This is a genomic window from Leifsonia sp. Ger2509, from assembly GCF_055231915.1.
The window spans coordinates 1,244,881-1,702,504 of sequence record NZ_JBUYVB010000003.1 but is presented as its reverse complement, the minus strand read 5'-3'; the positions used below and the strand labels follow the sequence as shown (position 1 = coordinate 1,702,504).

General features: G+C 66.8%; 424 protein-coding genes, 6 tRNA genes, 1 other RNA gene and 1 pseudogene (2 of these 432 running past the window's edge). 269 read left to right on the top strand and 163 right to left on the bottom strand.

Translation table 11 applies throughout. The features are described from left to right. Positions 1–513: the 3' portion of an adenosine deaminase gene (locus tag ACV7NN_RS08400; RefSeq protein ID WP_463349116.1), read on the top strand. 510 nt of this gene lie to the left of the window's left edge; the window shows 513 of its 1,023 coding nt (coding positions 511–1,023); its start codon lies off the left edge, out of view; the stop codon is at positions 511–513. A 15-nt stretch (positions 514–528) separates the two neighbouring features. Here ACV7NN_RS08400 and ACV7NN_RS08395 read toward each other — a convergent pair whose 3' ends face one another. The 3 genes from ACV7NN_RS08395 to ACV7NN_RS08385 form a co-directional block, all read right to left on the bottom strand. Continuing rightward, positions 529–1,017 carry a nucleoside deaminase gene (locus ACV7NN_RS08395; protein WP_463349115.1) on the bottom strand — a complete coding sequence of 163 codons (489 nt, stop codon included), beginning with the start codon at positions 1,015–1,017 and terminating at the stop codon, positions 529–531. Next, a complete protein-coding gene (locus ACV7NN_RS08390) occupies positions 1,014–2,468 on the bottom strand; it encodes a purine-cytosine permease family protein (RefSeq protein ID WP_463349114.1) in 1,455 nt (484 codons plus the stop codon). Before ACV7NN_RS08390 ends, ACV7NN_RS08395 begins: the two co-directional genes overlap by 4 nt. Before the next feature lie 119 nt (positions 2,469–2,587). After that, the gene (locus tag ACV7NN_RS08385) at positions 2,588–2,872 is read right to left on the bottom strand and encodes a Fe-S cluster assembly protein HesB (protein WP_463349113.1); all 285 of its coding nucleotides are present in this window, start codon (positions 2,870–2,872) and stop codon (positions 2,588–2,590) included. Positions 2,873–3,135: 263 nt separating this feature from the next. Here ACV7NN_RS08385 and ACV7NN_RS08380 point away from each other — a divergent pair, with 263 nt between their 5' ends. Next, positions 3,136–3,960, top strand: a complete 825-nt coding sequence (locus ACV7NN_RS08380) for an aldo/keto reductase (RefSeq protein ID WP_463349112.1) — start codon at positions 3,136–3,138, stop codon at positions 3,958–3,960. A gap of 4 nt (positions 3,961–3,964) precedes the next feature. Here ACV7NN_RS08380 and ACV7NN_RS08375 read toward each other — a convergent pair whose 3' ends face one another. The 3 genes from ACV7NN_RS08375 to ACV7NN_RS08365 all read right to left on the bottom strand — a co-directional run bounded on the left by ACV7NN_RS08375 (position 3,965) and on the right by ACV7NN_RS08365 (position 8,060). Continuing rightward, positions 3,965–6,100, bottom strand: coding sequence for a S9 family peptidase (locus ACV7NN_RS08375; protein WP_463349111.1), 2,136 nt, complete (start codon positions 6,098–6,100; stop codon positions 3,965–3,967). Positions 6,101–6,140: 40 nt separating this feature from the next. Beyond that, entirely contained in the window at positions 6,141–6,785 is a 645-nt protein-coding gene (locus ACV7NN_RS08370; protein WP_463349110.1) for a DUF2461 domain-containing protein, read from the bottom strand. A gap of 111 nt (positions 6,786–6,896) precedes the next feature. Further along, positions 6,897–8,060, bottom strand: a complete 1,164-nt coding sequence (locus ACV7NN_RS08365) for an ROK family protein (RefSeq protein ID WP_463349109.1) — start codon at positions 8,058–8,060, stop codon at positions 6,897–6,899. A 196-nt stretch (positions 8,061–8,256) separates the two neighbouring features. Here ACV7NN_RS08365 and ACV7NN_RS08360 point away from each other — a divergent pair, with 196 nt between their 5' ends. Genes ACV7NN_RS08360 through ACV7NN_RS08340 form a run of 5 tightly spaced genes read left to right on the top strand, consistent with a single transcriptional unit; the run spans position 8,257 to position 14,725 of the window. After that, entirely contained in the window at positions 8,257–9,540 is a 1,284-nt protein-coding gene (locus tag ACV7NN_RS08360; RefSeq protein ID WP_463349108.1) for an extracellular solute-binding protein, read from the top strand. 7 nt (positions 9,541–9,547) lie between these two features. Continuing rightward, entirely contained in the window at positions 9,548–10,525 is a 978-nt protein-coding gene (locus ACV7NN_RS08355; RefSeq protein WP_463349107.1) for a carbohydrate ABC transporter permease, read from the top strand. Next, positions 10,522–11,361 carry a carbohydrate ABC transporter permease gene (locus ACV7NN_RS08350; RefSeq protein WP_463349106.1) on the top strand — a complete coding sequence of 280 codons (840 nt, stop codon included), beginning with the start codon at positions 10,522–10,524 and terminating at the stop codon, positions 11,359–11,361. The genes ACV7NN_RS08355 and ACV7NN_RS08350 overlap by 4 nt, the downstream gene beginning before the upstream one ends. Continuing rightward, positions 11,358–12,962, top strand: coding sequence for a glycoside hydrolase family 66 protein (locus tag ACV7NN_RS08345; RefSeq protein WP_463349105.1), 1,605 nt, complete (start codon positions 11,358–11,360; stop codon positions 12,960–12,962). Before ACV7NN_RS08350 ends, ACV7NN_RS08345 begins: the two co-directional genes overlap by 4 nt. Next, complete coding sequence (locus ACV7NN_RS08340; protein ID WP_463349104.1) at positions 12,959–14,725, top strand: alpha-glucosidase; 1,767 nt, start codon at positions 12,959–12,961, stop codon at positions 14,723–14,725. Before ACV7NN_RS08345 ends, ACV7NN_RS08340 begins: the two co-directional genes overlap by 4 nt. Before the next feature lie 51 nt (positions 14,726–14,776). Here the strand turns inward: ACV7NN_RS08340 and ACV7NN_RS08335 are convergent, their stop codons facing one another. The 3 genes from ACV7NN_RS08335 to ACV7NN_RS08325 form a co-directional block, all read right to left on the bottom strand. After that, the gene (locus tag ACV7NN_RS08335; protein WP_463349103.1) at positions 14,777–15,361 is read right to left on the bottom strand and encodes a TetR/AcrR family transcriptional regulator; all 585 of its coding nucleotides are present in this window, start codon (positions 15,359–15,361) and stop codon (positions 14,777–14,779) included. A gap of 56 nt (positions 15,362–15,417) precedes the next feature. Further along, positions 15,418–17,721: a transglycosylase domain-containing protein gene (locus ACV7NN_RS08330; RefSeq protein WP_463349101.1), complete on the bottom strand. Its 2,304-nt coding sequence runs from the start codon at positions 17,719–17,721 to the stop codon at positions 15,418–15,420. A gap of 103 nt (positions 17,722–17,824) precedes the next feature. Next, on the bottom strand, positions 17,825–18,259 hold the full coding sequence (locus tag ACV7NN_RS08325) for a MarR family winged helix-turn-helix transcriptional regulator (RefSeq protein WP_463349100.1): 435 nt from the start codon (positions 18,257–18,259) through the stop codon (positions 17,825–17,827). 340 nt (positions 18,260–18,599) lie between these two features. Between ACV7NN_RS08325 and ACV7NN_RS08320 the strand changes: the two genes are divergently transcribed. The 4 genes from ACV7NN_RS08320 (at position 18,600) to ACV7NN_RS08305 (ending at position 21,873) form a co-directional block, all read left to right on the top strand. Continuing rightward, positions 18,600–18,986: a PadR family transcriptional regulator gene (locus ACV7NN_RS08320; protein ID WP_463351265.1), complete on the top strand. Its 387-nt coding sequence runs from the start codon at positions 18,600–18,602 to the stop codon at positions 18,984–18,986. Further along, entirely contained in the window at positions 18,979–19,911 is a 933-nt protein-coding gene (locus ACV7NN_RS08315) for a permease prefix domain 1-containing protein (RefSeq protein WP_463349099.1), read from the top strand. Before ACV7NN_RS08320 ends, ACV7NN_RS08315 begins: the two co-directional genes overlap by 8 nt. A gap of 178 nt (positions 19,912–20,089) precedes the next feature. After that, positions 20,090–21,097 (top strand): ATP-binding cassette domain-containing protein, encoded by a 1,008-nt coding sequence (locus ACV7NN_RS08310; protein WP_463349098.1) that lies wholly within the window; start codon positions 20,090–20,092, stop codon positions 21,095–21,097. Beyond that, entirely contained in the window at positions 21,094–21,873 is a 780-nt protein-coding gene (locus tag ACV7NN_RS08305) for an ABC transporter permease (protein ID WP_463349097.1), read from the top strand. Before ACV7NN_RS08310 ends, ACV7NN_RS08305 begins: the two co-directional genes overlap by 4 nt. 356 nt (positions 21,874–22,229) lie before the next feature. Here the strand turns inward: ACV7NN_RS08305 and ACV7NN_RS08300 are convergent, their stop codons facing one another. Together ACV7NN_RS08300 and upp are read right to left on the bottom strand one after the other, a co-directional pair. Further along, positions 22,230–22,967, bottom strand: coding sequence for a winged helix-turn-helix domain-containing protein (locus ACV7NN_RS08300; RefSeq protein ID WP_463349096.1), 738 nt, complete (start codon positions 22,965–22,967; stop codon positions 22,230–22,232). 380 nt (positions 22,968–23,347) lie between these two features. Further along, positions 23,348–23,980 (bottom strand): uracil phosphoribosyltransferase, encoded by a 633-nt coding sequence (upp, locus tag ACV7NN_RS08295; RefSeq protein WP_463349095.1) that lies wholly within the window; start codon positions 23,978–23,980, stop codon positions 23,348–23,350. 90 nt (positions 23,981–24,070) lie between these two features. On the opposite strand from upp, the gene tadA reads away from it, so the two are divergent. Beyond that, positions 24,071–24,502, top strand: coding sequence for a tRNA adenosine(34) deaminase TadA (tadA, locus tag ACV7NN_RS08290; protein WP_463351264.1), 432 nt, complete (start codon positions 24,071–24,073; stop codon positions 24,500–24,502). Between the two features lie 83 nt (positions 24,503–24,585). Here the strand turns inward: tadA and ACV7NN_RS08285 are convergent, their stop codons facing one another. Then, positions 24,586–25,299 carry a glutamine amidotransferase gene (locus ACV7NN_RS08285; RefSeq protein ID WP_463349094.1) on the bottom strand — a complete coding sequence of 238 codons (714 nt, stop codon included), beginning with the start codon at positions 25,297–25,299 and terminating at the stop codon, positions 24,586–24,588. Further along, positions 25,296–26,258 (bottom strand): cation diffusion facilitator family transporter, encoded by a 963-nt coding sequence (locus ACV7NN_RS08280; RefSeq protein ID WP_463349093.1) that lies wholly within the window; start codon positions 26,256–26,258, stop codon positions 25,296–25,298. The genes ACV7NN_RS08285 and ACV7NN_RS08280 overlap by 4 nt, the downstream gene beginning before the upstream one ends. Before the next feature lie 23 nt (positions 26,259–26,281). On the opposite strand from ACV7NN_RS08280, the gene proC reads away from it, so the two are divergent. Further along, positions 26,282–27,130: a pyrroline-5-carboxylate reductase gene (gene proC, locus ACV7NN_RS08275; protein ID WP_463349092.1), complete on the top strand. Its 849-nt coding sequence runs from the start codon at positions 26,282–26,284 to the stop codon at positions 27,128–27,130. Between the two features lie 66 nt (positions 27,131–27,196). Here the strand turns inward: proC and ACV7NN_RS08270 are convergent, their stop codons facing one another. From ACV7NN_RS08270 to ACV7NN_RS08260, 3 genes are all read right to left on the bottom strand, one after another. Further along, positions 27,197–28,111, bottom strand: a complete 915-nt coding sequence (locus tag ACV7NN_RS08270) for a hypothetical protein (RefSeq protein ID WP_463349091.1) — start codon at positions 28,109–28,111, stop codon at positions 27,197–27,199. A 132-nt stretch (positions 28,112–28,243) separates the two neighbouring features. Further along, a complete protein-coding gene (locus ACV7NN_RS08265) occupies positions 28,244–28,915 on the bottom strand; it encodes a potassium channel family protein (RefSeq protein WP_463349090.1) in 672 nt (223 codons plus the stop codon). Next, positions 28,908–30,356 carry a TrkH family potassium uptake protein gene (locus ACV7NN_RS08260; protein WP_463349089.1) on the bottom strand — a complete coding sequence of 483 codons (1,449 nt, stop codon included), beginning with the start codon at positions 30,354–30,356 and terminating at the stop codon, positions 28,908–28,910. Before ACV7NN_RS08260 ends, ACV7NN_RS08265 begins: the two co-directional genes overlap by 8 nt. A 73-nt stretch (positions 30,357–30,429) precedes the next feature. On the opposite strand from ACV7NN_RS08260, the gene ACV7NN_RS08255 reads away from it, so the two are divergent. From ACV7NN_RS08255 to ACV7NN_RS08235, 5 genes are all read left to right on the top strand, one after another. After that, a complete protein-coding gene (locus ACV7NN_RS08255) occupies positions 30,430–30,858 on the top strand; it encodes an ArsR/SmtB family transcription factor (protein ID WP_463349088.1) in 429 nt (142 codons plus the stop codon). 109 nt (positions 30,859–30,967) lie between these two features. Further along, entirely contained in the window at positions 30,968–31,162 is a 195-nt protein-coding gene (locus ACV7NN_RS08250; RefSeq protein ID WP_463349087.1) for a helix-turn-helix domain-containing protein, read from the top strand. Between the two features lie 70 nt (positions 31,163–31,232). Next, positions 31,233–31,331, top strand: a complete 99-nt coding sequence (locus tag ACV7NN_RS08245; protein WP_003792170.1) for a 30S ribosomal protein bS22 — start codon at positions 31,233–31,235, stop codon at positions 31,329–31,331. An 87-nt stretch (positions 31,332–31,418) separates the two neighbouring features. Then, entirely contained in the window at positions 31,419–31,694 is a 276-nt protein-coding gene (locus ACV7NN_RS08240; RefSeq protein WP_463349086.1) for a glutaredoxin family protein, read from the top strand. Continuing rightward, positions 31,691–31,990 carry a Dabb family protein gene (locus ACV7NN_RS08235; RefSeq protein WP_463349085.1) on the top strand — a complete coding sequence of 100 codons (300 nt, stop codon included), beginning with the start codon at positions 31,691–31,693 and terminating at the stop codon, positions 31,988–31,990. Before ACV7NN_RS08240 ends, ACV7NN_RS08235 begins: the two co-directional genes overlap by 4 nt. Positions 31,991–32,057: 67 nt before the next feature. Here ACV7NN_RS08235 and ACV7NN_RS08230 read toward each other — a convergent pair whose 3' ends face one another. From ACV7NN_RS08230 to ACV7NN_RS08220, 3 genes are all read right to left on the bottom strand, one after another. Next, positions 32,058–32,759, bottom strand: a complete 702-nt coding sequence (locus ACV7NN_RS08230) for a GntR family transcriptional regulator (protein WP_463349084.1) — start codon at positions 32,757–32,759, stop codon at positions 32,058–32,060. Positions 32,760–32,761: 2 nt separating this feature from the next. Then, on the bottom strand, positions 32,762–33,466 hold the full coding sequence (locus ACV7NN_RS08225) for a GntR family transcriptional regulator (RefSeq protein WP_463349083.1): 705 nt from the start codon (positions 33,464–33,466) through the stop codon (positions 32,762–32,764). A gap of 80 nt (positions 33,467–33,546) precedes the next feature. Continuing rightward, entirely contained in the window at positions 33,547–33,948 is a 402-nt protein-coding gene (locus ACV7NN_RS08220; RefSeq protein WP_463349082.1) for an SHOCT domain-containing protein, read from the bottom strand. A 263-nt stretch (positions 33,949–34,211) separates the two neighbouring features. Here ACV7NN_RS08220 and ACV7NN_RS08215 point away from each other — a divergent pair, with 263 nt between their 5' ends. Then, positions 34,212–34,703: a DUF805 domain-containing protein gene (locus ACV7NN_RS08215; RefSeq protein WP_463349081.1), complete on the top strand. Its 492-nt coding sequence runs from the start codon at positions 34,212–34,214 to the stop codon at positions 34,701–34,703. 30 nt (positions 34,704–34,733) lie between these two features. After that, positions 34,734–36,650 (top strand): hypothetical protein, encoded by a 1,917-nt coding sequence (locus tag ACV7NN_RS08210; protein WP_463349080.1) that lies wholly within the window; start codon positions 34,734–34,736, stop codon positions 36,648–36,650. 43 nt (positions 36,651–36,693) lie between these two features. Here the strand turns inward: ACV7NN_RS08210 and ACV7NN_RS08205 are convergent, their stop codons facing one another. Continuing rightward, positions 36,694–37,317, bottom strand: coding sequence for a gamma carbonic anhydrase family protein (locus ACV7NN_RS08205; RefSeq protein ID WP_463349079.1), 624 nt, complete (start codon positions 37,315–37,317; stop codon positions 36,694–36,696). A 57-nt stretch (positions 37,318–37,374) separates the two neighbouring features. After that, entirely contained in the window at positions 37,375–38,580 is a 1,206-nt protein-coding gene (locus ACV7NN_RS08200) for an acetyl-CoA C-acetyltransferase (RefSeq protein ID WP_463349078.1), read from the bottom strand. Positions 38,581–38,740: 160 nt separating this feature from the next. Between ACV7NN_RS08200 and ACV7NN_RS08195 the strand changes: the two genes are divergently transcribed. Next, positions 38,741–39,412 (top strand): JAB domain-containing protein, encoded by a 672-nt coding sequence (locus ACV7NN_RS08195; RefSeq protein WP_463349077.1) that lies wholly within the window; start codon positions 38,741–38,743, stop codon positions 39,410–39,412. A gap of 34 nt (positions 39,413–39,446) precedes the next feature. On the opposite strand, the gene aspS is transcribed toward ACV7NN_RS08195, so the two are convergent. Then, a complete protein-coding gene (gene aspS / locus ACV7NN_RS08190; protein ID WP_463349076.1) occupies positions 39,447–40,781 on the bottom strand; it encodes an aspartate--tRNA(Asn) ligase in 1,335 nt (444 codons plus the stop codon). Between the two features lie 61 nt (positions 40,782–40,842). On the opposite strand from aspS, the gene ACV7NN_RS08185 reads away from it, so the two are divergent. From ACV7NN_RS08185 to ccsB, 5 genes are read left to right on the top strand one after another with little or no spacing between them, the layout of a single operon-like run. Further along, positions 40,843–41,493 (top strand): histidine phosphatase family protein, encoded by a 651-nt coding sequence (locus ACV7NN_RS08185; protein WP_463349075.1) that lies wholly within the window; start codon positions 40,843–40,845, stop codon positions 41,491–41,493. Continuing rightward, positions 41,493–42,107, top strand: a complete 615-nt coding sequence (locus ACV7NN_RS08180; RefSeq protein WP_463349074.1) for a TlpA family protein disulfide reductase — start codon at positions 41,493–41,495, stop codon at positions 42,105–42,107. Before ACV7NN_RS08185 ends, ACV7NN_RS08180 begins: the two co-directional genes overlap by 1 nt. A 2-nt stretch (positions 42,108–42,109) precedes the next feature. Continuing rightward, a complete protein-coding gene (locus ACV7NN_RS08175; protein ID WP_463349073.1) occupies positions 42,110–42,850 on the top strand; it encodes a cytochrome c biogenesis CcdA family protein in 741 nt (246 codons plus the stop codon). Further along, a complete protein-coding gene (gene resB, locus ACV7NN_RS08170) occupies positions 42,834–44,459 on the top strand; it encodes a cytochrome c biogenesis protein ResB (RefSeq protein WP_463349072.1) in 1,626 nt (541 codons plus the stop codon). Before ACV7NN_RS08175 ends, resB begins: the two co-directional genes overlap by 17 nt. 9 nt (positions 44,460–44,468) lie before the next feature. After that, positions 44,469–45,476, top strand: a complete 1,008-nt coding sequence (gene ccsB / locus ACV7NN_RS08165) for a c-type cytochrome biogenesis protein CcsB (RefSeq protein WP_463349071.1) — start codon at positions 44,469–44,471, stop codon at positions 45,474–45,476. A 154-nt stretch (positions 45,477–45,630) separates the two neighbouring features. Here ccsB and ACV7NN_RS08160 read toward each other — a convergent pair whose 3' ends face one another. The 3 genes from ACV7NN_RS08160 to ACV7NN_RS08150 form a co-directional block, all read right to left on the bottom strand. After that, positions 45,631–45,819, bottom strand: coding sequence for a DUF1918 domain-containing protein (locus tag ACV7NN_RS08160; protein WP_463349070.1), 189 nt, complete (start codon positions 45,817–45,819; stop codon positions 45,631–45,633). A 73-nt stretch (positions 45,820–45,892) separates the two neighbouring features. Further along, positions 45,893–47,116, bottom strand: a complete 1,224-nt coding sequence (locus ACV7NN_RS08155) for an MFS transporter (RefSeq protein WP_463349069.1) — start codon at positions 47,114–47,116, stop codon at positions 45,893–45,895. Positions 47,117–47,285: 169 nt separating this feature from the next. Next, the gene (locus tag ACV7NN_RS08150) at positions 47,286–48,278 is read right to left on the bottom strand and encodes an o-succinylbenzoate synthase (protein WP_463349068.1); all 993 of its coding nucleotides are present in this window, start codon (positions 48,276–48,278) and stop codon (positions 47,286–47,288) included. Positions 48,279–48,338: 60 nt separating this feature from the next. Between ACV7NN_RS08150 and ACV7NN_RS08145 the strand changes: the two genes are divergently transcribed. From ACV7NN_RS08145 to ACV7NN_RS08135, 3 genes are read left to right on the top strand one after another with little or no spacing between them, the layout of a single operon-like run. Continuing rightward, positions 48,339–49,250, top strand: a complete 912-nt coding sequence (locus ACV7NN_RS08145; RefSeq protein WP_463349067.1) for a 1,4-dihydroxy-2-naphthoyl-CoA synthase — start codon at positions 48,339–48,341, stop codon at positions 49,248–49,250. 10 nt (positions 49,251–49,260) lie between these two features. Beyond that, positions 49,261–50,463 carry an AMP-binding protein gene (locus tag ACV7NN_RS08140; RefSeq protein WP_463349066.1) on the top strand — a complete coding sequence of 401 codons (1,203 nt, stop codon included), beginning with the start codon at positions 49,261–49,263 and terminating at the stop codon, positions 50,461–50,463. 26 nt (positions 50,464–50,489) lie between these two features. After that, positions 50,490–51,479 carry a 1,4-dihydroxy-2-naphthoate polyprenyltransferase gene (locus ACV7NN_RS08135; protein WP_463349065.1) on the top strand — a complete coding sequence of 330 codons (990 nt, stop codon included), beginning with the start codon at positions 50,490–50,492 and terminating at the stop codon, positions 51,477–51,479. Here ACV7NN_RS08135 and ACV7NN_RS08130 read toward each other — a convergent pair. Further along, positions 51,467–51,754: a DUF4229 domain-containing protein gene (locus ACV7NN_RS08130; protein ID WP_463349064.1), complete on the bottom strand. Its 288-nt coding sequence runs from the start codon at positions 51,752–51,754 to the stop codon at positions 51,467–51,469. The genes ACV7NN_RS08135 and ACV7NN_RS08130 overlap by 13 nt on opposite strands. A 42-nt stretch (positions 51,755–51,796) precedes the next feature. Here ACV7NN_RS08130 and ACV7NN_RS08125 point away from each other — a divergent pair, with 42 nt between their 5' ends. The 3 genes from ACV7NN_RS08125 (at position 51,797) to ACV7NN_RS08115 (ending at position 54,919) form a co-directional block, all read left to right on the top strand. Next, positions 51,797–52,153, top strand: coding sequence for a PLD nuclease N-terminal domain-containing protein (locus ACV7NN_RS08125; protein ID WP_463349063.1), 357 nt, complete (start codon positions 51,797–51,799; stop codon positions 52,151–52,153). Next, a complete protein-coding gene (gene menD / locus ACV7NN_RS08120) occupies positions 52,113–53,987 on the top strand; it encodes a 2-succinyl-5-enolpyruvyl-6-hydroxy-3-cyclohexene-1-carboxylic-acid synthase (protein ID WP_463349062.1) in 1,875 nt (624 codons plus the stop codon). Before ACV7NN_RS08125 ends, menD begins: the two co-directional genes overlap by 41 nt. A gap of 80 nt (positions 53,988–54,067) precedes the next feature. Further along, positions 54,068–54,919, top strand: a complete 852-nt coding sequence (locus ACV7NN_RS08115; protein WP_463349061.1) for a PPK2 family polyphosphate kinase — start codon at positions 54,068–54,070, stop codon at positions 54,917–54,919. Positions 54,920–54,984: 65 nt separating this feature from the next. Here the strand turns inward: ACV7NN_RS08115 and ACV7NN_RS08110 are convergent, their stop codons facing one another. Further along, positions 54,985–56,247 carry an isochorismate synthase gene (locus ACV7NN_RS08110; RefSeq protein WP_463349060.1) on the bottom strand — a complete coding sequence of 421 codons (1,263 nt, stop codon included), beginning with the start codon at positions 56,245–56,247 and terminating at the stop codon, positions 54,985–54,987. Positions 56,248–56,326: 79 nt separating this feature from the next. Here ACV7NN_RS08110 and ACV7NN_RS08105 point away from each other — a divergent pair, with 79 nt between their 5' ends. The 4 genes from ACV7NN_RS08105 to ACV7NN_RS08090 all read left to right on the top strand — a co-directional run bounded on the left by ACV7NN_RS08105 (position 56,327) and on the right by ACV7NN_RS08090 (position 60,610). Further along, positions 56,327–57,040, top strand: coding sequence for a class I SAM-dependent methyltransferase (locus ACV7NN_RS08105; protein WP_463349059.1), 714 nt, complete (start codon positions 56,327–56,329; stop codon positions 57,038–57,040). Next, entirely contained in the window at positions 57,040–58,116 is a 1,077-nt protein-coding gene (locus ACV7NN_RS08100) for a polyprenyl synthetase family protein (RefSeq protein ID WP_463349058.1), read from the top strand. The genes ACV7NN_RS08105 and ACV7NN_RS08100 overlap by 1 nt, the downstream gene beginning before the upstream one ends. A 30-nt stretch (positions 58,117–58,146) precedes the next feature. Next, entirely contained in the window at positions 58,147–59,505 is a 1,359-nt protein-coding gene (locus ACV7NN_RS08095; RefSeq protein ID WP_463349057.1) for an FAD-dependent oxidoreductase, read from the top strand. 112 nt (positions 59,506–59,617) lie between these two features. Further along, complete coding sequence (locus tag ACV7NN_RS08090; protein WP_463349056.1) at positions 59,618–60,610, top strand: alpha/beta hydrolase; 993 nt, start codon at positions 59,618–59,620, stop codon at positions 60,608–60,610. A 114-nt stretch (positions 60,611–60,724) separates the two neighbouring features. Here the strand turns inward: ACV7NN_RS08090 and ACV7NN_RS08085 are convergent, their stop codons facing one another. Together ACV7NN_RS08085 and ACV7NN_RS08080 are read right to left on the bottom strand one after the other, a co-directional pair. Next, positions 60,725–61,213 (bottom strand): YajQ family cyclic di-GMP-binding protein, encoded by a 489-nt coding sequence (locus ACV7NN_RS08085; RefSeq protein WP_163291526.1) that lies wholly within the window; start codon positions 61,211–61,213, stop codon positions 60,725–60,727. A 22-nt stretch (positions 61,214–61,235) separates the two neighbouring features. Continuing rightward, entirely contained in the window at positions 61,236–62,258 is a 1,023-nt protein-coding gene (locus tag ACV7NN_RS08080) for a LacI family DNA-binding transcriptional regulator (protein ID WP_463351263.1), read from the bottom strand. A gap of 385 nt (positions 62,259–62,643) precedes the next feature. On the opposite strand from ACV7NN_RS08080, the gene ACV7NN_RS08075 reads away from it, so the two are divergent. Then, positions 62,644–62,725 (top strand) — tRNA-Tyr (locus ACV7NN_RS08075). 223 nt (positions 62,726–62,948) lie between these two features. Continuing rightward, a complete protein-coding gene (locus ACV7NN_RS08070; protein ID WP_463349054.1) occupies positions 62,949–63,758 on the top strand; it encodes an inositol monophosphatase family protein in 810 nt (269 codons plus the stop codon). Between the two features lie 429 nt (positions 63,759–64,187). Here the strand turns inward: ACV7NN_RS08070 and ACV7NN_RS08065 are convergent, their stop codons facing one another. Beyond that, positions 64,188–65,903: a glycoside hydrolase family 13 protein gene (locus tag ACV7NN_RS08065; RefSeq protein WP_463351262.1), complete on the bottom strand. Its 1,716-nt coding sequence runs from the start codon at positions 65,901–65,903 to the stop codon at positions 64,188–64,190. A 351-nt stretch (positions 65,904–66,254) separates the two neighbouring features. Between ACV7NN_RS08065 and ACV7NN_RS08060 the strand changes: the two genes are divergently transcribed. The 7 genes from ACV7NN_RS08060 to ACV7NN_RS08030 all read left to right on the top strand — a co-directional run bounded on the left by ACV7NN_RS08060 (position 66,255) and on the right by ACV7NN_RS08030 (position 73,338). Beyond that, positions 66,255–67,508, top strand: a complete 1,254-nt coding sequence (locus ACV7NN_RS08060; RefSeq protein WP_463349053.1) for a sugar ABC transporter substrate-binding protein — start codon at positions 66,255–66,257, stop codon at positions 67,506–67,508. A gap of 72 nt (positions 67,509–67,580) precedes the next feature. Further along, positions 67,581–69,278, top strand: a complete 1,698-nt coding sequence (locus ACV7NN_RS08055) for an ABC transporter permease subunit (RefSeq protein ID WP_463349052.1) — start codon at positions 67,581–67,583, stop codon at positions 69,276–69,278. Continuing rightward, complete coding sequence (locus ACV7NN_RS08050) at positions 69,275–70,144, top strand: sugar ABC transporter permease (RefSeq protein WP_463349051.1); 870 nt, start codon at positions 69,275–69,277, stop codon at positions 70,142–70,144. Before ACV7NN_RS08055 ends, ACV7NN_RS08050 begins: the two co-directional genes overlap by 4 nt. A gap of 4 nt (positions 70,145–70,148) precedes the next feature. Next, positions 70,149–71,996 carry a glycoside hydrolase family 13 protein gene (locus tag ACV7NN_RS08045; protein WP_463349050.1) on the top strand — a complete coding sequence of 616 codons (1,848 nt, stop codon included), beginning with the start codon at positions 70,149–70,151 and terminating at the stop codon, positions 71,994–71,996. Positions 71,997–72,062: 66 nt separating this feature from the next. Beyond that, complete coding sequence (locus ACV7NN_RS08040) at positions 72,063–73,019, top strand: aldo/keto reductase (RefSeq protein ID WP_463349049.1); 957 nt, start codon at positions 72,063–72,065, stop codon at positions 73,017–73,019. Positions 73,020–73,165: 146 nt separating this feature from the next. Beyond that, positions 73,166–73,237: transfer RNA gene (locus ACV7NN_RS08035), tRNA-Thr, on the top strand. A gap of 27 nt (positions 73,238–73,264) precedes the next feature. Continuing rightward, positions 73,265–73,338: transfer RNA gene (locus tag ACV7NN_RS08030), tRNA-Met, on the top strand. A 59-nt stretch (positions 73,339–73,397) separates the two neighbouring features. On the opposite strand, the gene ACV7NN_RS08025 is transcribed toward ACV7NN_RS08030, so the two are convergent. Both ACV7NN_RS08025 and ACV7NN_RS08020 read right to left on the bottom strand, forming a co-directional pair. Further along, positions 73,398–74,330 carry an ATP-binding cassette domain-containing protein gene (locus ACV7NN_RS08025; RefSeq protein WP_463349048.1) on the bottom strand — a complete coding sequence of 311 codons (933 nt, stop codon included), beginning with the start codon at positions 74,328–74,330 and terminating at the stop codon, positions 73,398–73,400. An 836-nt stretch (positions 74,331–75,166) separates the two neighbouring features. Then, positions 75,167–75,616, bottom strand: coding sequence for a hypothetical protein (locus tag ACV7NN_RS08020; RefSeq protein WP_463349047.1), 450 nt, complete (start codon positions 75,614–75,616; stop codon positions 75,167–75,169). On the opposite strand from ACV7NN_RS08020, the gene ACV7NN_RS08015 reads away from it, so the two are divergent. After that, a complete protein-coding gene (locus ACV7NN_RS08015; protein WP_463349046.1) occupies positions 75,615–76,094 on the top strand; it encodes a hypothetical protein in 480 nt (159 codons plus the stop codon). The two genes, ACV7NN_RS08020 and ACV7NN_RS08015, sit on opposite strands and share 2 nt — an antisense overlap. 96 nt (positions 76,095–76,190) lie before the next feature. Here the strand turns inward: ACV7NN_RS08015 and ACV7NN_RS08010 are convergent, their stop codons facing one another. Genes ACV7NN_RS08010 through ACV7NN_RS08000 form a run of 3 tightly spaced genes read right to left on the bottom strand, consistent with a single transcriptional unit; the run spans position 76,191 to position 79,506 of the window. After that, the gene (locus tag ACV7NN_RS08010) at positions 76,191–77,258 is read right to left on the bottom strand and encodes an NAD-dependent epimerase/dehydratase family protein (RefSeq protein WP_463349044.1); all 1,068 of its coding nucleotides are present in this window, start codon (positions 77,256–77,258) and stop codon (positions 76,191–76,193) included. Then, complete coding sequence (locus ACV7NN_RS08005) at positions 77,255–78,094, bottom strand: S-methyl-5'-thioinosine phosphorylase (RefSeq protein ID WP_463349043.1); 840 nt, start codon at positions 78,092–78,094, stop codon at positions 77,255–77,257. The genes ACV7NN_RS08010 and ACV7NN_RS08005 overlap by 4 nt, the downstream gene beginning before the upstream one ends. Beyond that, on the bottom strand, positions 78,091–79,506 hold the full coding sequence (locus ACV7NN_RS08000; RefSeq protein WP_463349042.1) for a glycosyltransferase 87 family protein: 1,416 nt from the start codon (positions 79,504–79,506) through the stop codon (positions 78,091–78,093). Before ACV7NN_RS08000 ends, ACV7NN_RS08005 begins: the two co-directional genes overlap by 4 nt. Positions 79,507–79,617: 111 nt before the next feature. Here ACV7NN_RS08000 and ACV7NN_RS07995 point away from each other — a divergent pair, with 111 nt between their 5' ends. From ACV7NN_RS07995 to ACV7NN_RS07985, 3 genes are read left to right on the top strand one after another with little or no spacing between them, the layout of a single operon-like run. Next, entirely contained in the window at positions 79,618–80,196 is a 579-nt protein-coding gene (locus ACV7NN_RS07995; protein ID WP_463349041.1) for a hypothetical protein, read from the top strand. Beyond that, on the top strand, positions 80,186–80,812 hold the full coding sequence (locus ACV7NN_RS07990) for a molybdopterin-dependent oxidoreductase (RefSeq protein WP_463349040.1): 627 nt from the start codon (positions 80,186–80,188) through the stop codon (positions 80,810–80,812). Before ACV7NN_RS07995 ends, ACV7NN_RS07990 begins: the two co-directional genes overlap by 11 nt. Continuing rightward, on the top strand, positions 80,809–81,252 hold the full coding sequence (locus tag ACV7NN_RS07985) for a hypothetical protein (protein WP_463349039.1): 444 nt from the start codon (positions 80,809–80,811) through the stop codon (positions 81,250–81,252). The genes ACV7NN_RS07990 and ACV7NN_RS07985 overlap by 4 nt, the downstream gene beginning before the upstream one ends. On the opposite strand, the gene ACV7NN_RS07980 is transcribed toward ACV7NN_RS07985, so the two are convergent. From ACV7NN_RS07980 to ACV7NN_RS07970, 3 genes are read right to left on the bottom strand one after another with little or no spacing between them, the layout of a single operon-like run. After that, the gene (locus ACV7NN_RS07980) at positions 81,203–81,880 is read right to left on the bottom strand and encodes a methyltransferase domain-containing protein (RefSeq protein ID WP_463349038.1); all 678 of its coding nucleotides are present in this window, start codon (positions 81,878–81,880) and stop codon (positions 81,203–81,205) included. The genes ACV7NN_RS07985 and ACV7NN_RS07980 overlap by 50 nt on opposite strands. Then, complete coding sequence (locus tag ACV7NN_RS07975) at positions 81,877–82,500, bottom strand: TIGR04282 family arsenosugar biosynthesis glycosyltransferase (RefSeq protein ID WP_463349037.1); 624 nt, start codon at positions 82,498–82,500, stop codon at positions 81,877–81,879. Before ACV7NN_RS07975 ends, ACV7NN_RS07980 begins: the two co-directional genes overlap by 4 nt. Further along, complete coding sequence (locus tag ACV7NN_RS07970) at positions 82,497–83,162, bottom strand: glycosyltransferase family 2 protein (RefSeq protein ID WP_463349036.1); 666 nt, start codon at positions 83,160–83,162, stop codon at positions 82,497–82,499. The genes ACV7NN_RS07975 and ACV7NN_RS07970 overlap by 4 nt, the downstream gene beginning before the upstream one ends. Before the next feature lie 122 nt (positions 83,163–83,284). Here ACV7NN_RS07970 and ACV7NN_RS07965 point away from each other — a divergent pair, with 122 nt between their 5' ends. Both ACV7NN_RS07965 and ACV7NN_RS07960 read left to right on the top strand, forming a co-directional pair. Beyond that, a complete protein-coding gene (locus tag ACV7NN_RS07965) occupies positions 83,285–84,001 on the top strand; it encodes a response regulator transcription factor (RefSeq protein WP_463349035.1) in 717 nt (238 codons plus the stop codon). A gap of 28 nt (positions 84,002–84,029) precedes the next feature. Further along, positions 84,030–85,184: a sensor histidine kinase gene (locus tag ACV7NN_RS07960; RefSeq protein WP_463349034.1), complete on the top strand. Its 1,155-nt coding sequence runs from the start codon at positions 84,030–84,032 to the stop codon at positions 85,182–85,184. Positions 85,185–85,278: 94 nt separating this feature from the next. Here ACV7NN_RS07960 and ACV7NN_RS07955 read toward each other — a convergent pair whose 3' ends face one another. From ACV7NN_RS07955 to ACV7NN_RS07945, 3 genes are all read right to left on the bottom strand, one after another. After that, a complete protein-coding gene (locus ACV7NN_RS07955) occupies positions 85,279–85,566 on the bottom strand; it encodes a hypothetical protein (RefSeq protein WP_463349033.1) in 288 nt (95 codons plus the stop codon). 267 nt (positions 85,567–85,833) lie between these two features. Beyond that, positions 85,834–86,553, bottom strand: coding sequence for a DUF4397 domain-containing protein (locus tag ACV7NN_RS07950; protein WP_463349032.1), 720 nt, complete (start codon positions 86,551–86,553; stop codon positions 85,834–85,836). A 95-nt stretch (positions 86,554–86,648) separates the two neighbouring features. Then, a complete protein-coding gene (locus tag ACV7NN_RS07945) occupies positions 86,649–87,056 on the bottom strand; it encodes a fasciclin domain-containing protein (protein WP_463349031.1) in 408 nt (135 codons plus the stop codon). A 147-nt stretch (positions 87,057–87,203) separates the two neighbouring features. Between ACV7NN_RS07945 and ACV7NN_RS07940 the strand changes: the two genes are divergently transcribed. The 5 genes from ACV7NN_RS07940 (at position 87,204) to ACV7NN_RS07920 (ending at position 92,607) form a co-directional block, all read left to right on the top strand. After that, positions 87,204–87,761 carry an RNA polymerase sigma factor gene (locus ACV7NN_RS07940; RefSeq protein ID WP_463349030.1) on the top strand — a complete coding sequence of 186 codons (558 nt, stop codon included), beginning with the start codon at positions 87,204–87,206 and terminating at the stop codon, positions 87,759–87,761. Positions 87,762–87,783: 22 nt separating this feature from the next. Then, the gene (locus ACV7NN_RS07935; RefSeq protein ID WP_463349029.1) at positions 87,784–88,491 is read left to right on the top strand and encodes an anti-sigma factor; all 708 of its coding nucleotides are present in this window, start codon (positions 87,784–87,786) and stop codon (positions 88,489–88,491) included. 37 nt (positions 88,492–88,528) lie between these two features. After that, on the top strand, positions 88,529–89,521 hold the full coding sequence (locus ACV7NN_RS07930; protein ID WP_463349028.1) for an NADP-dependent oxidoreductase: 993 nt from the start codon (positions 88,529–88,531) through the stop codon (positions 89,519–89,521). Between the two features lie 369 nt (positions 89,522–89,890). Further along, positions 89,891–91,258 (top strand): FAD-binding oxidoreductase, encoded by a 1,368-nt coding sequence (locus ACV7NN_RS07925; RefSeq protein ID WP_463349027.1) that lies wholly within the window; start codon positions 89,891–89,893, stop codon positions 91,256–91,258. Further along, entirely contained in the window at positions 91,255–92,607 is a 1,353-nt protein-coding gene (locus ACV7NN_RS07920; RefSeq protein WP_463349026.1) for a class I SAM-dependent methyltransferase, read from the top strand. The genes ACV7NN_RS07925 and ACV7NN_RS07920 overlap by 4 nt, the downstream gene beginning before the upstream one ends. 17 nt (positions 92,608–92,624) lie before the next feature. Here the strand turns inward: ACV7NN_RS07920 and ACV7NN_RS07915 are convergent, their stop codons facing one another. The 3 genes from ACV7NN_RS07915 to ACV7NN_RS07905 form a co-directional block, all read right to left on the bottom strand. After that, a complete protein-coding gene (locus ACV7NN_RS07915; protein WP_463349025.1) occupies positions 92,625–93,404 on the bottom strand; it encodes a lysophospholipid acyltransferase family protein in 780 nt (259 codons plus the stop codon). Between the two features lie 308 nt (positions 93,405–93,712). Next, positions 93,713–98,503 (bottom strand): NAD-glutamate dehydrogenase, encoded by a 4,791-nt coding sequence (locus ACV7NN_RS07910; protein ID WP_463349024.1) that lies wholly within the window; start codon positions 98,501–98,503, stop codon positions 93,713–93,715. Positions 98,504–99,484: 981 nt separating this feature from the next. Further along, positions 99,485–100,171 (bottom strand): GntR family transcriptional regulator, encoded by a 687-nt coding sequence (locus tag ACV7NN_RS07905; protein ID WP_463349023.1) that lies wholly within the window; start codon positions 100,169–100,171, stop codon positions 99,485–99,487. A 1,128-nt stretch (positions 100,172–101,299) separates the two neighbouring features. Here ACV7NN_RS07905 and ACV7NN_RS07900 point away from each other — a divergent pair. After that, positions 101,300–101,665, top strand: a complete 366-nt coding sequence (locus tag ACV7NN_RS07900) for a hypothetical protein (protein ID WP_463349022.1) — start codon at positions 101,300–101,302, stop codon at positions 101,663–101,665. Between the two features lie 68 nt (positions 101,666–101,733). Here ACV7NN_RS07900 and ACV7NN_RS07895 read toward each other — a convergent pair whose 3' ends face one another. Beyond that, positions 101,734–102,312: a uracil-DNA glycosylase family protein gene (locus ACV7NN_RS07895; protein WP_463349021.1), complete on the bottom strand. Its 579-nt coding sequence runs from the start codon at positions 102,310–102,312 to the stop codon at positions 101,734–101,736. 243 nt (positions 102,313–102,555) lie between these two features. On the opposite strand from ACV7NN_RS07895, the gene ACV7NN_RS07890 reads away from it, so the two are divergent. Together ACV7NN_RS07890 and ACV7NN_RS07885 are read left to right on the top strand one after the other, a co-directional pair. Continuing rightward, a complete protein-coding gene (locus ACV7NN_RS07890) occupies positions 102,556–103,029 on the top strand; it encodes a hypothetical protein (RefSeq protein ID WP_463349020.1) in 474 nt (157 codons plus the stop codon). Beyond that, entirely contained in the window at positions 103,026–103,664 is a 639-nt protein-coding gene (locus ACV7NN_RS07885) for a TetR/AcrR family transcriptional regulator (RefSeq protein WP_463349019.1), read from the top strand. Before ACV7NN_RS07890 ends, ACV7NN_RS07885 begins: the two co-directional genes overlap by 4 nt. A gap of 436 nt (positions 103,665–104,100) precedes the next feature. Here ACV7NN_RS07885 and ACV7NN_RS07880 read toward each other — a convergent pair whose 3' ends face one another. Beyond that, positions 104,101–104,553, bottom strand: a complete 453-nt coding sequence (locus tag ACV7NN_RS07880; protein ID WP_463349018.1) for a GNAT family N-acetyltransferase — start codon at positions 104,551–104,553, stop codon at positions 104,101–104,103. Between the two features lie 423 nt (positions 104,554–104,976). Between ACV7NN_RS07880 and ACV7NN_RS07875 the strand changes: the two genes are divergently transcribed. The 3 genes from ACV7NN_RS07875 to ctaD all read left to right on the top strand — a co-directional run bounded on the left by ACV7NN_RS07875 (position 104,977) and on the right by ctaD (position 109,379). Then, positions 104,977–105,882 carry a ferritin-like domain-containing protein gene (locus tag ACV7NN_RS07875; protein WP_463349017.1) on the top strand — a complete coding sequence of 302 codons (906 nt, stop codon included), beginning with the start codon at positions 104,977–104,979 and terminating at the stop codon, positions 105,880–105,882. 768 nt (positions 105,883–106,650) lie between these two features. Next, positions 106,651–107,565 carry a ferritin-like domain-containing protein gene (locus ACV7NN_RS07870; protein ID WP_463349016.1) on the top strand — a complete coding sequence of 305 codons (915 nt, stop codon included), beginning with the start codon at positions 106,651–106,653 and terminating at the stop codon, positions 107,563–107,565. Between the two features lie 71 nt (positions 107,566–107,636). Beyond that, positions 107,637–109,379 (top strand): aa3-type cytochrome oxidase subunit I, encoded by a 1,743-nt coding sequence (gene ctaD, locus ACV7NN_RS07865; RefSeq protein WP_463351261.1) that lies wholly within the window; start codon positions 107,637–107,639, stop codon positions 109,377–109,379. A 133-nt stretch (positions 109,380–109,512) separates the two neighbouring features. Here the strand turns inward: ctaD and ACV7NN_RS07860 are convergent, their stop codons facing one another. Both ACV7NN_RS07860 and ACV7NN_RS07855 read right to left on the bottom strand, forming a co-directional pair. Continuing rightward, a complete protein-coding gene (locus ACV7NN_RS07860; RefSeq protein WP_463349015.1) occupies positions 109,513–109,908 on the bottom strand; it encodes a thioredoxin family protein in 396 nt (131 codons plus the stop codon). A gap of 138 nt (positions 109,909–110,046) precedes the next feature. Next, complete coding sequence (locus ACV7NN_RS07855; protein WP_463349014.1) at positions 110,047–110,817, bottom strand: SDR family NAD(P)-dependent oxidoreductase; 771 nt, start codon at positions 110,815–110,817, stop codon at positions 110,047–110,049. 208 nt (positions 110,818–111,025) lie between these two features. On the opposite strand from ACV7NN_RS07855, the gene ACV7NN_RS07850 reads away from it, so the two are divergent. The 3 genes from ACV7NN_RS07850 (at position 111,026) to ACV7NN_RS07840 (ending at position 113,395) form a co-directional block, all read left to right on the top strand. Continuing rightward, positions 111,026–111,187: a hypothetical protein gene (locus ACV7NN_RS07850; RefSeq protein WP_463349013.1), complete on the top strand. Its 162-nt coding sequence runs from the start codon at positions 111,026–111,028 to the stop codon at positions 111,185–111,187. Positions 111,188–111,417: 230 nt separating this feature from the next. Then, complete coding sequence (locus tag ACV7NN_RS07845) at positions 111,418–112,362, top strand: NADP-dependent oxidoreductase (RefSeq protein ID WP_463349012.1); 945 nt, start codon at positions 111,418–111,420, stop codon at positions 112,360–112,362. Between the two features lie 529 nt (positions 112,363–112,891). Continuing rightward, positions 112,892–113,395 (top strand): hypothetical protein, encoded by a 504-nt coding sequence (locus ACV7NN_RS07840; protein ID WP_463349011.1) that lies wholly within the window; start codon positions 112,892–112,894, stop codon positions 113,393–113,395. Positions 113,396–113,713: 318 nt separating this feature from the next. On the opposite strand, the gene ACV7NN_RS07835 is transcribed toward ACV7NN_RS07840, so the two are convergent. Together ACV7NN_RS07835 and ACV7NN_RS07830 are read right to left on the bottom strand one after the other, a co-directional pair. Beyond that, positions 113,714–115,600, bottom strand: coding sequence for a Na+/H+ antiporter NhaA (locus ACV7NN_RS07835; protein WP_463349010.1), 1,887 nt, complete (start codon positions 115,598–115,600; stop codon positions 113,714–113,716). Positions 115,601–115,611: 11 nt separating this feature from the next. Further along, the gene (locus ACV7NN_RS07830) at positions 115,612–116,229 is read right to left on the bottom strand and encodes a TetR/AcrR family transcriptional regulator (protein WP_463349009.1); all 618 of its coding nucleotides are present in this window, start codon (positions 116,227–116,229) and stop codon (positions 115,612–115,614) included. 333 nt (positions 116,230–116,562) lie between these two features. On the opposite strand from ACV7NN_RS07830, the gene msrA reads away from it, so the two are divergent. The 10 genes from msrA (at position 116,563) to ACV7NN_RS07780 (ending at position 123,829) form a co-directional block, all read left to right on the top strand. Continuing rightward, positions 116,563–117,075, top strand: a complete 513-nt coding sequence (gene msrA / locus ACV7NN_RS07825; RefSeq protein ID WP_463351260.1) for a peptide-methionine (S)-S-oxide reductase MsrA — start codon at positions 116,563–116,565, stop codon at positions 117,073–117,075. A gap of 51 nt (positions 117,076–117,126) precedes the next feature. Next, positions 117,127–117,720: a molybdopterin-dependent oxidoreductase gene (locus ACV7NN_RS07820; protein ID WP_463349008.1), complete on the top strand. Its 594-nt coding sequence runs from the start codon at positions 117,127–117,129 to the stop codon at positions 117,718–117,720. Continuing rightward, positions 117,717–118,439, top strand: a complete 723-nt coding sequence (locus ACV7NN_RS07815; protein ID WP_463349007.1) for a ferredoxin reductase — start codon at positions 117,717–117,719, stop codon at positions 118,437–118,439. The genes ACV7NN_RS07820 and ACV7NN_RS07815 overlap by 4 nt, the downstream gene beginning before the upstream one ends. Then, positions 118,436–118,693 (top strand): DUF6510 family protein, encoded by a 258-nt coding sequence (locus ACV7NN_RS07810; RefSeq protein WP_463349006.1) that lies wholly within the window; start codon positions 118,436–118,438, stop codon positions 118,691–118,693. Before ACV7NN_RS07815 ends, ACV7NN_RS07810 begins: the two co-directional genes overlap by 4 nt. 28 nt (positions 118,694–118,721) lie before the next feature. Beyond that, positions 118,722–120,617: a transketolase gene (locus ACV7NN_RS07805; protein WP_463349005.1), complete on the top strand. Its 1,896-nt coding sequence runs from the start codon at positions 118,722–118,724 to the stop codon at positions 120,615–120,617. 33 nt (positions 120,618–120,650) lie between these two features. Further along, the gene (locus ACV7NN_RS07800) at positions 120,651–121,007 is read left to right on the top strand and encodes a hypothetical protein (protein ID WP_463349004.1); all 357 of its coding nucleotides are present in this window, start codon (positions 120,651–120,653) and stop codon (positions 121,005–121,007) included. 23 nt (positions 121,008–121,030) lie between these two features. Further along, positions 121,031–121,510: a carboxymuconolactone decarboxylase family protein gene (locus ACV7NN_RS07795; protein ID WP_463349003.1), complete on the top strand. Its 480-nt coding sequence runs from the start codon at positions 121,031–121,033 to the stop codon at positions 121,508–121,510. After that, positions 121,507–122,169 carry an RraA family protein gene (locus ACV7NN_RS07790; RefSeq protein WP_463349002.1) on the top strand — a complete coding sequence of 221 codons (663 nt, stop codon included), beginning with the start codon at positions 121,507–121,509 and terminating at the stop codon, positions 122,167–122,169. The genes ACV7NN_RS07795 and ACV7NN_RS07790 overlap by 4 nt, the downstream gene beginning before the upstream one ends. Further along, entirely contained in the window at positions 122,166–123,245 is a 1,080-nt protein-coding gene (locus tag ACV7NN_RS07785; RefSeq protein WP_463349001.1) for a sodium:calcium antiporter, read from the top strand. The genes ACV7NN_RS07790 and ACV7NN_RS07785 overlap by 4 nt, the downstream gene beginning before the upstream one ends. Before the next feature lie 179 nt (positions 123,246–123,424). After that, a complete protein-coding gene (locus ACV7NN_RS07780; RefSeq protein WP_463349000.1) occupies positions 123,425–123,829 on the top strand; it encodes a RidA family protein in 405 nt (134 codons plus the stop codon). 60 nt (positions 123,830–123,889) lie between these two features. On the opposite strand, the gene ACV7NN_RS07775 is transcribed toward ACV7NN_RS07780, so the two are convergent. Continuing rightward, entirely contained in the window at positions 123,890–124,519 is a 630-nt protein-coding gene (locus ACV7NN_RS07775) for a TetR/AcrR family transcriptional regulator (RefSeq protein WP_463348999.1), read from the bottom strand. Between the two features lie 85 nt (positions 124,520–124,604). On the opposite strand from ACV7NN_RS07775, the gene ACV7NN_RS07770 reads away from it, so the two are divergent. After that, complete coding sequence (locus ACV7NN_RS07770; protein ID WP_463348998.1) at positions 124,605–125,354, top strand: SDR family NAD(P)-dependent oxidoreductase; 750 nt, start codon at positions 124,605–124,607, stop codon at positions 125,352–125,354. 404 nt (positions 125,355–125,758) lie between these two features. Further along, on the top strand, positions 125,759–126,991 hold the full coding sequence (locus ACV7NN_RS07765) for an MFS transporter (protein ID WP_463348997.1): 1,233 nt from the start codon (positions 125,759–125,761) through the stop codon (positions 126,989–126,991). Between the two features lie 283 nt (positions 126,992–127,274). Here the strand turns inward: ACV7NN_RS07765 and ACV7NN_RS07760 are convergent, their stop codons facing one another. Further along, positions 127,275–128,243 carry a cupin domain-containing protein gene (locus ACV7NN_RS07760; RefSeq protein ID WP_463348996.1) on the bottom strand — a complete coding sequence of 323 codons (969 nt, stop codon included), beginning with the start codon at positions 128,241–128,243 and terminating at the stop codon, positions 127,275–127,277. On the opposite strand from ACV7NN_RS07760, the gene ACV7NN_RS07755 reads away from it, so the two are divergent. The 7 genes from ACV7NN_RS07755 (at position 128,226) to pdxR (ending at position 135,203) form a co-directional block, all read left to right on the top strand. Further along, entirely contained in the window at positions 128,226–129,701 is a 1,476-nt protein-coding gene (locus ACV7NN_RS07755) for an FAD-dependent oxidoreductase (protein WP_463348995.1), read from the top strand. The two genes, ACV7NN_RS07760 and ACV7NN_RS07755, sit on opposite strands and share 18 nt — an antisense overlap. A 198-nt stretch (positions 129,702–129,899) precedes the next feature. After that, the gene (locus ACV7NN_RS07750; RefSeq protein ID WP_463348994.1) at positions 129,900–130,121 is read left to right on the top strand and encodes a hypothetical protein; all 222 of its coding nucleotides are present in this window, start codon (positions 129,900–129,902) and stop codon (positions 130,119–130,121) included. 166 nt (positions 130,122–130,287) lie between these two features. After that, complete coding sequence (locus ACV7NN_RS07745; RefSeq protein WP_463348993.1) at positions 130,288–131,175, top strand: fructose bisphosphate aldolase; 888 nt, start codon at positions 130,288–130,290, stop codon at positions 131,173–131,175. 579 nt (positions 131,176–131,754) lie between these two features. Next, positions 131,755–132,657: a ferritin-like domain-containing protein gene (locus ACV7NN_RS07740; protein ID WP_463348992.1), complete on the top strand. Its 903-nt coding sequence runs from the start codon at positions 131,755–131,757 to the stop codon at positions 132,655–132,657. Further along, a complete protein-coding gene (locus ACV7NN_RS07735) occupies positions 132,654–132,821 on the top strand; it encodes a twin-arginine translocase TatA/TatE family subunit (protein WP_463351258.1) in 168 nt (55 codons plus the stop codon). The genes ACV7NN_RS07740 and ACV7NN_RS07735 overlap by 4 nt, the downstream gene beginning before the upstream one ends. A 205-nt stretch (positions 132,822–133,026) precedes the next feature. After that, positions 133,027–133,485 (top strand): GNAT family N-acetyltransferase, encoded by a 459-nt coding sequence (locus ACV7NN_RS07730; protein WP_463348991.1) that lies wholly within the window; start codon positions 133,027–133,029, stop codon positions 133,483–133,485. A gap of 86 nt (positions 133,486–133,571) precedes the next feature. After that, the gene (pdxR, locus tag ACV7NN_RS07725; protein WP_463348990.1) at positions 133,572–135,203 is read left to right on the top strand and encodes a MocR-like pyridoxine biosynthesis transcription factor PdxR; all 1,632 of its coding nucleotides are present in this window, start codon (positions 133,572–133,574) and stop codon (positions 135,201–135,203) included. 685 nt (positions 135,204–135,888) lie between these two features. Here pdxR and ACV7NN_RS07720 read toward each other — a convergent pair. Continuing rightward, on the bottom strand, positions 135,889–136,221 hold the full coding sequence (locus ACV7NN_RS07720; RefSeq protein ID WP_463348989.1) for a hypothetical protein: 333 nt from the start codon (positions 136,219–136,221) through the stop codon (positions 135,889–135,891). A 126-nt stretch (positions 136,222–136,347) separates the two neighbouring features. On the opposite strand from ACV7NN_RS07720, the gene ACV7NN_RS07715 reads away from it, so the two are divergent. From ACV7NN_RS07715 to ACV7NN_RS07705, 3 genes are all read left to right on the top strand, one after another. Next, on the top strand, positions 136,348–136,614 hold the full coding sequence (locus tag ACV7NN_RS07715) for a hypothetical protein (RefSeq protein WP_463348988.1): 267 nt from the start codon (positions 136,348–136,350) through the stop codon (positions 136,612–136,614). 29 nt (positions 136,615–136,643) lie between these two features. Next, complete coding sequence (locus ACV7NN_RS07710) at positions 136,644–137,000, top strand: GNAT family N-acetyltransferase (protein ID WP_463348987.1); 357 nt, start codon at positions 136,644–136,646, stop codon at positions 136,998–137,000. A gap of 161 nt (positions 137,001–137,161) precedes the next feature. Next, positions 137,162–137,500, top strand: a complete 339-nt coding sequence (locus ACV7NN_RS07705; RefSeq protein ID WP_463348986.1) for a GNAT family N-acetyltransferase — start codon at positions 137,162–137,164, stop codon at positions 137,498–137,500. Between the two features lie 89 nt (positions 137,501–137,589). Here ACV7NN_RS07705 and ACV7NN_RS07700 read toward each other — a convergent pair whose 3' ends face one another. Next, positions 137,590–138,213 (bottom strand): TetR/AcrR family transcriptional regulator, encoded by a 624-nt coding sequence (locus ACV7NN_RS07700; protein WP_463348985.1) that lies wholly within the window; start codon positions 138,211–138,213, stop codon positions 137,590–137,592. A gap of 625 nt (positions 138,214–138,838) precedes the next feature. Here ACV7NN_RS07700 and ACV7NN_RS07695 point away from each other — a divergent pair. From ACV7NN_RS07695 to ACV7NN_RS07685, 3 genes are all read left to right on the top strand, one after another. Beyond that, positions 138,839–139,495, top strand: a complete 657-nt coding sequence (locus ACV7NN_RS07695; protein ID WP_463348984.1) for a TetR/AcrR family transcriptional regulator — start codon at positions 138,839–138,841, stop codon at positions 139,493–139,495. Positions 139,496–139,876: 381 nt separating this feature from the next. Then, on the top strand, positions 139,877–140,254 hold the full coding sequence (locus tag ACV7NN_RS07690; RefSeq protein WP_463348983.1) for a nuclear transport factor 2 family protein: 378 nt from the start codon (positions 139,877–139,879) through the stop codon (positions 140,252–140,254). Next, entirely contained in the window at positions 140,154–141,509 is a 1,356-nt protein-coding gene (locus ACV7NN_RS07685; protein ID WP_463348982.1) for an MFS transporter, read from the top strand. The genes ACV7NN_RS07690 and ACV7NN_RS07685 overlap by 101 nt, the downstream gene beginning before the upstream one ends. A gap of 54 nt (positions 141,510–141,563) precedes the next feature. On the opposite strand, the gene tal is transcribed toward ACV7NN_RS07685, so the two are convergent. After that, positions 141,564–142,715, bottom strand: coding sequence for a transaldolase (tal, locus tag ACV7NN_RS07680; RefSeq protein WP_463351257.1), 1,152 nt, complete (start codon positions 142,713–142,715; stop codon positions 141,564–141,566). Positions 142,716–143,042: 327 nt separating this feature from the next. On the opposite strand from tal, the gene ACV7NN_RS07675 reads away from it, so the two are divergent. Beyond that, positions 143,043–143,963 (top strand): NADP-dependent oxidoreductase, encoded by a 921-nt coding sequence (locus tag ACV7NN_RS07675; RefSeq protein WP_463348981.1) that lies wholly within the window; start codon positions 143,043–143,045, stop codon positions 143,961–143,963. 49 nt (positions 143,964–144,012) lie between these two features. On the opposite strand, the gene ACV7NN_RS07670 is transcribed toward ACV7NN_RS07675, so the two are convergent. Beyond that, positions 144,013–144,660: a TetR/AcrR family transcriptional regulator gene (locus ACV7NN_RS07670; protein WP_463348980.1), complete on the bottom strand. Its 648-nt coding sequence runs from the start codon at positions 144,658–144,660 to the stop codon at positions 144,013–144,015. 105 nt (positions 144,661–144,765) lie between these two features. Between ACV7NN_RS07670 and ACV7NN_RS07665 the strand changes: the two genes are divergently transcribed. The 5 genes from ACV7NN_RS07665 to ACV7NN_RS07645 all read left to right on the top strand — a co-directional run bounded on the left by ACV7NN_RS07665 (position 144,766) and on the right by ACV7NN_RS07645 (position 148,655). After that, positions 144,766–145,308 carry a carboxymuconolactone decarboxylase family protein gene (locus ACV7NN_RS07665; protein ID WP_463348979.1) on the top strand — a complete coding sequence of 181 codons (543 nt, stop codon included), beginning with the start codon at positions 144,766–144,768 and terminating at the stop codon, positions 145,306–145,308. Position 145,309: 1 nt separating this feature from the next. After that, positions 145,310–146,134, top strand: coding sequence for an isocitrate lyase/PEP mutase family protein (locus ACV7NN_RS07660; protein WP_463348978.1), 825 nt, complete (start codon positions 145,310–145,312; stop codon positions 146,132–146,134). A 74-nt stretch (positions 146,135–146,208) separates the two neighbouring features. Then, entirely contained in the window at positions 146,209–146,856 is a 648-nt protein-coding gene (locus ACV7NN_RS07655) for a nitroreductase family protein (protein WP_463348977.1), read from the top strand. Between the two features lie 105 nt (positions 146,857–146,961). After that, positions 146,962–147,357: an MmcQ/YjbR family DNA-binding protein gene (locus tag ACV7NN_RS07650; protein ID WP_463348976.1), complete on the top strand. Its 396-nt coding sequence runs from the start codon at positions 146,962–146,964 to the stop codon at positions 147,355–147,357. A gap of 353 nt (positions 147,358–147,710) precedes the next feature. After that, positions 147,711–148,655, top strand: coding sequence for an NADP-dependent oxidoreductase (locus ACV7NN_RS07645; protein WP_463348975.1), 945 nt, complete (start codon positions 147,711–147,713; stop codon positions 148,653–148,655). A 633-nt stretch (positions 148,656–149,288) separates the two neighbouring features. Here the strand turns inward: ACV7NN_RS07645 and ACV7NN_RS07640 are convergent. Next, the gene (locus ACV7NN_RS07640) at positions 149,289–150,173 is read right to left on the bottom strand and encodes an NAD(P)H-binding protein (protein WP_463348974.1); all 885 of its coding nucleotides are present in this window, start codon (positions 150,171–150,173) and stop codon (positions 149,289–149,291) included. 417 nt (positions 150,174–150,590) lie between these two features. Between ACV7NN_RS07640 and ACV7NN_RS07635 the strand changes: the two genes are divergently transcribed. Next, positions 150,591–151,283 (top strand): hypothetical protein, encoded by a 693-nt coding sequence (locus ACV7NN_RS07635; RefSeq protein ID WP_463348973.1) that lies wholly within the window; start codon positions 150,591–150,593, stop codon positions 151,281–151,283. Positions 151,284–151,423: 140 nt separating this feature from the next. Here the strand turns inward: ACV7NN_RS07635 and ACV7NN_RS07630 are convergent, their stop codons facing one another. Beyond that, positions 151,424–151,639 carry an SbtR family transcriptional regulator gene (locus tag ACV7NN_RS07630; RefSeq protein ID WP_463348972.1) on the bottom strand — a complete coding sequence of 72 codons (216 nt, stop codon included), beginning with the start codon at positions 151,637–151,639 and terminating at the stop codon, positions 151,424–151,426. 199 nt (positions 151,640–151,838) lie between these two features. Here ACV7NN_RS07630 and ACV7NN_RS07625 point away from each other — a divergent pair, with 199 nt between their 5' ends. Next, on the top strand, positions 151,839–152,123 hold the full coding sequence (locus ACV7NN_RS07625; RefSeq protein ID WP_463348971.1) for a putative quinol monooxygenase: 285 nt from the start codon (positions 151,839–151,841) through the stop codon (positions 152,121–152,123). A 122-nt stretch (positions 152,124–152,245) separates the two neighbouring features. Here the strand turns inward: ACV7NN_RS07625 and ACV7NN_RS07620 are convergent, their stop codons facing one another. Beyond that, positions 152,246–153,331, bottom strand: coding sequence for a LacI family DNA-binding transcriptional regulator (locus ACV7NN_RS07620; RefSeq protein WP_463348970.1), 1,086 nt, complete (start codon positions 153,329–153,331; stop codon positions 152,246–152,248). Between the two features lie 123 nt (positions 153,332–153,454). Between ACV7NN_RS07620 and ACV7NN_RS07615 the strand changes: the two genes are divergently transcribed. The 10 genes from ACV7NN_RS07615 (at position 153,455) to ACV7NN_RS07570 (ending at position 166,671) form a co-directional block, all read left to right on the top strand. After that, positions 153,455–154,858 (top strand): ABC transporter substrate-binding protein, encoded by a 1,404-nt coding sequence (locus ACV7NN_RS07615; protein WP_463348969.1) that lies wholly within the window; start codon positions 153,455–153,457, stop codon positions 154,856–154,858. Between the two features lie 43 nt (positions 154,859–154,901). Beyond that, complete coding sequence (locus ACV7NN_RS07610) at positions 154,902–155,831, top strand: carbohydrate ABC transporter permease (protein WP_463348968.1); 930 nt, start codon at positions 154,902–154,904, stop codon at positions 155,829–155,831. 10 nt (positions 155,832–155,841) lie between these two features. Continuing rightward, positions 155,842–156,723: a carbohydrate ABC transporter permease gene (locus ACV7NN_RS07605; protein WP_463348967.1), complete on the top strand. Its 882-nt coding sequence runs from the start codon at positions 155,842–155,844 to the stop codon at positions 156,721–156,723. Further along, positions 156,720–158,780, top strand: coding sequence for a glycoside hydrolase family 2 protein (locus ACV7NN_RS07600; protein ID WP_463348966.1), 2,061 nt, complete (start codon positions 156,720–156,722; stop codon positions 158,778–158,780). Before ACV7NN_RS07605 ends, ACV7NN_RS07600 begins: the two co-directional genes overlap by 4 nt. Positions 158,781–159,065: 285 nt before the next feature. Beyond that, on the top strand, positions 159,066–160,457 hold the full coding sequence (locus ACV7NN_RS07595; protein WP_463348965.1) for a cytochrome ubiquinol oxidase subunit I: 1,392 nt from the start codon (positions 159,066–159,068) through the stop codon (positions 160,455–160,457). A gap of 31 nt (positions 160,458–160,488) precedes the next feature. Next, positions 160,489–161,487 (top strand): cytochrome d ubiquinol oxidase subunit II, encoded by a 999-nt coding sequence (gene cydB / locus ACV7NN_RS07590; protein ID WP_463348964.1) that lies wholly within the window; start codon positions 160,489–160,491, stop codon positions 161,485–161,487. A gap of 22 nt (positions 161,488–161,509) precedes the next feature. After that, entirely contained in the window at positions 161,510–162,976 is a 1,467-nt protein-coding gene (locus ACV7NN_RS07585; protein WP_463348963.1) for a glucose-6-phosphate dehydrogenase, read from the top strand. Then, positions 162,973–164,835: a glycoside hydrolase family 15 protein gene (locus ACV7NN_RS07580; protein ID WP_463348962.1), complete on the top strand. Its 1,863-nt coding sequence runs from the start codon at positions 162,973–162,975 to the stop codon at positions 164,833–164,835. The genes ACV7NN_RS07585 and ACV7NN_RS07580 overlap by 4 nt, the downstream gene beginning before the upstream one ends. Before the next feature lie 34 nt (positions 164,836–164,869). Continuing rightward, positions 164,870–166,417: a GMC family oxidoreductase gene (locus ACV7NN_RS07575; protein WP_463348961.1), complete on the top strand. Its 1,548-nt coding sequence runs from the start codon at positions 164,870–164,872 to the stop codon at positions 166,415–166,417. Then, positions 166,414–166,671, top strand: a complete 258-nt coding sequence (locus ACV7NN_RS07570; RefSeq protein WP_463351256.1) for a GNAT family N-acetyltransferase — start codon at positions 166,414–166,416, stop codon at positions 166,669–166,671. The genes ACV7NN_RS07575 and ACV7NN_RS07570 overlap by 4 nt, the downstream gene beginning before the upstream one ends. An 89-nt stretch (positions 166,672–166,760) precedes the next feature. Here the strand turns inward: ACV7NN_RS07570 and ACV7NN_RS07565 are convergent, their stop codons facing one another. From ACV7NN_RS07565 to ACV7NN_RS07545, 5 genes are all read right to left on the bottom strand, one after another. Continuing rightward, positions 166,761–167,714, bottom strand: a complete 954-nt coding sequence (locus tag ACV7NN_RS07565) for a DUF389 domain-containing protein (RefSeq protein ID WP_463348960.1) — start codon at positions 167,712–167,714, stop codon at positions 166,761–166,763. 94 nt (positions 167,715–167,808) lie between these two features. Continuing rightward, entirely contained in the window at positions 167,809–168,705 is an 897-nt protein-coding gene (locus tag ACV7NN_RS07560; protein WP_463348959.1) for a carbohydrate ABC transporter permease, read from the bottom strand. Continuing rightward, complete coding sequence (locus ACV7NN_RS07555) at positions 168,702–169,571, bottom strand: carbohydrate ABC transporter permease (RefSeq protein ID WP_463348958.1); 870 nt, start codon at positions 169,569–169,571, stop codon at positions 168,702–168,704. Before ACV7NN_RS07555 ends, ACV7NN_RS07560 begins: the two co-directional genes overlap by 4 nt. Positions 169,572–169,651: 80 nt before the next feature. Further along, positions 169,652–170,953 (bottom strand): ABC transporter substrate-binding protein, encoded by a 1,302-nt coding sequence (locus ACV7NN_RS07550; RefSeq protein WP_463348957.1) that lies wholly within the window; start codon positions 170,951–170,953, stop codon positions 169,652–169,654. Between the two features lie 145 nt (positions 170,954–171,098). Next, on the bottom strand, positions 171,099–172,130 hold the full coding sequence (locus ACV7NN_RS07545; RefSeq protein WP_463348956.1) for a LacI family DNA-binding transcriptional regulator: 1,032 nt from the start codon (positions 172,128–172,130) through the stop codon (positions 171,099–171,101). A gap of 148 nt (positions 172,131–172,278) precedes the next feature. On the opposite strand from ACV7NN_RS07545, the gene ACV7NN_RS07540 reads away from it, so the two are divergent. The 4 genes from ACV7NN_RS07540 to ACV7NN_RS07525 all read left to right on the top strand — a co-directional run bounded on the left by ACV7NN_RS07540 (position 172,279) and on the right by ACV7NN_RS07525 (position 176,432). Then, positions 172,279–173,637 carry a glycoside hydrolase family 172 protein gene (locus tag ACV7NN_RS07540; protein ID WP_463348955.1) on the top strand — a complete coding sequence of 453 codons (1,359 nt, stop codon included), beginning with the start codon at positions 172,279–172,281 and terminating at the stop codon, positions 173,635–173,637. Further along, positions 173,634–174,875 (top strand): glycoside hydrolase family 32 protein, encoded by a 1,242-nt coding sequence (locus ACV7NN_RS07535; RefSeq protein ID WP_463348954.1) that lies wholly within the window; start codon positions 173,634–173,636, stop codon positions 174,873–174,875. Before ACV7NN_RS07540 ends, ACV7NN_RS07535 begins: the two co-directional genes overlap by 4 nt. Further along, positions 174,872–175,816 (top strand): PfkB family carbohydrate kinase, encoded by a 945-nt coding sequence (locus ACV7NN_RS07530; RefSeq protein ID WP_463348953.1) that lies wholly within the window; start codon positions 174,872–174,874, stop codon positions 175,814–175,816. The genes ACV7NN_RS07535 and ACV7NN_RS07530 overlap by 4 nt, the downstream gene beginning before the upstream one ends. A 274-nt stretch (positions 175,817–176,090) precedes the next feature. Then, positions 176,091–176,432: a hypothetical protein gene (locus tag ACV7NN_RS07525; protein WP_463348952.1), complete on the top strand. Its 342-nt coding sequence runs from the start codon at positions 176,091–176,093 to the stop codon at positions 176,430–176,432. Positions 176,433–176,486: 54 nt separating this feature from the next. Here ACV7NN_RS07525 and ACV7NN_RS07520 read toward each other — a convergent pair whose 3' ends face one another. Further along, the gene (locus ACV7NN_RS07520; RefSeq protein ID WP_463348951.1) at positions 176,487–176,651 is read right to left on the bottom strand and encodes a hypothetical protein; all 165 of its coding nucleotides are present in this window, start codon (positions 176,649–176,651) and stop codon (positions 176,487–176,489) included. 182 nt (positions 176,652–176,833) lie between these two features. Between ACV7NN_RS07520 and ACV7NN_RS07515 the strand changes: the two genes are divergently transcribed. Together ACV7NN_RS07515 and ACV7NN_RS07510 are read left to right on the top strand one after the other, a co-directional pair. Further along, positions 176,834–177,415 (top strand): helix-turn-helix transcriptional regulator, encoded by a 582-nt coding sequence (locus ACV7NN_RS07515; protein WP_463351255.1) that lies wholly within the window; start codon positions 176,834–176,836, stop codon positions 177,413–177,415. Between the two features lie 340 nt (positions 177,416–177,755). After that, positions 177,756–179,588: a choice-of-anchor A family protein gene (locus ACV7NN_RS07510; protein WP_463348950.1), complete on the top strand. Its 1,833-nt coding sequence runs from the start codon at positions 177,756–177,758 to the stop codon at positions 179,586–179,588. Here ACV7NN_RS07510 and ACV7NN_RS07505 read toward each other — a convergent pair. Further along, positions 179,557–179,775 carry a hypothetical protein gene (locus tag ACV7NN_RS07505; protein WP_463348949.1) on the bottom strand — a complete coding sequence of 73 codons (219 nt, stop codon included), beginning with the start codon at positions 179,773–179,775 and terminating at the stop codon, positions 179,557–179,559. The genes ACV7NN_RS07510 and ACV7NN_RS07505 overlap by 32 nt on opposite strands. Before the next feature lie 186 nt (positions 179,776–179,961). Between ACV7NN_RS07505 and ACV7NN_RS07500 the strand changes: the two genes are divergently transcribed. After that, entirely contained in the window at positions 179,962–180,384 is a 423-nt protein-coding gene (locus tag ACV7NN_RS07500; RefSeq protein WP_463348948.1) for a DUF302 domain-containing protein, read from the top strand. 38 nt (positions 180,385–180,422) lie between these two features. Here ACV7NN_RS07500 and ACV7NN_RS07495 read toward each other — a convergent pair whose 3' ends face one another. From ACV7NN_RS07495 to ACV7NN_RS07485, 3 genes are read right to left on the bottom strand one after another with little or no spacing between them, the layout of a single operon-like run. After that, entirely contained in the window at positions 180,423–180,755 is a 333-nt protein-coding gene (locus ACV7NN_RS07495) for a hypothetical protein (protein WP_463348947.1), read from the bottom strand. Further along, a complete protein-coding gene (locus tag ACV7NN_RS07490) occupies positions 180,752–181,201 on the bottom strand; it encodes a GNAT family N-acetyltransferase (protein ID WP_463348946.1) in 450 nt (149 codons plus the stop codon). The genes ACV7NN_RS07495 and ACV7NN_RS07490 overlap by 4 nt, the downstream gene beginning before the upstream one ends. A gap of 34 nt (positions 181,202–181,235) precedes the next feature. Beyond that, complete coding sequence (locus ACV7NN_RS07485) at positions 181,236–182,153, bottom strand: NADP-dependent oxidoreductase (protein ID WP_463348945.1); 918 nt, start codon at positions 182,151–182,153, stop codon at positions 181,236–181,238. A 214-nt stretch (positions 182,154–182,367) separates the two neighbouring features. Between ACV7NN_RS07485 and ACV7NN_RS07480 the strand changes: the two genes are divergently transcribed. Then, complete coding sequence (locus tag ACV7NN_RS07480) at positions 182,368–182,745, top strand: nuclear transport factor 2 family protein (protein ID WP_463348944.1); 378 nt, start codon at positions 182,368–182,370, stop codon at positions 182,743–182,745. Continuing rightward, positions 182,721–183,968: an MFS transporter gene (locus ACV7NN_RS07475; protein WP_463348943.1), complete on the top strand. Its 1,248-nt coding sequence runs from the start codon at positions 182,721–182,723 to the stop codon at positions 183,966–183,968. The genes ACV7NN_RS07480 and ACV7NN_RS07475 overlap by 25 nt, the downstream gene beginning before the upstream one ends. Here the strand turns inward: ACV7NN_RS07475 and ACV7NN_RS07470 are convergent. Then, positions 183,937–184,473 carry a TetR/AcrR family transcriptional regulator gene (locus ACV7NN_RS07470; protein WP_463348942.1) on the bottom strand — a complete coding sequence of 179 codons (537 nt, stop codon included), beginning with the start codon at positions 184,471–184,473 and terminating at the stop codon, positions 183,937–183,939. The genes ACV7NN_RS07475 and ACV7NN_RS07470 overlap by 32 nt on opposite strands. A gap of 347 nt (positions 184,474–184,820) precedes the next feature. Between ACV7NN_RS07470 and ACV7NN_RS07465 the strand changes: the two genes are divergently transcribed. Then, entirely contained in the window at positions 184,821–185,354 is a 534-nt protein-coding gene (locus ACV7NN_RS07465) for an amidase domain-containing protein (RefSeq protein WP_463348941.1), read from the top strand. A gap of 78 nt (positions 185,355–185,432) precedes the next feature. On the opposite strand, the gene ACV7NN_RS07460 is transcribed toward ACV7NN_RS07465, so the two are convergent. After that, complete coding sequence (locus ACV7NN_RS07460; protein WP_463348940.1) at positions 185,433–187,082, bottom strand: GH35 family beta-galactosidase; 1,650 nt, start codon at positions 187,080–187,082, stop codon at positions 185,433–185,435. A 232-nt stretch (positions 187,083–187,314) separates the two neighbouring features. On the opposite strand from ACV7NN_RS07460, the gene ACV7NN_RS07455 reads away from it, so the two are divergent. The 3 genes from ACV7NN_RS07455 (at position 187,315) to ACV7NN_RS07445 (ending at position 189,618) form a co-directional block, all read left to right on the top strand. Further along, a complete protein-coding gene (locus ACV7NN_RS07455) occupies positions 187,315–188,175 on the top strand; it encodes an LLM class F420-dependent oxidoreductase (protein ID WP_463348939.1) in 861 nt (286 codons plus the stop codon). 165 nt (positions 188,176–188,340) lie between these two features. Further along, positions 188,341–188,574 (top strand): hypothetical protein, encoded by a 234-nt coding sequence (locus ACV7NN_RS07450; protein ID WP_463348938.1) that lies wholly within the window; start codon positions 188,341–188,343, stop codon positions 188,572–188,574. Between the two features lie 405 nt (positions 188,575–188,979). Further along, entirely contained in the window at positions 188,980–189,618 is a 639-nt protein-coding gene (locus ACV7NN_RS07445; protein WP_463348937.1) for a dienelactone hydrolase family protein, read from the top strand. Here ACV7NN_RS07445 and ACV7NN_RS07440 read toward each other — a convergent pair. Continuing rightward, entirely contained in the window at positions 189,599–190,054 is a 456-nt protein-coding gene (locus ACV7NN_RS07440; RefSeq protein ID WP_463348936.1) for a GNAT family N-acetyltransferase, read from the bottom strand. The genes ACV7NN_RS07445 and ACV7NN_RS07440 overlap by 20 nt on opposite strands. A 73-nt stretch (positions 190,055–190,127) precedes the next feature. After that, the gene (locus ACV7NN_RS07435) at positions 190,128–191,387 is read right to left on the bottom strand and encodes a DUF445 domain-containing protein (RefSeq protein ID WP_463348935.1); all 1,260 of its coding nucleotides are present in this window, start codon (positions 191,385–191,387) and stop codon (positions 190,128–190,130) included. A 226-nt stretch (positions 191,388–191,613) separates the two neighbouring features. Between ACV7NN_RS07435 and ACV7NN_RS07430 the strand changes: the two genes are divergently transcribed. Next, complete coding sequence (locus tag ACV7NN_RS07430) at positions 191,614–192,054, top strand: MerR family transcriptional regulator (protein ID WP_463348934.1); 441 nt, start codon at positions 191,614–191,616, stop codon at positions 192,052–192,054. Further along, positions 192,051–193,031, top strand: a complete 981-nt coding sequence (locus ACV7NN_RS07425; RefSeq protein ID WP_463348933.1) for an NAD-dependent epimerase/dehydratase family protein — start codon at positions 192,051–192,053, stop codon at positions 193,029–193,031. Before ACV7NN_RS07430 ends, ACV7NN_RS07425 begins: the two co-directional genes overlap by 4 nt. Positions 193,032–193,098: 67 nt before the next feature. Here the strand turns inward: ACV7NN_RS07425 and ACV7NN_RS07420 are convergent, their stop codons facing one another. Then, positions 193,099–194,037: a DMT family transporter gene (locus ACV7NN_RS07420; protein ID WP_463348932.1), complete on the bottom strand. Its 939-nt coding sequence runs from the start codon at positions 194,035–194,037 to the stop codon at positions 193,099–193,101. 217 nt (positions 194,038–194,254) lie between these two features. Here ACV7NN_RS07420 and ACV7NN_RS07415 point away from each other — a divergent pair, with 217 nt between their 5' ends. Genes ACV7NN_RS07415 through ACV7NN_RS07405 form a run of 3 tightly spaced genes read left to right on the top strand, consistent with a single transcriptional unit; the run spans position 194,255 to position 195,342 of the window. Next, a complete protein-coding gene (locus ACV7NN_RS07415) occupies positions 194,255–194,428 on the top strand; it encodes a CsbD family protein (RefSeq protein ID WP_463348931.1) in 174 nt (57 codons plus the stop codon). 48 nt (positions 194,429–194,476) lie between these two features. Beyond that, positions 194,477–194,935: an SRPBCC family protein gene (locus ACV7NN_RS07410; RefSeq protein WP_463348930.1), complete on the top strand. Its 459-nt coding sequence runs from the start codon at positions 194,477–194,479 to the stop codon at positions 194,933–194,935. Between the two features lie 23 nt (positions 194,936–194,958). Continuing rightward, positions 194,959–195,342: an acyl-CoA-like ligand-binding transcription factor gene (locus ACV7NN_RS07405; protein ID WP_463348929.1), complete on the top strand. Its 384-nt coding sequence runs from the start codon at positions 194,959–194,961 to the stop codon at positions 195,340–195,342. Positions 195,343–195,394: 52 nt separating this feature from the next. On the opposite strand, the gene ACV7NN_RS07400 is transcribed toward ACV7NN_RS07405, so the two are convergent. The 3 genes from ACV7NN_RS07400 to ACV7NN_RS07390 are packed head-to-tail and all read right to left on the bottom strand — an operon-like array spanning position 195,395 to position 198,138. Further along, on the bottom strand, positions 195,395–196,525 hold the full coding sequence (locus tag ACV7NN_RS07400) for an alpha/beta hydrolase (protein WP_463348928.1): 1,131 nt from the start codon (positions 196,523–196,525) through the stop codon (positions 195,395–195,397). Between the two features lie 19 nt (positions 196,526–196,544). Continuing rightward, positions 196,545–197,108, bottom strand: a complete 564-nt coding sequence (locus ACV7NN_RS07395; RefSeq protein WP_463348927.1) for a dihydrofolate reductase family protein — start codon at positions 197,106–197,108, stop codon at positions 196,545–196,547. A gap of 13 nt (positions 197,109–197,121) precedes the next feature. Beyond that, positions 197,122–198,138, bottom strand: coding sequence for an RNA polymerase subunit sigma-70 (locus ACV7NN_RS07390; RefSeq protein WP_463348926.1), 1,017 nt, complete (start codon positions 198,136–198,138; stop codon positions 197,122–197,124). A gap of 258 nt (positions 198,139–198,396) precedes the next feature. Here ACV7NN_RS07390 and ACV7NN_RS07385 point away from each other — a divergent pair, with 258 nt between their 5' ends. Next, positions 198,397–198,951, top strand: coding sequence for a GNAT family N-acetyltransferase (locus ACV7NN_RS07385; protein WP_463348925.1), 555 nt, complete (start codon positions 198,397–198,399; stop codon positions 198,949–198,951). Here ACV7NN_RS07385 and ACV7NN_RS07380 read toward each other — a convergent pair. Beyond that, the gene (locus ACV7NN_RS07380; protein ID WP_463348924.1) at positions 198,910–199,545 is read right to left on the bottom strand and encodes a TetR/AcrR family transcriptional regulator; all 636 of its coding nucleotides are present in this window, start codon (positions 199,543–199,545) and stop codon (positions 198,910–198,912) included. The genes ACV7NN_RS07385 and ACV7NN_RS07380 overlap by 42 nt on opposite strands. A 239-nt stretch (positions 199,546–199,784) precedes the next feature. Here ACV7NN_RS07380 and ACV7NN_RS07375 point away from each other — a divergent pair, with 239 nt between their 5' ends. From ACV7NN_RS07375 to ACV7NN_RS07355, 5 genes are read left to right on the top strand one after another with little or no spacing between them, the layout of a single operon-like run. Continuing rightward, the gene (locus ACV7NN_RS07375; protein ID WP_463348923.1) at positions 199,785–200,648 is read left to right on the top strand and encodes a sugar phosphate isomerase/epimerase family protein; all 864 of its coding nucleotides are present in this window, start codon (positions 199,785–199,787) and stop codon (positions 200,646–200,648) included. Next, entirely contained in the window at positions 200,645–201,655 is a 1,011-nt protein-coding gene (locus ACV7NN_RS07370; RefSeq protein ID WP_463348922.1) for a sugar phosphate isomerase/epimerase family protein, read from the top strand. The genes ACV7NN_RS07375 and ACV7NN_RS07370 overlap by 4 nt, the downstream gene beginning before the upstream one ends. 2 nt (positions 201,656–201,657) lie before the next feature. Beyond that, the gene (locus ACV7NN_RS07365; RefSeq protein ID WP_463348921.1) at positions 201,658–202,950 is read left to right on the top strand and encodes an ABC transporter substrate-binding protein; all 1,293 of its coding nucleotides are present in this window, start codon (positions 201,658–201,660) and stop codon (positions 202,948–202,950) included. Positions 202,951–202,994: 44 nt separating this feature from the next. Next, positions 202,995–203,864, top strand: coding sequence for a ThuA domain-containing protein (locus tag ACV7NN_RS07360; protein ID WP_463348920.1), 870 nt, complete (start codon positions 202,995–202,997; stop codon positions 203,862–203,864). Positions 203,865–203,915: 51 nt separating this feature from the next. Further along, a complete protein-coding gene (locus ACV7NN_RS07355) occupies positions 203,916–204,524 on the top strand; it encodes a GNAT family N-acetyltransferase (protein WP_463348919.1) in 609 nt (202 codons plus the stop codon). A gap of 59 nt (positions 204,525–204,583) precedes the next feature. Here the strand turns inward: ACV7NN_RS07355 and ACV7NN_RS07350 are convergent, their stop codons facing one another. Further along, positions 204,584–204,835, bottom strand: coding sequence for a DUF4242 domain-containing protein (locus ACV7NN_RS07350; protein ID WP_463348918.1), 252 nt, complete (start codon positions 204,833–204,835; stop codon positions 204,584–204,586). 96 nt (positions 204,836–204,931) lie between these two features. Beyond that, positions 204,932–206,659 (bottom strand): BTAD domain-containing putative transcriptional regulator, encoded by a 1,728-nt coding sequence (locus tag ACV7NN_RS07345; RefSeq protein WP_463348917.1) that lies wholly within the window; start codon positions 206,657–206,659, stop codon positions 204,932–204,934. A 128-nt stretch (positions 206,660–206,787) separates the two neighbouring features. On the opposite strand from ACV7NN_RS07345, the gene ACV7NN_RS07340 reads away from it, so the two are divergent. The 4 genes from ACV7NN_RS07340 (at position 206,788) to ACV7NN_RS07325 (ending at position 209,085) form a co-directional block, all read left to right on the top strand. Further along, positions 206,788–207,441 (top strand): DUF1345 domain-containing protein, encoded by a 654-nt coding sequence (locus ACV7NN_RS07340; RefSeq protein ID WP_463348916.1) that lies wholly within the window; start codon positions 206,788–206,790, stop codon positions 207,439–207,441. A gap of 13 nt (positions 207,442–207,454) precedes the next feature. Continuing rightward, positions 207,455–208,213: a phosphatase PAP2 family protein gene (locus ACV7NN_RS07335; RefSeq protein ID WP_463348915.1), complete on the top strand. Its 759-nt coding sequence runs from the start codon at positions 207,455–207,457 to the stop codon at positions 208,211–208,213. Positions 208,214–208,273: 60 nt separating this feature from the next. Continuing rightward, positions 208,274–208,669, top strand: a complete 396-nt coding sequence (locus ACV7NN_RS07330; RefSeq protein WP_463348914.1) for a DUF7882 family protein — start codon at positions 208,274–208,276, stop codon at positions 208,667–208,669. A gap of 92 nt (positions 208,670–208,761) precedes the next feature. Continuing rightward, positions 208,762–209,085 carry a DUF7882 family protein gene (locus ACV7NN_RS07325; RefSeq protein WP_463348913.1) on the top strand — a complete coding sequence of 108 codons (324 nt, stop codon included), beginning with the start codon at positions 208,762–208,764 and terminating at the stop codon, positions 209,083–209,085. 15 nt (positions 209,086–209,100) lie between these two features. Here ACV7NN_RS07325 and ACV7NN_RS07320 read toward each other — a convergent pair whose 3' ends face one another. The 3 genes from ACV7NN_RS07320 to ACV7NN_RS07310 all read right to left on the bottom strand — a co-directional run bounded on the left by ACV7NN_RS07320 (position 209,101) and on the right by ACV7NN_RS07310 (position 211,144). Further along, positions 209,101–209,466 carry a hypothetical protein gene (locus ACV7NN_RS07320; protein ID WP_463348912.1) on the bottom strand — a complete coding sequence of 122 codons (366 nt, stop codon included), beginning with the start codon at positions 209,464–209,466 and terminating at the stop codon, positions 209,101–209,103. A 117-nt stretch (positions 209,467–209,583) separates the two neighbouring features. After that, the gene (locus ACV7NN_RS07315; protein ID WP_463348911.1) at positions 209,584–210,444 is read right to left on the bottom strand and encodes an NAD(P)H-hydrate dehydratase; all 861 of its coding nucleotides are present in this window, start codon (positions 210,442–210,444) and stop codon (positions 209,584–209,586) included. After that, entirely contained in the window at positions 210,428–211,144 is a 717-nt protein-coding gene (locus ACV7NN_RS07310; RefSeq protein ID WP_463348910.1) for a histidine phosphatase family protein, read from the bottom strand. Before ACV7NN_RS07310 ends, ACV7NN_RS07315 begins: the two co-directional genes overlap by 17 nt. A gap of 154 nt (positions 211,145–211,298) precedes the next feature. On the opposite strand from ACV7NN_RS07310, the gene ACV7NN_RS07305 reads away from it, so the two are divergent. After that, positions 211,299–211,700: an SRPBCC family protein gene (locus tag ACV7NN_RS07305; RefSeq protein ID WP_463348909.1), complete on the top strand. Its 402-nt coding sequence runs from the start codon at positions 211,299–211,301 to the stop codon at positions 211,698–211,700. Positions 211,701–211,717: 17 nt separating this feature from the next. Here the strand turns inward: ACV7NN_RS07305 and ACV7NN_RS07300 are convergent. Next, positions 211,718–212,455: pseudogene (locus ACV7NN_RS07300) on the bottom strand (carbohydrate ABC transporter permease); the annotation flags it as partial. A gap of 196 nt (positions 212,456–212,651) precedes the next feature. Between ACV7NN_RS07300 and ACV7NN_RS07295 the strand changes: the two are divergent. Then, a complete protein-coding gene (locus ACV7NN_RS07295) occupies positions 212,652–212,801 on the top strand; it encodes a hypothetical protein (protein ID WP_463348908.1) in 150 nt (49 codons plus the stop codon). Positions 212,802–212,809: 8 nt separating this feature from the next. Here the strand turns inward: ACV7NN_RS07295 and ACV7NN_RS07290 are convergent, their stop codons facing one another. The 4 genes from ACV7NN_RS07290 to ACV7NN_RS07275 are packed head-to-tail and all read right to left on the bottom strand — an operon-like array spanning position 212,810 to position 215,603. Then, entirely contained in the window at positions 212,810–213,889 is a 1,080-nt protein-coding gene (locus tag ACV7NN_RS07290) for a YihY/virulence factor BrkB family protein (protein ID WP_463348907.1), read from the bottom strand. A 9-nt stretch (positions 213,890–213,898) separates the two neighbouring features. After that, positions 213,899–214,468 carry a DUF3618 domain-containing protein gene (locus ACV7NN_RS07285; protein WP_463348906.1) on the bottom strand — a complete coding sequence of 190 codons (570 nt, stop codon included), beginning with the start codon at positions 214,466–214,468 and terminating at the stop codon, positions 213,899–213,901. Further along, entirely contained in the window at positions 214,465–214,881 is a 417-nt protein-coding gene (locus ACV7NN_RS07280) for a phage holin family protein (protein ID WP_463348905.1), read from the bottom strand. The genes ACV7NN_RS07285 and ACV7NN_RS07280 overlap by 4 nt, the downstream gene beginning before the upstream one ends. Next, positions 214,878–215,603, bottom strand: coding sequence for a hypothetical protein (locus ACV7NN_RS07275; protein WP_463348904.1), 726 nt, complete (start codon positions 215,601–215,603; stop codon positions 214,878–214,880). Before ACV7NN_RS07275 ends, ACV7NN_RS07280 begins: the two co-directional genes overlap by 4 nt. A gap of 250 nt (positions 215,604–215,853) precedes the next feature. Between ACV7NN_RS07275 and ACV7NN_RS07270 the strand changes: the two genes are divergently transcribed. Further along, positions 215,854–216,213: a DUF7882 family protein gene (locus ACV7NN_RS07270; RefSeq protein ID WP_463348903.1), complete on the top strand. Its 360-nt coding sequence runs from the start codon at positions 215,854–215,856 to the stop codon at positions 216,211–216,213. A 1-nt stretch (position 216,214) separates the two neighbouring features. On the opposite strand, the gene ACV7NN_RS07265 is transcribed toward ACV7NN_RS07270, so the two are convergent. Continuing rightward, on the bottom strand, positions 216,215–216,544 hold the full coding sequence (locus ACV7NN_RS07265) for a MerR family transcriptional regulator (protein ID WP_463348902.1): 330 nt from the start codon (positions 216,542–216,544) through the stop codon (positions 216,215–216,217). Between the two features lie 444 nt (positions 216,545–216,988). On the opposite strand from ACV7NN_RS07265, the gene ACV7NN_RS07260 reads away from it, so the two are divergent. After that, positions 216,989–217,417 (top strand): Hsp20/alpha crystallin family protein, encoded by a 429-nt coding sequence (locus ACV7NN_RS07260; RefSeq protein WP_463348901.1) that lies wholly within the window; start codon positions 216,989–216,991, stop codon positions 217,415–217,417. A gap of 177 nt (positions 217,418–217,594) precedes the next feature. On the opposite strand, the gene ACV7NN_RS07255 is transcribed toward ACV7NN_RS07260, so the two are convergent. The 3 genes from ACV7NN_RS07255 to ACV7NN_RS07245 all read right to left on the bottom strand — a co-directional run bounded on the left by ACV7NN_RS07255 (position 217,595) and on the right by ACV7NN_RS07245 (position 220,171). Next, complete coding sequence (locus ACV7NN_RS07255) at positions 217,595–218,188, bottom strand: TetR/AcrR family transcriptional regulator (protein ID WP_463348900.1); 594 nt, start codon at positions 218,186–218,188, stop codon at positions 217,595–217,597. Positions 218,189–218,275: 87 nt separating this feature from the next. Beyond that, the gene (locus tag ACV7NN_RS07250) at positions 218,276–219,136 is read right to left on the bottom strand and encodes an alpha/beta fold hydrolase (protein WP_463348899.1); all 861 of its coding nucleotides are present in this window, start codon (positions 219,134–219,136) and stop codon (positions 218,276–218,278) included. A gap of 39 nt (positions 219,137–219,175) precedes the next feature. Further along, the gene (locus ACV7NN_RS07245) at positions 219,176–220,171 is read right to left on the bottom strand and encodes an NADP-dependent oxidoreductase (RefSeq protein WP_463348898.1); all 996 of its coding nucleotides are present in this window, start codon (positions 220,169–220,171) and stop codon (positions 219,176–219,178) included. Positions 220,172–220,545: 374 nt separating this feature from the next. Between ACV7NN_RS07245 and ACV7NN_RS07240 the strand changes: the two genes are divergently transcribed. From ACV7NN_RS07240 to ACV7NN_RS07205, 8 genes are all read left to right on the top strand, one after another. Then, complete coding sequence (locus ACV7NN_RS07240) at positions 220,546–221,721, top strand: extracellular solute-binding protein (RefSeq protein WP_463348897.1); 1,176 nt, start codon at positions 220,546–220,548, stop codon at positions 221,719–221,721. Between the two features lie 122 nt (positions 221,722–221,843). After that, a complete protein-coding gene (locus ACV7NN_RS07235; protein ID WP_463351254.1) occupies positions 221,844–222,695 on the top strand; it encodes a carbohydrate ABC transporter permease in 852 nt (283 codons plus the stop codon). After that, positions 222,695–223,534 (top strand): carbohydrate ABC transporter permease, encoded by an 840-nt coding sequence (locus ACV7NN_RS07230; protein ID WP_463348896.1) that lies wholly within the window; start codon positions 222,695–222,697, stop codon positions 223,532–223,534. Before ACV7NN_RS07235 ends, ACV7NN_RS07230 begins: the two co-directional genes overlap by 1 nt. Positions 223,535–223,607: 73 nt before the next feature. Then, entirely contained in the window at positions 223,608–224,648 is a 1,041-nt protein-coding gene (locus ACV7NN_RS07225) for a LacI family DNA-binding transcriptional regulator (RefSeq protein WP_463351253.1), read from the top strand. Positions 224,649–224,658: 10 nt separating this feature from the next. Beyond that, positions 224,659–225,639: a glycosyl hydrolase family 32 gene (locus tag ACV7NN_RS07220; RefSeq protein WP_463348895.1), complete on the top strand. Its 981-nt coding sequence runs from the start codon at positions 224,659–224,661 to the stop codon at positions 225,637–225,639. Beyond that, positions 225,636–226,574, top strand: a complete 939-nt coding sequence (locus tag ACV7NN_RS07215; protein WP_463348894.1) for a carbohydrate kinase family protein — start codon at positions 225,636–225,638, stop codon at positions 226,572–226,574. Before ACV7NN_RS07220 ends, ACV7NN_RS07215 begins: the two co-directional genes overlap by 4 nt. Continuing rightward, positions 226,571–227,911, top strand: coding sequence for a NosD domain-containing protein (locus ACV7NN_RS07210; RefSeq protein WP_463348893.1), 1,341 nt, complete (start codon positions 226,571–226,573; stop codon positions 227,909–227,911). The genes ACV7NN_RS07215 and ACV7NN_RS07210 overlap by 4 nt, the downstream gene beginning before the upstream one ends. Before the next feature lie 109 nt (positions 227,912–228,020). After that, complete coding sequence (locus tag ACV7NN_RS07205; RefSeq protein WP_463348892.1) at positions 228,021–228,602, top strand: DUF6789 family protein; 582 nt, start codon at positions 228,021–228,023, stop codon at positions 228,600–228,602. A gap of 3 nt (positions 228,603–228,605) precedes the next feature. Here the strand turns inward: ACV7NN_RS07205 and ACV7NN_RS07200 are convergent, their stop codons facing one another. After that, the gene (locus ACV7NN_RS07200) at positions 228,606–229,532 is read right to left on the bottom strand and encodes a cupin domain-containing protein (protein ID WP_463348891.1); all 927 of its coding nucleotides are present in this window, start codon (positions 229,530–229,532) and stop codon (positions 228,606–228,608) included. A gap of 71 nt (positions 229,533–229,603) precedes the next feature. Between ACV7NN_RS07200 and ACV7NN_RS07195 the strand changes: the two genes are divergently transcribed. Then, positions 229,604–230,989: a dihydrolipoyl dehydrogenase family protein gene (locus ACV7NN_RS07195; protein ID WP_463348890.1), complete on the top strand. Its 1,386-nt coding sequence runs from the start codon at positions 229,604–229,606 to the stop codon at positions 230,987–230,989. 88 nt (positions 230,990–231,077) lie between these two features. Here the strand turns inward: ACV7NN_RS07195 and ACV7NN_RS07190 are convergent, their stop codons facing one another. Continuing rightward, positions 231,078–233,960, bottom strand: a complete 2,883-nt coding sequence (locus ACV7NN_RS07190; RefSeq protein ID WP_463348889.1) for an alkaline phosphatase family protein — start codon at positions 233,958–233,960, stop codon at positions 231,078–231,080. A gap of 280 nt (positions 233,961–234,240) precedes the next feature. Between ACV7NN_RS07190 and ACV7NN_RS07185 the strand changes: the two genes are divergently transcribed. From ACV7NN_RS07185 to ACV7NN_RS07165, 5 genes are all read left to right on the top strand, one after another. After that, positions 234,241–236,145, top strand: a complete 1,905-nt coding sequence (locus tag ACV7NN_RS07185) for an FAD-binding monooxygenase (RefSeq protein ID WP_463348888.1) — start codon at positions 234,241–234,243, stop codon at positions 236,143–236,145. 205 nt (positions 236,146–236,350) lie between these two features. Then, positions 236,351–237,325, top strand: a complete 975-nt coding sequence (locus ACV7NN_RS07180; protein ID WP_463348887.1) for an MIP/aquaporin family protein — start codon at positions 236,351–236,353, stop codon at positions 237,323–237,325. A 139-nt stretch (positions 237,326–237,464) separates the two neighbouring features. Continuing rightward, positions 237,465–238,859: an MFS transporter gene (locus tag ACV7NN_RS07175; RefSeq protein ID WP_463348886.1), complete on the top strand. Its 1,395-nt coding sequence runs from the start codon at positions 237,465–237,467 to the stop codon at positions 238,857–238,859. Between the two features lie 13 nt (positions 238,860–238,872). After that, positions 238,873–240,975 carry a molybdopterin oxidoreductase family protein gene (locus ACV7NN_RS07170; protein WP_463348885.1) on the top strand — a complete coding sequence of 701 codons (2,103 nt, stop codon included), beginning with the start codon at positions 238,873–238,875 and terminating at the stop codon, positions 240,973–240,975. Further along, positions 240,972–242,543 carry an FAD-dependent oxidoreductase gene (locus ACV7NN_RS07165; RefSeq protein ID WP_463348884.1) on the top strand — a complete coding sequence of 524 codons (1,572 nt, stop codon included), beginning with the start codon at positions 240,972–240,974 and terminating at the stop codon, positions 242,541–242,543. Before ACV7NN_RS07170 ends, ACV7NN_RS07165 begins: the two co-directional genes overlap by 4 nt. Before the next feature lie 64 nt (positions 242,544–242,607). Here the strand turns inward: ACV7NN_RS07165 and ACV7NN_RS07160 are convergent, their stop codons facing one another. The 3 genes from ACV7NN_RS07160 to nirB are packed head-to-tail and all read right to left on the bottom strand — an operon-like array spanning position 242,608 to position 247,122. Then, complete coding sequence (locus ACV7NN_RS07160; protein ID WP_463348883.1) at positions 242,608–243,738, bottom strand: uroporphyrinogen-III synthase; 1,131 nt, start codon at positions 243,736–243,738, stop codon at positions 242,608–242,610. Between the two features lies 1 nt (position 243,739). Next, positions 243,740–244,537 (bottom strand): uroporphyrinogen-III C-methyltransferase, encoded by a 798-nt coding sequence (gene cobA, locus ACV7NN_RS07155; protein WP_463348882.1) that lies wholly within the window; start codon positions 244,535–244,537, stop codon positions 243,740–243,742. Further along, positions 244,534–247,122, bottom strand: a complete 2,589-nt coding sequence (nirB, locus tag ACV7NN_RS07150; protein ID WP_463348881.1) for a nitrite reductase large subunit NirB — start codon at positions 247,120–247,122, stop codon at positions 244,534–244,536. The genes cobA and nirB overlap by 4 nt, the downstream gene beginning before the upstream one ends. A 221-nt stretch (positions 247,123–247,343) precedes the next feature. On the opposite strand from nirB, the gene nirD reads away from it, so the two are divergent. From nirD to ACV7NN_RS07135, 3 genes are all read left to right on the top strand, one after another. Beyond that, complete coding sequence (nirD, locus tag ACV7NN_RS07145) at positions 247,344–247,715, top strand: nitrite reductase small subunit NirD (RefSeq protein WP_463348880.1); 372 nt, start codon at positions 247,344–247,346, stop codon at positions 247,713–247,715. A gap of 117 nt (positions 247,716–247,832) precedes the next feature. Continuing rightward, on the top strand, positions 247,833–248,435 hold the full coding sequence (locus tag ACV7NN_RS07140) for a carboxymuconolactone decarboxylase family protein (protein WP_463348879.1): 603 nt from the start codon (positions 247,833–247,835) through the stop codon (positions 248,433–248,435). A 10-nt stretch (positions 248,436–248,445) separates the two neighbouring features. Further along, entirely contained in the window at positions 248,446–249,339 is an 894-nt protein-coding gene (locus tag ACV7NN_RS07135) for an RNA polymerase sigma-70 factor (protein ID WP_463348878.1), read from the top strand. Here the strand turns inward: ACV7NN_RS07135 and panD are convergent. The 5 genes from panD to ACV7NN_RS07110 form a co-directional block, all read right to left on the bottom strand. Next, positions 249,266–249,775 carry an aspartate 1-decarboxylase gene (gene panD / locus ACV7NN_RS07130; protein WP_463351252.1) on the bottom strand — a complete coding sequence of 170 codons (510 nt, stop codon included), beginning with the start codon at positions 249,773–249,775 and terminating at the stop codon, positions 249,266–249,268. The two genes, ACV7NN_RS07135 and panD, sit on opposite strands and share 74 nt — an antisense overlap. Positions 249,776–249,913: 138 nt before the next feature. Continuing rightward, positions 249,914–250,678: an ABC transporter permease gene (locus ACV7NN_RS07125; protein WP_463348877.1), complete on the bottom strand. Its 765-nt coding sequence runs from the start codon at positions 250,676–250,678 to the stop codon at positions 249,914–249,916. Beyond that, a complete protein-coding gene (locus ACV7NN_RS07120) occupies positions 250,675–251,511 on the bottom strand; it encodes an ABC transporter ATP-binding protein (RefSeq protein ID WP_463348876.1) in 837 nt (278 codons plus the stop codon). Before ACV7NN_RS07120 ends, ACV7NN_RS07125 begins: the two co-directional genes overlap by 4 nt. After that, positions 251,508–251,876 (bottom strand): DUF1048 domain-containing protein, encoded by a 369-nt coding sequence (locus tag ACV7NN_RS07115; protein ID WP_463348875.1) that lies wholly within the window; start codon positions 251,874–251,876, stop codon positions 251,508–251,510. Before ACV7NN_RS07115 ends, ACV7NN_RS07120 begins: the two co-directional genes overlap by 4 nt. A 2-nt stretch (positions 251,877–251,878) precedes the next feature. After that, a complete protein-coding gene (locus tag ACV7NN_RS07110; RefSeq protein ID WP_463348874.1) occupies positions 251,879–252,229 on the bottom strand; it encodes a PadR family transcriptional regulator in 351 nt (116 codons plus the stop codon). A 114-nt stretch (positions 252,230–252,343) separates the two neighbouring features. Between ACV7NN_RS07110 and ACV7NN_RS07105 the strand changes: the two genes are divergently transcribed. Both ACV7NN_RS07105 and ACV7NN_RS07100 read left to right on the top strand, forming a co-directional pair. Further along, positions 252,344–253,921 carry a phospholipase D-like domain-containing protein gene (locus tag ACV7NN_RS07105; protein ID WP_463348873.1) on the top strand — a complete coding sequence of 526 codons (1,578 nt, stop codon included), beginning with the start codon at positions 252,344–252,346 and terminating at the stop codon, positions 253,919–253,921. A gap of 55 nt (positions 253,922–253,976) precedes the next feature. Then, entirely contained in the window at positions 253,977–254,492 is a 516-nt protein-coding gene (locus ACV7NN_RS07100; RefSeq protein ID WP_463348872.1) for a tetratricopeptide repeat protein, read from the top strand. Between the two features lie 32 nt (positions 254,493–254,524). Here ACV7NN_RS07100 and ACV7NN_RS07095 read toward each other — a convergent pair whose 3' ends face one another. Both ACV7NN_RS07095 and ACV7NN_RS07090 read right to left on the bottom strand, forming a co-directional pair. Continuing rightward, positions 254,525–254,884: a YciI family protein gene (locus ACV7NN_RS07095; protein ID WP_463348871.1), complete on the bottom strand. Its 360-nt coding sequence runs from the start codon at positions 254,882–254,884 to the stop codon at positions 254,525–254,527. A 190-nt stretch (positions 254,885–255,074) separates the two neighbouring features. Further along, positions 255,075–255,998, bottom strand: coding sequence for an aldose 1-epimerase family protein (locus ACV7NN_RS07090; RefSeq protein ID WP_463348870.1), 924 nt, complete (start codon positions 255,996–255,998; stop codon positions 255,075–255,077). Positions 255,999–256,044: 46 nt separating this feature from the next. Here ACV7NN_RS07090 and ACV7NN_RS07085 point away from each other — a divergent pair, with 46 nt between their 5' ends. The 4 genes from ACV7NN_RS07085 to ACV7NN_RS07070 all read left to right on the top strand — a co-directional run bounded on the left by ACV7NN_RS07085 (position 256,045) and on the right by ACV7NN_RS07070 (position 260,781). Continuing rightward, the gene (locus tag ACV7NN_RS07085; RefSeq protein ID WP_463348869.1) at positions 256,045–256,689 is read left to right on the top strand and encodes a pyridoxal 5'-phosphate synthase; all 645 of its coding nucleotides are present in this window, start codon (positions 256,045–256,047) and stop codon (positions 256,687–256,689) included. A gap of 656 nt (positions 256,690–257,345) precedes the next feature. Next, complete coding sequence (locus ACV7NN_RS07080; RefSeq protein WP_463348868.1) at positions 257,346–259,016, top strand: circularly permuted type 2 ATP-grasp protein; 1,671 nt, start codon at positions 257,346–257,348, stop codon at positions 259,014–259,016. After that, a complete protein-coding gene (locus ACV7NN_RS07075; protein ID WP_463348867.1) occupies positions 259,010–259,939 on the top strand; it encodes an alpha-E domain-containing protein in 930 nt (309 codons plus the stop codon). The genes ACV7NN_RS07080 and ACV7NN_RS07075 overlap by 7 nt, the downstream gene beginning before the upstream one ends. Next, on the top strand, positions 259,936–260,781 hold the full coding sequence (locus tag ACV7NN_RS07070) for a transglutaminase family protein (RefSeq protein ID WP_463348866.1): 846 nt from the start codon (positions 259,936–259,938) through the stop codon (positions 260,779–260,781). Before ACV7NN_RS07075 ends, ACV7NN_RS07070 begins: the two co-directional genes overlap by 4 nt. Positions 260,782–260,883: 102 nt before the next feature. On the opposite strand, the gene ACV7NN_RS07065 is transcribed toward ACV7NN_RS07070, so the two are convergent. Then, positions 260,884–262,470 (bottom strand): PucR family transcriptional regulator, encoded by a 1,587-nt coding sequence (locus ACV7NN_RS07065; protein WP_463348865.1) that lies wholly within the window; start codon positions 262,468–262,470, stop codon positions 260,884–260,886. Positions 262,471–262,585: 115 nt separating this feature from the next. Between ACV7NN_RS07065 and gabT the strand changes: the two genes are divergently transcribed. From gabT to ACV7NN_RS07050, 3 genes are read left to right on the top strand one after another with little or no spacing between them, the layout of a single operon-like run. Next, positions 262,586–263,962: a 4-aminobutyrate--2-oxoglutarate transaminase gene (gabT, locus tag ACV7NN_RS07060; protein WP_463348864.1), complete on the top strand. Its 1,377-nt coding sequence runs from the start codon at positions 262,586–262,588 to the stop codon at positions 263,960–263,962. Further along, complete coding sequence (locus tag ACV7NN_RS07055) at positions 263,959–265,452, top strand: NAD-dependent succinate-semialdehyde dehydrogenase (RefSeq protein WP_463348863.1); 1,494 nt, start codon at positions 263,959–263,961, stop codon at positions 265,450–265,452. The genes gabT and ACV7NN_RS07055 overlap by 4 nt, the downstream gene beginning before the upstream one ends. Positions 265,453–265,478: 26 nt before the next feature. Next, entirely contained in the window at positions 265,479–266,837 is a 1,359-nt protein-coding gene (locus ACV7NN_RS07050) for a flavin monoamine oxidase family protein (protein ID WP_463348862.1), read from the top strand. A gap of 77 nt (positions 266,838–266,914) precedes the next feature. Here ACV7NN_RS07050 and ACV7NN_RS07045 read toward each other — a convergent pair whose 3' ends face one another. The 5 genes from ACV7NN_RS07045 to ACV7NN_RS07025 form a co-directional block, all read right to left on the bottom strand. After that, a complete protein-coding gene (locus ACV7NN_RS07045) occupies positions 266,915–268,915 on the bottom strand; it encodes an invasin domain 3-containing protein (protein ID WP_463348861.1) in 2,001 nt (666 codons plus the stop codon). Positions 268,916–269,123: 208 nt separating this feature from the next. Beyond that, positions 269,124–270,881, bottom strand: a complete 1,758-nt coding sequence (locus ACV7NN_RS07040; protein WP_463348860.1) for an invasin domain 3-containing protein — start codon at positions 270,879–270,881, stop codon at positions 269,124–269,126. A 140-nt stretch (positions 270,882–271,021) separates the two neighbouring features. Next, a complete protein-coding gene (locus ACV7NN_RS07035) occupies positions 271,022–271,921 on the bottom strand; it encodes a Vgb family protein (RefSeq protein WP_463348859.1) in 900 nt (299 codons plus the stop codon). Then, complete coding sequence (locus ACV7NN_RS07030; protein ID WP_463348858.1) at positions 271,918–272,613, bottom strand: PhzF family phenazine biosynthesis protein; 696 nt, start codon at positions 272,611–272,613, stop codon at positions 271,918–271,920. Before ACV7NN_RS07030 ends, ACV7NN_RS07035 begins: the two co-directional genes overlap by 4 nt. Positions 272,614–272,789: 176 nt before the next feature. After that, positions 272,790–273,791 carry a DUF389 domain-containing protein gene (locus ACV7NN_RS07025; protein WP_463348857.1) on the bottom strand — a complete coding sequence of 334 codons (1,002 nt, stop codon included), beginning with the start codon at positions 273,789–273,791 and terminating at the stop codon, positions 272,790–272,792. Positions 273,792–274,221: 430 nt separating this feature from the next. Between ACV7NN_RS07025 and ACV7NN_RS07020 the strand changes: the two genes are divergently transcribed. The 15 genes from ACV7NN_RS07020 to ACV7NN_RS06950 all read left to right on the top strand — a co-directional run bounded on the left by ACV7NN_RS07020 (position 274,222) and on the right by ACV7NN_RS06950 (position 293,801). Next, positions 274,222–275,607 carry a serine hydrolase domain-containing protein gene (locus ACV7NN_RS07020; protein ID WP_463348856.1) on the top strand — a complete coding sequence of 462 codons (1,386 nt, stop codon included), beginning with the start codon at positions 274,222–274,224 and terminating at the stop codon, positions 275,605–275,607. 53 nt (positions 275,608–275,660) lie between these two features. Then, positions 275,661–277,256 carry an ABC transporter substrate-binding protein gene (locus ACV7NN_RS07015; protein WP_463348855.1) on the top strand — a complete coding sequence of 532 codons (1,596 nt, stop codon included), beginning with the start codon at positions 275,661–275,663 and terminating at the stop codon, positions 277,254–277,256. A 76-nt stretch (positions 277,257–277,332) separates the two neighbouring features. Then, complete coding sequence (locus ACV7NN_RS07010; protein ID WP_463348854.1) at positions 277,333–278,328, top strand: ABC transporter permease; 996 nt, start codon at positions 277,333–277,335, stop codon at positions 278,326–278,328. Continuing rightward, a complete protein-coding gene (locus tag ACV7NN_RS07005; RefSeq protein ID WP_463348853.1) occupies positions 278,328–280,262 on the top strand; it encodes a dipeptide/oligopeptide/nickel ABC transporter permease/ATP-binding protein in 1,935 nt (644 codons plus the stop codon). The genes ACV7NN_RS07010 and ACV7NN_RS07005 overlap by 1 nt, the downstream gene beginning before the upstream one ends. Further along, positions 280,259–281,017: an ABC transporter ATP-binding protein gene (locus ACV7NN_RS07000; protein WP_463348852.1), complete on the top strand. Its 759-nt coding sequence runs from the start codon at positions 280,259–280,261 to the stop codon at positions 281,015–281,017. Before ACV7NN_RS07005 ends, ACV7NN_RS07000 begins: the two co-directional genes overlap by 4 nt. Before the next feature lie 15 nt (positions 281,018–281,032). Continuing rightward, complete coding sequence (locus tag ACV7NN_RS06995) at positions 281,033–284,398, top strand: serine hydrolase (RefSeq protein WP_463348851.1); 3,366 nt, start codon at positions 281,033–281,035, stop codon at positions 284,396–284,398. Then, a complete protein-coding gene (locus ACV7NN_RS06990) occupies positions 284,395–285,555 on the top strand; it encodes a M20 family metallopeptidase (RefSeq protein WP_463348850.1) in 1,161 nt (386 codons plus the stop codon). The genes ACV7NN_RS06995 and ACV7NN_RS06990 overlap by 4 nt, the downstream gene beginning before the upstream one ends. Next, positions 285,552–286,367 carry a GNAT family N-acetyltransferase gene (locus tag ACV7NN_RS06985; RefSeq protein ID WP_463348849.1) on the top strand — a complete coding sequence of 272 codons (816 nt, stop codon included), beginning with the start codon at positions 285,552–285,554 and terminating at the stop codon, positions 286,365–286,367. Before ACV7NN_RS06990 ends, ACV7NN_RS06985 begins: the two co-directional genes overlap by 4 nt. Next, on the top strand, positions 286,364–287,470 hold the full coding sequence (gene menC / locus ACV7NN_RS06980) for an o-succinylbenzoate synthase (RefSeq protein WP_463348848.1): 1,107 nt from the start codon (positions 286,364–286,366) through the stop codon (positions 287,468–287,470). The genes ACV7NN_RS06985 and menC overlap by 4 nt, the downstream gene beginning before the upstream one ends. A gap of 19 nt (positions 287,471–287,489) precedes the next feature. Continuing rightward, positions 287,490–289,130, top strand: a complete 1,641-nt coding sequence (locus ACV7NN_RS06975; RefSeq protein WP_463348847.1) for a PucR family transcriptional regulator — start codon at positions 287,490–287,492, stop codon at positions 289,128–289,130. Positions 289,131–289,867: 737 nt separating this feature from the next. Next, positions 289,868–290,314 (top strand): FAS1-like dehydratase domain-containing protein, encoded by a 447-nt coding sequence (locus tag ACV7NN_RS06970; protein ID WP_463348846.1) that lies wholly within the window; start codon positions 289,868–289,870, stop codon positions 290,312–290,314. Further along, positions 290,314–290,733 carry a MaoC family dehydratase gene (locus ACV7NN_RS06965; protein ID WP_463348845.1) on the top strand — a complete coding sequence of 140 codons (420 nt, stop codon included), beginning with the start codon at positions 290,314–290,316 and terminating at the stop codon, positions 290,731–290,733. The genes ACV7NN_RS06970 and ACV7NN_RS06965 overlap by 1 nt, the downstream gene beginning before the upstream one ends. A gap of 1 nt (position 290,734) precedes the next feature. After that, positions 290,735–291,883: a UDP-N-acetylmuramate dehydrogenase gene (locus tag ACV7NN_RS06960; RefSeq protein ID WP_463348844.1), complete on the top strand. Its 1,149-nt coding sequence runs from the start codon at positions 290,735–290,737 to the stop codon at positions 291,881–291,883. Positions 291,884–292,029: 146 nt separating this feature from the next. Then, positions 292,030–292,995 carry an ATP-binding cassette domain-containing protein gene (locus tag ACV7NN_RS06955; RefSeq protein ID WP_463348843.1) on the top strand — a complete coding sequence of 322 codons (966 nt, stop codon included), beginning with the start codon at positions 292,030–292,032 and terminating at the stop codon, positions 292,993–292,995. 41 nt (positions 292,996–293,036) lie between these two features. After that, the gene (locus tag ACV7NN_RS06950; RefSeq protein ID WP_463348842.1) at positions 293,037–293,801 is read left to right on the top strand and encodes an ABC transporter permease; all 765 of its coding nucleotides are present in this window, start codon (positions 293,037–293,039) and stop codon (positions 293,799–293,801) included. Positions 293,802–293,854: 53 nt separating this feature from the next. Here the strand turns inward: ACV7NN_RS06950 and ACV7NN_RS06945 are convergent, their stop codons facing one another. The 5 genes from ACV7NN_RS06945 to ACV7NN_RS06925 all read right to left on the bottom strand — a co-directional run bounded on the left by ACV7NN_RS06945 (position 293,855) and on the right by ACV7NN_RS06925 (position 298,023). Then, complete coding sequence (locus ACV7NN_RS06945; RefSeq protein ID WP_463348841.1) at positions 293,855–293,995, bottom strand: hypothetical protein; 141 nt, start codon at positions 293,993–293,995, stop codon at positions 293,855–293,857. A 46-nt stretch (positions 293,996–294,041) separates the two neighbouring features. Continuing rightward, on the bottom strand, positions 294,042–294,854 hold the full coding sequence (locus tag ACV7NN_RS06940; protein ID WP_463348840.1) for an ABC transporter permease: 813 nt from the start codon (positions 294,852–294,854) through the stop codon (positions 294,042–294,044). Next, on the bottom strand, positions 294,851–295,738 hold the full coding sequence (locus ACV7NN_RS06935; protein ID WP_463348839.1) for an ABC transporter ATP-binding protein: 888 nt from the start codon (positions 295,736–295,738) through the stop codon (positions 294,851–294,853). The genes ACV7NN_RS06940 and ACV7NN_RS06935 overlap by 4 nt, the downstream gene beginning before the upstream one ends. 81 nt (positions 295,739–295,819) lie before the next feature. Next, positions 295,820–296,416 (bottom strand): hypothetical protein, encoded by a 597-nt coding sequence (locus ACV7NN_RS06930; protein WP_463348838.1) that lies wholly within the window; start codon positions 296,414–296,416, stop codon positions 295,820–295,822. Next, the gene (locus ACV7NN_RS06925; RefSeq protein ID WP_463348837.1) at positions 296,413–298,023 is read right to left on the bottom strand and encodes a PspC domain-containing protein; all 1,611 of its coding nucleotides are present in this window, start codon (positions 298,021–298,023) and stop codon (positions 296,413–296,415) included. Before ACV7NN_RS06925 ends, ACV7NN_RS06930 begins: the two co-directional genes overlap by 4 nt. Before the next feature lie 113 nt (positions 298,024–298,136). Between ACV7NN_RS06925 and ACV7NN_RS06920 the strand changes: the two genes are divergently transcribed. Together ACV7NN_RS06920 and ACV7NN_RS06915 are read left to right on the top strand one after the other, a co-directional pair. After that, complete coding sequence (locus ACV7NN_RS06920) at positions 298,137–299,351, top strand: ATP-binding protein (protein WP_463348836.1); 1,215 nt, start codon at positions 298,137–298,139, stop codon at positions 299,349–299,351. After that, complete coding sequence (locus tag ACV7NN_RS06915; RefSeq protein WP_463348835.1) at positions 299,348–300,085, top strand: LuxR C-terminal-related transcriptional regulator; 738 nt, start codon at positions 299,348–299,350, stop codon at positions 300,083–300,085. The genes ACV7NN_RS06920 and ACV7NN_RS06915 overlap by 4 nt, the downstream gene beginning before the upstream one ends. Before the next feature lie 65 nt (positions 300,086–300,150). Here the strand turns inward: ACV7NN_RS06915 and ACV7NN_RS06910 are convergent, their stop codons facing one another. Together ACV7NN_RS06910 and ACV7NN_RS06905 are read right to left on the bottom strand one after the other, a co-directional pair. Continuing rightward, on the bottom strand, positions 300,151–301,092 hold the full coding sequence (locus tag ACV7NN_RS06910) for an endonuclease domain-containing protein (protein WP_463348834.1): 942 nt from the start codon (positions 301,090–301,092) through the stop codon (positions 300,151–300,153). 104 nt (positions 301,093–301,196) lie between these two features. Beyond that, positions 301,197–302,396 (bottom strand): pyridoxal phosphate-dependent aminotransferase, encoded by a 1,200-nt coding sequence (locus ACV7NN_RS06905; RefSeq protein WP_463348833.1) that lies wholly within the window; start codon positions 302,394–302,396, stop codon positions 301,197–301,199. 217 nt (positions 302,397–302,613) lie between these two features. Here ACV7NN_RS06905 and ACV7NN_RS06900 point away from each other — a divergent pair. The 8 genes from ACV7NN_RS06900 to ACV7NN_RS06865 all read left to right on the top strand — a co-directional run bounded on the left by ACV7NN_RS06900 (position 302,614) and on the right by ACV7NN_RS06865 (position 309,241). After that, positions 302,614–302,686 (top strand) — tRNA-Trp (locus ACV7NN_RS06900). Between the two features lie 42 nt (positions 302,687–302,728). Beyond that, a complete protein-coding gene (secE, locus tag ACV7NN_RS06895) occupies positions 302,729–303,001 on the top strand; it encodes a preprotein translocase subunit SecE (protein WP_463348832.1) in 273 nt (90 codons plus the stop codon). 100 nt (positions 303,002–303,101) lie between these two features. Next, positions 303,102–304,025: a transcription termination/antitermination protein NusG gene (nusG, locus tag ACV7NN_RS06890; protein ID WP_463348831.1), complete on the top strand. Its 924-nt coding sequence runs from the start codon at positions 303,102–303,104 to the stop codon at positions 304,023–304,025. Between the two features lie 97 nt (positions 304,026–304,122). Beyond that, a complete protein-coding gene (gene rplK / locus ACV7NN_RS06885) occupies positions 304,123–304,554 on the top strand; it encodes a 50S ribosomal protein L11 (RefSeq protein WP_345763597.1) in 432 nt (143 codons plus the stop codon). A 113-nt stretch (positions 304,555–304,667) separates the two neighbouring features. Further along, positions 304,668–305,357 (top strand): 50S ribosomal protein L1, encoded by a 690-nt coding sequence (gene rplA / locus ACV7NN_RS06880; protein ID WP_463348830.1) that lies wholly within the window; start codon positions 304,668–304,670, stop codon positions 305,355–305,357. Between the two features lie 195 nt (positions 305,358–305,552). Then, a complete protein-coding gene (locus ACV7NN_RS06875) occupies positions 305,553–307,568 on the top strand; it encodes a S53 family peptidase (protein WP_463348829.1) in 2,016 nt (671 codons plus the stop codon). Positions 307,569–307,679: 111 nt separating this feature from the next. Continuing rightward, entirely contained in the window at positions 307,680–308,306 is a 627-nt protein-coding gene (locus tag ACV7NN_RS06870) for a MerR family transcriptional regulator (RefSeq protein WP_463348828.1), read from the top strand. Then, positions 308,303–309,241: a hypothetical protein gene (locus ACV7NN_RS06865; protein WP_463348827.1), complete on the top strand. Its 939-nt coding sequence runs from the start codon at positions 308,303–308,305 to the stop codon at positions 309,239–309,241. Before ACV7NN_RS06870 ends, ACV7NN_RS06865 begins: the two co-directional genes overlap by 4 nt. 97 nt (positions 309,242–309,338) lie before the next feature. On the opposite strand, the gene ACV7NN_RS06860 is transcribed toward ACV7NN_RS06865, so the two are convergent. The 4 genes from ACV7NN_RS06860 to ACV7NN_RS06845 form a co-directional block, all read right to left on the bottom strand. Further along, positions 309,339–310,835, bottom strand: coding sequence for an APC family permease (locus ACV7NN_RS06860; protein ID WP_463348826.1), 1,497 nt, complete (start codon positions 310,833–310,835; stop codon positions 309,339–309,341). 277 nt (positions 310,836–311,112) lie between these two features. Further along, positions 311,113–312,477 (bottom strand): NAD-dependent succinate-semialdehyde dehydrogenase, encoded by a 1,365-nt coding sequence (locus ACV7NN_RS06855; RefSeq protein ID WP_463348825.1) that lies wholly within the window; start codon positions 312,475–312,477, stop codon positions 311,113–311,115. A gap of 89 nt (positions 312,478–312,566) precedes the next feature. Continuing rightward, entirely contained in the window at positions 312,567–313,316 is a 750-nt protein-coding gene (locus ACV7NN_RS06850; protein ID WP_463348824.1) for a cache domain-containing protein, read from the bottom strand. Then, complete coding sequence (locus ACV7NN_RS06845; RefSeq protein ID WP_463348823.1) at positions 313,309–314,082, bottom strand: FadR/GntR family transcriptional regulator; 774 nt, start codon at positions 314,080–314,082, stop codon at positions 313,309–313,311. Before ACV7NN_RS06845 ends, ACV7NN_RS06850 begins: the two co-directional genes overlap by 8 nt. A gap of 111 nt (positions 314,083–314,193) precedes the next feature. On the opposite strand from ACV7NN_RS06845, the gene ACV7NN_RS06840 reads away from it, so the two are divergent. The 3 genes from ACV7NN_RS06840 to ACV7NN_RS06830 are packed head-to-tail and all read left to right on the top strand — an operon-like array spanning position 314,194 to position 318,068. Continuing rightward, on the top strand, positions 314,194–315,396 hold the full coding sequence (locus tag ACV7NN_RS06840) for a CaiB/BaiF CoA transferase family protein (protein ID WP_463348822.1): 1,203 nt from the start codon (positions 314,194–314,196) through the stop codon (positions 315,394–315,396). Between the two features lie 18 nt (positions 315,397–315,414). Continuing rightward, positions 315,415–316,578 carry an acyl-CoA dehydrogenase family protein gene (locus ACV7NN_RS06835; RefSeq protein WP_463348821.1) on the top strand — a complete coding sequence of 388 codons (1,164 nt, stop codon included), beginning with the start codon at positions 315,415–315,417 and terminating at the stop codon, positions 316,576–316,578. Continuing rightward, positions 316,575–318,068, top strand: coding sequence for an aldehyde dehydrogenase (NADP(+)) (locus ACV7NN_RS06830; protein WP_463348820.1), 1,494 nt, complete (start codon positions 316,575–316,577; stop codon positions 318,066–318,068). The genes ACV7NN_RS06835 and ACV7NN_RS06830 overlap by 4 nt, the downstream gene beginning before the upstream one ends. A 118-nt stretch (positions 318,069–318,186) precedes the next feature. Here ACV7NN_RS06830 and ACV7NN_RS06825 read toward each other — a convergent pair whose 3' ends face one another. Then, the gene (locus ACV7NN_RS06825) at positions 318,187–319,620 is read right to left on the bottom strand and encodes an aminotransferase class III-fold pyridoxal phosphate-dependent enzyme (RefSeq protein WP_463348819.1); all 1,434 of its coding nucleotides are present in this window, start codon (positions 319,618–319,620) and stop codon (positions 318,187–318,189) included. Between the two features lie 11 nt (positions 319,621–319,631). After that, complete coding sequence (locus tag ACV7NN_RS06820; RefSeq protein WP_463348818.1) at positions 319,632–321,116, bottom strand: CoA-acylating methylmalonate-semialdehyde dehydrogenase; 1,485 nt, start codon at positions 321,114–321,116, stop codon at positions 319,632–319,634. 124 nt (positions 321,117–321,240) lie between these two features. On the opposite strand from ACV7NN_RS06820, the gene ACV7NN_RS06815 reads away from it, so the two are divergent. Continuing rightward, positions 321,241–322,884, top strand: coding sequence for a PucR family transcriptional regulator (locus ACV7NN_RS06815; RefSeq protein WP_463348817.1), 1,644 nt, complete (start codon positions 321,241–321,243; stop codon positions 322,882–322,884). A gap of 105 nt (positions 322,885–322,989) precedes the next feature. Here the strand turns inward: ACV7NN_RS06815 and ACV7NN_RS06810 are convergent, their stop codons facing one another. The 3 genes from ACV7NN_RS06810 to ACV7NN_RS06800 form a co-directional block, all read right to left on the bottom strand. Next, a complete protein-coding gene (locus ACV7NN_RS06810) occupies positions 322,990–323,334 on the bottom strand; it encodes a cupin domain-containing protein (RefSeq protein ID WP_463348816.1) in 345 nt (114 codons plus the stop codon). 39 nt (positions 323,335–323,373) lie between these two features. Next, a complete protein-coding gene (locus ACV7NN_RS06805) occupies positions 323,374–324,801 on the bottom strand; it encodes an NAD(P)/FAD-dependent oxidoreductase (protein WP_463348815.1) in 1,428 nt (475 codons plus the stop codon). Between the two features lie 134 nt (positions 324,802–324,935). Next, positions 324,936–326,438: a helix-turn-helix domain-containing protein gene (locus ACV7NN_RS06800; RefSeq protein WP_463348814.1), complete on the bottom strand. Its 1,503-nt coding sequence runs from the start codon at positions 326,436–326,438 to the stop codon at positions 324,936–324,938. Positions 326,439–326,577: 139 nt separating this feature from the next. On the opposite strand from ACV7NN_RS06800, the gene aceA reads away from it, so the two are divergent. From aceA to ACV7NN_RS06785, 3 genes are all read left to right on the top strand, one after another. After that, the gene (gene aceA, locus ACV7NN_RS06795; RefSeq protein ID WP_463348813.1) at positions 326,578–327,903 is read left to right on the top strand and encodes an isocitrate lyase; all 1,326 of its coding nucleotides are present in this window, start codon (positions 326,578–326,580) and stop codon (positions 327,901–327,903) included. Positions 327,904–327,926: 23 nt separating this feature from the next. Then, positions 327,927–329,558 carry a malate synthase A gene (aceB, locus tag ACV7NN_RS06790; protein ID WP_463348812.1) on the top strand — a complete coding sequence of 544 codons (1,632 nt, stop codon included), beginning with the start codon at positions 327,927–327,929 and terminating at the stop codon, positions 329,556–329,558. Between the two features lie 152 nt (positions 329,559–329,710). Beyond that, the gene (locus ACV7NN_RS06785; RefSeq protein ID WP_463348811.1) at positions 329,711–330,244 is read left to right on the top strand and encodes a GNAT family N-acetyltransferase; all 534 of its coding nucleotides are present in this window, start codon (positions 329,711–329,713) and stop codon (positions 330,242–330,244) included. A 56-nt stretch (positions 330,245–330,300) separates the two neighbouring features. Here the strand turns inward: ACV7NN_RS06785 and ACV7NN_RS06780 are convergent, their stop codons facing one another. Further along, a complete protein-coding gene (locus ACV7NN_RS06780; RefSeq protein ID WP_463348810.1) occupies positions 330,301–331,269 on the bottom strand; it encodes an NADP-dependent oxidoreductase in 969 nt (322 codons plus the stop codon). A 259-nt stretch (positions 331,270–331,528) separates the two neighbouring features. Here ACV7NN_RS06780 and ACV7NN_RS06775 point away from each other — a divergent pair, with 259 nt between their 5' ends. Continuing rightward, a complete protein-coding gene (locus ACV7NN_RS06775) occupies positions 331,529–332,293 on the top strand; it encodes a DUF998 domain-containing protein (RefSeq protein WP_463348809.1) in 765 nt (254 codons plus the stop codon). On the opposite strand, the gene ACV7NN_RS06770 is transcribed toward ACV7NN_RS06775, so the two are convergent. From ACV7NN_RS06770 to ACV7NN_RS06750, 5 genes are all read right to left on the bottom strand, one after another. After that, positions 332,277–332,909: a YqaJ viral recombinase family protein gene (locus ACV7NN_RS06770; protein ID WP_463348808.1), complete on the bottom strand. Its 633-nt coding sequence runs from the start codon at positions 332,907–332,909 to the stop codon at positions 332,277–332,279. The genes ACV7NN_RS06775 and ACV7NN_RS06770 overlap by 17 nt on opposite strands. A 4-nt stretch (positions 332,910–332,913) precedes the next feature. Then, on the bottom strand, positions 332,914–333,963 hold the full coding sequence (locus ACV7NN_RS06765; RefSeq protein WP_463348807.1) for a Gfo/Idh/MocA family protein: 1,050 nt from the start codon (positions 333,961–333,963) through the stop codon (positions 332,914–332,916). 202 nt (positions 333,964–334,165) lie between these two features. After that, entirely contained in the window at positions 334,166–334,900 is a 735-nt protein-coding gene (locus tag ACV7NN_RS06760) for a ThuA domain-containing protein (RefSeq protein ID WP_463348806.1), read from the bottom strand. Positions 334,901–334,917: 17 nt separating this feature from the next. After that, on the bottom strand, positions 334,918–336,024 hold the full coding sequence (locus ACV7NN_RS06755; protein ID WP_463348805.1) for a Gfo/Idh/MocA family protein: 1,107 nt from the start codon (positions 336,022–336,024) through the stop codon (positions 334,918–334,920). A 55-nt stretch (positions 336,025–336,079) separates the two neighbouring features. Next, a complete protein-coding gene (locus tag ACV7NN_RS06750) occupies positions 336,080–337,273 on the bottom strand; it encodes an ROK family protein (RefSeq protein WP_463348804.1) in 1,194 nt (397 codons plus the stop codon). A 141-nt stretch (positions 337,274–337,414) separates the two neighbouring features. On the opposite strand from ACV7NN_RS06750, the gene ACV7NN_RS06745 reads away from it, so the two are divergent. The 5 genes from ACV7NN_RS06745 to ACV7NN_RS06725 are packed head-to-tail and all read left to right on the top strand — an operon-like array spanning position 337,415 to position 342,060. Continuing rightward, positions 337,415–338,158 (top strand): sugar phosphate isomerase/epimerase family protein, encoded by a 744-nt coding sequence (locus ACV7NN_RS06745; RefSeq protein ID WP_463348803.1) that lies wholly within the window; start codon positions 337,415–337,417, stop codon positions 338,156–338,158. Continuing rightward, positions 338,155–339,267: a Gfo/Idh/MocA family protein gene (locus ACV7NN_RS06740; protein WP_463348802.1), complete on the top strand. Its 1,113-nt coding sequence runs from the start codon at positions 338,155–338,157 to the stop codon at positions 339,265–339,267. Before ACV7NN_RS06745 ends, ACV7NN_RS06740 begins: the two co-directional genes overlap by 4 nt. Before the next feature lie 5 nt (positions 339,268–339,272). Then, complete coding sequence (locus ACV7NN_RS06735; RefSeq protein ID WP_463348801.1) at positions 339,273–340,367, top strand: Gfo/Idh/MocA family protein; 1,095 nt, start codon at positions 339,273–339,275, stop codon at positions 340,365–340,367. Then, positions 340,364–341,398: a sugar phosphate isomerase/epimerase family protein gene (locus tag ACV7NN_RS06730; protein WP_463348800.1), complete on the top strand. Its 1,035-nt coding sequence runs from the start codon at positions 340,364–340,366 to the stop codon at positions 341,396–341,398. Before ACV7NN_RS06735 ends, ACV7NN_RS06730 begins: the two co-directional genes overlap by 4 nt. A gap of 41 nt (positions 341,399–341,439) precedes the next feature. After that, on the top strand, positions 341,440–342,060 hold the full coding sequence (locus ACV7NN_RS06725; protein ID WP_463348799.1) for a pentapeptide repeat-containing protein: 621 nt from the start codon (positions 341,440–341,442) through the stop codon (positions 342,058–342,060). 112 nt (positions 342,061–342,172) lie between these two features. Here the strand turns inward: ACV7NN_RS06725 and ACV7NN_RS06720 are convergent, their stop codons facing one another. Both ACV7NN_RS06720 and ACV7NN_RS06715 read right to left on the bottom strand, forming a co-directional pair. Continuing rightward, the gene (locus ACV7NN_RS06720) at positions 342,173–342,844 is read right to left on the bottom strand and encodes an ABC transporter ATP-binding protein (RefSeq protein WP_463348798.1); all 672 of its coding nucleotides are present in this window, start codon (positions 342,842–342,844) and stop codon (positions 342,173–342,175) included. Between the two features lie 35 nt (positions 342,845–342,879). Beyond that, positions 342,880–344,451, bottom strand: a complete 1,572-nt coding sequence (locus tag ACV7NN_RS06715; RefSeq protein WP_463348797.1) for an ABC transporter permease — start codon at positions 344,449–344,451, stop codon at positions 342,880–342,882. A 207-nt stretch (positions 344,452–344,658) separates the two neighbouring features. Between ACV7NN_RS06715 and ACV7NN_RS06710 the strand changes: the two genes are divergently transcribed. Beyond that, entirely contained in the window at positions 344,659–345,420 is a 762-nt protein-coding gene (locus tag ACV7NN_RS06710) for a response regulator transcription factor (protein WP_463348796.1), read from the top strand. After that, positions 345,417–347,111, top strand: a complete 1,695-nt coding sequence (locus ACV7NN_RS06705) for a sensor histidine kinase (protein ID WP_463348795.1) — start codon at positions 345,417–345,419, stop codon at positions 347,109–347,111. The genes ACV7NN_RS06710 and ACV7NN_RS06705 overlap by 4 nt, the downstream gene beginning before the upstream one ends. Positions 347,112–347,122: 11 nt before the next feature. On the opposite strand, the gene ACV7NN_RS06700 is transcribed toward ACV7NN_RS06705, so the two are convergent. The 8 genes from ACV7NN_RS06700 to ACV7NN_RS06665 form a co-directional block, all read right to left on the bottom strand. Then, complete coding sequence (locus ACV7NN_RS06700) at positions 347,123–348,310, bottom strand: GDSL-type esterase/lipase family protein (RefSeq protein ID WP_463348794.1); 1,188 nt, start codon at positions 348,308–348,310, stop codon at positions 347,123–347,125. Then, positions 348,307–350,445, bottom strand: a complete 2,139-nt coding sequence (locus ACV7NN_RS06695) for a hypothetical protein (protein ID WP_463348793.1) — start codon at positions 350,443–350,445, stop codon at positions 348,307–348,309. Before ACV7NN_RS06695 ends, ACV7NN_RS06700 begins: the two co-directional genes overlap by 4 nt. A 22-nt stretch (positions 350,446–350,467) precedes the next feature. Continuing rightward, a complete protein-coding gene (locus ACV7NN_RS06690) occupies positions 350,468–351,283 on the bottom strand; it encodes a carbohydrate ABC transporter permease (RefSeq protein ID WP_463348792.1) in 816 nt (271 codons plus the stop codon). 9 nt (positions 351,284–351,292) lie between these two features. Beyond that, positions 351,293–352,168 carry a carbohydrate ABC transporter permease gene (locus ACV7NN_RS06685; RefSeq protein ID WP_463348791.1) on the bottom strand — a complete coding sequence of 292 codons (876 nt, stop codon included), beginning with the start codon at positions 352,166–352,168 and terminating at the stop codon, positions 351,293–351,295. 3 nt (positions 352,169–352,171) lie between these two features. Then, entirely contained in the window at positions 352,172–353,431 is a 1,260-nt protein-coding gene (locus ACV7NN_RS06680) for an ABC transporter substrate-binding protein (RefSeq protein WP_463348790.1), read from the bottom strand. Between the two features lie 186 nt (positions 353,432–353,617). After that, positions 353,618–355,414 (bottom strand): class I mannose-6-phosphate isomerase, encoded by a 1,797-nt coding sequence (locus ACV7NN_RS06675; protein ID WP_463348789.1) that lies wholly within the window; start codon positions 355,412–355,414, stop codon positions 353,618–353,620. Continuing rightward, on the bottom strand, positions 355,411–356,370 hold the full coding sequence (locus tag ACV7NN_RS06670; protein ID WP_463348788.1) for an ROK family protein: 960 nt from the start codon (positions 356,368–356,370) through the stop codon (positions 355,411–355,413). The genes ACV7NN_RS06675 and ACV7NN_RS06670 overlap by 4 nt, the downstream gene beginning before the upstream one ends. Positions 356,371–356,468: 98 nt before the next feature. Continuing rightward, positions 356,469–357,512, bottom strand: coding sequence for a LacI family DNA-binding transcriptional regulator (locus tag ACV7NN_RS06665; RefSeq protein WP_463348787.1), 1,044 nt, complete (start codon positions 357,510–357,512; stop codon positions 356,469–356,471). Positions 357,513–357,662: 150 nt separating this feature from the next. Between ACV7NN_RS06665 and ACV7NN_RS06660 the strand changes: the two genes are divergently transcribed. The 5 genes from ACV7NN_RS06660 to ACV7NN_RS06640 all read left to right on the top strand — a co-directional run bounded on the left by ACV7NN_RS06660 (position 357,663) and on the right by ACV7NN_RS06640 (position 362,524). After that, positions 357,663–358,862: a DUF4185 domain-containing protein gene (locus ACV7NN_RS06660; protein WP_463348786.1), complete on the top strand. Its 1,200-nt coding sequence runs from the start codon at positions 357,663–357,665 to the stop codon at positions 358,860–358,862. A gap of 307 nt (positions 358,863–359,169) precedes the next feature. Beyond that, a complete protein-coding gene (rplJ, locus tag ACV7NN_RS06655; protein ID WP_463348785.1) occupies positions 359,170–359,685 on the top strand; it encodes a 50S ribosomal protein L10 in 516 nt (171 codons plus the stop codon). A 61-nt stretch (positions 359,686–359,746) separates the two neighbouring features. Next, a complete protein-coding gene (gene rplL / locus ACV7NN_RS06650) occupies positions 359,747–360,133 on the top strand; it encodes a 50S ribosomal protein L7/L12 (RefSeq protein WP_163291389.1) in 387 nt (128 codons plus the stop codon). Between the two features lie 635 nt (positions 360,134–360,768). Beyond that, positions 360,769–361,284, top strand: coding sequence for a MarR family winged helix-turn-helix transcriptional regulator (locus tag ACV7NN_RS06645; RefSeq protein ID WP_463348784.1), 516 nt, complete (start codon positions 360,769–360,771; stop codon positions 361,282–361,284). Positions 361,285–361,288: 4 nt separating this feature from the next. After that, positions 361,289–362,524: an MFS transporter gene (locus tag ACV7NN_RS06640; RefSeq protein WP_463348783.1), complete on the top strand. Its 1,236-nt coding sequence runs from the start codon at positions 361,289–361,291 to the stop codon at positions 362,522–362,524. Positions 362,525–362,628: 104 nt separating this feature from the next. Here the strand turns inward: ACV7NN_RS06640 and ACV7NN_RS06635 are convergent, their stop codons facing one another. From ACV7NN_RS06635 to ACV7NN_RS06615, 5 genes are all read right to left on the bottom strand, one after another. Further along, positions 362,629–363,636 carry a LacI family DNA-binding transcriptional regulator gene (locus ACV7NN_RS06635; RefSeq protein WP_463348782.1) on the bottom strand — a complete coding sequence of 336 codons (1,008 nt, stop codon included), beginning with the start codon at positions 363,634–363,636 and terminating at the stop codon, positions 362,629–362,631. Between the two features lie 21 nt (positions 363,637–363,657). Then, entirely contained in the window at positions 363,658–363,888 is a 231-nt protein-coding gene (locus ACV7NN_RS06630) for a hypothetical protein (protein WP_463348781.1), read from the bottom strand. A 3-nt stretch (positions 363,889–363,891) separates the two neighbouring features. Beyond that, on the bottom strand, positions 363,892–364,812 hold the full coding sequence (locus ACV7NN_RS06625) for a carbohydrate ABC transporter permease (protein WP_463348780.1): 921 nt from the start codon (positions 364,810–364,812) through the stop codon (positions 363,892–363,894). After that, complete coding sequence (locus ACV7NN_RS06620) at positions 364,809–365,846, bottom strand: carbohydrate ABC transporter permease (protein ID WP_463348779.1); 1,038 nt, start codon at positions 365,844–365,846, stop codon at positions 364,809–364,811. Before ACV7NN_RS06620 ends, ACV7NN_RS06625 begins: the two co-directional genes overlap by 4 nt. A gap of 92 nt (positions 365,847–365,938) precedes the next feature. Beyond that, complete coding sequence (locus tag ACV7NN_RS06615) at positions 365,939–367,222, bottom strand: ABC transporter substrate-binding protein (RefSeq protein ID WP_463348778.1); 1,284 nt, start codon at positions 367,220–367,222, stop codon at positions 365,939–365,941. A 121-nt stretch (positions 367,223–367,343) separates the two neighbouring features. Here ACV7NN_RS06615 and ACV7NN_RS06610 point away from each other — a divergent pair, with 121 nt between their 5' ends. The 3 genes from ACV7NN_RS06610 to ACV7NN_RS06600 all read left to right on the top strand — a co-directional run bounded on the left by ACV7NN_RS06610 (position 367,344) and on the right by ACV7NN_RS06600 (position 372,305). Continuing rightward, positions 367,344–369,014, top strand: a complete 1,671-nt coding sequence (locus tag ACV7NN_RS06610) for a glycoside hydrolase family 13 protein (RefSeq protein ID WP_463348777.1) — start codon at positions 367,344–367,346, stop codon at positions 369,012–369,014. Between the two features lie 46 nt (positions 369,015–369,060). After that, positions 369,061–370,935, top strand: coding sequence for an ABC transporter ATP-binding protein (locus tag ACV7NN_RS06605; protein ID WP_463351251.1), 1,875 nt, complete (start codon positions 369,061–369,063; stop codon positions 370,933–370,935). A gap of 104 nt (positions 370,936–371,039) precedes the next feature. Continuing rightward, positions 371,040–372,305 (top strand): Nramp family divalent metal transporter, encoded by a 1,266-nt coding sequence (locus tag ACV7NN_RS06600; RefSeq protein WP_463348776.1) that lies wholly within the window; start codon positions 371,040–371,042, stop codon positions 372,303–372,305. Between the two features lie 368 nt (positions 372,306–372,673). On the opposite strand, the gene ACV7NN_RS06595 is transcribed toward ACV7NN_RS06600, so the two are convergent. Beyond that, complete coding sequence (locus ACV7NN_RS06595; RefSeq protein ID WP_463348775.1) at positions 372,674–373,351, bottom strand: metal-dependent transcriptional regulator; 678 nt, start codon at positions 373,349–373,351, stop codon at positions 372,674–372,676. A gap of 104 nt (positions 373,352–373,455) precedes the next feature. Between ACV7NN_RS06595 and ACV7NN_RS06590 the strand changes: the two genes are divergently transcribed. The 7 genes from ACV7NN_RS06590 (at position 373,456) to araA (ending at position 383,218) form a co-directional block, all read left to right on the top strand. Then, positions 373,456–374,820, top strand: a complete 1,365-nt coding sequence (locus ACV7NN_RS06590; protein ID WP_463348774.1) for a cystathionine beta-synthase — start codon at positions 373,456–373,458, stop codon at positions 374,818–374,820. Between the two features lie 57 nt (positions 374,821–374,877). After that, on the top strand, positions 374,878–376,032 hold the full coding sequence (locus ACV7NN_RS06585; protein ID WP_463348773.1) for a cystathionine gamma-synthase: 1,155 nt from the start codon (positions 374,878–374,880) through the stop codon (positions 376,030–376,032). A 103-nt stretch (positions 376,033–376,135) separates the two neighbouring features. After that, entirely contained in the window at positions 376,136–377,590 is a 1,455-nt protein-coding gene (locus tag ACV7NN_RS06580; protein ID WP_463348772.1) for an APC family permease, read from the top strand. A gap of 297 nt (positions 377,591–377,887) precedes the next feature. Further along, positions 377,888–378,883 (top strand): LacI family DNA-binding transcriptional regulator, encoded by a 996-nt coding sequence (locus ACV7NN_RS06575; protein WP_463351250.1) that lies wholly within the window; start codon positions 377,888–377,890, stop codon positions 378,881–378,883. Positions 378,884–379,161: 278 nt separating this feature from the next. Next, positions 379,162–380,919, top strand: a complete 1,758-nt coding sequence (araB, locus tag ACV7NN_RS06570; protein WP_463348771.1) for a ribulokinase — start codon at positions 379,162–379,164, stop codon at positions 380,917–380,919. 74 nt (positions 380,920–380,993) lie between these two features. After that, positions 380,994–381,656, top strand: a complete 663-nt coding sequence (locus tag ACV7NN_RS06565; protein WP_463351249.1) for an L-ribulose-5-phosphate 4-epimerase — start codon at positions 380,994–380,996, stop codon at positions 381,654–381,656. A 44-nt stretch (positions 381,657–381,700) separates the two neighbouring features. Next, positions 381,701–383,218: an L-arabinose isomerase gene (gene araA / locus ACV7NN_RS06560; protein ID WP_463348770.1), complete on the top strand. Its 1,518-nt coding sequence runs from the start codon at positions 381,701–381,703 to the stop codon at positions 383,216–383,218. Between the two features lie 3 nt (positions 383,219–383,221). On the opposite strand, the gene soxR is transcribed toward araA, so the two are convergent. Further along, positions 383,222–383,722: a redox-sensitive transcriptional activator SoxR gene (gene soxR, locus ACV7NN_RS06555; RefSeq protein ID WP_463348769.1), complete on the bottom strand. Its 501-nt coding sequence runs from the start codon at positions 383,720–383,722 to the stop codon at positions 383,222–383,224. Between soxR and ACV7NN_RS06550 the strand changes: the two genes are divergently transcribed. After that, positions 383,721–385,142 (top strand): MFS transporter, encoded by a 1,422-nt coding sequence (locus tag ACV7NN_RS06550; RefSeq protein ID WP_463348768.1) that lies wholly within the window; start codon positions 383,721–383,723, stop codon positions 385,140–385,142. The two genes, soxR and ACV7NN_RS06550, sit on opposite strands and share 2 nt — an antisense overlap. 24 nt (positions 385,143–385,166) lie before the next feature. Here ACV7NN_RS06550 and ACV7NN_RS06545 read toward each other — a convergent pair whose 3' ends face one another. From ACV7NN_RS06545 to ACV7NN_RS06535, 3 genes are all read right to left on the bottom strand, one after another. Then, complete coding sequence (locus ACV7NN_RS06545; protein WP_463348767.1) at positions 385,167–386,609, bottom strand: xylulokinase; 1,443 nt, start codon at positions 386,607–386,609, stop codon at positions 385,167–385,169. Positions 386,610–386,706: 97 nt separating this feature from the next. Beyond that, a complete protein-coding gene (gene xylA, locus ACV7NN_RS06540; protein ID WP_463348766.1) occupies positions 386,707–387,903 on the bottom strand; it encodes a xylose isomerase in 1,197 nt (398 codons plus the stop codon). Between the two features lie 85 nt (positions 387,904–387,988). Further along, positions 387,989–388,987 carry a LacI family DNA-binding transcriptional regulator gene (locus ACV7NN_RS06535; RefSeq protein WP_463348765.1) on the bottom strand — a complete coding sequence of 333 codons (999 nt, stop codon included), beginning with the start codon at positions 388,985–388,987 and terminating at the stop codon, positions 387,989–387,991. Between the two features lie 231 nt (positions 388,988–389,218). Here ACV7NN_RS06535 and ACV7NN_RS06530 point away from each other — a divergent pair, with 231 nt between their 5' ends. From ACV7NN_RS06530 to ACV7NN_RS06500, 7 genes are all read left to right on the top strand, one after another. After that, entirely contained in the window at positions 389,219–390,505 is a 1,287-nt protein-coding gene (locus tag ACV7NN_RS06530; RefSeq protein WP_463348764.1) for an ABC transporter substrate-binding protein, read from the top strand. 12 nt (positions 390,506–390,517) lie between these two features. Further along, positions 390,518–391,543, top strand: coding sequence for a carbohydrate ABC transporter permease (locus ACV7NN_RS06525; RefSeq protein ID WP_463348763.1), 1,026 nt, complete (start codon positions 390,518–390,520; stop codon positions 391,541–391,543). Then, a complete protein-coding gene (locus ACV7NN_RS06520; protein ID WP_463348762.1) occupies positions 391,540–392,406 on the top strand; it encodes a carbohydrate ABC transporter permease in 867 nt (288 codons plus the stop codon). The genes ACV7NN_RS06525 and ACV7NN_RS06520 overlap by 4 nt, the downstream gene beginning before the upstream one ends. A 39-nt stretch (positions 392,407–392,445) precedes the next feature. Beyond that, positions 392,446–394,776 (top strand): beta-xylosidase/alpha-l-arabinosidase, encoded by a 2,331-nt coding sequence (locus ACV7NN_RS06515; RefSeq protein ID WP_463348761.1) that lies wholly within the window; start codon positions 392,446–392,448, stop codon positions 394,774–394,776. Between the two features lie 73 nt (positions 394,777–394,849). After that, positions 394,850–396,025: a Gfo/Idh/MocA family protein gene (locus tag ACV7NN_RS06510; protein ID WP_463348760.1), complete on the top strand. Its 1,176-nt coding sequence runs from the start codon at positions 394,850–394,852 to the stop codon at positions 396,023–396,025. After that, a complete protein-coding gene (locus tag ACV7NN_RS06505; protein WP_463348759.1) occupies positions 396,022–396,717 on the top strand; it encodes a ThuA domain-containing protein in 696 nt (231 codons plus the stop codon). The genes ACV7NN_RS06510 and ACV7NN_RS06505 overlap by 4 nt, the downstream gene beginning before the upstream one ends. Continuing rightward, entirely contained in the window at positions 396,702–397,790 is a 1,089-nt protein-coding gene (locus ACV7NN_RS06500) for a Gfo/Idh/MocA family protein (RefSeq protein ID WP_463348758.1), read from the top strand. Before ACV7NN_RS06505 ends, ACV7NN_RS06500 begins: the two co-directional genes overlap by 16 nt. Positions 397,791–397,900: 110 nt before the next feature. Here ACV7NN_RS06500 and ACV7NN_RS06495 read toward each other — a convergent pair whose 3' ends face one another. After that, positions 397,901–398,866 (bottom strand): acetylxylan esterase, encoded by a 966-nt coding sequence (locus ACV7NN_RS06495; RefSeq protein ID WP_463351248.1) that lies wholly within the window; start codon positions 398,864–398,866, stop codon positions 397,901–397,903. Positions 398,867–399,013: 147 nt separating this feature from the next. Here ACV7NN_RS06495 and ACV7NN_RS06490 point away from each other — a divergent pair, with 147 nt between their 5' ends. From ACV7NN_RS06490 to ACV7NN_RS06425, 14 genes are all read left to right on the top strand, one after another. Next, positions 399,014–400,237: an ROK family transcriptional regulator gene (locus tag ACV7NN_RS06490; RefSeq protein WP_463348757.1), complete on the top strand. Its 1,224-nt coding sequence runs from the start codon at positions 399,014–399,016 to the stop codon at positions 400,235–400,237. 212 nt (positions 400,238–400,449) lie between these two features. Then, the gene (locus ACV7NN_RS06485) at positions 400,450–401,754 is read left to right on the top strand and encodes an ABC transporter substrate-binding protein (protein ID WP_463348756.1); all 1,305 of its coding nucleotides are present in this window, start codon (positions 400,450–400,452) and stop codon (positions 401,752–401,754) included. A 97-nt stretch (positions 401,755–401,851) separates the two neighbouring features. After that, positions 401,852–402,817: a carbohydrate ABC transporter permease gene (locus tag ACV7NN_RS06480; protein ID WP_463348755.1), complete on the top strand. Its 966-nt coding sequence runs from the start codon at positions 401,852–401,854 to the stop codon at positions 402,815–402,817. Further along, positions 402,817–403,740, top strand: coding sequence for a carbohydrate ABC transporter permease (locus tag ACV7NN_RS06475; RefSeq protein WP_463348754.1), 924 nt, complete (start codon positions 402,817–402,819; stop codon positions 403,738–403,740). The genes ACV7NN_RS06480 and ACV7NN_RS06475 overlap by 1 nt, the downstream gene beginning before the upstream one ends. A gap of 47 nt (positions 403,741–403,787) precedes the next feature. Then, on the top strand, positions 403,788–406,133 hold the full coding sequence (yicI, locus tag ACV7NN_RS06470; protein WP_463348753.1) for an alpha-xylosidase: 2,346 nt from the start codon (positions 403,788–403,790) through the stop codon (positions 406,131–406,133). 96 nt (positions 406,134–406,229) lie between these two features. Then, on the top strand, positions 406,230–407,486 hold the full coding sequence (locus ACV7NN_RS06465; protein WP_463348752.1) for an ROK family protein: 1,257 nt from the start codon (positions 406,230–406,232) through the stop codon (positions 407,484–407,486). 469 nt (positions 407,487–407,955) lie between these two features. Beyond that, positions 407,956–409,185, top strand: coding sequence for a multidrug effflux MFS transporter (locus tag ACV7NN_RS06460; protein ID WP_463348751.1), 1,230 nt, complete (start codon positions 407,956–407,958; stop codon positions 409,183–409,185). 44 nt (positions 409,186–409,229) lie between these two features. Next, complete coding sequence (locus ACV7NN_RS06455) at positions 409,230–409,931, top strand: phosphatase PAP2 family protein (protein ID WP_463348750.1); 702 nt, start codon at positions 409,230–409,232, stop codon at positions 409,929–409,931. A 65-nt stretch (positions 409,932–409,996) separates the two neighbouring features. Continuing rightward, positions 409,997–411,010 (top strand): LacI family DNA-binding transcriptional regulator, encoded by a 1,014-nt coding sequence (locus tag ACV7NN_RS06450; RefSeq protein WP_463348749.1) that lies wholly within the window; start codon positions 409,997–409,999, stop codon positions 411,008–411,010. 461 nt (positions 411,011–411,471) lie between these two features. Further along, on the top strand, positions 411,472–412,827 hold the full coding sequence (locus ACV7NN_RS06445) for an ABC transporter substrate-binding protein (protein ID WP_463348748.1): 1,356 nt from the start codon (positions 411,472–411,474) through the stop codon (positions 412,825–412,827). 83 nt (positions 412,828–412,910) lie between these two features. Further along, the gene (locus tag ACV7NN_RS06440; protein WP_463348747.1) at positions 412,911–413,885 is read left to right on the top strand and encodes a carbohydrate ABC transporter permease; all 975 of its coding nucleotides are present in this window, start codon (positions 412,911–412,913) and stop codon (positions 413,883–413,885) included. Further along, the gene (locus ACV7NN_RS06435; protein WP_463348746.1) at positions 413,882–414,799 is read left to right on the top strand and encodes a carbohydrate ABC transporter permease; all 918 of its coding nucleotides are present in this window, start codon (positions 413,882–413,884) and stop codon (positions 414,797–414,799) included. Before ACV7NN_RS06440 ends, ACV7NN_RS06435 begins: the two co-directional genes overlap by 4 nt. A 65-nt stretch (positions 414,800–414,864) precedes the next feature. Beyond that, a complete protein-coding gene (gene arfA / locus ACV7NN_RS06430; RefSeq protein WP_463348745.1) occupies positions 414,865–416,376 on the top strand; it encodes an arabinosylfuranosidase ArfA in 1,512 nt (503 codons plus the stop codon). Between the two features lie 111 nt (positions 416,377–416,487). Beyond that, positions 416,488–417,765 carry a saccharopine dehydrogenase family protein gene (locus ACV7NN_RS06425; RefSeq protein WP_463348744.1) on the top strand — a complete coding sequence of 426 codons (1,278 nt, stop codon included), beginning with the start codon at positions 416,488–416,490 and terminating at the stop codon, positions 417,763–417,765. Positions 417,766–417,816: 51 nt separating this feature from the next. Here ACV7NN_RS06425 and ACV7NN_RS06420 read toward each other — a convergent pair whose 3' ends face one another. The 6 genes from ACV7NN_RS06420 to ACV7NN_RS06395 form a co-directional block, all read right to left on the bottom strand. Beyond that, positions 417,817–418,641: an aminoglycoside phosphotransferase family protein gene (locus tag ACV7NN_RS06420; protein WP_463348743.1), complete on the bottom strand. Its 825-nt coding sequence runs from the start codon at positions 418,639–418,641 to the stop codon at positions 417,817–417,819. After that, entirely contained in the window at positions 418,638–419,477 is an 840-nt protein-coding gene (locus ACV7NN_RS06415) for an AraC family transcriptional regulator (RefSeq protein WP_463348742.1), read from the bottom strand. The genes ACV7NN_RS06420 and ACV7NN_RS06415 overlap by 4 nt, the downstream gene beginning before the upstream one ends. Positions 419,478–419,516: 39 nt before the next feature. Continuing rightward, on the bottom strand, positions 419,517–420,074 hold the full coding sequence (locus ACV7NN_RS06410) for a hypothetical protein (protein ID WP_463348741.1): 558 nt from the start codon (positions 420,072–420,074) through the stop codon (positions 419,517–419,519). 116 nt (positions 420,075–420,190) lie between these two features. Further along, on the bottom strand, positions 420,191–420,949 hold the full coding sequence (locus ACV7NN_RS06405) for a class I SAM-dependent methyltransferase (protein ID WP_463348740.1): 759 nt from the start codon (positions 420,947–420,949) through the stop codon (positions 420,191–420,193). Positions 420,950–421,038: 89 nt separating this feature from the next. Further along, positions 421,039–421,123 (bottom strand) — tRNA-Ser (locus ACV7NN_RS06400). A gap of 44 nt (positions 421,124–421,167) precedes the next feature. Continuing rightward, on the bottom strand, positions 421,168–421,731 hold the full coding sequence (locus tag ACV7NN_RS06395; RefSeq protein ID WP_463348739.1) for a hypothetical protein: 564 nt from the start codon (positions 421,729–421,731) through the stop codon (positions 421,168–421,170). Positions 421,732–421,797: 66 nt separating this feature from the next. On the opposite strand from ACV7NN_RS06395, the gene ffs reads away from it, so the two are divergent. From ffs to ACV7NN_RS06275, 24 genes are all read left to right on the top strand, one after another. Beyond that, an RNA gene (ffs, locus tag ACV7NN_RS06390) (signal recognition particle sRNA small type) lies at positions 421,798–421,894 on the top strand. 75 nt (positions 421,895–421,969) lie between these two features. After that, on the top strand, positions 421,970–423,307 hold the full coding sequence (locus ACV7NN_RS06385; protein ID WP_463348738.1) for a DUF1254 domain-containing protein: 1,338 nt from the start codon (positions 421,970–421,972) through the stop codon (positions 423,305–423,307). 3 nt (positions 423,308–423,310) lie between these two features. After that, entirely contained in the window at positions 423,311–425,419 is a 2,109-nt protein-coding gene (pta, locus tag ACV7NN_RS06380; protein ID WP_463348737.1) for a phosphate acetyltransferase, read from the top strand. Then, positions 425,416–426,603, top strand: a complete 1,188-nt coding sequence (locus tag ACV7NN_RS06375) for an acetate/propionate family kinase (protein ID WP_463348736.1) — start codon at positions 425,416–425,418, stop codon at positions 426,601–426,603. Before pta ends, ACV7NN_RS06375 begins: the two co-directional genes overlap by 4 nt. An 83-nt stretch (positions 426,604–426,686) precedes the next feature. Further along, on the top strand, positions 426,687–427,976 hold the full coding sequence (locus ACV7NN_RS06370; protein WP_463348735.1) for an acyl-CoA thioesterase/BAAT N-terminal domain-containing protein: 1,290 nt from the start codon (positions 426,687–426,689) through the stop codon (positions 427,974–427,976). Between the two features lie 93 nt (positions 427,977–428,069). Beyond that, positions 428,070–429,362, top strand: a complete 1,293-nt coding sequence (locus ACV7NN_RS06365) for an acyl-CoA thioesterase/BAAT N-terminal domain-containing protein (protein WP_463348734.1) — start codon at positions 428,070–428,072, stop codon at positions 429,360–429,362. Then, positions 429,359–430,672, top strand: coding sequence for an acyl-CoA thioesterase/bile acid-CoA:amino acid N-acyltransferase family protein (locus ACV7NN_RS06360; protein WP_463348733.1), 1,314 nt, complete (start codon positions 429,359–429,361; stop codon positions 430,670–430,672). The genes ACV7NN_RS06365 and ACV7NN_RS06360 overlap by 4 nt, the downstream gene beginning before the upstream one ends. Further along, complete coding sequence (locus tag ACV7NN_RS06355) at positions 430,669–431,904, top strand: acyl-CoA thioesterase/BAAT N-terminal domain-containing protein (protein WP_463348732.1); 1,236 nt, start codon at positions 430,669–430,671, stop codon at positions 431,902–431,904. The genes ACV7NN_RS06360 and ACV7NN_RS06355 overlap by 4 nt, the downstream gene beginning before the upstream one ends. A gap of 109 nt (positions 431,905–432,013) precedes the next feature. Next, positions 432,014–434,440: a DNA polymerase III subunit gamma and tau gene (locus tag ACV7NN_RS06350; protein WP_463348731.1), complete on the top strand. Its 2,427-nt coding sequence runs from the start codon at positions 432,014–432,016 to the stop codon at positions 434,438–434,440. 3 nt (positions 434,441–434,443) lie between these two features. Further along, positions 434,444–435,043 carry a recombination mediator RecR gene (recR, locus tag ACV7NN_RS06345; protein WP_463348730.1) on the top strand — a complete coding sequence of 200 codons (600 nt, stop codon included), beginning with the start codon at positions 434,444–434,446 and terminating at the stop codon, positions 435,041–435,043. Positions 435,044–435,531: 488 nt separating this feature from the next. Beyond that, on the top strand, positions 435,532–436,821 hold the full coding sequence (locus ACV7NN_RS06340; protein ID WP_463348729.1) for an aspartate kinase: 1,290 nt from the start codon (positions 435,532–435,534) through the stop codon (positions 436,819–436,821). A gap of 63 nt (positions 436,822–436,884) precedes the next feature. Further along, positions 436,885–437,958, top strand: coding sequence for an aspartate-semialdehyde dehydrogenase (locus ACV7NN_RS06335; protein ID WP_463348728.1), 1,074 nt, complete (start codon positions 436,885–436,887; stop codon positions 437,956–437,958). Between the two features lie 13 nt (positions 437,959–437,971). Beyond that, positions 437,972–438,418 carry a DUF1801 domain-containing protein gene (locus ACV7NN_RS06330; RefSeq protein WP_463348727.1) on the top strand — a complete coding sequence of 149 codons (447 nt, stop codon included), beginning with the start codon at positions 437,972–437,974 and terminating at the stop codon, positions 438,416–438,418. A gap of 79 nt (positions 438,419–438,497) precedes the next feature. Further along, the gene (locus ACV7NN_RS06325) at positions 438,498–439,973 is read left to right on the top strand and encodes a malate:quinone oxidoreductase (RefSeq protein WP_463348726.1); all 1,476 of its coding nucleotides are present in this window, start codon (positions 438,498–438,500) and stop codon (positions 439,971–439,973) included. Positions 439,974–440,120: 147 nt separating this feature from the next. Beyond that, positions 440,121–441,821, top strand: coding sequence for an ABC-F family ATP-binding cassette domain-containing protein (locus ACV7NN_RS06320; RefSeq protein WP_463348725.1), 1,701 nt, complete (start codon positions 440,121–440,123; stop codon positions 441,819–441,821). Between the two features lie 31 nt (positions 441,822–441,852). Beyond that, complete coding sequence (locus ACV7NN_RS06315; RefSeq protein ID WP_463348724.1) at positions 441,853–442,965, top strand: Rv2578c family radical SAM protein; 1,113 nt, start codon at positions 441,853–441,855, stop codon at positions 442,963–442,965. A gap of 132 nt (positions 442,966–443,097) precedes the next feature. Further along, on the top strand, positions 443,098–444,312 hold the full coding sequence (locus ACV7NN_RS06310) for a sensor histidine kinase (RefSeq protein WP_463348723.1): 1,215 nt from the start codon (positions 443,098–443,100) through the stop codon (positions 444,310–444,312). After that, complete coding sequence (locus ACV7NN_RS06305; protein ID WP_463348722.1) at positions 444,309–445,454, top strand: hypothetical protein; 1,146 nt, start codon at positions 444,309–444,311, stop codon at positions 445,452–445,454. The genes ACV7NN_RS06310 and ACV7NN_RS06305 overlap by 4 nt, the downstream gene beginning before the upstream one ends. A 6-nt stretch (positions 445,455–445,460) precedes the next feature. Further along, complete coding sequence (locus ACV7NN_RS06300) at positions 445,461–446,129, top strand: response regulator transcription factor (protein WP_463348721.1); 669 nt, start codon at positions 445,461–445,463, stop codon at positions 446,127–446,129. A 30-nt stretch (positions 446,130–446,159) separates the two neighbouring features. After that, positions 446,160–446,837: a thymidine kinase gene (locus ACV7NN_RS06295; protein ID WP_463348720.1), complete on the top strand. Its 678-nt coding sequence runs from the start codon at positions 446,160–446,162 to the stop codon at positions 446,835–446,837. Positions 446,838–446,850: 13 nt separating this feature from the next. Continuing rightward, positions 446,851–448,164: a UDP-glucose dehydrogenase family protein gene (locus tag ACV7NN_RS06290; protein ID WP_463348719.1), complete on the top strand. Its 1,314-nt coding sequence runs from the start codon at positions 446,851–446,853 to the stop codon at positions 448,162–448,164. Positions 448,165–448,258: 94 nt separating this feature from the next. Beyond that, positions 448,259–450,049: a DUF4012 domain-containing protein gene (locus tag ACV7NN_RS06285; RefSeq protein ID WP_463348718.1), complete on the top strand. Its 1,791-nt coding sequence runs from the start codon at positions 448,259–448,261 to the stop codon at positions 450,047–450,049. Positions 450,050–450,101: 52 nt separating this feature from the next. Beyond that, positions 450,102–450,674: a hypothetical protein gene (locus ACV7NN_RS06280; RefSeq protein ID WP_463348717.1), complete on the top strand. Its 573-nt coding sequence runs from the start codon at positions 450,102–450,104 to the stop codon at positions 450,672–450,674. Positions 450,675–450,763: 89 nt separating this feature from the next. Beyond that, positions 450,764–451,798: an LLM class flavin-dependent oxidoreductase gene (locus ACV7NN_RS06275; protein ID WP_463348716.1), complete on the top strand. Its 1,035-nt coding sequence runs from the start codon at positions 450,764–450,766 to the stop codon at positions 451,796–451,798. A gap of 41 nt (positions 451,799–451,839) precedes the next feature. Here ACV7NN_RS06275 and ACV7NN_RS06270 read toward each other — a convergent pair. The 3 genes from ACV7NN_RS06270 to ACV7NN_RS06260 form a co-directional block, all read right to left on the bottom strand. Continuing rightward, positions 451,840–451,913, bottom strand: a tRNA-Pro gene (locus ACV7NN_RS06270). Positions 451,914–451,979: 66 nt separating this feature from the next. Next, positions 451,980–452,957, bottom strand: a complete 978-nt coding sequence (locus ACV7NN_RS06265) for a metallophosphoesterase (RefSeq protein WP_463348715.1) — start codon at positions 452,955–452,957, stop codon at positions 451,980–451,982. Beyond that, positions 452,957–455,509 carry a transglycosylase domain-containing protein gene (locus ACV7NN_RS06260; protein WP_463348714.1) on the bottom strand — a complete coding sequence of 851 codons (2,553 nt, stop codon included), beginning with the start codon at positions 455,507–455,509 and terminating at the stop codon, positions 452,957–452,959. The genes ACV7NN_RS06265 and ACV7NN_RS06260 overlap by 1 nt, the downstream gene beginning before the upstream one ends. Positions 455,510–455,577: 68 nt before the next feature. On the opposite strand from ACV7NN_RS06260, the gene ACV7NN_RS06255 reads away from it, so the two are divergent. Both ACV7NN_RS06255 and ACV7NN_RS06250 read left to right on the top strand, forming a co-directional pair. Next, a complete protein-coding gene (locus ACV7NN_RS06255) occupies positions 455,578–455,751 on the top strand; it encodes a DUF4177 domain-containing protein (protein WP_463348713.1) in 174 nt (57 codons plus the stop codon). Beyond that, positions 455,748–456,221 (top strand): RidA family protein, encoded by a 474-nt coding sequence (locus tag ACV7NN_RS06250; protein WP_463348712.1) that lies wholly within the window; start codon positions 455,748–455,750, stop codon positions 456,219–456,221. Before ACV7NN_RS06255 ends, ACV7NN_RS06250 begins: the two co-directional genes overlap by 4 nt. A gap of 87 nt (positions 456,222–456,308) precedes the next feature. On the opposite strand, the gene acs is transcribed toward ACV7NN_RS06250, so the two are convergent. Then, positions 456,309–457,624: the 3' portion of an acetate--CoA ligase gene (acs, locus tag ACV7NN_RS06245; RefSeq protein WP_463348711.1), read on the bottom strand. The gene runs 634 nt beyond the window's last position; the window shows 1,316 of its 1,950 coding nt (coding positions 635–1,950); its start codon lies beyond the right edge, outside the window; the stop codon is at positions 456,309–456,311.

Genomic DNA, 457,624 nt, shown 5'->3' with positions numbered 1-457,624 from the left:
GCGGGCTATCCGCCGTCGCTCTTCACCGACGTCTTCGCCCGTGCGCGCGCTGCCGGGCTCCACGCGGTGGCGCACGCCGGCGAGGAGGGTCCCGCCTCATACATCAGCGAGGCGCTCGACCTGTTGCAGGCGGAGCGGATCGACCATGGCATCCGCGCTGTCGACGAGCCGGCGCTCGTGGGCCGGCTCGCCCATGAGGAGATCGCGCTCACCGTGTGCCCGCTGTCGAACGTTCGGCTCCGCGCGGTGCCCGACCTGGCAGCGCATCCGCTTCGCGCCCTCCTGGAGGCCGGCGTGCGCGTCACGGTCAACTCCGACGATCCTGCGTACTTCGGAGGCTACGTCGGCGACAACTTCGTGGCGGTGAGGGATGCGCTCGATCTCAGCACCCTGGACATGGTGCGGCTTGCGCAGAACTCGGTCGAGTCGGCGTTCGCCCCGCTCGACCGCAAGGTCGCTCTGCTGCACGAGATCGACGGATGGGCGCAGCGGGCCGGCGTTCCGCTCACCTGACCTGCCACGCGGGGCTCAGTCCTCGCCGATGTCCTCGTTCCAGAGCGCGGGGTGAGCCTCGATGAAGGCGCCCATCATCGCGATCAGCGCAGGGTCGTTGACGACGGTCACCTCCACGCCGTTCTCGGCCAGCCAGTCCTGGCCGCCGAGAAAGCTGCGGTCGTCGCCGACGATGACTCGGCCGATGCCGAACTGGCGCACCAGTCCGGAGCAGTACCAGCACGGCGAAAGCGTCGTCACCATGACGGTGTCGCGGTAGCTGCGCTGCCGCCCGGCGTTGCGGAAAGCGTTGGTCTCGGCGTGCATGGAGGCGTCGCCGTCCTGCACCCGGCGGTTGTGCCCGCGGCCGAGGAGCCTGCCGTCGGAGGTGAAGAGCGCCGCCCCGATGGGGATGCCGCCCTCGTCCGCGCCGAGTCGCGCCTCTTCCGCGGCGATCGACAGCTTCTCCGCATCCGTCGGATACAGCATCTCGGATGGGATGAAGCGCCCGCCTGCGTCGGTCATGCCACGTCGTCCGCCGCGTCGATTCCGACCACGACGGCCGGGGCGCCGGTGAAGGGTGCGCCCAGCCGGACCTTGAAGGCCCGGAAGAGCACCCAATAGAGCGCACCGGCCAGCAGGAATCCGACGAGCGGCGTGAGGTCGCCGATCTGCGGGGCCGCCTGGACGACCAGGCCCTTGAAGAAGACCTGGTTGGAGAACAGCAGGATCGAGATGAAACCGGCCACGACCAGCGCGATGGCACCGGCAGGGTTCCGGTATCGTGCCTGGTCGGGCACGAGGCTGGCGATCTCGGTGCCTCGCCGCAGCAGGCGGTCGGTGAGCACGATGCCCAGCCACGGAGCGATCCAGTAGGCGATCACGAGCAGGAAGTTCTCATACTTGCTGCCCGCATCCGCCAGCGCGCTCCACGCGATGAAGAAGCCGAGCACCCCGAAGCCGAGGGCGACGATCGCGCGCCGCAACCTGAAGGGGATCTTGATCCCCGCCGCGAGGAACGACATCGCGCCGGAGTAGATGTTCAGCGCGTTGGCCGCGATGGCGCCGATCGCGATCGCGAGAAGCGTCAGGTCGCGGATGACGACCGGCATGGTCGCCGTGAACGAGGTCGTCGGGTCGTCGGGGTTGAACCCCGCGATCGTGGCGGCCGCGGCGCCGGCGGCCATCAGGACGATGCAGCTGACGAAGTTGCCGAGACCGGCGGCCCAGCCGATCGCTTTCGCGCTGGCGTTCGCCGGGAGGTACCGGCTGTAGTCCGACGCGTACGGGTTCCAGCCGGCCGCGTAGCCGAACGCGGCGGCGGCGGTGAGCGTGAACCCGGCAAAGCTGAAGCCACCGCCCTTGACGGGAGCGCCGAGGTTCGCGTGCATGAAGATCGTGATCGTCGCAACCAGGAAGATCGCGCCGAGCACGTAGCTCGCGTAGCGCTCGAACAGCTGCACGAGGTCGTGGCCGATGAACGCGACGGCGACCTCGATCACCACGACGATGAGGAGGGCGAGAACCGTCGACATGCCGGTGAGAGTGGCGAGCGCGAAAGCGCCGCTCACCGAGTTGACGGCGAACCACCCGAGGCCGGCCATCACGGTGTTCAGGGCGCTGGGCAGGATGTTCCCTCGGCTGCCGAAGGCGGTGCGCCCGATGACCATCTGGGCGAGCCCTTCGCGCGGCCCCCACGTGGACAGGATGCCCTGCGTGACTGCGCCGAGGGCCGTGCCGAACGCGAGTGCGAGCATGGCCTGCCAGAAACCGAGGCCGAAGAATGCGATCGCGATGACCCCGACGAAGATGGTGGCGAACTCGAGGTTCGGGGCCGTCCAGGTCGCCAGAAGCTGCCACGGCGACCCGTGGCGCCGATCGAGGGGGATCGCCTCGATACCACCGGATTCGATGGTTGCGGCGCTGCTGCGGGGTGCGGTGGCGGGTGCGACGTCCGTCGCTGGGGCGTTGGTCATGTCGGCACTATATGTTCTCCGGGGCCCCGGCTCATAGCCGCATCCCTGATTTCACAAGACGTTTACAAAAGCGGGCGGATGCGGGGGGTGCGCACGCTCTGCGCACCCCCCGCCGTCCGTCACTCGGCGAGGCCGATGGCGAAGCTGACAGCGCCGCGATCGTCGAGCGTCGCGTCGAGGATCTTGTCGTCCAGCGCAACAGCGGCGCCGGGCTCCAGGAAGACGCGCGCGCCTTCGCTCTCGACGACCAGGTCCATCGGTTCGGGAGCGTCGGCGACACCGACCGAGAAGGCCGTGTGCTCCTCGTTGGTGCTGCTGATGCGCAGCCCGGTGTCCTCGCTGCCCGGAACCTGGTCGGTCAGGGTCTTGACGATGGTGCTCGCGTTCTCAGTCAGGGTGAGCATGCTCTTCCTTCCGGTTGGCGTTCAGAAGTCAGCCACGATTCCCCACCTCCGGCCGCGCCTCAACCCTGTTCGCCCGATTGCCAGCGAGTTCACACTTGCGCGCTGGAGCTGGAAGCGCCGCACTGCGGCGCCGCGACGCCAGCGCCGAGCGAGCTGCGCTCGCGAGGGTCGGCGCTGGAGCTGGAAGCGCCGCACTGCGGCGCCGCGACGCCAGCGCCGAGCGAGCTGCGCTCGCGAGGGAATGGAGCTGGAAGAATGAGTCCATGGCCGATGTTCCTGAGGTGGTGCTCAACGACGGGAACACCATCCCCCAGCTGGGTTTCGGCGTGTACAAGATCGGCGACGAGCAGACGGCGGATGCGGTCGAATTCGCCCTCGAGACCGGCTACCGGCACATCGACACCGCCGCCTTCTATGAGAACGAACGCGGTGTCGGCGACGGCGTCCGGCGCAGCGGGCTCGCCCGCGCGGACGTCTACGTCACGACGAAGGTGTGGTGGACCGAGAACGGCTACGACAGCACCCTGCGCTCGTTCGACGCCAGCCTCGAACGGCTCGGCTTCGACTACGTCGACCTCTTCCTGATCCACTGGCCTGCGCCGGCCCAGGACCGCTACGTCGACACGTGGCGTGCGCTCGAGCGGGTGCACGCCGACGGGCGCGCGCGGTCCATCGGGGTCGCCAACTTCCACATCCATCACCTCGACCGGCTCGCGCGCGAGACGGCGACGACGCCCGCGCTCAACCAGGTGGAACTGCACCCGTGGCTGCAGCAGCGGGATGTGCGTGCCTACGACGCCGCGCGCGGCATCGCGACCGAGGCGTGGTCTCCGCTCGCCCGGGGGCGCATCCTCGACAACGAGCCCCTCGCCCGCATCGCGCGCAAGCACGGCGTGACGTCGGCGCAGGTCGTCATCCGCTGGCACCTACAGCTGGGCGACGTGGTGATCCCGAAGTCGCAGACCCCTGCGCGCATCCGCGAGAACTTCGACGTGTTCGGCTTCGCCCTCGACGGTGACGACCTCGCGGTCATCGCCACACTCGACTCCGGCTACCGCACCGGCAAGGACCCCGACGACCTGGGCTGAGGTGCTATTCGGCGGTCGGATGCGCGCCCAGCGCATCCACCACCCACGCGTATGAGAACGCCCGCTCCCGCCACGCGTTGTACCGCCCGGAAACCCCGCCGTGGCCGGCCGCCATCTCCGTCTTGAGCAGCGCATCCGCCCCCACCTCGCGCAGCTTTGCGACCCATTTGGCCGGCTCGACGAAGTAGACGCGGGTGTCGTTGAGGCTGGTGACGACGAGGATGCGCGGATAGTGCGTCTCGTGCACGTTCTCGAGCGGCGAGTACGACTTCATGTAGCGGTACACCTCCGGGTCGTGCAGCGGATCGCCCCACTCGTCCCATTCGGTGACGGTCAGCGGGAGCGACGGGTCGAGGATCGTCGTCAGCGGGTCGACGAACGGCACCTCGGCGAGAATGCCGGCGAAGTACTTGGGCGCGAGGTTCGCGACGGCACCCATCAGGAGTCCGCCCGCGCTTCCGCCCTGGGCGACGAGGCGGTCGGGAGCGGTGATGCCGGTGTCGATCAGGTGGCGAGCCGCTTCCACGAAATCGGTGAACGTGTTGCGCTTGTGCATCAGCTTGCCATGCTCGTACCAGGTGCGGCCCAGCTCGCCGCCGCCGCGGACGTGCGCGATGGCGAAGATGATGCCGCGGTCGAGCAGGCTGAGCCGCGCGATGCCGAAGGTGGGGTCCATGCTCGCCTCATACGACCCGTAGCCGTACAGCAGCAGCGGCGCCGGCTCGTCGGTGCTGACGAGGTCGCGCCGGTAGACGAGGGAGATCGGGATGCGCGTGCCGTCGGCCGCCGTCGCCCATTCGCGGCGCTGCACGAAGAGGTCGGGATCGAACTCGCCGAGCACCGGCTGCTGTTTGCGCATCCGCAGCTCGCCGGTGGCTACGACGTAGTCGTAGACGGTCCAGGGCGTGACGAAGCTGCCGTAGCCGAGCCGCAGGGTCGGCTGGCTCCACTCCGGGTTGCCTCCGGCGCCGACGGTGAACAGTTCCTCGTCGAAGGTCAGTTCGTGAAGGCGGTCGTCGCGGGGGCCGCCTTCACTCGGAACGGAGGCCACGGCCACCCGAGTCATCCCGTCGCGCCGGTACTCGACGGCGACGAAGTCGCGGAACGCATCCACCCCTTCGATGCGCACCTGCGCGCTGTGGGGGATGAGGACGCGGCGCTGGCCCTGCGGGTCGTGCGCGGGAACGCTGACGAGCTCGAAGTTGACGGCGCCCTCGTTGTGCACGATGAGGAGCCGGTCGACGCCGGCGACGACCGCGTGCTCGACGTCGTATTCGACGCCCTCGGTGCGGGGCCACACCACGCGGAATTCGCCGGTCGGGTCGTCGGCCGCGAGAAGCCACGATTCGCTGGTGATGTTCGAACCGGCCTCGATGACGAGGAACGCGCGACTGCGGGTGAGTCCGACGCCCACCGAGTACTTCTCGTCGGGCTCATGGAAGACCTGCACGTCCGGTTCCTGGTCGGGCCCGACGCCGACCGTGTGGCGCCAGACCGTGTCCGAGCGCCAGGCGTCGTCGACCGTCGTGTAGAAGACGTAGTGCCCGCTCGGGTCGAACAGGGCGCCTCCCGCAGTGCCCTCGATGAGGTCGGGGAAGATCTCGCCGCCCCCGGTGAGCGAACGGATGCGCAGCGTGTAGCGCTCGTCGCCCTCGGTGTCGACTCCGAACAGCAGGCGTGTGCCGTCGGCGCTGATGTCGAAGCTGCCCAGGGAGTAGAACTCGTGACCTTCGGCTTCGACGTTGTCGTCGAGCAGCACCTGCTCCCCGGGGAGGCCGGTCGCCGCGGTCGCCTCATCGATCACCGGCGGCTCCCAGTCGTCCGGGCCGGCCACGGGCACCCGACAGTGGATGCCGTACTGGCTGCCCTCGACAGTGCGCGTGTAGTACCACCAGGCGCCCTCGCGGGTGGGAACGCTCAGGTCGGTCTCGAGAGTGCGCCCCTTGATCTCCTCGAAGATCTGCTCCCGCAGCGACGAGAGATGCTCGGTGCGCGCGTTGGTGTAGGCGTTCTCCTCGTGCAGGTGGGCGAGAACGGCCGGGTCTTCTTTGTCGCGCAGCCACTCGTAGTCGTCGACGTACACATCTCCGTGATGGACGCGCACGGTCGGCTTCTTGGCGGCGACGGGAGGAGTCAGCATGGGTCTCAGGCTAGCGGGCGCTCGTGCCGTCGGGGTCGGCTCAGCGGCTCCGTTGCTGGGTCGTCGGCCCGACGTTCTCGTCGAGCCAGTCGGTGAGTGGGCGGCTGTCGCGGAAGAACCCGACGATGCGGTCGGCGGCGCCGGGCGTGTTCAGCCAGGGCTCCGGCTCCCACTCGCGCCAGGCCGAGATGTCCTTGTTGCGCAGCAACGCGACCCTTGGGTGGTCCTTCGCATAGCCGCGCGGAGCCGACGCAAGGGACTCGTGCACGATGATCCGGATGTCGAGGGACTCGACGTCGGCGATGGCCTTCTCGAGCTCTTCGCCGCGCTCCTGGTCGTCGACGGCCGCGCGATACCGGGCCAGCTGGTCGGGTGCCATGGTGTGCGATCCCGCCCCGACGCCGAGCCCGGAGCCGGACAGGTGCACGTAACCCCGGCCGCCGAGGAGTGCCCCGATGGCCGTCTTGTACGGCGACTTGTCAGCGCTGAAGCGCACGTCCCGGTACGGCCGGAAGATCTTGCCCTCGCCGAATTCGGGCGCGAGTTCTTCGACGAGCGCCTGCATCGGGGCGAGCACGTCGCGGTCGTAGACGTCCCGGTGCGCCGTCCAGTACGCCTTCGAGTTGTCCGCCTCGAGACCCCGGAAGAAGTCGAGCGCCGCGTCGGGCCAGCCTTCGAATCCCATGTGTGCGACATTACTCCGGGAGCGGTGGCGTCCGCGGGGTGGGTCGGCCGCCAGGGTGCGCAGCTCGTTCGTCGAACGGGTGGCCGGCACGGATGCGGCCAGGGGGACGCCTCAATCCGCGAGAGCGCCGGGGTGGGTGCCGAGAACGTACGTTTGGATTGCGATCACGGCCCCTCCCCGACACCATTCCGTGTTGTCGCCCGGTGTCGTGACGAGATCGAGCGTTCGAGCCCGCGGGTCCCGATCGATTGCGATCCCTTCGTCGATCGCGGAGCGGGCGACTTCGACCAGGCGCACACCCTCGCCTCCGAGGACGATGCGCTGGGCGAGTGTGAGGTTGGCCACGGCGGCCAGCAGCCGACCGAGGCCACGGCCGGCGTCTTCGACGACCCTGCGGGCGGCGGGTTCCCCGGCTGCGGCGAGATCGAGCGCTTCGTCGTAGGACACGTCCCGCCCGAGTGCGGCGCCGACTTCATGGATGATGGCCGCCTGCGTGAGTACGCTCCGTGCGCATCCCCGGTGACCTGCGGGACAGAGCGGCCCGAACGGGTCGAGAGGCCAATGCCCGACCAGGCCGATCCCGGAGTCGTCGTCCGCGACGATTTCATCGTGGATGACCAGCCCGTATCCGATTCCGGCCCCCAGGGTGATCACTGCGAACCTGTCGAGACCACGTCCGAAGCCGAACCAATGTTCAGCCTCCGTGAACGCAACGACGTCGTTCTCGATGATTGTGGGAATTCCGGTCCTGGCCTCGACCATCTGGACGAGCGGGATGTCCTCCCACTCGAGGAACGCGGCGCTTGCGACGACGGAATTGTCGGCGATACGCCCACCGAGGCCGATTCCGATGGCGGTCACGTTCGGCACGGTTCGGGCGAGTTGCATCGCGACGTCGGCGATCGTGTCCGCCACGCTGTCGGGTTCCCGCGATGCGAGTCGGGTGGAGACGGAGGACAGCACATTCGCCCTGAGATCGGTCGCGACCGCCAGGAGTTCGTCGGCGGTCAGCTTCATCCCGATGAAGTGGTGGGACGCGGCGACGACGTCGAGTGGTCGCGATGGCCGCCCCGCGCGGCCGTCAGCCAGCTCGTCCTTTTCGACGAGGAGACCGCTTTCGATCAGTGGAGTGCTCAGCCGGGTGAGGGAACCCGGCGACAGGTCGAGTTTGCGTGCAATATCGCTTCGTGAGATCGGACCGTTGATCAGAACCTCGAGCGCGACAGAGCGCGATGCACCCGAATCGGGTGTCCACGGTGGGTTTGCGATTCGCACGGCTGGGCTCTTCCTCGTCGACGGTCATGATTACTTTGGCATACGAGGTTTTTTTCGTCAATCAAACAAAGGCACGCTAAAAGCCGGGAAAGATTCGGTGTTGACATCGAATTCTTTCTGACGTAAAACTAATTCCAAGACACCGCGCTCCGCCCGCCGAGCGCACTGCTTTCACACTCACGACAGGAGAATCGCAATGAAGCGTTCCACCGCCCTGGCGGCCGCAGCCGCGATGGCAGCATCCATCGCGCTGCTCGCCGCCGGATGCTCGTCGACATCATCGCCGAGCGACGGGTCCGCGCAGCACCCGGTCACCGTGACCTTCTGGGGCTCATACGGCAACGGGGGAAACTCGACCCAGCAGGACGCGCTCGACAAGTCCCTGATTCCCGCCTTCGAGAAGGCGAATCCCGGGATCAAGGTCAAGTACGTCGACATCCCGTATGACAGCCTGCTCCAGAAGCTCACGACGAGCGCGGCGGGCGGGGCCCTTCCCGACCTCGTCCGCTCGGACATCGGCTGGGTTCCGCAGCTCGCCCAGCTCGGTGTGCTGGTTCCGCTCTCCCAATCGATGAACGACTTCGGCACACTGTCGAAGGCCACCTATCCGGGAACACTCTCGACGAACAAGTTCAATGGCAAGTACTACGGACTCCCGCTCGATACCAACACTCGTGTCCTCATCACCTCGCAGAAAGCGCTCGACGCGGCAGGTATGAGCCAGCCGCCCGCGACCTTCGACGCGCTTACCCAGATGGCTGCGAAGCTCAAAGGGACGGGCATGTCGGTCTTCGCAGACAGCGGCCTCGGTGGATGGAACGTCTTCCCATGGATCTGGTCGGGCGGCGGCGAGGTCACGAACGCGAGCCTGACCAAGGCGAGCGGCTACCTCGACGGGCCGAAGTCGGTGGCGGCGGTGCAGATGTTGGTCGACCTCTACAAGGAGGGACAGATCCCCAACCTGATCACAGGTAATCAGGGCGCGACATCGACATCGGATGGACTTCCGGCCGGCAAATACGCGAACATCCTCGACGGTCCGTGGATGAAGGGCATCTGGGCAGGCCAATACCCTGCGTTCAAGCCCATCTATGCGCCGGTTCCCGCAGGGGACGGCGGGTCGATCAGTGTTGTCGGCGGCGAGAGCATCGTGCTAACGGCGTCGTCGAAGTACCAGGCTGCGGCGGAGAAGTTCATTCGCTTCACCCAATCCGAACAGTTCCAGATCGAGATGGCGAAGACTGGTCAGATGACAGTCATCCCCGCTTTCGCCGACAAACAAGCTGCGATCGACCCCTACTTCACGACGTTCTCCGACCAGCTGAAGACAGCCAAATCGCGTCTGGCGATCCCCCAGGGGGCGAAGGTCGACGGCATCCTGTCCGCTGCGCTCACGCCGGCCTTCGCCGGGTCGACGAGTGTGCAGGACGCGCTGACCAACGCTGCGAAGCAGATCGACCCCCTGCTGCAGGGGAAGTAACAGTCCAGTGAGCTCCACTACCAAGGAACACACCGCGCGCGCGACGGGGCTCGCCCCCGTCGCGCCGCGGCGTGAAGCGCGAAGACCTCTCACCTGGGCGCGCGTGCGCAGTCTTTCGACCCCCTACCTCTTCATCGCTCCCGGCGTCATCCTGTTCGGCGTCCTCATCCTCTTCCCGATCGTCCAGGCCGTGCAGATGAGTTTCTACGACTGGAAGATCGTCGCGGGCGCGGTGAGCCAGTTCATCGGATTCGACAACTACGTGCGCGCCTTCCAGGACGACCACTTCTGGTTGAGCCTGGCCAACAGCGGCATCTACATGCTCTTCACCGTGCCACCCCAGATCATCCTCGGCCTTTTCATAGCGTCGCTGCTCAAGCGCAGGAGCCCCACCCAGCCGGTCTTCCGAGTGCTGTTCTACCTTCCGGTGGTCACCAGCTGGGTTGTCGTCTCTCTCCTGTTCAAGTACCTCTTCGCCGACGGAGGCCTCGTCAACTTCACTCTGCACGACTTCCTCCATCTCACGAGCGGAGACGTGTCGTGGCTCTCGGGGCGCTGGACCGCCCTCGTCGCTATCTGCGCGCTCGGCGTCTGGAAAGGAATCGGCTGGTCGATGATGATCTTCCTCGCGGCCCTCCAGGGCGTACCGCAGTCGCTCGAGGAAGCGGCCACCGTGGACGGGGCATCTCGCTGGCAGCGATTCCGCGCGGTGACCATCCCTGCGATCTGGCCCGCGATGCTCTTCGTCACGGTGATGCTCGTCATCGGCGGGTTCAACGTGTTCACGTCGGTCCTCGTGATGACAGGCGGCGGTCCCGGGGGCCAGACGGATGTGGTGCTCACCTACATGTACAACCAGGCCTTCAGCTATCTCGACTTCGGCTACGGCTCCGCCCTCGCCGTGATCCTTGCTGTGATCGTCTTCGTCCTTGCGATCGTCCAGTTGAGGGTCTTCCGCGACCGCAGCGGGGAGGAGCTCGCATGAATGCGACAGTCCAGCGCAGGCTCGGCAGTACCGTGCGGATAGCGATACTGGTGGTGGGCGCGTTCGTCATGGTGACGCCGTTCCTCTACATGCTGTCGACCAGCTTCAAGAGCCAGGCCTACGTGCTCACGACGCCGCCGCAGTTCATTCCCAACCCTGCGACGACAGCCAACTACACGCAGGCGCTCACGACAGAGAACTTCGCCCTGTATTTTCTCAACTCGGTCATCGTCGCCCTCATTTCGACGGCGCTCTCGATACTGATCAGCTCGATGATGGCGTACGGCTTTGCGCGCTTCCGCTTCCCCGGGCGCGAATGGATCTTCCGTGCCCTCCTGATCGGCCTCGTCGTGCCGGCCATGATGCTGATCATCCCGCAGTTCGTCCTCGCCAAATTCTTCGGACTCATCGATTCGCTCGGAGGACTGATCGTGTTCTATGTAGCCGGGACACTGGCTCTCAACACGTTTCTCCTTCGTGGGTTCTTCGCGTCCATCCCGGGCGAGCTCGACCAGGCGATGCAGGTCGACGGTGCCGGTGCGTGGACGCGCTACTGGCGTCTGGCCATCCCGCTCGCCAAGCCCGCGCTCGCCACTGCCACCATCTTCACCTTCTTGTCGTGCTGGGACGAGTTCGCGTGGGCGCTCACCATCATCAACAGTCCGGAGAAACGAACGTTGCCCATCGCCATCCGACTCTTCCAAGGCCAGAACGCTACGCAATGGGGACTCGTGTTCGCGGCATCGATGATCGCAATCGTTCCCGTGATCATCGTCTTCCTCATCTTCCAGAGGTACTTCGTGCAAGGGCTGACCTCGGGCGCGGTGAAGGGATGACGGTGCAGCTTCTGCCTGTTCGGTCCCGGTTCGCGACGAGCGACGTCGTCGAGATCGAGGTCCGGGGCGACGCCTCGCCGGGCGAGATCACGCTCTGGCGTCTGGGCGACCTGGTGGGTCGCTGGGGATCGGTCGGCGCCGGTATCGCGTCGCTCGGAAAGCTCGATCCCGGCGGATACGGGGTGGAGTGGTCCGACGGTACGAAAAGATCGCGCACTGCCGTCGAGGTGACGGATGACCCGCGGGCACGAGTCCGTTACGGCTTCGCTGTCGATTATCGTCCGGGCCGTGACCCGCAGGGACTTGCCGACACCGTACGCCGTCTTCACCTCACGGATGTGCAGTTCTACGACTGGGCCTACCGGCACGCCGATCTCCTCGGCGGGGGCGAGGAGTACGACGACGCGCTCGGCCAGGCGGTCTCGCTCAGGACCGTGCACTCGCTTGCCGTCGCCGTGCGTAACGCCGGAGCGCGAGCACTCGGTTACGCGGCCGTCTACGCTGTCGGTCCGGCCGAATGGGATGGCTGGAACCAGCACGCTCTGCTCGACGGCTCGGGGGACCCGTATGCGCTCGGAGACTTCCTCTTCATCGTGGACCCTGCCGCCCAACCGTGGCTCGAGCATTTCACCGGGGAGCTCGCCGCATCCGCTGAACGCGTCGGGTTCGACGGTTTCCATCTCGACCAGTACGGCTACCCGAAGCATGCGCGCCGCGCAGACGGCCGGGTGGTGGATGTCGCCGAATCGTTCGACGTTCTCATCCGCGCGGTCCGCGATCGCCTCCCCGATGCCCAGCTCGTCTTCAACAACGTCAACGACTTTCCCACGTGGAAGACGGGGGCCAGCCCGCAGGATGCGGTCTACATCGAAGTCTGGGACCCGCAGGATTCACTCGGCTCGCTGGCGCGCGTCGTGTCTCGCGCACGCGCGGCCGGCGGTCGGAAACCAGTCGTGATCGCTGCCTACCAGCACGTCTACGACAAGGCCGACGCCGCTTCTTCCGACCGGGCTACCTCGCTCACCATGGCCACCCTCTTCTCGCATGGGGCGACTCACCTCCTGGCCGGGGAGGCCGACCGCATCCTCGTCGACCCGTACTATGTGCGCAACCACGTCGTCGAGGAATCGACGGCCGCGTTGCTTCAGCGTTGGTACGACTTCCTGGTCGAGCACGATGCCCTCCTCCTCGATCCCGGAATCGTAGACGTCACGTCCGCATACGCCGGCGCGTACAACGATGATCTCGATGTCTCGTTCGCCGATGTCGTCGTGGATGAGGACGCCGTCCCCGGCCACGTCTGGCGTCGCGTCACACGGACGCCGCACGGACTCGTCGTTCATCTCATCAACCTGACCGGCCAATCGGACGCCTTATGGGACAACGAGAAGAAGCCGTTCGGGGGCACAGGGGAATCGACACTACGGATCCGCGTCGTCGCAGGCGTCCTTCCGCGCGTCCGCGTCGCCGATCCCGACAGGTCTCCCCGGCTGATCGACGTATCCGTCCACTCGGACGGGACCCACGCGACCGCAACGCTTCCGGCTCCCGGCGCCTGGCAGCTCGTCCTCATCGACCTCGACCCGGACGGAGTAGCATGACCGACACGATTATGGCGACCGCACCCGAGCATCCGACGCCGACCGGCGACCAGTGGTGGCGCTCCGCGGTCGTCTACCAGATCTACCCGCGCAGCTTCGCGGATGCGAACGGCGACGGCATCGGCGACCTGCGCGGGATCATCGGGCACCTCGACCATCTCGAAGCGCTCGGCGTCGACGTGATCTGGCTGTCGCCGATCTACGCGTCGCCGCACGACGACAACGGGTACGACATCAGCGACTACCAGGCCATCGACCCGCTCTTCGGAACGCTCGACGACTTCGACGCCCTGCTGGCGGAGGTGCACCGTCGCGGCATGAAACTGGTGATGGACCTCGTCGTCAATCACACCTCCGACGAGCATCCGTGGTTCGTCGAGTCGTCGTCCGGGCCCGACAGCCCGAAGCGTGACTGGTACTGGTGGCGCGCGCCCCGCGAGGGGATGACCGGAGGGCACCCCGGGGCCGAGCCGAACAACTGGGGCTCCTTCTTCTCGGGCTCGGCCTGGCAGTTCGACGAGCTGTCCGGGGAGTACTACCTGCATCTGTTCTCCCGCAAGCAGCCCGACCTGAACTGGGAGAACCCGGCGGTGCGCGACGCCGTCTACGCCATGATGACGTGGTGGCTCGACCGTGGGGTCGACGGGTTCCGGATGGACGTCATCAACCTGATCTCGAAGGTCCCCGACCTGCCGGACGGCGTGGTGCCGCCGGGCGCGCTGTACGGCGACGGCTACCCGTTCTACGGGCAAGGGCCGCGCATCCACGAATTCCTGCACGAGATGCACGAGCGCGTCTTCGCCGGTCGCGACGGACAGTACCTGACCGTCGGCGAGATGCCGGGCGTCACCGTCGCGGACGCTCAGCTCTTCACCGACCCCGCGCGTGCCGAAGTGGACATGGTGTTCCAGTTCGAGCATGTCGGTCTCGACCACGGACCCGGCGGAAAATGGGATGCCCGCGAGTCCAGCGTGCTCGAGCTCAAGCAGTCCTTCGCGCGCTGGCAGGCCGGTCTCGCCGACTCCGGCTGGAACAGCCTCTACTGGAACAACCACGACCAGCCACGCGTCGTGAGCCGGTTCGGCGACGACGGCGGCCTCCGCCGGGAATCCGCGACCGCGCTCGGCACGGTGCTGCACCTGCAGCGCGGGACGCCGTACATCTACCAGGGCGAAGAGCTGGGGATGACGAACGTTCCGTTCGAGGGCATCCACGACTTCCGCGACATCGAGTCCCTGAACCACTACAGCGAGGCGGTCGGGGCGCTCGGCGCGCGGGCGGACGATGTGCTGGCCGCTCTCCGCATCACCAGTCGGGACAACGCGCGTACACCCGTGCAGTGGACGGATGCGGCGCACGCCGGCTTCACGACCGGCTCACCGTGGATCGCGGTCAACCCGAACTACAGGGAGATCAACGCCGCCGCCCAGCTCGATGACGCCGATTCGGTGTTCGCCTACTACCGGGAGCTCATCGCACTGCGGCATCGGGACCGGGTCGTCTCGCACGGGACGCTCGAGATGGTGCTGTTCGACCATCCGACGGTCTTCGCGTACACGCGCACGCTCGGCGACCGCCAACTGCTCGTGCTGGCGAACCTGAGCAGCTCGCCCGCTGTCTACGACGTAGCCGACGTTCCTGGCTGGGAGGGTGCCGAGCTGGTGCTCGGCAACGTTCCGGATGCGGTCCCCGCGGCCGACGGACACCTCGCCCCGTGGCAGGCGCAGGTCTTCGCTCGCGTACTGGAGCCTGCCGACCGCTGAGCGGGTCGACACCGGGTCGTCACGGCTGACCGAGCGCCGACCGCTGACGTCTCAGTCGCCGAGTGCCTCGCGCATGAAGGCGTCGATGAACACGTCGAACGCCGCAATCGTGCGGTCGCGGTCGCCGGTCATCAGGTAGCCGAAGTGAAGGCCGAGGGACGTGTCCGCGATCCAGTTGGCGAGTGTGGTCGCCCGGTCGGATTCGACGCCGTGATCGACGAGCCAGTTGTCGATGAGTGCGAGCCAACTCGAGAATGCGTCGGTCATGTGCGTTCCGATGTCGGGGTCGACGGCCTCGAGGGCCCCCGCCTCGAACTGGAGCCGGAGGCCCGTGCGGTTGGCGTCGCGGAGCGAGAAGCGGAACGCTTCCTTGTACCAGGCGGTGAGCTGCTGCCGGTCGAAGGAGAGGATGTCCACGCCCTGCAGCACCTCCTGCTGCAGGCGGACGCTCTCCTCGAGGATGGCGTCGATCATCTCCCGACGGGACCCGAAGTGGTACACGAACGAGTACGTGCTGACGCCGAGCGCGGTCGCTAAGGACCGGAAGGTCATCCGCGACAGCGGTTCGGTCGCTACATGATCGAGGATCTGAGCGAGGAGCTCTGGTTTTCTGGTCGGATCAGGATTTCGGCCCACGTGTCAACAATAGGCGAGGCCACGACGGAGTCGCGTATCGCCACCACGCCGGGGGGTCAGTGACCGCCGCCACCGCCTCCGCCTCCACCGCCCTTGCCGCCGCCGGGACCGCCGGGGCCGGGGCCGGGCGCAGGGCCGCCGCCGTGGCCGGTTCCTCCACCCGCGCCCGGTCCTGTCGGCGCCGTGGGTGTCGGTGCTCTGGGCGGTGCCGGCCTGAACAGGTATTTGCCGTCGACCGCCGGGAAGGCGGCTCCGCCGTAGGTGGCGTTGAGTGCTGCCGCGATCGGCTTCACGATCGCGAACTTCACGTCTCCGCCACCGACACCCTGGAACGACTGGCTGCGGAGCGCGACAGCGCCCTCGACGTTGCCGACCCAGGTCGCCTGCGCGATCTTGGTCGTCGAGGTGACGAGCCAGTTCTCGAGGGAGTTGTCGGTCGTGCCGGTCTTGCCGAAGATCGGAATGCCGTCTCCCGGGTTCGCCGAAGCAGCCGTGCCGCCCCCGCGCAGAACGCCCTGCAGCGCATAGATCGCCGCCGCCGCGACAGCCGGATCGATGGGATTCGTCGTGTTGCATTTCGTCTTCGGAACGGCGTGGGGGGTGCCGTCGGCGGCGATGATCTTGTCGATCGCGACCGGGCTGCACGCGACTCCGTGGTTCGCAATGCCCGCATAGGCGGTCGCCATAGTGAGCGGCGCGATGTAGTTCGTGCCCAGCACCGAGGACGGGTTCGCCATGTAGGGGTTCGCCTGCTCGTCCGCGCCATGCACGCCGAGTGCCTGTGCGCCTTCCTTGATGCCGCAGAGGTCGAGTTTCGTCGCCATCATCGCGAAGGCGGAGTTCACGGACTGGGCGGTCGCGTTCATGACGTTGATCCGCGAGACGGACTCGCCCTCGTCGTTCGCGACGTTCCATGGGGATCCGCCGATGTCGTTGCACGGGTCGCTCTCGTGGAACGAGGTCTGCGCGAAAGTGTGGTGCGTCGCGTCGATGACCTCGTAGAGCGAGTGGCCTTCCTTCAGCCATTCGAGGAGGTCGTAGGCCTTGTAGGACGAACCGGTCTGGAAGCCTTCCGAGCCGCCGTAGGCGTAGTCGGTGTTGTAGTTGACCGCGGTCGTTCCCGGCGGCGGAGCCGCGGTGTTGTTGTACGCCCTGTTCTGGACCATCGTGATGACGCGACCGGTGCCGACCTCGGTCGACACGTTCGACGCGCCCAGGTCGAGATTGGGGCTGGTCGGCGGGATGTAGCTGCTCAATGCGTGCTGCGACACCGCCTGCAGGTCCAGGTTGAGGGTGGTGAAGATCTTGAGGCCGCCGCGGTTCAGGAACAGCGTGCGCGCATCCGATGTCGCCCCGAAGATCGGATCCTGCTGGATGATCCGCTGCACGTAGTCGCAGAAGAACGCCGCGCTGTACTGTTGGGCGGTCATGCAGCCGTTCTGCACGGGAGTGATCTTCGGCTGGATCTTGGTCGCGACCGCTGCGTCGTGCTCGGCCTTCGTGATCTTGCCGTTCGCGAGCATGCGGTTGAGCACGTAGTTGCGCCGCTCGAGCGTGAGCGCGTAGCCGTTCTTCGCCCCGTTGTCGGTGCTTGTCGGCTGGTCGATGCGCAGGTTGTCCGGATTGTTCAGGATCGCGACCAGCGTTGCGGCCTGCTGGAGGTTGAGAGTTTTCGCAGAGACTCCGAAGTAGTAGGAGGCCGCCGACTGGACTCCGTAGACCCTGCCGCCGAAGAGCGCGATGTTGAGATAGCTCTGCAGGATCTGGTTCTTGCTGTACTCCTTCTCGAGCCCGATCGCGTAGCGCATCTCCTTCAGCTTGCGCACCGGGTCGACCTGCGTAGCGTCGTAATAGCACGCCTGATAGTCCGCCAGCTGCTTCTTCTGCACGGCCGCGGTCGCGGTCACATCGACCTGCTTGTTCTCGCACCGCTGGACGAGGATGTTCTTGACGTACTGCTGGGTGATCGACGAACCGCCCTGCACATCCTTGTGGAGAGCAGTCAGGAGCGCCCCGCGGATGGTGCCGGTCACGTCGATGCCGCCGTGATCGTAGAAGCGCGGGTCCTCGGTTGCGATGGCCGCATCCTTCATGGTCTGGGCGATGTCGTCCCAGCCCACTTCGACACGGTTCTGCGAGTAGAACGTGGCGATAGGGACCGATTTGCCACCCTTGGTCGCGTACATCGTCGACGCCTGCGCGAGCGGCTCGACCTTGATGTATTCGGGCAGGCCGTCGAACACCCCGATGGTGTCGTCGGCTGCAGTGCCGGTGAGTGCGACGGCGGGCGTGACGGCAGCAGCGGCGAGAATTCCTGCAACAACGCTCAGTGCGAGGAACCCCGCCGCTGCTCCAGCCACGCCCCAACGTGTACGTTCCGGAGACTTCATGGCGTCATGATACGCGTCGAACCTCTGGACGAAAGCCGGAGATCGCCGGTCGGTGGAGACTTCGCGTCCGCCGTCAGCCGGGGCTGCGCAGTTTGTCGCAGAGCTCCGTGAGGCGGTCCAGTTCGTCCTGGTCGAGGCGACCGCCGACGCGTGCGTCGATGGTCTTCATGTGCTCTACGGCGACCCGGCGGAACAGGTCGTAGCCGTCGTCGGTGAGGCGGATGATCGTTCCGCGTCCATCGTTCGGCTCCGGGCATTTGGCGACGAGCCCACGCGCGACGAGGCGGTCGACGAGTCGGCTGACGCTCGGCTGGGTCAGCAGAACGTGCTTGTTCAGGTCACGCAGGCGCAGTTCCCGATCGGGCTGGCGGGTGAGGTTGAACATCACGTCGTACTCGTTGAACGAGATGTCCTTGGTCGGGAACTCCGCGGCGAGGGTGCGCATGACGTCGACCTGCGCCCTGAACAGCGATTCCCACGCGGTCACCGCATTCGCCCGTCGGCTCATGGCCGCCTCCCCTCATCGAACCCCGGCACCATTCTCGATGCAGATGCATCGATTGTGCCAGCGATTCAGAGGAGTCGATTCGGGCCGGGACAGATTGAGGGCCGGCCGCAGAGGCTAGCGGCCGGCCCTCTCCCTTGCACCAAGAGTGTCCTGCAATCACATTCCGCGTTGGTTGCCACAGCAAACAACTAACGCTCTTCGACTATATAACGAAGAGGTAACGACCGCTAGTTACCAATCCGTTATTTTTCTGCGAGTTTGCTTTGCCGCAGTTATCGGAGGGCCGCATGCCCACAGGTCTGTTGATTCAAGTACTGTGTGTGATACAGTACTTGTCGTGATGAACATCCCGAATGCCTCGACCGGAGCGGCGGGCGAGAACAACGCCTTCGCGGCCGATCTGTTGCGCGGCCACACCGACACGATCGTGCTCGGGCTGCTGCGGCGCGACGACCAGTACGGCTTCGAGATCTACAAGGCCATCCGCGATTCGACCGGTGGCCGGTACGAGATCAAGGAAGCGACGCTGTACGCCACGTATCGCCGGCTCGAGAAGGACGGCCTCGTCGAGTCCTACTGGGGCGACGAGACGCAGGGCGGCCGCCGCAAGTACTACCGCATCACCGACGCCGGCCGTGCGGTCTACCACGGCAACGTCGAAGCCTGGGTCGCGACCAAGGCGATCATCGACACACTCCTCGCCGTAAAGGATGCGAAGAATGACTGACAACACCACACCCCGACGCGGTGGCGACATCCACCGGCTCCTCGACGAAGCCTTCGCCGGCATCCCGCTGACGCCGGAGGTGCAGGACCTCAAGGAAGAGGTGCGCGCGAACCTCATGGCTCGGGTCGCCGACCTCGAGGCCGGTGGAGCGAATCCGGTGGATGCGGCGCAGCAGGCCATCGACGAGCTCGGTGACGTGACCGAACTCGTCGGCGAGTCGATCGAGTCCGACGCGCGCGACGCATCCACGCCCGCCCCGGCCTGGGGTCCGCAGAATCCTGCCTACCGGCTGCAGAAGGTGCGACCGAAGCCGGCGTTCGTCGTGCGGGTCGTTCTGGCATCCATCGTCGCGATCGTGGGACTCCTGCTCGCGGGCCTTGCGGCCACCGGGGTGCTCGCACTCCCGGTGGGAGTCACGATCCTGCTGCTCGGCATCGGCGCCACCGGGGTCGGGTGGATCGTCGGCGACTCGCTCGTCCAAGAGACGACGGCCAACCACCCCGTGCCGTCCGGTCGTGGTGCGGGCTATGCGCTCGCATCGTTCCTGACGGTCTACGGTCTCGGCTTCGCCGGGCTCGTCGCGCTGGGCGTCCTTCCTCTGTGGGGCATCGTCTTCGCGGCTGTCGGCCTGGTGGCCGGTGTCGTCGTCTTCGCCTTCCTGGGCGCCACCCAGACCAACCGCCACAAGGCCTGGCTACGCCAGGCGCAGCGGGAGTACACGGTTCCGAACCGCTTCGAGGAGGAGCCGGAGTCCGCAGCCCGCTTCGGTATCTACACCGCCGTCATCTGGCTCGTCGCCTTCGCCCTCTTCATCGTGCTGAGCTTCACCATCGGCTGGCTCTGGTCGTGGCTCGCGCTGCTCGGCGGATTCGTGGTCATGATGCTGGTGCTCGCCCGCATGCTGTTCGGATCGCGACGGAGCTGACATGGCTTAGACAATCCGCTGTCCCAATGAAAATGGTGGCCCGGATGCGCCAACATCCGAGCCACCCAAACCCCAGTCGTTCCGCGAACGGAACCTGCGTCAACAGTCACCGAGGGTCCACTGCAATGGTACTGCGCAGCCCGGCCGGCACGACTTCCACCATAGGAAGGACGCCACCATGGCGAACAACACAACGTCGGCTCTCGAAGCCGACGGACTCGTCAAGACCTATTCGACCGGGCGGGGCAAACCGCCGGTCCGAGCGCTCGACGGCCTCAGCTTCGCCGCTGACGCCGGCACCGTCTTCGGACTGCTCGGGCCTAACGGCGCCGGCAAGTCGACGACCATCAAGATCCTCTCGACACTGGCCCAACCCGACGCGGGGAGAGCGACGGTCGCCGGGATCGACGTGACGCGTCACCCGGCCGACGTGCGCAGGGCGATCGGGTTCGTCGCACAGAAACCGGTGTCCGATCCGGTGGACACGGGGCGGGAGAACCTCGTCCTCGCCGGCCGCATCCAGGGCTTGAGTGCACGGGATGCGCGGGCGCGGGCCACCGAACTCCTCGACCGCTTCGCCCTCGGCGAGGCGGCCGACCGCCAGGTGAAGACGTACTCGGGCGGAATGGCCCGCAAACTCGATGTCGCCATCGGCCTGATGAACCGCCCCCAGGTGCTGTTCCTCGACGAGCCGACCACCGGACTCGACCCGGAGGCCCGCGCCGAACTGTGGGCCGAGATCGAACGGATGACCAAGCTCGAGCACATGACGGTGCTGCTGACCACCCACTACCTGGAAGAAGCGGACCGTCTGGCCAGCAGGCTGGCGATCGTCGACCACGGTACGGTCGTCGCGGGCGGCACGCCGGAGGAGCTCAAGAACGGGCTGCGCGGCGACGCCGTCGTCATCGAGCTCGCTCCGGACAGCGACCCCGCCAGCGCTCTTGCGGCGCTCGCACGCGTCGACGCGCTCCGGGAGATCGGGGCGGATGGGCGGACCATCCGCGCACGGGCCGACCTCGGTGCCGCGACCCTCCCGCAGGCGCTCGCCGCTCTTGAGACGGCCGCGCTCGTCGTCGCATCCGCAACCGTCGCCCGCCCGAGCCTGGACGACGTCTACCTGCGGCACACCGGCCGCACCCTCAGCAAGGCACAGGAGAACTACGCACTGGAGAGCGCATCATGACCATCGCACTGACCCACACGTTCATCCTCACCGGGCGGCAGCTGCGCGCAGCGGCGCGCTTCCCGGCCTTCCTCGTGATGAACATCGTCCAGCCCGTCATCTGGCTGCTGCTCTTCGGCCAGCTGTTCAAGTCGGTCGTCGAGATACCCGGCTTCGGATCCGGCCAGAGCTATCTCGAGTTCCTGACGCCCGGAATCGTCATGATGATGGCGCTGTTCGGCAGCGCGTGGTCGGGCACCGTCTACATCCAGGACATGCAGCGGGGCGTGATGGACCGGTTCCTCACCTCGCCAACGAGCCGGCCGGCGATGATCGTTTCATCGCTCATCTACCAGTCCATCCTCGCCGTCGTGCAGAGCCTCATCGTGGTCGGGATCGCGTACCTCGCCGGCGCGCGGTTCTCGGGTGGGCCGACAGGCATCCTGATCCTGATGCTCGCGGTGGTCCTGCTGACCGCGATCTTCTGCTCGTTGTCGAATGCGGCGGCGCTGCTGGCGCGCGAACAGACCGTGCTGATCGGGATCTCGCAACTGATCACCCTGCCGCTGATGTTCCTCAGCTCGGCGATCATGAACACGGCGCTGTCGCCCGAGTGGGTCCAGACGGTCGCGAAATACAACCCGTTCGAGTGGGCGGTCGTGGTGGGGCGCGAGGCGCTCAGCGCGAGCCCGGACTGGGCGTCGATCTGGGTGCACGTCGGGCTGCTGTCCGCGTTGACCGTGGTGATGGCCGCGCTCGCGACGAGTGCCTTCCGCGTTTACCAGCGGTCCGCGTAGAGGCCAACCCGGCGGTCGCCGCCGCCGGTCGCTCGCCGCCGTGATTGGTCACAACCGTGCTCGGTCGCAACCGTGATTGGTCGCAACCGTGCTTGGTCGCAACCGTGATTGGTCGCAACCGTGATTGGTCGCAACCGTGATTGGTCGCAACCGTGATTGGTCGCAACCGTGATTGGTCGCCAAAACTTTGGCGACCAATCGCCTCGAGGCCCGAACTTTTGGCGACCAATCTCGGGCCCGAACGCCCATCCCTGGTCGGTCGCCAAAACTTTGGCGACCGACCGCCGCGCGGCCCGAACTTCTGGCGACCGATCTCGCGGCCGCCGGGGAACGGAGCGGGCACAGCGCGCGGCCCCCTAGAAGAGGTCGGGGCTCGGGGCGCTCGCGTGGCGGATAGACACGTCCGCGTGACGGTCGAACCGGTAGCCGACGCCGCGCACCGTGCGCACGATGTCCTCGAAGCGGCCGAGCTTCGCGCGCAGTCGACGCACATGCACGTCGATCGTGCGCTCGTTCGGAACCTCGTCGTCGGTGGCGCTCCACAGCGACGCGATGAGCTCCGCGCGCTCGATCGTGCGGCCCTCGCGCAGCACCAGGTATTGGAGCAACTCGAACTCCTTGTAGGTGAGGGCGGCCGGCTGGTTGTCGAGCACCAGGCGCTTGCGCGAGATGTCCACGACGACGCCGCCGGAAGCACGGTCCTCATCCACTTCTTCGGCGACGTGACGGTGCTTGGCGATCGCGGCGGGGTCCTGCAGGGCGAGGCGCACCACATCCACGTCGCGTCCTCCTGCGCCCTCAGGGGCGAGTGCGACGGCGGCGTACGTCTCGGCAGACGGCGCGATCTCCGCGGTCAGGCGCTTGAGAGCTTCGACGAGCTGGCCGAGGTCGGTGCCGGCGGCGGCGGCTTTCGCCTCGTCGATGCCGACGTAGAGGACGAAGCCGCGGGCCTCGGTCCCGTTCGGGACGGCGCGGATCTTCGTGGCGGCCGGGGGAGGCGTGGGGGCTGCAGCGGGTGCAGTCGCGGCGGGAGCCGCGGCGAGGCGGCGGGCGGGGGAGTAGGCGGGAGTGGTTTCGACGGTTGCGAGAGACATGGGAGGAGTCCTTTGGTGATGATGCGGTGAATCCGTCGCGTCTGGATCATCCAGTGCCATCTGCAGATATGGCTGTCAGATACGGCTGTGCCAGGGATTCGAGTGTTGTGTTGGGCCACAGATCGGCCGATGTTCGGATGCGGGTGTGGGGCATCCGGGGAGTCCGCGGCCGGGACGACTCAGTGGGTCGGCGGCGTCGGGACTCGGCGAAGGGTCGCTAGATTAGCGGCACATTCGGCAACACATGACAGCGTCACGGCCGGGCATCATCATGCCGGCATCCCCAGGGGCCTCGAAGGAGGTCAGGGTACGCGAGTTGTCAGTCATGTTCGCAAGTAAAACGGAGAATGACTCGCGATGTCAAATCATGACGGAATGTTTCACACCGTTCCGTACAACCGGTCGCCCGCGTCTCCGAGCCCGGGCACGATGTAGCCGTTCTCGTTGAGGCGCTCGTCGAGGGCGCCGAGGACGATGGTCACGTCGCGTCCCTCGGTCGCCTTCTCGAGCGCCGCGAGGCCCTCCGGAGCGGCCAGGATGCAGATGGCGGTCACGTCCACCGCGCCGCGCTTGAAGAGGAACTCGATCGCCGTTCCGAGCGAGCCGCCCGTGGCGAGCATCGGGTCGAGCACGAAGCATTGGCGGTCCGAGAGGTCCTCCGGCAGGCGCTCGGCATATGTCGTCGGCTCCAGTGTCTCCTCGTTGCGCACCATCCCCAGGAAGCCGACTTCGGCGCTCGGCATGAGCCTGACCATGCCTTCGAGCATCCCGAGCCCCGCGCGCAGGATGGGCACGACCAGCGGTTTGGGCTTGCTGAGTGTCACGCCCGTCGTCGCCGTCACCGGCGTTTCGATGTCGATCGGCTCGACCCGCACGGCGCGCGTCGCCTCGTAGGCGAGGAGCGTGACGAGCTCTTCGGTGAGGGCACGGAACACGGGCGAGGGGGTGTTCTTGTTGCGGAGCACCGTCAGCTTGTGCGTGATCAAGGGGTGGTCGGCAACGTGGACTCGCATAGGCTCAATCTATCTGACCGCTGCGAAGAGCGCCCGGCGAATGGAGATGACGCGTTGGCCCTGGCCGCCCCCGCCGAATTCGGCGCCCTGATGCGCGACGCCATCGCCGAAGCGCGCCGCGCGCTGGACACGGGCGACGTCCCCGTCGCAGCGCTCGTGGTGGATGCGGATGGCCAGGTCATCGGAACAGGGCGCAACGAGCGCGAACTGCGTCACGATCCCACCGCGCACGCCGAGGTGCTGGCCCTGCGCGAGGCGGCCGCCGCGCGCGACGACTGGCACCTGGAGGGATGCACGCTCGTCGTGACCCTCGAGCCGTGCGTGATGTGCGCGGGCGCGATCCTTGCGGCGCGGGTTCCGCGGGTCGTGTTCGGCGCGTGGGACGAGAAGGCCGGCGCCGCAGGATCCGTCTACGACGTGCTCCGCGACCGGCGGCTCAATCATCGCGTCGAGGTGTTCGCCGGTGTCGAGGCCGAAGCGTGCGGCGCACTGCTGTACGACTTCTTCGTCGCCAAGCGCTGAGCGCGGCCGCTCGCCGCACTACCTGTGTCTCATCGCACGAGGTTTAACGCGTGCGGCGAGACACAACGGGCGCGAAACGCGGGTCAGGAGTGCCGGGCGGCGTCCAGCTGGTCGAGCCACTCGCCGAACGCGCGCCGCGACGCCTCCTGCATGGCTGCCGAATACTGTTCGCGTTCCGCACGGAGGGCATCCGCGTCGAGTCGTTGATCCGACAGCTCGTTGTAGCCGTCGACGACCCACTGCTCGTGCATCTCGTCGGTCACCTCGGGATGGAACTGCACGGCCAGCGCGTAGTCGCCGATCGAGAACGCTTCGTTGGAGTATGCGCTCGACGAAGCGAGCAGCGTCGCCCCGGCCGGGAGTTCGAACGTGTCGCCGTGCCATTCCACGACAGGAACTCCCGCGAAATGCCGCACCGGCGAATCCGCTCCGGCCGGCGTGGTCTCGACCGGGCGGAACCCGATCTCCTTCGTTTCCCCCTTGTAGACGCGCTCGCCGAGTGCGCCTGCGATCAGCTGCGCGCCGAGACACACCCCGAGGGTCGGTCGCCGGCCAGCGAGGCGGTCGCGCAGGAGCGCGCGCTCGTCGAGGAGGAAGGGATGCGCATCCGTCTCATACGCACCCATCTCGCCGCCGAGCACGACGACGAGATCCGCCTCGCCGGGGTCGATGGCCGTCAGGTCTTCGGTCGTCGCGTCCACGACGCGCACATCGTACCCGTGTTCGCGCAGCACCGGACCGATGTTGCCCAGATGGATCGTGGGGTCGTGCTGGAGCACGAGGGCCACGCGCGTCACTCGAGGCCCTTGATGACGATGGCGTCCGTGGTCGGATGGGTCCCCTCCGGGTCGACCCACACATCCGGCTCGATATAGATGGAGCGGGCGATGGGCACGGCCGCCCGGATACGCGCCTCGACCACATCGATCGCTTTCGCGACATCGGCGAGCCGGTCGTCGCCGGCCACCGCGACCTTGGTCGCGACGAGGAGTTCATCCGGTCCGAGGTACAGCGTCTTCATGTGGATGATCCGCTCCACTTCGTCGCCGGCGAGCACCGCCTTTTCGATCGCAGCGACGTCCTCGTCGCTCGCCCCTTCCCCCACGAGGAGGCTCTTCGTCTCGATGCCGAGCACGATCGCGACCACGATGAGCAGCAGGCCGATGAGCAGCGTGCCGATGGCGTCGAACACCCCGTTGTGCGTGATCGCGGTCAGTCCCACGCCGAACAGCGCGAACACGAGGCCGATGAGGGCGGCGACGTCTTCGAGGAGCACGACCGGCAGTTCAGGTGCTTTGGCGCGACGGATGAACTGGACCCACGACTGCTTGCCCTTCAGCGGCGTGGACTCGCGGATCGCCGTGCGCAGCGAGAAGCTCTCCAGCCCGATCGCGATCACCAGGACGAGAAGCGGCACCCAGACGTTGTCGAGCGCGTGCGGGTGCCGCAACTTCTCGATGCCCTCGTAGACGGAGAACACACCACCGACGGAGAACAGGATGATCGACACGACGAACGCGTAGACGTAGCGTTCGCGTCCGTAGCCGAACGGATGCTCCTTGTCCGCGTGCTTCTTCGCCTGTCGGCCGCCGAGCATCAGGAGCAGCTGGTTTCCGGAGTCCGCGAGCGAATGCACGCCCTCGGCGAGCATCGACGAGGAACCCGAGACGAACCAGGCGATGAACTTGGTCAGCGCGATTCCGAGGTTGGCCAGGAGGGCCGCGACGATCGCTCTGTTTCCACCGGATGCGCTCATGCTGACAATCCTAGGATGGTCGTGTGACCGAGACGCAGACCATCATCCTTCCCACCATCGCGATCCTGGGGGCGGGCTCCATGGGCGGGGCGATCCTCGCCGGACTCCTGAAACCCGGCGTGAAGGTCGAGGGCGGCATCCGCGTCACCAACCGCACCAGCGAGAAGGCCAACGACTTCGCGGAAACCCCTGGAGTCACCGCCTTCGCGACTGCGGAGAACGCAGACGCCAACCGGCTCGCCGTGGACGGAGCCGAGATCGTGCTCGTCGCTGTCAAGCCGCACATGGTGCCCGACCTGCTCCGCGAGATCGCCGGCTCGGTGACGCCAGGAGCCGTGATCGTCAGCGTCGCCGCGGGGGTGACCACCTCGACCTTCGAAGCGCACCTTCCGGGATCGGTGGCGGTGGTGCGGTCGATGCCCAACACGCCTGCGATCGTCGGGCGCGCCGTCACCGGCATCAGTGGCGGTCACCGTTCTTCGCCGGACGACATGGCCGTCGTGCGCACCCTCTTCGAGACGGTCGGCGAGGTCGTGGAGGTTCCGGAGAGCAGGCTGGATGCGCTGAGCACGATCTCCGGCTCCGGCCCCGCCTACGTCTTCTACCTCGTCGAGCAGCTCACAGCGACCGCGGTCGACAAGGGCTTCACGCGGGAGCAGGCGAGGCAGCTGGTCCATGGGACGTTCCTGGGCGCATCCGAACTGCTCGTCGCATCCGGCGAGGACCCTGCCGAGCTGCGGCGCCGGGTCACCAGCCCGAACGGGACGACCGAACGCGCCATCGGCGTGCTCGAGTCCGCGGACCTCAAGGCGCTCTTCGACCGCGCCACCAACGCCGCCCTGGCTCGGGCCCGCGAGCTCGCCCAGCCCTGAATTGAGTCGAGTCCGGGAAAAGTCCACTGATTCTTTGGACTCTCGCGGCCTTTTCCCGGACTCGACTCAACGAGCGAGTCGGGAGCGGATTCGGCGGACGAGGGCCTCCGGGGTGGTCCCGAGGTCGCGGGCAGTGACGTAGATCACCGACCAGCCGGCGTCCTCCAAGCGCTCTCGTCGGAGGATGTCATCGTTGTAGACAGCGGGATCGGTTCGATGGTGTTCACCCTGATACTCGATCGCCAGCCTGGACTGGGGGAGCGCAAGGTCGACCATCGCGACAAAATCGCCCTCCGGGCCGATCACCCGGTGGTTCAGGAGGGGGTCGGGCAGGCCCGCCCTCTGCATCAGCAGTCGGACGAGCGTTTCACGAGGCGAGAGCGATCCGTAACGGATCAACTCCAGCGCACGACGTGCCTTCGTGATGCCGCGTCTGTGCGCGCAGCGTGCTGCCGCCACCCGGAGATGGTCGATCGAGCTCGGCGGTCTGCGACCGGAATACGGCTCGTCGCCCGTGACGAGGAAGTCTCCCGCCGCGACGAGATCGTCCTCGCCGAGCGTCGACGCCAGCTGCACCCACGCATCCGCCGCACCGATCACGGGGAGCTCGCCGATACGGAGGACCTCCTGGCCCGCGTGCTGAAGTTCGTGAGCGGCCACACCGCGGAGCTGGGGTTCGCGGTCGGGCGTGAAGGCGCTGACATGCACCGGGCCCTTCTCGAGCCGCCGCGGAATCGGTATGCCATGGATCACCGCCGCTGAGGCGTGGCTGAAGACCACACCGTCCTTCAGTCGGGGCAGGAGGGCCCGGCAGCGCGAGAGGTGGTCGGAAAGGTCGACGCCGACCGAACGCACTCCGTGGAATGGTCGCTGAAGGTCGTCGCGCAGCAGGCGATGCCGGCTCATTCCGATCGCGCGCGCCTGTCGCACCGTGAACCCGTTCCGACGAAGCGAGTTTGCTGCATTCCCCCCAGAACTCATCCCTCAATCGTCCACGACCCGCGTCTTTCGTGCGCTGATCTCTCCACAACCCACGTGCGATGCGTTGAGTCCGGGAAAAGTCCGCACGATTCGAGAGAATCGGCGGACTTTTCCCGGACTCAACCGCTTCAGCTAGGACTCGAGGGCGGCGAAACGCTCGATGTCGGCGGAGGCGCCGGAGACGATGATGAGATCGTGGTCCGTGACGACAGTGTCCGGCGTCGCGTACGTGAAGGGCTTGCCGGGACTCTTCACTCCGACCACCGTGATGTTGTGCCTGCGGCGCACACCCGACTCCGACAGCGGCAGTCCGCGGATCGGCCTCGGCGGGAACATCTTGACGAGCGCGAAGTCGTCGTCGAATTCGATGAAGTCGAGCATCCGCCCCGAGACGAGGTGGGCCACCCGTTCGCCGGCCTCCGCCTCCGGGTAGATCACGTGGTTCGCGCCGATGCGCTCGAGGATCGTCCCGTGCGAGTGCGAGATCGCTTTCGCCCAGATCTGCGGGATCTTCAGGTCGACGAGGTTCGCGGTGATGAGAACGCTCGCTTCGATCGACGAGCCCACGGCGACGACGGCGATCGAGAAGTCCTGCGCTCCGATCTGGCGCAGCGCGTCGATCGACTTCGCGTCGGCCTGCACGGCATGGGTGACCCGTTCGGCCCATTTCTGGACGAGTCCCGCATCGGCGTCGATGGCGAGCACTTCGCGGTCGAGCCGGTCGAGTTCGCCCGCGGTCGCGGCCCCGAAGCGCCCCAGCCCGATCACGAGAACGGGCGCGTCGTGCTTGATCCGGTCAACCAACGAGGGGCCTCTCTTCCGGGCGCTGGAACAGTTGCCGCCGCTGGCTCTGCGCGAGCGCGGCAGCGAGTGTCACTGTACCAACGCGCCCGAGGAACATGGTCGCGGCCAGGACGTAGACCCCGGCGTCCGGCAGTCTCTCGGTAAGACCGGTGGACAGGCCGCAGGTCGCGAACGCCGAGATGACGTCGAAGAGCACATGGTCGAGCGGCGCTTTCGTGAATTGCAGGATGACGATGCTCGACACGGCGACGGTGGTCGCGCCCCACAGCACGATGGCGACCGCGAGCCGCAGGACGTCGCCCGGGATGCGCCGACGGAACGCATCCATCGACTCGACTCCGCGCGCCTCCGCCAGGGCGGCCAGGAAGAGCACGGCCAGCGTGGTGACTTTGATGCCGCCGGCCGTGGAGGCCGACCCGCCGCCGATGAACATGAGCATGTCCGTGACGAGCAGGCTCGACCCGTTCAGCTTGCTGATGTCGATCGTCGAGAACCCGCCGGATCGGCTCATCGTCGACAGGAAGAACGACTGGAAGACCGTGTCTCCCGGTCCGAGCCGGCCGAACGTCTTCGGGTTGTCGTGTTCGAGGACGATGTACAGCACCGCACCGGCGACGAGCAGGATGGCCATCATCAGCAGTGTCAGCCGCACGTGGATGGACCAGCGCCGGCGACGTCCCCGGTTCTCCCGGCGCAGGTTCTGCGCGATCGCGTAGATCACCGGGAATCCGATCGCGCCCAGGAAGACGCCGATCATGAGGACGCCGAGGAACCAGAAGTCGGTCGCGAACGGTGCCAGTCCTTCGGCGTTGGGGACGAATCCCGTGTTGGTGAACGCCATGGCCGAGTAGTAGAGGCTGTCGAGGATGGACTCACCCAGCGGGAATCCCGCGATCAGGATGCGGGGAAAGAGCAGGGCCGCGACCAGACCTTCGATGACGATCATGCTCATCGCGATCGTCACCAGGAGGTTGCCGATCTCGCCGAGCCGCACGGCCTGCCCTTCGGCCACAGGACCGCTGTGCAGGCGGAGCGGGTTGGAGTCGCTCGCCGCCATGAGCTTCGCCCGGAGTCCGAGCCTGCGCGAGATCACCAGCCCGAGGATGGACGCCATGGTCAGCACACCCACCGCACCGATCTGCACGCCGACGTAGACGAGCACGTGGCCGAAGCCCGACCAGTGGGTCGCCATGTCGACGGTCGACAGGCCCGTGACGCAGATCACGGAGACGGCGGTGAACAACGCATCGGCGAGGGGAGTGCTGCTGCGCTCGACGGTCGCGATGGGCAACGAGAAGAGGAGAGTGAACAGCAGGATGAGCGACACGAAGACGACGATCGCGAATCGTGAAGGGCTGCGGCCCGCGAAGCCGTTGACCGCCTCCCTGAGCCGTCCGCCCCAGCTCGTGGGGGTGAGGCGCGAAACCCGGGCAGCGCTCATCCGTTGCTCCTCCCCGACGACAGGCAACAGCTTGTCATGGTACTCCGGTGGCCGAAGTGACTACCCTTGACCCATGGCCGACATCTTTGACGTGATCGCAGACGCGACCCGACGCGAGATCCTCCGTGTCCTGCTCGACCGATACGTCGATGATGTGCATCATTCCGGGGAGATCAGCGTCTCCGAGATCGTCGCCAAGCTGGAGCTGAGCCAGCCGACGGTGTCGAAGCACCTGAAGGTGCTGCGGGATGCGGGGCTCGTGAAGGTGCGCGAGGAGGGCCAGCACCGCTACTACCAGCTGGACTCGGGTCCGCTCGAGGACGTCGAGGACTGGATCATCCCGTTCCTCTCCTCCGATTTCGAGGAGCTGGAAGCCAGCGAGGCGCTCGCCCAGGAGACGCGCGAGTTCGCCGGTTCGGTCGGCAAGGTCCTGGCGGACACCAGCCACCGGGTGACCACCGCGGTGGAGAAGGTGACGCCGCGCAAGTGGCGTCGCGAATAGCCTTCCGACCTCCCTATTTACAGCGCGGGCACGCTGCCATAGAGTTTCGATTCACTACTCGCGTCACACGAGTAACATTGCGATTACCCGAACGCAAAGGACCATCGAGATGGCTGCCGATCTTTCCGACGTGCGTTTCCTGACGGTTGCCGAGGTGGCCAACATGATGCGCGTGTCACGCATGACCGTGTACCGGCTCGTGCATTCCGGGGAGCTTCCCGCGATCCGCTTCGGGCGTTCCTTCCGGGTCCCCGAGTCGGCCGTCACGCATGCCCTGGAGAACCACGTCGCCGAGACCGCCTAGGTTCCGCTAGACTTGGCCTTTGTGTCGCCGCGAAACCCGCGGCAAACCCCCTATTCTTTGTGAGGTCTTTGTGGGTTCCGTAATCAAGAAGCGCCGCAAGCGTATGGCGAAGAAGAAGCACCGCAAGCTGCTTCGCAAGACGCGCCACCAGCGTCGCAACAAGAAGTAGAGCTTCCGCGGGGGTCGTCCCTCGCTGCTGTACTGGTCGAGAGCGTCGGATCCTTCGGGGGTTCGGCGCTTTTTGCTGCCCGAAACTATGCTTGACCCCGTGCCCCACGTCGACCTCACCCTGATCGGCAAACCCGGCTGCCATCTGTGCGATGACGCCCGCGATGTCATCACGGGTGTCGTCGCCGGACTGCCGGAAGGGTCGCCCGAGATCACGATCGCCGAGCGCTCGATCCTCGACGATCCGGAACTGCTCGAGCGTTATGCCGACGAGATCCCGGTGGTCCTCATCGACGGGCGGATGCACACCTATTGGCGCGTCGATCCGGCACGTCTTCGCACAGCACTCCTGGAGGCATCATGATCCGCCACGTCGTCTCGTGGAAACTCGCCGCGACGGATCAGGCGGAGCGCGCTGAGCACGCCGCCGCGATCGCCCGCGGCCTCGAGGCGCTGCCCGCGTCGATCCCCGAGATCCTGCGGCTCGAGGTGGGCACGAACGTGCTCAACCCCGGCGCGAATTTCGACCTGGTGCTGATCGCCGACTACGAGGATGAGGCCGCGTTGCTGCGCTACCAGGAGCATCCGGATCATCTCACGGTGGCTTCGTTCATCCGGTCGGTGGTCGCGGAGCGCTCGTCGGTCGACTTCGAGGTCTGACCCGGATCGCCGGGCCGCCGACCTGGCCACCGACGCGTCGTCGGACGAGCGGTGCGGGCCCGCCTGATCAGACGAGCGGCCGGGCGTCGATCTCGGCGTCCGTGCGACGGTAGTCCCGGATGAACGTCTCGCGCGCCGGCGCGTACAGGTCGCGGATGAGCTCGGCCGTGCGTTCTCCGTCGCGGGCTTTCGCGGCGGCCGCGATCTCCGCGACCGCTGACGCCACATCCTCGATCTCGAACGGCATCTGCCAGACGGTCACATAGCGCAGCAGCTGCGGGCTGAGACCCTCGGCGGCCGTCAGGAGCACGGTGTTGTCGGTGGATTTCTCGAACTCGACGAAGAAGTCGCGCAAGGCGGCGCCGAGCCCGGGCAGGTCTCCGGATGCTGCGAGCCGCTTGGCGTTCTTGCTGTACTCCCCGAGTCGGCGGATCGCTGCCGCCTCCATCGTCGCGACGGAGGTGCGTGCCGCGTATTCGACGAGGATCCCGGTCGCGTAGATCGCCTCGTCGATCGCGCGGAGGTCGATGGGCGCGACCCGCGTGTAGCGGTTCGGGGCGAGCTCGACGAGGCCGATGTCGGCGAGTTTCATGAGGGCTTCGCGCACCGGTGTGCGGGAGACGCCCAGCCACGCCGTCAGCTTCTCGTCCAGGAGCACCTCGCCGGGCTCGAGCGTGCCGTCGAGAATCGCGGTGTAGAGCCGTTCGTAGACGACGTCGCGCAGGAGCCGGCGTTCGACCGGCCGTGAGTCCGTGGTGGGTAGTGGCACGGTCAGACCGCCTTCGATGCGGTCGCGGCGCTGACGTCTTCGGCCAGGTCGTCGACGAGGGCGGTGAGGGCCACATCCCAGTACTGACGGACGCTCGCGGCAGCGCCGTCGGCGTCGCGACGCCTGGTGGCGTCGACGATCTCCCGGATGATGGGGGCGCCCAACTGGAATCCGCGCAGCGACGGCGTGGCCTTCAGCGCGCGACTGAGTTCGGGCACGTGGCGGGTCGTGAGCCTGGCGATGGTCTTGTTGTCGAGTCGGCGCACGTAGATGTTGAGGAGTGAGTCGGTGAGGTGGGACTGGCGGCGATCCTCGGAGACGCCCTCCCGTTCATCCGCTTCTGCACGCTGGGCGAACTCGTCGAGCTCCGCGAGGTCGCCCTCGGTGACGAGCGGAACCGTGTCGCGGACGACGCTGACGTAGAGCGCGCCGAGCATGGCGACGAGACCCCGCAGGCGGGGGATGTCGATCGGCGCGACCCGCGTGCGCTTCTGGGGAAGCACCTCGACCAGCCCCATCGCCGCGAGCTGGTTGAGTGCTTCACGGACGGGTGTGCGTGAGACACCGACCCATTCTTCGATCTCGGAGTCGTGCAATTGCTCGCCTGGGGCGAGGTCTCCGCTGACGATGGCGTCGAGCAGCCGGAGGAAGACTTCGTCGCGGATCAGCCTGCGCGGTGTGACGCTCTCGGTCGTTGGGACAGGCATACATGCATATTACATCCGGGTCGCCCAGACGGCCCCTGACCCGCGGAATCCGAGGTCAAGGGCCGAAAACCGGGCGCTGGTCAGGATCCGGCGTAGAGGTTGCTGCCGAGGGCCTTCGCCTTGAGCGCGTCGAATTCTCCCTGCGAGATGACGCCGCTGTCGAGCAGCTGTTTGGCCTTCGCGATGTCCTCGGCCGGTGAGGTGGTGGCGACCGTGCGGATGCGGTCGTCCACCTGCGTGCGTGCCCGGTTGGCTGCCTCGGCCTGGCGTTCGGCCATCCCACGTCCGCGCGCGATCAGGTAGACGAGGGCGGTGAGGAACGGCATGAAGATGAGGAAGATGATCCAGACGGCTTTCCACCATCCGTTCAGCTTCTGGTCGCGGAACAGGTCACCGATGATCGCGAACAGCGCCATGAGGTAGGCGAGGAACGCGAAGGCCCAGAAGAAGAGCCAGATGACGTTCCAGAAGTTGTTGAACATGTGATCGTCCTTCCGACGGTCGGCGCACCACCCTGGCGGCGCTCGTATGGACAAGCTAGCGTGCAATGGGCTGCCGACAACAGGGTCAGGTCGGGGGCCGACGGGCCCGCTCCCCATGTGCTGCCTCTACGGAGGCCGCCCTTGCGTTGTGGGGACGTGGCACGTAGGCGGGCCGCATCAGCACCGAATCCAGGTGGGATCGCCCCTGAGAGCGATCGTGAATGCCACATAGGGCGGAGATGGTCGCCCTAGCGTGAACCACCATGAACAACCCGATCACCACCGCGCCCACCTATTCGTCCGAACGAACAAGCGATACCCCATTGTGGGCACCCCTTTACGGAGCCTCCCTCGGCCAAGCGATCCGGCGCTTCTTCGCGAAGTATGCGGACTTCACCGGCCGCGCCAGCCGCAGCGAATTCTGGTGGTGGTTCGGCGTCAATGTCGTCGTGGTCGTGGCACTTTACATCGCGATCATGGTCTTCATCGTTGCCGGTGCCACGAGCGCCCACGGCATCGTCCGGCCCGGCCCCCTGAGCTCGCTCTCCTGGTTGCCCTCAGTGCTCCTCGGCGCTTGGGTCCTCGGCACGGTCGTGCCATTCCTGGCGCTGATCTGGCGACGCCTGCACGACGCGAACTTTGCCGGACCGCTCGCCCTTCTCGGCCTGATCCCGTTCGGTGGCGCTTTCATCCTGCTCATCTTGCTCGAACAGCGATCCAAGCCGGAGGGCGCGCGCTTCGACAGACCGCGCTAGCAGCTTGGGGCGCCGCGGTAGGCTGACGCCATGAAGGCCGAGCTTCCGCCCCGGGTGTGGGCGGGGCGCGGAGGCTTCGGCTGGATCCTCCTCGTGATCGGGGTCGTCGGCGGTGCCGTGCTGGCGCTGGCGGCCGGAGTCGTGCTGGTCGTGGTCGCGATCGTCGTCTGGCTGGTCTGGCTGGTCTCCTGGCTGGTCGGCTATGCGTGGGCATGGATCTGGTACGCGGGCCAGCGGATGCGGCGGGTCGAGTATCCGTTCGTCATCCCGTCCCCGACCTCTCGGCGCCGCCGGTCGGACGTGTTCAGTTCCTCCTATCTGAGCGGCGCGCCGCGATTCGTGGGCGCGACGGCCCGGCTCGCGGGCTTCCTCCTCGGGCCGGTGGCGCTGGCGTCGAGCCTGATCGGCATCGTGTCGCCACGGTGGCGGGCGCGACCATACCTTGCTGTGTTCACGCTTCGGGGGATCCTCGCCAAGGCAGTCGGGCTCGGTCGCCGCCGCGGGTGGCTGATCGACGGACACGACCCGTCGGTGCAGACCTTCGACGATTTCCTCGTGGTCGCCTTTCCGCAGATCGCCGACTTCGTGCGATGGTGGCGCGATCCGGATGCGCCGGTCGACTACGTGCCGTCATCGGGCCTTCACGACTCGACGGCCGACCAGCTCGGTCTCACGCTCGGCACCTACCCGGACCCACTCGGGTTTCCGGGACTTGCGGCAGGTGCGATGCGGAGGCGTCAGATCACCGGGTACCGCGATCTGCTGGTCAGCCAGCGGGAGATCGACGACCTCTGCGACCCGGATCTCGACGATCGCAACGAGGTCGGGGTCGTGAGGATCACGTCCAGGATCGCAGCGGACGGCATCCGCCGCTGGCTCGTCCAGTTCCCGAGCACCAAATCGTGGCATCCACGGGCGGGCATCGCGCCGAACGACATCACCGCCGACCTGGTGATCGGTGCGGAACACGAGCCGACGATGACGCGCGCCGCGCTCGCCGCAATGACGGTCGCCGGCATCGCCCCGGGTGAACCGGTGATGCTCGCCGGTTTCAGCCTCGGCGGCATGGTGGCGGCGCAGGTCGCCGTGCGGGCCGCGCGGCACGGGTTCACGGTCACGCACCTGGTCACGGCCGGCGCGCCGCTCGGCCGGGTGCCGGTTCCGGAGAGCATCCGGGTGCTGGCGCTCGAGCACGTGCTCGACATCGTGCCGCGCATCGAGGGGCGCGAGAACCCGATGGATCGCGCAGCTGTGGTCCCGCAGTGGCTCACCGTGAAGGCGGGGCCGGCGCTCCCTGGCGGATTCCGGCTCGGTGTGCTTCACCAGTCGACGGCGTACGCCGACACGGCGGGTGCTGTGGAGGATGATCCGCCGGACGAACAGGTCGCCGCGGCGCTCGCCGTACTCGGTGAGTTCTTCGGCCCCGGTCAGCGGCTGGTCGATTACGCCGTGCAGCGCGAAGGCGCCTATTCGGTGCAGTCCTCTGTTCCGTTCTACCTGCACAGCACGGTCGAGGAGGGGATCACGCGCAACACGCTCCGCATGACTCTTCGCCGCCTGCCCGGCGTGATCGCCGTCGACATCTACGAGTCGCGCGCGGGACTTGCGACGACGATCCTCTGGAACGCCGACGTGCTTGTCCGCAGCCTGCGGCCCTGGTTCACCGAGGTCGAGCGTTTCGCGGTCTATCGCGGGCTGCTCTCACTGCTGAAGCGGCGGCGCGCGGTCGGGTTCCACTTTCGGCTCCAGGCGAAGGAGACGCCGGGAGTGACGTGGGAGGCGACCGTGCAGCGCATGCCCGACGGGCGCTGGCGTGAAGTCATCGACATCGCCTTCGACAGCGTCGAGGCGGAGCGCGAGTTCCTGCCCGTGCTGTTGCCGGACGGGTGGGCATCGACTGTCACCTACTATCCGGCGAACGCGTTCCAGCCGGTTCGCACGCGCTGACGGTTCCGCGCCCGGGATGCGGGGAGATGCCCTTCGTGTGTTCTCAGATCGAGGCTGTCTCGTCGTCGACGAGGGCGTCGCCCCCGTGGCTGTGGAGTGAGCGCGCATAACGCTCGGTGAGCTCGACCATGAAGGGCCGGTCGATGTTCATGGGGTCGATGCCGAACACGTATCCGGCGAAGTCGAGCGACCGTTGTCGTTCCCAGATCGCCTGGTGCTGGTCGGGCGGGAGGATCTCCGCTGGGTCGCCGACGGCCACCCAGCCGATGGGAACGGTGGAGTCCTCGGGAAGTGACGTGCGCAGGTGCACGATGGCGTCGATGCGCACTTCGGACCCGCGACCGAGCCGTGCCCCGTTGAAGATCCGGGCGCCGGTCGCGACGAAGACCTCTGATTCGATGCTCGCGCCGACCACATAGGTGTGCGGACCGATCAGGGTGTGGTCGCCGATGGTCACTGGGTTCTGCCTCGTCGAGCGGATGATCGCGTTCTCCATCACGATGACGTGCTCGCCGAGCCGGATCGGGCCGCCCTCGTCGGTCAGGACCGCGCCGAAGAGGATGCGGCAGTGCGCACCGATCTCGACGTCACCGCTCAGGACGGCCGTCGGCGCGACATACGCCGTCGGGTGGACGCGGGGCCGCGCTGCGCGGTGTTCGATCTCCATCTGGTCACATGACCCGCCCGCGCGGCCGCGCCACGCCACCGGGTGCTTCCCTTCCTGTCAGCGGGTGAGAATGAGTGCGTCACCCTGGCCGCCGCCACCGCAGAGTGCAACGGCAGCGTGACCGGATCCGCGACGGTTCAGCTCGTGCGCTGCGTGGACGACGAGACGGGCGCCCGAAGCGCCGATCGGGTGTCCGACAGCGATCGCGCCGCCGTGGATGTTGACCCGCTCGTGGTCGAGCCCCAGGTCGGCCATCGACTGCAGCGCTACCGCCGCGAAGGCCTCATTGATCTCGATGAAGTCGAGATCGGATGCGGCGAGGTCTGTTTTCGAGAGCGCCGCAGCGATTGCGTGCGAGGGTTGCGAATGCAGCGAATTGTCGGGGCCCGCAACGGACGCATTCGCGCCGAGGACGGCGAGCCAGGGGAGTCCACGACGCTCCGCGTTCCCCCTGCTCGTCAGGATGACGGCCGCTGCCCCGTCGCTCAGTGGCGATGAGTTGCCCGCGGTGAGGGTGCCGTCGTCCGCGAAGCTCGGGCGCAGTCTGCCCAGCGTTTCTGCGGTCGAGTCCGGTCGCACGCCCTCGTCGGCATCGATGACGATCGGATCGCCCTTCCGCTGGGGGATGGACACGGGAGCCAGCTCGGCGTCGAAGATCCCGGCGGCGGCAGCAGCCCCGGCGCGTCGGTGCGATGCTGCCGCGAATTCGTCCTGCGCCTCGCGGGTCAGCCCGAGCTTGGAGGTGAAGCGCTCTGTGGATGCCCCCATCGAGTCGCCGTCGAACGCATCGGTGAGCCCGTCATGAGCCGCTGAATCCAGCGCGCTGATGGAGCCGTATGACCAGCCGAGGCGGGAGCCGGGCAGGACGTGCGGTGCGTTCGTCATCGATTCCTGGCCGCCTGCGACGACCACTTCGGCCTCGCCGGACCGGATGAGCCTGGCCGCGTCGACGATCGCGGCCAGTCCCGAGAGGCACACTTTGTTGATGGTGACGGTGGGAACCTGCCAGCCGATCCCGGATGCGATCGAGGTCTGGCGCGCCGGGTTCTGGCCGGCCCCGGCCTGCAGCACCTGCCCGAAGATGAGCGCGTCGACGTCGGCGGCGCCGAGCGCGCCAGCGCTTCCCGCGCTGAGGCGTTCGAGCGCGGCGCGGACCGCAACGGCTCCCAGGTCGACAGCCCGCAGCGATGCGAGATTGCCCTTGATCTTGCCCTGCGGTGTGCGTGCAGCAGACAGTATGACGACGTCGGTGTTGGCGGTCATGACGACTCCTTAGTGGCCTGAAAACGGCGGCTCGTGGCCGCTCACTTCCACGATCTCACACCGAGGGACGCCTCGCACGCGAACCCCATCCACAGGTCAGCTTGTCCACAGATTCCGGCCGCTCGCTCTGTGGCGGACGCCGGCCTCATAGCGTGGGGGAATGTTCGACAAGGAGGAAGATGAGCCGCTTGCAGCCGTCCCACCGCATGACCGACCCCGCGAAAGACTCCGCCGGCTGGGCCCGGGGGTGCTCACCGACGAGGAGATCCTGGCGCTGGTGCTCGGCACCGGACAGCCGGGCCGCAGCGTGCTCGCAACAGCGCGATCGATCCTCCGCCAGACGGGTGGGTTCAGTGGGCTCGCCGCGATGGACGTCACCCGGCTCGAACGTCTGCCGGGCATCGGCCCAGCCATGGCGGGCCGCCTCACTGCGACGCTCGAGATCTGGCGGAGGGCGGGCACGACCTCGGCCTGGTCCCCGCTCGTCGACGACGAGGCGACCGCACGCATCGTCGTGCCCGAGCTGGCTCATCGCTCGACCGAGCGTTTCGTGGTGGTGGTCGCAGACCGGGCTGTCCGGCCGTTGGAGGTCGTCTTCGTGCGCGACGGCGGGGACACGCCGGTCCAGGTCGAACCGAGCGAGGTGCTCCAGGCTGTTCTCACCAGGGGCGGCAGGTCCTTCGCCGTCGCTCACAACCATCCGAACGGTGCGCTCGAACCGAGCGTCGCCGACGTGTCCGTCACCCGGCGTCTCGGTGCCGGAGCCGCAACGATCGGGCTCCGCTTCCTCGGCCACATCCTCGTCGCAGGTTCCGAATGGATGCGCCTCTGACGACTGGTGGACGAGTGCTGACGCGTGGAGCCGGCTACGGAAGGAGGCGCGTCGGACCGCGGAAGAGGTACGTGGTCTCGCGCAGGTTCGACAGGTGCAGCATCAGCATGAGCACCCGGGCCAGGCCCATGCCGAAGCCGCCGTGCGGTGGTACTCCGTAGCGGAAGAAGTCGAGGTAGAACTCGAGCTCTTCCGGGTCCAGGCCCTTCTCGCGCGCCTGGGCCTCGAGAATCTCGATACGGTGCTCACGCTGAGCACCCGTCGAGATCTCCACGCCGTTGAAGATGAGGTCGTAGCTGTTCGTGAGCGTCGCGTCGTCCGCGTGGCGCATGTGGTAGAACGGCCGGATGCTGGAGGCGTAGTCGGTCAGGAAGACGAACTCGTGGTCGAAGACCTCCTTGACATACGCGGAGATCTGACGCTCGCCTTCGGGGTCCATGTCGTCGTCGTGGCGGGGCACCTCGTAGCCACGCTCTGCGACGATGCGCTTGGCCTCCGCGAGCGGTATGCGCGGGAACGGCGTCGAAGGAACGACGATCTCGACGCCGAAGAGCTCCGCGACCTGTTCGCCGTGCTTCTCCTTCACTGCTGTGAAACCGGCGACGATGAGATCTTCGTGCAGTTTCATCACGTCTTCGTGGCTGTCGATCCAGCTCACCTCGCTGTCGACGCTCGTGAACTCCGTCGCGTGGCGGCTCGTGAAGCTGGGGTCGGCGCGGAAGGCGGGGCCGACTTCGAAGATCTTGCCGAAGCCGGCGGACTGGGCCATCTGCTTGAAGAACTGCGGACTCTGGGCGAGGTACGCCTTAGTCTCGAAGTACCCGACCTCGAAGAGTTCTGCGCGCGACTCGCTGGCGCTCGCCATCAGCTTGGGGGTGTGGATCTCGATGAAGTCGTTGTCGATCCAGTACTCGCGCATCGCGTGCTCGAACGTGGTCTGGATGCGGAAGATCAGGTTGTGCTTCGGCTCCCGCAGGTCGAGGAAGCGCCAGTCCATGCGCTTGTCGATGCCACTGTCGGCGGCGATCGGCGTCTCCGGGATCGATGCGGTCTCGACGACCAGGCTCGACAGCTTGATCTCGATGCCGCCGAGCTTGACCCGCTCGTCGTGCTTGAGCTCGCCCGTGGCGACCACGAACGTGCCCTGCGAGAGGCCCGAAATCGTCGTTGCGGGCTCGTCGGCGATGACAGCGCCGTCGGCATCGGTCGTGCGGGGGTTGACCAGCTGCACGGCGCCGGACTCGTCGCGAAGGACGACGAACTGCACCTTCTTCTGGTCGCGGACCGTATCGACCCAGCCCGCAACGGTGACGGGGCCGTCGGGCAGGGCGGACAGGTTCTTGATCAAAACGCGTGCGGTCACAGCCATCAAGCCTACCGCCCGCCCGTTCCCGGCGAATTCAAGGGAAAGGCCTCCGTAGACTGGGGGCGTGGTAGCAAGCCAGGTCCATCTCGTCCGACACGGAGAGGTGTTCAATCCCGATGGCATCCTGTACGGCAGGATGTCAGGCTTCGGCCTCTCCAAACTCGGTCACCGCATGGCCCAGGCGGCTGCCGACGACCTGGTCGAACGCGACCGGGCGATATCGGCGATCCTCGCCTCCCCGCTTCAGCGCACACGCGAATCGGCGACGCCGATCTCGCTCGCCCTCGGACTCCCGGTCGACATCGAAGACCGCATCATCGAACCCACGAACCACTTCGAGGGGACTGTGATGAGGCGCGCTCTGCGCAAACCGCGCAACTGGCCCTACATCGTCAACCCGCTCCGGCCCAGCTGGGGCGAGCCGTACGAGAGCATCGTCCGGCGCATGCGCGCGGCACTCGACGATGCTTTCCTGTCCGTGGAGTCCGGCGACGTGGTACTGGTCAGCCACCAACTGCCGATCTGGGTCACGCATCTCGCACTCGCGGGCGAGCGGTACCCGCACGATCCCCGCAAGCGCCGCTGCTCACTCTCGAGCATCACGACCATCGAGCAGCGACTCGGCGACGACGGCGAAACAGCACTCGTCGAAGTCGGGTACGTCGAGCCGGCGCGCGTGCTTCAGGCGTCCGCGACGGATGTCGGGGCCGTGTGATGACGAACCCGACGAACCGCAGGCTCCGAATCCTCGCACCCGCGGCGGCCCTGGCCGCCGTCGCCCTCCTCCTTACGGGTTGCACCACCGACTCGCTGGCAGCCCAGTACCGCGCAGGCACGGGCCAGAACTACATCGCGGGCGACGGGTCGATCACTGAGATCGCACTCGACCACCGTGGACCGGCAGTCAGCTTCGCCGGTACGACCGAGCGCGGCGCCGCGGTGTCGTCGAAGGATTATGCGGGCAAAGTCCTCGTCGTCAACTTCTGGTACGCGGGCTGCCCGCCGTGCCGGGTCGAGGCACCCGACCTCGAGGCGCTCCATAAGAAGTACCAGGCGCAGAACGTCGGCTTCCTCGGGGTCAACCTCTACGACTCCGCGAGCACCGCCCTCGGATTCGCGAAAGACCACAGTGTGACCTACCCATCCGTGCTCGATCGTGACACCGGCTCGGTGTTGCTCGCGTTCAGCGGCACGGTTCCGCCCAAGGCGACGCCGACGACCCTCGTGATCGACAAGAAGGGCCGCGTCGCCGCCCGCATCCTCGGTGCGATTCCCGACCGCAGCATCCTCGACTCGCTCATCAGCTCCACGCTCGCCGAGACCGACTGAACGTGAGCGGAATCGGACAGATCGTCTTCAGCGGGCAGCTTCTGCTTGCGCTGCCGATCGCGCTGCTCGCGGGGCTCGTGTCTTTCGCCTCCCCATGCATCCTGCCGCTCGTGCCCGGGTACCTCGCCTATGTCGGCGGTTTCAGCGAGCCGGGAGTCAGACGCGACCGGTCGCGTCTGCTCACAGGCGTCGCCCTCTTCGTGCTCGGCTTCGCGGTCGTCTTCATCGCCTACGGCGCCGCTTTCGGCGCGCTCGGGGCATGGCTGATCCGCTGGCAGGACATCGTCGTGCGCGTGCTCGGCGTGGTGGTCATCATCATGGGTCTGGTCTTCGTCGGGCAGTTCTCGTTCCTGCAGAAGACCATCAAGCCCAACTGGCGCCCCGCGACAGGCCTCATCGGCGCGCCCGTCCTCGGCATCGTCTTCGGAATCGGCTGGACGCCCTGCTTCGGTCCGACACTCATCGCGATCAACGCCCTCAGCGTCGGCAGTGGGTCGCCGTGGCGCGGAGCCCTCCTCGGCCTCTTCTATTGCATCGGGCTCGGAGTCCCGTTCCTCCTCGTCGCCCTCGGCTACGAGTGGGTCGCATCGTCCGTGGCGTTCCTCAAACGGCACATCCGTGCCATCAACATCATCGGCGGTGCACTGCTCATCGTGATCGGAGTACTCATGGTCACCGGGCTGTGGAGCCTGCTCATGTCCCAATTCTTGGCGGTGATCACGGGTTTTGAGCCGGCCATCTGACCACATCGACTCCGCTGCCCCGCCGCAGGAGACCGACATCAACCAGCCCAGGCTGGGATTCGTCGGGTGGCTGCGGTGGTTCTGGCGGCAGCTCACCAGCATGCGCACAGCGCTGTTCCTGCTCCTGCTGCTGGCGATCGCCGCGGTTCCGGGGTCGCTGGTGCCCCAACGCAGCTCCGACCCGAACGGTGTGACCCAGTACTTCCAGGCGCACCCCGACATCGCCCCGTTCCTCGACAAGCTCCAGGCCTTCGACGTGTACACCTCGGTGTGGTTCTCGGCCATCTACCTGCTCCTGTTCGCCTCGCTCGTCGGCTGCGTCATCCCGCGCACGAAGCACCACTTCGATGCATTGCGGGCGAAACCGCCGCGCACACCCGTCCGGCTGCCCCGGATGGCCGGATTCCAGAGCCGCACCATCACGAGCGAGGAGGCCGCCAACGCCGGCGAGCCGATCGCCGCTGCGCGAGACCTCCTGCGCAAGGGCGGCTATCGCGTCGCGCTGTTCGAGGACGCGCGGTCCACGTCTGTCTCCGCGGAGCGCGGCTACCTGCGAGAGACGGGCAACCTCGTCTTCCACTCAGCGCTCGTGGGCATCCTGCTCGCGGTCGGCCTGGGTGGCGGTTTCGGCTACAACGGCCAGAAGGTGGTCGTCGAGGGGCAGAGCTTCGTCAACAGCCTTCCGTCGTACAACTCCTTCAACCCGGGTCGATTCTTCAACGACTCGTCTCTGCAGCCGTTCTCGATCCGCGTCGACAGTCTTGACGTCGCGTACGAGACGCAGAATGCGAACGCGATGGGCCAGCCGCTCGACTACACGGCCCACGTCACGACGACCGGGCCGGGATCGGCGTCTGCGACTACGACCATCAAGGTGAACGACCCGCTCGAGATCGGCGGGACGCAGGTGTACCTGCTCGGTAACGGCTATGCGCCGACGATCACTGTGCGGGACCCCGACGGCGCGATCGTCTTCCAGGATTCGGTTCCCTTCCTGCCACAGGATCCGAACCTCACCTCCCTCGGCGTCATCAAGGTGCCGGACGGGCTGGCGAAACAGCTCGGGATGATCGGCTTCTTCTATCCGACCAAGGGAGACAGCCAGACCGCTGCAGGTGCGTTCGCGTCGACGTTCCCCGGTCTGAAGAACCCCCTGCTCACGCTCAACGTCTACCAGGGCGACCTCGGGGTCAACTCGGGTGTTCCGCAGTCCGTCTACAACCTCGATACGGACAAGCTGACCCAGCTGACCGGCCCCGGCACGAAACTCAAGGCACTCGAGCTCGCCCCGGGCCAGACCGCGCAGCTGCCGAACGGGCTCGGGAGCGTCAGCCTGGACAACGTCAAGCGGTTCGCTTCGCTCGACGTCCACCACGACCCGACCCAGGGCTGGGTACTGCTCTTCGCGATCCTGGTACTCGCCGGACTGCTGACGTCGCTCTTCGTGCCGCGCCGACGGATCTGGGTCAAAGCGATCCGCGGCGACGACGGATCCCTCACCATCGAATACGCCGGTCTCGCCCGCGGTGACGATCCCAACCTGGCGGCTGCGGTCAGTGCGCTGGCCGACCGCCATATCGCGTCACTCACCACAACAGAAAACACTTAGGCTTACACCGTGACTGACACCCTGGCTCAGCTCTCCACACTCTGCATCTACTCCGCGATGGGCATCTACGCCTTCGCGTTCGTCGCGTTCGCGCTCGACCTGGCGCGCCGCGGCGCACGGGCGACGATTCCCGCGGAAGTCCCGAGCGCCGTGGAGCGCCGCGCGGAAGCGACCGCCACCGCTCAGGGCGGCGGAACGACCACGACCCTCACCCGCATCAGCACCCGCGTCGAAGACGAGGTCCATCGCGGGGGCGAGACATCGAAGAGCCTCCGCGTCGCGTTCGCGCTGACGATCCTCGGATTCGCTTTCCACCTCGCCGCGGACATCCTTCGCGGTGTGGCGGCCGGCCGCGTTCCGTGGGCGAACATGTGGGAATTCTCGATGACCGGCACCCTGGTCATCGTCGGAGTCTTCCTCCTCGTGAACCTGCGCTTCGACGTCAAATACCTCGGCACGTTCGTGCTCGGCCTCGTCTGCATCCTCCTGATGATCGCGACCGTGCGGTACTACGTTCCCGTGGTTCCGCTGCCGCCGGCGCTGCAGTCGTACTGGCTGGTCATCCACATCATGGTTGCCATCCTCGGCACGGCTTTCTTCGCGCTGGGGTTCGCGCTCTCCGGGCTACAGCTGCTCCAGGTCCGGCGTGAGCGCCAGGTCGCAGAGTCGAAACCGCAGCAGTTCCGCTTCCTCGCCACGATGCCCGGGTCGCAGACACTCGAGAACCTCGCATACCGAGTCAACATCGTCGGCTTCATCTTCTGGACGTTCACGCTGATCGCCGGGGCCATCTGGGCCGAGAAGGCGTGGGGCCGCTACTGGGGCTGGGACACCAAAGAGGTCTGGACCTTCATCATCTGGGTGATCTACGCCGGGTATATCCACGCCCGCGCGACCCGCGGATGGCGCGGCTCACGGTCGGCATGGCTTGCGATCATCGGCTTCTCCGCTGTGATGTTCAACTTCGGAGTCGTCAACGTCTTCTTCCACGGCCTGCACGCCTACTCCGGCCTCTAGGGCGAGGCGCGAGCGCACAGGTTCTGCGCGAGTTCCGCGCCAGCGCACAGGTTCCGCGCCAGCGCACAGGTTCTGCGCGAGCGCACAGGTTCCACCGTGTGCGACGGTTCAGAAGGTGGGCGCGGGCCGCAGCCGCGACCCCACCGTGTGGCAGCTACGCGTCCGCGTGCTGGATGACGGTGTCGGTGCCGGGGTAGACCAGCGTCTCGTGCCCGTCATCGAAGCGGACCAGGTACGGCGGCGCACCGTCCGCCCCGTGGACCTCGAGCACCTCGCCAGAACGATCCGGACTCTCGACCGTCTTGCCGTGGATGACGAGCCTGTCTCCAACCGATGCCTGCATGGTCCCATCATCTCCTTCGACGACACCCCTCAGGCTACCCTCAGCGCCGACGCTTTGACAGAGCAGCCGCGCCTCAACGCGCCGCATCCACCTGTTGCACCGCTTCTGCCAGCTCCACCGCAGCGGGCCGCCCGAAGAAGATCGCAGCCACGGCAGCGGAGAGCGCCAACGCGATGAGCACCGGGCCGACGATCGAGAGCGCCGGGGCCAGGCCCAGGGCCGTCGCGAGCACTCCGAGCCCGATCGCGACCGTGCCCTGCCCGAGGTAGGCGACGAGGTAGATGACCGAGAGGGTACCCGCGCGGTGGTCGGGTTGCGCGTAGCGGTTGACGAGTCCGAGGCTGCCGAGGAAGAGCATCCCATATGCCGCCCCGAAGATCACGGAAGTCACGACGAACAGGAGCAGCGACGAGAGATTCGCGCTGACGACGAGGAGCGCAGTCGCGAAGGCAGAGAGCAGCGCCCCCGACGCCACCGACGTGCGCGGTGCGAGTCGGCGCGCCGCGATCGACACCCAGCCGCCGACGAAGGCGCTGATCGCGAGCACGAGGCCGGCGATGAACGCGTTCTCCGTGTGCAGCACATCCTTGATCAGCTGCGCACCGAGCGAGATGAGCACGGCACCCACCGCGAAGCTGGTCGCGGCTCCCAGGGATGCGGCGACCACGACTCCACGCAGTCCGCGCGGAACACGAATGGGGCGCGGGCGCCAACGCGACCCGGGAGCCGCACTCCGGTCGTGCCGCGGCAGGAAGTTCACGGCAGCCGTCAAGGCCACGGTCACGAGCAGGAGCACCCAGAAGGTCAGCTCCCTCGGCCAGGGCGCGTACTGCACGAGCCCGCCGCCGAGCACCGTGGCGATGGTCAGGCCGACGGCGGTGGCGAGCGTGTTGATCGAGCTCGCCCACGATACGCTCCGCCCGTATTCGACGAGCGCGGCGCCGGCCGGACTCAGGGCGAGCCCGACCCCGATGCCTTGGAAGATGCGCCCCACGAACAGCCAGGCGACGTCGGGCGCGATCGCGAAGATGAGCACGCCGACCGCGATCGAACCGAGGCCGGCGAGCATCGTCGTCCGCCGCCCGATGTAGTCGGAGATGCCGCCGAATACGACGAGGACCACAACGAGCACGATCGGATAGACCGCGAAGATCGCCGTGATCACGGCGGGTGTGAGGCCCCACGCCTGCTCGTACACCGGGTAGATCAGGGCTGGGGCGCCGCTCGACCAGAGAGCGACGACCACCACCGCGGCGGCCGTCCAGAATCTCGCGCGTACAGGAAGTGTTGCTGCCATGCTGGGGCCTTTCAGCGAAGCGGTGCGGGTTTCGGATGCGCGGGCTGCGGTGTCTACGCCTGTACCGTGGGCCAACGCGGAGCCGACGAGCGCCATTCCCTCATCGCTGATCCCATCCCGGCTGATCCCATCATCGCTGATCCCACCCGAGCTGATCCCATCCAGCGGGTCAGAGCGCTTCGGCCCGTTCGACCAGGTGGAAGCAGCGGGTGACCCGGTCGAGCCACCACTGCCGGCGTTCGGCGTCGACCGCGAGCGCGTCGAGCCGTCGCTCGCTGACGACCGGCCGTGCCACCGAGATCGAACCGTCGACGGGGAGCAAGGGCTCGTCCGTCACATCGGCGAGGAACATCGCGGCCGTGCCGAGCCCGCAGTCGTAATCGAGCGCGGGGATGGCCGCGGCGAGGTGCGCTCCCATCGCAATCCCGACGGACGTGTCGATCGCACTCGAGACGACGACCGGCAGCTCCACCTCGGCAACGATCCGCAGGGCCGCGTGGATGCCGCCGAGCGGTTGCGCCTTGAGTATCAGCACATCCGCCGCCCGCGCATTCGCCACCGCCAGCGGGTCGCTCGCCTTGCGAACGCTTTCGTCGGCGGCGATCGGCACGCCCATGTATTTGGTGCGACGACGGATCTCGGCCAGTTCCTCGATGGTCGCGCAGGGCTGTTCGACGTACTCCAGGTCGAATTCGGCGAGCGCATGGATGGCGTGCTCGGCTTCGTCGACGTTCCAGAGCGTGTTGGCGTCGACGCGGATCCTGCCCTCCGGTCCCAGCGCCGTGCGCACCGCCCGCACGCGCGCGACGTCCTCCGCGAGCGACTGCCCCGGTTCGGCGACCTTGACCTTCGCCGTCCGGCAGCCCGGGTAGCGGCCGAGCACCTCGGCGACCTCGGAAGCCGGGATGGCCGGGACGGTCGCGTTCACGCGGATCGTGGTTCGTTGGAGCGGCGGCGTCGCTCTCCAGCCGAAGTCGATCGCAGCGTGCAGCCAGGCTGCGGCTTCGCGGTCGTCGTATTCGACGAACGGCGAGAACTCAGTCCAGCCTTCCGGACCCTCGATCAGTACGGCTTCGCGCACGGTGATTCCGCGGAATCGCGTTCGCATCGGCAGAGCGACGACGCGAGCGTTCGCCAACAGGTCGGCCAGCTCAGGCTGCATCCTCCCAGTCTGGCACGCGGACTTCATGGCGGCGGCAGCGCCAGACCCTAGGCTTGGGGCATGGCACCGGTCGTTTCCGAGATCTTCGACGCGAGCGCATGGAAGCCCGTCCCCGGCTTCGACGGGCTCACGGACATCACCTATCACCACGACCTCGCCGGGCGGGTGGCGCGCGTCGCGTTCAACCGGCCCGAGGTGCGGAACGCGTTCCGCCCGCACACGGTCGACGAGCTCTACGCAGCTCTCGAGGATGCGCGGGCGAACCCTCGCATCGGCGTCGTCCTCCTGACCGGCAACGGGCCAAGCCCGAAGGACGGCGGATGGGCGTTCTGCTCGGGCGGCGACCAGCGCATCCGCGGGCGCGACGGCTACAAGTACGCCGATGGCGAGACGGCGACGGGCATCGATGCCGCACGCAGCGGCAGACTCCACATCCTCGAGGTGCAGCGTCTCATCCGGTTCATGCCGAAGGTCGTCATCGCCGTCGTTCCCGGCTGGGCGGCGGGCGGCGGACATTCGCTGCATGTCGTCTGCGATCTCACCATCGCCAGTGCCGAGCACGCCCGGTTCAAGCAGACGGATGCGGACGTAGGGTCGTTCGACGCCGGCTACGGCAGCGCATACTTCGCCCGCCAGATCGGGCAGAAGTTCGCGCGCGAGGTCTTCTTCCTCGCCGAGGAGTACTCCGCCCAGCGCGCCTATGAGATGGGAGCCGTGAACGCCGTCGTCCCGCACGCCGAGCTGGAGTCGACAGCTCTCGAGTGGGCGAACCGGATCCTGACGAAGTCGCCGACCGCGATCCGGATGCTGAAATTCGCCTTCAACGCCGTCGACGATGGTCTGGTCGGCCAGCAGGTCTTCGCGGGCGAGGCGACCCGCCTGGCCTACGGAACGGACGAAGCCGTGGAGGGCCGCGACTCCTTCCTCGAGAAACGGGATCCAGACTGGTCGCCGTTCCCCTGGCAGTACTGATGGCGCCGAGGTGACCCGGCCGCTTCGCATCGTCGACTCCGCGCAGCCCGCGGTCGTCCTGGAAGCGGTGCGCGATGTGCTCTCCGGCAACGGCCCGGCCGTCCTGCCGCGCGACGCGGTCGGCACGGGCAGCGACGCCGGCAGGAGCGCCGACCGCGGCGGCGACCGCGCGCGCACGCCAGGCGCAGCCCGTGTCCCCGCCATCGTGCCCCAGAACGTCGCCGTCGTCGTCGAGACGTCGGGTTCCACCGGGGCGCCCAAGCGTGTCGCGCTCTCAGCGGATGCCCTGCTCGCGAGCGCCGCAGCATCCGCGGGAGCTCTCGGCGGCCAGGGACAATGGCTGCTCGCCCTCCCCGCCCACTATGTGGCCGGCGTGCAGGTGCTCGTCCGGTCGGTGGCCGCCGGAACCGACCCGGTCATCCTCGCGCCCGGCCACTTCGACCCGGTCGCGTTCGCCGCGCTGGCACGGTCGATGACCGCGGATGCGCGGTTCGTCTCGCTCGTGCCGGTCCAGCTCGCGCGCCTGCTCGACGCCGCGGACGCCGATCCCCAGGTGCTCGATGTGCTTCGCGCTTTCGACGGCATCCTCGTCGGCGGCCAGTCCCTGCCACCGACGCTGCGCGAGCGGGCGGATGCGCGGGGCCTCGCCCTCACGGCCACGTACGGTTCGAGCGAGACGGCCGGCGGATGCGTCTACAACGGCGTCCCGATCGGGAGCACCCTGGTTCGCACTGTCGACGGCCTTCTCGAGATCGCCGGTCCGACGCTCGCGGAGGGCTACCTCGACGACCCCGTCAGAACCGACGCCGCCTTCCACCTCGATGCGGGGCATCGCTGGTATCGCACGGGCGACCTCGGCCGGGTCGAAGCGGGCACCGTCGTGGTGACCGGCCGAGCAGACAGCGTGATCATCTCGGGGGGCGAGAAGGTGCTCCTGGCCGCCGTCGAGCGGGTCGTCCGCGCACAGCCGGGCTTCGAACACGCGGTCGTGGTCGCCCGGAACAGCGCCGAGTGGGGGCAGGTCCCCGTCGTCGTATCCGACACGACGCCACCCATGGACCTCGCCGCACTCCGCAGCGCGGTGGTGGAGGAGCTTGGACGAGCCGCCGCGCCGGCAGAGATCGTCCGGGTCGGACACGTGCCGATGCTCGCGAGCGGAAAACCCGATCGCGTTGCGATAACACGGCTGGTCGACGTGCATCCGACCCCATAGTGCGCCTGGATAGAATGCGCTCTGTGATGAGTCAGAACCGCGCGAAATCCCAGAAATCCAAGCCCGCCAACCGTGGCGGGAACCCCGCCGCGTCGGGGCGGAGGGGGCGTCCGGGAGCGCCGCGGACCAAGGTCAAGCCGGCCACCGCATCCGACTGGATCGCCGGTGCGCGACTGCGCACGCTCCCGCTCGGGATCTCCGCCGTCATCATCGGAACCGGAGCGGCGACCGTCGCGGAGGGCGCCGGTGTCTATCACCCGGTTCGCGCGGTCCTCTGCCTGCTCGTCGCGGTGTTCCTGCAGATCGGGGTCAACTACGCCAACGACTACTCCGACGGGATCCGCGGCACCGACCAATACCGCGTCGGGCCGGGCCGCCTGACGGGCTCGGGAAAGGCGGCGCCACGCACCGTGCTGCTGGTGGCCCTGACGTTCTTCGCGCTCGGAGCGCTCGCCGGTCTCACCCTCGTCGTGCTGACGCAGCACTGGTGGATGCTCGTCGTCGGCGCTGCGGCGATCGCTGCGGCCTGGTTCTACACCGGCGGCAAGCGGCCCTACGGCTACTACGGTCTCGGTGAACTGTTCGTGTTCGTGTTCTTCGGCCTGGTCGCCACCGCGGGCACCACCTACATGCTTGCCGGCGTGGTGAACCAGGAGTCCTGGTACGGAGCCGTCGCGGCAGGCCTGATCGCCTGCGCGGTGCTGATGGTCAACAACATCCGCGATATCGTCCCCGACAAGCAGGCGCACAAGCGCACGCTCGCCGTTCTGATCGGCAACGTCGCATCCCGGATCGTGTTCTGCATCTTCCTGCTGGTGCCGTTCGGGATCCTCGCCGTGATGGCGATCTTCTACCCGTTCGCGTGGCTGGGGTTTTTCGCGCTCCTTCTCGCCCTCCCGGCCTGTTTGATCGTCCTCGCCGGAAAGACGCCGCGCGAACTCATCCTCGCGCTGCAGCTGACGAGCTTCACCGGACTGGCCGTGGCGCTCGCGCTCGGCGCGGCCTACGCCTTCTGATCGGGACCGGGACCTGCGCTGTCGACTGCGGAGTCCTCCGCCTGGTCGTCGGCTGAAATGACGGGCTTCTCGCGGTGCCGCACGTCGTACAGGTCGCGCGAGACGGCTTCTCGCGGTCGGCGCAGGAAGATGTAGGAGAGGCAGAGCCCGATCAATGCGGCGGCCACGACGGAGATCCACGCCTCCACGCCGAGCAGGAGGAGGATCGCGAGGGGGACGATGAACACGAGGAGCCGAAGCACCGTGTATGTCACCCAGGAGGGAATGCCTTTCACGCTCCCAGCTTAGAGACACTCTCTGAGAGTTACGATTGACGCATGGTTCGCCTCTGGATCGTCCTCGGCGTCGTTGCCGCGGTCTTTTACATCTACTCTGTGGTGGACTGCGCGCTGTTCGACCGTGCGCGAGTGCGTGGCCTTCCCAAGCCGATCTGGCTTCTCGTCATCATCCTGTTCCCGATCATCGGGGGCATCCTCTGGTTCATGATCGGCCGAGGTCGCCGCAAGTCCCCGGTCGGCCGGCGCACCGTCGCCCCCGACGACGATCCGGAGTTCCTGAAGCGCCTCGCTGCCGATCGAGACCAGGAGGAGCGCATCCGGCGCCTCGAGCAGGAGCTCTCCGAGCTCGACAAGGATGGCCCTGAGAACGACCAAACCGGCCGACGGGATGCATGATGCCCCGACCGGCAACCCTGCCACCGACTACTCGCTCGCCCTTCTGACCGAATTCGTGCGCCTCGGCGTGCGCGACATCGTGCTGAGCCCCGGCTCGCGGTCGCAGGCGCTCGCCCTCGTCGCCGCGGAACTCGAGCACCGCGCATCCGTGCGGTTGCACGTGCGGATCGACGAGCGCGTCTCCGGGTTCCTCGCGCTGGGTCTCGCGGTAGAGAGCGGACGCCCGGCCGTGGTGATCACCACCAGCGGCACGGCAACGGCCAACCTGCATCCTGCCGTGCTCGAGGCGCACCATTCGATGGTCCCGATGATCGTGATCACTGCCGACCGGCCCACCGAGCTGCGGGGCATCCGGTCGAACCAGACGACGGTCCAGCCCGGGATGTTCGGTGCGGCGGCGCGGATGAGCGTCGACATCGATGCGCCGGTGGGCGATGCGGCCGAGAGCGGGAGCGCGCGTGACCTCGCGCGTGAGGCGGTGGATGCGGCGATCGGCGGGGTCAGCGGCGATCCCGGACCCGTGCAGCTGAACATCGCGTTCCGCGAGCCGCTCTCCGTGGCGGTGCCGGAGGGCGCGGTGGCGGATGCTGTGGCGGATGCCGTCCTGGATGCTGTGCTGACCGGGTCGGTCGCGGATGTCGTGGCGGCTGCGACCGGGGACGCTGTGGCGGATGCCGTGGCGGATGCAACGCTGGGCGATCCGACGGAACCGGCGACGTTCGGTCGCCCGCGTTTCGAGCTCGTCGCGGGCCCACGCACCGTGGTGGTCGCCGGCGCCGGTGCCGGCGCGGATGCCGAAGAGCTCGCCCGCGCCGGAGGATGGCCGCTGCTGGCCGAGGTCACCAGCGGTGCGCGGTTCGGCCCGAACCTCGTCGTCGCCTACCGGGAGCTGCTCGTCGTCGACGACTTCGGCGGCCGGGTCGAGCGGGCGATCGTCTTCGGTCACCCGACGCTGAGCCGGGAGGTCCCCGCGCTGCTCGTTCGGAGCGGCGTCGAAACGATCGTGGTCGCACCACGTGGAACCGAGGTGTACAACCCGGGCCACCGCGCGACGCTCGTCGGCTCTGTCGTCGCGGCCGCCGGCACCGACCCGAGCTCTCCCGAAGCCCGGGAATGGGTGGGCCGGTGGGTGTTCGCGAGTCGCTCGCTCCAGGCGGAGGCCGAGCGCGCATCCGATCCCGGAGTCGCCGTACCCGACCTCGACAGAGCGCTGTCCAGTAATCCGGTCGAGCGCGGAGCGTTCGCCCGGGCCGAACTGGCCGCCGTGCGCGCCCCGATCACGCGGGGGATGCTCGCCGAAGCGCTCTGGAGGTTCACCTGGCCGCACGACCGGCTGGTGCTCGGAGCATCCCGCCTGATCCGCGACGCCGACAAGATCGTGCCGGGAAAGCGCATCCGCGTGCACGCGAACCGCGGGCTGGCCGGGATCGACGGCACCATCGCCACCGCGATCGGAATCGCGCTGGCCAGCCGGGCATCCGCTGACGCTGCGGGGGAGGCGTCCGGGATCACGCGGGTGCTCCTCGGCGATCTCGCGCTGCTCCACGATGCGGGGTCGCTGCTCCTCGGCGACGGCGAGCCACGTCCGCAGGTGCAGCTGATCGTGGGCAACGATGGCGGTGGCACGATCTTTGACGGGCTCGAGGTCGCGTCGACCGCCCCGGCGGCCGCGCTCGACCGGGTGCTGTACACACCGCAACGGGTGGACATCGCCGCGCTCGCGAACGCGTACGGCTGGCACCACCAGCGCGTCCGGACGCGCGGCGAGCTCGACCAGGCGCTGTCCGCGCCTCCGGTCGGACCGAGCATCCTCGAGATCCCGCTTCCTCGCTGAGCTCGGAATGGGTCGGTCTTCCGCCGGACACGGCGGGCGACGTGCGAGCATGGAGTACTTCGACGACGAGGAGCCCGGACATGCGTGAAACCTTCTGGACCGCCGACCCGCGAGACCTGCTGAGGGCGGGCGACGGTTTCGTGCTCGCCGAGAGTCCGACCGGCGCGCGTCCGGGCTTCGACCGCGGGAAGAAGCACGGCTCCTATGCCCTGAGCGAGGGCGCCGCCGTGCTGCGTGACCTCCAGGAGAGGCTGTTCGCCGCCGGCACGGTCGGCGAGCGACGGCAGATCCTCCTGGTGCTGCAGGCGATGGACACCGCGGGCAAAGGCGGGATCGTCTCGCACGTCGTCCGCGCCGTCGACCCGAACGGCGTGCACTACGTGGCGTTCAAGAAGCCGAACGAGGTCGAACTGGCGCACGACTTCCTCTGGAGGGTGGCCAAGCAGGTGCCCGCCGCCGGCGAGTTCGGGGTCTTCGATCGCTCGCATTACGAGGACGTGCTCATCGCACGGGTCCGCGAGCTGGCGCCGCCCGCGGAGATCGAGCGCCGCTACGACGCGATCAACACCTTCGAGCGCGGACTGGTCGAGACGGGCACGGTCGTCGTCAAGGTCATGCTGCACATCAGCAAGGACGAGCAGAGGAAGCGGCTGGCACGGCGGCTGGACCGCGAGGACAAGCACTGGAAATACAACCCGGCCGACGTGGACGAGCGGCAGCACTGGGACGAGTACCAGGATGCGTTCCAGCGGATGCTCGACCGGACATCGACGGACCACGCGCCCTGGTACGTGGTTCCCGCCGACCACAAATGGTACGCGCGCCTTGCCGTACAGCACCTGCTGATCGATGCTCTCGACAGCATGCACCTGGACTGGCCCCAGGTGGACTACGACATCGAGACCGAGAAGGTCCGGCTCGCGCAGTCGTAGCTGTCGAGACCGGGAAAAGTCCGCCGATTCGGCGGAATCGCCCGGACTTTTCCCGGGCTCAACGGCTAGCCGAACGCCTCGACGATGGGGCGGAACTTCATCGTCGTCTCGTCCAGTTCGCGCTCGGGGTCGGATTCGGCGACAATTCCACATCCGGCATATGCCGTGAGGTCGCCGGTCTCGGTGAGTTGGGCGCACCGGAGTGCGATCGCCCATTCGCCGTCGCCATCCGCACCGACCCATCCGACCGGGCCCGCGTAGCGCCCGCGGTCGAAGGGTTCGAGCCGGCGGATGAGCTCGAGGGCGTCATCGGTCGGTGTCCCCGCGACGGCGGCCGTCGGGTGCAGGGCGTCGATCAGGTCGAGCGATGTGGAACCGTCGCTGAGCGTGCCGGCGACATCGGTGGCGAGATGCCAGAGGTTCGGCAGCTTGAGGGTGAACGGCGCTTCGCTCGCCTGGAGCGCGCTGCTGTGCGGTTCGAGGGCCGCGAGCACGCTCTTCACGGCGAACTGGTGCTCGTCGAGGTCTTTGGGGCTGGCCGCCAGCTCGACCGAGGCCCGGCGATCGGATGCGCCATCCGGCCCGCGCGAGATCGTGCCGGCGAGCACGCGGGCGCTCACCGTTCCATGGTCGACGCGCACCAGCGTCTCCGGGCTCGAACCGACCAGGCCGTCGACGGCGAAGGTCCAGCAGTCCGGGTAGCCGAGCGCGAGCTCGACGAGGGCACGGCGGACGTCGGACTCGAGGGGGAGGTGGCCCACGAGGTCGCGAGCGAGGACGACCTTGCCGAGGTCGTGGGCGCGGATGTGGGTGACGGCATCCGCCACCGCGTCACGGTAGGCAGCGGGTTTCAGCGAACCCGGTAGAAGGGAGAGACGGTACTCCGTGCCGAACGTCGTCGGCTGCGGTGCGGCGAGAGTGCCGGTGGAACCGGTTGGCCGGATCCGGGTGATCCAGGAGCGACCGCCACGCCGGCCGATGACCACCTCGGGCACGATCAGGACGCTGGTGAGTGCGCTGTCATCCGCGAAAGCGAACGTGCCGAACGCGACGAGGCCGGTTCCCGGCTTCGCGATCGGATCGACAACCGTGGCTGCGGCGACCACCTCGCGCCAGGCGGTCGCCGCCGTGCGCATCCGGTCGGGTCCGGTGAATTCGAGACGGAGGGCGGTGCCGATCCCGGCGAGGCCCTCGCCCTTCCTCATCCACACGAGCGGTCGGCGCGCGTCGAGGAACGGCAGCAACTGGCGGACATCGTCGAGCGGGGTGGTCTCGACCGTGAGTTCGACGACGCGGGGTTCGTGCGCCGTAGTCGAAAGGGGAGTCACTGCTCAAGCCTACGCCCGCGGAACTGAGCGTCCGGTGGGCGCGGGATGGGGAGAAGAAGTGGAAAGGTAAGCTAGCACGGTGAGTAAGGCCGACCTGAGCAAGAAGCCCGAGCAGGTCGCTGCGATGTTCGACGAAGTGTCGACGCACTACGACAGGACGAACACCATCCTGTCCGTCGGCAATGCAGCGCTGTGGCGGTACGCGACGACGCGCGCGGTCGACCCGAAGCCCGGTGAGCTCGTCCTCGACGTCGCAGCCGGCACGGGCACGTCGAGCGCATCGCTGACGCGCACCGGCGCCCGTGTCATCGCCGCCGATTTCTCCGCGGGCATGATCGAGGTCGGCCGCGAGCGCCAGGCCGGCAATCCCTTCATCGAATTCGTCCAGGCGGATGCGACGGCGCTTCCGTTCGGAGACGAGTTCGACGCGGTCACCATCTCGTTCGGCCTCCGCAACATCGTCGACCCGAAGGCGGCGCTCGCCGAGTTCCGCCGCGTGACGAAACCGGGCGGCCGCGTCGTGATCTGCGAGTTCTCCCGGCCCCCGGCCGCTGTCGTGCGCAAAGGCTACTTCGCATATCTGCGCTACGGTATGCCTGTGCTGGTCCGCCTGGCGAGCTCGAATCCCGTGGCATACGAATACCTGATGGACTCGATTGCGGAATGGCCCAGCCAGCCCGTGCTCAGCGAGTGGATGCGCGATGTCGGCCTCGAGCGCGTCGCCTATCGCAACCTGACGGCGGGGATCGTCGCATTGCACCGCGGTTTCGTGCCGCTCACCGAGGGGGAGTAGTGGCTTCAAGCGTTCCGGTCGCCAGGCGGGGGACCTCGCTTTCGGGCCAGGTCGGTCTGAGCGAGCGCATCTTCGCGTCGAGCGCGGACAAGAACTTCGCGGCGGCCGTCGACGCTGGGCTCGTCCGCGTCGAAGAGGGCCTGCACGCCGAGATGCGGTTCGCCGACAATCTCGCGGATGTGACAGCCCGCTACCTGCTCGAGGCCGGCGGCAAGCGGGTGCGGCCCATGCTCACCCTGCTGACGGCGCAACTCGGAGCGGGAAACACGCCCGAGGTGCTGACTGCCGCCGAAGCGATCGAGATCACCCACCTCGCGTCCCTCTATCACGACGACGTGATGGACGAAGCGCAGATGCGGCGCGGCGTGCCGAGCGCTCAGCACGTCTGGGGCAACTCGGTGGCCGTACTCACCGGCGACCTGCTGTTCGCGCGTGCCAGCAAGATGGTCGCATCCCTCGGCGAGCGGGCGATCAACCTGCAGGCGGACACCTTCGAACGGCTGTGCCTCGGCCAGCTGCACGAGACCATCGGTCCGCGCGACGGCGAAGACCCGATCGAGCACTACCTCCAGGTGCTCGCTGACAAGACCGGCTCGCTCATCGCCGCCGCCGCCCAAATGGGCGTCGCCTTTTCGGGTGCGCCCTCCGAGTACGAACAGCCCGTCGTGGTCTTCGGCGAGAAGGTCGGTGTGGCCTTCCAGCTCATCGACGACGTGATCGACCTCTCCGGTGCGGCCGCGGAGACGGGCAAGACGCCGGGCACGGATCTGCGCGCGGGGGTCGCGACCCTCCCCCTCCTCCGGCTCCGCGAGCTCGCGCTCACCGACCCGGAAGCCCTCGTCCTCCTCGAGCGGCTCGAGCGCGATGTCATCGGCACTGCCGATGATGGCACCGCCAGTGCAGCATCCATCTCCGCCATCGCGGCGCTCCGCGAGCACGCGGTCACCCGCCAGACCCTCGACGAAGCCCACCGCTGGGCGCGCGAGGCCGTCGAAGCGATCAACCCTCTTCCAGACGGTCCGGTCAAGAAGGCGCTCACGCGCTTCGCCGAAACCATCGTCGAACGATCCAGCTAGACCAACCCAGCCAGAAAGGGGCGATCACGCATGACCAAATTGAGACTGGCCATCGTCGGTGCCGGACCGGCCGGCATCTACGCTGCGGACATCCTCCTGAAGGCCGAGCGCGGTTTCGATGTCTCCATCGATCTCTTCGAGCAGCTCCCGGCGCCCTACGGACTGGTCCGCTACGGCGTCGCGCCCGACCATCCCCGGATCAAGGGCATCATCACCGCCCTTCGCGAGGTGGTGGACCGCGGTGACATCCGGCTCTTCGGTAACGTCCACTTCGGCACCGACATCACCCTCGACGACTTGAAGAAGCACTACAACGCCGTGATCTTCGCCACCGGCGCCATCCGGGACTCCGACCTGGACATCCCGGGGATCGAGCTCGAAGGCTCATACGGCGCGGCCGAGTTCGTGAGCTGGTTCGACGGGCATCCCGACGTGCCGCGTACGTGGCCGCTCGAGGCCGAGTCCGTCGCTGTGATCGGCAACGGCAATGTGGCCCTTGATGTCTCGCGGATGCTCGCCAAGCACGCGGACGACCTGCTGCCGACTGAGATCCCGGCGAACGTCTACGACATCCTGAAGGAATCGCCCATCACGGATGTGCACGTCTTCGGTCGTCGCGGGCCGGCACAGGTGAAGTTCACGCCGCTCGAACTGCGCGAGCTGGGCGAACTTCGCGATGTCGACATGATCGTCTACGACGAGGACTTCGAGTACGACGATGCGTCGAAGGCGGCGATCGCGAGCAACAAACAGGTCATGGTCATCGACCGGGTGCTGCAGCAGTGGCGCCAGCGCGAGGTCGGCACGGCGTCGCGGAGGCTGCACCTGCACTTCTACGCGAAGCCCCTCGAGATCGTCGACGACGGCACCGGGCATGTGTCCGCCATCCGCTACGAGCGCACGGCACCGGATGGGGAGGGCGGCGTGCGCGGGACCGGCGAGATCCGCGAGATCCCGATCCGCGCCCTCTACCGGGCGGTCGGATACTTCGGGTCGCCGCTCGACGGCATCCCCTACGACGAGAAGCACGGCGTGATCCCGAACCGCGAGGGGCAGGTGCTGCACAAGACAGACAACACGCGGATGTACGGCGTCTACGCGACGGGGTGGATCAAGCGCGGTCCGGTCGGGCTGATCGGGCACACCAAGTCGGATGCGATGGAGACGATCAAGCACGTCATCAACGACCAGGGCAACTGGTGGACGCCGGTCGACCCCTCGGAGGGGTCGATCGTAGCGCTGCTGCGCGAGCGCGGTGTCGAGTACACGAACCTGGACGGGTGGCACAACCTCGATTCGCACGAGCTGGCGCTCGGCGAGGCGGAGGGTCGGGTGCGGATCAAGGTGGTCCCGCGCGACGAGATGGTGCAGATCTCCAACCGTTCGTAGCCGGGTTCGACGCACGAGAGGGTCACGTGCGGACGAGATCGCCCCGCGCACCGGGCACCCTCGGCCGCAACGGGCACTCTCTGAGCTGAAAGCTCCCCGCTAGGGTGTGAACGTGGCGCAGGGGACTGTGTGGAAACCGGATGTGCTCGGCGAGCACTTCGAGCAGCTGACGATTCCGCTCGAACCGGATGGTGAGGGCGAGGTCGTCGCGACGCTCGTCCGCTACCGGCCCGCGCCCCGCCCCCACTTCGCGAAACAACCCGCGGACGGCGCGGACGTGCTCTATGTGCACGGCTGGTCCGACTATTTCTTCCAGACGCAGCTCGCGGAGTTCTGGCACCGGTCGGGTGCGCGGTTCTTCGCCCTCGACCTTCGCAAATACGGCCGAAGTCTGCGGCCGCACCAGACGCCGGGCGACGTGGACGACCTCGCCGCGTATGACGAGGAGATCGGAGCGGCCCTCGCGATCATCCACGACGGCGAGGTCGACGCGCGTCGACCGCTGATCCTGATGGGGCACTCGACCGGCGGCCTGACCCTCAGCCTCTGGGCCGACCGCAACCCCGGTCGGGCGGCGGCGATCGTGTTGAACAGCCCGTGGCTCGAGTTCCAGGCGCGGGGTGCGGGGCGCGCCGCCCTCGCACCGTTGATCGGCATGCAGGCCCGCTTCGAGCCGCACGCGCCCCTCCCGAACGTGGACCTCGGCTTCTATACCCGCTCGGTGTCATCGACGCTGGACGGCGAGTGGACGTACGACCTGAACTGGCGGCCTCTGCGAGGCTTCGCCGTGCATCCGGGGTGGCTGAACGCGGTGCTCGTGGGGCACGCGCGGGTCGCCGCCGGGCTCTCCATCGATGCGCCGGTGCTCACGCTCTTGTCGGCGCGCTCGACGATCCTCCCACGCTGGACGCCCGACATGATGCGGAGCGACATCGTGCTCGTTGTGGAGGACATCGCCGCGCGCGCGGTTCGCCTGGGTGCGACGGTCACAGTGGCCCGGATCGAGGGCGCGCTGCACGACGTGACGCTCTCGGCGCCGGATGCTCGCGCCGACGCCTACGCGCAGGTCACGCGCTGGCTGCGCGGCTACCTGCATGCCCGGTAGGCGCGCCCACGCGTCGGGCGGCGTTGTCTGGCCGGCGAGAGTGCCCGTTGCGGACGAGATAGCCCCGCGCACCGGGCACTCTCGGCTGCAGCGGGCACTCTCGGTGCGAAAGCCCTAACGGAAGTTGACGAACTGCAGCGCGACGTCGAGGTCCGCGTTCTTCAGCAGTGCCATCGTCGCCTGAAGGTCGTCCCGGCTCTTCGACGACACCCGCAGTTCGTCGCCCTGGATCTGCGACTTGACGCTCTTGGGCGCTTCGTCGCGGATGAGCTTCGAGATCTTCTTCGCCGCATCCTGCTCGATGCCGTTCTTGATGCCCGCCTCGATGCGGAACTCCTTGCCAGACGCGAACGGCTCGCCGGTGTCGAGACTCCGCAGCGAGATCCCGCGCTTGATGAGCTTGGACTCGAAGACCTCCAGGACAGCCTTCACCCGCTCCTCGGTGTTGGCTTTCATCAGGACCTTCTCGCCGCTCCACTCGATGGAGGCGCCGACGTTCTTGAAGTCGTATCGCTGCTCGACCTCTTTGCGTGCCTGGTTGAGGGCGTTGTCCGCCTCCATCTTGTCGACCTTGCTGACCACGTCAAAAGATGAATCTGCCATTCACCCAGTTTATGGGCGCGGGTCAGGAAGCGGGATCCGGTCGCGCGGAGCTCGACCGGACGACCAGCTCGAACGGTAGCGCGGTGTTCACCGGCTCCGGGTGGGTCTCGTCCGGTTGCAGCACGCCCATGAGGAGTTCGACGGCCTTCTCGCCCTGGCCCGTCGGGAACTGCGCGACCGTCGTCAGCCCGAAGAACTCTGCCAGCTCGTGGTCGTCGATGCCGACCACGGAGACATCGTGCGGCACGCTCAGGCCCAGGTCGCGGGCGGCAAGGATGCTGCCGATCGCCATCTCGTCGGATGCCGCGAAGATCGCGGTCGGCCGGTCCCTGGGCGCGCCGAGAAGCTGCTTCGCCGCCTGGTAGCCGCCACCGATGGTGAAGTCCGCCGGCTGGTACAGCTCCGGACGCAGTGGCACGCCGGCGCCCGTGAGCGCCTGCTCGTAGCCGATCCGCCGGTTCGTCGGGATGTGGAAGTCGAGGTCGAACTCCTTGTGGCCTCCGACATGGGCGATCCGGGTGTGCCCGAGGGCGAGCAGGTGCTCGGTCGCCAGGCGGGCGACGGCGACGTCGTCGATCGTGAGGGTGCGGACGCCCGCGAGAGGGCCGCCGACGCCGACGATCGGCTTGCCGAGAGCGAGAAGCCGGCTGACCTCGTCTTCCGTGAGTTCGAGGGAGATGGCGATCACCGCATCCACCCGTTTGCGCAGCAGGAAGTGCTCGAACACGCTGCGGCGCTCATCCCCTCCACCGCTGAGGTTGTACAGGGTGAGGTCGTAGCCGTGCCGCAGGAGTGCGCGTTCGGCGCCTTCGATGACCGACGAGAAGAACCATCGGTTGAGGTACGGAACGACGGCTCCGACATTCTTCGTGCGCCCGGATGCGAGGCTCGACGCGTTCGACGACACGACGTAGCCGAGATCCAGCGCCGCCTCCGACACCTTGAGGCGCGTGCCGGGCGAGACGTGGCCGTTGCCGCTGAGAGCGCGGGAGACGGTCGCCGTCGAGACGCCTGCGCGGCGAGCGACCTCATCGATTCCGACCACGGACACCTCGCAATCGTTCGCTCCGCCTCGCTAAATCCTAGCGAGCGCCGGGAGGGGATGAATGTCCGTGCGGCGTTCACCCCTTTCCGTGCAGGCGCCGGGCGGGTAAGCTGCCCATTCAACGCATCGGAGGCGGGATGAACGCGGCAGGGGCCCGACGATGACCGGGTGGATGTATGCGGCCGGACTGATCATCCTGCTCGGCGCGCTCGTAGTGGCGATCATGCAGCTGGTGAGGATACGGCGGGCTCCTCCGGGCCCCGGCGAACATGAGGCGCCGACGCCGTCGGAGAGCCCGGACGAGCCGATTTCACCAGACGAGCCTCGGTGAGTATCCTTATGTAGCGCCTTCGGTCAGATGAATACATGTGGTCGGGTGCGCCCTGGCGAGTTACCCAAGCGGCCAAAGGGATCTGACTGTAAATCAGCCGTCTTAGACTTCGGGGGTTCGAATCCCTCACTCGCCACGCTGTGATGAGTCGCGACCCAGGTCCTCGCTGAGTCGGAGATGTGTCACGAAAGAGCCCGGCCGGCGGCCGGGCTCTTTCGTCGTGCCGGCGCCACGCCACATGACGTGAGCTGAGAGGCTGTGCCGCCGAACAGGCTGACCCGCCACATCCGACCCGCCGCATCCCGACCTGATTCGGGGCCGCCGCTTCGACGAGGGTGCGTCTGTGACAGGCTGGGCCCATGACCGCTCCTGATGAACTCCTCTCCACGGCGGTTTCCATCGCCGAGCGCGCGAGCGAGCTCGTGCTTCGCCGGCGCCGCGAGGGCGTCGAGATCGCCGCGTCCAAATCGTCCGCCGAAGACATCGTGACGCTCGCGGATCGCGAGTCGGAGAAGCTCATCCGGGATGCGCTGGCCGAGGCGCGCCCGAACGACGGGTTCTTCGGTGAGGAGTCGGGCGCCGAGAAGGGAACGAGCGGACTGACGTGGGTCGTCGATCCCATCGACGGCACGGTCAACTACGCGTACGACATCCCCGCCTACGCCGTCAGTATCGCCGTGGTCGAAGGCGATCCGGACCCGGCGACCTGGCGCGCCCTGGCGGGTGTGGTCGCCAATCCGGCGATCGGCGAGGTGTTCACCGGCACCGCGGGCGCCGGATCCTTCCTGAACGGCGCGCGCCTTCGCGTGCGAACCGGTGTCGAGCTGCCGCTCGCCCTCATCGGAACCGGCTTCTCGTACTCGGCCGAGCTTCGGGTGAAGCAGGCCGGGGTGGTGCAGGGGCTCATCGACCAGGTACGTGACATCCGCCGCATCGGCTCGGCAGCGCTCGATCTCTGCTCGCTCGCCGCTGGACGGCTCGACGGATACTACGAGCGGATGCTCAACCCGTGGGACCACGCGGCCGGAGCGTTGATCGCGCGCGAAGCCGGCGCCAAGGTGGGCGGACTCGGCGGCGGGTTGGAGAGCAAGGACCTGCTGATCGCGGCGGAGCCCGGGCTCTATGAGCAGTTGGTCGCGGCGCTCGACGCGCTGGGCGTGGCGGACTGACGCGAACGTACGTCGCGCGCTGCGTCCCGCCGAGGCGGATGTTCAGAATTCAGGAACGTGTGAGCCCGATCAGGCCGAAACGGACGATTTCGGCCGTTCAGCGCCGCGTTGGGCGTGAGGGTTCCTGAATTGCGAGATGTGGTGACGCGGCGTCGACTTGCCGATCGTTCAGAAATTCAGGAACATGCGCGTCCGATGAGGCTGAATCGGCCGATTTCGTCCGTTCTCCGCCGTTGTGGGCGCGAAGGTTCCTGAATTCCGAGACAGGGCCGCCCCGCGCAGGCTCTGCTGGCGTTCAGAAATTCAGGAACGTGTGGGCCCGATCGGGCTGAATCGGCCGGTTTTGGCCGTTCAGTGCCGCTTCGAGCGTGAAGGTTCCTGAATTACAGCGGCGGGGCAACGTTGGGGGACGCGCATCCGCGCCGCGCCTCAGGCCAGCCAGACCGTCGTGTCGGTCGGCAGCGTGCGGCCGGAGAGCGGCCCGCTCGCGAGCACGAGCTCCCCGTCGGGCAGCTCGACCGGCGCCTCGCCCAGGTTCGCGATCACCGTGAGGCCGCCGTTGCGGAACGCGACGACGTCCGTGCCGAATCCGTCGAGCCACTCGATCGCGCCCAGCCCGAGGTTGCGCTCACGACGCACGGCGAGGGCCGTGGTGTACAGCGACAGGGTGGACGCCGGGTCGCCGAGCTGGACATCCCGCGCGAACCCGGCCCACGAGGCCGGCTGCGGCAGCCAGCTGGCAGCCGTCGGGCCGAAACCGTAGGAGGGTGCGGATGCTTCCCACGGGATGGGCACGCGGCATCCGTCGCGACCGTAGCGCTCGCCGTTGGTGCGGAACCAGGTGGGGTCCTGGCGCGCCGAATCGGGGAGGTCGATCACTTCGGGGAGTCCGAGCTCTTCTCCCTGGAACAGGTAGCTGGAGCCGGGCAGCGGGAGCATGAGCGCGGTCGCGGCACGGGCGCGGCGGAGCCCGAGGACCGCGTCGGGCTTTCCGGGGGTCTTCGGGCCGATGCCGTGACCCTGCAGGTTCTCGCCAGTGAGCGCCAGCCTGGTCGCGTGCCGGACCACATCGTGGTTCGACAGGACCCAGGTGCTCGGGGCGCCGACGCCAGCGAAAGCCGAGATCGAGTGGTCGATCACGCAGCGCAGCTCTGCGGCCGACCACGGGGTCTCGAGGTATTCGAAGTTGAACGCCTGCTGCATCTCGTCGGGGCGGACCCACCGGGCCAGCTTCTCGAGCGGCTCGACCCAGGCTTCTGCGCAGAGCACACGGTCGTCGTCGTACTCCTCGAGAACGTCGTGCCACTCGCGGTAGATGTCGTGCACGCCGTCCTGCGCCCAGTATGGCGCCGTCGGCGGTTCGGAGCTGATGTCGGGCTCGAGGGTGGCCGTGCCGCCGCCCATGCTGCCGCCAACCGCGGGCGGCGTGTAGTCGGGAAGCCCGGCCGCCTTGATCATGCCGTGGGCGACATCCACCCGGAAGCCGTCGACGCCGCGGTCGAGCCAGAAGCGGAGGATGCCGCGGAACTGCTCGCGCACCCACGGGTTCTGCCAGTTCAGGTCGGGCTGCGACGTGTCGAACAGGTGCAGGTACCACTGGCCGGGCGTGCCGTCGGGCTCGGTGATGCGGGTCCAGGCGGAGCCGCCGAAGACGGACTCCCAGTTGTTCGGCGGTAGTTCGCCGGCGGCGCCCTTTCCGTCGCGGAACATGTAGACCTCGCGCTCGGCGCTGCCGGGCTTCGCTGCGAGCGCCGCCCGGAACCACGCGTGGTCGCTGGAGGAGTGGTTGGGGACGATGTCGACGATCACCCGCAGGCCGAGGGCGTGGGATGCGGCGAGCATCCCATCGAAGTCGGCGAGCGTTCCGAAGATCGGGTCGACGTCGCAGTAGTCGGAGACGTCGTAGCCGCCGTCGCGCTGCGGGGAGGTCTGGAACGGCGAGAGCCAGACCGCGTCGACGTCGAGGTCGCGGAGGGCCGGCAGGCGGCGGGTGATGCCGGCGAGGTCGCCGAGGCCGTCGCCGTCCGAGTCAGCGAAGGAGCGCGGGTACACCTGGTAGATGACGGCGGTGCGCCACCACTCGCGGCCCAGGGTGGGCTCGGTGGGCGCAGCGCTCTCGCGTGCTGTCTCGGTGGGCTCGGAGATGACGATGGTCGAGTTCACAGGAATCCTCAGTCGTTCGGTGGGCGCAACGCTGGGCTCGAGTCGGTCGTTGACGTCGATGCTATCGAAGCGAGCCGCCCGGAAGCTGGGTACCGAATGTAACAATCGTGCAAACGCTTCCATGATCGACCCTACACGACAGCTTCGTGCTGCCGCCAAATCGCCCGCATTCCTCGGCAATCCACGTAAACACCCGCAGTTACGCACAATTGCATTCCTGCAATCGGCTTGCTATAACTGGAAGCGCTTGCATCAAAGCGTCTGGGAGAACGGTCTCTCGCCACTGTGTCGGGGCGACCGTTCTCCGGAACATCACAGAAGAAAGGCACACCAATGAAGGTGACCAAACGGTCCTGGGTAGGAATCGCCGCCCTGGCCGCCACCGCGGTCGCGGCTACCGCACTCGCCGGATGCTCGTCGAACACCTCGGGAGAAGACCTCTCCAAGGGCTCGCAGACGCTGACCCTCTGGGTCGACACGCAGCGCGCGCCCGCACTCAAGGAGGTCGCCGCGCAGTTCAAGAAGGACACCGGCGTGACGGTGAAGCTCGTCGTCAAGGACTTCGCCAACGTCGACAAGGACTTCATCAGCCAGGTCCCGACCGGCAAGGGCCCCGACATGATTGTCTCGCCCCACGACAAGCTCGGCGCCTACGTGCAGAACGGCGTCGTCGCCCCGCTCCAGCTCGGCGACAAGGAGAAGGACTTCGCCAAGGTCGCAGTCCAGGCCGTCACCTACGACGGAAACGTCTACGGTCTCCCGTACTCGATCGAGAACGTCGCGCTCATCCGCAACACGGAGCTCGCGCCGACCGCAGCCAAGACCTTCGACGACGTGCTCGCCGAGGGCAAGGCCGCTGTGGCCGCAGGCAAGGCGAAGTACCCGTTCCTGCTGGGCCTCGACCCCAAGCAGGGCGACCCGTACCACATGTACCCGCTCCAGACCTCGTTCGGCTCCTCGGTCTTCGCCCAGAAGGCGGACGGCAGCTACGATGCCAGCAAGCTCACCCTCGGCGACGAGGCGGGCGTGAAGTTCGCGACCGCTGTCAAGCAGTGGGGCAAGGACGGCGTGCTGAACCCGAACATCACCGGTGACATCGCACTCGATGCCTTCACCAAGGGCAAGTCGGCGTACTACCTCACCGGCCCGTGGAACGTGCCCGCCATCAAGAAGGCCGGCATCAAGTACTCGATCGACGCACTGCCGTCGGCCGGTGGCCAGGACGCCAAGCCGTTCCTCGGTGTGAACGCGTTCTTCATCAGCTCGAAGAGCAAGAACAAGGTCGCAGCGACGAAGTTCCTCGTCGACTACCTCGGCACCGACGCGGTCCAGGAGCAGCTGTACAAGGTCGGTGGCCGTCCGCCGGCGCTCACCAGCGCCTACGACGCTGTCGCCAAGACCGACGCCGACATCAAGTCGTTCGGTGACATCGGTCTCAACGGCGTTCCGATGCCGGCCATCCCCGAGATGGCATCCGTCTGGGCCGACTGGGGTTCCGCGGAGCTCCAGCTCATCAAGGGCGACGGCGACCCCGCCACCGTGTGGAACACGGCCGTCACCAACATCCAGTCGAAGATCAAGGGCTAAGCCCCCTCGCCGGGCCGGGGTCGCGCACGTCGCGGCCCCGGTCCCTGCACGCACCACAGGAGCAGCTGCACCATGAACGATGACGATCGCGTCGACACTCTCGACTCCGCGGATGAGCTCGCAGTCGACCCGGGTACGCAGGCCGATGGCACTGACCGGGCCCCGCGCATCCGCCCCCAGAAGCCGGCGAAGCCGGCACGGTCGGCGAGGCCGGAACGGACGAGCGGCTCCAGCGGCATCGGGGGACTGATCGCCAAGATCGTGCTGCTCGGCCTGCTCGACGCCTTCGCCGTCTGGACGGTCTTCGTCATGGTCGGCCTCCACATGTGGATCCCGGTCGCGGTCACCGTGCTCGTCACGGGCGTCATCAACTGGATCTACCTCGGCCGCGGCAAGCGGCTCCCCGCGAAGTACCTCGCCCCCGGGGTGTTCTTCCTCCTGCTCTTCCAGGTGTTCGTGGTCGCCTTCAGCGGCTACATCGCCTTCACGAACTACAGCGACGGACACAACAGCACCAAAGAGGACGCGGTCGCCTCCATCTCGAGCGCCGGCGCCAAGCGCATCCCCGATTCGCCCGAGTACCAGCTCAGCGTCCTCCAGCGCGGCGCTCCTCTTTATCTGCTCGTCACCGCACCCGACGGCACCACCTCGATCGGAACCACCAACCAGCCGCTCAAGCCGGTCACCAACGCCGAGAAGGACTCGACCGGTCGCGCCACCGGCGTTCCCGGTTACCGCAGCCTGAACCTCTCCGAGGTCCTCGACCAGCAGGATGCGATCACCTCGCTCAAGGTGCCGGTCTCCAGCAACCCGAACGACGGCTTCCTGCGCACCGACGACGCCAGCACGGCCTACGTCTACAAGTCCGACCTCACCTACGACGCGAAGGCCGACACCTTCACCGACGCCAACGGCGTCGTCTATGCCGACAACGGCAAGGGCGAGTTCCAGCAGGTCGACGGCACGAAGACGCTCAGCCCCGGCTGGAAGGTCGACGTCGGCTTGCAGAACTTCGTCAAGGCGTTCACCAACCCGCAGCTGGCCGGTCCACTGTGGAAGGTCATCATCTGGACCTTCGTCTTCGCGTTCCTGTCCGTGGCGACCACATTCGGCCTCGGTCTGTTCCTCGCGCTCGTGCTCAACCATCCGCGGCTGCGTGGCAAGAAGATCTACCGCGTGCTGGTCATCCTGCCCTACGCGTTCCCGGCGTTCCTCTCCGGTCTCGTCTGGGCCGGCCTGCTGAACCCGGAGTTCGGGTTCATCAACCAGGTGCTGCTGGGTGGGGCGCAGATCCCGTGGCTGACCGATCCGTGGCTCGCGCGGCTCAGCGTGATCGGTGTCAACCTCTGGCTCGGATACCCCTATATGTTCCTGGTCTGCACCGGGGCCCTGCAGTCCCTGCCGGAGGAGGTGGATGAGGCCGCCCGCGTCGACGGGGCGAGCCCGTGGCGGATCTTCCGCTCCATCAAGCTGCCGCTGCTGCTGGTCTCGGTCGCCCCGCTGCTCATCGCATCCTTCGCCTTCAACTTCAACAACTTCAACGTGATCTACATGCTCACGCGAGGTTGGCCGCGATTCACCGACACCACCCTCGACATCGGGTCCACCGACCTGCTGATCACGATGGTCTACAAGGTGGCGTTCGGGCAGGGCGGCGTGCGCGACTACGGTCTCGCCAGTGCGCTGTCGATCCTCATCTTCATCCTGATCGCGATCATCTCGATCATCGCGTTCCGCAAGACGAAGTCCCTGGAGGAGATCAACTCATGAACAAGAGGCCGTTCAACCTCCTCCGCTGGTTCGGCGACACCGGCTGGCGTCACGTCGTGGGCATCACGCTCGTGGTCGTCGCGGTCTTCCCGCTCCTCTACGTCGTGAGCGCATCCCTGAACCCTGGCGGTTCGCTCGTCGGCTCGAACGCGCTCTTCTCGACCATCGACGCGCAGAACTACGTCGCCCTGTTCACTAACCCCGACATGCCGTTCGCGCTGTGGTTCCTGAACTCGATGGTGATCGGCCTCGTCACCGCGGGCTGCACCGTCTTCCTCGGTGCGATGGCTGCGTACGCGTTCTCGCGGATGCGTTTCCGCGGTCGCCGCATCGGCCTGCTGTCGCTGATGCTGATCCAGATGTTCCCGCAGTTCCTCGCGGTCGTCGCGATCTTCCTGCTGCTGTCGGCGATCTCGGATGTGTTCCCTGCGCTCGGTCTCGGAAGCCAGCTCGGCCTCATCCTCGTCTACCTCGGCGGCGCGCTCGGCGTGAACACGTACCTCATGTACGGGTTCTTCAACACCGTGCCGGTGTCGATCGACGAGGCCGCGAAGCTCGACGGCGCCAGCCACGCGCAGATCTTCTTCGGCATCATCCTGCGGCTCGTCGCCCCGATCCTCGCGGTCGTCGGCCTGCTGTCGTTCATCGGCTCGACCGGCGAATACGTGATCGCGAGCGTCGTGCTGACCGACCCTTCGACCCAGACCCTGGCGGTCGGCCTGTACACGTTCGTCTCCCAGGAGTTCTCGAACAACTGGAGCATCTTCGCCGCCGGCGCAGTGCTCGCCGCGCTTCCCGTCGTGGCGCTGTTCCTCGCGCTGCAGAAATACATTGTTGGCGGTTTGACGGCAGGTTCGGTTAAGTAGGCACATGCTGCCTCATCACGACGGTTCGCCACTGTACGTTTCCAGCCAGGAGCCTGCGCTCGGCGACACCATCGCGGTGCGCCTGCGCGTGCCCCACGCGTGGGGAGCGGTGGATGCCGTCCGCACGCGGTCGAACCCGGATCACGAACCGCGGTTCACGGATGCGGTGGTCGTGTCGAGCGCCGACGGCTGGGACTGGTGGGAGGCGCCGCTGCACGTCGAGAACCCGGTGCACGGCTACCGCTTTCTCATCTCCCGGGCCGACGGTCGCAAGGTGTGGGTGAACGCCACCGGACTGCACGAGATCGAGACGCTCGACTCGGAGGACTTCACAGTGGTGACCTTTCCGGCGCCACCGGCGTGGGTGAAGGACACCGTGCTCTACCAGGTGTTCCCCGACCGGTTCGCGCGGTCGGCCGCCGCTGATGCGCATCCGACGCCCGACTGGGCGATCCCGGCCGACTGGTCGGACCCCGTCGACGTCGTGCCGCCCGCGCGCTCGCAGCAGTTCTACGGCGGCGACCTCGACGGAGTGCGCGAGCACCTCGACCACCTCGAGCGGCTCGGCGCCACCATGGTCTACCTGACCCCGGTGTTCCCGGCGCGCTCGAACCACCGCTACGACGCATCCAGTTTCTCCGTGGTCGACCCGTTGCTCGGGGGAGACGAGGCGCTCATCCGGCTGGTCGAGGCTGCGCACGAACGCGGGATGCGCGTCATCGGCGACCTCACCTCCAACCACTGCGGCGACGGTCACGAATGGTTCCAGGCCGCATATGGGAACCCGGATGCGCCGGAGAGCGAGTTCTTCTACTGGCTGAACGACGAGCACACCGAATACGTCTCGTGGCTCGGTGTGCCCAGCCTGCCCAAGTTCAACTGGAGCTCGGCAGAGCTGCGCCGCCGCTTCATCGAGGGGCCGGATTCGGTGGTCGGCCGCTGGCTGGCCGGTCCGTACGACCTCGACGGCTGGCGCATCGACGTCGCCAACATGACCGGCCGCTATCTCGACCACGACCTCAACGAGGAGGTGCGGCGCACGATCCGCCGCACGATGCTCGAGGTGAACCCCGACACGATCCTGCTCGGCGAATCGACCAACGACGCGGCCAGCGACTTCCCGGGCGACGCATGGCACGGCGCGATGACGTACACCAACTTCACGCGCCCGCTCTGGGGCTGGCTGTCCGAGCCCGACAGCGAGTCGTCGTACTTCGGGCTGCCGTTCGGCACCATCCCGCTGTATGACGGCGAGCAGTTCTTCGCCGCTCACCGGCAATTCGTGGCCGGGTTCCCCTGGCGCACGCGCCTCGGGACGATGAACGCCCTCGACACCCACGACACCCCGCGGTTCCTCACGAACGCGAAGCCCGGTGTGGTGCCGGTGGCGTTCGGGATGTCGGTGACGCTCCCGGGCATCCCGGTCGTGTTTGCCGGGGACGAGTTCGGGCTCACCGGCGTGGACGGCGAGGCATCGCGCACGCCGCTGCCATGGGCCGAGGTGGACGGGGCCGCAGCCGAGTCGATCGCGCTCTACAGCTCGCTCATCGGTCTGCGCCGCGCGCACTCCGCGCTGAACGGCGGGGGGATGCGCTGGCTGCACGTCGGCCCGGACGTGCTGGTGTATGTGCGGGAGGATGCGGACGAGTCGATCCTCGTCGTCGCCGCGCGCGAGGCGTACGACCTTGCCTTGCCGCCGGGGCTCGTGACCCGGCCGGATGCCGGGGTCGCGCCGCTCGTCGGTTCGGGTGGCCTGCAGGATGGCGGGTCAGGCATCCGCCTCACCGGTACGGGGCCGTCGTTCACCGCGTGGCGGCTGCCCGGGGTGACGCTGCCCGCGTTCGCTCTGTAGGGTGCTGGGAATACGTCTCCGGGGGAGGCGTTAGCTTGGAAGTCGGCCCATCACGAAGGAGACTCCATGACCGCACCGCGCAGAACCCTCGGCACCTCTGACCTCGAGGTCTACCCCCTGTCCCTCGGCGGGAACGTGTTCGGCTGGACCGCGGACCGCGACGCCTCGTTCTCCGTCCTCGACGGGTACGCAGCAGCGGGCGGCAACTTCGTCGACACGGCCGACGGCTACTCCGCGTGGGTGCCGGGCAACACAGGCGGCGACTCCGAGCGCATCATCGGCGAGTGGTTCGAGGCGCGGGGAAACCGGGATGACGTGGTCATCGCGACCAAGGTGAGCCAGCATCCGGACTTCAAGGGCCTCGCCGCCGAGAACATCCTGAAGGCGGCGGATGCGTCCCTCGAGCGGCTGAAGACGGACCGCATCGACCTCTACTATGCGCACTTCGATGACGAGAGCGTCCCGCTCGAGGAGACCGTCGGCGCGCTGTCCAGCCTCGTCGACGCGGGCAAGGTGCGGTACATCGGCATCTCGAACTACACGCCCGAGCGCATCGCCGAGTGGTTCCGCGTCACGAACGAGAACGGCCTGCACCGCGCTGTCGCGCTGCAGCCGCACTACAACCTGGTGGAGCGGGGCTTCGAGGACGCGTACCGCGACCTCGCGCAGCGCGAAGGCCTCGGGGTCGTGCCCTACTTCGCGCTCGCCAAGGGATTCCTGACCGGCAAATACCGCGACGGTGTCACGATCGACAGCCCGCGCGCCGCGGGAGCATCCGAGTACCTGGACGACCGCGGCCGCGGAGTGCTGGTCGAACTCGACCGGATCGCGCAGGCGCACGGTGTCGCGCCGGCCTCGGTGGCGCTCGCGTGGCTCGCCGCGCAGCCCACGGTGGTCGCGCCCATCGCGAGTGCGCGGAACGCGGAGCAGCTCGCCGACCTCGTCGCGAGCGTCGGGGTCGAACTCAGCGCTGAGGATGTGGCCGCGCTGTCGGACGCGTCGCTCGCGGGCGCCGAGGTCTGAGCCTTCTGTCGTCCTCTCGCCTGGCGCGAGCGCGGCGAAAAGTGCGGTAACGGTCGGTCATCGTGTGTTTTTGGCAGCCCTCGCGGGATGGTATTCTCGTACGGTTGCCAAAAACGGCCGACGGTCCACCGTCGTGCTCAGGCTTCGCCCCCTTAGCTCATTGGTAGAGCACTTCCTTGGTAAGGAAGAGGTAGTGGGTCCGATTCCCACAGGGGGCTCCGCCCTCCAGCGCAAACGGAGGCCGCGGCGGGGTAGCTCAGGTGGTTAGAGCACACGGCTCATAATCGTGGTGTCGCGGGTTCAAGTCCCGCCCCCGCTACTAAACCCCCAGGATCTCGCCATTCTGGGGGTTTTTTCGTAGGGCGTGCCGCTCTGCCGTCACCAGAGAGTTGAAACGGCCGGCGGCAGATCAACGGCCTTGAGTCCTCCCCGCGGATCCAGCTCGAATGCTGCGGTGAGCCTGAGCCTGGCCAGGAAGCGATCGTCGTGACTGACGAGAAGGATGGCTCCCCGGTACCCGGTGAGGGCGGTGACCAGCTGATCCACGCTTGTCCGGTCAAGGTTGTTTGTGGGCTCGTCGAGCACCAGCAGCTGCGCTGGCGGCTCGGCAAATAGCAGGCGGCCCAGCGAGACACGGAAGCGTTCGCCGCCTGACAGTGTGGCGACAGGACGGTTCACGTCCGCTCCCTTGATGAGAAGGCGGCCGAGCTGGTTCCGGATTTGGGCGTCGGGCACGGTAGGCGCAACCTCCCGCAGATTCTCAAGCGCGGAGAGTTCGTCATCGACGCCATCGAGTCGTTGGCTGAGGTAGCCGACCCGATCGGTGTGGAGCACGCCTGCCGGCCGCCCGGTTTCGGGCGCGCGCCCGTAGACGAGGTTTTCGAGCAAAGTGGTCTTGCCCACCCCGTTCGCTCCGACAATCGCGATCCTTTCCGGCCCTTGGATCGCGATCGTTCGATTGGTCCCCCGAAGTTCCCCGATCCGTCTGCTCGATGCGACGTCAGGGTCGGGAAGCTGCAGGCTGATCTTCTGGTCCGGCCTGACGCGCGCCGCTGCCTCTTCACGGGTCGCCTTCGCGGCGTCGAGACGATCGTCCAAGCCGGAGCGGAGTTTTCCCGCCGACACCTCTGCCCGGGAACCCAGCCCGTTCATGAGGATCTTGGATCCGCGCTTGTTCTCGTTCGCCGTCTTCGCCGTGCGCGCGCGGCGGGCGAGTTTGCTTTCCGCTTCGGCCCGTTGCCGTCGCTCAGCTTTCACTGCGTGATCCGCCGCTTGAGCTGCCTGGACTGCTGCGGTCTGCTGGCGCAACATCGGGGAAGCGGGGCCGCCACCGGTTGCCGGTGGCTAGACTCTGTCGACCTCAGAAATCAGCACGGTATCGATGTTAGCCGGTGTCAGAGCCAGTCGCCGAAGTCGTCCCAAGCAGAGTATTCGCCATCCCAGGCGGCTCAGAGGGCCGATGAGGCGGCGCAACCAGCAGGATCGAGACCTGCCCCCGTGTTCAGTCCGAGGTTGCCCGGATCCGCCCCGAGGATCCGGGAAATTGCACCCGGTCCATGAGCCTCGGCGCGGGCGGCCGTTCGGGCAAAAGCTCCGGGGTCGCGCGCTTTTTGGCCGGTCGGCATCGCTCGCAACCGCAGCAGTGAACCGGTCGAACAACACGTCCAGTTGAGCTGGCGTCACTTTTCCGAACGCCTCCACGTGGACCTTCTCGGTCATTTTTGGCGGAGCAGTTCGCAGCATCTATTCGTATCGATCCACAGCCAAGGCGTCGCTCGACGCCACCCCCTTCGGCAGAGGATCGGGTATCACGTCGGACTTACGTCCAAGAATGCGGTCAATCAAACTCATTTGTTCCCTTCTTTCTTGTGGTGACCGCGCGGTGGCAGGCTATGCGCCGCAGTGTTCAAGTCCCGACCCGCTAGTAAACCCCCAGGATCTCGCCATTCTGGGGGTCTTTCGTCGGCTGGGGCGGGGTCACCCCCACAAACCCAGCGAAGGCCGACGAGCTTGCTGGGGACTGTCGGGTTGGGAGCGGGGAAACAACCGGGCCCCACGCAGCATCCGCGATCCAACACGTTCTGGCCGGGACGCTCATCGGAGTCGCGGCCGGAAAGCTGGAGCTGAGGATTCTGGGCGTGAGCGGATTACGAGGTGAAGGGAACTGGCCGTGACGCCTCCTGATCGACGACAAGTCGCCGGTCACTCGACCATCGCAGCGGCATCGGATCGGTGATCCCGCCGCCGGCCCCGGTCTGTTCATCAATCTGGTTGAACGCAAGCAGCACCCATCGGCCGTCGCGCGTTTGCGTTGCCCGCCCGCTGTAAAAGTTGTCGTCGACCACCAGGTACGACTCGGATGCGTCGATCGTCCCGTCCGCGCGGACGGGGCAGGCCCAGATTCCGCCTGTCTCACCCGCCTCCCGCCGCCAGGGGCTGAGACCCTCGGTCGCGCAGGAGAAGAGGAGGATGTCCCAGAACCCGAGCCGGCGCGCGACCGTCTCGCACGCGGTCGACAGGTTCGGATACGCATCCTGATGGTCGAGCACCAGCCGCGTCGCGCGCAACTTGGTCTCCTCCGGAATCCTCTTCGGCATGATAAACAGTGCCCTTCCAGACTCGAAGGAAACGGCATCAAACCGGGGACGGCTCATGCCCTGTCTGAGCAAATTCGCAGATCCGGGGACTTTTCCGGCCGTCGACTGGAGGGTAACGTCTGCCGAGCATGGAAAGGAGATCAGCACGAATGGCATGAAGACGTTGTGGGCCGCGGTTCAGGGTGACCCGGTATTCATGCGTCGAGTCAACGGATGGCTGGCATTGTTCTGGGTCGTGATGATCCCGATATCCATTGCCACGGGGTGGGTGAACAGCGTTGTGTACGTCTCGGCGTTGTCGCTCTGGGCGCTCGTATCGGGACACTGGTCCGCCTGGCAGGCAGCACGGGTCGAGGTCAAACAGGAAGAAGATGCAAAGCGCAAGGCAGAAGAGGATGTGCCGGCGGAGGTGGTCGCCGCTCTCGTGGCCGAGACAACCGTCGAGCCCATAAAGGACGCGGCGTCCCCGACGGCGTAAATCGGTCGGCAAGACCGCCTCGGGCACGATTGCGGCAGCCTCGATTGCCGGTGGCACCAGGATCCACAATTGGCGGGGTGAACCTCGGGCTGAGCGTCACACGATCGGTGCCCGTGCCGGTTGGATCGCGAATTCCCGAATGGACGTCGCCCAGTCTTGACGGGGGTGCCAGTCGAGTTCCGCGGTGATCCGCTCGCTCGATGCGGTGATGTGTCGGACGTCGCCGAGGCGGAATTCGTTTGTGACGACCGGTGGCGGCCCGTTCATCGCCTCGGAGAGCGCCGAAGCGAAGTCGCCGATCGTGCGCACAACGCCGCTTGCGACGTTGAATGGCCTGAAAGTCTCGGGTGCGCAGCCCTCGAGCCACCGGCCTGCGGCGATGTTGGCCGATGCGACGTCGTGGACGTCGATGAAGTCCCGGCGCTGTCTGCCATCCTCGAAGACTCTCGGAGCGTGACCGTTCGCGAGACTGGTGCGGAACAGCGATGCGACTCCCGCGTACGGTGTGCCAGACGGCATCCTCGCCCCGAATACGTTGTGGTAGCGCAATGCGGCGACTCTTCCTCCGGTCGCCCTGGACCAGGCACGCGCGAGCTGCTCCTGAGTGAGCTTGCTCACCGCGTACACGTTTCGCGGGTCGGGCGCGGAATCCTCGCTGATGAGGGCTGGCTCGAGCGTTCGTCCACCGGGGCCGATGGGATCGAATCTCCCTGCCCTCAGATCGGCCAGACTGCGAGCGGGCGGTTGGATCAGCCGACCTCTGTCGCGGTAGAGCCCCTCGCCGTAGACGACCATCGACGAGGCGAGAAGGAGTCGTGCGACGCCGTGCCGTGCCATCGCGGCGAGCAGTCTGGCTGTGACGGTGACATTGGACTCGGTGTAGTCGGGGGCGTCGTCGAAGTCCACGCCGAGGCCGACCTTCGCGGCCTGATGGCAGACGACGTCGACGGAGTCGAGCACGCGGTCGGAGACCGCTCCTGCGTCGCCGACGATCAGGTCGATGTCGCCGCCAAGCGAGCTGAACCAGTCGGGGATCGCATCCGTTGGGTGCACCTCGGGACGCAGGGAGTCGATGACTGTGACGCGCCAGCCGAGGGATGCCGCCTCCTCGACGATGTGTGAGCCGATGAACCCGAGCCCCCCGGTGACGAGCAGATGCGTCATGGCGTCATCCGCTCTGCCGGATGCCGGGTGAGCACGCGGTCGACGGATGCTCGAGGGATCGACGGCCGCCCCCGGAATTCGTCGGGGATCGCCGCGACGATGGCGCCGACAGCGGCCCGGATACGTGGAGCGGCCTGTGCCATTCGCTCAAGCACCAGGGAGGCGTCTGCGGCTTCGGTGGTGTCACCGTCGGCCGTTCCGGTATCCGTGTCGGTGATGAAGGCCAAGCTCACGAGGCCGAGGTTGAGCTCGGCGGCCAGTACGGCCTCCGGGTATTGGGTCATGTTGACGATGTCTGCGCCGGCGGCCCGGAACCAACTCGCTTCGGCACGAGTGGAGAACCGGGGACCCTGAATGACGACGGTCGTACCCTCCGGGATGACCCGTTCGCCGAGGTCGATCAGCCCGCGCAGTGCAAAAGCACGAAGCTCAGGGTCGAACGGGTCGGCGGCAGCGAGATGCTGGACATCGTCGCCGTCGAAGAACGTATCCGATCGACCGTGCGTACGGTCGATCAGCTGGTCGGGAAGGAGGAACGAGCCGGGCGTCGCCCGCTCGGAGAGCCCGCCGACCGCCGACGACGAGACGATGTTCTGGACTCCGAGCGATGCGAGCGCCCAGATGTTCGCGCGATAGGGGACCCGGTGGGGCGGAAACGTATGGTTCTCGCCGTGCCGCGCCAGGAAAGCGACGGGGCGCTCACCCAGGCGCCCGACCCGAATGGGTCCGGACGGGGGTCCGTAGGGGGTCTCGACCGTGGCCGTCTCGGCCGCGTCGGATTCGAACAGGTGGTAGAGGCCGCTCCCTCCGATCACCCCGATCTTCGCTGTGGTCATCGTGTCTCCTGTCGGGCTCTGTCGCTCACCGATGGGCGGGCGAGATGTTGGGCATGGCGGGCACGGGCGACGGTGAGTGCTCCGGCGAGAACAGCCGTGACGGCGAGGAGCACGGTACCCTCCCAATGCTCGGGCAGGGTCGGTCGAACCGACAACGCGACCACGACCGCCAGCCACTCCCAGCGACGGCTGAGCGCGACAAAGGGGATGAGGATGAGCGCGTACCACGGGTAGTCCGGGCTAACGATCAACAGGACGATGCCGATCGAGACCGCCTGCGCATGCCAGGGCTGGCGGGGATCCGTGCGCCACCATGCCGCGACGAGGACAGCGACGACCAGCACGGCGGCGGTCACGGTCGCTGCCTGGCCAGGAAGGACGGAGGAGAGCAGCGCGAACCGCGATCCGGTGTCGTATCCTTCCTCGTTCAGGTAGCCGGGCAGGTATCCGAGGACGGCCCATCCGGTCGCGGCCAGGTAGGGAACGTAGGTGATGGCGAACGTGAGGGTGGCGGCGAGGCCGATCGTGAACGGTCGCCGTCGGGCGATCGGCGGCGCCGCGATCAGCGGAACGAACTTGGTGGCGGCGGCGAGCCCGATCCCGATGCCGACGAGGACGGCTCGGCCCGGGCCGATCGAGACCCGTGCGACGGGAACGGCGAGGAAGGTCGCCCCCACCACGATGAGCGCGCCCAGCGCATCCACATGGGAGTTGGTGACGGCTTCGCCCGCGACGAACGGCGACCATCCCCACACGGCCGCCCATCGCGCGTCCATCCCGCGTCGTCGCATCCCCACCACGAGGAGAGCTGTGGTCCCGAGGCTGATCAGCAGGCCCGCGACCTGCATCGGCCAGTACTGGGCGGACGCCGGCACGGTGGCGCGGACCGCGGCGAAGAATCCTTCTGCCACCGGCGGGTAGATGGTCGGGACCTGGGGGCGGTTCAGAGCCGTGCAGAGCACACTCCCGCCAGGAATGGTCGTAGTCGCCTCGATCCGGGGACCCGTGCAGCGGAGCTCCCCGTCGGCAGCGAGCACAGGCGACGGGAACAGCCACGTCTGCCGGTACGGGGCGAGCGCGTCCGCGGCCGGGAGGTACGCGTACGGCGAGACGCCCTCGTTCTGGACGATGCCATCCCAGGCGTAGCGGGCGGAATCTGTGCTGAGATTCGGCGGCCCGGCCAGCGCAGCGAGCCCGAGGGCAGCGGAACCTGCGAGGACGAGGACGATCGCGGCTCTCCCGTGAATGCGCAGCATGGTCAGGAACGCCGCGATCGCGAGCAGCCAGGCGAGCCCGGTCGCCAGCCCGAGCGGCACGCTCTGTCCGGGGACGAAGGCACTCAGAGTCGCCGCAGAAACCGCGGTCACCGCGACCAGGGCAGCGAGCAGCACAGAGACGGCGACGACCTTCACACGTCGAGTCTCCCGCGCCGCCGACCGTCGCCGCGTCGTTTCGGGCCGGCTGTTCGCGGACCGTAATATTTGGCGACCATTCGAACCGCGCGGCCGAACGAGAATCGTCCCATGTCGGTGACCGAGCGCGTCTCGAACTCCCTTGCAGAGCGGATGAGCCGCACGCAGGTGCTGTTCGCATCCCCCGCGCGCACCGCACGCACCACGGTGGTCATCGGCCGGTTGCTCGCCACCGCTTTCGTCGTCTGCTTCGTCACCGGTCTGTACAGCCATCTCCTGCAGGAGCCGCTGCCCGGCATGCGGTTTCCGACCTGGCCGGGCTTCTACGCGTTCACCCAGGGCCTCCATATCACGGTCGGGATCTCGATCTTTCCGTTGATTCTCGGCAAACTGTGGACGGTCTATCCCCGGTTGTTCGTCTGGCCGCCCGTCACCTCCGTGCCCGAGTTCTTCGAACGGGCGTCGATTGCTGTCCTGGTCTCGAGCGCACTGCTGGAACCGGTGATCGGGCTCGTCAACACCTACCAGTGGTATCCCTGGCCGTTCCCGTTCCGTCAGACGCATTTCGCGCTCGCCTGGATCATCGTGGGTTCGATCGCAGTGCACATCGCCTTCAAGCTCCCCACGATCGTGCGGTTCTGGCGGCGTCGGAGCGCAGTCGACGATCGAAGCGTGACCGATGAACGGTGACGAGGACCGGCAGCGCCGCGTGTCCCGGCGTGCGCTGCTCGGCACGATAGCGGCATCCGGCGTCACCCTGGTCGCCTTCACCGCCGGACAGTCGTTCGGCTGGCTCGCACCGCTCAACCTCTTCGCGCCGCGAGTTCAGGGGTTCGGTCCGCAATCCCTTCCGGTCAACAAGACTGCGAGCGCGGCGGGGGTGCTGCATGTTGCCGGCTCGGACGGATGGCGTCTGGCGGTTCGCGGCCCGAACGGTGTCGCAGAGTTCTCACGAAGCGCGCTCACCCGGCTGCCCCAGACCAGCGCCGTGCTGCCGATCGCGTGCGTCGAAGGGTGGAGCACCCCAGCGACCTGGACCGGAGTTCGGCTGCGCGACATTGTCGCCCACGTCGGCGGGTCGGCAGAGGCCGCCGTTCGAATCACGAGCCTGGAGCCCAGAGGGCCCTATCGGGTGACGACGATGGGCCCCGAATTCGTGCACGATCCGACCACGCTGGTCGCGCTGCGGTTGAACGGGGCGACGCTCGACCTCGACCACGGTTACCCGGCCCGCGTCATCGCCCCGGGCCGGCCAGGCGTGCTCCAGACGAAATGGTTGCACTCCATCGAGGTGATCCCATCGTGAGGGCGACTCGTGTCGTACTCTTCTGCGGCGGTATCGCGTTGATCGCGACCGGTGCCTTCTTCGTCTTCCGGGACCTCACGTTCGGCGAGATGGTCGGCCTCGTCCTCTGGCTCGGCGCCGCCGTGGTGGTCCACGACGCGATCATCGTCCCCGGGTTCGCGCTTGCCGGCCGGTTCGTGCATCGTGTCGGCCGGCGGATCCCTGCAGCGATCCTGTACGTCGTCGAAGCGGGGTTCGCGGTCGGCGTCCTGCTGACCGCGATCGTCGTCCCCGAGCTGGTCGCGCAGGTGCTGGGGCCGAGGAACCCGACGGTGGTACCCGGTGATTACATCGCGCGCCTCGGCCTGGTATGGCTCGGCATCGCCGTTCTCGTTGCGCTCGTCGCGACGCTCATCGTGAGGCGACGACGAACACTCGCGCGCCGTGGGTCACCGTCATAGTCGTCATTCCGAGATCGTCCGCGATCGACTGAACGGTCGATGAGCCGGCCTCCGCCCAGGAGAACCAACCGCTTCGACCGGCAGACGGATGCACAAGCTGCGCCGTGAAGCGCCGGTCGCGCTCGTGCTCCGGATGCGCCTCGATGATCACCCGGCCGCCACGGCCGAGAAGACTGGCGCAGCGCGCGAGCAGCGCGCTCGGGTCGCCTTCGATTCCGATGTTCCCGTCGAACAGCGCGACGGTGCCCCAGGCGCCTTCCGCGGGGAGCGGCTCGAACACTGAGCGCCGGAGGACGGGTAGTCCGCACCCGGTCGCATGCGCGACAGCAGCGCGCGAGATGTCGATTCCGAGTGACATCCGGCCGGCGTCGATCGCGGCACGAACGATTCGCCCGGGGCCGCATCCGACGTCGAGGAGCGGCCCTGTCGTGTGTGCGAGCGCCCGCCTTTCGTCGTTGGTCGCTGGGGCGAGGAAGGCCGATACGTCGAGGGTCGCAGCCGACTCGTCGTGGCCGGCGGCGGAGATCAGACCCACTCGGCCGCCGCCCGAGCGTATGGCATGGTCGAAGGGTTCGGCGCCTCCGTGGCCGAAACCGAGACCGGGGCTGTCGACGAGGACGCTGCTCACGCGATGGCCCGAACGTCGTGGAGCGACCGTAAAGCTCGCCGGAGGAGGGGGGACCGTTCGGCCGCCGCCGGCACCTCCGCAGCCGTGTCGATGTCGGTCAGTGGTGGCAGGAGGCCGACCGTTAACCCGGCCAACGACAGGCGTTCGAACTGGATGCGGCCGGTCTGCTCCATCGACATCGGGACTCCGCGGATGAGTGAGCCGTCCGGATCCTTCATCGCAAGGGCCCAGAACCCGCCGTCGGTCGCGGGGCCGAACCACGCACCCGTGTCGCCCCAGGATTCGAAGACGGGCCCCAGCGAGCGGGGATCGAGGTGCGGAGTATCCATGCCGAGCAACAGCAACGGCTCGGCCACGGAGTCGAACAAGTACGCGATCCGTTCGTCGAGACCGTCGCCGCGTTGGGGGATGACCTCCCAGCCGCGGGCACTGTCGGGCGGCGTCGCCCCGTCGAAATAGAGGATGCGTCGCGACGCGGGCAGGCGCGACACCAGATCGATGGTCTGGGCGAGTGCGGCTGCTGCAAGCAACGCCGCTTCCTCCAGCGCGAACTCCGGCTGCAGTCGTGTCTTGACCCTGCCGGGCAGGCACTCCTTCGCGATGACTGCGACGGCGGTCATCGAGGGACCTCGGCCAGCCGACGGCGCATATCGAGGACAGCCGTAGCGGCACCGCGAGCCGTGCCCGTCACCTTGGATCGGCCGATCCGCGGCCGATAGGCGACGTCGACCTGCGCGATCCGCCAGCCGGCCGACTCGGCGCGAAGAAAGAGTTCGACCGGATAGCCGCTTCGCCGGTCCTCGATGGGCAGCGACAGGAGGCCCTCGCGTGATGCGGCGCGTACCGGCCCCAGATCACGGATGCTCGCCCCGGTGCGCGAGCGGAGCATCCGAGCCAGCTGCCAGTTCGCGATTCGCGCCGGAACAGGCCAGGCCGACCGGGACGTCGGCCGACGTCGACCGATGGTCAGATCGGCGGCGCCGTCGCGAACGGGAGCGACGAGCGCCTGGAACTCGGCCGGATCGAGGGTGCCGTCTGCGTCGCACGCCACCACGATCTCCGAGGTGGACGCGAGAAGTCCCGCATGAACCGCAGCCCCGTACCCGCGACGAGGTTCGACCACGACCTCGGCACCCCACGCCCGGGCGATCCCCGCACTGCCATCCGTCGATCCATTGTCTACGACGATGGCCCGGAATCCATCGGGTAGGGCCGCGAGCAACGACGGCAGCGCCTCGGCCTCATCAAGACACGGAAAGACCACATCCACTTGTTCGCTCACGATCCGACGCTACGCAGCGCGCCGCCCGTCACCGGGTCCGAGAATCTTACGAAATGCGTACAGTCGGCTCAGAAGCCGACCGAACCGTGTCGGCTCCCAGCGACCGAACCTATTGTTATGCCATGACGGCAACTACGCCCGCGCGGCCGGGAAGCGACGTGCGGGACAGGCGAGTGCTCGTCGTCGAAGATGACCCTACCGTCCGCGAAGTGGCGAGCGGCTACCTTCGCTCGGCTGGACTCATCGTCGACGAAGCACAGGACGGATTCTCTGGACTGCAGTGCGCTGAGCGCACGCCACCCGATCTGGTGGTTCTCGACCGTATGCTCCCAGGGATCGATGGTCTCGAAGTCGCGCGCCGTCTTCAGGAGAAGCGCCACGTGCCCATCATCATGCTCACCGCCCTCGGGTCCACCGAAGACCGTATCGACGGACTCGAGGCGGGTGCAGACGACTACTTGGCCAAACCGTTCTCTCCGAGGGAGCTCGTGCTGCGGGTGCAGTCGATCCTTCGGCGCAGCGTCAGTGAGCTGACCCCGGAGTCGCCGTTCGAGCTCGGGGAATTCGCGATCGATCCCTCGAATCGCACCGTATCCAAGCTCGGTCATCGGCTGGCGCTGTCGGCGCGCGAGTTCGATCTCCTCGCGTTCTTCCTGAAGCATCCCAATCAAGTTTTCAGTCGCGAACAGCTTCTCAGGGAGGTGTGGCGTTGGGACTTCGGCGACCTGTCGACGGTCACGGTGCACGTAAGGCGGGTGCGCGAGAAGATCGAAGTGGATCCCACGCGCCCGCGTTACCTCACGACTGTCTGGGCCGTCGGTTACCGGATGAGCGTGTGACCGTTGAACGCATGAGAAAGGAGTCGCCATGATCTCGCTAGCAGACCTATGGGTCATCGTCACGACGACCCTAGTCGTGGCCATTGTGATCTCGGCCATCGCCGTTGCGGTGCTCTACCTGGCCAAGCGGGCATCCATCCTGCTTCGTCTGGTCGTTGTCGTCGCGGCTGCCGTCGCTTCGATCGTGGGCGGCACCGTCGCGATCGCCCAGGCGATGTACATTTCGCAGCACGATTTCATCGTGCTCGCTTGGGTCATCGGCGTGGCAGCGCTCGTGAGTCTGGGAGTCGCCGCGGTTCTCGGCTTCGGTCTCGTGCGCACCAGCCGCCAGCTGCGCGCTGCGACGCGAGCGGTCGGTGAGGGGCGAGTCGTCTCGGCCGACGCCCACGCCGGAAGCGAATTCGGTGCCCTTGCCACCGAGCTGGCCGACGTCTCCCTTCGACTCGCTGAAGCGCGCGAAGAGGTACGACTGCTCGACGAGTCCCGTCGCGAGCTCGTCGCCTGGATATCCCACGATCTGCGCACCCCGCTTGCCGCCCTTCAGGCGATGACGGAGGCACTGGAGGATGGCCTCGCCGAAGATACCCAGCGGTATTACCGGCAACTCCGCAGCCAGTGCGACACCCTCAGTCATATGGTCGACGACCTGTTCGAGATCTCCAAGATCCAGTCGGGCGCACTCTCGCTCGAACTCGGACCGCTCTCCCTGTACGACCTCGTCAGCGACGCCGTCGCAGACCTCGGCCCTGTCGCTGCGACACGTCAGGTCACGCTGCGCGAGTCGCAAGCCGGCGACCTCACCATCTGGGGCGACGCGCGTGAACTTTCCCGCGCCATCCGAAACCTGCTGATGAACTCCATCCAGCACGCACCGCGCGGCTCCGACATCATCGTGTCGGCTCGTGAGACCGCGGATTCGACCGTGGCGCTCAGCGTTATCGACGAAGGCGGCGGTATTCCGGAAGAGCATCTGGGGAGGGTTTTCGATGCAGGGTGGCGAGGAACCTCCGCACGTACCCCGATCAGCGACGGACTGGTCTCGGCGGGCGCGGGACTCGGCCTCGCTATCGTTCACGGCATCGTCACGGCGCATGCCGGAGACGTGTCAGTGCGAAACACTGCCAGCGGCTGTCGCTTCGATGTGGTTCTGCCGCGCTTCGGCAGTGAGGTGCGCGCAGTCTGAGGAACACATGGGTGCAACCGGAGCTGTCCTCGTCAGGTGAGGGTGCTCGACCCCGCTCACTGTTTGTCGAACGCCGTCTCTTCTCGCGGGGCCGCTATCGAGCCACTGTTACTGCATTCGGCATGGCGGACCAGACCACGCGCATCAGCCCGCTGTGGCTCCACGTGATCGCGCGGCCGACGATAACAGTGAGCTTGACGGCCTGCGGGTAGAAGCGTTGGCGAAGGTTCTCGCATCGCCCGTTGATCAGTTCGAGTTCAGCGATGATCTCAGCAATAGCATCGGGGCTCGCACTCCGTTGGAACGCGGCGTGGAGATCGTCCAAGGCTCTGTCTCGTTCGATGCTGATGGCTGTTGCCTCGGTGACAAATTCTGGGTTCATTTTCGTCGGCTGTCAGGTGGATGTTTCGAGATCTAAGGAATCTGACCATCACTCTCTCACAATTTATCTAGCCAAGCTAGTAGATTACTTGGAAAGATTGATCGAGTCATTTCCGGAGGTACTGTCGCGTGCCTGGCAGCCGTAAGGGGATCCGTGCCGGGCTGAGGCCTCAGGATCCTGAGACACCTCAACCCGGCACGCCCCGCGATTGTCGGCTCGAGGCCTCGGCGACTGGGCGCCGATATCCCTCTCGCCGAGGGAGCGGCCTCAGTGCGCGAAGCTCCAGCGAGGCCAGAACGCACGGTGGCCGAGCGGGAGGTTCTGCACCGCGAGGTTGAGCGTTCCGTTCGCCGCGCTGCCCCACGCGTAGACGATGGTGCCGACGCATTTGGAGATGGTGACGTTCGCCGGTCCGATCACAGGGGCGGTTGTTCCTGCGAGGGCGACGGCCGCAGAAACGGTACCCGGGGCTAGGTTGAGGGATGCCTGGTTGGGATTGGTCAGTCCGGTCACGACGGGTGCTCCGCCGGCGAGGATGTCCACGGCGGGCGCTGCGGCAGTGTGCCGGACGGTCAACCTGCCGTCGCCGTTAGGCGCACGACTGACGTCGTTCGTGAACAATGTGGCCGTCGGGGCACCTGAGGCGGTGAGATGGGCGGCGACCGTGTAGTTGCCGTTCGCGGCGAAGGTCAGTTTCACCGGTCCGATGATCGGGTTTTTCGCGTTTCGTGCCGTCGCTGCCGTGATCGCCACCGTGTAGGTCCCGGCGGGCAGGGCGAACGGTCCGACGATCGAGCCGGGCTGGAAGTCGTTGAGTGCCCTGAAGCCGTCGACATACACGTCGACCGGGGTGTTGGGAACGCCGTGGAAGACCGACACTTCGGCAATGCCGAAATGACCCCACGACGGACTGGCATGGGCCGGTACAGCCATGCCGAGCGCCGCGACCAGCCCGATGGTGACCGCCGCGATGAGTTTCTTGCGCATCCTCTGCTCCTTTGCGTTGGGGCGAACGGAACCGCCCGTCGCCACATACTTCTGTGGGAACGGGCGGTTCGGATGCAGCAGACAGACGACGCGGCTCAGGCCGCCGGTGGTATCAGCACAGTGTCGATCACGTGGATGACCCCGTTGGAAGCGTCGATGTCTGCCTGGGTGACGGTAGCGTCGTTCACCTTCACGCCGTTGCTGCTGTCGAAGGTCAGGTCGGCGCCCTGCACCGTTGTCGCCGAGTCGAGTCCTGCCACGTCCGCTGCATGCACGGCCCCGGGCACGACGTGGTAGGTCAGGATCGCTGTCAGCTGGGGAATGTCTGCGAGTAACGCCTCCACCGTTCCGTCAGGCAGTTTCGCGAAAGCGGCATCGGTGGGAGCAAAGACGGTGAAGGGGCCCGCGCCGTTGAGGGTGTCGACCAGTCCTGCGGCCTGGACGGCGGCGACGAGGGTGTTGAACGAGCCGGCGCTGATGGCCGTTTCGACGATAGTGGGCATTCGATGACTTCTCTCTTGAGTTCAGCGTCAGGATGACAACGCCACCCCGTGACAGACACTTCTGATCCGAGCAGGGGTTCAGATGCATCGGCACGAAGATTTTCCGGTCAGATGCATCCGAAGACAGGTTGGCGACGAATACTATGTGTGACCGAACTCGTGCAGGGCAACGAGGACGCCTCGCTCGCGGCGGAATTCGTCGCCGGCGACGAGCGGGCGCTCGCGCTCATGTACGAGCGTTGGGGCCGCCTCGTATACAGCCTCGCCCTCCGGTCGCTGCGCGACGTCTCGGAAGCCGAAGATGTCACCCAGAAAGTCTTCGTGGCCGCCTGGACGAGCAGGTCGACGTTCGATCCGACGCGTGCGCGGTTGGCGGCCTGGCTGATGGGGATCACCCGGAACAAGATCGTCGACGCGCATGCCCGGCTGGCGCGAGAGCGTCGCGATCGGGAGGCGCTCATCCTGAGCCTCGACCGGGAGTCACTCGAGTGGTCGGACGACATCGCCGATCGCATGCTCATCTCCGACGAACTCGCACGCCTGCCTGAGACTCCGCGCACGATCATGCACCTCGCCTTCTACGATCGACTCACCCACTCGCAGATCGCCGAACGGTTGGGAATCCCGCTCGGCACGGTCAAGAGTCACATCCGGCGGAGCCTCGAACGGTTACGAGGGCGATTGGAGGCCGGCGATGAATCATAGCGATCCCGAAATCCTGGCCATGATGGCGCTCGACGAAACCGACATCCCCCAGATCGACCGCGAACATGTGTTGGCGTGCCGGTTCTGCAGAGCCGAGGTCGACAGCCTGCGTCGGGTTGCGGCGCTCGCCCGTTCGGGCTCCGCCATTCCGCCGACGCTGGAAAGCCCGTCGCCGATCGTCTGGGAGAGGATTCGGGACGCGATCGCTGTCGGGCAGGCCGACGCGCTGGCGGAGCCCCACCTGGAGGGTCCGCCTGCGCGGGCTGTGCGTGTTTCCAGCACACGTCGCGCGCGCCGGGTCTGGATCACGGGCCTTACACTCGCCGCATCGCTCGCGCTTGTGCTCGGTGTCGGCGGCGCCGTCGCGTTATTCCGGTCGGCGGCGCACCCGTCTCCGGCCGTGGTGGCAACGGCCGAGCTGGAGCCTTTCCCCCACTGGGCCGGGTCATCGGGAGAGGTGACCGTCGAGAAGACGGCTGACGGCCAGCGCGAGATGATCGTCAAGCTCACGGCTCCGCAGGCGGGCCCCGGCTACCGCGAGGTGTGGGTCATGTCCACCTCGTTGACCAAGCTGATCAGTATCGGCGTGCTGTCGGAGGACACCGGGACCTTTGCCGTGCCCGCCGGTGTCAACCTCACCGAGTATCCCATCGTCGACGTCTCGCAGGAGCCGCTCGACGGCAACCCGGCACACTCCGGAAACTCGATCGTCCGAGGGGAACTGTCGTGAGCGCCTGGCGAGCTCGCGTGATCGAAGGGGGTTCGAAATGAAGAAGTCGGGCAGATCGATGTGGGCGGTCGAATTTCAGGAGTTCGGCGGTGTCGAGGTCCTCGAGATCGTCGAACGCGACATCCCGCATCCGGGTCGGGGCGAGCTGGTTGTTGAAGTGTTGGCATCCGGCATCAACCACATTGAGGCCTTCGTGCGACAGGGACGCCTTGCCGTCGAGGTTCCTTGCTCGTTTCCCCAAGGCCAAGGCAGCGACTTCGCAGGCGTTGTGATCGAGGTCGGGGAGGGCGTCACCAGGTTCGCACGCAATGACGACGTGCTCGGACATGCGGTGCGATCGTCGCACGCCACGCACGTCGTCGTTCCGGCGTCCGCGATCGTGCCGAAACCGCGAGAGCTCTCGTGGGAAGTCGCCGGTGCTCTCTACCTGGCCGGGGTCACCGCGGTAGAGATACTCGACGGCCTCCGGCTGGCGGCAGGCGAGACGGTGGTGGTTTCCGCTGCGGCCGGAGGTGTCGGAAATCTCGAAGTTCAGCTGGCGAAGCGGGCCGGCGTGCGTGTGATTGGCACCTGCGGCGAACGGAACTTCGATTTCTTGCGCCAGCAGGGGGTTATCCCGGTGGTCTACGGGGCGGGTCTCGCCGACCGGATCCGTGCCATTGCTCCCGACGGTGTCACGGCCTACGTCGACAACTTCGGTCAGGACGGTCACGCCGTGTTGGGAGCGCTCGGCGTCGAGCCGGCACGCTACCGGTCGAGCGTCGACCGGCGATCGGTCGAGATCGCAGCCATGCTCCCCACGGAGGAGCACAGCGTGACGTGCACCAAGCAGCTGGCGCGTGTGGCGCGTCTTGCAGCCGACCGGGAACTCAACGTGCTGATCTCGGGGTTCTACCCGTTCGGTTTCGTCCGAGACGCCTTCCACGATCTTGAGCGACTCCACGCGCGCGGCAAGATCGTGCTGGGGATGCGGCCGGTCAACCCGTTTCGGGTTCTGAAGGCTCGAGACGTCGCCGACGCCCGACCCTGACGGGTACGGCGGAGACGCCCGCGCGGGTGGTCACCGAGTCAGGAGACGCTGCCGGCCCTGCAATACGAGCCGGGGTAGTGCGTGAGGTGGGCGATTCGAAGCTCCCAAGGCGGCACTGCCGTGGGCACGGATAGAGTTCGAATCCCGCGCCCTCCGCTTCATGAGATGGCTGATCAGAGGCTGTTTTTGCTCACGGCCTGCGCGCATTTTGCGCACAATTGAATCACATTCGAACCACGACCCACCGTGGCCCAGCGCGACCTTGCACAAGTGTCAGGTAGTCGTTTGGGCGCACAGTCGTGGTCGTGTAGAAGACCGTCTCTTCCCCTCGAATCTGCGGCGGACTAGCGTGAGGGCGTGTCCGCTCACATGACCGACGCACGAACCGCTCATGCCGTCGGCGTGGCGCGCCTTCTGGAGAGCTATCGCGCCGTCCCAGCGGCGGCTACTATTCGGCTCGCGAAGCACACCTCGAACCTGTTCCGGGCGAGGGCGAAGGCGAACACCAGGGGCCTCGACATCTCCGGGTTGACCGGGGTCATCTCGATCGACCCGGAGGGGCAGACCGCTGACGTGGGCGGCATGTGCACCTACGAGGACCTCGTGGCCGCGACGCTGCCCTTCGGGCTGGCGCCGCTGGTGGTGCCGCAGCTCAAGACCATCACGCTCGGCGGCGCGGTCACCGGCCTCGGCATCGAGTCGACGTCGTTCCGAAACGGGATGCCGCACGAGTCGGTCGTTGAGATGGACATCCTGACCGGCGCCGGCGAGGTGGTCACAGCGTCGCCGGCCGAGCACGCCGATCTGTTTCGGGCCTTCCCCAATTCGTACGGAACGCTGGGCTACGCGGTGCGCCTGCGCATCGAGCTCGAGGCTGTAAAGCCGTTCGTCGCGCTCACTCAGTTGCGGTTCCATACCCTCGACGACCTGATTGCGACCATGGACCGAATCATCGACACCGGTCGCCGCGACGGGGTTCCGGTCGACTACCTTGACGGCGTGGTGTTCAGCGCGGACGAAAGTTATCTGTGCGTGGGCGTGCAGACCGAGGCGCCGGGGTCCGTCAGCGACTACAGCGGACAGCTGATCTACTATCGGTCCATCCAGCACGACAAGGGTGGGTTGGATGATCGACTCACTATTCACGATTACTTCTGGCGGTGGGACACCGACTGGTTCTGGTGTTCGGCCGCGTTCGGCGCTCAGGACCCGCGGATTCGCAGGCTCTGGCCGCGGCGTTACCGGCGCAGCAGCGTCTACGCGAAGTTGATGGCGTACGAGCACCGGTTTCACATCGAGAACGGCCTCGAGAAACTCAAGGGTCGGCCGCCACGCGAACGCGTCGTGCAAGACATCGAGGTGCCGATCGGGCATTGCGTCGAGTTCCTCGACTGGTTCCTGGCCAACGTGCCGATTGAGCCGATCTGGCTGTGCCCGATCCGGTTGCGCGACGATGATGGGTGGCCGCTATACCCCCTCCGATCCCACGAGACCTACGTCAACATCGGCTTTTGGGCGTCCGTGCCCGTCGGGTCGACCGAAGGCGAGACCAATCGGATGATCGAGCGCCAGGTCAGCGAACTCGACGGCCACAAGTCGCTGTACTCCGACGCGTTCTACACCCCGAAAAGATTCGACGAACTCTATGGCGGGCAAGACTATCGGGCTGTGAAGGAACGATACGACCCCGATTCGCGTCTCCTGAATCTCTACGAGAAAGCAGTGCAACGGCGATGAGCACATTCACTCACGATTCGGCGGATGCGACGGAAGACTCCGAAGCCATCGAACCGACGGACACAAGGGGGCCGGGCAAGCTCACCCTCGCCGAGATCCTCGAGATCTTCGCCGGAAGCCGGCTGCCGATCAGGTTCACCGCCTATGACGGGAGCTCCGCCGGACCGCCCGACGCGCCGTTCGCAATCGAGCTGAAGACGCCGCGCGGCACAACCTATCTCGCCACGGGTCGGGGCGATCTCGGACTCGCACGTGCCTATATCGCAGGCGACCTCGACATCCATGGCCTGCATCCGGGCGATCCGTACGAGCTGCTCAAGGCGCTCGCGGAAAGCCTCGAATTCGCCCGGCCACCGGCGCGGGACCTGGCCCGGATCATCCGCTCGATCGGAGTCGAGCACCTGCGGCCGATCGCGCCGCCCCTGCAGGAAGTGCCGCCTCGCTGGCGGCGGATCGCCGGCGGGCTCCGCCACAGCAAGAGCCGCGACGCCGAAGCGATCCACCACCACTATGACGTCTCGAACGCCTTCTATGAGTGGGTACTGGGGCCGTCGATGACCTACACGTGCGCGTGCTATCCGAATCTCGACGCTTCTCTCGACGAGGCGCAGGAGAACAAGTACCGGCTCGTGTTCGAGAAACTGCGGCTGAAGCCGGGCGATCGACTTCTCGACGTGGGGTGCGGCTGGGGCGGCATGGTGCGCTATGCGGCCCGCCGCGGGGTCACGGCCACCGGCGTGACATTGTCGCGGGAGCAGACGTCATGGGCTCAGCAGGCCATCGCCGACGAAGGGCTGACCGATCTGGCCCAGGTGCGCTACGGCGACTACCGCGACATCTCAGAGACGGACTTCGACGCTGTGTCGTCGATCGGGTTGCTCGAGCACATCGGAGTGCGTAACTACGGCTCGTATTTCGGCTTCTTGCAATCCCGGATGCGTCCTGGCGGGCTGTTGCTCAACCATTGCATCACCCGTCCCGACAATCGAAGCGAGCCGTCGACCCGCGGATTCATCGACCGCTATGTCTTTCCCGACGGTGAACTCACCGGATCGGGGCGCATCATCAGCGAAGCCCAGAATGCCGGTCTCGAGGTGCTGCACGAGGAGAACCTGCGCCCGCACTACGCATTGACGCTGCGCGACTGGTGCGCCAACCTGGTCGAGCACTGGGATGAGGCGGTCGGCGAGGTCGGACTTCCCACAGCGAAGGTGTGGGGGCTGTACATGGCGGGATCGCGGCTCGCGTTCGAGGACGGAGGCATCCAGTTGCACCAGGTGCTGGCTGTCAAGCCCTTGGATCGCGGCGGCGTCCCCGAGCTGCCATTGAGGCCGTGGTGGACACCGTGACGGGTCCGCGGTGAGGGCTATTTCCCGGGCTGAGACGCGCCCTGTTCCCGGCGAAGGGCGCGTGCCGCGTCGGCCGCAGCAGCCTCCTCCACCGTCGGCGCTGTTCCACCAAGGGATCGGGGTTGCCACCACTGGCCGGTACCGTCGAGGGGATAGTTCTTCTGCAACGTGTCGACCCTCCGCTGTAGCGACTCACGCAGCGTCTCGGTTACCCCGTGGATGTCGGAACCTTCGTCGACGATGATGGGCGTCCCGAACTCGAATGTGACCCGAACCCCGAACCGGTCGCGCAAGGCGATCCTGTGATTCTTCGTGAGCAGGCGCTGGCCACCCCAGACCGCGACAGGGATGATCGGCACGCCACCGTCGCGCGCAAGTCGCGCCGCGCCGGTCTTCAGTTCACGCACGGTGAATGATGCCCTGACACCCGCTTCGGGAAAGACGCCGACGAGCTCGCCCGCGCGAACCGCGACGACGGCCCGCTCGAAGGCGGCCGCGCCCCCCTTCATGTCGACCGGGATGTGGTGCATGCCGTTCAGCAGCCACCTCACGGCGGGCTTCGCGAAGGCCCGCTCGGTGATGAGGAAGCGGATGCGCCTGCGGGTACGCAGCCAGGTCTGCCACTCGACGAGGGCGAACTCGAGGTAACCGAAATGGGTCATTGCAAAGACGGCGCCGCCGGTCTGCGGAAGGTTCTCCAGCCCGGTCGCCGACCCTTTCACTCGTAGCACCGCGAAGATCGATCGACCGATCGCCACCGCTGTGGAGTAGATGGGTTCGAACCTCCGCCGGGTCATGCACCTGACACTAATCCTGACAGCCGCCGGTTGCCTGGAATTTCCCGCCACGATGCAGGGGACCCTCGGGCGGCCTGCCGGTTAGTCCTTCGTGCCGACCGTCTCGAATTCGACATTGATGCCATCCGCCCTGATACATCACAAGACTTCACGCGTACTGAGTGGGGAATCCACTCTGTTACACCCACGCAGGGTGGTGTCCCCGATGTGCGCGGCCGGACAGGGCGATGGGCGCCGCACGGTGACCGTCACGTCGGCTTGGCTCGCCGATGCGGCGGCCGTTGGCGAGATCGCGTGGGCCTGAGGGTTCAACGCACGAGCGAACGCAGACGCCTGACCGTCACGGACAGCGTGGCAAGCCCTGAGCCGTCCTCGGCGTGCGCGGCGGCGAGCGCCTCCTCCAGTGTGCGGCCGGCCAATGGACCGCCCTGGTCGAGCCATGCGTCGATGCGTGCCGCAGGTTCGATCGGCGCGGTCTGCTGGGCGATCGTCGAAGTGAGCTCGATCATCACGGCGTAGAGGTCGTCGCGCATCGTGGCGCGGGCCATCGACCCCCAGCGGTCGCTCTGCGGCAGGGCGGTGATCTTGGTCAGGATCTGCTCGAACCGCAGTCGGGCCGACAACGCGAAGTAGAGGCCGGCCAGTTCCCGCATGTCCCAATCACGCAGGCGCGCGCACTCGGCGACGTCGAGCAGCGAGAACGCGTCGAGCACGCCTGCGCCGCGCCGGGCGAGGTCGGCGGGGACGGCGGCCTCCTGAAGCTCGATCATCCGCCGCTCGAAGCGGCGCAGATCGCCAGCCTGCAGCAGGTCGCCGAGACCACCCCAGAGCGACATGATCGGATTCCGGAAGTCTTCGATCTGTCTGCCGATGTCGAACCTGTCCGGGCGGTGCTGCACGAACCAGCGCGTGGCCCGATCGAGCAGGCGACGGAAGGTGAGGTAGAGATCGGTCTGCACCGCGGCGGGCACCACGTTGTCGGTGGCCTCGACGGCACTGACGAAGCCGCGCAGGTCGAAGATCTCCCGCACCGCGACATAGGCACGTGCGATCTGCTCGCTCGACGCACCGGTCTCATCCGCGGCCCGGGATGCGAAGGTGATGCCGCCCCTGTTGACCATCGAGTTCACGACCGAGTTCACGATGATCTCGGTTCGCAGCGGATGGGCGGCGAGGTCTCCCGCATACCCGTCCCGGACCGGCTCAGGGAAGTACTCGGCGAGCGTTCCCGCGAACCAGGGGTCATCGGCGAGGTCGGATGCTGTGAGGTCGGTCTTGAGCGCGAGCTTCGCGTACGCGACGAGCACGGCGAACTCGGGTCGGGTGAGGCCGCGGCTATCGGCCTGGCGCAACTGCACCTCGGCCGGGCTCGGCAGGAATTCGAGCTCTCGGTCGAGTTCGTTGCGCTCTTCGAGCAATTCCATCAGGCGTCCGTGCACCGGCAGCATCACGGCTGCGTTGGCGCGCGAGTTCCCGAGCAGGACGTTCTGCTCGTAGTTGTCGCGCAGGACCTGGTCGGCGACCTCGTCGGTCATCGAGCGAAGGAGTTCATTGCGGGGGCCCCGGTCGAGCCGGCCGGCGCGTTCGACGGCGCCGAGCAGGATCTTGATGTTCACCTCGCGGTCCGATGTCCCCACTCCCGCCGAGTTGTCGATCGCGTCGGTGTTGATGCTCACGCCGGACAGTGCGGCCTCGATGCGGCCGCGCTGGCTCACGCCGAGGTTGCCGCCCTCGCCGACGACGCGCAGTCGAAGCTGGTTGCCATTCACACGAATCGCGTCGTTGCCGCGGTCGCCGATCTCGGCGTCAGTCTCGTCGCTCGCCTTGATGTACGTGCCGATGCCACCGTTCCAGAAGAGGTCGACGGGCGAGAGCAGCACGGCCCTTTTGAGCTCGAGCGGGGTGAGCGTCGTCACGGCGGGGTCGAGGCCGAGCGCCTCGGCCATCTCGGGCGTGACGGCGATCGACTTCAGCGTGAGCGGGAACACCCCGCCGCCGGCGGAGATGAGTGTGCGATCGTAGTCGTCCCACGAGGACCCGGGCAGGTCGAAGAGGCGCTGACGTTCCGCAAAGGATCCCGCGGCATCCGGGTGCGGGTCGACGAGCACGTGGCGGTGGTCGAACGCCGCCACCAGTCGGATGTGGGGTGACCGCAGCATCCCGTTGCCGAACACGTCGCCCGACATGTCGCCCACTCCCACGACCGTGAAGTCTTCGGCCTGGGTGTCGACGCCGAGTTCGCGGAAGTGCCGTTTGACCGACTCCCAGGCGCCCCGGGCGGTGATGCCCATTGTCTTGTGGTCGTAGCCGGCCGATCCGCCCGACGCGAAGGCATCGCCGAGCCAGAACTCGTACTCCTCGGAGATCGCGTTCGCGATGTCCGAGAAGGAGGCGGTTCCCTTGTCCGCCGCGACCACCAGGTAGGAGTCGTCGCCGTCATGCCGCACGACCCTCGGGGGCGGCACGATCTCGGTGCCCTCGCGGTTGTCCGTGACGTCGAGCAGGCCACGGATGAAGGTGCGGTAGGCGGCCTTGCCGGCTTCGAGCCAGGACGCGCGGTCTGTCGGCGCCGGGAGACGCTTCGCGAAGAAGCCGCCCTTCGATCCGGTGGGCACGATGACGGCGTTCTTCACCATCTGCGCCTTGACGAGGCCGAGGACCTCGGTGCGGAAGTCCTCGCGGCGGTCGCTCCAGCGCAGCCCGCCGCGCGCGACTTTCCCGAAGCGCAGGTGGATGCCCTCGACCTCGGTCGCGTAGACCCAGATCTCGGCCATCGGGTGCGGCTTCGGCAGGCCCGGAACGCGTGCGCAGTCGAGCTTCATCGACACCCAAGGCTTCGGCGAGCCGTCGGATGCCGGCTGGTAGAAGTTCGTGCGCCAGGTCGCGGCGATCACCCCGATGAAGGACCGCAGGATGCGGTCGTCGTCGAGGCTCGCGACGTCGTCGAGCGCGCGCAGCAGCTCGGCCTCTGCCGCAGCCGTCTCGGCCTTCCGATCTCCCTCGCGAGCGGGGTCGAACCGCAGCTCGAACAGACCGACCAGGTCGCCGGCGAATGCGGGGTTCACGACGAGCGCCTGCTCGATGTATTCGACGGAGAAGGCGGAGCCTATCTGCCGCAGGTACATCGCGATCGCCCTGAGGATGACGATCCGGCGCCAGTCGAGGCCGGCGAGCAGCACCAGGAAATTGAGGCGATCGCTCTCGGCAGCGGCGGTCCAGGATGCTGCGAACGAGTCTTCGAAGTCGCCGCCCCATGCCGGGTCGCTCCAGCGCTCGGCGCTGCCGCCGTCGGCACCCGGCGCGGTGAGCCCGAAGTCGGAGATGTGTCGCACCTCGCCGCCGGGGAGGGTCACGACGTACGGGTGCTCGTCGACGACATCGGTGCCGAGGTCGGTGAGGATCGGGAGCACCTGCGTCAGCGGATACTCGCGGTGCGAGACGACGGTGAGCACGCGCTTGCCGGGGTCGTCACGCTCCGGCACGTTGAGGTGCACCGCGAACTCCGCGGCCTCGAGGCTTTCGAGCAGCGCGATGTCGTCGAGGGCCTCTTCGGGCGTCACGGCCTCCTTGTACGCCAGCGGGAACGCCTCGCCGTAGCGGCCGAGCAAGCGGGCCGTCTCATCTTCGCCGTGGGCGTGGTGGAGTGCGTCGACGAGCGCCTCATCCCAGCCGCGCACAGCATTCGCCAGGTCCGTCTGCAGCGCCGCTTCGTCGACGTCGGGCAGCGACGAGCCGCGTGGTACGCGCACCACGAAGTGCAACTGCGCCAGCGGAGCATCGCCGACCCACGTGGCGTGATCGACGCTCTCGGCGGCGAACACTGAACGCAGCACGGTCTCGATGCGCAGCCGAACGGCCGTGTTGTATCGGTCCTTCGGCAGATAGACGAGCGCAGACACGAACCTGCCGAACTCATCTCGGCGCAGGAACGCGCGGGCGCGGCGGCGGTCGCGGAGGCGGCCGACCTCGGTGGCGACCTCGAGCAGGTGCTCCGGAGTGTCCTGGAAGAGCTCGTCGCGTGGGTACTGCTCGAGGATCTGCAGGAGATCCTTGCCGGAGTGCGACGTCGGCGGGAATCCGGATGCCTTGAGCACGGCCTGCACTTTGGTCGAAGCGATGGGGAGCGTGGAGACGGAGGCCGCGTACGCCGCCGAGGTGAACATGCCGAGGAAGCGACGCTCGCCGGTGACGTTGCCGGCCTCGTCGAAGGTGCGCGCGCCGATGTAGTCGAGATAGATGTCGCGGTGGACGGTGGCGCGGGAGTTCGCCTTGGTGATCGTGAGCAGGCGCGGGTCGCGCGCGGTGCGCTGCGCCTCGGGCCGCAGGTGCGCGATCGCCGTGGTGGGCTTGCGAAGGACGCCGAGGCCCGTTTGGGTCAGGGGGACGAGCACGTCCTCACCGTCTTCGCTGGTCTCGAGCCGGTACTCGCGGTAGCCGAGGAACGTGAAGTTGTCGTCGGCGAGCCAGCTGAAGAAGTCGATGGCCGGGCGGACCGTGGCGGGGTCGGCCGTCGCCGGCGGCGTGGTGCGCAGGTCAGTGACGACGTCGAGGCAGGCCCGGCGCATGGCCTGCCAGTCGTCGAAGGCCGCGTGCACATCATCCAGCACCGACAGCAGACGCTCTTCGAGCTGGTGTCGGCCCTCGCTGGTCGGCACGCGATCGACCTCGAGGTGGATCCACGATTCGAGGTCGCCGCCGTGGGCACCCATTTCGAGCAGTTCGCCGTCGGCACTTCGCCGTACCTCGACGATGGGATGCACGAGCAGGTCCACCGCAAGGCCCTGCCGGGCGACCGCCGCGATCACCGAATCCACGAGGAACGGCGAATCATCGGTGCAGATGTTCACGATCGTGCGCCGCGACGTCCATCCATCCTCGCTGAGCGTCGGTGTGAAGACCGCGATCCGGGTCTGCCCGCGGTCGCGACGCGCGGCGAGGGAGCGCATCGAGAGCGCGGCGCCCACCACGTCGCGAGGTTCGCGTTCTGCGAGATCCTCGGGGTCGAGCGCGCCGATGATGCGCGTCAAGCCCGACGCGAGGTCTGGGTCCAGTGCGGCGATCGCCTCGTCGATCGCACGGGATCCGGTTGTGCTGCTCATGAACCTCACCGTCCGATCTGGCGATCGCAGTGCCGCGTCGATCCCCTCACGAAACTACTCCAGTGCGGCGAGTCGGGTTACTCCTTCACAGTCGCTGCTGACCCGACTCACCGATCGGGGCCAGATTTCGTGTACTGAGTGGGTAACACGGAGCCCTCGCAGGAAGCACACCCTACGAACGACTCAAGCAGAAACACAGGACCCGCTGTGTCCAGTGGACGGCGAGCGACTTACCTTCGATCACGAATACATGCAGTGCGGGAAGCGCCATCGCTATCTACCTGGCAACCTCATCCACGAGGCGATGGAGTTCAACTTCCCCCCTCGCCGCCCGGGGGTGGGCCCTCGATCGGTTCTGGCGGTTTTGGAGGTGACACTTCTCCTCGATCTTTGAGGGATGAGTCGTGTTGAGCCTGTTGATTCTCGTGTCCGTCTTGCGATCGCCCAGTGGCCTGATGATGCGCCGCGGGGGTCGGTGACGACGTTTTGTGCCGGAGCACGACAACGCCCTCGCCGAGGCCGTCAACGGACTCTACAAAACCGTGCTCATCCGCCGACAAGGCCCGTGGCGAACCGTTCAGCAGGTCGAACTCGCCACGCTCGGTGGTTGTCGTGGTGGAACCGCCAGCGTCTCCACGGGGAGCTCGACATGCGCACCCTCACCGAAGTCGACGACCCGTACTACGCTGACCTCGAATCACCCGAGACGGCGGCCGCCGCCCTCGAAAAAGCTAGGAACCAAACCCAGTGCGATTCAGTTTGCTTGGTTTGCAACTGCGTTTTCGACGCGCCATCTCTAGACGGGGCCCTTATAGCCGCAGCCACGGGAACCCGGCCGGCGCCCGTCGTGAGTGGCCGTGGACGTACAGACCACGCGGACCCAAGCCGCAGTGCCCAGACGATACTGTTCACGCAGCCCCGCTACTGGCCAAATCCGAAAGTTGGCTAACTGAAAGCAACCCCAACTAAAGCAACAATTGGTCAATCCGCCAGCGGCGCAACTTCTGATATAGCCGTCCAGCGGGCTCCGCGTAACCCAAAGATCCGCCGCGTAACGGCGACGATCGTCTCAGGGTCCGCCGCGCGCCAGGCTGCGATGAGAACGTCATGCTGGGTTGCCACTTCGTCCCATGGCACATCGGATTCGCGCAGCACGACTGACACGTAATATCCCAATGCCACCATGGCTTGGCCGCTGAGCTGGGCGAGGATAGGGTTCGGGTTGATCTTGTTCAGTTCTTCGAAGTACTGGCCCAGGGCGAGGACGAACAACGTCTTGTCCCGTTGTTGTGTTGCTGCGTTGATCGCCTGCAGGCTGTCAATCAAGTGATTACGCTGAATCTCAGTGGCGGCCTCGGCGACCAGGTCAGTTACCCCCGTAATCAGGAAACCGGTCGCCTGCAGATAGCGGACCGCGTCTTCGCGTCGCGGCAGGACAACGCGGGTATGTGCCTGTGGTGCCATATCGATTAATCCCTTGATACTCAGTGCATACAACGCTTGACGTATCGGTGTTCTCGAGATCTGCAACCACTCCTGTAGCCGGGCATCCTCGAGCACCTCACCAGGCTGAAATGTTCCATCCAGAATCGCTGCCTCGATTGCGTCGTACGCTCGATCACGAATGAGTTTGCGCGGTGGTTCGGCGTCAGCAGGTTCCTTCAGCACAATCGCCTCCAGGTTCGGGTCGGTGAATGCATTCGTGCGGATTCAGTCTCCCACGGCCCGTAGCTGTGGTTCGACTTGAGCGTGTTTGAGGTTAAATTGTTGGTCTAGTTCGTGTAGATTGCCTTATGCGAGTGCCGGATCGGTTCGGTGCTCGTGTCGCGGCGGGTTGCCCTGCCGGCGGCGGGGGCCCGGCATTCGGGTTGTCGGGCCCTCAAAACACATTCGCCGACCAAGGACACTCGGCACATGATCTGCCCAGAATGTAAAGCGACAATGCACCGCCGAACAAACCTGTTCTTCGGGGTCGGTCTAGCCGTGCACGAGTACATCGCGAGTTGCCCTGAATGTGACTATTTCGAGTTCATCCCAACTCCGCGAACCGCGGAACCAGAGACAGGCGAGGGCCCGCCCAAGCGATCCAGCCTTAGGAAACTCATCCAACGCCGGCACTCACGGTGAACCGAGCGAGGGCTGTCTGCCGGGGTGCACGCCGTCTTCTCACGGCACGAGCATTCGAACGCACCGATGTCGATAAGCCTGGCGCCTGGGTCAGCTCCGCCTAACGCCGGAAGCGGTGTCTGTGGTGCTGTCGGTTGACGCGACGCAAACCGTTCCGCAAGTCCAGTACCACGGTCGGCTTCGGCTTCGTCACATCCTGCTGCGCTGTTCGTGGGATGCGAGTAGGCACTCAACACACGTTGGCGCAAGTCCGCGGGGTCCCTTTGCGCACTGGAAATGGCCATTCACTAAGTGAATCCGGTTCTACTAGACCCACAACGCTCACTTCATTGGATGCGGGAATGGACTGTGACGAGGACACGAGATGAGGCCCCGGATCCCGAACCAGGGCGAAGTTCAGGGTGCGTACCTATTTCTGCGTCCCAGACATGACATGGTTTTCCCTCGTATTGTCTCGATTCTTGTCAGCGGTGTGTGTTGTGCGTGGAACGAGGCGCGCACGGCGCAACCGGGCGCAAGGCAGATCAGTGCAGCCGAGTTAGAATATCGATTGTTGCTCTAGTTGGCGAGGAATGGAAACCTCGTCGGACCTTATCCCTCATCGGACCCGGCGCTGCGGAAGGCGTTCACGCGCGCCGGAGTGCAAACAGTCGACCCCCTAGGAGTGGAATGCTTGAGCCGTTTTATCCGGGGGCGCACGCCTGGTTGGAGGCAGTGGGCCACTTCAAGGGTTCCCTTGAGTTAGATCCAACTCGTGATGCCGCATATAGAACCGATCTGATCGTCGTGGTTGCGCAGGCCGAAGCATCGTGCGCGGACGAGTTGGGTGCGTCTTCGGCCACAGTCGCGGAAATTGCCGCTGCGACGGATCTTCCTGTGAAGGAGGTGAGGCAAATCCGCGCCCTACTTCTTGCGGCGGGGCTGATCTCGATCATCCAGTCGGGCGGACACGCCGCTTTGGTCGCGCGACGGCTTCACTCGCCAACCGTTGGCGCGGACGAGCGTATCTTGCCCGCGCCGCCGTCCGGCCGGTGAGCCGACAGGCTGGACCACCAAGAGATCATCGAGACTGTGCGCTCATCGGCATCGTCTTCAGACAGCGCTTAGGACATCGCCGCAGCCACATGCTGTCGGAGAACGGGCAGCAAGTCGGTTACGAACCACGGGTTATGCGACTGCCACCGAAAGTTCAGCGGGGACGGATGAACCAGTGGGAAAATGCTTGGCAGGTACTCCTCGAAGGCGCGGACGGTTTCTGTGAGATTCCGTTTGGTATGGCCTTGTAGGTAGTGCTGCTGTGCGTACTGGCCGATCAGAATGGTTACCCGGATCTCGGGCATTAGATCAAGAAGTGGCTTGTGCCAGCGACCGGCGAATCCCTTTCGGGGCGGTAAGTCGCCGTTAGCGCCTTTGCCGGGGTAGTAGAAGTCCATGGGAAGCAACGCGAACAACTCGGGATCACGGAACTGGGTCTCAGACACGCCGAGCCAGTCGAACAGTTTGGCGCCACTGGCGTCATTCCAGGCGATGCCGCTTTCCTGAGCCTTGCGTCCGGGCGCTTGGCCGATGATAGCGACTCTCGCACCCGCTCCCGCCGCGTAAAGCGGCAGGTAACCGATCTTCGTTGCCCAAGAGTTCTCTGGGTCGCTGATGATTCCCGCTCGGATTGAATCGAAACTCATGGCCAACTCCTTCTGGTTGTGCCGGCGTAACCGTTTACTGGCCATGTCATGAGGTTGGGCCTTCTGGCGTCATGGACGCGCCGCAACCGCTTCGCACGACTAAGACCCTCAAAACGATAGTTGGCGCCCTTGTGCACAGCCATCTCGACAGCAAATCAGGCGTCACTTCCATGACGCAACAGGACCGTATAGTCCTATAATAGGGAGGAATACCGTGCGCGGGCGAACCCAATAGGAGGGCTCATGAAGGCATGCTTCGCCGAGGTGTTGGCCCGCGAAAGAGTATGCCTGGCAGAGGTAACGACCGGAAAGATGCTGGCCGCTTGGCGGCGCCGCGTCGTAGAGGAGGTCATGAGCGCGCGGTCGCCGTACGCGTTGGCCTTGCGGCAAACCGATGGTGCCGCTGACCGTGCTGACTTCCTGGACCAATGGCGCGAACTCATCGCCAAGGCCGTCCGCCGGCTGCTAAAGGGCGGAGGAACGAAGCGAACCGAGCGCACTTCCGTGCGGAACCCGAGGGTGGATGTCGACGTCCAGAGGACGGCCGTACTCATACTCGCCGCCCTCCATGGGGGCAGCACGCTAAGCCATATCGCACAAACTCATCGACCGCTGAACGCTGCGCTCGACCTTGCACTTGTGACTCTGGTCGGCGACGACAACAACCCGCAGGAACAAGGAACGTGTTGCCCTCTAAGCAGCACAGGCGTGCGATGACGACAGCTGCCATGCACAATGGCAAACGCCTGACAGCGCGCGGTGCAAGGACGCGTGCACGGATCGTCTCCTCGGCGGCCGACCTGATTCACGTCCGGGGCGTCAGCGGTACCACCCTCGACGATGTGATAGCGGCGAGTGAAGTGAGCAAGTCCCAGCTATACAATCACTTCGACGGCAAGGACACGCTGGTGCGGGCTGTCATCGACCACGTCGGCCAACGAATAATGGAGCGCGAGCGCGATGCTCTCGACCATGTGTCGACGACCTCAGGCCTGCGACGCTGGCGTGACGCGTTGATCCAGAACAACGCCCTCGAACACGGGTCGTACGGCTGCGCGCTGGGTTCGCTCGTCTCTGAGGTATCCGAGAACGACCAGCTCGCACGCCAGGCCCTTTCTCAACTTTTCATCGAATGGCAGGGACTCCTAGCGGGTGCGTTGCGCAGGCTTCAAGACGGCGGAGCGCTTTCACCTCATGCGCCGGTCGACCAGCTCGCGACCGGGCTCGTGGGTGCCATTCAGGGTGGGTACATGCTGGCCCAGGCCGCTCGAGATGTGACGCCGATGGCAACATCGATCGACATGGCACTGGCCTACGTTGAAAGCCTCTCAGGCGTTGATTCGATGCGATAGCAACTCCCGGACAGGCCAGTGACCGTAGACCACGTCCACTGCTCGCTCCACCCTTCTCGCCTCATTCACTTTTAGTCGCGCGCACCTCGCGAGACCTGGACGACCCGCTCCTCCAATTTATGGAACGCCAACTCTGCATTGCCTCGCGTAGACCATATCTGGACGTGATCGTCCGAATGGTGGAGCGTGCGCAGCCCGCGCAGCTTCACGTTCGAGGCGTGGCGGGTCAGCAGTGAACATCAGATCCACCCAATCGAGGAGTCGGCCGAAATCGAAACACCGATTGCAGACGGTTTGAACTGTACGGCGACGGCGACCTAGCAGCTGGCTGTGGGTGCAAGCCGAAACCCAAGCGATTGCCCTACTCCACACGTCGAGGTGGCATCGACATTGATCCAGGTTGGCACGCTTTTCAGTGCTGAAGATTGCTCGGGGGTCAACTTGAACGTCTTGTCACTCCAGGATGGCTGAGATTGACGAGGTCGGCGTAATCGCGGTTATGTTCGATAAACGTGCGCACAATTGGACAGAGGATCGTGACCGTCTTGCCGTGCGTGCGTACGTCGTCGAGGACACGTCCGATAAGTTCGGTGGCAAGGCCTTTGGCGCGGAACTCCGGATACACGGAGACGGCCAGCAAGACGAGTCGGTCCTCGCCCGTAGCGTTGTACGTCAGACCGGCGACTTCGAGGTCGCCGACCATCGCCCCGTAGACGCCAGCTTTCTCGTCGTTGATCATGTAGAACTCGAATGCGGGCGCATGGGGGCCATCGATTACCTCATCAATGAGGACGGCCTGGTGAACGCTGAGGGCGCACTTCCCGCTGGCGTATCCGGTCTCCTCGGGATACTCGAACGCGTATCGTGTTGGCTCCGGGGCGCTTTCCACAGATATCTCCTTTCACTCATCGTGACCAGACCGGGTCGTGCGTAACGATAATCGGAACCGCGGGCGCGACTTCAGTGCGTGGCGCGGCGTGTGGACGGAACTAATTCGTCCAGAATATGCGAGCGTCCTCTCGTCCGGCAAGTATGCATTTCTTGGTCTCGATTATTTCGCTCCGCCAAGACTGAAGCTCACTCCATGACGAGGATCCAGACAACTGTCTTTTCACCTCGAGGATATGGCGATTAGTCGCTGTACAGGGACGCTTTCAACTCGAGCAAGTGGACTAATACGTCCTTTTAGGGTAGACATGAGCTTAAGCGGGTGCTGGCAGAAATTGAGCTTGACAGCCCATCAAGGGTCGTCTACAGCGTCACCCATACGACCGGTGACTCCAAAGAAACGCAACACTGAAAGGTCGAAACCATGTCAGACAACGGATTCATTTCCAATGCAGTCAACCGCAGCGCCGAGACTCCGGAAGACCGCGAAGGCCTCAACGCGATGGTCGCAGCCGCGGCCAACTCGGACCCTATATCAGACGCGCCCGAGATCAGCGACGGGTCAATCCTGAACTTCGCATTGAACCTGGAGTATCTCGAAGCAGAGTTCTACCTTCGCGCCACCGGGACCGCCCTACCCGACGAAATGACAACCGGGACGGGCACGCGCGGCGATGTGAGCGGGGGACGACCGGTCATGTTCAAGAATCAGGTCGTTCGCAAGTTCGCTGAAGAGATCGCCAGCGATGAACGTGCCCATGTCGCATTCCTGCGCGACGCACTCGGGAACGCGGCGGTATCACGACCCGCCATTTCTCTTGATCAAAGCTTCACGGCAGCAGCACTTGCGGCAGGACTGATCAAACCGGGCGAGACATTTGACGCATACGCGAACGACCTCAATTTCCTGTTCGCCGCCTTCCTCTTCGAAGACGTGGGCGTCACGGCGTTCAAGGGAGCAGCGCCATTCATCTCAAACAAGACGTATCTTGATGCGGCGGCGGGTCTCCTGGCAACGGAGGCTTACCACGCCGGAATTGTCCGAACCTCGCTGTACAACGAAGGCATGATCGACGACACCGTTTTCGCGGCAGTTCAGAAGATCTCAGACGTACGTGGCGCCGTCGATGGAGTCGGAACCGATGACCAGAGCATAGGTGACAGCACCACGCTCAACCTCATCCCGAACGACGATTATGGCCGCACATACGGGCGTACCCCCGAGCACATCCTGAACATCGTCTACCTCACCCCTGATCGCGCCACCTCGGGCGGCTTTTACCCCAACGGCCTGAACGGTGATCTGCGTGAAAGCGGTCAAAACGCGTGATCACAACAGCTGAGCTGTGAACACCAGCCGTAACACGACACGGTTCTTCACAGCGACAGCTTTTGCGGCCGGGCGATTCAGTTGGATCGCCCGGCCACCAAGATGGTGTGTTGATTTGCTGCAATCGACCCGAACGCTCGGGCGGGAGCGCTGCAGGAGGCTGCTGCGAAGTGTCACGCACTTGATCGAGATCCTCTCCACAGGGCGCCCGCGTTTGAGGAGCCTCAATGGCAGAGGATCTATCGGGTCAAGATCGTCTTTGCGGCCGGCGGTGACCTCATCCGCAACCGAATGACGCGGACGACGTTCGTGAGGGTTGCCTCTGGTGGCGGCCGCGCCGTAGTGTTTGATTTAGTCCAGATAGCAGGTCGAATCGACGATCGACGCAACTGCAAGCCTGGAAGGGCGACGACGTGATGCCCGATAGCGTCGCCGCCTCTACGTTCTGGTACATCGACGTTCCGGTTCGCTGTCAGCTTGGACTGATGGTGACCCGGTTGCATTGCACCGGGCCATGTCATGGGCTGCAGCGCGGTGGGCGGAATGTTGCAAACGAAACCCGTTTCCTCCACTCGACATAACACGCCCATGGGGCTCTAATGGAGTTGTACCCAAGACGGGTATGACAAGGAAGCCGAGCGAACGTGTCCGCCGGCCCGACGGCGTCGCGGGTGGGAAGCATACGAGGCGCTTGAAGTGATGGCGCGTCCACCGAGATGACATGCCCTCCCACCACTGGCCGGAGTATCGGAAGAGGTGGGATAAACAGTGTCTGAAAACAACGATTTCCTCTCGCGGGCTGTCAACCGAAGCGGGGAAACAGATGCGGATCGGGAGGGGCTTTCCGCGATGGTCGCCGCTGCCGCGAACGGAGAGTCCGGACAGAACGCGCAATCGTCCGAAATCAGTGATGCGAGCATCCTGAACTTTGCGCTCAACCTCGAATATCTTGAGGCGGAGTTCTACCTCCGCGCGTCTGGGGAGACTTTGCCCGACGAGATGACAACAGGAACCGGGACGCGCGGAGAAGTCAGCGGCGGACGGCCTGTCCCTTTTCAGAGCCCGGTCATCCGCAGGATCGCAGCTGAGATCGCGGGTGATGAACGAGCTCACGTCAAGTTCCTTCGCGATGCCCTCGGAAACACGGCGGTAGCTCGGCCGAGCATTTCACTTGACCAGAGCTTTACTGCCGCCGCTTTGGCAGCCGGTCTGATCAAGCCGGGCGAAACCTTTGACGCGTACGCGAACGACCTGAACTTCCTCTTTGGGGCGTTCCTGTTCGAGGACGTCGGCGTCACCGCGTTCAAGGGTGCTGCCCCACTTATCGCTAACAAGACCTATCTTGACGCGGCGGCAGGGATGCTTGCGACCGAGGCGTACCATGCGGGCATCGTGCGCACCTCGCTCTACAACGAGGGCATGATCAACGACGCCGTATTCGACGCGGTCGCGAAGATCTCCAACGTGCGCGGAGCAGTCGACGGTGTGGGGGGTGACGACCAGAGCATTGGAGACAGCGAGTCCCTGAACCTCGTCCCGACGGACGCCGAAGGTAGAGCATTCGGCCGTTCCCCGGAGCACATCCTCAACATCGTCTATCTGACCCCGGTACGCGCCACCTCAGGCGGTTTCTACCCGGACGGGCTGAACGGTGAACTGCGGGAGAGCGGACAGAATAGCTGACCGTCGCGCAGTACGAATGGGCGAAGAAGTCTCGAGTGTCACTGGACGATGTTCAACTTTCGGGAGCGCTGATGACGTCACAACATGCCCAACTGGGACGGAAGGCTCCGGCCCTGCTGGTCGAGCCGGAGCCTGATCCAATCTCTTCGCACGCGCAGCGCCGGGGGAACGTTCTGGCGTCGTGGGTCACCTCCACTGATCACAAGACGATCGGATACCTGTATCTATTCACCTCGTTCATCTACTTCCTGATCGGCGGAGTACTCGCGCTCCTCATTCGCGCCCAGCTTTTTGAGCCGGGCCTCGCTGTCGTGCAGACAAGAGACGAGTACAACCAGCTGTTCACCATGCACGGCACGATCATGCTGTTGGTGTTCGCGACTCCCTTGTTCGCGGGCTTTGCGAACGTGATCATGCCGCTGCAGATCGGTGCCCCCGATGTCGCATTCCCACGACTGAACGCCTTGGCCTACTGGTTGTACTTCTTCGGGTCGTTGATAGTCATATCCGGATTTCTCACTCCCGCGGGCACGGCAATCTTCGGCTGGACCGGTTACGCGCCCTTATCGTCCACCACCTTCTCGCCCGGTATCGGTACTAACCTGTGGGCCCTAGGGTTGGCTCTCTCTGGCTTCGGCGCCATCTTCGGCGCGGTCAACTTCATCACCACGATCATTACGATGCGCGCCCCAGGCATGACCATGTTCCGGCTGCCCATCTTCACTTGGAACATCCTGGTGACCTCAATCCTCGTGCTTATGGCTTTCCCAGTGCTCGCTGCGGCACTTTTTGCCCTGAGCGCAGACCGGATATTCGGGGCACACATCTTTGACGCCGCAAACGGTGGCGCGCTGCTCTGGCAGCACCTGTTCTGGTTCTTTGGACACCCCGAGGTGTATATCATCGCGATTCCGTTCTTCGGCATCGTGTCGGAGATCTTCCCGGTGTTCAGCCGCAAGCCGATCTTCGGTTACAAGACGCTGGTCTACGCGACGATCGCGATCGCGGCTCTGTCCGTCACGGTCTGGGCTCACCACATGTACGTGACCGGTTCGGTCCTCCTGCCATTCTTCTCGCTCCTGACGATGCTCATCGCGGTTCCGACCGGCGTGAAGATCTTTAACTGGATCGGCACGATGTGGCGTGGATCGCTGACGTTCGAGTCCCCAATGCTTTGGGCGATCGGGTTCCTCATCACCTTCACCTTCGGTGGACTGACCGGCGTGATCATGGCGTCCCCACCGCTGGACTTCCACATTTCCGATACGTACTTCGTCGTTGCCCACATCCACTACGTCGTCTTCGGCACCGTCGTCTTCGCGATGTTCGCCGGCTTCTATTTCTGGTGGCCGAAGTGGACAGGCAAGATGCTGAACGACCGGCTCGGCAAGTGGCACTTCTGGTTGCTGTTCATCGGATTCCACACGACGTTCCTGATCCAGCACTGGCTCGGCGTCATGGGAATGCCTCGCCGCTATGCGACCTACCTACCGAGCGATGGCTTCACCTGGCTCAACCAGGTGTCCACCGTCGGCTCGTTCCTCCTCGCCATCTCGATGATCCCGTTCTTCCTCAACGTCTATCTCACCGCGCGCAACGCGCCAAAAGTAACGGTCAACGACCCGTGGGGCTACGGCCGCTCCCTCGAGTGGGCGACCAGCTGTCCGCCGCCGCGGCACAACTTCACATCGATTCCGCGCATTCGCTCGGAGTCGCCGGCGTTCGACATGAACCATCCCGAGGCAGGAATCCCGATCGGCATCGGCCCCGGAAAAGACGCCCCCGTTCGGCCGCAAACCGAGGAAACCGCGTAAGGATGGAGCGGCAGCTTCCGCCTTTTTGTAGGTTGGGAACCAGCACGCCGCTGCCCGGCGACGCACCCGTTCGAGGACTGTCAGATCGAATGCTAGGGACGAACGGATGGTCGCCGGTAGTGAGAGCGCACGCTCACGCGATGTCGGCACCCGATGAGTGCGCAGCGTGATCGGGGTGAGCGGTCATTTCCGCCTTCACCTTCTCCATGTCGAGCGCTCGAACTTGCTCAATGACTTGATCTAACGCGGGTTTGGGCAGTGCTCCTGCTTGGGCGAAGACCAAAGTTCCGTCGCGGAACGCGAGCAGAGTGGGGATAGCGCTAATTCCGGCAGCTTCGGCAAGTCCGGGCGCCGCCTCGGTATCCACCTTCCCAAAAATAATGTCCGGATTCGTCGCCGATGCAGACTCGTAAATGGGGGCAAAGGATGAACACGGCCCACACCAGGTTGCCCAGAAATCGAGAAGAAGAATCCCTCCTTTATCGATCTGCTCTTGGAGATTGGACTCGGTGACTTCGATCGTTGGCATTGGTTAACCTTTCGTGGGAAGCCCAAGGTCGAAGCAGCGCAAACGGCCGTGGGATGGTTTGTTCACTTGGTTCTGAGCGGAATGCGGTCGCGCGAAGCGCGGTGTCCGTACCGTTGGTTTCCTTGGAGCGGCTCGACTTCAGTTGCGGCCGGCCATGACACCGCCGTCGACGTTGAAGATGGCGCCCGTGGTCCAACTCGACGCCGGAGAGAGGAGGAAAATGATCGCGTCGGCCACGTCCTGCGGGGTGCCGACTCGGCCCAGTGGGTGCAAGCCAGCCATCTGCTGTAGCACCGCCTCCCGCTGTTCGACGGGGATCCAGTCGAAATGGGGCGTGTTGGTGACGGCAGGCGCCACCGCGTTCACGCGGATGCCCTCGCTGGCGAGCTCGATCGCAAGGTTGTGCGTGAGGGCGTGCAGGCCGGCCTTGGCCATCGAGAATGCCGACGAAGGCGTCGCGGCGAGTGCTTGATATGCCCACATCGCGCCAACATTCACGATCGCACCACCCTTCCCGCCCGCGACCATACCCTTGACGACCGTCTGAGTGAGGAAGAAAGTCGCCCTGTTGAGGTCATGATAAGAGTCGTAGTCCGCCACGTCGTGGTCGAGGAAGGGCTTGAGCCGAACGAGCCCAGCCGAGTTGACAAGGAGGGTGGCATCGGAATGACTCTGCGCCAGCTCCTTCTGCGTCTCGACGACCTGGTCCCAGTCGGTCAGGTCAGCCGAGATCGGCCACACGCTGCCCGAGCGCGACAGGCTCGCCACGGCGTCATCGAGTTTCTGTCCCGGGCGGCCAACGATCACGGCACTGCCGCCCGCCGCAACGACGTCCGCCGCGGTCTGAAACCCGATTCCACTAGTGCCCCCGAGTACTACCAACTTTTTACCTTCAAAGCCTGTTGCCATACAAATCACTCTCCGTCTGCCCGCGAACGCTTGCCGCACTATATTCCTATCGCCCTCAAAATGTAATATCGAGTACAGAGCGAAAAGCCGTCAACGAATCTGCTCGGTCGCCGCTGTGAGAGGCCTCGAGTCGCCGTTCTGGTCTGTCGCGGGAAAGGAGCGCGAGGACAGCGGGGAGAAGTAATCGTGTCGCCGGCTAGACGAGGTTTTGCTGTTCGCCGACAGCCCGGTGATCGTCAACTTCATCGAAGTTCTCGAAGGGCACTGCGGATCGCTCGTCAGCCACGACTTCGTCCGCGGCATGCTGGACCGGAAGTCAGCGGGCCCGTATCGGCGGCCGCCGTGTGAGGTAAGCATCGACGGCTTGTGAGCTAGTTCGGCACGACGAGCCAGGTAGCGAATTAGCCACCGAACTGCAGCACACAACGGAGTTTCTGCAACTTTAGGGCCGAAAAATGACACGCGTCGGGCTATTGGTAGCAAGCCGTTCGAGGAACACTTGCACTATGAAAGTAAGCCCGCGGAGTCGCGAACGCCCGGGCGGGCGGAACGCGTGAGGACAGCCGCCCCACCGTTGTGTCGAAGAATAGGAGAAACATCATGATCGGGATCGGAGCCCAAACGGTAAACGGGGCAGTCGAGGTCCTCGACCTACCCACACCTCGACAGCCGGAGGCAGGTGAGCTTCTGCTCGAGACGATCACTGCCGGCATCGGTCCATGGGACGCGTTGCTACACATCACCAACGGCTGGGATGTCGAGCTGAAGCCGCCGGCAGCGCTGGGCGTCGAAGGCGTCGGCCGCATCATCGCAATCGGTTCGGAGGTCAAAGATTTCAAGGTCGGTGACGTGGTCGTCGTGCACGACACTCCGCTGCCCGGAGGAAGTGGATTCTGGGCCGAGCAGATCCTCGTCCACGCCTCGAGCGCGGCCCTGATGCCGTCGGGCCTCAGCCCAGATATCGCAGCCGCTCTGCCGGTTGCGGCTCTCACTGCGAGCCAGGCGCTCAAAGAGCTTCAGATCGGTGCCGGTAGCCGCCTACTCGTCGTCGGTTCCGGCCCTACCGCCGTCATGGCGATCCGCCTCGGCGTCCTTGCCGGTGCTGAAGTCGTCGCAGCGGCGAGCCCCCGTCACAGCGATCGCCTGGAGAGGCTCGGCGCTGTCGATCTGATCGACTCTCACGCCGAGGACTGGAGTCGGACGACCAGCCGCCGCTTCGACGCGGTGCTTATCGCCGCTGACGGCACTTCCGAGGAGGCAATCAAACTCATCGATGACGGAGGGCGACTGACCTCCCTGACATCAGACGCGCCGGAGCCGACTCGCGGGATCACCACCAACAACCTCTACATCGTCCCTGACGGCGCCGATCTGGAGCGGCTTGTGAAGCTCGCCGCTGCAGGAGAGCTCAGCCTCGATGTCACCACGGTAACTGCCGAACAGGCGCCAGCAACCGAAGCCATCGTTGCGGCCGGGCGCTCCCGAGGCATCAAATACGTCATCGATTTCAGCGGCCCCACCGAGTCGGACCGCACCGCCGCGTAGTGGCACAAACCAGTGGTCTGAACCTCACCCGTCTTCGACCAGCCGGGAGTGCCCATGCAACGTAGGCGCTCCCAGGCTTACTGAGACGCAGCGGAGGAACTCAATCAGCGGTCGCGCGGCCTGAGGTACGTTCTTGTCCAGGAGGGCCGCGACGGCGGCGAGGATTGTTGCCTCCGCTTGAATTTTCTGGTCGAGCTGGTTCAGACTGATCAATCGTGCATGCCGCACAGTTCGGTTGGCTGCGAGAGAAGATGGACAGTGTCGAACGATGAAGATTACGGTGCGGCGAGCGACTCGGCGGAGGTGCCCCAGGGCGCTCGATTTCAGCGACTTGGCTCCGCTGCCCGAATCGACGCGTTGCGGGGGCGAACTCCGCTGCTGCGTCCGTCGCCTTTGAGCTTTCGTTGGCAAGCGAAGAATCCCTGGTTCGAGACCGATCTCCTGCCGGTTTCCCGGTCGAGCGCCACGGGGCCTTGGAGCGATGAGATCCGTGCCAGTCGCCGCGATACGACACAAATCGAGGGGTCCTATGCTCGCGGATGAACGAGCCATCCTCGAATCGGTGCGGGAAAAGGTCGTGCGGATTCTGAGTGGCGTCGAGCTCACGGTCATACACAGCGGCGAGCCGCCGTGGACGTGGTCTCTTCGTGTGACGATGGACGGCGGCTACCCTCGTCAGCTCTTCTGGGGATCGAACCAGTGGTCAGCGACGATGCGTTTCCTCTCCATGTCGGGCGAGCCGACAACCATCCTTGAGCCAATTGCCGCAGCGACCGAGGAGGCCGCGGCCGTCGACCTGGGAACGGTCATCGCGTGTGCCGCGGCAGGTAGCGTCGCACTCGACATCGTGGCACTCGCGCGCGCGCCTGGGCCCGCCGATACAGTACCTGCACTCGAAGTGTTCGGCGCCGCGCTTGCGATTCTTGAGGCGATGCAGCGCACGGACTCACTGCTCGACGCCCCGACGCGTGCGCTTGCCTCGACGTTGCGAGCCGAATGGCTGGTCGGGCGCCTCGACGACCTGCTGGGGTGACGGTTGCTCAGATCGCGGCCTGGGGTGCCTCATGTCTCGCGCCCGCTAGTGAATCACGACCGGTATCGACCTGCCGACACTGACTCGCCTTCACGTACGCGGAAGCTCATTCCAACGAACAGGCCACCCTCGACAACCAGGACAGGTCGTAACAGGCAGGTAGCTCGGAGGCCAGAAAGAACAGAGTCGGCCGCCCTCGTCGAGATGCCGATCGCCGAATGGGAAAGGACAGGATGATGACGCGACGCGTGTTTGAAGGGTCACTCGCCGGCGACGGGCCGGATAGGTAGCCGCCCGGTCGCGGAAGGCCTCGCCGAGTCAGCTGGTGAGCGCGCCGGCGCGATCTCGTGCGAGCATGACGGCGGCCCGCAGGCTGTCCACGTCGTAGGCGCCGTAATGTCTGCGCCCGTTGATGAAGAAGGTCGGCGTCCCCGATGCGCCGCTCAGATCGGCGCCGAGCAGATCCTCCTCGACGCGGGCGCGGAAGGTTCCTTCGGCAATGTCGTGACGGAAACGATCCACGTCGAGGCCCAGGGTCGATGCATAGCTGAGCAAGGCTTCCTCTTCGAGATCGTCCTGGTTCGCGAGCAGGAGGTCGTGCATCGGCCAGAAGGCACCCTGCGCACCGGCAGCCTCTGCAGCCTCAGCGGCCGCCTGGGCTCGTGGATGGACGTCCGCGATAGGAAGATTTCGCCAGACGAAGCGGATGTCCCCGTCGGAGAGCAGTTGAGTCACCTCCGATTCGGCGCGGCCGCAATACGGGCACTGGAAGTCGCCGTACTCGACGACCGTCACGACAGCACTGACATCCCCTCGCACGTGATCGCGTTCGGAATCAACGGCGACGGCCAGATCGGTCAGTTCCGGCGAATCGCCCAGCAGGGCCTGCGCTCGTTGTTCCGGGCTCAACAGTGAGGTCAGCTGGAATACCACCCAGGTCATCGCCGTGGCTCCCAGTACGGCGATCAGCACTCCCAGCTTCGCCTCTGCGAGGGCCTGGCCGGTGAATGCCAGACCAGCCACCAGTACGGCGACCGTGAAGCCGACGCCCGCGATCGTCCCGCTGCCGGCGACTCCGACCCAACCGACTGGTGGCCGCAGCCGTCCCTTGCTCAACCAGGCGATGGCGGCGGAAATGCCGAGCACGGCCACCGGCTTACCGACGATATAGCCGACAATCACTCCGAGGGTGACCGGAGAGGTAAGAGCTGCGAGCAGGAAAGACGGGTCGAGCGAGATCCCCGCATTCGCCAGCGCGAACAGCGGGACGATCACGTAGCTGGTCCAGGGAAGGTAGGTCGATTGGAGCCGCTCGTTCATCGAAAGGGCGCCCTTGAGCCCGAGGGCGGCGAGACGGGCCGACTCGGGGGTCGGCTGCTCACGGAAACGGCGGAACGATCCGGCTGCATCCTCCAGGGTCATGCGCCCCGGAACGTAGGCTGGTGTCGTCAGACCGGCGATCAACCCCAGAACAATGGGGTCAACGCCGCTGAAGAACAGGGCGACCCAGGCGGTCAGTGCCGCAGGCAGCGCCAGCCAGCGCACCCAGGCAACGCGCTGCATCACCAGCATGGCGACGAACGCACCGACAGCGATGAGCAACGGCACCATCTCGACGTGACCGCTGTAGGCGAAGGCGATAACCCCGAGAGCGACCAGATCGTCGACGATGAACACGGTCAGGATGAACGCTCGGATCTGCTCCGGGAGGTTACGTCCCACGAGGGTGACCAGCCCGAGCGCCAAAGCGGTGTCGGTCGACATCGCCACGCCCCAGCCATGCGCATTTTCCGTCCCCGCATTGAAGAAGAGAAAGATCAGGATCGGCAGCGCCATCCCGGCGATACCGGCGGCGAACGGCAGCACCACTCTGCGACGCTCGCGTAGCGTGCCGAGGTCCAACTCCCGGCGCGCCTCGAGACCGACGACGAGGAAGAAAAAGGTCATCAGTCCCGAGCTCACGAACTCACCCAAGGTGAGTTCGAGGCGGGCGCTGCCCACTTGAATCGCGAGTTCGGTTCCCCAGAAGGCCTGGTAGCTTCCGCCACCGGCGTTGGCCCAGATCAACGCGGCGACGATCGCAAAGATCAAAAGCGCTGAGCTGGCTGCCTCCGTCCGCACGAATCGGGCCACCTGGAAACCGACGCTGCGAATCCAGACCGTTCCACCGTCAAAAGCCGGCGACGGTTGTTTCTCCTCTATCACCCGTCGACCCGCTACGCGGCGAATGTCCGCAAGTAGCCGATGGCGCCGTTGAGCGACATCTCCAGTGGGAAGACATCCTTGGAGGTCTGGCACAGCAGCAGACCACCTTGAAGAGCGGCAAGCAGGGTCATGGCGAGAAGAGTCGTATCCGCTTCCATCCGAATCAGCCCGAGCTCTTTCGTCTGCTGAACTGCGCCAAGAAAGGCCAGCTCCCACCGTCGAAAGCTCCTGAAAAGCACCATGCGCGTCAGTTCGTCCGCGTCCGCCATCTCACTCGCCAGCGAGCCGAGCGGGCAGCCCCCGATGCAGCCGCCAGTCCTCTGGATGTCGACCACGAAATCTCGCCATGCCTCCCAGTTCTCCCATCCGCGAATATTGGCCAGGTGCGGCTCTTGGCCGCCGAGGATGAGCTCAGCCTGTCGCTCAATCACCGCACGAACCAGCTCGCTCTTGTCATCGAAGTAGTGGTAAACCTGCGACTTGCCAACCCCCGCTGTCTCGCAAACTCCTTCGATCGTGGTCCCAGCCACGCCGTCTTTGAGCATCAGCCCAGCAGCCGTGTCGACGATTTTCGCTCGGGTCCGTTCGCCTTTCAAAGTCAACGAACGGGCTGGCGCGATCTGGGTCACTGGTCCTCCTGTTTTGGACTCGATATTACATTCACTACTCGATAGGAATGTCTCATGCCTTCCAGCGAGATCGGGAAAGAGGGCGAAGCGTCTCGGCCAGGGCATCGGTGACAAGGACCGACTCACCTCGTCCCCACCGACGCGGAAGGACGAGCCTTCGGCCGATTGCCGGAGCACATCCTCATCATCGTCTACCTCACCGCCGACCCTGCGACCTCCGGAGAAAATTCCGGCGTGCAAACGTCCGAGTACGACTTCGAGCTTGTGTCGCACGACGATCTGCAGCAGTACACACGCCGGCATCATCCGAGCAAGAACATAAGGAGCAGAGAAATGAGTACAGAACGTGTGATCCTGGCCGGCGGATGCTTCTGGGGCGCCCAAGAACTCTTGAGAAAGAAGCCAGGCGTCCTCCGAACCCGCACCGGCTACTCCGGCGGCGATACGTCGAATGCGACCTACCGTAATCACGGCGATCATGCCGAGAGCGTGGAGATCATCTTCGACAACGATCTGATCAGTTTCCGCGACCTTCTCGAATTCTTTTTCCAGATCCACGACCCGTCGACGCGGGACCGACAGGGAAACGACATCGGTCGAAGCTACCGGTCGGCGATCTTCTACACATCGGAAGATCAGCGGCAGGTGGCCGTGGACACGATCGCGGACGTCGACGCATCGGGGCTCTGGCCGGGCAAGGTCGTCACCACAGTCGAACCCGCAGGTGACTTCTGGGAAGCCGAGGAGGAGCATCAAGACTACTTGCAGAAGGACCCGGCGGGTTACACCTGCCACTACGTCCGCCCCGACCGGAAACTGCCGAAACGTCAGCAGCAATCCTCCTGACAGCGTCCCATTCGAGCCCGAAACCCTTCGACTGACGAGAGAGAAACGATCATGGCAGTGTTCACACGTGGCTTCACCGGCCACCGCCCCGAGCCCGACGACAACCTCCCGCCAGGGCAGCACCTCACAGGAGGCTTCCCCGTGCTTTCGGCCGGGCCGACACCACGCATCGACACCGATGACTGGCAGTTCTTCATCCGGACCGAATCCGGGAAGACTCACACCTGGAATTGGGAAGAACTGCACCACCTGCCCATCGAAGACATCACCACCGATATCCACTGCGTCACGAGTTGGTCAAAGATCGGAACGCACTGGCGGGGAGTTTCGCTCGACAGTCTTTTCGACGGCGTCGAGACGGAGTACGAATACGTTATGGCCCACTCATACGGCGGGTACACCACCAACCTGCAGTTGGACGAGATCCTTGGTGGGAAAGCGTGGGTCGCCATCGAATACGACGGTGACGACCTTCCCTCGGAGCACGGCGGCCCCGCACGGCTTCTCGTACCCCACCTCTACTTCTGGAAGAGCGCAAAGTGGGTCAGCGGACTAGAAATGCAACGGGATGACACTCCCGGGTTCTGGGAGGAACTCGGCTACAACCTCCACGGCGACCCGTGGCGTGAAGAGCGGTACTCATGAGCCCAAGCACTCCCTGGTACGTGGCAACGCTCGTCGCAGCGGTGCCTCTGAACCCGGCCGCCCGCAGCATCACCTTCGACGTACCGGAATGGCCCGGCAACCGCGCCGGGCAGCACGTCGACGTCCGACTCACAGCGCCGGACGGATACCAAGCCGTCAGGTCATACTCCATCGCGTCATCGGGCCCCGGCACCCGGGTGGAACTCGGCATCGAGAAACTTCCTGACGGCGAGGTCTCCCCGTTCCTGGTAGACGGTCTCGAGATTGGCGACTCAGTGGAACTGCGGGGACCGCTCGGCGGCTGGTTCGTCTGGACTGAAGCGCTTCGCGCCCCCGTACAGCTGATCGCCGGCGGTTCTGGTGTCGTCCCTTTCCTCGCGATGGCGCGCGAGCATCGGCGTACGGGGAGCACAACGCCGATGCGGCTCCTCTACTCGCTGAAAGGCCCGGACGACGCGTTCTACCGGGAGGAACTGACTCTTCTGCGAGACGACGTGGACGTCAATTGGCATTACACCCGGCTCGCACCGCCGGGATGGGAGGACGAACCGCGACGATTGACTACCGCCGACCTGCAGAGTGCGGTGATCCCGCCGACAGACGACGCGCGGATCTACATCTGTGGACCAACCGGATTCGTCGAGAGGGTGTCTCGAAACCTTGGCTCTTTGGGCCACAGCCCGGAGACCATTCGCACAGAGAGGTTCGGTGGAGTATGAGCGACTTCCTCGATGGCAATGTCGTGGCAGGGGCGCTGCGCGACGTCTTCAATCTCGACATCACGGTCATGCAAGGCCAATGCGCGAACTGTGGCGACATCGCAGAGCTGGCCCGATCGCTGGTGTTCGGGCTGCCGATGGGTTTCGTGATGCGCTGCCGCAACTGCGACAACATCCTGGCAGTGCTCGTCGAAAGCACTCCGCGACGCCGTCTCGCCATGCGCGGGCTGCGCTGGATCGACATCGACGTATGACCGACCGAACTAACGGAGAACCACAAGCATGAACCCGGAACAGACACCCATCACGAATCCAGATTTGGCAACTCTCGCTGAATTGGCAGCTCAGCTTCGCGTGGATTCCATCCGATCCAGCACAAGTGCAGGATCGGGTCACCCGACCTCCAGCATGTCCGCCGCCGATCTGCTCGCTGTCCTTATCGGGCGGCACTTCCGCTACGACTGGGACCGTGCCACACGGACTCCGGACAACGACCACCTGGTTTTCTCCAAAGGTCACGCGTCTCCGCTGCTCTACTCCGTCTACAAGGCGGTGGGAGCCATTACCGACGATGAGCTGGTCAACGAATACCGCCGCTTCGGAAGCAGACTGCAGGGACACCCGACACCGGTTCTCCCGTGGGTGGATCTCGCCACAGGGTCGCTCGGGCAAGGCCTCCCCGACGCCGTCGGTATCGCACTTGCCGGCCGTCATCTCGAGAAGCTGCCCTACCGCGTGTGGGTACTCTGTGGCGACAGCGAGCTCGCAGAGGGATCCATCTGGGAGGCGATAGACACGGCCTCCCATTACGGGCTCTCGAACCTCATCACCGTGGTGGATGTCAACCGACTGGGGCAACGCGGACCGACCAAGTTCGGCTGGGACCTGGACATCTACGCTCGACGGTTCGAGGCCTTCGGCGCTCATGTCATCCGCGTCGACGGACACGACCTTGAAGAAATCGACGCCGCCATGGCGGACGCGTGTGGGGGTGCGGAGGACAGGCCGACGGTCATTCTCGCCCGAACCATCAAAGGCCGAGGCTTCTCACTCATCGAGGATCAGGAAGGCTGGCACGGCAAAGCACTGCCCGCCGACCTGGCTCAAGAGGCGATCCGCGAGCTCGGCGGTGAACGCCACCTGCTGGTCCGCGGCCCCATGCCGACCAGACGCGCGGCCGCCATCGTTCAAGACTCCGAATTGGATGATGATGTCGAGCCGGTCGTCTACACCGTTGGAGCGCAGGTGGCGACCCGGACGGCTTACGGCGACGCTCTCGCAGACCTCGGCCGGCGCCGCAGCAACGTGGTCGCACTCGACGGCGAAGTGAGCAACTCGACAGGCACCGACACGTTCGCCAAAGTGTTCCCCGACCGCTTCTTCGAGATGTTCATCGCCGAGCAGCAGCTCGTGGCAACGGCCACCGGACTGAGCGTGCGCAACTTCATCCCGTTCGCATCAACCTTCGCTGCGTTCCTCACCCGAGCACACGACTTCATACGGATGGCCGGAATCTCCGGAGCGAACATCCGGCTGGTCGGGTCGCACGCCGGGGTGGAGATCGGCGCCGACGGGCCGTCGCAGATGGCACTGGAAGACCTGGCCATGATGAGGTCGATCTACGACTCCACTGTCCTCTATCCGAGTGACGCCGTCAGCACCCAGGCGCTCGTCGAGCTGCTCGCGAACCGGCACGGCGTCTCCTACCTGCGCACCACCCGCGGTGCGTATCCGGTTCTCTACACCCCAGGGACTGCATTCCGCATCGGCGGGTCGCAGACCCTGCTCTCGAGCGGGGGCGACCACATCACCCTGGTAGGCGCAGGGGTAACGGTGCACGAATGCCTCGCCGCGGCCGCGATCATCGCCGACATGGGGATCAGGGCGATGGTGATCGATGCCTACTCGATCAAACCGCTCGACGAAGCCACCATCCGCGAAGCTGTCGATGCCACAGCCGGCCGCATCGTGGTCGTGGAAGACCATCACCCGGAAGGCGGACTCGGCGAGGCAGTGCTCACCGCGCTCTCCGCCGGCACGAAAGAACGCGTTCGCATCGAACACCTCGCCGTGCGCAACCTACCCGGATCCGGCACCACTGCCGAACTGCTGTCAGCGGCCGGCATCGACCGGGAAGCAATCAGCCAAGCCGCGCAGCGCCTGGTCAATCGTGGCTGAACCAGTTGCTCAGACCAGCAAGGAGAAAGACAAATGAGAAACAGAGAACCGAAGCCCGTCCAGACATTTCCGGTAATGGACGGAGCCGGGCCGGCACCGCGCGAAGACCAGATCGCCGGAATCGTTCAGCGTGTCTGGGCGGAATCGAGGGTTTACCACGAAGACGTCGAAGCCTTGCTCACCGAATGGCTCGGCGTTGAAGGCTGCGTGGTCAACGAACAGGAATTCGTGGTCTTGCTGTCAAAAGCCCGCGGCGAGTTCGACCGGCTAGCGACGAGCTCCGACGCGGATGAAGCACCACACTGTCCCGCCCACGACCTCGTCGCGTGCCTTTACTGGGACGTCCAGCAGCTGGAGCGAAACGGTCCCAACACGACAGAGTCGGTATGAACGATTCATCGGTCGCGAACGATGTGACGTTCACCGACGTCCGATTCGATCCTGACGTGACGCCCTTCCACGCCATAGCCAAGGAGATGGCGGCGGCGTTCGGTTACACAGCCGTCCTTTCGATCGACGATCAGCTCGCACAGCTCGTCCGCCTGCGAGTGACGCAGCTGACCCCATGCTCCTATTGCTTGATCCTGCATACGCGCAGCGCGCTCGAGAAGGGAATTCTGCCTGAGAAGGTCGCACACCTCCCAAGCTGGCGGGAAAGCCTCATGTTCACCGACCTCGAGAAAGCTGCTCTCGAGTATTGCGAGGCACTCACGAACTATGACCTAGCCGGGTTCCCGGAAACGCACCGCCAGCTGGCCCGCCACTTCGACGAACGACAGATCGCTGAGCTCGCAGCCGTCGTCATCAACATGAACCTCTGGACGCGGCTGAAACTCGCGCAAGGCGCCACACCGCGCATTTCCCCGAGGCACTCCGAAGAGAGATCCGGATGAGCATCGTGAACAGCGGCCGCCTCCGCTCCGTCTCCGCGGCGTCCCTGACAGACGCCCTCGGACGGTTGATCGACCACCGGGCGCACGTGCTCGACCTCGTCTCTCCGACCCCGGGGAAGGTCCTCTTCGGCCAGGCCGCCACGATCCGGTTCGTCCCGTTCCGCTCGGACCTGTTCGATGAAAGCCGTCACAGCTTCGCCCGGCACTTCTACGACGCTGTCCCCGCCCAGCCATCCCGGACGGTATTGGTGCTCGACAGCTCCGGTCACCCAGACGCGTCGGTCGGCGGCAGTACGAAGTTCTCACGATTGCAGAACCTCGGACTGGCCGGGCTTATCACCGACGCCCGTCTTCGGGACTTCGACGAGCTGATGCACTACAAGCCGGTCTTCTACTGCAAAGGCGAGACCGTGCGAGCCGGCACAGAGACACTTATGCCGATCGCCGCCAACGTTACTGTCTCCCTCGATGGTGCAACCGTCGTGCCCGGTGACTACATCTACGCCGACCACTCCGGAGCAGTTGTCATCCCTGCTGCGCTGCTCGATCAGGTGCTGGAGGGTGCGGCGGGGATCGAGGCACAGGACCGGTCCTTCGTCGCCGAAATCCGACAGGAGGATCCAGAGCAGGTCCGGTCGACAGGTAGTCGCGAGCGGTGATCGCCGACCTCTTTCCTCCATGGCTGCTCATCGCCGTCTTCGTCGGTGCCGCGGCAGCGACCTGGATCGCGGGTGTTGAGCTCAGCAAGTACACGGACGTCTTGGCGATGCGGTTCAAGCTCGGCGAAGCACTCGGTGGCCTCATCCTCCTCGCTGTGGCGACCAACCTTCCTGAACTTGCCATCACCATCAGCGCGGCGGCCTCCGGGGATCTCTCGATCGCCGTCGGCAATATCCTCGGGGGCATCGCGCTCCAGACCGTCGTGCTCGTCCTCCTGGACCTGTTCGGTGTGCGCGGTGCCCGCTCGCTCACCTACCGTGCTGCTTCCCTCTCGCTGATCGTCGAAGCTGCTCTCGTGATCGCTTTGCTCGCGGTGGTCGTCGGCGGGAGCCAGCTGCCGGGGGATCTGATTGCACTGCGGCTGACCCCGGACGTGGTGCTTATCGTGGGTCTTTGGGTGATCGGCATCCTCCTCGTGGTACGCGCGAGCAGGAGCATGGCCTGGCAGGATGGCGGACGCGCGCCCGGATCCCAGTCCCAGCCGCCGGGGCATGGAGCTCGTCGCATAGCCCGCGTCCGTCATGAGCGGATGGGGACACGGAAGTCGGTCGCCATCTTCTTAGTAGCGGCTGCTGTCACCCTGGCGGCCGGCATCCTGCTCGAGCAGAGCGGGAGTGTCCTCGCGGACCACGCAGGGCTTTCCGGCGTCGTGTTTGGAGCTACCTTCCTGGCGGGGGCGACTGCGCTACCCGAACTCTCCACCGGCCTCACCGCAGTCAAACAGCACGACTATCGCCTCGCCGTCAGCGACATCTTCGGAGGAAACGCCTTTCTTCCGGTCCTCTTCGCCGTCGCCACCCTGATCTCTGGAAAAGCAGTACTGCCCAACGCGCAGGCGTCCGACATCTATCTGACGGCGCTGGCGATCCTCCTGACGCTGGTGTACCTACTCGGGCTGGCATTCCGCCCCGAACGGAAGGTGATCGGCATGGGAGTGGATTCCCTTGTCGTCCTTGTCCTGTACGTGATCGGGATTGGTGGCCTGGTCGCGATCGCGAGCCTCTCCACGACGTGATCCGCCTTTTGCCGCTGTAGATGACGAGTTGCCGTATCTGGTTGCGGCAGTGGGGAGCGGCACCAGACCGTGCACTATCGGCTCTTTCCGAGGCCGGTGACACAGTCCGCCAAGACTGTACTCGATATTACAATCCGTCTCGGTTAGGAATGTACTGACCGCGAATTGAGAGGAAGCCAATGAGCCTGCAGACAATTGATCAGGGCATCGCCAGCAAGATAGGGCACTACGCGGATGCCGTCGTCATCCCCGCCGGATACGAGCAGATTCTGGTGTCGGGCACACCTGGAATTGACCAGGACGGGGACGTACGACCCGACATCACGAGCCAGTCGGAGCAGGCATGGGAGAACGTCGTGCGCATCCTGGAGGCAGCCGATGCCTCGGTAAGCGACATCGTCTTCATCCGGCAGTGGGTGACCAACGAGTCCGACATCGGTGACTATGTGGCCGTTCGCACCCGCTACGTGCCCCACCGCCCCGGGTCGATGCTCGCCGTCGTCCCGGCGCTCTTGCGCCCAGAATTCCTCGTGGAACTCGAGGTGGTGGCAGCCCGGCCGCCGCGAGACGTCGAAACACTCTGACGTCACCGACACCGGGCTCGGGTCAACGACACCTCGCCGGGTCCGCGAACGCCAGTTGCTTCACGGGCGCAGGGTCTGCAGATAGGCGATCGAGGTATCAACTGCAATCTGAACCGCGCGGGAGTCGCGTCGGGTTTGGCTGAGCAGCAGGCCACCCTGAACACCTGCAAGGATGCTGACGGCCAAGGTGTCGATGTCGACGTCTGGCCGCAAGTCGCCTCGCGCACGCATTGCCCTCAGGCCATCGGCTAGCAGCAGCTCCCATTGGCTGAAGTGTTCCGCCAGCGCGTGACGGGCGATCGGGTCGGACTCGGCCAGCCCGCTTGCGAGGGAGCCGAGGGGGCATCCTCCGACACAATTCTGGGCCTCAAGCATTGTCACGATCATGTCGCGCCATGTGAGGAGCGCATCGAAGCTGTCGAGGCGCTCGAGTACCTGCCGGTGGGCGCCGAGTACGGTCTCGGCCTGGTGGTCGATAACCGCCAGGAGCAGTGCGCTCTTGTCTGCGAAGTAGTGATAGAGCTGCGATGCGCTCACTCGGGCTTCGCCTTGGATGTCTTCGAGAGTCGAGCGTTCCAGACCGTGCTCCAGGATCAGCGCAGACGCCGCCTCCACGATGCGTTGACGAGTTGCAAGTCCCTTAGCAGTGAACGCGCGAGCTGGTCTTTTCGCTTCAGGTGCCGATGTCATCTCGTTACGATATCAGTTTTTGTAGTTGCCACTCCATTTTTCTGTCGACACGATTGCAGTACTCACTCCATTCGAAGGGATCAGCATGACTACCGACTTCACCGGCAAGACCGCACTCATCACGGGCTCAACCAGCGGAATAGGCAGGGCTACTGCACTCAAACTCGCCGCACGCGGCGCACACGTCATCATCAGCGGGCGCGATATTGAGCGCGGAGAAGCCACCGTTAGGCGTATCCGAGACGCCGGCGGCAACGCCGAATTCGTCGCCGCAGATCTGCTCGACTCCGCCAGTGTTCACCACCTCGCGAGCCGCGCTCTCGAGATCTCCGGAGGCCGAGTTGACATCCTTGTCAACAACGCTGGGATCTTCCCCTTTGGCCCTACCCCCGACGTAGACGGGAACGAGATCGACGCCGTGACGGCGGTCAATATCAAAGCACCCTTCATCCTCGTCGCCCGCCTCGCTCCCGCGATGGTCGCTGGCGACAGGGGCGCGATCGTCAATGTGAGCTCGATGGTCGCGAGCTTCGGGATGTCGGGCATGGCTCTTTACGGATCTAGCAAGGCTGCGCTTCAGTTGCTCACCAAGGCGTGGGCAGCGGAGTTCGGCCCCGCCGGTGTCCGCGTCAACGCGGTAAGTCCTGGGCCCACCCGCACCGAGGGCACTGTCGGGATGGGCGACGGTCTCGACATGTTGGCGGCGACAACGCCCGCTGGCCACCCGGGCGACGCCGAGGACGTCGCGGATGCGATCGTCTTTCTAGCGTCCGAGCAGGCTAGACACGTACATGGAGCGATTCTTCCGGTCGACGGGGGTCGGCTCGCCGTCTAGCCAGTAGGTCTTTACGGAAGGACTACTGGCTGGCCACGTTACCCAACCGGGCCGGGCGTCTGATTCGAGGAGGTCACCCGGCCCGCCTTCGGGGCATGCGGGCGTCGGTGATACCGTGCTCGGCTTCGGCGAGGCGGCGCGCCACATCGGGGGAGTTGCTCCACAGCTCGTCAAGGAGCGCTCGGACGGGCGCGAGCCGTTGTGGGCGTGCCCGGTCGAGACTTCTCGTGCCGTCGCGGCGCTCGTCGACTAGTCCGGCGTGTGCTCTTGTTGGACGGGTGTCCGAGGGGGACCGGGTTGGAATGCTGAAGCTGAAACGCGCATCCCGACGAACGAGGAGGCGAGTGGTGAGCGCGATACCGAAGAGTGGCAAGACGCCGCAAAGCGATTAAAATGCGACCTAGATGCAAAACGCGACCCCAACGCTCCATCGGATTCGCCAGCGCGCTACGCTGCGACTTGCCTTTGTCTCGGCCGTCATTGGTTTGTTGGCCGCGTTTGCGGCCGTTGGTTCGACGATTCCGCTGTTCAACGTCTACCGCGCTGAAGAGGGGTTCACCAACGCCGATATCTCGATGACTGTGGTGGCCTACTCGATCGGCACAATCAGCACATTGCTGGTGTTAGGTCGGCTGTCCAACTATGTAGGACGGCGGGCGGCGGCTCTCGCCAGCCTCGGCTTGCTCATATTGGGCTGTGTTGTGCTGTTGGACGTGCATTTCATTTGGGTGCTGATTGGTGGCCGGCTGTTGATGGGCTTGGGTGCGGGGATGGCCAGCAGCACTCTCGCCGCCTACATTGTCGATGCGGCGCCGAAGAAGCCGGTCTGGCTGGCTTCGGTCGCCTCGAGTCAGACGGTGATGCTCGGTCTCGCCGTGGGTGCTATCGCCTCTGGCGCCCTGGTTCAGTTCGGTCCGTGGCCTCGGGACCTCATCTTCCTGGTTGCAATCGTCTTCCTGTTGGTGTCTGCCGTGCTGATTTTCCTCAGCCCTGAAACGGTCACCCCGCGGCCGTTCACCTGGCTGTCTTTGCGGCCGACGGTGCGCGTACCAGCGCGGGTCAGGTATCTCCTTCCGGTCGCTGCCGCTGTGATCCTGCCCACTTGGGCGACGGGGGCGTTCTACCAAGCCTTCGTCCCCGCGCTCGTTGAGGATCAACTCCACACCAAGAGCCCCCTGCTCCTCGGACTGGTGTTCGCCGCATACATGGCGCCTAGCGCTTTCGGAGCACCGCTCGGACACCTGTTCAGCACGGCAACAGCTCAACGAATCGGGATGACAGCCTTCCTCGCTGGGTGGGCGGGGATCATCAGCGCGAACACGACCGGAGCATTGCCGTTATTCATCGCCGCAACAGTCATCGCCGGCGCAGGTCAAGGCATAGCCATCAACGCCGCCACCCACGGCCTGCTCTATGGCAGCAACCTGGCCGACCGAGCACCGATCTTCGCCGTGGTGTATCTGCTCAGCTACGCCGGTGCGACCATCCCAAGCCTCATCGCAGGCCAGCTCTCCAACACCTTTTCAGTACCGCAGATCGCACTCGGGTACGGGGCGTTCGCCCTGATCGGCACAGTGATCACCCTCCTAGCCGCCCAGAACCCCCACCCTGCGACAGCTAGCCAACTCCACAGCTGATCCCTGGAGTTCGCCACCGGGCGTGGCTGGTCCGCAGATCGAATGCGCGGGATGTCGGCCACCTTGCAACAAGTTCCGTTGACACGAAAGCATTCGAGACGGTGCTGCTTATTCACGAACGAAGGCGGAGCGAGCCCAGACGCGAACGAGCTCGCTCCGGGTTTTATGACCTGACGCTCGGCAAGCACCCAGGTTCTTGCCCCCAGGTGGCGCGTCAGTGTTGATCGGCTCGACTCGGCCTAGTCTGTGCCTCGAGTCCCAGCGCAAGGGCGACCCCGCCGGTCTACATTGTGGCGGCAGCTGGGACCGTGCCGCTTTCGGCTCCGGTCATGACCACGTCGCGCTGGAACCGCCGAAAGCGGGAGGGTGTCTCCCCGGTTGCTCCTCGAAACGCGCGAGTGAACGCCGACTCAGACTGATATCCGACCTCTGACGCAATATCGGCGACGTTTCGGTCCGTGTTGTCGAGCAAATCTGCTGCGATCATCAGCCGGGTACGGGTTAGGAATTGCCCAAACGTTGTGCCTGTCGCTGCTCGGAACCGTCGGATGAATGTGGCGCGAGACATGGCTGTCTCCGAGCTCAACTGATCGAGCGACCACCGTCCCGCAGGTCGCGCCAGGATGTCGAGAATGATGGTGTTGATCTGAGGGTCAGCCACGGCGGTCCACAGCCGTCCGTACGCAGTGGGAGCCGCGGTTGTTGTCCGGAGCACCAGGGCGATCAGCACGGTGCAGAACGCCGACAGTATCGCCGCGGACCCCATCCCGTCATGCACCGATTCTGCTCGCATCAGTTCACTCAGCTTGTTAAGGGTGTCCCGTCCTCGTTGATTTTCGAACAGGGACACGTGGGTTGGCGCCGGAAGGGATTTGAACAGGATCGCGCCGGCGCCGGCGCCGATCGTGTAGTGGCCGCAGAACAGATCGATAATGGGGGCGGTCCCGTCACCGCTGGTCTTGGTGGAGAACGTTGCCCCGACACGTCTCTTGATGGACTTGCTTGGCCCGTCCCCGGCGGTCAAGATGCGGTGGCGCGCCCCCGTTGTGATTATCACCACATCCCCCGCCGTCATGTGATGGAGTGTTCCACCGACTTCAAGGTCACATTCACCTTCGAGTAGGACGTGAAAGGGGATCTCCCGAGGCGCCCGTGGGCCTGGTTCCATGATTGTGGACCCTCCGAGGAGGCAGCGTGTGTCCAGTGTTGCCTCGAGTCGAGCTATTCGCAACAGGTGGCTGATCTGATCCATTTGATACTTTCGAGCGATTTATTGATACCCAATGCTCTATTTGTAGCACCGTGGCTGGAGGAGACTCAAGGCATGGAAAGCACTACATCTCTAACGACCGACGTCATCGTTCTCGGTTTTGGCAAGGGAGGGAAGACTGCCGCCCATGTCTTGTCGAACGCGGGTCAGCGAGTCGTTCTGATCGAGCAGTCCGAGGACATGTACGGAGGCACCTGCCCTAACGTTGGCTGCATTCCCACGAAGATGCTGGTTCACTACTCGAATTCGAGGCGTCTTGAGGATGCAGCTCAGGAGTTCTTCGCGAGCTCGATCGAGGGGGTTCGCGCTCTGACCGCCGCTGGTCGCGCTGCCAACTTCGACGCCATAAACAGCAAGGATCTAGCAACCGTTATCACAGGTATGGCCCGTTTCGTCGACTCTCACACCGTCGCGGTGGGTGTGGGTAAGGATGAGATCACAGTCACTGCATCAACGATTCTGATCAATACGGGCTCCGAACCAGTTGTGCCCGCCATTGAGGGGATCGCGACGACCGCCCATTTGGTCAGCAGCAGCGACCTCACCCGCCTGGACAAGCTGCCTGAGCACCTGGTCATCATCGGTGGCGGCTACCTGGGACTCGAGTTCGCGTCCATCTACCGGCACTTCGGCGCTGATGTCACTGTGCTCGAGGCGACCGAAAGGCTCCTTCCGAAAGAAGACGAAGATGTCGCGTCCGTTGCGGCGGAGATTCTCTCGGGTGACGGCATCACCATCATCACGGGTTCCTCGGTGACCCGAGTCGAGGACGCGAACGGCACGAGCATCGTCACTTATGTAAAGGATGGCGTTACTTACACCGTTCAGGGGGACGCTGTCCTCCCCGCGACGGGTCGCAAGCCGGCCACTGATGAGCTGAACCTCGCCGCCGCAGGAGTGGATGTCACTCCGCGAGGAGCTGTGGTTGTGGACGAGTTTCTTCGGACTTCCCAGCCGCACATCTTCGCGCTTGGCGATGTCAATGGCGGGCCGCAGTTCACCTACATCTCGCTGGATGACGCACGAATCGTTCTCGACCAGGTGCTCGGCGAGGGAAAACGGAGCACCAAGGACCGGGTGGCGGTTCCGCGGACCGTCTTCATCACGCCCCCGCTGGCTACCGTCGGGCTTACGGAACGCGAGGCACGCGAGCAAGGACTGAACATCAAGGTCGCTCGTGAGAAGGTGGCCAACATTGTTGCCTTCCGCCGTGCCTACACCGTTGAGGAGACTCGCGGAGTGATGAAGTTCATTCTCGATGCCGACACCGACTTGATTCTGGGCGCCGCGATCCTGAGCATCGACGCGCAAGAGGTGATCAACCTGATCGCACTGGCTATGCAACAGGGTGTCACGGCGACGACCTTGCAGAACGGGATCTATACACATCCGAGCACCACCGAGGCGTTCAATGAGGTCTTCACCAAGATCGTTGCCTGACATCGGCGCACGCCGCCGCGGTCGGTTCGTGTGGCCGCGGCGCACGCCGTCGACTCCTTCCCTTTTGTGGTCGTCCGGGCGATTGAGAACCGACTCGGTCGCACAGCCACCGCTTGTGAACTAGAGATTACATTTGCGCCTCGCTGTAATGAACAGAGCACCCTCAAACGGGTGAGGAGGAGCTGGCAATGAAAGCGGATGAATTCGCCGGACGTGTGCCATTGGTCGCCGGAGCCCATCGCGAGTGACACCATCACCGGACCCATCGACGACGCGCGGCAAACCTTAGAACTCCTTGCCGACGTTGGCATTTCCTACGCGGATGTGACTTCGACACTCGAACGCGAGGGAATTGAGAAGTTCCTCGGGTCCTGGAATTCGCTTGAACGGGCCGTCGCAACGGCGCTGGAACCCAGCTGACCCGCCATAACACCATTCGGCCGAGCCGATGACTGTCGTGGATCACAATAAGGCGAGGAAAGTCGTTGCCTTCCCCAGACCTCCGTAGGCCATTAATCGTATTGCGAGGGCAACGGGGCGTCGGATGGACCTCGTTGGTTGACGGCGCCCTCGAAGGGAGACGGCAATGCCCAACCATCAGCAGCTAACCCGTTTGGAGAGCGGGCGCGGTTTCATCGCGGCGCTCGACCAAAGTGGCGGTAGCACGCCGAAAGCCCTGAGCCTGTACGGCATCACACCGTCGCAGTACTCGTCCGAGTCGGAAATGTTCGACCTGATCCACGCCGAAAGAGTGCGGATCATCTCCAGCCGCGTCTTCGGCGCCGATCGTGTTCTCGGAGTGATCCTGTTCGAAGGAACTCTCGAGCGTGAAATCGGCGGCCAAGGCATCGCCCGATACCTGTGGGATGAGAGGGGCGTCCTGCCTTTTGTGAAAATAGATAAGGGATTAGGTGAGCCACGGGACGGCGTCCAGTTGATGAACGACATCTCGTCACTCGATGCGCTGCTAAAGAGGTGCCATTCGTCCGGCGCATTGGGGACGAAATCGCGCTCGGTTATACATTCAGCCGACGAGCGCGGGATTGGGCAGATCGTCGCGCAGCAGTTCGACTTAGGAGAACAAGTGCTGGCGGCTGATCTCGTACCGATTCTGGAACCGGAAGTTGACATCGACGCTTCCGATAAGGCCGAAGCTGAAGCGATGCTGAAAGCGGCAATCCTGGAGCGTTTGGCCGAGCTCGGCGGCCAGAAGGTCGCGATCAAGGTAACTATTCCGACCATCGACAACTTCTACGCTGAACTGATCGACCACCCGAACGTCGCTCGCGTCGTTGCGCTCTCTGGTGGCTACAGTCGCGCTGACGCTGTCGCCCGACTCGCACGCAACCATGGGCTCATCGCCAGCTTCAGTCGTGCGCTGTTGGAAGGGCTGACCGTCCAGCAGAGCGAGGAGCAGTTTGATCGCGTCCTGGACGCGTCAATCGAGGCAATATACCGTGCCTCAATTACCTGACCGGCATTCGGCGCGTCGAGCAGGTCAGCCAACGCCTGCGCGGTGCCGAGGTTCTCGATCAGAAACCCTATGCGCACAGGTACCTGAACCGTCCCCGGCTTGATGCCGTTTCCTTCGAGTCTGGAAGGACAATTTGATCATGCCGAAGAGGATTCCGGAGGAGACCATACTGCGAGCGACGGGTTGGAGCTCGACCATCTTGTTGAGTATCTGAACCTGTCGACCGCGTGCCAGAGGGTGGCGGCCCGGCTCGGTTTCAGGGCTGAGTCGCTGCGTCGTCGGGCTCGTAAGCGGCCGAGTTCATCGATCATCAAGAGGTCGACCTGACCAAGACACGACGACATCCTTGAGGTATCATCTACGTGACGCGGCTCACAGTCCGCGTTGGGCGAGACCCGTGACTGGCACGCTCTATGACGCGGCTCACAGTCCGCGTTGGGCGAAACCCGAGACCGGCACACTCTTCCCGTCCTTGACTATCCGTTTAGGGAGCAAGGAAAAATGTTTGACAAAAAATTCATAACCAATGCCATCGCGCGGAGCGCGGAAACGAAATTGGATCGCCGCAGTCTTTTCGCTATGGCTGGAATCGCCGGCGTGGGCGCTGCAGCGACGTTGGTGGCAGCGGACCCCGCGGTCGCCACAACACAGCCGACCGCGCCTGGAGCGACCGCTGTGCCGGGTGCGCCCAGTGACGCCTCGATTCTCAACTTCGCCCTGAACTTGGAGTACCTGGAAGCCGAGTTCTATTCCCGGTCGGTCACCGGAGCGGGTCTTCCGCTGAACATGACGACGGGAACGGGGACCCGCGGCGAAGTGAGCGGAGGACGTGCTGTCCCGTTCAAGACGCCGGCGATCAAGAAGTTCGCGCAAGAGATCGCCGGCGACGAGAAAGGGCACGTAGCCTTCCTCCGCCACGCCCTCGGCGCCGCTGCCGTCTCCCGACCGGCGATTTCACTGGATGCCAGTTTCACCGCCGCAGCGATGGCCGCGGGGCTGATCGGCAAGGGCCAGAGGTTCGACCCGTACGCCAACGAGTTGAACTTCCTCTTCGCCGCTTTCATCTTCGAAGACGTGGGTGTGACCGCGTTCAAGGGTGCTGCTCCGTTCATCGCGAACAAGACCTACCTGGATGCTGCAGCCGGCCTCTTGGCTGTCGAGGCGTACCACGCTGGGACCATCCGCGCGACGTTGTACGCCGAAGGGGTGGCAACACCCTCCGTGTACCCGACCGTGCAGAAGATCTCGGACGCTCGCGACAGTCTCGATGGCAGGACTGACGACGACCAGGGCATCGGCACCGCCGACGTGGCGAACATCGTCCCGACCGACGCCAACTCGATCGCCTTCAGCCGCACCGCCGCACAAGTTCTCAATGTGGTGTACCTGACCTCGGAGAGCGTGCATTCGGGCGGGTTCTACCCCGCCGGAGTGAACGGAGCGATCCGACAGAGCGGCGACTTCGACTACGACGGCGACTGACTCGTAGCACCGCGTATTTCGTTGTCGGCTCGGCTGGACTCCAGGGATGGCATCTTCTTATCATTCTGGCCGTCGTCCTTCTTCTCTTCGGTGCGCCGATGCTCGCTTTCGCGAAGGGCATGGGTCAGTCGATGGGGACCTTCCGTGGCGAAGTCAAGGCCTGATGACATCGGCTCGGCGTCGAGTGGAGAGGACGAACAAGTCCGGTGTGTGAGATGCAATACACACGAGTAATACACGATATCCGACACTAACTCGAACGGCGCGATTGTACTATTACGTCCAGTTATTGTTTAGAATGGTCAACCGGACCGAGCGACGCAACGGATAGACCGTGAAATCCGCAATCAGCAAAGGAACAACGACCTCATGACGAATGCGAGCGACTCGAGCCGCGGCGACTTCGAGTACCCTGACGAAGCCGGCTACCCAGATGGAGTCGGCACCCTCACTCAGGACCAGACTCTCCTCATCGATGAGGTGATCGAGGATGACCATGTCCCGGGATTCAGCTTCTTCGTTGTCAACGACGACAAGTCCCGGATCTACGAAGCCATCTCCGGCGACAGTGTGATCGCGGGCCTCACGTACAACGTCACCGGCGAGGACCGACTCGTGCTGCTGGCCACGGCAGTGTTCCCCGAGTATCGCAAACAAGGCATTGCGTCCGAACTGATCCGCCGGGTGCTCGACGACGTGCGCAAACGAGGAAAGACGGTCAGCATCATGTGCCCGATCGTCTGGGCCTTCATCGAGCGCAACCCGGAGTATGCCGACCTTGTCGACCCTAAGCATCCCGGTATGCCCAGGGCCGCACATCGGTCCTGACCCGCTGTCCTCGACAAGAGAAAATCCCCTAGTGACGCGGGTAATCACCTCGATCACGACGCGGCTCTCCGTGTTGGCTCGCCTCGGTGGGCGCTGGTGCCATTCCACCGATCACATGGCCTGCGACCGCGACGGGGGATGACCCGGGTGCCGATGATTCCGGATGCGCTGGCAACGCCGACTCTGGACGTGGTGGACGGCATCTCTCTGACACGAAATTTGAAATCAATGAATCGACCGCGCGAGGCCACCGGATTGGAAGCGAAGCTATTTCTACCCGAGAATCGCAGACCAATTCGTTTGCCGGTCGCGGCTCAAACCTCGTATCCGATCTATTGTCGGACGTCAAAGGTCCACGCCCAGGCGCCAGTCTGACCGTTGCTCTCCGAGAAGCGGTGAGGTCTGGCAAACTGCCCCCCGAAACGCGGCTACCTGCTTCTCGGGTGCTGGCCGCGGACCTTGGCCTCGCGCGGGGCACGGTGACAGAGTCCTACGCGGAACTAGTCGCCGAGGGATGGCTAATTGCCCGCCAAGGCTCGGGGACCAGAGTCGCAGGACTTGTGCGCACTCCCATCGAGCGCCCGGTTCCCGCTGGCGGAGTGGACCGCCGAAGGGCCGCCGGTGGGCAATCGCCGGGCTCAGGTGACTTCGCGGACTTTCCCTGGCAACCCTGGATCGCCGCCGCCCGTCGCGCTCTAAGCGCGGCCACGCACAGTACATTCGGCTACGGCGACCCGGCCGGACTGATGGAACTGCGCATTGCTGTGTCCGACTATCTGGCTCGAGTTCGTGGAGTGCGAGCGGGCCCCGAACGCATCGTCATCAATTCGGGGTTTCACCATGGACTTTCGCTCGTCGCTGAAGCGCTCAAGCAGCGCGGCGCGCGCGTGATTGCCGTCGAAAGCTATGGTCTAGCCCGCCACCGTAGCTTGCTAGCTGAGATCGGGCTGAGTACTCCCGCGCTTGCCGTTGACGACATGGGTGCGCGCGTAAGGGGACTGGACGAATTGACAGTCGACGCAGTGCTTCTGACACCTGCCCATCAATTCCCGCTTGGCGTCGCGTTGTCCCCGGAACGTCGGGCTGCAGCGCTTGACTGGGCCAGCCGCACCGATGGGTACATCCTCGAGGACGACTACGACGGTGAGTTCAGATACGACCGCAAGCCGATCGGGGCGTTACAAGGACTTGACCCGGAGCGCGTCGTCTACTTCGGGACAGCGAGCAAGTCGCTTGCGCCGGCATTGCGTTTGGGGTGGATGGCGGTTCCCAATAGCCTTCTGGGCGATGTGCTCTCGGCAAAGGGGCAGGTCGAAACGGTCAGCGTTGTAGACCAGCTCACGTTTACCGAGTTCATCACCTCTGGAGCGTTTGATCGACATGTCCGCACGCGCAGGCGGCTATACCGACGACGGCGCCGCCAGCTTACGACAGCCCTGTCTCTGGCCGTACCGCATGCACGTGTGCGAGGAATGGCGGCAGGGCTTGAGGCGGTGGTTGAACTTCCCCCCGGCGCAGAAGCTCAGGTTCTTCGAATTGCAGCCGCTAGCGGACTGGGGGTCACCGGGCTGTCCGAATACCGACACGAAGGATTGGACCCCGGCACATCCGTTGACGAGGGTCTTGTCATCAATTACTCAGCGGTATCCGACTCTGCGTGGGCGGAGATGTTAGAACGCTTATGCATGGTGGTGCGCCAGGGCGTCGAGGGGCTCTAGGTCGCGCTGCATCGGTGAGCGCACGTCCCGCCGTCATCTTGGCGATGTTCGCGTGAGGATGGAGAGTGTCGCCCTCCTCGAAAGGCCATCCCAATCGAGCGGCCAGAAGCGCCGCAATGGTCGACTTGCCGGAACCGGACACGCTCATCTCGACAGGAACGACCGGTTTCTGAATCACCGTCCCGCCGTCATTGCCGTTGGCCCCGCCCGTCGCTGTGGCCTTAGCTGACCTCACGGTCGGTTCGTTGGGGCTCCTTGTCGAGATACTCGTTGATCGCGTATTCAATGATCGAAAGCCAGTCGGTGCCCGTAGTCCGAGGGTCGTCGATGATTCCGGGCCGAGTGAGGTCAAAGATCGGGTCGCCCTCCGCCCCCGCCGTGGTGACGCAACGCAGAACGCCAACAGGGTTGCCCTCCGGGCTCGAGATCGCCCATTGGTACGTGGCGTCTCTCGTAACGTGCCATTCCCGTTCCTTGAACGTGAGAACGGCCCTGTTAGTGTCAAGAATTGATTCCAGCACTTGACCTCCCGGACACTTGGTCCATGTCGAAAATGGTCGATTTCGTCCAGTATTGACCATGACAAGGACGATGTCGAATCGTCGCTGGAACTCCCGAGGTACTGGCGCACAGCAAGACTAAGAATCGCAATCCGCCCGCAACCTCATTTTGGTCCGAATACGAGTCACCGCTTGTAACGCCCGGTGGACACCGAACCACTTTTCGCGTCGCGGAATATTACGCCAGCGAACTCTCCGGCCTCAACCACCCATTCGAGGTCGTAGCTCGCGCGGTAGCTCGGTGGCCAGAACGACCAGAACTTACCTCCGTCGTCCAGATACCACTCGCCCTCAGTGGGCCGGCCGCGCTCGACGAAGGTCGTCCGACCGTCCGCCAGAAACACCTGGGTTGAACCGTCTTCGTACACTAATTCGCCCGCCGTGATCGCGCGGGGGATGTCCTCGGCGTCGATCGGGGCGCCGTTCTCCGGACGTGCATTTTTCGGGTGATCGCTCATCGTTCCTCCAGATTGAGAAGTTTGGCTAAACTGAACCCTATCGTCCACTATTGTATTTGGCATAGCCATGGTTTCGACACCATGGCGCAATGAATGGAAGGGAATACCGGACGCTACGGTATGCACATGACTGACACATTTACAACCGAGCCCGAGTACATCGTCGAACACGAGGACGGTCCGCTCGCGGGGACCAGCGACCGGCGAATCCTCATCAACGGCAAAGTTGACCCTCGCATCGCGTCGATAGCTGCAGTTCGCGGGCTGGAATCGGTTTTCTGGTACGTCGCCGGTGAAGCGCGCGATATCAACGGCGAGATGTACGTGAAGTACTACTTCGACGTGCCGGACAGCGACCCTGTGAAGACGGTCCGCGACACGGAATCCAACTGAGACCCACCCGTCACGCTCAAGGAGCCGAGATGAAACCGGAACACAAGGGTGACCCCGCATTCGTCGTGCAGAAGAACGAGAGCAACCGCACGTGGGAAGCGCTCCTCGACGGCGAGCTCGTTGGGGTTGTCGTTTACGAGCAGGTCGGAACTGCGCGCTTGGCGTTGACACACGCGGCTATCGAAGAACACCATCGGAAGCGCGGCATCGGGACGAACCTTATCTCCACGATGCTCAATGACCTCCGAGCGAATCATCAGACCATCACAGTTTGGTGTGACGCTGTAGTTGACTTTCTCGAGAAGCACCCGGAATATCGCGACCTCGTCGACCCTACAGAGCCTGGCCGTGCACCCGTGGCCCATCGGGGTGCGGCAGAAAAGTGACCGGCGCTGGATTCGGACCCCCTGACCCCCGGCATCCTGCCGCCCAGAGCTACGACGACGAGTCGATCAGGCAGTTAGCCGATCGCCCACTGTCCCGCGGATACGTTGATGTCGCTTCGTCCTCCTTCGACATGCAAATCCTTCACGATGTGCCCCACTCAATGTTCACGGCACGAATTGACGGAGAGGATGGGGCGACTCTGCCCTATCGTCGCGTGGCAGGGCGGATCGTCCTGCAGAAAACGACAGTCGAGCCAAAGTTCCGGGGCAGCGGCGTGGCGACGGAGTTCATCGGGCGGGTGCTTGACGATCTTCGTCAGCAGAACGCGAAAATCGCAATCTACTGTCCGATCGTGCGGGCCTTCGTCGACGCTCATCCGCAATACGCCGGCATGGTCGACCAGAAGCGTCCGGGACTCAGCTCGGGCATCGTCGCCGAGGCAGCTCACCCCGATCACTCGCAGGCAGGCGAGAGTGTCGAGGACGAATCAGAACGGTGACATCTTCGAGCCCGATGACGAGAGACGATGTCGGCGCAGTTCCACAAACCTGGAGGATCGGGGAGGCACCCCTGGTCGCTGTCCTCAGGTCACTTGGATGCAGCGAAGGTTCGGAGATACGCGATTGCTCCAGTGAGAGACGTTTCCAGCGGGGAAATATCCTTGCAGGTTTGACACAGGAGCAAACCTCCTTGGAGCGCCGCTAGGAACGTTGTCGCCAGAAACGCTGCATCGGTGTCCTGGCGCACCAGGCCCATGTCTTTCATCTGCTGAACGCCGTTATGGAAGGCTCGTTCCCACCGCTGGAAGCTCCTCACGAGCACATTGCGTGTGAGTTCGTCAGCGTCTGCTAGCTCACTGGCCAACGCACCCAGGGGACATCCGACGCCGCACCCGTTTTCTCGCTGAAGGTCGACGACAAAATCGCGCCACGCATCCCAGCTCTCCCAACCACGAACGTTGGTCAGATGCGGCTCCTGCCCACCGAGCACGAGGTCAGCTTGCATTTCGACTACCGCGCGTACGAGCTCGTTCTTGTCGTCGAAATAGTGGTAAATCTGCGACTTTCCCACGCCGGCGGTCTCGCAGACACATTCGATCGTGGTCCCTGCCACCCCATCGTGAAGCATTAATGTTGCGGCAGTGGCGACGATCCTCGCTCGGGTGCGCTCACCCTTCACAGTAAATGGACGATCTAGTGCAGTGTGTGTCACGATCTCTCCCGGGTTTAGAACTCGATTTTACATTCGATACTCGATAGAAATGGACTATATCGTCCCGTTTGCCGTGGAACAAACTTTCTCGCTGGGGGCGCAATCTCGGAGTCTTCTGAGGCGTTCGGAAAGGGCTGGACGATGGCCAACCTTGCCTTCCCGCAGATTCACTGATGTTCATTCGTCTCTGAGGTTGCTCGGACGCACGACAAGCATTCAGCCACACGGCCGGTTCGATGGCGAAGAGGGAACTCCCTGGCTCAAAATGTGTCTTTCGAGCCGCCTTCGAGTCACCTTGCCTATTTCGAGTCGCCGTTGCGCCGGGGAGCCCCTGGAACAGAACGGTAGCGACCGGAATTGCCTGTGACGTAGCCCGAGCGCGGCGTGACTAAGTGGTGACCGAGATGCGAACGACCTCGAAATCCAAGGACATGGCCCGACCAATACGCGCTTCCGTAACGAGCCTGTAAATTGCACGTCTTCCGGAACTGGACTCAGACGTCCAGAAAACTCGTGAATGTGTGACGCTGCGGTCGCATACCAGCGGAGTCGATAATGCGGGTCGCCTGATCAGACGGCACTTCTTGGCTCCTTCAACACCCATCTCGGTCGTACGATGGGCCATGTGGAGGAAAGTTCGGAGAGGGGCGCGGTGACGCGATTGACGTCGCGCGGCGCGAAGACGCGATCAAAAATAGTTGAAACTGCTGCTGATCTCATTCGTGTGCGAGGAGTAGGTGGCACAACACTGGACGACGTCGTCTCAGCGGGCAATGTCAGCAAGTCTCAGCTGTATCGACACTTCGAAGACAAGTCAGCGCTCGTGCGGGCGGTAATCGAATACGTCGGCGACCAAAAGATCTCCGGCGAACGAGAACGCTTGGAAAAGGTTCGGACGTTCGCCGGCCTGCAACGTTGGCGAGATGCGATCGTCGAGAATAACGCTCTGCATGAGGGCCGGTATGGATGCGCTTTGGGCTCGCTTGCGAACGAGGTCTCGGAGCACGACGCAATCGCCCGAAAGAAGATGCAGGAGCTTTTCACCGCTTGGCAGCAACTTTTCGTAGACCTTCTCCGAAGGTTCGAGCAGGAAGGTGTCATCCCGGCGGACATTGATATCGACCAGATTGCGACAGGGTTCGTGGCGGCGGTCCAAGGCGGATATTTATTGGCACAAACAGCGCTCGACGTGGCGCCGATGGCATCTTCGATAGATATGGCGATCTCGCACCTGCGCTTACTGTCGCGTGAAGAGGTTGAGGCGTCTGTAGCCAATGCCTAGCGGCGGTCCCCGGAGGCTCCTGCATCATCAGGTTATTGACATGCGCACCCGAGTGCTCCGCCAACGCTGCAGCCGGTAGGGCACCGGCGGGTTGAGAACAAGCAATCTCGGGCTTCTGCGTATCGGATCTTTCGAAAACCGGCGCGAACGCGTGCGGGGGCCGCACCAGGTAGCCCAGAAATCGACGAGGACGATGACGTACTGCTTCTGGCACTGCAATGTGTCCCGAAGCCTCTCTGACGCGGCGTGCCCACGCGCGTCCGCGGCTCGAGCGCCCCTGTCGGATTGAAGGCGGCGAGCAACTCACTTTTGAACTAGAGATTACATTCTTCTCTTGCTAAAAAAGGGACTAGATAGTCCCACTGAGCAGGAAGCAGGAATATGAGCAACACACAGTCGGTGGAGGATCTGGCGATCCTCGAGCAACTCAACCTCGACTACAACGAGGCGGACCAGGCCAGCGATGCTGAGCGCTTTCGTGACCTGCTAGCCGATGACTTGGTCGTGCAGACTCCGGGCGTCACCCGAAACCGCGAAGAGTACCTGGAGTACATCGGGCGGCCACGCCCCTTCAAGGACCTGGCTCTTCTAGAGTCCAGGATCCGACTTTTCGGTGACATTGCGCTAATCCACGGTCGTGCCCGCTACACGTTGGTCGATGGTGGCTTGGTGCAGGAAGCACTGTATACGGACGCTTACCAGAAGCGCGAGGGTACCTGGGTGTGCATCTCGGCCTGCGCGATCGCGCCGGGAGCCTGACCTGTCAGCACACAACTTGGCAACCGAGGCAGTCTCAGTAGTCGACGAAATCGCCCGGCGTCCGCGACCTCGGCTGGCATTCGTGTCGGCGGTAGTCGCACTGCTGGCTGCGTTCGCCGCAGTCGGATCGACGGTACCGCTCTTCAACGTGTACCGAGCCGAGGACGGATTCACCAACGCGGGCATCTCAGTTGCGGTTGTCGTCTACTCGGCCGCCACGCTCACTACGTTGCTGGTTCTTGGGCGACTGTCAAATCATCTGGGTCGCCGACCAATCTCAATCGCCAGTCTCAGCTTGCTCTTGTTGGGGTGCGTGCTGTTACTGAACGTGCACGAAATTGGCACCCTCGTGGGAGGTCGACTTCTCTTGGGAATCGGCGCCGGGCTGGCAAGCAGCAGCCTCACCTCGTACATTGTCGACACCGCACCGGCAAGGCCCGCTTGGCTTGCCTCCGTCGCCTCTAGCCAGACCGTCATGCTTGGACTCGCGGTCGGTGCTGTCGCGTCCGGTGCTCTTATTCAACTCGCGCCTTGGCCACGTCAGCTCATCTACCTAGTCGCCATCGGCATCCTTCTTGTGTCGGTCTTCCTCATTGCCATAAGCCCCGAGACAGTGGCTCGCAAGCGGGGCGCGAGACGGTCGATGAGACCGAGCATCCACGTGCCGGTCAGAGTTCGACACCTGCTTCCCGTCACAGCGGCTGTCCTGCTATCCACGTGGTCAGTCGGAGCTTTTTACCAAGCGTTTGTGCCTGCGCTCGTTGAAAACCAGCTTCACACTTCCAGCCCGCTCATCCTCGGGCTCGTGTTCGCTGCATACATGGGCCCCAGTGCCCTAGGCGCCCCGCTCGGCAGCCGATTCGCGCCCGCGACCGCGCAACGCATCGGGATGGGTGCCTTCGTGGTTGGCATCGCCGGCATCATCACAGCGATCGCCACAGGCACGCTTCTGTTGTTCATTGTCTCGACCATCGTCGCCGGCGCCGCTCAAGGGATAGCCATCAGTGCAGCCACCCGGGGCCTCCTGTACGGCAGCACGCTCGGCGACCGCGCGGCAACCTTCAGCGTCATTTACCTCATCAGTTACAGCGGCGCCACTATTCCCGCGTTCATCGCGGGCCAGCTTTCCAACATGTTCTCGCTCCCGCAGATTGTTCTCGGCTACGGCGTATTCGCACTGGTAGCCACGGTCTACACCCTCCTCGGCGCACGCAATCCTCGCAACGACACCACGACCAACAGCGGGAGTGCGTAGCCATGGGAACCCGTTGGCCGCAAGCCGTGAAGATGGCCCTGTGGTGCGGAGATGTCATCGGGACGCGTCCACGACACTGTTCTTGAGTTGCCGCCACGAAGCCTCAAACTTGGTGATTCCGTCGCTGAGGAGCTTGTCAGTGACCTTTTCGTACGGGATTCCGGCTGAACTCAGACGCCTGAAAACGTCGACGGCTTCGTCGTAGTGACCGATGACAGCGTCAGTGGACACAACGCCGTGGTCGACAAACGCCTCTAACGTTGCCGGCGGCATCGTGATGATGGTTTCAGGCGCAACGAGTTCGTCGACATAGAACGTGTCCGGTAGGTCTGGGTCCTTGACACCGGTTGATGCCCAAAGCAGGCGCTGCGTGTTCGCACCGCGCGCGAGAAGGCGCTGTGCGCGTGCGCTGGAAAACTCTTCCTGGTACACCCGATACGCCAGGCGTGCGTTAGCGACACCCAAAGCGCCGCGCAGCTCGGCCGTGTCAGGAGTCTCGAGATCCCCGAGGCGATCATCGACTTCATCATCGACGGGCGAGACGAAGAAGGAAGCGACCGAGAAGATCGTTGCTATGTCGCGCCCGGCCAGCTCTGCGCGCTCGAGGCCGGACAGGTACGCCTGGATCACCAGACGATAGATGTCGATGCTGAATAGAAGGGTGGCGTTGACGCTGATTCCTGATGCGATCGCTTCAGCGATTGCATCGATGCCCTCCGATGTGGCTGGGATCGTGATCATGATGTTTGGTCTATTCAGCGTCCTCAACAAACGGTTGGCCCGCTCGAAAGTCTGATGCGCTTGATACGCGAATGTGGGATCGATTCCGACTGAAACCCGACCATCTAGACCCTGGGTTCTCTGATACGTCGGTTCGAGAAGTTCCGCAGCTCGGAGAACATCGGCTGCAATAAGTGAGTCGACGGCCTCCTCCACCGTTGACCCCCGCTCCGAAAGTGTGCGCAATTGCGTTTCGTACGCAGCTGTCCCAGCGACTGCCGACGCGAAGATTGCCGGATTCGTGGTCACGCCGACAACATCTCGCGTTGCGATCAAAGTGGCGAGTGCACCCGATTCGAGTCGGTCACGCGACAGGTCATCCAGCCAAATACTCACCCCCGCTTGTCTGAGCAAGTCCGTACTAGACCGGGTTGAATTGCGGTTCGTCTCAGCTGTTTCCGTTGGGAGGTCTTCTGCCGGGCTCATGAGGTGCCACCTTTCAGCGCATGTCGAGAACTGAGGCTGCTGCTGCGATCCAATCCAGGTGGATGCCAGGGTGTCGCTAAAGTCGACGTCGCTCAAGCCGTCAGTACTACATCCATTCCTAACCTGGTGTGAATGTAATATCGAGTCCACAAGTCACGTCGTGCGCGGTTGGCGTGCAAACTGACCTTGGCATTGTCCTTGTCGACGCGCGGCTGACGAGGACGCCTACGCGCCGTCATTAGAGCCTGGACGCCATGGGCACCCTCACCTTCCGAGTGCACATATCGTCAGTTAACACGGGAGCCTATTTCCATAAGGGAGCTCAAATTGAAAGCAATCACCGTAACTGATCGCGCCGCCGGGACCGCTGGACTGTCACTACAGGACCGTCCCTACCCTCACGCTGCAGAGAACGATGTCGTCGTTCGCGTTCATGCGGCGGGATTCACACCGGGCGAACTGGAATGGCCGTCGACCTGGGTAGACCGAGCCGGCCGGGAGCGAACGCCAACCATCCCCGGACATGAGGTGGCGGGCGTCGTCGCCGAACTCGGCTACGGCACTACCGGCCTAACCGTAGGACAACGTGTCTTTGGCGTTGCCGATTGGGCCCGTGACGGCAGCCTGGCTGAGTATGTGGCGATCGAAGCACGTAACCTCGCACCGCTGCCCGCCGACGTCGACTTCATTACCGCTGCGAGTCTCCCGATCTCTGGGCTGACTGCATGGCAAGGCCTGTTTGAGCATGGATCGCTGCTTCCTGGACAGACTGTGCTTGTTGCCGGCGCCGCGGGCGGCGTCGGAACCGTCGTAACTCAACTCGCCCGTGACGCTGGTGCCTTCGTTATCGGAGCTGGACGGGAGGCACAGCGGCAGCGTATCGCGGAAGCTGGCGCGCATCGCTTCCTCGATCTGGACCAGGACAGCATGGACGATGACCAGGACGTGGACCTTCTCTTCGACGCCCTCGGGGGTGACGTTGGGTCGCGTTTGACAGGTCGAGTGCGGGCTGGTGGGACAACGATCTCAATCGCGAACCCGCCGGTTCTCCCACGCTCCGACATCAGCGCATACTTCTTTGTTGTGGAGACCAGCCGTGTGCAACTCACCGAGCTGATTGAACGAGTGCGGTCCGGCCGTCTCCGCACGTTCGTCGGAGATGTGGTGTCTCTCGACGAAGCAGCAGCCGCATTTTCGATGAGAAAGTCCAGCCTCGGAAAGGTCATCGTCGCGACCACCGCTGACTAAACAACTGCGACGACGAGGACTACGTCCCAAATCGACACACGGGCATGTGTTATGAGGCGCCAGTCTCGTCGGGCCCCGGAGCAAACGTCCGCAGGTGGTCAACGGCGGCGTACAGAGAGTCCCGTAACGGCGTGATGTCGCGAGTGATCTGCGCGAGGAGCATGCCACCTTGGTAGGCAGCGACGAACATGTGGGCAAGCCGTACCGGATCGGCCGAGGCGTTGATGCGACCGAGCTGCTGCATCCGATCGAGCCCCTCACGGAAGATGTCTCGCCATTGCTCGAATGCGCGCGCCAGTTGGTCGTGAATGTCGAGATCGGTTTTGACGATCTCGCTCGCGAGGGAACCCAGGCTGCAACCGTCCTCGAACGGGCGACCGGAAAGGACGTAGAAGTCCGCCCAGTCTTGAAACGCGTCGACGCTGTCGAAACCTGCGAATCGTTCGCTGCGGTGAAACTCGAGGATGTGGTCTGCCTGCCAGCCGATAACCCCGCCAACGAGGCTTTCCTTGGTCGGGAAGTAGTGGGTGAGCTGTGATCCGCTGACGCCGGCGGCACTTCGGAGGGCCTCATTGTTCGTCGCCTGGAGGCCATTCGCGTAGATCAGCTCCGCAGCGTGCTGCAAGATGCGGGCGCGCGTCGCCACCCCTTTGGTTGTGAGTTTCAGCCGCATTTGAGGTTCGGTCGTACTCTCCATTCCGTCACTCTAACAAAAAGTGGGTTTGACAACCCATTCCGGCATAGTGTTGACTGCTAAAAGCGGACGAAATCGTCCAGCAATTTAATTTGGAGGCCCACTTACATGTCCCGACTGACAGCCCCTCAACGCGAAGAGATCCCGGACGGCACGCAAAGCATCCTCGACGGAGTTCGGGCTCAGTTCGGCTTCGCGCCGGGCATGTTCGACACGATTTCTGCGAACCCGGTAGTGCTCGAGATCGTGATGACGCTGCAGCGCAGCATCGGCCGTCTTCTCGACGCGAAGACCCGGCACACGATTGCGTTGGCTGTCTCCCACTCCAACGACTGCGATTACTGCCAGGCTCTGCACACGTACGTGTCATCGGAGCTCGGTGGAATGTCGACCGATGACATCGAGTTGGCCCGCACTGGGAGCTCGACGGACCCTCGTCGCGCGGCCGTGGCTCGCTTCGTGCAACGAGTTATCGAGACCCGCGGGCAGGTCGGCGACGCTGATATCGCGGGGGTACGCGGGGCCGGATACGGTGATGCTGAGATCCTGTCGATCGTCACCATTGCGGTTGTGTACCTTCTCACGAACTACATCAACAACGTCAATCAGACGGTCGTCGACATTCCCGCCGTCGATGGTCAGGCAGCCTGAGATGTCGGGTTCTGAGATCTACGAGAAGTTCCTTGCGCTGCATACCCGCGAGGGAGGCGTCGTCATGCCGAATGCTTGGGACGGCCTCTCGGCGCAGCTCCTTGCCGATTCCGGCTTCGAGGCGATCGCGACGTCCTCCTTTGCCCTCGCCGCGTCTCTCGGGCGACAGGATGGGCGGCACCAAGTAACCCGCGATGAGCACCTCGCACACGCTGGGCTGCTCGCTCGCCTGACCGGACTGCCCGTCAACGGCGACTTCGAGGACGGCTACGGTGATACGCCCGAAGACGTTGCTGCGACCGTGAACGCGGCGATCGGGCACGGGCTGGCCGGGATCGGGATCGAGGACACGTCCGGTGACCCAGACCGGCCGATCCGCGAGTTCGATGAGGCGGTCGCTCGCGTCCGCGCCGCGGTAGAGGCGGGCAAGGGGCGCATCGTGGTCACTGGTCGCACGGATAATTACTTACAGGGGCGGCCCGATCTTGACGACACGATCCGCCGTCTCACCGCCTTCGCTGAGGTCGGGGCTGACGTGGTCTATGCACCATACCCGTCCGACCTCGATTCGCTTCGCGCGATCATCTCTGCGGTGGCACCGACTCCGGTCAACGTCCTCATCTCGCCGGCCGACGCGGTGCTCACCGTCGCCGAACTGCGGTCGATCGGTGTTAAGCGGATCAGTCTCGGCCCGGCGCTCTACGCCCACGCGATGGGCGCCCTCGAAGAGGCGGTCGGCGCACTCTCGCGTGGCGACCTTGCGACCGCGACGACTGGCATGGACTTCGCGCGGATGAGCGATCTCCTCGGCCGCGGTGCGCGCTGACAGTCGTCTGATCGACCGGCGCCTCATATCTATTACCCCATCGACCATCTATAACGACGAAAGAAGGACCAATCATGGATCTCGACAAGCTCATGGGCAAGCACCTCACGCGCTACTTCGACGGCAGCAAAACCATTCCGGAGGAGACGCTCCAGCAGCTGCTGCGATTTCTCCGCTCGACGCCGTCATCAGTGAACGTGCAGCCGAATCACTTCTATGTCCTCTCCACCGAGGCAGGGAAGAGGAAGCTCGCAGATAACCTGGGCGAGCGTTTCCAGGACAACGCCGAGAAGGTGATGAACGCGTCGCACGCAATCATTCTCGCCACGCGGACAGACGTGCCTGAGGAACACCTTGAAGCGGTCTTCGCGAAAGAACGTGCGGACGGCCGATTCCCCGACTCCGCAAAGCAGGAACTATGGGAGTCGATGACCCGCGACTTCCTCAACATTCGAAACTCCACCCACAAGGATCTGGACCACTGGATGGAGAAGCAGACCTACATGGCAATGGGGATGACGATGATGGCTGCTGCTGAGCTCGGCATCGACGCCACACCACTTGAGGGCTTCGATCGAGCCAGCGTCGACGAGGCGTTCGGAATCCGCGAGACCGGATACACGACAACGGTGCTCATGGCACTTGGCTACCCCGATGCGGCCAAGGCGTACGGCACCCCGATCTCGCGGTTCCACCCCGACCGGCTGTTCACCTTCATCTGAACCGCGGACCCGGCACGTCGACGGCGTGCCGGGTCTCTGAATCGGTCCATGACAGGACCTCGCCGATCGTCTTGCCGACCCACACGAATATCAAGGAGACCGAAAATGCAAAAGGACGTGAGCCTGCAGGAGCGATCGGCCACGCATGCCGAGAAACTGCCCGGAGCCGAGCGGAGCCACCAGGCCACAGGTGACTGGGAGGTATGGAAAGTCTCAGGCAAGGTGTTCATGCTCCAGACGGCCATGCCCGGAGAGCCGGTCGTGATCCTCAAAGCGGATCCTGCCGATGCGTTGGCGCTACGCGAAACTCAGCCAGGAATCACCCGCGGCTACCACATGGACAAGACTCACTGGATCACGCTTCACCCTGGAAACGGTCTCGGATTGGGGCTTGTCGACGATCTCGTCACGGAATCGTATCTTCTCGTAGTCGAGGGGCTCCCACGGGCCCAGCGTCCCATCGATCCTCAAGCGTTCCGACACTCGCAGACGCGAGACTGAGCGGGCGCAACCAGATTTTGTCCGAATCTGACGTAACGCTGTCGGAGCCGCTGTAACAGCAGTCTGCACTTACCGAACTGGCGTAGTGGAACGCCCCACGCAGGCATGATCGGTGGAAAACACACACGACCATTCGCTCAAAAGTGGACGAAATCGTTCTGAAACTGTAAGAATGAACTAGGGCGATACGACGGGTACGCAAGGCGACCATCGAGGTCCTCGACCTGGGAACGAAGTCCGGTGCAGAACATTCGTTCAAGAGCACATAAGTCACGTGGCGTTGGCCACAAGGGGCGGCCGCGATACCAGAGAACGCGGAAGCCCACATCTACACGTCAAAAAAGGGAGAAATCATGATTGGAATCGGAGCCAAAACCGAGAATGGGACCGTCGAGGTCCTTGAGCTTCCCACTCCACGGGAGCCGCAGTCAGGAGAGCTTCTACTGCAAACGATCTCCGCTGGAATCGGCCCATGGGATGCGCTCCTGCACATCACCAACGGTTGGGATGTCGGCCTCAAAACGCCCGCCGCACTCGGTGTCGAAGGCGTCGGGCGCGTCATCGCCGTCGGCGCCGACGTAAAAGAATTCAAGACCGGTGATGTCGTCGTCGTCCACGACACTCCGCTCCCCGGAGGCAGCGGAACCTGGGCAGAGCAAATCCTTGTGCACGCCGCAAGCGCCGCTCTCCTGCCGTCCAACCTCACCCCGGAACAGGCGGCCGCGCTACCCGTGGCGGGTCTGACCGCCAGCCAGTCCCTGGAAGAGTTGCAAGCGGGCGTCGGCACGCGACTGCTCGTCGTCGGCTCGGGCCCGACCGCAGTCCTCGCTATCCGGCTTGGAGTTCTAGCCGGCGCCCAGGTTGTCGCAGCAGCCAGTCCAAGGCACGCCGCCAGGCTGCGCGAACTGGGCGCGATCGACATCATCGATTCCCACGCCGAGAACTGGGCGAAGACCACCGACCGCCGATTCGACGCAGTTCTTATCGCCGCGGACGGAACCTCAGAGGAAGCGATGAAGCTCATCGAAGACGGCGGTCGCCTGACGTCCCTCACCTCGGACGCACCGGAACCCAGCCGCGGAATCATCACCAACAATCTCTACATTCGACCCGACGGCGTAGAGCTGGAACGACTCGCGAAACTCGCGGCGGAAGGAGAGCTGACCCTCGAAATAAGTACCGTCACCCCGGAGCAGGCGCCAGCGACCGAAGCTGTCGTTGCGGCCGGACGGTCCCGAGGCGTCAAGTATGTCATCGACTTCGCGTCACGGGCCGAATCGAACAACATAGCTGCCTGACCGGCACCAGGCGCTCATGACCGAACGGGCGAAACAGACGGTGGAGGGATCCCGTGATTACCAGCTCCCTCCACCTCTCAACGGTCGCCCAGGACTGAAAGTCCTCGTCATCCAGCGGATCAGGTGCGCGATCCAACGATCCACAGTCCGAGCGAGTTGCGTCCGCGTGTGGCGGGAAACCGAGGTCGATCGCAGCACCACGTCGCTGAGTGCGCAAAGGCAGCAGCGCCAGCCGATTCAGTCACGATCAAAGTGCGATCTCTAACCGCAAATTCGTTGATTGTATCGCTGACTGCATGACTTACGGAGATTGTTGGCTTGCCCACATTTGCCCACACTTGAATCGGCCTCATGGTGATTTCCGTCATCACTGGGACTCCAAGTTCCCCGGAATTCCGGCGAATTCACCCGCGGCTCGGCTGTTCGTTGGGCATCAATTAGAGCACGCGGCTCATAATCGTGGTGTCGCGGGTTCAAGTCCCGCCCACGCTACTAAACCCCCAGGATCTCGCCATTCTGGGGGTTTTTCGTGGCGGTTGGTCGCCGTCCCCGGATCTGATGCGCAACGCAACGGTTACCGGCACAATGAGCTGGACACGCGGGTGCGCACTGTCAGCTCAGCGGGCGCTGCGACTACTTTCTGAAAGCGGCGGCGTGTTCGAGCGCCCACTGCGCGAAAGTGAGCGGCGGGCGGCCGAGTACCCGGTCCACCGTTTCGCACGTCGGCCCAGCTTGACGCGCATAGTCGGCAAGCGAGCCGAGCAGTCGGTCGGGGATCTCCTCGGGCAGGCCCTGAGCGAGCATGCCATGACGAACCTGCTCCGGGGAGACCTCCTCAAACGACAGGGTCGTCCCGATCGCGTCGCCGATGAGGCGGACCTTGTCGTATTGGTCGAGCGACTGGGGGCCGGTGATCAGGTAGGTCTGGCCTGCGTGGGACGGATCGATCAGCGCAAGCGCGGCCACGGCGGCGACGTCGTGTTCGTGGATCGGAGAGGTCGCGGCGTTGCCATACGCCCCTCGAACGACGCCGCTTTGTCTGATCTGCGGAGCCCAGGCGAGCGCGTTGGAGTCGAAGTCGCCGCATCGCAGGATCGCCCACTCGATTCCGCTCGCTTTGACGGCCTCCTCGGCCTTCGCGAAGGCGTCGGCGAAGCGTGCCTCCCCAACGGGGTACTCCACGGTGAGCGCCGACAGTAGAACCACCCGCTGCACGTTGTGCTCCCTCGCGAGTGAGAGCAGTTCGGCGAGCCCCTCGCCAACGGCGCGCGGGCTGAGCAGAATCGCCTCGACTCCGTCCAGAACGGAAGACAGGGTGGCAGGGACGGACGGATCGCCTTTCACAAGGCGCACGCCATCCGGCAGGACAGCGTCGGGATTGCGTGTGACAGCGCCTACCTCCTGCCCCTTGTCGCTCAGCAGCTTCACTGCTTCGCGGCCGACATTCCCCGTTGCGCCGGTAACCAAGATCATGATGAGTCCTTCCCTCTGGAATGCACCGCAACCGATCGCATCCACTTATCGGATATTATACGAAAACCGTATCATATGGAATCCGTATGTAAAGGGATCGAGAGGAGAAGGAACGCTTCTCTTGCGCGGTCGGGGCAGGCCGTTGGGGATTCGTTCCATCGGTCTCCTCGTGTTCTTGGGATTCGTCGGCATCATCTGGGTGACGCTACTCCCTGAGCCCTGAGCCCTGAGCCCTGAGCCCTGAGCCCTGAGCGCCCTCCGGAACCTTCCGGGGGATACCCCGAAGGGGTAGCCTGATCCCAAGCTGAGAGGGTGCCAACGTGCCGAGGAGCCGAAAGGCCAACGCAACTAGGAGCACTCGGGTAGGCGACAACTGAACACGGAAGCGTGTTCGTGCGACTGATCATCCGCTCCGCGTGACCGCAGAATTGCCCGCGCGGAACCACCGATGAGGGGCCTGTCATGGTAACCGACCGACCAGGGCTCGTGCAGGAGCCCGGGGTGCTCGGCAATGAGCGGCTGACCGCGCTGGCCGGGGCGGTGATCTTGGTGCTGAGCGTGATCGAGATGATCACCGTCGCCGCGCTGCACGGTCTGATGGCGGCGCATATCGTCGTCGGGACACTTCTGGCTGGGCCGGTGATCGTCAAGCTGGCAAGCACGGGTTGGCGCTTCGTGCGCTACTACACCCATGCCCCGGCCTACCGCCGCAAAGGCCCGCCTCGCCTGCTCCCGAGGGTGCTCGCCCCCTTGCTGGTCGCTTCCACGCTGGGAGTGATCGGCAGTGGGATTGCTCTGGCGATTACGGGCCCAGCCCTCCAGCCCCTCGTCGTCATACACGTCCTCAGCTTCCTGGTCTGGGTGGTCACCCTTGCCATCCACCTCGTCGCTTACCTGCCGAGAGTCCCACGGTTGATCGCCGACGACCTGTCGCGGCAGCCCACCCCGCCGGGAGTACCGGGACGAAACCCCCGCCTGTCGGCCACCTTCGGAGGCCTCGCAATCGGGGCGGTGGGTGCTGCGCTCCTCGTGCCGACTATTCCGGCGTGGACCACGTGGGGCACCGCGGACGGCACCAAATTCCTCATCGTCGCCGTCATCGCTGCACTCATCGGCGCAGCGCTTGCGCGGTTCAGCCGAGCCAGGGAAAGCTGAGGCTGCTTCGTGAACAAATGATGTGGCATGTGCCGCGGCGGCCGTGCCCCCTGTCGACCTTCCGTCAGTCTGAGGCGTGGGTGATCGAGGTCCTGACACTTCTCCTCGATGTTTGAGGGGTGAGCCGTCGTGAACAATGGCTACCGCGATCTTGTGTGACGGGCGGCTAGCGCACGGCAGACCGCCCGGTAGCGGAGCCCGTCGAGCAGCAACCGGACCATGCGGGATGCGCGCGACATGTCGCTGTCGCCCGGTACCGGCACAGACAGGTTCGCGATCGCGCCGATCAGCTCGACCGGGTCGACGCCGTCTCTGATGACGCCGGCCTTCGCGGCGCTGTCGAGCAGCCGCTGCAACGGGGGGCCGCATCGCTCTCGAAGTAGTCGCGCAGGCCACTGTAGGCAGGTTCGCCGGAGCGAAGGGCGCCGCCATGTTGTCTGAAAACGTCGGCGGGGTGGTTTGAGCATCCAGCGGGCATTTCCGACGCCGTTCACGTTCGCAAAAGGATCGGCTCCCGGGCGATCACCGAAACAGGTTCCAACCTAGGCTGTGAGCATGGGCGGCGTTTACCTCACGGGCGAGCTGGTCTGCGCGAACCAGGACGAGGCGCGCGTCGTGATCATTCACCTGCCGGAGCACGTCCGCCTCACCCGCGCCGAGGCCGGCTGCCTATCTTTCGACGTCACTCCAACCACAGACCCACTGGTCTGGACAGTCGCGGAGCATTTTGAGAATGAGCACGTCTTCAGGATGCACCAAGAACGTGTCGCGAACAGCGAGTGGGGACGAATGACCGCGCATATCCAACGCCACTACTCGGTCGAGGGCGTATCCCGCTGAACGATCGGCTTTCGTTCACGTTTCGAGTGGTCGACCAGCCTTGACGGTGCGACTGGCGCGATTCCCGAACGCGAGCAGATGCGCTGCTCGCTCGCCCCAGTGGCGGACAGCGGGACCAACGATCATGACAGTGCGCGTTGCCCTTCGTTCGCCGTGCTCTCCCTCACGATGAGGGTGTGGGGGGCAACGATTTCTTCGGCCTTCACATCGGGGTCCTCGATGCGGGCGGCGATGCGTGCCACTGCCTGTTGTGCGATGAACGGAGTGTCGAGCGAAATGGTTGAGAGGGTGGGTCGGGAGAACTTGCCTTCGTCGATATTGTCGATTCCGATGATCGCCACGTCATCGGGTACGTGGAGGCCCGCGTCGAAGGCGGCGCGAAGTGCGCCCATCGCGAGCAGATCCGAATAGCAGAAGATCGCGTCAGGGCGATCGGGCAGCGCCAGGAGTTCACGGGCGGCCTGGTAGCCATCGGCACGGCTGTAGTGGGTGGCTGGACGCACCAGACGGGGGTCGTACTCGAGGTCTGCGTCTTTCAGCGCGGCCAAATATCCTTCGGTGCGCAGGTGCGGGGTCTCGAAGTTCTTGAACGGCTGCTCGCCGATCGCTGCGATCCGCGTGCGCCCGATGTCGATGAGGTGGTTGGTGGCGTCCCGGGCGGCTCGGACATTGTCGATGGCGACGTGGTCGTAGCGTCCGTCGAATTCGTGCTCGCCGAGGAGGATGAGCGGAAGCGTCGAGTGGGGGGCCATGTCGAGAAGTTCGGCGCGTGTGACGAGGGGGCTGAAGAGTATGCCGTCGAACAACATCGTCCGATCGCTGCCGGTGAGTAATTCGCGTTCGCGGGCCTGGTCATGGCCGGTCTGGTCGATCATGACCCTGTACCCGAGCTCCGCTGCAGCGTTGATCACGTCACGCGCGAGCTCACTGAAGTAGGGGACGTCGATTTCGGGAACGACCAGTGCGAGAACGCCGGTTCGTCCGGTGCGCAACGTGCGCGCTACCAGGTTGGGGCGGTAGTCGAGTTCGTCGACAGCCCGCAGCACGCGCTGGCGCATCTTCTCACTCACGTGCGGATAGCCGCTCACCACGTTCGACACAGTGCGAATCGAAACATTGGCGTGATCTGCAACATCTTTCAAGGTTGCGGGCACCTTTACCTCCTCACAGATTGACCGTTCACAGCATAGCGTTTGCAACGTGCGCAAACACGCGCTACTCTTTTGCCTACGATGGCAAATACGGTAGTGTCGCTCGAACACAGCCCACGACGCGCTACCCGAAGAACCGGTTACACCGACCGAATTTGCGCTGATCACGAAGGAGTGTTCATGGAAAGCCCAGAAGTCCAAAGCCGCGGGGTGAACAAGCGCGGCGGCCGTTCGACGCGCCGGCGGACGGCCGCAATCGTTGCGCTTTGCACTGCCGCGACGGTCGCGCTGACCGGTTGCGGCCCGCAAATCGGGTCCGCTTCCTCAGGATCCGACGACAAGAACGTGTTGCACGCACCGACGTCCGCGTCCCCCAAGGGCACGATCACAATTTGGGACCGTTCGGGCGATCTCTTCAATGTGTTCGATGCGACGATCAAGAAGTTCAACGAGAAGTACCCGAACATCACGGTGAACCACCAGGCCGTCGACATCAATGCGAAGCTTCAGAACACGCTGACGACGGGCACGGACGTGCCTGATGGGGTCTTCCTCGACGACTCGCTTGTCGCGGGGTACGCCCCGAGCCTCTGGAATCTCTCCGGCGTCCTCAGCCCCTACCTCGGCAAGATCGCGAAACAGAAGGTCGATGTCAACTCGACCAAGGGCGGGATCTACGGTGTCCCGTTCGACCTCGACCCCGGCCTTCTCTTCTACAACGCCACTGTGCTGAAGAAGGATGGCATCGACCCGACGTCGATCAAAACCTACGACGACCTTCTCGCGGCCGCTCGCACCGTCAAGGCGGCCGACCCGACGTCTGGCCCAATCCACCTGGAGAATGTCCCGTTCCTCACCCAGCTGTGGCTCGAAATGTTCGCGAGCCAGCAAGGAACGAGCATGACCGATGCTTCGGGCAAGCTTCGCCTCGATTCTCCCGCCTACAAGCAGATCCTGAGCTGGCTTGACACCGTGCAGAAGGAGAAGCTGGGCACCCGCGCCGATTACCTCGGCCCGACCGACATCAACACGCTCGACACCGGCAAGCAGGTCTTCGTGCCGTGGTCGATCTGGTGGGACTTCGCGCCGCAGCAACTGCTCAAGAAGACGACCGGTGATTGGCGCGCCATGCCTCTTCCCGCCTGGACGGCGGGAGGCGCGCGGTCGGGTGCGATGGGCGGCTCGTCGTTCGTCATCCCGAAGGACGCCAAGAACCCGGGGCTGGCATGGCTGTTCTACAAGTTCCTGATGTTCGACAAGAGCGGCTACACCGCGGTGTATGGTCCGAACGCGGTCTACCCGAAGGGACTCGACACCTCTGTCCCGAGCTACCAGCCCGCTGCCGACCCGAACAAGCCCCTCTTCGGAACAGTGGATGCGCTCGGCGGCCAGAACCTCTGGAAGACGGCGACGGTCGCGGGCAAGCAGATCCCGGGCGGAACGCCGACTCCCAAGTGGTGGGCGAGTGCCGTCGATTACCTCGGCAACAACATCCAGAAGATGTTCGACGGCACCCTGACGCCCGAGCAGGTCATCCAGCAATCGAGCCAGCAGATACAAGCCAATCTGATCGATCGTCAGTAATCCGCTGCCTGCACCGCATTACGACAGAAAGAAGCTGATATCGATGACCGTCACGACCACCCCCACGGTGTCGCAGACGGCTGCTCACGCGCTGCAGCGGGGACCACGTGCGTCCTCGCTGCGGCGCAGGTGGGCACCTTACGTGTTCATCCTGCCCTTCCTCGCGACGTTCGTAGCGTTCACGATCTATCCGCTGGTCTTCACGTTTCGCCTGAGTTTCACGAACTGGCACGGTGCGGGCGCCGCGGAATGGGTCGGCTGGAGCAACTACATCTACCTCCTGCAGAATCCGGCATTCTGGGCGTCACTGGCGACATCCGGAGTCCTCTGGCTACTCATCGTTCCAGCGCAGCTCGTCGTGGGACTCATGGCGGCCGTCGCGCTGAACAACGCCAGGCTGAAAGGACGTGGCTTTTACAGGACGGCTTTCGTCGTGCCGTTCGTGACCCCGCTCGTCGCGATCGCTCAGATCTGGATCGTCGTGTTCGATCAGAACTACGGAGCCGTCAACAGCTTCCTTCATCTCGTCGGGCTGCCCGGCATCGGCTGGCTGACGACGACCGTCTGGTCGAAGCCCACGCTCGCTTTGTTGTTCCTCTGGAAGACGACCGGCTTCGCGATCATCATCCTTCTCTCCGGGCTGCAATCGATCGATACCTCACTGTACGAGGCGGCGAGTCTCGATGGGGCGTCGCGCGTGCGCCAGCTCTGGAGCATCACGGTGCCGCTGATGCGGCGGACGATCATGTTCCTCGTCGTGCTCCAGACGCTGGCGGTGTTCCAGATGTTCGCTGAGCCGTACGTGGTCACGAAAGGCGGCCCGTACGGATCCACGACGACCGCCGGTCTCTATCTCTACGACCACATCACGGTCGCCGACCTCGGAACCGGTGCAGCAAATTCCTTCCTGCTCGTCATCGTCGTTATGGCGCTATCCCTGTTCTTCGTAAGACTGTTGAGGGCGCGAGACTGACATGACGGCTATGACCACACCTGTGCTCGACAAGGCCCTGCGCTCCCGTCGGAGCAAGCCCGCGATCGGCTCGCACCTGGTCCTGGCGCTTCTCGCGCTTGCGTTCCTCGCGCCGGTCGTATGGACCCTCGTGTCGGCCCTGAAGCCGGCCAATGACATCATCGCGGACCCTCTGGGCTTCAATCCAGCCACAGTGACGTTCGAGAACTACCGTCAAATGTTCGGGGACGTTCCCATTGCGTCCGGTTTCCTGAACACCGCAGTCGTTCTTCTCGTCAAGGGCTCCATCACGCTCTTCTTCGCCCCGCTCGCCGGGTACGCATTCGCGAAATACGACTTCCGTTTCAAGAATCTGATCTTCGGTGCAGTGCTTGTGACGCTGATGCTGCCGATCATCGTGCTCGTGATCCCGATGCTGCTCGAGATGAAAGAGCTCGGCTGGATCAATACGTATCAAGCACTGATCTTGCCCGGGTCGGTGGACGCGTTCGCGATCTTTTGGATGCGTCAGGTGATCTCTTCAGTGCCGGACGAGCTCCTCGACGCCGCCAGAGTCGACGGATGCGGTGAGTTCGGCATCTTCTGGCGGATTGTGATGCCGGTCATCCGGCCAGGCCTCGCCGGCCTCGCTGTGCTCACCGTTATGAACATCTACAACGACTTTGTCTGGCCCGTGGTCGTGACGACCACCGACCGCATGCAGACACTGCAGGTCGTGCTTTCGACCCTTGCGCAGAACATCAGTGGCAACAAGATCGGCGCCGACTACGCGCACGTCACCGGCGAGTTGCTCGCTGCGAGTTCGATCGCCTTGATCCCACTCCTCATCGTCTTCATCGCACTACAGAAGCACTTCATCAACGGCATCCTCGCGGGGAGCGTCAAGGGATGAGCACTGCAATCGAATCGAAAGGCACACCACGAATGGCTTCCTCGCACCCGAAACCCGAGTACCCACGGCCCGATCGCGACCGATCGGCGCGCTGGCAGTCGCTCAACGGCAGGTGGGAGTTCGAGACTGAAGACGAGCTGACGGCGATAACCGTGCCGTTCGCCTGGGAGACGGATGCGTCGGGCGTCGGCCGGACGTGGCTTGAGAACGCCCGCTACCGTCGCCAGATTGCTGTGCCGGCCGAGTGGGGCGGGTCGCGAGTCTTCCTCTGCTTCGGGGCCGTGCATCATCGGGCGTCGATCGCGATCGACGGGGTAGACGTGGGTGTGCACGAGGGCGGCTACACGTCGTTCGAATTCGACGTGACGGGCTTACTTGCGGCCGGGGGAACCGGCATCCTGACCGTTGATGTGGAGGCGCCCTCGGACAAGCGAGCGATTCCTCACGGAAAGCAACGGTCCTTCCCCCGTGACGACTATGACGGCGTCTCGTTCATGCCGAGCTCGGGAATCTGGCAGAGCGTGTGGCTCGAGGCGCGCGGTCGAACCTATGCCGCATCCGTCGCCCTTCGCGGCGACTCCCTCGACGGCTTCAACGTCGATGTCCGGGTCTCCGGCGATGCACCGTCCGGAGCCCAGGTTTCTCTACAGGTTCAGGGTGGCGCGGAGGAGCACCTGGAGCTCGTCGCGGACGACGATGGTCTCGCGCGCGGATTCCTTCGCATCGCCGAGCCGAGGCTGTGGTCACCCGACGATCCGCATCTGTACGCGGTGGAGCTGACTGTGGCCGGCGTCGACACCGTGATCGTATCGTCGGGGTTGCGACGGTTCGAGGCGCGCGGCGATGAGCTTCACCTCAACGGCGAGCGTTTCTATATGAGAGGCGTACTCGACCAGGGGTACTGGCCGACATCGGGCATCACAGCACCGGACGACGCGGCACTGATCACGGACCTCCAGCTCGCACGAGCCAGCGGATTCAACCTCGTTCGCAAGCATCTGAAGTTCGAGGAACCGCGCTGGCTGCATTGGGCGGACAAACTGGGAATGCTGGTGTGGGCGGAGCCGGCGAGCACGAGCCGGTTCAGCGCGGAAGCGGCCGGCAACTTCGAGGCGCAGATCGACGACATGGTCGAGCGCGACGGCAATCATCCATCCATTGTGATCTGGGGTCTCTACAACGAAGAATGGGGTCTCGATTGGGACATCCCAGGCGACGCGGCACGAGCGGCGGCGGCGGTGGCCGCATACGACACGCTCGCACGGTTGGATACGTCGCGACCGATCGTCGAGAACTCCGGCTGGGCGCACGTGAAGACCGACCTTGCCGACTGGCACTACTACGACGAGGACCCCGCATCGTGGGCGAGGAACGTTGCGGAGATCGCATCCGGTGCCCGGGAATGTTTCCCTGTTCCGCTCGGCCCAGGCTTCGTGGTCGACAAGAGCATCTACGGCAGCGCCGAAGCGACACGCTCGGGCATTCCCCTTATCAACAGCGAGTACGGCGGCGGCTTCACGAGTCTCGAACGGGCGTGGCACGTGCGGTGGCAGACCCAGGAAATGCGCCGGCACGACCGCATAGCAGGCTACGTCTACACCGAACTCGCCGATGTTGAACACGAGTCGGCGGGACTCTTCACTGCGGAACGTCGCCGAAAGGATCTGGGCGGTATGGATCCGGCCGATCACAATGCCGAAACGGTCATCGTCGTCGACCTGGTACCGAAGCAAGCCGGCACGGACATGGAAATTCCGACCTCGACATTGGAGTTGGGTGTGTGCGTTTCCCACCATGGGCGCCAGCCCTTGCGTGGGCGGGTGCATGCACAATGGGCGCTCGCGGGGCAGCCCGTCGCCGGCGTCTCTAGGCCCCTCGCCAGCTCGGGTGACCTCACCGTCTATCCGTTCGCCGTTTGCGATGCTTCTACGATCGCTGTGCCGCCGAGCCCTGCATCCAGTCGCCGTCGGCTCGCGCTCTGGTTCGAGGACCACGACGGGCGAGTGCGCGCGCGCACCTTTGTCGACGCGGGGCCGCTGGAGTCGCGGGTGCTTTGAAGGTGCGACGGTTGAGAAGGCAGCCGGCACATTTCGTGAAGCGACGCCCCGACCCCCTGGCGTCTCCGGAGCGCCGTACGCAGAAGGCCCAGTGGGGTCGGGGAACAATCCGATTGTTAACCGACGCGATTCCGTCCATCCGTTGCGGCCGGGTCGCGAATGCGAGCACACTTGGAGTCGCGACTACCGGTTCCGACCGCAATGCGCAGCCATTCCGAACCGGGGCGTGAACACGCTCGACGGGGCTCGATGCCCGCACACACGGACCGGAAGGGGGCCGTTGTCGTGAATCTGGTGGATCTGGCTCGATTGCAGTTCGCGTCGACGAGCATCTACCATTTCCTCTTCGTACCCGTCACGATCGGGCTCGCCTTCCTGGTGGCGCTGCTCCATACCGCGTGGTTCCGCTCCGGCGACCCCCGGCACAAGCGGCTCACGAAGTTCTTCGGCACCCTGCTGCTGATCAACGTCGCGATCGGTGTCGTGACCGGTCTCGTGCAGGAGTTCCAGTTCGGCATGAACTGGTCGAAGTACTCGGTGTTCGTGGGCGATGTGTTCGGCGCGCCCCTGGCGATGGAGGGGCTGGCCGCCTTCTTTCTGGAGTCGACCTTCCTCGGCTTGTGGGTGTTCGGGTGGAACGTGCTGCCGCGCGGCGTGCACCTGCTCTCGGTGTGGCTGGTCGCGGCAGGCGCGATGCTTTCCGCCGCGTTCATCATGGCGGCGAACTCGTGGATGCAGCATCCGGTCGGCTACGCGACCAGTTCGGCCACCGGGCGGCCGGTGCTCAATTCGATCGGCGACCTGTTCACCAACCAGGTGTTCGTGTGGGGATACATCCACGTGATCCTCGCGTCGCTGGTCACGGGGGCGGTCGTGATGCTGGCGGTCTCGGCGTGGCAGCTGCGGCGGGGGCGGATGCTGTTCAAGACCTCCGCGGTCCTCTCGCTCGTCGTGCTGCTCCCGGCCTCCGCTCTCGCGCTCGGCGTCGGCAGTCACCTTGGTGTCATCGAGACCACCTACCAGCCCATGAAGATCGCCGCCGCCGAGGCACAGTGGACGACCTGCCAGCCGTGCTCGTTCTCGCTGTTCCAGATCGGCGGCGGGAACAACGACGAGACACCGACCCAGATCATCGAGGTGCCGCATCTGCTCTCGATCCTGGCGACCGGCACCTGGGACGGCAAGGTCGTCGGCCTCAACGAACTGCAGCAGCAGTCGGTGCAGCAGTACGGGTCGGGGAACTACGTGCCCAACGTGTTCATCCAGTACTGGTCGATGCGGGTGATGGCGTACCTCGGGACAATGGTGTTCCTCTTCGCCCTGTGGGGCGGCTGGATCGCGCTGCGCCGAAAACTGCCGACGTCGCGGGTGTTCCTGTTCGTCGCGACGTGGGCGGCGCCCATCCCGTTCATCATCAACACGGCCGGCTGGTTCCTCACCGAGAACGGCCGCCAGCCCTGGATCGTGCAGGGACTGATGAAGACAGCGGATGGCGCGTCGACGAGCGTCTCCGCCACGGACCTCGTCATCAGTCTGGCTGTGTTCTTCCTCGTCTACATCCTGCTCGCCGTGCTCGACTTTGTACTGATGCTGCGCTACGGCCGTCGCGACCTCGAGAAGATCGACGAGGACGCCGACCAGGACACCCGCTCGGACACCCCTGCCCTGACCTACTGACTTTCGACCCGGAACAGCTGAGGAGGACCCCATGACTCTCGCGGACGTGTGGTTCATCATCATCGCCGTCTTCTGGACCGGGTTCTTCGTGCTCGAGGGCTTCGACTTCGGTGTCGGCGCCATCCACTCCGTCGTCGGCCGCACCGAGACGGAACGCCGGGTGGCGATCAACACGGTCGGACCGTTCTGGGACGGCAACGAGGTCTGGCTCGTCGTGGGGGCGGCGGCGATCTTCGCGGCCTTCCCCGCCTGGTACGCGACCTGGATCTCGGCGTCGTACCTGGCCATCGTGCTCGTCCTGGTCGCCCTGATCGTGCGAGGCATCTCGTTCGAATGGCGCGGCCGCGGACGCGGTGACCGGTGGCGCGGGGGATGGAGCCTGTGCCTGACGGTCGGCAGCATCGTCGCCCCGACGGTGCTGGCGCTCGCCCTCGGCGACCTGCTGGCCGGCCTGCCGATCGATAGCGACGGGAACTTCACCGGCACCTTCTGGACTCTCTTTACGGGGTTCGGCGTCTGGACCGGACTCACCGTGCTCGTGCTCTGCCTCGTGCAGGGCTGCACCTTCCTTGCGCTCCGGACGACGGATGTGGTCCGCGGCCGGGCGCGAGCGTTCGGGCACGTGGCCTCCTTCGTCGCGCTCGGGATGGTCGTGGTGTTCGGGGTGTGGATGGCGCTGGTCGCGCATCCGGGAGCGGGCACCTATCTGGTGCTGGCGCTGGCGCTCGCCGCCGTCATCGCGTCGCTCATCGCCCAGTTCCGCGCTCGCGACGGGTTGGCGTTCGCAGCCAGTTCCGTTGCGATCGGGCTGGTGGTCGCATCGGTGTTCGTCAGCGTCTTCCCGCGCGTACTCGTGTCGAGCACGAACGCGTCGTACAGCCTGACGGTCGCGGGGAGCGCATCCGGGAACTACGCACTGACCGTGATGACCATCGTCGCGGCCGTGTGCTTCCCGATCGTGCTGCTCTACCAGGGCTACACCTACGTGGTGTTCCGGCGCCGGGTGATCGGTCCGCCCGCTGCGCATTGATTCACTGAGAACGGAGACAACGATGGCAGATGCAACCTCGACGACATCAGCGGCACCGGCTGAGGACGCAGGGCAGTGGTCGGCGGTCGCCGACATCCTGGTCGTCTTCGGGATCACCGGTGACCTCGCCCGCGTGATGACGTTCCGCTCCCTGTACCGGCTGGAGCTCCGGGGACTGCTCGACTGTCCGATCGTCGGCGTGGCCGTCGACGATTGGACGCTCGAACAACTCGTGAAGCGCGCACGCGATTCGATCGTGGCCACGGGGGAGGTGCTCGACGAGGCCGTATTCCAGCGCTTCGCCGGTCGGCTCGCTTACGTTCAGGGCGACTTCGACGACCCGGCCACCTACCAGCGCGTCGGGGAGGCGATCAGCGGAACCCAGCATCCGGTGTTCTACCTCGAGATCCCTCCGTTCCTGTTCGCCCGGGTCGCCCAGGGACTGGCTGAGGCCGGTCTCACGTCGGCGGCCCGCGTCGTCGTCGAGAAGCCGTTCGGTCACGATCTCGAATCCGCCAAGGCGCTGGCGGTCGAACTTCACAAGTACCTCGACGAACGGCAGCTGTACCGGATCGACCACTACCTCGGGAAGATGGGCTACGAGGAGATCCTCTACCTCCGCTTCGCCAACACCGTCCTGGAGCCGCTGTGGAACCGCAGCTACGTGGAGTGCGTGGAGATCACGATGGCCGAGGACTTCGGCGTGGAGGACCGCGGACACTTCTACGACCCGGTCGGCGCCCTGCGCGACGTGGTGGTCAACCACCTCATGCAGGTGGTCGCCGCAGCGGCGATGGAGCCGCCATCGGGAACAGGACCGGAGGCACTGCGTGACGCTGCGGTCACGCTCTTCCGTGCCGTGAAGGCCGCCGATCCGGCTCGTTACGTTCGCGGACAGTACGAGGGTTACCAGAACATCACAGGGGTCGCCGAAGGTTCGACGACAGAGACCTATGCGGCGTTGCGGCTCGAGATCGACAACTGGCGGTGGGAAGGCGTGCCGTTCTACATCCGCACCGGCAAGAAGCTCCCGGTCACACAGACGGAACTGCGCATCGTCTTCCGCGAGCCGCCGCCGGTGCACCTGGGCCTGGGCAGCGGCGAAGACCGCCGGCCCGCGCGTGACGAGTTCGTCGTCAAGCTGGATCCCTCCACCGGTGCCCGCCTCATCGTCGACGCCCACCGGGCCGACGGGCAAGGACCGCGGGCGATCACCCTCGACGCGGAGTTCGTCGAAGAAGGGGGCGAGGGCGCCACACCGTACGAGGTGCTGTTGCATGCGGCGATCGTCGGCGACTCGGGCCGTTTCAAGCGGCAGGACGTGGTGGAGGAGAACTGGCGCATCATGCAGCCACTGATCGACGACCCACCGCCCGTGCATCCGTACGCCCCCGGGACCTGGGGTCCCGCCATCGCGTCGACACTCGTCGCGGACCATGGCGGGTGGCAGGGCCCTTGGATCGTGGAGCCCGAAGGTGATGCGAAGTGAGCCTCACGACATCGCCGTTCCCGCCCATCGCCGACTACGCGTTCCTGTCGAACTGCCACACGGGGGCGCTCATCGCTCCGGACGGCTCGGTCGACTGGCTCTGCGTGCCCGCGTTCGACTCGCCGAGCTCGTTCGGCAACCTACTCGACCGGGAGGCCGGCTCCTTCCGGTTCGGACCGTTCGGCATCAACTCGCCCACAGCGCGGTCGTACGTGCCGGGAACCAATGTGCTGACGACGACCTGGCACACGCCCAGCGGCTGGCTGCTCGTGCACGATGCCCTCACCATGGGACCGCGAACGGGGCCGGACCACGTCACACCTCACACCCGTCCGCCGGCAGATGACGACGCCGACCATGTGCTCGTGCGACTGGTGGAGTGCCTCGAAGGCTCGGTCGAAGTCGAGCTGATCTGCGAGCCCGCCTTCGACTACGGGCGCGACCCCGCGGCATGGCGGATCGTGGACGCGGACGGGCACATCGCCGAGGCCACCGGCGCGGGGCAGACCTTCCGGCTCGTCACCGACATGTCGATCGGGCTGGAGGGCAGTTCGGCGCGGGCGCGGCACATGCTGAAGGCGGGGGAGAAGGCGTACTGCGCGCTGTCCTGGGCCGAAGAGTTCGCGGCGCCGGCGGATGTGGACGATGCCACGGAACGGATCGACCGCACGGTGAGCTTCTGGCGGCGGTGGCTGGCGCGGGCGCGCATCCCCGACCATCCGCTGCGTCACCCGCTGGAGCGGGCGGCCCTCACGATCAAGGGCCTCACGTACATGCCGACCGGTGCGACCGTGGCAGCACTCACCACGTCGCTCCCGGAGACACCGGGAGGCGAGCGGAACTGGGACTACCGCTACACGTGGATGCGCGACACGACCTTCACCCTGCAGGCGCTTCATTTCCTGAACCTGGACTGGGAGGCCGACGAGTTCATGCAGTTCGTGGCCGATCTCGAACCGGTCGAAGACGGCGGCCTGCAGATCATGTACGGCATCGACGGCCGACGCGACCTCACCGAGTCCACGCGTGACGAGCTCTCCGGCTACGAAGGGGCGCGCCCCGTCCGGCTCGGCAACGGCGCGTTCGACCAGCGCCAGAACGACGTCTACGGTGCGGTCCTCGACTCCCTTCTGCTGCACACGAGGCGCAACCAGCACCTGCCCAGGCGTCTGTGGCCGCTGGTGAAGTCGCAGGCCGAGCAGGCTCTCGCGACCTGGCGCGAACCCGATCAGGGCATCTGGGAAGCCCGTGGAGCACCGCAGCACTACGTCTCCTCGAAGATCATGGGCTGGGTGGCACTGGACCGAGCGGCGAAGATCGCCGGGATCCGGGAGGACCTCGAGCTCGAGAAGACCTGGAGCGAGGCCGCGGAGGAGATCCGGGCCGACATCCTTGCGCACGGAGTGACTGACGCCGGGGTGCTCCGCCAGCACTACGACACGGACGCTCTCGACGCCTCGACCCTGCTCGCCGCGATCTTCGGGTTCCTGCCCGGCACCGACGAGCGGATGAAGGCGACGGTCGACGCGATCTCGAACGACCTCACCGAGCACGGCTTCGTGCTGCGCTATGTCACCGGCGAGACCGACGACGGGATGACGGGCAAGGAAGGCACCTTCCTGATCTGCTCGTTCTGGCTGGTGTCGGCGCTCGCCGTCGTCGGCGAGAGGGACCAGGCCACGGACCTGCTGGAGCGGCTGCTGCGGATCGCGTCGCCGCTCGGCCTGTACGCGGAGGAGTTCGAGGTCGATCGCGCCCGGCATCTGGGGAACTTCCCGCAGGCGTTCTCGCACCTGGCACTCATCGAAGCGGCGGCCCGGGTCATCCTCGCCGACCGGCTCGAAGAGCTGTCTCTCTGAATCGCAACACCGAACCCTGTGAGGGGGAGAACTCATGGCCGACGATTACGACGTCATCATCGTGGGATCCGGAGCGGGCGGCGGCACGCTGGCGCACCGGCTCGCGCCCTCGGGCAAGCGCATCCTGATCCTCGAACGCGGCGACTGGCTGCCCCGGGAGATCCAGAACTGGGATGCCACGGCTGTCTTCGTCGACAACCGCTACGTCTCGAAGGACACGTGGTACGACAGGGACGGGAAGCCCTTCCAGCCCCAGGTCCACTATTTCGTCGGAGGAGCGACCAAGTTCTACGGGGCCGCCCTCTACCGGCTGCGTGAGGCGGATTTCGGCGAGCTGAAGCATCACGGCGGGATCTCGCCCGCGTGGCCGATCAGCTACACCGACCTCGCGCCCTACTACGCGCAGGCCGAGGACCTGTATCAGGTGCACGGTCTGCGCGGTGAAGACCCGACGGATCCGCCGGGTGAGCCGTATCCGTTCGCGCCGGTGTCGCACGAGCCGCGCATCCAGGAGCTCTTCGACGACCTGGGGCGGGTGGGATTGCATCCGTTCCACACCCCGAACGGGATCATGCTCGATGAGGCGAACCCGGCATTCAGTGCGTGCATCCGCTGCGCCACCTGCGACGGCTTCGCCTGCCTGGTGCACGCGAAATCCGACGCCGACGTGATCGCCGTCCGTCCGGCCGTCACGCATGACAACGTCACGCTCGTTCGCAACGCGCACGTCCTGAGACTCGAGACCGATCCGTCAGGGCGCGCCGTCACGTCTGTGGTCGCCGACATCGACGGCGCGGAGCAGACCTTCACCGGCTCGATCGTCGTCGTCTCGGCCGGTGCGGCGAACTCCGCGAAGCTCCTCCTGGCGAGTGCCGACGACAAGCACCCCAACGGGCTGGCCAATGGCTCCGACCAGGTCGGGCGCAACTACATGTTCCACAACAGCCGGGCCTTCCTCGCCATCTCGATGGAGAAGAACGACACCCGCTTCCAGAAGACGCTCGGCATCAACGACTGGTACCTCGGCGACGACGACTTCGAGTACCCCATGGGCAACGTGCAGATGGTCGGCAAGTCCTCGCCCCCGATGTATCGAGGGGAGCAGGCCATCGCGAAGCTCGCACCCGAATTCACTCTCGACGAGATGGCCGAGCACGCGGTCGACTTCTGGCTCTCCGCAGAGGATCTGCCCGATCCCGGGAACCGGGTCACGCTCGCGAAGGACGGGAATGTCTCGCTCGATTACACGCAGAACAACCGGGAGCCGCTCGAGCAGCTCTACAGGCGGGTGAAGGGTCACCTCAATCACCTGGGCCTGCATCCCCACCATCTGATCCCTCGCGACGTCTACATGAAGAACGACATCCCGGTCGCCGGATGCGCCCACCAGGCGGGTACCGTGCGCTTCGGCAGCGACCCCGCAGCGTCAGTGTTGGACCCCGATTGCAAGGCACACGAACTGGACAACCTGTACGTCGTCGACACCAGCTTCTTCCCCAGCATCGGCGCGGTGAATCCGGCCCTCACGGCCATGGCCAACGCGTTGCGGGTGGGCGACCACCTGCTCGCGCGGCTCGGCTGACGGACCTGAATCATCCTTTTCATGGACCAGTCGAGTTCCTTCGTGAATTCTGGGGCCGAGGCTATGCGACCGAAGCGTCGAGGGCAGTCGTGGACTGGGCGCGCGCATCCGGTCATCGGTGGTTGTGGGCCACAGTGCGCGACTGGAACACGGCGTCGTTGAGGGTGCTCGCCAAACTCGGCTTCGACAACACTGGCGAGGTCGAAGCAGACCCCGTGCACGGCGACTCTCTGCTGCTGACGAAACGGCTCTGAATGGCCCTGCAGAAGATCGACGCGGACCTCGCCGAACATCCTCTGCAGGAGTGGGGACGCGGGCTGGGCGGGAGTCCTGATCCGTTCCGCTACGCCTGGTCGGGCCGGGCGTGTGTCGCCTGGGCCGCGCGACGGCGCGAGTTGAGGCGCTGTGCCGTCAGCGTGAGTACGCCGCCGAGGGTGATCGCGGCGAGGTTGACGACCAGCTGGATGAGCGCCCCTCCGGCTTGCACGGGCACCCAGTATGCGAGCGCGACGGCCGCGTTCGCTGCGGCGGGCACCGTCGTCACGGAGATCAGCACTCCGACGAGCGCCCCCGACTTCGCGGTCGACAGGGAGAGCAGTCCGGCGATCCCGGCGAGGAAACCGACGACCCAGCTCAACGCGTTCGGCTTCCAGATGAAATCCGTCAAGGGCCGCGAGTTCTCGAGGTCTGCGGACGACATCAGGCCCAGAGCGGTCAGCAGCAAGGTGAACAGGATGGTCACCGCGATCGCCACCAGGAAGCCCACCACCAGTGCTGTCACCGATTGCGCGATCATCCGTCGCTTGCCTCGTACGATGCCCACGGACAGGGCGGCGAGGGGCCCGAAGTCGGGTCCGACGACCATCGCGCCGACGATCAGGATGGGTTCGTCGAACACCACGCCGATCGCGGCGATCATGGTCGCGACCGCCATGAACGTCAGGAAGGTGGGGGACAGACTGGTCTCGTCGTGCGTGCGCTGCTCGATCTCCTGCCAGACGACCGCATCGGCCGCGTGGCCGGGAGCCGCCCTGCTGGCAGCCCGCGCCGCATCCGAGATCTCGATTCCGATGTCGTCCACCGAGATCGACCCGGAATGATGCACGCCCAGACGCTGGAACTCGTCCAGCAGCGGGCTGAGACCCTCCCGGGCGACATCGCACAGCACCAGGTCGCCGGGTGGCCGCGAAGCGGCGTGCGGGATGCGCACGAGATTCGTCGTCGCGGGGCTGCCCTGAATGGCGGTCAGCACCGGGTCGACGAGGTCGTCGGGAGCGATGATGCGCAGATGGAGCACAGGGCCAGTGTGGACGAAAAGAGGGTATGACCCGCGCCCTCGGCCGCGTGTCGGGGCAGACGCCGGAATTGGGAATCGGCGCGGTTAGAGTGGGCTAGCCCTTCACGGCTCCCACGGTCATTCCGGCGATCACTTGTTTCTGGAAGATCGCATAGATGACGAGTTGCGGTATCAGCACAAGGGTCGCCGCGGCCATCATCCCGCCGTAGTCGATGCTGTATTGGCCCTGGAACTGCGACACAGCGAGTGAGACGGTGACCATGTCGGGGTTGTTGATGAGGATCGACGCGAACGGGAACTCGTTGAATACGTAGACCACGTTGAAGATCAGCACGGTGGCGATGACGGGGCGCATAACGGGCAGTACCACGCTCCAGACGAGCCGCGAAAGCCCAGCGCCGTCGATGATCGCGGCCTCTTCGATCTCGCTCGGCAGGTCGCGCAGGAACCCGGTCAGCAGCAAGGTGTTGAAGGGGATCGAGACACCTACATACGGGATGATCAGAGCCGCATACGAGCCGAAGACGCCGATCGCCAGGTCCAGCCGATAGACCGGGAATAGCAGGATGTAGACCGGCACCGCGAGGCCGGCGAGCAGGTAGAACCGCAGCGCTGACTGCACCCGCCTGCGCCGGAAGATCATGCGGGTCAGCGCGAACGACACCATGAACGAGATGGCGGTGCCGATCGTCACCGAGACGACGGCGAGAAAGATGGTGTTGCCGTACATCTGGGCGAGCGGAAGGGAGGTCAGCGCGTGCACGTAGTTCGTCAGGCTGAGCGAACTCAGATCGAGTGGGTTGGACAGGATCTTCGAGCTCGACTGGAAGGAGAGCAGCACGATCCAGAGAATGGGCAGCAGGACGAGAAAAGTGATGAGGTACGCGGCGACGGCCGCGATGATGCCTCCTTTGCGGCGGCGACGCTCCCGTGCGGCGGTCGGAACCGTCGTGGGCGACGCGGATGTGGCGGTCTGCGTTGCGGTGCTCATTCGGATTTCCTGCCTCTCAGGACCAGCAGGTAGGCGAGAGACACGACCGCGCCGAGAACCGTGATGATCACAGCCAATGCCATCCCGGATCCGTATTGCTGGTTGGTGAAGGTGATGAAGTACATGTAGCTGACGAGGGTCTCCGAGCGGTGCACGGGACCTCCATTCGTGAGCACGTACACGAGTTCGAAGATCTTGAAGACGTTGGTGATGAGGAGCACGGACGCGATCGCGAAGCTCTCTTTCATGAGAGGCACGGTCACGTACAGCAATTGCTTCCAGCCGCTCGCGCCGTCGAGCGAACTCGCCTCGATCACGTCGCCGGGCAGCTGCTGCAACCCTGCGTAGAAGATCGTCATTGCGAAGCCGACGCTGCTCCAGATGAAGACGAGGGCCACGGAATACGGGGTCAATACGTTTCCGCCGATCCATTCCGGTTGCGGAAGGCCGAGCCAGCCGAGGAAGTGGTTCAGCATGCCGATCTTCGGATCGAGGATGAAGACCCAGATGAGTCCGATCAGGATCGGCGCGATGATCGCCGGCGCGAAGACCAGCGCCCGGAGCGCGCCGCCGCCGGGGAATCGTCGGCGAAGGAGAAGCGCGAGGCCGAACGAGCCCGGGACCAGCACGACGATACTGACGACGAGGATGATCACGGTGTTCTTCAGGGACGACCAGAAGAACGGGTCGTTCCACAGAGCGATGTAGTTCTTGAAACCGACGAAAGCGGGATCGCCGAACCCGGCGAAGTCGGTGAGGCTGTAGCCGGCCGAATAGATCACTGGGTAGACGATCAGTGCGGTGAAGACGATGATCGCGGGTGCGACCATGAGTGCGATTCGCCAGCGCGTGCTGAGCCAGACCACGTGATCCTCCGTTTGTTGCTGTGTTCATGAAATGATCCGCCGGGCGGTGCTGCCCACCCGGCGGATCATGGCTGTTGCGCCTACTTGCCCGCTGTGATCGCGGTCTGCACCAGGTCGACCGCCTGCTTCGAGGTCAGCTGCCCCTCGATCACGCCGTAGATGCTGTCATACATGGCGCTCGCAACTGCGGTGGACACGACTAGGTCCGGCTGGGTCTGCGGGCTGGTGAGCCCCGGAGCGGTGGACGCTTCGAGTGCACCCTTCAGGACGCTCTGCTTCGTCGCGTCGAGCTTGGGCGTGTAGTTCGTCACTGGCGGCTGGCCGTTGTCGACGAGCAGCTGCTGCGCCGTGTCGCTGTAGTAGAAGGCGATGAACTTCTTCACGGCCGCGCTCTTCGCGTCATTCTTCTGCACGTCCGCACTGACGGCGAACGGGGCGGAGGCGACGTTCATGACGATGTCCTGCTTACCCACTCCGTCAGAGAAGGTGGGGCCGTTCCAGAAACCGGCGTCTGGCGCTACGGACGAATCCTGGATCGCGCTGGAGGCCCAGATGCCCGCATCCAGCATCGCCGCCTTGCCGCTGGTGAACTCGTTGACCGCCTGCTGGTAGGTCTGCGTGGTCACGTTCGAGGGGAAGGCGCCCGCCTTGCGGAGCTTGGCGATGCTGTCGTAGAAGTGGATGAAGTCCGGGTTGTCGTAGCTGGACTGGCCCGCGAGGATCGACTTGTACTTGCTCTCCCAGCCGTAGCGGTCGAGGTCGACGAGGAAAGACCAGACCGAGAACGACGACTGGTTGGCTCCGTCGGAGAGGGTCGTGATGCCCTTGCTGTGGAGGGTCTTGGCGACGTTGAGGAAGTCGTCGAACGTCTTCGGAACGGTCAGCCCGTTGTCGCTCAGGATCTTCGTGTTGTACCAGATGCCCGTCAGGAGGCCTTGATACGGGACGCCGTACGTGACCTTGCCGGTCGAGAAGTTGTCCAGAGTGCTCGAAGCGATCTTGTCGGTGAGGCCGAGGCTCTTCAGCACCGGCGCGAGATCCATGAGATCGCCCGCCTTGTTCATCTGCTCTGCGGTGGACTTGTAGACCCAGAAGATGTCGGGGAGCGTGTGGCTCTGGGCGGCGACCGAGATGGCCTGGAGGTGCTGGGCAACGGGTTGACCGGTGACGGTGACCGAGATGTCCGGGTACTTCTTCTCGAACGCCTGGACGATGGCCCAGGTCGCAGGGTCAGAAGTCTTCACGTCCGGGTTCTGCATCGACAGGCTGATCTTCGTGGGACCGCTGGAGGATCCCGCCGAGCATCCTGCGATGGTCAATGCGATTGCAGTCGCGACAGCAACTGCAGCTGCGAGTCTCTTCGGATGGTGCGTGCTGTGCATTTCATCTCCATTGATGTGGGCGGTCTACAGAGCCGCCGGAGCCGAGTTTCATCGAAACGTTTGCGCGTCTCATTTCGTAAAGCTAGACGTGCACGTGTCGGGTTGTCAAGCTGGTCGATGAATCCCGTGGCTGTGATTGCGGGTGCTAGATGGTCTCATTCGGACGCGCATCGAATCGGTAGCCACGCGTGCTCTCGCGATATTCGATCGACTGCTCGAGGTGGACGGTCCTGGGCATCGACGTTGAGCCGGCCAGGCGATCCTTCAGAAGATCGACCGCTGCGATGCCCACCTCCAACGCGGGCTGTCGCACCGTCGTGATGCTCGGCTCGAACAGATCCGAATGACTGAATCCGTCGAAGGTGGCGAACGCGAAATCGCGGGGAATGCGCTTGTTCGCGGCCTTCAGCTGTTCGAGCGTGGCGACTGCAAGAACAGTGCTGCACGCAATGAAGGCGGTCGGGCAGCGCGGGTCGTCGATCTCCGTGGCGATTTCGGCAGCGAGCGAGTTCTCCGGGCCGTCCGAGGCGATGATGACCTGATCGGAGGGATCCAGTCCGGCCTCGATGACCCCGATCGTGAACCCGTCCGCGCGCTCGCGAAGGGTCGAAACACGGCGGTCTCCCGCGACCAGGACCATCCGCCGATGGCCGGCATCGGCGAGGTGCGAGACCAGTGAACGCATAGGCTGTCGGTTCTCCGTGCCGACCTGGTCGAAGGGTGAGCTGGGCGACATGCGGTCGAGAAGGACCACGGCCGCGCTCTCCTTCTTCAGGTCGTCGATGATGCTTTCTGATGAGTTGGCGGACCGGGCGAGAATGAGCCCGTCGACCCGTCGTTCGAGGAGTACCTTCACGGCCTTCGCCTCGCGCTCAGCGCTTTCGGCCGAGTTCGATAAGAGAAGTGTGAGTCCGAGCTTCGCCGCCGCTTGCTCCACCCCGTGGACCATTTCGGCGAATGCCGGCTCGCCCGCGTCGGGGATCACGAGCCCGATGCTGTCGGTTCGCGATCGCCGCATCGCGCGGGCCAGCGCATCCTGACGATACGAGGTCTTCTCGATCGCGTCCATCACCCGCCGCCGGGTAGCCGGCTCGACATGCCGGGTTTCGTTCAGCACGTGCGAGACGGTGGATGTCGACACCCCGGCAAGTGCCGCTACTTCGACGATCGTTGCCATGTCTACCCCTGTTCGTCGCCCTGATGGTGGACGTTTGGAATGTACTGCCTCAAGTCGAGCGCAGTAACCAGTTGCCACCATCCACTATGCCAGCTAGCATCGGTTGCGCAAACGTTTCGACGATTTACACACTCAAGGAAGAGCCCCGATGAACAACCCCTACCTGCCGAGCGGACTGCTCGGCAACTTGACCGTGAGTCGCGACACCCGTACCGCTCGGGCGTCGAGTTTCGACCAGACGGGCCGCAACCGGGACAACTGGATCGTGATGCCGGGCGAGGAGCGCGTACTCGCCGACATCGAGGGTCCGGGCTTCATCACGCACATCTGGATGACGCAGTCGTCTCGCATCCAGCCCGGCCCTGGCCAGATCGACCCGGCGGTCGTCGGGGTGCCGATGCTTGAGATCCACAACGCGCTCGGGGTGAGCTGGGAGGTGCACGACCCGGACTACTACCGCAAGATCGTGCTCAAGATGTACTGGGACGATCAGGAGACCCCGAGTGTCATCGCACCCCTCGGAGATTTCTTCGGCCTGATGAACTCGCTCTCGGGATCGTACGACTCGCTTCCGCTCTCGGTCTCGGCGAAAGAACCGGAGCTCAACACGTTCGGCGGGAGCGCCGCCTTCAACAGCTACTTCCGGATGCCGTTCAACTCGCGGGCGCGGATCGTCGTCGAGAACCAGAACGACATCCCTTACCTGCAGTACTTCTACATCGACTACGAACTCGTCCGCGAGCCGCTGCCCGAGGACACGGTGTACTTCCACGCCCACTGGCGCCGGGCGCTGCCCAACCAGGGCTGGGGTCCCGACCTGCAGGCGAACAGCATCGAGACGACCATCCCGAACCTGACCGGTGACGACAACTACGTCGTTCTCGAGACTGAGGGACGCGGACACTACGTCGGCTGCAACCTGGCGGTGCGCCACTTCCAGGGCTCGTGGTGGGGTGAAGGCGACGACATGATCTTCATCGACGACGACACGTGGCCGCCGAGCCTCCACGGAACGGGCATGGAGGACTACTTCGGGCACGCGTGGGGCATGCAGGACAACGCGTACCTGTTCAACGGCACGATGGTGCACGAGGCCAACGTGCCGGGTTTCCACCACAGCTACCGCTTCCACATGGCGGATCCGATCCGTTTCTCCAAGCGCATCAAGGTCACCTTCGAGCATGGCCACGGCAACCATCTCTCCGACGACTGGTCCTCGACCGCGTACTGGTACCAGACGCTGCCGTCGCCCGAACTCACGATCCTGCCAGTGGAGCAGCGCCTTCCGCTGCGCCCGATCGACCGCATAGTCGAGGCGCCCTTGCCCGAGCTGAGCGACGAGCAGACCGAGGCCCGCGCTCGCGCGGCCGAGCGTATGGCGCGCTTCGTCGCCGCGCGTGATGAAATGCGCGCGCAGCGTCAGGAAGAGGTCGACAGATGGGAGGCGGGCAACGTGACTCAGGCTCGCGACGTCCGCGCCCGCTTCGACGCCGGAGTCGCAGAATGACGCGCCCGGAGTTCCACTTCACTGCACCGACCGGCTGGATCAACGACCCCCACGGCATCACCTACCGTGACGGCCGCTACCACCTCTTCTACCAGTACGTGCCGGAGAGTCTCGTCTGGGCGCCGAATTGCCACTGGGGTCACGCAACGGGGCCGGACCTGTTCGACTGGACGGTCCAGCCGGTGGCGATCCCCCCCGGCGATGGTGACGACGGCATCTGGACGGGGTCGCTGGTCACCGACGATGCCGGAGAGTCGACCATTTTCTACACCTCGGTCGTACAGCCCGGGATCGGCATCGGTAGGGTGCGTCGCGCGCGTCCGGCTGATCCCGACTGGCTCAGCTGGGTCAAGGACGGCGTGATTGGGACCGCGCCTACCGGACTCGACATCATCGCCTACCGCGACCCCTTCGTCTTCAGGGACGGGGAGGGTTGGCGCATGCTCGTCGGCGCCGGCCTGGCAGACGGGACCGCAACCGCGCTCTCCTACTCGTCCGGCGACCTCGAGGAGTGGTCGTACGACGGAATCGCGGTGCAACGGTCCACTAACGAGACGCAGCCGGTGTGGACGGGGGCGCTCTGGGAGTGCCCGCAGCTGTTCGCACTCGACGGCCGGCACGTGATGGTCACCTCAGTCTGGGACGACGACGTGCTCCACTACGTCATCTACGCCGTAGGCGACTATGTAGACGGCATCTTCACACCGACGTCGTGGGGTCGTCTGAGCTACGGACCCAGCTACTACGCGCCCTCGTTCTTTCGCGATGCCGAAGGGAAACCCTCCCTCACGTTCTGGCTGCGCCATGTCGAAGACCGGGACGCTGGCTGGGCAAGTGCCCACAGCATCCCGCACACGCTGTCGCTCGTTGGCGAGACGCTCGTAGCCGCGCCCCACGCCGGTCTTGAGAAGTACCGGCGCGAGGTGACGACATCGCAGATCGTCGGGCTCGCGGCCGACTGCGTTTGGCAGCCGGCACCCGGCGGACACTTCAGTGTCGCTTCTGGTTCGACGGTGCTCGCGAGCCTGGTATTCGACGGCGAGGGGCTGCGGATTCAGCAGGGCAGCGAATCCTGGCCGATGCCGTTCTCAGACGGACCGGTGCGGATCATCGTCGACGGCCCGACCGTGGAGGTCTCGACCGATGGTGGAGTCTTCGCAGTGCCGGTCGCGCCGGCGGCCGACTCGCTCGAGATCGCCGCATCCGAGCCCGTGAAGATCTGGCAGCTGGCGCGATGAGCACGGCGACGGTCATCGGCGAGTCCCTGGTCGACCGCATTGTGGGCGCCGAGGGCGCCGTTCGTGAGGTCGCCGGGGGAAGCCCGATGAACGTCGCGGTAGGTCTCGCGCGTCTCGGCGTCGGCACGACGCTGTTCACGCAGTTCGGGACGGATCGGCTCGGCCAGATGATCGAACGTCACCTGGCCGAGTCCGGTGTACGCGTCGCGCCCGGCTCGGTATCAGGAACCGCTACCTCCAGCGCCACAGCGAACATCGACGAGGATGGCGCGGCGCGCTACCTCTTCGACATCCGGTGGGAGCCGGAGCTCGGCGGGCTGGTGGGCGCTGACGTAATCCACACCGGATCGATCGGCGCGCTCCTGGAGCCGGGGGCGGATCGCGTGCTGGAGGCGCTCGCGACGGCCGATGCGTCGACCCTGGTCTCGTTCGATCCGAATATCCGTCCCGCCGTGCTCGGTGACCACCCGACCGTCGTGGATCACGTCGAACGCCTGGCCGCGCTGTCCGATGTCGTGAAGATGAGCGACGAGGATGCGGGATGGCTGTATCCCGAACTCGGTCACGCTCAGATCGCCGACGCCTACGTCGAGCGTGGCCGTGTCTCTGTTCGTGATCACGCGCGGGCCGCGTCCATGCTTGGTGCGCACGCCCAAGCACTCGTTCGTAATGACACCGCGCTCCGTCCGTGTCGTCGACACGATCGGGGCGGGGGACGCCTTCATGTCAGGCCTGCTCTTCGCCTGCCTGGACGGCGACCACCTCGGCGCCGTGGTGGGCCGGGGTCTGACGTTGGATGCGGTCCGGTCGATCATCGGGACGGCACTCGAATCGTCGGCGGTCACTGTCGGAAGGCTCGGTGCGTCGCCGCCGGATCGGCATGCACTCGCCGGAGCCGTCCGCTAGACCTCACCCACACCGTTTCGATGGTGAAACCGTGATGATGATGAAGAAAAGTCCCTTGTTTGCCGCGCTCGTTCTGATCGCGACCGTATCCTCTGTGCCGGTCTCAATCGGGACAGTGCTTACGGCTCAAGCCGCGAGCTCGTTGTCGCACGGTCTTGCTTCGATGAGTGTGCTCGACAAGCTGCCCGTTCTCGACGACCAGACGCAGCCGGGCATGCAGAGCACGTTTCTATCGCCAGTGCCGCGCAAGGGATTGACCTCACGGCCCTGGCGACTACGGTTCGTGGAACCAACCGAAATGAGATTCCAATGCATCGAGTCCAATATGCCGGCGGGTCGCTCGTGACGGGGGATGCGATTGCGGCCGCGCTACTCGAATACGCCGCCGCACTCGCACGGAACGCGACATCAGCGACGGTCGAGATCCCGGTGCGCGAAGCGGATGGCGGCCGTGGCATCGCCCAGGTGCTGATCGGCCCTGCGAGCCAGCTCGTCTCCACGCACGAGCCCGGCCATGACGACGAGATCGTGGATGACGAGGTGGTCGAGCGGTTCACCATCGCAACCCGGCAGCTCGCGTCGTCTGCCGCGCTGCCTCTGGGCGAGGGTCAATCGACTGTGCCACCCGTCGACTACGACGTGCCCAACTGAACCTCGGCCCGCCACGCGACCAGTCTGTGGGTCGATCAGCGTGCCCATGGTCGTCTAGACGCGACGGCGCCCTGTGAGTAGCTGGACCAGGAAGATGATTGCCGCGATGACGAGCACGACGATTCCGACCCACAGGAGGAAACTCAGGGTGTGCACCAGCCCTCCGGTGAGTAGCAGGATGATCGCGATGATGGCGATGACGATGAGCAGGATGTTCATGATCGGTTCCGTTCTGCGAGAGTGATATGGACGCTCTCGACCTAACCACCCCTTCGGGTGTGGCGTTACACCCCTTGGGGTGGAATCGTTGAGACGTGGTGACATCAAGGAGTGGGAGTGGTGCGCCGATCACGGTGGCCCTCGTCGACGACTATGACGTCGTGCTGCTCGGTCTGGCCCACATGTTCGATCAATACCCTGACCGTGTCGAAGTCGTAGAGATCGACGCCGAGGAACCGCTTCGGGATGTCATCGACATCGTGATGTACGACTCGTTCGCGCAGCCCGAGACCGATCAGGAAGAGATCACATCGCTGGTTCGGAATCCTCGCGCGAAGCGTGTCGTGGTCTACACCTGGAACTTTCACCCGTCACTTGTCGAGAGTGCCCGAAACTACGGCGTGCACGGGTATCTGTCGAAGACTTTGCCAGCACGCGACCTGGTTGCCGCGCTCGAAGCGATCCACAACGGCGAGCTCGTGGTCAGCGCTCCACCCAAGCGTGCGAGCAGCGCGTTGGGGCTCGACTGGCCCGGTCGCCTCGAGGGCATCACGGACCGCGAATCGGAGGTCCTGGCGCTCATCACCCAAGGAAAGAGCAACGCGGAGATCGCCGCTCTGACCTACCTGAGCCCCAACACGGTGAAGTCCTATATCCGCAGCATCTACCGCAAGATCGACGTGGCGAGTCGCACCCAGGCGGTCCTGTGGGGCGTCGACCACGGTTTCACTCCCGATCAGCGGCGCATCGAGAATTGGCGCTGACCCTGAGGACTAGGAACCGTCGCGGGTTGGGCAGGCGCGGCAAGGCCGGTGCCCACCAGTCGTTGCCGAACCGGATGCGAGGGAGTATCGTTCCGTGAATTCGACCGCTGATCCGTGGCGGCTCGTGTTGGCTGACCCTTCGAGAGGGGGTCGCATGCCCAGGATGTCTGTTAGACCTGGCGCGCGATCGAATGTGGCCCAGCGACTTGCCGCGGCTGTGACGCTGGTTGTGGCATGGTCGGCGTTGAGTGTCGCTGTGGGAACGGGCGCGGCTGACGCGGCGCAGTCGCCGGCTTGCCCTCCGGATGGACAGTGGCCCGGGATCAGTAATGATGCTCCGTTGTTCACGGACAATAATGTGGCCGTCTTCGCTGGCGGGAATTACAGTGCGGTCGGGTCTGCTGCAGAATCGGAGGGCCTTCTGGTCGTCGACGGAAACGCGACGTTCAACAAATCCGCGGGCGGCGTGTTCAACGTCGGCGCCGTCGGCGTGGGCACGCAGGTCACTCCCTCCGGCGGGACGGTGATGCTGGCTGTCGGTGGCTCTCTTCAGGTGACGCGACCGACCATCCTCGATGTCGGGTCCAGAGTGGTCGGCGGTGGCCGGGTGGCCGTGGGGCTGGGTGTGAATACCGACGCGGTCATCGAGACGAACGGCGCCGCCGTGACCGTAGGGATGGGTTCTTCCGCAGTGTCCGCTTACGCGCCCCTTGCAGCGGCGCTGGCACCGACATCGGCGTCTTTGGCTGCGGAGACTCCGACCGGCACCGTCGGGGCCGCCGGTCAGATCCTGACGTTCACGGGCGACGGAACGTCAGCGGCGCAAGTCTTCGCAATGACGGCGGCGGCGATGAACGCTGCTCGGGAGTTCCATTTCACGGGGATCCCCGCCGGCGCGTCGGTTGCCGTGAACATCCTCGGTGGCCCGGTGACGTTCATGCCCAACTTCTTCTCCGACAATGGGGTCCGCGCCGATGACTTCGCAAGCCCGCTGTACTCGACCGTTTCCAGCCGCACACTTTGGAACTTCCCGGACGCTGCTTCGGTCGACGTTGCCGGGTCGAGCCAGGTTCTGGGGAGTCTCCTCATCCCTCACGGTGCTGCGACGCTGACGGCAAGCACGAACGGTCGCGTCTACGTGGGCGGCAACGTCACCACCAACGGCACGGGAAATGAACAGCACAATTTCGAGTGGATCGGCAACGCCGGCTTCCAGTGCATGGTGCAGGTTCCGACCACGCCTGACCCTACAGAATTCGGGCACGTGACCATCTCTAAGACTTTGACGCCGGGATCGGCGCTCGATCCTCTGAACCCGGCGTTCACGGGGACGCTCACCTGCAACCTGCCCGGCGGCGGTACATTCAGCGAACCATGGACAGTGCAAGCCGGAGCTTCCGTCGTCATCGGGGAGTTGCCCATCGGGCAGACCTGCCGTGTGGGCGAAGACCTCAGCTTCCTGGTGAACCGTGTTGGCCAGGTCAGTACGGGAGGACTCAGTTGGGCGAACCGGCAATTCGAGCTCAACGGTAATCCGTCGGACGGGTCATTCGTCGTGCCGGCACCTGCCGATGAGGTACAGATCACCATGAATGTGACGAATACTGTGCTGGGCACATTCGTCGTCACCAAGACCATCAATGACACGCATGCCGCGTATGTCGGGAGCCGAACGTTCAACATCGGGTGGTCGTGCAGCGCGGACGGGTATGTCAACGGCACCGTCGACCCCGGCACAGCCGCCGGCACGATCGCGATCACGCCAGGAGCGAGTGGCCACCCTGCCGTGAATGGAAACCCGCTCGCCTTCCCCGCCGGCACTACATGCACCTTCGACGAGCCCACGCTCTCGACCGAACCCGGCGATTTCAGCACCGACGCCTTCACCTGGGGAACACCCACCATCGTCCCACCCACCATCACTGTGGGCAGCTCGATCAGCAGCCCGACCATCACAGTGACCAACACCGTGGTAGGCGCCGAGGTCCCGGCAGGTGGCGGCGGATCAACGACGACAACCGAACTCTCCGATACCGGCACCTCGGTCAGCATCCCGGGTCTTCTTGGTGGTTCGGCCCTGCTCGCCGCCGGGCTCCTTGCGCTCCTCATCGCCCGACGGCGGACCAGGAACGGCTATGACGTCAAAGCTGCGCTGACTCGGCGAGCCGGATGAGGTCGGCGCCCTCTGCGCGCGCCGTTCTGATCTGCGCCGTCGTCTGGCCGACGAGCCGCATGCACGACTCTGCGAGTGTCGCATCGTCCTGAGCATCGGTCTCTCCGCTTCGGCGAAGCTGGATGATCACTTCGGCGAGCTGGATGAGCAGAATTCCAAGGCGCCCCTCGCTGAACGTGGCCTTCACATCCGGATGAGCGGGGGCGGCGCCGAGACGACCTAAGCCGCCCGCAATTGATCGCGTTCATGGCGAAAGGCGTCGAATCGCTCGTCCTGTACCTCGGGGTGGAGGTAGAGCACGCCGATGTTCTGGGGCGTGCGCCGCCGTGTGCGGGCGTCGACGCTCGCCAGCGCGTACAGGAATATTGGACACATGACAGGCGACGGAGGGTTACGGAGTAAGCGCACCGACAAGGCGTTCGATGATGTGGTCGTCGCATTGCGGGCCGCGGTTGAGCGGCGTGGTATCACCATGTCTGCCGCGATCGACCACGCTGCTGCGGCCCGGACGGTGGGGCAGACTCTTGCCGGCGAAACCGTGCTGATCTTCGGGAACCCGTCGGTCGGAACGGAGGTCATGGTCGCCGACGCTCGCGCCGGTCTCGACCTGCCGCTTCGCGTTCTCGTGCGTGAGACCGAGACGGGGGCAGAGTTGGTCTACCGAGACCCGCGCGCTCTCAGCGATGAGTACGAGCTGTCGGCGGCCGAAGGCACCCTTGAGCTGCTCGCGCGCGTCCTGGAGGCCGTGAAGTCCGAGGCCGCCGGTGAAATCACGCAACCATCGAACCAGGCCTGAAGGAGGCGCACTGACGTTCGTGGTCGGCTGAGCGTCGCCTACGACGAGCGTTCGAGCTGTTGCACGTCCCAGTAGATGCATTCGACAAGCGAGTGTGCAGGGCACGTTGGCGCGCCTGAGTCGTCGGTGGTCGCGATGCGGTCGAACTCGCTACGGGCCTTGGTCAGCAGGGTCGTGAACTCGGTATCCGTAACCACGCACTGGTCGGTAGCCAGCCATTCGCGCAGCAGGGTTTCCACATCCTGGTGGTAGAGGCGGGAGTCAGCCCAGACTCGTTGGACGATGCCTGCGATCTGGTCCTCGCGGGGCGCCGGTTGCGCGCCGTCCATCACCGGGAAGTGCGCCGGATCCTTGTGCTTCTTCGCGTTCATTTCTGCTCCTTGTCCCGTCGGCTTTTCCGGGGGCCGGGGAGTTCCGGGTCGACGATGTCGTTGTATTCGGGATTGCGGTCGATGAATGCCCAGACGATCGGGCACAGGATCGTGACCGTGTTGCCGCGGGCGCGTACGTCCTCGAGGACGCGCCTGATCAGTTCCGTGGCGACGCCTTGCCCGCGGTACTCGGGGAACACTGCGGCCGCGACCAGCACGAGCCGGTTCTCCGCGGCGAGATTATAGGTCAGGCCGCCGATCACGGTGTCACCGGAGATCGCCTCGTAGGTGGAGACGGGCTCGTTTCGGGAGACGAAGAAGCCGATCGTGGGGGAGTGATCCTCGGTGTCCAGTTCGTCGATGAGCACGACCTGGTCTTGGGTGAGGGTGCCGACGCCGTCGGGGTATCCGGCCTCGTCGGGGTATTCGAAGTCTGCGTTGGTCATTGGGGTTCCTTCTGCTCGGTTCTCACCAGGTGTTTCAGGAGCGGATGCTGATAACGGTCTTTCCCTTACGCCGCTGGGTCGGGTTGAGCGCGGCGATGGCGTCGTCGAGGGGTGCGACCTCGTCGATGTTCGTGCGGAGCCGTCCGTCGCGGACGCGCTGGACGATCTCGACAAGCTGCGAGGGCACGGACTCGACGACGAAATCGACAGAGAGACCATCCGTGGGCCGGACATCGCCCAGTCCAGTGATGGTGACCAGCGTTCCGCCCGGACGGATAAGCAGCGCGGACTTCTCCTGAATGGCGCCACCGATGACGTCGAACACGAGATCCACACCGCCCACCTCTTCGAGCGCGTCGTTCTCGAGGTCGATGAACTCGTGTGCGCCGTAGTCGAGCGCCTTCTCCCGGTCGGCGGCGCGCCCGGTGCCGATGACGTAGGCTCCGGCTTCCCGGGCGAGCTGGGTCACCATGGTGCCGACAGCGCCGGCGGCACCGTGCGCGAGGACGGTCTGGCCGGACTGCAGGCGGCCGTGCTGGAACAGGCCCTGCCAGGCGGTGAGGCCGGAGATCGGAAGGCTCGCGCCGACGGTGAAGTCGACATCGCCAGGGAGGGGTGCGAGGTTGCGGGACTCGACGGCCACATACTCGGCAAGTGTTCCGTCGCGGTGCCAGTCGGAGATGCCCAAGACCCGCTGTCCGACACTCAGCCCCGTAGTGCCGTAGCCGAGGGCCGTCACCACTCCGGCGAGGTCGTGGCCGAGGATCGACGCGGACTTGTCGTGACCGGCGCGGTCGACCCACGTGGACGGCCAGTCGATCTCAGTGGGCACGTATGCGGCGGCGTGCAACTCCACGAGGACATCGTTGATCGCGGGCTTGGGTTCCGGGCGGTCCATCAGCTTCATTCCGGCCGTTCCTTCGGCCTGATCGGTCACCACTATCGCCTTCATGGGGCACCTCCTTGGAGCCATGACCACCAGGGGGCGGCCACGTATGTCTAGCTTCGACCTCTTGGTCGAGTCATGGAACATCGTAATCGCAAAATGGACTTTTTAGTCCTCAGAGACATCGATGCCAGCCGCTTGCAGGCGATCTGCATCCGATCTAATGTGGACTAAACAGTCCTCTTCAAGCGTGAATCACCGGCGAGCGAAGGAAACCCTTATGAACAACGACCAGTCGGCCGAAGATCTCGCTGTCCTCGAGCAGCTCAACCTCGACTACAACCACTCAGACCAGACCAGCGACGCGCAACGCTTCAACGAGTTCCTCGCCGAGGACTTCGTGGTGCAGACCCCGGGTGTCACCCGCAATCGCGAGGAGTACCTCGAGTACATCGCAGGCCCGCGGCCCTTCACCGAGCTCACTTTGCTCGACGCGCGGATCCGGCTTTTCGGCGACGTCGCCCTGATTCACGGTCGGACGAGCTACAAGCTGGTCAGTGACGGCTCGATCAAGGAGGCGCTCTACACGGACGCGTACCAGAAGCGCGACGGCGTCTGGCTCTGCATCTCGGCGTGTGCGATCGCACCAGGCGCGTGATGCGCCGCGAGGGCGGCAGGGGCACCCTACAGCTCGCGTTCGTCTCCGGGGTGGTGGCGCTGGTCGCGGCGTTCGCGGCAGTCGGCTCGACGATCCCGTTGTTCAACGTCTACCGGGCGCAGGATGGCTTCACCAACGCCGATATAGCGCTGACAGTGGTCGCATACTCGATCGGCACCATCGGCACTCTGTTGATCCTGGGTCGGCTCTCGAACTTCGTGGGCCGGCGGGCGGCGGCCCTGACGAGCCTGGCTCTGCTCATTGCGGGATGCGTCGTCCTGCTCGACGTGCAGGTCATCGGCGTGCTGATCACAGGCCGATTGCTGATGGGCTTGGGCGCCGGTATAGCCAGCAGCAGTCTCGCCGCCTACATCGTCGACGCGGCACCGCGACGGCCGGCATGGCTCGCGTCGGTCGCCTCCAGCCAGACGGTGATGCTCGGGCTCGCGCTGGGTGCCATCGCGTCGGGGGCGCTCGTCCAGTTCGGTCCGTGGCCCCGCCAGCTCGTGTTCCTGGTCGCAATCGTTCTGCTACTGGTGTCCGCGATGCTGATCGTCATCAGCCCTGAGACCGTCACCCGGAGCCCGTTCGAGTGGCGATCGCTCCGCCCGAGCGTGCGGGTGCCGGGCCGGGTCAGGAACCTGTTGCCGGTCGCGGCCGCGGTGATCCTGCCCACCTGGGCGACAGGCGCCTTCTATCAAGCGTTCGTCCCGGCGCTTGTCCAGGGCCAGCTTCACACGAAGAGCCCGATGATCACTGGGTTGGTCTTCGCGGCGTACATGGCACCGAGTGCCTTCGGTGCACCCCTCGGGCACCGGTTCAACCCGGCCACAGCCCAGCGGATCGGCATGGTCGCGTTCCTTCTCGGCTGGACAGGGATCATCGCGGCGAACGCAACGGGCGCACTGGCGCTCTTCCTCGTCGCGACGGTCGTCGCCGGCGTCGGACAGGGCATCGCGATCAGTGCCGTCACTCACGGTCTCGTCTACGGCAGCAGCGTGGCCGAGCGCGCATCGATCTTCGCGGTCGTCTACCTGCTGAGCTACAGTGGGGCCACGATCCCGAGTCTGCTCGCCGGCCAGCTCTCGACACTGGTCTCCGTCCCGCAGATCGCCATCGGCTATGCGGTATTCGCACTGATCGGGACCGTTTACACGGTCGCCTTCGCCAAGAACCCGCAGGGGCAGGTCGTCAGCCGACCGAGAGACTCTCAATATGCGTGAGCGCCATGTCGATCGAGGTCGCCATCGGAGTGACGTCCCGAGCGGTCTGCGCGAGCAGGTACCCGCCCTGCAACGCCGCGAGGAGCCCGGTCGCGAGTTCGTCGACTGGCGCTTCAGGCGGAAGGGTGCCGTTCTCCTGGAGCCGTCGTATTGCTCCCGCGAGGAGGTCCTTCCATTCGGCGAAGAGCGCCAGAAGCGTCCTGCGGGCGGCGTCATCGTGATCGGCGACCTCGGAGGCGAAAGAGCCGAGCGCGCAGCCGTAGGCGCCATGTCGCAGCGCGCTGTTCTGCACCAGCGCATCCCGCCAGCGACGTAGCCCGGCCATCGTCGAGACGCGGCCGAGCGCGTCTTGCTCGCGCTGGATGACCCGCTCGCCCATGAGGTCGATGACGGCTCGGACGACCTCGTCCTTGTTCGCGAAGTGCCGGTACAGCTGCGACTTGCTGACACCGCTGGCCGCGAGGACGTCATCGAGGGTCGTCGCGCCGACGCCGCGGACGTACATCAGGTACCGGCGTCGGGCAGATAACGGCTCCGATTGGACGTGGATTGTTTCCGTTCTCGTCGCGAAGCCGGTACCGGGTCCCTAGTTCGGCAGCCACCAACCAGCGGCCCGTCATATCAAAGATGTCGTGCACATATCGAAAACGGCGAACGCTGACGATACGCCCTGCTTGGTTTGATCGAAGAATGCTCCGCTACCGCACTGACGATCCGCTTCGCACTGCACGCAGGAACCGACGACGACCGCGGGCAATGCTTGCTCTTCTCTCCCTCCTCACAGCGGGCCTTGGGCTAGTCCTGACCGGGTGCGCCGGCGATCTCATCGGTTCCTTCAATGGATCGCGTCCCGTGACAACGGGCATATCGTCTGCGGCCTACGCGAGCTTGTCGCCGGGGGTACAGAAGCAGTACGACTATGCCCGGGACCGCTGGGACGACTACAACACCGCCGCCTACGGTGACCTCAACAGCCTCGGTGGAGACTGTGCCAACTTCGTCAACCAGACACTCGTCGCGCGAGGCTGGCAGATGAATCCTCAGTGGAAGAGCCGCGATGCCGGCAAGGATCGCAGCCTTTCTTGGGGATACGCGCCTGCAATGGATGAATACTTCGCCGAGAACACCACTGAACTTCAGCTGACGAAGTACCCGCTGGACCAGCGTTCGAACATCTCGGTCGGAGACGTCGTGATGTTCACGTGGAGCGGTGGATCGATCGACCACGTGATGGTGGTGACCCGGGTCGAGAAGAACTCGTCGCGAGCATCCGACCACGTCGAGTTGTATCTCACGGGTCACAACGAAGACGAATTCGACAAGAGCCTCGACGTCATTCTCGCGGAGTATCCGGACGCGACAGGGCATATCTGGCACATCTCCTGACGCTGGCCGTCAACCGTTCTCGCGTGCGCCTGCGGCAGCGACCACGCGTGGCGAAGCGGTCGGTTGTCGACGAGCCCCTCACCGGTCGGTCTCTTCGGAGAGCCGGAGCAGCCGGACGCGTGCGATCCCTACCTCGTCAAGCGGCACGATAGTGAGACGCTCGTCGCCGTTCACGACACGTGTGCGTACCCAATCGCCGTTGTCGAAGTAACCCGCCTCGACACTGTCGATCTCGATGGTCGGCCCTGGTGCAGCGAAGTCGACCGTGAGGTTTTGCCCGATCACGAGGAATTCGTCCTGGCTCTCCTGGATCAGGATGCCGAAGGCGCGGGTGTCGGCCGGAGCGGGAATGCCGTGAGCGGTCTCGCTGAGGGCTTCCACCACTGGAGGCGGGGCCTGCACACCGGCGTCGAGCAGCATTGTCTGCAGGAGGGCGCGCGAGCCTTGCACCACGACGCGCACGTCGCTGAAGGCGATTCCCTGTTGTTGCCCGTCTTCCAGGAGAACTCCGGCGATCCGTCCATCCGCCTGAGCCGCGGTGATCACGTCCGTCATGCCGCCGAGGAGGGTGTAGACCTGTCCGAGCCGGCTGCCTGGGCGAACGTCGTCGATCCCGAAGGCTGAGAAGCCGACGGCCCCTAAGCCCAGCGCCAGGAAGAGGTTGCCGGTAGCGATCCGGGACTCGGGGACGAAGAGCGGGTTGTCCGGCCGGTGGTAAGGGGAAATCGCCTCCTTCGCGTCCTCTATATAGATGTCCGGCGCAACGAAGTCGAGCGACGGTGCTGTACGTTTCCAGATATCGATCACTCGCGAGGAAGGACCACCGCTCGGGTAATCTCCGGCCTCCGGCTGTCCCGGCTGCGGCCCCAGCCAGGCGTTGGCGTACATCGGGAGGGGCTTCACCGCCTTTCCGGCAGCGGCTAGACGTTCGACATAGGCGGCGAAGTGCCATGCCATGAAGATCTCGTCCGCCTCCCAGCCATCTCCGAAAACCTGCTGCCAGGTTCCTGCGCTCGGTCGACCCCCGCTCGCCCAGGCGGAGTCCAGCGACTCCGGAAGCGATCCGCCACGCTCACGGAGGTACTGGAGCAGGGCCTGTGGCACCGCCTCGCCCCACGCGTCCGCGGCAACCGATGATCGGTCTCTCGAGGCGCGCAGCAGGCCAACCTCATTCTGGACTTGGACCATCACCACCGTGTGCTCCGCGTCAGACTGCTCGAGGTGCGTCATCAACGCGACGAACGCCCGCTCGTCAGCTGCGAGGAGAGCCTCGGAGAAGACGGACAGCACCGGTCGCGCTGTGGTGTCAGCGTGTGTGAACAGCTCTTTTCGGCTCGTGTCGACGACGGCGCGAGGGAATCGAGCCCGGTCGGCCCGGACCCACGTCGGCGCGTAACTCGAGCCCGCGTTCTTGAACGCTCCGAACCAGATCACAACCAGTCGCAGGCCTGAAGCCCGCGCGGCCTCGAGTTGTTCATCGACGGACGAAAAGTCGAACCGGCCTTCCCGGGGCTCCACGAGAGACCAGCTGACCGAACTGATGACGGTGGAAGCGCCGATACCCCGTACCCGCTTCAGCACGGTACGCAGGTCGACATCCGTCGGCGTCGAGTTGTGCAGCTGACCCGCGAGGAGCAGGGCGGGTTTCCCGTCCAGGACGAGGCGGAAACCGCCTTCAGTCCGCTCGATTCGGGGAACCGGCCGGCCGCTTGTGAGGGACCCCGACATTGTTCTCCTTCCGAAAGCGAGCACCACACTGCGCGCACTGCCCCATCATTCTTCGATCACGGGCGGATCAGGAAGGCCGATGTGATGATAAGCATCATCCAACCGGTTTATAGGGGGGCCGACTGGTTTCGCCCCCGCTTTGCAGCCACGTGACGGCGATGGTCGGATCGAACGGATAGACCCTTCTGCGCGGGCGTGCGTATGTTGGGGTATGCGCTTCGGATTCCACTTCATGGATTTCACCGTTCCCGGTGAACCCGCCTCGATCGCGCCGATGATGCGCGACACCGCCATCGCAGCCGAGGAGATCGGTGCGTCCTGGTTCACAGTCATGGACCACTACTTTCAGATGGAGCGGTTCCGAACCGCCCACGACCCGATGCTCGAGGGCTACACCTCGCTCGGATTTCTGGCGGGGACCACCAGCAGGTTGCGGCTGGGCACGGTGGTCACGGGCGTGACCTACCGCCATCCGGGTCTCTTGGCCAAGATCGCGACGACGCTTGATGTGCTGAGCGGCGGCCGCGCTTTTCTCGGCATCGGTGCAGCCTGGTACGAGCGTGAGCACCGTGCGCTCGGGGTACCGTTCCCGTCCCTGGGCGAACGATTCGAACGGCTGGAGGAAGCCATCCAGATCGCGCTGCAGATGTGGAGCGAAAACGACGGGCCCTACAGCGGTACGCACTTCCAGTTGGCGGAGACGATCTGCAGCCCGGCACCGATCCAGACCCCGCATCCGCCGATCATCATCGGTGGGGGCGGCGAAAGGAAGACGCTGCGCCTGGTCGCCCAGTACGCGCAAGGATGCAACATCATCGCATCCGGTCCGGAGGAGGTCGCCCACAAGCTCGAGGTTCTCCGCAGCCACTGCGATCGGCTTGGCACAGACTACGGTGCGATCGAGAAGACTGTTCAGGGTGGCGTGACGAATCCCGTGGATGATCCGGACGCGTTCTTGCGCGTCGCCCAGGCCTACGCCGATCTTGGTGTGCAGCACATCCACTTCCGCGCCATCGGCCCGGACATGTCAGACTTCGTGCGGCGTTTCGGTGATCTCGTCGCCTCCCGGCTCACAGAAATCGCGCCGGCGTAGGCCTCTCGGCTATCGGCGCAAGCGGTCGTAAGCCGATCGGTCAATACGTGTTGTGCGCTTCGCGGTGGCGCTCGGCGTCGGCGCGGGTTTCAGCGATGACGAGGAGGGATGACCGCTAAAATGGAGTCCGGAAAAGGGGAGTCGGGAAAAGGGGATGGCGTCGTCATGGGTAACAACATCGCAGTGGGGCTGACGGTCACCGCGATGGCGATCGTCGTCTTGGCCATCTTGGACGCGTGGGTCTACTTCGATGCGAGATCCCGAGATGAGAACCATCCCGTCTCCGTCCAGATTGGCGGCTTGCTCATCGAGGGACCCCGAGCGTGGCTGATATTCTGCGCGGTGATGTTCGTGTTCTTCTTCCCGCTCTACCTGGTAGCGCGGCGTACGGAGGCCTAAAGCACCAGTGTGGGAGCGGAGGGTGTCATCCCCGACGTCCTCGACCGCGACGCACTCGCCGCCGCCCGTCCCTCAAAGAGGCGAGACTGGGCCCCCATGTCGGGTATCGGGAAAGGTGGACCAACCATGGGATTGTCCGTTAGGCTCTCGATCGTCGAATCGAGAAGGAGGTGATGCCCAGTGTTTTTCCTGCAAATTGGGTGCTCTTCGTCTCCGCGACGGACGGTCGACTGACCTGAGTGTCGTCGGGAGCACCAACACGTGTGATCCTGAAAGGCAACCCTCATGCAATTCACTTCCCAAACGTCGTCAAGCGGCGTTCTCGAACGGCTGTTCACCCTCGGTGACGTACCTGGCGTGCTGTGGTCGCCGGATGACATCGCAGACCCTGCACCACTCGTTCTCATGGGCCACCCGGGCGGCCTGCACAAGCAAGCGGCGGGCCTGGTGCACCGGGCGCGACATCTGGTCACGGCGCTGGGCTACCACGTTGCAGCTATCGACGCCCCGGGCCACGGCGAACGTCCTCGTTCCGACGAGGATGCGCGCTGGGTCGACGAACTCCGGCGCGCCCGCACCGCGGGCGAGCCGCTGGGCGCGATCGTCAGCGAGTTCAACGGCTTCCTCGCGCAGCGAGCAGTTCCGGAATGGCAGGTCGCCCTCGACGCGTTGCAGACGCTGCCCGAGATCGACGCGCAACGGCCGGTGGGCTTCAGCGGCATGACGCTGGGAACCGAGATCGGTATGCGGCTGGCATCAGTGGACGACCGTATCGGCGCGGCGGTCTTCGGTGCCGCCTATGCGTTCGAACCGCTCCTTGCCGCGGCGCGAACCGTCACGGCGGCAGTGCTCTACCTGCTGCCGTGGGACGACGCAGAAATCGATCGAGAGTCAGGTCTTGCCCTTTTCGAGGCGCTCGCATCGGACCAGAAAGTGGTTCACATAACCACCGGCCCGCACCAACAGATTCCCTGGTTCGAGACAGAAGACTCCGAGCGGTTCTTCGCCAGGAACCTCCTGGCACCTACGGGCCCAGGAAGGTGAAATGCGTTACCGCTGATTCCACGGGTCCGAGCGCGCGGTAGAAGTCGAGGGCCTGAGTGTCCTCGTTGTCGGCTGGAACGAACACGTCGTGGATGCCTACCGCTTCGGCGAGGTCTCGAACTTCCTGAATCAGACGACGCCCCACACCTTGTCGTCGATTCTCTCGACGCACGACGAGGTCGTAAATGAAGAGCTCGGAGGACTGGGACTTCGTCATGGGGAGGGTGTGCCCGGTGAGTCCTCCGACTATCTCCGAGCCGACGAATGCGGCCAGTGCCCAGAAGGAGTCCTGGGCGAGAATCCTTTCGAGATACTCGTCGGTGAGCGGTTCGCTCCCGCCGGTATCTTCGTCGAAGACCTCCCGCATCATCGTGAAGGTGGCGCGCGCGACGGCCAGATCGCCACGTCCGAGCCTACGCGCGCTGAGGTCATCCACGGTACGAAGATGTCACGCCCGAACTGTCGCGGTCAACCGCCCGACCGCATCACACTCACCAAGCGGACCGGACTTAGAACAGCGCCGAGATCCCGGTGGCTATGGTGTAGATCGCGAGGCCGGCGAGTGCACCCACGACCGTGCCGTTGATGCGGATGAACTGCAGGTCGCGGCCGACCTGGGTCTCGATCTTGTCGGTGATCTCGGCGGGGTCCCACGACTGCACCGTCTCGGTGATGACGTGCGAGATGTCGCTGCGGTAGTTCGTCACGAAGTGCAGCGCGAAGTCGGTCAGTCGAGTGTTGAGGGACGCCCTCAGCTCGTCGTCGGCGAGGACCCGCCGCGCGACGTCGGCGACGAAGGCCTCCGCGCGGCGCCGCAGCTCGCCGTTCTCGTCGGACAGCGCGTCCATCGCAGCGGTGCGTGCGGCCGCCCAGGTGGAGGCCGCCAGCTCACGGATTCGCGGATCGTCGAACGCGCGGCCTTTCGCCGCCTCCAGTCGTTCGATGGTCGCCTCGTCATGCTGCAGTCGGTCGGCCAACTGGGCGAGGTACTCGTCGAGCGATCGGCGGAGTCGGTGGTCGGGGTCGTCGCGCATCTCCCGAACGAATCGGAGCGCCTCCGCGTGGAGACGCTCGTCGATCACGCGGTCCACAAACGACGGCAGCCACGACGGGAGGCGCCGCGACACCACCGGTCCGAACGCCTCGGGGTTGTCCTCGAGCCACCCGGCCATCCGGTCCAGCAGCAGGTCGAGCACCTCACGATGCCCACCCGAGCTCAGCACTCGCTCGCCGAGCCGCCCGAGCGGCGGGCCCCACAAAGGCGCGACGAGGTGCGTGCGCACGACCGCCTCCATGGCCTCTCGCATCCGATCGTCGTCGACCAGGGCGGCGAGTCCGGTCATGCCGCGGAAGGACTCCGCTACCACTCGGCGTGCGTTCTGCGGCTCCGAGAGCCAGTCGGCGGCGGCGCCGGCGAGATCGATCCGGCCCAGCTTGCCGGCGACGACCTGGTCGGAGAGAAAGTTCGTCTCCACGAACTCGCCGAGGCTCGCCCCGATCTCGTCCTTGCGGGTCGGGATGATCGCTGTGTGCGGGATGCGAAGCCCGAGGGGGTGCCGGAACAGCGCGGTCACAGCGAACCAGTCTGCGAGCGCGCCCACCATCGCACCCTCGGCGGCGGCGCGGACGAACCCGAGCCAGGGGTAGCGGTCCTGTAGCGCGTATGCCACGGCGAAAACCACGGCGGCCACGGCGAGCAGGCTCGTCGCGAGGGTCTTCATCCGCCGCAGGGCGAGACGGCGTTCGGCGTCGGTCGGGAGAGCGGTCACGCGACGAGGTGGAGCCGGTGGCTGGTGTTGTCGGGCCGGTGCTCGCCTTCATGGTCGGCGACGACGGTGTCCTGGATGCGCACCCCGAACCTCCCCGGCACGTCTGTTGGGCAATGTCCACCGTACTCACGTCCTGGCGAGGAATCGAGTGGCACTCGCCACGCGTGGTACAGGTAGCCCTCCGCCAGCTTGACTTAAAGCGCTTGAGGTCTGTTCTGATGGGAACATGACCACGTTGACCATCCAGGACGCGTCCCGGCAGAGCGGGCTCAGCGAGCCCACTCTGCGGTACTACGAAGAGGTCGCCCTGCTCGGGCCGATCGCTCGCGACGGGCGCAGCGGCCACAGACGTTACAGCGAGGCCGACCTCAACGAAGCCCAGGTGCTCGCCTGCTTGCGGGCGATGGGCGTCGGGATCGAGGACATGCGCGTCTACCTGGCCAATCGGCGGCAAGGGAACTCTGCGGCGGGTGAGCAGAGGGACATCCTGCTCCGGCATGCGCGCCGGGTAGAGGAGCAGGTCGCGACGCTCAACGTGCATCTGGACTATCTGCGGGTGAAGGCCGCGCTCTGGGATGCACGCGACCGCAACGACATGTCCGCTGAAGCGGCGGCGAGCAGCGAGCTCGAATCCATCCTTCCCAGACTTGAGGAGACCTTACGATGACCACCGACCCCACGATTCTCATCACCGGCGGGAGCGGGTATCTCGGCACCCGGCTCATCGCCGACGTGCTCGCCTCCGGCGTCGACGTTCGCACGACCGTGCGTTCGCTGGAGCGTGCCGAGGAGGTCCGCGCCGCCGTCCGTCGGGCCGGGGTGGACGACGCGGGATTGTCCTTCGTCGCCGCCTCCCTCACCGACGACGACGGATGGGACGCTGCGCTCTCCGGCATCGCCGACGTCTACCACGTCGCCTCGCCCATGATCCAGACGACCGTCCCGGACGAGGTCGTCGTCCCCGCCCGGGACGGCGCGCTGCGCGTGCTGCGGGCCGCCCGCGATGCCGGCGCTCGTCGCGTCGTCCTCACCTCGTCGTTCGCCGCCGTGGGGTACTCGCCGAAGCCGGTGCGTGACTACGACGAGTCGGACTGGACCGACCCGGCCACCCCTGGGCTGCCCCCGTACCCACTGTCGAAGGCGGTCGCGGAGCGGGCGGCGTGGGACTTCCTCGAGAGAGAAGGCGGCGAGCTCGAACTCGTCGTCCTCAACCCGACGTGGATCGCGGGCCCCACACTGACGGCGTCCGCCCGATCGTCGCTGCAGTTCTTCACCGGGTTGCTCGACGGCACGATGTCGGCCGTCCCCCGACAGCGGTTCGGGATCGCGGACGTGCGCGACGTCTCGTCGGCGCACATCGCCGCGATGACCACCCCGACCGCCGCCGGGAAGCGTTACCTGCTGCTCGCGGACGGTCCCACGATGACGTTCCTCGATGTCGCGAACGTGTTGCGGGACGAGCTCGGCGGACTCGCCGCCCGCGTGACCACCCAGGAGATGCCGGGCGAGGAGCCCGCGCCGCTCATCATCCACAACGACCGCGCAAAGGCAGAGCTCGGCTTCCGGCCGAGGCCGGCTGTCGAGACGATCGTCGAGACCGCGGAGAGCCTGCGCGACCTCGGGTTGCTCGCCCACGACGCCTGAGGTGGGCCACGGCATCCGGAGTCGGTCGCTGCGAACCCTCGCCGGCCCGGACGGCGCTCCGCCTCCCTCACCGCTCCCGCGACTCCCTGCCCTCCTGGGGGCGGAGAATGGATAGGCGGATGACCCCGTAGATGGCGAGCGCGCCGGCCACTGCGAAGACCAGGCCGGCCCAGAGGGGAGCGTGTGACGCTTCGCCGAGCACGACGATTCCGATCGTGACGCCGACGAGCGGGTCGATCACCGTGAGGCCGGCAACGACCACATCCGGCGATCCGGACGAGTACGCGGTCTGCACGAAGTAGCTGCCCAGGATGGCGGCCGCGATCAACCCGACCAGGCAGACGCTTGTCAGCCAGTCCGCGGGCGCCAGCTGGAAATGCGCGTCGACAACGGTCTGGATGCGACCGATCAGGACCTTCGCGAGGGTGGCTACGAAACCGAACAGGACGCCGGCGCCGACGACGTAGAAGATGCGAGTGAATCGTTTGCGAAAGAAGGCGAAGCCGAGACTGAAGAGGAGGAGAACGAACGCAAGGATGATCGTGACGCTGACCAGCTGGGGCTCCAGGATGGGCTGCGAGGTCGTGGTCATCGCGGCGACGGTCACAAAGAGGCCCACTCCTCCCACGCAGAACGCCATCGCCCGGATCGCCGGAGCGTCAAGTCTCACCGTGGTGATGCGGGCGTTGACGACGGCCGTGATCACCAGCGCCACCGCGCCGAGCGGCTGAACAACGGTCAACGGAGCCAGATAGAGGCTGAACAGCTGGAAAACGATCGCCAGTCCGAGACAGAGGGTCCCGATGAGCCACGCGGGACGGCGCGCGAGGGCCAACAACTGTCCGACCCCGAGGCCGGTTCGTTTCGTCTGAGTCGAATGAGAATCCACGTTTGCCACGCCGCGCTGCTGAAGCTGGGCGCCGACCGCGAGAAACACCCCGCCGACCAGTGCCACCGGGATGCCCAACGATTGCGCAGGAGTCAGCGAGATCACATTCACGGCCATGCGGCTACCCAATACCCCAGCGATCGCCCACCACAGATCCCCCTCAGACGCGGCTTCCCGCCTACCCGCACAGCACCCTCGCGCCGTCCATCATCGCGGAAATCCCCGCCAGCGCAACCGGGTTGATGATGCCGGCAGGTGGGCGTATGGATGAAGGAATGCTCGCCGTCCGGTAACAGCCGGCGGTGACCGAGCATCCCAACGAAAGGAACCCGCGATGAGTGCAGAAGACAAGATCGACAACGCCGCAAACGACCTCAAAGGCAAAGCGAAGGAAGCCACCGGCAAAGCCACCGACGACGACAAGCTTGTTGCCGAAGGCAAAGCGGACCAGGCGAAGGCCGACCTCGGGAAGGCAGCGGAAAACGTCAAAGACGCTTTCAAGCACTGACACTCCGCACCCGCCGACGACGAGAAACAACCGAATGGAAAAGGGAAGATGACCCAAGTAATCGAAACCATCGACGTCGACGTGCCGGTCCGTGTCGCCTACGACCAGTGGACACGGTTCGAGTCCTTTCCGCGTTTCCTGGATTTCGTCGAATCGATCAATCAGCTCGACGACACGCACTCTCATTGGAAGGTGAAGATCGCCGGAGTCGAACGCGAATTCGACGCCGAGATCACCGAACAGCATCCCGACGAGCGTGTGGCGTGGAACAGTATCGGAGGCGAGGTGGATCATGCCGGCGTCGTCACCTTCCACAGGCTGTCCGATTCGACGACCCGGGTGACCGTGCAACTCGATTGGGAAGCAGAAGGATTCCTCGAGAAGGCCGGCGTGGCGCTCGGAGTGGACGATCGAGCTATCAAGAAGGATCTTCAGAATTTCAAGGAGTTCATCGAAGTGCCGGCCAATCAGGGCGACGGCTGGCGAGGCAATATCGCGCCACGCTGACCGATGGCAGGCGATCTGGCCGGGTGCGCGACGCACCCGGCCAGATCGGGGTCAGGCGCGGTCCCTTTTTCGATTGCCTGCGGCGCGCGATGAAGTCGACCTTCGGCAGCCTGAGTGTGGAACAGAACGCCGAACAGAGCGAGCGAATCGAGCTTGTGCTGGCGGTGCCCGCACTCCGCGCCACCGCAATCGCCCAGTTCTCCGACACTATGACGCTGCTGTCCGACGCGATCCCGGAACGCATCGGTCGGTCACCCGACGACTTCCAGATCCGTGTAACCTCAGGCGCCATCGTCGGTGCTGCGATGGCGATGATCTCAGCGGTGACCGACGACCCCACGGCGAATCCGTTCGCCTTGATGGATGCTGGGATCGCGCAGATCCAGGCGGGCCTCGACCTGGGGTAAGGCTCGTCGGCTATGCCGCTGCGACAGGAGGGAAGACGTGTGGGCACTGCGCTCAACCCGCGCGGGCTTGGGCCCAGGTCAGGAACGCCTCGGCTGCGTCCGCCGTCACTCGAGATCGAACAGAGGCGAAGAGGTCGAAGCTGTGTTGAGCGTGGGGGAGCTCGATGAAGACGACGGGTTTCTGCGATGTCCGTCTCAGGCATTCGGCCACTGCGCGAACGTCATTGACGGGTATCGCGGTGTCGTTGGCTCCATGAACGATGAGCATCGGTGGCGCGTCGCGTCTCGCGAGCAACGCCGGTGAGCTTGTCGGGTCTGAGTTTCGGGGTCCGAGATAGCCGTACAACGCGATCACGCCTGCGACGCTCGTGTCGGCGGCACCCAAATCTGCCTGCAATTCGGCGAAGTCCGGCGTGAGCGCAGCACTGACCGCCAGGTGAGCGCCTGCGGAGCAGCCGGCCAGGTAGACCGAAGACGGGTCAGCGCCCAACTCCTCGGCGTTTTCCCGGATCCTGGCGATCAGCCTTTTGACGTCGATGAGAGCATTGGGGTGTTGTCCTGGGCTTCTCAGCCGATAGTTTCCGCTCACGCAAAGCCAGCCGTTTGCTGCGAGTTGGTTGATCAGGGTGACACTTTCGCGACTCTTGCTTCCCGAGACGAACCCGCCGCCGTGAAGGTGGATGAGTACGGGTCGAGCGGGGATAGTTCCTGGCCCACGGTAGGTGTCGACCCGGTGTGCCGTGTCCGGGCCGTAGGCCAGGTTCCGGATCCGCACGACGCCCCGAACCCTGCGCTGAAAAGGCGACAGGATTCCCGGCAGCCACGGCGTCGGCGGGAGGTTTCCACGCCCCTTCTGATCATGCAGCGCAGTCCGCCACTGTCCGCCGAGCCCCTGGTCCAAACCGAGTTCAAGCGCGCCACGCACCGTTCGAGCTCTCACATGAAGCCACATCATCCCCGCAACGGTCGCGGCAACCAAGACCCCTCCGACCACCCACTCCTGCACGCTCGCTTGCCGGCCGCCGAGCAGTATCGAAATGATGAAGACCGCAAAAAGCACTGCAGGGATCTCGTTGAAGGACATGGTGGCCACGAAGACCGCGAAACCGAGCGGCCCGCGGCGAAATGGCGGCCGCACGGCGGCGGCGACGAACACCAGCCAGATCGCGGCGTTCACAATCATCGGCCCACGACCCTTCCGGTCAGTCGCGCAACACTTCGTAGTTGACGGAGACCAGGTTGTCGTGGATGACCTTGGCGGTAAGGCAGCGGAGGGATGTCTTGGCCTTGCTCTCGACGAAGAGGCGTCTACCGGCACCGAGCAGAACGGGGAAGATTATCACCCGCAGCTCGTCGACCAGGTTGTTCTCGATAAGAGTGTGTACCAATTGACCGCTTCCGTAGATGATGATGTCGCCGTCGAGAGCCTCCTTCAAGCGTGAGACCTCTTCGATCACGTCACCCTTCAGGAGGGTCGTGTTCATCCACACTGGCTCGGTGAGGGTCGATGACACGACATATTTCGGAAGACCGTTCAAGGTGTCCGCGTACTCACCGGTCCGTGAAGGCCACCGGGTGCCGAAGTAGTCATCGCTTCGCCGCCCCAGCAGAAGGGCTGAGGCGCTGTGGGCCTCTGCCAACAGGATCTTGTTCCATTCCTCGCGGTCCCCTCCCATGTACTGCTGGAACCAGCCGCTGTGCTCGAATCCCTCGTCCTGATTGACGCCGTCGAGCGAGAGGTTCTCACTGACCACAATTCGTGCCATTTTCTTCTCCTTCTTATTGGCGTGTGACTTCGCTGGCCGAATGACTCCCGGTGGATCCCGGAGCGGGTAGCGACAGGGGGAGCCCGAAGCTGGGGAAGATTCCCTTATTGAGGAAGAGCGTGATTCGAGAGATTTGTCCGTCGCTGATCTCCAGCACGTGGATGCCCTGCGCAGACAGCTCGGTGTCCCCAGTCGCGGAATATGAGGCTGCCGCCGCAAACCCGTTTGCGGACGTCGCGAAAATGCGCCTGGGCACATCGAACACTCGCTGGAGGTGAAGATTCAGGACCGCGTCTCGACCACGCAACCACGTCGCGATCGGTGGCATCTCGTATTCGACGTCGGAGCGCAGCAATCTGGCCAGAAGCCCCATATCGCCGCGCTCGAATGCCTCCAAATAGTGTTGGAGTACCACGCTGTCCACACCGGGGGTGGGAACCACGTCCTCCTGAATCGGACGGTCCCGTGCGAGTGTCGAGCGTGCTCGCTGCGCCAGGCTTCGCGAGGCGGTCACCGTGATGTCGAGGAACTCCGCTGTCTCGGCGGGGGTGAACCCGGCGACATCGATAAGGATCAGGACTGCCCGTTGTCGTGGCGGCAGTCTCTGGAACGCCGCGATCAGGGCCAGGCGAGTGCTCTCCCGGACCCCCGCGATCGACGCGGGATCATCGGGCTGCTCAGTGAGTAAAACGGTCGGGGCGGGTTCAAGCCATGGCGTCGAATCCGCCCGCTCGAATGCCAGGGCCTCCGCGGGTGCGTTCGGTGCACCCAGTCCCGATGGCAACTCCCGTCGAGCGCTTTTCGCCAGAACGGTGAGACACGCGTTCGTCGCTATCCGGTAGAGCCACGTGCGAACCGAGGACCGACCATCGAACGTGCCGTAAGCCCGCCAGCCTCGAAGCAGGGTTTCCTGCACCAGGTCTTCGGCGTCATGCAGAGAACCCATCATCCGATAACAGTGGGCGAGCAGCTCTTTGCGGTACGGCTCTGCCGCCTGGGCAAAGCCATCGTTGACAACGTGATCAGTCAACTAACGCCGCCCCCTCAGCGAGAACCCATCCAAGCGACTCGGCTTGTTTCGGTGCTGACATAGTAGTCACTGGTCTGGTCCTTTCGGGGATCGAGTCACCTATACAGACTGGCTCGCGACCGGAAATTCATCGGTCGTCGGCGGATGAGTATTCGCCATGACTGCGCGTCTCGGATCGAATGGCCTCATCCGTCATGATTCGGCCGGAGCGGGCTGACGTCGCGCCCTGGCGCCCGGCGGGCCGTGTAGCGTGTGCCCATGTTCTCGAAGACTTTGGCATCCGGCGGTGAGCTTCGGCCGCTGGAACCGTGGCGGGCGGAGGAGTTCGCGACGCATCTCGACCGGGCGAGGGAGCACATCCGCCCGTGGGTGGGGCCGTCGTTCGTCACCACCGATGTGGCCGGAGCGCGTTCAACGCTCGACCGCTACGCCGAGCGGGCGGCCCGCGACGGCGCAGGCATCTACGGAATCTGGGTCGCAGGCACTCTCGTCGGCGGTGTCATGTTCGTTGAGTTCTCGACGGCGACGGGCGCATTCGAGGTCGGCTGCTGGCTCGAGCCGGACGCCGAGGGGAAGGGTTACATCACCAACGCCGTGCGAGAGCTCCTCGCGTACGCGTTCGATGAGCGGGGGATGCACCGGGCCGAGTGGCGATGCCGCAGCGATAACGACAAGAGCTCCGCGGTGGCACGCCGGCTCCGGATGACCCTCGACGGCGTGCTGCGCGAGGCGTGGCCGGTCGATGGCGTGTTCCACGACAAGCAGGTGTGGTCACTTCTGGCCAGGGAGTGGAAGATCGCTGCCTCCATCTGACGGAGTGCGCCCACCGAAGATTTCGTTCACCTCACGAAGTATCCGTGCGGGATCGACAAGATCCGGTGAGAGAAGCGCCTGCAAGGCGAGGCCGTCCTTGAGGGCGATCAGCATTGTGGCGAACGTCTCGGCCGGCCACTCTGAGGGGAGCGCGCCCTCTGACTGGGCTGCGACGATGGCGTCGGTCATCTGGGCGCGGAGCCGAACGTAGAGCGACTCGAAATACTCGTGGGCGGCGTGATCAGGGTTGGTCGCCTCCGCTGAGAGCAGTGTGTAGAGGCGCATCACCGAAGGCATTCGCGCGTTCTCGGTCATGGTCTCTGCCAAGGCTTCGATCGGTGTCCGGTTGCTCGCGATCGTCGTTGCGAAACTCTGTCCGTCCAACTCGTCGCGCCGCGCCAGGACGGCGGTCAGCAACTCTTCCTTGCTCGAGAAGTGATGGAGAAGACCTTGCCTCGACAATCCGCATGCTGTTGCGATGTCAGTCAGCGTGGCGTTGTCGAACCCCGACGACCCGAATGCCGCGATCGCCTGCTCGAGGATGAGTTCCTTGCGGGCACGACCCGGGGCGTAGCCCCCTTCTCTTCCGCTCACACCCGTAGCTAAGCACGAAAAATCAAAACTTACGAGAGCGTAGGCATTCGTGCTACTGTCCCGACCAAGCGGGCGCACCGAAGCGTCCGTTTGGTCAAGAGAGGCAGCTCGTGGTCACCGAAGACAGAGGCGAACCCGACCGGGACGTCAACACCGCACCACCCAAGTGGAGCTACATGGATCACTGGCGCGCCAACGGCCCTCGGGGTCCGTACGATCAGTGGCATTCACGTCGGACCATGACCCGCTTCCTGCGCCAGGTCGCCGCTGTCGGATTCGACGCGATCGACACCTTCGACTTCCGCTATTGGCAGATCCTCGAACAGTACGGCTCGGTCGCGAGCTACCAGGAGTTCGTCCAGGAGCAGGGACTGGAGCGAATAGTCAACACGTTCCACGGCGTCTACTACGACCCGGACCGGTACGCCCCCGAGGTGCCAGCGACGCATGACACGATCCTCGAGGACTTCAAGGTCACGATGGAACGCTGGTCGGGCATCCAGCTCGACAACATCATCGTGATGCCCGGTTCCCGGTACTTCGATGCGCAGGGGGTCAGCGACGATGGCCTCAAACACGCTGCCGACATCTGGGGAAGGGTCGGCGAGCTCACCCGCGAATACGGCGTCAACCTGACCTGCCACCACGAGTTCTACGGCGGCATCCGCACTCGTGCTCAGATCGACGCCTTCTACGCGTACGCGGACCCGGAGTACGTGAAGTTCTTCGTCGACACCGCCCAGCACTGCATCGCAGACGTCGACCCCGTCGATGTGTACGAGGCGCACCACGAGAGGGTTTCCGGTTTCCACTTCAAGGACACCCGCACCAAGGACGTGAACGAGGACTACCGGCTGTGGCCGGACGCGGAGCTGTCGGCCGTCACCACCGAGAAATGGTTCTACGAGATGGGCACCGCAGAGGGCCTCGTCGACTTCGAGTCCATGATGCGTTCGGTGCGCGACCACGGCTACACCGGGTGGATCAGCGTCGAACACGACAAGGCCGACAAGATCGGCGGCGACTACTCGGAGAGCACGGCCATCGCGCGGTGGTACGCCAAGAACGTCCTCGACGGGATCTATCAGGAGGCGCGGGCATGACCGAGATTCGGTGGGGCTACGCCCTGAACCAGTGGGACACCAACATCGACGCCTTCGTGCGCAAGCGCGACCACGAGCGCGCCTTCAAGACCATCTCGATCAGTGGATTCGCCGCCGTCGAGCTCACGGCCGAGAGCTTCGGCCCGTGGGAGCCGCTGGGTTCTCCCGAACAGATCGCCCATCTGTACGGATCGCTGGACGGATTCCGCGAGGTCCTGGGAGCGTGCGCCCTGGACGGCGTCTCCAGCTACGTCTACGACCCGTTCATCGGATTCGATGTCGAGATGGGGCGTGGCCACGACCCGCTCGATGCCACCGCGATTCCGCGGATCACCGCGACCGCCGTCTGGTTCGCCGAAGCCCTCGCGGCTCTGGGCGGGGACGTGCTCGTCGTGCGTCCGTGCGGATCGGCGTGGCAGACCGGCGCGCTGGACGACCGCCAGATCGCGGCGCTCGCGGATTGCTGGAATCAGGTCGGCTCCGCCGTGGCCAGGGCAGACGTCTCGCTGGCCCTGCATTTCGATTTCCTCTCCGCACTCCGGCTCGACGACGGCCTCGCCAGGCTTTTGGAGGCGACCGATCCGCAGCTGGTCGGGCTCGCCCTCGACACAGCAGAATGCGCTGTCGCCGGATTCGACCCCATCGAGGTCTTCGCCCGCCACGCCGACCGTGTCAGGCACATCCAGCTGAAGAACGCATGTGACATCGTCGACGACGCCGAAGCCCTCACACCGCACGCCGAACAGTTCGTCCGCACGGAGGGCGGACCCCGGGGCATCGACCGGTGGTTCTTCGAACCCACCGACGAGGGCGGTCTCGTCGACTTCCAAGGGTTCGTTCGGGTCGTCGCACAACACGACTACGAAGGATGGATCGTCGTCGAGTCCGACCAGAGCCCCCATCCGGCCGAAAGCGCGATGGTCAGCGGCTGGTACGTCCAGAAAGTCCTCGCCCCCATCCTCGCCTCAACTCCAGTTCTCTCCGACAACGTCGTTCGAAAGGCATGACCATGACACAGCACCGTCCCCGATTGACCCGGATCCTCCCGCTGGCCGCCACGCTCGCCGCAGGGGCGCTCGTCCTCGCAGGCTGCTCCGGCAGCAACTCCGCAGGAGGCGCGGAGCCGCAGACCATCACCTTCGCATTCGGCGCCACGAACGACCAGGACAAAGCAGCGTATTCGGGACTGGCGACGGCGTACGAGAAGGCCCACAAGGGCGTCACCGTCACGCCGCAGAACCTTCCGGCCCAGAGCTATCCCACCGCGATCGGGACCCGCGTCCAGGGTGGCAACGCTCCCGACAGCTTCCAGTCGGAAGGAGGAACGGGACAGTCGTACTCGATCATCCCGTTCGCAAAAGCGGGTCTCCTGCTTCCACTGACCGATCCGGCGATCACGTCCACTCTGCCGTCGTCGCAGAAGGAACTGTGGGTCTACAACGGCAAGGCCTACGGGGTCCCGCTCGGCTCGAACGCGAACGGCGTGATCTACAACGACGAGCTCGCGAAGTCGATCGGCGTGAACATCGATGCCTCGACGAGCCTCGGCGGCATCATCGCGCAGTGTTCGAAGGCCCGGGCTGCGGGCAAGACGATCTATGGTCTGGCCGGATCGGCGATCGCCAACAATGCCTTCCTGGCCCTCGGCCTGGCGACCTCGACCGTCTACGGCCACGACAAGAACTGGAACGAGAAGCGTGCGGCCGGGAAGACCACGTTCGCCGGCACCAAGGGATGGACGACGGCACTGGAGTCCATCAAGAAGATGTACAACGCCGGCTGCTTCCAGGATGGCGCCGCGAGTGCGGGCTTCGACGCGTTGACCAATGGTGCCGCGTCGGGGAAGATCCTCGGATTCTTCGCGCCCAGCAACGCGGCCAAAGAGATCATGGACGCCGCCGGGGGCCACGTGAAGCTGGTCATCCTGCCCATCGCCGCCCCCGACGGCGTCAAGACGTACCTCTCCGTCAGCGCTGACCAGAGCGTGTCCGCCAGCGCCCGGACCAAGAGCCCGAAACTGACCCAGGACTTCCTGAAGTACATCCTTTCGAAGGATGGCCAGGAGGCCTACTCGAAGGCGGTCGGCACCATCCCGGTCACCGCGACGGCGTCCTCGACACTGCTCCCGCAGTTCGCCACCGTGAAGGACCTCATCACCTCCGGCACCGTCCGGGGACTGCCGTCGACGGACTGGACGGCCGTGAAGGTCTACAACGATCTGGGCAACGGCGTCCAGGGCATCCTGACCGGTCAGATGACCGCCAGGCAGGTGCTCCAGCAGATGGACACCGACTGGGGATGATGACCGCCTCGTCCTCCAACTCACGGGAACGGAACCAAACGAGAATGACCGACAACCTCGACGTGCTCATCCTCTCGGGGCACATGACCCGGGAGCACGACAACGAGTTCCGCAGCTTTCGACAGCACAACCAGTGGCTCACCAGCCTTCTCGAAGACACCGGACGGTTTCGCGTCCGTGTCATCGAGGATCCACGCGGTCTCGGAGCGGAGATCATCGACAAGTACGACGTCGTGATCGTCGTCTTCGAAGGTCGCGACGGATACCACGAGAAGGCGACCGGCTTCGGTGCAGAGACCGATGCGACTCTTCTCCGTTTCGTTCACGACGATGGCAAAGGAATCGTCTGGTTCCATGGCTCCGCCGCTCAGGAAGACGACTGGGGGTACCCGGAGGAATACAACGTCATGCGCGGAGCAAAGCTCAGCGTGCCGACCGGCCTGCGACCCCGGCCGTGGGGTGAGGCGAAGCTCAGCACCGTGGAGCCCCGCCACGAGATCACCGAAGGGATCAGTGAGACCTGGACGGTGACGGGGGACGACATCCTCACTGGGGTCCAGCTCTATGAAGGCGCTCAGGTCCTTCTGACGACCTTTGATGATCTCGAGTCCTACGAGAAGGCTCCTGTCTGGCCCATGTCGCACTACCCAGTGGCGATTCCGCCGGAGGGGATCTCCGGCCTGCCCGGTATCAACACTGACCAGCCGATCGCCTGGATCAACCAGTACGGTGAGGGTCGCTCCTTCACCATCACGATCGGGCACGACATCGACACGTTCCGGCGCATCGAGTTCATTCGCATGTTCCCGCGCGGAGTCGAGTGGGCCGCAACAGGCGAGATCAGTCTGAACGGCCCGGACCGCCGCGGCGAACGCCGCTTCCTTCCGTGGCCGTACTACAACCACGAGGGTTGATCCCGCGAGCGCGGCTTGGAGACAGCACCGGTTCCGTCTGAGGAGGGACACGTGCCATGGTGGTCTATGGAGATTCGCGGGGCCCTGTCGAACGAGACCGCAGCGGTTGAGGCCGTGGTTGCGGCCGCCTTCGGGCCGACCGACGGCGAACGCATCGTTCAGATGGTGCGGGCGCTGTACGCGTCTGGTGCGACTCGTCACGGCTTGGTTGCCGTCATGCACGACGTCGTCGTCGGCTATGCGCTGCTCTCCCGTGGCTGGGTGGACGCGCCCGATCGACTGGTCGAGGTGCTCGTGCTCGCCCCGCTTGCAGTAACCCCAGCGCATCAAGGTCGCGGCATCGGCACGGCACTCGTGGCGGCCTCCCGGGCGGTAGCCGATCGTGCTGGCGCCCCCGCTCTGTTCCTTGAGGGGGACCCGAGGTACTACGGGTCGCGCGGTTTCTCAAGCGGATCCGATCACGGCTTCGAGCGCCCCTCCATTCGCATCCCCGAGCCGGGATTCCAGGTCGCTCTGCTATCCGCATACGACGGCACTGTCAGTGGACGGCTCGTCTACCCCGACGCGTTCTGGACAGCCGACAGTGTGGGTATCCGGCCCTCCTCCCGCGGCGCGATCGACCTTCTTTCAGGATCGGCGTTCCCGCGCGAGGAAGGGTAGGCCGAACGACCCCCGGCCGCCGCGGCGGCGTTCAGGCCGATCCTGCTGAGCGCGAACCGTCAGCCTTGCGCGACCGGGTAGATCTCGTCGGCGACGAGCCCATGGGACTCGCGGTGGACCGCCTTCGCGCTCTCTGCGTCCGGTGCCTCGACCAGACAGAAGATCTTGCCTGCCTCGGTGTCGAACCAGTAGTTGAGGTACTTGGCGCTGTACTTGTCCTGAATGTTCAGGTCGGCTTGGTGCGCGCCGGCGAGCATCTCTGCATCGGCGCCTTCAGGGATGCTGTTGTGGATGTCCATGAACAGTGGCATGGTGTCCTCCTCGTTCCGTTGCAAGATGACCATCACCTTGTACTGGAAAGCTACGAGGCGAGCGTTCCCCGGGCGTTACCTGCCGGACGGGGCCTCCTACTCCTGCAGCGCAGCAAGAGCAGCGGCTCGCCTGCATCGCTCGGCATCACCCACGCGGCCGGCAGAGTCGAAGCCTTCCCCGGCCCTGCGATAGAGCGCAGCGATCTCTGATGGATCGGCGCCCTGAGCCGATCGGATGGTCGCTTCGGCTTCATCGATGGCGGCATGCCAGGGACCGCCCGACCACATCTGTGCGACGCGACGAGCCTCTGCGAGGTACTCACTCGCGCGGCCCACGTCACCCGAACGCGCGCACGCGGTCGCAGCGTTCACCCTGAATGACATTGCGCAGCTGTCGCAGACCGCGAGCCCGCGGAAAGCGGCTTCGGCGGCCGCGATCGCATCGAGCCTTCCACCCTCCGGCTCATAGGGCAAAAGGCCCCCGTGGATCAACGGGATGAGGTGGCCGGCGACCGCGGTACCCTGGGCGACCTCAAGCGCCTGCCGATGGCCTTGCCGCGCTCGCTCCAGGTCCCCGCGGCTGCCCTCGAGCTGAGCAAGCCGCGCCATGGACAGCGCCAAGCCGGTGTTCGCCGTGGCTTGCTGATGGAGGCGAACGGCCCTCGTCAGATCGTCGCGGGCATCGGCGATGTTTTGTCCGGACAGCAGACTGGTCTCCCCACGCAACAGCCTTCCCACGGCCTCGGCCTGCACGCTGCCCAGCTCGACGGCCGCCAGGAGCAGGCGGTCCGCCAGGTCGGCTACGTCCGTGAGCCCTGTCTGTTCCCAGAGCGCGAACTCGCTCATGCAGATGTTCGCGTCGAAGACGAATGGCGCGAGGTCGGCGTTCGACTTCAGGCTCTGCACGAAGCCGCGTGCGAAGACGTCGCGCCAGCGGCCCTGTGCGTATGCGATCAGAGAGAGCAGCTCGCTGGCTTCGGCCAGTTCGCGGGGCAGGCCGGCGTCGATGCATAGTGCGCGCGCTTCCTCGGCTGTCCGTTCGGCCTCGCCCAGATCCGAGCGTTGCCAGTGCACGAGTCCCCAAGCGAGCAGCGCCCGTGCACGTTCCGCCGGGGTGGGGGCATCCCGGCCGTCCATGTCGAGGGCCCGGTCGTAGAGGGCGACCGTGTCCGGGCCGGGAGCGATGCCGAGTTCCTCACGGAGCGTGACCCGGAGAAGCTCGAACTGCCGCATCGCGCCGGCGCGATCGCCCCGGTCGAGCTGGGCACGCATGATCTCGCGGTGCGCTCGTTCGTTCGTGGGGTCCTCGTGCACCAGCCGTCCCCACAGCTGCCCGCGTTCCAGCAGGTTGAGGAACAGGCCGCGCAGATATCGCCGGTACTGCTCGCACCACGCTGAATACGGGTCCTCCGGCAGGAGCTCACCGCTATACAGACTCGACGCCGCACGGCACGCCGACGGATCCCCGGAGGCGAGCGCGCTGGAGGCGGCGTCCGCGAATCGGTCCGCGTCGGTGAGAACAACGTGGTCAGGAGCCAACTTGACGAGCCCCTCGTCGAGCACGATGCCGTCGGGCAGGCCGAGAACCTGCCGGGCCTCGAACGCGACCTTCCGCAGATTCGTCGCACCGCGGCCGGGATCACCGCCCGGCCAGAGGGATTCGATGACCTCGTCTTTCGGGAGCCGGCGGCGCGGTGCGAGCGCAAGCATCTTGACCAGGTCGGATGCGCGCTTCAGGCGCCACTCTCCGTCGGGAATGGCACGCTCATCGACGGCGACGGAGAAGCCGCCGAGAAGTGAAATGGCGAGCCGCCCGCCGTCCATCACACCAGAATAATCCCGGCGCTCCCGAGGGGCGCGGGCGTCGCCCGCCTCGTCGTCGACATCGACGCACGAAAGCCTGCGGAATTCCAGACCTGTCCCCGTCGCGAGTGCAGTGGGACGATGCAAATATGGCTTCCGTTGCGCACTATGGACACTGGCACGACACGCGGCTTCGCGTCCTCCTCATGGCGATCGTCGGAGTTGTCGTCGGCGTCGTCGTCAGCATCACCGTCGGACCTCAGTACGGGATCACCTCCGGGTGGGCCGCAGCCTGCGCGCTCTACATCGCGTGGGTATGGATCGTCGTAGGGAGGATGGACGAGCGGCGCACCGAGAGCTACGCGACCCGCGAGGACCCGAACCGTGCGCTCGCGGAGATCCTCCTGCTCATAGCCAGCGTCGGCAGCGTCGTCGCGGTGGTCGTTCTGCTCGGGGGCGCGAAGCATGCGCCGGGCGCAGGAAAAGAGATCATTCCGATCGTCGCGCTGCTCAGCGTCGCCCTCTCGTGGTTCCTCATCCATACGCTTTTCACGCTGCGTTACGGGTCCCTCTATTACACGGGGACGAACGGCGGGATCGACTTCAACGAGGACGAACCGCCGAACTATCTCGACTTCGCCTATGTCGCGTTCACGCTCGGGATGACGTACCAGGTGTCTGACACGGATCTGAAGACGCGGGCCATCCGCGCGACAGCGTTTCGTCAAGGGCTCCTCTCCTATTTCTTCGGCGCAGTGATCCTCGCCTCGGCGGTCAATCTCGTCGCCGGCCTGGCCAATTGAGCGGGGCATGCAGATGAGTGATTCAGAGCACGAGAACATCAAGGACGTCGTAGAGAGCGATGCACCCGGTGAAGTCAAGATCGCCCGGCTCTGGTGGGTCGTCTCGGGCGTCGGGGCACTTCTCCTGGTCGTCCTGCTCGCACTCGTCATCTTCTACCGACAGGCCGACAAGCCATTCGGCTTCGAGGTCGAGTGGATGGGGGAGCTGGTCGAGGCGCGCGCTCCGATCTGGACCATCCCCGCCCTCGTATTCGACTGGATCGGCGGCGGTATCAGTTCGATCGTCATCGTGCCGCTCATCATCATCGGTGGACTGCTGATCTGGCGAAGGCCGTGGGGAGCCCTCTACTACGCGGTCGCGGCCGCAACGAGCGTGACCCTGACAACGATCATCAAGACCCTGGTCGGTCGGCCACGACCGACGGAGATCCTTGTGACGCCCGACTTCGGCTCATTCCCCTCCGGTCACAGCGCGAACGCGGCGCTCATCGCGACGACGCTCGGCATCATCTTCTGGCGCGTCTGGGTCTGGGTGGCAGGGGTCGTCTATACCGTTCTGATGATGCTCAGCCGCACCTACCTCGGCGCCCACTGGATCTCCGACACTGTCGGCGGAATGCTCATCGGGGCCGGCGTCGCGGTCATCATCTGGGCGCCGTTCGCCCTTCGGCTCTACCGGGAGCGACGACTGCCGCACCCGCCGGTCTGGGTGAAACTGGACAGGCACCCGGCCGACCCCGATGCGGCAGGAAACGCGACCGACCAGCACTGAGCCGGCCACACCTGCGGCCCGCCGGGGGACCGATTGACCCGCGAGGCCCGACAATGAACTATGGGTACTCTCCTCTTCGGTGACTCGCAGAAGTTCGAGTTCGACGATCGGCTCCTCGCACACCTGAAACTGGCCATCGTCGCCAAACTCCTGAACCACGAGAGCTTCCTGCTCAACTGGACGGTGCCGCCCGAGGAGGGGTCGGGACGGCTCAGCCTGTGGATCAACCGGGACTCGCATCTCGTCTTCCGTTTCGTCGGAAGCCGCGCTCCTGCGATCAATCCGCGATGGATCGAAGCGCTCCTCGTGAACAGCGCTCGCACGGGAGGGATGCTGATCATGGCCGAGGCCGACGCAGAGCGGACCCTCGGGTCACGCATCGTCACCACACGACCGGAGACCAGCCCGCCTGCCACTCAGCTGATCGCTTCAGGGGCACCAGCCCTAACGGGATGACGAACTCCCGCAGACAAAAGCCCCGTCGAACGGGGCTTCCGCGCTGAGCGCTCCCGTCGTATGGTGATGAACGGACGGGAGGTGGTGCGACGGTGGGCTACCTGGCTTACGACTCGAGCACACGGGTTCACTTCGACGATCGGGTGCTCGCCCACCTCGAGATGGTCATCGTGGCGAAGTTGCGTCGTCGAGAATCGTTCACCGTTTCGTGGCAGGATCCGGTGCCGGACGGCGGCGGCCGGAACACCATCTGGCTGGATGGCTCGCTCCCGCTTCGTTTCCACTACGAGGATGCGACTGCCCAGCCCATCAACCGCCAATGGGTTGAAGCGCTGACCATCGCAGCGACGAATGCCCGTGGGCTGGTCGTCGTCGACGACCACGGAGATCCGGTCACCGCCGTCATCGAAGTGTGACCCCGGGGCGAGCGACTACCCACGATCGTCCTGGTAGTCCTCTTCCCCCTGGTAGTCCTCTTCGAACCGGCTGTCGAAGTCGTCCTCGATCGGCCGCGCGACAGGTGGGTTGCTGAGCACCGCGATTCGCTCGCGCATCCAGTCCACGACGCCGGCGTTATCGGGTTCGGTGAACGTCCCGGTCGCCGTCTCCGCGATCAACGCGATGCCCGGGTCGAGCAGGAGGGTCGCCCGAACCTCGTCGCCGTCCGCGCCGATCGCGTGGAGCTCCACGTTGTCGCCGCTTCCGGCGCGCGTCAGCGCGGCCGCATATGCGAGCAGAGTGTCTGCCGCGTCGTCCCCGACGAGAAGCGACTTGCCGCCGTACAAAATGTGTTTCATCCGTGTTCCTGCACTCTCGATCTGTCCCGCGAAGTTACCCCGATGGGCCCCCGTCTTCTACCCCTTGCCAGGGTGCGGGGACGCGGGTTCGCCAGGCGCCGGGCAGACAGGTCCTTCTCAGTCGAACCGTGCGATCTCGACAGTGAGCTGGTCGGCGATCTCGCGCGCCAGAAAGCCGACCGAGGCGGTGGCTTCGGCGAGCGCGGCACCCGCGCGCGCATGGAGGTACGTGCCCCACAACGCCGCATCGATCCGGTCGCAGCCTCTCGCGGCGAGCCCGGCGATCGCGCCCGCCAGCACGTCGCCGCTGCCGGATGTGCCGAGCCCGGGACCGCCGTCGGCCACGCGGAACTCCTCGCCGCCGGGCGCTGCGATCCGGCCCTGGCAGCTCACCACAGCCGAGAACCGCTGCGCTATCCGGCGGACATCCGTCGACAGCTCGATTGTCGGTCGGCGGAGGAGGAGGGCCCCCTCTGTCGGGTTCGGAGTGAGGACTGCCCGGTGCGGCACGAGGTTCGGTCGGCGGCCGAGCGCACCGAGCGCGAACGCATCGAGGATGATGGGGACGGCGCGAGGGGTCATCCGGCGCATCCGGCGGAGCATCGCGATCGTGGCGCGCACGTCGTCCAGCCCCGGACCGACGAGCACCGCGTCCGCGGTCGAGAGGTCCGAGCGAAGTGCGGTGATTCCCGCCTCGCGGATGCGACCGGATCCGGTTTCGGCCAGGGGGACGACGCCGCACTCGGGTACCGCGACCGCCACGGCGGTGGCCACGCTTTCGGCGACTGCGAGGGTCAACCGACCGGCGCCCACCCGCAGGGCCGCTATCGCCGCGAGCTGGGCGGCACCCGGTGACCGGCGGGAGCCGCCGACGATGACGACCTCGCCACGAGAACGCTTGGAGCCGCCGGCTTCGGGGATCGGGCGAGCCCTGAGCAGTGCGGGATCGACGAGAGTCGGTTCAGAGTGCGTCGTCACGGTTCGTCCCCGGGTGCTCGGTGGCCGGGATTCCCTGGGCCACCAGGTGACGTGCGTCGCCGAAGGTCTCGATCGTCCAGGGTCGGCCTGACCCGCCGGCCAGGGTCGTGACAGTGGCGTTGCCGACGACGCGCGTGCGCAGGAACTCATCGAGCGTGTCCTCGGTGAACCCGAGCAGAACGTAGAGGAACAGGCTGACGACCGCGTCGTGCGCGAAGATCAGGAGGGTGCGGGAGCCGGTCCAGTCGATGTCGCGCACGAAGGAGCGGATCCGAAGGGCGACGTCCGTCCACGCTTCGCCGCCGGCCGGGCGGTAGTAGAACCTGCCCTGCCATCGCCGTCGCTCAGCCTCGCCAGGGAGCCGCACGTCGACGCCGTGTGCGGTGAGTCCATCGATCACTCCGAGTTCCCGGTCGCGAAGACGTTCATCAATGCTCAGCCCGGTGTCCTCGCCGAGCGCGAGAAGGGCCGTCTGGATCGCCCTGCGATACGGCGACGACCAGACGCGCAGTGGCCCTTCGGCCTGTCGAAGAACGGTGCCGAGCGCGAGTGCCTGCCTCTCGCCCAGCTTCGACAGCGGAACGTCGGCGTCCCGGTGACGGAGCGGAATTACCTCGAGGCCCGCTGCCTCGGACGCCGTTGCCGAAACGTTGGCCTCGCTCTCGCCGTGCCTGACGAGCAGCAGCTGTCGTGTCGTCACAGGTTCCGCCTCCGCGATCGATCCAGGCGTGGGCCGGGCGCCCTCACGCACACAACAGGTGAACCCCTTTCCGCAGGGGTTGTCAACTCCCTTGAGCCGAGGCTGGTTCCGCGTATCGTGCGCCGAAACGACTGACCGATCGAAGGGACGTGAGATGCCGACATACACGGCGCACCGCGCACTGGAAGGCGACCCGGAAGCGTATTTCGACTATGTCGCCGACCCGTCGAACCTGCCCGGATACTTTCCGCGCATCACCGATGCGCACGAGTTGCCGGACGGCAAGGTGGAGACCACGGCCGTCGTCGACGCTGATCGCGACGGTGTCGACGAGCCGGTCACGTCGGAAGCGGAATTCGACGTCGACCGGGCCGCCAACGAGATCAGCTGGTCGGCGCCCGGCCCCCATGACTACAACGGATCGCTCCGGCTCACTGAGGACGGCGTCGAACTGACCATCCACACCACGCCGGACTTCGACGGAATGCAGAACGCGCTCGAGGACGCGCTCGACACGATCGCGAGCAATCTGCGTGCCGCGAACGCAGGCGACTGAGGCCGAGGGGCCGGGCCTCAGCCCTTCCGGCCCTGGGTGGCGACGCCCTCGATGAAGAAGCGCTGGCCGAAGGCGAAGAGGAGAAGCATCGGGATCGTGACGAGCAGCGCGGCGACCATCACATACTGGTAGTCGCCGTGGCCGCCGTTGGTCGGGCTGAATTTGGTCATCGCGTAGGCGATTCCGAGAGGCACGGTGAAGCCGCTCGGGGATCCGCCGTTCAGGTAGATCAGCGACGCCTGGAGGTTGTTCCAGCTCGCCTGGAACTCGAAGATGAAGATGATGATGAACGACGGGATGGACAGGGGCATCGCGATCCGGCGGAAGAGGCCGAAATAACTTGCACCGTCGATCCGGGCAGCCTCAAAGAGCTCGCGGGGCAGACCGAGGAAGAACTGTCTCTGCAGAAAGATATGGAACGCCGACCCGAAGAGGTTGAGGCCGAACAGCGGGACCCACGTTCCGACGAGGCCGAGGTTCTTCCAGATCAGGTATTGCGGCACCATCGTCACGGCGCCCGGAAGCATCATGGTCGCCAAGACGAGGGCGAAGAGGAACCCGCGCCCCGGAAACCGGAAATACGCGAACCCGAACGCGACGACCGAACTCGAGATGGCGACGAAGCCTGCCGCGAGCACCGCGATGAGGATGCTGTTGACGAACCAGTTGAGCAACGGGAGTTGGTTCCAGACCTCGACGAAGTTGCCTGGAACGAACGTGCGGGGGATGAGCGCGTTGTCGAACACCTGCCCGCGACGAGTCGGTTGCTGATCCGGAACTGGATCAGCGTTATACCGAGGATGATCAGAAACAGCAGCCAGGCCATCGCCGCCGCGAAGCCGAAGTCGAATCAACGCGTGGCTTCACCGCCCCTTTCGCAGCGCAGTGCGGTGGACTCTTTTCACGATCGCGGACACCCCGAAGAATCGGGATTTCTTGCGCGGCGCGTGGATGATCCTCAAGGCCGTCCCGTGGATGGCGCGGGAACGTCGCCCGATCAGCAGGCAGCTCGACGACGAGCTGGCAACGCTCGACCAACGCCGCTTCGCAAAACGTCGACGATTCTTCTCGACGCGTGCCTGGCGCCCGGAAGACGCCTGATCGCCGGCTTATCGGCTGCGCTCGCGCTCGCCGTCAGCGCGCTCCATCGCGTCGTCGCGCAGTTCGCGGCCACGCTCGATGTCGCGCTCTTCCGCGTCCGCGGCCTTCCTGCTCCTGGTCGTGTCCCGAGGCGGCAGCTGGATGTTCTCTTCGGCCGCGATTCCGGCCTGGAGTTCGCGCCCGCGCTCGGTCTCCGCGTCGAACTCGGCCCCGAACAGCAGGGCCATGTTGGCGATCCACAGCCACAGCAGGAACACGATCACGCCGGCAAGCGACCCGTAGGTTCGCGCGTAGTTGCTGAATGTCGTCACGTAGAACCCGAAGAGCAGCGTTGCGACGACGAGGACGACGAGTGCGATCAGGGAGCCGAGGCTCATCCAGCGGAACCGGGGCTGCTTGGCGTTCGGCGTCGCGTAGTAGAGGATCGCGACGAGAAGGACGGCCACGAGTGCGAGCACCGGCCACTTGAGGATCGACCAGACGACCTGGGCTGCGGACCCGACGGAGAGGGCATCGCCGACCGCTTTGGTGACGGGACCGGACACCACGAGGATGACCGTTGCGACGACCATGAGGGCGATGCCGATGACCGTCACCAGCAACTGCTGCGGCTTGAGCTTCCAGAACAGGCGCCCTTCATCGATCTCGTAGATGCGGTTCATCCCGCGACTGAACGCCCCGACGTAACCCGACGCCGACCAGATCGCCACGACGATGCCGGCGACGAGGCCGAAGCCCGCCGCCGGCGACGTCGCGAACTGCTCGATCGGGCCGCGCAGCAGGGCCGCCGTCGAGCCGGGGGCCACCTGCTGCAGGACCCCGAGCAGGGCGTCGCCGGCCTTCTTGCCCTGGCCGACGACGCCCAGCAGGGACATCAGCGCGATCAACGCCGGAAACAGCGAGAGTACGGCGTAATAGGTGAGCGACGCCGCGATGTCGGAGCACTGGTCGGTGCTGAACTCGCGAAACGTCTTTCTCACGATCAGTTTCCACGACGGCTTGTGCACGCCCGTCGGACTCGCCGGCTTGCGGGAGTCCTCGGGTGACGGCGCGCCACTGAGCCGTTCGCTGGCACCGATGTCGGTCATGATCGCGCCCTACAGCTCGTTCTCCTGAAGCGCGTGCTTCGCTTCTCCGGCCTGATCTTTGACATCGTCGACCGCGGAGGACGCTTCGTCTCGCACGTTCTGCACCGCATCCGTCGCGGTCGCCTTGACCGCGTTCACCGCATCCTGGGCCGGTTGCCGAAGGTCGTCCGCCACATCCTTCGCCGCGTCCGTCACGGTGTGCACCAGCGGCTGGGCAGCGTCTTTGACCGAGGAGGCGATGCGCTTCTCTGTGTCACTCGCCGGGACGAGCGACGCCGCCAGCCAGCCGACACCGAAGGCGATCAAGCCGACCGCGAGCGGGTTGCCCTGGGCTTTCTGGACGACCTTGTGTCCAGCCTCTGCCACATCGTCGCCCGCGGACGCCATCGACTCCTTCGCGTCGTCCGCCACGCCCATGACGCGGTCTTTCACCGAGTAGAACGCCGAGCGCACCTTGCGTGTCTGGCGCTGGGCGATCTTCGACGGGCTGACCTTGTCGGCAAGCGCATCGACGTCGCTCCCCAGGTCGCGGCGCGTGGCCTCGATGTCTGCACGGATCTCATCCGGGTTGTTCGTCATCGGTTCTCCTCATTCCTTTTCAGCGTGTCCGGGATTTCTTTGATCGTGTCCACGGTCTGCGGGACACCTCGGATCGATTGGATGCTCTTGCGTCCGACCACGAAGAGCACCAGCGCGACGATCGCCCAGATCACCGCGACGATGACTGCGGACCAGGCGTTGCCCATCAGGTAGCCGAGCGCCCACCAGAGGGCGACCGACAAGAAGAAGACCGCCATCAGTCCGGCGTAGCCGGCGCCTCCCAGGAGGCCCGCACCTTTCTCGGCGCGCTTCGCGCTCTCCCGGAATTCGGCTTTCGCGAGCTCGACTTCCTGGCGCATCAGCGTCGAGATGTCGCGCGAGACCTCGGTGAGAAGGTCGCCGAGCGAGGTGGTTTCTGCTTTCTGCTCGGAGGGTGTGGGGATGTCGGTCATGGTCGGTCCATTCCACCCGTGCCGGTGACCGGGTATTCGGCGACCGTGTCGGCCTCGAATGCCGGCTCCGGGTCTGTCCAGGTGCTGGGAGTGTCGACGACCGTCGGCGGGATGTCCGTCGGCGGGACGACCGTCGCCGGGACGGCGGGCGGCACCGAGACCTGCGTTCGCGCCTGGGAGGACTGGTCGTTCCCGCTCGCCACCCCGCGTGTGAGGCGACCGGCGAGTACTCCCGCGATGGCGGCCCCCGCGATGAAAGCGCCGGGGCGACGACGTGCGAATGCCCGGACATCGTCGAGGAGGGTTCCCGGATCGCGCTGGTTGAGCCAGGTGGCGATGTCGCCGGTGCGGGCAGCAGCCTGCTTCACCAGATCCGTTGCCACCCCGCGCTCGGTCGCACTCGCCGCCATCTGCCGGAACTGGTCGCTGACCGACCGAAGGTTGCCGGCCAACCGCTCCTGCTGGAGCGCCGCTTGCTCTTTGAGTTCTTCCTGGGTCCTCCCGAGCAGCTCCGAGAACTGCTCCTTCGCTTCCTCAGCGACATTCGCCGCCTCGTCTTTTGCCGTCTCAGCGACCTGCTGGGTCGACCTCTGCGCCGTCTCCGCGACGTGCGCTGCCTGCTCACGAGCAAGCTCGGCAGTGTCCTCAGAGGAGCCGCTGTTGGTCGTGACTGTTGCCGACGCTGTGAAATCGCGCGTCGCCGACGAGTTGTAGTCGGTCATAGTGTCCGCCCTTTCCTTGTTATGCAGTGGTGAGCTTGCCCGCCAGTGTCAGCCGCCGCACCCGAAAGAAACAGGGGTTACCGACCGGGGAAATGAAGGGTATGCAAGTCGCGCGCTGGACTATCGCAATCGAGGCTCCGTGGGCCACACTTATGAGTGTCTGTTCCGTCAGGATGGACGTTCGGCCGCGGGCCCAACCCCGGACCCACGGCGTTACGTGGCGGCGAACGCGGGCCAGGAGGTGGCTCCGATGGGTCGGCTGTGTTACGGACCGTTTCCACCGATCTCGATCGACGACTACACGCTTCAGCATCTGCAGATCGTGATCGGGTTGAAGCTTCAACGGCGTGAGGGGTTCTTCTTCTGCTGGGTGGATGACTCCGACGGGCAGGCTGCGCAGGTCGCAATCTGGATCGACCCGGGTATTCCGATCTCGTTCCGCTACGACGCCGCCCCACGGCGCGACATCAACCGGGAATGGTTGGACCGTCTGGCCCTCGCCTCGAATTCGTCGCAAGGGCTACGGCTCATCCCCGAGCCGGTGTCGGAGCGGATCGCTCCAGCGGACGCGCAAGAACCCCGTGGGGTCGACGTCCTGCCTCCGACGTGAATCAGCCTCGCCGCTTGTCCGCCCGCGGCCGGGCGTCGTCGGAACTCTTCTTCGCGCGGTCCGCGGCTTCTCGGCGAAGCGTCGCGTTCTCGCCCTCCAGGTCGAGGACCTTGCCGATGCCGGCGAGGTTCACGCCGTCGTCTTGCAGCTCGGAGACGCGCCGCATCCGCTCGATGTCGTTCGAGCTGTAGCGGCGGGTTCCTCCTTCGGTGCGGGCGGGGCTCAGCAGCCCTTTTCGCTCGTAGAGCCGCAGCGTGGCGGCGGGTAGTCCCAACAGTTCGGCCGCTACCGCCATGCTGTACACGGGTCGGCTCCCGGCGCTGTCATCCATAGGAACAGTCTGCGAGGAGCGGTTGATCAATGTCAATCGATGGTGTATAAAATCTGTATCAAACGGATAAGATAATGTGCATCACTCGAAGTGACCCCTTCGCGACACGCGGCACAGCGGGAGGTGAGGACCGTGTCGATGGCAGACGCCGTGAGCACGACAGAAGCATTCGCCGAGTTGGTGTATGCCGACCAGGAGTTGGTCGATCTCGAATTCGAGGAGATCATCTCCGGATGGGCCGACACACCCCGCACCGCTCGGGTCTGCCAGCGTTGGGACGGGGTACGTGTCGCTCCGATCGGGGGGGAGAATGCACCTCGTGTCGCCAGGCAGGTGAGGCTCATTCGACCGCGGTCGACGATCCGTTCGCCTCCGCCGGCGCGGGGCGCTTCAGCCCCGATGTGCGTCGCTTGAGAAAGTAACAATCGGAAGGAGAATCTCACCATGTCGATGTCATTCGACCCTTTCAGCCAGCTGGACCGGATCGCGCAAAGCGTCTTCGACACCAGCCGGCAGCCGCGGATCATGCCTGTCGACTTGTTCCGTGAAGGTGACCAGTACGTGCTCAATGCCGACCTCCCCGGAATCGACCCGGGCTCGGTCGATGTCGACGTCGACGGCCACCTGCTGACCATCCGCGCACAACGCTCGGGAGCGAACCGCGAAGGCGCACGCTGGTTGGCACAGGAGAGGCCGTTCGGTTCCTATATGCGCCAGTTCTCCATCGGTGACGACGTGAATTCCGAGGGGATCAGCGCAAGCTACGACAACGGCGTGCTGAGTGTCGTCATCCCGATCGCCGAGCGCGCCAAGCCGCGAAAGATCATGGTGCAGTCGGCGACGGACCGCGAGCACAAGGTCCTCGCATCCTGATCCGCCGACCGGGCTCTCACGGATGTGCATGTCGGACCGCATGAGGCGGGCGACCCGGATGCTTACCCGAGAGACCACGGTGGTCGCCGGCTGGGCCCGCCGGCGACCACCCGCCCGGAGCGCGGTCGAGGCCGCGACGCCGATGGGGGATCGGCGGATGAAACCCCCACCCGGACCCTAGATCAGGGCCGATACCTGAATTCGGATCTCATCCATGAGCGCATCGACGCTCATTCCGACGTTGAGGCTCGCAGCCAGGGTTACGAACATCGCAGCGGAGATCAGCCGCGCAAGGACGCCGGCCTTGCCCTCGTCAGCGAGACCGTGGCGGCGGAGGATGTCTCCGGTCGCTCTCTCGGTCTGCTCGACGATGGCGAGCGCCTTGGCGTGATGCGGTTCTGCAGCGTCGCCGAAGACCATTTCCCTCAGGTAAGCACGGCCATTGTCGATCTGCTCCCGATTGCATTCCACGATCGGCCCGAGCATCGCCAGGATCGCCTCCAGCGGGTCGTTGATGGCGTCGGCTTCGGCCACCCCCTCGGCGAGCGCAGCCTCATAGTGGGCGTTCTGGACGAGCAGGAGGAGTTCGCCTTTGGTCTTCGCATAGAGGAACAACGTGCCGGTGCCGATGTCCGCCTTGTCCGCGATCTGCTGCGTGGTGACATCGTCGACCCCGTATTCGGCGAACAGTTCGCCGGCGGCCGACAGGATGCGGTCCAGCTTCTCCTGCTTGTTGCGCTCGCGCCGGCCGGCCGGAGAGGCGATGGTCATGACGGGTCCTTCTGGTCCACGGTGCTGGAATTCGAATCTGTCGTCATCGATCCTGCCACGGACATCGCATCCATCGGGCGCCCATCATCAGGGCGCGAGGAATCGAACCGCGGCCGCCGCAAAGCTCTCGTGGAACTGGAAGACGCCTCCGTGTCCGGCATCGGGATAGATGACCAGCTCCGATTCTGCGATTCGCCGGTGCAGTTCTTCGGACAGCACAGAGGGGACCATGCGATCGTTGTCGCCGTTGGCGATCAGGGTGGGCTGCGTGATGACGGACAGGTCGGAGGCCTGGGACCGGCCGAACCGCTGGATCGCCTTCAATTGCGTTCGGAAGGCTGAGAGCGTGATCGGCTTGTCCCGGTCGAACGTGCGTTCCTGGAGGCGTTCGACGAACGCTTTCCCGGCGAGCTTGCCGTTGGCGTTGCGGTTGAAGAAGAGGTACTCCTTCGGGTCCGAACGGGTCAGGGTTGCGCGAAGGATGTCGTAGTACGTGGTGCGCGCGACCTTGTCCATGTCCTTCCCGCCACGGGGGCCCGTGCCGGTCAGGACGAGCCTCCGCACCAGGGTGGGATGTTCGACGACGAGGTCCTGCGCGATCATCGCGCCCATCGAGAAGGCGAAGATGTCGATCAGGTCGAAACCGAGCGCCCGGATGAACCGATAAGCCTCGTCGGCGGCCTGATCCAGCTCGCGAGGGAAGGTGCCGCTGGACCCGCCGACGCCCGGCTGGTCGAAGGTGATCACGTGACGATTCTTCGCGATCGGGTCGATGATGCGGGGATCCCAATTGTCGAGATTGCCGGCGAGGTGGACGAAGAAGACGACAGGAACGCCGCCCTTCGGCCCGAGCTCCCGGTAGGCATAGGTCGTGCCGGCGACAGCGATGGTCTTTGTCGGGGCCAGTGCGTAGGACGTGATCGGAACGGGGTTGGCGGTAGTGCTCATTGCAGGTTCTCCTTGGGGTTTAGTGACGTGGGGGGTGGGTCAGCGCATCGTGATGACGGCTTTGCCGCGGACGGCACCTGCGGATACGTCCGCAAGGGCTTGGGGAGTTTCGCTGAAGGGGTAGGTCTTTCCGACGAACGGTCGGATGATGCCGGCATCCACGAGGTCGCTGATCTCCTGCAGCTGGTCGCCGCTGGCGTGCATGAGGAGGAACTCGTAGCTGACGCCGAGCCTCTTGGCCTGGTTGCGGATGGTGCGGCTCAGAGCGGCGATCCCCGTGCGAAGCAGGGGATTGAGCCCCGCCGCGCGGGCGAACTCAGGGGTCGGCGGGCCGGCGATGCCGATCGCCTTGCCGCCGCGTGCCAGTGTGCGCAGCGACTTCTCGAGGTTCTTCCGGCCGAGGCTGTCGAGCACCAGGTCATATCCGGCGAGCTGGCTTTCGAAGTCCTGCGTGCGGTAGTCGATGACGATGTCGGCGCCGATCCCGCGAAGGAATTCGGCGTCGGAACCGCTGGCCGTGGTCGCGACATGCGCGCCGAGGTGCCTCGCGAGCTGGATCGCGATCGTGCCGACCCCGCCGGCGCCGGCATGGATCAGGACTTTCTGACCGGGCTGAACGTTGCCGCGCTCGACGAGTGCCTGCCAAGCGGTCAGGGCGACCAGGGGGAGGGATGCTGCCTCCACGGGTGTGATCGATGCCGGCTGAATCGCGAGGTCCGACTCGTCGACTGCGATCCGTTCGGCGAATGTGCCGATTCGTCCATCGCGGACACGCCCGTACACGTTGTCTCCAGGCCTCACGTGCCGCACGTTCGCGCCGGCGCGGATGACCGTGCCCGCGACGTCATGGCCGAGCGTCAGGGGGATTCGGTAGGGGAGCAGCTGCTTGAACTCGCCGAGCCGGATCTTCTCATCCAGCTGGTTCAGGCCGGCCGCGGCGACGTCGATGAGAACGTCGTTGTCGCCCAGGTCGGGTTCGGGTCTGTTCGACTCGCGCAGGGGGCTTTTGTAGTCGTCGATGACGAACGCTTTCATGGTGGTCTCTTCCGTTTCTAAAACTGAGTAGGCTCAATTATGACCATGCTCGGTTTGAAATGTCAAAAATGTGAGGGGAGGGCAGCAAAAGTTTTGGCAGTTTTTTCCAGTTGACGAATACAGAGGGAGCTACTTATCTTTGTGCCAAGACGTTTTGCCAAAACGTTTTGTCACCGTAAGCTGGTGAACTAGCTCCGCGGTCGATGCCGCGCCAAGTTGAAATCGGAGTAACGATGCTTCGCACGAATATGACGGAGTCCCGTCGAGTGCGTTTCCCGCGCACCAAGGTGGCGGCGACTGTCGCGGTCGCCACCGTCTCGTTGATCGCCCTGAGCGCATGCACCTCGGGCCCGTCGTCAAATACATCCTCTGCAGTGAAGTCGATCACCGTTCTTGTCGAGGCAGGTGGACACGCGGAACTTCAGCCCATCGCCGACCTCTATGCGAAAGACAAGGGCGTCAAGGTCAACTTCGTCGAGCTGCCGTACAACGGCCTCTACAACCGCGTGAACAGCGAGCTGTCGACCGGTAGCGTCTCGTTCGACGTCGCAGCCCTCGATGAGGTCTGGCTTCCGGCTTTCGCGGCCGGGCTGCAGCCGCTGAACAGCATGTACACGTCGGAGGTCAAGGCCGACAACTTCCCGGCGGTGGTGCAGGGAGCAAAGGTCGGAGACAACTACGTCGGCATGCCGGCATTCGCCAACTCGGAGATCCTCTACTACCGCACGGATCTGTTCAACGACCCGGCCAACCAGTCGGCGTTCAAGGCGAAGTACGGCTACGACCTGAAGCCACCGACGACCTGGCAGCAGTACTCCGACGTTGCGGCCTTCTTCACGAAGAACGGCATGCATGGCGCGCCGCTGCCCGGAGCGGAGGAGACCCAGTACCTCGCAATTCTCTCGCAGGCGGGTGAGAAGCACATGGTCCTGAACGCCGCAGGAACCAAGTCCACACTCGGTGACTCGGCGAGCCTCAAAGCGCTCGACTACTACACGAGTCTCGCGAAGTTCGCGCCCCCCGGTGTTGCGGCCGTGGACTGGAATGCGGCACAGAACCTGTACAACCAAGGCAAGTCGGCCATGATGCTCTTCTGGGCGCACGCCTACCGCCAGATCCCGTCGAATTCGCCCGTGTTCGGAAAGACGGGCGTCGCACCGATGATCGGTGGTCCTGCCGGTGTCGCGGGCGTTCCCGGCCCGTTCTACTTGAGCATCCCACGGGACGGCACCCACCAGGCTGCGTCCACGGCCTTCGTGAAGTTCGCGTACGACCACAACGCCCTGAGCGCGAATACGTCTCTCGGACTCGTGGCCCGCATCTCCGCTTTGAAGCAGTTCGCGGGAAAACCGGGTTATGAGTCCTACAACCCCATGGTCACCACGCTATCGGCTCCGGCGACGATAAGCCGTCCGGCGAACGGAAACTGGCAGAACATCGTGAACAACGTGCTCATCCCGATGATCCAGAAGTCGATGCAGCCCGGCGCGGACAACGCCGCGCTCCTGAAGTCGGCCGCGACGCAGGTCGATCAGATCGTTCAGCAGTAGTCATGACCGCAACCACGCACGAGCGGCCGGCAACCCGGCCGGCCGCTCCCGGCTCCCGCCGACCGGCGTCCACGTCACGCAAGGGTTTCCGCCTCACGGATGGCCGGTTCGCCCTCCTGCTGATGCTGCCCGCAGCGCTCTTCCTCGCTGCCTTCGTGGCATGGCCACTGATCCAATTCGTCGGCAACAGCTTCTTCCACTACAACCCGATCGCCGGGAGCCCCCGCACGTTCGTGGGGTTCTCGAACTACACCCGGGCGCTCACGTCGGCGGAGTTCAGCAACTCGGCGGGGCGGACCATCGCCTACACCGCGATCGTCGTCTTCTTCGAGTTCGTGCTCGGCCTCACGGTCGCACTGCTCTTCAGCGGCCTGGGCAACCGCTCCCGGATCTTCCGGACCATCTTCCTCTACCCGCTGATGATCGCCCCGATCGTCGCCGGTCTGCTCTGGCGATTCCTGCTCATCGACAATTCCGGAATCGTCAACCAGCTTCTCTATGAGGCTCACATCATCTCGTCGCCCAACCAGATCCAATGGTTGAGCGACCCGAGCATCGCGTTGTTCTCGGTGGCGCTGCCCGATATCTGGCTCACCACGTCCTTCATCGCACTGGTGTTGTTCGCCGGCCTGCAGAACGTGCCGGGGGAGATCCTCGAGGCGGCGCGGATCGACGGGGCACGTTATCCAACCCTGCTGTTCCGGATCATCCTTCCCCTTTTGCGCCCCGTGATCGCTGTGGCGCTCATCGTCCGCGGCGTCGATGCCGCGCGGGCATTCGACACGATCGTCGTGATGACGAACGGCGGCCCGGAGAATTCGACGAATGTGATGTCGCTGCTCGTCTACAACACGCAGATCGCGAACGGGAACCCTGGGCTCGCCAGTGCGATGGGCACCCTCTACTTGATCGCGATGATGATCGTGGCCATCGTCGCTGTACTCACCATCTGGCGTCCAGGGAGTGACCACTGATGAACGGACTCGAAACGCGGCGCAGCGGCACCCGCGCCATCCTCTGGACCGCTCTCACGGTGCTCGTCGTCCTCTACGCATTCCCATTCGTCTACATGCTGTTCACGTCGTTCAAGACGCCGATCGAGACGAACGCGATTCCGCCGACGATCCTGCCATCGGTCTGGACGATCCAGAACTACATCACGGCCCTCACGACGCAGGGTGTACCGCAGTCGTTCGTCAACAGCATCGAGACGGCCGTGATCAGCACGGTTCTTTCACTGGTCCTCGCGGTGCCGGCGGCGTACGCCGTCACCCGCTACCGCACCCGCCCGGGCCGGATCTTCATCCTTCTCGCGCTCATCATGAGAATGGTTCCCGCCATCGTCGTCGGTGCGCCGCTCATCTCGATCTTCCACAACCTCGGCCTGTCCGATACGAGCCTCGCGCTGGCGATCGCGCAGACCACGATCTCCCTGCCGCTGTCGATCTGGCTCATGGCGAGCTTCTTCGAGGCGGTCCCGGATGAGCTCGAGGAATCCGCCCGCGTCGACGGATGCTCGAGGATGGGCGCTTTGTGGCGCGTCGTTCTCCCTGTCACCCGAGGGGGAGTCGCCGTCGCGGCGATCTTCGCCTTCCTGGCATCGTGGAACGACTTCATTTTCGCGTTGCTTCTCACGTCGGTCCGTGCCGTCACGACGCCCCTGCAGATCGCCAACTTCCAGAGCCAGTTCGGCCTGGACTGGGGCAGTATGACGTCGCTCGCGGTGCTTTACTCGGTACCGGTGATCGTGCTGGCCATCGTGCTCCAGCGGCACATCGTCGCCGGCCTCACCCTCGGAGCGGTGAAAGGGTGACCCACGGCGACGTGGGAATGTCGACGCGTGCTGTCGTGGGCGTGAACCAGGAAATGGGGAGACAGAAGTGACCGTGAAGAGTGCAGGGATCCGCGAGGTCGCGGAGCTCGCAGGGGTGTCGATCACGACGGTGTCGCACGTGTTGAACGACACCCCGCACATGAGAGTCTCCGAAGAGACGCGCGCGCGTGTGCGCGAGGCGGCGAAGTCCATCGGATACGGGCCGAATCGGATGGCACAGGGGCTCCGGACCAACCGGTCGGGCCTGATCGGCCTTCTGAGCGAAGAGATCGCGACCACTCCGCACGCGGGACGGATCATCCTCGGCGCGCAGAACGCGGCGCGTGAGCACGATCTCACCCTCGTCATCATCAACACGGATCGCGAGGCCGGCGGCCCGTCCCACCGGGCGGATGTCCAGGCCCTGATCGACCGCCAGGTCGACGCGGTCCTGTACGCGACGATGTATCACCGCACCGTATCCCTTCCGCCGAACCTACAAGAGCTGCCTGCTGTCCTGATCGACTCGACCGACCGGGCGGGCATCGTCCCGGCGGTCGTCCCCAACGAGGTCGCGGGCGCCGTCGCCGCCGTCGGCCATCTGGTCGAGGCCGGGCACACGCGCATCGGTTTTCTGAACAACGACGACGATGTGCCTGCGACGCACCTCCGCCTCGCCGGCTACCGCCAGGTCCTCCAGGAGCACGGCATTCCCTTCGACGAGAGCCTGGTCGTCTCCGCCCCGTCCGAAACGTTTCCCGGATACGAGCTCGCTCGCGAGGTCCTCGGCAGGAACGACAGGCCGACAGCTCTGTTCTGTTATAACGACCGGATGGCGATGGGCGCCTACCATGCGGCGAGTGAGCTCGGTCTCGAGATCCCCGGCGACCTCTCCATCGTGGGATTCGACAACCAGGAACTCATTGCAGCGAACCTCTTCCCCGGCCTGACCACAGTCGCACTCCCTCACTACGAGATGGGGGCCTGGGCGGTCGAGACGCTCGTGCACCTGCTTCAGGGCGAGGCCGAATACCGCTCGCTCGCCGACGAGCCCACCCTTCTCGACTGCCCGCTCGTGGTCAGAGGGTCCGTGGCCGCACCACGAGCCGACTGAAAGGAACGACATGCTTCACCTCGCCGCCTCCTGGGTGTGGGATTTCTGGATCGCCGACGACGGCGACGACTATCACCTGTTCTTCCTCAAGGCGTCCCGCGCCCTCCTCGACCCCGATCGACGGCACTGGCGTGCCACGATCGGTCATGCAACGTCGAAGGATCTGACGAATTGGACTGAACACGCCGATGCGGTCATCCCGGACGACGCACCCACGTTCGACGACCTGGCGACGTGGACCGGTTCGGTCGTGCGCGAGGACAGCGGTTCGTGGCGGATGTTCTACACAGCCGTCAGCCAGTCGGAGGGCGGACTGAACCAGCGGATCAGTTCCGTCGTGTCGGATGACCTGTTCACCTGGCGACGGGAGCCGGGCCGTCAGGTGCTCGAACCCGACCAGCGCTGGTACGAGACGGCGACGACCAGACAGTGGCCGGACCAGGCGTGGCGTGATCCCTGGGTGTTCCGCGATGGCGGCGTCTGGCACATGCTGATCACAGCTCGGGCGAACCACGGGGATTCGGACGACCGCGGTGTGGTCGGCCATGCGACATCTTCCGATCTGACCAGTTGGACGGTGCAGCCGCCGCTGTCGGCGCCCGGGTCGGGGTTCGGGCACCTCGAGGTGATCCAGACCATCGAACTCGAGGGCCGGCCGGTCGGGTTGTTCTCCTGTCTTGCAACCGAGCTCTCTCGCGAGCATCGCGCCGAGGAACCGGTCGGCGGCATCTGGGCTTTCCCGACCGTTTCGCTGGCCGGGCCGTTCCACATCGAGGACGCGTACAGGATTACCGATGAACGACTCTATGTGGGTCGTCTCGTCCAGGACCGTTTGGGTCGATGGCAGCTTCTGGCCTTCAGGAACAACGATGGCGACGGGGGCTGGGTCGGGGAGATCACCGATCCGCAACCCGTCCACTGGAGCGACGGACGCCTGGAGATCCGCACACACGACTCAGTCGACGCGCTGAACATCCGGATTCCTTCATGAGGCCGAGCGCCCTCGTCGTCGGTGAGGCACTCATCGACGAAGTCGTCGACGGAGGGCGGGTCAGCCGCCATCCCGGAGGATCGCCGGCGAATGTCGCGCTCGGTCTTGCGCGCCTCGACGTCGCGACCATGTTGCATACAGCGATCGGCGACGACGCGGACGGAGCACTGATCCAGCGACAGCTACGCACATCGGGCGTCGCCGTGACTCCGGGCTCGGTGACGAGCGCGCCGACGTCCACGGCGACGGCCTTCCTCGCTGAGGACGGGTCGGCCAGTTATCGATTCACGCTGCGCTGGGACCCGGCGCGGCTCGGTGATCGTGAATCGCCGACGCTCATCCACGCCGGCTCGCTCGGCGCATTCCTCCAACCCGGCGCGGAGGTCACCCGGGAAATCCTCGTGCGCGGCCGGAGCGATGGTGCCCTGATCAGCTTCGATCCGAACGTCAGGGCGTCCCTCATGCCGGATCCGCACCGGACTCGCGCGTCATTCGAGGAGTTGGCGCTCAGCTCCCAGCTCACGAAGCTGAGCGACGAGGATGCGGAATACCTGTATCCGGGAATGACTCCCGAGGATGTGCTCGACCGCCTCATCGACAGCGGAGTCAGCGTGGCCGTGGTCACCCGTGGAAGCCAGGGCGCCTCTCTCGCCAGTGGCCACCATCGCGTCAGCATCGGAGCTGCCCGGACCCGCGTCGCCGACACCGTCGGCGCTGGCGACTCCTTCATGGCAGCACTGATCTGGGCGCTCGCCTTCGACGGAGACGGGTGGGACGGAGGACCGATCTCGGCCGAGCGACTCGAAGCCGTCGGCGAAACGGCTGCACACGCAGCAGCGATCACGGTCTCCCGACCGGGAGCCGACCTGCCGCGCCTCAGCGAACTGCAGGCAGCCCGCACCAGCGTCCCAGTGACACGAGAGGCGAGTCGATGACGAGCGCCAACCACTACGACGTGACGAGCTGGCCCGTCGGTGACCCCGCCGAAGACATCGGCGAGGTGATCAACAGCATCATCGCCGATGTGAAGGCACGTCAGGAGACCACGGATGAAGGCCAGGGTGGAAAGCCAGGCGCCGTCATCTACATTCCGCCGGGGGACTACCACCTTCGGACCCAGGTCGTGATCGACATCAGTTTCCTCAGGATCGAGGGCTCCGGACACGGCTTCACCTCGTCGAGTATCCGCTTCAACGTGCCCGAAGACGAGTGGCCCGACCTGCACGAGCTGTGGCCCGGAGGCAGCCGCATCCTCGTGGACATCCCCCGTGAAGAAGAAGCGGTCGAATCCACGCGCGCCGCGTTCTTCATAGAACGAACCGGGAGCCCGCGGATCAGCTCGGTCGAATTCTCCGACTTCTGCATCGACGGTTTGCACTTCGACTCGGATGGCTCGGAGCTGCATCCGGAGAACACCTACGTCAACGGCAAGACGGGCATCTATGTCGCGAACGCCAACGATTCCTTCCGCGTCACAGGCATGGGGTTCGTCTACCTCGAACACGCACTCACGATCTACAACGCGGACGCCCTGTCCGTTCACGACAACTTCATCGCTGAATGCGGAAGCTGCATCGAGTTGCGCGGATGGGGGCAGGCGTCGAAGGTCACGGACAACCTGGTCGGCGCCGGCCCCAAGGGTCACACGATCTACGCCGAGAACCATGGCGGACTCCTCGTGACGGCGAACAACGTCTTCCCCCGCGGCGCTAGCAGCGTCTATCTTCACAGCGTCACGCGTTCGAGCGTCACGAACAACCGCTTGCATTCGTTCTACCCCGGGATGGTCGTTCTCGCGGCGGACAGTTCGGAGAACCTCGTGGCCTCGAATCATTTCCTGCGTGACCACGAGCCGTGGACTCCATTCCTGGGAGTCGACAACGGGCTGGACGACCTGTACGGACTGCTCCGTGTCAGCGGCAGCAACAATTCTCTGATCGGAAACCACTTCTCCGAGGTCATCGACGCCGAGAGCATTCGTCCGGCCGATGCGACGCCGGTGATCATCCGGCTGGTGGCGGGCGGTGGCAATTACGTCGCCAGCAACCACGTGGTGGCCCTGGACGCGCATCCCAGATCGGGTGATTCCGCATTCTCGGCCCAGGTCGACGCTCTGCTGACGACGCAGGCCGGCGACGCCCTCCACGTCGCGGCCGTCATGGTCGATTCCGGATCACCGCGGAATACGATCCTTGATTCAGGAAGCGGCTCCGAAGTCGTCATGGATACTGCCGCCAACGCTTTCAGACCCACGCCCGCGATCGGTTCCTAGTCACCGCCCGGGCGCATCCGGACCAGCATCGTGCTGGACGCGCGAGGCGGGTGGTGGAAGGATGCACTCGCAACCCCACACCATCCCTGCCATCAGGAAGGGGCGCACGATGACCGAGCACGGCCGACGCCCGTCAGGAGCATGCAGCAGCGCCGCGCCCACGCGAGCCAGGGTCACCCCGGTCGGCGCGATCGTCCGCGGTGCCATCGCCGGCGTGGCCGGCACGGTGGCGTTCGACCTCTGGCTGTACGCCCAATACCGGCGAAACCACGGAACCGAGCCCTTCCCGGAGTGGGAGTTCTCGGCCGACGTGAGCGATTGGGACGAGGCTCCTGCACCCGCGCAGGTCGGCAAGCGGATCGTCGAAGGGCTCTTCGAACGCGAGCTCCCCGACGAGAGCGCGGCTCCGACGAACAACATCATGCACTGGGCCTATTCAGTGTCGGGCGCCGTCGCGTACGGCGTCGTCGCCGCGTCCTTGAAGAAGCAGCGAACCGTCCATGGGCTGGTCTTCGGTACCGCGATGTGGCTGTCGGGCTACGTCATACTGCCGCCGATGCACCTCTACAAGCCGATCTGGCAGTACGACGCCAAGACACTCGGCAAGGATCTCGCCGCCCACCTCGTCTACGGGTTGACCACCGCCGCGGTGTTCTCCCGGCTCCTGCCGCGCCGTCGACGTCAGCTGTGAGAATCAGCGGAGCTCGGCGACGGAAGCGGCCCGGCGTGATCGCGCCGGAGTCACGCCCGCCTGCTTGACGAACGCCCGCGAGAACGCCGATTCCGACTTGAACCCGACTTCGGCGGCGACGGCGCCGACGGTCAGGCTGGTCGTCTGCAGCAGGCCGGCGGCCACCATCAACCGGACCCGGGTGAGGAAGACTCCGAAGCTCGTGCCCGTGTTGCGCTCGAATTGGCGGATGAACGTCGCGCGGGACATCCTGCTGAGTTCGCTCATCCTCTGTATCGACCAGTCGTCACCGGGGCGTTCGAGCACACGCTCGACGACGGCGACGATCGCCCGGTTGCTCGATGCCGTCCAGAGTGCGGCATCCGTCGTCGCGCCCCGCGACGTCCGCAGGATCATGGTCAGCAGGATGCTCGAAAGCGAGGACAGGATCGCTGCGGTTCCCTCTCCCTCGCGGGCGGCCTCCGTTCGCATGAGGGTGCTGAGCATCCGCAACGCAGCATCCGTTTCCGAAGTCGCGCCGAACGAGATGTGCACGGGTTCGGGCAGGCTCCTGAAGAGGATCGATCCGGTGCCCGGGCCGAACGTGTAGTGCCCGCAGAACAGGTCGATCACCGGGGATCCCGCCCCATCGGTGACCGTCGTCTCGAAGGCGTCACCACGGGTTTCGGCCACCCCTCGAATGCGCCCCGCGCCCGGGGTGATGATGCGGTGCGGTTCGCCGCCCGGGATCAGGACGACGTCACCCGGGCGAAGGTCGAGGAGGTGCGCACCCACCTGGAGCTGGCACGTTCCCTCGAGCAGCACATGAAACGGCGCTGTGCGCTCGGTGTCGTAGGACACGTCCATGTGCGTCGATGAGCTCAGCAGGCAGTGCTTGTCGAGCGACGCGTCGACGCGCGCGAGTCGGATCAGGTGGCTGACAGCATCCATGTGAGACTTTCGGGCAGAAATATGCGACACAACAGCCTACATCGCGCTTTGCGGAAGCGTTGACTAATGGCATGGAAACAGCAACGAACCTCACCGCAGATGTCCTCGTCGTCGGATTCGGCAAAGGCGGCAAAACGGCCGCACACGCGCTCAGCGACGCGGGCAGACGAGTCATCCTGGTCGAACAGTCGGAGAACATGTATGGGGGGACCTGCCCGAACGTCGGCTGCGTGCCGACGAAGATGCTCGTTCACTATTCGGGCGCGAAGCGGCTCGAAGACGACGCGCAAGAGTTCTTCGCGAACTCGGTTGCGGGCGTCCGCAGACTCACCACCGCATTCCGGGCCGGAAACTTCGCAGGTCTCGACAGCAAGGACACCGCCACCGTCATCACCGGCACTGCGCGCTTTCTCGACGCGCACACGGTCGCGGTCGGCGAAGGCGACGATCAGATCACCGTGACCGCGCAGACGATCCTCATCAACACAGGATCCGAGGCCCTCGTTCCGGCAATCCCCGGACTGGCCGACAACCCCCACCTCGTCAGCAGCACCGACCTCATCCAGAAGGATCGACTTCCCAAGCAGCTCGTCATCATCGGAGGCGGCTATCTCGGGCTCGAATTCGCCGCGATCTACCAGCACTTCGGTACCCAGGTGACCGTACTCGAAGCTACTGAGCGTCTCCTCGGACGTGAGGATGCGGACATCGCCGCAGTGGCGACAGAAATTCTCAAAGGCGACGGCATTCGGATCATCACCGGCGCATCCGTCGGGGAGGTCCGTGACAACGGCGCGACGGCGACCGTCGTCTACGAGAAGGACGGCGTGACACTCACCATCGACGCGGACGCGATCCTGTCTGCGGTGGGCCGCCGGCCGGCGATCTCGCAGCTCGACCTGGAAGCAGCGGGCGTGAACGTCACCGACCGCGGTGGCATCCAGGTCGACGAACGCCTCCACACGAGCCAGCCGCACATCTTCGCCCTCGGCGACGTGAACGGTGGCCCGCAGTTCACCTACGTGGCACTCGACGATGCGCGAATCGTCCTCGACGAGTTGCTCGGTGACGGCACGCGAACCACGACCGACCGGGTCGCGGTGCCGCACACGCTGTTCATGACGCCGCCGCTGGCGACCGTCGGGCTCACCGAGACCGTCGCGCGCGCGCAGGGCCGCAACATAACGGTGGCGCGGGAGAACGTCGCCGACATCATCGCAATGCCGCGGGCCTACACGGTCGAGGAGACGCGTGGCGTGATGAAGTTCATCGTCGACGCCGACACCGACCTCATCCTCGGCGCTGCACTGCTCAGCATCGATGCGCAGGAACTGATCAACACGGTTGCTCTGGCCATGCGCCACGATGTCACCGCGACCGAGTTGCGGAACTCGATCTATACTCACCCGAGCTCCACCGAGGCCTTCAATGAAGTGTTCGACAAGGTCGTGGGCTAGGCGGATCGACGTTCACGACGAAGCGGCGGGCCCGGCGGGAGGTGTCCCGCCGGGCCCGCTGCTGGAGGAGTTCAGTGATCCGCGAGGATCACTCGTCGTCGTGGTTGACGGACCCTGGGGCGATCCCTGGAACGTCGTCCGGTCCGTAGATCTTCGCGTCCCCCGGGTAGGCGGTGGTCCAGTGGTGCGCCTGGTACCACGTCCAGCGGTTCATCAGTTGCGGGTTGTCGTAGTCCGGAATCGCGTTGTGGCCGTGGGTGCCGGTGAAGTGCTGCTTCTCGGCCCATTTCTGCCATTTCGCCGCGGTCGCCTGCTCGGGAGCAGGGATCGCGGCAGCTTTCGCCGCAGCCGCGTTCACCGCTTTGGCAGCATCCCCGGTCAGGCCGAGGGTGTCGTAGCCGCAGGCCGGCGCGGTGACGACGCCCTCGGTCAGCGGCACACGGTTCAACACCGCGTTGTACGGCCTCAGGTCCGGCTTGTTGGTGAACGCATCGGTCATCGGCGTCGCTGCAGCCAGCTTCTGGTTGAGCGGCTGCGCGCCGAGGATCTGCTCGATGGTCCGCACCAGGTTGATCTGCGAATAGAAGGTGCTGACCGTCTTGCCGTGCGTCGCGTACGGGCTGATCACCTGGATGGGTGCCCGGTGGCCGTCGACGTGGTCGGCGCCGTCCTGGGTGTCGTCCTCGGCGACGAAGATCGCCGAGTCCTTCCAGTACCGGGAGTGCGAGATCTCGTCGACGATCTTTCCGACGGCGAGGTCGTTGTCAGCGACCTGGGCCTCCGGGTCCGCCGTTCCACCGGTGTGGTCGCTCGAGAGCCACACCATGTTCAGGTTCGACGGGCCGTTCTTCTCGAAGTCCTGCTTCCAGGTCTCGTAACGGTAGATGTCCGGCACGGCCAGGTCGAACGGAGCGGCATTCGGGTCGGTGATGGCATTCAGCGAGGGGATGGCCGAGCTCGCGTGCAGCTGGATCGACGGATCGAACAGCGTGGCGGGATCGCCGCCGGCCATGACGCCTTTCGCGGTGCAGTAATACTGCTGCCAGGTCGCGCCGGAGGGCTTTCCTTCGCCGTACTCGAACTCTCCGAAGTTCTTCGCCGTCTTGCCCGCTGACTGGACCGAGGTCCACAGGAAGCCTGTGCGCTGGTGGCCGAGAACATCCTCTTCAGTGTCGTACGAGCGGGTGTATTCGCCGGCGCTCGTCTCCGTATATGCCGGATTGTCTCCCTGCATCAGCCAGTTGTGGCCCTCGGCGGAGTTGGTGCCGATGTCGTACGTGTTGTCGTACAGACCGAACTGCGTCGCCAGAGCGTGCTGGTTCGGCGTGACATTCTGCCCGAACTGGGCGAGCGTCGGATCGCCGTCACCCTGCTTCATGTCGCCGTACAGCTGGTCGTAGCTGCGGTTCTCCTTGACGAGGAGGAACACGTGCTTGATCGGGGACGGGTCGCCGACGCGCTTCGGGATGGCGCTGACCGGCCCGCCGTCGCCCTGATCGCCCTGGGCCAGCTTGACCGAGCGGGCGTCCCAGCCGTTCTGGGTGAACACTGTCGCGGTGTATTTCTGGATCTGCTTGTCGTTCGGAAGCACGAACCTGGTCAGCGACGCCGTAGTGGAGTGCGTCCCGTGCCCGGTCGCCGGCGTCGTTCCCTGGCCCTTGGTGAACGTCAGGAGCGGCCCACGAGCGTCGATTCCGCGCGTGTTGGTGACGACGATGCTCCCGTTGACCGCGGTGGCGTTCTCGGGGAAGTAGTCCGTCGGCAGGAGGCCGATGTAGCTGGCCGGGTCGCGCGGGTCCTTCCGGTCCACTGTGTAGATCGCGATCGCATTCGCCCGGCCGAGGGACACCAGCAGGTGGTCGCCCTGCATGGTGATGGCGGTCGGCTCGTACCCGGTCTTCGACGACGCCCAGGGCTGGGTGGCGAAGGTCTGCACGACCTGGTTCGAGCGTGTGTCGACGACGGAGACGGTGTCGCTGTTCGTGTTGGCCACGTACAGCGTGGTGCCGTCGAGGTGCATCGCTGTCGGGTGCAGCTGAACGGCGATCGACGACGGCGGTGCCGCCGGGTCGGTGGTGTCGATGATACTGACCGTTCCGGTCGTCGAGGTGCCGAGGTTGGTGTCAGCGGGAACCTGTGTGCCGTATGACCCCATTGTGGCTTCTCCGGCGACGGCGGGCCGGCCTCCCTCGTTCGAGACGTACAGGTGCGAGCCCACCATCGTCAGTTGCCGGGGAGCGATGCCCACGGCGTACGTGTGCTGGATCGTTCCGGTCACCGGATCGATGGCGACGACGGTGTTCTGTCCGTTGACCGCCGCGTACAGCGTGGCGCCGTCGGGCGAGAACGCCATCCCGGCGGTCAGCGCTTCGAGGCCCGAGGCGGTCGTGGGGATGCTGATCTTCGTGCCGGCGCCGAGCGAGCCGTCCGTATTGAACGGATACCGGATGATCCCGGTCGCGACGGGCTCGAACAGGAACTTTCCGTCGGGCGAGAAGGCGGGGCCCTCCTGGCCGACGGTGCCATCAGCGATCTTGAGGTACGACATCCCCGCATAGCCGGCGTTGGATGCCGCTGTCGCGAAGGATGCTGCTGCCAGGGTTCCTGCAGCCGCGACGGGCCGGTACGACCTCAGATCGAAGACCTGCAGGTCGACCGATCGGTCGGCACTGGTGCCGACGAGGTAGCGACCGTCCGGGCTGACGACCGATCCCATGAGCTTGCCGAACGGCGTCATGAGGCGGTCGCCGACAGGCTGGATCACCTGGTTCGAGGAGATCTGCTCTCCCTTGCTGTTCTGACTGCCGACCTGCTGGTCGCCGAACCCGAACGTCGAGGCGTTCGCGATCCCGGTACCGAGGAGGGCGATGGCGCAGGTGGTGGCGGCGACCGCCACGATCCGCTGCCGGGGTGTGCGGAGGGACAGGCGACGCCTGCCGGATCGTTTGCGTCGAGGAGTTTTGTCGTGCATCTCAGAGACCTTTCACGAACTCGAATCGTTCAGAACACAGACGCGGTGGGATGTTGCAAACGCATCCCACCGGTGGACGACCTCCCAGAGAGATCACAGCCACGAGACTGACGTATCCCCCATGAGGGGGTCAACCAAACGGTTCATGAACACGCGGTGACGGGATGTCCGCATTGCCGCTCACCGGGACCGCGCCTACACTGGTGTGCGATATAAGAATTAGGTGTTCGATTATCGAACACCGTGCGTTTGAACCCCACAAAGAAGTGAGGAGAGCCCCGTGCAGTTCCACCACAGGGGATACGTGTCCGGTGACCCGCGCATCCAGCCCGCCGCCGGTGTCGGTATCGACAGGCCGGATGAGCTTCCCGAAGCAGTCGATGTGCTGATTGTTGGAACGGGACCGGCCGGGATGGTCGCTGCGGCCCAGCTCTCGCAGTTCCCCGGCATCACCACCCGCATCGTCGAGCGCCGCAGCGGACGCCTCGTGATCGGCCAGGCCGACGGCATCCAGGCCCGGAGTGTCGAGACCTTCCAGGCCTTCGGTTTCGCTGAGCGGATCATCGCCGAGGCGTACCGGATCACCGAGATGGCGTTCTGGAAACCCGACCCCGACGACCCGACCAGGATCGTGCGCGCGGCCCGGGCGGTCGACGACCCGACCGGAATCAGCGAGTTTCCGCACCTGCTGGTCAACCAGGCTCGCGTGCTGGACTACTTCGCCGAAGTGATGCGGAACGCACCGACCCGGATGGTGCCGGACTACGGCTACGAATTCCGCAGCCTCGAGATCGCGGAGGAGGGGGAGTACCCGGTCACGGTCACCCTCGTGCACACCGATGGCGACCTCGACGGACAGGAACGGCTCGTGCGGGCGAAGTATGTGGTGGGGGCGGACGGCGCCCGCAGCAGGGTGCGCGACTCGATCGGATGCACGATGGCGGGTGACCACGCCAACCACGCGTGGGGCGTGATGGACGTGCTGGCCGTCACCGATTTCCCCGATATCCGGACGAAGTGCGCGATCCAGTCCGGTTCTGGCGGCAACATCCTCCTCATCCCGCGTGAGGGCGGGTACCTGTTCCGCATGTACGTCGACCTCGGCGACGTCGCCGCCGACGACCACGGTGCGGTCCGGGCGACCACGATCGAACAGATCATCGCCAAAGCCAACGAGATCCTTCATCCATACACGCTCGACGTGCGCAACGTCGCGTGGCACAGCGTGTACGAGGTGGCCCATCGCCTCACCGACCGGTTCGACGACGTGACGGCGGAGGCGGTCGGTTCGAAGACGCCGCGGGTGTTCATCGCCGGCGACGCGTGCCACACCCACAGCGCCAAAGCCGGCCAGGGGATGAACGTGTCGATGCAGGACGGCTTCAACCTGGGATGGAAACTGGGGCACGTTCTGGAAGGGCGAAGCCCCGAGGCGCTGCTGGCCACCTATTCGGCCGAGCGCCAGGTGGTCGCGCAGAATCTCATCGACTTCGACAAGCAGTGGTCGACGCTGATGGCCACAAGGCCCGAGGACCTCGACGATCCGTCGGAGCTCGAGGAGTTCTATGTGCGCACGGCCGAGTTCCCTGCTGGTTTCATGACCCAGTACTCGGCCTCGATGGTGACCGCCGAACCGGTCCATCAACAGCTCGCGACCGGCTTCCCCGTTGGTAAACGCTTCAAGTCCGCGCTGGTCACGCGCGTCTGCGACGGCAATCCGATCCATCTCGGCCACGTCGCGGCCGCCGACGCACGCTGGCGGATCTACGTGTTCGCCGACCCCGCCCGCCCCGGTGACGTCTCGGCCGCGTCGGACTTCGCGACGTGGATCGCCGATTCCCCCGATTCGCCGGTGCGCGCGTTCACTCCGCGCGATCAGGACGTCGACGCGTGGTTCGACGTCAAGGTGATCTACCAGCAGGCGCACAGCGATATCGACCTCGGCGCGGTGCCGGCCGCGTTCCTCCCGAGGGTCGCGCCTTTCGACCTCATCGACTACAACAAGGTCTTCTCCGCCGACCCGGCCCAGGACATCTTCGAACTCCGCGGAATCGACCGTAGCGGCGTCGTCGTGGTCGTGCGCCCTGACCAGTACGTGGCGAACGTGCTGCCGCTGGCCGCGACGGACGAACTCGCCGCCTTCTTTCGCGGCCTGATGGTCTCGAAGAGTTCCGTGGCGGTCTGAAGAAGCAGGACGCCGCGGCGTCGGCGTCCTGCTTCCGCCCTGGCCACGACACGGATGCGTGCCCGACCGACCTGAATCTACTCCGGCTGTTGCGTCGACGCAATTGTTGCGTTTCGCTTGTATTCGCCGGATGCGCGGATTAGCATCCGAATCGGGGACACGTTCGGCGGCGTGCCCGTACCTGTTCGATGGCGGAGGTGCGGCGATGAGTGACCAAACGATTCCAGTTCTCTTCAGGGGTTCCCGGCTGAAGGCCCGCGGCGGCCTGTGGGGAGAATGTCTGGCCGAATTCCTGGGGACCTTCGTGCTGATCGCCTTCGGCGACGGCGTCGTAGCGATGGCGGTGGCTGCCCTCCCCGGCTCCGGGCGCACGGAGGGCCCGACCACGTTCTTCCTCGGGACCGGCGACTGGCTCCTGATCACCTGGGGATGGGCCTTCGCCGTGGCGTTCGCCGTCTATATCGCCGGCGGAGTCAGCGGCGCCCATCTCAACCCGGCGATCACCCTCGCCTTCGCGGTCCGGCGCAAGTTCGCCTGGGTGAAAGTACTGCCCTACATGGCCTCGCAGCTGCTCGGCGCATTCGTGGGCGCGGCGCTGGTGCTTCTCGTCTACGTCAAGGCGATCGAAGCCTTCGACGCTGCGAGCAAAGGGCCGAAGGTCAACGGCCACACGCTCGCTTCATTCTCGATCTTCGCGACATTTCCGGCGCCCTACTTCCACGGCAACATGTGGTGGCCGCTGATCGATCAGATCGTGGGAACGATGTTCCTCGTGCTCATCGTCGTGGCGGTCATCGACCTGCGCAACACAGCGGTGCAGGCGAACCTGGGCCCGCTGATCATCGGCTTCGCCGTCGCCGCGATCGGTATCTCCTACGGCGCGAACGCGGGCTACGCGATCAATCCCGCCCGTGACCTCGGGCCCCGACTGCTGGCGTGGGCGGCCGGCTGGGGCAACCTGGCAGTACCCGGCGACGGACCCTGGTTCAGTTTCTATATGTGGGTTCCGATACTGGGTCCGCTCATCGGAGGCATCATCGGTGTCCTCGTGTACGACCTCTTCATCGGCGACGTGCTGCACGCGCGACTGGTGCGAGTGGATGCGGAGCGGCCCCATGGGGAGCACCTGGTCGATGTGCGTCCGCCGGGACCGGACACCCTCGAGCGCGATCCGCACTAGGCGCGTCACGTCGCCGCCCCTCACAGCGTCACGCGGGGGACGAGAGGTGTTGGTCACGCAGGTTTCACGTCGCGCGCGGCCCGCCGAAACACGGACTTCCTAGCGTGGGGGCATCACCCATTCGCAGGAGGTCCCCACGATGACAAGCACCGTCTCCGCCCCCACTGCCGCTTCGACCGACGAATCGTCGCTCGTCTTCCGTCCCGGCCGGTGGATCCACGGCTGGAACGCCGAGGATCCGATCCAATGGCGCGACCAAGGCGCCGCGATCGCACAGCGCAACCTGCGCTGGTCGATCTTCGCCGAGTTCCTCGGCTTCGTCGTCTGGCAGCTGTGGTCGATCGTGGTCGTGGCGCTTCCCGCTGCGGGATTCACCTTCACCACAGGGCAGACGTTCTGGCTGATCTCGATCCCCAGCCTGGTCGGTGCGACCCTCCGCTTTCCGTACACGTTCATGGTGCCGCGTCTCGGCGGCCGCAACTGGACGATGATCTCGGCAGCCCTGCTCCTCATCCCGGCGATCGGGCTCGCCCTGTGCGTCGCGAATCCCCATACGCCGTTCGGCGTGATGCTGCTGGTGGCCGCCCTGGCCGGATTCGGCGGCGGCAACTTCGCCAGCTCGATGGCGAACATCACCTACTTCTACCCGCAGCGCAAGAAGGGCTGGGCGCTCGGGCTCAACGCCGCCGGCGGCAACCTGGGCGCTGCGGTCGCGCAGTTCGTGGTTCCGATCGTCATCACCATCGGCGCTGCGGCGACCCTGCAGCTGCCGCTCGCCGGCCTGGTCTGGGTTCCGCTCATCCTGATCGCGGTCATCGGCGCGTGGCGGCGGATGGACAACCTGAGCAGCGCGCGGGCCGACGTGAAGGCCTCCCTCGCCGCCCTGAGAGCACCCGAGCTCTGGCTGATGGCCCTCCTCTACATCGGGACGTTCGGATCGTTCATCGGCTTCTCCAGCGTCTTCCCCAAACTGATCGCCGACCAGTTCCCCGCGTTCGCCGCTTTCCCGGTGGGAGGCGCGACCCTGTCCCTCGCGTTCCTCGGTGCGCTGGTGGGCTCTCTCGCTCGGCCGTTCGGCGGGCGCCTCGCCGACCGCTTCGGCGGCAGCGCCATCACGATCGCCGCCTTCGTGGTCATGGCGCTCGGCGCGCTCGCCGTCGTCGTCACCCTCCCGCTCGACGACTTCTGGCTGTTCCTCGGCTTCTTCCTCATCCTGTTCGTCGCGAGCGGAGCGGGCAACGGTGCCACCTACCGGATGATCCCCACGCTCTTCGCCCTGCGCTCCGGTGCGAACGACGGGCACAGCACCGCCGGCGACGTGTCCGCGCAGCGCACCGCGGCAGCCGCACTGGGAATCGTGTCGGCGTTCGGCGCCTACGGCGGATTCATCGTCCCCCAGGTGCTCGGGCTGTCGAAGGCGGGCACGGGCGGGTACGAGGCAGGCCTGCTCTGGTTCGTCGCCGCCTACGTGGTGCTGTTGGCGATCACCGTGGCGGTAGCCGTCCACGGTCGCCGCCGCGGGGTGCGGATCTAGGCGGCGCGCCGAGATGTCCGCCGACACCCACTGCCCGTATTGCGCTCTGCAGTGCGCGATGACGCTGACGCCGACCGCGGACGGGCCGACGCCGGTCACCGTGGCCGGGCGCACGTTCCCGACCAACCGGGGCGGACTCTGCAAAAAGGGCTGGACGTCGGCCGAGCTGCTGACGACGCCCGGCCGGCTGACGACGCCCCTGATCCGCAACGGGTCGGGCGAACTGCGTCCGGCGAGCTGGGACGACGCGCTCGGCCTGGTGGCGGAGCGGCTGGCAGCGATCCGCCGCGAAGACGGCGCGGATGCGGTCGGTGTGTTCGGCGGCGGCGGACTCACGAACGAGAAGGCGTACCTGCTGGGCAAGTTCGCGCGGCTCGCGCTCGGCACATCGCGCATCGACTACAACGGCCGGTTCTGCATGGCGTCGGCCGCCGCGGCAGGCAACCGCGCCTTCGGCGTCGACCGGGGGATGCCGTTCCCGGTCACCGATCTCGACGATGCGGACACCATCCTGCTTCTCGGCTCGAACGTTGCCGCCACCATGCCGCCGTTCATCGGTCATCTCGCCGGAGCCCGCGCCGCAGGCGGACTCGTCGTGGTGGATCCGCGGCGCTCGCAGACGGCTCAGCTCACCGCCGATGGTGGGGGAGTCCACCTCCAGCCGGCTCCCGGAACGGACCTCGTGCTGCTGCTCGGGCTTCTCCACGTCGTGCTCGCCGAAGGGCTCGGCGACGACGCGTACGTGAGCGAGCGAACGACCGGTTTCGATGCGGTGCGCCGCAGTGTTGCGGGATGGTGGCCCGAGCGGGTGCAGGAGCACACCGGCGTGCCGGTCGGGCGACTCCGGGAGGTTGCCCGTCGGCTCGCGGGTGGCCGCGGCACCTACATCCTCACCGGGCGCGGCGTCGAGCAGCACGTCGACGGAACGGATACCGCCACCGCCGCGATCAACCTGGCGCTCGTGCTCGGACTCGTCGGACGGACCGGCTCCGGCTACGGCACGCTGACCGGACAGGGCAACGGTCAGGGCGGACGCGAGCACGGCCAGAAGTGCGACCAGTTGCCGGGGTACCGCAAGATTGCCGACCCGGATGCGCGCGCGGCGGTCGCCGCCGTCTGGGGCGTCCCACCGGACATCCTGCCCGGACCCGGGGTGCCGGCCGTCGAACTCCTGGGGATGCTGGGTCGACCGGGTGGCGTGCGCGCACTCCTGGTGCACGGCTCGAACGTGGTCGTCTCGGGGCCCGATGTGAGTGCCATCCGGGCGGGACTGGAGGCCCTCGACCTCCTGGTCGTGTGCGACTTCGTGCTCTCCGAGACGGCCGAGCTGGCGGATGTGGTTTTGCCCGTCACGCAGTGGGCCGAAGAAGAGGGCACGATGACCAGCCTCGAGGGACGTGTCCTTCGTCGACGACGCGCGATCGCGCCACCGCCGGGGGTGCGCAGCGAGCTCGACATCCTCGCCGACCTGGCACGCCGCCTCGACGCCCCCTCGGTGTGGCCGACGGATCCGGCGGCGGTGTTCGACGAGCTGGCCCGGGCATCCGCTGGTGGCATCGCCGACTATTCGGGGATCAGCCATGCCGTCCTGGACGAGATGCTGGAGGCCGGGGAGGCGGCGCATTGGCCGTACCCGGCCGGGTCGAGCGGAACTCCGCGGCTGTTCGAAGAGCGCTTCGGCCACGCCGACGGCCGCGCACGTCTCGTGCCCGTGCGGGCGCGTGACATCACGGCCGGCCGCGCCGCAGGCGAGCTCACCCTCATCACCGGACGCCTGCTGGAGCACTACCAGTCCGGAGCCCAGACCCGGCGCGTGCCAGAACTGCTGTCGGCGCAACCCGAGGCGCGCGCTGAGCTGCACCCCGCCACCGCCGCGCGGCTGGGGATCGCCGACGGCGACCCGGTGCGCGTGCGCAACGCGCGCGGCGAGGTCGCGGCGCGGGCCCTGCTCACTGCGGGGATGCGCATCGACACGATCTTCCTTCCCTTCCACTACGCGGGGCGAGGATGCGCGAACGTGCTCACCGAGGCCGCCGTGGATCCGATCTCGGCGATGCCGGAGTTCAAACGCACCGCCGTCACCGTCGAACGCGGCACGGGAACAGAGGCGGCATGACGGGACGCCCCCTGCGCGTCGTGCTCGTCGGGTACGGGCCCGTCGGCGCGCGCCTGGTCGAGGAGCTGCTGCCCGCCGTCACTGCGGGCGACCTGAGGCTGACCGTCGTCGGAGCCGAGCGCGAGGACGCCTACAACCGCGTCCTCGTTGCCGAGTACGCCGTCGGGGCGGCGAACCGCGACCGCCTGGAAGTGACTGACACAGAGGCCGCGCGCGCCGCCGGGGTGGACATTCGGCTGGGCGATGTGGCCGCGTCGATCGACCGGGTGCGGCAACGCGTCATCCTTCACGGTGGCGGAGAGTTGCCGTACGACCGGCTGGTGCTGGCGACGGGGGCGCGGGCGAACATCCCGACCCTGGACGGCCTCCAGCGCACCCGGCGCGACCGGGCGGCCGCGCCGGACCCCGCCCTCGACCGGGGCGAGCATCCGCTCCCCACGGGTGTCGTGGTCCTGCGCGATCTCGCTGACGCCGACGCGGTGGCCCCGGTGGTGGCCGGTGGCGGCACGATCGTGGTGCTGGGCGCGGGCGTGCTCGGCATGGAGTTCGCCCTGCTGGCCGCCGAGCACGGGGCGCACGTGGTCGTCGTCCATCACGGATCGTCGCCGATGGCACGCAACCTGGATGAGGCGGGCGGCAGGATGCTCGCCCGGTCAGCGCGATCGCTCGGCGTCGGCATGGCCGCGCACGCCCGTGCGGAGAGCGTCGGCTTCCGCTCCGAGGAGGCGGGGCGCGTCTTCGACGGCGTCGGCTGCGCCGACGGCACCTACATCCCCGGCGACCTGCTGGTCCTCTCCTGCGGGGTGGGCGCACGCATGGAGCTCGCGCTGGCGGCGGGCCTGGCCTGCTCGGCCGGCATCCTCGTGGATGAGGAACTGCGCAGCTGGACCGATCCCGACGTCTTCGCGATCGGGGACTGCGCCCAGCTCGCCTCGCCCGACGACATGCCCGCCGACGGGCGAGTTCCCGGAGCCCCGAGCGGGCTCATCGGGCCGGGCTGGCGTCAGGCGGGGGCGCTCGCTCGCCGGCTGGCGGCCGAGGCGATGGGCGGTGTCGCAGCACCGGATGCGGCGGTCGCGCTCCGTGAGCGACCGACCGCGGTCATGCTCAAAGCCACCGGCATCGATGTCGTCTCCGGGGGCGACCACGCCGCGGAGCCCTGGGATGCGGATGCCGACGTGAGCGTCTGGCTCGACCCTGCGCGCGCCGCCTACCTCAAGACCGTCGTCCGCGCCGGGGCGCTGACCGGCTTCGTCTCGGTCGGGTTGCCGCATGCGGGGGCCGAGCTCACCCTCCTCTTCGAACGCGGCGCGGCCCTTCCAGCCGAGCCGTCGGCTCTGCTGCGCCTGGATGCGGCGGATGCGGGGGCCGCGCCGGTCGAGGATCCGCTGGGACCGGAGGCGACGGTGTGCTGGTGCAACGGCGTGACCGTCGGCCGTATCGGCGAGGCCGTGTCCGCCGGCTGCGACTCTGTCGAGTGCGTCGGCCGCGAGACGCGCGCTGGGACCGGGTGCGGCGGCTGCAAAGGCCGGATCGCCGCTATTCTCGCCGCGGCACCGGTTCCCTGATGGCTGTCGCGCCTGCTGACCGGACGCGACGGCCAGACCGCTGCCCGTCGCGAACCGTCTCGGCTCAGACGTCGAGGCGGTAACCGCGCTTGACGACGGTGGCGACCAGGCCCGGCGTGGCGAGGCTCTGCCGCAGCCGGCTGAGGGACACCTCCATCGCGTGCTCATCGCAGGATTCGTCGAGGGCGGTCGACAGCTCGCGACGGGAGACGACGGCGCCGTTCGCGGCGACCAGTGCCCGGAACAGCGACAGCGATGCCGGCGTCAGCCGCACCGGGGTGCCGTCCACGACCGCGACACTGCCGCGCAGCTCGACGTCGCCGTGCCGGGTGCTGACGCGCCGGGTGGACTGCGCCTCCAGGTGCTCGCAGACCAGGCGGATGAGCGCCCCCATCCGGTAGCGGTCGGGCTGGAGCGGCTCGATCCCGGCGCCCAGCAGCGGGGCGGAGGTGACCGGTCCGACGCTCGCGGCGACCACATCCCCGCGGAACGCGTCCACCACGTCGGCGTACCGGCCGCGTGCCAGCGCCGCGATGAGAAGCCCGTCGACGGCCGGGGCGCTTGTGAAGGTCACGCAGTCGAGTTGACGCGAGGCGAGGGCCTCGACGAGCCGGGTCGCGCGCTCGTCGTCGTCCTGGGCGACCGACCAGGTGTACGGCGCGACCGTGATCACGCGGTAGCCGGCATCCCGCAATCGCTGCAACTGGCCCTCATCCTTCTGGCCATGCAGCTGGACAGCGACCGTCATCCCGGCCGGGAACTCGGCGATCACCTTGCCGACGAGGGATGCCGTGGTCTCCTCATCGCTCATCCCCGCGTCGTCGAGGCCTGCAGCGCGCACAGCGCCCCGGGCTTTCGGGCCGCGGACGAGGATGGTGGCCTTCGCCAGCGTGCGCTGCAGGTCCTCGCCCAGCCCGGCCGAGTCGGCGACGTCGAACCAGCGCCGCATCCCGTAGCTCGTCGTGGCCAGCAGCACGTCCGGTGCGGTGGCGATCACCCGGTCGGTGTCGGCGATGACCGGGGCGTCGTCCTCAGCGTGCTGCATGTGCACGGTCGGCGCGTGCAGCACCGACGCCCCGCGCCGCTCGAACGCGTCGATCAGGTCAGCCGACCGGCGGTCGCTGGTCACGCCGATGCGGAACCCCGCCAGTTGGTCGGGCCGGAACGCCGTGACGCCAGGCCGCTCGTCGCTCACATCACCCTTCCGTCACTCCGGCCGCAACGGCTACCGCTGCGGCATCGGCGAGTGCTGTCGTCGCGTCCGCGTAACCGTCGCGCGCGAGCCCGACGACCTCCCCGATCACGATCACCGCGGGAGACGAGACGCCGGCCTTCACCGATTCCGTGAGGATCGTGGACAATTCGCCGAACGTCGTGCGCTGCCGCGTAGAGAAGCCCTGCTCGACGATCGCGACGGGCATCGCCGGGGCCATCCCGAACCGGGCGAGCCCCGCCGTGATGGAGGGAAGGTTCAGGATGCCCATCAGCACCACGATCGTGCCGCCGAGACCCGCAAGGTGCTCAAGCTCGGAGGGCGAGAGGGGCGCGTGCCCGGAGACGACGGTGAACATCCGCGAGTATGTCCGGTGGGTCACCGGGATGCCTGCAGCACCCGGCACGGCGATCGCGCTCGTGACCCCGGGAATGACGCGCGACGGCACTCCGGCCCGTCGACAGGCCTCCACCTCTTCGCCGCCGCGGCCGAAGACGAACGGGTCGCCGCCCTTCAGCCGGACAACGTTCGCGCCGGCAAGCGCGTGCTCGACCAGGATGCGTTCGATCTCGTCCTGGGGGATGGGATGGTGCCCCGGCCGTTTGCCCACATCGATGAGGAGCGCTCCGGGCGCGAGTTCGGCGAGAGTCTCGTGCGGGGCGAGCCGGTCGAAGAGCACGACGTCGGCCGCCGCCAGCGCGCGGACGGCGGCGACGGTGAGGAGGTCGGGGTCGCCGGGGCCGCCTCCGACGAGCGTCACGGTACCTGGGCGGATGGTCATGGGGCGTCTCCTTCCGTCGCGATGGCCGCGGAGCGGACCGGGATGGTCGTGCCGGCCAGCAATACGGTTCCAGCGGCTCGCTCCTCCGCGGTCGCCGGGCGCAGCTGTCCGCGCTCCTCGACCCGGGCGATCGAGGGGTCGGCTTCCGTCGGCGCGTTCACGAACGAGCGGAACCGGCGCAACCGCTCTGGGTCGCGGAGGGTCGCCGCCCACTCGTCCTCGTAGGTGTCGATATGCTTCGCCATCGCCGCCTCCAGCTCAACGCCGAGGCCCAGGGAGTCCTCGACGACCACCTCGCGGACGTGGTCGACGCCGCCGTCGAGGTCTTCCATCCACCTGGCCGTGCGCTGCAGGCGGTCGGCCGTGCGGATGTAGTACATGAGGTAGCGGTCGATGTAGCGCACCAGGGTCTCGTCGTCGAGGTCGGAGGCCAGCAGCTGCGCGTGGGCGGGCTGGAAGCCGCCGTTGCCCCCGACGTAGAGGTTCCAGCCCTTATCGGTGGCGATCACCCCGACATCTTTGCCGCGGGCTTCCGCGCACTCGCGGGCACAGCCGGAGACGCCGAACTTGAACTTGTGCGGCGCGCGCAGGCCGCGATACCGCAGTTCCAGCCCGACGGCCATTCCCACGGAGTCCTGCACGCCGTAGCGGCACCAGGTCGAGCCGACGCAGCTCTTCACGTTGCGCAGCGCCTTGCCGTACGCCTGGCCGGATTCGAATCCGGCGTCGACGAGCCGCTTCCAGATGTCCGGCAGCTGGTCGAGGCGAGCTCCGAACATGTCGATCCGCTGGCCGCCGGTGATCTTCGTGTACAGCCCGAAATCGGTCGCCACCTGCGCGATGACTCCGAGCTTCTGCGGCGTGATCTCACCGCCGGGGATGCGCGGGACGACCGAGTACGTTCCGTCCTTCTGCATGTTGGCGAGTGCACGGTCGTTGGTGTCCTGGAGCGGGCCTCGACCGCCGTCGAGCGGGTACCCGCTGTGCTGGCTGGCCAGGATCGAGCCGACCGCCGGCTTGCAGATGTCGCAGCCGCGGCCGGTCCCGAGCCGACCGATGGTCTCGTCCCAGCTCGTCAGCCCGAGCACGCGGATGGACTCGAACAGCTCCTGCCGCGACAGCTCGAAGTGCTCGCAGAGCGCGTGCGACACGGTGGCCCCTGCGGCGGTGAGCTCGGCCTCCAGCAGCTTCTTCACCAGCGGGACGCAGGAGCCGCACTGGGTGCCGGCGCGTGTGCAGGCCTTGAGCTCGCCGAGATCATGGCAGCCGTCAGCGACGGCCGAGCGCACCGTGCCCGCGCTCACGTTGTTGCACGAGCAGACGAAGGCATCGTCAGGCAGCGCGCCCCCCGCGGGAGGCTCGGCGCCCGCAGCCGAGAGGTAGGCCGCCGGTTCGGCCTCGAGCTGCCTTCCGAGCAGCGGTCGGAGCCCGGCATACGGTGCGGCGTCGCCGACGAAGACGCCGCCGAGCAGGGTCTTCGCGTCTCCGCTGACGACGAGCTTCTGGTAGAGGCCGCGCGCAGGGTCGGCGTAGACGATCTCCAGCGCGCCGGCGTCGCGCGCGAACGCGTCGCCGAAGCTCGCCACATCCACGCCGGAGAGCTTGAGCTTGGTCGCGTCGTCCACCGTCGTGAAGGTCGCGTCGCCGCCGAGAAGTCGATCGGCGACGGTCTCCGCCATCGCATTCGCCGGTGCGACGAGCCCGATCGTGCGGCCGTCGACGGCGGCGACCTCACCGATGGCCCACACGGCGGGGTCTGAGGTGCGGCAGCCCTCGTCGACGATCACGCCGCCGCGCTCTGCCGTCTCGATTCCGGCATCCCTGGCCAGTTCGTCGCGGGCACGGATCCCGATCGCGAACACGACGATGTCGGCGGGAACCGTGCGCCCGTCGGCGCACCGCACGGACACCGGCAGGCCGTCGTCGCCGAGGACGATCTCGCGTGGACGGGTGCCCAGGTGGAGGTCTATCCCTCGCGCCGAGATCAGCCGGCCCAGCGCCTGGCCGGCGCCCTCATCAAGTTGTGCGGACATCAGCCAGCCGCCGGAGTGGATGATGACGGCTTCGGCACCGAGCGTCGCGACGCCGCCGGCGGCCTCCAGCCCGAGCAGCCCGCCACCGGCCACCGCGACCCGCGGCGCCCTACCGAGGCGTGCCCGCAGCTCGGCGACTTCGGCGACCAGCGCATCCACGTCGTCGATCGTGCGGTACACCCGGGCCGCAGAAGAACCGGGGATGTCGGGAACAGGGGCGGAGGAGCCGGTCGCCAGCACCAGGTCGTCGTAGCCGAGCACCGCGCCCGTGGTCGTCGTGACGGTCTTGGCCAGGCGGTCGATCGCCGTGACCGATTCGCGGACGCGCAGCTCGACCGTTGCATCCTCCCAGTGCGAGGCGGGCTCGAGCGTGAGATCGACCGTGCCGTCGGCGAGCCGCTTGCTCAGCTGCACACGGTCGTACGGAAGGTAGGGCTCTTCGGTGACGACCACGATGGAGCGGTCCGTGCCGCTTCCTCGAGACACCAGTGCGTCGACCAACCGGTGCGCGGCGGGGCCGCCTCCCACGATCAGCGTGCGTTCGGTCGTCATGCGGGCCCCTTTCGCGTCTCCAGCGGCTGCCGCCGCACCGGTCCCATCGTTCGCCCCGGTGCCTTTCGAGCGTATGAGAGGGGGGTTTCCTCGCCGTTTCGGCTGTGTAACCGCGCGTTAACACCGCACGCACATCGCCTTTCCCCCGGTGTGAGCAGGCCTTCACAGAGAGGTAACAGTGCGCGAGGGCTTCGGAAACATCGCCCGCCTACCGTGGGGTCATGACGATCACGCAGAGCACCCGGCGTCCGGATACCCAGCCCAGTGACTGGGTGCGCGCCTGCCGCGTCGACGACCTGGAGCTGTCCTGGGGTGAGGCGGTGCTTCTGCGGATGCGCCAGATCGCCGTCTTCCTTGTCACCCCCCGCGAGGTCTACGCGGTCGCCCACGAGGACCCGGCCGGCGGCGCGCCGGTGATGGCTCGGGGGATCGTCGGGTCCCGAGGCGACCGGGTCACGGTCGCCTCCCCGCTGCACAAAGAGGTCTACGACCTCGGGACGGGCGAGTGCTTCACCGATCCGTCGCTCGTCCTGCGCACGTTCCGCACGCGCATCGTCGGTGGATACATCGAGATCGAGCTGGAGGCCGTGTAGCGCGAGTCGCGCTCGCCGCCTCGTCTCGGTCCAGTCCTCGCTCGAGGTGTCACACCGGACCCTCCGCCGGTGTCTCCATGTCGACGGGACATATCCGTCGACGACATTGGAGGAGACATGACCACGCAGACTCGAATCCCGCAGACGGAGGTAACCGGCCTGTTCGGCACGGTGGTGAAGGTCGCCTCCCGCAGGATGATGGGCCACGTACCCGATTCGATCGGCGTGCTGTGGAACAACCAGCGGGTGATGAAGGACTCGATGGCCATCGGCCGGAAGGTCGAGGGGTGGAAGGAGCTCGACCCGAACCTCGCGTCCTATGCTCACATGGCCGCCGCGGCGGCGGTCGGGTGCAGCTTCTGTCTCGATCTCAACTACTTCATGGCGCACAACAACGGCCTGGACGAGGCGAAGGTGCGCGAGGTGCCGCGCTGGCGTGAGGCATCCGTCTTCACACCGTTGGAGCGGCGGGTGATGGAGTACGCCGACGCTGCGAGCCAGACTCCACCCGCTGTCACTGACGAACTGTCGCAGGAGCTGCTCGACGAGCTCGGCGCGGCGGCGCTGGTCGAGCTCGCGGCACGCGTCGCGTTCATGAACATGAGCGCGCGCATGAACGTGGCGCTCGGGATCCGTTCGGAGGAGTTCGCGGAAGCATGCGGCCTCGCGCCGTTGGCCGCGCGGGCGACGGCGGGGGAGCCGATCACGGATGCCGCGTAGGCTCGCTCCCATGGGCAGTTCCGCTCGCGTCGAAGACGACTCGTTCGTCGTGCACCGAAATCTGCTTTTCACCGTCGCGTACGAGTTACTGGGCTCGGCGGCAGATGCCGAGGACGTTCTGCAGGAGACCTGGCTGCGGTGGGCGGCGGTCGACAAGGCGGAGGTTCGTGAGCCTCGGGCGTACCTCGTGCGCATCACGACCAGGCAGGCGCTCAACCAGCTCCGCAGTGTGTCGCGTCGGCGCGAGGAGTATGTGGGGGAGTGGTTGCCCGAGCCGCTCCTGACGAGTCCGGACGTCGCGGATGACGTCGAACTCGCTGAGAACCTGTCGATCGCGATGCTCACCGTGCTCGAGACCCTCGGCCCCGCAGAGCGCGCTGTGTTCGTGTTGCACGAGGTCTTCGACGTGCCGTACGACGAGATTGCGGATGCGGTCGACAAGACGCCGACGGCGGTCCGGCAGATTGCGCATCGGGCTCGCGATCACGTCGCAGCACGCCGTCCGCGGGTCGGGGTCGCCCGATCGGAGCACGAAGTGGTCGTCGAGCGGCTGGTGTCGGCGCTGAACACCGGCGATCTTCAGGGACTCATGGATGTGCTCGCCCCTGATGTCGTGTCGGTCGCCGACGGCGGCGGAAAGGTGCGCGGCGCCGCCCGCCGCCCGATCGTAGGCTCCGAGCGACTGTCCCGTTACCTCATCGGGGGGCTGGCGAAGTACCCCGGTGAGTTCGTGGCGTCGGCGATGTGGGTGAACGGGCAGCCGGGGATACGCGTCGAGCTCGACGGTCAACTCGCCGGTGTCATCGGGCTGGCCGTCGAGGACGGGCGTGTCACCCGTGTGTACTCGATCGCCAATCCGGAGAAGCTTCGGTGGGCCGACGAGGAGACGCTGCTGAGCCGGTGAACGCGCGCTCGTCGGTCGTGCGCACATCCTGTGCGTACGGGGGCGAAGAGACACCAGGAATCAGCGCCTCGGACGGATTGTCGCCGAGCGCCAGGATGCGGTTCCCGGCATCGACGTGGACGACACGGGGGACGAACGCCCGCGCTTCCGCGTCGTCGAGTTGGGTGTACGAGATGACGATGACCGTGTCGCCGACCTGCGCGAGGTGGGCTGCCGCACCGTTGACGCCGATGACCCCGCTGCTGCGCTCGCCTGCGATCAGGTAGGTCTCGAAGCGGGAGCCGTTGGTCACATCGACCACGGCGACCTGCTCACCGGGCAGCAGATCGGCCGCCTCCATCAGGTCGAGGTCGACCGTGAGAGAGCCGACGTAGTGGAGGTCCGCGTGGGTGACGGTGGCACGGTGGATCTTCGAGGCGAACATGGTCCGGAGCACGCTGTCCATCCAAGCACGACTCGCGTCCCGTCATGACCGCGAACGCCCTGCGGTAACCGATCACACGACATCGTCCGCCCCACCGGTGATGGTGAGGCGGACGATGTCGAACGGGCGCGAAGAAGGGAGCGCCCGCGGTCAGCTGATCTTGCGGCGGTAGATCGAGATCGCGAAACCGTAGGCGATCACGAGGATGCCGACGAGCCACGCGAGCGCGACCCAGATGTCACTGCCGACCGGCTGCTCTTCGAACAGTGCCCGGATGGTGTTGACGATGGAGGTCACCGGCTGGTTCTCGGCGAACCAGGCGACCGGGCCGGGCATGGACTCGGTCGGCACGAACGCCGAACTGATGAACGGCAGGAAGATCAGCGGGTAGCTGAACGCGCTCGCGCCGTCCACGGTCTTCGCCGAGAGGCCTGCGATGACCGCGAGCCAGGTCAGGGCGAGGGTGAACAGGATGAGGATGCCGGCGATCGCGATCCAGGCTGCGACGGATGCTCCGGTGCGGAACCCCATGATCAGCGCGACACCGATGACGACGGCCATCGAGATCAGGTTCGCGACCAGGGAGGTCAGCACGTGGCCCCACAGCACGCTCGACCTTGCGATCGGCATGGACTGGAACCGTTCGAAGATTCCGCCCTGCAGATCGAGGAAGAGCCGGTACGAGGTGTATGCGACTCCCGAGGCGATCGTGATCAGCAGGATTCCGGGCAGCAGGTAGTTGACGTACGAGCCGCTGGATCCCGTGTTGATCGCGCCGCCGAGCACGTACACGAACAGGAGCATCAGAGCGATCGGGGTGACCGCAGTGGTGATGATCGTGTCGGGGCTGCGGAGGATGTGGCGCAGCGACCGGCCGGTGAGGACGCCGGTGTCGCTGAGGACGTGGGTGGTCATCGTGCTTCCTTTCCTGCGGGGACCGCGCCGTCGGCGTGGTCGTCGTTGTCGGTGCCGGTAGAGCCGGTGCCGGTTGCGCGGGTGTCGCCGACGAGGGCGAGGAAGACATCCTCGAGGGAGGGCTGCTTCTCGACGTATTCGACCTTGGCGGCCGGGAGGAGCTTCTTGAGCTCCGAGAGCGTTCCGTTCTGGATGATCGTCCCCTCGTGCAGGATCGCGATGCGGTCGGCGAGCTGTTCGGCCTCGTCGAGGTACTGCGTCGTCAGCAGCACGGTCGTGCCCTGTCCGGCGAGTTTCTTGACGGTCTGCCACACCTCGATGCGCGCCTGCGGGTCCAGTCCGGTGGTCGGCTCGTCGAGGAAGATGACCGGCGGGTTGCCGATAAGGCTCATCGCGATGTCCAGCCGGCGCCGCATGCCGCCCGAGTACGTCCCCGCTTTGCGGTTGCCCGCATCGGTGAGCGTGAACCGGGCGAGCAGGTCGTCCGCGATCCGGCCGGGGTTCTTCAGGTGGCGCAGCTTCGCGACCAGGATGAGGTTCTCCCGGCCGGTCAGCACTTCGTCGACCGCCGCGAACTGGCCGGTCAGGCTGATCGACTCCCGCACGTCGCCGGGTTTCGTGGAGACGTCGAAGCCGTAGACGGTGGCGGTGCCCCCGTCGGACTTCAACAGGGTGGACAGAATCTTCACCAGGGTGGTCTTGCCGGCGCCGTTCGAGCCGAGCAGTGCGAAGATGCTCCCCGCCTGCACGTCGAAGTCCACACCGCGGAGCACATGCAGGTCCTTGAAGGACTTGGTGATGCCCTGCACCCGGATGGCTGGTTCGTTCGTCATGGCTTCTCTCCTTGTTCCGCATCCTCGACCGCCTTGACGAGACGAGCGCGCTCCTTGTCGATCCACTGCTTGCCGTTGTATGCCTGCGTGAAGGCCTCGGCGAACTCGACGGGGTCGTCGCCGACGATCCCGCTCACGGGCGTTCCGTCCACTGCAGCGCGCTCCCAGAGGTCGGCGAAGTCGCTCAGCATCGTGACGAGCGTGTCGCCGTCGGTGATGCCGCCGCTGTACATGAAGTACCGCTCGAATGCCTTGGCGGATGTGCGGTACGGCTCGGGGAGCGCCTCGAGACGTGCCTTGTACTGCTTGTACTGCTTCTTCTGCTCGAGCGACCCGGTCAGGACCTCGATCCACTTTGCAGCCATGATTACTCTCCTTCTTCCTGCGGGTGTTCGATGTGGTGGTGGAGCTGTTCGATCCGTTCTGCGAGGAAGCTCCAGCTCCTCCAGAACTCCTCGAGGTATTCGCTGCCCGTTGCGTTCAGCGAGTAGACCTTGCGTGGCGGCCCCTTCTCGGACGGGACCTTCGCCACGTCGACGAAGCCGCGCTGCTCGATCCTGACCAGCAACGCGTAGACAGTGCCCTCGACGATGTCGGAGAAGCCCTGGTCGCGCAGCCGGGCGGTGATGTCGTACCCGTAGGCCGGTTCATCGGCCAGGATCGCCAGGACGATGCCCTCGAGTGTGCCTTTGAGCATCTCGGTCATCTGCTTGGCCATGATCCCCTCCTTAGCTACTCGGTGATGCTGACTACCACTAGATAGTAACACCGAATAGTGATCGCGCAAGAGGAAATTCGCATCCGGATTTCGACCAGGCGTAATGTGCGTGACGTGGACGATGACGCCGGGAGTTGGTTCCTCGACAGTGCCGAGCTGGGGCCCTGGGCCGCCCAGGTCCAGGGCGGGGGCACCGGGCACCCGCCGTGGTCCGAAGGCAACCTCGTCGAGCCGCTGGTGCACGGAGCGACCTATTTCGACCGGCTCCACGAGGAACTGGATGCGCTCGGCCCCGGTGACCGGGTATGGTTCACCGACTGGCGCGGGGATGCGGATGAGCGGCTCCAGCCCGACGGTCCGTCCATCGGGGACCTGCTGGCGAGCCTCGCGCGGCGCGGGGTGCAGGTCCGCGGACTGATCTGGCGATCGCACGGCGAGCGCGTGTCCGCCCCGATCAGCAGCCGGTCGAACGCGCGCCTGGGTCGCACGATCAACGATGCCGGGGGAGAGGTCCTGCTGGACCAGCGCGTGCGTCCGTTCGGGTCCCACCATCAGAAGTTCTTCGTCATCCGGCACGGGGACGATCCGTCGCGCGACATCGCGTTCGTCGGTGGGATCGACCTCTCCCACAGTCGCCGTGACGACCGGGCGCACACAGGAGACCCGCAGGCCGTGGCGATGGATCCGCGTTACGGGGATCGGCCGCCGTGGCACGACGCTGCCCTCGCACTGCGCGGGCCCGTCGTCGCCGACCTGCTCGCCGTGTTCTCCGAACGCTGGAACGACCCGCATCCGCTCGACCACCGCAACCCGTATCGGATGCTGCTCCAGCGACTCGCCGACATGCCGCGTCATCCCAAGCCACTTCCGGAGGCGGCGCCGGGGCCACCTCCCGTCGGCCGGCACGCGGTGCAATTGCTGCGGACGTACGGGCCCAAGCATCCGCCGTTCCCGTTCGCCCCGGCCGGTGAGCGCACCATCGCCCGGGCGTACGCGAAAGCATTCGCCCGCGCCCGCTCCTTCATCTACATCGAGGACCAGTACTTCTGGTCGAGAGAGGTGGCGACGGGGATCGCGAAGGCACTTGTCGCGAATCCCCGGCTGCGGGTGATCGTCGTCGTACCGCGCTATCCCGATCTCGACGGGACGATCACCGGCCCACCGAAACGGCTCAGTCAACAGCGCGCCATCGCGACGCTGCGGCGGGCCGCATCCGATCGGGTCGGCGTCTTCGATCTCGAGAACGAGGCCGGCACCCCCATCTACCTCCACGCAAAGATCTGCATCGTCGACGACCACTGGATGACCTGCGGGTCGGACAACTTCAACCGTCGGTCCTGGACCACGGACAGCGAGCTGACGTGTGCGGTCATCGACAGGGGAGGCGGGTCTTCGGGCGGAATCGCGCGGGAGCTGCGGCAGCAGCTCTGGGCCGAACATCTCGGTCTCGACCAGGATGATCCGCGTCTCGCCGATGCGGACGGCGGCCTCGACCTTTGGAAGAGCAGTGCGGATGCGCTCGACCGGTGGCACGAGGACGGGTCGAGCACCCCGCGACCCGTCGGACGCGCGCGCCGCCACCGCATCGAGCCGGTCTCCCGCCTGCAACGTCTCTGGGCGGACCCGCTCAACCGGCTCGTCGTTGATCCGGATGCGCGCCCACGGCGCCTGCGGGGCACCTCGACCTTCTGAGTGGTGCGGGCGGCATTCGCCCGGTGCGGCCGCATCCGCCCGGTACCGTGGGGCCATGACTTCTGAGGTGAGCCCCGAGCTCGAGCAGGCCATCGCGCTGGGCTACGAGCGCAGGGATCGCGAGAACATGGCTCCGACGATCGCCTATTTCGAGAACCTTCTCGCCGAGAACCCGGGTCATCCCGTGCTGATCTACGAGGTGGCCGGCGCGTACGACACGGCGGGCGACGAGCGCACAGCGAAGGCGTTCTACGAGGACGCGCTGGCCGCGGGCCTGTCGGGGGAGCGACTGCGGATGTGCCTGTGCCAGTACGGGAGCACTCTGCGCTGGCTGGGCGAACTCGACCGGTCGCTGAGCGTGCTCGAGGATGCGCGGGCCGCGTTCCCGGAATCGGACGCGGTCCGCGTCTTCCTCGCCCTCACCCTGAACGAGCAGGGCCGGGCCGACCAGGCGGTCGGGGTGCTGCTCGGCACGATCACCGCACACGCGGCGAGCACCGATCTCGGCCGCTACGCGACCGGGCTCTCCGGCCTTGCGGACTGGTACGCGCAGGGCCGCCCGGAGTCCTGACCTGTGCTCCAGCCGGCCCCGCGCACGCGGCTTCAGCCGAGCTCGTGCACCAGCTGCCGCACTTCGACGGGTGAGAAGCGGGACTCGACGAACCGCCCGGCGATCTCGACGGCGCGGTCGATGCTGTCGACGTCGACCAGGTAGAACCCGCCGACCCACTCCTTCGTCTCGATGAACGGGCCGTCGGTGGTTCGCACGCGGTGCGGCGCGCGCGCATCCGTCCTCACGACGACGGCCGCCTCGGTGCTCAGCTCGTTGGTCTCGATCAGTTCGCCGGAAGCCTGGAGCTCGCGGATGACCGTGTCGTGGGCGTTCTGGAACTCCTCCTTCAACCCGCCGTTGATGGCGGCGTCGCATTCGGCGTTGTTGTAGATCAGAATCTCGTAGCGCATTGAACTCTCCTGTCGTGGATGGCTGACATGAGGACGTCGAACGATGACGGGCCTGATCGACATTCCTGTCGAAACTACTCCTGTGGAGAACATCTCCAGCGTTATCGAAAAACTCTAGGCTTGAGATCAGCGGCGGTGAGGCGTCCGCCCGCCGGCCTCACCGCCGCACGGCACTGTCCGCTGCAGCTGCTCAGATCGCGTGGATCGTCCAACCCGCGGTCGCCGTGGCGCCAGGTGCGAGCACGATCAGGTCGGTGCCGGAATTGAACGCGTCGGGCGGGCAGGTCATGGGCTCGACGGCGAGCCCGATGCGGCTCGTGGAAGGGTCCGCAGTGTCGGCGGTGTGCACCTGCACCCACGGGCAGTCGATGGCCCACGTCATCCCGACCCCGGTGCCGTCCGGTGCGAGCACCGTGACCGTCGTCGTTCCATCCTCGTCGCGGCCGAGATCGGTGAACGCGTGGTCGATGAACGTCGTGCCGACGGGTCGCGGCGTGCGGAAATCGAAGGAGCCGTCGTCCTCCGTCGCGACATCGGCCAGCCCGATCGGGGCGAGCCGGTCATCCGTCACCGTCAGCACGGACGACGCGGGAAGCGACAGGGTCCACTCGTCGACGCGGCCGGACCCGGGCGTCAGGTATGGATGGGGGCCGGTGCCCCACGGGGCCGGATCGTGACCGGTGTTGAGGCCTGACACGGTGGAGTGCAGGCCGGTCTCGTCGAGCGCGTACGTGACGGTCACCTCGATGCGGTGCGGATAGCCGGCCTGCGCTTCGATCGTCGCCACGAGCACGACGTGGCTCGCCGACCGGTCGACGGGGGTGAAGTCCAGCCACGTGGCCAGTCCGTGCAGCGCGTTTCCGCGGTTCGGCTCGGTGAGTGGGAGTTGCTGCTCGACGCCGTCGAAGGTGTAACGGCCGTCGATCACACGGTTCGGCCACGGCGCGAGGGTCGCGCCACGATAGGCGGGACGGATCTCGTCGGCCTCGAACGGGACGACGATGTCGCGTCCGTGATGCTGAAGGGTGCGCAGGCTGGCACCGACGGACGCGATCGTCGCGGTGTAGTCGCCGGCCGCCAGGCCGTAGTGGGTCCCGGAAAGAGGAGTGATCATTGCCTCATTCTGCACGCTCAGGCGGATGCGCGGATACATTCGAGTCATGGCCGACACCCTGACCGGCGACGATTCGATCGCGCTGCCCGAGTTCGATTCCCCGCCTCCGGAGCCCCTTGCGCTCGCACGCGAGTGGATCGAACGGGCGGGCGAACGTGGCGTGCGTGAGGCCTGGGTGGCGGCACTCGCGACCGTCGGTGCGGATGCCGACGGAGCGCATCCGGTGCCCTCCGTACGGATGGTCCTGATCAAAGAGGTGGATGCATCCGGTCTGACCTTCACGACCTACGCGTCGAGTCGGAAAGGGCGCGAGCTCGCCGCGCATCCGACCGCATCCGTCGTCTTCTACTGGCGCGAGACGATGCAGCAGCTGAAGCTCGAGGGGACCGTCACGCGGCTGAGCGAGGCGGAGTCCGACCGCCTGTTCGCCGAGCGCTCCCGCGCGTCGCAGGCGACCACCGCGGTCTCGCACCAAGGAGGCCTGCTGGACAGCGAGGAGCGACTCGCCGCCGAAGCCGCGGCGCTGGCGGATGGTGACGCCGAGATCGCGCGCCCCGCCGACTGGGCGGCCTACCGCCTCGCCCCGAACGCCATCGAGTTCTGGCACGGGCGCACCGACCGCCTGCACCGCCGCCTCGCCTACCTGCTCGGCCCCGACGGCACCTGGCACCCCTCGCGCCTCCAGCCCTGACCCGGCGGCGCGCGTTTCGCCGCCGAGAGTGCCCGTTCCGGTCGAGCGCGCCTCTTGTGCCAGGCACGCTCGACCGGATCTGTCACCCTTGGTGTGTCGATTGACGCTTGTCCCGACGGATGCCGGAGACGAAAGTGATGCTCGTCGATATCATCCCCAGAACGAAGGTGACCAGGAACAACGTCGACCCTTGGCCGCGGTGGCCGCCGAACTCGAATGCAAGCCCAATGACGAAGCACGCACTGGAGGCGCCGAGGAGGAAGAGGGCACTACCGGGATACTTTCGCTCTTTGATAGACCTGCCCACTCTCTCCCTCGGGTCAGGATTGAGTGCCACACCAGAACCCGGGAGTGAAGTGTGCGGTTGCGCCGACGGCGCGCCCACCTGGGAATCCGCAGTTGTAGAGGATTGCTCCCCCGATGGCAAGCGCTCCGGATTCGACGGTTTCACAAACATGCCTCTCGAAGGTTTTGCGGATTTGCTCGAAGCAACAATCCGTCCTTCTAAACTTGCATCTCCGTTATAAATAACACAGTCGCTATTAAAGCGGCTATCCAAGTATTTACGTGTTGTGCTAGTTCCCATCGGCCGATCGCGTAGCACCCCGGAAACGTGCGGAAACACCGCAGCAACACCGGCTGGCTACAGTCCATCCATGGGCGACCTTTTCGAGGGATACGGCATCCAGGCGGTGAAGCGCCGGAAGAACCGCGGCGCGGCCTGGGACGAAATGTTCGCCGAGCACGGCCGGTCGGCCGGAGCCCAGCACGCGCGTCCCGCCTACCGCGAGCTCTACGCGGCCCTGGCGACCCTCACCCAGGAGGAACTTCGCGGACGCACCGACGCCCTGGCCAGCTCGTACCTCGCCCAGGGCGTGACCTTCGACTTCGCCGGCGAGGAGCGACCGTTCCCGCTCGACGCGGTGCCCCGCGTCATCGAGCAGGCCGAGTGGATGCGCGTCGAAGCGGGCGTGAAGCAGCGTGTCCGCGCTCTCGAAGCGTTCCTCAGCGACGTCTACGGTGCGCAGAACGCGGTGCGCGACGGGGTCATCCCCGCCGGTCTGATCACCTCATCCGCCCACTTCCACCGCGCGGCGGCCGGAGTGGAGAGCGCGAACGGCGTGCGCATCCAGGTGTCCGGTGTCGACCTCATCCGCGACGAGTTCGGCGACTGGCGGGTGCTCGAAGACAACGTGCGGGTGCCGAGCGGGGTCAGCTATGTGATCTCGAACCGGCGGGTGATGGCGCAGACCCTCCCCGAACTGTTCACGTCCATGCGGGTGCGTCCTGTCGGCGACTACCCGTACCGGCTGCTGCAGGCGCTCCGCGCGAGCGCACCGGGCGGCATGGACGCGCCGAACGTCGTGGTGCTGACGCCCGGCGTCTACAACTCGGCCTACTTCGAGCACACGCTGCTCGCCCGGCTGATGGGGGTGGAGCTCGTCGAGGGCCGTGACCTCTTCTGCTCCGCGGGCAAGGTCTGGATGCGCACGACGTCGGGTCCGAAACGGGTCGATGTGATCTACCGCCGCATCGACGACGAGTACCTGGACCCACTGCAGTTCCGCGTCGACTCGGTGCTCGGCACTCCCGGCCTCATGCTGGCCGCGCGCCTCGGAAACGTAACCATCGCGAATGCGGTCGGCAACGGTGTCGCCGACGACAAACTCGTGTACACCTACGTGCCCGACCTCATCCGGTACTACCTCTCGGAGGAGCCGCTCATCCCCAACGTCGACACGTGGCGCCTCGAAGACCCGGGCGCGCTCGACGAGGTGCTCGACCGGCTGGACGAGCTCGTGGTCAAACCGGTCGACGGCTCGGGTGGCAAGGGCCTGGTCATCGGACCGGACGCCAGCCGCAAGGAACTCGCCGAACTGCGAGCGCGACTCATCGCAGACCCGCGCGGGTGGATCGCGCAGCCTGTCGTGCAGCTGTCGACCATCCCGACCCTCGTCGAAGACGGGATGCGCCCTCGGCACGTCGACCTGCGGCCGTTCGCCGTCAACGACGGTCACGACATCTGGGTGCTGCCGGGCGGACTCACCAGGGTCGCACTCCCCGAAGGCCAGCTCGTCGTGAACAGCAGCCAGGGCGGTGGATCGAAGGACACCTGGGTCGTCGGGTCCGTGGGCGTGGGCGACGCCGAGCAGCCGGCGTCGCGCAGCGTCCAGGGGCTCGTGGCCGATCAGGCCGCGCCGGCGCTCGCGGGGTACGCCGCGCAGCACGCGCCCGGCCATTCCGAACAGGATGCGCCGCGGAGCGACCAGCAGCAGCAGCAACAGCAGCAACAGCAGCAGCCGGCGCTCGGGAGGCCGACATGCTGAGCCGGATCGCCGCCAGCCTCTTCTGGATCGGTCGCTACATCGAGCGCAGCGACGGGACCGCCCGCATCCTCGACGTCCACCTGCAGTTGCTTCTCGAGGATCCCTGGATCGACGAAGACACGGCGTGCCGGTCGCTGCTGTCCGTGATGGGCAGCGAGGCGCCCGGTCCGGCGAGCCTGGCGCGCGAGGATGTGCTGCGCATCCTCGCCGTCGACCGGGCCCAACCCGCCTCCATCGTGTACTCGCTGAGCGCAGCGCGCGAGAACGCCCGCCGCGCTCGCGAGATCGTGTCCACGGAACTGTGGGAGTGCCTCAACACCACGAGTGCGCGGATGCCGCGGCGGGTGACCAGTGACAAGGTGCACGAGTTCTTCTCCTGGGTGCGCGATCGCACGGCGCTCGCCGTCGGCATCATGGAGTCGTCCGCGAGCCGGGACGAAGCGTGGCAGTTCTTCACGCTGGGGCGATCGCTCGAACGGGCCGACATGACCGCCCGGCTGCTGGCGACCCGTTCGCTCACCGAGGCGAGCGGCCCCAGCTGGACGACCATCCTGCGCTCGTGCGGAGCCTACGAGGCCTACCTGCGCACCTACCGCGGTGTGCCGTCGGCACGGAACGCCGCCGAGTTCCTGCTGCACGACCGGCTGTTCCCGCGCTCGATCCTGTACTCGGTGGCGCGGGCGGAACGATGCCTGCACGACATCGAGCCGCGCAGCGAGCGGTCCGGGGTCACGGACCGAGCGCAGCGGCTGCTCGGGCAGATCCGCAGCGATCTGGAGTTCCGGCCCATCGCGGAGATCCTGGATGACCTGCCCGCGCAGATGTCGGAAGTGCAGGATGCGACGAGTGCGGCCAGCGAGGCCATTCGGCAGCGCTATTTTCCCGAGAACGTCGTGCCGAACTGGATCGGAGAGCGATCGTGAAGCGCCTGCGCATAACCCACTCCACGGGTTACCGGTACGAAGGGGAGGTCACCGCCTCGTACAACGAAGCGCGGATGCTTCCCGTCACCGGCGAGCGGCAACTCGTGCTGCACTCGAACCTCGAGGTCCAGCCGGTCTCGTCGCACCACCAGTACACGGACTACTGGGGAACGCGCGTGCTCGCCTTCGACGTGCTGGCGCCGCATCGCGAGCTGACGCTGTCGGCCAGCAGCCTGGTGGAGGTGCTCGACCCGCTGCCGCATGCGGAGGGACTGTCGTGGGATGAGCTGCGGCGGGTGCGATTCACCGCGGGCGAGTATGTGCAGCAGTTACCGCAGACCGTCCTGACCGAGCCCGCCGACGCCGTGGCCGGAATCGCCGCGACTGCGGCGGGACTTCATGACGACCCGTGCGAGGCGGCACTCGAGATCTGCCGGCGGGTGGGCGAAGAGGTCGAGTACGTCACCGGCGTGACCGGGGTCTCGTCGACCGCCGCCGAAGCCTGGGCCGAGGGCAAGGGCGTCTGCCAGGACATCACCCACATCGCGGTCGGAGCGCTGCGGTCGGTGGGGATCCCGGCGCGCTACGTGTCTGGGTACTTGCATCCCTCACCGGAACCGGTCGTCGGCGCGACCGTGACCGGCGAATCGCACGCGTGGGTGGAATGGTTCTGCGGCCGCTGGCACGGCTACGACCCGACCAACCAGGTGGAGATCGGTGACCGGCACGTGCGCGTCGGGCATGGGCGCGACTACACCGATGTCGCTCCGCTGCGCGGGGTGTACGCGGGCCCGACTGCATCCGAACTGTTCGTCACCGTCGAGATCACGCGCGAAGCCTGACCGCCCTCCCGCCCGCCCCGTGCCGCCGAGAATCGCTCATACCGCCGAGAATCGCCGCCCGAACGGCGACACTCGGCGCGAGCGGCGACTCTCGGCCGAGAGCTACCCGCGGGTCGCGAGGAGGGCGGCCCAGAGGTCGGCGCGGGCGTGGAAGCTGGAGAGGTCGCGGCCCAGCAGGCGCTCCGCCTCGGCGACCCGAGCGCGCAGCGTGTGGCGGTGGATGCCCAGCTCCCGCGCCGCCGAATCGAACGTTCCGTTGTGCTCCAGCCAGGTGCGTAGTGAGAGCACGAGCGCGCTGCCGGTCGCCTCATCCGCCGCGATCAGGGGCTCGAGCGTCGTCCGGGCGACTTCGCGCGCATCGGTCCGGGCGAGGAACGCCAGCACTCCCTGCCGTGAGATCGTGTCGAACGACACGATGCCCTCGTCGCCTTCCCTGGCGCGTTCGAGGGCTTGGCCCGCCTGGTCGTGGGCGCGGGCGAGGTCCGCGTAACCCAGCGCATCCGACACTCCGGCCTTCAGGCCGAACCCGTCGGTCAGCTCCTCGACCGGCGAGGCGGCACCGTCACTGAAACACAGCACGATCCGGCCGTCGTCCGCCGCGTAGAACAGGGTTCCCGGATGCTCGGCCACCCGCAGCTCCAGCCATTCGCTGAGTGAGTCCGCACCGTCGATGGGGGAGTCCACCAGCGAGACGCGCACCGGTTCCTCCGGCATCGGGCCCCACATCTGCGCCGCGATATCCGACGCGAGCTGCGTGTCCCCGGAGACCAGCACGTGCCACAGGCCGGAGCGAAGATGTCCGACGGCCCGATCGAGGGCCGAGTTCTGCTCCAGCGCCAGCCCGGCCAGTGCGATGACGCTCGTGACCACCTGCTGGCCGGCCTGGTCGAGTTCGCCTGCGCCGCCCAGGGCCAGCACACCGCGCAGCTGCCCACTGGTGCCGAGCGTCTGCAAGGTGAGGGTGTCACCGCCCGAGACGATCGTGCTGCTGGAGCGTCGGCGAGCCCGCAGCAGCCGGGTCGCCTCGGCGCCGACCGCGGCGATGGTGGATGCGCTGAGCGCGTCAGGCGGGAACACGCGATCGACCGATCCGGTCGCGTCGAACAGCACCACCCAGTGGTCGAGCTGGCGGGAGAGCTCGCTGAGGGTCGCGGTGAGCCCGTCGGGGCGGAGCGCGGCGAGCGAGATCGCCCGCTGCGCCTTGAGCGCCCAGGTGTTGCGGGCGAACAGCTCCTCGGCGGCGAGGTCGGCGACGTAGCGCGAGACGGCGATGAAGGGGACCCGGTACGGCACCTCGAACAAGGGCAGGCCGGCCTCGAGACAGGCCGCGGCAAGCCCGTCGGGGGTCCCGTCGCGAATGACCTCGGTGCCGAAGCCGAGACCGGCGAGACCGCGGTCGCGCAGCCGCCGGACGTACGGGGCGAAGTCTGCCGGTGCGGTGGCTGGCGGGTCGAACTGCGTGCCCGTGATGAGCAGCACCTGGCCGTCGGACAGGAACGGCGTCGGATCGGCGAGGTCGGAGCTGTGCACCCACTGCACCGTCTGGTCCAGTGCCTGCGCGGGCAGCGAGTGCTCCGGTGTGAGCAACCGCAGGTCGAGTTCGGGATTCGCGAGGAGTCGTCGCAGGGTCGGAGGCATGCCGGCGTCTTCCTTTCCGCATCCCGGCGCCTCGTTGTACGCCGTGGTCATCAAACCTACTCCGATTGTACAAGCGGGCGATGTCTCGGCGGCGTCGCGATGCCTACAGTGGGCGACAGAGCGCCGTCGCGATCCGGTCCCGGCGCACCCGTGCACTGGAGTGACCATGACCATCGTCGACACCGTATCCGCCACCCTGACCGGCGGTCCCGGCCTTCCGCAGGAGCGCCGCCTCGTCACCGCGATCCCGGGCCCGGAATCGCGCCGGCGCATGGAGCGCAAGACGCAGGCCGTCGCGGCCGGCGTCGGGACGACCATCCCCGTCTTCGCTGCGGCAGCGGGCGGCGGCGTCCTCGTCGACGTCGACGGCAACTCGCTCATCGACTTCGGGTCCGGGATCGCCGTGACGGGCGTCGGCAACGCATCCCCCCGCGTCGTCGAGGCCGTCCAGGCGCAGGTCGCCCAGTTCACCCACACCTGTTTCACGGTCGCGCCCTACGACTCGTACGTCGAGGTGGCCGAGGCCCTCAACCGCCTCACCCCTGGCGACCACCCCAAGCGCAGCGCTCTGTTCAACTCGGGCGCCGAGGCCGTCGAGAACGCCGTCAAGATCGCCCGCCACTACACGGGTAAGCAGGCCGTCGTCGCGTTCGACCACGCCTACCACGGCCGCACCAACCTGACCATGGGCCTCACGGCGAAGAACCAGCCGTACAAGAGCGGCTTCGGACCGTTCGCGTCCGAGATCTACCGCGCGCCGCTGTCCTACCCGCTGCGCGACGGCGGCCTCAGCGGCCCCGAGGCTGCGCGCCGCGCCATCCTGCACATCGAGAAGCAGGTGGGCGCCGAGAACCTGGCCGCGATCATCATCGAGCCCATCCAGGGCGAGGGCGGGTTCATCGTCCCGGCCGACGGCTTCCTTCCGGCGCTCGCCGACTGGGCCGCCGCGAACGACGTCGTCTTCATCGCGGATGAGGTCCAGACCGGTTTCGCCCGCACCGGCGCGATGTTCGCCAGCGAGCACTTCGGCATCGTCCCCGACCTCGTCGTGACCGCCAAGGGCATCGCAGGCGGCCTGCCGCTGTCCGCGGTCACCGGTCGCGCCGAGATCATGGATGCGCCCCAGGTCGGCGGACTCGGCGGCACGTACGGCGGCAACCCGCTCGCCTGCGTCGCGGCCCTCGCCACGATCGAGACCTACGAGCAGGACGGCCTGGTCGAGCGCGCCCAGCAGATCGGCCGCATCCTCTTCGAGAAGCTCGGCGCCCTGCGCGACGCCGACCCGCGCGTCGCCGAGGTGCGCGGCTTCGGTGCGATGGTCGCGATCGAGCTCGTCCACCCGGTCACGGGTGAGCCGGACGCTGCGCTCACCTCCCGCGTCGCCGCCGCGGTCCACGCCGCGGGGGTGGTGCTGCTCACCTGCGGGACTTACGGCAACGTCATCCGGTTCCTGCCGCCGCTCAGCATCCCGGACCACCTGCTGGTCGAGGGCCTCGACATCGTCGCGGACGCTCTCGCGTCGATCGGCGCGGTGAATGCATGAGCCTCCTGACCGACACCACAGTCGAAGCCGTGTCCGCCCGCGAGGCGGAGCTGCTCGAACGCGTTCCCGACGGCCTCTACATCGGAGGAGCCTGGCAGGCCGGGAGCGCCGACCCCATCGAGGTCTGCGACCCGGCGACCGGCCGCGTGATCAAGCGGATCGCGAATGCGGGCGCCGCGGACGGCATACGTGCTCTCGACGCGGCCGTCGAAGCCGCGGATGCGTGGGCGGCCACCCCGCCCCGCGCCCGTGGCGAGATCCTCCGTCGCGCCTTCGACCTGCTGCAGGAGCGGCGCGACGACTTCGCCCTGCTCATGACGCTGGAGATGGGCAAGCCGCTCGCGGAGGCGAACGGGGAGGTCACCTATGGTGGCGAGTTCCTGCGCTGGTTCAGCGAGGAGGCGGTGCGGATCGCCGGCCGCTACGGCACGAACCCCGAAGGCACCGGCACGACCGTCGTCTCGCAGCGGCCGGTGGGACCGTGCTTCCTGATCACGCCGTGGAACTTTCCGCTGGCGATGGCGACCCGCAAGATCGCGCCCGCCCTGGCGGCTGGCTGCACCGTCGTCATCAAGCCGGCCGAGCTCACCCCGCTGACCACCCTGCTGTTCGTGCAGCTGCTTGAAGACGCGGGTCTTCCGGCGGGCGTCGTCAACGTCATCACGACGTCGTCCTCCCGCGCGGTCTCGGCTCCGATCATCGCCGACCCGCGGCTGCGCAAGCTGAGCTTCACGGGCTCCACGCCCGTCGGCCGCACGCTGATCGAGCAGTCCGCCGCGGGCGTCCTCCGCACCTCGATGGAGCTGGGCGGCAACGCACCGTTCGTCGTGTTCGACGACGCCGACCTCGACAAGGCGGTCACGGGCGCCATGCTCGCGAAGTTCCGCAACACGGGCCAGGCCTGCACGGCCGCGAACCGGTTTCTCGTTCACGAGGCGGTCGCCGACGAGTTCGCTCGCCGCGTCACCGAGCGGGTCGACGCGTTCGTCGTCGGTCGCGGCACGGACGACGGCGTGACGATCGGACCGCTCATCAACAGGGCAGCCGTCGAGAACATGGAGTCGCTGGTCGCCGACGCGGTCGGTCGAGGAGCGCGCCTGCTCACCGGCGGGTCACGGCCGGTCGGTCCCGGCTCGTTCTTCGAGCCGACCGTGCTCGTCGACGTCGCACCGGGCAGCGACGTGGTGCGCGAGGAGATCTTCGGGCCGATCCTTGCCATTTCGACCTTCCGCGACGAGGCTGAGGCCGTGGCGCTCGCGAACGGCACGGAATACGGTCTCGTCGGCTACGTCTTCACCGAGGATCTCGGGCGGGCGCAGCGGATGATCGACCGCATCGACACCGGCATGATGGGAGTCAACACCGGCCTCGTGTCCAACGCCGCGGCACCGTTCGGCGGCGTCAAGCAGTCCGGACTCGGACGCGAAGGCGGTCTCGAAGGAATCCACGAGTACCTGTCGACCAAATACACCCTGATCCCGGCGTCCTGAGCGGCCGGCACGGAAAGTAGCGAACAATGAGCGCGATCGAACGCGACGTCGTCATCATCGGTGCCGGAGCATCCGGCCTGACCGCGGCGACCGAACTGAAGAAGGCGGGCCTCTCGGTCGCCGTGCTGGAGGCGCGCGACCGCGTCGGCGGACGCCTGTGGACGGACGACGTCGACGGGGCGATGCTCGAGATCGGCGGCCAGTGGGTCTCGCCCGACCAGGATGCGCTCAAGAGCACGCTCGCCGACCTCGGCCTGGAGACCTACCCGCGGTACCGCGAGGGCGAGAACGTCTATCTCAACGCGAGCGGCGAGCTCACCCGGTTCGAGGGCGAGATCTTCCCCGTGCCGCCGAAGACCGAGGCCGAGATCGTCACGCTCATCGAGAAGCTGGATGCCCTGGTCGCCGAGATCGACCCGGACCGGCCGTGGGCGCATCCGCTCGCCAAGGACCTGGACGAGATCTCGTTCAGCCGCTGGCTGGAGACGCAGACCGACGACCAGGAAGCGCGCGACAACATCGGCATGTTCATCGCCGGTGCGATGCTCACCAAGCCCGCGCACGCCTTCTCGGCCTTGCAGGCCCTGCTGATGGCGGCGAGTGCCGGAAGCTTCAGCAACCTCGTCGACGCGGACTTCATCCTGGACGAGCGGGTCGTCGGCGGCCTTCAGCAGGTTCCCCTGCTGCTCGCGGAGCGCCTGGGCGGGGATGTGCGGCTCGGCCAGGCCGTGCGCACGCTGCGCTGGCACGATGGCGGGGTCACGGCGGTCACCGACTCGGTCGAGGTCAAGGCCCGGTACGCGGTGCTCGCCGTGCCGCCCATCCTGATCAGCCGCATCAGCTACGAGCCGCCCCTCCCGCGGCGGCAGCAGCAACTGCACCAGCACCTGTCGATGGGGTTCGTCATCAAGGTGCACGCCGTCTACGAGACGCCGTTCTGGCGCGAGGCGGGGCTCTCCGGCACGGCCTTCAGCCCCTACGAACTCGTGCACGAGGCGTACGACAACACGAACTATGCGGATTCGCGCGGAACGCTCGTGGGCTTCGTGGCGGATGAGGCGGCCGACGGCGTCTTCGCGCTCACCGCCGACGAGCGCAAGCAGCGCATCCTCACCTCCCTGTCGCACTACTACGGCGAGAAGGCCCTGACGCCCGTCGTCTACTACGAGAGCGACTGGGGCTCGGAGGAGTGGACGCGCGGCGCCTACGCGGCCAGCTTCGACATGGGCGGCCTGGCGCGCTACGGCGCCGACCTGCGCACCCCCGTCGGTCCCATCTGGTTCTCCTGCAGCGACATGGCCGGCAAGGGCTACCAGCACGTCGACGGCGCGATCCGCGTCGGCCGCGAGACCGCCGCCGCGATCGTCGCGGCCGCTCGCGCTTAGTGCGTCGAGCCCGGGAAAAGTCCGCGAGATCCTGACGAATCCGCGGACTTTTCCCGGGCTCGACCGCGGGCGCCGGGCTACTCGGCGCGCCGGCGGAGGAGAGTGGCTCCGAGCAGGGCCGCGCCGGCGAGCACGGCGATGAGCGCGAGGGCGATCGGGGCGGCCAGGTCGCTTCCCGTCTGAGCCAACGCTTCCGTCGATGCGGTATCAGCTCCGACCTGGTCGACGAAGGCCGCTGTCCCGGTGCCTGTCATCGGGAGGGCCGCTCCGGCGACGGATGCGGTGACGGCCTTGCGCCCTTCGATCGTCGAGCTGATGGTGGCCGTGTAGGTTCCGGCCGTCGCGGTCTCGGTGAAGTCGCTGATCGTCCCGTCGCCCAGATCGTCAGCGGTGTCGGCGTCGATGAGCTCGGCCTCGCCCGCGAGTGCGTGACCGGAGGCATCGACCAGCGACACGGTGATCGTGTGCGGTGCCGCACCGTCGGCGATCGCATCACCCTCGCTCACCGAAGCAGTCGAATTCTGCTGGTCCACGTTCCCGGCGATGAAGTCGACGTGGCCGCTGCGGTCGACCGCGGTGCCGTCCACGGTGAAGGAGACCGTTGCGGCGCCGAGGTCGGTCGATGTCCATGGTGCGGAGTACGTCCCGTCGCCGTTGTCGGTGACCGTGCCGACCGTTCCCAGGGACGGCGTGAATGCGATGTCATGCCCGGCCTCTGCGATCGGCTCGTTCTGGCTGTCGCGCAGCGTGACAGTGATGACGGATGCGGCCTCGCCGTCAGCCTCGACCGTTTGCGGCGACACAGCGATCGTGGCGTTCTCGGCGACATGCTTCTGTTTCACCGCCAGGAGTGCTGTGCCGCCGCATCCGGGATCTCCGAGCGTTGTGCAGGCGTCCAGGTCGATCGTGTCGGAGCCGATGGCACTGATACCGGCCGTCGTCGTCCCGGCTGTGGTCGCCCGCGCCGCCACCGTGAGCGTTGCGCTTCCGCCGGGGTCGAGCGTGCCGATCGTCCACGTTCCCGTCTCCGGGTCGTAGGTTCCGGCGGACGTGGCGTTCCACGTGTAGGCGAAGCCGGCCGGAGGCAGGAACTGCGCTGTGGTCTCCGATGCCGACGAGGTGCCGTCGTTGCTCAGCGCGAGGTCGAAATCGACCTCGTCGCCGACGAACACCGTTTCCGGGTTCGCGGTGAAACGGGCGTTCAGAACGGTGAGGCTGAGCTGGCTCGTGTACGTGGTGAAATACGTCTTCGTCACCGTTTCGCCCGGCTGGGCCGTCAGTGCGAAGGCGATGGCCATGCCGTTGTCCTGCACCTCCGTGCACGCACTGGATGGGAGACACGCGTCTGGGAGCGCCTCACTGTTCGAGTTGGCTGCGCTGCGTACGGTGCTCCAGAACCCGGCGGCGAGGCTGGCACCGCCAGAGGCGGCGACGAACGAGATCGAGGCGTCCGAGTCCGGGTTCTTGCACGACGCGGTCTTCTGCGACGCCTGGACCTCGGAGAGGCCCTTGTCGCTGCCGGCGAAGTAGCAGTCGGCCCAGGCCGAGAGCTTGATCGACTCCGGACTATCGCTGCGGTTCGTGTATGTCAGGTCGGTGCGGATGAAGTCGTCGCCCTCGATGTAACTGTGCTTCTGGCTGACTTCCGGCCCGGTCGGTGACGACCCCGTCGTCTGGAGCCAGAACGGGCGGGCTGCGGTGCCCGAGCCGCCCGAGCTCTGAAGAGTCGACAGGGTGCTGTCGGTGCTGTCGAACACCCGGGTGCCGTCACTCTTCACGGCGTAGACGGCCGTGTTGGAGGCGCCGCCGACGTCGGCCGGTCGGTAGAAGGCTGCGCCGAGCGTATCGTCAGCTGCCACGAGCTGCGTCTTGTAGTGCGCAGAGAGCTCGATCGACGCGACCGCACTTCCGGGGCCGGGTCGGATGGACCCGTTCGTGACCGAACCGCGTACCTCTGGCGTAGCGGTGGCCGGAAGAGCTGCGCTCGCCGCAGCGCCGGCAAGGGAGGCGGCGACGGCGACCGCGGCGACGCGGATCAGCTGGCCCGCGCGTCGTGAAGGATGGGGTCTGGAGTTCATGGGTCGATGCAAACAGGCCCCGGCCCCGCGAGCCCGGAGAGAGGCGATCTGTGCGCGTGCCTGGACGCGGATCTCTGCGCGGATCCTGGCCGAATGCGCAAGGAGGGTTCCTGGCCTACGCGTGGTCGCACCACGCAGTGAGTCCGGGAAGAGCCGCGCAGGATTTTGAGGAATCTGCGGACTCTTCCCGGACTCGGTCGCGGGATGGCTACTGCGTTCGCCGGCGGCGTCTCCAGAGACTGATGCCGAGGAGTGCAATACCGGCGGCAGTGGCGGCGACCGCGACGGCGACCGGGAGGATCACGTCAGTTCCGGTGTGCGCGAGCGACCTGACGGTCGAGCTTCCGGATGGGGTTGCGCCTGGCGACCCACCAGCGGGCCCCGATCCGTTTCCGACGGTGCCACCAGGCTTCTCGGTCTCGACGACGTCGCCCGCGGTGAACTCGACATCCACGGTGCTGTCGACCGGAGTGCCGTCGACGGTGAACGATGCGGTTCCGGTGCCCGCAGCAGTCGACGTCCACGGCGCCGAGTAGGTGCCGTCGCCGTTGTCGGTGACCGCGCCCAGCGAACCGTGGGTCGCCGCGATGGTGACGTCGTGTCCTGCCTCGGCGATCGGGTTGCCCTGCCGATCGCGCAAGGTGACGGTCACGGTCGAGGCCGCGGCGCCGTCGGCGACGACGGTCTGTGGCGACGCAGCGATGGAGGCATTGCCGAGCACGAGCTCCTGGTCGACCGTGATGACGGCCGTGCCGCCGCAGGCCTCGTCGCCGAGCGTCGTGCAGGCGTCCAGGTCGATCGCGTCCGATCCGATGCCGGTGAGACCCGCGGTGAACTCGCCCGGCCTGGTCGCACGTGCGGTGACGTTCAGCGATGCGCTGGCATTGGGGTGCAGTGTTCCCAGCTGCCAGGTCCCCGAGTCCGGGTCGTATGCCGTGCCCGGGGACGGGTTGCTGGACATGTACTCGAAGCCCTCGGGGAGGGGAAGCTGCACGGCCGTGTTCGTCGTAGCCTCGTTGCCCTCGTTCGTGAGTTCGGCGGTCAACGTGACCTCTTCACCGACGAGCATGGTGTTTCGTGAGGCGTTGAAGCGCGCCGTCAGATCGGTGAGGCGCATGTCGCGCGTGTACTTCGTGAAATAGGTCTTCGTGACGGTCGCGCCCGGCTCGACGGTGACGTTGAACGCGATCGCCATCCCGTTGTCCTGGACGGTGTCGCAGCTGTTGACCGGGACGCAGCCATTCGAGAGTGGCTCGGAGTTCTCCCGTGCCGCGCGGCGCACGGCGTCCCAGTTACCGGCCGCCAGGCTCGACCCGGCGGAGGCTGCGACGAGGGAGATGTACGGTCCGTCCGCAGCGGCTTTGCACGACGCGGTGCGTCGGTCGCTCTGCAACTCCGACATGCCCCGGTCGCTGTGTGCGAAGTAGCAGTCGACCCAGGCGGAGAGCTTGATCGACTCCGCCGTATCTCCGCGGTTGGTATAGCTCAGATCGGTGCGGACGAAGTCGTCGCCCTCGATGTAACTGTGCTTCTGGCTGACCTGCGGCCCTTGGTCCACGGTCGCCGTCGACCGGACCCAGAACGGATCGGCAGGCGTGCCTGATCCGCCGAAGCCCTGGTCGGTCGCGTAAACCATGGTCGAGGAGTCGAATGCCCTTCTGCCCGCAGAGCTGCCATCGTCCTCCACCGCGTAGACAGCTGTGTTCTGAGCGCCGCTGGTTTCGTCAGGAAGGAAGAAGGCCGCGCCGAGGTCGGTATCGGACGCAACGAGCTGCGTCTTGAAGCGATTGTTGAGCGCGACCGCGGCGACCGGGTTGTCGCCGCTCAACGCGATGTGCCCGGTCGATACCGTTCCGAAGCGTGTCGCGGCTGTCGCGGGCGTGTCGGCCGCGTGGACCGCGGTGATACCGACGAGTGCGACGACGGTTGCGAGTGCGGCGACCCGTCCGTGTCTACTGAAGCGCATAAATGCCCTAGGTTCCAATGTCATGGAACACAGGTAATCGGCGTCCAACGCCGGGTGCGGCGGAAAGCGGGAGGTTTAGGCGAGACCACGCATCGATTCAGGGGCTGTCCGCACCGGGCGTGCCCCACATCTAGGCGAAGCTAGGCGTTCGCGCGGAGCTCCGCGAGCATCCCGCGCTCGAGCGCGATCCAGACCGTCCTGTCGGGGGCGACCGCGATGCCGTGCGGCTCGCTCGCCGGTGTCGGCAGATCATGCAGTGTGACGTCGCCGTCGTCGGTCACGAAGCCGACCTGGTTGGACCCCCACAGCGTGAACCAGCATCCGCCGTCCGGCGCCGCTGTGATCGCGTGCGGCTTCGACTCCGGATCGGGGAGGGTCACCTCCGTGAGCGCGCCGTCGCGCCCGATGCGCCCGAGCGTGCCCCCGAGCACCTCCGCGAACCAGACCGCACCGTCCTCCGCCACGGTGATCCCCACGGGACCGGATGCCGGCCGCGGCAATTCGAAGAACTGGATGGCCGCGTCCCCGCCCCGCACGTGCCCCACCGCGTTGCCCTGGTTGAGGGTGAACCACACGCTCTCGCCCGAGCCCGCGATCATCGACACCATCGCATCCGCCCGCCCGACCGGGAACTCGGTCACCCGGCCCATGATGTCGACGCGACCGAGCGCATCCGCTGCGAGTTCGGTGAACCAGACCGTGCCGTCGTAGAGTGTCGTGATCCCGAACGGGCTCGACTCCATGGTGGGGACGGCGACCTCGTTGAGCACGCGGATGTCGCCGCCCGCATCCGGCCCGATGTGCACGATTCGGTTGCCTGTCGTATCGGTCACCCAGACGGACTCGTCGGTCGCGCGCGACACCAGCGATGGCTGTGCCGTGTCGCCGAGATCGACGAACCGGAGTGCACCGTCGACACCGCGCCGGCCGACCCTGCCCGCTCGCGCCACCGTGAACCAGACCGATCCATCGTCGGTGACCGTGATCCCGTACGGCCCGGCGTTGGCATCCGTCACCGGATGCTCGACGATGCGCGTCACCGGAGTTCGAGCCTGATGCGACGGTCGTAGACGGTGTGGCCGCCCACGCGCACGAGCTCCGGGCTGTCGAGGTTGGTGTAGAGAACCGAACCGTCGCCCTGCACGATGGTGAGGTGGCGTCGCAGGTAGGCGGTGATCCTGGCCGCGGCTGCTCCGGTCGCCTGGTCTTCGGCGATCCCCATCTCCGGCGCGAACATGCGCGCACGCAGGTGCCCGGCCGTCTCGTCGATCCACGCATAGGCGTAGTGCTGGCCTTCGGTGAACCCGGCAGGGTCGAGGTCGTCGACCTCGCCGGGGGAGTCGAGCGGGATCCAGTGGAATTCCGGCGCCCAGTCGGCACGCGCCGTGATCCAGGTGATGTCGCCTTCGAAGTCGACCATGACCTCGCCGGCCTTCTCGCGCAGAGCCCAGAGCTGGATACCCTGTCGGGCGATGAGCCAGGCGGTCCCGACGCTCGGGTGGCCGGCGAACGGCAGCTCTTTCGCGGGCGTGAAGATGCGGATGCGCGCGGTGAACAGTTCGTCATCGATCCCGTCGACGAAGACCGTCTCGCTGAATCCGAGCGTGTGTGCGATCTCCTGTTCCCGCCCGAGGGTGGATCCCGTGCTCTCGATGACGCCGAGTTCGTTGCCGTAGTCACCGGATTCGTCGGTGAACACGCGCACGACGTCCACGTCGATGGGTTCGCTCATGGATCCAGAGTGCCACGCCTGCCGCGCCGCCGCACCCGCCGCGGCCGGGACGCCTTCCGAAGGCGCCCAGGTTGCCCCCTGCGCTCGTCGCCCTAGCTGCGTCTCGCCGCACGTGTTCTAGCACGTGCGGCGAGACGGAAGTAGTGCGGCGACACAGATCGTCGAGGCCGGCGCGCTCACGGCGACGGCTTCGTCAGGTCGACCGTGTAGGACGGCACGAGGTCGACCTGGATCCCGGACGGGTCGACACCGGCGGACTCCAGCCGCGCTTCGAGCGTGTCGGTCGGAGGCACGGGCGGCGCGCCCGTCACGCGCACGAGGTAGGCGCCGTTCGCGGCGGTCACGCTCACCAGTTCCCAGCCCTTGCTCTGGGCCCAGGACTGGGCGACCACGCGGATGGAGCTCTGTCGGGCCGCCTGCTGCCCGAGCCGCACCGACTGGATCGCGAGCGGGACCGCGACGATCACCACCATTGCCGCGACGGCGATGAACGCGTTCCGTCGCCGGATCGGCCGGCTGGTCTCGACCTCGCCCGGCGCCGGTCGCGAGCCGTAGATGCTCAGGATGACGATTCCTGTCGCCAGGATGGCGGCGACGTTGGTGACGAAGAGCAGGAGTGCGCCAGCGGCCTGGCCGGGCGCCCCGGACTCGAGCGTCAGGCCGACGACGGTGAGCGGAGGGACGAGCGAGATCGCGATCGCGACCCCGGGAAGCGTGTCCGAGATGTCGGACCTCACGAGTGCGACAGCGCCGACGGCTCCGGTCGCCAGCGCCGCGACCAGGTCGATGAGGTCGGGGGATACGCGGCTCGCGACCTCGGGATCCGTCGCGGCGACGACCGGCTCGCTCACCAGGAGGCCGATGATGAACCCGATCCCGATGGCCGCCGCGGCCCCCAGGATCACGAGAACGATCGACCGGATGAGGTTCACCCCGTCGGCGAGGACCGTCGAGAGGCTGATGCCCTGGATCGGAAGCATCATGGGAGCCACGATCATCGCGCCGATCACGGTCGCCGACGAGTTCGCGACCACACCGGATGCTGCGATCACCGATGACAGCACGAGCAGCAGCCAGAAGCGGGTCAGCCGACGCCTGCGCTGGGCGCCATCGAAGAGCACCGCGTCCCGCATCGCTGCGACGTCGTTGCGAACGTCGTCCGGCACTTCCGGGGACATCCCGCACCTCCCGGTTCGGCCCCTCCCGCTACCGACGAGCGTATGCCCGGCACCTCCCGGCGCACTAGCTCCGTCTCGCCGCACTGGTTCTGACTCGTGCGTCGTGAGCGAAGTAGTGCGGCGACACGCATCCGGCCGCGACCGCACACTTTGCGAACGAGCGCCCGGGTTGCAACCTGTTCCCGGGTTCACAAAGTGTGCGGCGGCGGCGCCGCGCCTTCTTCTGGACGCCGCGCGCGCCACCCTGGGCTCGGCGCACTAAGTGCGTCTCGCCGCACTGGTTCTGACTCGTGCGTCGTGAGCGAAGTAGTGCGGCGGCGGCCGCGGCGGCTCGGGATGCACGGGGGCTTGTGCAGCTCGACGAACGAACCCCCGATTAACTGTCCGATCGGACGAAAGGGGCGCCCGCCCATCTTCTTATGGTGAGGGAATGAAGTCACTTGACGAGATCCAGGCGTTCATCGACGGCGAGTTCGCCAGCCTTGTCCGCAAGCACAAAGTCCCGGGCGCGGCCGTCGCGGTCCTCAAAGACGGGCAGATCATCAACGGGGCCGGTGGCGTGCTCAGCACCTCCACGCTCGTCGATGCGACACCCGACTCGGTCTTCCAGATCGGCTCCATCACCAAGGTCTGGACGGCCACCCTGGTCCTTCAGCTCGTCGACGACGGCCTGCTCGACCTCGACCTGCCGATCCAGACCTACATCACCGACTTCCACCTCGCCGACGAGGCCGCCGCATCCACGATCACCACCCGCCAGCTGCTCAGCCACCAGGGCGGCTTCGAGGGCGACGTGTTCACCGACACCGGGCGCGGTGAGGATGCGATCGCCAAGTACATCACCGCCATCGCCGAACTGCCCCAGCTCTTCACGCCGGGCGAGCTGTTCTCGTACAACAACGTCGGGTTCAGCATCCTCGGCCGCCTCGTCGAGGTCCTCCGCGAGACGACCTGGGAGCAGGCGCTGCTCGACCACATCGTCACGCCGCTCGGCCTCACCCACGTCGCCCCGAGCGCCTACGAGGCGATCCTGCACCGCGCGGCCGTCGGCCACGTGGGACCGGATGCGGATGGCGTCGAGATCTCGGCCCCCACCTGGGCGCTCGCCCGCTCGAACGAGCCCGCCGGCTCCATGCTCGCGATGAGCCCGGCCGACCTGGTGCATTTCGTCAAGATGCACCTCGACGGCGGCACCGCACCGGACGGCACCCGCATCCTCTCCGCCGAGTCCGTCGCGGCGATGCGCACCAAGCACGTCGACCTTCCCCGCCTCACCGGTATGGGGGATGCGTGGGGCCTCGGCTGGGAGATCATCGATTCCCAGCAGCCCACCGTGATCGGCCACGACGGCGGTACGATCGGCCAGGCGGCCTTCCTGCGGGTCGTGCCGGAGGCCGGCCTCGCCGTCGCGCTGCTGACCAACGGCGGAGACGTGTACGGCCTGTTCAACGCGGTGGTCGGCCGCATCCTGAACGAGGTCGTCGGGGTGACCCTGCCCGCGCATCCGCTGCCCCCGGCGGAGCCAGAGACCATCGACGCGACGCCGTTCCTCGGCCTGTACTCCGACACCATCTACGACCTCGTCGTCAGCCAGGACGACGACGGCCGCATCTGGATCGACCGCACGCCGAAGGACATCCTCGCCGAGATCGGCGAACAGCCGGTGCGCAGCGAACTCGTCGCCTACGAAGCCGACTCGCTCATCCAGCTCGAGTCGCCGCGCGGGATCCACCCGATCTACGCCTTCCTCGGCGACGCCGGCGACGGCAAGGCCAAGTACATCCACTACGGCCGCGTCGTCACGCGCGCCGAATAGCCCCCCACCCACCGCGTCCACCGCAGTACGCACAGCAGAAAGAGCATCCCTTCATGAAATCGTTCAGGAAACCTGCGCTCACCGTCCTCATCACAGCCGTCGCCGTCACCTCCCTGGCCGGATGCGCCGGCGGCGCAGGCGCATCATCGACGTCCGCGAAGTACGTCGATGGTGCGCCGTTCACCCTCGCCCTCAGCGCCGACCCCGGCAACCTCGACCCGCAGGCCTCCGCGGTGAGCGCCCTCTTCGCGCTCACCCATTTCGCCTACGACCCGCTCGTCAACGTCGACTCGAAGGGCAAGGTCGTCAGCGGCCTGGCGAAGGACTGGAAGCTCGACGGAACGACGGCGACGCTGACCGTCCGGGACGGCGTCACCTGCTCCGACGGCTCCACGTTCACCGCGAAGACGGCGGCGGACAACATCACCTGGCTGGAGAACCCGGCCAACAAGAGCCCGTTCCTCGGAGCGTTCATCCCCGCCGGCATCACCGCCGCCGCCGACCAGTCGGCCGGCACCGTGACCCTCACCCTCTCGTCGCCGGCACCGTTCCTGCTCCAGAGCCTCGCCAACCTGCCGATGGTGTGCGACGCCGGTCTCGCCGACCGCTCGAAGCTCGCCACGGCCACCATCGGAACCGGCCCGTTCGTGCTGACCGAGGCCGTTCCCAACGACCACTACACCTACAAGGTCAACAAGAAGTACACGTGGGGCCCCGGGGGCGCGAGCACCTCGGCGAAGGGCACGCCCGCGACCGTGACCGCGAAGATCATCCCCAACGAGACGACGGCGGCGAACCTGCTGCTGGCCGGCCAGGTGAATGCGGCCGAGATCGTCGGACCGGACGCCCAGCGCCTCGAAGCCGCGAAGCTCTACTCGGTGAGCACCCCTGCGATCCTCGGAGAGCAGTGGTACAACAACACCGGCGCCCACCCCACGGCCGACCCCGCCGTGCGGATGGCCCTCACCCAGGCGCTCGACCTCGGTGAGCTCCAGAAGGTCCTCACGTCGGGCAAGGGCACGGCCGCGACCAACTTCGCCGTGATCCCGCCGGTCGGCTGCTCCATCGACTCGGTTCCCAGCGCCCTTCCCAAGAAGGACATCGCAGCAGCGAAGGCAGCGCTCGACGCGGCCGGCTGGACCGTCGGATCCGACGGCGTCCGCGCCAAGAACGGCGTGAAGCTGAACCTGACCTTCGTCTACGACTCCACGCTCGGCACGGGCGGCACCGCGGCCTCCGAGCTCGCGGTCAAGGCCTGGGACGCCATCGGTGCCAAGGTGACCGCAACGCAGGAGGATGCGACGGCTGTGTCCAACGCCCTCTTCGGCACCGGCGCGTGGGACATCGCGTGGGAGCCGCTGAACGTCAACAGCCCTGACCAGCTCGTCGGCTTCCTCTCTGGCCCGGCGGCGCCGAAGGGCACCAACTTCGCCAACATCAAGAACGCCGACTACTCGTCGGACGTCGCCAAGGCCATGACGATGAACGGCGCAGACGGCTGCCAGACCTGGGCGGATGCGGAGTCCGCACTGGTGAAGGCCGCGGATGTCATCCCCTTCGCGAACAACCTCGTGAAGACGTTCGGCAAGGGCGCCACGTTCTCGTACGTCGGCGAGATCGCCCCCACCACCATCCGGATGCTCGGCTAGCCGCAGGCTGAGCCGAACGCACCCCAGCACCACAGCTCCACAGCTCCAACGCTCCAAACAGTAAGGAAACCTCGGCATGACATCAGCAGTCGCCCTGCCGGCAGAAGAGATGCGCACCGCCGGCGATCGTCGCTGGCAGCGCTTCGCGATCCGCCGGTCAGGGCGACTGCTCGTGTCGCTCTGGGTGCTCGTGACGGCGTCGTTCCTCATGATCCACCTGGTGCCGGGCGACCCGATCAGAGCGGCCATGGGGCCGACGACCCCGCTCGCGGTGGTCAACGCCCGTCGTGAGGCCCTCGGCCTGAACGACCCGCTCTGGCAGCAGTACCTGCACTACCTGCAGGGGATCTTCACCGGCAACCTCGGTATGTCGATCGGCTCGCAGCTTCCCGTCGCCCAGGTGATCGGACAGCGGCTGGCCGCCACGGCAGCGCTCGCCGGTCTCGCGTTCGTCCTCGCCGTCGTGATCGCCGTGCCGATCGGCGTCGGCGTCGCCGTGGCCACCCGCCGGTCGCGCGGCCGCAAGCTCGAACTCGGCTTCACGGCCGGCAGCGTGTTCCTGTCGACGATCCCCGACTTCCTGCTCGGCGTCGCCCTCGTGTTCGTGTTCGGCGTCACCCTCGGCTGGCTGCCGGTCGCTGGACGGGACAGCGCTGCGTCCTACATCCTTCCTGTCATCGCGCTGGCGCTCGGCCCCGCGGCCGTGCTCGCCCGCATCGTGCGCGTCGAGATGCTGGGGGTGCTCGAGGCCGACTATGTGCGGACCGCCCGGGCGAAGCGGCTCTCGTCGTGGCGCATCCATCTCAGCCACGCCCTGCCGAACGCGCTCACGGCCACCCTCACGCTCGCCGGTCTCCTGCTGAGCTCCCTCGTCGTCGGCACCGTGCTCGTGGAGAACGTGTTCGCGTGGCCCGGGCTCGGCAGCACCATCGTGCAGTCGATCCAGACCAAGGACTATCCCCTCGTGCAGGCCACCGTGCTCGTCTACGGCGTCGGCGTGCTGCTCGTGAACACCATCGTCGATGTAATCCTCGCCCTGCTCGACCCGCGCTCGACCGTTGCGGAGCACTGATGAAATCCATCCGGCGCACGATGCGCACTCCTCTCGGCGTCGCGGCGATCGTTCTGCTGGCGATCGTCCTGGCGACGGCCGTCTTCGCTCCGATCCTGTGGGGCGACAAGGCGGATGCGGTCAATACCGACAACCTGCTCGCCGGCCCGTCTCCTGAGCACTGGATCGGAACGGACAACCTGGGCCGCGACCTCTTCTACCGCGTGCTCGTGGCGACCAGGCTCTCGATCGTTCTCGCCCTGCTCGCCACGCTCGTATCGGTCACCGTCGGACTGGTGCTCGGGGTGCTCCCGCTGCTCCTCGGTCCGCGCTTCGGCAAGGTGATCACCTGGATCGTCGGTATCGCGGTCGCCTTCCCCGGACTCCTGCTCGCCCTGTTCTTCGCCGTGATCTTCGGTTCCGGCTGGCTCGGCGCGGTGCTGGCCATCGGTCTCGCCGGGGCTCCCTCGTTCGCCCGCCTGTGCCAGACCCTCATCGCCGGTGTCGCTTCGCGCGACTACGTGGCCGCGGCCCGGGTCGGCGGTGTCGGGCGGCTCCGGGTGCTCGGCCGCCACGTGCTGCCGAACGTCGGCGAGCCGCTGATCGTGAACGCGACCATCGGCGCCGGCGGCACCCTGCTCGCGTTCGCCGGCCTGTCGTTCCTCGGCCTGGGCGTGCAGCCTCCCGCGTACGACTGGGGCCGCCTGATGGGTGAAGGGCTCTCCGGTATCTACGTGAACCCGCTGGCCGCACTCGCTCCCGGCATCGCGGTCGTCATCGCGGGCCTCGCGTTCAACCTCGTCGGCGAATCGGCGGCGCGCGCGCTCGGGATCGCCTCCATGAACCCGCTCGCGACCGTGAAGAAGAAGGTCGCCGCCTCAACACCCGCGCCGGTGGTGCCGCAGGTGCGCGACGGCGACGCCGTCCTCGAGGTGAAGAACCTGCGGGTCAGCTTCCCCGGGGCATCCGGTCCGGTGAGCCCCGTCCGCGGTATCACCTTCTCGATCGGCACGGGAGAGGCCGTCGGCATCGTCGGCGAGTCCGGCTCCGGCAAGTCCCTCACCGCGCTCTCGATCGCCCAGCTGGTCGAGCGGCCCGGCGAGGTGGATGCCCAGAAGCTCCACTTCCTCGGTGAAGCGCTGCTCGAGGGCGACCCCGCCCGCCACCGTCGCCTGCTCGGCACCTCGCTCGCCATGGTCTTCCAGGACCCCATGACCTCGTTCAACCCCACCAAGCGGATGGGCGGCCAGCTCGCCGAGGTCGCCGTCGCACACCAGGGAATGAGCTCCAAGGATGCGCTGGCCCGCGCCGTCGACCGGTTCGACGCGGTCCGGCTGCCGGAGCCCGAGCGTCGTGTTCGGCAGTACCCGCACGAGTTCTCTGGCGGTATGCGACAGCGCGCCATGATCGCCATGGGTCTCATGGCCACGCCGAAGCTCATCATCGCCGACGAGCCGACGACGGCGCTCGACGTCACCGTGCAGAAGCAGGTGCTCGGGCTGCTGCAGTCGATCCGCGAGGAGGACGATGTCGCCCTCCTGCTGATCAGCCACGACGTCTCGGTCGTCGCCGAGATCTGCGACCGCGTGCTCGTCATGTACGCGGGCCGCATCGTGGAGGACCTGCCCGCCCACGAACTCGCGACCGCAGCACAGCATCCGTACACCCGTGCCCTGCTCGCCGCCGTCCCCGACATGACGACCGACCTCGACCAGCCCCTGGCGACGGTGCCGGGCCGCCCGGTCGACCCCGGCCAGGTCCCTGCCGGCTGTGCATACGCCGCCCGGTGCCCACTGGCGGATGCCCGCTGCCGTGGCGTCGACCCCGAGCTCGTCTCCGACGACGCCGGCCGTCGCGTGGCCTGCTGGCACGCGGGCGAGCCGATCCAGCTCGGGATGCCCGTGCTGCGAACCGCACCCACCGATTCCGAGCGCGACGCGGAGGTCCTGGCATGAGCGAGCTCCGGTTCGACGACGTGACGGTGCGCTTCGGCGCCGGCCGCACCGCGATGACAGCCGTCGACGGCGTCAGCCTCACGGTCCCGTCCGGCGAGGTCGTCGGCCTCGTGGGCGAGTCCGGCTCGGGCAAGTCCACCCTCGCCCGCACCGCCGTCGGCCTGGCCCCTGTGCACTCGGGCCGTATCCTCCTCGACGGCTCCCCGATCACCGCGCGCCGCGGCCGGCGGCCTCTGCAGATGGTCTTCCAGGACCCGTACTCCTCGCTCGACCCGCGCATGACGATCGGTTCGAGCATCGCCGAGATCCTGCCGCGCGGACTGGGCCGCAGCGAACGTCGCGACGAGGTCGAACGACTGCTCGAACTCGTGCACCTCGACAACGCCCGCGCGCAGGCTTATCCCTCGGAGCTGTCCGGCGGCCAGCGGCAGCGAGTGGCCATCGCCCGCGCCCTGGCCGGCAGGCCGGAGGTGCTCGTCGCCGACGAGATCACCTCCGCGCTCGACGTCTCGATCCAGGGCTCGATGCTCAACCTGGTGCGGGAGCTGCAGGCCGAGCTCGGTCTGTCGATGCTGTTCATCTCACACAACCTGGCCGTCGTCCGCTACGTCGCCAGCAGCGTCGCGGTCATGTACCGCGGCCGCATCGTCGAGCAGGGCCCCACGGCCCAGGTGCTGGACGAGCCCCAGCATCCCTATACCCGCCAGCTGCTCTCCGCGATCCCGCGCCGAGTCCAGACCACGACAACCCACTGAAAGAAGGAGTCCACCGTGACCCGCAGAATGCGCATCGAAGACCTGCTCGCACTGTCCGTGCCGAGCCAGCCGACCGTCTCGCCCGACGGTTCGAGCATCGCCTACGTGCTGGGCGGCAATGACGCCGCAGTCGACACGTCGGTCAGCTCGCTCTGGATCACCGACGGCTCTGGCGCCGCCCGCGCGCTGACGCGCGGGACCACGGATGCGAGCCCCGCCTTCTCGCCCGACGGAACCACGATCGCGTTCCAGCGCGACGGCCAGCTCTGGACGCTTCCGGTCGCCGGCGGCGAGCCGAAGCAGCTCACCACGCTGCCGCTGGGTGCCGGTGCGCCGGTCTGGAGTCCGGGCGGCACGCGCATCGCGTTCTCCGCTCCCGTCGACAACGCCGCCGTCGAGGGCGAAGGCGACACCGACCGCGCCCGCCGGACGGGGGATCCGATCGTCACCGACGGCGTCGGCTACCAGGTGGACGGCGCCGGTTACCTGCGCGGCCTCCGCACCCAGGTGCACGTGGTTGATGTCGAGACGGGCGAACTGCGCCAGCTCACCGATGCCGACGAGCACGCCGGCAGCCCGGCCTGGAGCCCGGACAGCGCCACCATCGCTTTCACGGCGCACCCGCACGGCGTCGACGAGCTCACCATGCGCTCGTCGGTCCACGTCATCGACGCCGTCGACCCGAAGGCGCTCCCACGCGCCGTCGCCTTCGAGGGCGGCTTCGCCGGTACCGTCACCTTCACGCCTGACGGCAACGGCCTGGTCGTCGTCGGCTGGCAGGGCGAACCCCGCGCGCACGCCGGTCTCTTCGCAGTCGACCTCGCAACCGGAGCCGTGACCGCGCTCGCCGCATCCCTCGACCGCAACGTCATGCCGGGCGCTCCCGCGTACCCGGGGGCGCTCCCGCAGTTCACAGCGGAGGGCGACGTGCTCTTCGCCATCCGGGACCGCGGATGCACGCACCTCTACGCTGTGCCGCTCACCGGCGGCGCGCCCCGCCTCGTCCACGGCGGCGAGGGGCACGTCGTCAGCGGCCTGTCGGTCGCCGGCAACGCGGCCGCGATCGCGCTCGCCACGCCCACCTCGTTCGGCGAGATCGTCGCCGTCGACCTGGTGACCGGCGCCGAGACCCCGGTCACCCGGCACGGCGACACCCTCGCCGAGGTCGACCTCTTCGTCCGCGAGAGCCGCGAGTTCGCCATCAGCGATGGCGTGACCGTGCAGGGCTGGGTCATCCGCGACCCCGAGGTCACCGGGGCCACGCCGCTGCTCATCGACGTGCACGGCGGACCGCACAACGCCTGGAACGCCGCCGCCGACGAGATGCACCTGTACCACCAGGAGCTCGCAGCCCGCGGCTGGACCGTGCTCATCGTCAACCCCCGCGGCAGCGACGGCTATGGCACCGACTTCTACGACGCCGTGTTCAACGCCTGGGGCGAGGCCGACGCGAACGACTTCCTCGAGCCGATCGACCAGCTCGTGGCCGAGGGCCTCGCGGACCCGAAGCGTCTCGCGATCACCGGTTACAGCTACGGCGGGTTCACCACCTGCTACCTCACGAGCCGCGACGACCGCTTCGCCGCTGCGGTCAGCGGCGGCGTCGTCGCCGACCTCACGAGCATGGGCGGCACGAGCGACGACGCGCACTTCCTGAACGTCGCCGAGCTGGGTGCCCTGCCCTGGAAGGCCGGCGACCGCGAGCGTCTCGCGGAACTGTCCCCGTACACGCACGTCGACAAGGTCACCACTCCGACGCTCGTCCTCCACGGCGGCGACGACGTGCGCTGCCCCGTCGGCCAGGCCGAGCAGTGGCACTACGCACTGCGCGAGCAGGGGGTTCCGACCCGCCTGGTGATCTACCCCGGGGCCAGCCATGTCTTCCCGCTCCTCGGCAAGCCGAGCCACCGCATCGACTTCTGCACCCGTATCGTCCAGTGGGTGGAGCAGTATGCGGGTGACGCAGAAGGCCCGCGGCCCGAGCCGATCGACGCCGCACACTGGGAGCGCCGGCTGACCGCGCTCGCCAAGCGCCACAAGGTCCCTGGCGCCCAGCTCGGCATCCTGCGCCTCGGCACGGGCGGCCGGCCCGACGAGGTCGTCACCGCCGCCACCGGAACCCTCAACCGCGACATCTCCACCGGCGCCCCGGTGACAACCGACGCGGTGTTTCAGATCGGTTCGATCTCGAAGGTGTGGACCGCATCCGTCGTCATGCGCCTGGTGGATGAGGGCAAGCTCGCCCTCGACACCCGGATCGTCGACATCCTGCCCGGCTTCCACCTCGTGAACGACGCGTTGACGGAAGGCGTGACGGTCTGGCACCTGCTCACCCACACGAGCGGCATCGACGGCGACGTCTTCACCGACACCGGCCGCGGCGACGACTGCATCGAGAAGTACGCGTACCTGCTGCACGAGGCGGGCCAGAACCACCCGATCGGCGCGACTTGGTCGTACTGCAACTCGGGCTACAGCCTGCTCGGCCGGGTCATCGAGCAGGTCACCGGCCAGACGTGGGATGCGGCGATGCGCGACCTGCTGTTCAGCCCGCTCGGCCTGACCCACACGGTCACACTGCCCGAGGACGCCATCCGCTATGCCGCCGCCGTCGGACACGTGGATGTCGGAGACGAGCAGATCGTCACGCCCATCTGGGGTCTGCCGCGCTCGCTCGGTCCCGCCGGTCTCATCACCGCCCGTGCTGCGGACGTGCTCGCCTTCGCGCGCCTGCACATGACCGGAGGCCTCGCCGCCGACGGCACCCGTCTGCTCAGCGAGGAGAGCGTGCTCGCCATGCAGGACCTGCACGCCGAGGTCCCCGACAAGTACTCGCTGGGCGACTCGTGGGGCCTCGGCTGGATCCGCTTCGGCTGGAACAGCGATCGCCTCTACGGCCACGACGGCAACACGATCGGCCAGGCCGCGTTCCTGCGCATCCACCAGGAGAGCGGCGTCGCGGTCACCCTGCTCACCAACGGGGGCCACACCCGCGACCTCTACGAGGACCTCTACCGCGAGATCTTCGCCGAGCTGTCCGGCCTCACCATGCAGTCGCCGCTCCAGCCGCCGGCCGAACCGGCCGACGTCGACGTGACGCCGTTCCTCGGCACCTACGAGCGTGCCGGTGTCCGCATGGAGATCCTCACGAACGACGATGGCCCGTTCCTGCGCACCACCATGACCGGTCCGCTCGTCGAGCTGACGGCGGAGTCCCCAGTGGACGAGTACCCGCTCGTGCCCGTCGACGACAAGCTGTTCGCCGTGCGCGCTCCCGGCACCGAGACCTGGATCGCCGTCACCTTCTACTCGCTCCCCACCGGCGAGGAATACCTGCACTTCGGTGCACGCGCGACACCGAAGACGGCGGTTCCAGCGTGAGCCTTGTCCGAACCGACGTCGCCGCCCCCGCGGTGATGCTCGACCACATCCGTCGCCTCGTCGAGTGCGAGTCGCCGTCAGCGGATTCCGCTGCGGTGGCCCGCTCGGCCGGGGAGGTCGCGGCGCTCGGCACCGAACTGCTCGGTGCGGAGCCGGAGCGGCTGGTCGTCGATGGAACGACCCACCTGCGGTGGCGTTTCGGCGAGCAGACCACGGTGCTGCTGCTCACGCACCACGACACGGTGTGGCCGATCGGCTCGCTCGCGACGCATCCCTTCGCCGTGCGTGACGGGGTGCTGACCGGGCCCGGGAGCTTCGACATGAAGACCGGGCTCGTGATGGTGCTGAACGCCGTCGCAGCGCTGCCCGACCGCGATGGGGTCACCATCCTCGTGACCGGAGACGAGGAACTCGGCTCGCCGTCCTCACGCGTTCTCATCGAGTCGGAGGCGACCGGCGCCCGCGCTGTTTTCGTCACCGAAGCGAGCGGTGACGGCGGTGCGCTGAAGATCGAGCGCAAGGGCACGTCCATGTACGAGGTCCGCGTCGCGGGTCGCGCCGCCCACGCGGGCCTCGAGCCCGAGAAGGGCGTCAATGCGACGCTCGAGCTCGCGCACCAGGCGCTCGCGGTCGCGACGCTCGGGGATGCGCGGCTCGGCACGACCGTCACCCCGACCGTGATCGCGGCGGGCACCACCACCAACACCGTTCCGGCGGCCGGGTCGTTCGTCGTGGACGTCCGCGTCTGCACGATCGCCGAGCAGGAGCGGGTCGACGCGGCGATGCACACGCTGACCGCGGTCCTGCCGGGCGCCGTCGTCACGGTCGAGGGCGGCCCCAACCGGCCTCCGCTCGAGACGACCGCCTCGTCGGCACTGTTCGACCGCGCGCAGGCCCTCGCCTCCCGGCTCGGCCTGGAGCCCCTCGTCGGCATCGCCGTCGGGGGAGCCAGTGACGGCAACTTCACGGCCGGACTCGGCATCCCGACCCTCGACGGTCTCGGTGCGGTCGGCGGCGGAGCGCACGCCGACGACGAACATGTCCTCGTCGAGGCGATCGCGCCCCGCACGGCGCTGCTGGGCGCGCTCATCGCCGACCAGCTCGACCAGCCCGACCCGCTGGACCAGCTCGACCAGCTCAGACAGGGGGAGTCATGACCGGAATAGACCTGAGACCGGCCGACGAGGCGGTCTCCGCTGCCGAGGCCGCGGCCGAGACGGCCGGCGTCACCGTGCGGGAGCTCGCGGGCATCGAGGAACTCAACGCCACCGTCGACCTGCTCTCCGACATCTGGGGACGCACGGGCAATCCGCCCGTCACGCCCGAACTGCTGCGAGCCTTCAGCAAGGCGGGCAACTACATCGGCGGCGCCTTCGACGGCGACGACCTCGTGGGAGCCACCATCGCCTTCCACTCGACACCGGAACGGCACGCGCTGCACAGCCACATTGCGGGCGTCAGCCAGGCAATGACCGGTCGCTCGGTCGGCTTCGCGATGAAGCTCCACCAGCGCGCCTGGGCTCTCGACCGCGGAATCGGAACGATCGAGTGGACGTTCGATCCGCTCGTGGCCCGCAACGCATACTTCAACGTGGTCAAGCTCGGAGCGACGCCGGTCGAATACCTCCGCAACTTCTACGGCGTGATGAGCGATGTCATCAACGGCGACGACGAGACCGACCGCCTGCTCGTGCGCTGGACGCTTCGGGACCCCGTCGTCGTGGCGGCGGCTGCGACCGGCCGGGTGCCCGCATCCGCAGTCGCGCCCTCGGGCCACGACCGCGTGACCGTCGCTGTGCCCGCGGACATCGAGGCCATGCGACTCGAAGAACCCGAACTCGCCCACGAATGGCGGGTCCGCGTGCGCGAACGGCTCACCGAACTGCTGGGCGACGGCGGAAGGATCGTCGGGTTCGACCGGGTCCAGGGGTACGTCGTGCAATCCAACAACGCGGAGGTCACGCGATGAAGCTCGAAGGATTCGAACTGCGGCGGGTGGCGATGCCGTTGGTGTCCCCGTTCCGCACGTCGTTCAGCACACAGACCGAGCGCGACATTCTGCTCGTCCGCGCGGTCACCGACGAAGGCGAGGGCTGGGGCGAGTGCGTGACACTCCCCGACCCGCTCTACTCGCCCGAATATGCGGACGGCGCCGTCGACGTGATGAAGCGCTTCTTCATCCCCGCACTCGGAGCAGCGGGCGTCTCCGGTGCCCCCGCAGTCGGCGACACGCTGTACCCGTACAAGGGCCACCGCATGGCCAAGGCGGCCCTGGAGATGGCCGTGCTCGACGCCGAACTGCGCGCCGAAGGCCGCTCGTTCGCGCGCGAACTCGGCTCTGTGCACTCGACGGTGCCGTCCGGTGTCTCGGTCGGGATCATGGACTCCATCCCGCAGCTCCTCGACGCCGTCGGCGGCTACCTCGCCGAAGGGTACGTGCGCATCAAGCTCAAGATCGAGCCCGGCTGGGACATCGACGCGGTGCGCGCGGTGCGCGAGATGTACGGCGACGACGTGCTGCTTCAGGTGGATGCGAACACCGCGTACACACTGCGCGACGCCCGCCACCTCGCCCGGCTCGACGACTTCGACCTGCTCCTCATCGAGCAGCCGCTCGAAGAGGAGGACATCCTCGGGCACGCCGACCTGGCGAAGATCGTGAAGACGCCGATCTGCCTCGACGAGTCGATCACGTCGGCGCAGACCGCCGCGGCCGCCATCCGGCTGGGCGCGACCCAGGTCATCAACATCAAGCCGGGCCGGGTCGGGGGCTACCTCGAAGCGAAGCGCATCCACGACCTCGCGGCCGCCAACGGCATCGCGGTCTGGTGCGGCGGGATGCTCGAATCGGGCATCGGACGTGCGGCCAACGTCGCGCTCGCCTCGCTCCCCGGCTTCACCCTCCCCGGGGACGTCTCGGCGAGCGACCGGTTCTACCGCACCGACATCACGGCGCCGTTCGTGATGAAGGACGGGCACCTCGACGTGCCGACCGGTCCGGGGCTCGGCGTCGAACCCATACAGGAGATACTCGACGAGCTCACAACCTCCGTCGAGTGGGTGCACATCTGAGGTCGTTATGCTCCCGACCATGAACCTGCGTCCCCGATCGAGCCTGGGACGCATCCTCGACGATCTCGGCGTGACGCTGCTCGAGCTCGTGCACGGCGACGTCGAGGTGACGCACGACATCGGCGGAGTCGTCATCCACGACCCGGTCGAGGAGCCTGCGTACCCCGAGCGGGCCCTCGTGCTCGGGGTCGGGATCGCCGACCCGGTCGAGCTGGCCGAGCTGGTGACCGAACTCGGCACGCGCGGCGTGGTCGCCCTCATCGTCCGGGCGCCGGTCGAGCTGACGGATGACGTGAGGGCCGCGATCGACAGCTCCGGCGTCGCCGTGCTCGGCCTCGCCCGCGGCGCGACCTGGACCCAGCTCGCGGCGCTGCTGCGCTCCCTGCTCGCCGAGGGCGACATCGGCGACGCGGAGCACGAATCGCTGGGCGGGCTGCCCTCCGGCGACCTCTTCGCTGTCTCCAACGCGATCGCGGCGCTGCTCGATGCGCCCGTCACCATCGAGGACCGTTCGTCCCGTGTGCTCGCCTTCTCCGGACGCCAGGAGGAGGCGGATGCGTCGCGCGCCGAGACGATCATCGGCCGGCAGGTTCCCGAACGCTACTCCCGGGTGCTCACCGAACGCGGCGTGTTCCGCGACTTGTACCGCCACGACCGCCCCGTCGTCGTCGACCCCATCCAGATCGGCTACGAGGGGCTCACCACCCAGCGTGTCGCGCTCGCTGTGCGTGCGGGCGACGAAGTGCTCGGATCGGTGTGGGCGGCCATGGATGGTCCGGTCACCGAGGAGCGCGCATCCGCCCTCCGTGACGCTGCGAAGCTCGTCGCCCTCCACATGCTGCGCGTGCGCGCCGGTGCGGACGTCCAGCGCAGGCTCAGCACCGAGCTCGTCGGCACCGCGCTGGAAGGCGCGGCCGGCGCACGGGATGCGCTGGAACGGCTCGGACTCGGCGGCCAGCGTGTCGGTGTGATCGGCGCGGCGCTCCTCCTGGATGCGCAGCGCGAGCGCTCGGTGCGGGCCGACCAGCTGTTGATCGGCGAACGGCAGCGTTTCGCGGATGCGCTCGCCGTGCACCTCTCGGCTGTTCGTCCGGGCGCCGCCGTCGCGCTGGTGGGCGACGTCGCCTACGGCATCTTCGCGGCCCGCGACGACCGCGACGGGGCAGAAGACCACGCCACGCACATCGCAGAGGACTTCCTCGACCGGGTCGGCTCGCGGATGCCCGCGGTGCTCGCCATCGGACCGGCAGCCTCCGGGGTCGCCGGCATCGCAAACTCCCGCGCCACCGTCGACCGGGTGCTGAGAGTGCTGCGCGACGGCCACGTGAGCGGTCGCGTCGCGCGCCTTGCCGACGTGCAGACCGAATCGCTGCTTCTCGAACTGCGCGACCTCGTCGCCGCGCGCGGGGACGAACCGGAAGGGCCAATCGGCGCCCTCATCGAGTACGACGAGCGCAACGACTCCAGCCTGGTGCGCACACTGCGGGCGTGGCTCGACTGCTTCGGCGATGTCGCGGCCGCGTCGGCGGCGCTGTACGTGCATCCGAACACGTTCCGGTACCGGCTGCGGCGCATCACCGAGGTGAGCGGGCTCGACCTCGGGGATGCGGAAGCGCGTTTCGCCGCGATGCTGCAGCTGCGGCTGCTCGCGACACGCTGACGGGCGGGTTTTTTCGGCTGGGGCGCCACGTCGTAGGCCGCTTCTCGCACCACGAATGTCGGTGGTCGCGCCTATTCTCGAATTAGTCGAAAAAAAGTTCAAAACACTACATGTAGTGGAATGACAATCGTGTCATTCACGTTATATAGTGGGCAGACACCGCACGACAGCGGTTCAACAGACTTCAAGGGGAGGCCATCATGGAATACGAAAGCGACACAGTTGGCGGCTACGCAGTTCCCGTCGACCCCATGGATCTTCTGCAGTGCGACAGCTGCCAGTAGGCGCTCTTCGCAACTGACTGCAGTCGAAGAACTGCACGAACCCCGGCAGGCCAGATGGCCCGGCGGGGTTCGTCGTTTCCGCCGGGCCGCACCCGCCGCGCCGCCGCGCATCCGGCGCCCGCGCAGCCCCGCGCCCCCTTTCTGAACCCGTGCCCAAGTTGCACCGTGTGCGCGCGTTCAGAAGGTGTGCACGGGCGGCCCCGTCTGTGCCGCTCGCCGCACTAGTTCCCGCTCGCCGCACGTGTTGCACCTAGTGCGGTGAGACACACCTAGTGCGGCGGCGCGTTCCCGCGTGCATCCGGCGCCCGCGCAGCATCGCGCCCACTTTCTGAACCCGTGCCCAGGTTGCACTGTGTGCGCGCGTTCAGAAGGTGTGCACGGGCGGCCCCCTGCGGCGGCGCGTTCGTGCGGCGCAGCAGGAGGCGGCCCGAGGCGCATCCGTAGAATGGACCGGTGCCAGTGAACCCAGAGCTGCAGGGGCGCGTCTTCCCCTCGACCAGTCCGTACCTCGTCGGGCGCGAGAAGATCCGCGAGTTCGCCCGCGCCGTCCTCGCCACCAGCCCGCTCAGCTTCGACGTCGGGGCCGCGCTCGCTGCCGGTCACGCCGACCTCGTCGCACCGCCCACCTTCCCGGTCGTCGTGCAGGAGCTAACGCTCGCCCAACTGCTCGCCGAACCGGATGCGGGAATCGACTTCAGCCGCGTCGTCCACGGCGACCAGCGTTTCAGCTACACCCGCCCGGTCGTCGCCGGCGACGAGCTCACCGCGACGCTCACCGTCTCGAGCGTGAAATCGCTGGGCGCGCTCTCGATGGTGACCGCCGAGTCCGCGATCACGGATGCTCAGGGCGAGCACGTCGTCACGGCGATCTCGACCCTCGTGGTCAGAGGGGACGAGTAATGCCTCGATTCGACGCACTCACTGTCGGCGATGTCGTCGCCGAGCGCGAGGTCGTGCTCTCGCGCGACTCCCTCGTGCGGTACGCCGGCGCATCCGGTGATTTCAACCCCATCCACTACCGTGACGATGTTGCCGCGTCGGTCGGACTCCCGGGCGTGATCGCGCACGGGATGCTGACCATGGGCGTCGCTGTGCAGCCGGTCGTCGACTGGGCCGGCGACCCCGCACGGATCGTCGACTACCAGGTCCGTTTCACGCGCCCCGTCGTCGTCGACCCGGTGGATGGCGCCGCCGTCACGATCGTCGCCAAGGTCGGGCAGCTCGACGAAGACGCGCAGGTGGCGCGCATCGACCTCACGGTCACCTTCAACGGCGGCACCGTGCTCGGCAAAGCGCAGGTGCGCGTCGCTCTCGCCTGACATGACCGACCCGTCTGCGGCATCCGCCACCCCCGCACTGTCCACCCTCACCACCATGAGGGTCGGCGGCGTGCCCGACCGCCTCGTGGAACCGGTGACCAGGGACGCTCTCGTCGCCACCGCGCTCGAGGTCTGGGCAGGGGGCGATGACTGGCTGTTGCTCGGCGGCGGCTCGAACACGGTCGCGAGCGATGACGGCTTCCCCGGCACGGTCATCCGCGTCGCCACGCGGGGGATCGAACGGCTGGATGCTCCGGCCGGCCGGGTGCGCATCCGCGTGGAGGCGGGCGAGCGGTGGGATGACGTGGCCGCGACCGCTGTCCGCAACGGCTGGTCGGGGATCGAGGCTCTGAGCGGCATCCCGGGGTCCACCGGCGCTGCACCGTTCCAGAACATCGGAGCGTACGGGCAGGAGCTCTCATCGAGCCTGGTCGCGATCGATTTCCTCGACTATGCGACCGGCGAGGTGCGCCGCCTGACCACGGCGGAGCTGGGGCTCGGCTACCGCACCTCCGTGCTGAAGCGCGGGCTCGCCGGAGTGGTGCTCGCCGTCGAGCTCGACCTCGCGGATGCGAACGAGCCGATGGGCGCGCCACTCGGCGAACCGATCGCCTACGCGCAGCTGGCGGACGCCCTCGGCGTGTCGCTCGGCTCCCGGGTCTCCGTCGCCGAGCTGCGGCGCGCAGTGATCGCGCTCCGCGCAACCAAGGGGATGGTGCTCGACCCCGACGACCCCGACTCGGTCAGCGCGGGGTCGTTCTTCACCAACCCGATCGTCTCGGAGAATTTCGCGCGCGGCCTTCCATCGTCCGCGCCCCGCTGGCCCGTCGAGCCGGACGAGCCCGACGTGGTGCGTGCACTGGGTGCCGGTGGCGTGCATCCGGATGACGTTCCCCCGCTGGCCGAGGGGCCGTACGCGGTGAAGCTGAGCGCGGCGTGGCTGATCGAGCAGTCCGGCATCCGCCGCGGGTTCGCGCTGCCGGGCTCACGGGCCGCGATCTCGGACAAGCACACCCTCGCGCTCACGAATCGCGGGGATGCACGCGCGGACGAGATCGTGCAGCTCGCCTCGTACGTGCAGGGGCGCGTGCAGGCGGAGTTCGGCGTGATCCTGCATCCCGAACCGATCCTGGTCGGGCTTTCGCTCTAGGCGTCTGCTCGCTTCCTTCCGCATGTCCGAGGCATGTGGTTTCCTAGGCTTGCGCCTGCATCCGATTGCGATATATCGTGAGTTGACGCAGACGCGATATATCGCGAAACCGAAACCCCACTTCCCGATCCGACCAAGGAGCCACGGTGATCCACGCCAGAGGACTCGCACGAACATTCGACACCAAGCGGGGGCGCGAGCGCGTCGCAGTCCAGGCGGTGGCAGGCGTCGACATCGACGTCGAAGAGGGAGAGATCGTCGGCTTCCTCGGCCCCAACGGCGCGGGCAAGACCACGACGCTCCGGATGCTCACCACCCTGCTCAAACCGACGACGGGCACGGCGACGGTCGCGGGCCACGACCTCGCGAAAGACCCGATCAAGGTGCGAAAGAGCATCGGCTACGTCTCGCAGAGCGGTTCGACCGCCGGCGAAGCCCGCGCCGGTGAGGAGATCGTCGACCACGGGCTCCTCTATGGCATCAGCGCCGCCCAGGCCGAGAAGCGTGGCAAAGAGCTCTTCGACCAACTCGACCTCGAAGGGATGTGGAAACGGCAGCCCAAGACCATGTCGGGCGGGCAGCGCCGCCGCCTCGACATCGCCATGGGGCTCGTGCACGACCCCAAGCTCGTCTTCCTCGACGAGCCGACCACCGGGCTCGACCCGCAGGCGCGCGCCAACCTGTGGGTGCACATCTCGAATCTGCGCACGCAGCGGGGGAGCACGGTCTTCCTGACGACCCACTACCTGGACGAGGCCGACGCGCTCTGCGACCGCATCCTCGTCATCGACCACGGGTCGATCGTCGCCGCCGACACTCCGGATGCGCTCAAGCGCCAGGTCGCGGGCGACCTGATCGAGCTGGTCCTCCACGACGAATCCCACGTGTCGACCGCTGCAGCCCAGCTCGCGCGCATCACCAGTGACGCGGCGACGGATGTCAACGGTCTCGTCGTCAGCGTCCGCGTGCCGAGCGCTGGCGGCGAGCTTCCGTCCCTGCTCCGCTCGCTCGACGCGGCCGGTGTCGGGCTCGCGTCGATCGAGGTGCGCCGACCGACGCTCGACGATGTCTTCCTCACCATGACCGGCCGTTCGCTGCGCGAAGACGCGTGAGCGCGGCGCCTCCGAGCATCCCACCGACAAGGACTTCGACCATGACCTTTGCACGACAGACCTGGATCATCTTCCGCCGCCAGATGCGGCTGGCCCTCCGCAACCCCGCCTGGGTGATCATCGGGCTCGCCCAGCCGGTGCTGTACCTCGCGCTCTTCGGACCGCTGCTCGTTCCGCTCGCCGCGCAGATCGGCAACGTCAACGCCTACACGTTCTTCGTGCCGGGGCTTCTCATCCAGTTGGGCCTCTTCGGGGCGCTGTTCGCCGGGTTCGGGCTCATCTCAGAGTGGCGCGAAGGCGTGGTCGAGGCGGAACGGGTCACCCCGGCAAGCCGCACAGCCCTGCTGCTGGGGCGGGTGGCGCGCGACATCGTCCTGCTCACCGTGCAGGGCATCCTGCTGATTTCGCTGGCGTTCCTGTTCGGCCTGACCGGGTCCATCCCCGGCATGATCTTCGGCCTGTTCCTCACGATGCTGCTGGGCGGGGCGTGCTCGGCCTCGTCGAACGCGCTGGCGCTGTCGACGAAGAGCGAGGATGTGCTCGCGCCGGTCCTCAACAGCATCGCGCTGCCGGTGCTGCTGCTGTCGGGCATCCTGCTGCCGATCAGTCTCGAGACGGGTGCGCCGCAGTGGCTGGTGACGGTGAGCAATTTCATGCCGATCAAGTACATCGTCAATGCCATCCGCGACGCATTCAAGGGCGACATCGCGACGCTCACCACGCTGTGGGGCGTCCTCTGGACGCTGGCCCTCTTCACTGCCGGCCTCTGGATCGGCACGCGCACCTTCCGCAAGGACAACGCGTAGCGCGCGCCCGCGCATCCGTCGAGCCCGGGAAAAGTCCGCCAGATTCTGCCGAATCAGCGGACTTTTCCCGGGCTCGACTCGTCGCGGCGCTCGCGAAGGCTTCGGCGGACCCAGACGGTCACGAGCGTGATGGCCAGGACGACGACCGCGACCAGCCCGAAGACGAAAACGTTCCATACGAAGAGGGATCCCATGCTGCCGATCCTACGCAGAAGAAAACGCTTGTAATTAGTCCGGGCGCTACGTGTCCTTGCGGATCCAGCGGAACGTCACCCGGCACGCGATGATGCCGACGACCAGCCAGATCAGCAGCACGATCGCGGTCGCCCCGTGCTGCCAGCTTCCGCTCGGCTCGATCGCCTCGAAGCTGTCGGGCAGGAACACGCTCCGCATCCCCTGCGCGATCCACTTCAGCGGGAAGATGCTGGCGATGTTCTGCAGCCACGTCGGCAGCAGGTTGAACGCCAGGTACACGCCCGAGATGAACTGCAGCACGAGCACGATGGGGATGACCACGGCGGTCGCGCTTCCCCCTGTGCGCGGCACGGACGACAGCGCGATCCCGAGGACCGCGGACGTGGTGATCCCGAGCAGGTAGACCCACGCGAACGTGACCCATTTCGATGGATCGGTCGGCAGGGCGACGCCGAACGCGAAGCGAGCCATGACGAGTAGCAACGCGATCTGAAGCACGCTCGTCGCGATCACCTGGCCCATCTTGCCCAGAAAGTAGGAGATCACCGGCAGGGGAGAGCCACCGAGCCGCTTGAGGGTACCGTCGCCCTTCTCTCCGGCGATGTCGACCGCGAGGTTCTGCACACCGCTCAGCAGGATCCCCGCAGCGATCATCGCAGGAAGGTAATAAGCAGCCTGCGTGATACCGCCCGAGCCGTCCGGGTTCTTGCCGACATTGCCGAGCCCCTGGAACGCCACCGAGAAGATCCCCAGCATCACGACCGGGAAGAGGAAGGTGAAGAAGATCGTGTCGCCCTGGCGGAAGTAGACGCGGGTCTCGTAGCCGACGCGCCGGGCGCCGAGGGTGAGCGTCCTCATGCCGCGACCCCGGCTTCGCTCTCCTTGACGAGCCCGAGGTAGATGTCCTCCAGGCTCGGCCGGATCACCTCCAGGTCCCGTGGCTCCCCGGACTGCGCGACGAGCGCCGCGACGACGGAAGCCGGATGCTGCGTTCGCTCCTCGTGCTGCGCGCCGCCCGCATCCCGCCACCGCACGATCGGAATGCGCGCATCCGCACCCCCGATCTCGTCGACGGCACCGATGTCGATGAGCTGACCGTTCGCGATGACCGCGACCCGGTCGCTCAGCTGCGCGGCCTCGTCGAGGTAGTGGGTGGTGAGCAGGATGGTCGTGCCTTCGCGCTTCAGGCTCCGGATGAGCTCCCAGAACTCGCGGCGTGCCTCCGGGTCGAACCCGGTGGTCGGCTCATCGAGGAACAGCATCTCGGGCCTGCCGACGAAACCGAGCGCGACGTCGACCCGCCGCCGCTGGCCGCCGGACAGGTTCTTGATGCGCGTCTTCGCCTTCTCGGTCAGTCCGACGGCGGCGATGACCTCGTCGACGTCGCGCGGATGCGGATAGAGGCCCGCGAAATGCGTCAGCTGTTCGCGCACGGTGACGTCCCCGGCCTCGCCGCTCGACTGCAGCACGATGCCGAGGCGCGCCTTCCAGTCGACGCCTCCGCGATGCGGGTCGAGCCCGAGCACCTGGGCGCTCCCGCCGCTGCGGTCGCGGTAACCCTCCAGGATCTCGATCGTCGTGCTCTTTCCCGCGCCGTTCGGCCCGAGAAGCCCGAACGTCTCTCCGCGCGCGATGTCGAAACTGACCCCGTGGAGGGCCGTGATCGATCCGTAATCCTTGCGCAGGTCGCGCACGGAGACCGCTGCATCCGGGTCGAGGGCGGCACTGGCGTCAGTGGTCATGGCTTCATCCTGCCCGACACGCGGCCCGACCGGCAGGGGTACCCGCGGGTTCGAGCGGTGCGTGCGGCTGCCCGGTGCCGGTCAGACGACGCTGCGGCGGCGCTGAGCTCGGCGGATGAGCGCAAGAACGGAGAGGATCAGGATGAACACGCCGACGACGAGCACCGACAGGATCCAGAACGCCCCCGGCGTCAGGCTGGCGGCCCAGTCGGACACCGCTTGCCGCCGGTCGGGGGAGCCGACGATGGCGAGAGTCGTCGCCGCGATTCCGGCGATGATCAGGCCCCAGACGATGGCGGCCCAGCGGGTGCGGGGGCGCCGGCGGCTCATCGCGGAGGCGTCGGATGTGATGGTGATCGTCCACGGAGTGCTGGGGGCGGTCGGCGCGGGTGCAGCATCCACCAGTGCGTCTGGCGCCGTATCCGTCGACGCGTGGGGCGCCGTGTCCGTCGCCGTGTGGGGCGCAGCATCCGCGGCCGAGTCGGGCGCCGCATCCGTCGTCGTGGGGGGCGCCGCATCCGTCGTCGTGGGGGGCGCCGCATCCGTCGTCGTGGGAGGCGCCGGATCCGCCACCGCATGGCGCGCAGCATCCGCGGCCGAGTCGGGCGCCGCATCCGTCGTCGCCCCGGACTCGGCCGTCGGCTCCAGCGGAACGGTCTTGTCGTCGTTGTCGCTCATCGCTGCACTCCTGTCGGATCCTGGTTGCGCTGCAGCAGCACTTGGCCGCCGGTCTGTTCGATACGCACGATGACGTCGGGTGTAGTGTTCGGGCCGTCGACGAAGTCGTACCCGCACGCTCCACTCGGCGTCCGCAGGCAGTCGGGCACCGGAACGGGCCCCTGACCTTCGGCGGACGAGTAGAGGCTCGCGCCGCGCAGCACCAGCTCCAGCCGAACCGTCGTCTTCGCGTCGGTGAGCACGTACGTGGTGCCCGGTCCCTTCTCGAGGTCGATCACCGGCGTGCCCGGCGCGCCGCCGGCGGTCGTCGAATCGACGAGCAGTGTCGTGTCACCGAACGGCTGCGTGTACGAGGCGGATGCGGTGGGAGCCAGCCACGCACCGACCGGCTGGAGCACCAGCTGCCGGTCACGCGGGATGAAAGCCGTCGTCAGCGTGGCGACCAGCAGCAGGATCGACAGGAATCCGAGAAACCCGCTCCGCCTGCGCAGTGCACCGGCGAGCACCCCGGCCAGCGCGAACACGATGGTGGCGACGGCGAGGGAGGCGGTCACCTCGTACCCGCCGAATTCGGGAGTATTGCTCACGACGATCGCAGTGATAGCGGATGCGATGAGCGCCAGACCGATCGTCGCGAAGACATACGCGGCGCTGGTGCGCGGGTTCGCGAGCCGGTGTTCGCGGCGCCGCGCATCCGCCTCCGCTGCATACGCCTGGGAGCGTGCCCGGTTCTCCGCCGCGCGCTGCGCCCGGACCGCCCGCATGTCGGCGTCGCGGCGCGCCTGCCAGGAATTGTGCTCCGCCTGCCAGGCGGCGTGCCGGGCCTTCCAGGCGGCGTAGTCGTCGGCGGGCGCGTCCGTCGGGGGAGTGGGAGGCTCGGTCGGCTCGGCCGAGGTGTCGACAGACGGCTGCGGGATGGTGGCGGCAGCGGCCACGGCGGCCGCACTAGCAGCGGTCGGGCCAGCGGTCGAGCCCGCGGCAGGGCTCGCGGTCGAGCCGGTCGCCGCCGCATCGCCCGCCGCATCCGCAGACCCCGCCGTCGCCGGCGATCCGTACCCTGGACCGGCGGAACCCGCGGAAGCCGTTCGCGGATCCTGTGTCGAACCGCCGGCCCAGGGAGGCAGGTGGGCCCCGCGCGCCGCCCAGACGACGAACGCGACGATGAGGCCGATGATGAGAAGTGTCCAGAGGGTGCGGCCGATCGCTTCCGGCCACGCGGGTGCACCCCAGAACTGCGCCCCGGCCCACCAGATGCCCTGCGTGAACGGCAGGAACGACACGAGGGCGAGCACTCCGATGCCGATCATCGCGTTGTCGAACTCGCCGCGGACCAGCTTCTCGGCATGGATGGTGTCGTTGCGGTCAGGCAGGAGGGCCCAGGCGGCCGCATAGAAGAGGGCGACCGGCGCACCGAGGACGGCGGCCACGATCGCGATGCCGCGCACGATCAGGGGGTCGATGCCGATGCGGTCCGCGATGCCGGCGCAGACGCCGCCGATCCAGCCGTCGGTGCGGGGAATGCCGAGGCTGCGCATCCATCCGAAGAAACGATTCGAGCCTGCGCCGGCGCCTGGGCCCGGTTGCGGCTGAGTCTGCTGCTGTGACATGTCTCGATGCTCCCGCGGGCCGGCGCGCCCGCGCTATGGGGTATCACCCTGAGCGCACCCTGAATCATTCCCCAGCGGGTGCCGTCTGCCCGGAAACCTGCTTGGATTCTGACGTGACCCAGACATCCGGCCGAAGCGCGTCCGCGCGTGGAGCGCGCCCGCCGGCACGCCCGCTTGCGCGCCCGCGCGACTGCGTGCTCGGCGGTGTGTCGGTCGCGCTCGCGGACCACCTCGGCTGGTCGGTGGCGGTCGTCCGCTGGAGCTTCGTCGCGCTCGCCTTCGTGGGAGGCGCGGGCATCCTGCTCTATCTGTGGCTCTGGGCGCTCACCCCGCTGCGGGAACCGGACCCTGCTACGCCCGACGCCACGACCATCCACCGGATGGTCCCGGTGGCGTGGCTGCTCGTGGTCCTTGCTGCGGTGAGCGGGATCGTGGGCGTCTCGGCTGCGGCACTGGGCGGGTCCGGGCAGGGCCTCGTCGTGTCCGTGTTCGTCATGGTCGCGCTCGTCGTCGCCGGAGTGGCGTGGGACCAGTTCGCCGACGGCAGCGATGTCGCGCCGGCGCAGGCCTCGTCGACCGTGCTGCGGGTGACCGCCGGAGCCTTCCTCCTCGCGATGGGCGCCGTGCTCACGGCGGGCGCCGGCAGGACGGACTCCGGATGGGTGTGGCTGCTGGTCATCGTGACCGTGTTCGCCGGGGCCGCCGTGCTGCTCGGGCCGTGGGCGATCCGGCTCTGGCGGGAGCTCATCGCCGAACGCACCGCCCGCGTGCGCGAGGAGCAGCGGGCGGAGATCGCCGCCCACCTGCACGACTCGGTGCTGCAGACCCTTGCGCTCATCCAGAACAGGGCCGGCGCATCCAGCGAGGTCGCACGCATCGCCCGCGCGCAGGAGCGCGAGTTGCGCGACTGGCTTTATGCCGGCGCGGAGACGCCGAAGCGCGACCTGGCCACCGAGATCCGCGAGTTCGCTGCGGCACTGGAGCTCGACCATCCGGTGCGCATCGACGTGGTCGCCGTCGGCGAGCCGGTCGACTCCGTCACCCCGGAGCTGGCGGCCGCCGCGCGCGAGGCGATGCTGAACGCGGCGCGCCACGCAGGCGGCGAGGTCTCGGTATACGTGGAGAACACGGCGGGCGGCGTGGATGTTTTCATCCGCGACCGAGGTCCAGGGTTCGAGCTGGCGGCGGTTCCCGAGGACCGGCTCGGCGTGCGGGAATCGATCATCGGACGGATGCGGCGCGCCGGCGGCCAGGCGACAGTCTCGAATGGCGCGGGCGGAACGGGAACCGAAGTGCACCTGCACCTGGACCACGGGAGTGAGACATGAGCGAGACGGACACGCCGGGCGGAGCGCCGGAGCAGCACGCGGTGGCGGCGGAGCCCGCAGAGCCCGCGGAGGCCACCGCGCAGCGCCCGATCACGGTCGCGATCGTCGACGACCACTCGATCTTCCGCTCCGGCCTGCGTGCGGACCTCGATCACCGACTCATCGTTGTCGCGGAGGCAGCCGACGTGGATGCGGCGGTCGCCGCGATCGCCGCCGCGCGTCCGGCCGTGGTCCTGCTCGACGTGCACCTGCCGGGCGGAGCGGGCGGCGGAGGTGCCGAGGTGGTCCGGCGCACGATCGGGGATTTCCCGGAGACGCGGTTCCTCGCGCTGAGCGTGTCGGACGCGGCCGAGGATGTGGTCGGTGTCATCCGCGCGGGCGCCCGCGGCTACCTGACGAAGGGCAGCTCAGGGGATGAGGTCAGTCGCGCCGTTGTGGCCGTCGCCTCCGGGGATGCCGTCTTCTCGCCCCGCCTCGCAGGTTTCGTGCTGGACGCGTTCGGCGCCGCCGCCGGCGAGCAGGCGGAGGCGGTGGATGAGCTGGACCGGCTCTCGGCGCGGGAACGCGAGGTCATGCGGCTGATCGCGCGCGGTTACGCGTACAAAGAGGTCGCAGCGGAGCTGTTCATCTCCGTCAAGACGGTCGAGACGCACGTCTCCGCCGTCCTGCGCAAGCTGCAGCTGTCGTCGCGCCACGAGCTGACCGCCTGGGCCCTCGAGCGCAAGCTCCTCTGATCCAGCCGACCCACCCTGGCATCGAGTCGGCGCTAACCGACCGAAGGAACACGTATATAGGGCAGTTAGCCCCGACTCGACGCGAGGATCGCGCGGATGCGGGCGATCAGGGCAGGTGCGTTGCGCACGTCGTCAGGACCGATTTGGACGATCGTCCAGCCGTCGGCCTGGAGCTGGATCGTGCGCGTGAGGTCACGACGGTACTGCTGCCGCTCCCTGTGGTGGTCCCCCTGGTATTCGAGCAGGGTTCGATCCTCGACGAAGGCGAGGTCCGCGCGAAAGGTGTACCCGGACGAGGTCCTGATCGTATGATTCACGCTCGGTGAGAGGTGCGCGCGGGCGAGAATCAGCCTCAGGCGCGACTCCTGTGGCGACTCCGACCGATCGTGGATCAGCGTAATCGCCTCGCGGAGGCGAACGCGCCCGCGCGAACCGGCGTAATCTCGGGTGGCGGCGGCCAGTTCGTCGATCGAGAGGGTCCCGCGTCGCCAATGCACGAGGTGATCTCCTGCCGCTACGAGATCGTCGAGAGCGAGCATCGCGCCCAGCTCACACCAGGTGCGCGATGGCACGCTGACGGGGATGCCGTCGATGCAGGTCACATCCCGTTCCGTCGCCCGGACGGAGTGGGCGACGATCCCGGCGACGCGCGGAGCACGCATCGGATGCGGCACCGAGAGGTGCAGGCTGTCGTCGTCCTCCGACTTCCGGGGCACGGGGATGCCGTGGAGCAGCGCAGCCGTAACGCAGCTGAAGAAGCCGCCGAGCGGCATCCGGAACATGTAGGCGCGGCACCTCGTCTCGACAGTGTCCGGCGACGCGGCGAGAACGCGGACGCCGCGGAACGGACGGCGCAGGTCGCGGCCCCGAAGACGCCGTTCAGTCAGCCCCTCGTCAAGGGCCGCACGGAGAGCGAATGGTTCACTCATCAGGTCGTCGGGGAGGGGGATGCGGCGGGGCACGCTTCCACCCTGCCGCACCGCCACGCGCATCCCATCGTTCTCCACAGCCCCCTCCGTCACCGTTCCGATCGAGTCGGCGCTAACCGACCGAAAAGCCGCGTGGATAGGGCAGTTAGCGACGACTCGACGGAGGCGGGCCGTCGGGCGCGCTACGCGAAGAGGCGCTGCAGGCGCCGCACGCCCTCGAGGAGCTCGTCGTCGCCGAGCGCGTATGACAGGCGCAGATAGCCCGACGGCCCGAACGCCTCGCCGGGCACTGTCGCGACCTCCGCCTGCTCGAGGATGAAGTCCGCCAGTTCGAGAGAGGTGGTCGGCGTGACGCCGCCCCAGCTCCGCCCGAGCAGGCCCGTCACGTCGGGGTAGACGTAGAAAGCACCCAGCGGCGTCGGCGTGCGCACCCCGTCGATCGCGTTGAGCTCGGCGACGATCGTCTTGCGGCGACGATCGAACGCCTGGCGCATCTGCTCCTCGGCCTCCTGGGGGCCGGTCAGCGCCTCGAGGGCTGCGCGCTGCGAGATGTTCGACACGTTCGACGAGAGGTGTGACTGCAGGTTGGCCGCCGCGGCGATGACGTCGGCTGGGCCGACCATCCATCCCACGCGCCAGCCGGTCATCGCGTACGTCTTCGCGACGCCGTTGACGAGGATGGTGCGGTCGGCGAGGGCGGGAACCGCCTCGACGATCGAGACCGCTTTCACGCCGTCGTAAGTGAGGTTCTGGTAGATCTCGTCGCTGATCACCCACAGACCGTGCTCGTCGGCCCACTCGCCGATCGCTTTCGTCTGCTCCGGGCTGTAGACCGAGCCGGTCGGGTTCGACGGCGAGTCGAAGAGCAGCACTTTCGTGCGGTCCGTGCGCGCCGCCTCGAGCTGGTCGACCGTGACCAGGTAGTCCTGGTCTGCGCCGGCGAAGACGTCGACCTGGGTGCCCCCTGCCAGCTTGATCGCTTCGGGATACGTGGTCCAGTACGGGGTCGGGACGAGCACTTCGTCGCCCGGGTCGAGAAGCGTCGCGAACGCCTGGTAGACGGCCTGTTTGCCTCCGTTGGTCACCACGACCTGCGAGGGCGCCGCCTCGAGTCCGGAGTCGCGCAGCGTCTTCGCCGCGATGGCTTCGCGGAGTTCGGGAAGCCCTGCGGCGGGGGTGTAGCGGTAGTTGCGGGGATCGCGCACGGCCGCCAGCGCCGCCTCGACGATGTTGTCTGGCGTGACGAAGTCGGGCTCGCCTGCTGCGTAGCTGATGACGGGTCGGCCCTGCGCTTTCAGCGCTTTGGCCTTGGCGTCGACCTTCAGGGTGGCGGACTCCGCGATGGAGCCGATCCTCTTCGAAATTCGTGCTGATCCGGTCACCGTTCCAGCATAGGCTTGAGGGTGGATGCGCGCCCGCGGCCCCCGACTTTACAGTGCCGCACCCGTCACCTACACTTGTTCGAGGTAGTTGAAATCTGCCATGCTTTTTTGCGCCCTTTTTTGGCAGAGCAACGCGTTGCTCCGTAAGAAACCTCGGAGCTTCTTCGAGTAGCCTGATGCCTGAGACGAGCGTGAGAGTGTGTCGCGTTTCATCCCTAGGGCGGTGGCTCAATTGGTAGAGCAGCGGTCTCCAAAACCGCAGGTTGCAGGTTCGAGTCCTGTCCGCCCTGCAAGTCGGCATCTACATGTCGGCCCACGAAAGGTGTAACGAGGTGGCCCGAAAAGTTATCGACGAGCCGAGCGAGGAAATCGTCGCAAACGCGAAAAAGGATCGCGCTGAGAAGCGTGGACCCTTCGCGCGGATCGCCCTGTTCATCCGCCAGGTGATCCTGGAGCTGAGGAAGGTCGTCACGCCCACGCGCCGGGAGCTGCTCAGCTACACGGGCGTGGTCCTGGTGTTCGTGGTCATCATGATGGCGCTGGTATCGCTGCTCGACTGGATCTTCGGGCTCGGTGTCGTGTGGGTGTTCGGTAACCCGAAGTAGCCGTCATGCGCCGGCCGGAGCTTCCGGCGGCGGAGGTAGATGCACCAGGCCGGATGCACGAGGGGCTGCATCGGCAAACAAGAGAAATGGAATGAATTCAGTGTCTGAGACAAATCGCGACGACGTGGACTGGGCGACGGCAGCCGAGCAGTCCTCCGAAGACGATGAGGCGCAGACCGGCAACGTTCTGGCCTCGCAAGAGGACTCGGTCGACGCGGCCGAGCACGAGGCGCTCCACATCGTGGCCGAGGACGGCACCGAGATCGACCTCGACGCAGTGCTCGACGCCATGGCGGAAGCCGTCGACCCCGAGGCCGACCGCGTCGTCGACGAAGCGCTCGAAGTCGACTCCGCCGAGGAGGCGGAGGCCGCTGTCGAGGCGGTCGAAGACGAAGAGGCCAGCCCGGTCGACCCCTACGAAGAGTTCCGTGCCGAACTGCGCAGCAAGCCCGGCAAGTGGTATGTCATCCACTCCTACGCGGGCTTCGAGCGCCGCGTGAAGTCGAACATCGAGAACCGCATGGTCTCGATGTCGATGGAGGACTTCATCTTCCAGGTCGAGGTTCCGATGGAAGACGTCGTCGAGATCAAGAACGGCCAGCGCAAGATGGTCAACCGTGTGCGCATCCCCGGCTACGTGCTGGTGCGGATGGACCTCAATGAGGACAGCTGGTCGGTCATCCGTCACACTCCGGGTGTGACCGGCTTCGTCGGCAACTCGCACAACCCCACGCCGCTGCGCTTCGAAGAGGCGTTCTCGATGCTGAAGAGCCTGGTGCAGATCCAGGAGGCTCCGGCTGCGAAGGGCGGCGCGAAGGGCGGCAAGACCGCGGCGCGCGTCATCCCGGCCGAGGTCGACTTCGAGATCGGCGAGACGATCACCATCAAGGAGGGCTCGTTCGCAGGCCTTCCCGGTTCGATCAGCGAGATCAAGCCGGAGAGCGGCAAGCTCACCGTGCTCGTGTCGCTGTTCGAGCGCGAGACCCCGGTCGAGCTCAGCTTCGACCAGGTCACCAAGCTCTGACGATTTTCAGTTCACCGGGTCTCGGAAAGGCCGAGAAACCGGGAGAGCGGACCGGGTTCGCCCGTGAAGCTCGAATACCCACAAAGAAGGAAGAAACATGGCACCGAAGAAGAAGGTCACTGGTCTGATTAAGCTTCAGATCAATGCCGGCGCCGCCAACCCTGCACCGCCTATCGGTCCGGCGCTCGGTCAGCACGGCGTGAACATCATGGAGTTCTGCAAGGCGTACAACGCGGCCACCGAGTCGCAGCGCGGCAACGTCATCCCGGTCGAGATCACCGTTTACGAGGACCGCTCGTTCACGTTCATCCTGAAGACCCCGCCGGCGGCGGAGCTCATCAAGAAGGCCGCAGGAGTCGCCAAGGGTTCCGGCACGCCGCACACTGTCAAGGTCGCGAAGCTGAGCCAGGAGCAGGTCCGCTCCATCGCCGAGCAGAAGATGGTCGACCTCAACGCGAACGACCTCGACGCTGCGTCGAAGATCATCGCAGGCACCGCCCGCTCCATGGGCATCACGGTCGAGGGCTGAGCGTCCCAGCACACGCTGGCGCCCCTGCGGGGCGACGCTTCCCTCCCACCAGGTAACACGTGGCAGAGCCAGCCAGGCTCATCCAGACCACAATCTCGAATCAGGAGAAACACATGGCACAGAAGTCAAAGGCCTACCGGGCCGCGGCCGAGAAGATCGAGCCCGGAAAGTACTACACCCCCAGCGAAGCCGTCGCCCTCGCGCGCGAGACCGGCTCCGCGAAGTTCAACTCGACCGTCGAGGTCGCCCTCAAGCTCGGTGTCGACCCGCGCAAGGCGGACCAGATGGTCCGCGGTACCGTCATTCTTCCTCACGGTACCGGCAAGACCGCGCGCGTCATCGTGTTCGCGACCGGCCCCGCGGCCGAAGCGGCCATCGCTGCTGGCGCTGACGAGGTCGGCGGCGCCGAGCTCATCGAGAAGGTCGCCGGCGGCTACACCGCTTTCGACTCTGCCGTCTCGACCCCGGAGCTCATGGGCCAGGTCGGTCGTCTCGGTAAGGTGCTCGGTCCCCGCGGCCTGATGCCGAACCCGAAGACCGGCACGGTCACGCCCGACGTTGCGAAGGCCGTCTCCGACATCAAGGGCGGAAAGATCGAGTTCCGCGTCGACAAGCACTCCAACGTGCACTTCGTCGTCGGCAAGGCGGGCTTCACCGCTGAGCAGCTCAACGACAACATCAGCACCGCTCTCGAAGAGGTCGTTCGCCTGAAGCCGTCCGCTTCGAAGGGCCGTTACATCCAGAAGGGTGCCGTGTCGACCACGTTCGGCCCTGGCATCCCGCTGGACGTCAACGCGATCTAGTAGCACCCTCATCGAAAGGCCCGCTCCCCTCGGGGGCGGGCCTTTTCGCATCCCAAAATGCATGCATTCCTTTCGGTCGTGCAGAAATTTCGGCAGACCTGTCTACCCCATCTTGTGGCTAGAACGGATGCGGGATACTGTCGCGATCAGGTGCGCGTCGCGCACCTTCTCACTGCCGAGTTAAGGACGACATTCATGACATCTCGCGTCATACGTCGCGCCCTCCACAAGAGGACCGTCGCAATCCTGGCAACCGCGGCCGCAGTGGTCGCACTATCGATGACCGGAGTGGGAGGCGCAGTGGCCGCCGACCGGGTCAGCTACTCGGGGTCCGTCCCCAAATGGGCCACCCCGGCCAATGACGCAGGTGCAGCACCGGCAGCGGAGAGCTTCGAAGGGGAGATCTTCCTGCCTCTTCGTGACGAGGCCGGCGCCGTGGCGCTCGCCAAAGCCGTCTCTTCTCCGCTCAATGCGGGCTTCCGCAAGGGGCTGACCCCGTCGGCGTGGATCGCTCGGTTCTCTCCGACCAGGACCGACTTCAAAGCGATGGTCGACTTCCTGAAGAGCAAGGGTCTGACGATCTTCGCCACCCCGGCGAACCGCGAGTTCGTCGTCTTCCGTGGCACCGCCGCGCAACTGGGCGCGGCCTTCTCGACCGAACTGCGCACGTACAGTGTCGAGAAGCACCGGCTGGTGGCTCCGTCGCACGCGCCTTCGCTACCGGCGTCGCTGGCTCCGAAGGTCTCCGGCATCAGCCTCGATCAGTCCCGCCTGCTCACCAGGCCCGACCTGGCGACTCCGGATGGCGCTGCCGGGTCGAGCGCACCGAGCATCACGAGCAAGGCCGCGGCTACGCCCATCGTGCAGGCGCAGTGCTCGAACTACGCCGGTGAGCACACCGCGACCGTTCCGCCCGCGTACGGAGGGCAGACCCAGTACGGCACGTACATCTGCGGTTACACCCCCTCGCAGCTGCGGTCGGCGTACGGCCTCGACAAGCTGAACAAGGCCGGAGTGAACGGCAGGGGCCAGACGATCGCGATCATCGACGCCTACGCGTCGCCGACGATCCTGGACGATGCGAACACGTACGCGACCTCGCTGGGTGAGCCCACGCTGACTTCGGGCCAGTACCGGCAGATCGTCCCCACCCCGAGCCAGTTCGTCGACCAGGCCGCCTGCCAGCAGCCGAGTGGGTGGCAGACGGAGCAGACGCTCGACGTCGAGTCCTCCCACGCGATCGCGCCGGGGGCGAACATCCTCTACGTCGGTGGCTTCAACTGCGGTGGCGGACTGGATATCGCGATGTCGACCATCCTGGACAACAAGCTCTCGAACATCGTGAGCAACAGCTACGGCAACGCTGGAGAAGCGGTTCCGACCAACACGCTCCAGGGTCAGAACAACCTCTACATCCAGGCTGCGGGCGAAGGCATCGGGCTCTACTTCTCGAGTGGCGACAACGGTGACGAGGCGGCGCGCCTCGGCTACGCATCGCCGGACTTCGCGGCGTCGTCCCCGTGGGTGACCGCGGTCGGCGGGACGAGCCTCGGCATCGACCAGAGCGGCAGGATCGCGTACGAGACCGGATGGGGGAGCACCCGCGACTACATCATCCGCGACGCGTCGGGCACGCCCGTCTACAGCACGCCGCTTCCCGGGACTCCCTTCGAGAACTTCGGCGGATTCGCCGGGGGCGCGGGCGGAGGCACGAGCGCAGTGTTCGCCCAGCCGGACTACCAGCGGGGCATCGTCCCCACTTCCCTGGCGCACGGGTTCCGCGTCTCGCCGGATGTCGCGGCGATCGCCGACCCGTACACGGGGTTCCTGATCGGCTACAGCCCGATCGTCGACGACTCGACGCTCGCCACGGGCCAGTTCGGGAATGCGACCTACGGCGGCACGTCGCTCGCGACACCCGTCGTCGCCGCGCAGATCGCGATCGTGCAGCAGGCGACGCACAGGACGATCGGATTCGCGAACCCGACGCTGTACGGCCTGGACCGCATCCTGCCGAACAGCTTCCGTGACGTCGTGCCGCAGACGCCGACCCGCGCGCTCGAGTTCACCAGCCCGTCGAGCGGGAACAGCTATCTGGTGACCCTCGACGCCGACACGTCGCTGAAGACCGCGAAGGGCTATGACGATGTGACCGGTCTTGGTGGGGTGACGTTCACTCTGCTCACACTGCTGGCCTCCGGGCGGCATTAGCAGCCGCCGGCCAGCAGCAAGCCGGAGGGGCGGTCGCGTTTCGGGGCGCGGCCGCCCCTTCTTTCGGAATTGCACTGGTAGTGCCGCTACCGGTAGTGCTACTATCACTGCATGCTCATCACGGAACTCGCCGAAATCTCCGGCACGCCGGCGGCGACGATCAAGTATTACGTCCGTGAGGGCCTGCTGCCGGCGGGGGCGCGCGTCGGCGGCAACCGCACAGAGTACGCCGACTCCCACGCGCACCGGCTGCGGCTCATCCGCGCGATGCTCGAGGTCGGAAAGCTCTCGATCGGCGCAATCTCGAGCGTGCTCACGGCGCTCGACGATCCGGATGCTCCGATCGCCCACACCTTCGACATCGCCCAGCGTGCGCTGTCCCGCGACACCGTCTCGGGTATCTCGCAGGGCTCGGCCGCAGCCCTTGCCCGCGTGGACGGCGTCATCGATCGCGCCGGCTGGGGTGACTGCGGGGACAATCCTGGGCGCGAGATCGCGGCCCGCGTGGTCGACGCGTTCGACCGGGCCGGCTATCCACTACCCGATTCGTACCTCGATGCGTACGCGGCGGCGGCCCAGCATGTGGCCGAGGCCGACCTCGGCGCGGTCGCCCGACTGGCCGACCCGACGGACATGGCAGAGCTCATGGTCGTCGGCACGGTGCTCGGCGACACCCTCGCAGCGGGCCTCCGCCGCATCGCGCAGGCCTACGTCACGACAGAAAGGCGCATCTCATGAAAGCCGTCTTCGCCTGGCACCGTCCCTTGATGACGGTCGCCGCACTCATGGTGGTCTGCGCCGCCGTGTGCCTCGTCGGACTGGCCGTCGACCATCGGGTCGTGACCGGTGTCGACACCTGGCTGAAGCCCCTCAAGTTCTCGATCTCGATCTTCCTGTACAGCGTCACCTGGGCGTGGCTGATCGCGCACTTGCCCCGCTGGCGCCGGTTCGCGCACACCGTCGGCACCGTCATCGCGGTCGCTCTGATCGTCGAGCAGGTCGCCATCGTCGGCGCCGCGGCCGCGGGGACCACGAGCCACTTCAACGTCAGCACCCCGTTCGCGACGACCGTCTGGGCGATCATGGCGATCTCGATCACCACGCTCTACGCGTGCACGTTCCTCACGACGATCGCCGTGTTCTTCCTCCGCCTGCCGACCGCTTCAACCACCTTCGCCGTGCGGGCGGGCGCCGTCATCGCGCTCATCGGCATGGGGCTCGCCTACCTGATGACGAGCCCGACCTCCCAGCAGCTCTCGGACTTCCAGGGGATCGCCGGCGCGCACACGGTGGGGCTGGCGGATGGGGGACCCGGCCTTCCGCTCCTCGGCTGGAGCACGGTCGGGGGCGATCTGCGCATCCCGCACTTCGTCGGCATGCACGCGCTGCAACTGCTGCCGCTCTTCGCGATCCTCCTGGGCTGGCTCGGTCGGCGCTGGAGCCTGCTCGCTGACGACCGGATCCGGCTGCGCCTCGTGGTCGTCGCCGCGTTCGTCTACGTCGCGGTCCTTGCGCTGGTGACCTTCCAGGCGCTCGCCGGGGAGTCGATCGTGCACCCGGCCGGGGTGTTCCTCGTCGGTGGCTGGGTCATCGCGGCGGCGGCCGTCATGCTCGGTGGTGCTGCGCTGGTCGTGCATCCCCGGCCACGCGCATCCCTTCCCGGCACCGCGTAGGGCGGTTTACGGCGAGTGTCGCCGGTCCCGCCGAGGATCGCCGGTGCGGCGGATCATCTCGACGGGAACGGCGACACTCGGTCGCACGGGTTCGCTGCTAGCGGCGCGCCCGCAGCAGCTCGGCGACCCGGATGGCGTCACCCTCGGGCGCGTTCGACTTGCGGTCGGGCCGCGCAATGAACAGGTAGAGCAGTCCGGTGCCGGCGACGATGGCGAGGCCGATCAGGACGATCCAGTCGTTGACGAACACCCCGCTGTGGCCGGGCCACGCCAGCAGGACCATCGCGAAGATCCCGTAGGCGAGAGCGACCACGTTGATGACGTAGCCGGCCTTGCCCAGGTTGAACGGGCCAGCGGGCTTCCATCCCTTGATCCGCTGCCGCAGGGAGGCGAGCACCACCGACTGGAACGCGACGTAGATGCCGAGCACAGCGAACGACGTGATCTGGGTGAGCAGCTCGTCGGGTCCGAGATAGATGATCACGCAGATCAGCAGCGGGATCACGCACGCGACGATCAGTGCGTTGGTCGGGACCTTGCTGCGCGGCGACACCTTGGCGAGCCAGGTGTGCCCCGGGATCATCCCGTCGCGGGCGAACGAGAACAGCAGGCGGCTCGCCGCGGCCTGCAGGCTCAGCACGCACGAGAGGAACGCGGTGAGCGCGACGACGAGGAAGATCTTCGCGCCGACGTCGCCCAGGGCCGACTGCAGGATGTTCGGGATCGGGTCCGCGTCCTTGCCGTCGACGATCGCCTGCAGGTCGGGCGCCGCCATGACGTAGCCGCCGAACGCGAACAGGGCTGAGACGCCGCCGACGACGATCGTCATCATCATCGCGCGGGGGATGCGGCGGGCCGGGTTCTCGACCTCTTCGGCGACGTCGCCACAGGCCTCGAAGCCGTAGAAGAGGAACAGGCCCGCGAGTGCTGCGCCGAGGAAGGCCGTGATGTACGGACCGTTGCCCTGCACGCCCATCGTGTCGAAGAAGACGCTGAACGACTGGTGACGCTGGAAGATCAGCAGGTACAGGCCGACGGCGATGACGCCGATCAGCTCGGCGGCGAGGCCGATGCGCGCGACCCGACCCAGGGTCTTCGTGCCCGAGAAGTTGAAGGCGAGCGCGACCACCAGGAACAGCGTGGTGAGCCCCAGGGTCACCTCCTTGGTGACCGGGATGTCGAAGAGGCTGGCGAGGAAGCCGCTGCCGAACTCGGCGACCGCGGTGATCGTGACGATCATCGCCCAGATGTAGATCCAGGCGGCCATCCACGCATACCGGCGACCCCAGAGTCGCCTCGTCCACGGGTAGATGCCGCCGTGGATCGGATACTGCGAGACCACCTCGCCGAACACCAGCGAGACCAGCAGTTGGCCGGCGCCGACGATGAAGATCCAGAAGATCGAGGGCGGGCCGCCGGTGCTGACTGCGAGCGCGAAGAGCGAGTACACGCCGACGAGCGGCGAGAGATACGTGAAACCGAGGGCGAAATTCGCCCACAGCGACATCGATCGGTTGAAGGAATCCTCGTACCCCAGGACCGCCAGATGCTCGCCGTCGGCGAGGTGGTCGGAGGTGGACGGATTTGCTGACATTCGTTGCCTTCCGGGTCATACCAGAGGGCCGTGTGCGGTCACCGTTGACCGCGGGCACCTCGTCGTGTGTGCCCAATATAGTGGGAACCGCGCACTAAAACCTATAAAACAGGATGTTTAGTTGGTCTCGGCGTGTCAGCGGTCCCATCCGCGGTCCCTCCGCGGCGTTGAGACCGGGAAAAGTCCGCCGGAACGAACGATTCCAGCGGACTTTTCCCGGACTCAACGGGTGGGACTCAACGGGTGGGACTCGACGGGTGGGACTGCGCGAGGGCGCTCAGCCGATGCGGATCATCTTCTTGTTGACGAACTCGTCGGCGCCGAACCGGCCGAGCTCGCGTCCGGAGCCCGACCGCTTGATGCCGCCGAACGGCAGCTCGGCGCCGTCGGCGAGCACGACGTTGACGAACACCATGCCGGCCTCGATCTGGTCGGCGACCCGCAGGGCCTGCTGCTCGTCGGTCGTGAAGAGGTACGAGCCGAGGCCGAACGGGGTGTTGTTGGCGATGCGCACGGCGTCCGCCTCGTCTTTCGCGCGGAAGACCTGCGCGACCGGACCGAAGAACTCCTCCTGGGAGGCCGGGTTCTCCGGGGTCACGTCGGTGAGCACCGTGGTCTCGAAGAACGCCCCGTTGCGACCGCCGCCGCGCACCAGGGTCGCGCCGTTCTCGACCGCGCGCTTGACCTGCTCGTCGAGGCCCTCCGCCGCCTTGAGCGACGAGAGCGGGCCGAGCGCCGAGTCGTCGCTGGTCGGGTCGGAGGCCTCCACCTCGGCGAGCTTGGCGGTGAACTTCGCCAGGAACGAGTCGTACAGCTCGTCGGCGACGACGAACCGCTTGGCCGCGTTGCACGACTGGCCGCTGTTGTCGAGACGCGCGTCGACCGCGTTCTGCACGGTCGCATCCAGATCGTCGGTCGACAGCAGGATGAACGGGTCCGAGCCGCCGAGCTCGAGCACGACCTTCTTGAGGTTGCGGCCGGCGATCTCGGCGACCGCAGCGCCTGCCCGCTCGGAGCCGGTGAGCGAGACGCCCTGAACGCGCGGGTCGGCGATGACCTTCTCGATCTGGTCGTGGGACGCGTAGATGTTGACGTAGGCGCCCTCGGGGAAGCCCGCGTCGAGGAACATCCGCTCGATCGCCGCTGCCGACTCCGGGCACTGCTCGGCGTGCTTGAGAAGGATCGTGTTTCCGATGATCAGGTTGGGTCCGGCGAAGCGGGCGACCTGGTAGTAGGGGAAGTTCCACGGCATGATGCCGAGCAGCACACCCAGCGAACTCCGACGGATGAGCGCCGAGCCCTCGCCGGCCAGCAGCGTGATCGGCTCGTCTTTGAGCAGATCCCCCGCGTTGTCGGCGTAGTAGCCGTAGATGTCGCCAGCGAAGTCGACCTCGCCGAGCGCCTGCTCGATCGGCTTACCCATCTCGCGCACGATGATCTCGGCGAGCTCCTGGCGCCGCTCGACGTGGAGTTCGCCCACGCGGCGGATGAGGGCGGCGCGCTCGGCGACCGTGGTGGAGCGCGACCAGGTGCGGTGTGCTTCGTCGGCGCGGCCGATCGCAGCATCGAGCTCGGCGTCCGTGATGGTCGGGTAGGTCTTCACCGTCTCACCGGTGGCAGGGTTGATGACTGCGTAGCTCATGTGAGTCTCCTTTTCAGGTGCACGCGCGCCCTCAGGGTCTGCCGCGATGCACACTCTCGTGTCTCAAACATATAACAACGGATGATTGTTCACGAGGCGTCGGTTTCGACGGCCAGTGCGAACGGGGTGCCCGCGCACGCGAGCAGTTCGTAGCCGCTCGCGCCGGATGCGGGCGGCCGTGCGGGAAGCAGCGTTCCGACGGCGAGCGTCGGGTCGGTCGAGACCATCACCCGGCCCTGCTCATTCACCAGCGTGACCGGCTGCCCGATCGCCAGCAGTGTCGGAAGCAGTTCCCGCTCGAGCCGCTTCACATAGATGTCCGCGCCCACCACGCCGATCATCGTGCCGTCGATCTCCGCCGGCATCGTCAGCGTGACGATGTAGTCGCAGGTGCAGAGGTGATCGACGTACGGCCCGGTGATGTGCGTCTGGTGCGTGGTCTCGGGGATGCTGTACCACTCGAGCGATCGGAAGTCGCGCAGGTAGTCGGCATAGCCCCGCGTCGAGAGGTCGAGCTTCGTCGGGCCGTCGGTCGTGCCCAGGAGAGGGTTGTCCTCGAGCGGTCCGAGCCACCAGGCGAAATGCACGTCGCGGCCGCGGACGTAGGCGGGAGCCGCGATGAACCCGGCGCCGATGAGCACCGCGTCGTCGGCGGTGAGCGACGGGAGCACGAGCGCCGACGCGAGCTCGTCGAGCTTCGACGGCGTGGTCTCGGCGGGACCGCGGGCGATCTGCTCGCGCCACTGGGCGAGCTGGTCGAAGACGCCGTCGAACAGCGAACTGACGAGTCCGGCGCCGTCGTCGACGCTCGGGTGTCCTGTCGTCGCCTGCCTAGCCATCGAGCGCTCCGCCCTTCTCGAGTCCGGCCCGAGCGGCCAGGAGCCATTCAGCGATCGACCGGATGAGGGCGGTCACCTGGGCACGGGCCGCTTCGCCGTCGCGGGAGGCGATGGCGTCGGCGATGGCGCGGGTCGCGGCCGACGTGCGGTCGCGCATCCCGGAGTCGGACATCCCGAGCCAGAGGACCGGACCGAATTCGGCCTGGAGCCGGATCTGTTCGCGCACGAGACGCGTTGACTGGCTGAGGACGGCGAGTTCGAGGAAGAATCCTCCCGCGTTGCGCCGGGCTTCTGCCGGCGTGCTGAAGTCGGCGGCGTCGAGCCAGTTGCGCAGCCGTTCGTCGTCGGCCGGCGCCGAGCGTTCCGCGGCGCGATCGGCGCAGGCCGCGGCGATGGCCGTGATGTAGACGGCGAGGTCGGAGAGCTCGACCTGCGAGAGGCCGCGCAACCGTGCGCGGACCAGCGCGGCGTGCGGGGCAGGCGATTCGATGACGAAGCTCCCGCCGTCGCGGCCCCGCCGCGTTTCGACGAGGCCGGCCTCGCGGAGGATGCCAAGCCCCTCGCGCGCGGTCACGAGCGCGACCCCGAACCGTCGGGCGAGTTCTGCCTCGCTCGGTAGGCGCTCGCCGGCCACGAGCACGCCGAGTACGATCGCATCCGTCAACCGCTGGGCGACCTGTTCTGCGCGCCCCGCTCCCGCGAGCTGCGCGAAGACCGCGTCACGCGCACCTGGCGCGGAGCGGGTCGGCCCGACGAGACTGGTCATGGGTGCACCATGGAATCACACTATCCGCACGAGGGGCTGACGGCGGCACGGACCGCAAAATCATTCGGTATAGAATGAATTGTTTTTTGGAGCATCGATGAGGAGGTCCGGATGAGCGGCACTGCATCCCCGGGTGCGCTCGCCGGAATCCGCGTCGCCGACTTCTCACGCGTGCTCGCCGGTCCGTACGCGACGATGATGCTCGCAGACTTCGGCGCCGACGTCATCAAGGTCGAGAGCCCGGACGGCGACGACACGCGATCGTGGACTCCGCCGGTGGATGCGAGCGGGCAGTCCACCTACTTCGCCGCGGTCAATCGCAACAAGCGCTCGGTCGTCTGCGACCTGCGAACTGAGGACGGCCTGGCGGCGGCGCGTGCCATAGCGGGTACGGCGGATGTGGTGGTCGAGAACTTCCGGGCCGGCGTGATGGAACGCTTCGGGCTCGACGCGGCCACCCTCCAGGCGGCGAACCCCGGGCTCGTGTACTGCTCGATCACCGGGTTCGGCCGTCAGCAGGGCGCGGCGCTCGCCGGATACGACCTGCTCGTGCAGGCCGTCGGCGGCCTCATGAGCATCACCGGCCAGCCGGACGGGGCACCCACCAAAGTCGGTGTCGCGGTCGTGGATGTGCTCACCGGCCTGAACGCTCTGTCGGGCATCCTCCTGGCCCTCCGCGAACGCGACCGCACCGGCATCGGCCAGCGCGTCGAGGTCGACCTGCTCACCTCCCTGCTCGCCGGGCTCACCAACCAGGCGTCCAGCACCCTCGCGACCGGCGTCGCGCCCCGGCGACTCGGGAACGCGCATCCGAGCATCGCGCCCTACGAGGTGTTCGAGGCGTCCGACCGCGAATTGGTGGTCGCCGTCGGCAACGACAAGCAGTTCCGATCGTTCGCCACGATCCTCGGGCTGCCGGGACTCGCCGACGACGCGCGCTTCGCGACCAACGAGTCGCGTGTTGCGCACCGCGCGGACCTGCGCGCGACCGTCAACGACGCTCTCGGCGTGGGAACGGCCGCGCACTGGGTGTCGGCGTGCGCGGCGACCGGCGTCCCGGCCGGGCTCGTCAACAGCGTGGCCGAAGCGTTCGACTTCGCCGCGTCGCTCGGCCTCGACGCGGTCGCGCAGGTCTCCGACGACGCGACCGGCCGCGTCCAGGTGCAGCCGGCCAATCCCATCCACCTCTCGTCCGCGCCCGCACGCTACGAGCGGGTCGCACCGGCGCTCGGAGAGCACGACGGCGCGGTCTGGCTCGACGAGGCGAGCCGGGCATCCGCATCCCGCCCCGCAACTGCACCCGCAACACCCTAGAACGGAAGAAGGAACCCCGTGGGCACCCTGCTCGAGGACGCTTTCAGCATCGACCCCCTGCTCAGCGACGACGAACGCGACTGGGCCGCGAAGGCCCGCACGTTCGCGACCGAACGCATCCGGCCGGTGATCGAGCAGGACTTCGAAGACAAGTACTTCCGCCGCGAATTCGTCGGCGAACTCGGCGCGCTCGGTCTGCTCGGCATGCACCTCAGGGACGAGGGTTGCGCGGGCGCCGGCGCGGTCAGCTATGGTCTGGTCTGCCTGGAGCTCGAAGCGGCGGACAGCGGATGGCGCACCTTCGTCTCGGTGCAGGGATCGCTGGCCATGAGCGCGATTTCGAAATTCGGTTCCGACGAGCAGAAACACGAATGGCTGCCGCCGATGGCGCGCGGTGAGCGCATCGGATGCTTCGCGCTCACAGAGCCCGGCGGCGGCAGCGACCCGGCAGGGATGCTCACCTTCGCCCACCGCGAGGGCGACGACTGGGTGATCCGAGGCAGCAAGCGGTGGATCGGGCTCGCGAGCATCGCGGATGTTGCGGTCGTCTGGGCGGCGACGGATGAGGGAGTGCGCGGGTTCCTGGTGCCGACCTCGACGCCCGGGTTCACGGCGACGCCGATCGACGGCAAGCTGTCGATGCGGGCCTCCATCCAGTGCGACGTGGCGCTCGACGACGTACGGGTGCCGGCGGATGCGATGCTGCCGGGCGCGCGGGGGCTGTCCGGTCCGTTCAGCTGCCTCAACGAAGCCCGGTATGGAATCGTGTGGGGCGCGATGGGCGCGGCGCGGTCCTGCCTCGAAGCGGCGTTGGGGCGCGCGACCAGCCGCGAAGTCTTCGGCAAGCCGATCGGCGCAAGGCAGCTCGTGCAGCAGAAGCTCGCCGACATGTTCGTCGAATACGAGAAAGGTGTGCTGCTCGCGCTGCATCTCGGCAGGCTGAAGGAACGTGGCGACCTGACCCCGACCCAGATCAGCGTCGGAAAACTCAACAGCGTTCGCGAGGCGCTGAAGATTGCGGGGGAGGCACGCAGCATCCTCGGCGGCGACGGTATCACCAATGAGTTCCCGGTGATGCGGCACCTCGCGAATCTCGAATCGGTGCGCACGTACGAGGGGACGGATGAGATCCACACCCTCGTGCTCGGCCGCGCGCTCACCGGACTGGCGGCGTTCTCGTGAGTGCGGGTTCGTCTGCTGGGGAGGCGGCGGGCGCGAGCGCATCGGCCGGCCCGGCTTCGGTGGACGCCGCAGCATCGCGGGCTGCCGCGAGCGGCGTCGGATCGACGTCGCGCGAAGAACGTGCCCTCTGGCTCGAAGCGCTCGCTGCTGCGCTGGAAGCGCACCGGGCCGAACTCGCCGGGATCGCGCACCGCGAGACCCACCTGAGCGAGGCGCGACTCGACGGTGAGGTGACCAGAACGGCCGCGCAGCTGCGGTTCTTCGCCGGAGTCGCCCGCGATGGCGGCTATCTGGAGGCGACTCTGGACTCGCCGGACCCGTCGACCATTCCGCCGCGGCCGGACCTCCGGCGGATGCTGCGGCCGATCGGTCCCGTCGCCGTGTTCACCGCATCCAATTTCCCGTTCGCGTTCTCGGTGCTGGGCAACGACACGGCGTCGGCGCTCGCCGCCGGATGCGCGGTCGTGGTGAAAGCCCACCCGGGTCATCCGGAGTTGTCGCGGCGCACTGCGTCGATTGCGGTCACCGCGCTCGCGGATGCGGGCGCGCCGGACGGGGTGTTCTCGCTGGTCGAAGGCGTGGAGGCGGGGGTCGCGCTGGTGCAGCATCCCGCGATCGCAGCCGTCGGGTTCACGGGCTCCGAGCGGGGCGGGCGTGCGCTCTTCGACCTTGCCTGCGCGCGGCCGGCACCCATCCCGTTCTATGGGGAGCTCGGGAGCATCAACCCGGTGGTGGTGACGAGCGCCGCGGCGCAGGAGCGCGCGGCGTCACTCGCAGCGGGACTCGTCGGGTCGTTCACCAGGGACGGCGGGCAGTACTGCACGAAACCCGGACTCGTGTTCGTGCCGTCGGGCAGCGGATTCGAGGATGCGCTGGCCGAGTCGGTGGCGCTTGCTCCGGCGCAGCGACTGCTGACGGATGGGATGACCGGCGCGTTCGCACAGGGGGCGGCGTCGCTCGCCCGGCGTGAGGAGGTCCAGGTCATCGGAACCGTGCGTGGCGTCGACGAGGCTGAGGCCTCGGATGGTAGTGCGCCTGTCGTCGTGCTGGTCGATGCGCCGGATTTCCTGGCGTCGAGCGCGGTGTTCCTGGCCGAGTGCTTCGGGCCGCTGACGGTCGTCGTGCGGTATCGCGACGACGCCGAACTGGCCGCGTCGGTCGGGAAGCTCGAGGGGTCGCTGACGGCGACCATCCAGCATGCGGCGGACGAGGATGTCGCCGGGCTCACGGAAGCGCTGTCCCGCGTCGCGGGCAGGGTCGTGTTCAACGGCTGGCCGACCGGGGTGGCGATCGCGTGGTCGCAGCATCACGGTGGTTCGTGGCCCGCGACGACGGCATCCGTGCACACGTCGGTCGGAGCGACGGCGATCCGGCGCTTCCTGACGCCGGTGGCGTACCAGGATGCTCCGGCGTCCGCTCTGCCCGTCGAGCTGCGCGACGGTAACCCGCTGGGCGTGCCGCGCCGCGAAGACGGCGTGCTGCGCGGCTAGGTGTGCCGCCGGGGTGAGCGTGTCGAGGGTGACAGTTACGGTCGAGAGTGGCCTGCGGAACAGGCAGGCTCGACCGTAACTGTCACCCTCGATGCGGTTGGGGCGGCCGCGCCGAGCGTTACTGGACGTAGCGGTCGGCGACCGTGAGGGCTGCGTCGATCGCGGCGAGGCCGTGGCGCAGTTCGCCTTCGCCGATGATCAGCGGCGGCGCGATGTGTACCCGGTTGAAGTGGGTGAACGGCCAGACGCCCGCAGCCTTGCACGCGGCGGCGACTTCGCCCATCGGGGCAGCATCCGCGCCGGCGGCGTTGAACGGCACGAGCGGTTCGCGCGTCTCCCGCGACCGCACCAGTTCGAGTGCCCAGAACATTCCGCGTCCTCGTACCTCGCCGAGCGACCGGTGGCGTTCGAGCCAGGACGTGATCTCCGGTTCGATGACCCGCTCGCCGAGGTCGCGCGCGCGCCCCAGGATGTTGTCGCGCTCGAACACATCGAACGTCGCTACGCCGGCAGCACAGGCGAGTGGATGCCCGGAGTAGGTGAGTCCGCCCTGGAACGACACGTTGTCGAAGAACGACGCGATGCGGTCGGAGATGACGACCCCGCCGAGCGGCACATAGCCGGAGTTGACGCCTTTGGCGAAGGTGATCAGGTCGGGGGTGACCCCGAACGCGTCCACGGCGAACCATTCACCCAAGCGGCCGAACCCGACCATCACCTCGTCGGCGATGTAGACGATTCCGTACTTGTCGCACAGTTCGCGGACGCCGGCCAGGTAGCCGGGCGGTGGGACCAGCACACCGTTGGTGCCGACGACCGTCTCGATGATGATCGCGGCGACGGTCGCGGCGCCTTCGAGCACGATCACGTTCTCGAGGTGCTCGAGCGCGCGCTGCGCCTCTTCTTGGGGAGTGGTCGCGTGGAACGCCGACCGGTACAGGTACGGCCCGAAGAAGTGAGCGACGGATGAGTCGCTCTGCTCGTTCGCCCAGCGACGCGGGTCGCCGGTCAACGAGATGGCCGTCGACGTGCCGCCGTGGTACGAGCGGTACATCGACAGGACCTTGCGGCGCCCGGTGACGCGCCTCGCCATCCGCACCGCATACTCGTTGGCATCTGCGCCACCGTTGGTGAAGAAGACCTTGTTGAGGTCGCCGGGCGCCACGCGGGCGATACGACGGGCGAGTTCTCCACGGACGTCGCTGGCCATCGACGGCTGGATGGTCGCAAGCCGCCCGGCCTGGTCCTGGATCGCCCGGACGAGATCGGGGTGCTGGTGACCGAGGTTGAGGTTGACGAGCTGTGAACTGAAGTCGAGGTAGGCGTTGCCCTCGTAGTCCCAGAACGTCGAGCCCTCGCCCGCAGCGATGGGCAGCGGGTTGATCTGGGCCTGCGCGCTCCACGAGTGGAAGACGTGGTTGCGGTCGTCGGAGCGGACCTGCTGCTCGGCGGCCGCGTCCCCGAACGGATGCTCGACGCCGAGCCGGTCGCTGTAACCGGTCGTTGCCCCGGACGCGTTCGCCAGCCGCGGAGCCTGGATGGTGTCTGTCATCGGGATGCCTTTCAGGAGTTGCCGGGGAACGCGAGTTCGATCTTGGAGTGCACCGGGTCGGGCCAGCGCGACGTGACGACCTTGCTCCGCGTGTAGAAGTGGAACGATTCCGGCCCGTAGATGTGCGCGTCGCCGAACAGGGACTTCTTCCACCCGCCGAACGAGAAGGAACCGACCGGGACGGGAATGGGTACGTTGATGCCGACCATGCCGACCTCGATCTCGAACTCGAACTGCCGGGCCGCCCCACCGTCCCGGGTGAAGAGAGCCACGCCGTTGCCGTACTGGTTGGCGTTGATGAGCGCGATCGCCTCGTCGAACGTCTTGACGCGCACGACCGACAGCACCGGACCGAAGATCTCGTCTGTGTAGACGCGCATGTCGGTTGCGACGTTGTCGAGAAGGCTGACTCCGATGAAGAATCCGTCGGTGTCGAACGCCTTCTGCGAGCCATCGACGACGACGGTCGCTCCTTCGGCCGCCGCGCCGGTCACGTAGGAGGCGACCTTGTCCCGGTGCTCGCGAGTGATCAGCGGTCCCATCTCGGACTCGGCACGCGTGCCGTCGCCGATGACGAGGGAGCCGAGGCGTCGCTCGATGGCGGCGACGAGAGGATCGCCGACCTCACCGACGGCGACCAGCACGCTGACCGCCATGCAGCGTTCGCCCGCTGAGCCGTAGGCGGCGGAGACCGCGGCGTCGGCGGCAGCTTCGATGTCGGCGTCTTCGAGGACGACCATGTGGTTCTTCGCCCCGCCCAGTGCCTGGACGCGTTTTCCGTTCGCGCTCGCGCGCTGGTAGATCGACTGGGCGATCGGGGTGGAGCCGACGAAGCTGACGGCGTCGACGTCGGGGCTGTCCAGGATCGTGTCCACGGCGATCTTGTCTCCGTGGACGACGTTCAGCACACCGGCCGGAAGGCCCGCTTCGAGGAACAGTTCGGCGAGGAAGACGGACGCGGACGGGTCCTTCTCGCTGGGCTTGAGCACGACGGTGTTGCCGCAGGCGATGGCGCTGGCGACCATCCAGAGCGGGACCATGACGGGGAAGTTGAACGGCGTGATGCAGCCGACGACACCGACGGGCTGCTTGATGCTGTGCACGTCGATGCCCGTGGACACCTGCTGGCTGTACTCGCCCTTCAGGAGGTTGATCAGCCCGGAGGCGAATTCGACGTTCTCGAGACCGCGACCGATCTCGCCGGCTGCGTCGGAGAGGACCTTCCCGTGCTCGCTGGTGACGATCGCCGCCAGCTCCGGAGTGCGCTCCTTGAGCAGGTGGCGGAGGCGGAACATGACGTCGGCGCGCTTCGTCAGACTGGTCGCGCGCCACGCCGGGAGGGCCGCCCGTGCCGCGGCGATGGCGGACTCGACGTCGGAGACGGAACCGAGGATGACCTCGTGCTGCTGGTCGCCGGTGGCGGGGTTGAAGACGGGACCGGTGCGTTCGGCGGTGCCGAACGCTTCACCGTTGACGATGTGTCGAATGAGGGCCACGAGCGGCCATCCTCTCTGAACGGGGCGGCGGCCGCACGCGTCTGTGCAACTCTGCCGGACAAAATGCCCGGACTGGGCACTAGGCTTACATCCCAATGATTGCAGAGCAGTTCGGGAGGATTCCGTGCCAGATCGTCGCGGCTTTGGTATCGCCAGTACATATCGTCCGGAGACGGGCGCGCCGGTGACGGATGCCGGCGCGGTTCTGCCGACCATTCGCGAGGTCCTCCGGTTCGAGGAGGTCGCCGCAGCCGTGCCCGAGGTGCTGGCGGGCGCCGAGAACCTCGACCGGCCGGTGCGTTGGGTGCACGTGACGGAGACCGCATCCGTCGCCCACTTGGTGAGCGGGGGCGAGCTGCTGCTGTCGACCGGTGTCGGCTGGCCGAGCGACGATGCGGGCCTACGCGGATACATCGCGCAGCTCGTCAGTGTCGGCATCGCGGGGCTCGTCCTCGAACTCGGTGTCCGCTTCGACGCCGTCCCTCCGGCCCTGATCGCGGAATCCGCATCTCGCGGTCTCCCGCTGATCGTGCTTCATCGCGAGGCCCGGTTCGTGGCCATCACCGAGGCGGTGCACTCCCGGATCATCTCAGATCAGATGGCTGCGCTGCGGGCACGGGACGACATCCATGCGCTCTTCACCGAGCTGAGCCTGCGCGGAAGCCCCGCCGACTTCATCGTCTCCCAGGTCGGCCGGGTGCTCGGCGCTCCCGTCGTGCTCGAGAACCTGAACCACCAGGTCGTCGCGTTCGAGGCGCTCGATGCCGGGGACGACGTGCTCGCCGATTGGGAGCAGCGCTCCCGGCTCGCCCATCGCTCCCGCGACACGGACTGGCTGATCACACCGGTCGAGGCGCGAGGGATCCGCTGGGGCCACCTCATCGCCCTGGGCGGCGACCCGCACCCGGCCGGGCGCTCGAACGTGCTCGAGCAGGCCGCCGTTGCGCTCGCGCTCAGCCGGCTCGCCGATCGCGATGCCGACGAGTGGACCCGCCAGAGCCACGAGCACCTTCTCGGCGCCCTCGTCGGGGGGCGCTTCAGCAGCGAGCGCGGCCTCGTTGCGCGGTTCGAAGCCGCAGGGATAGCGGTGCGGGGGCGACGGCTGGTCGGGCTCGCGCTCGCATCGCGCTCGGGGACGGCCGACGCATCCGCTGCGCTCGCCGCCGCGCGCGAGATCGGCGTGGATGCACTTGCCGGCGCCCATCCGGCCGCACAGAGCGTGCAACTCGTCGTCGCGCTCTCGCTGGGGCAGAACCAGCAGCTGACCGACCATGCCATTGACACGTTCGCCCGTCGTTTTGCTCATGCAGCAAGTCTTCCCGTCGAGGATCTTGTGGTGGCTGTCGGGGCTGAAGCTGTGGACATCCCCGGCCTCCTCGCCTCTGTGGAGGAGGCGACGGAACTCCTGGCGCGCAATGGCGGCAGCAGGCGAAGAAATCTCACCGTCCACCGGGTCGACGACCGGCCACTGCTGCGATTCATCAACTCGTTCGGAAGCGACCCCCGGCTCCAGGCGCACAGTGAGAAGATGCTCCGCCCGCTCATCGAGTACGACCTCGACAACGGGGGCGACCTGCTCACTGTGCTCCGCGCATACGCCGCGAATCCCGGAAACCGCACGAAAGCGGCCGCATCGAGCCACCTCTCGCGCTCCGTCTTCTACCAGCGGATCGCCCTGATCGAGGATCTCCTCGGCGCCGACCTCGACGACGGCGAGACCGTGAGCGCCCTCCACGCCGCCCTCCTGGCGCGCCGCACCCGCGCCTGACCGAATCCAGACACGTTGAGCCCGGGAAAAGTCCGCTGATCCGGCGGAATCAGCGGACTTTTCACGGACTCAACGGGCGGCGGGCACAGCGCGCCCGCCGCACGCTCAGCCCAGGTAGACCTTGCGAAGCGTCTCGGTGACCGTCCAGACGGTGCGGGCGCCCGCGCGCAGCTGCACCACGTCGCCCGGGCCGAGCAGCATCCACGCGCCGGTGTCGACGAACTCGATCGTCGCGCGCCCCGACACCACCACGAACAGCTCGTCCGCTTCGACGTCGCTCATCGCACCCGGAGTCATCTCCCACACGCCCACCTCGTGGTCGCCGAACGCGCCGAGCACACACGACCCGGTCGTCGGCGAACCGGTCACGACCTGGTCGTGCGGCACGGGCTCGCGGTCGAGTTGGAGGTCGGCTGCGCCGATGCGGCCGACCCTTTCGAGTACATCCATGTGCAGTGCTCCGATCGGGTTTTCGGGGTGTGGGACGGGTCAGGAGTCGAAGCCGAGGCCGACCGCGTCGAGGGTCCTGAGGAACAGGTTGCGCTTGCCGTCGTTGTGGTCGGCACGGTCGAGGGACCAGCGGGTCAGGTTGATGCCGAGCGAGGCGGCGGGCTCTGGCGGGAAGGGCAACGGGCGGCTCTTCACGAATGCGAGTTCGGTGCGCTCGGTCGCCCGGCCGTCGAGGAGGTCGAGCATCACTTGCGCGCCGAAATGCGTGGATGCCACCCCGAGCCCGGTGAACCCTGTGGCGTAGGCGACGCGTCCGTCGCGCGCACTGCCGAAGAACGCGCAGAACCGGCCGCACGTGTCGATGGCGCCGGCCCACTTGTTGGTGAAGCGGATCCCCTCCAGCTGAGGGAAGGTCGTGAAGAAGTGGCTCGCCAGGCGCCGGAACGTCTCCGGGCGGTCCTCGTAGTCGTCGCGGATGCGCCCGCCGTAGTGATAGATCGCATCGTAACCGCCCCAGAGGATGCGGTTGTCGCGGCTCAGGCGGTAGTAGTGGAACTGGTTCGCCGAGTCGCCGAGGCCCTGTCTGCCATTCCAGCCGATGGAGGCGAGTTGCGCATCCGTCAGCGGTTCGGTCATGAGCACGTAGTCGTAGACGGGGACGGTCGCGAGCCGGTTGCGCTTCAGCAGCGATGGGAACACGTTGGTGGCGAGCGCGACCTTGTGCGCCCGAACGGTGCCACGCGGGGTGCGGAGTTCGGCGCCCTGCGCGACGCTGAGGCTGCCGGTCTCAAGGCCCGTCACCGGGGTGTTCTCGAAGATCTCGACGCCGAGTTCGGCGCACGCGCGGGCGAGGGCGACAGTCAGCTTCGCGGGGTGGATGAGGGCGGAGTCGCGGCTGCGGAACAGCCCGGCCTCGAAGGTGGGCGAGTTCACCTCCGCACGCACCGCCGCCGTGTCGAGGAACTGGGCGTCATCGCCGTTCGCGCCCTCGAGGAGCCACTCGACCTGGTGGGGTTCGGTGGCGATGTCGATCGCACCGTTGCGCTCGAAGTCGCAGTCGAGCGCCAGCTCGCTGACGGTGCGCTCGATCTCGTCGAGGTTCGCCCGTCCGAGTGCCTGGAGCCGGTCGAATTCGCCGGGGAAGCGCGTGAGTCCGTTGTCGTCGCCGTGGGTGAGGCTCGCTTCGCAGAAGCCACCGTTGCGCCCGGATGCCGCCCAGCCGATCTGCCTCGCCTCCAGCAGCACGACCCGAAGCGCGGGATTGGTGCGCTTGGCCAGGAGGGCCGTCCACAGGCCGGAGTAGCCACCGCCCACCACGGCGAGGTCGCAGTGGGTGTCCGCGGTCAGCATCTGATAGCCGTCGGCCGGAGCGTCCTCGATCCAGAACGGCGACTGGCGCGTGCCGGTCAGCGCGTGCTCGACGACGGATGCATCCGGTCGCCTTCGTTCGAAAACAGTGCTGCCCACGTCGGTCCCCGCCTCTTCGCCCTGGTTCCTGACATTCTCCCGGCCCGAGCGGGGGCGCGAGTGCCGGATTCCGTCGTGAAATCGTGATTTTCCGATCATTCCGTCCGGCTCGTCCGCTTGACCCTGAAGGACATCTAGCCGACCGGCTGGTGCCGCTCGAGGAAGGTGTACACCTCGGTGGCGTCGACACCGGGGAACGTTCCCGTCGGCAGAGCGGCGAGCAGGCTCGTCGGGGTGCGGGCGCTCGGCCAGGACTGCCCCTCCCATTTCTCGGCCAGGTCGGTCGGCGCCTGCCGGCAGCACGATTCGTCCGGGCAGCGGGACACGGCCCGGTACGGGGTCTCGCGGCCGCGGAACCACTTCACGTGCTCGAACGGCACGCCCACGCTCACCGAGTAGTCGCCCTCCTTGGCCTTCTCGATGCGTGACGTGCACCAGAACGTGCCGCGCGGGGTGTCCGTGTACTGGTAGTACGGGCTGAATCGGTCGTCGACATCGAACACCGTGCGCGCGGTCCAGCTGCGGCAGACGGTGGTTCCCTCGATCGCACCGAGCGCATCCGAGGGGAAGGCGACGGAGTCGTTCTCGTAGGCCTTGATGATGGTCCCGGACTCGTGCACCTTCATGAAGTGCACCGGGATGCCCAGCCGCGCGGTGGCGAGGTTGGTGAACCGGTGGGCGGCCGTCTCGTATGAGACGGCGAAGGCGTCGCGGAGGTCCTCCATCGAGATGCGCCGGAAGTTCTTCGCCTCGGCGAGGAAGGCCACCGCGTCCTTCTGGGGCAGGAGGATGGCAGCGGTCAGGTAGTTGGTCTCGACGCGCTGCCGGAGAAAGTCTGCGTAATTTCTGGGCTCGTCGTGCCCGCACAGGTGGGACGCGAAGGCCTGCAGGATGGGCGAACGGGAGTCCCTGGACGCGGACTGCTCGGTCGGCAGGTAGATCCGGCCGTTGCGCTTGTCGGTGACCGAACGTGTCGAGTGAGGCAGGTCGCCGACGTAGTGCAGCGAGAATCCGAGGTGGCTCGCCATGTCGGAGACGACCTGCTGCGACACCGGGCCACCGGTGTGGCCGACCGCCGCGAGCAGCTCGGTGGCCATGTCCTCGAGCTCGCCGAAGTAGTTGTCGCGGGCGCGCATCGTGCGCCGCAGCTCGGCGTTCGCCCTGCGCGCCTCCTCCGGGGTGGCGGCCCGCTCGCGATGGAGCCGCTCGACCTCCTGGTGGAGAGCGAGGATCGTGCGCAGGTTCTCGTCGCTCTGGGCCTTGGAGATCCGCACCGGTTCGAGGCCGAGTGCCGCGAAGACGGGACCGCGCTGTGCGCGTTCGACCGCGATCTCGAGGGCCGCTCGCTCGTTCGGCGGCTCGGGCGACAGCAGGTCGTCGACGGAGACGGAAAGGGCGGATGCGATGGAGCGCAGCAGGGACAGCCGGGGTTCGCGGTTGCCGTTCTCGATCGTCGAGACCTGCGAGGGCGCGCGGTCGATGGCTGCGGCGAGGGCGTCGAGGGTGAGCCCGCGCTGAATGCGGAACGCCCGGATGCGCCTGCCCAGGGTGAGCGCGTCGATGTCCGCACCGGTGTCGGCGTCGGGTTCGGGGTCCCCGGCGAACGCGATCGTTCGGGTGGCTTCAGTGCCTCTCATGCAGGACATGGTGACACGGCTCGGAAGTTCTGACAAACAGAAGAACCGCGGAAATTCTGTCGACCAATCTCAGCTCCGGGGGTTGCGTGGCACGAATGATCGATGCAAGAGCCCGACCCGCTACCGATGGAGGACCGACGTGAGCACCGCAGACAGCAGCACCAGCAGACCCGGCGACGTGACGCAGACGGCAGCCGAGCTGCAGCTCGAATGGGATGCGGACCCGCGCTGGGAGGGCATCCGCCGTGACTACACCGCCGCCGACGTGGTCGCCCTCCGCGGCACCGTGCGGGAGGAGCGCACGCTCGCGCGCCGTGGCGCCGAAAAGCTGTGGGAGCTCATCCACGACAACGGCAGCGCGGACGACCCGCAGTGGGTCGCCGCCCTCGGAGCGCTCACCGGCAACCAGGCCGTGCAGCAGGTTCGCGCCGGCCTGAAGGCCATCTACCTCTCCGGCTGGCAGGTCGCTGCTGACGCGAACCTCTCCGGCCAGACCTACCCCGACCAGAGCCTCTACCCGGCGAACTCGGTGCCCGCCGTCGTCCGCCGCATCAACAACGCGCTGCTGCGCGCCGACCAGATCGCCTCCACAGAAGACGGCGGCGACCAGCGCGACTGGCTCGCCCCGATCGTCGCGGATGCGGAAGCCGGGTTCGGCGGTCCGCTCAACGCCTACGAACTCATGCACTCGATGATCGAAGCCGGCGCGGCCGGCGTGCACTGGGAGGACCAGCTGGCGAGTGAGAAGAAGTGCGGGCACATGGGAGGCAAGGTGCTCGTGCCGACCGGGCAGCACATCCGCACCCTCAACGCAGCGCGACTGGCTGCGGACGTCGCGGGCGTCCCGACGATCGTGATCGCCCGCACGGACTCCCTCGCGGCGTCGCTGCTCACCAGTGACCACGACGAGCGCGACCGCGCGTTCCTCACCGGCGGGCGCACCGCCGAAGGCTTCTACGAAGTGCGCAACGGTCTCGACCCCGTGATCGCGCGCGGCCTGGCCTACGCGCCGTATGCCGACCTATTGTGGGTCGAATCCGCCGAGCCCGACCTGGACCTCGCGCGCACGTTCGCCGAGCGCATCCACCGCGACTTCCCCGGCAAGAAACTCGCCTACAACTGCTCGCCGTCGTTCAACTGGCGATCCCACCTCGACGACGACCAGATCGCCCGGTTCCAGCGGGAGCTCGCGGCCATGGGCTACGCGTTCCAGTTCATCACGCTGGCCGGGTTCCACGCCCTCAACCACTCCATGTTCACGCTCGCGACGGACTACGCCGAGCGCCACATGAGCGCCTACGTCGAACTGCAGGAAGCCGAATTCGCTTCCGAGCGTCACGGCTACACCGCGACCCGCCACCAGCGGGAGGTCGGCACGGGCTACTTCGACCGGATCGCGACAGCGCTCAACCCTGACAGCGCGACGCTCGCCCTGGTCGGCAGCACCGAGTCCGAACAGTTCTGACACTTTCAAGAAGGAGAAAGACCATGATCGAGATCACGGGAGCGATCGGGGATCGCTTCGACGAGATACTGACGCCTGAGGCGATCGAGTTCCTGCGGGAGTTGCACGAGCGCTTCGCTGCACGGCGGCACGAACTGCTCGCCGAACGCCTGCGCAAGCGCGTCGACGCCACCAACGGGCGCGACCCGCAGTTCCTGCCGGAGACCCAGAGCATCCGCGAGGACGCGTCGTGGCGGGTCGCGGGAGCCGGCCCCGGCCTCGAGGACCGGCGCGTCGAGATCACCGGACCGACCGATCCGAAGATGACCATCAATGCGCTCAACTCGGGGGCGCGGGTGTGGCTGGCAGACCTCGAGGATGCGACGAGCCCGACCTGGGCGAACATCATCGGCGGCCAGGTCTCGCTGTTCGACGCGGTTCGGGACGCGATCGCGTTCACGAGCCCCGAGGGCAAGCAGTACACCGTCACAGCGCAGGAGACGCCGACGATCGTCGTGCGCCCACGTGGCTGGCACCTCGTCGAGAAGCACATCGAGTTCACGGATCGGGCCGGCCGGTCCATGGCGGCGTCCGCCAGCCTCGTCGACTTCGGTCTGTACTTCTGGCACAACGCCGCCCGGCTCGTCGCGGCCGGACGCGGGCCGTACTTCTACCTGCCGAAGCTCGAGAGCCACGAGGAGGCACGCCTCTGGAACGACATCTTCGTCTTCGCCCAGGTGTACACGGGGATGCCCGTGGGCACGATCCGCGCGACGGTGCTCATCGAGACCATCCAGGCGGCGTTCCAGATGGAGGAGATCCTCTACGAGCTGCGCGACCACTGCGCGGGCCTGAACGCCGGCCGCTGGGACTACATCTTCAGCATCATCAAGACCTTCCGGTCGCGAGGGCGGCGCTTCGTGTTCCCGGACCGCAAGCAGATCACGATGACCGTCCCGTTCATGCGCGCATACACCGAACTGCTCGTCGCGACCTGCCATCGCCGGGGTGCGTATGCCATCGGCGGCATGAGCGCGTTCATCCCGAACCGGCGCGATCCGCTGGTGACCGAGCAGGCCCTCGAGAAGGTCGGAGCCGACAAGCGGCGCGAAGCCGGTGACGGGTTCGACGGGACCTGGGTCGCGCATCCGGACCTCGTGGCCACGGCGCAGGCCGAGTTCGATGCAGTACTCGACGGCCGGCCGAACCAGCTGGAGCGCCGGCGCGACGACGTCCACGTCGACGGCGCGCAGCTGCTCGACATCGGTTCGATCGGCGGCGAAGTGACGCTCGAAGGCGTCCGCGACAACGTCACGGTCGCGCTGAGGTACATCGAGGCGTGGTTGCGCGGCATCGGTGCTGTGGCGATCGACAACCTGATGGAAGATGCGGCCACCGCGGAGATCTCGCGATCGCAACTCTGGCAGTGGATCGAGAACCGCACGGTGACGGCGGAGGGGATCCTCATCGATACCGAGCTGGTGACGCGCATCCTCCTGCAGGAGACAGAGCGCCTCGGCGGGACTCCGAGGAACCGCTTCGCGGAGGCGGCGGATGTGCTCAGCGACGTCGCGCTGCAGCCGGAGTTCCCGACATTCCTGACGATCGGGGCGTACGCGCGCTACCTCGTTGACGAGCCGTCGTCGGCCGAGGATTCGCTCGCACTCGCCGGCTGAGTCGCGTTCGTCGTTCAGGAGATCGTGTGACGGGAGTGGCTCCTGGGGCGTACTTGGCCCGCGGTGCGCCACTCCCGTGCACTCCTGTCACACGGATTCCTGAATTGCTCGCGCGGCATTGCGGCCGGCTGGATGCTCGCTACAGTGGGCGGATGACCGTGACCGTCCGACCGGCGACCACCGAGGATGCGCCCGCGCTCGCCGCGGTCGCAGCCGCGACCTTCCCGCTCGCGTGCCCGCCGCACACGACCGACGAGGCGAAGGCTCACTTCATCGCGACCGTGCTCTCCGAGGAGTGCTTCGCTCTGTACCTCGCAGACCCGACGAGGGATGTCCTGCTCGCCGAGTCAGCGGACGGCGCGGCCGTCGGGTACGCGATGCTCGTCCACGGCGAACCGGCCGATCCGGATGTGGCGGCCGTCGTCCGCGTGCGGCCCACGATCGAGCTCAGCAAGTGCTACGTGCTCCCCGGGCACCACGGCGCCGGGGTCGCAGGACTCCTCATGCGCGCGAGCATCGACGCCGCGTCGGCCCGGAACGCCCGCGCCATCTGGCTCGGCGTCAACGAGGAGAACGAGCGAGCCCAGCGCTTCTACGGCAAGCACGGGTTCGAGCGGATCGGGTCGAAGCGTTTCCTCGTCGGCGATCGCCTCGAGCACGACTGGGTGATGGAGCGCGCGCTCTGACGCGGACCGGCGGGCGCTGAGCCGGCGGGCGCTGAGCCGTCGCGCCCGGGCCGAGTTCAGCCCTCGGCCACCTTCAGCACGAGCTTGCCCCTGGTGTGCCCCAACTCGAGCATCCGGTGCGCATCGGCCACGTCGTCGAGGTCGAAGATGCGGTCCACGTGCACGCGCACCGCGCCGGATTCGAGCAATCGCGCGACCACGGCGAGGCTGTGGCCGTCCGGCGCGACCTTGAACGCGGTACCGCGCACACCGGCGGCCGCGACCTGCTCGGCGAACCCGGGCCAGCTGCCCGTCGGCACGTTCACGATCAGCCCGCCGGGCCGCAGCACGCTCAGCGAACGCGAGCCGGTGTCGTCGTGGACGTTCCCGACCAGGTCGATCACCACATCCACCTCCGAGACGACGTCCTCGAAGCGGGTGCTCGCGTAGTCGACGACCTCGGAGGCACCGAGCTCGCGCAGCCATCCCAGGTTGCGCGCCGAGGACGTCGCGATCACGTGCGCACCGAAGTACGAGGCGAACTGCACGGCGAAATGGCCGACGCCTCCGCTGCCGGCGTGGATGAGCATCCGCTGCCCCTCGTGGGCCTTGGCCACCTCGACGACCATTCCCCAGGCGGTCAGCGCTGCGACCGGTGCTCCCGCCGCCTCGATGTGCGAGAGGGTGCTCGGCTTGCGCACGACGCTGATCGACGGCACCGTGACGTACTCGGCGTATGCTCCACCGAACCGGGGGACCATCACCATGCCGAAGACCTCGTCGCCCGGCTTGATCGGATGCGCGTCGTAGGGGGACTGCACGACGACGCCGCTGAAGTCCTGGCCGAGGACGCTGGGGAAATTGCGGATGGCCCCGTAGACGCCGCGACCGGAGCGGGTCTTCGCATCGATCGGGTTCACGCCCGCGGCGACCACTTTGACCAGGAACTCGGCGCTCACCCGCTCGGGGACGACGAGGTCGGCCACACGGAAGACCCCCGGCTCCCCAGGTCCGTCGATGACTGCGGCCCGCATGGTCTCGTGCATGAATCGTCCCCTCGTCGTCACCGCTGACAGTCCGCACCGCCGGTCGGGCCGCGCCACGTGTCGTATCCCAGTCAAACCCGCCAATGCGTCACCCGTGTTACGGGGGCGTCACCGGTTGTGAACAATCCGTTTCGAATACCCCCTCTCGGTGTCCGGCCGACCGGTCGGGTTGTGCACGAACCGCTCAGGTCCGCGGGTTACGATTCTTCGCAATGCCGGACGGATCCGCCGCCGGCCCGTCGACGGCGAGGAGTTCCGGGTGAGAGGTGTGTCCGGTCCGCTGGCCCGTGCGTGGCAGCGCGCGACTCCCGCACTCGTCGTCTTCGGCACCGGCTCCGTCCTGAGTGGGCTCGTGATCATCTGGGCAGCACGCTTCACCGTGCCGTACCCGGTCTACGTCAGCGAACTGGGCGCCGTGAGCGCACCCACTGCCGGGGCGTTCGAGGTGGCACTGCTCTGCATCGCCGGCGGCGGGATCGCCATCGCGCTCGCCGCAGGCCACGCCCGGCCGGATGTGCCGGTACTGAACCGCTGGCTCCCCGCGGTCACGATCGGCTTCGCCGGGGCCTGCTTCGCCGTCGCCTCGCAGGTGACGTGCACCGCGACGTGTCCTGTGCCCATCGTCGATTCGCGCTCGACCGTGCAGGATCTCACCCACACCGTGTTCGCGGTGCTCGGGTTCGCGGCCGCCTGCTACGCGATGCTGCAGGTCGCCTTCTCGCGCCGCCGGCCGCGTATCGCGCGCTTCTCACTGGTGAGCAGCATCGCTGTCGGCGTGATCTCCGGTGCGGGCGGTCTGCTCGCCCTGGTGCACATCGCGGTCGACTTCGGAGCGTGGCTGGAGTTCGCGGGCATGACCGTGGCGATCGCGTGGCTCGCGACGTACGGCCTCGCGCTCATCGTCGAGGGGCGCGATCCGCGGCTCGCCGCCGTGCACCTCCGGGAGCCGCACAGCGCCGAAGCCCACGAGCGGATGCGCGAGCCCGGCTGGCCGGGGCCGTCCGGGCTCAGCGAGTCCGCATAAGGGTCGCCAGCAGCTGGTCCGCGAGGTGGACCAGAATCGCGATCTCGTTCTCGTCGCGGTCGATCCAGCGGCACTCGGGCTCCCCGGCGATCGGGACGAAGTCGTCGTGCTGCTCCCAGACGAACAGGGTGCGTTCGGCACCGATGACGTACTGCTGCCACCAGACCTGCCGCAGATAGTGGCGGGGGATGCTGCGCCAGCTCTTGTTCGTCGTCTTGATCTCGGCGAGCTCGATGGTCCCGTCGTCGCGCAGGACGATGCCGTCCGGTGTCGCGAGGTGCCGGCGGCTCGATTCGGCGTGGAAGAGCGCGTCGCTGGGCTCGATGCCGTACTTCGCGCGCACCCACGAAGCGATCTGAGGTTCGCGTGCCCGGCCGTGCTCGGTGTACACGTTCCCCGTGAAGCCCGTGCCATGCAGCTTGTCGAGCGCGGCGTTGTGAACGGATCGCGGCGTCGACAGCTTGGCGACGTCCGTGGCGGTGATGCCGCGGCTCCGCGCCCGCAGCCAGGCGACGCGGTCGCTCGCGCGGGCCACGATGCGGGTCTCGTACGAGAGATGGGCGGGTTTCGCCGTCACGTCGACCTCCCAGGGGAAGGTCAACATCAGGTCGGTCACCTGTCTATTGTGCCCCGGCGGCGACGTCCCGGTAGCCCACTTGGCGGCGAGCCTCGTCGATGGTCTCCAGAGTCGTGATCGCCTCGTCGAGCGGATGGAGCGGCGAGTCGCTCAGTCCGTCTGCGATGTAGCGGGCGAGCGCGGCGGCCTCGTACGACATCCCCTGCCGGTGCGGCCGGCCGAACGGGTCGGACCAATGCAGGATCTCCCCGTCGGACGCGTGGAACCGGATGCCGCTCGGGCCCCAGAACGGAGCATCCGTCTCGATCCTCCCCACGGTTCCGCTGATGGTGCCGAGGGAGGGTGTGCCCGACAGAAGGCTCGTGCTGAGGAGCGCCTGGCCGCCGCCGGGGGAGGTGAGGACGAGCGCCACCTGGGCGTCGACGCCGGTGGGTGCGAGCTCGCCGGTCGCGAAAACGCGTTCCGGCGTTCCGAGGGCGAAGGACGCCCAGGAGACGACGTAGACGCCGAGGTCGAGCAGGGCGCCTCCGGCGAGGGCCGGCGCCCACAGCCGGCCGGACGGGTCGTAAGGGGCGGCCCCGCCGAAGTCCGCGGTGACGACTTTCACGTCACCGAGCATCCCATCGGCGAGCAGTTGCCGGGCGATGTCCGTCTGCGGCAGATAGCGCGTCCACATGGCCTCCATGGCGAACACGCCCGCCGCCCGTGCGGCCTCCGCGATCCCGCGGGCGTCTGCCGCCGTCACGGCCATCGGCTTCTCGATCAGCACATGCTTGCCCGCGGCGATGGCGAGATGCGCGTGGGCGGCATGCTCGCTGTGCGGCGAGGCGACGTAGATCACGTCGACCGCGGGGTCGGCGACCAGCTCCTCGTACGAGCCGTGGGCGCGGTCGAAGCCGTGGTGCACGGCGAACGCGGCCGCACGGTCGAGACTGCGTGACCCGACGGCGACGACCTGCTGGCGGGTATGGGCCCGCAGCGCGTCGACGAAGTCGTGTGCGATCACGCCCGGCGCGAGGATGCCCCAGCGCAGGGGAGGGGCATCGGCCGGATCCGTGTGGCGGGGCGTCGGAAGGAATTCGAGTCTGGTCACCGTCTCAGTCTGGCCGATCCGTCCGCTCGGAGGCGAGAGGGGCTAGTTCGATGTATTCGCGCCTCGGACAAATATGCGCTATCGTAAAACACGAATCACGATAACACTGGTGATTCGATCCCAGACCGGGGTGCACGGCGCGATTTCCCCCCGCCATCAAAAGCGGTGCGCCTCGGTCTGGCACTCTCCGGCTCGAGGCGATTCAGCGCGCGAACCAGTCCACCGACGGGTTCGAGACCTCGGGGATGCGCCGCTCGCCCTCGGCAGGAGCCGCCCACCGCACCCCGTTCGCGAGCACCCGGCGCACCTGCGGGTGGAAGTACACCGGGTACTCCTGGTCGCCCGGGCTGAAGTAGAAGATCTTGCCGCGACCCCGGGTGAACGTCACGCCGGAGCGGAACACCTCGCCGCCGGTGAACGAGCTGATGAACACGAGATCGTCCGGCGTCGGGATGTCGAAGAACTCTCCGTACATCTCCTGGTGGTCGATCACGATCGGCTGCTCGACGCCCTGGGCGATCGGATGCGTGGGTGCGACCGTCCACACCACCTCGCGTTCGGCTTCGTTGCGCCACGCCAGCGAGCAGGTCGTGCCGAGCAGCCGGATGAAGATCTTCGAGAAGTGACCGGAGTGCAGCACGATCAGACCCATGCCGCCGAGCACGTGCCTGCGCACCCGCTCGACGATCTCGTCGTCGACCTGGTCGTGGGCGATGTGCCCCCACCAGAGGAGCACGTCGGTTGCGGCGAGCACCTCCTCGCTCAGGCCGTGCTCCGGATCCGCCAGGGTGGCGGTGCGGATGCTGGCCCCGTCGAGCAGGCCGGCGAGCCCTTCCGCGATCGCGCAGTGGATCCCGTTCGGGTAGATCGCCGCGATCTCGGGCTGGGTGGTCTCGTGCACGCCTTCGTTCCAGACGGTCACACGCAGTGCGCTCATCGTTCTTGTCCTCTCCGTCAGGCGGTCGCCGGCGCGAGGACGACCTCGGCCCCAGCGGCGGCGGATTCGTAGCACGCGTCGATCACGCGTGCGCGTTCGAGTGCGAGCGAGCCGTCGTAGTCAGCCCAGTGCCCGGTGTCGCGGACGTGCCCGATGAAGGTCTCGACCACCGCACGGTGGCCCCGCCCCGGGTCCGCCTTCACGACGACGTCTTCGCTCGTCTCGTCCTGTCCGGTGAAGATCGTCAGCTCGCCCACCGGCGCGTAGTCGACGACCCGAAGGTCCGCGCCGCCCTCGGTGCCGTAGATCGTGATCCCGAACTCGTCGCCGGCCGGCCGGTACGCGGCCCAACTGGTCTCGATCATCAGGGACCCGCCGCCTTCCAGCCGCAGCAGAACGCTCGCGAGGTCTTCGACCTCGTAGGCCGATCCCACCTGCTGCTTCGCGGAGACCGCGCCGCCGAGTCCGCGGGTTCCGAGTTCGGCATGGGTCACGGCCGAGACCGCTGTCACGGTCGGTTCGCCGAAGAGGTGGAGCGCATAGTCGAGTACGTGCACGCCCAGGTCGATCAGCGGGCCTCCGCCGGCCATCTCGCGGTTGGTGAACCAGCTGCCGAGCGCTGGGATGCCCGCGCGGCGCAGCCAGATCGCCCTGCCGTGATACGGCCGCCCGATGGTTCCGGCGTCGATGGCCGCTTTGAGGGCTTCGATGTCTCCCCGGCGGCGGTGGTTGAAGGCGATCTCGAGTACGCGCCCTGCCGAGCGTGCCGCATCCACCATCGCCTGCGCCTCCGTCGCGCTGCGTGCGATCGGCTTCTCGCAGAGCACGTGCATCCCGGCTTCGAGCGCGCCGATGGTGATCGGAGCGTGCAGGAAGGTCGGAACCGCGACACTGACGATGTCGAGATCTCCCTCGGCGACCAGGTCCTTCCAGTCCCGGTGGAGGCGGGCCACGCTGTACTGGTCGCCGAGCTCTTCCCGCGCCTCGTCCTCCATCCCGGCGAGGGCGACGAGTTCGACGCCGTCGAGCGCAGCGAACGCGTCCATGTGCTGCTGGCCCGCCCATCCGAGCCCCACCACTCCGACGCGCAGCGCCGGCTTGCTGTCCTTCGTCTTCGTGCTCATGACGAGTCCTTCCGTATGCGTTGGGTGTTCTGTGCCTTCCGGGAGCCGGGATGCGTCAGCGCCGGACGGGCGTAGAGCGTGCGATCTCGGGATCGAGGACGTGCTGGATGACCATGATGGCCGCACCGAGCACGCCGCCGGTCTCGCCGGCCTTCGACTGCGTGATGGTCACATGCTGGGTCGCGAGGGGAGTCGATCGCTGGTAGACGACCTCGCGGACCCCGGCGAGCAGTTGTTCGCCGACGCGGGAGATGCTGCCGCCGATGACGACGACGGACGGGTTGAGGAGGTTGACGCAGGTCGCCACGACTTCGCCGAGGTCGCGGCCGGCCTGGCGGATCGCCTGCAGGACGACCGGGTTTCCGGTGCGGGCGAGGGTCACGACGTCCTCGCTGGTCGCAGCGGGGATGCCGGCCGCGGTCAGGGAGCGCGCGATCGCCGGCCCGCTGGCGAGGGCTTCGAGATCCGCATCTTTCGCGCTGTGAGTTGCGGTCTCCGCGGTGAAGGGCACGCGGACGTGCCCGAGGTCGCCCGCCGACCCCTGGGCGCCGCGCTGGAGGCGCCCACCGTTGATGATGCCGGCGCCGATTCCGGTGGCGACCTTCACGAAGAGCAGGTCGGACTGGTCGCGCCAGGCGGTGGCCTGCTCGCCGAGCGCGAGGAGGTTGACGTCGTTGTCGACGAGCACGGGCATGCCGGGGAAGCTCGCGCCGACGAAGGCGGGGATGTCGAAGCGATCCCAGCCGGGCATGATCGGCGGGTTGATCGGCATGCCGGTCGAGTGCTCTACCGGGCCGGGCACACCGATACCGATGCCGATCAGGTCGTCCAGCGGCCGGCCGGTGTCGGCGACCAAACGTTCCGCGGTGGCGAGCGCCCAGCCGAGCACGGGCTCCGGCCCGTCTTCGATCGCGAGTCTGCGGGACTCGCTCTCGAGGATGGTGCCCGCGAGATCGGCGATGGCGACCACCCCGTGCGTCGCACCGAGGTCGATGGCGACGACCATGCGCGACTCGGGCCGGAACGCGATGCGCGCGGGCGGACGGCCGCCGGTCGAGACAGCGTCGCCGGCGGGGCTGATCAGGCCGGAGGCGGCGAGCGAGTCGATGCGGGTCGAGATGGTCGAGCGGGCAAGGCCGGTGAGCTCCGCGAGCTGGGCCCTGGTGCGTGGCACGCCGTCGCGGAGGATCGCGAGGAGCGACGCGGCTTCGGGCGCCACGAGGGGCCGCTCCCGCACGAAGTCGCTCATGGAAGTCATTGAATCACATTGTCTCCGCGCGCACAGCAAAAGATGGCGATCGGCAGGCGACTTTTGATTGACAACCGACAGAAGTCTGGTTGAATGGAGGCACGCCCAGCGCGCATCCAGAATCACTCGACGAGGAGAATCGTGACCCAGTCCAAACTTTCCGTGCAGCTCTACACGGTGCGGGAACTTCTACAGGAAGACACGGCCGGAACGCTCCAGCGTCTCGCCGACCTCGGCTTCACCCAGGTCGAGCCGTTCGCATTCGTCTCCTTCGGCGAAGCACTGGCCCGCGGTCTGGCGGACGCCGGCCTCAGCGCCCCGACCACGCACCAGAGCTTCATCGGCAGCGATGCTGCTCCCGTGTTCGAGGCCGCGAAGGCGCTCGGCATCGAGACCGTCATCGACCCGTACGTCACCCCCGACCGCTGGACCGCCCAGGCGGACATCGACGAGACGGCCGCCCAGCTCAACGCCGCGGCCAGGGTCGCCGCCGACCACGGGGTGCGCGTCGGCTACCACAACCACGCTCACGAGCTCGAGAACACCGTCGACGGCGTCACCGCGCTCGAATACTTCGCCGGTCAGCTAGACGACGGCGTCGTGCTCGAAGTCGACACCTACTGGGTCGCCGTCGGCGGCCACGACCCTGTCGAACTGCTGAAGCGGCTCGGCGACCGTGTCGTCGCGCTCCACATCAAGGACGGCCCCGCCACCACGGAGACGAAGGACCAGGTCGCCGTCGGACAGGGCTCGCTCCCCGTTGCGGACATCATCGCGGCGGCCCCGGATGCGCTCCGCGTCATCGAGCTGGACGACTCGCGCGGCGACCGCTTCCAGGCCATCGCCGACAGCTACACCTACCTCACCTCGAAGGGCCTCGCATGAGCGCGGGAACCGGCCGGGTCGGCGTCGGCATCATCGGCGCCGGGGTCATCAGCACCGAGTACCTCACGAACCTCACGGCGTTCCCCGACCTCGAGGTGCGTTTCATCGCCGACATCGACGAGGCGCGCGCACGCAGCCAGGCGGCCGCGTTCGGCGTCGCGGGGTCCGGCTCGGTCGACGAGCTGCTCGCCGACGACGCGATCGAGATCGTCGTCAACCTGACCCTCCCCAGGGTCCACGTCGAAGTGGCACTCCGTGCGCTCGCCGCAGGCAAACACGTGTGGAGCGAGAAGCCGTTCTCCCTCGACCGCGAGAGCGGCCGGGAACTTCTGGATGCGGCCCACGCCGCCGGGCTGCGCGTCGCAACCGCGCCCGACACCTTCCTCGGTGCGGGCATCCAGTCTGCGCGCCGGCTCGTCGAGAGCGGTGCGATCGGCGCACCGCTGACCGCACTGACCCTGATGCAGAGCCCCGGCCCTGAGTCCTGGCATCCGAACCCGGACTTCCTGTTCCAGGAGGGCGCCGGCCCGCTCTTCGACATCGGCCCGTATTACATCACCACGCTGGTGCAGCTGTTCGGCCCGGTCGCGAAGGTGAGCGCTGCGGTGTCCAAGGCCCGCGAGACCCGCATCATCGGCTCCGGCCCGCGCGCGGGCGAAGAGTTCAGCGTGACGGTTCCCACCCACGTCAGCGCGCTGTACGAATTCGAGAACGGCACGACGGCGCAGTGCGTGTTCAGCTTCGACTCGAAGCTCGCGCGTACGCAGTTCGAGGTCGCCGGTGCGGAGGGCACGCTCGTCGTCCCCGATCCGAACACGTTCGACGGAGACCTCGTCATCCATCGCAGCCGCGACGAGGTGGAGACGATCCCGGCACACGGGTCGACGAGCACGCGCGGAACCGGCGTGCTCGAGCTCGCGCGCGCCATCCGTGCCGGTCGCCCGGAGCGCGCATCCGGAGAACAGGCGTACCACGTGCTCGACGTGATGGTCTCGACGATCGAGGCCGGCACCTCCGGAACCCCCGTCGTCGTCGAGAGCACCGTCGACGTCGCGCCCAGCCTGCCTGAGGACTGGGATCCGCGGGCTTCCACCCTCGCGGGAGCCTGACCCGGATGGGTGCCGACCACCTCGGCGTCGCCATCGTCGGCGGCGGATTCATGGCGACCGTGCACTCCCGGGCGGCGAGGGCAGGCCGGGCACGGCTCGTCGGCATAGCCTCGTCGACGGCGCAGAAGTCGGCCACGGCAGCGGATGCGCTCGGCATCGAGACGGCGTACGCGTCCTTCGACGACCTGCTCGCCGATGACGCGGTCGACGTCGTGCACGTCACCACGCCGAACGCGCTGCACGCCGACCAGGCCCTTGCCGCGTTCGCGGCCGGCAAGCATGTCGTGTGCGAGAAGCCCTTGGCGACCACGGTCCCCGACGCCGAGCGGATGGTCGCAGCGGCGGGCGCGCGCGTCGCGACCGTGCCCTTCGTCTACCGCTTCCACCCCATGGTGCGCGAGGCGCGGGCGCGCTTCCGCGACGGCACGGCCGGAAGGGTGCTCAGCATTGCCGGGTCGTACCTCCAGGACTGGCTGCTCGGCGCCGACGACGACAACTGGCGCGTCGACACGGAGCAGGGCGGCCGGTCGCGGGCGTTCGCGGACATCGGCTCGCACCTGGTCGACCTCGTCGAATTCGTCAGCGGCGACCGGGTCACCCGCGTCTCCGCGACGAAGAAGACGGTCTTCGCCGAGCGTGCCGCCCACAGCGCCATCACCACCGAGGATGCCGTGGCCGTCGTCCTCGAGACGGCGTCCGGCGCCATCGGCACGCTTCTCGTCTCGCAGGTCGCGCCCGGGCGCAAGAACCGGCTCCACCTCGAGATCGCAGGCAGCGCGGAGAGCGTGGCGTTCGACCAGGAGCAGCCGGAGACGCTCTGGGTCGGCCGCAGGGCCGGCAGCCTGCTTCTCCCGCGCGACGCGGACCAGCTGCACGACGACGCGGCGCGGCTGTGTGTCGTGCCGTCGGGGCATCCGCAGGGCTACCAGGACGCGTTCAACGCGTTCGTCGCCGACACCTATGCCGCCGTCCGCGGCGACATGCCGGACGGACTGCCGCAGTTCGCGGACGGACTGCGCGCCGTGCGCGTGACGGATGCGGTCATCGACGCCGCCGAGTCCGGCACCTGGATCGAGATCGAGGAAGGATCACGCCCATGACCGAAGAATCCACCGGACTCAAGTCCACGCATCCGGTCACACTGTTCACCGGCCAGTGGGCCGACCTGACGCTCGAAGAGGTCGCGAAGCACGCGAGCGAGTGGGGTTACGACGGCCTCGAGATCGCCTGCTCGGGCGAGCACCTGGATGTGTGGCGAGCCGCCGAGGACGACGACTACCTGCAGGGCCGGCTCGACATCCTGGACCGCTACGGCCTGAAGGTCTGGGCGATCTCCAACCATCTGAAGGGCCAGGCGGTCTGCGACGACCCGATCGACTTCCGCCACCAGGCGATCGTCGGCTCGAAGGTGTGGGGCGACGGCGACCCGGAAGGCGTGCGGCAGCGTGCCGCGGAGGAGCTGAAGCTCACAGCGAAGGTCGCGCGGCGGCTCGGGGTCGACACGGTCGTCGGGTTCACCGGGTCGAAGATCTGGCCGTACGTCGCCCAGTTCCCGCCCGTGCCGGCCGCAGTCATCGACGCCGGCTACCAGGACTTCGCCGACCGCTGGAACCCCATCCTCGACGTGTTCGACGGCGAAGGCGTGCGGTTCGCGCACGAGGTGCACCCGTCGGAGATCGCTTACGACTACTGGTCGAGCGCCCGGTCGCTCGAGGCGATCGACCACCGGGAGGCGTTCGGGTTCAACTGGGATCCGAGCCACATGATGTGGCAGGACATCGACCCGGTCGGGTTCATCGTCGATTTCAAGGACCGGATCTACCACGTCGACTGCAAGGACACCCGGTTGCGGCCGAAGAACGGCCGGGCCGGAGTGCTCGGGTCGCACCTGCCGTGGGGGGACCCGCGACGCGGCTGGGACTTCGTCTCGACCGGGCACGGGGACGTGCCGTGGGAGGACGCGTTCCGCGCGCTGGCCTCGATCGGCTACGCGGGCCCGATCTCGATCGAGTGGGAGGACGCGGGCATGGACCGGCTGCACGGCGCCGCGGAGGCCGTCGGCTACATCCGCTCGCTGCTCTGGAAGCTGCCCACCGCATCCTTCGACGCAGCGTTCTCCAACCAGGACTGAGCGGTCGCCCTCGCGACGCATCCGCTGCCTAGGATGAACGCATGGCGGAGCGCAGGGGTGGAGCGGATGCTCCCGGGACCGAGACGGAGATCCGCGGCGAGGACTGGTACGCGCGCGAGCTCGACGGGGTCGAGTTCACGCGCGTCGCCTTCTTCGACGTCGATCTGACCGAAGCCGCGACCACCGCGGCCGTGTTCACCGAGTGCACGTTCAGCAATGTGCGGTTCAACGTGTCGAAGCACACCGAGAGCGCGTTCATCAACTGCACCTTCACGCGGTGCAACTTCTTCGACGCGTCGTTCACCCGGTGCAAACTCACCGGCAGCATGTTCGACGGATGCTCGTTTGACCTCATGGATGTCGCGGGCGGCAACTGGTCGTTCGTCGGGCTGCCCGGTGCAAAGCTCAGCGGCACGACCTTCCACGGCGTGCGGCTGCGCGAGGCGGACCTCAACCGCGCGCGCTGCGACGGCGCGACCTTCGACGGCTGCGACCTCTCCGGGGCATGGATGGAGGGAGCCGACTTCACCGGTGCCGACCTGCGTGGCAGCGACCTCGGCTCGCTCGACCCGCTGACGGCACAGCTGAAGGGCGCCACCGTGGACGCTGCGCAGGCGGCCGTGCTCGTCCAGTCCCTCGGCCTCACGGTGCTGCCCGAGTAGCCTGTTGGCGCGCGCGGTGCCTCCGCGCGCGGCGAGAGTCGCCGTTCGCGCCGAGAATCGCTGCTCTGCCGGGTCTTCTCGGCGCGAACGGCGATTCTCGGCGAACGAGCCGTCAGGCGACCTCCTTCACCTGGCCGTGCTTGATGTGCAGGCGGCGCTGCGCCCGCTTCGCGATCGCCGAGTCGTGCGTGACGACGATGAGGGTCAGGCCGCGGTCGCGCCACAGACCTTCGAGGAGGTCCATGATCTCGTCGCGGGTCTCCTCGTCGAGGTTGCCCGTCGGCTCGTCGGCGAGCAGCACATCCGGGTTCTTCACGAGGGCGCGCGCGATGGCGACACGCTGCTGCTGGCCGCCCGACAGCTCCGACGGCAGGTGGCTGCCGCGGTCGCCGAGTCCGACCGAGACGAGAGCCTCGGTCGCGCGACGCTTGCGCTCCGCTCCGCTCACCCGCAGCGGCGCCAGCGCCGTCTCGACGTTCTCCTGCGCGGTCAGCGTCGGGATCAGGTTGAAGCCCTGGAAGACGAAACCGATCTCGGTCGCCCGGATCTTCGTGAGCTTGCTGTCGCCGAGCTTCGACAGGCTCGACGTCTCGAGTTCCACCGAGCCGGACGTCGGGCGGTCGAGCGCACCGAGCATCTGCAGCAGGGTGGACTTGCCGCCGCCGGTCGGTCCCTGGATCACGACCATCTGGCCGTCCGGGATCTCGATGCTCACATCGTTGAGCGCGGTGACGTTGCGGCGGGACTGGGTATACGTCTTGGTGACGTTGGTGAGGGTGTACACGAAAGCTCCTGACTGGCGTTCGACGGGGTGGGCGATCAGTTGACCGAGCGGAGGGCCGCGGCCGGGCGCAGGCGCGCTGCGCGCCATCCGCCGAACGCGCCGGCGATGAGGCCGCCGAGGATGGCGAGGCTGACCGCGATCACGATCACCCAGACGGTCACGGGTGCGTGGAGTGCGATGTCGGTGGTGGATGCGGCGGCCTGGCGCGCAGCCGCGCCGAACCCGCCTGCGCCGAAGCCTCCGCCCCCGAAGCCTCCTCCTCCGCCGCCGGTCCCGCCGGTCCCGCCGGTCCCCGTGCCGGCGCGAGCGACTCGCCCGGCGGCATCAGCGAAGCCGTTACTGATGCCGCCGGTGAGTGTGGGAGCGATCGCGTTCACGACCGCGACGCCGATGAACCCGATCACGACGCCGACGACACCTCCGATGAGCCCCTGGACGACCGATTCGCCGGCGACCTGCCCGACGACGCGACGGTTGCTCCAGCCGATCGCCTTGAGTGTGCCGAACTCGCGGGTGCGCCGGGTGACGCCCGAGATGGTGAAGAGGATCGCGATGAGGAACGCCGCGGCGAGGACGATGATCGACAGCCAGGTTCCGAGGTTGGCCACCAGCTGGCCGGCGGTTCCGAGAGAGCCGGAGACGCTGGATGCGAGATCCGCCTGGGTGCTCACGGTCGCCGCGGGCAGCGCCTTGGTGAGGTCGGTCTTGACCTGGTCGATGTCGCTCGCCGACGAAGCCTTCACATAGACCGCGCTGATCTTGCCCGTCTCGGTGGAGAGCTTCTGGGCGACATCGAGCGGGATGTACGCGTTCGAGGCGGTCGTCGAATCGGCGCCTGTCGCCGAGACGATTCCGATGACAGTGAAGTTCGTGCCGCCGATGGTGACCGTGTCACCGCTGACCTTCGACGCCGTCTTGGCGTAGGTCGCGTCGAGCACGGCGACGTCCTTGCCGGCATCCGCCTTGGTGAAGGTCCGGCCGCTCGTCAGTGTCACGGACGACAGCGGTCCGACGGCATCGCCGGCGGGATCGAGGCCGAGCACCGAGAACGAGTCGACGGTGAAGGAGCTGCCGCCGGCACCATCCGCCCCGCCCGTGGGGGCCGGGGTCGAGCCTGCGCCGCCGGCCTGCTGCTGCAGCCGCTGCTGGCGCAGCTGCTGGAAGTCGGGGAGGACCCCGTCGAAGGTCGTGTTCGTCAGGGAGAGCACTCCGGCCGCGGCAGCGACGTTGTTCACGCCCTGCGTGGTCGTGATCGCGGTCGCGTCCATCGTGGCCGCGCCGCGCGCCGAGGCGAGCCGCGAGGTGTGGATCGTGCGGCCGGTACCTGTGGAGTCCTGTGCGCCCGCACCGGCCCCGAAGTCGAACCGGGGTCCGCCCCCGCCCGCCTGCGTAGTTGTCGAGCCCTGCGCCGTGGCCGGTTGCGTGATGGTGATGTCGGTGCCGACGCCGTAGACCGACTGGAGCACGCTCGCCTGCGCGTCCTTGACTCCGGCAGAGACGGCGTTGACGATGATCACGAGCGCGATCGCGAGTGCCATACCGACAGCGATGATGATCGTCTGCTTACGGCGGTTCACGAGCTCGCGTCGCAGGTAGGTGCCGAACATTGTTCTCCTCGACGGCAGGCGCGCTGCGGATACCGCCCATGGCGGGCTGCGGCCTGATGATGCGACAGTAGGCACGTCGCTTTTGGCCGCACTATGGCGCGCCTGTGGTCCAGCTGTGGACGGCGCGCAGATCCTGAGACTTTTCGCTCACAGGTTGTACAAAGCATTCCCATAGTGCAGTTCGAGGAGTCTCACGATAATGGGACTGTGACGATCAACTCCCGCGCCAACACGAGCGCCTCCACCCAGCCGCGAACCGTCCTGCGTCGTGCCGACGGCAGCTCCATCCGCGTGCTCGTCGTCGACGACGAGTCCACGCTGACCGACCTGCTCTCGATGGCCCTCCACTATGAGGACTGGGAGGTCAAGACCGCCTCGACCGGGCAGCAGGCCCTGACGATCGCGCGCGAGTTCCGTCCGGACGTGGTGGTGCTCGACATCATGCTCCCCGACATCGACGGGCTGCAGGTGCTGTCCCGGATGCGCGCGGACGGCAACGAGGCGCCGGTCCTCTTCCTCACCGCGAAGGATTCGCTCGACGACCGGATCGCCGGGCTCACGGCGGGCGGCGACGACTACGTCACGAAGCCGTTCAGCCTCGAAGAGCTCGTCGCACGCCTGCGCGGCCTCCTCCGCCGCTCCCGCAGCGCTGTCGCCGATGCGAGCGATCCTGTGCTGGTCGTCGGCGACCTGGTGCTCGACGAGGACAGCTACGAGGTCCAGCGCGACGGTTCGCCCATCGCGCTCACCGCGACCGAGTTCGAACTGTTGCGCTTCCTGATGCGCAACCCGCGCCGCGTGCTCAGCAAGACCCAGATCCTCGACCGCGTGTGGAGCTACGACTTCGGCGGATCGTCGAGCGTCGTCGAGCTGTACATCTCCTACCTGCGCAAGAAGATCGACTCCGGCCGCGCCCCGATGATCCACACCGTCCGGGGAGCCGGGTACATGGTCAAGGCTGCGACGTGACCCAGACCGCTCCTGCGGCGGCCGTGCCCGGCAGTCCGCAACGGCGACGCGGATGGGGGTGGGTGCCGCGCATCCGCCCGTTCCGTTCCTGGACACTGCGCAGCCGCGTGGTCCTGGTCGTCGTCGCGATGCTGGCCGTGCTCGGCACCGTGATCGGAGCGGTCAGCGTCTTCGCGTTGCAGAGCTATCTGCTGAATCGGCTCGACACGCAGCTGACCAGCGCGGTCGAGCGCGGTCAGCACGCTGCCGACCTGGTCTACGGTTCGGCCCCCACCGGACCGGAGGTGACCCGCATCGTGAACACGCCCGGCCAGCCGGTCGGGACCTTCGGGGTCGTCCGCAGCGGTGACATGCTCATCTACCCGGTCATCCTCGCGAAGCGCCCGAGCGGTGCCGCGCCGAACGGACCGGTCTCTCCGCAGATCGTGCCGGTGCCGACGTCCGAGCTGCTCTCGCTGCCCGCCGATGGCCAGCCGCGCACCGTCAACCTCGGCTCCGAGCTCGGGGACTACCGCGTGGCCGCAGCCCAGCTCATCAACGGCGACAGTGTGATCATCGGGCTTCCCCTCGACGAGGTGAACGCGACGGTGACCCAGCTGACCCTCGTGATCGCCCTGGTCACGCTCGCGGGTCTCATCTTCGCGTTCCTGATCGCGAACTTCGTCGTCCGGCTCGCGATGCGTCCGCTCGTACGGGTGGCAAGCACGGCGCAGGAGGTCGCCGAACTACCCCTCGATCACGGCGAGGTCGCACTGTCGGTCCGTGTGGCGGAGCAGGACACCGACCCGCACACCGAGGTCGGCACCGTGGGCGCCGCCCTGAACCGGATGCTCGGCCACATCGGGTCCGCACTGACGGCCCGCCAGGCGAGCGAGAAGAAGGTGCGGCAGTTCGTCGCGGATGCGAGCCACGAGCTCCGCACCCCCCTCGCGTCCATCCGCGGTTATGCAGAGCTCACCCGCAGGAGCCCGCACGACCTGCCCGACGATGTCACGCACTCGATCGGGCGCATCGAGTCGGAGGCGACGAGGATGACCTCGCTCGTCGAGGACCTGCTGCTGCTCGCGCGCCTCGACGAGGGCCGCGACCTCGAACGCGATCCCGTCGACCTGTCGATCCTGCTCGTCGACGCGATCAGCGACGCCCACGCCGCAGGTCCCGACCACCGCTGGAGTCTCGACCTGCCCGACACGCCCGTCGAGGTGATCGGCGACGAGTCGCGCCTCCACCAGGTCCTGATGAACCTGCTCGCCAATGCGCGTGTCCACACGCCGGAGGGCACCCACGTGACGGTGAGCCTCAGCGTCGACGAGGAGGCCGATCGCGCCCGCATCGAAGTGACGGATGACGGCCCCGGCATCCCCGAGGAGTTCCAGGCGACCCTGTTCGAGCGGTTCAGCCGCGCGGACAGTTCGCGCGCACGGACGACGGGGAGCACCGGTCTCGGCCTCGCGATCGTGCAGGCGGTCGTGGAAGCGCACGGCGGCGAGGTGGGCGTGTCGAGCGTGCCGGGCGCGACGACGTTCAGCGTGTCGCTCCCGCTGGAGCACGGCGTGGCTGCGGCCGGCGTGGTCGAGACCGAGGTCGCGACCGAGGCAGATCCGGCAGAGGCCGACACTGCGGAGGTCGACGCTGCGGAGGTCGCCGCTGCCGAGATCGTCCCCGTCGACGACGCCACCCCCACGCGCTGACCGCACGCCGGTCAGCGATCGGCGAACGCTCCGCCGGGGCCGAAGGCCAGCGCCGCGAACCGCTCGGCCATCAGGGCCTGCACGTCGTCGCCGGGGTGCAGGTTGTCCGGCAGGGGCAGACGCTCGGCGTCGGCCGGACCGTACAGCTCACGTCCGTCGAGGTACCGGATGGCCGGGTCGGCTTCCGCCCGTTCCCGAACGATCCGCTCCAGCTCGGACCTGATCACCCCGAGGCTCAGCTTGCCGGTGAGAACGTCGTCCTCCGTGCCCGCGGTGGTGGTCCAGACGTCGGTGCGGTCCGGGTCCTGGATCGTCGGACCGGCGGCCGTCTCGACCGGAGCGCAGAAGATCGGTGACACGACCAGTAGGGGAGCGGTCGGATGGCCGTCCCTGATCGTGTCGAGGAACCCGTGTACAGCCGTGCGGAAGATTCGCAGCCGCATCAGGTCGCCATTGACGATGTTGATCCCGATCTTCACACTGATCAGGTCGGCGGGCGCGTCGCGCATGGTCCGGGCGGTCAGCGGGTCGAGCACGGCGTTGCCGGAGAACGCGACGCTGGTGAGCTCGACCCCGGTGGCACGTGCCGTCGCGACCGGCCAGGTTGCTCCGATCCCGCTCGCGATGTAACCGTGGCTGATCGAGCTGCCGTGGTGCAGCCACGTGCGACCCGTCGCCGGCGCAGGAGCCTCCACGGACGCATCGGCGCGGAGCCCGAGCAGTTCCACCTCGTCCGTGTACGGCAGCCACAGTTCGACGTTCTTCATCCGGGCGGCCAGCCCGTCGAAGCGGAGCGTGTCCGCCTCGCCGTCGACGAGGTAGGCATCCGGGCGCTCGAAGGTGAAGACGAACCGGTTGCCCGCACTGGATTCCCGGCTCTGCACCACGACACCGTCGACGACCAGTTCGTAGGCCGCGGCGGGCATCGGTGCCGTCTTGCTCTCGATCATCTTCGTCGCGAGCACGGTCAGCTCGATGCGCGTCGCCGCCGTGCGGAACGCGAGCCGGATCCCAGCGCTCTGCGACACGGATGCGCGCATGAAGTCGTCGGGGAGCTGGCGCCTGGCCGCCGCCCCGAGGCGACGAGGCAGCACACCGTTCGCTGTTTGGTCGACGGTGATCGCCCCGCGGATCTCCACCGGTCCGCCGACGAGCGGGACCTCGACGAGCGGCACCGCGCCGACCGGGGCGTCCGTCATTCGGCGATCACCCGTCCGTCGGCGTGGATGCGATAGCTGGCGTCACCGACGCGCACGCCGGAGAGCGTGGCATCCGGGTCGAGGGCTGCGACGCATCCGTCTGCCGTGACCGTCCCGTCGACCGCCACGTGCATCCCGAACACCGACTCCAGTACCATCGCGACCCAGGCGCCCGACGAGGAGCAGGCCCAGTCGTTGATGTACGGCAGCTGCGGCGGAGCCTTGCGTGCGCCGGCGCCGATCGGCGGCATGGCCTCTTCGACGAAGTGGGCCTGGCCGGCGGGTCCTTGATTGGTCGAGAGGGCGAGCCCCTCGAGCCAGCCGAGAGCGACATCCTGTGCGCCGAGCGCGATCAGCGAGCGGGCGGCATCGGCCGGCCACGCCGGGTACGCCCCGTTCCACTGGTGGTCGGGACGCACGCTGAAGCTGGCGTCCGGGTCCCACGGCGAGAGGGCGCGCATCCAGTTCGGCGTCTGCAGGTCGTGCTGGAAGAACCGCACCATCTCGGCGCGGGTCTCGGGGTCCAGGTCGCCGGCGATCGTCGTCCCGACCACGTTGAAGTCGTAGCAGTGCCGCACCGGGATGCGCGTTCCGTCGGGCTGGCCGGCGGCGAAATGCCCCGTCCCGTCGAGGTAGAGCCCGGTGACGTGGGGGAGCAGTTCGTCGGCCTCGGCGCGCAGGCGCGCAGCCTCGTCGCCGTTGCCGAGCAGCTCCTGGTGGGCTGCGGCCGTGCGCATGCTCCACACGTTGGCGGCGTTGAGGCTCGCGACCTCGTGCGTGTACGAGCTGACGCATTCGAGCAGGTTGTCGATCTCGCCGTAATCGGCCAGGTTCCCCGCGCTGCGGAGTCCCTTCCAGGCCTCCGACCATCCCACGGTGTGCTCGGCGACCGTCTCGCTGTCGCGGCCGGCGACGCCGATGCGCTCACCGAGGAATCCGGTATCGCCGGTGAAGCGTACGTAGTCGTTGACCATGCGCGTCATCGCGTAGTCGTTGACCGAGTACCACCGGCCGACCGGGCCGCCGGTGAGAGACGAGGTCCCGAAGTGGGTGTGGATGTCGCTGGCGATCCAGTGGCTCAGCTGGCGGCGCATGACCTGCGGGTCGAGCATCGCGTGGACCACGGAGCTCAGGCTGTAGTCCCAGATGAACGTGGTCGTCGACCAGTAGTTCGGCATCAGCGTGTCGTAGCTGCGCCCGAGCACGTTGCCTGCGAACTCGCGCCGGAACCAGATGACACCGAGGGCACCCCACCAGTAGATGCGGCGGAGCGCGTCCGATGACGTCTCGAGCGTCGGCAGATGCCCGGAGTACTCGCTGTTGCCCGGCGTGAAGACCGCCTCGAGCTGACCGTTCCAGAATGCTTCGGCCGACGCGACGGCGCCGGGGACGTCGGCGGCCACACGGTCGAACACGGCCACGGCCTCCTCATGCGTGGTCGCGACCGACTGGACGAAACCGGCGCGCTCCGTCGCACCCGGCTCGATGACGAGTTCGACCGAGAGCTCGCCGCCGCGGCCGAGGCCACCGATGCCGACCTCGAAGTCGTCGACGGGGGTGGGGGGAACCGCACTGCGTCGGGCCGAGCCGGCGCGATCGAGGCCCTGGACACTGCAGGCCGTCGCGTCGTCATCCGTGAAGATGAGCCGCGTTCCTGACTCGTCGACGACCACTGTGTTGCGGATACTCGGGGACTCCGCATCCCCCCACGACCCGGCCGAGCGGGTCACCCGGGCGTTCGCGGCCAGGGTGAGCGTCACGATGCGAGACGTCCCCCCGGTGTTGGTGACGCGGATGTCCACCGCGACCGCCGTCTCGCCCGGCACGCACACCGTGGTCGTCTCGATCGCGAGCCCGGGCAGGGTCGCCGAACGGACGACCCGGTCCGGACGCCACGCGTGCGAGACCGGGACGCCGTACGACTCGAAAACACGCCCGTCGACGAAGAGCACGCCGGTGGCGGCGAGCCCCTGCGAGACCGGCGGGAACGTGACCGCGTGGAGTGCCGTGAGGTCGTGCCCCACCTGCACCGTGCCCAGGAAATTCGTCAGGCCGGCGGGAGCGACCAGGTCGTCGTAATGGTGGGTGATGACATCGGCGGCGAGGTCGTCGACGGACGGGATGGTCCGGGGCATGGGGACTCCAGGTGGTTGGGGTTCAGTACTGGCCGAGTGCGAGGCCGCGGGAGAAGAACTTCTGGGTGAAGAGGAACAGCACGACCGTCGGAAGCGAGACGAGGATGCCCGCCGCCAGCACCGTGGACAGCTGGGCGCCGCCGTAGGTGCTCTGCATGCCCGCGAGGGTCGTCACGATCGGCCGCACACTGTCCGACTGGCTCAGGGTGAGCCCGAGGAGCAGATCGTTCCAGATGAACGTCGCCTGGAGGATGAAGATGGCGATGAGCGCGCTCGACGCCATCGGCAGGTACATCCGGAAGAAGATGCGCACTGTGGATGCGCCGTCGACCACCGACGCCTCGAACACGTTGTGCGCGATGCCGGTGAAGAAGTTGCGCATGACGAAGGCCGAGAACGGGATCGAGATCGCCGTGTACACGATGATCATGCCGAGCTGGGTGTCGAACAGCCCGACCCGGGAGTATCCGTCGAACAACGGAAGCAGCACCATCTGCAGCGGGAACACCGTTCCGCCGAAGATGAAGACGAACCACCAGAACCCGTTCTTCAGGTTCAGGGCGACGATCGCGAACCCGACCGCGGCGCCGACGACGACCGCGATGAGCGGCGAGACGATGCTGTAGATCAGGGTGCTGACGACGCTGTCGCCGAGGTTGCTGAGCTGCCAGGCCTGGACCATGTTGTCGAGCAGGGCCGTGCCGTTGGGGATCCACGACTGCTTCGAGTCGTAGTTCGTCGGCGACTTGCTCGCGTTGATGACGAGCAGGTAGACCGGCAGGAGCCAGATGATGCCGAAGAAGACGAGCGCTGTCGTCCGTGCGATGCGAGCTGCCATCATCCGCTCCTAGAACTGGTTCTTCCGCGACAGCTGCTGGCGCAGGTACAGCACGGAGGCGAGCAGCGTGACGACGGTGAGGAACACCGCGATCGCCGACCCGAGGCCGTACTGGCTGTTGACGAAGGTGTCGTTGTACATGGTGAGGGCGAGCGTCTCCGAGACGCGCCCAGGTCCGCCCTTGGTCATCCCGAGGACGATGTCGAAGGTCTTGAGGCTGGCGACGATCGAGAGGCCGATCACGACCGTGGTGAGCGGGCGCAGCATGGGCCAGAGCATGGTGGTGAACATCCGGAACCCGGTCGCACCGTCGACCCGTGCAGCCTCGAGGGGCTCCTTGGGGATCGACTGGAGGCCGATGGTGAAGAGCAGGGCGTTCACGCCGACGCCCTGCCACGCTGCGGCGATGATCATCACGATGGTGTTGAGCGGGGCGTCGAGGAGCCAGCGAGGGGTGTCCATGATCCCGAAGAAGTTCAGCGCCTGGTCGAGCGCGCCGCCGTCCTGGAGGACGAACGACCAGATGAGGCCGACGCCGATTCCCGAGATCGCGTAGGGGATGAGGAACGGGAGCCGAAGCCAGACGCCGCCCTTCATGTTGTAGGTCGCGAGGGCCAGGACCAGTCCGAGGCCGACCGGGACGACGAGCGTTCCGACGACCCAGAGGAGGGTGTTGAACATCGACCCGAGGAAGTCGGGGTCGTCGAACATGGTGGCGTAGTTCGCCAGCCCGACCCATTTCGGGTCGCCGAGGCCGTTGTAGTCGGTGAAGCTGAGGAACAGCGTCCACAGCAGCGGGAGGTAGAGGAGGACGGCCACCAGGAGGGCGCCCGGGGCTACGAAGCCCCGGGCGGCCCAGCGGTATTGCTCTTTACGTGTGGTCACGTTCTATTTCTGGGTTGCCCAGTACTTGTCGGCGGCGTCCTGGATCTTGGTCAGGTACGGCATCGGGTCACCGGGGTTGGCGGAGAAGGCGCCGAACTCTTCGAGTGCGACGTTCAGGATGGGGGTGGGCGCCGCTTCGAAGTAGCGCGTGACGAGCTGGTACTTGTCACCCGCGATCTCGGTGCCGAGTGCCTTCAGGCCTGCATCCTTGACGGTGGCCTTGGGGTTGAACGGCACGTCGCCGCGTGCGTTGCTCCAGGCGGTCTGGGCGCCGGCCGTCATCCACCACTTGGAGTATGCGAGGCCGAGGTCCTTCTGCTTGGAGCTGTTGGCGACGCAGAGCGGGCCGGTCTCGACCGGAACGGGGGTCTTGCCCAGGCTCGAGTCGACGGAGGGGATGATGAAGTAGTCGTAGTCCGAGCCGGCCTTCATACCGACGCCGTCCAGCGACGCTCCGAAGAACGTGCCGAAGTTGATCATCGCGGCGTCGCCCTGCTTCAGCATCTGGGCCGGGTCGGTCTTGCTGCCCGCGTCGCTGAACCAGCCCTTCTTCTCCTGGTCGCGCCAGGTGTCCATGATCTTCACGATGCGCGGGTCGGTGTACTTGACCGAGCCGTCGCCGAGGCCCTTGTAGAGCGAAGGGTCGGTGCCCGCGACCAGCGTCTCGAACCACGGGAACGTGAACAGGGTGCTGGTCTGGTAGAACGGCGTGACCCCGTTGGACTTGAGCTTCGCGGCGTCGGCCATCAGCTCGTCCCAGCTGGTCGGCTTGTCGATGCCGTACTTGTCGAAGATCTTCTTGTTGTAGTACATGACCCAGTAGGCGATGTTCATCGGGACGCAGTACTGCTTGCCGTTGAACGTGTAGTACTTCTCGAGGTCCTTGCTGACATTGCCGGAGGCGACCGCCTGTGACCAGATGGCGGAGGTGTCGGCGACGAGCTTCTGGTCGACGAGCTGCTTGAGCGAGTCACCGGTCGACCAGGTGAACAGGCCGGGGCTCTGCTGGGTGCGGAACGACTGCTTCACGAACGCCTGGTACTGGTTCTCGTCGGAGTAGCCGGTGGTGTTGAGGCTGATCTTCTCGTCCTTCTGGGACGTGGCGTTCAGCGACTGGAACTGGGGCTTCCACGCGGCCTTGTCCGTGTAGAACTTGAGCGTGCCCGTCGTGGCGTTGCTCGCACCGCCGCCGGCGCAGCCGGCGAGGAGCAGGCTGGCTGCGAGGACTGGAGCGACCAGGCCGATCATGCGTTTCTTGTTCAAAGTGAACTCCCTTGTTCGTGTGCGAGGTGAGGTGTCTCCCGGCACAACGGTGGTGCGCCCCGGATTTTGGCCTCGGCCATCGTACGTCGTCTTCCCGATACAATTGGTATCGTTACCAACGCCAGTGGCAAAGGTAGCAGGAATGCATTCGACCTGCAAGGCGGGGTGCTTGTGCTGTGTGTTTTCTCAGTCGTCCTGGTCCCGAGTACCGCGGACGTATGCCTTCACCGTCGCGAAGCGTTCGCTCCGCGACTCCGCCGTGCGGCGGATGATGTACGGCCCGACTGCTGCCGGCACGATGAAGGTCTCTGCATAGTGGATGCGATACGGGTCGAACGCCCCCGTCGGGCTCGCGATCTCCACTTCGTCGCCCTCCACGAGGTTGAGCACGTTGACCGTGCCCTCCGTGTCGTGGTGGACGTCGTCTGTGAACCAGTGGCGCCGGACCTCGATGAACTCGAGCTCATGCAGGCCGGTGCGCTCCTCGCGCTCGCCCTCGCGCTCCGAGATCACCTCGACCTGGCCGAGCAGGTTGCTCTCGACCCAGGCCGTGTCGCGGTCCCACTGGATGTTCTTGGCGCCGTGGTCGAGATGCACCGGGCGCGGGATCCCATCCAGCCCGACGCGCCCCCAGTCCCACAGCTTGAAGGTGAAGATGAACGGGGTCGCCGAGATCTCGAGGACCATCGAGTTCGCGCCCGAGGCGTGCACGGTACCCGCCGGGATCGAGAAATGGTCGTGCTTGCGCGCCGGAACCACGTTCACGTATTTCTCCGCGTCGAACGGATGCTCGCCATCCGTCGCCGCCTGGAGGGCCGCGACCATCTCGTCCGGGTCGACCCCGGCCTTCAGGCCGAGGTAGACGACCGCATCGTCGTCGGCGTCGAGCAAGTAGTAGCTCTCGTCCTGGGTGTAGTGCATCCCGAAGGTGTTCTGGATGTAGTCGTTGAGCGGGTGCACCTGCAGCGACAGGTTGCCGCCGCCCATGGTGTCGAGGAAGTCGAACCGGATGGGGAACTCGGCTCCGAAACGCGCGAACGTCTTCTCGCCGAGCAGGCCGCGCGGCTGCATCAGCACGAGGTCCATGGCCGGGATCTCGACGACGCGCCCGTCGGCCTCGAGCAGCAGCGAGTTCTCCTCGGGCACGCAGTCGAAGCACCAGGCGTAGTTCGTCGCCGAGCGGTCCAGATCGAGGCGGTCCTTCATCCACTGGCCGCCCCACACGCCGGGATCGAAGAACGGGACCACCCGGAGGGGAGCTGCGGTCGCATCCGCCAAGGCAGCGCGGAACGCGTCTGCGGTGATCAGCCCGGCGTCACGGATGCTCGTGTTGGTGTCGAGCACGAAGTCGATGCGGTCGAACAGGTCGCGCTTATGGCGGTCGGCGACGCGCCACTCGACGAAGAAACCGCGCTTGTATTTGCGGAGGTTGTCCTCGTCGGCGTTGTCTGTGCGCCAGTTCGTCGCGCCACGACGCTGCCGCAGCTGGATCTCCCACCGGGCCAGGTCGGCGAGCACCAGGACACCCGCGGGGACGGGAGTGAGTGCGGCACCCCAGCCGACCAGGATGACCGGGCGCGCGGCCTCGGTCACCGAGCGTGTGAGGCCCGCCAGCTTCTCGGCGTCGTAGAACTCGTCGAGCGTGAAGTGGCCCAGAACGCCGAACACGCGGTCGTCGGTCAGGTTGCGGCCGATGAGAGCGTCGATCTCGGCGATCGGCTTCGCCGCGGCCTCCTGCACGTCGATCACATCGTATGCGGGGAGGCTCGCGCGCAACTCCGCGATCAGCGCCGGGAGGTCGACTCCCGGGTAGGTGTCGATCGCGATGATCGGAGGGCGGCCGTCTGCGGCGGCGCGGGCGGCCACGTCCAGTTCGTTCCACGCCTCGGCGCCCGACCGGATGACACTGCCCGGCGGGAGCGCGATCGACGGCTGTTTGTCGTAGGTCGCGTGCGGACGGATGGAGTGATCGGCGAGCGTCACGAAGGGTCCTTTCGGTGGGTCGCGGCGCTGTCGCCGGCGTGCTCGGCCAGCGCGGAGAGACCGAGCAGGACCGAGAATTCAGGTGCGGACGGTGTGACGAACGCAGGGCGGTGCGACGAGGACCAGAGGTTCGCATCCACGTACTCCGCCAGCCGGGGCAGGATGACATCGGCCGACCGCATGACCCCGCCGGAGACGACCACGATGTCGGGGTCGTAGGCGTGGCAGAGGGTGACGATCGCCGCGCCCCAGGCGCGCAGGTAGCGGTCGAAGAGGTCGCGGACCGCGGGCGACTCCCTGGTCTCGAGGAGATCCCGGAGGCCGACGGGGCCACGTGCGGCGCGTTCGCCAAGAGGGGATGCTGCGAGTTCCGGGTCCGAGGCGACATCGCGCTGAAGCGCCCAGGTGCTCGCGACGGCTTCCGCGCATCCGACGTTGCCGCAGTTGCAGACCGGGCCGTCGAGGTCGACTGTCATGTGCCCGCCCAGGATCGCCGCATGGTCGTGGACGCCGCGCAGGACCTGGCCGTCGATGAGGGCTGCCGTCCCGATTCCGGTCCCGAGCGTGACGAGCACGGCATCCCTGGCGCCTTCCGCGGCGCCGTAGGCGGTTTCGCCGACCAGAGCGGCGCGCGCGTCGTTCTCGACGACGGCCGGCGCGCCGAAGGCCTCTGCCGCCCACGCTCGGAGGTCGCGGCCGTGGGCGTAGTCGTATTTGTCGTGGGCGGCGACAAGACTGCCGTGTGCGCGGTCGACGACACCCGGGAGCGCGATTCCGACGCCGCTGATGACCGTGCGACCAGCCGCAGCGGTCAGTTCGCCGAACGCCTCGCGGACCTGGTCGAGGTCGGCCTCCGTGCCCGCGTTCGGACGTGTGGCGGTCGCCAGGATGCGCGGCCCGTCGAGGATGCCGAGCTTGATCGCGGTGCCACCGAAATCGATGCACAGTGTCGGCATGGTCTTCCTTTCGAATCGGGGGGATGGAGCGCTGTCGGCGGACTTGGTATCGTTACCATAGCGCATCGGCCAACAGGATGGAAAACCGTCGCCCCCGGTCAGGCGCGGACGACCCGCACATGGGTGGGCATCTCGATCTCGCGGGCGGGACCGGGCTCCGCGTCGCCGAGCAGGCGTGAGAACAGGAGCCGCGCCGCCTCGCGGCCGAGTTCGCGCGCGTCGTGATCGACGACCGTCACCGGAACCGGCATCATCTCCGCGAGCTCGAAATCGTCGAAGCTGACGATCGCCGGAAGAGAAGCGCTCTTCGCCTTCGACGGGGAGTTCAGGCGCGCCCCGATCTCCTTCAGGGCGCCGATCGTGTTGCGGTTGTTGGCGCTGAACACGGCGGTCGGCGGGTCGGCCAGGTCGAGCAGGTCGCTCATCGCGATCGACGCCGTCTCGACATCCTGCTGACCGCGGCGCACCAGCTCGGGGTCGACCGGAATCCCGGCCTCCTCGTGCGCGTGGACGTAGCCCTCGTAGCGGCGCTGGCCGGTGAAGACGCTCGTCACGTTCCCGAGGTAGGCGATCCGCTTGTGCCCGGCGTCGAGCAGGGTCTTCGTGCCGCGGTACGCGCCGCCGATGTCGTCCAGGACCACTGCATCCGCCGCCACGCCGTTGACGCTGCGGGAGGCGAGCACGAGGGGAGTGCCGCGCAGGCTCTCCGGCTGCAGGTGGGCTGCATAGTCGCCCGAAGGCACGACGATGAGCCCCTCGACCTGGCGGCCGATGAAGTCCGCGATCAGCTGGCGCTCGCGACCGGTGTCCTCGCCCGTGTTGCCGAGCACGATGCGCCGGCCGTACTGGGCGGCGACCTCCTCGACCCCGAGGGCGAAGGCGCCGTAGTACGGGTTGCCGAGGTTGGTGATCGCGACGCCGACGAGGCCGCTCGCCTGTCCGGGGCGGATGCTCCTGGCGTTCTCGTTGCGGTAGTAGCCGAGTTCGTTGACGGCCTCGAGAACGCGGTCCTGCACCTCCGGGCGGACGTTCTTCCCGCCCGCGAGTGTGCGCGAGACCGTCATCGGGCTGACGCCGGCGAGCTTCGCGACTTCTTTGACCGTGGGCTGCCGCGTCGGGCTCGCCTGAGCGGCAGGATCCATGGTCGCTCCTCGGGGCCTGTTTCGTAGCTGGTAACGACATCAACCTACTACCCGGGCACGCCGTCTACGCGGATTGCTGTACTCGGGGCCGAGTGGATGGTAACGTCAGCGACTGGTAACGATACCAGAAATGTTATGAATGGAGAATCCATGAGGTTACAGAGTCGTACCCGTCTGGCCGGAGCGGTCGCAGCCGTGCTCGGAGTGGCCCTCGTCGGCGCGGCGGTGCCATCCGCAGCCCTGGCGGCGGACTGCGCCGCCGGCCACGCGCCGGCCGCAGCGACGACGACCCCGGCATCGGCCGAGACCATCACCACGTCCGCGTCGGTGGATGCTCCGCTGACCCAGCTGTTCGGCCACTACGGCGACACCGCCGGGCGCTGGACCGGGGCGGATTCTGCCTACAGCGTTGCGCTTCCGGGCGGCCGCACGGCCTGGCTCTACTCGGACACCTTCCTCGGCACCGTCAACGCCGACCACTCGCGCCCCCAGGACGCGCCGTTCATCCACAACTCGATCGTCGTCGACGACCGCGGCAGCCTCACGACCTACACCGGGGGCACCGCAGCGGCCCCCGCGTCCCTTGTCGCCGTGCCCGGCGGCGACGAGAACCAGAAGTGGTTCTGGTTCGGAGACGGCACCGTCGAAGGATCGCATTTGCGAGTGAGCCTCCTGGAGTTCGCGAAGACCGGGTCCGGCCAGTGGGATTTCGCGTTCGACCACACGGCCATCGCGTCGTTCTCGCTGCCCAGCATGCGCTTCGAAGGGATCACCGACCGGCCGGCCGGCACGGTCGAGTGGGGATCCGCGATCTACGAGGATCACGGCTACACCTACGTCTACGGCGTCGAGGACTTGGGGGCGACGAAGTACCTGCACCTCGCACGGGTCAGGGGCGGAAAGCTGACGACCGGCGCCTGGGAGTTCCTCGGCGACGCGGGCTGGACCGCGGACGAGACCGCGTCGAAGCGGATCATGGACGGGGTTGCGAACGAGTTCAGCGTGAGCATGTTCCAGGGCAAGTACACGCTGGTCACCAGCGACGCCACGGAGCCGCTGAGCACGAAGATCGTCATGTACCGCAGCGACTCGCTCGAGGGCCCGTTCACGAACAAGACGGTGCTCTACTCCACGCCCGAGACCTCCGGGAACGTCTTCACCTACAACGCGAAGGCGCACCCCGAACTCGGTTCCGACGGCCGGCTGCTGATCACGTACAACGTGAACAGCTTCGATACGGCCGACGTGTACACGAACGTGGACAACTACCGTCCGCGCTACGTCGACGTGACCGTGAACATCGCGGGATCCGGCAATCACTGCGCGTCGGGCGCGGACGCCGGGCGGTAGCGACCGACACCAACCCACGGTGACGGGGCGCGCGGATTTGCAACAGAGTCCGCGCGTCCCGTAACCTATACGAAGCCAAAGACCGCCGGTTATCGTCGTGCGCGCAATCGCACCCGATCGAAGGCTCACCCAGGTGAGGGCCCGCGCAGGTGTATGAAGATGATTTCGTTTCCGTGTTTCTGACACAGGCGGCGTTTCCAGCTCCGTGCCTCTGCGCCGGAGCTTTTTTCTTTGTGGGCGTCGGACTCCGGTGGTCGAGGCGCACATCGCTTCCGCGATGTGCGACGTAAACATTTAGGAGTAGGCCATGGCGAACAAGGAAGCCACGGTTGCCGAGCTCACGGAACTTTTCGAGAGCTCGACCGCCGTTCTGCTGACCGAGTACCGCGGGCTCACCGTTGCTCAGCTCAAAACGCTGCGCACATCCATCAGTGAGCACGCAACGTACGCCGTGGTGAAGAACACGCTGACCAAGATCGCGGCCAACAACGCAGGCATCTCGTCGTTCGACGAGGAGCTCGTTGGTCCGTCCGCTATCGCTTTCGTGACCGGTGACCCCGTCGCCGTCGCGAAATCCCTGCGCGACTTCGCCAAGGCAAACCCTCTCCTCGTGGTCAAGGGCGGTTACTTCGACGGTAACCCGCTGACCGCAGCAGAGGTAGGCAAGCTCGCCGACCTCGAGTCCCGTGAGGTTCTGCTGGCCAAGCTGGCCGGCGCCTTCAAGGCCTCGCTGTTCGGAGCCGCATATCTGTTCAACGCACCGCTGTCGAAGGCCGTTCGCACGGTCGACGCGCTGCGTGAGAAGCAGGAGTCCGCGAGCTGACCATCCGTTTCCACGGATGACTGCACCGCGGTGAGTAACTAAGAAAACTAAGGAGAAAATCATGGCAAAGCTGTCGACTGACGAACTGCTCGACGCGTTCAAGGAGCTCACGCTCATTGAGCTCAGCGAGTTCGTGAAGAAGTTTGAAGAGACCTTCGAGGTCACCGCCGCCGCTCCGGTTGCTGTTGCAGCCGCCGGCGCCGGCGCCGCAGCCCCCGTTGAAGAGGTCGAGGAGAAGGACTCCTTCGACGTCGTCCTCGAGGCTGCCGGTGACAAGAAGATCCAGGTCATCAAGGAGGTGCGCGCACTCACCAGCCTCGGCCTGGGTGAGGCGAAGGCACTCGTTGACGGCGCTCCGAGCAACGTGCTCGAGGGCGTCAACAAGGAGACCGCAGAGAAGGCAAAGGCTCAGCTCGAAGAAGCTGGCGCCACCGTCAACCTCAAGTAGTCTGCGCCCCGGCATCGGGGCACTTTCCACTGGCTGACCGGCGCTCATCTCGAGCCGCTGGACGCTTGCAACGCGGATCCTCCTCACCGAGCATCCCGCGTTTCGAGGGCGTCGCCCCCGCAACGGGGCGGCGCCTTCGTGCGTTTAACGGACCACCGTCCGTCGGTCGCGCGAGGCATGCGGACGCTCGGCGCCCACGCACGCTCTCCGGCGTGCGCCTGCTCCAGCAATCGCTCACGGAAAGTACCCACGATGAATACCACGACGAGGTGGCGGTCCTTCGCCACGTATTGGCGGCACGTCCTCCATGCCGCACTGTCCGGGGGTTCGGGTGTCGCGCGCACCGCGCACCCGCCGGATCTCTACCGCAGCACGCCCCAGCACGGGCCGGTCCTGCGGTAGCCCCCACCCACGAGAACGCCCCCGGCCAGTACTGCCGGGGGCGTTCTCTGCGAGAGTGCACCATCGCAATTGTGAGCTGAAGAGACGTGCAATTTCATTCCGGCACTTATATAGCCTGGCTCTTGAATTAGATAGGTAAGCTATATATAATTGAAGACATCCCAACCCCGGAGAATCGCGACGATCGGCATGCCCACAAGACCTGCCGCGCGCCGCACGAAAGAACGATAAGCATGAACACCGCACTTCAATCCCGAGCAGCACAGGAGGCGACGCCCGCCGTGGCCCCCGACGCAGAACTCCAGAGGATCCTCGGCGACCTCGTCGTCACGAGCCATCGCCTCGCCCGACTCGCCGCCCGCGTCACGGGCAACACCGAATCGCCGGCGACCTGGCGCACGCTCAGCGTCCTTCTCACGAGCGGACCGCTCCGCCTCGGTGAACTGGCCGGTCACAGCCGTGTCTCGCAGCCGACGATGACGAAGATCGTCCGCAACCTGGTCGAGACCGAATGGATCAAGCGCATCGCCGACACCGACGACGCGCGCGCCTGGCAGATCGCCATCACCCCCAAGGGCGCGAAGGCTCTCGAGAACTGGCGCAACCAGCTCGCGGCCGCCCTCCTGCCCATGTTCGCCGACCTGTCCGATGATGAGGTCGATTCACTCAGGCACGCCGTCGAGATCATCGGCTCGCGTGTCGAACTGACGGATGCCGCATCCGCCGCACTTCGAGGGAGCACCCGCTAAGCACATGACACACGACAAACCCGCGAACATCCTCTCCCAGCCGACCGCCGTGTGGGCGGTGGCCTTCGCCTCCGTCATCGCGTTCATGGGCATCGGTCTCGTCGACCCGATTCTCCCCGCGATCGCGAAGAGCCTGCAGGCCACTCCGACACAGACGGAGATGCTCTTCACCAGCTACCTGCTCATCACCGGCGTCGCCATGTTCTTCACGAGCTGGCTCTCCAGCCGCATCGGCGCCAAGCGCACCCTCCTGATCGGACTCGCGCTGATCGTCGTCTTCGCGCTCGCGGCCGGCCTCTCCCAGAACGTCGAGTCGATCATCGGCTTCCGCGCCGGCTGGGGGCTCGGCAACGCGCTGTTCATCTCGACGGCGCTCGCCACGATCGTCGGAGCGGCGTCCGGTGGAACATCGTCGGCGATCATCCTCTACGAAGCGGCCCTCGGCCTCGGCATCGCGATCGGCCCGCTGCTCGGCGGGCTCCTCGGCAGCTGGAGCTGGCGCGGTCCGTTCTTCGGAACGGCAACGCTCATGGCGATCGGCTTCATCGCGATCGCGACGCTGCTGCGCAAGGACCCGGAGGGCACGCTCACCCCGACGAAGCTGTCCGCGCCGTTCCGTGCGCTCGCCAACCCGGCGCTCGGCTTCCTCGCGGCGGCCGCACTGTTCTACAACATCGGGTTCTTCGTCCTGCTCGCTTACACCCCGTTCGCGCTCGTGCCGCTCGGGGTCTCCAGCGCCATCAGCCTGGGCTTCATCTTCTTCGGCTGGGGCGTCTCGCTCGCTGTCACGTCGGTCTGGGTGGCGCCGCTGCTCACCCGGTGGCTGCCGCGCACGCGTGTGCTGTGGATCGTCATGCCGCTCCTCGCCGTCGACCTGGCGGCGGCCGGCCTCGTCATCCACTCGGTCGTCGGCCTCATCGTCTGCGTCATCGTCGGCGGCCTGCTGCTCGGCATCCTGAACACCGTGCTGACCGAGTCCGTGATGGAGGCGACCGACCTTCCCCGCGCCGTCGCATCGAGCGCATACTCCGGAGTCCGGTTCCTCGGCGGCGCCATCGCACCGCCCGCAGCAACGATCCTCGCAGCCACGTTCACCGCCGCCACGCCGTTCTACGCCGCAGCGATCTCCGTCCTCGTGGCGACGGCCCTCATCATGATCGGCCACCGCCACCTCAAGCGGGTCGACGGTGTCGAGGAGTCGCTCCTCGAAGAGGCCGAGGCACTCACCGCCGCGGCCTAGCCACGCCACCCGGCCTCGAGCACAGGAAAAAGCATCCCCATCGTCCGATTCGGGATGCTTTTTCCTGTGCTTGTGCCCAACGCTGCGGAGCGCCGCTCGGGCGCTCAGCGCGGGGGAGCGGTGCTCGAGCGCTCGACCAGGGAGACGGGCATCTTGAGGGAGCGGGCGCGTGGCTCGCCGCCGTTCAGCTCGTCGAGGAGGATGCGCGCAGCCACGGCGCCCTGCTCGAACGGATCCTGCGCCATCGTGGTCAGTCCGAACGACTCGGCGTAGTCGTGGTTGTCGATCCCGATCACCGAGAGGTCGTCCGGAACGCGCAGCCCGTGGTCCATCGCGGCGAGGATCGCTCCCATCGCCATCTCGTCCGAGCCGGCGAACACCGCGGTGGGGCGCGGACCGGACCGGTCGAGCAGGCTGTTCATCGACGCGCGGCTCACCGGCAGAGAGAAGCCGCCCGGGATGATCCAGTCGCGACGCACAGGGATTCCTGCGTCCCTCAGCGCATCCTGGAATCCGTGCATCCGCCCGATCGGAACCTGACGGTTCAGGCCCTCCTCGTCCTCCCCGCCGAGGTGGGCGATGTCCCGGTGGCCGAGCCCGATGAGGTGCTCGGTCGCGCGGCGGGCGGTGCCGCGCTCGTCGATGCCCACGCTCCGCAGCCCGCGGACAGGCCCGCCCACGACGATGGTGGGATGGCCGGTGGAGGCGAGCTGGTGACGTTCGTCCGACGTGAAATCCAGGCACAGCGCGAGGAGGGCATCCGTTCTCTTCCGCAGGATCGTGCGGTGGAACACCCTCTCCCTGTCGCCCCGGTGACCGCCCAGGTTGAACAGGATCATGTCGTAGCTGGCCGAACGCAGCTCGGCGTCCACGCCTTCGAGCACCGAGGTGTAGAACCAACGGCTCACCGACGGAACGACCACGCCCATCGCGAGTGTGCGTCCGCTGGCGAGCCCCGACGCGCTCGATGACGCGACGTAACCCAGCTCATCCGCCGCCCGCCGCACCCGTGCACGGGTCTTGTCGGAGACGTTCGGGAGCCCGCGAAGGGCGCGCGACACCGTCGCCGTGGACACGCCCGTCGCACGCGCGACCTCGTCGATGCCAGCCACAGTGAGTCACCACTCCGAAAGTCAGGAGCCCGTGTGGAGCCGGTCCGCGGGCTGCCGGGCGGCGTCACGCATGCGGATGCGTGCCCGCCACAGCAGACCGAGGATGATGACGAGAACGAGCAGCGTCAACGCCCAGCCGAGGGCATCGGCGCCCGTGAGCTCGCTCACGATCGTAACGATAAGGAAGACGAAGGCGAAGAAGCCCACGAAACCGATACCCACGTCCACGTAGTAGCCGGGATCCCTGCGCATCGGTTATCCCTTCACGCCCCCGGCGGTGAGGCCGGCGACGATGCGACGCTGGAAGATCAGCACCAGGATGATGATCGGGATCGTCACGATGGTCCCCGCGGCCATCACAGCTGTGTACGGCTCCTGGTGCGGCTGGCTGCCCGTGAAGCCCGCGATCGCGACCGTCACCGGCTGCGTCGCGTCACTGGACAGCTGGCTCGAGATCAGGAACTCGTTCCATGAGGAGATGAAGGCGAGGATCGCCGTCGTGAAGACGGCCGGCGCGGCCAGGGGAAGGATGATCTTGCGGAACGCCTGGGACTGGGTGCAGCCGTCGATCCTGGCCGACTCCTCCAGGTCCCACGGCATCTCGCGGAAGAACGAGGTGAGCGTGAAGACCGTCAGCGGGAGGACAAAGGAGATCTCCGGGATGATCAGGGCCTGGTAGGTGCCGATCCAGCCGATGTTCGTGAACAGCTGGAACAGCGGAGTGATGAGCGCGACACCGGGGAACATCGAGGCGCCCAGGATGATGCCGAGCACGATGCCCTTGCCGAGGAAGTCCAGCCTGGCCAGCGCATAGGAGGCGAAGATGCCGACCAGCAGGCCGACGATCGTCACGCAGATACCGATGAACAGGCTGTTCAGGATCGCCTGGACGAGGTGGTTGCCGCCGGTCGTGGAGAGCGCGTAGGCGTAGTTGTCCAGCGTCCAGTGCGTCGGGATTGGCGTGGTCTCGAACGTGTAGCCGACGTCGCGGAACGACGTGACCACCATCCAGTAGAACGGGATGATGCACCAGAGCACGACGATGATCGCGCTGACGCCCGTGCGGATGCCCTGGTTCCTCCTGCGGCGGTGGAACTTCTTCTTCGCTTCGACGTCGAGCGTGTGTGAGGGGCCTTTGGCCGTGGTGGCCGTTGTGGGGCCGGCGACGGTGGTCATTGTGCCTTCACGCCCTTCTGCTGGTTCTCGGTCGTTCGGACGACGTTGGCTCCGAGGAACCGGACGAAGATGAACGCGACGAGGAAGATGATGAGGAACGTGATGGTCGACAGGGCCGAGGCACTGTTGAAGCCCTGCCTGATCTGTTTGACCACGAGTATCGAGAGGGTGGTCGTGGCATTACCGGTGCCGCCACCGCCTCCGGTGAGGATGGCGGGCAGGTCGTAGATGCGGAGCGCATCGAGCGTGCGGAACAGGATCGCGACCAGCAGTGCCGGTTTCACCAGCGGCAGCGTGACCTTCATGAACCGCTGGAAGGTCGTCGCGCCGTCCATCTTCGCTGCTTCGTAGACCTCTTCGGGGATGATCTGCAGACCCGCGAGGATCAGCAGGGCCATGAACGGGGTCGTCTTCCACGTGTCGGCGATGATGATGGCGAAGCGGGACGCCCATTCGTCGCTGGTCCAGAGGACGTGCATCCCGAGGAGGGCGTTGGCGGCTCCGGCGACCGAGAAGATGAACAACCACAGTTTCGCGGTAACGGCCGTCGGGATCGCCCACGGAACCAGGATGGCGGCCCGGACGAGGCCGCGCCCGCGGAAGGTGCGGTTCATGATGAACGCGAACCACATTCCGAGGATCGTCTCGAGGACGACCGTCGTGACCGTGAAGAAGAAGGTGACGAACACGGCGTTCCAGAACTGCGAGCCCAGGCTGCCCGGGGGACAGCTGACGGTCGTGCCGTTGGGGCCTGCGCACTGTTGGAACAGCCAGTGCGTGTAGTTCTGGAAGCCCGCGAACCCGCCCTGCACGAACAGGCCGGTCGCGGGATCCAGGCCGGCATCCTTCTGGAAGGACATGATGATCGCGCTGATGACCGGGTAGCCGATCACGATGGCCAGCATGACCATCGTCGGCGCGATCAGGTAGATGGCCCACCGGGCCTCTCGGCCGCGGGCCTTCTTGGCCCCCGCCCGGAGCGTCGGCTTCTTGGTGGGCGTCTCGGGTGGTGCGACGACTTTCGAGGTAGACATCGGTGTCTCCTAGATGAGGAAGCGAGTGGTTGGGGATGTCCTGGGCGGCGGAGGTCGAGACTCCGCCGCCCAGGATCGATCGGTTCCCTGGATCAGCCGCCGGCGGTTGCCGACTGGATGGCGGCCGCCATGTCCTTCAGCGCCTGATCGACCGTCTTGTCACCCTTGAGAGCGGCGTAGGCGTTGTCCTGCACTGCGGTGGTGATGGCCGGGTAGAACGGCGAGACCGGACGCGGGACGGCGTTCGCGATCGACGTCTTCAGTGTGGCCAGGTAGGGCAGCTGCGAGTTCAGCGTCGCGTCGTCATACAGGGCCGACAGCACCGGTGCCAGGGATCCCTGGGTCACGAAGAACTTCTGGGTCTCTTCGCTCTGCAGGAACTTCAGGAACTCGAACGCAGTCGCCTTGTGCTTGGAGTAGACACTGATCGCGGCGTTGTGTCCACCGAGGCTGGAGACACCGGGGCCGTTCACGCCAGGGAGAGGTGCGATGCCGAAGGTGTTCTTGACCGTCGAACTTCCGTCGGTCTTGGCCAGGCTGTACACGTACGGCCAGTTGCGCAGGAACAGCAGCTTGCCGGCTTCGAATGCGATGCGGCTCGGCTCCTCCATGTAGGTGATCGCTTCGGGCGGGATGTCGCCGTTCTTGAACGCATCCGCCAGCCGGCCGAGGCCTGCCTTGGCTTCGGGGCTGTTGACCGTGACGGTCTTGCCATCGTCGCCGACGATCGTGCCGCCGTTGGTGTTGATCGCCTCTGCGGCATTCACGGTGAGACCTTCATACTTCGCGAACTGTCCCGCGTAGCATCCGATGTGGTGTGCCTTGGCGATCGCGCAGTCCTTGAGCATGTCGGCCCAGGTCGCAGGCGGCGTGGGAACGAGGTCCTTGCGATAGTAGAGGATGCCACCATCCGAGGTCTGCGGTGCGGCGTACTGCGTGCCGTTGTAGGTTCCGGACTTGACGGTCGGTGCCAGGAGCGCTGAGTTGTCCATCTTCAGGCTGCCGGTGAGCGGCTGCAGCCAGCCTTTGGCGGCGAACTCACCCGTCCACACCACGTCGACATCGACGACGTCGTAGTTCGGGTCCTTCGCTTGGAAGTGCTGCACGAGGTCGTCGTGCTGCTGGTCGGCCGCTGTGGTCTGCTCTTTGAACGTGACCTTCTCGCTGGGATGCGCGGCGTTCCACTTGTCGACGAGCGGGCGCACGACGTTGCTGTTGTCCTTGCCCTGGACGTAGGTGATCGGACCCTTGCCCGTGAGGTTGGCGCCGGCGTCTCCGCCTGACGAACCACCAGATGACCCCCCGCCGGTACATCCGGCGAGTGCGATACCGAGGACGGCGACTCCGGCTATGACGGAGAGACGTGCTGCTTTCATTTCACTCCTCGTTGAGCTGCTTGGTGCAGGCGCGGTTGCGTCTTGGTTCGTCACGCTATACCGTGACCCGGGGATATGCAAGCGTTTTACGTAAGCGCTTGCATCACGATTTGGAGCCGAAATGACCGAAAAACCAGACATCCGGTCCTCTCCCCAGACGGGGGTCGCCAAGGCGACCGACTGGTGGCGGGATGCGGTGATCTACCAGATCTACCCGCGGTCCTTCGCGGACTCCGACGGAGACGGCATCGGCGACCTCCGCGGTGTCGCCGGGCACCTCGGCTACCTGTCCGGCCTCGGGGTGGACGCGATCTGGTTCTCCCCCTTCTATGTCTCTCCGCAGGCCGACGCCGGCTACGACGTCGCCGACTACCGCGACATCGATCCACTGTTCGGCACGCTGGCGGATTTCGACGCGCTTCTCGCCGACGCCCACGACAGGGGCCTGCGCGTGATCGTCGACCTGGTGCCGAACCACACCTCGAACGAACACGCGTGGTTCCGCGAAGCCGTCGCCGCCGAACCCGGGAGTGCGGCGAGGGAGCGCTACCTGTTCCTCGACGGTCACGGCGAGCACGGCGAGCTCCCACCCAACAACTGGACGAGCGTCTTCGGCGGCCCCGCCTGGACGCGGGTGGACGACGGGCGCGAGTCACCGCAGTGGTACCTGCACCTGTTCGATCCCGGCCAGCCCGACCTGAACTGGCGCAACCCGGAGGTGGTCGCCGAGTTCAAGGACATCCTCCGGTTCTGGCTGGATCGCGGGGTCGACGGGTTCCGCATCGATGTTGCGCACGGGCTCGTCAAGCAGGCCGGCCTTCCCGACTGGCACACCACGTCGGCGGAGCTCGAGGGCGGCGGCAATCGCGGTCCGATGTGGGACCAGGACGACGTGCACGACATCTACCGCGGCTGGAACGCTGTACTTGCCGAGTACGGAGCCGACCGCATCCTCGTGGCGGAGGCGTGGGTGGCGCCCGCCGAACGGCTGAGCCGTTACGTGCGCAGCGACGAGATGCAGCAGGCGTTCAACTTCGATTTCATGACGGTCGGCTGGGACCCGGTCGGCATGAAGGAGTCGATCGACCGGGCGCTGGCGACCAATGCGGCGGTCGGGGCGACCACGACGTGGGTCCTCTCCAACCACGATGTCGTCCGTCACGCGTCCCGCTTCGGACTGTCCGACCCGACGAGCTGGCCGCGGGGGATCGGCGCGCACGAGGAGCAGCCGGATGCTGCGCTTGGGCTCAGCCGGGCACGGGCCGCGACCCTGCTCGTGCTCGCGCTCCCCGGGTCCGCCTACATCTATGAAGGGGAGGAGCTGGGGCTCCCGGAGCACACCACTCTCCCCGACGAGCTTCGCCAGGACCCGAGTTTCGCGCGCACCGGCGGCGCCGAGACCGGCCGGGACGGCACCCGGGTTCCGATCCCCTGGCTGGCGGATGCGCCGGCCTACGGCTTCAGCCCGACCGGCGCGACCTGGCTGCCGCAGCCGCCCGCGTTCCGTGCGCTCGCGGCCGACCAGCAGGAGGGCGTCGCGGGTTCGACGCTGGAGCTGTATCGCGAGGCGCTCCGGCTGCGGCGGGAGCACGGTCTCGGGCGCGGTGCGCTGGAGTGGAGGGCGGCGGATGCGTCGCACCTGTCGTTCGCGAACCGCGGCGTGCGCGTGCTGACCAACTTCGGCGCCCGACCGCTTCCGTTGCCGGCCGGGGCGCGCATCCTTCTCGCGAGCGAACCGGATGCGGTGAGTGGCGGTGCGCTGGCAGCGAACCGGACCGTGTGGGTGGTCTGATCCCGTCAGCACTGTCGTCCGTCGAGCGTAGGCTCGGTCCGTGAGTATGCGGAGTGCGCCCGTCGGTCGAGGCGGCCGGGTGAGCGGCGGCGACGTCGCCGCCCAGAAGGCGCTCAACGCGACCGCGCCGAAGATCCCTCACCTGATGCGGCGCATCAGCGGACTGTTCACGCCGCACAAGCCGGCCCTGGTGATGACAGTCTTCCTGGTCCTGGTCGGTGCTGCGCTGTCGGTGGTGCCGCCGCTGCTGACGCAGCGCGCGTTCGACGACGGGCTGTTCCCGAAGAGCGGCACTCCGGACATGCCGGTGCTCGTCTCGATCGTCGTCGCGATGATCGTCGTGTTCGTCACGTCTGCGCTGCTCGGGGTGTGGCAGACGTACCTGACCGCATCCGTCGGCAACAAGGTGATGGGCGCACTCCGGGTGCGCCTGTTCAGCCACCTGCAGTCGATGGAGCTCAGCTTCTTCACCAAGACGAAGACCGGGATCATCCAGTCCCGCCTGCAGAACGACGTCGGCGGCGTGGCGAGCGTGCTGACGAACACCGTCTCCAGCGTGCTCGGCAACACGGTCACGGTGATCGCCGCGTTCGTGGCGATGCTCCTCCTCAACTGGCAGCTGACCGTCATCGCGGTCATCCTGATGCCGATCCTCGTGGTCGCCCAGCGGAGGGTTGGGCAGGTGCGGGCACGCATCGCCACGAAGACGCAGGAGTCGCTGTCCGACATGACGGCCATCACCCAGGAGACGTTGAGCGTCTCCGGCATCCTGCTCTCGAAGAGCTTCAACCGCCAGGCGACCGAGGTCGGCCGCTACGACGACGAGAACCAGAACCAGATCCGGCTGCAGGTGAGCCAGGCGATGAGCGGTCAATGGTTCTTCGCCATGGTCAACGTCTTCCTCTCCAGCATCCCGGCCATCGTGTACCTGGTCGCCGGGTGGCTGATCCTCGGCGGAGCGAACGACATCAGCGCCGGAACGATCGTCGCCTTCACGACCGTGCAGGCCCGGCTGCTGTTCCCGCTTCTCGGGCTCATGCGCGTCGCCCTCGACCTGCAGACCTCGGGCGCCCTCTTCGCCCGCATCTTCGAGTACCTCGACCTGAAGCCCGCGATCGCAGACCGGCCGGGCGCGATCCCGGTCGACACGTCGCACGACCTCGGACGCATCGAATTCGATCACGTGACGTTCCGCTATCCGGATGCGCGTCCGGGCGAGCGCGCGACGCTCGACGATGTCTCGTTCGTGATCGAACCGGGGGAGTTCGCGGCGTTCGTCGGTCCGTCCGGCGCGGGCAAGACCACCGTGTCCTATCTCATCCCCCGGTTCTACGACGCGACCGCCGGCCGGATCGTCTTCGGCGACACCGAACTGCGCGACCTCGAGCAGGAGTCGCTCGTCTCCCACATCGGCGTCGTCAGCCAGGAGACCTATCTCTTCCACGCGACGATCGCCGAGAACCTCCGCTACGCACAGCCGGACGCGACCCAGGAGCAGATCGAGGCGGCGGCGAAGCTCGCGAACATCCACGAGACGATCGCCTCGTTCCCCGACGGCTACGAGACGATCGTCGGCGAACGCGGCTACCGGTTGTCCGGCGGCGAGAAGCAGCGCATCGCGATCGCCCGCGTGCTGCTCAAGAACCCCGAGGTGCTCATCCTCGACGAGGCGACCAGCGCCCTCGACTCGATCTCGGAGCGCGTTGTGCAGGCTGCGCTCGACACGGCTTCCCGCGGTCGCACGACGATCGCGATCGCACACCGCCTGTCGACGATCGTGGCGGCGGATGTGATCTTCGTGATCGACCACGGGCAGGTGGTCGAGCGGGGGACGCACCGCGAGCTCATGGATCGCGGCGGTGTGTACGCGCGGCTGTATGCCGAGCAGACCGAGGGCGCGTCGTCGCCCGTGCTCGACTGACGGCCGACGTTCACCACTGTCGTGCCAGGGTGCGTCCGGGTCTTCGGCTGGACGAGGCCGGATGTTAGGCTGGTCTAACATTTCTGCCAGTGGTGGGGAGCGGCATGTCCGTCGACGTCGAGGGCCGTACCGGGCGCCGTTCGCCCGGAGGTCGCCGCTCGCGCGCCCGGGCGCTGCTCCTGCTCGGGCCCGCCTTCGTGGCGGCCATCGCCTACGTCGACCCCGGTAACGTCGCGGCCAACCTGACCGCCGGCGCCGAGTACGGCTACCTGCTGGTCTGGGTTCTCGTCGCCGCCAACGCCATCGCCGTCTTCGTGCAGTACCAGTCGGCGAAACTGGGGATCGTCACCGGGTCCAGCCTGCCCGAACTGCTCGGTCAGCGGCTGTCGACCGGGCCGCGGCGTGCCTTCTGGGTGCAGGCCGAACTGGTCGCCGCAGCCACCGACCTGGCCGAAGTCATCGGTGGGGCGGTCGCGCTCAACCTGCTGTTCGGCATCCCGCTTCCGCTCGGCGGACTGATCGTGGGAGTGGTCGCGATCGGCATCCTCGCCGTGCAGTCCCGCCGCGGGCAGCGGTCGTTCGAGGCGGTCATCGTGGGGCTGCTGGCCGTGATCGCGATCGGGTTCCTCGCCGGGCTGTTCGTGAGCCCCGTCGACTGGCGCGCGGCGGTCGGCGGGCTCGTGCCGCGCTTCGACGGCGCTCCGACCGTGCTTCTCGCGGCGAGCATGCTCGGCGCCACGGTCATGCCGCACGCCATCTACCTCCACTCCTCGCTGGCCCGCGACCGCCACGGCCACCATCTGGACTCGAACGTCGTCTCGCGGCTGCTGCGGGTCACCCGCTGGGATGTCTTCGGCGCCCTCGCCATCGCCGGAGCGGTGAACATCGCGATGCTCCTGCTCGCGGCTGCCAGCCTCGGCGGGCAGAGCGGCACCAACACGATCGAGGGCGCGCACGCGGCGATCTCTGTGGCGCTGGGTCCCGTGATCGCTGCCATCTTCGCGATCGGGCTGCTCGCATCCGGGTTCGCATCCGCATCCGTCGGAAGCTACGCGGGGGCGACGATCATGTCCGGGCTGTTGACGATCCGCGTGCCGCTGCTCCTGCGGCGGGTCGTCACGCTCATCCCGGCGATCGCGATCCTCGCTGCAGGGGTCGAGCCGACCTGGGCGCTGGTGATCAGCCAGGTGTTCCTGAGCCTCGGCATCCCGTTCGCGCTGGTGCCGCTCATCCGGCTGACTTCGAACAAGGAGGTCATGGGCGAGCGCGCGGACGGGCGGGGGATGCGCATCCTCGGCTGGACCATCGCGGCCCTCGTCGTCGTGCTGAACGCAGCGCTCGTCGTGCTGACGATCGTCGGGCTGGCGTAGCTGGCGGTTGGGCCGGGTCGGCGATGCCTGTGCGCGCCATCCCGGGCGCCGTTCGGTCGCCAAAAGTTCCCCCCAGCTCGATTCCTCGCCAAAAGTTTGGCGACCAGCTCGATTCCTCGCCAAAAGTTTGGCGACCAATCTAGGCCGGGAGTGGGTGCGCGGCGGCTGAACGTCGTTCGGTCGCCAGAAAGTCGGGACAGAGGGCGATCGGCCGCCAAAAGTTTGGCGACCGGATGCGCGGGGCGGATGCGCGAGCGGATGCGCGGGGCGGATGCGCGGGGCGGATGCGCGAGCGGATGCGGGGGCGGATGCGTGAGCGCAGGGACCGGGACGAGGACCGGGGCTAGGGACGAGGTCGGATGCGCCCCCTACGCGGGAGGCGCCACCCAGACGGCGGATGCGGCGGTCGCGCCCAGGTCGACGGCCGCGGTCGCGCCGTCGAGGGTAACGGTCGCGTCGCCGGCGGGCGCCCGCTGCCCGGTCACCGTCAGGACCGTGTCGAGGCGGATGCCGTGGTCGGCGAGGTAGCGGAGCACGGCCGGGTCCGCATCCGAGATGCGCGTGACCACGAGCGCCACACCCGCGGGTGCGTCGGCCAGCGGCACGGCATCCGGCCGGTGGGGCGTCCCGTCCGGGGCCGGGATCGGGTCGCCGTGCGGGTCGCGCGACGGGTAGCCGAGCCTGCGGTCGATCCGGTCGACCAGCGTGTCGGAGACTGCGTGCTCGAGCACCTCGGCCTCGTCGTGCACTTCATCCCACCCGTACCCGAGCATCTCGACCAGGAACGTCTCCAGCAGCCGGTGCCTGCGCACCATCGCGACCGCGTTGGCGCGGCCGCTCTCGGTGAGCTCGATGCTCCCGTACGGCTCGTGCACGAGCAGGCCCTGCTCGGCCAGGCGGCGGATCCCGTCCGAGACGGTCGCCGCCCGCACCCCCATCCGCTCGGCCAGCTGCTTCACGGTGATCGGCGTCGGCGACCACTCGGTCGCGGCCCAGATCACCTTGAGGTAGTCCTGCGCGGTCGTCGACAGGTCGGACACGGGCATGGGCACCATCCTAGGAGCCGGGCGGCGGCGACACCGGAACGAGAAGCTGCGGCAGCACCGATTTCCGCGTGTGACCCGGCGACACCCCCTGTTAGGTTGTGAGGGTGAAGTATGCGGAGACCGTCCTCGAGCTGGTCGGCAACACACCCCTCGTCAAGCTCCACAAGGTCGCTGAGGGGATCGCGGCGACGGTGCTCGTCAAAGTCGAGTACCTGAATCCCGGCGGCTCATCGAAGGACAGGATCGCGACCCGCATCATCGACGCCGCCGAACGCGAGGGGCTTCTGAAGCCCGGCGGAACGATCGTCGAGCCGACGAGCGGCAACACCGGTGTCGGGCTCGCCCTCGTCGCGCAGCAGCGCGGTTATCGCTGCGTGTTCGTGCTCCCGGACAAGGTGGGCGAGGACAAGCGCAACGTGCTCACGGCCTACGGGGCCGAGATCGTCGTGACGCCCACATCCGTGCCGCCCGAGCATCCGGATTCCTATTACAGTGTCTCCGATCGGCTGGCGGCCGAGATCCCCGGTGCGTTCAAGCCGAACCAGTACGCCAACCCGAACGGGCCGCTCAGTCACTACGAGACGACGGGTCCTGAGATCTGGCAGGACACCGACGGCCGGGTGACGCACATGGTCGCCGGTGTCGGCACCGGAGGGACCATCACCGGCGTCGGCCGGTACCTGAAAGAGGTGTCCGAGGGACGCGTGCGCATCGTCGGCGCGGACCCCGAAGGTTCCGTGTACTCCGGCGGCAGCGGCCGTCCGTATCTCGTCGAGGGTGTCGGCGAGGATTTCTGGCCCGCCGCCTACGATCCGGGCGTGGTGGATGAGGTCATCCCCGTCTCCGACGCCGATTCGTTCGCGATGACCCGGCGCCTCGCTCGCGAGGAGGGCCTGCTCGTCGGCGGCTCGAGCGGCATGGCGGTGGTCGCCGCCCTGCGCGCCGCCGCCGACCTCGGCCCGGATGACGTCGTCGTCGTGATCCTGCCGGACGGCGGCCGCGGCTACCTGGGCAAGATCTTCAACGACAAGTGGATGCGCTCCTACGGCTTCAGCGATGTTCCGCACGAGGCGACGGTGCACGACATCATCGGCACCAAGAACCGTGACCTCCCGGACCTCGTGCACGTGCATCCGAGCGACACGGTGCGCGACGCGATCCAGATCATGGCCCAGTACGGGGTCTCGCAACTGCCCGTGCTCACCGCCGAGCCGCCGGTGGTCATCGGTGAGGTCGCCGGCGCGATCGACGAGACGGCCCTGCTCGACGCCGTCTTCACCGGGCGGGCCCAGATGAACGACGATGTGGGCGCCTTCACGGGGGAGCCGCTCGGTCTCATCGGTGCGAACGAGCCGGTCTCGGCCGCGCGCACGGCGCTCGGCGGCGCCAGTGCCCTGCTCGTCACCGACGAGGGCAAGCCCGTCGCCGTGCTGACCAGGCAGGACCTGCTGAACTTCCTGAGCGCCTGACCCGCGAGGGCGGGAGCGCACACCGGACCACCAGAACGAATGTGAGGACTCATCGATATGGCTGACAGCCGCCAGGGCTTCGACACGCGCGCCATCCACGACGGACAGGAGTTCGATCCGACGACCGGGGCGATCATCCCGCCGATCTACCAGACGTCGACGTTCGTACAGGACGGTGTGGGCGGCCTGCGCGGCGGCTACGAGTACGGGCGTTCGGGCAACCCGACGCGGGCGTCGCTCGAGACCCTGCTGGCCTCCCTCGAGGGCGGGCGTCGCGCGTTCTCCTTCTCGTCCGGCCTCGCAGCCGAGGATGCTCTGCTCCGCGCCGTGCTGAAACCCGGGGACCACGTGGTGCTGGGCAACGACGTCTACGGCGGGACGCACCGGCTCATCAACCGGGTGCACGGCGCGTGGGGCGTGCGGAACACCACCGTCGACCTCAGCGATCTCGGCGCGGTCGAAGCGGCGCTCGCGACGGAGGGGACGCGCATCCTCTGGATCGAGACGCCGAGCAACCCGCTCATGAAGATCAGCGACATCGCGGCGCTCGCCGCACTCGGTCACGCGGTCGGCGCCCTCGTCGTCGTCGACAACACGTTCGCGTCGCCGGCGCTGCAGCAGCCCCTTGCACTCGGCGCGGACGTGATCGCGCACTCGACCACCAAATACCTGGGCGGTCACTCCGATGTGATCGGCGGCGCGCTGGTGATCGACGACGAGGAACTCGCCCAGCAGGTCGGGTTCATCCAGTTCGCCGCGGGCGCCGTCTCGTCGCCGATGGATGCATGGCTCACGGTGCGCGGGATCAAGACCCTGGGTGTGAGGATGGCCCGCCACTCCCAGAACGCGCAGGCGATCGCGGAGGCGCTGGTCGGCCATCCCGCGATCGAGGCGGTCTACTATCCCGGCCTGCCCGCGCATCCGGGACACGCGCTCGCCGCTCGGCAGATGAGCGGGTTCGGCGGGATGCTCTCGGTCGCGCTAGCCGGCGGTGCGGCGGCCGCGCGCCGGTTCGCCGAGTCCACGACCGTCTTCCAGCTGGCGGAGTCCCTGGGCGGTGTCGAGTCGCTGATCGGCTACCCATCGGAGATGACGCACGCTTCGGTGCGCGGAACGGCGCTCGAGGTGCCGGACAACGTCATCCGGCTGTCCGTCGGCATCGAGGACGTGGTCGATCTGCTCGCCGACATCGATGCCGCGCTGGCGCGCTGAGCGTGCGGAGGCGCCGGTCGATGCGACTTCCCCCGGGCGGCGTGGGCTCACGGATGCCCGGCGGCTTCTCGGCGATGTCGGTGGCCCGCACCATCATGGAGACATGACGGATCGCAGGCCACCGACGTCTGCTGCGTCCCAGGCAGTCCCGGCCAGCCCACCCCACGGCCATCTCGGGCTCGCCGGCGGCACGGCGCTGTATGTCGCAGCGGTGCTCGGCACGGGCATCCTCGTGCTACCGGCACTGGCGGCCGCGGCTGCGGGCCCCGGCGCCATCCTCGCCGTCGCAGCGCTCGCGGTGATCTCGATCCCGCTCGCGGCGACCTTCGCAGCGTTGGCACGGCGCTATCCGGATGCGGGCGGTGTCGCCACGTTCGCCCGTCGCGCGTTCGGTCCGACAGCGGCCCGCGTGATCAGCTACTGGTTCTTCTTCGGCACGCCGATCGGTGCACCCATCGCGGCCCTCATGACCGCGCAATACGTCGTCGCCGTCATCGGGGGCACGCGTACGACGACCATCGTGATTGCCATCGCACTGATCGCGATCCCGGTGGTCGTGACTGCCTTCGGCGTTCGCTTCGCCGGCTGGCTCCAGCTCGTTCTCTCCGCGGCGCTGGTCGCGGTGCTCGTCTTCGTGCTCGCATCCGCTCTTCCACACGCTGACGCCGCTAACCTCACACCGTTCCTGCCGCACGGCATTTCGGGGGTCGGCGCCGCAATGAGCCTCTACATCTGGGCTTTCGCCGGGTGGGAGGCGGTCGCGGGCATCGGCGGCGAGTTCCGCAACCCGAACCGCGACATCCCGAGGGCGACCGCTCTGGCGCTCGTCATCGTGTCCGTCGCCTACCTGGCGATCCAGACCACGACGGTTGCCGTGCTGGGCGCCAAGGCCGCAACGAGTGCCGTGCCCCTGCTCGACCTCGTCCTGGTCTCGAGCGGTCGAGGGGGCGGAATCGTGGTCGCGGCGATCGCTGCGATCGTCGTCACCGGCGTGTTCAACGCGTACCTCGCGGCGTTCAGCAAGCTCGGCGCGGCCATGGGGCGCGACGGCGACCTGCCCCGCTGGTTCGGCCGCGGAGTGGAGAACGGGGGAGTGGCCAGGCGCGGGCTGCTGCTGTCCACCGTCATCATGGCCGTGTACTCCGTCTTCGTGATGTCCATCGGCGAACTGCAGCCGGTCATCCTCGTGCATACCAGCATCGCGGCCTCGGTTTACGGCGTCGGCGTGGCCTCCGCGATCGTGCTGCTTCCCCGCTGGTCGGTCGGGTGGTGGATGGCGGTGGCCTCATCCCTGTTCGCCGCCGGACTCCTCGTGCTGGCCGGTCCCAACCTCGTCTGGCCGTTCGCCATCGCCCTCGTCGCCGTCCAGGTGGGGGTGATCATGCGCCGCCGTGCCCGCGCCCGCGAGCGTGCCCGCGCCCGCGTCACGTCGACTGCGACGGGCGCACTCGGTCCGTCGGCGCACTCGTCGGCCGCCACAGCTCGGGCCGAGCCGTCGGCAGAGTCCTGCGAAGCCGCCGACCGTGCGGCCGGCGAGCTGTCGGTCGAGCGCCCGTAGCGCGAGCGTCCCTCACGCGGTCTCGTACGTGCGCTTCCGTCCGCGCGCGCATTCGCGCTTGCTCCTCGCGCGCGCTCGCCCCGCGCGCCCGCTCGCCGCTCGTCCATGCGCTCACCAGCCCGCCGAGCACAGGGAAAAGCATCGCAATCCCGGTGCTTGGGATGCTTTTTCCTGTGGTCGAGTGCGACCCGTCGCCGTGCATAATGGAACGCGTCCAGCCGCCGCGCGCTGGTGCGAACGCCGATCGATCGGATTTCCCGCGTGACCGAAGAGACGCCCAAGGGCCGCGCGCCGAGCATGCGTGACGTCGCGCGCATCGCCGGGGTCTCCCACCAGACCGTGTCGCGCGTGATCAACCATCACCCGAGCATCCGGGATTCGACCAAGCAGCGGGTGCTCGCCGTCATGGACGAGTTGCAGTACCGGCCCAACCGGGCCGCCCGTGCACTGGTGACCAGCAAATCCAACACGATCGGCGTGCTCGCCGCGTCGGCCGCGTCGCTCTACGGCCCCGCGAGCAGCATCAGCGCGATCGAGGATGCGGCCCGTGACGCCGGCTACTACGTCACCGTCGCGCACCTCGGCAGCCTCGACCATGAGGACATCGTCGCCGCGATCGACCACCTGATGGCGCAAGCGGTCGAGGGCATCGTGGTTGTCGCACCGCAGGCGCCCGTGCTCGAAGCGATCTCCGCCGTGTCGATCGGCGTGCCGTACGTCACGATGCAGACCGCCGGCGTCCTCGAAGGCCATGAGCTCTCGGTCGACCAGATCGCGGGGGCGCGGGCGGCGACCCGCCACCTCATCGACCTCGGCCACCGGCACATCGTGCACGTGGCCGGCCCCCAGGACTGGCTCGAAGCGCGAGCCAGGCTGAAAGGCTTCACCGACGAGCTCGAGTCGGCCCGCCTTGAGCGCACCGAGCCGATCCTCGGTGACTGGACGGCGGACTTCGGCTACGAAGCCGGTCGCGCGCTGCTCGCGGATCCCCGCGTGACGGCCGTGTTCTCGTCGAACGACCAGATGGCGCTCGGTTTGCTGCACGCCATCCGCGACGCCGGTCTCGATGTCCCCGCCGATATCAGCGTCGTCGGGTTCGACGACATCCCCGAGGCCGCGCACTTCTGGCCGCCGCTGACCACCGTTCGCCAGGATTTCGCGGAGCTGGGGCGCCGCTGCATAGCGCTGCTTCTCGCGGACATCGACGGCGTCAGCTCGCCGGTCGGCGAGTTCGTGCAACCTCAGCTGATCGTGCGGGCGTCCACTTCGCGCCCCGATCCCGCACGTTCATAGTGGATGCCGCGCGTCAGCAATTCAGGAACATGTGTGACCGGAGTGACGAAAGCGCATCCGATCGAGCATCCGCAGCCTGTTTCGAAATCATCCGTCACGCCGGTTCCTGAATTAATGAGCGGATGCCCGCAACTATTGAGCGGATGCTCGCGCCGCAGCGAGGGAATTGCCGAGGGGGACATCACGCGTGTACCATGGAGGCCAATGTTACCGTTCACATTAACTGAACGGCCCAGCAAGCCGACGCGACCGGCAGGGTGCGCGACAAAGGAGTCAACGTGACCAACACTGAGCCGGCGGGCGCATCCGACGACCGCTACGTCATCGGCGTCGACTACGGCACGCTCTCGGGCCGGGCCGTCGTCGTCCGTGTCTCCGACGGAGCCGAACTCGGCTCGGCCGTGCTCGACTACCCGCACGCGGTCATGGATGCGACCCTCGCCTCCACCGGCGCGACCCTCCCGCCCGACTGGGCGCTGCAGGTGCCTGCGGACTATGTCGAGGTGCTCCGCACCGCCGTCCCTGCAGCCGTCGCCAACGCCGGCATCGATCCCGCGCACGTCATCGGTATCGGCACCGACTTCACGGCCTGCACCGTCCTCCCGGTCACCTCCGACGGCACTCCGCTCAGCGAGCTCGCTGAGTTCACCGGACGCCCGCACGCCTACGTGAAGCTCTGGAAGCACCACGCCGCACAGCCGCAGGCCGACCGCATCAACACGCTCGCGGCCGAACGCGGGGAGTCGTGGCTCCCGCGCTACGGCGGCCTCATCTCCAGCGAATGGGAGTTCGCCAAGGGCCTGCAGCTGCTCGAAGAGGACCCCGAGATCTACGACCGCATGGACCACTGGGTCGAGGCCGCCGACTGGATCGTCTGGCAGCTGACCGGCCGGTACATCCGCAACGCGTGCACCGCCGGTTACAAGGGCATCCTCCAGGACGGCCAGTACCCGAGCCGCGACTTCCTCGCCGCCCTTAACCCGGCGTTCGCGGGGTTCGCCGATGACAAGGTCGCCCACGAGATCGGGCAGCTCGGCGATGCGGCGGGCACCCTGTCCGCGCAGGCCGCGGCGTGGACCGGTCTCCGCGAGGGCATCGCGGTCGCCGTCGGCAACGTGGATGCGCACGTCACCGCCCCCGCGGCCCAGGCAGTGGAGCCCGGCCAGATGGTCGCGATCATGGGAACGTCGACCTGCCACGTGATGAACGGCGACATCCTGACCGAGGTTCCCGGGATGTGCGGCGTGGTCGACGGCGGCATCGTCTCCGGACTCTACGGTTACGAGGCCGGCCAGTCCGGTGTCGGCGACATCTTCGCGTGGTACGTGGAGAACCAGGTCCCCGAGTCGCACTCACGGGCGGCGCGCGAGGCCGGTGTGAGCATCCACCAATACCTGACGAGCTTGATCCAAGACCAGCCGGTCGGCGGCCACGGCCTCGTCGCGCTCGACTGGCAGTCTGGCAACCGCTCGGTTCTGGTCGACCACGAGCTCTCGGGTGTCGTCCTCGGCACCACGCTGTCCACGCGACCGGAAGAGGTGTACCGTGCGTTGCTGGAAGCCACCGCTTTCGGCACGCGCACGATCGTCGAGACCTTCGCCGCGAGCGGCGTTCCGGTGACGGAGTTCATCGTCGCCGGCGGGCTCCTCAAGAACGCGTTCCTGATGCAGGTCTACTCGGACGTGCTGCGCCTGCCGATCTCGACGATCGCCAGTGAGCAGGGTCCGGCGCTCGGGTCGGCGATCCACGCGGCCGTCGCGGCGGGCGCCTATCCGGATGTGCGGGCGGCCGGGTCGGCGATGGGCAAGCTCAACCGGGCCGTCTACACGCCGAACGAGGAGTCCGCAGCAGCCTACGACCGCCTGTACGCCGAGTACCGCGAGCTGCATGACTACTTCGGGCGTGGCGCCAACGATGTGATGCACCGCCTCCGCGCACTCCGGCGCGATGCCCTCGCGTCCGCCGCCGACACGGAGACCGCCGACACCGAGACACCCGACACCGAGACACCCGCCGTCGAAGGAGCCGCCCTGTGACCTCCCCGGACCCCACCCAGGAACGCGCCGCCGCGTCCAGCGCCTCCGCCCCGACGTTCACCCCGGAGGTCGAGCTGGCCATCGAACGCACCCGCGCCGATGTCTCCGCCCTGCATGCCCAGCTCGTCTCGAACGGCCTGGTCGTCTGGACCGGCGGCAACGTGTCCGGCCGCGTCCCGGGTGCCGACCTGTTCGTCATCAAGCCGAGCGGCGTCGACTACGGCGACCTCGCCCCGCACACTATGATCCTCTGCGATCTCGACGGAACCGTCATCGCCGGCACGCCCGGCAGCGACCGCAGCCCGTCGAGCGACACCGCCGCGCACGCCTACGTCTACCGCAACATGGCGGAGGTCGGCGGTGTGGTGCACACGCATTCCACGTACGCGACCGCGTGGGCGGCGCGGGGCGAGTCCATCCCGTGCGTGATCACCGCGATGGCGGACGAGTTCGGCGGCGACATCCCCGTCGGCCCCTTCGCGATCATCGGCGACGATTCGATCGGCCGCGGTATCGTCGCCACCCTGACCGGCCACCGTTCCCGCGCCGTGCTGATGCAGAACCACGGTCCATTCACGATCGGCCGCGACGCCCGCGACGCGGTGAAGGCCGCGGTGATGCTCGAGGATGTGGCGCGCACCGTGCACATCGCACGCCAGGGCGGCCCGCTCATCCCACTTCCGCAGGACGCGATCGACGCGCTCTTCGACCGCTACCAGAACGTCTACGGCCGCTGAGGCCCAGCCCCGGCTGAGCGCGAACTGAACACCAAGGAGAAACCATGCCCAAGCCCGCCACCACCCTCGACCACTACGAAGTGTGGTTCCTCACCGGCAGCCAGCACCTCTACGGCGAGGAGACGCTGCGGCAGGTCGCCGACCAGTCCCGCACGATCGCCGAGACGCTCGGCGCCGCAGCCGACGTGCCCGTGCGCATCGTCTGGAAGCCGGTGCTGACCGACGCCGACGCGATCCGCCGGGCGGCACTCGACGCGAATGCCGACGACGCCGTGATCGGCCTGATCGCGTGGATGCACACCTTCAGCCCGGCCAAGATGTGGATCGCTGGCCTCGACGCGCTCCGCAAGCCGCTCCTGCACCTGCACACGCAGGCGAACGTGGAACTGCCGTGGGCGGACATCGACTTCGACTTCATGAACCTGAACCAGGCCGCGCACGGCGACCGCGAGTTCGGGTACATCCAGACCAGGCTCGGCGTCGACCGCACGACGGTCGTCGGGCACGTCTCCGACCCGCGGGTGACCGGTCGCGTCGGCACGTGGATGCGCGCGGCGGCCGGATGGGCGGCCACGCGTTCCCTGAAGCTCGCCCGGTTCGGCGACAACATGCGCTATGTCGCCGTGACCGAAGGCGACAAGACAGAGGCGGAGCTGCGCTTCGGGGTGCAGGTGAACACGTGGGGCGTGAACGAGTTGGTGGATGCGGTCGACGCGGCCACCGCATCCGACCTCGACGCCCTCGTCGCCGAATACGAGGAGCTGTACGACGTCGTCCCCGAGCTGCGACGGGGCGGCGACCGCCACCAGTCCCTGCGCGACGGCGCGGCCATCGAGCTCGGCCTGCGGTCGTTCCTGGAGGCAGGGGATTTCGGCGCCTTCACGACGAGCTTCGAAGACCTGGGCGGGCTGAAGCAGCTCCCCGGGCTCGCGGTGCAGCGGCTCATGGCCGACGGGTACGGCTTCGGCGCGGAAGGCGACTGGAAGACGGCCGTGCTCGTGCGCGCGGCGAAGGTGATGGGCGCCGGGCTGCCGGGCGGCGCTTCCCTCATGGAGGACTACACGTACGACCTGACTCCGGGCGCCGAGAAGATCCTCGGTGCGCACATGCTCGAGGTCTGCCCGACGCTCTCCAGCGCGCGGCCGACCCTCGAGGTGCATCCGCTCGGCATCGGTGGCAAGGGCGACCCCGTGCGCCTGGTGTTCACCGCCGATTCCGGCCCGGGAATCGTGGTCGCGCTCTCGGACATGCGCGACCGGTTCCGGCTCGTCGCCAACGTCGTGGACGTCGTGCAGCCGACCGCTCCCTTGCCGAAACTCCCGGTCGGGCGAGCGGTCTGGGAGCCGCGGCCCGACTTCGTCACCAGCGCCTCGGCGTGGCTGCAGGCGGGCGGAGCGCACCACACCGTCATGTCGACGGCGGTCGGACTGGAGGCGTTCGACGACTTCGCACGCATGGCGCGCACCGAGCTGCTGGTGATCGACGAGACGACGACCCTGCGCGACTTCAAGAAAGAGGTGCGCTGGAACGCGGCGTACTACCGGCTGGCCGGCGGCATCTGACGCTCAGGCGTCGGCCCACCGGCGCGGGCCCGGGCCTTCTGCCGCAAGCTCGTCGCCGGTGTTCTGCAGCGCACAGGTGCGCAGGCTGAGGCAGCCGCAGCCGATGCAGTCGGTCAGGTCGCGCTGCAGGTGCTCCAGGTCGCGGATGCGCTGGTCGAGCTCGCCACGCCACAGCCGGGAGAGGCGCTCCCAGTCCTTCTTGGTCGGTGTGCGTCCATCGGGCAGGGAGGCGAGCGCGGCCCGGATGTCGGCGAGAGGCACACCGACCCGCTGCGACACGCGGATGAACGCGACACGTCGCAGCGTGTCGCGGCGGTAGCGCCGCTGGTTGCCTGCGGTGCGCTCGCTGGCGATCAGTCCCTGCCGTTCGTAGAAGTGGAGCGCGGAGACGGTGACACCGCTGCGCTGCGACAGCTCGCCGACGGTGAGGACCTTCTCCACGCATCCACCTCCACGCCACCCTGTTGACCTCAACCATAGTTGAGGTTCTAGGCTTGGGGGCATGACTGTCGACCCTGCCACCCTCGGCGCGATCCCGCGCGGTGGCGTCCTCGGTCAGCCCTACCGCTGGATCAGCATCGGGATGTGCGCGCTGATCATGCTCACCGCGTTCGAAGCGCTCGCCGTCACGACGATCATGCCGACGATCAGCCGGGAGCTCGACGGCGCATCGCTCTACGCCTTCGCATTCGCCGGTCCGCTCGCCGTCAGCGTGGTGGGGATGGTGCTGGCCGGGGCATGGTCGGATCGCGGAAACCCGCGCAACGCCCTCTTCGCATCCGTCGCGCTGTTCGTCGTCGGTCTCCTCATTGCGGGGTTCGCGCCGACGATGGGGGTCTTCGTCACCGGCCGCCTGGTCCACGGTCTCGGTGGCGGCGCGCTCACGGTCGCCCTCTACGTCATCGTCGCGCGCGTCTATCCGCCCGTCCTGCACCCGCGGATCTTCGCCGGCTTCGCCGCTGCGTGGGTCATCCCGTCACTGATCGGGCCGCTCATCGCGGGGATCGTCGCGGAATCCGTCGGCTGGCGCTGGGTGTTCCTCGGAGTCGTCGCCCTCGTGCTGCTGGCGATGCTCATGGTCGTGCCCGCGATGCGCACGCTGCACGCGCCCGGCCCGGATGCCGACCTGCCGCCATGGAACGCGCGGCGCATCGGCTGGGCGGTCCTGGTCGCGCTGGCGGTCCTCGCGATCAACCTGTCGGCCGAAGCGCGCGGGCCGGTGCAGTGGATCATCCCGATCGTCGCCGTCGTGGTCGCGGGGTTCGCGCTGCGGCCGCTCCTTCCACCGCGCACGCTGACGGCGGGGCGCGGGCTTCCGAGCGTGATCCTGCTGCGTGGTTTCGTCGCCGCGACGTTCTTCGGAACCGAGGTGTACATCCCCTACCTGCTGACCAGCCGTTTCGGGCTCTCGCCGGCGGTCGCGGGCCTCGCGCTGACCGCCGCCGGGATCACCTGGTCGGCGGCCTCGTGGGTGCAGGGCCGGTTTCCCGGGATCAGCCATCTCGCCAGCATCCGGATCGGCATCGCGCTCATGGCGGTCGCGATCGGCGTGACCCTGTCCACCGCGCTGTTCGGGCTGGACCCCGTCGTCCAGATGATCGGATGGGCGTTCGCGGGAGCCGGCATGGGCCTGATGTACCCGAGGCTGACGGTGATGACGCTCGAGTACTCGACGACCGCGGACCAGGGTTTCAACAGCTCGGCGCTCTCGATCGCGGACTCGATCGGGTCCGCTGTGGCGCTCGCTGCGACTGCCATCGCGTTCGCAGCGCTCGGGCCGGCCGGCGGTGCGTGGCCGTTCGCGGGCGCGTTCGTCGTGACCGGGGTGATCTGCCTGGTGGCGCTGGTGCTCGGCGGCCGGGTCGTCGCGCGTCGGGTCGTGGCCCCGGGTTCCGGCGCCCTGGTGGCCGACGCGTCGCGGTAGCTCGGACGCCCCGGCGCAGACGCCCTACGCGCTCAGCGCCGCATACTGCGCGTACTGCGCACGCACGACCGGGCGATGGTCGGGTGTGGGCTCCGCGACGATCGCGAGCGGCCACTCGGGCCGCCTTCCCGTCAACACCCACGCCGCCTGCACGGCCGCGCCGTCCGCCACGTATTCGCCCGGCTCGGGGATCACGACGGGCGCGTCGAACACCTGGGCCGCAATCGCGACCACGGCCGGGTTCTGCGCCGCACCGCCGATGATGAGGATGCGCGTCTCGCGCACACCGACCGCCCGCACCGCATCGAGTCCGGCGGCGAGTCCGCACAGCATCCCTTCGACGGCCGCGCGCGCGAAGTTCGGGCGCGTGCTCGACGCGAGGGTCAGTCCATGGAGGCTCGCCTTGGCGTCGGGGAGGTTGGGCGTGCGCTCGCCTTCGAAGTAGGGGACCAGCACCACGCCGCCGGACCCGGCTTCGGCGGTCAGCGCCAGGTCGGCGAGGCCGCCGTGATCCACGTCGAGCACGCGCGCGACGGCATCGAGGACGCGGGCCGCATTGAGCGTGGCGACGAGGGGCAGCGAGAGCCCGCTGGCGTCGGCGAAACCGGCGACCGCGCCTGTGACGTCGGCGGTGGGATGCTCGGTGACGGCGAACACGGTCCCGCTGGTTCCCAGCGACACGACGACGTCCCCCGCCCCGGCGCCCAGCCCGAGCGCCGCGCCCGCGTTGTCGCCTGCCCCCGGCCCGATCACCACGCCGGACGGGGTGGTGCCTGCCGTCTCGGCCGGTCCGAGCACCCGCGGGAGCACCACGGCTCCGGGCGCGCCGGTGGTACCGGCTTCGCGGCCGGGGCGGCCCAGTGCCCTTTCGAACAGGTCGAGGTCGTACGCGCCGGTGGTGGCGCTCCAGTATGCGGTTCCGCTCGCATCGGACCGGTCGGTGACCAGTTCGTCGAGCACCGGGCCGAGCGGGCTCTCGTCGGCCGGGCCATAGCCCCGGAGCCGCCAGGTGAGCCAGTCGTGGGGGAGTGCGACCGCCGCGACCCTCGCGGCGTTCTCCGGCTCGGCGTCGCGGAGCCAGCGCAGCTTGGTGGCGGTGAAGGATGCGACGGGCACCAGCCCCGTGCGGCGCGAGTACTCGCCGGCCCCGACCTCGGCGATCAGGTCGAGTGCTGCCTGCGCGCTGCGGGTGTCGTTCCAGAGCAGGGCAGGGCGGATGACCTGGCCGGCTTCGTCGAGGACGACCATGCCGTGCTGCTGACCGGCCACCGCGATCGCCGCGACATCGTCGAGACCGCCCGCGTCGTCGATCGCGGCCTGGAGCGCATCCCACCAGAAGGACGGGTGGACCTCGGTGCCGTCGGGGTGGCTCGCGCGGCCCGACCGCACGTGCGCTCCCGTCTCGAGGTCGCGCACGACGACCTTGCAGCTCTGGGTGGATGAGTCGACTCCGGCGACGAGCGTCATGTGTATTCCTCTGTTACGACGACGAACGGTGAGTCCTGCACGCGACACGCGGGACGCATGGACACAGGACTCACCGTTCGGCGATCAGTTGGGCGGACTAGGAGCGGGCGCCGATCAGGTGCTCGAGCGCCAGCTGCTGCAGGCGCACGAAGCCGAAGCCCTTGCCGCCGAAGTAGGCAGAGGAGTCGAAGTCCTCGTAGGATGCGCGGTCTGCAAGCAGGTCGTCGTACGACTCGCCTGCGCCGAGGGTCGGCACGGAGAGCTGCGGCACCCGCGATGCCTCGAGCGCTTCCTGCACCTCGGGGTCGGCGCGGAACGCCTGGGTACGCTCCTTCAACAGGAGGTAGGTGCGCATGTTCGCTGCGGCCGAGTCCCAGACACCGGTGATGTCTTCGGTGCGGGAGGGCTTGTAGTCGAAGTGACGCGGACCCTCATAGGACCGCCCGCCCGCCGGGCCGCCGTTCTCGAGCAGGTCGACGAGCGCGAACGCGTTCTGCAGGTCGCCGTGACCGAAGACGAGGTCCTGGTCGTACTTGATGCCGCGCTGGCCGTTGAGGTCGATGTGGAACAGCTTGCCCTGGTAGAGCGCCTGGGCGATGCCGGCGGCGAAGTTCAGGCCGGCCATCTGCTCGTGGCCGACCTCGGGGTTCACGCCGACCAGCTCGGGACGCTCGAGGGTCTCGATGAAGGCGAGGGCGTGGCCGACGGTCGGGAGGAGGATGTCGCCGCGGGGCTCGTTCGGCTTCGGCTCGATGGCGAAGCGGATGTCGTAGCCCTTGTCGGTCACGTACTGGCCGAGCAGGTTGACGGCTTCGCGGTAGCGCTCGAGGGCCGCGCGGATGTCCTTGGCCGCGTCGTACTCCGCACCCTCGCGACCGCCCCACATCACGAACGTCTTCGCGCCGAGCTCGGCAGCGAGATCGAGGTTGCGCAGCACCTTGCGGAGCGCGAAGCGACGCACCTCGCGGTCGTTGGAGGTGAATCCGCCGTCCTTGAAGACCGGGGCGCTGAACAGGTTGGTGGTGACCATCGGGATGATGAGGCCGGTGTCGCTGAGGGCCTGCTTCAGCCGGTCGATCTGCTTCTGGCGCTCGGCGTCGGTCGAGCCGAACGCGAAGAGGTCGTCGTCGTGGAACGTGAGGCCGTAGGCGCCGAGCTCGCTGAGCCGGGTCACTGCCTCGACGACGTCGAGCTGGGGACGGGTGGGGCCGCCGAACGGGTCGGTGCCGTTGTAGCCGATGGTCCACAGACCGAAGGAGAATTTGTCGTCGCGGGTGGGAGTCGTCGTGCTCATGAGTGTGCTTCCTTCAGCATCATTGGTGATTTGTTGCGAGAATAAACATATAGGCAGTGGCGGGGAAACGCAATCCCGCTGGAGATTATCGCGGCGGCGCGGTCGTCGCACGCACGACGAGCCGGGTGGGAAGGCGGATATGGGTCGGCGATGGCGACTCGCCCTTCATCAGCGCGACCAGCAGTTCTGCCGCCGTCGCGCCGAGTTGCTGCATGGGCTGGGCCACCGTCGTGAGCGGGAGGAAGTGCGTGGATGCTTCCGGCACGTCGTCGAACCCGATGACGGAGACGTCTCCCGGAACGTCGAGGCCCAATTCCGTCGCCGCCTTGATCACGGCGATCGCCGAGAGGTCGTTCGCGGCGAAGATCGCTGTGGGCCGGTCCGCCCGCGACAGGAGCCTCGTCGCGGCTTCCCGTCCGGTGTCCTGCTGGTAGCGGCCGACACCGACCAGGGACGCGTCGAACGGCAGCCCTGCCTCGGCGAGGGCCCGCCGGTAGCCGGCGTCGCGGAGGATGGACGAGCGCAGGTCGGGACGACCGGCGACGAAGCCGATGCGCTTGTGCCCGAGCTCCACCAGGTAGCTCGTTGCGTGACGGGCGCCGGTGAAGCTGTCGGACTCGACGGTCGGGAGGTCTGCGTGACCGGTGTGCGGATCGACGGCGACGATGGGCACATCCGCCGAGACGTTGACGACGGTCGGCGTGACCATGATGACGCCGTCGATCAGGGTGCCGCTCAGCCTGCTGAGGGAGCGGCGTTCCCATCCCTCGCTCGAAGCCTGGCGCGACCCGCTGTAGGCGAGCAGGTCGTAGCGCGAATCGTGGAGCGCCGTGCCGACACCCTTCAGGATCTCGGCACTGAACGGTTCGAAGTCGGCGACCAGCACTCCGATCACGCCCGTGCGACGGGAGCGCATACTGCTGGCGACGAGGCTGGATTCGTAACCGAGCCTCTCGACGGCCTCGAGCACGCGCTCGACGGTGTCGACGGCGATGCCGTAGCGCCCGTTGACCGCTTTCGACACGGTGGAGACGGAGACGCCGGCCGCTGCGGCCACGTCATGAATCGTCGGTCGTCGTCCCATGGGTACTGACGATACCTCAATGGAAATCATTTTCGAAAACGTTTGACACACTCAGGTGGGTTTGTAACACTGATGCCTCATCCGGGCCTGAGTCCGGAGACCCCCATGGGAACGCGGTCGGCTGCAGTGCTACGAGGCAGTCGCACGAGCCGGCGTAACGCAGACCCAGTTCACCGGGCACCTCGGACAACACCGAGGTCCTGCTCAACGAAGAGAACAGGTTGGAATCACATGAAAGCCAAGAAGCTCCTTGCGGGGGCGGCTGTCCTGGTTGCGGGCATGATGGCACTGAGTGCCTGTAGCGCACCCAGCAGCAACTCCAGCAACGGCAAGGTCACCATGACCCTGTGGCAGAACTCGACGACTGGCCCCGGCCAGCAGTTCTGGAAGGATGCCGCGGCCTCCTTCCACACGAAGAACCCGAACGTCACCATCAAGGTCCAGACGGTCCAGAACGAAGCCCTGGACGGCAAGCTCCAGACCGCACTGAACTCCGGCAACGCGCCCGACATCTTCCTGCAGCGTGGTGGCGGCAAGATGGCGGCCATGGTGCAGGCCGGCCAGCTGATGGACATCACCAACAAACTCTCCTCCGACACGAAGGCCAACATCTCCTCCGGGTCGTTCAAGGCGGAGACCTACCAGGGCAAGATCTGGGCGATGCCCCTGTCCGTGCTCCCCGGCGGTCTGTTCTACAGCAAGGACCTGTTCAACAAGGCCGGCATCACCTCGGCGCCCGCGACGATCGACGACCTGTCCGCCGACGTCACGAAGCTGAAGGCATCCGGTGTCGACCCGATTGCGCTCGGCGCGAAGGACGCCTGGCCCGCCGCTCACTGGTTCTACTGGTTCTCGCTGCGCGAGTGCTCGGGTGACACCATGCAGAAGACCGCGGACTCGAAGGACTTCTCCGACCCGTGCTGGCTGAAGGCCGCTACCGACCTGCAGAAGTTCGCCGCCGAGAAGCCGTTCAACAACGGGTTCCTCACCACCTCCGCCCAGCAGGGCGCGGGCAGCTCGGCCGGCCTCGTCGCGAACCACAAGGCCGCGATGGAGCTCATGGGCGCCTGGGACCCGGGAGTGATCGCATCGCTCACCCCCGACCAGAAGCCGCTTCCCGACCTCGGTTTCTACCCGTTCCCCGAACTCTCCGGCGGTAACGGCGAACCCGGCTCGATCATGGGTGGCGTCGACGGGTACTCCTGCTCCGCCAAGGCACCGAAGGAGTGCGCCGACTTCCTGAACTACATCGCGACCACGGAGCAGCAGACCGCCTACTACAAGGCGTACAACTCTCCGCCCGTCAACACCGAGGCACAGAAGGCCGTCACGGAGCCCTACCTGAAGGATGTTCTGGCCGCCTACAACAAGGCGCCGTTCGTCTCCCAGTGGCTCGACACCGTCCTCGGCCAGAACATCGGAAACGCGCTCAACGTCGCTGTCGTCGACATGCTGGCGGGCAAGAGTGACCCCAAGGGTCTCATCCAGGCCGCCAACGACGCAGCCAAGAAGGGCTAAGAGGAACACCCAGTGAGCAACACCCGCGAGAACACCTCGACCGGTGTCGTGTCGAAGGCCGATCTCGCGCAGCGAGGCGGGGGCGGCGCGACAGCGTCGCTCCCGCCGAAGCCGCGGCGTCGCCGCCGCGGCTTCGGCTGGGCGGGGCGCATGGAGATCGCCATCCTGGCGGGGCCGGCGGTCATCGTCTTCGTCGGCTTCGTCATCTTCCCGGTCGTCATGGCCGCGTACTACGGATTCTTCCGGTGGAACGGCTACGGCCCGCCGACTGACTTCGTCGGTCTGCAGAACTACATCGTCATCGTCACAGATCATGCGTTCCAGGAGGCGCTGGGTCACAACCTCTTCATCCTGGTCATGTCCCTGGTCCTCCAGGGACCGGTCGCGATCCTCCTCGCGCTCCTGCTCAACCGCAAGATGCGCGGACAGTCGCTCATCCGCGTGCTGATCTTCGTGCCCTATGTCATCTCCGAGGTCGTTGTCGGAACAGGCCTGAGCCTGATGCTCTCGACCAACGGGGCCTTCAACGGCTTCCTGGAAGCGATCGGACTCGGCTCGTGGGCGCATGACTGGCTCGCCGATCCCAACATCGCGATCTGGACGCTGATGGGCATCCTCACCTGGAAGTACATCGGCTTCGCGGTGATCCTGTTCCTCGCCGGTCTGCAGGGTGTTCCCGAGGAGCTCTATGAAGCTGCGGCACTCGACGGCGCGTCGTACTGGCAGATCCAGCGGAGGATCACTCTTCCCCTGCTCGCGCCCACGCTGCGGATCTGGGCGTTCCTCTCGATCATCGGCGCCCTCCAGCTGTTCGACCTCGTCTACATCATCTGGGGTCAGTACGTAGCGTCCACAGCCGGAACGTCGACCATGGCGACCTACATGGTCTCGAACGGCCGTGACGCAGGCAACTTCGGTTACGGCAACGCCGTCGCCGTCGTGATCTTCCTCATCTCCCTGATCATCGCGTTGTTCTACCAGCGCTTCGTCCTCCGCCGCGACACGGCGGGCGCCCTGACCGAAAGGACCGCGAAATGAGCGCCATCGCCTCTGTCCGCGCCGCACGCCGGAAGGAGCGCAAGGCCCTGCCGTGGGGTTCCCCCGCTGTGTATTTCGTGGCGCTCGTCGTCATCGCACTGATGCTCGTACCGATCGTGTACATCATCATCGGCGGCTTCCGCACGAACTCGCAGATCACGGTCGACCCGGCCGGGTTCCCGAACCCGTGGAACTTCCAGAACTACATCGGCGTCCTCACCGGAGGGATCTTCTGGCCCCAGGTCGGCAACTCGCTCATCGCCGCTCTCTCGACGACGATCGGCGTCGTCGCGCTCGGTCTCGCGGCCAGCTACGTGCTGGCGCGCTATGAGTTCCGGGGTCGCGGTGCGCTGTACGCGCTCTTCGCCGCCGGCCTCATGTTCCCGATCACCGTCGCGATCACGCCGCTGTACATCGTCGTGCGCAACCTGGGACTGACGAACTCCCTCGCGGGCGTCATCATCCCGCAGATCGCCTTCGCGCTCCCGACGACGATCATCATCCTCGTGCCCTTCCTCCGGGCCATCCCGGACGAGCTCCAGGAGGCGGCCTTCATCGACGGTTGCAGCCGGCTCGGGTTCTTCTGGCGCATGGTGCTGCGCCTGTCGCTGCCCGGCGTGATCACCGTCGGCATCCTTGCCTTCATCGGCAGCTGGAACAGCTACCTGCTGCCGTTGTTCATCCTGAACGACGAGTCGACCTACACGCTGCCCCTGGGCGTGCAGGCGTTCTCATCGCAGTACTCGACGGACACCGCCCAGGTGCTCGCCTTCACGTCGTTGTCGATGATCCCGGCCCTGGTGTTCTTCAGCCTGTTCGAGCGCCGCATCGTCGGTGGGCTCACCGGAGCGGTCAAGGGCTGAGCCCTGGCCGACCGCCCCAGAGAGAAGTGTGAAACTTTCATGATCAATTCCGATCTTCCGTTGGTCTCTGCCCGCGTGCAGAGCCTGTTCGCCTCCATGACGCTCGAGGAGAAGCTCGCACAGCTCGTCGGATTCTGGGTCGACAAGGGTGACGAGGTGGTCGCCCCGATGGCCGGCGAGATGGCCAACTCGTCGGACTATGCGGAGGCGACCATCCACGGCATCGGGCACCTCACGCGGGTCTACGGCACGCGCCCGGTGGACCCGGTCGAGCGAGCGAACTGGCTTTGGTCGGAGCAGCGGCGTCTGCGGGAGGAGACCCGGCTGGGCATCCCCGCGATCGTCCACGAGGAGTGCCTCACCGGCCTCGCCGCGTGGAAGGCCGCGACCTTCCCGACGCCGCTCGCGTGGGGTGCATCGTTCGACCCTGAGCTCGTGGAGCGGATGGGTCGGCAGATCGGCGCCTCGATGCGCGAGCTGGGCATCCACCAGGGCCTCGCTCCCGTGCTCGACGTCATCCGCGATCCACGCTGGGGCCGGGTCGACGAGGCGATCGCGGAGGATCCCTATGTCGTCGGCACGATCGGGACCGCGTACGTGCGCGGGCTCCAGGAGTCCGGCGTGCACGCGACGCTGAAGCACTTCGTCGGCTACTCCGCGTCGCAGGCAGGACGGAACCACGCGCCGGTGCACGCCGGGGCGCGGGAACTGCGCGACGTGCTGCTCCCTCCGTTCGAGATGGCGCTCCGCGACGGCGGAGTGCGCTCGGTGATGAACTCGTACGCGGAGATCGACGGCGTGCCCGTCGCGGGCACCCCCGAATACCTCACGGGCATCCTCCGCGACGAGTGGGGCTTCGACGGGGTCGTCGTGTCCGACTACTTCGCGGTCGCCTTCCTGCACACCATGCACGCCGTCGCGGCCGATCTGGGTGAAGCGGCGGAACTCGCTCTGGCCGCGGGCATCGATGTGGAGCTGCCGACCGGAGACGCGTTCCTCGAACCGCTCGCGAAGCGCGTGCGCGACGGCAGGCTGGATGTGGAGTTCGTCGATCGGTCCGTGCTGCGCGTCCTCGCGCAGAAGGAGGAGCTCGGCCTGTTCGACGAGACCTTCGCCGAGCCGCCGGCCTCCATCGATCTCGACACACCGGAGCACAGAGCGACCGCCAGGCAGCTCGCCGAGGAGTCGCTCGTGCTGCTGACGAACAGCGGGGTCTTGCCGCTTTCGCCGCAGCAGGAGAACCTGCGCATCGCCGTCGTCGGCCCGAACGCCGCTTCGGCCGAAGCGCTCATGGGGTGCTATTCGTTCGTCAACCACGTGCTCGCGCACCATCCCGGTGTCGAGCTGGGTGTGAGCATCCCTTCCGTGCTCGACTCGGTGCGCGACGAGTTTCCCGGCGCCGCCATCACGCACGTTGCAGGCTGCGCGGTCGAGGGCGATGACACCTCCGGAATCGCGGACGCTGTCGCAGCCGTGCAGGCGGCCGACGTCGCGCTCGTGATCGTCGGCGACCGTGCGGGCCTCTTCGGGCGGGGAACCGTCGGCGAGGGCAACGACGTCGAGAGCCTGGCGCTCCCCGGTGTCCAGCGCGACCTGGTCGAAGCAGTCACGCGCACGGGAAAGCCCGTCGTGATGGTCGTGCTCTCGGGTCGCCCGTACGAACTGGACTGGGCCGTCAGTGGTGCGTCCGCTCCCGGCGCGCTGCTCCAGGCGTTCTTTCCCGGCGAAGAGGGCGGCCGCGCGATCGCTGCGGTGCTCTCCGGCCGCACCGCACCATCGGGCCACCTGCCCGTCTCCCTTCCCCGTTCGGCAGGCGCCCAGCCGTACTCCTACCTGCACCCGAAGCTCGGCGGCTCGTCGGAGATCACGAGCGCCGACAGCACCCCGGTGCTCCCGTTCGGCCACGGGCTCACCTACACGACGTTCGAGCGGACCGACCTGGCGGTGGATGCCGAGGCGGCGACCGGGGGAGCGTTCCGCGCGAGCGTGCGCGTGCGAAACACCGGCGACGTCGCGGGCACCGACCTGGTGCAGCTGTACGCGCACGACGTGTACGCATCCGTCACCCGTCCTGTCGCCCAACTCGTCGGGTACACGCGCGTCGACCTCGCCCCCGGCGACGAGGCGATCGTCGAGTTCGACGTGCCGACGACCCGCCTCGCGTTCACCGACCGCTCGTTCACGCGCATCGTCGAAGCCGGGCAGATCGACCTCTGGGTCGGGCCGTCGTGCGCGGAGCGCGAGACGTCCGCATCGCTCACGCTGGTCGGGGATGCCCACCCGGTGACCGCTGCGGACCGTCGGCTGGTCGAGGTGCGCGTGGAACTGATGGAGGCCGACGCGGTCGGTGCCGGAATTCCTGCCGAATAGCGCGTGCGGCGTAGGAGGCTGCGACGGGTTCGTGGTTTCATCGTACAAATCCCGATTTTCGAAGGAGTGAGCTATGGGCTCTGATAAGCCTCACCTGCGCGTCGCGATGGTCGGTTACGGCTTCATGGGTGCGGCGCACTCCCAGGGCTGGCGGGTCGCCCCGCGGTTCTTCGACCTCGACGTCGAGCCGGTGATGAGCGTCATCGTCGGCCGGGACGCGCAGCGCGTCGAGGAGGCGCGCGAGAAGTTCGGCTGGCTGCGCGCCGAGACCGACTGGCGCCGGGTGATCGACGACCCGGAGATCGACGTCGTCGACATCTGCTCGCCGGGCGATTCCCACGCCGAGATCGCTATCGCGGCCCTCGACGCAGGCAAGCACGTCCTGTGCGAGAAGCCGCTCGCCAACACTGTCGCCGAAGCCGAGCGGATGGTCGAAGCAGCCGAGCGCGCTGCAGCGCGCGGCATCCGCTCGATGGTCGGTTTCAGCTATCGCAGGGTCCCGGCGATCGGATACGCGCGTCAACTCATCGCGGACGGTCGCCTCGGCGACATCCGCCAGACCCGCGCCGAGTACCTGCAGGACTGGCTCGTCGACGAGAACGGTCCGATGACGTGGCGCCTCGACAAGGCGCTGGCGGGCTCGGGGTCGCTCGGCGACATCGGAGCCCACGCCATCGACATGATCCAGTACCTGACGGGCACGACCGTCGAGTCCGTCAGCGGGACGCTCGCGACGTTCGTGACCGAGCGGCCCCTCCTTGGCGAGGGACGCGGCCTCGGGGGCACGGCCTCCGCCGAGCGCGGCCAGGTCACGGTCGACGACGCGGCCTGGTTCACCGGACGACTCTCCGGCGGAGCGATCGGCTCCTTCGAGGCGACCCGGTATGCGACCGGCCGCAAGAACGCCTTCCGCATCGAGATCAGCGGCAACCGCGGCGCGATCGCGTTCGACCTGGAGTCGATGAACGAACTGCAGTTCTACGACGCGACGGCGCCGGCGGGGGAGCAGGGCTTCACGCGCATCCTCGTCACCGAGCCCGAGCATCCGTACGTCGGCAACTGGTGGCCGACCGGGCACCTGATCGGCTACGAGCACGCCTTCTCGCACGAGATCCGCGACTTCGTCTCCGATATCACGGCCGGGCGCGACCCGGAGCCGTCGTTCGCCGACGGTCTGCAGGTGCAGCGCGTCCTCGACGCGGTCGAGACGAGCGCTGGCAACGGCAGCGCATGGACGGGAACCCGATGACCGGCAGGCAGGCACTCGTCGTCCGTGGCGGATGGGACGGCCACATGCCCGTCGAGACCACTGGCCTGTTCATCCCGTTCCTGGAGGCCAACGGCTTCGACGTTCGGGTGGAGGACGGCACGGCGGTCTATGCCGACGCGGACGTGATGGACACCGTCGACCTCATCGTGCAGGTCGTGACGATGAGCACGATCGAGCCCGCGGAGTTCGACGGGCTCCAGCGCGCAGTGCTGGGTGGCACGGGTCTGGCCGGCTGGCACGGCGGCATCGCCGACTCGTACCGGAACAACGCCGATTACCTGCACATGATCGGCGGCCAGTTCGCCCACCACGCGGGCAAGGACCCGGCAGAGCGCATCGGCGAGCAGTCGGACAACTATATTCCGTATACGGTACATATCACCGAGCTCGGCAAGAAGCACCCGATCACTGCTGGAATCGACGACTTCGATCTGGTAACGGAGCAGTACTGGGTGCTCAGCGACGAGTACAACGACGTGCTGGCGACCACCACGCAGGACGTGCGCCCGTGGGATGCGTGGAACCGGCCGGTCACGGCCCCCGCCATCTGGACGAGGCAGTGGGGGAAGGGGCGGATCTTCGTATCGGCGCCCGGCCACCGCATCGAGGTCGTCGAGGATCCGAACGTGCGGACCATCATCGAGAGGGGGCTGCTGTGGGCAGCGCATTGAACGTCGGAGTCGTCGGAGTCGGCGTCATCAGCAACCAGTACTTCGCTTCGTTCCCGAAGCTTCCCAACCTGAGGCTCGCGGCCGTGGCCGACCTCGACGTCGCGCGTGCCGCATCCGTCGCCGAAGCGCAGGGGACGCGCGCGTTGAGCGTGGACGCGATCCTGTCCGACCCCGGCGTCGATGTGATCCTGAACCTGACGATCCCGGCGGCGCACGCCGAGGTGGCGCTGCGGGCGCTCGATGCGGGCAAGCACGTCTACGGTGAGAAGCCGCTGGCGCTGACGACGTCGGAGGCTGCGAGCGTGCTGTCAGGAGCGGGCGATGCCGGGCTCCGGGTGGGTGCCGCACCGGACACCGTCCTCGGCACGGGCATCCAGACGACCCGCGCGCTGCTCGACGCCGGCCGCATCGGGGACCCGGTCGGCGCATCCGTGCACTGGACGGCGCCCGGGCACGAGCTGTGGCATCCGGCTCCCGGCTTCTACTACCAGCCCGGCGGCGGTCCGCTCTACGACATGGGTCCGTACTACCTGACCAGCCTCGTGAGCTTCTTCGGGCCGGTGGTCCGGGTCTCGGGGGCCGTGGCGCGGTCGAGTCGTGACCGCACGATCGCCACCGGACCGAACGCGGGTGCGGGCATCCCCGTCGACGTCGACACGCATGTGACCGCCATCCTCGAACACGCGAACGGCGTGATCTCCACGGTCACCGTGAGCTTCGAGGTCTGGGCCACGCGCGCACCGCTCTTCGAGATCTATGGAACCGCGGGCAGCATCCTGGTGCCCGACCCGAACCAGTTCTCAGACATCGTGTCCGTCGCCACGGCGGACAACAGGGAGTGGGTGGAGCTGCCCGCCACGGCAGGCTATGTGGATGCGGGGCGCGGGTTCGGTCTCGCCGACATGGCCCGCGGGATCGAGACCGGCCGGCCACACCGCGCATCTGGCGAGCTGGCGTTCCACGTGCTCGAGATCATGGAGTCGGTCATCACAGCGGGGCGCGAGCACCGCGTCGTCGAGCTGGCCAGCACGGTCGAACGGCCCGAGCCGGTCGCCCTGGCGCCCCAGCCCTGATTCCTCCCCCGCGCCCGGCCCCCCGCCGCTGCCGACGATGAGTTGACAGTTGTTGCCGCTTCGGCGTGGGGCTGAACCGCAACAACTGCCAACTCGACAGAAAGCGTCCGTCAGAGACGGTCGGCGAGCCAGGCGGCCTGCCGCTGCCAGTGCTCGGTCTGGCCGCCCTCGTGGTTGTTGAACTCGTAGACGTCGATCGCGCGATCCGCCGAAGCGAGGTTGTTGTATGCAGCGTAGATCGTCGACGGCGGAACGATGTCGTCCATCAGGGCGACCGAGAAGAGTGCGGGCGCGGTGACGCGCTCGGCGAAGTTCACACCGTCGAAGTACGAGAGCGTCTCGAAGACCTGCCCGGTGTGCGTGCGGTGCACCGAGAGGTAGCGTGCGATCTCGGCGAACGGGTCCGACATCCCGATCTCGGCCCCGCGTCGGAAAGCGGCCAGGAACGGCACATCGGGCATGACCGCGCGGACGGCGGGCGCGAGGGCTGCCGTCGCGAGTGCGATGCCCCCGCCCTGGCTGCCGCCCGTGACCGCGATGCGCGCCGGATCGACGAAGCCGAGGCCTGCGACGGCATCGACGAGAAGCGCGGCGTCGGTGAACACCCGGCGGTAGTAGTACTCGTCCCTGTCGAGGATGCCGCGCGTCATGAAGCCGGCCGACGCTGGGCCGGAGCCGTGCGGGTCGGGCGTGTCGCCGCCGGTGCCCCATCCGCTGCCCTGTCCGCGGGTGTCCATCACGATGTGGACGTAACCCGCGAGCGCCCACAGCACGCGCTCGCCCGGCAGGCCACGGCCGCCGTTGTAGCCCACGTACTCGATGACTGCGGGTCGGGGCGCGTCGCCGCTCGGCCGGGTCACCCATCCGGCGACGCGCTCGCCGCCGAACCCGCTGAACCGCAGGTCTTCGACGACGAGCTCCGTGATCGGTGTGGATGCGGGAGTGAGGTCCGGCGCTGCGGCGAGCGACCTCGACTCGCTGAGCGTCCGAGCCCAGAACGCGTCGAAGTCGGCGGGCTGGGCGACGGACGGGCGGAACGCGACGAGTTCGTCGAGCGTCAGATCGGTGAGCGGCACTGTCCTGCTTTCTTCTCGTGGCGACGTCTGCTGTGCTGCGGCATATTTGCGGTCGGTCGACCAGCGTGTCAGGGACATTCTCGCAGTTTTGTTGTGTGCGGGGACAAAATGTGACCACGAGGCGTCCGGCGCGTTAGGGTCGATGCCATGACCAGCCCGACCGCGACCGCGATCAAGAGCGGCACGACCGACCAGCTGCGACGCGACAACCTGTCCGCCGTCCTGAACCTCGTGCATCGCGAGAACGCCCTCTCGCGCGCCGAGCTCACGCAGCTCACGCGCCTCAACCGCTCGACGGTCGGCGACCTGGTCGCGGAGCTCGTGGACCTCGGGCTCGTCGAGGAGACCGCCCCCGTCGGCGCCGCCAGGGCCGGACGCCCGAGCCCTGTCGTCCGGGTCGGAACCTCGACCGTCGCGATCGCCGTCAACCCCGAAGTCGACGCGCTCATCCTCGGATTGGTGGGGATGGGCGGGCACGTTCTCAAGCGCATCCGGATGGAGACCGCGTCGGTGCGCACCGCATCCGAGGTCGTGACGCTCGCGTCCGCGGCCATCGCCGGGATGCTCGCCGGCGTCGACGACAGCATCCGGGTGGCGGGCATCGGCGTCGCTGTTCCCGGACAGGTGCGGCTGGCCGACGGGATGGTCCGTGAGGCCACTCACTTCGGCTGGGCCGACGAGCCGCTGGCAGCGATGCTCGAAGCAGCGACGGGCCAGCGCGTCTGGGCTGCGAACGCCGCCGTCCTGGGGATGCGTGCTGAAAGCGCGTTCGGGACGGGCCGCGGAATCGACGACTTCGTGTACTTCATCGGCGGCCCCAGCGGAATCGGCGGCGGCGTCGTCAGCGGTGGCCGCCTGGTCACCGGCGCGGCGGGGTATGCGGGCGAGTTCGGACACACCTTCGTGCACAGCGACGGCCTCGCCTGCTATTGCGGCGCACGCGGCTGCCTCGAGGCCGAGGTCACCCAGGGCGCTCTCCTGTCGGCCGTCGGGCTCTCCTCGGCGGATGCTTCGGGGCTCGAGGATGCGCTGGCCGACTCCAGCGACCCGGCCGTCCACGCCCTCGTCCAGCGCGACCTCGACCTGCTGTCCATCGCCGTGCGTAACGCCGTGAACGTCTTCAATCCGAGCGTGGTGGTGCTCGGCGGTTTCCTGGCCGACCTCTACCGCGGGGCGGGCCGGGATGGTGACGTCGACATTCTCGGACCGGTCGTGCGCTCGGCGCGCGACGGCCTGCAGGTGCGCCTTGCGGAGCTCGGCTCCGACCAGTTGCTCATCGGTGCGGCGGAGTTGGTCTTCGCCGATCTGATCGCCGATCCGGCCCGCGCTGGTCGCCTGAAAGGTCCGTTCGCGGGCCTGATCGGCCGGTAGTGCCGCATCCTTGCCCGCGCGCGGCGTTTCGAAAACCGAACAATGTTGGGGAGTGGAACTTATCGTTCGCCAGCGAAACGACGGGGAACAATTTGCAATTCAAGCTTGCGTGACATCGAAACTTGTGCTTATGTTGCCCTCGTCAACAAATTGCATCGGAGTGGCTGCGAAGCCTGCAAGAGCGCGTCCACTCCACTACAAGGAGGTAAAGGATGCGTAAGAGGCATCTCGCCATCGGGGCCGCTCTGGCCGCGGGCGCACTGCTGCTCGCCGGCTGCGCAAGCGGATCCGGCTCGGACGACAGCACCAACGGCAAAGGCAAGACCCTCACCCTCTGGCACTACGAGGGTGCGGACAGCGCGATGGGCAAGGCCTGGAACCAGGCCATCACGACCTTCGAGAAGGAGACCGGCGCCAAGGTCAGGTTCGAAGCGAAGAGCTTCGAGCAGATCCGCTCCACGGCCAGCCAGGTGCTCAACTCGAACCAGGCTCCCGACATCCTCGAGTACAACAAGGGCAACGCGACAGCGGGCCTGCTCTCGAGCCAGGGCCTCCTGACCAACCTCGACGACGCCGTCAAGAAGTACGGGTGGGACAAGAAGCTCGCACCGAGCCTCCAGACCACCGCCAAGTACGACGACAAGGGCATCATGGGCTCCGGCAACTGGTACGGCGTCCCGAACTACGGCGAGTACGTCGAGGTCTACTACAACAAGGACATGTTCTCGAAGTACGGCATCGCCGTGCCGAAGACGATGGACGAGTTCGTCGCCGCGCTCCAGAAGTTCAAGGACAACGGCATCACCCCGCTCGCCGAGTCGGCCGCGGAGTACCCCCTCGGACAGCTCTGGTACCAGCTGGCGCTGAGCAAGGCCGACCGCAGCTGGGTCGACGACTACCAGCTCTACAAGGGCGAGGTGAACTGGCAGGGCACGGAGCTCAGCACAGCCACCAAGACCGTGGACGACTGGGTGAAGAAGGGCTACATCTCGAAGAGCGCCAGCGGCCTCAAGGCGGAAGACGCCGGGACCGCCTTCGAGGCGGGCAAATACCCGATCTTCTTCTCCGGCAGCTGGTGGTACGGACGGTTCCAGACCGAGATCAAGAACTACCAGTGGGGCACCTTCCTCTTCCCGGGTGTGAAGATGTCGCCGGGTTCGGGTGGAAACATGTGGGTCGTCCCGGAGAACGCGAAGAACAAGGAACTCGCCTACAAGTTCATCGACATCACGATGCGCCCGCAGATCCAGTCGATCATCGGCAACAACGGTGGTGTGCCGGTGGCCGCGAAGACCGCAGACATCACGGACCCGAAGAGCAAGGAGCTCATCGCCAACTTCAACGCCCTCACGGCTGAAGACGGCATCGGCTTCTACCCCGACTGGCCCACCCCGACCTTCTACGACCAGCTGAACGCCGGCCTGCAGGAGCTCATCAACGGCAAGTCGCCGGCCGACGTCAACAAGGAGCTCGGCAGCGAGTACCAGGACGGCGTCGACCAGATCGTCAACCAGTAACACCCCCGGTCGAGCACAGGAAAGGTGGGCGAAAGCCCGCGGCTGAAGCCCACTTTTCCTGCGCTCGTCGGATCGAAAGGCCGAAAGGATTCCCATCATGGCCGATGCTGCTGTCGCCGAGCGACCGCGCGTGAAGAAGCGCCGGACAGCGGATGCGCTGCTCCCGTCGAGCGGGCGGGGGAGCTTCTGGCTCTACCTGGTCCCCGGCTTCGTCCTCCTCCTCGTGATCGTGATCGTTCCGCTCATCTGGAACGTCTACCTGAGCTTCACCAGCTATCGCGGCATCCGGCCCCCGAAATGGATCGGTCTCGCCAACTGGACGAAACTGTTCGGCGACGAGAAGTTCTGGACCTCGTTCGGCAACAGCGTCGCGATGATCGTGGCCATGGTGATCATCCCCACCCTCCTCGGCCTGGTGCTCGCTGCCATGCTGTTCGACCTCGTGGGCAAGAAGTTCGGCGGCAAGCTCGCCAGCTTCCTCCGCGCGACCTACTACCTTCCGCAGATCCTCCCCGTGGTGATCGCGGCCATCGTCATCGGCTGGATCCTCCGGCCGGACAACGGGGCGCTGAACACGATCCTCGAGAAGATCGGTCTCGGCGCTCTCGCCCACGACTGGCTGGGCAGCCCAGACACCGCGCTCCTCAGCATCATGGCGATCATGGTGTGGGTGCAGCTCGGCTACCCGATCGTCATCTTCATGGCCGCCCTGCAACGTGTCGACCCCGAGCTCTACGAGGCCGCTGAGCTCGACGGCGCCAACTGGTTCCAGCGGTTCCGCTCGATCACGGTCAGCATCATCCGTCCGGAGATCTTCGTCGTCACCCTCACCTGCACGATCGCAGCCCTCAAAGTGTTCGGGCCGATCTACACGCTCACCCGCGGCGGCCCCGGCACGTCGACGATCGTGCCCAGCTACTACTCGTACAGCGAGTTCTTCCAGAGCCAGCAGGTCGGCTACGGAGCCACGATCGCCACAGCGCTGACCGTGCTGATCGTCATCGTCGCGACCGGATTCATCTTCGCCCAGAACCGGGCCGAGCGCAGGGAGAACGAGCGCTGATGTCCACTACACTCGCCCCGCAGAAGCAGAGCCCTCGCGAACGTGACGAGGACGCGAAGGTGCTGTCCTCATCCGGAAAGCGCCTGCACAGGCAGAAGCCGAAACGCAAAGCCTCCGACTGGATCATCCTGATCGCCGCCATCGTGATCGGGCTGGTCATCGCCGTGCCGTTCCTGATGATCCTGCTCAACTCGTTCAAGTCGCCGACCGACTACAACCAGGGCGGTCCGCTGCAACTGCCGATGCACCTCTACTTCGACGGCATCGTCAACTTCTGGAACCGCGTCGACTTCCCCCTGAAGCTCTGGAACTCCATCTTCATCAGCGGCGTCGTCTCGATCCTCGCCGTCGTGATCTCGGTGCTGAACGCCTACGCGCTCGGCATCGGGCGGGTGAAGGCACGCACCTGGATCATCGTGCTCTTCCTGCTGGCCAACATGCTGCCACAGGAAGCACTGCTCTACCCGCTGTACTTCATGTTCAAGCAGGTCGGGCTGTACGACAACGTGTGGAGCGTGATCATTATCTTCACGGTGATCCAGAGCGCGTTCGGCACCTACCTTCTCTCGAGCGTCTACGGCACGTTCCCCAAGGAGATCCTCGAGGCGGCGTCGATCGACGGCGCGGGCCGGTGGCGCATCCTGTGGCGCGTCGTGGTGCCGATCTCCCGGCCGACGCTCAGCGTGCTGCTCATCTTCTTCTTCATCTGGACCTGGAACGAATTCCTGATCCCGCTGACATTCCTCGTGAGCAACGACAACCAGACCGTGCCCGTCGCGATCAGCGTTCTGCAGGGCGACCGGTTGATGGATGTGACCACGACGAGTGCATCCGCCCTCCTCGGCCTCATCCCGACCCTCATCTTCTTCTTGATCTTCCAGCGCACGCTGACCCGCGGCATCACCGCGGGCGCCGTGAAATAACGGCGCACGCTGGCCGACTTCCACCCACGCAGTAAGGACAACACCGAGTGAAGTTCACCGATGGTTTCTGGCAGACCCGACCGGGAGTGACGCCGCTGTACGCGGCCGAAGCGTTCGACATCGTCGCGGGCGAGCGCTCGCTGACAGTGACCGCCCCGACCAAGAAGATCGAGTCGCGGGGCGACACGCTGAACCGCGCGACGCTCACCGTGACGCTGACCTCGCCGCTCCCGGACATCGTCGGCGTGAAGATCGAGCACTTCCAGGGCGGCCGCCGTGAGCGCGGGTTCGAGCTCTTCACCGAGGACGGGCACGGCGTCGCCGAGGTGCACGACGGCGCGGGTGTCCTCACCAGCGGCCACCTCAGCGCGACCATCGCCGGCGGTGCGCCGTGGGATCTGGCGTTCGCGGCCGGTGGCCGCACGCTCACCTCGAGCGGCCACAAATCCGTCGGCTACATGCAGGTCGCGCCCGACGCCGAGGTGACCAGCGGGATCGTAGGCAACGCACGGGTCGCCGACACGCAGCATCCGTCGCGCCCCACGACCTACGTGCACGAACAGCTCTCGATCGGTGTCGGCGAACTGGTCTACGGACTCGGCGAACGCTTCGGACCGCTGGTCAAGAACGGGCAGGTCGTCGACATCTGGAACGCCGACGGCGGAACCTCGAGCGAGCAGGCGTACAAGAACGTTCCGTTCTATCTGACCAACCGCGGCTACGGCGTGCTCGTCGACCACCCGGGCCACGTCTCGTACGAGATCGGTTCCGAGTCGGTCGAGCGGGTGCAGTTCTCGGTCCCCGGCGAGAGCCTCCAGTACTACGTGATCTACGGCCCGACGCCGAAGGAGATCCTGGAACGCTACACCGCGCTCACCGGCCGGCCGGCCTCGGTGCCCGCCTGGTCGTTCGGACTCTGGCTCTCCACCAGCTTCACGACCGCCTACGACGAGGCGACAGTCTCGAGTTTCATCGACGGGATGGCCGAACGTGACCTCCCGCTGTCGGTGTTCCACTTCGACTGCTTCTGGATGCGCGAATTCAACTGGTGCGACTTCGAATGGGACCCGCGCACGTTCCCGGACCCCGAGGGGATGCTCGCCCGCCTCCACGAGAAGGACCTGCACCTCTGCGTGTGGATCAATCCGTACATCGGCCAGCGCTCGCCACTCTTCGCCGAGGCCGCGGACGCCGGGTATCTCGTCAAGCGGCCGGACGGCTCCGTCTGGCAGTGGGACCTCTGGCAGGCCGGGATGGCGCTGGTCGACTTCACGAACCCGGATGCCACCGCCTGGTACCAGGACAAGCTCCGTCACCTGCTGAGCCAGGGGGTCGACGCGTTCAAGACCGACTTCGGCGAGCGCATCCCGCTGCAGGTCGACTACTTCGACGGGTCGAGCCCGGAGCGAATGCACAACTACTACACGCAGCTGTACAACCAGGCCGTGTTCGACGTGCTCCAGCGTGTCCGCGGCGAGGGCGAGGCGGTGCTGTTCGCCCGTTCGGCCACGGCCGGCGGCCAGCAGATGCCGGTGCACTGGGGCGGCGACAATACGTCGAGCTACGAGTCGATGGCCGAGACCCTGCGCGGCGGACTCTCCCTGGCGTTGAGCGGCTTCGGATTCTGGAGTCACGACATCGGTGGCTTCGAGGGCACGCCCGACCCCGGCGTGTTCAAGCGCTGGACCGCGTTCGGCATGCTGTCGAGTCACTCACGGCTGCACGGCAGCAACTCGTATCGGGTGCCGTGGGCGTTCGACGAAGAGGCCGTGGACGTCACCCGCACCTTCACGAAGCTGAAACTCTCGCTCATGCCCTACCTGTTCGCGGCCGGGCGTGAGGCGTCGACCTCGGGGACGCCGGTCATGCGGCCGATGCAGCTCGAGTTCCCCGACGACCCGGCGGTCGGCTACCTGGACCGCCAGTACCTCCTCGGCGCCGACGTGCTCGTGGCGCCGGTCTTCTCGGCGTCCGGCGACGTCGAGTTCTACCTGCCGGACGGCACCTGGACGAACTACTTCAGTGATGAGCGCGTCGCCGGCGGTGCCTGGCGCCGGGAGAACCACAGGTTCCAGAGCATCCCTCTTTATGTGCGCGAAGGCGCTGTGCTTCCGATCGGTGCCCGCGACGACCGTCCGGACTACGACTACCGTGACGGGCTCACGCTTGCGGTGTACCCGGCGCCGGCGGATGCGGACACCGTCCAGATCGTGACCGTCACCACCCCTGACGGCGATTCCTTCGACTACACCGTCGCGCGGAGCCCGCACGGAGTGGTGGCGACGGGGCCCGCCGACCGGGAGTGGAGCATCCGCATCGTCGACGCGGGCGACGTCGGTGCAGGCGGCGCGACGATCGCCGCCGTTGACGGAAGGGCCGAATGGGTCCGGTGAGGCTGACGAGCGACCGGCGCCCCGGAGGGTCGCCTGGTACGGCGGTTGCGTCGGGCTACGGATACCGGCCGCGGTTCGATATGGTTCGTGTGGACCATGACACCTTCGAGCGATCGCGCACAGACCGCGCAACCCGACACGCCCGCCAGGCCGGCACCGACCGGACCCCGGACTGACGTGTCTCCCGGCGCGCGCGGAAACAACCTCGACACGGTTCGCCGCCACAACCTCGGCACCGTGCTCGGGCTGGTGCACCGCGGGGGACCGGCTGCGCGGTCGAAGCTCACCCAGTCGACCGGGCTGAACCGCTCGACCATCGGCGCGCTCGTGGGCGAACTCGCCGACCTCGGCCTGGTGGTCGAGAGCGAGCCGGGCGTCAACACGCGGGTCGGCAGGCCGAGCCCGGTCGTGACGGCGGCTCCGGATGTGGTGGCGATCGCGGTCAACCCCGAGATCGACGCGATCACGGTGGCCGTGGTCGGCCTCGACGGCACACTGCATCGTCGCGTGCGCTATCCCACCGGGCACGCGCCCACGGCAGCGGAAGCTGTGGCGATCGTCGGCGCGATCGTCGACGGGCTGCGCCCCGACCTGGGAACGTTCGCGCGCACCGTCGGAATCGGCGTGGCCCTTCCTGGCCTCGTCCGTGAGGCGGACGGGGTCGTTCGGCTCGCCCCGAACCTCGAATGGGTGGACGAACCGTTCACGGCGATGCTCGAGGAGGCGACCGGTTTCAGCGTGCGCTCAGGCAACGACGCATCCCTCGGAGCCACGGCGGAACGCTACTTCGGTGCGGGCCGGGCTGCGACCGACCTCGTGTACATCAACGGTGGCGCGAGTGGTATCGGCGCAGGCGTGATCGTCAACGGCGAACCCATGACGGGGATCTCCGGCTACGCGGGAGAGCTCGGCCACACGCTCGTCAACAGCAACGGTGTGCGCTGCCACTGCGGCGCGATCGGCTGCCTGGAGACCGAGGTCAACCAGTCCGCGCTGCTGGGCGTGCTGGGCCTCCCGACCGCGGACAGCGACGAACTCGACCGGGCGCTCGCCGTATCGGCGCACGATCCGGCCGTCGCCGAAGAGATCGACCGGCAGCTGACGTTCCTGGCGGTCGCCATGCGCAACGCGACGAACGTCTTCAACCCGCAGCTGATCGTGCTCGGCGGATTCCTCGGTGCGCTCTACCAGGTGGCGCCGGAACGGCTGAGCGCGATGGTCGCCGCGCAGGCCCTGAAGGCGTCGGGGGAGTCACTCGCGATCGCGCGCGCGGAACTCGGGTCGCGGTCGCTGATGATCGGCGCGGCCGAGCTGGCGTTCGGTCCGCTGCTGGCCGATCCCGCCGGCGCCTGAGGCGCGGTCGGGCCTCCGCCCGGGGCGTGCCTTCGGCCGGGGCGTGCCTTCGGGCCGGGGCGTGCCTTCGCGCCCGGGCGTGCCTTCGCGCTCGGCTTTGCATCGCCATGGAAGTGCCTTCCCCCTCGGCGTGCCTTCACACCCCCGGCCGCCGTGCCATCCGCCCACTGCGCCGTGTCTGCTCAGGAATTCAGGAACATGTGTGACGGATGCGGCTGGAGTGGTGTCAGAACGCCGCGGCTCGGCGTTTCCGGCCACATCCGTCACACACATTCCTGAATTCCTGAGGAGTGGGAACGGTAACAACCACGGCCGAGCATCCGCTAGGCTTATGACTGCGCGATCGAATCGATTCGATTGAATCGATTCGATCATCGCCCTTTTCGCCGGCCCCGAGCCGGCACGCCCCCATCCAGCTTCAGCACCGTGGTCGTACGCGACCGCGGTGTTCCCTTTCCCAAGGACATCTGTGACTACCGTCGTCCACCCCGGTGACTCGCTTTCCGGCCGCCAGCGGCTGGCGTACATCCTGATCCTCGGCGCCCTGACCGCGCTCGGGCCGTTCACGATCGACATGTACCTGCCTGCGCTGCCGACCCTCGAGACCGAGTTCGGCGTCTCGACGGCTGCGATCCAGCTCACCCTGACGGCGACCACCATCGGCTTCGGGCTCGGCCAGCTGATCGTCGGCCCGTGGAGCGACAAGGTCGGCCGCAGGCTCCCGCTGATCCTCGCGACGGGGGTGCACATCCTCGCCTGTGTCGGCGCCGCCCTCTCGCCGAACGTCGAACTCCTGGCCACCTTCCGCGCGCTTCAGGGCATCGGCGCGGCGGCCGGCGGTGTGGTCGCGATGGCCATGGTGCGCGACCTGTTCGGCGGGCGTCCCCTCGTGCGGATGCTCAGCCGGCTCGCCCTCGTCAGCGGCCTCGCGCCTGTGCTCGCGCCGGTCCTCGGCTCACAGTTGCTGCTCGTGATGCCGTGGCGCGGCATCTTCCTGGTCCTCGCCGTCTACGGGTTGTTCGTGATCATCTGCGTGAGCCTGTGGATCGTCGAGACCCTCCCGAAGGCACGTCGTCACGACGCGGGCCACTCGACGACCCGCCAGCGCTACAAGGCTGTGCTGAGTGACCGCGTCTTCGTCGGCATCGCCATCGTCGGCGCGATGAACTTCACCGGGCTCTTCGCCTATCTCTCCTCGAGTTCCTTCGTCTTCCAGGGCATCTACGGGTTCGACGCGCAGCAGTACGGCCTGCTGTTCGCCGTGAACTCGATCGGCATCATCATCGGCGTCCAATCATCCGCGCGCATCACCAAGTACGTCGGGCCACAGTGGATCCTGGCGGTGACCACGGTCGTCATGCTCGTGTCCGCGCTGCTGATCGTCATCCTCGGCCAAGCGGGTGCCGGACTCTGGGGCACGGTCATCCCACTCTGGTTCTTCATCGCGGCCTGTGGGTTCGGCTTCCCCTGCGTGCAGGTGCTGGCGCTGAACGGCCACGGCCATGAGGCTGGCACCGCGGCGTCGCTGCTCGGCGCGGCCAACTTCGGGATCGCTGGAATCATCTCACCGGTCGTCGGGCTGCTGGGCGTGAGCAACGCCGTGCCGATGGGAGCCGTGATGGCGGTCACGTCGACGGTGAGCATCCTCGCGCTCTGGTTCGTCGTGCGCCCGCGCACGGTGCCCGCGCTCGCGCACTGACGTGTCTGGGAGGCGTCTGGCAACCCACGCGGTAGCGTGAGCGGATGACCGACGAGCGTGCCGAGGCGGGCAATCTGCACCAGGCGCACACCATCGCACGCTTCTGGCCGGTCGTCTCGGCCTCCGTGGCGCTCGCCCTGGTGCTCATCATGGCCGGGATCATCGCTCTGCGCCCGAACGAGCCGTTCGTCATCGACGTCAGGTGGATGGGCGAGGTCGTCGAGCACCGCTCGCCCTTCTGGACCGTCGCCGCGCTCGTCATGAACACCCTCGGCGGCGGCCTGATCGGGGTGGTCATCGTCCCGGTGGGGATCGTCGTGGTGCTCCTCCTGTTCCGACGGCCGTGGGCGGCGCTCTACTATGCGATCGCCGCAGCGCTGAGCGCCGGCGCGGTCCAGCTGCTGAAGGTCACGGTCGACCGGGCGCGGCCTGAGGACATGCTCGTGCAGTCCGATCCGGGCTCATTCCCGTCGGGGCATACAGCGAATGCCGCGACGATGGCCGTCGCGCTCGCCATCATCTTTCCCCGCGTCTGGGTGTGGGTGATCGGCAGCGCGTACGCGCTTGCCATGGCTTTCAGCCGCACCTACCTGGGCGCCCATTGGCTGAGCGACACGATCGGCGGACTGCTCCTCGGCGCCGGAGTGGCGGTGCTCGTGTGGGCGCCGCTCGCTTACAAACTGGCCGCCGAGAGCCGGCGACCGCATCCCTTCATGCTTGCAAGTAAAGCGTCTCCAACGTTGTAGAGTTCGTGTGCGGGGGACGCGTGGAGCCGGGATGCGGCGCCCGTCCGCGATGAAGGAGGCGGGCCGTGGCGGTCACCATGCACGACGTGGCGAGGGCTGCCGGCGTCTCGATCAAGACGGTTTCGAACGTCATGAACGACTACCCGCACATCCGTGAGGAGACCCGCTCGCGCGTCCTCGAGGCCATCACCGCGCTCGGCTACCAGCCCAACCTGTCGGCCCGCGGGCTGCGTTCCGGTCGCACCGGAGCCATCAGCCTGATCATCCCCGACCTGCGGAACGCGTATTTCGCCGAGTTGGCCGACGCAGTCATGCGGGCCGCAGCGAAGCACGACCTGGTCGTGATGATCCAGCAGAGCGGCGGCAATCGCGAGCGTGAGCTCGAAGTGCTGCACGGTCCGCGCATGCGGATGGTTGACGGCATCCTGTTCAGCGTCCTCGCCCTGGGGCAGGAGGACGCCGACCTCCTCGACATCCCCACACCGCTCGTCCTGCTCGGCGAGCGCATCTTCAACGGACCCGCCGACCATGTCACGATGCAGAACGTCGCGGGCGCGCGGGCTGCGACCGAGCACATGATCTCGCTCGGGCGCAAGCGCATCCTGGCGTTCGGCGCGCATGAGAACGAGGTGATCGGTTCGGCGGGACTCCGCCTGACCGGTTACAAGGAGGCGCTCGCCGCCGCCGGAATGCCGTACCGCGAGGAGCTCGTGGTGAACGTGGGCAACTGGCATCGAGCGGACGGTGCGGATGCGATGCGCGCGGCTCTGACATCCGGGCTCGATTTCGACGCGGTGGTCGCGTTCAACGACTCGATCGCTCTCGGTGCGGTGCGAGTGCTGCAGGAGCGGAACATCCGGGTGCCGGAGGACGTCGCCGTGATCGGTTTCGACGACATCGACGAGACGCGGTATTCGCTCCCGTCGCTGTCGACAGTCGATCCTGGTCGTGAGGAGATCGCAGAGACCGCGGTGCGCGTACTGCTCGAGCGGATCAACGATCCCGAGCGGACCATCCCGCCGCGCGAGTTCGAGGCCGCGTTCCGCATCGTCGAGCGCGAGTCGACGGCCACCGTGTGAGCGCGAGCCCGTCGGCGTGCGGTTCCTTCGGGGCCGACGCTGCAGTGTGCGCGCTCACGGGACACTTCTGGCCCTATGCAGCGCGCGCTGTGCGGCGTGTCGTGTCAAGTGGCAGACGCCGCGGCGAGCGGGCACTCGCTTGCTGCGTGCGGCCGCATCCTGCCCGCTCGCAACGGCGTGTTGTGCCGACTGACGGGATGCGCGCTCTCGACCACCACGATCCGCGCCCGCAAACGCGTACTCGCCGACGACTTGGGAGTATCGGCTTGACAGGGCGCCCCGTGATCGTGAAGATAGCTTTACAACGTTTACCTACAACGTTGTAAACGCACGCAACAGTGTCCAGGGACACACGTTCGAGCGATCGAGTGAATCAAAGAGGATTCGGGAACGGCATCCGGCTCCCCTTCACTTGCGTCAGACGAAGAAGTCCAACGAGAAGCACCACCGAAGGGAACACAGTGAGGAAGAAAGCTTTGATCGCGGCGCTGTCCGCGGTCGCGCTCGCCGCAACGCTTGCCGCGTGCAGCTCGAGCGGAGGCACCGGCGAGGCCGCCAGCAACCCCAAGCTCACCAATTGCACCAACAAGATGATGAACGACGCGCCCCAGGTCTCGGTCTGGGCCTGGTACCCCAACATGGCGACCGTCGTCGACAACTTCAACAAGACCCACAAGGACGTCCAGGTCTGCTGGACGGTCGCCGGCCAGGGCGCGCCCGAGTACGCAAAGTTCCAGACCGCGATCTCCGCGGGCAAGGGCGCTCCCGACGTGATCATGCTCGAGGCGGACCAGCTGACCGGGTTCGAGATCCAGAAGGCGCTCGTCGACCTCGCCCCGTTCGGCGCGAACGACGTGAAGAAGAACTTCTCCGATGGCGCCTGGAAGGACGTCTCCCAGGGCTCGTCGGTCTACGCGATCCCCGTCGACGGCGGCCCGATGGCGATGATCTACCGCAAGGACATCTTCGACAAGTACGGCATCACGCCTCCCACCACCTGGGCCGAGTACGAGCAGGCCGCGCAGAAGGTGAAGGATGCGGGAGGCCCGCTGTTCGGCGACCTCGGCAGCAACGTGCCGGCAGCGATCACCGCGCTCATGGCCCAGAAGGGCGCCGTGCCGTTCACGTACGACCTCTCCGACCCGAAGAACATCGCGATCAACCTCGACGACCAGGCGACGAAGGATGTGCTCTCGTACTGGGCGGACCTCGTGAAGAAGGGGCTGGTCGGCACGCAGGACCAGTTCACGACGGACTACATCGCCGGGATGGTCGGCGGCAAGTACGCGACGTACGTCTCTGCCGCCTGGGCTCCCGGGTACCTCACGGGCGCCGGCGTCGGAAAGGGTTCGGAGAAGGGCAAGTTCCTCGTCGCTCCGCTTCCGCAGTGGAACAAGGGCGACGCCGTGTCGGTCAACTGGGGTGGCTCGACGTTCGCCGTGACAACGCAGGCGACGAACAAGAAGCTCGCGGCCGAGGTCGCCAAGGGCCTCTACGCCGACGACGCATCGCTCACCGACGGCTGGAAGACCCAGACCATCTTCCCGCTCAACCAGGGCGTGCTGACCTCGGACGCGTTCGTGAACAACCAGGTGGAGTTCTTCAACGGGCAGACCGCCAACAAGGATGTCTACGTCCCCGCCGAGAACGCGTACAAGGGCTTCAACTACAGCCCGTTCTCCGTCTACTACTACGCACAGCTGCAGGCGCAGCTGGTGAAGATCAACTCGGGCAAGACCACCGGTGAACAGGCCGCAAGCGACCTGCAGAACATCATGGTGAAGTACGCCAAGAGCCAGGGCTTCACCGTCAAGTAGCCGTTTCGTCCGGCCGGGGTGCGCATCCGCCCGCCCCGGCCGGGCACACCACAGACCTTCGATGTGAACAGCAGGGAAGTACCATGGCAGACCATGCGTCGACATTGACCTCGGCACCACCACCCGGCACCGTCTCCGGCGGAATCAGGCGCCGCAGGAGCGCCTCCGGCAGCGAGCGGATGCTCAACCGGCGCGGCAGGACGGGCTGGGTCTTCATCGCCCCGTTCGCCGTCGTGTTCATACTCTTCCTGGTCGCTCCTCTCGCCTACGCGTTCTACCTGAGCCTGTTCACGAAGGGACTCGCAACCGGGACGACGTTCTCGGGCATCGACAACTACGTGAAGGCGTTCACCGACCCGTCGTTCCTCAACGGTGTCTGGTTCGTGGTCCGCTTCTCCATCGTGCTCATCCCCGTGCAGATGCTGGTGTCGCTTGTCGCGGCGCTCCTCCTCGACGCCCTGACCACGAAGCTCGCGAAGTTCTCGCGGCTGATGATCTTCCTCCCGTATGCGATCCCGGCGGTGATCGGCGCGCTCATGTGGGGCTTCCTCTACAGCCCCACGTTCGGGCCGCTGCAGCAGATATTCTCGCTCTTCAACGCCCAGGCCCCGTTCCTGCTCAGCCAGGGCAACGTGTTCTACGGCCTGCTCAACATCGTGACCTGGCAATGGGCCGGCTATTACATGATCATCATCTTCGCCGCGCTCCAGGGCATCGACCCCTCGATCTACGAGGCGGCGAAGATCGACGGCGCGAACTCGTGGCAGGTCGCACTCCGTATCAAGGTGCCGCTCGTCTCGAGTGCGCTGGTGCTCATCCTCGTCTTCGCGCTGATCGGGACACTGCAGTTCTTCACGGAACCGCAGGTGCTCGCCCCGGTCGCGAACGGCACGATCACCCCCGACTTCACGCCCAACATCTACGCGTACAACCTCGCGTTCTCGTACGCGCAGTTCAACTACGCGTCCGCCATCTCGTTCGCTCTCGGGATCGTCGTGTTCATCGCGGTCTACATCTTCATGTTCGCCACCCGCAAGCGAGGGAGCCTGCTCAAATGACCACCTCGACACTGGATGCCGTGCCTGCGACCCGCGAGACGCGCGGCTCCGCGAAGGACGGCCGCCGCCCTCGGCGGAACATCGTCGCCCACCTCTTCCTCGTCGTGCTCGTGATCTACTTCCTCGTTCCGATCTGGTGGCTGTTCGTCGCCAGCACCAAGGATGCGCAGGGGCTGTTCTCGGGTTCCGGCGCCCTCTGGTTCGCGAAGGATTTCAATCTCCTCGCGAACCTCGAGGACCTGTTCACCTACAACGGCGGCGAATACCTGCAGTGGCTCGGCAACTCCGTGCTGTACGCGGTCTGCGGAGGCGTCGGCGCGACGGTGATCGCAGTCCTCGCGGGGTACGGCTTCGCCAAGTACCGGTTCCGAGGACGCAATTTCACCTTCGCCCTTCTTCTCGGGTCGGTGATGGTCCCGCTCACGGCGCTGGTCATCCCGACGTTCGTCCTGCTGTCCGGCCTCGGCCTCACGGACACGATCTGGGCGGTCATCCTGCCGTCGCTGCTGAGCCCGTTCGGCGTGTACCTGATGCGGGTCTACACGGCGGATGCCGTTCCCGATGAACTGCTCGACGCGGCCCGTGTCGACGGAGCCGGTGAGTACCGCACCTTCTTCACGGTCGCGCTCCCGCTGATGCGGCCGGCCCTGATCACCGTGCTCCTGCTCTCTGTCGTCGGCACCTGGAACAACTACTTCCTGCCGCTGGCGATGCTGTCGACCTCGAAGCTGTACCCGATCACGGTCGGGCTCGGCCTCTGGTCGCAGCTCGCCTCATCCAACAACGGCGGCGGCCACTCCCTGTGGAGCCTCATCATCGTCGGCGCGCTGGTCTCGATCATCCCGCTCATCATCGCCTTCCTCACACTCCAGAAGTACTGGCAGGGCGGCCTTTCGCTCGGCAGCCTCAAGTAGCCGCGGGCAACCCCGCTTCCGTCACGAACACGCACGAACACGCACACGAAACTCGAAAGAAGAACATGCACAACGCACGCCTCACGATCGACCCCTATTTCACCGTCGGCCCCGTCAACCCGCGACTCTTCGGGTCGTTCGTCGAACACCTCGGCCGGTGCGTGTACGACGGGATCTACGAGCCGGGGCACCCGACCGCCGACGCGGAGGGCTTCCGGGGCGACGTCATCGAGCTCGTGAAGGAGCTCGGGGTCTCTGCGATCCGCTATCCGGGCGGCAACTTCGTGTCCGGCTTCCGGTGGGAGGACAGCGTCGGGCCCCGCGACGAGCGCCCGCGCCGTCTCGACCTCGCCTGGCATTCGACCGAGACGAACGAGGTCGGCCTGCACGAGTTCTCGTCCTGGCTGGAGAAGGTCGGCAGTGAGCTCATGCTCGCGGTGAATCTCGGGACCCGGGGGACGCTCGACGCGCTCGACCTCCTCGAGTACACGAACATCCCATCCGGGACCGCGCTCAGCGACCGTCGCATCGCGAACGGCCGCACGGACGCGTTCGGAATCCGGATGTGGTGCCTCGGCAACGAGATGGACGGCCCGTGGCAACTCGGTCACCGTTCGGCCGACGACTACGGGAAGCTCGCTTCGCAGACCGCGAAGGCGATGCGCCAGCTCGACCCGTCCCTGGAACTGGTGGTGTGCGGCTCGTCGGGCGCACAGATGCCGACCTTCGGCGAGTGGGAGCGCGTCGTGCTGACCCACACCTACGAGGATGTGGACTACATCTCCTGCCACGCCTACTACGAGGAGAAGAACGGCGACCTGGGCAGCTTCCTCGCCTCTGCCGTCGACATGGACCGCTTCATCGAGTCGGTGGTCGCGACGGCCGACCATGTCAAAGCGGTCACCCGCAGCGACAAGACGATCAACATCTCGTTCGACGAGTGGAACATCTGGTACCTGGACCGGTACCACGACGTCGACAAGATCGAGGGGATCGACAACTGGCCCGTCGCACCCCGTCTCCTCGAGGACTCATACTCGGTCGCGGATGCGGTGGTCTTCGGAAGCCTGCTCATCTCGCTCCTGAAGCATGCCGACCGGGTGACCAGCGCATCCCTCGCCCAGCTCGTCAACGTGATCGCGCCGATCATGACAGAGCCGGGCGGTCCGGCCTGGCGTCAGACCACGTTCTTCCCGTTCGCCCTCACCTCGCGGCTGGCAACGGGCACGACCCTCGAGGTGAAGCTGGCCAGCGAGACGTACGTCACTGAGGCCTACGGCGAGGTGAACCTCATCGACGCCGTCGCGACCCACGACGAGACGTCCGGCACGACGGCGGTCTTCCTCGTGAATCGCAGCCAGACCGAGGAGGCGACGGTCACGATCGACCTGACCGCACTCGAGGGAGTCTCGGTGCTGGATGCGCAGACGCTGTCGGATGCTGACATCCAGGCCAGGAACACCCTCGACGACCAGGAGCGGGTCGGCCTGCACCCGAACGAGTCCGTCGAAGTCGGCGAGGCGACTCTCACCGTCACCCTCCCGCCCGTCTCCTGGACCGCCCTTTCGCTCGGCTGATCCGCGAGAATCGCCGCCCGCTCCGAGGTGCCCCGGTGGACGGGCGATTCTCGGTGCGGGCGGCGACGCTCGGCGCGATCGCCGTCTGTGCGCGCGAGTAGGGTTGCCGTCATGAGAATCCTCCTGGTCGGCGCCGGCGGCGTCGGTGACGCCATCGCCAAGATCGCCGCGCGGCGCACGTTCTACGATCAGATCATCGTCAGCGACTACGACCTCGCGCGGGCGGAGAAGACGGTCGCGTGGATCGCGCAGAAGCACGGGGCGGAGGTCGCCGGCCGCTTCGTGTCCGCGGCGATCGACGCATCCGACCCGGACAGCGTCGAGAAGGTCGCCCGGGAGCACGCCGCGACTCACGTGATGAACGCGGTCGAGCCGAAGTTCGTGCCGACGATCTTCGCCGGCGCGCTCGCCGCGGGAGCCGACTACCTCGACATGGCGATGAGCCTGTCCGAGCCCCACCCGACCGACCCTTACACCAAGACCGGTGTGAAACTCGGCGACGACCAGTTCGCGCAGCGCGGCGACTGGGAGACGGCAGGGCGCCTGGCGCTGGTGGGCATGGGTGTCGAGCCGGGACTCAGCGACGTGTTCGCCCGCTACGCGGCCGACCATCTGTTCAGCGAGCTGGACGAACTGGGCACGCGGGACGGCGCGAACCTCGTCGTGCGCGACGCCGACGGCAACGAGATCTTCGCCCCGTCGTTCAGCATCTGGACCACGATCGAGGAGTGCCTGAACCCCCCGGTCGTCTTCGAGAAGGATGCGGGCTGGTTCACGACTCCGCCGTTCAGCGAACCGGAGGTGTTCACCTTCCCCGAGGGCATCGGGCCGGTCGAGTGCGTCAACGTCGAGCACGAAGAAGTGCTGCTGATGCCGCGGTGGATCGACGCCAAGCGCGTGACGTTCAAGTACGGGCTCGGGGAGGAGTTCATCAACATCCTGCGCACCCTGCACCAGCTCGGACTCGACTCGACGACGCCCATCCGGGTGCGCAGCGAGAGCGGGCCCGTCCATGTCGCACCCCGCGATGTGGTCGCCGCGGCCCTTCCCGACCCGGCGACCATCGGTCCCCGCATGACCGGCAAGACCTGCGCTGGTGTGTGGGCGACCGGCACCGCCGTCGACGGCTCCCCGCGCGAGGTGTACCTGTACCACGTAAGCGACAACGAGTGGACGATGCGCGAGTACGAGAGCCAGTGCGTGGTCTGGCAGACCGCACTCAACCCGGTGATCGCTCTCGAGCTGCTTGCGACAGGCGTGTGGTCGGGTGTCGGCGTGCTCGGTCCCGAAGCGTTCGACGCCAAGCCGTTCCTCGACCTGATGGCGCGACCGGAAGCGGAAGGCGGTTATGGCCAGGCGTGGGGTCTGGAGGACCGGCTCGCCGGCTGAGATGGTGCTCGCCCGACGCGGCGGGAGTGCCCGACGCGGCGGGAGTGCCGCTCAGGCGAGGAGGTGCTCGGCGGCCATGCCGACGAGCAGCGCGTGGCCCGCGTCGCCGTCGGAGCGCTCACCCCAGGCCGCCGACAGCCCGCACCAGGCGACGGCCCACGCGGCCATCCTGTCCCGTTCGATGCCGGTCTCGTCGCAGATGATGCCGAGCTGCCGCTCGAGGCGTCCCGGCGTCAGGGCCACCTCTGCGCTCGGATTGCAGAGGATGTTGGCGAAATCGAACGCCCGGTCGCCGGTGACGTGCTTCGGGTCGATCGCACGCCATCCGTCGTCGCCGAAGTCGAGCACGTTCCCGTGGTGGATATCGCCGTGCAGCACCACCGGTTCGCGCTGATCGTCGATGAGCGCGCGGGCGACGGATGCGGTCCGCTCGAAGAATCCGCCTCTGGTATCGGCGTGCTCGAAGAGCTCGCGGAACCAGCGGTCGAGTCCGACGAGGCCGTCCGGCGGGTCTCCGTCGACGGCGTGCAGCGTCGACGCGACCTCGCACAGCACGCGGGTCGCCGCGTCGTCCCGCTCCGCGCCCGCTTCCGCCATGGCGGCGAGCGAGCCCGTCCCCTCAGCGCGCTCGAGGACGATGGCGGGTCCGTCGTGCTCGAACACCGGCGCGGATCCGTGGCCGTCCCACCAGACCATGAGGCGCGAGCCCAGCTCCTCTTCGCGCTCCGTCGCGACCTTGAGAAATGCCCTGCGGTCCCGCCAGACGACAGGGACGAGAACGCTGCTGGGCGTCGTGAAGGTCACGCCGTCGCGGATGAGACCCCAGCGCTGCAGGTACAGTGCGGCGAGCGCATCCGCCGCCACGTTCGCCGTCACCGGATGCCCTCTCCCGGGTCGTCCGTGCGAGCCGCTGCCGCATAGGCACCGGGCGTCGATCCGACCACCGTCTTGAACTCCCGGCTGAAATGGGCCTGGTCGGCGTAGCCGAGAGTGGCTGCGAGGTCGGCCAGGGCGGGTGGACTCTCACCGCGGAGGGCGGCGGCCGCCTCCTGGAGGCGGTAGCGCTGGATCAGCCATTTCGGCGAGAAGCCGATGTGGCTGCCGACCAAGCGCTGCAGCCGCCTGATTCCGATGCCGAAACGGTCGGCGAGCTGTTCGACCCTGAGCAGGTCGCGGTCGCCCTCGACGGCGCTCACGATCCGATCGACCAGAGCGGCGTCCCCGTCCGGTCGGGGCACGCGCTCCAGCAGCCAGGCCTCGAAGACATCGATCGCGGCGCGATCGTCACCCGCGGCCATGTGCATCCCAGCCGCCGCTGCGAGTTCCTCGGAACCGGCGACGCCGAGCGCAGCCAGGTCACTGGCGGAGGGCGCCGATCGGATGCTCCTTGCCAGCAGCATCCGCGCGGTCCCGGGCTGCAGCATCGCCCCGAACGCCCATCCCGAACCGACCAGCGTGCGAGCGCTCCGTCCTCGGTGGGCACGGTGGAGCCTGGCGACACCGTCCTCGATCACGATGTTCGTCGTCGGGTATTCGAGCACGTCCTGCCGGAGCCGCTCGCCGGCGGGAAGGTTCCAGCGCGGCAGCCAGTAGTGTCGCACGACGGCTGCGGCGTCCGGGCCGGGCCAGTACCGTTCGATGCTGACGGGGTTCTCCGGTGGCTCGGGTGTCAGCAGACCCTTGCTGAGCGGTGTGCCGGAGGCGGTCTTCACCCTGCAATGATTCCACGACCCGTGCCTGCGGTCGCAGCGCTACCCGCGCCCCACCCGAGGGAAGCGCTCGAACCAGTAGAGCAGCTCGGGTGACTCCCGGCGCAGCTCGGTCAGAGTCACCGACTCGGGCCGGGTTGTCACCGGCACATCGAGTTCTTCGGCGACGCGCTCCATGTCTTCGCGGGACCAGAACTGTCCACGCAGGCGAAGGAGCGGCCGCCCGTCGATGCCGGTGACGAACAGCTGGGGGAGCGTGTCCAGCGTGCTGCCCTCGTAGAGGTCGAGAAGCAAGACCGACCTGACCATACCCGGGCGGATGGTGGTCACCCGCCCGAAGAACCCACGCTCGCGCACGCCGTCGGGGAGCAACTGGATCGTGGTACCGAAGTAGGCGAGCACCGCAAGCACGGTCAGAAGCACGACGACGATGTGGATGGCCAGGATGAGCGGCCAGACCCCGCCAGGAATCGTCAGCCAGTACAAAACGGCGAAGACCGGCGTCGTGAGCGCGAGGATCGCGATGATCCCACTTGCGAACAGGTGGGCATGCGGGCGCAGCACCACGCTCTTGGCCGTCACGACGGTCTCCTGTCCCATTGATTCCCCTCTGCTCTCTGAGCCTGACCTATCCGCTCGACGCCCGGTAGCGGCATTTTGGGGGACACGGCACCCCCAGTTCAGAGGGCTTCGGCGCGTGTGCGGAACCGCTCCGGTCAGGGCCGTCGCGACGAGCGTCCCGGCGCGAGCACGATCAATGGCGTGACGTAATGCTCTTCGACGAAGCCGCCCAGGTCGTTGGCGGCCTGTCCGATCTCGGATGCTTCAGACGGCGTCCAATCGCTGAACGTCGTGAACAGTTCACGGAGCGCAGTTGCGTCGAGTTCGATGCTCCAGCGGAATTCCTCGATGTACGAGACATCGAAAAGGGCGCTCCTCGTCAGGAGCTGGGCCCACCTCGCGGTCTCCGTCTCGTCGGGAGCCCGGCGCACGACGCCCGGGCGGCGGCCGACGATCTCGGCGACCCGCTTCCGGAACGGCGTGACGGGAGCTTCCGGGTCGCCGTACGCGTTCCGCCAGACTGCGAGCGTCCCACCCGGCCGGAGTGACGCATGGACCTTGGGAAGGACGACGTCCAGGTCGAACCAGTGGACGGATGTCGCAGCTGTGGCGAGCGTAAAGGATGAACGGGGCAGTTCGGCATCCTCGACCGTCGACCTGACGACCTGGACACTCGGGTAGCGTTCGCTCAGCCGTGCCGCGAGCGCGGGTCCCGGTTCGATCGCGGTCACCCGCATCCCCGCCCGGAGTAGCGGTCCGACCGCCTGGCCGGTGCCGGACCCGAGGTCCAGGGCCCGCTCGCCCGCTTCGAGGACCCCGAGCTGCGCCAGACGCGACCACAACGCTTCCGGATAAGGAGGTCGTGCCCGGTCGTACAGGTCCGCATGTCGGTCGAAATGTTGCGGATCCGGCATGGGAACGACTGTAATACTCGGTCGCCCCGTACTTCAGCACCCCGAAGCGCGCGGCACACATGCTTGTGGGCCGCTTGAGCAAAAATGGGCGGAGAATGGGGGATTCGAACCCCCGAGGGCTTGCACCCAACACGCTTTCCAAGCGTGCGCCATAGGCCACTAGGCGAATTCTCCTGGCTGGCGCATTCCCCGTTTTCGAAGAACGGCCACGAAGCATCCTACCTGCTCAGACGGGTGCCTCGTGCCGTCTGCGCCCGGTCCACCCACCAGAAGGCAGCCGCTATCAGCCCGATCGCGATCATCGTGGCGATCCAGGCGAGGGCCACGAGCATCCCCAGACGCTCGGTGCGCTGCTCGGTCGGAATCAGCGACTGCGCGCCCAGCACGACCTGGTCGCCGCTGCGCACCTCGACGGTCGCGAACCGCAGGCCCGGCCGGGGTTCCCAGGTGACGTGGTTCGATCCTTCCGATGCGGCCGCCTCGATCACTCCGGCCGGCGGTTCGGCGAGCCGGCCGCCGAGGTAGCCGTTCCCGGCGACCGGATGCCCCTTCGAGTCGTACACGACCACGAACGGCGCAAGACTCGCGGCGAGGTCGACACGGGGGAGTCCGTCGATCGTCGCCGTCGAGCCAGTGCTGAGATCGCTTGCGACCTGGGTGGACAGCTGCGCGCCCACCTGGTCGGCACCCTGCCGCTCGAGCTGCTGCGCCACGAGGTACACGGTTCCCAGAGCGGACGTCGCGACGACGACTCCGATGATCCAGACTGCAAGGCGATTCATGCTGGGAAAACTACGCCCCGGGCCGCCACGCGTCATCCGTCGCTCGGATGATTGGGTAAACTGGTCGACGGCTCCTCACGTGGCGCCATCCAGGCCAACTCCCCCAGGACGGAAACGTAGCAAGGGTAACCGGGCTCTGGCGGGTGCGTGAGGGGTCCTTTTTCGTCTGTGGACAACTGTCTGCGCCGCTGCTCCCGACGGTAGGTTGGAGGGAGACCCGCCGACGACTGGAGGCTCGATGGCTGACGACGACCTGACGAACCTGGCCGCTCAGGCCTACCTCTACGGCTTCCCGCTGGTCTTCGATCTCGAGCAGGTCAGGCGCTCCGTCAGCTCGGGAATCGGGGCAGTTTCCCCCAGCCCGTACAACACGTTCAGCCACGCCAGGGAGCTGGCCGGTCCCGAGGCCACCTTCGTGTCGATCAACAACGACACGATCTACACCATGGCCTCGATCGACCTGGGCATGGGCCCGCTCCTGCTGACCGTTCCGCCCGTCGGCAGCCGCTACTTCGTGCTTCAGTTCGTCGACGCGTGGACGGACAACTTCGCCTATGTCGGCACCCGGGCGACGGGCTCCGACGGTGGTCGTTTCCTTCTCGTGCCTCCGGGCTGGGAGGGTGAGCCGACAGCGGACGACGCGACTGTGATCCACTTCCCGACCCGGGTCGCTTCGATCGTCGGCCGCTGGGCGTGCGACGGTGAGGAGGATCTCCCCGCCGTCCGCGAACTACAGGATGCGCTGCAGCTCACGCCCCTGCTCGAGTCGCTGACGCCGCCCCAGGGCGTTCCGGCCGTCCGCGAGCTGCCCAGTGAGGCCCTGCAGTTCTTCGAGAAGTACCGGGTGTGGTCGGAGGCGTTCCCGCCGGCCGAGCGCGATCGCGCCCTGCAGGCGTTGTTCGCGCCGTTGTGGCTTACCGGATCCGACTCCCTGGCGGATGCGCCGGCCGACGTCCTCGAAGCGCTCGAAGCCGGGTACGTCGCTGGTCGCGCCGCTCTGGAGGCGAGCCTTCATTCGGGCAGCAGTCCGCAGGTGAACCGCTGGTCGCTGACCCTGCACGTCTTCGACTACAACCTCGACTTCTTCGAGGTGGGCGCGATCGATTCGCCGGAATGGCGTCTCGACGACGCGACGACACGGATCCGTGTGCGTGCCGCTGCGGCGATCGCGGGGCTCTGGGGCAACCACGGCTACGAGGCGGCCTACATCATGACGTATGTGGACTCCGCCGGTGATGCCCTGACCGGCGACCACACCTACGAACTGACCCTGTCGCCGACCCCGCCGGTCGATGCGTTCTGGTCGCTCACCATGTACTCTCTCCCCGACTTCTACCTCGTCGAGAACGAGCTGCACCGATACTCCATCGGCGACCGCACCCGCGGCGTCATCCTCGACGACGACGGCGGCCTGACCATCACGATGAGCAGAACGCGGCCGGTGGATGCGAAGGCTGCGGCCAACTGGCTGCCGACCCCGGCGGGAGAATTCCGTCCGATCCTGCGGATGTACGCGCCGCGTCCCGCGGTCTTCGACCAGTCGTACACCGTCCCGGCGATCGAGAAGATCGACTGACCGGTGTCCCACTCCATCTACATCACCTCCGCCGAAGGAAACACCGGGAAATCGACCGTCGCGGTCGGTGTCCTGGAGCTGCTCTCGCGGTCCGTCGAGCGGGTGGGCGTCTTCCGCCCGATCGCGCGATCGACGACGGAGCGTGACTACGTCCTCGAACTGCTACTCAGGCGGGCGACCGCATCCACCGGTTACGACGAGAGCATCGGCGTCACCTACGACGATGTCCATGCCGACCCGGAGGCTGCGCTCTCCACAATCGTTCAGCGATTCCGCGCGGTCGAGGCACACTGCGACGCCGTCGTCGTGCTCGGATCCGACTTCACCGACGTAAGCAGTCCCACTGAGCTCGGCTACAACGCACGCATCGCCGCCAACCTGGGCACTCCCGTCCTCCTCGTTCTCGGCGGGCGCGCCGGTCAAGGCCAGAGCGAGCGCCTCGGACAGGCCGATCCGCGCCCGGCCGACGACCTGCGCCAGCTCGCGGAGATCGCGCGGGCCGAACTGAAGGCGGAACACGCGTCGCTCCTCGCGGTGATCGTGAACAGGGCGGATGCGACCGGCACCGACGAGATCATCTCGGCAGTGCGCCGCGCGGTTCCCTCCTCCACGATGGTGTGGGCGATCCCCGAAGATCCCTACCTGGTCGCCCCGAGCATGCGGTCCATCCTCGAGGCGATCGATGGGACGCTCGTCTCGGGCGATGAAGAGTTGCTGGCGCGGGAGGCACTCGGCGTCGTCGTCGCCGGCATGTCGATGGTCAACGTGCTCACCCGCCTGATCGAAGGCGCCGTCATCGTCATCCCCGGCGACCGGGCGGAAACGCTCCTCGCCGTGCTGATGGCGAATGCATCCGGCACGTTCCCGTCGGTGGCCGGCATCGTGCTCAACGGCGGATTCGAGCTGCCGGAGCCCATCACCCGGCTCATCGACGGCCTGCGATCGACCCTCCCTGTCATCTCCACCGACCTCGGCACCTACGAGACCACGGTGCGGATCACTGGTACGCGCGGGCGTCTTGCGGCGGATTCGCAACGCAAGTACGACACGGCGCTCGCCCTGTTCGAACGCAACGTCGACGGCGTCGACCTGCTCGCGCGGCTCGACGTCAGCCGGTCGAACGTCGTTACGCCGCTGATGTTCGAATACGACCTGCTGGAGCGAGCGCGGGCGGCGAACAAGCACATCGTCCTCCCCGAAGGCGACGACGATCGCATCCTCCGGGCGGCAGCGACGCTCCTCGCGCGTGGTGTCGCACGCCTGACGATCCTCGGCGAGCCGTTCGAGGTTCGGTCGCGCGCGATCGCCCTCGGGCTGGACCTGTCCGCTGCCGACGTCGTCAGCCCATTCGACGACGTGCTCCGACTCCGATTCGCACAGGAATACGCTCGCCTGCGGTCGCACAAAGGGATCACGGTCGACCAGGCGGCCGACACGGTCAGCGACTCGTCCTATTTCGGCACGATGATGGTGCACCTCGGGCTGGCCGACGGGATGGTCTCCGGCGCAGCCCACACGACCGCGCACACGATCCGCCCGGCGTTCGAGATCATCAAGACCCGTCCCGGTGTCTCCGTAGTCTCGAGCGTGTTCCTGATGGCGCTCGCGGACAGGGTGCTGGTCTATGGAGACTGCGCCGTCATCCCCGACCCGACCGCGGAGCAGCTCGCTGACATCGCGATCTCGTCCGCGGAGACGGCAGACCAGTTCGGCATCGAACCGCGAGTCGCGATGCTGTCGTACTCGACCGGCGAATCGGGCTCCGGCGCCGATGTCGACAAGGTCCGGGAGGCGACAGCGCTCGTGCGGAAACGCAACCCGCTCCTGCCCGTCGAAGGCCCGATCCAGTACGACGCCGCAGCAGACGCGGCCGTCGCGGCATCCAAACTGCCGAAATCCGACGTCGCGGGACGAGCGACCGTGTTCATCTTCCCCGACCTCAACACCGGCAACAACACCTACAAAGCGGTCCAACGCAGCGCGGGCGCCGTCGCGATCGGACCGGTGCTGCAAGGCCTGCGCAAACCGATCAACGACCTCTCACGCGGAGCCCTCGTGGAAGACATTGTGAACACCGTGGCCATCACAGCGATCCAGGCGGAGCTCGCATGAGCACGATCCTGGTCATCAACAGCGGTTCCTCGTCATTCAAATACCAGCTGATCGACATGGACTCCGAACGCCCGATCGCGAGCGGACTGGTCGAGCGGATCGGTGAGCCGTCGGGGCACACCACGCATCGCGGGCCTGCGGGTACGAGCGAGCGAGCCCTCGAAATACCCGACCATACGGCCGGATTCCGGGCCATGCTCGACGCATTCGCCCAGAGCGGGCCCGCCCTGGACGACGACCCGCCCATCGCGGTCGGTCACCGCGTCGTACACGGCGGCAAACGATTCTTCGAGCCGACCATCGTGACACCGCTGGTCGAACTCAACATCGACGACCTGGCCGACCTTGCACCACTCCACAATCCTGCGAATCTCGAAGGAATCCGGGCTGCGCAGAAGGCGTTCCCTGACGTTCCGCACGTCGCCGTCTTCGACACGGCCTTCCACCAGACCCTTCAGCCTTCCGCCTACACGTATGCGATCGACGCCGACCTCGCTGAACGGTACCGGGTGCGGCGGTACGGATTCCACGGGACCAGCCACAAGTTCGTCTCCGAAGAGGCCGCGCGGTTCCTCGGCCGGCCCCTCGGCGACCTCAAACAGATCGTGCTCCACCTCGGGAACGGGGCGTCCGCGTGCGCAGTCGACGGAGGGCGATCGGTCGACACCTCGATGGGCATGACCCCGCTCGAAGGACTCGTCATGGGCTCGCGGTCAGGCGACATCGACCCCGCCGTGCTGTTGCACCTGAGCCGCCGGGCCGGACTCGACACCGACGGTCTCGACGAACTCCTCAACCGGCACAGCGGGCTCCTGGGGCTCTCAGGCCGCGGTGACATGCGCGACGTGACCGGCGCGGCCGCCCAGGGCGACGCATCCGCTGAGCTCGCGCTCGCCACCTATCTCCATCGGCTGAAGCACTACATCGGCGCCTACTTCGCCATCCTCGGCGGTCTCGATGTGATCAGCTTCACGGCGGGCGTCGGCGAGAACAGCGCCGTCGTCCGGGCCGGGGCGCTCGAAGGACTCGGTGCGCTCGGGATCCGACTCGACCCCGAACGAAACGATGTGCGAACACCGGAAGCGCGCAGGATCTCGGCGGACGATTCAGCGGTGACAGTGCTGGTGATTCCGACCGACGAAGAACTCGAGATCGCACGCCAGACGCAGGCAGCAATCGCCTGACGCCGGACGGCCGCCGGCCAGAGCGACGCCCAAGCTCTTCCCGCCGCCGTCTCCCGCGCCCATACTGAAGCAGTGATGCTCTGATGATGTGGCGTGTCCGCGGTGCAGCGGCAGCAGCAGCGCTCGCGCTCAGCGCGCTGGCTCTCGCCGGATGCTCAGAAGGCCCGCAAGGCGGTCCGGCGGGGCCGCACTTCGTGACGCTGCCGTTCAGCGTCATCATGCGCGAGCCCGCTGTCTCACTGGTGGGACTCAGCCCCGGAAGCCGGATCCGCCTGACGGCCTCCATCGATGCGGCAGGCGGCCGGTGGGAATCGCACGCGACCTACACCGCGCCCGCCACCGGGATCATCGATTTCGCGGCGGCCGGGCCCCAGCTCGCCCCGTTCCTCTCCCCGGATCCGTCCGGGCTCGTCTGGTCCCTGCGCGGCCCGGACCTCGCATCCGACCTCTCCGCACGAGTCTGGACCCAGTCCATCCTCAGACTCCGCATCTCCGCCGTCGACGACGGCGAACCCGTCGCTTCGACCGTCGTCGAGCTCACAGGACTGGGGCGAATGGTGGCACCGTTCACCGTCTTCGGCTACCAGCTCCACGGCCCGGGAACGCGGAGCACAAGCACCGAGGAGGACTTCGCCGTCGGCCGGTTCTACCGGCCCCAGTTCCCACTCCGCGCTCGCGCGCCGACGGTGCTCATGTTCGACGACACCGCGACGGGCGCATCCGAAGCCTACGTCGCCCCCTACTTCTCGCTCCTGGGCAACGGGGTGTTCGTCGTCCCCGCTGAGAGCGACGCCGACGGGATCCATTCCGCGTCCACCTTCTCCGCGGACAGGATCCGCGCGATCATCGGGTGGCTGGCGAACCGGCCCGACGTCGACCCGCAGCACATCTTCGTCTACGGGTCTTCGCAGTCCGAACAGCTCGCCCTGTGGACAGCGTCGCACTTCAGCTCCCTCATCGACGGGGTGTTCGGCGCCGGAGGGACGACCGCGCTCCTCTGCAGCCACCGGGATGCCCTCTCCCCGGTTCTGGTCGGCTCGCACCACGCGCCCTGTGCGACCACCAGCGACCAGGTCGACCGCCGCCAGGTCGCGTCGCTGGCGAACGTGGTCGGTCCTGTGCTGCTGGCGTGCACCAGAACGGATGTCATCCTCCCCAACGCGTGCGCCTGGCAGGAAGTCGCCATGCACGATCGGGGAGCGCGACCCGAGGATGTGCTCATCCGCTTCGACACTGCAGCCCACGCCATCACCGTCCCGCCCGGGTATCCCCTCGCACTGTCGCCGACACGCGCTGCACAGGCGACCGAACGCGCCCGGACGACGTTCTGGGATGCGGTCGCCAGGGCCCTCGAGAAAGCCGCGGTCCAGTGAGGCGCCGCGTCCCCCTCCCTGCGCTCTGAGCCCCACGTGCCCGGCCTTCCGGGCGGACGGACCTGCGCTCATACTGAGACCAGTGGTGTTCTGATGAAGTGGCATGCACGGACGACGGCGGTGGCGCTGATCCTCGGCGCCCTCGCGCTCGCAGGGTGTTCGAGCGGTCCGCAGCGTGCCCAGGTCGGTCCGCATTTCGTCACGGCCCCGCTCGTGTTCCTGAGCACGGTCCTCTGGCCGCCGCCGCTCTCGCTCGTCGGTCTCACTCCGGGTTCGCGCATCCAGCTCACCGCTCACGTCGATGCTCCGGGCGGCCGGTGGGCGTCGGATGCGACCTACACGGTCCCGGGTACCGGCATCATCGACCTGAACGCGGTGCGACCGCAGCTCGCACCGTTCGTCGCGCCCGACTCAGCAGGCCTGATCTGGTCATTGCAGGGACCGGAGCTCACACCGGAGGCGGATGCGCGGCTGTGGACCGAGACGACGATCGGGGTGCACATCGCCGCCGTGGATGACGGCCGCGTCGTGGCGTCGACCGTGCTCCAACTCGCCGGCCTCGGCTCGACCATGACGCCGATCGACGTGCTCGCGGACGAGCTCGGCGGCACTCCGACGAACCCGTCGACCGCCGAGGACGACACCCTGGCCGGTGTGTTCTACCGGCCGCAGGGACCGTACCGGCCGCGCGCGCCCGCAGTGATCCTCTTCGACAACGACGCGACGGGTGCATCCCAGCCGTATGTCGCCCCGCTGTTCGCACTGTTCGGGAGCGGAGTCTTCGTCATCCCGGTCGAACGCGCAGCGGACCAGGTGCACATCACCTCCACGCTCACGACGACCCAGCTCAGCGCCATCATCGGCTGGCTCGAAAGGCGGCCGGATGTGGACTCCCGCCACATCTTCGTCTACGGGTCGTCGCAGTCGGAACAGTTGGCGTTGTGGACCGCCGCGCACTTCGCATCGCGCATCTACGGCGCGTTCGGGGCCGGCGGCACGACCGCACTTCTGTGCCGGTCGCCGGAGGGCGTTTCGACGATCTTCGACGAGTCGGGCCAGGTCGCGTGCGAGCGCAACAGCGACACGGTGGACGATGTGGGAGTGGTGTCGCTCGCGGATCTGGCAGGCCCGGTCGTACTCGCCTGCACGCGGTCCGACGAGGTTCTCCCGAACGCGTGCGCGTGGCAGGACTCGGCGATGCGGCAGCGGGGCCGCCACGCGGGCGACGCGGACATCCGGTCGGACGACGCGGCCCACGCGATCACGGTCCCTCCGGGCCTTCCGCTCGAGCTCCCTCCCGTCCCCGGGGCGCAGGCGACGGAAGAGGCGCGCGTCGCGTTCTGGAACGCGGTCGCCCAGACGATCCTGAGAACGGCGCGATCGTGAGTCGCCGCGCGGTTCGTTCCCGTTTCGCGTTCGCCACGGCGGCCGCGCTCTCGACGGTGCTCGCCGTCGCGCTCTCCGGATGCACCGACTACGTGGGAACGCCGGGAACCCGTTTCGTGATCGGCGAGCTCAACGCAAGCACGACCGATCCTGTCACAATCGCGCTCGTGGGGCTCCAGCCCGGCCTCGACGTGACGGTGGTGGCGTCTGTGGCCAGGTCGGGCGAGCACTGGCGGTCGAGTGCGGTGTATCCCGTGCCGCCGAGCGGTACGGTCGACCTCACGTCGGCCAGGCCCTCACTGGCGCCGTACCCCGATGCGGATGCGTCCGGGCTGCTCTGGTCGCTCCAGGGGCCGTCGCAGACCCAGGCGCAACTCGAACGTGTGTGGGCCGGCGGCGATGTGGATGTCGTACTGACGGCGAGCGAGGCCGGCCACGCGGTGGCGGCGGCGACCATCCATCGCCCTGGGCTCGCCGGATTCGCCTCTGTCGTGCCGGTGTTCGCGGATGACGTCATCCAGAACGCCCCGGGCAAGCCGATGGGAGGTACGGCGTACGACCTGCGCATCGGCACGTTCTACCGACCTGTCTCGCTGGTCGCCGGGCTCAAGCCTGCGGTCGTCCTCGTCGACGGCGACGACGGGGGAGCCTCCGCGCCGTTCATCGCCGGCCAACTCGCGCTGGCGGGCTTTCCGACCTTCGTGCTGCCCGCCTTCGGTCCGGAGGGCCAGATCCCCGGATCCGCAGCCCTGTCCGTCGAGTCGTTCGACGTGGGTGTGTCGTGGCTGCGGAACCAGCAGAACATCGATCCCCAGCGCATCTTCACCTTCGGGTCGTGGCGCGCCGCACCCCTCGCCCTCTGGCTCGCCGCGAACGAACCGCAACGGATCTTCGGCGCCATCGGCGCATCCGGCGCGACCGCGCTTCTCTGCACCTCGGAGTCCGGAGCCGCGATCTTAACCCACGACGGTGCGGGGGTGCCCTGCGAGGACCCGAGTCGTACGATCGCCGATGTGTCACTCATCCGTCTGGACCGCATCCCCGGGCCCGTGCTGCTCGCGTGCGGCGAGATCGATGAGGTCCTGACCACGTCGTGCGCCTGGCTGGGCGCCGGCGTGAGCATCCGCGGGGCTCACCCGGGGGACGAGTTCATCCGCGCACCCGGAGCCGGTCACGCGATCACGGTCCCGCCGCTCCTCCCGATCGGCCTCTCGGGCCTGGCTCCGCAGACCGCCCAGGCGACGGAAGCCGCCCGCGTCGCGTTCTGGTCGGGAGTCGTCCTCATGCTGCAGGCGGCGACCCGATCATGATGAGACGCCTGCTCGGAGCGGTCGCTGCGCTCGGTCTTCTCGCATCCCTCGTCGCGTGCACGACGGGAGGACCTGCGCAGGCCGGCGCCCACTTCGTGGTCAGCAAGGATCCGAGTGCGTCCTGGTGGCCACTCGACATCTGGGTCGAAGGCCTGGCCCCCGGGCACACAGTGACCGTCACGGCGAGCGCGCAGTCGAGCGGGCTCTGGACGTCGAGGGCCACGTACGGGGTTCCGGCCGACGGGATCGTCGACCTGGCGACAGCGACGCCGCTGCTGGCGCCGTTCAGCCGACCGGATGCGATGGGGCTGTTCTGGTCGCTGGCCAGAGTGAACTCCGGGTCGTCCTCCGCGAACTCAGGATGGAGCGACGGAACCGTGACGGTCGACCTGAGAGCGACCGTGGACGGCCGGGCCGTCGCCGGCTACGCCGTCCACCGGATGGGCCTCGGAACGATCGTCGGCTCCCACGCGGTCTTCGACAGCGGGTTCCTGGGCGACTTCTTCTCACCCACCGGCTCCTCGATCGGTCTGCGGCCGGCTGTGCTCGTGCTCGACGGAGCGGACAACGGGATGCAGTCCGGGGTTCTCGCGGCCGCGCAGATCGCGGGGCTCGGCTATCCCGCACTCGCGCTCTCATCATTCGGTTCGGCCGGGGGAGTGCTCTCCCAGGGCACCCTGCACGCAGAGACCCTCCTGGCGGCCCTTGCGTGGCTGCGCGCGCAGCCGGGGGTCGACGATGAGCGCGTCTTCGTCTTCGGGGCGTCGCGTGCGGCGCCGCTCGCTCTCTGGGCGGCGGTCCAGTACCCCGACACCGTCTACGGAGCGATCGCACCGTCGGGCACGACCGGGGTGATCTGCACCGCTCCGGTCCCGGTTCCCGCCATCACCATCGGCGGCGCGTGGGTCCCCTGCACCACCGGTACGAAGGATGTCCGTCCTGCCGACGTTCTCGCGCTGGCCCAGATCACAGGTCCGATCGTGCTCGCCTGCGCCGGAGAGGACGAGATACTGCCGAACGCGTGCGACTGGATGAGCGCGGGCGAGAGTGCGCGCGGGAACCAGCTCGGCGACACCTTTCTGCGTGCGACCGGGTCGACGCACGCGCTCTACATCCCGCCGTACAGTCCGCTGTACCTTCCGGCGGCACCTACGGCGCAGGCCACGGAGGACGCGCGGGTCGCCTTCTGGCGAGCCGTCGAGCGCACTTTGAGAGGCGCGAGTCGCATCTGATCCGGATGGACGGGAGCGGGTGGGACGCACCCGCTGGGAGCCCGGTGCGAGCTCGGTGCGAGCCTGTGGATGAGACTCTTCTGTCAGCGGCGCCAAGTAGCATAGGGGGGTGGTCACAGCCCTCTATCGCCGGTATCGGCCAGACACTTTCGCCGAGATGATCGGGCAGTCGCAGGTGACCGAGCCGCTCATGACTGCGCTGCGAACCAACCGCGTCAATCACGCCTATCTCTTCAGCGGTCCGCGCGGCTGTGGCAAGACCACCTCGGCCCGTATTCTGGCGCGCTGCCTCAACTGCGCAGAGGGTCCCACCGACACTCCGTGCGGAGTCTGCGCTAGCTGTGTCGAGCTCAGTCGCGACGGCGGCGGCTCGCTCGATGTCGTCGAGATCGACGCTGCGAGCCACAACGGTGTCGATGACGCCCGCGACATCCGTGAGCGGGCCATCTTCGCCCCGGCACGCGACCGCTACAAGATCTTCATCCTCGACGAGGCGCACATGGTGACGCCCCAGGGGTTCAACGCGCTGCTCAAGATCGTCGAAGAGCCGCCGGAGCACGTGAAGTTCATCTTCGCGACGACCGAGCCCGAGAAGGTCATCGGCACGATCCGGTCGCGCACGCACCACTACCCGTTCCGGCTGGTGCCGCCCGCGCAGATGCTCGACTACGTTCAGAAACTCTGCGACGCCGAGGGAGTGACCGTGGCGCCTGGCGTGCTGCCGCTCGTCGTGCGTGCAGGGGGCGGGTCCCCACGCGACACCCTCTCGCTGCTCGACCAGCTCATGGCCGGGTCCGAAGGTAATTCGGTGGAATACGAGCGTGCGGTCGCCCTCCTCGGCTACACGCACGCGGCACTCCTCGACGAGGTGGTCGACGCGCTGGGCGTGCGCGATGCCGCCGGTGCGTTCGCGGCGGTCGATCGCGTGATCCAGACCGGTCAGGACCCCCGGCGATTCGTCGAAGACCTCCTCGAGCGACTGCGCGACCTCATCGTCGTCGCGGCGACGAGTGCTGAGGGTGCCGCCGCCGTCTTGCGGGGTGTGCCGCAAGACGAGCTGGACCACATGGGCGTCCAGGCGACCAAGTTCGGCGCGGCGGAGCTGTCACGCTCAGCCGACATCGTCAACGCCGCGCTCACCGAGATGACCGGGGCGACCTCGCCCCGCCTGCACCTCGAGCTGATGATCGCGCGCATCCTCGTCCCATCCAGCGACGCCACCGAGCGGGGCGCGCTCGCCCGCGTGGAGCGCCTCGAACGCCGGGTCGGGGTGAGTGACTCGGTCGGGGGTGCAACGGGCGTGGCGTACGCGCCGCCGTCAGAGCCGGCCCGCGCGCCGGCGGTGGCCGAGTCTGCGGTTCCGGTCCGGCCGGCGGCCGGTGTCGATGCAACGGTGGCCACGGCGGTCGCTGCTCCTGCCTCGGCAGATTCGGTCGCTTCGTCTTCTGCGCCTGCTTCGGAAGCCGCTCCGTCGCGGGTCCCGTCTGCAGCGCCGGTTCCCGTGGGCCCCGTCACCACGCAGCAGGTCAAAGACGCGTGGCCGCAGATCCTCGACGCCGTGCAGCGAGCAAAGCGAAGCGCGTGGATGGTCGTCTTCACAGCCCAGGTCCGTTCGCTCAACGGCGACGTGCTGTCGCTCTCCTTCCCGAGCGACAACGATGTGGCCAGTTTCCGGCAGCAAGGCGCCGGCCAGGGCGTCAGCGAATACCTCCGCCAGGCGATCGTCGACCTGCTCGGCATCCGCGTGAAGTTCATCGCCCGCGCCGACGGGGCACCGCCTCCGCCTCCTGCGGACCCCGTGGGTCCGGTTGTGCCTCCGGGCGCCGAGTCGCGTCCTGGTCCCGGCACCGAATCACCCTCCACGCCGACTGAACCGGCTCCGACCGCGAAGCCCTCAGGTCGAGGGTCGGCCACACCGAAATCCTCCGAGAGGCCGCTGGCGCAGAATGCGTCGGGCCAGACCCCGCCGGCTCAGAGCCCGTCGGGGAAGAACGCAGCGCGGAACCCGGACGCCCGGAGTGCATCCGCGCAGAAGTCGCCGGCCCAGAGCGGGCCAGAGCAGAAAGCCTCTGCCCAGAAGCCGGCCGTTCAGGCATCCGCGGCGATGACGACGAGCTGGGCGACCGTGGCGATCCCCGGGTCGGGCGCTGTCGCCGTCGACGAGGCACCTCGGGCAGGCGCGAGCCCGGCCGACGACGATGTGCCCTACGACGACGTTCCTCCGCCCGAGACCGAGCCGCCGTTCGAACCGCCCGTACCGGTCGAGCCGCCTGCTCCGGCCGACACCCCTGCGAGCGTCGATGGCGGCGTGCGAGCAGACACGTCCGTCCGCGCCGGAGGGACCCGTCCGGTTGAGAGCGGCGGATCGGCCCGCAAGCCCTCGGAGACGCTCGTCGAACGGCCGGCGACCGTGTCATCGGGGCGTCCGACGCCCGCGTTCCAGGAGCCGCAGCGGTACGGAGAGTCGGTCGTGCGCGAGATCCTCGGCGCCAGTTTCATCGAAGAACAGCAGGTCCAGCCGGGCGGGACGAGGTAGTCCGTGTACGAAGGCATCGTCCAGGAGCTGATCGACGAACTCGGCCGCCTGCCCGGAATCGGGCCCAAATCGGCCCAGCGCATCGCGTTCCACATCCTGCAAACGGAGACGTTCGACGTAACCCGACTCGCCGAGGTGCTCCTCGAGGTCCGCGACAAGGTGCGTTTCTGCGAGATCTGCGGCAACGTCTCCGAACAGGAGACCTGCTCGATCTGTCGTGACCCGCGGCGCAGCCCTGCGCAGATCTGCGTCGTCGAAGAGGCCAAAGACGTCGTCGCCATCGAACGCACGCGCGAGTTCCGCGGGCTCTACCACGTTCTCGGCGGCGCCATCAGCCCCATCGACGGCGTCGGCCCCGACGATCTCCGCATCCGCCAGTTGATGCAGCGCCTCGCCGACAACACTGTGCAAGAGGTGATCATCGCCACCGACCCCAACCTCGAAGGCGAAGCGACCGCGACCTACCTCAGCCGCTTGCTCAGCGCACTCGAAATCCGGGTGACGCGTCTCGCATCCGGGCTGCCGGTCGGCGGCGACCTCGAGTACGCCGACGAGGTCACCCTCGGCCGCGCCTTCGAGGGCCGTCGCGTCGTCTCATCCTGACGCGCGCGGCCGGCGTCCGTCCAAGCAAGGCCCGCCCTGCGGCCGGTCCGTCCCGTTGCGTCCCGTCCCGTTGCGTCCCGGTCCATCCCGTTGCGTCCCGGTCCGTTGCGTCCCGTTGCGTCCCGTCCCGTTGCGTCCCGTCCCGTCCCGTCCCGTCCCGTCCCGTCCCGTCCGAGATTCCCATCCCTCTGACCCGGTGCCACCGCAGCCGTTCGCGCAGGAATTCAGGAACCCCCACGGCTGACACGCGCGAAGTGGCTCGAACCGGTCCGGATCGGGCACAACAGGCGTCATCCGTCACACGAATGCCTGAATTCCTGCGTGCCTGGCATCCGTGGCGGCGGGCGCCATGCGCGCGTGCCCAGGCTTCCGTGCGGGCGCGCGACAAGCGGGCGTCCCCCGGCCGTCATATTCCGGAGGTGGCAATCGACGGCCGATAGAATGGCTGTTCCGGCGATGATCGCCCCATCCCACCGTCAGGAGTGTTCGTGGCCCTAATCGTGCAGAAGTACGGCGGATCATCCGTCGCCGACGCCGAGAGCATCAAACGCGTAGCGAAACGCATCGTCGAAACCCGCAAGGGCGGCAACGAGGTCGTCGTCGCGGTCTCGGCTATGGGCGACACCACCGACGAACTGCTCGACCTGGCCCACGCCGTCACCCCCATCCCGGCCCCGCGCGAGCTCGACATGTTGCTCACCGCGGGCGAGCGCATCTCGATGGCGCTCCTCGCCATGGCCATCCGCAGCATGGGATACGACGCCCGCTCGTTCACCGGAAGCCAGGCCGGAATGATCACGGATGCGCAGCACGGTGCCGCCCGCATCGTCGACGTGACTCCGGGGCGCATCCGCGATGCCCTCGACGAGGGCGCGATCGCGATCGTCGCAGGATTCCAGGGCTTCAACCGTGACACCAAAGACATCACCACGCTCGGGCGCGGCGGTTCGGACACCACCGCAGTAGCCCTCGCTGCTGCGCTCAATGCGGAGATCTGCGAGATCTACACCGACGTCGACGGGGTGTTCACGGCCGATCCCCGCATCGTGCCGATGGCGCGCAAGATCGACCGCATCACGAGCGAGGAGATGCTCGAACTGGCGGCGGCCGGAGCCAAGGTGCTCTACATTCGCGCCGTCGAGTACGCTCGCCGCCACGGAGTGACCCTCCATGTGCGGTCATCGTTCAACAACAACGAGGGCACACTCGTCCTCCACGAGAATGCAGCACCACCCGCGAAGCAGGAAGACGGAAGCACTGTGGAAGAACCCATCATCGCCGGCGTGGCGACCGACCTCAGCGAAGCCAAGATCACTGTCGTCGGTGTGCCCGACGTGCCCGGCAAAGCTGCCCAGATCTTCAAGATCGTCGCGAAGACCGATGCCAACGTCGACATGATCGTCCAGAACGTGTCCGCCGCCTCCACCGGCCTCACCGACATCTCGTTCACCCTTCCGAAGTCGGAGGGCCAGCGAGTGCTGACCGCCCTGACGGCCGAGCAGCGCGACGTCGGCTTCCAGGCGCTCCAGTACGACGACCAGATCGGCAAGCTCGCGCTGGTCGGGGCTGGGATGCGCACCAATTCGGGCGTGTCCGCGAAGCTGTTCGAGGCTCTCTACGAGGCGGGCATCAACATCGAGATGATCTCGACGAGCGAGATCCGCATCTCGGTCGTCACCCGCGCGGACAGCGTCAACGAAGCGGCACGCGTCGTGCACCGCGCGTTCGGGCTCGACGGCGACGCCACCGCGATCGTCTATGCGGGCACGGGACGCTGAGGAATCTTTCCCCGCACGCCGAAGTTCTACCCTGATAACCCAGCAACCCGCGAAGGATCCATCGTGAGCGAAGCCAGAGAATTCACCGTAGCCGTCGTCGGCGCCACCGGTCAGGTCGGGAGCGTGATGCGCCGCCTGCTGGAGGAGCGCGAGTTCCCGGTGAAGCGCATCCGGTTCTTCGCGTCCGCGCGGTCCGCCGGTACCACCCTGCCGTTCAAGGGCGAAGACATCGTGGTCGAAGACGCGGCGACGGCCGATCCGACCGGAATCGACATCGCTCTCTTCTCGGCCGGGGCGACCGGCTCGAAGGCGCAGGCGCCACGCTTCGCCGAGGCGGGCGCGATCGTGATCGACAACTCGAGCGGGTGGCGCATGGACCCCGAGGTTCCCCTCGTGGTCAGCGAAGTGAATCCCGAGGCGATCGCGGATGCGCACAAGGGCATCATTGCGAACCCCAACTGCACGACGATGGCCGCGATGCCGGTGCTGAAGGTCCTCCACGAGGAGGCCGGCCTCGAACGCCTCATCGTCAGCACCTACCAGGCCGTCTCCGGTTCGGGGCTCGCGGGTGCAGAAGAGCTCGCCGGCCAGATCCGGGCCGCCGTCCAGGACGAGAACCTGCTGCAGCTGGTGCACGACGGTTCGGCGGTCACACTTCCCGAGCCGGTGAAGTACGTCCGTCCCATCGCTTTCGACGTCATCCCGCTGGCCGGTTCGATCGTTGACGATGGTTCCAACGAGACCGACGAGGAGAAGAAGCTCCGCAACGAGAGCCGCAAGATCCTCGACCTTCCCGGCCTTCTCGTGAGCGGGACCTGCGTACGCGTTCCGGTGTTCACAGGTCACTCGCTGTCGATCAACGCCGAGTTCTCCCGTCCCCTTTCGCCGGAGCGCGCGACAGAGCTTCTCGCTTCCGCTCCCGGCGTCGTCGTGACGGACGTGCCGACGCCGCTCGAGGCAGCAGGCAAGGACCCGAGTTTCGTCGGCCGCATCCGGCAGGACGAGGGTGTTCCCGGTGGCCGGGGCATCGCGCTGTTCATCAGCAACGACAACCTCCGTAAGGGCGCGGCGCTCAACGCCGTGCAGATCGCCGAGTTGGTTGCTGCGCGCCTCGCGTCGGAATCCGTTCCCGCGTAACGTCCGGCTCCGGATGAGCGAGGCGACCGTGCCGCCCGAAGTCGAGGCTTACTTCGATGGTCTCGACGAAGCCAGGCGCGCCATCGTGCTGCCTGTCTTCGAAACGGTGCGCGGCGCGATGCCCGAGGGGTACCGCCTGGGGATGCAGTGGCGGATGCCGGGCTGGGTCGTTCCCTTGGAGCGCTATCCGGACACCTACAACAAGCAGCCCTTGGCCTACGTCAGCCTGGCTGCGCAGAAAAGCTACAACTCGCTCTACCTCATGGCGATCTACAGCGACACCGACGAGGATCGCCGGTTCCGCGAGGCGTGGGCGCGCGGTGGACGGAAGCTCGACATGGGCAAGAGCTGCCTGCGCTTCCGAACTCTGGTCGAAGTCGACCTCGACGTGGTGGCGGAGACGGTCGCCGCCTTCCCGGTGCAGCGCTTCCTCGACACCTATGAGCGCATCCGGCGATGAATCCCGCTGGCCGCCCGGCCGCCCGGGCGGACGCCACGGTCCGTCCCGATGCCCGGATTCGCCCCATTACACTTGATGGGTGAGTAATTCCCCCATCGACGTCGTCCTCATCGGTGGCGGCATCATGAGCGCAACGCTGGGCGCCCTCATCCAGCGTGTCCAGCCCGACTGGTCGATCCGGGTCTACGAGAGCCTGGGCGAGGTCGCGCAGGAGAGCTCCAACCCGTGGAACAACGCCGGCACAGGGCACGCCGCACTGTGCGAGCTGAACTACATGCCCGAGGCGCCCGACGGCAGCGTCGACGCTTCGAAAGCCATCAGCATCAACGAGCAGTTCCAGCTCAGCCGCCAGTTCTGGGCGAGTCTTGTGGCCGCAGGCGACCTGCCGGACCCGAAGGGCTTCATCAACTCCACCCCGCACATGACGTTCGTGCGCGGCCGCGACAACGTGCGCTATCTCCGTCGCCGCTACGAGGCACTCAAAGACCAGCCTCTGTTCGCCGGCATGGAGTATTCGGAGGATCCGGCTGTGATCGCCGAGTGGACGCCCCTGCTCATGAAGAAGCGCTCGCCCAAGCAGCGCATCGCCGCGACCCGCGTGCCCGCCGGCACCGATGTCGACTTCGGCGCACTGACCCGCGCACTCACCGAGAACCTGACCGCGCGCGGTGCGCAGGTCGCCCTCAACCACCGCGTGCGCAGCATCCGTCGCACGAAGGATGGGCTCTGGAAGCTGCGCGTGCGCCACGAAGTCGGCAACACTCCTCACGAAGTCACGGCGCGCTTCGTCTTCGTCGGCGCGGGCGGGGGAGCCCTGCACCTGCTCCAGAAGTCCGGCATCCCCGAGATCAACGGCTTCGGGGGCTTCCCGATCAGCGGGCAGTTCCTGCGGACCAGCGATCCGAAGATCGTCGCCCAGCACCAGGCGAAGGTGTACGGCAAAGCTGCCGTCGGTGCCCCGCCCATGTCTGTTCCGCACCTCGACACCCGTGTCGTCGATGGTGAGGCGTCGCTGCTCTTCGGACCGTACGCGGGCTTCAGCCCGAAGTTCCTGAAGACCGGCTCGTGGTGGGATCTTCCCGGCTCGGTGCGGCCGTCGAACCTGGGTCCGATGCTCGCCGTCGCCCGCGACAATTTCGACCTCGTGAAATACCTGATCGGCGAGGTCCTCGCCAACCGTGAGAAGAAGGTCAAGGCCCTCCGGGAGTTCATGCCCACCGCGAAGAGCGAGGACTGGGAGCTCATCACTGCGGGCCAGCGCGTGCAGGTCATGAAGAAGGACGAGAAGAAGGGCGGCGTGCTGCAGTTCGGCACCGAAGTCATTGCCGGCGCCGACGGTTCCATCGCGGGCCTCCTCGGCGCTTCGCCGGGGGCTTCGACGGCCGTGCCGATCATGCTGGATGTGCTCGAACGCTGCTTCCCCGACCGTTATCAGGGGTGGCTGCCCACGCTGCAGCAGCTCATCCCGACGATCGGGACGACGCTCAATGACCGGCCGGCCGAGGCCGCCCAGGTCATCGCGTCGACCGCGCAGACGCTCGAGCTCTCCGCCTGAGCGGACTGGACAGGCGCATCCGAAGGATGCTAGCCTCGTCCCCGCTATGAAGTAGAAACCTTCTTTCGTCCCGCGCCTGAGGCAGCCATCGTGCACGCCCGGCGGGAACCGCCTCCGTTCGCGGAGTGTTCTGAAAGAAGGTCTGCTTTGGCATTCTCCGATGTCTTCACCGACGATTTCGCGCCTTCGTGCGCACCCAGCATCCCGGCCGCTTCGACGACCGACTATCTGAAGGCCGACGGTCTTTCGCGCAGTTACGGCGATCGTCGCGTGCTCACGGACATCTCGCTCACGGTCTCCGCCGGCCACCGTCTGGGCCTGATCGGCGAGAACGGCGTCGGCAAGTCGACGCTGCTCCGTCTTCTGGCCGGGATGGAGCGCGCGGATGCCGGAACGATCACCCGCCCACTCCGCACAGGCATCCTCTGGCAGGAGGTCCGATTCCGTCCGTCGCAGACACTGGCCGACCTGATCGAGGCGGCCCTCGCGGAGGTCCGGGCGATCGAGCGTGAACTCGAAGCCGCGGCGGACGCTCTGACGGAGGGGGACGCGGTCCGGTACGAGCGCGCCCTGGACGCAGCCGAGCGCGCCGGCATCTGGACCGTCGAGGCGCGGCGCGATGAGGTGCTCGAAGGGCTCGGGATCGGCGCGATCCCGCTCTCCCGCCGGCTCTCGGACGTGTCCGGTGGCCAGCGGAGCCGGTTCGCTCTCGCTGCGCTGCTGCTGGAGGAACCCGATGCTCTCCTTCTCGACGAGCCGACGAATCACCTCGACGATGACGCCTGCGCCTTCCTCGAGCGGCGGCTTGCATCGTGGAAGGGGCCGGTCGTGTTCGCTAGCCACGACCGGGCATTCCTGGACTCGGTCGCGACGGAACTGCTCGACCTGGACCCTACACGTGGGGAGCGCTCGACGTTCGGCGGCAACTATTCCGACTATCTCGTCGCGAAGGCGGATGAGCGCGCCCGCTGGGAGCGCCGCTACGCAGACGAGCAGGACGAGCTCAAAGCCCTGAAGTTCTCCGTCGCTGTCACCGCTCGCAGCATCGCCTTCTCGGGTCCGCCTCGAGACAACGACAAGTTCGCCAAGTCCTTCAAGGGCGGTGCCTTGGACAAGCAGATCAGCAGGCGCGTGCGCAACGCCTCCGGCCGACTCGACGAACTCACCCGGGGCCAGGTGCGTAAGCCGCCTGCGATCCTCAGTTTCGCCGGGATCCCGTCGGGGTCCCACGCGCTGGGCGAGGCGGATGGACTGCTCCTGCAGGTGACGGATGCGCGGATCGGCGACCGTCTCGACGTTCGGGAGTTTCGTGTGGAGCCGCAGTCGCGCATCCTGATCACCGGCCACAACGGGGCGGGCAAGTCGACGCTGCTCGCAGCGCTCGCCGGCGCCCTCCCGCTCGAGGCGGGGTCTGTGAGCCGAAGGAAGGGTCTCCGGGTCGGGATGCTCGAACAGGATGTGCGGTTCGCCGACCCGGCCGCGTCGCCTCGCCGGCTCTTCCGCGACGGGGTCGGCGAGAAGCGCGCGGAGACCACCCCTCTGGCCAGCCTCGGGCTGGTTGCGCCGCGTGACCTCGATCGCCCCGTCGGCGCACTGTCGATCGGTCAGCAGCGGCGTCTGGCACTCGCCTTGATCCTCGCGAGACCGCCGCACGTCTTCTTGCTCGACGAGCCGACCAACCACCTGTCGCTCAGCCTGGCGACGGAACTGGAGGAGGCGCTCGGCGCCTATCCCGGTGCGGTCGTCGTCGCCAGTCACGACCGCTGGCTGCGCGCCAACTGGGAGGGAGAGCTGGTCGTGATGACGCGCGGACGCGTCGTGGAGGGCAACACGCCGCGCGCTGCTTGACGGAGATTCGAACATATGTTCGAATTATCCCATGCGGTGGAGCGGACAGGAACTGGCTGTGGAGGAGCCCTCCGCACTGCCGGGGCTCGCTCGGCTGAACAACCTGGTCCGGTCCGTGAAGACGCCGGACTTCGCGGGCATCACGTTCCACGAGGTGCTCGCGAAGTCTGCGCTCAACAAGGTTCCCGGCGGTAGCGCGATGCCTTTCGGCTGGACCATCAACCCCTATCGGGGCTGCTCCCATGCCTGCGTCTACTGCTTCGCCCGCCCGACACACACCTATCTCGAACTCGACTCGGGCAAGGACTTCGACAACGAGATCATCGTCAAGATCAACGTCGCCGAGGTCCTCGGGAAAGAGCTGGGCAAACCGAGCTGGGGCCACCACCCCGTCGCGCTCGGCACCAACACCGATCCCTACCAGCGGGCGGAAGGTCGCTACGCTCTCATGCCGGGCATCATCGGAGCCCTGACGGATGCGGGGACTCCGTTCAGCATCCTGACCAAAGGCACCCTTCTCCGCCGCGATCTCGACCTGATCGTCGCAGCATCGGAGCACGTGCCCGTCGACCTGGCCATGTCGATCGCGGTCTACGACGACGAGCTGCAGCAGTCGGTGGAGCCGGGAACCCCGACGACGAAAGCGCGACTCGCGACGGTGACCTCCGTCCGCGAGCATGGCCTCGACTGCGCCGTTTTCCTGATGCCGATCCTCCCGTACCTCACAGACACCCGGGCGCACCTCGATGAGGCGCTGCGTCAGGCGAAGGCCGCCGGAGCGACATCCGTGCTCTATTCCGCTCTCCACCTGAAGCCGGGCGTGAAGGAGTGGTTCTATCTCTGGCTCGAGCGTGCGCATCCCGACCTCCTGCCCGGCTACCGCAAGCTCTACTCCGGCGGCACCTATGCCCCCAAGGGCTACCGGCAGTGGCTCGCGGCCAAGATCAAGCCGCTGATCCGTGCACATGGTCTCGAGAGGGGGTACGAGGATCCACTCACGGGCGGGGTGCGATCGACCGCACTCGGCACGACCCGCGACGCCGATGGTGAACGGCGGCGCACTGCGGTCGGGCGTGTCAGCCCGTCCGAACTCGCTCCGGGTGTGGCGCTCTCGGCCATGGACGGGCAGCCGACCCTGTTCTGAGACGAACACGAACCCCCTCCAACTGGGGTACAACAATCCTGTCTCGGGGTACACGCGACCGCGCTCCGGTGGAATAATCCGAAGAGTCCGGGCTTCGACGTCCACGCTTCGACGCGCTGAAGGGGGTTGTGCATGTCGCTGGGACTGCCGAGTCACCTCGCGCGCGCGGCCAACAGCCGCGCCATCGCGGCGGCGGCCCAGGCGGCCGCATTCGTCTGTCTGGCGTCAGCGTTCGTCAACCTCCTCATCGCGTGCCTCGGATCGGGCGGAGGCCGGTACTGGTACGCAACGACGGTGCTCGTGCCGATGGGGGTCCTCCTCGTCCTCCTCAGCAGGCGACGCACGACCGTCCTCACGATCACCTACCTCGTGGTCGGCGCCGTCTCCACCTACCTCTATGCCGCCGCCGTTCTCGCGCTCACGCCGAGCTATCACGACACCAACCTTTTCGTCATCGCCCTGCCCATCGTGGCCATGACGCTCGTCGGCGGGACGGGCACGGGAGCGCTGGCGGGCATCCTGTGGGCGACCCTCGGATTCGCGCTGGCCGAAGTCGCCGTCTACTGTGCAGCGGTCACGGTCGGCCGTGCCTTCCACACGGACGCGATCTCCCTCGGCGCCTACCTGCTCGTCGTGGGCGTCCTCGCCTTCGACGGTCTGACGAGAGGGGCTCGCAGCCGACCGCAGTCGGCCATCCACCGAGCGATCCGCGACAACCGGGAAGCGGCGATCCGTCGCGAGCTGGCCGTCGAGGCGGCCGCCGAACTCCACGACACAGTGCTCAGTGAGCTCGTGGCGATCGCCAGTTCGGCCCCCGGCCCCCTCCGCCCGCAACTCCGACGCCGCATCGAATCCGATCTCCTGCAGCTCGGCCGGGACCCCACCGCGGGTGCCGCCGAGCGGCGAATCACACCGGCCGATCCGGCCGACGCCTGGTATGAGAGCGATCTCCGCGAGGCGATCGAACTGGCCCGCGACGAGGGGCTTTCCGTCGACGTGTCCGGCGAAAGGGAGGCGCTCGGCCTGCTCAGCGCGGAGCGGCGCAACGCGGTCGGCCTCGCGGTGCGGCAGTGCCTCGTGAACGTCCTCAGGCATTCGGGCAGCGGCACCGCCGAGATCGCGATCTCGGCCTCGGAGGAGAGCGTCTCCGTGCTCGTCGTCGACGCCGGTCGCGGATTCACGGTCACGGCGGCCGCGACCGACCGTCTCGGACTGCGCAACTCCGTCCACGATCGGATCGAGCGGGTCGGCGGGAGCGTCACGGTCTGGTCGAGCCCCGACATCGGCACGACGGTCATGATGCGCGTGCCGACATCCCGGTCCGCGGACAAGGACCTGGTCCCGTGACGGCCGGCGAACGCACACCTCAGCGACTCGATCCGATCGGGACTTTCTCGGCGTGGCCGCTCGGCCCGTTGATCGCTTGCATCGTCGTGGCCTATTCGGTGTATTCGACACTCAACCATCTCGACCAGGTCACCAACCCGCTGTTGGCGTGGCTGGCCCTCCTGGTCATGGCGGCGGTCTCGGCCTATTTCTGTTTCCGTTCTCGCGCGGTCGTGGCTCCGTTCAGCCGGACCGCGCTCATCCTGGTCGTGGGGGGCTCGACGGTCGCCAGCACGCTCTTCACACTCTCCGTCTGGGGTGGCAATCGCATCATCCAGGATGACTGGGGGCAGATCGCGGTCGCCCTCACCCTCGTGATATTGCCGCTGTACCGCCCCATCGAAGAAGTGCTCAGCGGTGCCGGGTTCGCCGCACTGGTCGTCGGAATCGAAGCGGGGCTCGAGGGCCCATCGCTGCAGATCGCTAACATCCCCTTCGTCTATCTCACTGTGGCCGCGACGCCGGTCATCGCGCTCGGACTAGCGGGATGCGCGTACGCCTGGGTGATGACCGGGGACACGCTGCAGTGGGGCGAGGCGGCGCGGGAATCGCAGCAGCGGCTCGACCCCGAGTTGCGGGAGAGCGCGACACGAATGGTCAACCAGGACAGGATCACCCTGCTGAACAGAGCAGCTGTGCCCTACCTCGTGGGGCTGCTCGAACACGACGAGCTCACGCCCTCCGACATCGAGCGAGCGCGCAGCATCGCGGCCGAGGTGCGGCGTGTCGCCGTCGAGGACCTCGATCGCGGCTGGCTCGAGGAGAGCGTCACGAGGGCGGTCGAGGATCCTGCCGTGGGCGTCGTCAGCGATCCGCACCGACTCGCCGACCGCATGAGCGAGGAGCAGCGCGGCGTCGTGGGGGCGACGATCGCATCGGCTGCACGCGCACGTGGGTTCGGATCCTCAGCGCTGTCGATCGAGATCGCGGGGGTCGCCGGTCGGGCCCACGCCATCTTGGGCGCCAGGATCGACGCCCCGAGGCGGGAACTGCGGCGCATGTTCGCGCCGTATCTCGCAGCCCTCCGCGCCGTCTCCTCGGACGCGACGCTCGACGCGCAGGACGGTTCCGTGACGATACAGTTTTCGTATGGCGAGTCCTGAACGACGATGAGCACCGCAGACCAGAACACGATGCCCGGGCCGGTTCGGCTTGCCATCCTCGACGATCATGAGCTTCTGCTAGACAGCTTCGCCAGCTGGATCAAAGCCAATGCGCCTGAGTTCGAGCTCGTCCTCCGCGCCAGCACGTGGCTCGAACTGGTCCACAGCAACGCTTTCCCCACCGATCTGGTGATGATGGACCTCCAACTGCGCGAGACGGTCTCGATCGGCGCCCGGGTGCGCACCTGCCGGGCCGCGGGCGCGAAAGTGATCGTGCTGTCGGCGATCGACACGCAGGCGGATCGTGACACAGCGCTTGCCGCCGGGGCCGCCGCCTATCTCAACAAGTCGCAGCCGATGAGCGAGGTGATGGCCGTGGCCCGAACGGTGATGGGGCTCGACGGCACGGCGACCCAGGAGCCCGCCTGGCGACCGCTTCCGAATGGTGCGACCCAGATCGCCCGTCCCCACCTGAGCGAGGGAGAGCGACTCGCGCTCTCCCTGTATGCCGACGGGCGGACGACCGGGCAAGTGGCGCGGGAGATGGGCGTGCAGTACGAAACGGCGAAGACGTACCTGAGACGCGTGCGCGAGAAGTACGGCAAGGCGGGGAGACCGACCAGCTCGCGCGCGGATCTGATCCGCCGGGCCGCGGAGGACGGCTTCCTCACCTGAGACCGGTCGAACGACCCGTAGGATCGTCTCGTGGCAAAACTGTACTTCCGATACGGCGCGATGAACAGCGGCAAGAGCACTGCGATGCTCCAGGCCGCCTACAACTACGAAGAGCGCGGACACCGGGTCCTGCTGGCCAAGCCGGCGATCGACACCAAAGGCGACATGGGCATCCTGTCGCGCCTGGGGGTGACGCGCGAGGTCGACTTCCTGATCGCTCCGGAGACGGATGCGTACGGTCGCTTCCAGCATCACCGGGAGCGCACGATCAAACGCTACGAGCGCGACGTGAGCTGCCTGCTCGTCGACGAGGCGCAGTTCCTCACGGAAGCCCAGGTCGACGACCTCCTCCGGATCGCCATCCTCGAGAACATTCCCGTTCTGGCATACGGCATCCGCACCGATTTCCAGACCGTCGCCTTTCCCGGCAGCCGCAGGCTCCTCGAGATCGCGCACAGCCTCGAAGAGCTGAAGACGATCTGCCGGTGCGGTCGCAAGGCGATCTTCAATGCTCGCAAGATCGACGGCATCTTCGTGTTCGACGGCGATCAGGTGGCCATCGATGGCGCGTCGGTGAGCTACGAGTCGCTGTGCGGCGCCTGCTACCTGCAGGAAAGCCAGGGGGTACTGAACAACGGCCGGCGTCGCTGGCCTGTCGATGCGGGAACTCCGGCCTACATGGCCGAGCCGGACCCCGATTTCACCTGAACGAGAGTTGGCAATGAAGATATCCGTGATCGGATGCGGTTACCTGGGCGCGGTCCACGCGGCGGCAATGGCGGAGCTCGGGCACGACGTCGTCGGGATCGACGTCGACGCCGAGAAGGTGGCGAGCCTGGCTGCGGGAATCGCGCCGTTCTTCGAGCCCGGCCTGCCCGAGATCCTCGCGTCCGCGTCCGCGAGTGGGCGGCTCCGATTCAGCACGGACATCTCGGAGGCTGCCGAAGCGGTCGTTCATTTCGTGGCCGTGGGCACTCCCCAGTTGCCCGGGAGCAACGCTGCGGACCTGCGCTTCGTCGATGCTGCATTCGCCGCGCTTGCGCCCCACCTCAAGCCGGGCGACGTGGTCGCTGGGAAGAGCACTGTTCCGGTCGGTACTGCCGAACGTCTCGGCGAACAGCTGGCGTCGGCCGCCCCCGGCGCGATCCTCGCCTGGAATCCGGAGTTCCTGCGTGAGGGGTTCGCGGTCTCGGACACGATCTCTCCCGACAGGCTCGTCTACGGCGTTCCTGGCGGGGAGTCCGGCTCGCGCGCTGCGGCCATCCTCGACGACGTCTACGCGTCTGCGATCGAGGGGGGCACGCCGGTCGTCGTCACCGACTACGCCACCGCTGAGCTGGTGAAGGTCTCGGCGAACGCATTCCTTGCGACCAAGATCTCGTTCATCAATGCTATGGCGGAGATCGCCGAGGTGACGGGAGCCGATGTCACGGCGCTCGCCGATGCGATCGGCTACGACGCCCGGATCGGCCGCCGCTTCCTCAACGCAGGCGTCGGGTTCGGCGGCGGGTGCCTGCCCAAGGACATCCGCGCGTTCACTGCGCGCGCCGAGGAGCTCGGCCGAGGCGAATCGGTGGCATTCCTCAAGGAGGTCGACCAGATCAACCTTCGGCGCAGGCAACGGGTCATCGACCTCGTCGTGCAGTCGCTCGACGGCCAGATCAACGGAAAACGGATCGCTGTGCTGGGGCTCGCTTTCAAACCGCATTCCGATGATGTGCGCGATTCCCCGGCGCTCGACGTCGCGGTGCAGCTTCGCGGGCTGGGAGCGGAGGTCGTCGCGACCGATCCGCAGGCGGTCGAGAACGCCCGGCGCCGCCATCCGCAGCTCGTGTACGCGGACAGCGCACATGACGCCCTGAACAATGCTGACGCGGTCGTGCTGGTCACCGAGTGGCCCGAGTACACCGCTCTCGACCCGGTACAGGCCGCCGGTGTCGTGGCCGGCGCGGTGATCATCGACGGGCGCAACTGCCTGGACACCGAGCGGTGGCGCGCCGCGGGCTGGACCTACCGGGGGCTCGGCCGGCGCTGACGGAGATCCCGCTGCTCTGATCGTTATCGAATTCCCCCCGTTCGGGGGTGTCTAGGGGCTCTCGGAAAAGCTGAGGAATTGTTACATTTACGAGATGGGGTCTACCCGGGCAGTCTCGAACCGGCGACGTGTCATCACGCTCGTCGTCATCGCTGTCGTCCTGGTGCTTGCGGCGGCAGTCGCCTGGATCGGGATCCGCGGACTTCTCGCGCGGCAGGAGCTGAGCGCGATCTCCCCACTCGTCGCGCGGATCGAGTCCTCGGTGGCATCCGGGAACGTGGGCGCAGCGCGGACAGCGGCGAAGCAACTCGAGGCCCACGCCCACCGTGCCGCGGGCCTGACCAGCGACCCTGTGTGGGTGAGTGCCGAGATCCTTCCAGGAGTCGGACCGAACCTCACGGCGGTTCGCCAGCTCGCAGCCGCGACCGAGACGGTGTCCTCCCGCGTCGTCTCGCCACTCATCACGGCGTCCGCGTCCATCGATCTCGAGAAGTTCAGGCCGGTCGCCGGCCGGCTGGATACAGCCCCGCTGATAAAGGCGGGTCCACCCATCTTCCGGGCGCAGGCTGCGCTGAGGGAGGCGCGCGCGTCGGTCGCGGCGATCAGCACGGCGGGCACGATCGGAGCAGTGCGCGACGCTGTGGATACGGTGGGGACCGCCCTGAGCCGGGCGGACACGACCGTCACGGCGCTGGCGAACAGCGCGATCGTTCTTCCCGGCATGCTCGGGGAGGACGGCGCGCGCAACATCCTCCTTCTCGCCCAGAATCCGGCCGAGCTGCGGGCGACGGGCGGGATCGTGGGTTCGCTGACCCTCATCCACGCCGACCATGGCGCCATCAGGATCGTGAAGCAGGCGTCGACGGCTGACTTCCGGCCCCTGGCGAGCCCGGTGATGACGCTCCCCGCGGAGACTGAGGGGCTGTACGGACCGGTCGTGGGGCGCTATGTGCAGGACGTGGGAGCGACGCCGTACTTTCCCTTGACGGCGCTGCTGGCCGCGAAGATGTGGACGACGAAATACGGAGGACACGTCGACGCCGTGGTGGCGATAGATCCTGTGACCATCAGCTACGTCCTGGGTGCCACGGGGCCGGTGACGGTCAAGGATGGGCGACAGATCTCGTCGAAGAACGTCGTGCAGGTGCTCCTGAGCGAGAGCTACCGCGACTATTCGGAGCCTTCCGATCAGGATGCCTTCTTCGCTTCGACGGCGTCGGCTGTCTTCTCCAAGGTCGCCTCCGGTTCGGCGGACGCCGCACAACTTGTGCACGCGCTGGTACGCGCTGGGTCGGAGCATCGCGTTCTCCTGTGGAGCAATCATCCGTCTGAGCGGGCCGTGTTCTCCTCGACCACGCTCAGTGGCGGATACCCGCTCTCGAATGCGGGTGTCGCAGGTATCGGGGTGTACTTCAACGACGCGACCGGCGGCAAGATGGACTACTACCTGAAGTCGGCTGTCTCCGTGGCGAGCGCGGTGTGCCGCGCGGATGGGGTCCCGACCTCCCGGGTGACGGTGACCCTGACCAACATGGCCCCGGCGGATGCGGCGACGACGCTTCCGAGCTACGTCACGGGCGGCGGGATGTTCGGGGTGAGTCCTGGGACGATCAGTACCCGAGTAGCCGTCTACGGGCCGAAGAACGGTCTTGTCACCGCGACGTCGAGTAAGGGCGCGGTCTATCCGACCCGCGCCGGCACCGATAACTCACGGCCGGTGAGCCTTTTCACGGTCATCCTGCCGCCCGGGGAGAGCAGGACGGTCGACGTGGACCTTCTCGATATGAAGCAGGTCCGGCCGAACGCGTCCCTCATCGTTACCCCCAGTCTGGGTGGCACGGTGGCCCAAAACGTTGCCCTTGCCTGTCACCGACCAATAAACTGAGAAATAATCACGTATCCGCGTGTTCACAGTTCCGGTCCGAAAGGCGCCTCCCATGTCCAGGAAGCTGATCGCCACACTGCTCCTCGTCGCCGCTGCCACCCTTGCGGCACCCGCGGCCGCCAACGCCGTCGACTACACCAGCGGAGGCAGCTGCAGTGTCAGCCCGTCCACGCTCGCGGGAGGCCAGACGGCCACGCTCAGCTGCGATGCGGGCACCTTCGGCCCGTCCGAGGACGTCAGCTACGTCGTCTCCGGCGAGAACGGCTCGGACGCGCACCTCGCCTCGTTCACGACATCGATCAGCACGGCGCACGTCGTCAAGGTGTCCAACGCGAACGGCAGCGCGATCCTGCTCATCACGGTCCCGCAGTCGGCGAGCGGCGCGTACCAGATCACCGGAACGGGAGCGAGTTCGCACGCTGTATCAACGGCGACGGTGACGGTCGTCCCGGCGGACGCCTCGTCCTCGACCGGCTCGTCGACGTCCAGCAGTTCCGGAACCGGGCTCGCGGACACGGGCTCCATCATCAGCGGATCGCTCATCGCCGCCGGTGTCGGCCTGGCACTCGCGGGAATCGTCCTTCTCATCATCCTGGCGGCTCGCCGCCGTCGGGCTTCGATCTGAAAGCCGGACCCGGGCAGTCCGCGTCGGCTGCGGATCGCCTCGAGGCTGGATCCGGGAATCGATGGAGCCGTTTCGTCGTTGCCTGAAGGGTGAACTCCGCAGCGACAGCATCCGTGCCCCTCAACGTCCTCGACCTGGCAAGCCGTCCCTTCGGCGGCAGCAACGCGGACGCCGTCCGCGATTCAGTGAAGCTGGCCCAGGAGGCGGAGCGCCTCGGCTTCTCGCGTTTCTGGGTCGCCGAGCATCACGGGATGCCCGGGATCGCATCCAGCGCCCCGGCTGTGCTCATCGCGGGCATCGCCGCAGCCACCGATCGGATCCGCGTCGGCAGCGGCGGCGTGATGCTTCCGAACCACGCACCTCTTGTCGTCGCCGAGCAGTTCGGCACGCTCCGCGCGCTCTACGGTGACCGGATCGACCTCGGGATCGGCCGCGCGCCCGGCACGGACGGCGCTACCGCGATGGCGCTGCGCCGCAGCGCCGAAGGGCTGGGCGTGGAGGACTTCCCGCAGCAATTGCTAGACCTCTTCGGGTTCTTCTACGGAGGGCTCAGCGACTCCAACCCGCTCCACACCATAACCGCGGTGCCCGGCCTGGGCGACGCGCCCCAGGTCTGGCTCCTCGGATCGAGCGGCTACAGCGCCCAGGTCGCGGCGGCGCTCGGCATTCCGTTCGCCTTCGCCCACCATTTCGCCGGCGAGAACACTGAGGCGGCGCTCGAGTTGTACCGCTCGCGATTCACGCCGAGCGACATCCTCGCCGAGCCGCACAGCATGATCGCCGTGAACGTGATCTCCGACGACGATCCGGAGGTCGTGCGCGCGCAGTCCCTCCCTGGCCAGCTCTCCTTCCTGCGCATGAGACAGGGCGGCAAGCCGCAGCCTGTCAGCATCGAGGAGGCCCTCGCGCACGAGTTCACGCCCATCGAACAGGAGTTCATCGCCGCGCGGACGGCGCGCCAGGCGGTCGGCACGCCTGACGAGGTCGAAACGCGACTCCGGTCGCTGCTGCAGTCGACGGGCGCCGACGAACTGATGATCGCGTCCGGGGCCGCGACACTGGAGGCGCGCATACGGTCGCTCCAGGTCGTCGCCGACCGGATGGGCGTGGAAACGCCCGCTTAACCAGCTGTTGCCGGAGCGTCTGGCTCCGGCAACAGCATCTGTCGGGGTGGCGGGATTCGAACCCACGACCTCTTCGTCCCGAACGAAGCGCGCTACCAAGCTGCGCCACACCCCGAGTGGCCCGAAGGCCTCAACTAGGATACACGCTGCGGAGAGAGGTCGGTGACCAGTCGGGCGCAGCTCAGCGCGCAGGAACCAGGGTGAGGAGGCTCGCCTCGGGCGGGCAGGCGAACCGGAACGGAGCGTAGATAGAGGTTCCGAGGCCCGCGGAGACGTTCAGGTAGGCAGAGCGGAAAGCGTGCCGCCAGATGCTGAGGCCTTTCGCCTGGCGCCGGGGGATGTCGCAGTTCGTGACGAGTGCGCCGAAGCCGGGGACGCAGACCTGGCCGCCGTGTGTGTGGCCCGCGAAGATGAGCGATGCGCCGTAGGTCACGAAGGAGTCGAGCACCCGCTGGTATGGCGCGTGCGCGACACCGATCGACAGCGTCGGCCGCTCCGGCTTCGGTGCGTCCTCGGGCCAGGTCGCATCCTCGGCATACGGGTCGTTCTCGCGGAGCTCCTCGAGTGCGCCGGGGATCAGCTCCAGCCGGTCGAAATGACGATGGGGGTCGTTCACGCCGAAGAACTCGACGTGCGTGCCACGGAGGTCGAGCGAACCCGCGGCATTGTTGAGGTCCAGCCAGCCGAGATCGTCGAAGTACGCGGTGAGGGCGGCGTTGTCGAGCATCCCGGCGGTTGTCGCCGGTCGCGATGGGCCCGTGAAGTACTTGAGCGGGTTCTTGGCCTGGGGACCGTAGTAGTCATTCGAACCGTGCGCGAACACGCCAGGGATGCCTCGGAACCGCTCGAAAGCGTACTCGAGCCCGACAAGGCCATCGGCGTGGCCGAGGTTGTCTCCGGTGTCCACGATGAGATCGATGTCGAGGTCGGCCAGCGAGCGGATCCACTCCTGCTTGGGGGTTTGCCAGGGGGCCATGTGGAGGTCGGAGAGATGGAGCACCCGGATGGGATGCGCTCCCGCGGGCAGCACCGGCACGCTGACCCGGCGCAGCGTGAACATGTTTCGCTCGACGAGTGTCCCCCAAGCGAAGGCGCCCGCGGCCGCAGCACCCGCCACCGCGAGTGCGGTGGCGGCGCTGCGGACGTGTGCGCGAGCCACTACGGTTTCGGTGCCACGGTCGGAGGCGGTGATTGCTGGAGCGTGAGTGTCACCTTCGAGCCCGGCTTCGCGCCGGTTCCGGCGCCCGGATCCATCGTCTTGACGACGTCGTCGGGGTTGCCGCCGCCCTTCACCTGCACAGTGAAGCCGTTCAGCGCAGCCTGCGCCTCCGAGAGTTTCTTGCCGACGACGTTCGGCAGGGCGACCAGTGAAGCGTTGCTGGTGTACACCGTGATCACGGTGCCCTTGCTCACGCTCGCGCCGGCGCCCGGGTCGGTTCCGTCCACGGTTCCGGCGGGCTTCATGGAGTCACGGGGACCGCCGTCAGCGTAGTTCAGGCCGAGCCCTTCGATGATGGACTTCGCTTCGGCCGGGCTTCGGCCGCTCAGGTCCGGCACCTGCACCTGCACGCCCTGGAGGAGCTTGGCGTCTGGCGTCGGGAACGCGTCTCCGCCGAACTTCGCGACCGCCGCGCCCATGATGTTGCGCATGACGGCCGTTCGGGCGAGCGCCGGGGTCGTGCCGTGCGTCGGGTAGATGCTTCGCATCGACACGTGGCCGGAGATGTTGCCGACCCAGTACGCACCGGCCATCTTCGTGGTCGCGGCGACCAGCCAGATCTGCTCGTTGTTGTCGGTCGTTCCGGTCTTGGCCAGCATGTCGACATTGCTCGGGTTCATACCGGCAGCGGTTCCGCTGGACACGACCTTCTTGAGCGCGTACGCCATGGTGGCGGCGATCTGCGGGTCCACCGCCTGCGTGCACTTCGACTTCGGGGCGGGAATCGCCTTGCCCGTGCCGTCGAAGATCTTGTCGATCGCGACCGGGCTGCAGACGACGCCCTTGTTCGCGATGCCCGCGAAGGCGGTCGCCATGGTCAGCGGTGCGATCTCATTGATGCCGAGCACGCTCGTCGGATACGTCTTCAGCGGAGCGCCGTCGGCGCGGTGCACGTCGAAGGCCTCGGCATCGTGACGGATGTCGCAGAGGTCGAGCTGATGCGCCATGGCGATGTAGGCCGTGTTCACCGATTCGGTCGTCGCGGTCTGGGCGCTCATGATGCCGCCCTCACCGGCCGAGTCGTTCGTCGGGTGATACGGGCCGGATGCGGGGCCGTCGCAGCTGTTCTTGAACGTCGACGCGTCGTAGGTGATCGGGTTCGCGTTGACGGTCTCGTTCAGCGAGTGACCGGCCTGGAGCCAGGCGGCCAGCGTAAAGACCTTGTAGGTCGATCCAGTCTGGAAGCCGCTCGATCCGCCGTACGTCTGGTCGGTGTTGTAATTGATCGAGGTGTAGTTGGGGCCAGACTTCAAGACCTCGGGGTCCTGGCTGTAGTCCTTGTTCTGCGCCATGTAGAGCACGCGGCCGGTTCCCGGCTGCACGCCGACGGCGGCGGCACCGAGGTTCGCCCTGTCGTACGTCTTCGGCACGTAGTCACGGATCGAGCCCTCGGCGGCACCCTGCATGTCGAGGTCGAGGCTGGTGTAGATCTTGTAGCCGCCGCGGTAGAAGTTCGACGTGCGGGTGTCCGCATCCTTACCGAACGCGGGGTCTTTCAGGGCGATGTTCTGCACGTAGTCGCAGAAGTACGCCGACCCGCCCGCGGTCTGGCAGCCGCGCACCGATGGGGTGATCTTGGGCGTGATCTTGGTCTTGAGAGCCTCTTCGTACTGGGCCTTGGTGAGCTTCTTGTACTCGTACATCTTGCCGAGGATGTAGTCGCGACGCTCTTTGTTGGCCGCGTAGCCGTTCGCAGCGCCGTTCGTCTTGCTCGTGGGGTCGTCGAGCTTGAGCGCGGTCGGCTGGTTGACGATCGCGACGAGGCTGGCCGCCTGCGAGGGCGTCAGGGCCTTGGCGGTGACGCCGTAGTAGTACCGTGCGGCCGCTTCGATACCGTAGACGCTGCCGCCGAACCCGGCGATGTTGAGGTACCCGTCGAGGATCTGGTCCTTCGTGTACTTCTTCTCGAGGCCGATCGCGTACTTCATCTCCTTGAGCTTGCGGTCGGGGGTCACGCCCGTGGAGTTCTGCACACAGGCTTCGTACGCCTTCTGGTCGGCATCGGTCTTGACCGGCTTCGCTTCGCACTTCTGCAGCAGCACGTTCTTCACGTACTGCTGGGTGATCGACGAACCGCCCTGGGTGTCCTTCTTGAGCGCCGTGAAGAGCGCGCCTCGGATGGTGCCCTGGATGTCGACGCCGCCGTGCGTGTAGAACCGCGGGTCTTCACCTGCGATGGCCGCGTCCTTGGCGGACTGCGAGATCTGGTCGAACTTCACGGGGAGACGGTTCTGGGCGTAGAACGTGGCAAGAGGAACGTCTGTGCCGTTGCTCGCCTTCGCGTAGATGGTGGTCGGCTGGGCGAGTGCTCCGACGGAGAGATACTCCGGGAGACCTTCGAAAACGCCGATGCTGTCGTTAGCGGCCATGCCGGTCACCGCGATGGCGGGGGTGACCGCGGCAGTGACGAGGAGGCCCGCGACGACACTCATGCCGACGAACGCGCCAAGCGCACCGAGCGCACCTCTAGCCGGGGGTTTTTTGGCAGACATAGAATCAAGCGTAGGTCAGAAACCTGACAAACCCCCTGAACGCCCGAGCTGAACGCACGAGGAGAACCATGCCCCGCTGGGAATACGCGACGATTCCGCTGATCATCCACAACACCGCTGCGATCCTCAACACGTGGGGATCCGAGGGGTGGGAACTGGTCCAGGTCGTCCCCGGCCCCGAAGGCGGGCTGGTCGCCTACCTCAAGCGTCCGGTGCTCGAGACGGATGGTGGCGACCAGTGAGCTCGACCGTAGAGACGCGTCTCGCCGAGCTCGGGATCGAGCTTCCCGAAATCGTGCCCCCGGTCGCCTCCTACATTCCCGCGGTGGTCGATGGCTCGCTCGTCTTCACCTCGGGCCAGCTCCCGATGGTGTCGGGAGCCCTTCCGGCGACCGGCAAGGTCGGCGACGGCCACGGCCTCGTTCCGGCGAGCGATGCGAAAGCGTACGCGCGGATCTGCGCACTCAACGCCCTCGCGGCGGCGAAGGGCGTGATCGGATCGCTGGACCGGGTGACGCGCGTCGTCAAGGTCGTCGGCTTCGTCGCATCCGATCCGTCGTTCACCGGCCAGCCGGGCGTCATCAACGGCGCATCCGAGGTGCTGGGCGAGATCTTCGGCGATGCCGGAGTCCACGCCAGGTCCGCGGTCGGCGTCGCCGTACTCCCGCTGGATTCGCCGGTCGAGGTCGAGTTGATCCTCGCCTTCGACTGATCGACGGCCCGAAACCCGAGAAGCCGACCTCGTCCGCGAAGGATGAGGTCGGCTTCCTCGTTGATGCGGACTCTGGCCGCGGATCCGCTACCTGAGCTTGCCCTGGATGATCGTCATCACGGTCGTGTCGGCGAGTGTCGTGGTGTCGCCGATCTCGCGACCTTCGGCGACATCGCGCAACAGCCGGCGCATGATCTTCCCCGAGCGCGTCTTCGGCAGCTCGTTGACGACGAAGATCTGGCGGGGCCTCGCGATCGCGCCGATCTGCTCGGCGACGTGGGCGCGGAGCACGGCGGCGACATCCTCGGAGTCCGCCACCTCCTGCTGGCTCTGCTTGATGATCACGAAGGCGACGACGGCCTGTCCGGTCGTCTCGTCGCTGGCGCCGACGACAGCCGCTTCCGCGGTCAGGGGATGCGCGACCAGGGCCGACTCGATCTCGGCGGTCGAAAGCCGGTGGCCGGAGACGTTCATGACGTCGTCGACCCGGCCGAGGAGCCAGATGTCGCCGTCCTCATCCAGTCGGGCTCCGTCGCCGGCGAAGTACTTGTCGCCGAACTTCTCCCAGTACGTCTCCTTGAAGCGCTCGGGGTCGCCCCAGATGCCGCGCAGCATGCTCGGCCACGGCTCGGTGATGACCAGCAGCCCGCCGTTGCCGTGGCCGACGTGCTCTCCGGCGTCGTCCAGCACATCGACAGCGATACCGGGGAGCGGAGTCTGCGCGCTTCCCGGCTTGGTCGAGGTGACGCCGGGAAGAGCGGAGATCATGATGGCGCCCGTCTCGGTCTGCCACCAGGTGTCGACGATGGGGGTCTGGCCGCCGCCGATGACCTCGCGGTACCACATCCACGCCTCCGGGTTGATCGGCTCACCGACCGAGCCGAGCACGCGCAGGCTGCTGAGATCGAACGCCTGGGGGATCTGGCGGCCCAGCTTCATGAACGAGCGGATGGCCGTGGGAGCCGTGTAGAAGAGGGAGACCTTGTACTTCTGGATGATCTCCCACCAGCGGCCCTGGTGCGGGGTGTCCGGTGTTCCTTCGTAGAGCACCTGGGTCGCGCCGTTGGCAAGGGGCCCGTAGACGACATAGCTGTGCCCGGTGACCCAGCCGATGTCGGCGGTGCACCAGTAGACGTCGGACTCCGGGTGCAGATCGAAGACGTTCCTGTGGGTGAACGCGGCCTGCGTGAGGTAACCGCCGGAGGTGTGGAGGATTCCCTTCGGCTTGCCCGTCGTTCCGCTCGTGTAGAGGATGAAGAGGGGTTGCTCGGCCCCGAACCCCTTCGCCACGTGGTCTGCGTCGACCTGCGCGACCTCGTCGTTCCACCAGAGGTCACGGCCTTCGACCCAGTCGACCTCGTTGCCGCCGCGCTTGACGACGAGCACGTTCTCGACCGACGAAT

Excerpts from the sequence above, each read along its gene's own strand:
- ACV7NN_RS08395 (WP_463349115.1), bottom strand. The coding sequence starts at position 1,017 with ATGACCGACGCAGGCGGGCGCTTCATCCCATCCGAGATGCTGTATCCG.
- ACV7NN_RS08390 (WP_463349114.1), bottom strand. The coding sequence starts at position 2,468 with ATGACCAACGCCCCAGCGACGGACGTCGCACCCGCCACCGCACCCCGC.
- ACV7NN_RS08385 (WP_463349113.1), bottom strand. The coding sequence starts at position 2,872 with ATGCTCACCCTGACTGAGAACGCGAGCACCATCGTCAAGACCCTGACC.
- ACV7NN_RS08380 (WP_463349112.1), top strand. The coding sequence starts at position 3,136 with ATGGCCGATGTTCCTGAGGTGGTGCTCAACGACGGGAACACCATCCCC.
- ACV7NN_RS08375 (WP_463349111.1), bottom strand. The coding sequence starts at position 6,100 with ATGCTGACTCCTCCCGTCGCCGCCAAGAAGCCGACCGTGCGCGTCCAT.
- ACV7NN_RS08370 (WP_463349110.1), bottom strand. The coding sequence starts at position 6,785 with ATGGGATTCGAAGGCTGGCCCGACGCGGCGCTCGACTTCTTCCGGGGT.
- ACV7NN_RS08360 (WP_463349108.1), top strand. The coding sequence starts at position 8,257 with ATGAAGCGTTCCACCGCCCTGGCGGCCGCAGCCGCGATGGCAGCATCC.
- ACV7NN_RS08350 (WP_463349106.1), top strand. The coding sequence starts at position 10,522 with ATGAATGCGACAGTCCAGCGCAGGCTCGGCAGTACCGTGCGGATAGCG.
- ACV7NN_RS08345 (WP_463349105.1), top strand. The coding sequence starts at position 11,358 with ATGACGGTGCAGCTTCTGCCTGTTCGGTCCCGGTTCGCGACGAGCGAC.
- ACV7NN_RS08340 (WP_463349104.1), top strand. The coding sequence starts at position 12,959 with ATGACCGACACGATTATGGCGACCGCACCCGAGCATCCGACGCCGACC.
- ACV7NN_RS08325 (WP_463349100.1), bottom strand. The coding sequence starts at position 18,259 with ATGAGCCGACGGGCGAATGCGGTGACCGCGTGGGAATCGCTGTTCAGG.
- ACV7NN_RS08320 (WP_463351265.1), top strand. The coding sequence starts at position 18,600 with ATGAACATCCCGAATGCCTCGACCGGAGCGGCGGGCGAGAACAACGCC.
- ACV7NN_RS08315 (WP_463349099.1), top strand. The coding sequence starts at position 18,979 with ATGACTGACAACACCACACCCCGACGCGGTGGCGACATCCACCGGCTC.
- ACV7NN_RS08310 (WP_463349098.1), top strand. The coding sequence starts at position 20,090 with ATGGCGAACAACACAACGTCGGCTCTCGAAGCCGACGGACTCGTCAAG.
- ACV7NN_RS08305 (WP_463349097.1), top strand. The coding sequence starts at position 21,094 with ATGACCATCGCACTGACCCACACGTTCATCCTCACCGGGCGGCAGCTG.
- ACV7NN_RS08300 (WP_463349096.1), bottom strand. The coding sequence starts at position 22,967 with ATGTCTCTCGCAACCGTCGAAACCACTCCCGCCTACTCCCCCGCCCGC.
- upp (WP_463349095.1), bottom strand. The coding sequence starts at position 23,980 with ATGCGAGTCCACGTTGCCGACCACCCCTTGATCACGCACAAGCTGACG.
- tadA (WP_463351264.1), top strand. The coding sequence starts at position 24,071 with ATGCGCGACGCCATCGCCGAAGCGCGCCGCGCGCTGGACACGGGCGAC.
- ACV7NN_RS08280 (WP_463349093.1), bottom strand. The coding sequence starts at position 26,258 with ATGAGCGCATCCGGTGGAAACAGAGCGATCGTCGCGGCCCTCCTGGCC.
- ACV7NN_RS08270 (WP_463349091.1), bottom strand. The coding sequence starts at position 28,111 with ATGAGTTCTGGGGGGAATGCAGCAAACTCGCTTCGTCGGAACGGGTTC.
- ACV7NN_RS08260 (WP_463349089.1), bottom strand. The coding sequence starts at position 30,356 with ATGAGCGCTGCCCGGGTTTCGCGCCTCACCCCCACGAGCTGGGGCGGA.
- ACV7NN_RS08255 (WP_463349088.1), top strand. The coding sequence starts at position 30,430 with ATGGCCGACATCTTTGACGTGATCGCAGACGCGACCCGACGCGAGATC.
- ACV7NN_RS08250 (WP_463349087.1), top strand. The coding sequence starts at position 30,968 with ATGGCTGCCGATCTTTCCGACGTGCGTTTCCTGACGGTTGCCGAGGTG.
- ACV7NN_RS08240 (WP_463349086.1), top strand. The coding sequence starts at position 31,419 with ATGCTTGACCCCGTGCCCCACGTCGACCTCACCCTGATCGGCAAACCC.
- ACV7NN_RS08235 (WP_463349085.1), top strand. The coding sequence starts at position 31,691 with ATGATCCGCCACGTCGTCTCGTGGAAACTCGCCGCGACGGATCAGGCG.
- ACV7NN_RS08225 (WP_463349083.1), bottom strand. The coding sequence starts at position 33,466 with ATGCCTGTCCCAACGACCGAGAGCGTCACACCGCGCAGGCTGATCCGC.
- ACV7NN_RS08220 (WP_463349082.1), bottom strand. The coding sequence starts at position 33,948 with ATGTTCAACAACTTCTGGAACGTCATCTGGCTCTTCTTCTGGGCCTTC.
- ACV7NN_RS08215 (WP_463349081.1), top strand. The coding sequence starts at position 34,212 with ATGAACAACCCGATCACCACCGCGCCCACCTATTCGTCCGAACGAACA.
- ACV7NN_RS08210 (WP_463349080.1), top strand. The coding sequence starts at position 34,734 with ATGAAGGCCGAGCTTCCGCCCCGGGTGTGGGCGGGGCGCGGAGGCTTC.
- ACV7NN_RS08205 (WP_463349079.1), bottom strand. The coding sequence starts at position 37,317 with ATGGAGATCGAACACCGCGCAGCGCGGCCCCGCGTCCACCCGACGGCG.
- ACV7NN_RS08200 (WP_463349078.1), bottom strand. The coding sequence starts at position 38,580 with ATGACCGCCAACACCGACGTCGTCATACTGTCTGCTGCACGCACACCG.
- ACV7NN_RS08195 (WP_463349077.1), top strand. The coding sequence starts at position 38,741 with ATGTTCGACAAGGAGGAAGATGAGCCGCTTGCAGCCGTCCCACCGCAT.
- aspS (WP_463349076.1), bottom strand. The coding sequence starts at position 40,781 with ATGGCTGTGACCGCACGCGTTTTGATCAAGAACCTGTCCGCCCTGCCC.
- ACV7NN_RS08180 (WP_463349074.1), top strand. The coding sequence starts at position 41,493 with ATGACGAACCCGACGAACCGCAGGCTCCGAATCCTCGCACCCGCGGCG.
- ACV7NN_RS08160 (WP_463349070.1), bottom strand. The coding sequence starts at position 45,819 with ATGCAGGCATCGGTTGGAGACAGGCTCGTCATCCACGGCAAGACGGTC.
- ACV7NN_RS08155 (WP_463349069.1), bottom strand. The coding sequence starts at position 47,116 with ATGGCAGCAACACTTCCTGTACGCGCGAGATTCTGGACGGCCGCCGCG.
- ACV7NN_RS08150 (WP_463349068.1), bottom strand. The coding sequence starts at position 48,278 with ATGCAGCCTGAGCTGGCCGACCTGTTGGCGAACGCTCGCGTCGTCGCT.
- ACV7NN_RS08145 (WP_463349067.1), top strand. The coding sequence starts at position 48,339 with ATGGCACCGGTCGTTTCCGAGATCTTCGACGCGAGCGCATGGAAGCCC.
- ACV7NN_RS08135 (WP_463349065.1), top strand. The coding sequence starts at position 50,490 with ATGAGTCAGAACCGCGCGAAATCCCAGAAATCCAAGCCCGCCAACCGT.
- ACV7NN_RS08125 (WP_463349063.1), top strand. The coding sequence starts at position 51,797 with ATGGTTCGCCTCTGGATCGTCCTCGGCGTCGTTGCCGCGGTCTTTTAC.
- menD (WP_463349062.1), top strand. The coding sequence starts at position 52,113 with ATGGCCCTGAGAACGACCAAACCGGCCGACGGGATGCATGATGCCCCG.
- ACV7NN_RS08115 (WP_463349061.1), top strand. The coding sequence starts at position 54,068 with ATGCGTGAAACCTTCTGGACCGCCGACCCGCGAGACCTGCTGAGGGCG.
- ACV7NN_RS08095 (WP_463349057.1), top strand. The coding sequence starts at position 58,147 with ATGACCAAATTGAGACTGGCCATCGTCGGTGCCGGACCGGCCGGCATC.
- ACV7NN_RS08085 (WP_163291526.1), bottom strand. The coding sequence starts at position 61,213 with ATGGCAGATTCATCTTTTGACGTGGTCAGCAAGGTCGACAAGATGGAG.
- ACV7NN_RS08070 (WP_463349054.1), top strand. The coding sequence starts at position 62,949 with ATGACCGCTCCTGATGAACTCCTCTCCACGGCGGTTTCCATCGCCGAG.
- ACV7NN_RS08060 (WP_463349053.1), top strand. The coding sequence starts at position 66,255 with ATGAAGGTGACCAAACGGTCCTGGGTAGGAATCGCCGCCCTGGCCGCC.
- ACV7NN_RS08055 (WP_463349052.1), top strand. The coding sequence starts at position 67,581 with ATGAACGATGACGATCGCGTCGACACTCTCGACTCCGCGGATGAGCTC.
- ACV7NN_RS08050 (WP_463349051.1), top strand. The coding sequence starts at position 69,275 with ATGAACAAGAGGCCGTTCAACCTCCTCCGCTGGTTCGGCGACACCGGC.
- ACV7NN_RS08045 (WP_463349050.1), top strand. The coding sequence starts at position 70,149 with ATGCTGCCTCATCACGACGGTTCGCCACTGTACGTTTCCAGCCAGGAG.
- ACV7NN_RS08040 (WP_463349049.1), top strand. The coding sequence starts at position 72,063 with ATGACCGCACCGCGCAGAACCCTCGGCACCTCTGACCTCGAGGTCTAC.
- ACV7NN_RS08025 (WP_463349048.1), bottom strand. The coding sequence starts at position 74,330 with ATGTTGCGCCAGCAGACCGCAGCAGTCCAGGCAGCTCAAGCGGCGGAT.
- ACV7NN_RS08015 (WP_463349046.1), top strand. The coding sequence starts at position 75,615 with ATGATAAACAGTGCCCTTCCAGACTCGAAGGAAACGGCATCAAACCGG.
- ACV7NN_RS08020 (WP_463349047.1), bottom strand. The coding sequence starts at position 75,616 with ATGCCGAAGAGGATTCCGGAGGAGACCAAGTTGCGCGCGACGCGGCTG.
- ACV7NN_RS08010 (WP_463349044.1), bottom strand. The coding sequence starts at position 77,258 with ATGACGCATCTGCTCGTCACCGGGGGGCTCGGGTTCATCGGCTCACAC.
- ACV7NN_RS08005 (WP_463349043.1), bottom strand. The coding sequence starts at position 78,094 with ATGACCACAGCGAAGATCGGGGTGATCGGAGGGAGCGGCCTCTACCAC.
- ACV7NN_RS07995 (WP_463349041.1), top strand. The coding sequence starts at position 79,618 with ATGTCGGTGACCGAGCGCGTCTCGAACTCCCTTGCAGAGCGGATGAGC.
- ACV7NN_RS07990 (WP_463349040.1), top strand. The coding sequence starts at position 80,186 with ATGAACGGTGACGAGGACCGGCAGCGCCGCGTGTCCCGGCGTGCGCTG.
- ACV7NN_RS07975 (WP_463349037.1), bottom strand. The coding sequence starts at position 82,500 with ATGACCGCCGTCGCAGTCATCGCGAAGGAGTGCCTGCCCGGCAGGGTC.
- ACV7NN_RS07965 (WP_463349035.1), top strand. The coding sequence starts at position 83,285 with ATGACGGCAACTACGCCCGCGCGGCCGGGAAGCGACGTGCGGGACAGG.
- ACV7NN_RS07960 (WP_463349034.1), top strand. The coding sequence starts at position 84,030 with ATGATCTCGCTAGCAGACCTATGGGTCATCGTCACGACGACCCTAGTC.
- ACV7NN_RS07955 (WP_463349033.1), bottom strand. The coding sequence starts at position 85,566 with ATGAACCCAGAATTTGTCACCGAGGCAACAGCCATCAGCATCGAACGA.
- ACV7NN_RS07950 (WP_463349032.1), bottom strand. The coding sequence starts at position 86,553 with ATGCGCAAGAAACTCATCGCGGCGGTCACCATCGGGCTGGTCGCGGCG.
- ACV7NN_RS07945 (WP_463349031.1), bottom strand. The coding sequence starts at position 87,056 with ATGCCCACTATCGTCGAAACGGCCATCAGCGCCGGCTCGTTCAACACC.
- ACV7NN_RS07935 (WP_463349029.1), top strand. The coding sequence starts at position 87,784 with ATGGCGCTCGACGAAACCGACATCCCCCAGATCGACCGCGAACATGTG.
- ACV7NN_RS07930 (WP_463349028.1), top strand. The coding sequence starts at position 88,529 with ATGAAGAAGTCGGGCAGATCGATGTGGGCGGTCGAATTTCAGGAGTTC.
- ACV7NN_RS07925 (WP_463349027.1), top strand. The coding sequence starts at position 89,891 with ATGACCGACGCACGAACCGCTCATGCCGTCGGCGTGGCGCGCCTTCTG.
- ACV7NN_RS07920 (WP_463349026.1), top strand. The coding sequence starts at position 91,255 with ATGAGCACATTCACTCACGATTCGGCGGATGCGACGGAAGACTCCGAA.
- ACV7NN_RS07915 (WP_463349025.1), bottom strand. The coding sequence starts at position 93,404 with ATGACCCGGCGGAGGTTCGAACCCATCTACTCCACAGCGGTGGCGATC.
- ACV7NN_RS07910 (WP_463349024.1), bottom strand. The coding sequence starts at position 98,503 with ATGAGCAGCACAACCGGATCCCGTGCGATCGACGAGGCGATCGCCGCA.
- ACV7NN_RS07900 (WP_463349022.1), top strand. The coding sequence starts at position 101,300 with ATGCTTGAGCCGTTTTATCCGGGGGCGCACGCCTGGTTGGAGGCAGTG.
- ACV7NN_RS07895 (WP_463349021.1), bottom strand. The coding sequence starts at position 102,312 with ATGAGTTTCGATTCAATCCGAGCGGGAATCATCAGCGACCCAGAGAAC.
- ACV7NN_RS07890 (WP_463349020.1), top strand. The coding sequence starts at position 102,556 with ATGAAGGCATGCTTCGCCGAGGTGTTGGCCCGCGAAAGAGTATGCCTG.
- ACV7NN_RS07885 (WP_463349019.1), top strand. The coding sequence starts at position 103,026 with ATGACGACAGCTGCCATGCACAATGGCAAACGCCTGACAGCGCGCGGT.
- ACV7NN_RS07875 (WP_463349017.1), top strand. The coding sequence starts at position 104,977 with ATGTCAGACAACGGATTCATTTCCAATGCAGTCAACCGCAGCGCCGAG.
- ctaD (WP_463351261.1), top strand. The coding sequence starts at position 107,637 with ATGACGTCACAACATGCCCAACTGGGACGGAAGGCTCCGGCCCTGCTG.
- ACV7NN_RS07860 (WP_463349015.1), bottom strand. The coding sequence starts at position 109,908 with ATGCCAACGATCGAAGTCACCGAGTCCAATCTCCAAGAGCAGATCGAT.
- ACV7NN_RS07855 (WP_463349014.1), bottom strand. The coding sequence starts at position 110,817 with ATGGCAACAGGCTTTGAAGGTAAAAAGTTGGTAGTACTCGGGGGCACT.
- ACV7NN_RS07845 (WP_463349012.1), top strand. The coding sequence starts at position 111,418 with ATGATCGGGATCGGAGCCCAAACGGTAAACGGGGCAGTCGAGGTCCTC.
- ACV7NN_RS07840 (WP_463349011.1), top strand. The coding sequence starts at position 112,892 with ATGCTCGCGGATGAACGAGCCATCCTCGAATCGGTGCGGGAAAAGGTC.
- msrA (WP_463351260.1), top strand. The coding sequence starts at position 116,563 with ATGAGTACAGAACGTGTGATCCTGGCCGGCGGATGCTTCTGGGGCGCC.
- ACV7NN_RS07820 (WP_463349008.1), top strand. The coding sequence starts at position 117,127 with ATGGCAGTGTTCACACGTGGCTTCACCGGCCACCGCCCCGAGCCCGAC.
- ACV7NN_RS07815 (WP_463349007.1), top strand. The coding sequence starts at position 117,717 with ATGAGCCCAAGCACTCCCTGGTACGTGGCAACGCTCGTCGCAGCGGTG.
- ACV7NN_RS07810 (WP_463349006.1), top strand. The coding sequence starts at position 118,436 with ATGAGCGACTTCCTCGATGGCAATGTCGTGGCAGGGGCGCTGCGCGAC.
- ACV7NN_RS07805 (WP_463349005.1), top strand. The coding sequence starts at position 118,722 with ATGAACCCGGAACAGACACCCATCACGAATCCAGATTTGGCAACTCTC.
- ACV7NN_RS07800 (WP_463349004.1), top strand. The coding sequence starts at position 120,651 with ATGAGAAACAGAGAACCGAAGCCCGTCCAGACATTTCCGGTAATGGAC.
- ACV7NN_RS07790 (WP_463349002.1), top strand. The coding sequence starts at position 121,507 with ATGAGCATCGTGAACAGCGGCCGCCTCCGCTCCGTCTCCGCGGCGTCC.
- ACV7NN_RS07780 (WP_463349000.1), top strand. The coding sequence starts at position 123,425 with ATGAGCCTGCAGACAATTGATCAGGGCATCGCCAGCAAGATAGGGCAC.
- ACV7NN_RS07775 (WP_463348999.1), bottom strand. The coding sequence starts at position 124,519 with ATGACATCGGCACCTGAAGCGAAAAGACCAGCTCGCGCGTTCACTGCT.
- ACV7NN_RS07770 (WP_463348998.1), top strand. The coding sequence starts at position 124,605 with ATGACTACCGACTTCACCGGCAAGACCGCACTCATCACGGGCTCAACC.
- ACV7NN_RS07765 (WP_463348997.1), top strand. The coding sequence starts at position 125,759 with ATGCAAAACGCGACCCCAACGCTCCATCGGATTCGCCAGCGCGCTACG.
- ACV7NN_RS07760 (WP_463348996.1), bottom strand. The coding sequence starts at position 128,243 with ATGGATCAGATCAGCCACCTGTTGCGAATAGCTCGACTCGAGGCAACA.
- ACV7NN_RS07750 (WP_463348994.1), top strand. The coding sequence starts at position 129,900 with ATGAATTCGCCGGACGTGTGCCATTGGTCGCCGGAGCCCATCGCGAGT.
- ACV7NN_RS07745 (WP_463348993.1), top strand. The coding sequence starts at position 130,288 with ATGCCCAACCATCAGCAGCTAACCCGTTTGGAGAGCGGGCGCGGTTTC.
- ACV7NN_RS07740 (WP_463348992.1), top strand. The coding sequence starts at position 131,755 with ATGGCTGGAATCGCCGGCGTGGGCGCTGCAGCGACGTTGGTGGCAGCG.
- ACV7NN_RS07730 (WP_463348991.1), top strand. The coding sequence starts at position 133,027 with ATGACGAATGCGAGCGACTCGAGCCGCGGCGACTTCGAGTACCCTGAC.
- ACV7NN_RS07720 (WP_463348989.1), bottom strand. The coding sequence starts at position 136,221 with ATGAGCGATCACCCGAAAAATGCACGTCCGGAGAACGGCGCCCCGATC.
- ACV7NN_RS07715 (WP_463348988.1), top strand. The coding sequence starts at position 136,348 with ATGACTGACACATTTACAACCGAGCCCGAGTACATCGTCGAACACGAG.
- ACV7NN_RS07710 (WP_463348987.1), top strand. The coding sequence starts at position 136,644 with ATGAAACCGGAACACAAGGGTGACCCCGCATTCGTCGTGCAGAAGAAC.
- ACV7NN_RS07705 (WP_463348986.1), top strand. The coding sequence starts at position 137,162 with ATGTTCACGGCACGAATTGACGGAGAGGATGGGGCGACTCTGCCCTAT.
- ACV7NN_RS07690 (WP_463348983.1), top strand. The coding sequence starts at position 139,877 with ATGAGCAACACACAGTCGGTGGAGGATCTGGCGATCCTCGAGCAACTC.
- ACV7NN_RS07685 (WP_463348982.1), top strand. The coding sequence starts at position 140,154 with ATGGTGGCTTGGTGCAGGAAGCACTGTATACGGACGCTTACCAGAAGC.
- tal (WP_463351257.1), bottom strand. The coding sequence starts at position 142,715 with ATGAGCCCGGCAGAAGACCTCCCAACGGAAACAGCTGAGACGAACCGC.
- ACV7NN_RS07670 (WP_463348980.1), bottom strand. The coding sequence starts at position 144,660 with ATGGAGAGTACGACCGAACCTCAAATGCGGCTGAAACTCACAACCAAA.
- ACV7NN_RS07665 (WP_463348979.1), top strand. The coding sequence starts at position 144,766 with ATGTCCCGACTGACAGCCCCTCAACGCGAAGAGATCCCGGACGGCACG.
- ACV7NN_RS07660 (WP_463348978.1), top strand. The coding sequence starts at position 145,310 with ATGTCGGGTTCTGAGATCTACGAGAAGTTCCTTGCGCTGCATACCCGC.
- ACV7NN_RS07655 (WP_463348977.1), top strand. The coding sequence starts at position 146,209 with ATGGATCTCGACAAGCTCATGGGCAAGCACCTCACGCGCTACTTCGAC.
- ACV7NN_RS07650 (WP_463348976.1), top strand. The coding sequence starts at position 146,962 with ATGCAAAAGGACGTGAGCCTGCAGGAGCGATCGGCCACGCATGCCGAG.
- ACV7NN_RS07645 (WP_463348975.1), top strand. The coding sequence starts at position 147,711 with ATGATTGGAATCGGAGCCAAAACCGAGAATGGGACCGTCGAGGTCCTT.
- ACV7NN_RS07635 (WP_463348973.1), top strand. The coding sequence starts at position 150,591 with ATGGTAACCGACCGACCAGGGCTCGTGCAGGAGCCCGGGGTGCTCGGC.
- ACV7NN_RS07625 (WP_463348971.1), top strand. The coding sequence starts at position 151,839 with ATGGGCGGCGTTTACCTCACGGGCGAGCTGGTCTGCGCGAACCAGGAC.
- ACV7NN_RS07615 (WP_463348969.1), top strand. The coding sequence starts at position 153,455 with ATGGAAAGCCCAGAAGTCCAAAGCCGCGGGGTGAACAAGCGCGGCGGC.
- ACV7NN_RS07610 (WP_463348968.1), top strand. The coding sequence starts at position 154,902 with ATGACCGTCACGACCACCCCCACGGTGTCGCAGACGGCTGCTCACGCG.
- ACV7NN_RS07605 (WP_463348967.1), top strand. The coding sequence starts at position 155,842 with ATGACCACACCTGTGCTCGACAAGGCCCTGCGCTCCCGTCGGAGCAAG.
- ACV7NN_RS07600 (WP_463348966.1), top strand. The coding sequence starts at position 156,720 with ATGAGCACTGCAATCGAATCGAAAGGCACACCACGAATGGCTTCCTCG.
- cydB (WP_463348964.1), top strand. The coding sequence starts at position 160,489 with ATGACTCTCGCGGACGTGTGGTTCATCATCATCGCCGTCTTCTGGACC.
- ACV7NN_RS07585 (WP_463348963.1), top strand. The coding sequence starts at position 161,510 with ATGGCAGATGCAACCTCGACGACATCAGCGGCACCGGCTGAGGACGCA.
- ACV7NN_RS07575 (WP_463348961.1), top strand. The coding sequence starts at position 164,870 with ATGGCCGACGATTACGACGTCATCATCGTGGGATCCGGAGCGGGCGGC.
- ACV7NN_RS07560 (WP_463348959.1), bottom strand. The coding sequence starts at position 168,705 with ATGAGCACCGCAACGCAGACCGCCACATCCGCGTCGCCCACGACGGTT.
- ACV7NN_RS07550 (WP_463348957.1), bottom strand. The coding sequence starts at position 170,953 with ATGCACAGCACGCACCATCCGAAGAGACTCGCAGCTGCAGTTGCTGTC.
- ACV7NN_RS07545 (WP_463348956.1), bottom strand. The coding sequence starts at position 172,130 with ATGGCAACGATCGTCGAAGTAGCGGCACTTGCCGGGGTGTCGACATCC.
- ACV7NN_RS07540 (WP_463348955.1), top strand. The coding sequence starts at position 172,279 with ATGAACAACCCCTACCTGCCGAGCGGACTGCTCGGCAACTTGACCGTG.
- ACV7NN_RS07535 (WP_463348954.1), top strand. The coding sequence starts at position 173,634 with ATGACGCGCCCGGAGTTCCACTTCACTGCACCGACCGGCTGGATCAAC.
- ACV7NN_RS07530 (WP_463348953.1), top strand. The coding sequence starts at position 174,872 with ATGAGCACGGCGACGGTCATCGGCGAGTCCCTGGTCGACCGCATTGTG.
- ACV7NN_RS07525 (WP_463348952.1), top strand. The coding sequence starts at position 176,091 with ATGCATCGAGTCCAATATGCCGGCGGGTCGCTCGTGACGGGGGATGCG.
- ACV7NN_RS07520 (WP_463348951.1), bottom strand. The coding sequence starts at position 176,651 with ATGAACATCCTGCTCATCGTCATCGCCATCATCGCGATCATCCTGCTA.
- ACV7NN_RS07515 (WP_463351255.1), top strand. The coding sequence starts at position 176,834 with ATGTTCGATCAATACCCTGACCGTGTCGAAGTCGTAGAGATCGACGCC.
- ACV7NN_RS07500 (WP_463348948.1), top strand. The coding sequence starts at position 179,962 with ATGACAGGCGACGGAGGGTTACGGAGTAAGCGCACCGACAAGGCGTTC.
- ACV7NN_RS07495 (WP_463348947.1), bottom strand. The coding sequence starts at position 180,755 with ATGAACGCGAAGAAGCACAAGGATCCGGCGCACTTCCCGGTGATGGAC.
- ACV7NN_RS07490 (WP_463348946.1), bottom strand. The coding sequence starts at position 181,201 with ATGACCAACGCAGACTTCGAATACCCCGACGAGGCCGGATACCCCGAC.
- ACV7NN_RS07485 (WP_463348945.1), bottom strand. The coding sequence starts at position 182,153 with ATGAAGGCGATAGTGGTGACCGATCAGGCCGAAGGAACGGCCGGAATG.
- ACV7NN_RS07480 (WP_463348944.1), top strand. The coding sequence starts at position 182,368 with ATGAACAACGACCAGTCGGCCGAAGATCTCGCTGTCCTCGAGCAGCTC.
- ACV7NN_RS07470 (WP_463348942.1), bottom strand. The coding sequence starts at position 184,473 with ATGTACGTCCGCGGCGTCGGCGCGACGACCCTCGATGACGTCCTCGCG.
- ACV7NN_RS07460 (WP_463348940.1), bottom strand. The coding sequence starts at position 187,082 with ATGTCGGGGTCCCTCACAAGCGGCCGGCCGGTTCCCCGAATCGAGCGG.
- ACV7NN_RS07455 (WP_463348939.1), top strand. The coding sequence starts at position 187,315 with ATGGATTTCACCGTTCCCGGTGAACCCGCCTCGATCGCGCCGATGATG.
- ACV7NN_RS07450 (WP_463348938.1), top strand. The coding sequence starts at position 188,341 with ATGGGTAACAACATCGCAGTGGGGCTGACGGTCACCGCGATGGCGATC.
- ACV7NN_RS07445 (WP_463348937.1), top strand. The coding sequence starts at position 188,980 with ATGGGCCACCCGGGCGGCCTGCACAAGCAAGCGGCGGGCCTGGTGCAC.
- ACV7NN_RS07430 (WP_463348934.1), top strand. The coding sequence starts at position 191,614 with ATGACCACGTTGACCATCCAGGACGCGTCCCGGCAGAGCGGGCTCAGC.
- ACV7NN_RS07425 (WP_463348933.1), top strand. The coding sequence starts at position 192,051 with ATGACCACCGACCCCACGATTCTCATCACCGGCGGGAGCGGGTATCTC.
- ACV7NN_RS07420 (WP_463348932.1), bottom strand. The coding sequence starts at position 194,037 with ATGGCCGTGAATGTGATCTCGCTGACTCCTGCGCAATCGTTGGGCATC.
- ACV7NN_RS07415 (WP_463348931.1), top strand. The coding sequence starts at position 194,255 with ATGAGTGCAGAAGACAAGATCGACAACGCCGCAAACGACCTCAAAGGC.
- ACV7NN_RS07410 (WP_463348930.1), top strand. The coding sequence starts at position 194,477 with ATGACCCAAGTAATCGAAACCATCGACGTCGACGTGCCGGTCCGTGTC.
- ACV7NN_RS07400 (WP_463348928.1), bottom strand. The coding sequence starts at position 196,525 with ATGATTGTGAACGCCGCGATCTGGCTGGTGTTCGTCGCCGCCGCCGTG.
- ACV7NN_RS07395 (WP_463348927.1), bottom strand. The coding sequence starts at position 197,108 with ATGGCACGAATTGTGGTCAGTGAGAACCTCTCGCTCGACGGCGTCAAT.
- ACV7NN_RS07385 (WP_463348925.1), top strand. The coding sequence starts at position 198,397 with ATGTTCTCGAAGACTTTGGCATCCGGCGGTGAGCTTCGGCCGCTGGAA.
- ACV7NN_RS07375 (WP_463348923.1), top strand. The coding sequence starts at position 199,785 with ATGACCCGCTTCCTGCGCCAGGTCGCCGCTGTCGGATTCGACGCGATC.
- ACV7NN_RS07370 (WP_463348922.1), top strand. The coding sequence starts at position 200,645 with ATGACCGAGATTCGGTGGGGCTACGCCCTGAACCAGTGGGACACCAAC.
- ACV7NN_RS07365 (WP_463348921.1), top strand. The coding sequence starts at position 201,658 with ATGACACAGCACCGTCCCCGATTGACCCGGATCCTCCCGCTGGCCGCC.
- ACV7NN_RS07360 (WP_463348920.1), top strand. The coding sequence starts at position 202,995 with ATGACCGACAACCTCGACGTGCTCATCCTCTCGGGGCACATGACCCGG.
- ACV7NN_RS07350 (WP_463348918.1), bottom strand. The coding sequence starts at position 204,835 with ATGCCACTGTTCATGGACATCCACAACAGCATCCCTGAAGGCGCCGAT.
- ACV7NN_RS07345 (WP_463348917.1), bottom strand. The coding sequence starts at position 206,659 with ATGGACGGCGGGCGGCTCGCCATTTCACTTCTCGGCGGCTTCTCCGTC.
- ACV7NN_RS07340 (WP_463348916.1), top strand. The coding sequence starts at position 206,788 with ATGGCTTCCGTTGCGCACTATGGACACTGGCACGACACGCGGCTTCGC.
- ACV7NN_RS07335 (WP_463348915.1), top strand. The coding sequence starts at position 207,455 with ATGAGTGATTCAGAGCACGAGAACATCAAGGACGTCGTAGAGAGCGAT.
- ACV7NN_RS07330 (WP_463348914.1), top strand. The coding sequence starts at position 208,274 with ATGGGTACTCTCCTCTTCGGTGACTCGCAGAAGTTCGAGTTCGACGAT.
- ACV7NN_RS07320 (WP_463348912.1), bottom strand. The coding sequence starts at position 209,466 with ATGAAACACATTTTGTACGGCGGCAAGTCGCTTCTCGTCGGGGACGAC.
- ACV7NN_RS07305 (WP_463348909.1), top strand. The coding sequence starts at position 211,299 with ATGCCGACATACACGGCGCACCGCGCACTGGAAGGCGACCCGGAAGCG.
- ACV7NN_RS07295 (WP_463348908.1), top strand. The coding sequence starts at position 212,652 with ATGATCCTCAAGGCCGTCCCGTGGATGGCGCGGGAACGTCGCCCGATC.
- ACV7NN_RS07290 (WP_463348907.1), bottom strand. The coding sequence starts at position 213,889 with ATGACCGACATCGGTGCCAGCGAACGGCTCAGTGGCGCGCCGTCACCC.
- ACV7NN_RS07285 (WP_463348906.1), bottom strand. The coding sequence starts at position 214,468 with ATGACGAACAACCCGGATGAGATCCGTGCAGACATCGAGGCCACGCGC.
- ACV7NN_RS07280 (WP_463348905.1), bottom strand. The coding sequence starts at position 214,881 with ATGACCGACATCCCCACACCCTCCGAGCAGAAAGCAGAAACCACCTCG.
- ACV7NN_RS07275 (WP_463348904.1), bottom strand. The coding sequence starts at position 215,603 with ATGACCGACTACAACTCGTCGGCGACGCGCGATTTCACAGCGTCGGCA.
- ACV7NN_RS07270 (WP_463348903.1), top strand. The coding sequence starts at position 215,854 with ATGGGTCGGCTGTGTTACGGACCGTTTCCACCGATCTCGATCGACGAC.
- ACV7NN_RS07265 (WP_463348902.1), bottom strand. The coding sequence starts at position 216,544 with ATGGATGACAGCGCCGGGAGCCGACCCGTGTACAGCATGGCGGTAGCG.
- ACV7NN_RS07260 (WP_463348901.1), top strand. The coding sequence starts at position 216,989 with ATGTCGATGTCATTCGACCCTTTCAGCCAGCTGGACCGGATCGCGCAA.
- ACV7NN_RS07255 (WP_463348900.1), bottom strand. The coding sequence starts at position 218,188 with ATGACCATCGCCTCTCCGGCCGGCCGGCGCGAGCGCAACAAGCAGGAG.
- ACV7NN_RS07250 (WP_463348899.1), bottom strand. The coding sequence starts at position 219,136 with ATGAGCACTACCGCCAACCCCGTTCCGATCACGTCCTACGCACTGGCC.
- ACV7NN_RS07245 (WP_463348898.1), bottom strand. The coding sequence starts at position 220,171 with ATGAAAGCGTTCGTCATCGACGACTACAAAAGCCCCCTGCGCGAGTCG.
- ACV7NN_RS07235 (WP_463351254.1), top strand. The coding sequence starts at position 221,844 with ATGCTGCCCGCAGCGCTCTTCCTCGCTGCCTTCGTGGCATGGCCACTG.
- ACV7NN_RS07230 (WP_463348896.1), top strand. The coding sequence starts at position 222,695 with ATGAACGGACTCGAAACGCGGCGCAGCGGCACCCGCGCCATCCTCTGG.
- ACV7NN_RS07220 (WP_463348895.1), top strand. The coding sequence starts at position 224,659 with ATGCTTCACCTCGCCGCCTCCTGGGTGTGGGATTTCTGGATCGCCGAC.
- ACV7NN_RS07215 (WP_463348894.1), top strand. The coding sequence starts at position 225,636 with ATGAGGCCGAGCGCCCTCGTCGTCGGTGAGGCACTCATCGACGAAGTC.
- ACV7NN_RS07210 (WP_463348893.1), top strand. The coding sequence starts at position 226,571 with ATGACGAGCGCCAACCACTACGACGTGACGAGCTGGCCCGTCGGTGAC.
- ACV7NN_RS07205 (WP_463348892.1), top strand. The coding sequence starts at position 228,021 with ATGACCGAGCACGGCCGACGCCCGTCAGGAGCATGCAGCAGCGCCGCG.
- ACV7NN_RS07200 (WP_463348891.1), bottom strand. The coding sequence starts at position 229,532 with ATGGATGCTGTCAGCCACCTGATCCGACTCGCGCGCGTCGACGCGTCG.
- ACV7NN_RS07195 (WP_463348890.1), top strand. The coding sequence starts at position 229,604 with ATGGAAACAGCAACGAACCTCACCGCAGATGTCCTCGTCGTCGGATTC.
- ACV7NN_RS07190 (WP_463348889.1), bottom strand. The coding sequence starts at position 233,960 with ATGCACGACAAAACTCCTCGACGCAAACGATCCGGCAGGCGTCGCCTG.
- ACV7NN_RS07180 (WP_463348887.1), top strand. The coding sequence starts at position 236,351 with ATGAGTGACCAAACGATTCCAGTTCTCTTCAGGGGTTCCCGGCTGAAG.
- ACV7NN_RS07175 (WP_463348886.1), top strand. The coding sequence starts at position 237,465 with ATGACAAGCACCGTCTCCGCCCCCACTGCCGCTTCGACCGACGAATCG.
- ACV7NN_RS07170 (WP_463348885.1), top strand. The coding sequence starts at position 238,873 with ATGTCCGCCGACACCCACTGCCCGTATTGCGCTCTGCAGTGCGCGATG.
- ACV7NN_RS07165 (WP_463348884.1), top strand. The coding sequence starts at position 240,972 with ATGACGGGACGCCCCCTGCGCGTCGTGCTCGTCGGGTACGGGCCCGTC.
- cobA (WP_463348882.1), bottom strand. The coding sequence starts at position 244,537 with ATGACCATCCGCCCAGGTACCGTGACGCTCGTCGGAGGCGGCCCCGGC.
- nirB (WP_463348881.1), bottom strand. The coding sequence starts at position 247,122 with ATGACGACCGAACGCACGCTGATCGTGGGAGGCGGCCCCGCCGCGCAC.
- nirD (WP_463348880.1), top strand. The coding sequence starts at position 247,344 with ATGACGATCACGCAGAGCACCCGGCGTCCGGATACCCAGCCCAGTGAC.
- ACV7NN_RS07140 (WP_463348879.1), top strand. The coding sequence starts at position 247,833 with ATGACCACGCAGACTCGAATCCCGCAGACGGAGGTAACCGGCCTGTTC.
- ACV7NN_RS07135 (WP_463348878.1), top strand. The coding sequence starts at position 248,446 with ATGGGCAGTTCCGCTCGCGTCGAAGACGACTCGTTCGTCGTGCACCGA.
- ACV7NN_RS07125 (WP_463348877.1), bottom strand. The coding sequence starts at position 250,678 with ATGACCACCCACGTCCTCAGCGACACCGGCGTCCTCACCGGCCGGTCG.
- ACV7NN_RS07120 (WP_463348876.1), bottom strand. The coding sequence starts at position 251,511 with ATGACGAACGAACCAGCCATCCGGGTGCAGGGCATCACCAAGTCCTTC.
- ACV7NN_RS07115 (WP_463348875.1), bottom strand. The coding sequence starts at position 251,876 with ATGGCTGCAAAGTGGATCGAGGTCCTGACCGGGTCGCTCGAGCAGAAG.
- ACV7NN_RS07110 (WP_463348874.1), bottom strand. The coding sequence starts at position 252,229 with ATGGCCAAGCAGATGACCGAGATGCTCAAAGGCACACTCGAGGGCATC.
- ACV7NN_RS07100 (WP_463348872.1), top strand. The coding sequence starts at position 253,977 with ATGACTTCTGAGGTGAGCCCCGAGCTCGAGCAGGCCATCGCGCTGGGC.
- ACV7NN_RS07095 (WP_463348871.1), bottom strand. The coding sequence starts at position 254,884 with ATGCGCTACGAGATTCTGATCTACAACAACGCCGAATGCGACGCCGCC.
- ACV7NN_RS07090 (WP_463348870.1), bottom strand. The coding sequence starts at position 255,998 with ATGATCACTCCTCTTTCCGGGACCCACTACGGCCTGGCGGCCGGCGAC.
- ACV7NN_RS07085 (WP_463348869.1), top strand. The coding sequence starts at position 256,045 with ATGGCCGACACCCTGACCGGCGACGATTCGATCGCGCTGCCCGAGTTC.
- ACV7NN_RS07080 (WP_463348868.1), top strand. The coding sequence starts at position 257,346 with ATGGGCGACCTTTTCGAGGGATACGGCATCCAGGCGGTGAAGCGCCGG.
- ACV7NN_RS07075 (WP_463348867.1), top strand. The coding sequence starts at position 259,010 with ATGCTGAGCCGGATCGCCGCCAGCCTCTTCTGGATCGGTCGCTACATC.
- ACV7NN_RS07065 (WP_463348865.1), bottom strand. The coding sequence starts at position 262,470 with ATGACCACGGCGTACAACGAGGCGCCGGGATGCGGAAAGGAAGACGCC.
- gabT (WP_463348864.1), top strand. The coding sequence starts at position 262,586 with ATGACCATCGTCGACACCGTATCCGCCACCCTGACCGGCGGTCCCGGC.
- ACV7NN_RS07055 (WP_463348863.1), top strand. The coding sequence starts at position 263,959 with ATGAGCCTCCTGACCGACACCACAGTCGAAGCCGTGTCCGCCCGCGAG.
- ACV7NN_RS07050 (WP_463348862.1), top strand. The coding sequence starts at position 265,479 with ATGAGCGCGATCGAACGCGACGTCGTCATCATCGGTGCCGGAGCATCC.
- ACV7NN_RS07045 (WP_463348861.1), bottom strand. The coding sequence starts at position 268,915 with ATGAACTCCAGACCCCATCCTTCACGACGCGCGGGCCAGCTGATCCGC.
- ACV7NN_RS07040 (WP_463348860.1), bottom strand. The coding sequence starts at position 270,881 with ATGCGCTTCAGTAGACACGGACGGGTCGCCGCACTCGCAACCGTCGTC.
- ACV7NN_RS07030 (WP_463348858.1), bottom strand. The coding sequence starts at position 272,613 with ATGAGCGAACCCATCGACGTGGACGTCGTGCGCGTGTTCACCGACGAA.
- ACV7NN_RS07025 (WP_463348857.1), bottom strand. The coding sequence starts at position 273,791 with ATGTCCCCGGAAGTGCCGGACGACGTTCGCAACGACGTCGCAGCGATG.
- ACV7NN_RS07020 (WP_463348856.1), top strand. The coding sequence starts at position 274,222 with ATGAAGTCACTTGACGAGATCCAGGCGTTCATCGACGGCGAGTTCGCC.
- ACV7NN_RS07015 (WP_463348855.1), top strand. The coding sequence starts at position 275,661 with ATGAAATCGTTCAGGAAACCTGCGCTCACCGTCCTCATCACAGCCGTC.
- ACV7NN_RS07010 (WP_463348854.1), top strand. The coding sequence starts at position 277,333 with ATGACATCAGCAGTCGCCCTGCCGGCAGAAGAGATGCGCACCGCCGGC.
- ACV7NN_RS07005 (WP_463348853.1), top strand. The coding sequence starts at position 278,328 with ATGAAATCCATCCGGCGCACGATGCGCACTCCTCTCGGCGTCGCGGCG.
- ACV7NN_RS07000 (WP_463348852.1), top strand. The coding sequence starts at position 280,259 with ATGAGCGAGCTCCGGTTCGACGACGTGACGGTGCGCTTCGGCGCCGGC.
- ACV7NN_RS06985 (WP_463348849.1), top strand. The coding sequence starts at position 285,552 with ATGACCGGAATAGACCTGAGACCGGCCGACGAGGCGGTCTCCGCTGCC.
- menC (WP_463348848.1), top strand. The coding sequence starts at position 286,364 with ATGAAGCTCGAAGGATTCGAACTGCGGCGGGTGGCGATGCCGTTGGTG.
- ACV7NN_RS06975 (WP_463348847.1), top strand. The coding sequence starts at position 287,490 with ATGAACCTGCGTCCCCGATCGAGCCTGGGACGCATCCTCGACGATCTC.
- ACV7NN_RS06965 (WP_463348845.1), top strand. The coding sequence starts at position 290,314 with ATGCCTCGATTCGACGCACTCACTGTCGGCGATGTCGTCGCCGAGCGC.
- ACV7NN_RS06960 (WP_463348844.1), top strand. The coding sequence starts at position 290,735 with ATGACCGACCCGTCTGCGGCATCCGCCACCCCCGCACTGTCCACCCTC.
- ACV7NN_RS06950 (WP_463348842.1), top strand. The coding sequence starts at position 293,037 with ATGACCTTTGCACGACAGACCTGGATCATCTTCCGCCGCCAGATGCGG.
- ACV7NN_RS06945 (WP_463348841.1), bottom strand. The coding sequence starts at position 293,995 with ATGGGATCCCTCTTCGTATGGAACGTTTTCGTCTTCGGGCTGGTCGCG.
- ACV7NN_RS06940 (WP_463348840.1), bottom strand. The coding sequence starts at position 294,854 with ATGAGGACGCTCACCCTCGGCGCCCGGCGCGTCGGCTACGAGACCCGC.
- ACV7NN_RS06935 (WP_463348839.1), bottom strand. The coding sequence starts at position 295,738 with ATGACCACTGACGCCAGTGCCGCCCTCGACCCGGATGCAGCGGTCTCC.
- ACV7NN_RS06930 (WP_463348838.1), bottom strand. The coding sequence starts at position 296,416 with ATGAGCGACAACGACGACAAGACCGTTCCGCTGGAGCCGACGGCCGAG.
- ACV7NN_RS06925 (WP_463348837.1), bottom strand. The coding sequence starts at position 298,023 with ATGTCACAGCAGCAGACTCAGCCGCAACCGGGCCCAGGCGCCGGCGCA.
- ACV7NN_RS06915 (WP_463348835.1), top strand. The coding sequence starts at position 299,348 with ATGAGCGAGACGGACACGCCGGGCGGAGCGCCGGAGCAGCACGCGGTG.
- rplK (WP_345763597.1), top strand. The coding sequence starts at position 304,123 with ATGGCACCGAAGAAGAAGGTCACTGGTCTGATTAAGCTTCAGATCAAT.
- rplA (WP_463348830.1), top strand. The coding sequence starts at position 304,668 with ATGGCACAGAAGTCAAAGGCCTACCGGGCCGCGGCCGAGAAGATCGAG.
- ACV7NN_RS06875 (WP_463348829.1), top strand. The coding sequence starts at position 305,553 with ATGACATCTCGCGTCATACGTCGCGCCCTCCACAAGAGGACCGTCGCA.
- ACV7NN_RS06870 (WP_463348828.1), top strand. The coding sequence starts at position 307,680 with ATGCTCATCACGGAACTCGCCGAAATCTCCGGCACGCCGGCGGCGACG.
- ACV7NN_RS06865 (WP_463348827.1), top strand. The coding sequence starts at position 308,303 with ATGAAAGCCGTCTTCGCCTGGCACCGTCCCTTGATGACGGTCGCCGCA.
- ACV7NN_RS06860 (WP_463348826.1), bottom strand. The coding sequence starts at position 310,835 with ATGTCAGCAAATCCGTCCACCTCCGACCACCTCGCCGACGGCGAGCAT.
- ACV7NN_RS06855 (WP_463348825.1), bottom strand. The coding sequence starts at position 312,477 with ATGAGCTACGCAGTCATCAACCCTGCCACCGGTGAGACGGTGAAGACC.
- ACV7NN_RS06850 (WP_463348824.1), bottom strand. The coding sequence starts at position 313,316 with ATGGCTAGGCAGGCGACGACAGGACACCCGAGCGTCGACGACGGCGCC.
- ACV7NN_RS06845 (WP_463348823.1), bottom strand. The coding sequence starts at position 314,082 with ATGACCAGTCTCGTCGGGCCGACCCGCTCCGCGCCAGGTGCGCGTGAC.
- ACV7NN_RS06840 (WP_463348822.1), top strand. The coding sequence starts at position 314,194 with ATGAGCGGCACTGCATCCCCGGGTGCGCTCGCCGGAATCCGCGTCGCC.
- ACV7NN_RS06825 (WP_463348819.1), bottom strand. The coding sequence starts at position 319,620 with ATGACAGACACCATCCAGGCTCCGCGGCTGGCGAACGCGTCCGGGGCA.
- ACV7NN_RS06810 (WP_463348816.1), bottom strand. The coding sequence starts at position 323,334 with ATGGATGTACTCGAAAGGGTCGGCCGCATCGGCGCAGCCGACCTCCAA.
- ACV7NN_RS06800 (WP_463348814.1), bottom strand. The coding sequence starts at position 326,438 with ATGAGAGGCACTGAAGCCACCCGAACGATCGCGTTCGCCGGGGACCCC.
- aceB (WP_463348812.1), top strand. The coding sequence starts at position 327,927 with ATGATCGAGATCACGGGAGCGATCGGGGATCGCTTCGACGAGATACTG.
- ACV7NN_RS06785 (WP_463348811.1), top strand. The coding sequence starts at position 329,711 with ATGACCGTGACCGTCCGACCGGCGACCACCGAGGATGCGCCCGCGCTC.
- ACV7NN_RS06780 (WP_463348810.1), bottom strand. The coding sequence starts at position 331,269 with ATGCACGAGACCATGCGGGCCGCAGTCATCGACGGACCTGGGGAGCCG.
- ACV7NN_RS06760 (WP_463348806.1), bottom strand. The coding sequence starts at position 334,900 with ATGAGCGCACTGCGTGTGACCGTCTGGAACGAAGGCGTGCACGAGACC.
- ACV7NN_RS06755 (WP_463348805.1), bottom strand. The coding sequence starts at position 336,024 with ATGAGCACGAAGACGAAGGACAGCAAGCCGGCGCTGCGCGTCGGAGTG.
- ACV7NN_RS06750 (WP_463348804.1), bottom strand. The coding sequence starts at position 337,273 with ATGAGCGACTTCGTGCGGGAGCGGCCCCTCGTGGCGCCCGAAGCCGCG.
- ACV7NN_RS06740 (WP_463348802.1), top strand. The coding sequence starts at position 338,155 with ATGAGCGCGGGAACCGGCCGGGTCGGCGTCGGCATCATCGGCGCCGGG.
- ACV7NN_RS06735 (WP_463348801.1), top strand. The coding sequence starts at position 339,273 with ATGGGTGCCGACCACCTCGGCGTCGCCATCGTCGGCGGCGGATTCATG.
- ACV7NN_RS06730 (WP_463348800.1), top strand. The coding sequence starts at position 340,364 with ATGACCGAAGAATCCACCGGACTCAAGTCCACGCATCCGGTCACACTG.
- ACV7NN_RS06725 (WP_463348799.1), top strand. The coding sequence starts at position 341,440 with ATGGCGGAGCGCAGGGGTGGAGCGGATGCTCCCGGGACCGAGACGGAG.
- ACV7NN_RS06715 (WP_463348797.1), bottom strand. The coding sequence starts at position 344,451 with ATGTTCGGCACCTACCTGCGACGCGAGCTCGTGAACCGCCGTAAGCAG.
- ACV7NN_RS06700 (WP_463348794.1), bottom strand. The coding sequence starts at position 348,310 with ATGACGGACGCCCCGGTCGGCGCGGTGCCGCTCGTCGAGGTCCCGCTC.
- ACV7NN_RS06695 (WP_463348793.1), bottom strand. The coding sequence starts at position 350,445 with ATGCCCCGGACCATCCCGTCCGTCGACGACCTCGCCGCCGATGTCATC.
- ACV7NN_RS06690 (WP_463348792.1), bottom strand. The coding sequence starts at position 351,283 with ATGGCAGCTCGCATCGCACGGACGACAGCGCTCGTCTTCTTCGGCATC.
- ACV7NN_RS06670 (WP_463348788.1), bottom strand. The coding sequence starts at position 356,370 with ATGCCGACACTGTGCATCGATTTCGGTGGCACCGCGATCAAGCTCGGC.
- ACV7NN_RS06665 (WP_463348787.1), bottom strand. The coding sequence starts at position 357,512 with ATGGATCCTGCCGCTCAGGCGAGCCCGACGCGGCAGCCCACGGTCAAA.
- ACV7NN_RS06660 (WP_463348786.1), top strand. The coding sequence starts at position 357,663 with ATGAGGTTACAGAGTCGTACCCGTCTGGCCGGAGCGGTCGCAGCCGTG.
- rplJ (WP_463348785.1), top strand. The coding sequence starts at position 359,170 with ATGGCGAACAAGGAAGCCACGGTTGCCGAGCTCACGGAACTTTTCGAG.
- rplL (WP_163291389.1), top strand. The coding sequence starts at position 359,747 with ATGGCAAAGCTGTCGACTGACGAACTGCTCGACGCGTTCAAGGAGCTC.
- ACV7NN_RS06645 (WP_463348784.1), top strand. The coding sequence starts at position 360,769 with ATGAACACCGCACTTCAATCCCGAGCAGCACAGGAGGCGACGCCCGCC.
- ACV7NN_RS06640 (WP_463348783.1), top strand. The coding sequence starts at position 361,289 with ATGACACACGACAAACCCGCGAACATCCTCTCCCAGCCGACCGCCGTG.
- ACV7NN_RS06630 (WP_463348781.1), bottom strand. The coding sequence starts at position 363,888 with ATGCGCAGGGATCCCGGCTACTACGTGGACGTGGGTATCGGTTTCGTG.
- ACV7NN_RS06625 (WP_463348780.1), bottom strand. The coding sequence starts at position 364,812 with ATGACCACCGTCGCCGGCCCCACAACGGCCACCACGGCCAAAGGCCCC.
- ACV7NN_RS06620 (WP_463348779.1), bottom strand. The coding sequence starts at position 365,846 with ATGTCTACCTCGAAAGTCGTCGCACCACCCGAGACGCCCACCAAGAAG.
- ACV7NN_RS06615 (WP_463348778.1), bottom strand. The coding sequence starts at position 367,222 with ATGAAAGCAGCACGTCTCTCCGTCATAGCCGGAGTCGCCGTCCTCGGT.
- ACV7NN_RS06610 (WP_463348777.1), top strand. The coding sequence starts at position 367,344 with ATGACCGAAAAACCAGACATCCGGTCCTCTCCCCAGACGGGGGTCGCC.
- ACV7NN_RS06605 (WP_463351251.1), top strand. The coding sequence starts at position 369,061 with ATGCGGAGTGCGCCCGTCGGTCGAGGCGGCCGGGTGAGCGGCGGCGAC.
- ACV7NN_RS06600 (WP_463348776.1), top strand. The coding sequence starts at position 371,040 with ATGTCCGTCGACGTCGAGGGCCGTACCGGGCGCCGTTCGCCCGGAGGT.
- ACV7NN_RS06595 (WP_463348775.1), bottom strand. The coding sequence starts at position 373,351 with ATGCCCGTGTCCGACCTGTCGACGACCGCGCAGGACTACCTCAAGGTG.
- ACV7NN_RS06585 (WP_463348773.1), top strand. The coding sequence starts at position 374,878 with ATGGCTGACAGCCGCCAGGGCTTCGACACGCGCGCCATCCACGACGGA.
- ACV7NN_RS06580 (WP_463348772.1), top strand. The coding sequence starts at position 376,136 with ATGACGGATCGCAGGCCACCGACGTCTGCTGCGTCCCAGGCAGTCCCG.
- ACV7NN_RS06575 (WP_463351250.1), top strand. The coding sequence starts at position 377,888 with ATGCGTGACGTCGCGCGCATCGCCGGGGTCTCCCACCAGACCGTGTCG.
- araA (WP_463348770.1), top strand. The coding sequence starts at position 381,701 with ATGCCCAAGCCCGCCACCACCCTCGACCACTACGAAGTGTGGTTCCTC.
- ACV7NN_RS06550 (WP_463348768.1), top strand. The coding sequence starts at position 383,721 with ATGACTGTCGACCCTGCCACCCTCGGCGCGATCCCGCGCGGTGGCGTC.
- soxR (WP_463348769.1), bottom strand. The coding sequence starts at position 383,722 with ATGCCCCCAAGCCTAGAACCTCAACTATGGTTGAGGTCAACAGGGTGG.
- ACV7NN_RS06545 (WP_463348767.1), bottom strand. The coding sequence starts at position 386,609 with ATGACGCTCGTCGCCGGAGTCGACTCATCCACCCAGAGCTGCAAGGTC.
- xylA (WP_463348766.1), bottom strand. The coding sequence starts at position 387,903 with ATGAGCACGACGACTCCCACCCGCGACGACAAATTCTCCTTCGGTCTG.
- ACV7NN_RS06535 (WP_463348765.1), bottom strand. The coding sequence starts at position 388,987 with ATGGGACGACGACCGACGATTCATGACGTGGCCGCAGCGGCCGGCGTC.
- ACV7NN_RS06530 (WP_463348764.1), top strand. The coding sequence starts at position 389,219 with ATGAAAGCCAAGAAGCTCCTTGCGGGGGCGGCTGTCCTGGTTGCGGGC.
- ACV7NN_RS06520 (WP_463348762.1), top strand. The coding sequence starts at position 391,540 with ATGAGCGCCATCGCCTCTGTCCGCGCCGCACGCCGGAAGGAGCGCAAG.
- ACV7NN_RS06515 (WP_463348761.1), top strand. The coding sequence starts at position 392,446 with ATGATCAATTCCGATCTTCCGTTGGTCTCTGCCCGCGTGCAGAGCCTG.
- ACV7NN_RS06510 (WP_463348760.1), top strand. The coding sequence starts at position 394,850 with ATGGGCTCTGATAAGCCTCACCTGCGCGTCGCGATGGTCGGTTACGGC.
- ACV7NN_RS06505 (WP_463348759.1), top strand. The coding sequence starts at position 396,022 with ATGACCGGCAGGCAGGCACTCGTCGTCCGTGGCGGATGGGACGGCCAC.
- ACV7NN_RS06490 (WP_463348757.1), top strand. The coding sequence starts at position 399,014 with ATGACCAGCCCGACCGCGACCGCGATCAAGAGCGGCACGACCGACCAG.
- ACV7NN_RS06485 (WP_463348756.1), top strand. The coding sequence starts at position 400,450 with ATGCGTAAGAGGCATCTCGCCATCGGGGCCGCTCTGGCCGCGGGCGCA.
- ACV7NN_RS06480 (WP_463348755.1), top strand. The coding sequence starts at position 401,852 with ATGGCCGATGCTGCTGTCGCCGAGCGACCGCGCGTGAAGAAGCGCCGG.
- ACV7NN_RS06475 (WP_463348754.1), top strand. The coding sequence starts at position 402,817 with ATGTCCACTACACTCGCCCCGCAGAAGCAGAGCCCTCGCGAACGTGAC.
- ACV7NN_RS06465 (WP_463348752.1), top strand. The coding sequence starts at position 406,230 with ATGACACCTTCGAGCGATCGCGCACAGACCGCGCAACCCGACACGCCC.
- ACV7NN_RS06455 (WP_463348750.1), top strand. The coding sequence starts at position 409,230 with ATGACCGACGAGCGTGCCGAGGCGGGCAATCTGCACCAGGCGCACACC.
- ACV7NN_RS06440 (WP_463348747.1), top strand. The coding sequence starts at position 412,911 with ATGGCAGACCATGCGTCGACATTGACCTCGGCACCACCACCCGGCACC.
- ACV7NN_RS06435 (WP_463348746.1), top strand. The coding sequence starts at position 413,882 with ATGACCACCTCGACACTGGATGCCGTGCCTGCGACCCGCGAGACGCGC.
- arfA (WP_463348745.1), top strand. The coding sequence starts at position 414,865 with ATGCACAACGCACGCCTCACGATCGACCCCTATTTCACCGTCGGCCCC.
- ACV7NN_RS06425 (WP_463348744.1), top strand. The coding sequence starts at position 416,488 with ATGAGAATCCTCCTGGTCGGCGCCGGCGGCGTCGGTGACGCCATCGCC.
- ACV7NN_RS06410 (WP_463348741.1), bottom strand. The coding sequence starts at position 420,074 with ATGGGACAGGAGACCGTCGTGACGGCCAAGAGCGTGGTGCTGCGCCCG.
- ACV7NN_RS06405 (WP_463348740.1), bottom strand. The coding sequence starts at position 420,949 with ATGCCGGATCCGCAACATTTCGACCGACATGCGGACCTGTACGACCGG.
- ACV7NN_RS06395 (WP_463348739.1), bottom strand. The coding sequence starts at position 421,731 with ATGAATCGCCTTGCAGTCTGGATCATCGGAGTCGTCGTCGCGACGTCC.
- ACV7NN_RS06385 (WP_463348738.1), top strand. The coding sequence starts at position 421,970 with ATGGCTGACGACGACCTGACGAACCTGGCCGCTCAGGCCTACCTCTAC.
- ACV7NN_RS06375 (WP_463348736.1), top strand. The coding sequence starts at position 425,416 with ATGAGCACGATCCTGGTCATCAACAGCGGTTCCTCGTCATTCAAATAC.
- ACV7NN_RS06370 (WP_463348735.1), top strand. The coding sequence starts at position 426,687 with ATGATGTGGCGTGTCCGCGGTGCAGCGGCAGCAGCAGCGCTCGCGCTC.
- ACV7NN_RS06365 (WP_463348734.1), top strand. The coding sequence starts at position 428,070 with ATGAAGTGGCATGCACGGACGACGGCGGTGGCGCTGATCCTCGGCGCC.
- ACV7NN_RS06355 (WP_463348732.1), top strand. The coding sequence starts at position 430,669 with ATGATGAGACGCCTGCTCGGAGCGGTCGCTGCGCTCGGTCTTCTCGCA.
- ACV7NN_RS06330 (WP_463348727.1), top strand. The coding sequence starts at position 437,972 with ATGAGCGAGGCGACCGTGCCGCCCGAAGTCGAGGCTTACTTCGATGGT.
- ACV7NN_RS06315 (WP_463348724.1), top strand. The coding sequence starts at position 441,853 with ATGCGGTGGAGCGGACAGGAACTGGCTGTGGAGGAGCCCTCCGCACTG.
- ACV7NN_RS06310 (WP_463348723.1), top strand. The coding sequence starts at position 443,098 with ATGTCGCTGGGACTGCCGAGTCACCTCGCGCGCGCGGCCAACAGCCGC.
- ACV7NN_RS06300 (WP_463348721.1), top strand. The coding sequence starts at position 445,461 with ATGAGCACCGCAGACCAGAACACGATGCCCGGGCCGGTTCGGCTTGCC.
- ACV7NN_RS06290 (WP_463348719.1), top strand. The coding sequence starts at position 446,851 with ATGAAGATATCCGTGATCGGATGCGGTTACCTGGGCGCGGTCCACGCG.
- ACV7NN_RS06285 (WP_463348718.1), top strand. The coding sequence starts at position 448,259 with ATGGGGTCTACCCGGGCAGTCTCGAACCGGCGACGTGTCATCACGCTC.
- ACV7NN_RS06280 (WP_463348717.1), top strand. The coding sequence starts at position 450,102 with ATGTCCAGGAAGCTGATCGCCACACTGCTCCTCGTCGCCGCTGCCACC.
- ACV7NN_RS06260 (WP_463348714.1), bottom strand. The coding sequence starts at position 455,509 with ATGTCTGCCAAAAAACCCCCGGCTAGAGGTGCGCTCGGTGCGCTTGGC.
- ACV7NN_RS06255 (WP_463348713.1), top strand. The coding sequence starts at position 455,578 with ATGCCCCGCTGGGAATACGCGACGATTCCGCTGATCATCCACAACACC.